Genomic DNA, 461,373 nt, shown 5'->3' with positions numbered 1-461,373 from the left:
AACGAGTACCTGTACTTCACAGAAATAATTATCGGGGAACAGGGGGCGCAGAGCGCGGTCAATCAAACGGGAAATAAGTACCTCGGAATCAGACAACCGGCCTTCACGTTTGAAAAAGGAACCAGGGATGCGGCCTGCAGATGCAAACTTTTCCTGGTAATCAACAGTAAGGGGGAAAAAAGACTGGCCTGGTTTGGGTTCTTTATTTGCTACCACAGTGGCCAGCAATATTGAATTACCTAAACGCACCGTAACCGCGCCATCAGCCTGACGGGCCAACTTGCCGGTTTCGATGGTCACCATACGACCGTCTCCTATATCGAATTTCACTGAAATAGGTGTCAGATTCATAATAAAGTGAGGATTAATTAGATAACGTTATCCATTTCAAATCAATCGGATAACAAAACGTATACATACAAAAAAACTATTCCCAACATATAAGTTGGGAATAGCGCTATAATTAAGTCATGGTTATTTCCTGATACCTAACTTCTCGATGAGGGCACGATAGCCTGTGAGGTTGGTTTTAGATAAATAGGAAAGCAAACGCTTTCTCTGGCCAACCATCTTCATCAAACCACGGTGGGTAGAAAAATCTTTTTTGTTTTGTTTCAGGTGACCGGAAATGCTGTTGATACGCTCAGTCAGCAGCGCGATTTGTGCTTCCACAGAGCCTGTATTTTTTTCGCTTCCACCAAATTCCTTAAAAATATTGGCTTTCTTTTCAACAGTTAAGTAAGACATCTTTAAAAATAATAAGTAATAATAATGTTTTTTGTCGCTATTTTTCCGGTGCAAAGGTAGTTCAAAAAATAGGAATTACCAATTAACCGGAAATTAATAATAAATGAGAATAATGTAGATCTGTAAAATTTTCTCTCTCAACAACTCCTAAGAAGAGAAATTCACAGCTGCATTATCCGTTACATGCCCGTTTTCCGTACGGAGTACTCTCGACGGGAATTTCTGTAATACAATGTAATCGTGGGTGGCCATTACTATGGCTGTGCCTTCCCGGCAGATACGGAACAACAACTGCATAATACCGTCGGACGTTTCAGGATCCAGGTTACCCGTAGGCTCATCCGCCAGGATCAGTTTAGGCGAATTCAGCATAGCACGGGCAATGTCCACACGCTGCTGCTCCCCTCCTGATAATTCATACGGCATTTTAAAGCCTTTGGTTCCCAATCCTACTTTTTCCAGCACATCCGTGATCTTGTTTTCCATTTCCTTAGGATCCTGCCAGCCGGTTGCCCGGAGCGCAAATTTCAGGTTATCATGCACGTTGCGGTCGGTTAATAACTGAAAATCCTGGAATACCACCCCCAGATTCCGGCGAAGATACGGCACTTTTTTCCAATCCATCTTCTTAAGATCAAAGCCTACCACCTGTCCTGTGCCATCATTCAAAGGTAGATCTCCATACAATGTTTTTAACAAACTGGATTTCCCGGTACCGGTTTTACCAATGAGATACACAAATTCACCCTTATTTACCGTGATGTTCACATCACTCAATATCAATGAATGGCCCTGGTATATACTGGCATTTGTTAATTGTATGATAGGTTGTTCAGGCGTCATGTCCTTTCTGTTTTTACGGTCTGTGCGGACAAAAATAACTAATTAAAAAATAACTCGTTGTGATAATATATCAAATATCCATCTCTCTGAAACTAAAAAAATAGTTGTCAAACTAAATAATTAGTTTTAACTTGGTTCCTATAACCGCGACATATGAAACAGCTCACCAAAGCAGAAGAACAGATCATGCAGGCCTTATGGGAAACAGGGCCCGCCTTTGTAAAGGATATTATTGAAGTAATGCCGGAACCCAAACCGCATTACAATACCGTATCCACCCTGGTTAAAATACTGATTGAAAAAGGATTTGTTGACTTTAAAGCCTACGGTAAATCCCACCAGTATTTTGCTTTGATTACCAAAGATGCTTATAGCCACAAAACGGTGAACAACATCGTAAAAGGTTATTTCGACGGCTCCTTCAGCAACATGGTGTCTTTTTTTGTGAAAGAAAAAGAGCTGAGCATTGCCGAGCTGGAGAAACTGGTACAAAAAATTAAAGCAGCCCAAAAACCTTAACCATGACAGTCCTGCTCACCTATCTTTCCAAAGTGATCATCTGTTCTGCTGTTCTATACGGCTACTATCATATTGCCCTGCGCAACAACCGTTTCCACCAGTGGAACCGGTATTACCTGATGCTGATCACCCTGATTTCACTGCTCACCCCCCTCCTGCAGATCCCATTGCCGGGCCAGGCGCAGGAATCATCCAGGGTGCTGTCGTATACCGCACGCATTGTGGACCTCCGTGAAACTGTGATACCGGCTAATCCGGGGATCAGTTCCGATGCCATCCTCAATACCCTGTACATTATTGTGATTGGCTTACTGATGATAAGAATACTGGTAAGCCTCTTACGGCTCAAAAGCCTCATCCGCCGCAGCCAGGTACAGGACATTCCTCCTTACCGGTTTGTAAAACACAAGGATATCAAAGCCCCTTTCTCCTTCTTCAATTATATTTTCTGGGATCATCAAACTTCCCTGAATTCGCCCGAAGGACAACAGATATTTAAACATGAACTGGTACACCTTCAGGAGAAACACAGCGCCGATAAGCTTTTCATGGAGCTGGTTACCGCGGCATGCTGGATCAATCCTTTCTTTCACCTGATAAAACGGGAGCTGGCGCTGGTGCATGAATTCCTGGCCGACAAAAAAGCAGCGGGGGAAGAAATAGCCGGCTATGCCCAAACCATCCTGCAGATGGCTTTTCAAAGCAAACAATTCAGTATTACGAACGACTTTTTTCATCCGCCAATAAAAAGAAGAATCCTTATGCTGACACAATTCCATACACCCAGGTTCAGTTACCTCCGGCGCATCATGGTGCTGCCGCTGGCTGCATTCATTTTTTGTTCCCTTGCTTTTGTGGCCGATAAGCGCCCGTCCGCCATTCCGGCGCTTACCATCACAACCACTGCAGCGCCCACTCCTGCAATCGTTCCTGCATCCGCGGTTGCCATGGATACCACGCCTGTTAAAAAGGCAAACAAAACGAAAGACAATGTATATACTTTCGTAGAGCAGCCCCCTTCCTTCCAGGGAGGCGAAGAAGCGCTGGCAAAATATCTTTCTAAAAATATCCGGTATTCTAAGGCAGCAGTGGATAAAAAAATAGCCGGCACCGTGTTCATACAATTTGTAGTAGACGAACAAGGTTATATCAAAGATGCACATGCCGTTGGAAAGAATCCGGGCTTTGGTCTTGTTGAAGAAGGTCTGCGTGTAGTGCAGGCCATGCCGCAATGGATACCCGGCAAACACCAGGGGAAAACAGTTGCTGTACAATTTAACCTTCCCATCCGGTTTGTACTGGAGGCAGGAAAACAAACACCGCCACCACCACCATCACCTGCTCCCGGAAAGACCATTACTTTCCACCCGTCATCAGACAACAAGGAAGTATTCACCTTCGTTGAACAGCCACCACAATTTCCCGGAGGTGAAGAGGCATTGGCACGCTATCTCAATAAAAATATCCGCTACCCCGAAGAGGCGCAGAAAGCCAAAGTTGATGGTACTACCTTTGTACAGTTTATTGTAGATGCAGATGGCTCGATCCGTGATGTGAAAACAGTTGGTGCAAAGAAAGGCTATGGCCTGGAAGATGAAGCGATAAGGGTAGTTAAGGCAATGCCTAAATGGAAGCCGGGCGAACAGAATAAACAACTGGTAGCCGTGCAGTTTAATCTTCCTATCAGGTTTAGTATATCTAATTAACACAACTATAAACAATCAATGAAAAGCCCTGGCTTACGCCGGGGCTTTTTTTGCAGCGAAGATTGTCTGACTCAGGATTACGCTGATTGATTGGATCATTTTGGATTTTTGAAGGATTGGGGGAGCATGAATTTTATTGGCAAATAATATAAATCCATAAAAAAAACCGGTCACTGTATGGTGACCGGTTTTTTTAAAAAATTATCAGGATCAATACTCAAAAGTTCCTGCAGGTGCTTTCACCGTCACTTTCTTTTCTGCCGCCGCTTCTACCCTACCTATAATCTGTGCATCAATATTAAAGCTTTTGGAGATGCTGATGATGTCTGCGGCTATTGCTTCCGGTACATAGAGCTCCATCCTGTGTCCCATATTGAACACCTGGTACATTTCCTTCCAGGGAGTACCTGACTGCTCCTGGATAAGGCTGAACAACGGAGGTACCGGGAACAGGTTATCCTTGATCACATGCAGCTTCTCAATAAAATGCAGCACTTTGGTTTGAGCGCCTCCACTGCAATGCACCATGCCGTGGATCTGCGGGCGGAATTGCTCCAGCACTTTCCTGATCACCGGTGCATAAGTACGGGTGGGCGATAGTACCAGCTTACCTGCATCCATAGCGCCAAAGCCCGGGATATCTATTTTATCTGTCAGTGATTTTTTACCACTGAACACCAGGTCGTAAGGTATACCCGGATCAAAGCTTTCAGGGTATTTTTCAGCCACTGCTTTATTAAATACATCATGACGCGCACTGGTAAGGCCGTTGCTGCCCATGCCGCCATTGTATTCCGATTCGTAGCTGGCCTGCCCGTAAGAAGCCAGTCCTACCACTACATCCCCTGCCTGGATCCGGTCGTTGGAAATCACCTCTTCACGTTTCATGCGGCAGGTAACTGTAGAGTCTACAATAATAGTGCGTACCAGGTCGCCCACATCGGCGGTTTCTCCACCGGTGGAATAGATACTGATACCGTGATTACGCAGTTCCGCAAGGATTTCTTCCGTACCATTGATGATAGCAGCAATCACCTCGCCGGGCAGCAATTGCTTATTCCGCCCGATAGTGGAAGAAAGAAGGATATTGTCGGTGGCGCCTACGCAAAGCAGGTCGTCCATGTTCATTATAATAGCATCCTGGGCAATGCCTTTCCATACGCCCAGATCCCCGGTTTCTTTCCAATAAATGTAAGCCAGGGAGGATTTGGTACCGGCTCCATCTGCGTGCATGATATTACAGTAGGCTTCATCGCCTCCTAAAATATCGGGTACAATTTTGCAGAATGCTTTAGGGAAAAGCCCCTTATCAATGTTCTTAATGGCATTATGCACATCTTCCTTACCTGCTGAAACACCACGTTTGGCGTAAATATTATTATCCACCGGGAAATAAATAAATATGTAAATAAAAAATAAACTAAATAAAGATGCTCTTCAGGCTGCAAAAGTAACAGATTCCATGCAGAATGCCCGCCGAATGTGTTAGATTTGCACGGCGATTTTGATAGTTATTGATTTATATGCAGGTTCACAGGGACTTAGACCATTTACCGGAATTCCGTAAGGCTGTTATCACAATAGGCACTTTCGACGGAGTACATGCAGGCCACCGCTTCATTATTGAGCAACTGGAGCAGGCTGCCACTGCCTGCGGAGGCGAAACCGTGATCATTACTTTTGATCCGCATCCACGCGAAGTATTACAGCCTGCACCCAATAACATCCGCTTACTGACTACCTTACCTGAAAAGATCGCTTTGCTGGAGCGCGCCGGGATCGATCACCTGGTAGTAGTACCCTTTACCAAAGCGTTTTCTGAAATGGCTGCCCGCAGTTACCTGGAAGATTTCCTGGTAGCACGTTTCAGGCCGCATACTATTATCATAGGCTATGATCACCGGTTTGGCCACAACCGGGAAGGAGGGCTTGAACTGCTGGAGGCAGAGCAGCAGCAATATGGTTTTACCCTGGTAGAGATTCCGCAGCAGATAGTGCATGACCTTACCGTTAGCTCCACCAAAATTCGCAAAAGCCTGCAGGAAGGCAATATACGGCTGGCCAATGAGTTACTGGATTACACCTATTTCCTCACCGGCAAAGTGGTACATGGCGATAAAATGGGCAGACAACTGGGTTATCCCACCGCTAACCTGCATCTTAGTGATGAAAGAAAACTGATTCCTGCCGAGGGTATTTATGCTGTAAATGCACAACTTAGCGGCAGCAGTAAATTGCTACCGGCGGTAATGAGTATTGGCTTCCGCCCTACCTTCAATGGCACCGACCTTCGCCTGGAGGTGCATATCTTTGATTTTAATGAGGATATTTACGGGCAGGAATTAACCGTTCACTTTGTGGAATACATCCGTTCCAACCTGAAGTTTGATAATATAGATGCGCTGATAGTGCAGATGGATAAGGATTCCGCACAGGCAAAGGAAATATTGGCGGGTGCTTAGAATTCTTCGCCGAGGAAATCTATCGTTTCTTCCCGTTTTTTAAGAGGCTTCATTAAACGAACTCCCCGCCAGAAAAAAAAGGCAGACGCTATTATATAAAAGCACATCGACACAGCTGCGTATGCATCCATTTTAAGGTCTACACTGACCCTTCCATTACCGACTGATACAGTATTCAGCAGCACTATAAAAGCGCAAAAGCTACCCAGAAAGAAAAACAAAATACCGAACAGCGTTCTGAATATCTTTTTTATTTCAACAGCCATTGAAACAGTTTACAGGGATTATTTAATTCATCACCTTATACATCAGCTCCTTCATCAGTTCCCCATCTTCCACACCGCTATCGTTAATGCCTATACTCCGCAGGTTATACTGATGTAACAGCAAAATAGCTTTCTCTGTGCCTTCCGGTCCATACTGACGGGCTGCATTCATGTAATCCTTTACAAAAAACGGGTGCACACCGAGCGCCGAAGCCACTTCTTTCTCCCCTCCTTTTACGCTGAAAATGAGGTTTACTTTCGCGAAAAAGTTATACAGGGCCGGCAACGTCATTTGGATGGGCGCCGCTTTGGGATTAGCGGCAAAATAGGATATGATCCGGAATACTTTGGCAGTATTTTTTTGCCCCAGGGCGTTCTGCAGCTCAAACACATTGTATTCCTTGCTGATGCCCACATACTTTTCAATGTCTGTTTCATCGATCTTTTTCTGGGCAGGCAGATTCACCAGCAGTTTATCAATTTCATTGGCAATACGTGACAGGTCGTTGCCGATATGATCTACCAGGAGAATGGCAGCTTTTTGTGAGATGGCCAGTCCGCGGCTGCTTACATAACCTTCCACCCAACCAGGCAGCTGGTTATCATACATTTTTTTTGTAGACAGCAGCACGCCTTTCTCTTTTATGAGTTTGGCCATTTTACTCCTGCCATCTATTTTGCCCTGTTTATGCGCTACTACAAACACGGTGGAGGTAAGCGGATTATCTATATATGCTTCCAGTTTCAGCAGGTCGCGCATGGCCTGTGCTTCTTTCAAAAGTACCACCTGTCTTTCTGCGAACATGGGATATCTCCGGCAGGCATTGATCACCTGGGTCCAATCCGTATCTTTTCCATAAAGGACTGTGAGATTGAAGCCTTTCTCCGATTCGGGCAGCAGTTCATGTTCAGCATAACTGGTTACCTGGTCAATGAAAAAGTCTTCATCTCCTTCCAGCCAGTATAATGATTTGAATTTCTGTTGCTTCCAATCCCTGATGATGTCCTGGTACTCCATTATTACATTACTTTTCGTCTTTACGACTATTTTTTTACGATGATAATATCTTCCGGGGTCAAAGCCGGTAACCGTTTGAATTTTAACAGCAGCTGTGCTACTGCCAGTACATCTTTCTGGCAATAGGCGGCAATACGTTCCAGGTCTTTTTCCTCCCAGTACACCTTCCCTACCATACTGCCGTCTATATCGTCTTTGGGCGTATCAATGCCCATTACGGCGGTCAGGAGTTTCAGGGAAATGTAATGTTTAAAGTCCCCGAAGCGCCACAGCTGCAGGGTATCCAGCATGGGAACCTCCCAGGGTTTAAATCCATGCAGCTGTAAAGGTTGTGGCAAAGATAACAGATGGATAACAGACCTCCTGCAAATAAAAGGAATATCAAATTCTTTGATGTTATGCCCGGCAAACTGGAACCGGGGATACTTTGCATAGAATTTATTAATTAATTCTAAAAATCCGGAAAGCACAACTGCTTCATCATCATGATAAAACGATTTCAGCCTTAACTGGTACCTGTTATTTTCCAGGCTGAAAAACCCTGCCGAAATGCAAACTATTTTTCCAAATTCGGCGTAGATGCCAGCCCTGTCGACGTATGCTGAGTCATCGTTTCCTGAAACTGGCGCAGTTTTTGCCATTTTCTCCCGCCAAAGCTGTTGCATATCTTCAGATAAGTGCTCTATAGCTGGAGCCGCCGGTGTTGTTTCTATGTCCAACAGTAATAATTGATCTAACGCAATATTTGGAAGCACAATTAAAAAACAGTTTTATAGCTATTTATAAAATAAGAATATTATAAGTACTTTTGAATAACAATTTTTAACCATATAACAAAAAACATAAAACTCACAACTATGACGGAGAACACCTTTAATTCCCCTGCACCGGGATCACCCGGACCAGAAAAACCACGCAGCCGCAATGGTCTAATTTACGGTATTTTAATTGCAGCATTAGCCGGTACCTGGATATATATGTTATATGACAAAAATAAATCCAGCGAGCAAATCGTTCAAAAAAACACCCAGATAGATTCGATCTCTTCTTCCCGTGATGCACTGCAGCAGGAATACAACGCGGCCAATGCCCGCCTGGATGACCTGGTATCGCAGAACACCCGGATGGACAGCCTGGTTAAAACAAAAGATAAAGAAATACAGGATATGAAGGCCAGGATCTCCAGCATCCTGTCCAACAAAAACGCTACACAGGCACAACTGGCAGAAGCACGCCGTTTGATTGAGCAATTGAAATCCAACATCGAGGGTTATACTCAAACCATCGAGCGCCTGGAAGGAGAAAAGATAGTACTGGCCGGTGAAAGGGATTATGCCCGTAAAGAGCGCGACTCAGTGTCTGTTGTAAAAGACAGCCTCAATAAGAAGGTAGACCTGGGATCTGTATTACATGCATCCAACATTAAATTGTTACCGATCCGTGTAAAGAACAACGGTAAAGAAGTAGAAACCAGCAAAGCAAAACGTGCAGATATGATGCGGGTTACCTTTGACCTGGACGACAACCGTATTGCACCCACCGGTGATAAAGAGATCTTCGTAGCTATCACAGCTCCGGATGGTGCTCCACTGGCAGTAGAAGCATTGGGCTCCGGCCGTTTCACACTGGAAGATGGCACTGAAAAACTATATACTGCCAAGAAAACAGTGACTTACACTACCGGCCAGAAACAATCCGTGAGTATGGACTGGAAACAGAATTCCGATTTCAAGGCAGGCGATTATGCTGTTGAAATCTACCATAACGGTTTCAAAATCGGACAAGGTAAAGTAACATTGAAAAAAGGCGGCTTGTTTTAACAGCAATCAGCTTTAATGATAAAGGCAATGGCCGGAACGAAGATCATACTTCGTTCCGGCCATTGCCTTTCAGGGAGAGTGTTCACCAGATTCGTGATATTTTTTTCGCTTATCTCATTTGTTAATGATTAGTTATTGACAAAAACATATATATAAAAATAAAATTAAATTAACGTTCTTTGCTTCACAATTAAAGATAGCCGGAGGCCACTGCACTCCCATGACCAATGCTTAAGAAGAAGAATGTGGCAGGCATACTATAAATGCCGACCCAGCCCATGTTTACGATGAAGGATTTGATTTCAGCCACTTGTTATCCCTGAAGTCAATGCCCCTACTTTGCAACAAACAGGGCCACGTAATTCCTTAACATCGTCTTTTTGTGCGCCTTTTGTTATTATCGGATAAGATAAGAAGCCCAATTAAAACCGAAGCATGGAAGACATGAATAAAATAGTGTACGTTGTAGATGATGATGAAATATTTCATTTCATTATCAAAAAAATGTTGGGGCACCAAAGCAATCATCTGGTAGTTACCTCTTTTCTCTGCGCAGAAGAAGCCCTGGAACAGCTTTCCAGAGCCCCTCAACCTACCTTACCCTCTCTTATCATTCTTGATATGAATATGCAGCGAATGAACGGCTGGGATTTTATTGAGGCATACAGGGGATTAAAAACATCGTTTAAAAATACTATCCCGATCATCATGTGCTCATCCTCTGTGGATGTACGGGACATGCAAAAAGTACAACATACGCCGGAGCTGATGGCGTACATTACAAAGCCCCTTGATAAGAACAAATTAAAGGTAATAGAGGAGTATTTGTAAGAAGATATAAACTCACCATCAAAAAAAGAAGCGAATGACCGGCTGGTCATTCGCTTCCATATTTTTAAGCTATCTCTTTTACGCCGGAACTGCACTACCATACATTTCTTCGCGCAGCGCTTTCACACGTTCATCTGCCAGGTATTCATCAAAGGTCATGAGCCTGTCGATGATACCTTTAGGCGTTAACTCGATAATACGGTTAGCTACTGATTGCATGAAGGTATGGTCATGGGTAGTGAACAGCACCACTCCCTTGTAGTTGATCATGCTTTCGTTGAAAGCCTGGATAGACTCAAGATCCAGGTGGTTGGTAGGCTCATCAAGTATGAGCACATTCGGGTCCTGCAACATCATACGGCTGATCATGCAACGTACTTTTTCACCACCGCTCAGCACTGAAGTTTTCTTCATGATCTCATCTCCGCCAAATAACATTTTACCGAGGAAACCACGGAGGAAAGGTTCATCCACATCTGTTACATGAGGTGGCACGTACTGACGTAACCAATCCATCAGGTTCAGGTCTTTATTGGCAAAGTAGGCAGCATTATCGTTTGGCAGGTAGGCACTGGTTACAGTGGTACCCCATTCAAACTTGCCGCTGTCTGCTGTTGCTTCACTGTTGATCACCTCAAAGAAAGTAGTAAGTGCCAGGTGATCTTTAGAAAGAAATGCGATCTTATCTCCCTTGTTAACAGAGAAAGTAACATCTGTAAAGAGTTTACGGCCGTCTGCCAGCTTCTCCAGTTTTTCCACGTTCAGTATCTGGTTACCCACTTCACGCTGTTGCTTGAAGATGATACCGGGATATTTACGGTTAGATGGCTGTATATCTTCCACCACCAGTTTTTCCAGGGCTTTCTTACGGGAAGTAGCCTGTTTACTTTTGGAGGCGTTGGCGCTAAAGCGGGCGATAAAGTCCAGCAGGTCTTTACGCTTATCTTCCATCTTCTTGTTCTTATCTGCAATCTGGCGGGCCATCAACTGGGATGATTCGTACCAGAAGGTATAGTTACCACTGAAGATCTGGATCTTTGCGCGGTCCACATCTGCCACATGCGTACATACGGCATCCAGGAAGTGACGGTCGTGGGATACCACGATCACAATATTTTCGTAGTCGGCCAGGAAGTTCTCCAGCCAGCCAATGGTTTCCACATCCAAGTCGTTCGTAGGCTCATCCAGCAGGAGGATATCAGGATTACCAAACAGGGCCTGTGCAAGCAGTACCCGCACTTTAAGGCTACCGGCAATATCCTTCATCAGCATACCATGCACTTCTTCTTTCACGCCCAGATCGCTCAGCAACACACCTGCATCGCTTTCTGCAGTATAGCCGCCCATCTCACCATATTCAGCTTCCAGTTCGCCTGCACGCATACCGTCTTCCTCGGTAAAATCTTCCTTGGCATATATAGTATCCCTTTCGTTCGCTATTTCCCAAAGCTTTTTATTACCCATCAATACGGCATTCAGCACCGTAACCTCATCAAACTGGAAGTGGTTCTGCGTGAGCACGCTCATGCGCTCACCGGGAGTGATTTCCACTGTACCCTTATTCGGTTCGATCTCACCGGACAATATCTTCAGAAAAGTAGACTTCCCTGCTCCATTGGCCCCAATCACACCATAACAGTTCCCTTTTGTGAAATTGAGGTTTACTTCGTCAAACAATACTCTCTTACCGAAAGAGAGCGTTACGTTTTTAACACTGATCATGCTGGCTATCAAATTTTGAAGCTGCGAAGGTACTGATTTTATGCGGGGTTTCCAAGAATGAACTATAGCAGACATATCAATAAACAATATGAATAAATATCTTTACAACAACCTTTTATAAATTTTGGGCACGCTGTGATCCAGCGTCAGAAAGAGATGCAATATTTCTTTAACCCTTTCATCGTGAAAGGGTTGTCTGCATATATGCTTTCAATACGTATCTTTAACGCATAAAAATGAAAACCGCATGACAGCATATAAGCAGATATTCGAGAACAACAAGCAGTGGATAGCTACTAAAAAAGCCACAGACGAGCAGTTTTTTGAGAAAATGGCGGACACACAGAAACCAGACTACCTGTATATTGGCTGCAGCGACAGCCGGGTTCCAACCAATGAAATCATGGGCCTTGAAGCAGGAGAAGTGTTTGTACACCGTAATATCGCCAACCTTGTACCTAATATCGATCTCAATGTAATGAGCGTGATCAATTACGCGGTGGTACACCTGGAAGTAAAACATATCATTGTATGCGGCCATTACAACTGTGGCGGCGTAAAAGCTGCCATGCAGGCCAAAGACCTCGGTATCCTCAATCCCTGGTTGCGTAATATCCGCGATGTATACCGCCTTCACATGGATGAACTGAACGCTATAACGGATGAGCATGCACGTTATAACCGCCTCGTTGAACTGAATACGCAGGAACAATGCATTAACGTCATCAAAACTGCAGCTGTACAGAAATCGTACGTGGCAAAAGGTTTCCCCACTGTACATGGCTGGGTATATGACCTGAAGAACGGCGCGCTGAAAGACCTGGAAATAGATTTTGAAGGCGTGCTGCACGAAATACAGAAGATTTATGATTTAACGGGTTCCGGCCTGATGCAAAAAGATACCGAATAAACATGGGCCCGATAGGCATATTCGACTCCGGCTATGGCGGTTTGACCGTACTCAGGGAAATTGTGGCGGAGCTACCGCAGTACGACTATATTTATCTGGGAGACAATGCCCGCGCGCCTTACGGCAACCGCGGCTTTGATACCATTCACACCTACACGCTGGAGTGCGTGCAAAAGCTGTTTGAAATGGGATGCCCGCTGGTAATACTGGCCTGCAACACTGCCTCCGCGAAAGCACTGCGCACTATCCAACAGAAAGACCTGCCGCATATTGCTCCCGATAACCGGGTATTGGGCGTGATCCGCCCTACTTCCGAAATGGTAGGCACCATCACGCAAACCGGTGAAGTAGGCATACTGGCCACCAACGGTACAGTATCGTCTGAATCGTACCCGCTGGAAATCCAGAAGTTTTTTCCACATGTAAAAACACATCAGCTGGCCTGCCCGATGTGGGTGCCGCTGATTGAAAACAATGAACATGAAAGTGAAGGGGCGGACTACTTTGTAAAAGAATACCTGGACAGAATATTGTTGGCCTCACCAGGCATCGATACCCTTGTACTTGGCTGTACTCACTACCCGCTGCTGATGAAAAAGATCAAACAGTTTTTACCGGGAGGTATCACTGTTTTATCACAGGGTAAAATCGTGGCGCACAGCCTGAAAGATTACCTGAAACGGCACCCTGAAATGGAAATCAGGTTGAGTAAACAGCAACAGCGTAGTTTTTATACCACCGACGATCCCGGAATTTTTGATAAGATGGCGGAGATCTTTTACGGTAAAACAGTGGCTTCATCAAAGATGCTCACCAAATAAAAAGAGGGTGTATCGTATTTTCGATACACCCTCTTTTTATTTGATACCTGATGAAGGCCGGCAGTCGTTTAAGCTTCATTTTACTATTTTTCTTTCCCTTCCAGCTTCAACAGGAAGGAATATTCCAGCGCCACTTCTTCCAGCGACTTAAACCTCCCCGAAGCGCCGCCATGGCCGGCTTCCATATTAGTATGCAGCAGCAGTAAATGATGATCTGTTTTCAGCTCCCTTAATTTCGCTACCCATTTGGCCGGCTCCCAGTATTGTACCTGGGAATCGTGTAAACCGGTAGTGACCAGCATATTGGGATAAGCTTTACGCTCTACGTTATCATAAGGGGAGTAGGACTTCATGTAATCATATGAATCCTTGTTCTTTGGATTGCCCCATTCATCAAACTCACCGGTAGTAAGCGGAATACTTTCATCGAGCATGGTGGTAACCACATCCACAAAAGGAACCTGCGCCACAATGCCGTTAAACAAGGCTGGCTCCATATTGGCAACAGCGCCCATCAACAGGCCGCCGGCGCTTCCACCCATTGCGTAAAGATGTACAGAATCTGTGTAGTGCTGCTGTACCAGGAATTTTGCAACGGCTATAAAATCAGTGAACGTATTTTTCTTCTTAAACATTTTGCCATCTTCATACCATTGACGGCCCATTTCCTGACCGCCGCGTACATGCGCAATGGCAAAGGCAAAACCACGGTCCAGCAAACTTAACCGGGTGGAGCTGAATGTGGCATCCATGCTGTTGCCATAGGAGCCATAGCCATACAACAACAACGGTCCTTTGCCATTTTTTTCAAAGGTTTTCTTATACACTATCGACACCGGTATTTTGGTACCATCCGAAGCAGTGGCAAATAATCTCTCTGTTGCATAATCTTTGGGATCATAACCGCCCAGCACTTCCTGCTGACGTTTCAATTCACTGGTCCCTGTTTCCATATTGTAATCATACACCGAGTTGGGTGTGATCATGGAAGTATAATTATACCGCAGTTCCTTACTGTCCATTTCCGGGTTACTGCTTACAGATGCGGTATAAGCCGTTTCTGAAAATGGCAGGTATTTTTCGGTATGGGTTTTATCATTGATGATGCGGATCTGTGTCAGGCCGCCTTTTCTTTCTTCCAATACGGTAAACTCTTTAAACAGCTCCACGCCTTCCAGCAGCACATCGCTGCGGTTGGGAATGAGCTCTTTCCAGTTTTGCCTGGAAGTTTTATCCAGCGGGGTTTCCATTAGCCGGAAGTTAAGAGCGTTCCAGTTAGTGGTGATATAGAATTTATCATCGCGATGGTCCACATGATACAGCATATCCTTTTCCCGCGGATGGAAAATGCGGAATGCATCATTAGGTTTGGAGGCATCCAGGATGCGACTTTCGGACGACAAGGTGCTTTCGCTGTTGATGATAATATATTTGCCCGATTTCGTTTTGGAAACAGCTACATCAAATGTTTCATCCGCCTCATGATACACTTCCTTATCAGCAGCCACACCCAGTGAGTGCCGCATAATACGATCGGCCCTGAGGGTAACGGTATCTTTGCGGGAATAGAAAAGGGTTTTATTATCACTGGCCCAGGTGCTGCCGGCGGTGGTTTCATGGATCTCGTCTGCAAGAAGCTCGTTTGTTTCCAGGTTCTTGATCCGGATAGTATAACGCCGGCGACTTACCGTATCTATCCCGTAAGCGAGCAGTTTCGTATCGGGGCTTACACTCAACCCGGCTACCTGGCAATAGGCGTGACCTGCTGCCAGCTCATTCACATTCAGGATCACTTCTTCGGGCGCTTCCAGGCTGCCTTTTTTGCGGCAATGCACAGGGTACTCCTTCCCTTCCTCGTAACGGGTGTAATAATAATACCCGTTCTTAAGATAGGGTACACTCATGTCTGTTTCCTTGATCCTGGACTTCATCTCGGTGAAGAGTTTTTCACGGAGTTTTTTTTCGGGAGAAAGGATGGTGTCGAGATACGCGTTCTCTGCATTCAGCCAGGCCAGTACTTTCGGATCTTCCCGGTTATTCATCCAGTAATAATTATCTATCCGTTTGTCGCCGTGGATACTGAGCTCTTTAGCTATCTTCTCTGCTACAGGAGGTTTTACATCAACCTGGTCATTCATAGTTTTTTTCTTTTCATTACAAGACAAAAGCACCATTCCCAAAAGCAACCAACAATTACCCTGGAAGTTTTTAAACATAGGAGATAGATTTAAATAGTATGGTTTAACTCAAAAGCAATACAAATTACGAATTCTCCCTACACTATTTTCATATTCACCGGGTCCCAGTTAATCAGTTTTTTGCTGAAGTAGCTTTCATTGGTTACGAGGGCAGGGCCGGCGGCGCGGAGGCCAAATACCGCATCTTCCACCACGGGTTTGCCGGAACGCATGGATTCAAAGAAGTTGGTAAAGTGGTCCAGGCGGTCGTCGTACCCTTTGGGAGCGGCAAAAGCGCTGGATGTTTCTACCGTATTCCGTTTATCTGCGGGATATTTTGCGTTATACTCCTGCACATATTGCGCCTGTTGTTGTTTGGTAAATGTGTTGTAGGTATCCCAGCCCCCATAGCCCGGTGCTTCCGGCAGCTTATGTTTTTTGATTTTGAAGTCGTTCCAGCCCAGTTCCAGTACGCCTTCGGTCCCGATAAAACGGGTGTATTCCCCACCGCCGCTGCCATCGGCAAAATTCACGCGGAGCGTCATCTGGAAAGCAGGATGTTCTTTTGTTTCCGGGTAATCAAAAATAGCTACTACCACATCCGGCACATCGCGGCCATCTTTCCATTGCACCAGGTTGCCGCTGGCGTAAATGGAGGTAGGCCCGAGTGATCCCGTAATAAAATGCAGGCCGGAGATCAGGTGCACAAACAGGTCACCTGGAATGCCGGTACCGTAGGCGCGGTAGTTACGCCAGCGGAAAAAACGTACCGGGTCAAACGGCAGTTTGGCGGTATCTTTCAGGAAAGTGTCAAAGTCTACAGTAGCCGGTGAAGCATCCGGTGGAATGGAATACTGCCAGGCGCCGAGCGCGCTGTGGCGGTCCATCCTTGCTTCCACTACATTCAACTGTCCTATTTCACCGGCCCGGTAACGTTTACGGGCTTCTGCCAGCGCCACGCTGCTAACGCGCTGGCTGCCTACCTGGAAAACGGCTTTGGTACGTTGTTGTGTGGCAATTACCTTGTGACCTTCGTCTATCTGCTGTACCATCGGTTTTTCGCAGTAAACGGCCTTTCCTGCCTCCATAGCGGCAATGGCAATGGTATCGTGCCAGTGATCGGGCGTAGCTACTATAATAGCGTCTATATCTTTCCGTTTCAGCAATTCGCGGTAGTCGCGCGTGGTGTAAACCTGCGGACCGAACACTTCTTTTACTTTCTCAAGGTGACCAGTATACAGATCAGCCGCGCCTACAAATTCCACTCCCGGCACTTTGATAGCCGTTTCCACATCCCCGAATCCCATAATACCCATTCCTACGCAGGCTATACGGATTTTATCGTTGGGGGTTACCCTTTTTTCGGGCTGTAATATCTCTACATGTTCCTGGTCCTTGGCGATGGCGGCCAATTGACCTATACCAAGCAGTGCGGCGGTGCTGCCTATGTGCTTGATAAACTTTCTGCGTGATTGTTCTGACATATGTTTTCTGTTTTTACATTACGTGGAAAAAGCACATAATAATAAAAAAATTTAGAAAGTTAAAGTCGAAAGGATGAGCGGAGCTCAACGCGGGTGTTGTCTGACTCAGGATGATGATGATTTCGCTGATTACCCTGATTTTACTTTTTAGTTTTTTTATAATAATCTGAGGAGATATACGCGAACGTTGTCTTTTTCAGGATGATGATGATTTTGCTGATTATTTTTTTGGAATTGATGAATATTAAGGGAGATGTGCAATGTAGCAGCTTATATCTCCCTTAATACTTATTAAAATTCAAGAGTAAAAGTGAAAATCAGGGTAATCAGCGAAATCATTATAATCCTGAGTCAGACAACACCCGCGCTAAAAAAGAAAGGAGATAGGAATGCCATAACATTCCCATCTCCTTTATATATCATTCAAAAAATAAAATCAGTAAAATCGGCGAAATCATCTGAATCAGTGTTCCAGGACAAAATCCGCTGAAAACATCCGTTTATTTCTCAGAAGAAAAACCTGCAGCAATAAACTCCCTGTTGAGGCGGGCGATATTGGTGAGGGAAATTTCTTTCGGACATTCCGCTTCGCAGGCGCCGGTATTGGTACAGCTGCCAAAGCCTTCCTTATCCATTTGCGCCACCATGTTGAGTGCGCGGGTTTGCCTTTCAGGCTGGCCCTGTGGCAGCAATGCCAGCTGGGAAACTTTTGCAGATACGAACAGCATGGCAGAAGAGTTCTTACATGCTGCCACGCAGGCGCCGCAACCGATACAGGCCGCTGCAGCAAAAGCCAGGTCCGCTTTATTTTTATCTACCGGTAAACAGTTCGCATCCTGTGCGTTACCTGTATTCACGGAAATATAACCACCCGCTTCAATGATACGGTCAAACGCCGATCTGTCTACCGTCAGATCTTTGATTACGGGGAATGCTCCTGCTCTCCAGGGCTCTACCGTGATGGTATCGCCATCCTTGAAAGCGCGCATGTGCAGCTGGCAGGTAGTAGTACCATTCCACGGACCATGTGCACGGCCGTTGATGTGCATGGAGCACATACCGCAGATCCCTTCGCGGCAATCGTGGTCAAATGCTATTGGTTCCTTGCCTTCATTGATCAGCTCTTCATTCACCACATCAAACATTTCCAGGAACGACATTTCAGAAGAAATGTTTTTTGCCTGTAACGTTTCAAATCTACCCTGATCATCTTTGTTTTTCTGCCTCCACACTTTTAATGTGAGGTTCATGTTATAATGTTCCATATACCTTGGACAATTATTTGATTTATAATCCTGGCTAACCGTTAAACAGTTCGCCAATAACCATTATTTATAGCTACGCTGTGTTGGTTTACATTCAACGAATTCCAGTGGTTCCTTGTGCAGTTCGTACTGGCCATCGCCTTTATATTCCCATGCAGCCACATAGCTGAAGTTTTCATCGTCGCGTTGTGCTTCCCCTTCGTCGGTTTGTGATTCTTCGCGGAAGTGACCACCACAGGATTCGCGGCGGTTCAGTGCGTCGATGCACATCAGTTCGCCCAGTTCCAGGAAGTCGGCCACACGACCGGCTTTTTCCAGTTCAGGGTTGAATTCGTTCGCTTCACCGGGAATACGCACATCTCTCCAGAACTCTGCCCTCAGCGCTTTGATTTCTTCAATTGCTTCTTTCAGGCCCTGTTCATTACGTGCCATACCGCATTTATCCCACATGATCTTACCGAGTTTTTTGTGGAAGAAATCGACAGACTTAGAGCCTTTAATGCTCATCAGTTTATTAATGGTGTCTCTTACTTTATTTTCTGCTTCCACGAAAGCAGGATGGTCGGTAGGGATTGCTTTTGTGCGGATCTCATCTGCCAGGTAATTACCTACAGTGTAAGGGATCACGAAATAACCATCGGCCAGGCCCTGCATCAGTGCAGATGCTCCGAGGCGGTTAGCGCCGTGATCGGAGAAGTTTGCTTCTCCCAGGGAATACAGGCCGGGAACAGTGGTTCCCAGTTCATAATCTACCCAAAGGCCACCCATTGTATAGTGTACCGCAGGATAGATACGCATGGGCAGTTCGTAGGGATTTTCACCGGTGATCTTGGCGTACATGTCGAACAGGTTACCATATTTTTCGGCTACTACTTCTTTACCCAGTTTAATGATCTCTTCTTTGGAAGCATTAGTGATCTGGCGTTTACCCACTTCAATGTTGCCATAGCGTTCGATCGCGGCGGCAAAGTCGAGGTACACTGCCTGTTTGGAAGTACCTACGCCATAACCGGCATCGCATCTTTCTTTTGCTGCACGGGAAGCCACGTCGCGGGGAACAAGGTTACCGAATGCAGGATATCTTCTTTCCAGGTAATAATCCCTTTCTTCTTCAGGAATTTCGCTGGCTTTGCGGGTATCGTTCTGTTTTTTGGGCACCCAGATACGGCCATCGTTACGCAGTGATTCTGACATGAGGGTCAGTTTTGACTGGTGATCGCCTGACACGGGGATACAGGTAGGGTGGATCTGTGTGAAGCAGGGGTTAGCGAAATAAGCGCCATTCTTTGTTGCTTTCCAGGCGGCTGTTACGTTAGAGCCCATTGCGTTGGTAGACAGGTAGAACACGTTGCCATAGCCACCGCTGCAAATCAGTACAGCATGACCGAAATGGCGTTCCAGTTCACCGGTTACCAGGTTACGTGCAATGATACCACGTGCCTTGCCATCAATTTTTACGATGTCGAGCATTTCGTGGCGATTGTACATTTTCACATTACCCAGTGCCACCTGGCGTTCCAGTGCAGAGTAAGCGCCGAGCAACAGCTGCTGGCCGGTTTGGCCTGCTGCATAAAAAGTACGCTGTACCTGTGTACCACCGAAGGAACGGTTACTTAACAGGCCACCATATTCACGGGCAAAAGGAACACCCTGTGCCACGCACTGATCTATAATATTACCGCTTACTTCCGCCAAACGGTGTACGTTGGCTTCACGTGCGCGGTAGTCACCACCTTTTACAGTGTCGTAGAATAAACGGAAAACAGAGTCACCATCGTTCTGATAATTCTTTGCCGCGTTGATACCACCCTGGGCAGCAATACTGTGTGCACGGCGCGGACTATCCTGAAAGCAGAATGCTTTTACTTTATATCCTAACTCACCTAACGAAGCTGCTGCTGATGCACCGGCCAAACCTGTACCAATGATGATCACTTCCAGGTTACGTTTATTGGCAGGATTCACCAGCTTACAATGTCCTTTATAGTCTTCCCATTTGGAATTTAATGGTCCGGCAGGAATTTTTGCGTTCAACATATATCCTTACTTTACAGAATTATTTGAAATAGATTACAACGGGAATAATAGCAAAACCAACAGGGATGGCTATTCCAAACACCCATATACCGATGAAGCTGAGAAGGCCGTTGTATTTTTTATGATTTAAACCGAAGGTCTGACAGGCGCTTTTAAAACCGTGGATCAGGTGGAAAGACAGGCCGATCATACCGATCACATACAATACTACCAGCCAGCCGTTCTTAAAGGTTTCATAAGACAAGGCATACAGATCTTTCAACGGTTCAATACTGCCCTCATAAGTACGGGTAGGCATTTCCGTGTAGTGAAATTTTCCCCAGAAGTTAACCAGGTGGATAACGATGAAAACGAGAAGGATACTTCCCATGATGGCCATCTGACGGCTGAACCAGGAAGATGTCTGATTACCCGGGTTCACGGCATATTTCACCGGACGGGCGGCCCTGTTGCTGAACGTGAGCTGAAGCGCAATAAATGCGTGCAGCAGGATCACAATTTTCAGCCCCCAGGCAATAAACTGAATCAGGCTGTTATGTCCCATAAACGCAGCATATGCGTTAAAGGCCTTGCCTTCGTCGTTGTACAGCAACTGGAAATTACCCGCCAGGTGTACAATAACAAAACTGCAAAGAAACAAGCCGGTAGCACCTACCAATAACTTCTTACCGATAGAGGTATTAAAGAACTGTGACCACTTCATAAGTAAAATTCTAAGCTTCCTAGTATAAAAAGATGTTTGAAATGTCGGGCAAATTTAACGCAGGAAAAATAAAAACCAAATGATATTTATCAGGTTTCAATACAGATATTATATTATTTACATGCATTATAAATTAATAATCATCATAACACGCATAATATCTTTCATTTTGTAATGAAAATTAATATTATTCCAGCCGTTTCAGCATGATGTTATCCACCATATTGAACAGGTGCAAAGGCTGATATGTCCGCCATTTATCGTCGTCCAGCAGGTGCACATAATAATGCAGGCGGGCTCTTTCAAACTCCTCACGCGTTTGCACAGGCATGTTGAGACTTACGATCCAGCCGCCATCATCGCGGATATCTTCCCACCATTCTTCGTAATAACAATCATCAGAAGAATGAAAGTTCATTACATTTTCAGTGATGAGAATAAACTTTGTAATGCCCTGCGCAATAAGTGTATCGATGATGTTACGCTTCATGGTCATGATGTCGTTGTCAATAGCATCATTCCATTCTCCCAGTAATTCTATGATCACAAAATTAAACTGGTAGTCCGTAAAAAGGATCTTCATGTATAAGTTACGCGAGCCAAATTCATCCCATTGCGGATGTATATAATAATTATACACCGAATTGGAATATTCAAACTCACTGTATTCCCTTCCGTAAAACGGGGAATACTCATCTTCTTCGGCGGTGTACAGGTGCCGCCAGTTGTAATATGGCTCTATGTTATGCATACCTGGTTATGGGTATAAAGATTTTCAGATCATTTCCCGGTAAAGTCGTCTACCGCCTTTTTTACACTGCCGGCCCTTAACAGCAGTTCCTGGGCCTGTTCATAATTGGTAAGCGACAATTGTTCCATGAGCATTTTCACGCCGCGATCCACCAACTTCTCGTTGCTTAGCTGCATGTTCACCATTTTATTATCTTCCACCCTTCCAAGCTGGATCATTACGGCGGTCGACAACATGTTCAGCACCAGCTTCTGCGCGGTGCCGCTTTTAAGGCGCGTGCTGCCCGTTACAAACTCCGGTCCTACCACCACTTCCACGGGGAAGTCTGCTGCCGCAGATACCGGCGTATCGGGGTTACAGCTGATGCTCCCGGTAACAATGCCATGTTTACGGCATTCATTGAGCGCTCCTATTACATAAGGAGTGGTGCCGCTGGCAGCGATGCCCACTACCACATCCTTATCAGTTACATTATACGCCTTCAGGTCTTCCCAACCTTGAGTACGGCTGTCTTCTGCAAACTCCACTGCTTTCCGTATAGCGCTGTCGCCGCCTGCGATCAATCCTACTACCAGGCCCTGCGGCACGCCAAAAGTAGGCGGGCACTCGGAAGCATCCACTACCCCCAAACGGCCGCTGGTACCGGCGCCCATATAAAACAGGCGGCCGCCTGCCAGCATTTTATCTGTCACGGCGGTGACCAGTTTCTCAATTTGCGGGATAGCTTTTTCCACGGCTAACGGAACGGTCTGATCTTCTTTATTCATGTTGGCCAGCAGCTCCTGCACGCTCATCTTTTCAAGATGACGATAATGAGAAGCCTGTTCCGTTACTTTTACAAATGACATATTAAAAGGTTGAAAATGATTAACGGTGATAGTTCAGCAAACCCTCCATAGGCGTGCGCAATACCTTGCCCATAGGCAGTTCATACAGCTCGCACAATTCGCTGATAATATCGCGGAAATGCCAGGCTACCCCGCCGGTAAAATGAAGCGCAGTAGTCCAGCTTTCCCTGTATTTATAAATATGGTTAAAGAAGAAGTCGTTCAGCCCGTCTTCCAGGATATTCTGGATCATATAGTGCTCACGGTTCTCCGACAGGAACTCGGTAAACCCTGCCAGGTAGCGGTTGGCTAACGGCTTGCGGTATACGCTTTCCAGGATCTCATCCTTGGTAGTGTGGTACTTATATTCGAAGCGCGCATGAAGGTCGGCATCAAAACTATGGTAGAGATAATACTGTAATACTTTTCGTCCCAGGTAAGCGCCGCTGCCTTCGTCCCCGAGGATAAAACCAAGACCTGGATTATTCTTCACCACTTCCTTCCCATCGTAATAACAGGAATTGGAACCGGTGCCCAGTATGCTCACTACGCCCTCCTGCGTGCCGCACAGTGCACGTGCGGCCCCCATGAGGTCGTGCTGCACATCGTATGCAGCATCCGGCCAAACAGCCTTTATAGCATCCGATACCAGTTGCAGGTTCTTGGGCTGAGATAAGCCCGTTCCATAAAAGAATACATCCGTTACGGATTTACCGGCAGGTAACTGCGGTACCAGTTCCTTTTCCAGGATAGCCTTTATCTGCTCCGCAGTTTGAAAATAAGGGCTTACGCCCTGCGTTTTCAACACCACGGGTTCCGTGGCGCCCAGCACGCCCCACTCCGTCTTCGTAGATCCGCTGTCTGCCACTAACTTTATTCCAGCACCCATATCCGGTTATTTGTGAAATTTAAGAATCCTAAAAGTTTGCACCTGATTTATGCTATTTTTGTCACAATTTAAACAAAAGGGGTTCATAAAAACAAATGACCGCTTTAAGTTTAAGTGATGATGATACATGTATGCAGCAGATTGCTTTCCGCCAGGTGCTTTTGCTACATGGAAACAAAGATTGGTCATATAAATTAGCGGGATAATAATCTGATTATGTCTAACAGGAAGTTGAATGTTTTTTTACCTCTTCTCTTTGCAGTTGTATTAGCCCTGGGAATGTTCCTCGGACATAAAATGCCTGGATCGAACAACGGAGGGGCCACCGTGTTTTTCACCAAACCCAACAGGGGACCATTACAGGAAGTAATGGACCTGATCAAAGCGAAATATGTAGATTCCCTGAATACAGATGAGTTACAGCAGGAAGCCATAGAAGGATTGCTGACCCACCTGGATCCCCACTCCATATATATACCGCCTTCCGAATTGCAGCGGGTGAATGAAGATATGGAAGGAAATTTTGAGGGCATCGGGGTAGAATTCAATATTACTGCAGATACGGTGAATGTAGTAAGTGTGCTGAGCGGAGGCCCGTCTGAATCAGCAGGTGTGCAAACCGGCGATAAAATCCTGAAAGTGAACGACAGCCTGGTGGCCGGTAACAGTATTACACCGGAAAAGATCCGCAAATTACTGAGAGGCCCGGCCGGATCTACTGTAAACACACTGGTATTAAGACAGGATAAAAAGATCACCATTCCCATTAAGCGCGGCGTTATTCCCTTATACAGTATAGACGCCAGCTACATGGCGGCGCCGGGTGTAGGCTATATTAAGATCAGTAAATTTTCTGCCACCACTTACGATGAGTTTATGAAAGCCATCCGGCAGCTGGAAAAACAAGGCATGCAAAAACTGGTGATCGACCTCCGGCAGAATCCCGGCGGCTACCTGGATGCAGCCACCCGCATCGCGGATGAACTGATCGACGACCAGAAACTGATCGTATATACAAAGGGCAAAGACTTTCCACGAACCGATTATAAAACCAAACGGCCGGGGCTTTTTGAAAGGGGCGCCCTGGCAGTACTTACCGACGAAGGCTCCGCTTCTGCCAGCGAAATCCTTGCCGGCGCTGTACAGGACTGGGACCGCGGTACTGTTATCGGCCGCCGCACCTTCGGTAAAGGCCTGGTACAGGAGCAATACGACCTCGACAACGGAGGAGCCCTGCGTCTTACCGTAGCCCGTTACTACATCCCTTCCGGCAGAAGTATCCAGAAGCCATACGGTAAGGGACATGATGATTACGACGATGATATCATTGAACGTTATCACCACGGAGAAATGGTGAATAAAGACAGTATCAAAATAACAGATACCGTGCTTTATAAAACAGCGGCAGGCCGGCCTGTTTATGGCGGCGGCGGTATTACTCCGGACATTTTTATTCCGTTTGACACCTCCCGTTTTACACCTACTTTAACCGCTATTTATACCCGCAATACATTCAGCAATTTTGCTTACCAGTATTACACCTCGCACCGGGAGATATTTAAATCTTATAAAGATGCAGCCGATTTCACTAAAAACTTCCGGGCTACACCCGAACTGATCGGCGACTTCAAAGCCTACGCTAAAAAAGACAGCGTTCCGGGCCTGGATCATCTTACTGCCCGCGACGAAATAGAAATACGCACCCGGCTCAAAGCTATGCTGGCCCGCCAGCTGTACAGAACGGAAGGTTTTTACGAAGCCATCAATGCGGAAGACCCTATGGTGAAGAAAGCACTTGAAGTAGTGAGTAAAGAAAAGGGGGCAGCGGAGTGATCGCCTTCGGCGATGCGAAATTTGTCTTGGAACACTGATTTTGATGATTCGCTGATTATTTTGATTTTATTTTTTTGGGATTTTATAAATAATAAAGAGATATAAGCGGATTTTGTCTGACTCAGGATTTTGATGATTAGGCTGATTAGTTTGATTTTTATTTTTAAAATTTTGTTTATTAAAGAGGTTAGGGAAGATAAAACGGATATCCGCTTCTATCTTCCCTAACCTCTTTAAAATAATGGAGCGTCCCAGGACAACATAATTTAGGGAGATAGATGCAGATTATATATCTGCTTCTATCTCCCTAACATTTTATAAAATCATAAAAATAAAATCAAATTAATCAGCCTAATCATCAAAATCCTGAGTCAGACAAAATCCGCTACTGGTTCTTACGCTGCATTTTAGGCAACGACTGAACGATCAGGTCGTTCATGACGTTCACTGCTTCGTCGAGATAGATGTCTTTGGTCCTGACCTTGATCCAGTTCTTGTTACTGGCAATCTTGGATGAGTCGCTGCCAAATTTCTCCATATCGGATTTGATGTTTACAATATTGAGCTCTTTCACTTTATCATTTACTGCATCATACTTTTTGAGTGCAGCGGTGTTTGTTTTCTGCTCTGATTTATAGGTTTGCAGGTTCAGCGAATAAGTTTCCTGTTTTTCCAGTTTCTTTAAAGTGTTCAGGTTTTCGTTGAGTAACTTGAACGCAGGGCTGGAAGCCATTCTTTTTTCACTGCTCTTTTTCAGCGATTCCGTATTTACCGGGTTATTCCATGCTGTAAAGCTTGCGCGGGGAATTTCGTCCCATACCAGGGCATCGGAGTCTTTACGTTCCGCTATTTCATAGTATGGATCGGGCAATACGATATCAGAAGCCACACCTTTCAGCTGGGTAGAACCACCGTTGGCACGGTAGAACTTCTGCTGGGTAAGTTTCAGGGCGCCGAGGCTGCCACCGTCTTTTACCGGGTAGAAGTCATCCAGGTTGAAGAGGCGCTGAACAGTGCCTTTACCAAATGTTTGGGAACTGCCAATGATCACGGCGCGCTTATAATCCTGCATGGCGGCGGCCATGATTTCAGAGGCGGAAGCGCTGTATTCGTTTACCATGATAGCCAGCGGGCCTTCATATTGTACATTCTTGTCGCGGTCGCGCAGCACTACTGCATCGCCTCCACGGGAGCGCACCTGTACTACAGGCCCTTCCGGAATGAACAGGCCGGCCATCTGCACTACATCCTGGAGGGAGCCGCCACCGTTAAAGCGGAGGTCAAGGATGATGCCTTCCACATTTTCCGCTTTCAGTTTAGCCACTTCCTTGGCAACGTCTTCCGCGCTGCGGGCGCCGTTACGGTCGTTGAAGTCGGCGTAAAATTCCGGCAGATAGATATAGCCTATTTTATGCTGTCCGTTGATGATCGCTGATTTGGCGAATGTTTCTTCGGCAACAATTTCATCACGTACAATGGTGATATCTTTGGTGGTACCATCCACGCTTTTCACGGTCAGTTTTACAGGAGTGCCCTTTTTACCGCGGATCAGTTTTACCGCGTCTTCCACGGGGTAACCGGTAATATCCACTGGTTCGGCATTTCCCTGTGCCACTTTCTGGATCACATCGTTGGCTTTCAGCTGTCCCTGTTTCCAGCTGGGGCTTCCGGTCACAATGCTTACCACGCGGATCTTGTCGCCTTCTTCTTTCAGCTGGGCGCCGATACCAAAGAATTTACCGGCCATTTGCTCTTCAAACGCACGTTTTTCATCCGGCGGGAAGTAGTCGGTATGCGGATCCATGGTAGTGGTGATCGCATTTACGTAGAGGTTAAAGCGATAATTATCGTTCTGCCTGTTTTTCAGGCGTTCAAAATAGCGGTCGTACAGTTGTTTTACCTTTGTGCGGGCTTCTGCTTCCAGTTCCACATCGGTTTTGGCTTTAACACTGTCCTTGCCTTTATCTTTTTCCCTCATTTCCTGGAGATCCGTCAGTTTTTCCAGTGTACGGTATTTCAATACTTTACGCCAGGATTCCTTGCGGGCATTCTCATCTGCGGGATAGTCCAGCTTATCGGGATCCAGGGTTATCTTTTCATCTACCGTAAAGTCAAAAGGTTTGGAGAGGATTTCCGGGTAAATGGCTGCCGCTTCGGCCACCCTTTGCTTGATCAGGGCGTTGATACTGCGGAAGCAGTCGATCGGCGCACCCTTCAGTTCATCATCAATATGAACGGAGAGCGGCATCAGTTTATCCACATCTGTTTTCAGGAAAAATCTCTTTTCCGTGTCCAGGCTACGCAGGTATTTATTAAAAACTTCGGTGGAGAATTTATCATCTATTGCTTTGGGTTGGTAATGCCCTTCTTTCAGCATCTGCCCCACCAGGTTCATGATCACCTCATAACGACCAGGAGGATCGTCATTATGTCCGAGCTTATTAAAAGCCAACACGCCTGCGGAGATGCTAAGCAGCACAACCGGTATAATCACTTTTAGTCTCATATGTATCTCAATTGAACTTAAACGTTGTCAAATCAAATATAAAATAAAATCACCCGTCGGTTGAGCAATTTATTTCCTTTTAACAAAAATTTGGGCCAAACGGCCTCCAGGCGAGATACGTGGCTGAAAAGCGCTGCTCTTTCCGGCTCGCTGCAGTACCTGTTTAACGTCCACGGGGATGCTCCATGTCCGGTTAAACCATAAAGGGGCCTATAGTAAACGAATAAAATGCCAGGAATGTTGCTGCCTGTCAGTCTTTTACCAGTTTGTACACTGCTCCTTTAAAACCGCTGCTGCCGGAAGTACTGGCAAGCATGTAAAGCTCTCCCTGTTCATCCTCGCCCCAGCTGAGGATCTGGAGATTGTCTGCCGGACGGCCTGTGAGCTCAAGCGGAGCGCTGTCCCATTTTTTCCCGTTGGGTATGAGCATGAAGGTTTTCCCGTTGTAATCGCCGAAAATATATAACCCTTTTAATGCCGGGATGGCAGTTCCGCGATATACATAGCCCCCGGTGATACTTATCCCCACATCGTGGCCGTATTCGTGGATGGGAGCAATCAGCGACGACCTGTCGGTTCCTGCCGGCACGTTATAATCGTGGTTCCCTTCCAGGATACGCCAGCCATAGTTGCCACCTTTGGTGATAATATCCACCTCTTCATATTTATTCTGTCCTACATCCCCGGCAAAAAGCATTTTGGTACTTTTATCGAATGAAAAGCGCCAGGGGTTACGAAGGCCATAGGCCCATATTTCAGGCCGGGCACCTGGCCTGTTCACAAAAGGATTATCAGGCGGTATGGAATAGGGTGTTCCATTTACATTTATTCTTAATATCTTACCCAGTAAAGTATTAAGATCCTGCCCGTTGCCAATAGTGCCGTGTTTGTCGCCACCACCGCCGCCATCGCCAAGCCCCACATACAAATAGCCATCGGGCCCAAACTGCAGCTGGCCGCCATTGTGGTTGGATTCCGGTTCGTCCACTTCCAGCACGATCCTTTTGGATGCGGGATTAGCCAGGTTGGGGTTATCTGTCCTGGTGGTGAACTCTACCAGGCGGCTGGTGTGATCAAAGCCGGCCTTTTTCGCAGGCGAGCTGTAATACACATAAAATTTATGGTTCGATTTAAAATCGGGGTGAAAAGCCATTCCCAGCAGGCCGCGTTCATCATAGCCGGGGTTTACAGAAATCATGTCGCTGCTTACATCCAGGAAAGGTGCGGGCAGCAGTTTATTTTGCTGTACAACCCATACTTTTCCTTCTTTCTGGCAAAAAAATAACCTGCCGCTGCCATCCCCCGGCACGGCCATGTTCACCGGAGATATGAACTGGTCGGTTACCAGCTGTAGCTTCGCTTTCCGGGCCGCCGGCGCCGGAGGCTCAGGACTATCATCTTTGGAACCGTTACCGGCACAGGCCATCTGTATAAACAGTGCGGGTAGTAATGCACGGAAAATAAGGGTATGTATTTCCATAGAACTGCGATATTAATGCAGAATAAATATAAACCAGAAAGCGGAAAAGAAGAACTGATTGTGGTGAGCGGTGAAGCGGGTTGTTTCATATTCCGTGGTCGCGTTTCGTGATTTTTGTACCTTCGCAAAAAACTCATCAGGTTGGACACTACGGCATCGAAAAAGAACGACCCATACGCTTCGCTACGCTTTCCGGAATTCAATTATTACCTGGTAATCCGCTTTGCGCTTGTATTTGCGCTGGCAATGCAATTTGCCATCATAGAATGGAAAGTATATGAAATTTCCAAAGATCCATTCTCACTGGGATTGATTGGTTTGGCTGAAGTAATCCCTGCCGTGTTACTGGCCCCTTTTGCCGGGCATATGGTAGATAAACGGGAGAAACGGTCCATGCTCCTCAAATGTGTGATTGCTTATCTGTTTATCAGCTCGGGATTATTCCTTTTAACCTGGGACCGCGCAGTGGCGGGTATTTCAAAACACTGGGTGCTTAACCTTATCTACCTGTTGGTTTTTATAGGAGGTATTGTGCGTGCTTATACAAGCCCTTCCACTTTCACCTTGCTGTCGTTGCTGGTACCCCGTGAGCTCTACGCCAACGCCTCTACGTGGAGCAGCTCTGCCTGGCAGATAGGCGGTGTGCTGGGCCCCGCACTGGGCGGGCTTTTTATACATTGGTTCGGGGTTCACTGGTCTATGCTGATAGTGGTATTTATTTTCCTGCCTCCGTTATACAGTCTGTTAAAAATAAAACCCAAACCAGTTTATTACAAACCCAAAGGGGAAAGCTTTGTGGCCGGTCTTACCGAAGGGATGCGGTTTGTGTGGAAAACAAAAGTAGTATTGAATGCCATGGCGCTGGATATGTTTGCCGTGTTGTTTGGCGGTGCGGTGGCCATGTTACCTGCATTCGCTACAGACGTGCTGCATGTGGGCTCCCTGGGCTATGGGCTGCTGCGTTCAGCGCCTGCAGTAGGTGCATTGATCACCATGTTCATACTGGCGCACCGGCCTTTGGTGAACAAACCTGGAATCAAGCTGCTGGCGGCGGTATTTGGGTTTGGTTTAACCATTATCCTCTTTGGCCTTTCCACCAGCTTTTACCTGTCGATGTTTGCCTTGCTGATCAGCGGCGCGCTGGACGGCATCAGTGTAATTATTCGTCAAACGATCCTGCAGTTAAAAACCCCGGATGATATGCGTGGAAGGGTGGCGTCTGTAAGCTCCATGTTCGTGGGGTCTTCCAATGAGCTGGGCGCCTTTGAAAGCGGCTTTATGGCCAGGGCAATGGGTTTGGTACCGTCTGTTGTGTTTGGAGGATGTGTTACATTGGGTGTGGTGATCACTACCTATGTTATTTCACCGGCAATGCGTAAGCTTGATCTGAAGCCCTAGCTGGCGGCGGCTGGTCTTTAACAGGCTAACCGCCTGCCGTATTTACAGGTCCATCTTTTCCTTTAACTTTTCCAGCACATAATAAACAGCCGGGCAAACCGTACTGTTTTCGTAGGTGATCTTCGGGCGTTTAAAGAAATCGTAACTGTCTGTATAAGGATAGTTGGCACAATCACCCGGACGTACATCATAGATCCCGCAGTAATTATCATCGCCCAGGAACGGACATGGCGTGAACTTCACCACGTAGTCTTCATCCTTATCAATCCTCAGGTAGGTATCAATAAATTCTCCTTCCTTCATCCCCAGGTGTTTGGAAATGCGCCTGATATCAGGGCCTTTGAACCGTGGGCTGATGGTTTTGCAGCAATTACCGCATTCGAGGCAGTCAATTTTACTGAATGCTTCCTCATGCAGGTCCGGCAACAGCTTCTCCACCCCTTTTCCACGGCGGGTTTGCAGTTTTGCGAGGAACTGCTTATTGGCTTTTTGCTTATCCTGGGCCTTCTGTTGCCAGTCTTCTAATATTTTACTCATTTGATGCAAAGATAGGTAAATAGTCGGTGGACAAAATTATGACACAGGAACACTTTCCCGATGGATCATTTATCACCGTTTTCCCCCGCCAGTGCTGATTGTTTGGCCGTTGCTTAAAATCTGCATAGCTTTGCGCATTCTATTTCAAATTACCTGCTTACATCATGAATCTTTTTGATATTCAACAAAATGAATTCGTGCACCGTCACATAGGGCCGAATGAAAGAGAGACCAACCAGATGCTGGAAACCATCGGGGCCTCCAACCTTGACCAGCTGATCAGCAAGACCGTTCCGGGCGCCATCCGCATGCAGCAGCCATTGGCAATTCCGGCTGCGATGAGTGAAAGTGATTATCTCCGCCATCTGAAGGAAATATCGCTGAAGAACAAAGTATACCGCAATTATATTGGCCAGGGCTACTTTGATACGATTACCCCAAGCGTTATCCTGCGTAATGTATTTGAGAACCCGGGATGGTATACACAGTATACCCCTTACCAGGCAGAAATTTCCCAGGGCCGCCTGGAAAGTTTGCTGAACTACCAGACCATGGTGTGTGACCTGACCGGCCTGCCCATTGCCAACGCCTCCCTCCTGGATGAAGCCACTGCGGCTGCGGAAGCCATGACAATGTTCTTCAATGCCCTGAACAAGGATCATGACCATGTAACCAGGCCTAAGTTTTTTGTAGATAAGAATGTATATCCGCAAACGCTGGATGTGATCTATACCCGCGCTACCCCGCTTCATATTGAAGTGATAGTAGGCGATTACAAAACCGCTGCCTTCGATGAATTATACTTTGGCGCATTGATCCAGTACCCCGACAATGTGGGCGCTGCTGCCGATTACCGCGCTTTCATCGAACAGGTACATGCAGTGGGCGCATTTGTGGGTGTAGCTACCGACCTGCTGGCACTGACCCTGCTCACCTCTCCCGGCGATATGGGCGCAGATGCAGCCTTTGGTTCTGCCCAGCGCTTTGGCGTTCCATTGGGCTTTGGTGGCCCGCATGCCGCATTCTTTGCGGTGAAGGACGACTTTAAACGCTCCATCCCCGGACGTATCATTGGTGTGAGCATTGATGCCAACGGTGGCCGTGCGCTGCGTATGGCACTGCAAACCCGCGAACAACACATCAAACGTGAAAAGGCTACTTCCAATATCTGTACTGCGCAGGCATTGCTGGCCAATATGGCTGCCATGTACGCGGTATATCACGGTCCGGAAGGCCTGAAAAATATTGCTACCCGTGTTTCCCTGCTCACCAATACACTGGCAGGTAAACTGAAAGCCAAGGGCTTCAAACTGGCATCCGACAGTTTCTTCGATACTATTGTGGTAGAAGGCGCCAACGTGAAAGATGCTGCAGAAGCAATGGGTATCAACTTCCGTTACTTCGCCAATGGCAATGTGGGTATCTCCCTCGATGAAACCACTACCATTGCCGATGTAAACGATATCCTGCACATATTTGGCGCAGGTACTACAGACGCAGCAGCCGTTTCCGGCGGTACCACCGGCATCCCTGCTGATCTGCAGCGTACTTCCCCTTACCTGCAATACCCGGTGTTTAACAGCTACCACAGCGAATCGCTGATGATGCGTTACCTGAAGATGCTTGAGAACAAGGATCTTTCCCTCAACACCTCCATGATATCCCTGGGTTCCTGCACCATGAAGCTCAATGCAGCCACCGAAATGATTCCCCTGAGCTGGGCGCACTGGAGCAAAATGCATCCATTTGCACCAAAGAGCCAGGTAGGTGGTTATTTACAGATGGCAGAAGAACTGGGCGAATACCTCAGCAAAATTACCGGCTTTGATGCCTGCAGCCTGCAACCCAACAGTGGCGCGCAAGGTGAATACGCCGGTCTGCTGGTGATCCGTGAATACCAGAAGAGCATAGGTGAAGGCCATCGTAACGTGATGCTGATCCCGATCAGTGCACACGGTACCAACCCTGCATCTGCGGTAATGGCTGGCTTTAAAGTGGTGATTGTAAAAGCGCTGGAAAATGGTTACATCGATGTAGATGACCTGAAAGCCAAAGCAGCAGCCCACAGTAAAGACCTGGCCGGTATCATGATCACCTATCCGTCGACCTACGGCGTATATGAAGAAAGTGTAAAAGATATCTGCGCTACTATACATGAACACGGCGGACAGGTATACATGGATGGCGCCAATATGAATGCCCAGGTAGGCTTAACCGCACCCGGACTGATCGGTGCAGATGTTTGCCACCTGAACCTGCATAAAACCTTCGCTATTCCTCACGGCGGTGGCGGCCCCGGCATGGGCCCTATCTGCGTAGCCAAACACCTGGCACCGTTCCTGCCAGGACACGTAACACTAAACGATGGTAAGCCTTCCAACGCAGTATCTGCGGCTCCATTCGGTTCTGCAAGTATCCTGCTGATCTCTTACGCTTACATCCGCATGCTTGGATTCAATGGCGTTAAACAGGCCTCCGAATTCGCGATCCTGAACGCCAACTATATGAAAGCGCGACTGGAAAAAGCATACGATATCCTGTATACCGGTGTTAATGGCACCTGTGCACATGAATTCATTGTAGATCTGCGTCCGTTTAAAGCAGCTGCCGGTATTGAAGCGGAAGATGTGGCCAAACGCCTGATGGACTATGGTTTCCACGCTCCTACCATGAGCTTCCCGGTTCCTGGCACTATTATGATTGAGCCTACTGAAAGTGAAGACAAAGGTGAACTGGACCGCTTCTGCGACGCATTGCTGGCTATCCGTGAAGAGATCCGTGCAGTAGAGCAGGGCCTGAGCGATAAACAGAACAACGTACTGAAAAATGCACCGCATACCCAACAGGTGATCACCGCCGATGAATGGACCCGTCCATACAGCCGTCAGCAGGCAGCATTCCCACTGGAATATGTGAAAGCCAATAAATTCTGGCCTTCCGTAAGCCGTATCAATAATACTTTCGGCGACAGGAACCTGATCTGTACCTGCGAACCTGCAAGTGCATATGAGGAAGCAGCTGTATAAGCTGTTGGTTCGATATAAAATAAAGAAGGGGGCAGATAGATGATCTGTCCCCTTCTTTATTGACTATAAAGGTTGTAAAACCGGTTCCAATATTTCCAGGCGGCCATCAATAGGCTGTGTAATATCAAGGCCTAATATTCTTGCCACTAACGGGTACACATGTACGTTTTCAAAAGTGGCAATACGGGTATGTGTCTTAAAAGCCGGGCCCCATGCCATGAATACGGCGTTCATATCGGTAAGGTTATTATCGTACCCGTGATGACCCGGATGTACTCTCTTACCGTTTCCAAAAGTATAGCTGGCTTCCGCCAGCAGGATGATATCACCAATGCGGTTGTAGATATCTTCCTGGCCGTAGTGCCATCTTTCCGGCGTTTCTTTTTTCAGGTAAGCCGTATAATGATTTTCGTGTTGTTTGAGATAATCGTACGCCGCTTTAATTTCCTCATCTGTTTTTCCGTACAACATCACCTTTTCGTTACCTGGCATGCTTTTCAGCGGTTGAAGTACTGGAACATCAGGTAGTGTAATGGTGTGAATTGTATCTGCCTGCATCATACCATGATCTGATACCACGAGAAAGTTTACCGGCAGGTTTAGCTTTGCAACTTCAGCAACCATTTTTCCGATGGCGGCATCAACAAATTGTACAGCACTCCGTACGCTGTCGCTGTCCGGTCCCCAGGAATGCCCCATATGATCCACTTCAGAAAAGTAGAATGTAATAAGGTGCGGGCGCTGGTCTTCCGGCAATCGAAGCCAGTTTATCACCTGCCCGATACGCTGATCAATACCCGTTTTTTCCTGGTATTTAAAATAATAGGTAGGACGCACATTCTGAACAGCGCTTTCTGATCCCACCCAGAAATAGCTGGCGCTGATCATTTGCTGTTTTTCCGCCAATACCCATAATGGGATCCCGTTATACCAGGTGCCATCTTCCACAGCTTCACGGTTGCCTATTTTATAAACAGCATCACGCTTCCGGTCATAAAAAAGGTTATCCACCAGGCCGTGATGGGCAGGATAAAGACCTGTTGCCAATGTATAGTGATTGGGAAATGTAAGCGAAGGAAAAGAAGGTTGCATCGCGGTGGCACGAACACCGTCGCCGGATAAGCGTAGCAGATGCTGTGCATTATACTTCTCAGCATAATCATACCGGAAGCCATCGATAGAAATCATTATAACATAAGGCTTTGATTGCTGTGTGGCGCTATTCTTCCTGCCTTCCACCACCAGCTGGGCCGTATCCTGTGTATAGCCGGCCACACTGACTGATAACAGGGCTGCGGCTAATAAAAAAATCTTCTTCACTTTCTATGATATTTATGATAGCATGGTAATAAATGGGGAAGAATAACAGATGACCGGGTTATAATGAGCGCAAAATAGAAAACTATTTCCACTCAAAACTATATCCCCTGATTATAAATGCGCTAAAAAAAGCGCAGCCCTGGGTTACTATCCCTATCTCATCTCCTTAATATGTAATAATATTTTAACAGATATTGTTATCAAATATCCCCAAATAAGCAAAATGATAACCACAAGATAAAAAATTATATATATAATTTTAATTAATTGATTGTTTATCTATATATTAGCCTACTGAAAAACCATACAACAACTATGTCTGATTACACCTTTATTACTACTGAAGAACATTTTTTATTGCAGGATGCGCTGAAGAGGAATAAGCAACAGTTAACCAAATTCACCCTTATAGGTTTGGGGTTGTTACTGGTTGCTGCTGTGATACCACAAATTTATCTGTATACCCACAACAGTTTGGGTGATGCAGATGATTCGCTCCTGTCGTTCAAAAACCTTTGGTTCTGGGTATGGCTGTTATGCTTTGTGATAGCATTGATATTTGCGTTGATAAAAGTAACAGACGTACGCTACTGGGCTATAAAAAAGGATCTTACCGCCTTGCAGAAAGGTACCTTGCAGGCGCCGATGGAAGCGGTATACCTGGAGAACAACGACACACAAACCAATATTATGATCCTGCTGGAGAATAAGAAAAAACGCCTGTTTTACTGGATGCGCGGGGCATTGGAAGGATACAGGGCAGGGCAGGAAGTAGAGATCACCTATGCCCGTTATTCGCGTGTAATCATCAGTATCAGCAAAAAATAATCTATTGCCGTTTTTGTTTTACACAGTCCTGTATGTTGATATAACGTACAGGACTAAACGTTTTTAAGCAGGAAAGGATAAACCCAAATAAGCTGCTGTGGATCCTGGAATTTTATTTTTTTCAGGTTAGCGGTATCAGACCTGAATACCTCCTCATGCCGATATACACTGGATAACTTTAATGAAAAATTCGCCGGAAAGCATTCAATAAACTGCTGCTTTAAACGTTGTTATCCACATATGCGTTCATCCCTTTCATACCCGCTGATAACCCTGCTACTTGGTACAGCCCTTTTGCTGCTGATAACAGCGCCCGGCTGCCAGTGTAAAAAAGACAATACCATCACTCCCCCACCACAGCCGGAACCGCCCAAAGACATTTACCTTGTTACCGCCATCCGTGTGAATAATGTACCTAAAGACAGCCTCGTTTATAACGACCAGCACCAGGTTACAGAAAGATGGGATTACAATCCTTCTTATCGCATCTGGCAAAGCTATATCGTCTACCAGTATAACCAGGAAGGGTATCTGTCAATAGCAAAATATTATAATGAAAATGACAATACTGTAAAAAGCCTCAGCCAGAAAGACTCACTTGTATGGAAGCCTGCACAACTGGTAACTTATACCACTTTTTACAGGGAGCTGGGCACGGAGATCTCAGGTTATGATACCGCTTATATGCAGATCACCCCTGATCGGCTGCTAACCCTGGAGGGAAGCACTGATACGCTCGTGCTGGATGGTATACCGGCCATAGCGGTTATATACAGACAATATCGCTACCAGGGAAAAGATGTCAATCAATTTACCGATATGAATTATTTTCTCGTCCGGTATGGTTCCCCTAACCTGACAATGAGCCGGTTTGACTTAGCCTACAGCCAACTCAATAATCCACTGTTTGCACAGGTGGCCAAAAACCCGAACCTGTTCCGCGCTATTGTAAACGATAATTATCCTTTCTTCTCCAATGAGTTTTACCCGTATTTAATAAGTGAGCACCTCGTTACCAATATCAGGTATGAATCTGAACAGATAGCACCAAAGAACTGCCCTGTAACATACAAAATGTACGACACCACTAACTTCCCGCAAACACAAACTATTGCCGGTTTGAATAAAACACTCAGCTACACCTATAAAGTTATTAAAGCGGATTAACGTATACCCATTACGGAAATTTTCCGGACTTTTGTACCTTGATATCATCAATAATTATAGCTCATGAACCTGGCTCAATTTCAGGAATACTGCCTTTCCTTACCCGGCGTTACAGAAGAATTTCCTTTTGGAGATGAAACCCTTGTTTATAAAGTGAGTGGAAAAATGTTCGCCCTCAGCGGGCTGGAAAATTTTGAAACCATTAATCTCAAATGCGACCCTGAAGAAGCCATTGAACTGCGGGAGCGGTATGAAGGCGTAATCCCCGGCTATCACATGAATAAAAAACACTGGAATACCATAGATGTACATTCCGGCATTCCCAATAAACTGCTGCTGGAATGGATCCGGAAATCGTACGACCTGGTAGTGGCCAGCCTACCCAAAAAAGAAAGGGAAAAACTGGGTCGGTAACCATTCCCCATATACCTGCCGGCCATCCACTATTTTTTTATTACATTAGCCGCTATCTAATCTAAAATAAACCGTTTATGAGAAAATGGCTGCTGCTGGCCTGCGCCGCGCTGTTTATAATTCCGGCTGCCTGTAAGGCTGTTAACCAGGATTCACTCTGGATGCACGAACACTACACCAAAAAAGAAGTATACATTACCATGCGCGATGGGATTAAGCTGTTTACTTCTATTTACCTGCCAAAAGACCAATCGGAGAAACATCCTATCTTGATGACGCGCACACCTTATTCCTGCGCACCTTATGGGGAAAACGCCTTCCGTCCGCTCTATAAAAATCATTATAAAGAATATCTGAAAGAAGGTTACATCATGGTGATACAAGATGTAAGAGGTACCTGGATGAGCGAAGGTAAATTTGTAAACGTAAGACCATTTAATCCTGATAAAAAAGGAAAGAAAGATATTGACGAAGCCAGCGATACTTATGATACCATCGACTGGCTGGTGAAGAACCTTAAAGGTAACAACGGCAATGTGGGCATCTTCGGCATTTCCTATCCCGGCTTCTACTCCACTATGGGAGCGCTGAGCGGCCACCCTGCACTAAAAGCAGTAAGCCCCCAGGCGCCTGTTACAGATTGGTTTTTGGGAGATGATTTCCATCACAACGGTGCTTTTTTTATTGCAGACGCCTTTTCCTTTTACACGGTGTTTGATCACCCGCACCCCAAACCCACTACGGAAGGGCCTAAAGGTATCGACTATTACACCCATGACAATTACAAATATTACCTGGAAACCGGCGCGCTTCCGAACTTTGCCAAAATTATCGGCGACAGCGTTACCTTCTGGCATGAAATGTATGCACACCCTACGTACGACAGCTGGTGGAAAGCCCGCAACGTGCGTAACTTCCTGAACAACGTAAAACCTGCCATGCTGATAGTAGGCGGCGTATTTGATGCAGAAGATTGTTTTGGTGCATGGAATACCTACAAAGCCATCGAAACAAAAAGCCCCTCCACCAATAACCGTATTGTGATGGGGCCATGGTACCATGGCCAGTGGGCCTCCAATGATGGCACTCACCTGGGCAATGTGCGCTTTGGCAGCAATACCGCTGAATACTACGCTCAAAATGTAGAAATTCCTTTCTTTAATTATTACCTCAAAGGCAAGGGCGCCACACCTGATATCGCAGAGGCCACCATCTTCTTCACCGGCGAAAACAAATGGAAACAACTTCCCAAATGGCCTCCGGCAAATATGGAAGATGAACCCGTTTACTTACAGGAAAATGGTAAGCTATCGTTTACCAAACCATCTGCTGCCAACAGTTTCAGCGAATATGTAAGCGATCCCGCCAAACCGGTTCCTTATACGGAAGACGTACATTTTGGCCGTACTATCAACTATATGACCGACGATCAGCGCTTTGCCGCTCGCAGACCTGATGTGGCCGTATTTGAAAGCGAAGTGCTGGATAAAGATATTACCCTGGCAGGCCCGGTGGTAGCCGACCTGGTAGCCAGTACCAGCACCACTGATGCCGATTTTATCGTAAAAGTGATAGATGTATTCCCCGACGATTTCAAATACGAAGAAGATGCTCCAACCGAACACCGGCGGGTACCTTCATCTACCTACCCAATGGGAGGCTACCAGATGCTGGTACGGGGAGAGATCATGCGTGGCAAATTCCGCAACAGCTTTGAGAAACCGGAAGCGTTTGTTCCTAACCAGCCTTCTGAAGTAAAATTCACTATGCCGGATGTAGCACATACGTTTCAGAAAGGACACCGTATTATGATCCAGGTACAAAGCAGCTGGTTCCCGCTCACAGACCGCAATCCACAACAGTTCATGGACATTTACAAGGCTACTGATAAAGATTTCAAAAAAGCTACCATCCGCATTTATCATGATGCACAGCACCCGTCCAATGTAGTGCTGCCGGTAGTAAAATAATGATCCCTCCGGGATGATGCCGGCAGTGTATCATCCCGGTATTTATTACCTTCCGCAGAAGGTTCATAAGCTTACCTGTGAAATATTATATTGATTAACTTGCATCATCTTAAAAAAGCCTTATTTTAACTAACATTTCTGTCAATTATTGATTATGTACAAAAAATACCTGTTCATAGGAGCCCTGGGATTCATATCCTTACAAGGTTTCAGTCAGGCTAAACCTGCACCTAAGAAGCCCGTGGCCAAAACAGCCGTTAAAGCCCCGATATTAAAGAACAAGCTGGATTCCGTGAGTTACGGAATTGGCGTAAGCATTGCAGAAAACCTGAAAGCACAGGGGCTGGAGAACATCAATCCTTCCCTTATGGCCAAGGCAGTGCAGGATGCGTTGAAAAACCAGCCATTAACAATGACAAAAGAACAATGTGATATGAGTATAAGTAATTATTTACAGCAACTGAAGGCAGATAAAGCTGCCAAAAACCGTGAAGCCGGGCTTAAATTCCTGGCGGAAAATAAAGTAAAACCCGGAGTGGTAACATTACCCGATGGGTTACAATACCAGATCCTGAAAGAAGGCAACGGGCCTAAACCCACAGCCGCAGATAAAGTGAAAACGCATTATCACGGTACTTTAATTGACGGTACAGTGTTCGATAGCTCTGTAGACAGGGGACAACCCATTTCCTTCCCTGTAGGCGGCGTTATCAAAGGCTGGACAGAAGCGCTGCAGTTAATGCCTGTAGGCTCCAAATGGCGTCTTTTTATCCCTTCCGAGCTGGCATACGGCGATCGCGGTGCAGGCCCTAAAATTGGACCAGGCGCAGCGTTGATCTTCGACGTGGAGCTGCTTGCGATTGAGCAGTAGTGGTCGCCGCGGATTTTGTCTTTTTCAGGATTTAGATGATTTCGCTGATTTTTTTATTATAAGTAAGGGAGATGAAGCTAATTTACCTGCTCTCATCTCCCTTAATTTTTTTATCAAAACTTCAAAATCTAAAAAATAAAAATCATCTAAATCCTGAAAAAGACAAAATCCGCGACGCCGAAGGCGCTACCTCGCTGAGAACACACGTGGCCGGCGTTGTTCCAGTAACAGGAAGTCAGCCAGTACCATAGCGGTCACCGCTTCCAACACTACAGGTACACGAAGTGCAATACAAAGATCATGACGGCCTTTTACGCTGAAAGTTTCCACTTCCCCGCTTTTAATATTAAGGGTCTGCTGTTCTTTAGGCGTGCTCGACGTAGGCTTTACCGCGATACGGAATACCAGCGGGTTGCCGTTGGAAATACCTCCCACTACGCCTCCGGCATGATTGGAAGCTGTTTTACCTGTTTTATCAATGATCGGATCGTTATGCTCCAGTCCCTTCATTTTAGCAGCAGCAAAGCCAGCCCCAAATTCAATTCCCTTGATGGCAGGAATCGCAAATACAGCGTGTGCCAATGCAGATTCCAATGAATCAAAGAAGGGCTCGCCCAACCCGATAGGCAACCCGTCCACTACACATTCCACGATGCCGCCTACTGAATCTTTAGCTGCAATAGCCGCTTCCAGACCAGCTTCAGGATCGGGATTGCCACCTACTTCCGTAATGGTGGCATTTACCTGGATCTGTTCTCCCAGGATCTTTTTTGCTATTACACCGGCCGCTACCAGGTTAAGGGTAAGCCTGCCGCTGAAATGACCACCACCGCGGTAATCCTCAAAGCCGCCAAATTTTTCAGTAGCTACAAAATCGGCATGGCCCGGGCGCGGAAATTCACGCAGCTTCTCATAATCTGTGCTGCGGGTATTATTATTTTCAAAAAGAATAGTGACAGGCGCACCGGTGGTGAAGTCGTTAAAAACGCCCGATTTGATAAAAGGCAGGTCTTCCTCCTTACGGGGCGTAGTGCCCCTGGAACCGCCTTTACGGCGCTCCAGGTCTGCCAGGAAATCTTCCTGTTTTAACGGGATACCTGCTGGTATACCATCTATATTTACGCCAACGCTGGCGCCATGTGATTCTCCAAAAACGTTTACCCTGAATAATCTGCCAAAACTGTTCACACGCTGATGATTTAAAGTGAAATTATACGGTTACTGCCACCTTGCCGCCCAGCAATTCCAGGTGATCATAAAATTCCGGGTAGGATTTATTGATCGCTTCTGCATTGTCGATGATCACCGGGCCATCTGCTGTAAGCGCCGCCACAGCACAGGCCATAGCAATACGGTGGTCGTTATGTGAATGTACCTGGGCGCCTTTAATACCGGTGCCGCCATGTACCAGCATGATATCGCCTTCAAGGTCTATTTTAATACCCATCTTGCCAAACTCCTCCTGCAACGTTATACCACGGTCACTTTCTTTATGAGCCAGGCGGCTCACGCCTTTAATTTTCGTAGTGCCGTTACAGTTAGCCGCCAGCGCTACCAGCGGAGGGAACAGGTCAGGACAATCGGTAGCATCTATTTCAAATGCATTCAATCCGCCCTTTTCTATATTTACGGTAAACACACCAGACATCAGGTGTGCGCCGGCTTTTTCCAATGCTTCGAGGATGGCTTTATCAGACTGGGCAGAAGAAGTGTTGAGATGCTGCACTTCTGCCTTACCCGCTACCGCCGCTGCTACCAGCAGGAATGCAGCGCCGCTCCAGTCGCCTTCCACCGTATAATCGCAGGGGTTATATGCCTGCTTCTTTCCAAAATGGAATGTTTCAAAGTTCTTTTCTTCCACCTGAACGCCAAAATGCGCCATCAGCTGAAGGGTTAACGCAATGTATGGTTTGCTCTTCAGATCCGTTACCGTAATGGTTACGTTTTCCGCCACAGCGCCGTATGCCATAAGCAAACCGGTGAGGAACTGTGAACTGAGAGAGCCATCGATAGTAATATCTTTTGGATGTAATGGCCCCTGGATATGAAGCGGTAATTTACCGCCCTGGGTAGAACATTTTACATCCAGCTGCGGTAGTACTTCTTCGAAAAAATCCATAGGACGGGTGGTTAAGCTACCGTGTCCTTCTATGGTAATGGGCAGTGACGATAATGCTGCAATGGGCGTGAACATACGGATACCCAAACCAGACTCGCCGCAGTTGATTTCATCATAAAACGGCGCCACACCATTGCTGGTGATTTCGAAATAGTCCGCTTCACGTTTGATTTTAGCGCCCAGGTTCTCGGCTACTTCCAGTGCTGCCAGGCAATCATTGCTCAGGCCGGGGTTACGGATAATGCTCTTTCCCTTTGCCAGCAAAGCCGCTGCTACAGCGCGTTGCATGGCGCTTTTAGAAGGATTGGCCGTAACTGTGCCTTTAATGATGGCTGGTGATACAGTAACTTGCATATGTATATTTCGTCTGCCTTTATTTAATTAGAAAAAAATTTACAATTCCTGCAGCAACAACTTCAGTTCTGCAATGGGAATGGGCATAGTGGTTGCTTTCCCGATCTCTTCCAGCAATACAAAGTGTATTACATCCTTCTCTCTTTTTTTATCCAGTTTAAAGATGTCGAACACAGCATCCTTATCAGAGCTGAAGGCTACTGGCAACTGGTAATCGCTGATCAGTTTTATCAGTCGTACCGTTTGATCTGCCGGCAGGTTCATCAACTTCCCGGAAAAACGGGTAGCTGCTACCATTCCTATAGCCACCGCTTTTCCATGCGCTATATGTTCCAGCTTTTCCACTGCATGTCCAAGCGTATGGCCAAAGTTGAGCCACCTGCGGGGGCCGTTCTCCAGCTCATCTTCCAGTACCACTTTGGTTTTGGCTGCCACTGATTTTTCCACCAGGTATTGCAGTACTTCCACATCCCGGGCCAGCGCTTTCTCCTTGTTGTTCTCAAGATAATCAAACAGGGCCGCATCCATGATACAGGCATATTTGATGATCTCTGCAAAGCCGTTGTGCCACTCTTCTGCCGGCATAGTGAGCGGAAGAGCGTAATCGAAGAAGATAAACTCCGGCTGGCGGATAACGCCCAGCAGGTTTTTCTGTTTACCATGACTCACTCCGTTCTTTCCACCGATAGAGGCATCTACCTGTGCCAGTAAAGTAGTAGGTACAAAGCCAAAAGGAATTCCACGCATGTAAATGCTGGCTGCAAATCCTGCCACATCGGTGAGCATTCCGCCACCAATGCCTACCAGCATGGTTTTGCGGTCGGCTTCATAAGATATCAGGCCATCGATGATCCTTTCCACCGTTGCCATATTCTTTAATTCCTCCCCTGCGGGCACCACAATTTTATTCCAGTTGTGCAGATGATGACCGTGATAGTATTCTACATTTTCATCTATTACCAGTACTGTTCTCTGACGGTTTACATGATTGCCCAACTCCATCAGGCTTGCACCTAAAAAATAGGTGGTTTCCTGCTGTTGAAACTGGTGGGTTTGTATTTGCATGAAGCGGTTCGCTTTTGCTGTTAGGAAAAACTACTGCCGGCTGTTGTTTGTATCAGCAGCCGGCGGCTGATGTATCTACTTATCTTCGTTCATTACTTTGTTCTGACGGTTGATGGATTCCAGGTGCACTGCATCGAAATATTTCACGATGAAGTCTTTGGTCAGGCCCAGTTTCTCACCTTTGGCAACAGCGCGGTCCAGGATCTCATTCCAGCGGTTTGTTTGCAGGATGGTAATGTTATTTTCTTTCTTGTACACACCGATCTTTTCTGCAATTTTCATACGGTTGCCGAGCAGCAGCATAATTTCATCATCTACCTGGTTGATCTGTGCGCGCAGTTTCTCCAGTGCAGAGTTGAAATCTTTTTTATCAGAGTGCTCTCTTCTCCAGGTGATACCGTCGAGCAGTTCCGCCAGTTTTTCAGGTGTTACCTGCTGTTTGGCATCGCTCCATGCGTTGTCCGGATCAACATGTGTTTCCAGCATCAGGCCATCGTAATCGAGGTCAATTGCTTCCTGGGAAACTTCCTGCAGGATATCGCGGCGACCGGAGATATGCGAAGGATCGCAGATCATAGGCAGTTCAGGCATACGGCGTTTCAGCTCAATAGCCAGGTGCCACATCGGTGCATTACGGTATTGGGTATTGCCATAGCTGGAGAAGCCACGGTGAATCAAACCTACTTTATTGATACCTGCTTTCTGGATTCTTTCCACAGCACCAATCCACAATTCCAGGTCAGGATTGATAGGATTCTTAATTAAAACAGTAGTGTCCACACCTCTCAGCGCATCAGCAACTTCTTGTACAGAGAAAGGGTTTACGGTAGTACGTGCGCCTACCCACAGAATATCCACACCGAAATGCAGCGCATCTTCCACCTGTTTGGCAGTAGCTACTTCCACCGCCAGCGGCAGACCGGTGATCTCGCGGGCTTTCTGCAACCAGGCAAGACCTTTGGTACCAATGCCTTCAAAAGAACCGGGGCGGGTACGGGGTTTCCAGATACCGGCGCGTAACACGTCCACTTTACCTGTTTTCTGCAAGGCCAGCGCGGTGGCTAATACCTGCTCTTCGGTTTCTGCACTGCAGGGCCCGGAAATGATCAACGGCTTTTTATCGGAAGACGGATCGGAGAATTTGGTTTTAGATAAAATCTGTTCCATTGTCTGTACCATAGTATTGAAGTTAAGTAGATTATCAGAACTTAATTATTTCAGGATCTTCCTGATTTTATTGGATTTTTGAATCAATTTGTAAAAGGTGTCGTAGTCTTCATTCTCCAGCAATGTTTTCATTTGCTGTAACTGGCTGATATGTTCGTCCAGTACATCGAGCACATTGTTCCGGTTATGTTTGAAGATAGGCACCCACATATCAGGAGAGCTTTTCGCCAAACGCACAGTGGATTCAAAACCACCGCTCGCCAGTTCAAAGATGCGTCCTGACTCTTTTTCTTTTTTCAGCACTGTTAATGCCAGCGCGAAAGAAGTAATGTGGGAGATGTGCGACACATAAGCGGTATGCAGGTCATGCTCTTCCGCATTCATGTATACAGTGCGCATCTGCAGCTGGTCTACCATATTTTCCACCAGTTCCAGGGCGTCCTCATCACTGTTCTTCACATCACAGAGCACCATTGTTTTATGTACGAAGAGGTTGCGTACAGCGGCATCCGGCCCGGAATACTCGGTGCCGGCCATCGGGTGGGCAGCCACAAAGCGTCCCCTGTTGGGATGACCGGCAACGAGTTGCAGTATTTTTTCTTTGGTAGAACCCACATCCATAATCACCTGGCCGGGACGCGCTTTATCCATAATGCCGGGCAGTGCCTGTAATACCGCATCCACAGGGATGGCCAGTATCACCAGGCTGGAGCGCTTCATGGCGTCTTCCAGGGTGGCTGCTTCATCAATGATGTTCAGCTCCAGCGCCCGCTGCAGGTGCTCCTGGCGCTGATCCACTCCAATGATCCGCTCTGCCACACCCTTTTCTTTCAGCGTGATAGCGAGCGAGCCGCCTATTAAACCTATCCCTATTACTGTTGCAATCATTTTACGTTGGTTTTGATACGTTCTATCGCCTCCTGGAAAACCTTCTCATCCTGGCAAAGACTCACCCTGATATAGCCGTTGCCGTTACTACCGAATATTCCCCCGGGAGTAATGAATACGCGGGCTTTCTGCAGTATTTCATCAGTGAGCGTATAACCGTTTTCGTTAGTAGCAGGTATTTTCGCCCAAACGAACATACCTACCTGGTTCTTATCGTAGGTGCAATGCAACAGATCCAGCAGTTGGAATACTTTCTCCCTGCGTGCACGGTAAATTTTATTCAAATCATCGTACCAGTCTTTTCCCAGCTGCAGCGCCTTTACAGCGGCCATCTGCATAGGCTGGAACATACCGGAGTCCATATTGCTTTTAAAGCGCAGTACCTGTGCAATCCATTCTGCTTTACCCACCAGCATGCCTATACGCCATCCGGCCATATTGGACGATTTACTGAGGGAATTCAGTTCCAGCACCACATCTTTTGCACCTTCAAACTGCAGCAAACTTTCGGGCTGCTCGTTCAGGATGAAGCTGTAAGGATTATCATGGCAGATAAGAATGTTATGCTGTTTGGCAAAAGCGATAAGCTTTGCGGCAAACTCCCTGTTTACCTTTGCACCGGTAGGCATATGGGGATAGTTAACCCACATCAGCTTCACCTTGCTCAGGTCTTTTTGTGCCAGTGCATCCAGGTCGGGTAACCAGCTGTTTTCTTCCGTCAGATCATAATCAACAACGGTAGCCCCGCTCAGGTTCACTGCAGAACGGTAGGTAGGGTAGCCCGGGTTCGGGATCAGGGCCTCATCACCTTCCTGCAGGTAAGTCATACAGATATGCATAATCCCTTCCTTGGAACCTATCAGCGGCAATACTTCCGTATCAGGGTTCAGCGTTACATTATAATAGCGCTGGTACCAGTTTGCCATTGCTTTACGCAGGGCCGGAATACCTTTATATCCCTGGTAGTTGTGCGTATTGGGCAAAGCGGCATTTTCGTTCAATGCAGCCACCACTGAAGGATGAGGAGGCAGATCCGGGCTTCCGATACCAAGGTTGATCACCTTTGTGCCGGATTGGTTCATTTCCTCAATCTCCCTGAGCTTTTTGGAGAAGTAATATTCTTCCGTGCCTTGTAATCTTTTAGCAACCTGTATCTGCATAAACCTGATTAATGTGTTTTTCCTTTTTTATAAATACCCAGCACTTTCAGATGCTCTGTGAGCGGTTCTATTTTCGATAATGCTTTTTCAAAATGAGCGGCGTTATCAAATTCCATATCGGCGTGGAAGTAATAATTCCATTCTTTTGCGGGGATAGGGAACGACTGCAGCTTTGAAAGATTAATACCGGCCACCGCAATCTGGGTAAGCACTTTAGCCAGGCTACCGCGGTCGTGGCTGGTTTGAAAATATACCGATGCTTTATTGGCATCTTCAGGAGTGTCTATAGGCGTACGTGATACCGCCAGGAAACGGGTATAGTTATTTTTATTGGTGTGAATATTAGGCGCCACGATATCCAGTTCAAAGATCTCTGCAGCGAGTTTACCTGCAATTGCGGCCGTGCTTTTCAGCTTCTTCTGCCTTACATGCCTGGCGCTGAGAGCTGTATCTTCTGTTTCCACCAGTTTAATATGCGGGTATTTTTCCAGGAAATCCATACACTGCAGCAGGGCCATAGGGTGGGAATGTACTTCCCGGATGTCTTCCAGCGTTTGTCCCGGTAAAACCATCAGGTGCTGGTTGATCTGCAGGTAAATTTCACCGGTAATATGCAGACCGGAGTTTTTGATAAGGCTATAATTAGGTAAAATGCTGCCGGCAATTGAGTTCTCAATGGCCATGATACCTGCATCCACATCGGGTTGCTGTTTGACTTTTTTAACCAGCTCTGCAAAGGAGGCACAGCATTCTATTTCAGTTTGCTTACCGAAATACCCCTGAGCAGCTACCTGGTGAAAAGATCCTTCAAACCCCTGTATGGCAATTTTCATGTGTATGTGATTGATTTTATTTTGTTATAGTTGCTGTAGCAACTAGCTATTAAAAACAGAAAGGGTCCCGATCCGGGACCCTTTGCGCTGTACTTTTATATATAAGTATATTATTGCAAACGGGTCCCCTGCTTCTTCGCATAAAAGAAGTAAGAGAAGTAATAAAAAAAGTAATTGCCTGAAACTGGCTGTAACATATGTTTATTTATTGTTGGCATCAGTTGGCTGCATGCCTGTTTTTGATATTAAAAAGGCCTTCCGGTTCCGGAAGGCCTTTTTGTAGTTCTTTTATCTTTTTACAAACGACCTCCCTATTCCTGGTACCAGAAATAATAAAAGCTAAAAAAGCCAAAAGAGGTTTGTTGTATCATATTATTATTTGTTACTCGTTTTGAGTGTAGAACAAAAATACGGCACGATTTTAATTATCCAAGGGGTATCATTGAAAAATATACTTTTTTCAATAATAAAGGTAAATTATTGAATAACTTTCAAAAAATCGGAATTTCTTAAGCAAACGGGGCATAAAAAAACCGTCCAGGCCAAGCCTGAACGGTTAATTATAAAATTCTAAAGTTAGATTAGTGATGAGCAGCAGCTGAATCAACAGTTTTAGCAGCAGAATCAACAGTTGCTTTTGCAGCATCAGCTACAGAATCAACAGCAGAAGTAGCTACCTGAGCAGCTGAATCGATAGAAGCACCAGCAGCAGTAGCGGTAGAGTCAGTAGCAGTTTCAGTTTTTGCGCCACCGCAAGCAACTGCGAACAGACCGAAAGACAGAGCTAAGAAACCAATTTTGATTACGTTCTTCATGATACAATTATTTAAGTTGTTTTTGAATGATTTAACCTTTATACCGGGATCACCTAAAAGGTAACCCAAACTTTTAAAAATATTTTTTTTCGCTACTTTGGGTTACCAAATGCCTAATAACTGTATTAAGAGTGAAGCAAAATCAAGACATAACAAGAGACAGGGAATTATTGCTGGGACTGGCAAAAGGTGAGGATAAGTCATTGGAAATCATCTATTCAGAAAATTTTCCAGTGGTTTTACGGATGATTCTTCAGCATAATGGCTCGGAAGACGACGCAAAGGATGTATTCCAGGAGGCTGTTATAGTATTATATGAAAAGGTTCAAACCGGTGATTTTACGTTAAGCAGCAGGCTCAAAACCTTTCTTTATTCGGTTTGCCGCCATCTGTGGCTTAAAAAAGTACAGCGGACCTTCGGATTATATGCTTTAACACCTGAACTGGAAGAAGTGATCCCGGCTACGGAAGCACTGGAAGAGCATGAGGCAAGGGACCAGGAGTTTAGGATCATGGAAGGAGCGATGAGCAATATCGGCCAGCCATGTCAAACCATCCTGGAAGATTATTATCTGCATAAAAGATCTATGCAGGAAATAGCGGAGAAGTTCGGATACACCAATGCAGAAAATGCAAAGAACCAGAAGTACAAGTGCCTGATGCGTTTGAAGAAGTTATTTTTTGATCAATACAACACATCATTATAAGCAGAAAGCAGCCATGAAAGAAGACATGACCTTATTACGTGAAATTGAGCGTTACCTGGAAGGGGAAATGAGCGAACAGGAAAAAACTGCTTTCGATACACTGCGTCATACCAATCCGCTGATAAATAAACAGGTAGAAGAACATCAGCTGTTCCTTCAGCACCTGGGCAATTACGGCAAACGTCAGCAATTACAGGCAAAGCTCAACCACATACATCATCAGCTGGATATGCCTAGCCTGCGCAAACAGGCCCAGGAAGAAAACCAGACTGCAAGAAGACTGAGCATCCGCCGCAGGACCATTAGCAATCTTGCTGCAGCCGCCTGTATCGCTTTGGTAACTTCGTTGTCTACCATCGCGATTATACAGAACGTATCAAAAAACAAATCCACTGCACAATACGAGGATGTAAGAAGGGTGCTGAATAATATTCAACGCTCCCAGAATGCTCTTATCAATGATATGAACAGTAAGAGTAAGGCTCCGCTAAACCCGGGCACTTATGGTGGCACCGGTTTCGCAGTATCAGGCAATGGCTATATTGTTACCAATTATCATGTAGTGGCCGGCGCCGACTCCGTATATGTGCAGAATAATAAAGGAGAAGCTTTTAAAGCCATCAGTATCTTTGAAGATATTTCCAGTGACCTGGCAGTACTGAAGATTGCAGATTCTTCTTTTAAAAGTCAGCCCCTGCCTTATGCTTTGAAACCACAAAGCGTAAAAATCGGCGAAGAAGTATTCACCATGGGCTTCCCCCGCGATGAAATTGTTTATGGCAAAGGTTATATCAGCGCCAAAACAGGTTTTAACGGAGATACAACCGCCTACCAGGTATCCATCCCCGTAAACCCCGGCAATAGCGGTGCTCCCCTGCTCGACAACAAGGGAGATGTAGTGGGAATAGTAACGGGCAAACAAACTACCTCGGATGGTATTGCCTTTGCCGTAAAATCAGCTCACCTCAAACACCTGCTGGATGAAATGCCGAAAGACAAGCAAACCCGGAGAGACTGGAACCACAAGAGCCGCCTGGAAGGTATGAACAGGGTAGATCAGATTAAGAAGCTGGAAGACTTTGTGTATATGGTGAAGGTGTATAATTAATGTTGGAAGCAGGGGGAATATTCAACGATTTGCCCCGGCACTGAATTTATCAATAAGCTAATATTATAACCTTAATGGGTTTAAGATATTCCCGGTTACTTGGGTAACCGGGATTTTTTTGTTGATCCACTTAACCCCTGTCCGGGGTAGAAGTCTTCTCAAATTGTTTATAAGATCCTATAGTGAAGCGATTGGTTACTTTTAACAGCCGGATAATTTATCATGATAAAATTTAATGCCCTCCCATAACATTATTTGATTAATTTGGGTTACCAGTAAATAACCATAAATAACCGGTACGATCCCAGATATATGTAGACCCTGTAGCATTTCCTAATCAAAATATATCCAAATGACCCAAAACCTAAAAATCGCTTCTTTAGCGTTAATCTCGTGTGCCTTTTTCTTTAGCTCCTGCGATAAGGAGAACAAAGACTCAGTAAAAGAACCCTTACAAGACGCTGTAACTGTAGCCCAGAAAATTAAAAAGCTTGGGTATGATACCAGTCATATCATCCCTTTTAATGAAGGTTATATTGTTGAAAATGATATCTACATCAAATCGACAGACCTGGACAAAAAACCATCGGAAAAACAGACTACATTAAGAATTGCCAAAAATGAGCAGTATCGCACAAACAATCTGGTAACAGGCTTTCCCAGGGTGCTAAGGATAAGGTTCGGAACATTAGGACTACCAGCCTTTTATCAGACTTCACTTAATCAGGCTATACAAGATTATAATGATCTTAAGCTGGACATCACCTTTCAATTTGTTTCCGGACAAGCTGATATAGAAGTTTTCGGAACAACCTCATTACCCAGCAACGTTTATGCAAGTGCAAGCGCATACCCATCAAACGGAAATCCTGGCGGGCCAATACTTATAAATACAAATTATTTTACATCAGCTTCCAAAACTGCACTCTTAACAAGCACCTTAAAGCATGAATTAGGTCATACATTAGGGCTCAGACATACAGATTACTTCGATCGCACTTACAGCTGCGGATACAATCCAAATGGTCCTAATAGTGAAACAGCAGGCCCCGATGGCGCTATCAATATTCCTGGTACTCCAACCGGTGTAGATGTAGAATCATTAATGCTGGCATGCACACCAGATGATGCCAACCCAAGAGGATTTGTAGATAATGACATTGTCGCATTATCGTACCTGTACAATGTGGATCACAAAACAAGAGCCCAGATAGTACATGAGTTCTACAGCCCCGGAGGTCAGGACCACTCCTATTACATTAACAGGAATATTCCGAGACTTTTCAATGAATGGATCTATAACGGCGACGTTTTCCGTGCTTTCATACAACAAGCTCCGGGCACCCAAGTTCTGTACGAATATTACAACCCCGTTTCCAAGGATCATTGCTTCTCTTTTGTAAACAATGATCCCAGTATATTACAGTTTCAAAACTGGCAATCAAACGGAACTAACTTTTACGCGTACCAGACAGCGGTGTCAGGCTCAATTCCGATTTATGAATTTTATAGCAATTCAATGACTTCACACGTATATACACCAAATATAAATTTCAATGCAAGCTTCCCCCAGTTTACTTACCAGGGACTTGCATTTTATGCATTACCATTATAGCCTGATATTTTACCGGCTGGTTATCGTACCAGCCGGTAATTTTAAGCATTCATTATTATACCTGACTATGTATCGTATGTTAATAGGCTTACTGCTGGCATCTTTGTCGCTGTACGCCCAGCATCCGGACACCAATTACCTGTTATTAAGAAAGCATCCTGCCATCACTGCCGATTCGGGCAGGCTGTTGATCCGTACCTTTTCACCTGAAGCGCTGCAACCTTTTCTTCGTGACAATCGTTTAATAAAACAACTATCGCCAACGGCTGCCATTATTCAAACAAATAAACATTATTCACTGCAACAAGGGCAAATTGATGCGGCAGGCAACTACTTTAAAGCATCAGATAATCTGTTAAGCCTCATTAATAGTGACCGTGGAACGCTTATCCAGGTGATGATAGCAAGAAAGAGCTTATCCGGATATACAAAGGAAATCCGGAACCTTACCAGCACTCAAATCGATACCTTATTAAACCAGGAAGACATACAATTTATCGACCTTGTCAGGAAGCCTGCAACGGAGCTAATAACAGAACTGGATATACCGGTTAATTCATCGGGCGCTTTTCATCATTATTTCCCGGATGTAAAAGGAGAAAATAATTTAGTGGTCATTAAGGAAGATAAATTTGATACAGCAGATATTGATATTTCAGGCAGAGCTAATTTAAGCCAGCTGGCATCTTCCCAATCGTCTGTTCACGCCTCTATGATGGCTACCATTATTGCCGGTAACGGGAATAGCTATATAAGGGGAAATGGAATTGCCCCCTCTTCCAGCCTGGTCTCAACTGATTACAATAATCTCTCTCCCGATAACATAACATTGCTTGGCAGCAGAATCCAGAATCATTCCTATGGGGTTGGAATTGAAAATTATTATGGTATTGAAGCTTCGGAATATGATGCACAGATATACCAGGAAGATACTTTACTTCATATTTTTTCTGCTGGTAATTCCGGAGATGAAATACCGCAGAGCGGGACTTATACAGGTGTAGGCAGATTTGCAAATCTTACAGGGACTTTCAAGCAGGCAAAAAATATCCTGACAGTTGGCGCCGTAAACGCTGAATACGAAGTGGAAAACTTTAGTTCCAATGGCCCTTCTTATGATGGCAGGATAAAGCCGGAGCTCGTAGCTGGAGGCGTTGATGGGACATCGGGTGCTGCCGCCGCCTGTACTGGTATTGGCACGCTTTTATCTCAGCTCTATTATCAATTTAATCACACTGCTCCTTCTGCTGCATTAATAAAATCAATCCTCATCTCGTCTGCGAGTAATGTCGGCGGTATTAGTTACAAAACCGGATTTGGAAACATCAATGCGCTGGATGCGGGAAAAATCATCCAACAAAAACAATATCTTAATGGAGAAGTGAGTGCTGGAAATACAAAAAAATATTCACTTAATATTCCTGCCAATACGCATAAAGTAAAAGTCACACTTGCATGGAATGACCCTCCCGCAGCCATAAATGCTCCCTACGCACTGGTAAATGATCTTGATTTATATGTGACCAGCAATAATGGAGATACAATACGCCCATGGGTGCTGAGCAGTTTTCCCCAGGCAGACTCTTTATCCAGGGCAGCTTTACGTGGCATTGATTCTATCAACAATGTGGAGCAGGTCACCCTGGAATTGCCAGCAGCCGGAAACTATGATATGCATGTTCTTGGACGAAAAATCAATATGCTGCAAAAGTTCGCGCTTAGCTGGCAGCTCTACTCAGAAAACGGCTTTGAGTGGACATATCCCTTATCTGATGATCAGTTATTTAGTAATAGTTATACCTATATCCGATGGAATACTACCCTTTCCGGAAAGGCAACTTTGCAATACAGTTTGGATGAGGGTAAAAGCTGGCAGTTTGTTACGGATACCATTAATATTGCAAAAGGTTATTACCTTTGGACAACGCCCCCAACATTCTCTACTGCCATATTAAAACTTACGATCAATAATACCGACAAATTATCTCCTGTATTTTCAATCTCCTCCCATCCTGTATTATCAGTTGGCTATCTCTGTCAGGATGAAAATCAGCTATACTGGCCCAGGATACCACTGGCTAGTTCCTATACTGTTTATCATCTCTCCGATCATCTGCTTATACCTTATAAAACAGTTACAGATACTTTTGTTACCATCCCATCAGCAGATATGAATACGCCCTATTGGGCAGTAAGCGCTATAACTCCGAAATGTGAAGGAATAAAAAGTCCAACCATTGATATTCAGAAACAAGGAGTCAGTTGTTATCTGAAAACCTTCACAGGTGTATATGATGAGGAAACCGACCAGGTAAAACTGGCCCTGTCATTATCCGGATTCCAGCACCTTGCCAAAATTACCTGCCAGAAAATAATATCTCTAAACCAGGTAAAAGAAATCGGCGTAATTCATGAGCCTGATAATTGTTGTTATTCCTTTACGGATCCGGTGCCCTCTGATGGCAGAAATAAATACCGCGTATTACTTGAAACACAAGAAGGGCTTACATTTCCTTTTCCGTTAGATGTAACAGTAGTACGGGCGGGCGACATACAATTATTCCCCAACCCGGTAAGCACAGATATCAATATTCTTTGCGGCTCCAACAATGACTATATTCTGTCTTTATATACGTCATCAGGCAGCCTTCTTTTACAAAACAAGATCAACGGTTATACAAATAAGATTTCTCTTGCCCATCTGCCTTCCGGGATCCTTTTTTACCGGATTACGCTTCATGGGAAACAAATAAAAGCAGGAAAAATCATTAAAATCAGATAATAAAAAGCGCTTCCGCCTCATTTTCAATCATTATTACTTCTTCATCCAGGCTTTATACTTATCAGTGATCCAGTAAAGCAGATCGTTGTTATTGATAGTACGCATGGTATTATAATCGGGGTAATTATCCCGCATAAATAACTGGAGTGAATCCCCTTTAAGTCCCGTTACCCGGCTTACCAAAATGGGCGTAAAGCGGGAATCGATGAACTTTTCTTTTTCCATCTTCTCGTAGTTCTCCTTAAACTGCCGTTTCTGTTTTTCTCTTTTGGAGAAACGGGTGATAGGGCTGAACACGATACCGGCCCCCTCCGGTGTGCTGCCGCCAGCCAGCGGCTTGTTGGGATTATCAAGGATATAACCGTATTGATGGCGTCTTTCCATGGAATCTATCTGGTATGGAGTGTATTCAGACGTGATTTCTACTCCTTTCAGGAACTTACCGGCCGGTTCCATCACTACGTTAATGGTTTGGGTACCGGACGACTGGGTAACGATCACCGTATCCGGTTTGTATCCCACAAAGGTAACCACGAGCCGGTCGTTGCGGGAAGCGGTTATCTTGTAATAACCACCCTGGTCGGAAAGCGAGCGCTTCCCCGAGTTGAGGTTACTTACTGTTGCGTAGGGCAGCACCAGCCTGTTACTGTCCGAAATCATCCCGGTAACTGTTACCTGTGCCTGTACCTTAGGAGCAAATGCCATACTGAATATACAGCCTAGTGCTATGATGCGCATGAAAACCTTCATATAGAATATAATAATTTAAACAGCTGAATCCCTTTCACTTCCTCACAAACAGATCAGTATAGACATTGTTCATCTCCCTAACAAGGTACAAATTAAAGAAAATGCCACGGTGTTAAAAAAAACAAAAATCCTTCTGCCGGAGCAGAAGGATCACTGTATTTAAATTCCAGGTTATCCAATCAGGCAGACTTCAGTAAATCGATCACTTCCTCCCGGCTTTTGCCCAGCTTTTGCTGCAGCTTTCCAATCAGCTTATCTTCCTGTCCTTCTTCATATAACAGGTCGTCGTCTGTCAGATCGGCGTATTGCTGTTTCAGCGTACCTTTTAACTCATTCCATTTTCCTTTGATCTCTAACTTGTCCATAATCTCTCAATTTATATGGTGATATAATCGGGTTACTATGGAAGTGAAGAGCCAAAGAATATGCCATCGCCGGGCCCAGTTATAAAGATACCTGGATACGGGTGGTAAAAACCCTGCTTTCACCGGCAGCCAGCTGAACCAGTCCAATCCCGTTGTTAAAGGCATCCGGGGCGCCGCTGAGGTTCTCTACTGCTATGCTGGTACGATGTGGTGGTATATAAATCTGGAGGATAGGGTAACTGTTCTCAGGATAGAAAGCAATGTTGATATTTTTCTTCGGATCGTGGATCGTGGCCAGCGGTTGTGGCTTTGTGAGATCCAATACAAAGGAATTATCCAGCTCTACTCCTTTCAGCAGTTTGCCGGCAACAAATTCAGTATATGGCAATACTTTTCCTGTAGGCAGTAATTTTTCATTGAACTCCACTATTTCTTTGGATGCAAAAGTTAATACCAGCTCATCTGCCGGGGTACCGGTGCTGAAATACGGATGCCATCCATCCATTACAGGAATAGTAACGCCGCTCTGATTTACAAGAGTGGTGCTCAGCTGCAGCTCATTAGCAGCACGGAGGGTGAAGGTAGCTATACAATCGTACGCAAAAGGATACCCGGCATCATCTGTTTTCCTGAAATGATGGGTGAGGGTTACAGATGCCTGCTGGTCATCTGCCTGTTGCGTTGTTACTGTGAAGGATGCATCGTATAACAGGCCATGGATAGCATTTCCGGGCGCCAGTGTTTTCTGGATGCTGTAAGATTTGCCCTCCCAGGTATACTGCGCATCTTTCATGCGGCATGCATACGGGCTTAGCTTTACGCTTTTAAAGCTGGTACGCAGATTGGCTTCCAGGTCGTTAAGATCCTTGTAGCTGTCTATCAGGTTCAGGTTTCCTGTTGCGTGTTTTACTTTGAAAGCATGCAGCAATGCACCGAAAGAAGGTATTATTTCCACCTGCGTTCCTGTTTCCAGGTCCTGGAGCGCAATGATATCAAATCCTGCCTCTTGAAAAGAATGGATGCCAAATTTCATTGTTCATAATTTTGGAAGAAAATATAAAACATTTTGGGATTTTGCCCTGTGATTATTTGATAACAGCTGTTTGTTGTTAACTTATAACTCACTGGCAAAATCCCGATGGTATTTTAAATGCTTGCGTTGATCAGGTTTTCCAGCCATTCCTGTTTGCCGCTGGTTTGCTTTGGTTCTCCATTTGCAGCTGCGAAATTGCGGAGGTCTTCCAGCGTTAGTTTGCCTGCTTCAAATTCCTGTCCCTTGCCGCTATCAAAAGAAGCATAGCGATCCTGGCGGAATTTTTTATACGGGGTGGCAGTAAGCACTTTTTCTGCAATGATAGCAGCTCTTGCAAAAGTGTCGATACCGCCGATGTGTGCGTGGAAGATGTCTTCCAGGTCGGTGGAATTACGACGGGTTTTTGCATCGAAGTTGACCCCGCCGCCGGCAAATCCGCCAGCTTCAAGGATCACGAGCATGCTTTCAATGAGATCATTAAGGTTGGTGGGAAACTGGTCGGTATCCCATCCATTCTGCGCGTCTCCGCGGTTGGCATCAATGCTACCCAGCATACCTGCGTCTGCCGCTACCTGCAGCTCGTGCTGGAAGGTATGCCCTGCCAGTGTGGCGTGATTCACTTCAAGGTTCAGTTTAAAATCCTTATCGAGCCCAAACTGGCGGAGGAAGCCGATCACTGTAGCTGCGTCGTAGTCGTACTGGTGCTTGGTAGGTTCGCAGGGTTTTGGCTCTATAAAGAACGTTCCTTTGAAACCCTGTGCCCGTGCATAATCGCGGGCCATGCCCAGGAAACGGCCCAGGTGTTCCTGTTCGCGTTTCATGTTGGTATTGAGCAGGGTCATGTAACCTTCACGACCACCCCAGAACACGTAGTTTTCGCCGCCTAATGCAATGGTGGCATCCAGTGAGTTTTTCACCTGTGCACCGGCATAAGCCAGTACAGCAAAGTCGGGGTTGGTGGCTGCACCGTTCATGTAGCGCGGATTACTGAAAACGTTTGCAGTTCCCCATAACAGTTTAACACCGCTGGCCTGTTGTTTCTGTTTGGCATAGGCAACGATCTGCTGCATACGGCTTTCGTATTCTGCTACGTTAGCGCCTTCATCTACCAGGTCCACATCGTGGAAGCAGTAGTAAGGGAGGCCCATTTTGGTAATGAACTCAAAAGCCGCGTCCATCTTGTCTTTAGCGCTCTGGTTGGCATCCCGGGAGCTAAGCCAGGGAAACTGTTTGGTACCGGGCCCAAAGGGATCACCGCCGGTTCCGCAGAAGGTATGCCAGTAGGATACGGCAAAACGGAACAGTTCTTTCATGGATTTGCCCGCAATGAGGCGGTTCTCATCATACCATTTGTATGCCAGCGGGTTATCGGACTGTGGTCCTTCGAACTGTATTTTCCCGATTCCTTTGAAATACTCGTTGTTACCTAATGTAATACTCATAACTGATGTGATTTTTTAATGCTGGATCTGCGTTAGTGCAGCAGGGTATTCAGTCCGTTCAGCCAGTTGCCGTAAACATCCCGGTATTGGGATTGCAGCGCTGCATCGGGCTCTATTACAGCAAGGCATTCCATACCCCTGAAAGCATCGGCAGCACTTACATAACCGGCTCCGATGGCTGCTCCACGGGCGGCGCCCTGCGCTCCGTCTGTATTATACAATTCTATCACTACATTGGCGGTGTTGGCAAAAGCCTCCCGGAACAAGGGACTGAGGAACATATTCGCGTGCCCTGCCCTTACACGGTGAATATTAAGATCCATTCCCACCATGATATCCATCCCATAGTTAAGACCAAACACAATTCCTTCCTGCACCGCGCGCATAATATGGGCGCGGCTGTGGCGGTTAAAATCGAGATTACGGAGGGTGGCCCCCAGGCTCCTGTTTTCCAGGATGCGCTCAGCGCCATTGCCAAAAGGAAATACCTGCAGGCCTTTGGCGCCAACAGGCGCCTGTTGGGCAAGGGTATTCATTTCCGGGTAAGTGATATCCCCTACCAGGTTCTTGAGCCAGCTATTGGCGATACCGGTACCATTAAGGCACATGAGCACCCCGTTTCTCGTATGCGCGTGATCGTTATTTACGTGTACAAAGGTATTGACCCTGCTCTGCCGGTCGAAACTGTTCTTGTCATGAACCGCGTATACCACGCCCGAAGTGCCCGCTGTGGTAGCGGCTTCGCCGGGTTGCAGCACATTGAGGGAGAAAGCGTTGTTAGGCTGATCGCCGGCCCGGTAGGTAACCGGAGTGCCAGGCGCCAGTTTCAGCGTGGCGGCGGCTGTCGCAGTGAGCTGCCCCTGGATGCCGAACGTAGGTACGATGGCAGACAACAGTTGTTCATCTATCTGATAATATTCCAGCAACGCTTTTGAAACCGCATTTGCTTCAAAATCCCAGAAAGTACCTTCTGATAAACCGGAGATGGTAGTACAGGCTTCACCGGTTAATTTCATGGCAATGAAATCGCCGGGCAGCATTACTTTATGAATACGTTCATAAATATGCGGTTCATTTTCCTGTATCCAGCGGAGTTTGGATGCAGTGAAGTTACCGGGGGAATTGAGCAGGTGCTCGAGACAATATTGTTCTCCCAGCGCTTTAAAAGCGGTATTGCCGGTATTAACAGCGCGACTGTCGCACCAGATAATAGCAGGCCGCAGCACCTGTTGTTGTTTATCCACACATACCAGTCCATGCATCTGGTAGGCAATGCCTATTCCCTTGATCTGGGCAGGATCAACGGGATAGCGCTGTAAAAGGATTTCCGTAGCATGGATGATCTCTTTCCACCAGCCTTCGGGATCCTGTTCAGCCCAGTCGGGCTGTGGTACATCGATGGCCATTTCTTTTTCCGGGCAGGTGGCGCTGGCTACGCAAACGCCGGTATCGGCATTCAGCAGCGCCGCCTTGATAGATGATGACCCAATATCGTATCCTATAAAGTACATAACGTGAAAGAATTAGCGGTCTGAAAAAGTACCGGATATTTTAAGACAAAAAACTGCCCTAAAATATCCGGATACTGAAATTATAAAATGAACTGATTACCAGAATACAGTATACAATGCGATGAGGATGCCCACGATCAGCAAGGCGCCTACTGTAAAGCCCAGGTTGGGCTTAAACATGCTGCTGTCAATAGCCAGTCCTTTCGGATTGTTCACGCTGCGTTTATCTGCCAGCGTAATAATGATCATACCTATCACGCACACTACAAACACTAATCCCATACGGTCAATGAAGGCCATTTCCCACAAACCGCTGTCGGGGTTCAGTGCGGCAAAGCCAAACTGGTGCAGCGGCTCCAGGTTTACCCATGCCGGCATAAACTTCAGGACAAAGGAAAGGAGCAAACCGCCGATCATTGCAAACATGGCTGCACTGGAGGTAGTCCGTTTCCAGAAAAACCCGAGGGCAAACATGGCAAATACACCGGGAGAAACAAAGCCGGTATATTCCTGGATAAACTGGAAGCCTCCTTTTTTATCGATACCGAGGAAGTTAGAGATCACAATGGCAATGATCATGGTAATAATTACCACTGCACGGCCCACGCTTACGATCTTCTTTTCATCGGCAGTTTTGTTATATATCTTTTTATAAATATCCAGTGAATAAATGGTAGAGATACTGTTGGCCTTACCTGCCAGGGAAGCTACCACTGCGGCTGTTAAAGCTGCAAATGCCAGTCCTTTTAAACCGATGGGCAGGAGATTGAGCAACACGGGATAAGCATTATCTGCGTTGAGGGAACCTCCTTTCATCATGGATTGGGCAAAGTCGCCATGGTTCTGGGAATACAGCACATAAGCTGCAATACCCGGCAATACCACTATCACAGGCATCAGCAGTTTGAGGAAACCAGCGAACAGTAATCCCTGGCGGGCAGTTTTCAGATCCGCCCCCAGTGCGCGTTGTGTGATATATTGGTTACATCCCCAGTAGTTCAGGTTTACGATCCACATACCACCAATTAATACGCTCAGGCCCGGCAGATCGAGATACTTCGGATTTTCTTTATGAAGGATCATATGGAAATGCTCACTGGCATGTTGCGTCATCAGGGAGAAACCTTTTAATACACCTTTTTCTCCAAAATGCTCAGATACCAGCTGTAACGCCAGGTATGTAGTTGCCAGTCCGCCGAGGATAAGGAAAAACACCTGTATTACATCCGTGTATCCAATCACCTTCATCCCTCCCAATGTAATAAGGATGGCGAAAAAGGCGAGTGCCACCATACACACATAGAAGTTAATACCGGAGATCGTGGAAACAGCCAACGCACCGAGGTAAAGAATTGAAGTGAGATTTACCACCACGTATAACAGCAGCCAGAAAACCGCCATAATAGTACTTACCGTCTGGTTATACCTGCGTTCCAGGAACTGGGGCATGGTATAGATCTTATTCTTCAGGTAAATAGGCAGGAAAAATACCGCTACTACAATGAGTGTGGCCGCCGCCATCCACTCGTAGGTAGAAATAGCCAACCCGATATTAAACCCGTTGCCTGACATACCGATAAACTGCTCTGCAGAAATATTGGAAGCAATAAGAGAGGCGCCAATAGCCCACCAGGTAAGGGAACCTTCTGCCAGGAAAAAGTCTTTGGAGTCTGTTGTGACCTTTTTCTTTTTCTGATAGATATAGTAACCATAACCAGCCACTATTACGAAATATACCAGGAATACCAGGTAATCAAAGATGTGTAAGGATTTTGTTTGCATAAACGTTCAAAACGTGGTTATAAAAAATTTAGCGAATCAATATACATAATAAATGTAAAAAATACGCTTACAATTGTTTTTTTTAACGGGAAATATAAAAAACCACAAGGGCGGCCCTCATTTTACGGGTGATAAAACTATACATTTAATTTACTCTTCATAGTGCATTTATGTAAAAAGAAACAATTGATACCCTTTACTTTCACAAAAGGCACCCGTGAACGCATAAAATACCTTCCAGATTGATTTCCTTTCCTTTAGGGGGTGGGAGTTGTCAACTGAATGCCTGATAGCGTGGAAATAAAAAATAAATATAGAACACAGAAAATCGGGAAGCAAGTTTTTCCGCCCAAGCGGAAAAAAAACATTTCAGCAGGGTTATGATGCTCAGGATTCCAGTGCCATGCGTGCGATGTTATCCCCGATTATGGAACCGATGGCCACTCCCATCCCTCCCATACGGACGCCAATGATCACATTTTTCGTATGTACTTTTGCGATAGGCTGCCTGGTTTTGCCAAAGGCCATAATGCCGGTCCACCTGTCGGCCACGGTTACCTCCCGGCCAGGCAGTATTACCTTATGCAGCAATTCTTCCAGCTGGTGCTGGATATTGTCGTTGAAACGGAAATCAGTGGAGGTTTCCCCGGCAAAGTCGAGCTGGCGGCCACCACCCAGCAACACTCTGCCTTCCAGCTCCCTGAAATAGTAATATCCCTCCTCCATGTGGAAAACTCCTTTAAATGGAAGATCCTTCACAGGTGAAGTAATAAGCACCTGCCCCCTGCCGGGCACCACTTCCTCTTCCGGGAGCAGGCGGCGGGTAAAGGCATTGGTGCAGAGGATTACTTTACGGGCGGCGAAGGCCATGTCTTCCTGCAGGGTTTGATGCGGCACTATAACGTTTACCCCTGTATGAAAATCGTCTATTGCCTTTACGGTGCACCCGGTTTTAATTTCCACTCCTTTTGATATGGCGGTATCAATGAGGGCGCGCATCATTTTGCCGGTATGCAGCTCTCCTTCAAAATTATTGCTGATCAAAGCTTTTACATAACCGGGAGCAAAGCCCAAAGCAGGGAGGCGCTCGTTAGCAAGGGTGAAGGCCGGTTTTCCTTCAAAGAGCTCTCCGAGCAGTCGGTTCACTTCCGGGAGCTGGTGCAGGGCCCATTCTTCGCGGGCGCCAATCAGTTCATGGCTGCCGTTTTCACGATAATTAACAGCGTCATCGCCCAGGCGGCTGCGCAGCAGGCGAAGGCCACGCAGGCGAAGAGCTACCAGGTTCTTCACTGCTTCCGCAGGCATGGTTTGCAGATCGGTAAGGATTTCGGTCATACTCCCGATGCAGGCAAAACCGGCGTTCTTGGTACTGGCGCCGGTGGGTAAAATGTCTCTTTCCAATACCAGCACCCTGCTGCCGGGCGCCAGTTCTTTCAGGCTGATGGCAGCCGATAAACCAACAATACCGCTGCCAACAATAATGTAGTCGTATTGCAGCAGGCTTTCCTTCTCCCAAAAACTTAACATAGAGCTATTATTTATACAGCGCCTACAGATCCGCCATCTACCCTGAAAACTGCACCCGTGATAAAGGAAGCATGATCCGAAGCCAGGAATGCCACCAGGCTGCCGGTTTCCCCCGGTGTACCAGGACGCCCCAATACCTGGTAAGGGCGGTTCTCTTTAAGAAATACCCTCGCAGCTTCGGCAATTGAAATATTTTTTTCTTTGGAGATGCCTTCCAGCATTTCATCTACCAGCGGTGTTTTGATAAATGCCGGGGAAACGGTGTTCACAAGGATATTATCTTTCCCGTAATTCTGCGATAGTGTTTTGGAATAATTGTTCAGCGCTGCTTTGGTGGCATTATAATGTCCCATATTGGGATCCGGCTGCTCCGCATTTTCAGAAGATATATTGATGATCCTGCCGCCACCCTGCTTTTTCATATGAGGGATCACCAGTTGGGTGAGCGCTACCAGGCCAAAGAAATTAACGTCAAATACCTGGCGCCACTGTGCCATGCTGATGGTATCCAGTGGACCGAAAGCGTCTATACCACCGGCATTGTTAACCAGGATATCGATATGGCCCAGCTGCTGCACTGTGGTGTTAACCAGCCGCTGCAGGTCGGCCTCCTTCGTCATATCAGCTACTACCGCCATTACATCCAGTCCCTGCAGGCGGAACATGGCTGCAGTATCTTCCAGCTCATCCGCATTACGGGCGGTGATCACTACGGTAACGCCTTCCTGCAGTAAAGAGGCGGCAATACCTTTGCCGATTCCTTTACTGCCACCGGTAACAATGGCTACTTTGCCTTTTAAATGAAGCTCCATGATCTTGTTATTTTATATCAAAAATAAAAATCAGCTGTCTGCCTATTGCTGTATAAGTTATTGAAAAAACAGTAAAAGAATTGTTTTAACCGGTGGCTTACCAGGGTAGCATGCAAAGTTGTACCTGTTAAAAGGCAGCCCGGTATTGCTGAAGGGCTATTGCAGGGGGCAGATCTGAGATCTTAAAATTGAGGAATGTGAATTACTGGATCTTCCGGAGGTAACCACAGGCGGAAAAGTAAAACGGGAAGCCGCTTCAGAAAAAGAAACAACCTCCCGTTTTAATCACACAAGATAGCCAAACAAACTATCGTCTTTATTCAGCTCGGTGATCTGGAAATTATATTTCCTGCAGTTGGCAATCAGTTTATCGTAATCCTCACGGCGCCTGAGTTCCACGCCTACAAGCGCGGGACCTATTTCCTTATTGTGCTTCTGGATATATTCAAACCTGGTGATATCATCATCGGGACCAAGTATGTGGTTTACAAATTCTTTCAGCGCACCTGGGCGCTGTGCGAAACGGACAATAAAGTAATGCTTCAGCCCTTCATACAGGAGTGAACGTTCTTTTATTTCCTGCATACGGTCAATATCGTTGTTACTGCCGCTTACAACACATACTACTTTTTTCCCTTTGATGGCATCTGCATAATCGTCCAGGGCGGCGATAGAGAGCGCACCTGCGGGCTCTACCACAATAGCGTCTTCATTGTATAACCGGAGAATGGTGGAGCATACCTTTCCTTCCGGTACCAGGTGCATTTTATCCAGCACGTCTTTACAGATCTCATAATTAAGGGTGCCTACTCTTTTCACTGCTGCTCCATCTACAAAGCGTTCTATTTCATCGAGGGTAACGGGGCCGCCGTTTTCCAATGCCCGGAGCATGGAAGGGGCGCCTTCCGGTTCCACGCCAATGATGCGGGTGCTGGGACTGTATGTTTTAAAATAAGTGCCAAGACCGGCTACGAGGCCGCCGCCGCCAACGGGCACAAATAGAAAATCGATGGCGGACTGGTCTTCCAGGATCTCTACTGCCACAGTGCCCTGGCCTTCAATTATTTTTGCATTATCGAACGGGGGAATAAAAGTCATGCCGCTGGCTTTTGTAAATGCCTGGGCTTCCGCGGAGCAATCATCGAAGGTATCTCCTGCAAGACGGATCTCTATGTGATCGCCGCCAAACATATTCACCTGGTTAACTTTTTGTTTTGGTGTGATCACGGGCATAAACACCACTCCTTTTATGTTCATGGCTTTACAGGCATAGGCGAAGCCCTGGGCGTGGTTTCCGGCGCTGGCGCAGGTAACGCCTTTGGCCAGGAGCTCAGCAGGCAGGCTGCTGATCAGGTTATAGGCGCCACGCAATTTATAAGAGCGTACAATCTGCATATCCTCTCTTTTCAGATATACGTCACAGTTATAACGGCGGGAGAGATTAGCGCTATACATCAGCGGAGTGCGGGTTACGATTGGTTTCAGTTTCACCGCTGCGTCCAGGATATTCAGGGAATTGACACTACTCATTACTTCAGACATAAAATGTAATTAATACAAAAGGCAAAGCATCTTCGGGATTATCGAAATCATGGAACCTGTATTCAGTATAAGAAAGCAATATCCTTCCGTACTAAATACGAGCGCCAATAATTTCAATAATTCGAAAATGCTTTGCCATTGTAATTTATAATATAGCTATTACGCGTTGTTAGGGCGCAGCTTGCGTACAGCCGCACCTGCCTGCCACATTTCGCTTTCGCGGAGCTCTTTCAGTTCTTCGTTCAGCTTCTCGCGGTAATCCGGGGTGCTGTTGGAAGCGATAGAACGGGCAGCTTCTTTACCTGCAGCAACGCTGGCATACAGTTCATCAAATACAGGCTGGGTAGCTGCTTTGAACTTCTTCCACCAGTCGAGCGCACCACGCTGGGCAGTAGTAGAGCAGTTAGCATACATCCAGTCCATACCATTTTCTGCTACCAGTGGCATCAGTGACTGGGTCAGTTCTTCTACTGTTTCGTTGAATGCTTCAGAAGGGGAGTGACCATTCTTGCGCAGTGTTTCGTATTGAGCAGCGAAGATACCCTGGATACAACCCATGAGGGAACCGCGTTCGCCGGTCAGATCGGAGTATACTTCTTTCTTGAAATCTGTTTCAAACAGGTAGCCGGAACCAACACCGATACCCAGCGCTACTACGCGTTCTTTAGCACGGCCTGTGGCATCCTGGAAGATAGCGAAGCTGGAGTTCAGTCCCTGACCAGCCAGGAACAAGCGGCGAAGGGAAGTACCGGAGCCTTTCGGAGCTACCAGGATTACGTCTACATCAGCTGGAGGAATGATACCGGTTTGTTCTTTATAGGTAATACCGAAACCGTGAGAGAAGTACAGTGCCTTACCAGGGGTCAGATGTTGCTTTAAAGTAGGCCACAGGGTGATCTGTCCGGCATCAGACAGCAGGAACTGGATGATAGTACCTTTCTGTGCAGCTTCTTCGATATCGAATAAAGTTTCGCCGGGAACCCAGCCATCAGCAACTGCTTTATCCCAGGTTTTGGAATTTTTACGTTGACCTACAATAACATTAAAGCCATTGTCTTTCAGGTTCAGTGCCTGGCCAGGACCTTGTACGCCATAACCAATAACTGCAATCACTTCGTTCTTCAGCACTTCCCTTGCTTTTTCCATAGGGAATTCTTCTCTGGTTACTACTTGTTCGAGTACCCCTCCAAAATTGATGGTTGCCATGTGTTGTTTTTTTAGCTTTTAGCTACTAGCTGTCAGCTATTAGCTGAGATGTGATTTGAATGAATAATGATTAAAAGATCAGCTGCCAGCGCTGGCCGGCAGCCAGTTATTTGCCGGAAGCAACGGCTAAATGCCGGGAGCTTCCTGTGTATGCAATTCTTTCAGATGCTCGTGAAAACGGCGGCTCCATTTCACAATGGCCACCCTGCCACTCTTTGTATACTCTATCAGGCCATATGGCTCCAGTTTCTTGATAAAGTCTGTCAGCTCCTGCTGGTGGCCGGTTTTCTCGATCACAAAATAATCTGCGGTGATCGTCAGGATACGCGCATTGTTTTCACGTATCAGTCTTTCGATATCACCTGTATGTAACGACCTGGTAGAAATCTTGTACAGTGCCAGTTCCTGGTACACCACCTCATCTTCTTCATGCACAAAAGCACGGTGAATTTCAATCAGTCTTTCTATCTGTCCTACTACCTTATCCAGCTTCTCACGTGTAGACATCACCGTTATTACGAACTTATACACACCGGGAATTTCTGTTTCAGCGGTGGTTAAGCTGGTGATATTGATGCCCCTGCGGGTAAATATGATAGTGATACGGTTGGTTATACCTATACGATCTTCCGTATATACCGTTACTGTATATTCTTTTTGCATATACCTGTTGTGAATTACAAATGATCAATATGAATCCTCCGGGCGCTGCTACTCCAGCCGGATGCTGGTAATGGGAGCGCCTGCGGCCACCATAGGGAATACGTTATCTTCTTTTTCCACTACTACTTCCAGCAGATAAGCGCCCTTGTGCGCCAGCATTTCATCAATAGCGGCGGATATATCTTCCCTTGCTGTTACTTTTTTACCGGGGATATAAAATCCTTTGGCAACCTGTACAAAATCGGGATTGACCATTTCAGTGGAGGAATAGCGCCTGTCAAAAAACAGTTGCTGCCATTGTCTTACCATTCCCAGGAAGTTATTGTTCAGGATCACTATCTTCACACCGATCTGTGACTGATGAATAGTGCCCAGTTCCTGGAGCGTCATCTGGAAGCAACCATCACCGATGATAGCTACTACTTCTTTTTCGGGCGTACCTGTTTTGGCGCCCATAGCTGCCGGCAGCGAAAAGCCCATGGTACCCATTCCACCGGAGGTGACATTGGTATTGGGGTTTTTGAAACGATAGTAGCGGGAGGCCACCATCTGGTGCTGTCCAACATCTGTTACCAGTACTGCTTCGCCTTTGGTTTTCTCTGAGATCAGGCGGATCACCTCCGCCATTTTCAGTTCGCCTTCCTGCGGATACAGTTCTGCATGCTGTACCTTATCGTATTCTTTTTTATCTGCGGCGCGGAATTCTTCCAGCCAGGCTGCATGTTCAGCAGGATTTACCTGTTTGAGCAATGCTGCCAGGGCCGGCTTTGCATCTGCGTGAACGGCTACATCAGCTTTAACGATCTTATTGATCTCTGCGGCATCGATTTCGATGTGTATCACTTTGGCATTGGGAACATAGGTACCTACGTCGCCGGTTACACGGTCGTCGAAACGCATGCCTACCGCAATCACCACGTCTGCTTCACCGGTAAGCATATTGGGGCCATAGTTACCGTGCATACCCAGCATACCTACGTACAGCGGATGATCTACCGGTACGGCCGACAGGCCCAGTAAAGTAGACCCCACGGGGATCTGTGCTTTTTCTGCCAGTGCGATCAGTTCCTGTTCCGCACCTGATAACAGTACGCCATGGCCACAGAGGATAAATGGCTTCTTAGCGCTGTTGATCAGTGCTGCAGCTGCTGTTACCGCTTCCTGGTTTAATTCAGGTATAGGGCGGTAGCTGCGGATATACTCACATTTTTTGTACTCGTATTCAAATTCCCCGAACTGTGCGTTTTTGGTGATATCCACCAGCACAGGGCCCGGACGGCCGCTGCGGGCAATGTAAAATGCTTTGGCTATTGCGCCGGGAATATCTTCCGGGCGGGTTACCTGTATATTCCACTTGGTGATAGGCATGGTGATACCGATCACGTCTGTTTCCTGGAATGCATCAGTTCCTAACAGGGCGGCGGCTACCTGGCCGGTTATGCAAACCATGGGGGTACTGTCCATATAAGCGTCGGCCAGGCCAGTAACCAGGTTGGTGGCGCCCGGGCCGGATGTAGCAAAAGCTACGCCCACCTTGCCGGAGCTACGTGCATAACCCTGTGCAGCATGCGTGGCACCCTGTTCGTGCCGGACGAGAATGTGATGAACCCGATCCTGGAAATCGTAGAGGGCATCATAAATAGGCATGATCGCCCCGCCCGGATACCCGAAAATAGTGTCCACTCCTTCTTCGATCAGGGAACGGATCACAGCTTCGGAGCCTGTAATCACAGGCTTTACAGCTAACTGCTTATCTGCTATCTCAGGCTTCATCGGTAACACATCCTTCTGTTGCATTTTTTACAAGTTTTGCGTACTTAAATAAGATTCCATTGGTTACTTTCAATGCAGGTTGCTTCCATGCGGCCCTTCTTGAGGCCAGCTCTTCGTCACTGATCTCTACATTGATAAAGTTCTTCGTTGCGTCTATTTCGATGATATCGTCGTCTTTTACGAGTGCAATATTTCCCCCTTCAAAAGCTTCCGGGGTAATATGGCCTACCACAAACCCGTGGGTACCACCGGAGAAACGGCCATCGGTGATGAGGGCTACGCTTTTGCCAAGTCCCACACCCATGATGGCGCTGGTAGGCTTCAGCATTTCCGGCATACCGGGAGCGCCTTTCGGGCCTACCTGGCGGATGACGACCACATCTCCCTCTCTCACTTTACCGGAAGTAATACCTGCAATCAGTTCAAATTCGCCGTCGAATACACGGGCAGGGCCTCTGAAACGTTCGCCTTCCTTACCGGTGATCTTGGCTACAGAGCCTTCAGTAGCGAGGTTTCCGTAAAGGATCTGGATGTGGGCGGTTGGTTTCAGTGGTTTTTCCAGCGGCACAATGATATCCTGTGTGCTGAAATCTATGTCTGCCACGTTTTCCAGGTTCTCGGCTATTGTTTTACCGGTAACGGTCATACAGTTACCGTGGATAAATCCTTTTTTCAGGAGGTATTTCATTACCAGCGGAACCCCACCAATGTTGTGGAGGTCTTCCATCAGGTACTTACCACTTGGCTTCAGATCGGCGATCAGCGGTGTTTTGTCGCTGATACGCTGAAAATCATCCAGTTTAATATTGACGCCTACTGATTTTGCGATGGCAATGAAATGCAGTACGGCATTGGTGCTGCCACCCAGGGCCATGATGATGGTGAGCGCGTTTTCAAACGCCTCTTTCGTCATGATGTCGCGGGGCTTAATATCTCTTTCAAGGAGCAGGCGGATGTATTTACCGGCAGCGATACATTCATCTTTTTTGTCCTGGCTCAATGCGGGGTTGGATGAGCTGTAGGGGAGGCTCATACCGAGTGCTTCGATAGCGGAAGACATGGTATTAGCGGTGTACATACCGCCACAGGCGCCGGCGCCGGGGCAGGAATTCTGTACAATGCCTTTGAAATCGCCTTCATCCAGCTTGCCTGCCATTTTCTGGCCCAGCGCTTCAAATGCTGAGATGATGTTGAGATCCTGGCCTTTATATTTTCCGGGGGCGATGGTACCGCCGTAAACCATGATAGAAGGGCGGTTGAGGCGACCCATAGCCATCAGGGAACCGGGCATGTTCTTATCGCATCCGGGAACGGTGATCAGCGCATCGTAATACTGCGCTCCTGCAACGGTTTCAATGGAATCTGCAATCAGATCACGGCTAACGAGGGAATAGCGCATTCCCGGCGTACCATTGCTCATGCCATCGCTGACGCCAATAGTATGGAAAATGAGTCCGACCAGGTCGTTTGCCCAGACGCCTTTTTTTACGTCCTTTGCCAGATCATTCAGGTGCATATTGCAGGTATTGCCATCGTAGCCCATGCTAACGATACCTACCTGTGCCTTTTTCAGATCTTCTTCTGTTAAACCAATTCCATACAATTGTGCCTGCGCAGCTGGTTGCGTAGGGTCTTGTGTGATCGTCTTGCTGTATTTATTTAATTCCATTGCTTTTTGTTATTACCCCGATTACAGGTGTTTATAGGTGCCCTATTTTAAAAACTCTGCACAAATTACCCGGTGACGTCGTCAAATTCAAACCAACTTATTCCAATTTACCGGTCTTCAAATCTGCCTTTTTAACTTCAAAACCCTTTACTGTAAAGGATTGTAAGTTTTTCGATTTACGACCTTCAAAGGATTTTAACTGTTAGCTGTTAGCATTTTAGCAGATGCTAACAGCTAACAGCCAACGGTTATGCTAATTGTGCTTCGCGTTGAAATGATTTTTCCAGCACTCTGGCTTTATAGGCCTGTTGGAGTAATTTTCCGAGCGACTGTGCCCATGGTTTGCTGAAAGACTGGCCGTCCAGGGAGTCGAGACCGATCACTTCTGCTGCAGTACCGCAGAAGAAAGCGCATTCAGCTTCTTTTAACTCAGGGATGGTAAATAATTTTTCTTCCAGTGGGATATTCAGTTCCTGGCAAAGTTCGATAACAGTGGCGCGGGTGATGCCTGGGAGGATGTTACCGGCGGGAGGAGTGTATATTTTGCCGTCTTTTTCAAAGAAGATGTTAGCACCGGGGCCTTCTGCAACGTAACCATTCATATCCAGCAGCAGCGCTTCATCGTAACCTTTTTCTTTTGCTTCCTGCGAGGCCAGTATCGAGTTTACATAAAGACCGGCAGATTTGGATTCTATTTTAAAGGCTTTTGGATTCGGTCGCTCGTAGGAGGAGGTCATAACACGCAGCAGCTTTTCTCCCAGGTATGCCCCCCATTCCCATGCACAGATCAGGATGTGCGATTCGGCGGCGGCTTTCAGTGTCATATTCGGCGGACAGAAAACCAGCGGGCGGATATAGGCTTCTTCCATGTTATTCATCTCCAGTACTTTATAACAAGCGGCGATCAGCTCTTCGTTATTAAATTTGTAGGGGATGTGGATCAGCTCGCAGGAGCGCTTCAAACGGTCGAAGTGTTCTTTTGCTTTAAAGATCTTCACTTCGCCGCTTGCGGTCTTGTAGGCGCGGATGCCTTCAAAAACAGCATAGCCGTAGTGGAGCGACTGGCCATACAGGTCAGTTGTAGCAGCATTTGCTTTGGTGTACTCACCGTTGATGTAAAGAATGGTGTTGTCGTTGTAATAGCTATACATAAAATTGAAATTATACCAGGAATATACAGTCCAAAAAAAAGCCTCCCTCTTTGCGGAGGAAGGCGTTATATTTTGTGATTATATGCACGTTTACCTATCCTCCATACTGGTGGCTAATAATGACAACGACGATAATCACGACCTTCGTGATAGCCCAGTTGAGCTGAGGTACGATGTGATTAAGTTTTATATTGTCTTTATTTACCCACATGGAGGTCCTTATTTTCTTTAGCGTTTCTACAAAAGTATCTGTGAAAAAAATAAAAAACAATAACACACCCAATATTTAGTAAAAAATCAATCACATTAAAGGTTTTTGAAAATATTTAAAAAAACAAACGAATAGCTGCGTATTTTCTAAACAAATTGCATGATCCTTATAAATTAATCTACCGGTTTTGTGTAAAAAAGACGCGGATTTTGTCTTTTCCAGGATTTAGATGATTACACTGATTTTATTTTTTTAGATTTTTCAGGCATTGGGGAGTCCAAAGCAGGTATACATTGGAAATTCCAACCCTTAAAGTCAAAAAAATAAAATCAGTGTAATCATCTAAATCCTGAACCAAGACAAAATCCGCAAAAAAAATCCCGGTGCAGGAAGCACCGGGATAAAATGATTTCATTTCATTACTGTTCACGTTCTAAAAAATGATTTCATTTACTGTTCACTTGCTACGTTTACATGCAGGCATTTGTCGATGATATCCTGCAGTACCGTTTCTTTTTCCATGAGCCGCTGCAGTAAAACCAGCTGGTTCTTTGCGCGGTCGTAATTGTGTGTCGGATACTTGATGGGATAATACACATCACCATTCAGATAATCGGTGAGGAAGCGTATCCCCTGCATGTAGATCATGAACTTCCCGGCAAAGAACAATTGTTCCTTTTCTACTTTTGTCAAAGTACCGCCAATCTCTGCGAGATACCCCTGCATAAGGGCTTCGTAGTATTCTTCGCGGATAACGATCTGGCTGAAATCCCTTTCTTCTTCAGACACAGGACAAACATAAGTGCGTATCATGTCGCCGAGATCTGAGATGATTTTTCCGGGCATCAGGGTATCTAAATCACATACACAAATACCTTCATAAGTATCCTTGTTGAGCAATACGTTATTGATTTTGGTATCGTGGTGCATCAGATGATCCCTGAATTCAGGATTTGTTTTCAGTTGTTCATACGTTACTGCGATGTCAGAATAGCGGAGGAAATCTTCAATCATCTCTTCTGCTGCAACTTTCCTGTCGTCCTTCGCCGTCCGGATCGCTTCCTGGAAAGCACTGTACCGGAGGGTCAGGTTGTGAAAGTTTGGAATCGAAGCTTTAAACGGCTTCAGGTCAATACCCGAAAGGTAACTGGCGAGGCGGCCAAATTGTCTGGCTGCTTCATACGCCTGCTTTGGGTTGTCGGCCTGATCCACCGTTACGGAATCCGCAATAAAAGGGATCAATCTCCAGTATTCGTTGTCAATTACAAAGAGCTCTTCCCCGTTAACCGTGGGGATCGGCGTAATAAACAGATAGCCGGGATGATGTACTGCCAGATAGTTTGCTGCCATTCTCTGGTTGGCGGCGATGACTCCTGGTTCCTTAAATACGTTTACATTGATCTTTTGTAAAACGTAGTTACTGCCGTCCTGCTTTTTTTCTAACAAAAAAGTGTTGTTGATGTGTCCTGATCCAAATTTTCGGACATTTAATCCTTCAGGCTCAAGTCCAAAAGCCTGAAGGATGCTTTTGTTGGGTTTTATTTCCATAAATTGTCTGGATATTCTCCATTCTCAACCAGCGCCGATAAGCTGGCCTGCACGCCTGGTGCATCTTCTTTATAGGTAACGCCAAACCATTTTGCACTGGTAGGTATCACCTTCACCGTGCCAATGCCACGGCGGGTAAATTCATCGGCTACAATTGTAATAAAGAATTCAGATTTAGGATTGCTGCTGTTCTTCTCCAAAAACTCGCTGAAAAGGCCCTGGCTCAGCTCAAATACACTCGGATGGAATCCCCAGAAGTTCATGGATACCGGCGTATTGGCCGCCAGCGGGTGCTTGCTGCCATCTGCCTCTTCGTAAACGATCTGTCCATTCTCCGGGTATATCTTGGTCCTTTCATTGATAGCCGCCAGGTTCCCGTCTGTGCTCACTTCGCATACACCGCGGGAAACAGAACCATGCTCACTGATCGTTTTGCCCAGCTCATACCCTACCACGCTGTATACGTTGGGCTTACAGCCGTTGTTCAGGAACTCCGCCATCTTAACAAAAGCATCGGTACCATAGAAATCATCTGCATTGATCACTGCAAATGGCTCATTGATAGCGTTTTTCGCGCAAAGAACCGCATGGGCAGTACCCCATGGTTTGGTCCTGTCAGCAGGCACTGTATGACCATCTAAAAAAGCATCCATTTCCTGGTATACAAAATCAACAGCCACGCGGCCTTTGAGCTTCGGTTCAAAGATCTCTTTGAAATCTGCTGCAAAATTCTCGCGGATGATGAACACTATTTTTCCAAAACCGGCGCTGATAGCGTCGTAAATAGAGTAATCGATGATAGTTTCACCGCTGGGGCCAAATTTCTGGATTTGCTTTAAACTGCCGTATCGGCTGGCCATACCGGCCGCCAGAATCAATAAAGTCGGTTGCATTTTTCTGATATTAGTTTTATAAAGTGTCAACTATTTACCTAAAAATATCGGCGCTAAATTTAATCATTAAAACTATTTTCACACTTTCTTTTTGTAGTAGTGCCCTTTTTTAAAGATTAATTAAACTGAACAATGAAGAGATTATTAGTGCTGGGAGCCTTTGCCATGCAGCTTTTCACCGCTGCCAATGCGCAACAGAAAACAAATCCGGATGACATCAAAGAAAAAATGCAGTGGTTTGCTGATGCCAAACTGGGCATTTTCATCCACTGGGGCATCTACTCAGTTAAAGGAGTAGATGAATCCTGGTCATTCCACAACAAAAAAATATCTTACCCCGATTACATGCAGCAGCTCAAAGGCTTTACTGCAAATAAGTACAACCCCCAGGCATGGGCCGATCTTATCAAAGCATCCGGCGCCCGCTACGCGGTAATGACCACCAAACACCACGATGGCGTGGCCCTGTGGGACAGCAAATACAGTAAACTGGATGTTGTTAACAGTACGCCGGCGAAAAGAGATGTGCTCACGCCTTTCTACGCGGCTTTGCGGCGCGATAGCATCAAATGTGGTGCCTATTTTTCCCTGATCGACTGGAGCCACAATGATTATCCGCAGTTCCTGAAAGACAGTAACCGCTACGATATCAAAGCACAGCCTGAAAGATGGCAGCGCTTCCTGAAGTTCTACGAAGGACAAATGGCGGAAGTAATGACGAAGTTCAACCCGGACCTCTGGTGGTTCGATGGCGACTGGGAACATTCCGCAGAGGAATGGGAAGCGCCCAAAATGCGGCAGATGCTCACCTCCCATAATCCCAACACCATTATCAACGGGCGTTTACAAGGCTATGGCGATTATGAAACCCCGGAACAGAATTTTCCCGTGTCACGCCCGAAGTACCACTGGTGGGAACTTTGCATGACCATCAACAGCAACTGGGGCTGGCAGCCACAGGATACCAACTGGAAAACACCCTTTGAGATCATTACCATCTTCGTGGATGCAGTAAGCAACGGCGGTAATCTTCTCCTCGATATCGGCCCCAAAGCCGATGGCAGCATCCCCGAAGAAGAAGTAAACGTGCTGAAAGAACTGGGCGCCTGGAACCAACGCAACGGCGAAGCTGTGTTCAATACCATCGGCGGTATCCCCCAGGGTCACTTCTATGGCCCTACTACCCTGTCTAAAGATTCCACCACCCTTTACCTGTTCCTTCCCGCCAAAACCAGCGGCCAGGTAATGGTAAAAGGCCTGTCCAATAAAATTGAAAACATCACCGTGCTGGGCAATAACAGCCAGCTTACACATAAAGTAGTAGGCAAAATTTCCTGGAGCCCGGTACCCGGACTGGTATTCATCAATGTACCGGAAAATGTGCACGACAAATACATCACCGTACTGAAAGTGAAGCTGGATAAACCCGTAAAATTGTACAGGGGTCAGGGCGGCTTCCTGACGAACGATTAATCAATCACCCGAACCGCGCATGCTTTCTTACGATCATATTACCCTCGACCCGTTTCAAACCAGCTGGCTGCCGGCGCACCTCAGCGCCGGTATGCTCCGCCTGGATAAGATACACCCGGAAATATCAGGGAATAAATGGTTTAAACTGAAATACAACATCGCGGCAGCCAAAGCAAATAACTGCAGGGGCATCCTTACTTACGGCGGCGCCTACTCCAACCATATTGCCGCCACCGCCCTGGCCTGTAAGGAAGCCGGCCTGCACTGCACAGGAGTTATAAGAGGAGAAGAACATCATAAACACCTTAATCACACCCTGCAAACCGCAGAAAATAATGGTATGGAACTGGTTTTCGTGAGCCGTGAAGACTACCGCAGCGGCAAAGCGGCCAATACCTGGGAAATGATGTTTCCCCATTACCATATTGTTCCGGAAGGCGGGCACAATGCAGCAGGCGCCAAAGGTTGCGGGGAGATCCTTTCGGTACTCCCCGCCATCGGCTTCACACATATCCTCTGTGCAGCAGGCACCGGTACTACCCTCGCAGGTCTTATCAACAGCGCGCAGCCCTATCAGCAGGTAACCGGCATCCCGGTGCTGAAAGGCGCACAATACCTTGAAAAAGAAGTAGCCGGCCTGCTCCAACCCGGTGGTACCAGCCACTGGCAGCTTTTATACGGGCACCACGGTGGCGGCTATGCAAAAAAAACGCCCGCCCTTATAGATTTTATCAATAGTTTTTACAACGAAACAGGCATCCCCACAGACATTATTTACACAGGTAAACTGGTAATGGCTTTCCGTGAACTGGCGCAGCAGGGCTACTTCCCGGAAAACAGCAAGGTACTGCTGATACATACCGGCGGCCTTCAGGGCAATCTTTCTCTCCCTCCCGGCGTTCTATCCTTTTAAAAACTGTTCATTATATTTGAACGGTAGTGTATTTTTGCCAACTTTAAGAGCTCACGGAATAATCAGTATGAAGCAGTTTGTGCGTATAACTTTTGTTATTGGAATTTTTTTATTGACAGGATTTGCCGGAAATGCACAGGCACAGGAGTTTGTGCCGCCTGTGTTGCCTAATTTTACCGCTTCTATCAAAACCGGCAGAATACAACTGGACTGGATCTCCGGTTTCACCCAGGTAAAGGAAATAGGCGTACAGCGCTCGCTCGACAGCGTGCTGAACTTTAATACCATCGGCTACGCCAGCTATCCTACTCAAACAAGGAACGCCTATCTCGATAATAAACCATTGCCCGGTACCAATTACTACCGCCTCTTTATACTGTTCACCAACGGGCGCTTCATGTACAGTAAAACCGTGCTGGCCCTGTCGGACAGCACTATACGTGCAGACCAGAAGCTGCAATATGCCGATATTATGGACGCCTCAAGAGGACTGAGGGGTAAAGAACAGGAGAACAGGGAGCCTGAAAGAGTTTCCTGGCATCCCTCCAACTACATTTACACTACCGCCGATGGTAACGTCAACATAAAACTGCCGGACGCCCCGCAGAAAAAATACTCCGTTAAGTTCTATGAAGCCAACGGCACTTTCCTTTTTGATATAGACCAGGTAAAAGCGCCTTTCCTTATACTGGAGAAAGCCATTTTTATGCACGCAGGATGGTTCAACTTCGAAATATTCGAGGAAGGAAAATTAAAGGAGAAATGGAGCCTGTTTATTCCACTGAACTATAAAATGTAAGGCTATACCATTTCGGCACTGAACACCTCACCGAAATGCCTGCTCAGCTTCGCTTTCACCTCTTCAAGGCTTACCGGGCCGCCCACTTCCCTGTCCAGTGAGGCCACCTGCTTGTCGGCAATGCCACAGGCAATGATGTTATTGAAGTAATCCATCAGGATATTTACATTCAGCGCAAAACCATGCATGGTTACCCAGCGGCTGCAGCGTACGCCCATAGCACATATTTTACGGGCCTTTGCTTTATCGTGCGGGTCCAGCCACACACCGGTTTCCCCGGCAGAGCGATCGCCGGTTACCCCGTACTCCGCCAGGGTGCGGATGATCACCTCTTCCAGGCAACGCAGGTATTTGCCGATATCAGTAAAGAAATTTTCGAGATCCAGGATAGGATAGCCCACCACCTGGCCGGGGCCATGAAAAGTAATATCGCCGCCGCGGTTGGTAGGCACAAAGCCTATACCCCGCTCCTGCAGCTCCTCCTGGGAGATGAGCAGGTTTTCTATATGCCCGCTTTTACCAATGGTATACACAGGAGGATGTTCGCAAAACAACAGGTAATTGGTAGTAGCTCCCGATAACTGACCAGCCACGCGGGTTTTCAACTGCACATTCTCCTTCAGCAACTGCTCCTGGTAATCCCAGGCTGCCTGGTAATCTATCACGCCGAGGTCTTTTACAACAATCTTCTGCTTTGCTTTGTCCATGATCATATTGGTCTTTTTCAGCTGCGCAAAGGTACGCCAAATCGCCGTGATACAGAACATTTACCCCGGGGCCGCTAAACTGCCAACTAAACTTTACCTTTGCAAAAAATTGTATTAATGGCTGAAGAATTGCTGGAACTGGAAGATGAGCTGGATAACGGGGATGGCAGCGAGGAACTGTATGAAAAGATCAATATGGTGGTAGATAAAGGCCAGGAGCCCGTCCGTATTGATAAATTCCTTACTAACCGCATAGAAGGCGCTACCCGCAATAAAATCCAGCAGGCCCTGGATGGTGAAATGGTATTGGTGAACGACAAACCCGTTAAAGCCAATTACAAGATCAGGCCGCTGGACAGGATCGTTGTGTTTTCCAACAGGAACCCGGAAAATACAGATATCATTCCACAGGAACTGCCGCTGAATATTGTATATGAAGACGACGATATAATGGTCATCGACAAACCCGCCGGCCTGGTAGTACACCCCGGCTGCGGCAATCGGGATGGCACACTCGTGAACGGCCTCTCCTGGTACCTGGGCGATAAAACCCAGGCTACCGAACCTGAGCTGCCCCGCTTCGGACTGGTGCACCGTATCGATAAAAACACCAGCGGGCTGCTGGTGATCGCCAAATCCGATAAAGCGATGAACGACCTGGCCAAACAATTCTTTGACCACACTGTGCACAGACGTTATATTGCCCTGGTATGGGGGGACTTTGAAGAAGATGAAGGTACCGTTGTAGCCCATGTAGGCCGCCACCAACGCCTGCGCAAGATCATGGACGCTTACCCCGACGGCGAATACGGCAAGGAAGCCATTACCCATTACCGTGTACTGGAACGGTTCAATTATGTAACCATGGTCGAATGCCGGCTGGAAACCGGCCGCACCCACCAGATCCGCGTACACATGCAGCATATCGGTCATTCCCTGTTCAACGATGAAACCTATGGCGGCAACCGCATCGTTAAAGGAACCGTATACACGAAATACAAACAGTTTGTGGAAAACTGCTTTGATATAATGCCCCGTCACGCCCTGCATGCGCAACAACTGGGCTTTATACACCCGCGCACCCGCGAAAAAATGCATTTCGAAAGCCAGTTACCATCCGACTTTACCTCCGTCCTGGAAAAATGGAGAAGATATATTTCAGCAAGACCGCTGAAAGACGATGGGGAATAACCAGCCCGCAACGATTTTAGCTGAGCAATGCTCCGCTAAAATCGTCTTATCATAAAAATCATATTTATTATTATAAATATTCTACATGTTTAGGTTATCTTAGCAGCAATTACCCATGTCAATTGCATGAGAGACCAAATATCTACTTTCTGTCGATCCTTATTCCTTGTACCGGTTTTCCTGGTATGCAGCATGTTTATCAACAAAGCCGCCGCTCAGAACACTCCCTTTGCAGTATCTTCTACCTGTGTGAACGACACTTCTTTTTTCCTGATCATTAATCCTGCGGGCATCGACTCGGTAAAATGGTTCTTTAATGATCCTGCTTCAGGAGATAAAGACTCCTCCCGCAGCATGCGTGCCTGGCATATTTACACCAGCACCGGCACATATACCGATACCCTCATAGCCTGGCGCAACGGCGTTCCGGATACTACCGTGCAACCTGTTACCATTGTTACGCCGGTGATCTTTGACCTGGGCGACCAGGACATTACCCTGTGTGAAGGCGGCACTATGACCTTGCAGGCTCCCGTTATTCCCGGCGCTACCTATCTCTGGCAGGACAGCTCTACCAACAGCAGCATCCTTGTGGATACTTCCGCTACCTATAAAGTAAAAATAAACGGTTGCCCCAATCCTGATTCTGTGAATGTGTTTTATACACCCATTCCCGAAATTGACCTTGGCAAAGATCTTATACTATGCACCGGTGAGCATATTGCTTTGGATGCCACCGCGCAAAACTGCACCTATCTCTGGAATACCGGCAATACAGAGCCCACGCAGGATGTGTATACCTCGGGCACTTATCATGTAGATGTGTTCCCGAAAGGATGCCCCACCATGTCAGACGAGATCACCATTACCTTTACAGGCACGCCTTATCCTTTTTCACTGGGGCCGGATACGCTGCTATGCCCCGGTGAGTCTATTCGTGTGGCTCCCAGCATTCCCGAAGCCACTGCCTGGGAATGGAGCACAGGCGCTACCACTCCCGTCGTTACCATCAGCAATACCACCAACCTTTGGGCGCTGGTAGAGATCAACAATACCTGCAGCGTGGTAGATACCATCTTCATTAACTATAACCGCTTAAAAAAACTGGACCTCGGTAACGACACCAGTATCTGCAAAGGCAACTTCCTGGTGCTTACAGCTGATTTTGGCAATGGCCAATACCTCTGGCAGGATGGCTCCGACCAGGCCACCTATTACGTCACCAAGCCCGGCTTCTATTACGTGCACGCACAAATAGGCCGCTGCGAATCCATGGACAGCATCTCAGTAAAATTTGAAGATACGCTCCGGGTAAACCTCGGTCCTGATACACTGCTTTGCAGGAATGAAGTATATCAGCTGCGCGCTACCGGCGCGGGCGGCGGCATTTACAAATGGCAGGACAGCACCAGCACACCAATGTATACTGTTACGCGGCCCGGGTTTTACGCCATGGTGGCTACCAATAGTTGCGGAACGTCTGTTGATTCTGTAGAAGTAAAATATCACGATTGCGAATGCCAGTTGTTTTTCCCTACTGCCTTTTCTCCCAACGGGGATGGAAGGAATGATTATTTCCGGCCGGTATACCGGTGCCCCATATACGATTATACCCTTAGCATATATAACCGCTGGGGAGAACGGGTCTTTTACACCACCGATCCGCAGGTAGGCTGGAACGGGCGTGTGAATGGCACTTTAGCGGATATTGCCACCTATGTGTGGATAGTGGATTATAAAGAAGCGATCACCCGGTTTGCTGTACATAAAACAGGGACCATCACGCTGGTGAATTAAATTGGTTACTGTGCACCGGTGAAATTGAGGAATTTTGCCGCAAAAACGGCTGTTTCCCTTTTTTTGAAAGGCACATTCCAGGTGCCGTTATAGGTAACCAGGGCGGGGATCAGGAGGCCATTGTATTTGGTCATCTGCACATTCATCTTCACATTAAAATCAAACAGCATCGTTTTATAGGAAAGGGCATACTTGCGGCCTACTATCTCAAAATTCTCCTTATTAAACCAGGTGATAAGCTCGTCGATCACCACATCTGCCCGGTCGATCCGGTTCAGGCCCGGCTTTGTTTTAGCTGTAAACACATAACAGGAGGTACCGTCCACATAGTTTTCGGCAGTAATGGAAAAATCGTAGAACCGCATTACCTCACTGTTAAAAATGGCTACTTTGGATCCCACAATGGGTACGCCCCGTATAGGCTTCCCCGGATTAAAGATCAGCTGCTTCAGCTGCGCCTTATGCCGTGCCAGGCTGCCACTTGAACGATCGGGATCTTCCCCCTGTTCATCAGTGCATACAGTGCCCTTGGTGAAGAACAGGTTAGCATATAATTCGGCAGTATAGTAGTTATAATTTCCTTTGCGGGTATAGAAATCGCCGGTCACCTTTTCATTGGATACCTGCATAGTGCGGCATTTTCCTTTTATTTCCTGGTGGGTTTGATTATACAGCGAGGCCTGTACCTGTGCATTTTTGCCCAGTACCTGTATATCATTGATAGCATCAAATCCTACAATATGCAGGTTTTTAAATGCGCGGTAAAAAGTGGTGTCATCTTCTACCCTTTTTATAAAGCTGTTAACGTCGAAGCCTATACGCTTTGCAGCTACAATCACTTCATCCAGGTTAACCGTCATTCCTTTATAGCGGGCTGTGTCCTGAGCGCTGAGCTGCAAACATTGTAACAGGCTGAGGGCAGCGACTCCTGCTATACTTTTCCAAAATTGTGACATGGCTGCAATTTAATAAAAAAGCGCAAAGCCGGTGTTACACAAATGCTAAAAACAGGAAGCCGTTGCAAGTATCACTTACAACAGCTTCCTGTTTTTCTTTAAAAAGAGGGTTATCTCTTTTTATCAACCGGGAATTTTTCCGGCCACATACATTTGTTCCATAGTAGGCTGCAGCGCACCACCTTTCTTTTCCAGGGTAACCGCAAACATTTGTGCTTTGCCGGTTACTTTCATTTTCTGGAGGAGGCTGGCTGTATCACCCATTTCGAACACGCCCATATCAACCGGTTTGCCATCTACGATAGCCCAGAGTTGATACTGTTTGTCGGCAGCTGGTTCCGGCAGTTTGTTAACTTTCAGATACACTTCCTGACTTTGCGGGTTCCAGAATACAGTGGCTAATGCTTCAGGGAACGCTTTGGTACCCGGCATTGGCACTTTCAGGACTTTAGGATCCTGGATGATTTCCATGGATTCCTGCATTTGTTCTAAGCGGGTTTTGTAAAGATTGCTCTTTGACAAAATGGAGTTCTGGGATACGAGTAAAGACTGGTATTTATCTTTGTACTCCTTGAATTCCTTGTACCGGTTAAAGAACACATAATTTAGAATAAGGCTTCCTATCAGCAGCACAGCGGCAGCGACGGCAAGCCATTTCCAGGATAGGCTTTTAGTTTCTTGCATGGACACTATTTTTGGTTGCTGCAGGTCTTGATCGGGTACAGGCTCACCCTCCTGCAAAATGGATTCATTATTGATTTGTGTGAATAAACGAGCTTTGATATCCTCTGGCGTTGCGCATTGCCGTTTTCACCGTACCCCGATGATCTCCATTACCCCGCAATTTCTTTCGGGTACAACCTTTATGATAGGCGTAATCTGTCAGGGTATGCTATTCTTTAGTGAGCTTTTCCAGGATACGGGAAAAACCACCAGCTCAGCTTCTGTATATATAGCAGCGTATTCCAAAACAGATTGGATATAGTTTCGTATTTAATACCGGACGGATAAACTCCACATGACAGAACAGGCCTTATCTTTCCAGCTTTGCCGACATGCATACCTGGTCCATGCTCGGCTCAGGGCTGCCGCCTTTCTTTTCAAGTGTGATGGCAAAGCCCTGTGCTGCTGCCACGGCTTTCATTTGTTGTAATTGCCGGGATACTTCACCACCGGTAAGGAAAACACCGGCATCAACCAGTTTCCTATTCACAATGGCCCACAGCTGGAACTGCCTGCCGGCCGGAGGCAGGGGCATCAGTTGCGCCTGCAGGTATACCACCTGTGTTTTTTCATTCCATCCCACAGCAACTATGTTGCCGGCATACTTCCCGCCGCCGGGGAGCTTTGTCCATTTAAAATCGGGGTTATTCAGCGGGTCTGCTTCAGCCGGCGTTTCTTTCAAACGGGTAAGCGACTGTTGTTTTTTATCGGCTTCCAGCTTCTCTTTGGTAGCTATGAGCGACTGGTAACGGCTTTTATAATCAGTAGATTTCCGGAAGAAAAAGAAGTTCATAAAAATGCTGCCCAGCAGCAATACCACAATAGCAGCAGTAAGATATTTCCAGATCCGGTCATTGGAGGATTTAGCTGCCGGAAGTTGTTTCACCGGCGTTTCCCCCCTCCGTGGCTGCTGCTTTTCCTTTTTTTTTTCGTTCAGGAGTAGTGGAACAGCTTTCCCGTTAAGAGATACAGGAGCAGGCGCACGCAGTTCATCCGGCAGCAGGTCGTTTCCTTCCTGCGTATTTTCGTGATGGATAATTTCCATCAGCCGTTCCCTGATGCTATTCGGCGGTGCTATGGCATACAGCTGTACAAACCGCTCTTTATCATGCTGCAGGGAATCTACTGCGGCTTTGACATCGGGGTATTGTGATACGGCCGTTTCTACCTCACCTTGTTCCGCTTCCGGCAACATACCGAATACATAGCTTTCAAGGATTCCGGATGATATGTATCGTTGTACATCCACTATCTCTTATAATTACAATTGTTTTAACAGTATTCTCAATTGTATAATTGCATTGCGCATGCGGGTTTTCACAGTGCCCAATGGTATTTCGAGTGTCTTGGCTATTTCTTCCTGGGTATGCCCCTTGAAATAAGCCATATCAATAATAATGCGTTGATCTTTCTGCAACCGCTCAATCACTTTTGTCAACCCAAGATGATCCACTGATAAATGTACCGCCAGCTGGGGTTCATACATCAGTGCCACACTGTTTACATCCTGTACGCGCTGTTCGAGTTTGTGATTTTTTGAGCGAAGACTGTCGATAGCCGTGTTGCGGGTAATATTCAGCATCCAGGTAAACAACCGGCCTTTTGAAGCATCATAACGGTCAATATTCCGCCAGATCTTTACAAATACTTCCTGTAATATATCTCCGGCTGCAGTTTCTTCTCCTACTACTTTCAGGGCTACACCGTATAATGCGGGTGAATAGTGGTCATACAAGTAAGTGAATATCTTTTCATCCCTGGCCATAAGGCCCTGAATCAATTCCACTTCAGTGTATGTTAAGGTAGCTCCCAAGTTTGAGGATATGGATGTTATACTTTGCGATACCAAAATAACAGGTTTTCTTTACATTACAAAATTATTTCCTATTTAGGGAAAGTCATCTTGTAATCCACCCGTATTTTGCCTTTTGTGATATCTTCCAATTTACTTTTCAACATCCTGCGTTTTAGCGGTTTCAGATGATCAATGAATAAAACACCGTCTATGTGATCGTATTCATGAAGGATCACCCGGGCAGTCACGCCGGTAAAAGTTCTTACATGCGGGGTGAAGTTTTCGTCTACATAGCTCAGGGTAACGGTTTCCGCACGGGTTACGTCTTCCCGTACCTTCGGAATACTTAAACATCCTTCATTGTAAGCCCAGTCCTTTCCCCCGGTTTCCACGATATGCGCGTTGATAAACACTCCCTTTACACCTTCATCTCCGGGATAATCATTCTTTTCGTCTTCTTCCAGGTTATGAATGATCTGCTCACTGTCTACCACAAACAGCCGGATCGCCTTATTTACCTGCGGGGCGGCAATGCCCACCCCATTAGAGCCATACATGGTTTCCCACATATTGGCAATCAATTCCTTCAGGTTAGGATATTCAGGAGTAATGTCTTCCGCTACCTTTCTCAATACCGGGTGCCCGTAAGCTACAATTGGCAAAATCATGTTCAAATACTTGGTTTAATCCGCAAAGATAGACAATTTCATATTTAAGCGGATGTTGTCAGTCCTGGGATTACGCTGATTTTGCTGATTTTTTATATGTTATTATATTTTATTACGGAGGTATTCCTGTAATATAATAGTGGCACTGATCTCGTCAACGAGGGCTTTATTACGGCGGTCTTTCTTTTTCAGGCCGCTGTCGATCATTGCCTGGAAGGCCATTTTGGAAGTAAAACGCTCATCCACTGTAACCACCGGTATCTCCGGGAAGTTCTTTTTAATAATGCGGATACATTCGGTTACCAGGGCAGTGGCGTCTGTAGCGTTGCCATCCAGGTTTTTGGGTTCCCCTATGATAATGGTTTCCACAGGCTCTGTAACCAGGTACTTTTTCAGAAAAGGGATCAGGTCGTGCGTGGCAACGGTGGTAAGCCCGGTGGCAATCATCTGTAAAGGATCTGTTACTGCCAGTCCCGTTCTCTTTTTTCCATAATCTATTGCCATCAAACGGGCCATATCTCTAACTTTATTGGTCTGTTACTGAAAAACAAGCATATCCGTGATGGCAAAAGTGGCAAATACCATGCTTGCAATCCCGTTGGTGGTCATAAACATAATATTGATCCTGCTCAGGTCGTCTGGTTTCACCAGCAGGTGCTGGGAAACCAGCATTACCACAAATACAGCGGTGCCAATCCAGTATACCCAGTGAAAATGCCCGGTTAAACCGATGGTTACCACCAGCGCAGCAGCTATCACATGAAGCAATTCGGAAAAACGCAGGGCGCCGGAAAGCCCCAGCCAGGCAGGGATAGAGTTCAGCTGCTGGGATTTGTCGAAATCCTCATCCTGCAGGGAATAGATAATATCAAAACCGGAAACCCAGCATAACACCAGGAAGGATACCAGCACCGGCAACAACGCGAAACTGCCGGTCACCGCCAGGTAAGCGCCTATGGGCGCAAGGGCCAGTCCTACGCCAAGCACCAGGTGGCAAAAGGCGGTAAACCGCTTGGTATAGCTATAACCCAGCACCACCATCAAAGCTACCGGCGACAGGTAAAAACATACCGGGTTAATAAACCAGGTGGTAATAATAAACAGTACCACATTGGCGATAATAAAAAACAGGGCATTTTTGGGAGATATGATACCGGCCGGTATTTCTCTTTTTGCCGTACGGGGATTGAGCTTGTCGATATCCACATCCAGCCAGCGGTTAAATGCCATGGCCGCACTGCGGGCAAACACCATGCATAATACTACCAGCAGGAATGTAAGCCAGCTAAAGCTGCCACCTCCCTTGGTAGTGGCCATAAAAAAACCGGTGAGGGCAAAAGGCATGGCAAAGATGGTATGACTGAACTTTACCAGCGATAAATACTTGTTGACCGTAGAAATCATATTATTAGTCCTTTAAGCTTGCTTCAATTTTACAAAGATATCCCAAACCACGATACCGGTGCTCACAGAAATATTTAAGGAATGCTTCATGCCCAGCTGGGGTATTTCAATACAACCATCCGCCAGCTTCATCACTTCCGTATCCACCCCGCTTACTTCATTCCCGAAAACCAGCGCCAGCGGCTGCCCTGCCGGCGGAACAAAACTGTCCAGCATAAAACTGTTCACCGCCTGTTCAATGGCCATCACCTTATAACCGGCCGCTTTCAGCTCCTGTACCGCGCTTACGGTAGTATCAAAATACTGCCATTCCACGGTTTCGGTAGCGCCCAACGCCGTTTTATTGATATCGCGGTGCGGGGGTACCGGCGTATAGCCACAAAGGATAATGCCCTGTACCAGGAAAGCATCCGCTGTACGGAACACCGAGCCCACATTGTGCATACTGCGTATATTATCCAGTACCAGTACAACAGGCGTTTTATCGGCAGCCTTGAACTCTTCCACCGTTTTACGGCCCAGTTCATCCATGCTTAATTTTCTCATCACCTGCAAAGATAATAGGATGGGATGAGTTTTATATATTTGCGCCATGGCAAAAAGTAAAACGGAAGAAACCCCGCTCATGCAGCAACATAAGGCCATCAAGGAGAGATACCCTGATGCCGTACTGTTGTTCCGTGTTGGCGATTTTTATGAAACGTTTAATGAGGACGCAGTTATAGCCGCCCGCGTTCTGGGCATTGTTTTAACCAAAAGGGCCAATGGGTCCGCCTCTTATGTTGACCTGGCAGGATTTCCCCACCACTCACTGGATACTTATCTCCATAAACTGGTAAAGGCCGGTCACCGGGTGGCCGTATGCGACCAGCTGGAAGATCCCAAAACAGTAAAAGGTATTGTAAAACGCGGCGTTACCGAAATGGTAACACCTGGCGTAGCTATCAATGATAAACTGCTGGAAAATTCCAGCAACAACTTCCTGGCTGCTGTTCATTTCAGCACGGATACCACCGGTGTATCTTTCCTCGATATTTCCACCGGTGAGTTCTTTATTGCAGAGGGCAGCACAGAATATGTGGATAAGCTCCTTCAGAGCTTCCGCCCGGCAGAGGTACTGTTTGCCAAACAACAGCAGAAAAACTTCAAGGCCATCTTCGGTACCCGTTTCTATACCTATACCATGGATGAGTGGATATTCACCACTACCTATGCGGAAGAAATACTGCTGAAACACTTTCAGACCCATTCCCTGAAAGGATATGGCGTAGACGGATTGCCGGCCGCGATCATCGCCGCAGGCGCCACCCTCCACTACCTGAAAGATACCGAACATCCCAACCTCCAGCACATCACCCGCATGCAGCGCATCAGCCAGGACGATTTCCTGTGGATGGACCGCTTCACGGTACGTAACCTGGAACTGCTCAACAGCAGCGTGGAAAACGGGCATACCCTCCTGAAAGTGCTGGACAATACCATTACTCCCATGGGCGCCCGCCTGCTCAAACGCTGGATGGTATTCCCCCTCCGCGATATCAAGGCCATTAACGAAAGACTGGATACCGTGGAATATTTTATCAGGGAAACAGATCTTTCCAAATCACTGGCCCATCACCTGAAACAAACCGGCGACCTGGAAAGGCTTGTATCGAAAATACCACTAAAGAAAATAAATCCCCGGGAAGTATTACAGCTGGCCCGCTCCCTGCAACAGGTACAGGCGGTACAGGCTCTCCTGGCCGACAGCAGCAGCGACTACCTCCGGCGGCTAAACGAAAAGCTGGATCCCTGCGTTCCCGTATTGGACCGCATTCTTAATGAGATCATGGAAAACCCGCCCGTACTGGTGAACAAGGGCGGCTGCATTAAAGAAGGTGTAAACGCAGAACTGGACGACCTGCGCAACATCGCCAATAAAGGAAAGGATTATCTTCTCCAGATCCAGCAAAAAGAATCCGAAGCCACCGGCATCCCTTCCCTGAAAATAGCCTTCAATAACGTATTCGGCTATTACCTGGAAGTAACCAACACCCACAAAAATAAAGTGCCCGACCGCTGGATGCGCAAGCAAACACTGGCCAATGCAGAACGTTATATCACACCCGAACTGAAAGAATATGAAGAAAAAATAGTAGGCGCTGAAGATAAGATCCAGGTGCTGGAAAGCAAACTGTTCGACGACCTCGTGCAGAGCCTCCAGGCGTATATTAAGCCTGTGCAGGAAGATGCGCAGGTATTGGCGCGGATCGACTGCCTCCTGTGTTTTGCCCACAACGCCATGCAATATAAATACCGCCGCCCGAATATCACGGAAGGGTTCGACCTGGTGATAAAAGAAGGCCGGCACCCGGTGATCGAAAAAGGATTGCCTCCCGGTGAAACCTACGTTTCCAACGACCTCCGGCTCGATAAGGAATCTCAGCAGATCATTATCCTCACAGGGCCTAACATGTCCGGTAAATCAGCACTGCTGCGGCAAACCGCGCTTATCACCCTGATGGCGCACATGGGCAGCTTTGTGCCTGCCACCAGTGCAGATATTGGTTTGACCGATAAAATATTCACCCGTGTAGGCGCTTCCGATAACCTGAGCGGAGGCGAATCTACCTTCATGGTGGAGATGAATGAAACCGCCAGCATCATCAACAGCATCACGGCACGCAGCCTGGTGATACTCGATGAAATAGGCCGCGGTACCAGCACTTACGATGGGATCTCTATTGCCTGGAGCATCGTGGAATACCTCCACGATATGACGGCGCACCGGCCCAAAACGCTGTTTGCCACTCACTATCATGAACTGAATGAACTGGAGAACAAACACGCAAGGGTAAAGAACTTTCATATCACCAATATGGAATCCGGCAATAAAATCATTTTTCTCCGTAAACTGGCCACCGGCGGAAGCCGCCACAGCTTTGGTATACACGTGGCCCGTATGGCCGGCATGCCGCCTGAACTGATCAACCGGGCAAATGAAGTGCTGGCCAATCTCGAAGAAAAACATATTGACGCTCCACTACAGAAAAATATCAAACAGATCAGCACTCCTTCACAAAAACTGCAGCTGAACATTTTTGATGCGCACAGCGATGTATTCCAGCAGATCCGTGAGAAACTTGATACAGTAGACATCAACCGGCTTACACCGGTGGAAGCATTGCTGAAGCTGAGCGAGATCAAGAATATGATCGGTTAAATATCTTCATATAAAAAAACGTCCCGGGAAACCCGGGACGTTTTTTTATACACTAACCTATACGGCTACCCTATTTCTTATCCCACCAAACACGGCCGGTGAAGTCGTTATCATTAGCTCCGTATTCACCCGTTTTCTGCATTTCGGTAATGGCATTTCTCCAGTTGATCTGGTTCGCGATAGACGGCTGAGGTAATGACCAACGGCGCGGAATGGCCACTGTTTGCCCGGAAGACACCATTGGTTCCATTGGCAGGATACCATCTACTTTAGGAACACCTGCTCTTTTCCATGCACCCCATGCTTCCCATGGTGATTTAAAATGGTTCAGGAAGTTCTGGATATTGATTTTCTCCAGTAACACATCTGTGGTGCCGGTGAAAGCTACTGCAGGAGTTGCAATATAAGCCTGTAATGCAGCTGCATCCACCGGTGCATAATCCTGGATCTTTGCCAGGTTGCCCATTGCATCGTATGCATTTACAGACGCGGTGATGCCATTCTCATAGTAAGTTTTAGCGTCCCCTTCTACCATACCACGTACAGCCAGTTCCGCCAGCATAAAGCACTGTTCTGCATAGGTAAGGATAGGCTGCGTATAACGGGCTCCATTATTGGATCCATTCTCTGCATCGAGGTTAAATAACCTGCGCTGAAGAGGCGATATAGTATCCGCATTCCTGTTGATTGTTTTACCGTTGATCACCATTGTATACTTTTTAACAGTAAACACGTTACTGTAAGCAGCATTGGTTCTCTTATCCGGGCTGGAAGGAAGGCCTACATAGCGGCGATCCACATATTGTGCAGTCGGGCTATAAATACCTGCCAGTTTCAGACTGTCGAACAGCGCTTTGGTATAACTGTTTTTTTCAAAGAAAAGGTTCAGACGCGGATCTTTGTTATCTACCATGTAATCTACCATGTTTTTGGCAGCAGACAGCGGATTATTATCCATGGCCCAGTTACCGCCACGAGCGAAGTTTATCGCCGCAGACACAAATTTCCATTCATCATTGTTGGACTGAAAAATACCGGCATTGCTGGCCAACACTTCTTTTGCAACGGCGCTTACTTTCTCGGGAGCCCTTTTCAACAGGCGCATGGCAATCTTCAGGCGAAGCACATTACCAGCTTTTGCCCACTTTGCAGCGTCACCGCTGTAGAAGATATCGTTAGCGCCATAACTTACCTGGGTAGGTAATCCGGCTGCCAATGTTTCTACTGCTTTTTTCAGTTCTGCGTCCCAGGTGGTAAACAGGGTTTCCTGCGTATCGTATTTAGGCGTAAAATTAGCGTCGCTGCGGGCAGCCCATGCCTCTGTATACGGAATGCTGCCATTAGCGTCAGACACTCTCCAGGAGGAATATACCTTCAATATCTGTGCAATAGCCACCAGGTTGCTGTACTGTGCCTGCTGATCCTGGGGTTTCCTGGCCACTACGTCCTGTATTTCTACCAGGTTACGGCCAATGTTCTTATATAATGCGTTATAAAAATCATTGGTATTAGTCGGGCTAAATAAACCGGTGGGAGATGTTCCGGGTGAAGCTACCCCAAACTGCATCCACTGCATCTGGTATTGATATGCATCATAGAACCAGTCAAAATCACGATCTACAATACTTTTTACAGATTGTGTGATTAATAGCTCCGGTGGGGGATCTTGTGTAATAACCGGACTTGTATTCAGGTCAGCGAAATTTTTCGTACAGGAGCTCAGCATTAAACCGGCAACTGCCACACCTATTCCCCATTTATTAACAGTTTTCATTTTTCTTTTTTTTGTTGTTAAACGGTTATTAGAATCCTACCTGCACAGTTACACCCATGTTACGAACAAATGGTACAGCGCCATATTCGGAGAATGCAGAAGTTTTGTTATTACGAACTGCTTCAGGGTTAATATGATCCGGCAGATTATTAAACAGGTAACCCAGGTTACGGCCTACCAGTGATACACGGAGACTGTTGAGTTTCCAGCGTTGAACCATATCTGTTGGCAAAGAATACCCGAGGGATACTTCACGCAATGCCACATAGGAAGCATCAAATACAGAAGCCTCACGGATACCAATTCCCCAATCGCCAATCATACCATAGTATTGCATTGGTGTAACGGGCGATACATAACCTTTCTCGTAAGCCTGCTGGTATGTCATACCATCCAGTGTAATATTCTGCCCGTCTTTACTGATAACGGTTCCCGGAGCAAACACACCATCGGGGATCATCCCATCGTTTCTTTTTGTACCGGAAGCGTCTGTGTAAGTGATACCGCCATGCTCTGTGTCACGTCCGCCCATAGTGTTGGCTGTATTACCTCTACCCGTACCATACTGATGGGAAGCAGAGAAGAAGTCGCCACCGATACGTGCCTGGATCAATACACCGAGCGACCAGTTCTTATAAGTAAAGGAGTTCTGTAAACCGAGGTTGAAGTCGGGAAGGATGTTACCAACAATTCTACGGCCGCGAACAAATTTGTATGGGAAATCAGAACCGCCAAAAGTGATCAGGTTGTTGCCATTGGCATCTTTGGTGTAACCGTAGTCGGTGATCAGGTCGCCATAGGCGCCGCCCACTTTAGCAATAGCCTGTACGCCCTGGTCTTCATTCAGCTGCATCTGGTCTACACCAGGCGTGAGGCTTACAATCTTGTTTTTGTTACGGCTACCATTCAGACTTACATCCCAGGTAAAGTTTTTACTTTGTACCGGTGTTCCGTTAATCATTACCTCAATACCCCTGTTGATCATGCTGCCGGCGTTGATATAGCGGGATATCACACCGCTTTCAATGGTAGTTGGCAGGTTAATGATCTGGTTGGTAATATTGGTACGGTACCAGGCAACGTCAAAGCCCAAACGGTTATTCAGGAAGCGGACATTCGCGCCTAATTCCACGCTCTTGGAGATAGAGGGTTTCAGGTTCATGTTAGGCAGAATATCCTGGTTAAAGATATTTACCATTGGCAGGTTTTCGCCTGTGCCCGAACCTCTGAAATAATCAGAAGTATAATATCCTGTGTTGATCTGGTATGGGTCCAGGTCACCGCCTACCATAGCGTAGGAAGCGCGCAGTTTACCATAGCTTACCCATTCAGGCAGTGTATTTTTCAGCGTCTGGGTAAATTCCCATGCAGCGCTTACAGATGGATAGAAATAGGAGTTGGTAGTGTTTCCCAGGCTTCCTTTAGGATAAGTCAGCGCAGAGGACCAGTCGTTACGGCCGGTTACATCCAGGAACAATTCATTGTTATAAGACAGGCTGGCTGCAAAGAACAGGGAATTGATCTGCTTACGCAGCAACGGATCATTTTTTATTACCGCGGCGCCTGTGCTATTGCTGACGTCATAGAGGAACGGTATGCGTAAACCACCACTGGTATAGTTGTTATATTGTTTACCAATACCGCTGTTCCAGGTTTCTCCACCCAGGTTTAAACTACCTTCAAATTTATTACCCAGCTTTGGTGTGATCGTCGCCATACCGGTGAAAGTATATTGGGATTTGTTCACACCTGCAATAGAATAAAAACCGTCGGAACCTGTAAAGTTAATACCTGTGCCGGCTTCCTTACGTTCGTCGGTACTTTGCTCGGTGCTGAAGTTTGCTTTACCTACAAATTTCAGCCAGTCAGTAGCGGTGGCAGTGAGGGAGAAATTACCCGTGATCAGTGATTCCTTGCGTGACCAGCTGTTATAAGCCTGCTGGAAGAAGTAGTCAGCGCCGGGATTTGTGCTCAGATTTGCGCGGCCGCCCTGAGGTCCGGTGAAATTTTCTGGTTTGCTCCATATGCTTGGGTCGTAGTTACGGGGAAATACATATGCCCATTTACGACCAATATTGTAGTTGGTATAATCGCCACCCTGCCGGTCGGGGTTCAGTGTTTTACTGGTAGCGTAAGTCACCCCTGCATCTGCGCTCAGTACTTTTGATATCTGGGAAGATCCGCGGAATGCGAAGGTATTTCTTCCAAAGCTGTTGTTTGGAGATACGCTGTTATTGTCCAGGTGAGAGTAAGATAAACGGAAAGTTCCTTTATCATTACCGCCTTCCATGGCTACGTTGGTATTAAAATATTTTCCTGTCTGGTACAGATCCTTTGCATTATTGGGTTTGGCGGTGTAAGGAACCTGCATACCATTAGGCAGGGTTACCATGCTGCCGTCCATTTTGGAACCGAAGCTGTAACCTCCTGCTGTGTTATCGTATTTACCGTCGAGCCCCTGACCGTACGAATTTTGCAGGTCAATAGCACCGCGGTATACTTTTTCCATCTGGGCAGTCTGGCTAACTGTAACGCCTATACCCTTTCTTGAGATACCTTTTTTGGTAGTGATCAGGATCGCACCATTGATAGCGCGGGAGCCATACAACGCAGTAGCAGCAGCACCTTTCAATACAGTTACTGATTCGTAATCGTCCGGGTTGAGGTTTTTCAGCACATTACCGAAGTTTACGTCGTTGGCGCTTTCATCGTTTTCAAAGATCACACCATCCAGTATAAAAATGGGTTGGTCTTTACCATTTAATGATTTAGCACCACGCAGCACGATACGCGGGGCAGCGGCAGGACCGCCGGCAGCTGCGGAGATGTCCAGACCTGCTACTTTACCCTGCAGAGCTGATACAGGGTTGATGGAGTTGGTTTTAGCCACATCAGCCCCTTTTAATTCTGTTACCGCATACCCGAGTTTACGCTGTTCGCGCTTCATACCCATAGCGGTAACCACTACTTCGTTCAGGTTCTTGTTGTCTTCTTTTAATACGATGTTTAGTGCAGACTGTCCGTTAACAGCTACTTCCTGGTTAATAAATCCGATGTAGGAAAAAACGAGGGTAGCACCATCTGCTACCTGGATTTTAAAATTTCCATCCGGGCCGGTTGTAGCTCCGTTGGAGGCGTTTTTCTCTTTTACGGTAACACCTGGTAAAGGCGTTCCTTTTGTGTCCTTAACGGTTCCCGTAACAGCTTTCTTATCCTGCGCCCAGGCAGTGATACAGCAGCATAAGAAAAGCAACGTGGTGAGAAGAAGTGATCTTCGCATAGCTTCCTTTTGGTTTAGTGAATTATAACAAGTGAATCAGACACATAAGCAAAAAACACGGAAGTCCCGTTACCATAAACATACCTGCATTGCACAGGAGTCCCGATGGTAATCACGTGGTTTCCGTTCTTAAAAAATAAAATGGAATTACTCCATTGGTATTAATTGTTATTCTGACATCATGCCAGTGATAAAACGTTTTAGCTACACCACATAAAAAAAACCTGTAAACCACTCTCACTTTTCATTTTCGCTACAAGTTTGGCTGATTTGTTTGAATAATGGTTTCAAACTTAGGGATAATTATGAGAAGTGCAAAGAAGATTTAACAATTTTTTTATTTATAGTTAACAGCTCGTTAAGAAAGAGAAAATACTATTTCCTGTGCTTAAAATAACATTAGATAATCGCTCCCTGGCCGCCTTCGGCGACGCGGCAAGCGATCATCTCCGCGACGAGTCCCTGATGATCAGCTCAGGCTCCAGCACCACCTGCTGTTGTGGGTAAGCAGGACTGCCCGCAGCGTGGTTCAGCTCTTTCATCAGTATATCTACCAGGCTTTTTCCAATAGCGGCAATAGGTTGCGACACGCAGGTGATCGACGGGCTGTGTAACCGGAAAAGATCGTGATCGTCGAAACCAACCAGCCCTATTTGTTTGCCTATTTCCCATCCCAGCGAGCGGATAGCCTCTATGCCAGCAATTCCCAGGTAGTTGGTAGCAAAAAAAACGGCGTCGAGGTCCTTCACTGAGGTAAGGAATTTCTTCATTTCGTTATTGAAACTTTCCCGGTCGAGATCGAACGGCAACCGCTTCACCAGTGATTTATTAAACGGGATCTTATGATCTTTAAGCGCTGCAGTAAAGCCATCCAGCCTTTCTTTCATCTGCGTTTGATCAGATGCAATGGTGACGATGGCAATTTTCCTGTAGCCCTGTTTTGCCAGGTGTGCAGTGGCTTCATATGCACCCTGGTAATTGTTGAGCACTACATAGTGACTGCTCACATGCGGAAAATAACGGTCTACCAGTACCAGTGGTTTGGCGGCAGATTGCAGCAGTTCAATTTCTTTGTCGAGGTTCTTTGTAGGCGTTATAATATATCCATCCACCTGCCGGTACTTTAACACTTCCAGCAAGCCCTTGGCCTTTTCTGTGTTGTCTTCCGTACTGCCGTAAAGCACTTTATAACCGTGCTTGTCCGCCTCATCTTCCACCACTTTGGCCAGCGTAGCAAAAAAGTTATTGGCAATATCTTCCACAATAAGGCCGATGGTTTTGGTTTTACCGGTGCGCAATCCGCGGGCAAGCTGATTGGGTTTATATTTCAGCCGCGTTGCAATTTTCTGGATTTTCTTACTTACCTGTTCACTGATCCTCTTCTCCTTTGCTTTGCCGTTGAGTACAAACGATACCGTTGTGGGAGATACTCCGGCTTGTTTTGCAATATCTTTAATAGAGATCCCTTTCATAGAAATAATGCTACATCGATTTAGCCGGACGTAATTTACAAAATGAAGTTGGAAATTACATTGTTGTACCAATTATTCCAAGTAACTCCCGCAAAACTATTCTCTTTCGTCTTGTCTGATTTTTATCACATAAAATGGTTATTTTGAGAAGAATGATATTTTTTTAACCAATTTTTAATAATTTGGCAACATTCATAGGACATTCTCAATACTACTCGCCTGCCTGCATAGGGTTCCCCTAAACGGTAATAATGGCGATGGTAATAAAGTACAGAACAGTCACAGTAATATAGTAGCTTAAATTAATACATGAATGAAACCCATCCTTATTAAAGTGGGGGCTTTTGCCGATAATCAGATCACCATCATAGAAAGAAGTGATCCTTATTTCAATACACCCTTTCATTTCCACCCCGAATGCGAGCTGGTATATGTAACAGAAAGCCACGGGAAAAGAATTGTGGGGGATAGCATTGAAAGCTTTGAAGAGGGCGATATGGTGTTTCTTGGCCCGCATATACCGCATGTGTGGTATAATGAGGAGGAATATTATAAGGGAGATGAAAACCTGAAGGCCCGTTCAGTGGTCATCTATTTTCCAAAAGATATATTCGGGGAGAAGTTTTACGGATTGCCGGAAACCAAGGCCCTCAGCGAATTATTCCACCGCGCACAAAGAGGGATGAAGATCACCGGCGCCACCCATGAGCTGCTGAAACCGGAAATCCTGGCCCTACCGCGGAAAGAAGGGCTGGACCGTATCATATCCCTGCTCAATATCCTGAAAACACTGTCGGAAACCCGCGACTGCTACTACCTGGCCAGCACCGGCTATTCCCATGCCTATAACGTAAAAGACAACCATAAGATAGATGAAGTATTCAAGTATGTAATGAATAACTTCTCCAAAGAAATATCCCTGCAGGATGTGGCCAGCATCACCAACCTGTCGCCACAATCTTTCTGCCGCTTCTTTAAAAACCGCACCAAAAAGTCGTTTGTACAGTTCCTGAACGAAGTACGCATAGGCCACGCCTGCAAACGGTTAACCGAAGAAGACTGGTCCATCGCTGAAATAGCCTACTCCTGCGGATTCAAGAACCTGTCTAACTTCAACCGCTTCTTCAAGGAAATAGTTGGCAAAACCCCCAAGGAATATAAAAATGAACTGCGCCTGAAGGAAGCATGATAAAAAATGTAATTATTTTATCATTTGGTTATTGAGTTATTTTAAAAAGCAAGGGGCCAAATGTCCTAATATCAAAATTTTCTTCTTACATTCAGTTCAGTAATTATCAACCAAAACGCTTAATTACTACTGTAATTCGATGTACAGCAGTTATTCCGACAACCAGTTAATTTCGCTGCTGAAAAGCGACGACACCGCTGCCTTTAATGCCATCTACGACCGCTACAGTAAACCATTGTATTTATTTATACACAGTAAACTGGACGCTACCGAGATCAGCAAAGATGTGCTGCAGGAGCTCTTTATTTCCCTCTGGGAAAAAAGGCATTCACTGATCCTCCGGGAATCACTGAAAGCATACCTGTACCAGGTAGCCCGCCACAAGATCATCGACATCTACCGGAAAAACGCTACCTACCGTAAATACCTGCAGCAACTCATCGAACATTTCGATGCACAACCGCATTCCATCACGGAAACGGTAGACAACAAAGCACGGACACAGGAACTGTTCGAGGCCATCAATCACCTGCCCGACCGTATGAAAGAAATTTTCATGCTCAGCCGGTTTGAAAACCTCAGCGTGGAACAGATTTCCACCCATCTTGGCCTTTCGCAGCAAACCGTAAAGAACCAGATCACCAAAGCGTTGAAGATACTAAGGACCAGCTATGCCAGGACCGACCTGACCATACTTTTGGCATTTGTCTATTTATTTGCCTGACCCGGGTAAAAAATAATTAAATGTACATGGTACCTTTTCCACGTTAATACGACTTATGAACACTTAAAACGGCAACAGGTGGACACAGAACAGATCAAAATATTGCTGGAGCGGTATAACCAGGGGAACTGCTCTCCTGAAGAAGAGGCTATTGTAGATCAATGGTTTGAAAATATCAACCGGCATAAGTCCACCTACGTAGCAGACAAGGAGCTCGACCAGGAACTGGACAGCATCCGCTTACAACTGAATGAACAGATCAGCCCCGCGCCAAAAGTGCGGCCTATCTATACCCGTTACTGGTATGCTGCCGCAGCAGCGGTGCTATTACTTGCTGCAGGGCTTTTCTGGTTTAACCGGCCATCGCCCGCTACCCGGCCAGCCGCCGGCAGTTTCCAGCCCCCGGTGATTGCACTGCAATCCAACCGGGTGATCAGGAACGGGTTCGTGGAAATCACCACTCCCAAGGGAAATAAAGAAAGTATTACCCTTGAAGACGGCAGCTCGCTGGAACTCAACGCAGGCAGCAAGGTGCGCTACCCTGAACATTTTGATGCCGGCAGCCGTACCATCTTCCTGGAAGAAGGTGAGGCCTTCTTTAATGTGGCGCCGGATCCGGCCAGGCAATTTGTGGTGAATACCGGGGAACTGGCTACCACCGCACTTGGCACGGCGTTTAACATCCGGGCATATGCCAGCGAACACAAAGTAACGGTAGCATTGGTAAGCGGTAAAGTGAAAGTAGACCAGCTGGATAAAAACAGCCGCTCATCTTCTTCACTCATCCTGCTGCCAAGCGAACAAATCAGCTACGACCGTATTTCACTCAGCATGGTAAAATCCGTATTCAGCAAACCCGAAGAAGTAACCGGCTGGAAACAGGGATACCTTGTATTCAGGGATGCTCCCTATAATGAAATAGTAACAGGTATAGAAAACCGCTATGGCATCACCGTTGTTAACAAAAGCAACAAAAAAGAATGGAACTATAACGGCTCTTTCAAAAATGAAAGCCTGAAAGATGTGATGGATATTATCTGCCTCGCCAAATCCCTTTCTTATACCATTAAAAACGATACCGTTTACCTGCAAAATAAAAACTAGTCCATATGAGGGTAAAGCCATGCCCCCTGATGTGGTTTGTATCCACGGGGTTGATGCTGACACTGCTGTTGGCGGGGAGCCTGAACACAACGACTAGTGCCATCACGCAAATACCCGACCCGCCCCCAGCTATAGTTGTCACCATTCAGGTGAAAGACAAAAACCTGGAAGATGTAATGACCGAAATTTCGGCGAAAACAGGCCTGAATTTTCACTACGACAAAGCAGACCTTAACCTGAAGAAAAAGATTACGTTAAACTGTACTAAAACACCCATAGATGAAGTTCTTACGTTATTATCAGTGCAGGCAGGGTTAAAATTTACCCGTATCAATAATAAAATTATAGTAGGAGCAGAAAGTGATACCGGGACCTCACCTGCTGTAAACCTGCTGGATCATGTGTCCCTGGAAAGAGATATCAGTGGAACAGTACGCGACAACAAAGGCACGCCACTCCCCGGAGTCACCATTCAGATCAAACATTCCAACAAAGGAACCCAATCCAACGCCGATGCCGGTTTTTCACTGAAAGCCAGCACCGGCGATGTGCTTGTGTTCAGTTCCGTAGGCTTCATTACCCGCGAAGTTACCGTAGGTACCGATCCGGCTATCCATGTGCGCCTGCAGGAAAATGTAAAAGCCCTCAGTGAACTGGTGGTCACTGCCCTGGGCATCCAGAAAAAAAGCAGGGAACTGCCTTACGCTACCCAGCAGCTGGATGGCGACGACCTTCAGCTGGTAAAAGACGCCAATGTGATCAACAGCCTGAACGGGAAAACGGCCGGCGCCACCATCACCCGCAGTGCTTCCGGTATCGGCGGTTCGGTAAGAGTAGTGCTGCGCGGCAACAAGTCAACCCGTGAAAATCAGCCGCTATATATTGTTGATGGCGTACCCTATGCCAACTATACCCCTGCACAGCCGGCGGATGTATGGGGGCAGACGCATAACATCATCGGCGCCGGTGGCCGCGATGGAGGAGATGGCATTTCCAACATCAACCCCGATGACATAGAAAGCATCAGTATCCTGAAAGGCGCTTCCGCAGCCGCGCTTTACGGCAGCCAGGCCGCCAACGGCGTTATCCTCATCACTACTAAAAAAGGTAAGCCCGGCCGGAGCAAAATTGACATTTCTTCTGATTATACCAGGGAAATGCCCGCATTGCTTCCTCCCCTGCAATACCGGTATGCCCAAACTGATACACCCGGCGTAGACAAAGTAGGCACCCCGCAACCCGGCTCCCTGGGCAGCTGGGGCCGACCTGTTAACGTACCGGATCATGTAAGGCACTTCTATAACACCGGCTCCACCTTCACCAATACCATCGCTTTCAGCGGCGGTACGGAAACCGCGCAGAGTTATTTTTCATACGCCAATACAACCAATAAAGGAATTCTTCCCACCAACAAATTCGACCGTCATACGGTAAACCTGCGCGAAACACTGAAACTGCTGAACGATAAACTGGTGATGGACGCCAATGTATCTTTCACCGCACAAAGCACTACCAATCGGCTTTCATCGGGATTGTACTACAGTCCTATCTCCGGGCTTTACACCTTTCCCCGCGGACAGGATTTCGATTATTATAAAAACAACTTTGAATATTACGACCAGGGCCGCGATCTGTACATGCAGAACTGGTGGAATATCCGTAATGATAAAAAATGGATAGGGCAGGACGATCAGCAGAATCCCATGTGGGCACTGCACCGCGATCTGCGGCTGGATTCCAGGTACCGTGGCCTCGCTACGCTGTCGCTCACCTGGCAGCTGAATGATTGGTTGTCGCTCAAAGCACGGGGCAACTTCGACAAATCGCTGGATCAGTATGAACTGGAAGCCTATGCCGGTACACAGATCGTATTAGCCGGTTCCAACGGGCGGTACACGCTTGAGCGGGAATTCAATACCCAACTATATGGGGACATGATGCTGAATGCCAGCCGCAAAATGAATAAGTGGCTGCACCTGACCGGTAATATCGGGGCAAGTATTACAGATACCAAAGCGCATGAGCGCACCTTTAACGGCTCCAATCCCAATGCAGATCCGGGCCTTACCTATCCGAATAAATTTTCCGTATCCAATATCCTGAGTACCTCGCTCGATGCGCAGCACAGCATAGACCAGAAACAGCTGCAGGCACTTTTCAGCAACATACAGGCAGGCATCAACAATTATCTTTTCCTGGATCTTACAGGGCGCAACGACTGGTCCAGCACATTTGCCTATACCTCCACCCTGCATAAAGGATACTTCTATTATTCCGCCGGCCTATCGGCCGTATGGAGCGAGATGTTTAAAATGCCGGCGCCCATCGATTTCCTGCGCTCCCGCATTTCCTATGCAAAAGTAGGGAACGACATTGCTGCTTACTCCTCGAGGCCCGCAGCGTTCAGCCTGCAAACCATCGCCGGCGTTACGCGCGTAGTGCTGAACCAGCGTATACTATACCCCGGGCTTAGCCTGGAGCCGGAAGACAACCGCTCCTTTGAAATAGGACTGGAAGCGCACCTGCTGAAAAACAGGATCACCGCCGACGTTACCTTCTACAAAAACAATAACTACAAACAATACATGGAAGTGCCGGCGCCACTTGGTAATAAGTATAACACCTACTATCTCAACATGGGTAACATACAAAATCAGGGTTGGGAAGCCACACTCACCTTGATGCCTATACGTAATAAGGCCGTTTCCTGGACCAGCACCATCAACTTCGCCGCGAATAAAAACAAGATCATATCGCTTTCCAACTCAAGGATCATCGGCGCAGATACCAGCAGTATGTTTGTGCTCACCGATTTTGGCGTGAATATGTTCGGCTCTTTTATCATGGAAGGAGGATCATGGGGAGATATTTATTCCAATAAGGAACTGGTACAGGATGATAAGGGCGCCTACATCATCGATGCAGCAGGTAAGCTGCAAACGCGCAATGCATTTAAAAAAGTAGGCAACCCTAATCCTGATTTCACCATAGGATGGAACAACAGCATCGACTATAAGAACTTTAACCTGAGCTTCCTGGTAGACGGCCGTTTCGGCGGCAAGGTAATGAGCGTTACCCAGGCGGTGCTCGACTGGTACGGCGTGAGTGAAGTAAGCGCCAAAGCCCGTGATAATGGCGGCGTGGATATCAATGCCGTAAACAGCAACGGTACACCCCACAGCGGAAAAATTGATGCGCAAAGCTACTATACCACCATTGGCGGCAGGGCCGGTATCGGTGAAATGTATATGTATGATGCCACCAACATCCGCTTACGGGAACTGAGCCTGAGCTACCGCATACCACTGAAATGGAAATGGATCCGCAATATGCGGATGGGCATTGTAGGCAGGAACCTTTTCTTTTTTGAGCTGCATGCCCCGTTTGATCCTGAAGTATCTATGGGTACCGGCAATGGCCTGCAGGGTGTAGATGTTTTTGGGTTACCACCCGTACGCAGTATGGGTATTAACCTGAGATTAGGAATTTAAAATACTCACCAATGAAAAGCTGGAAAACAACCACATTATTCGCTGTTATGGCAATTATGCTGGCAAGTGCATGTACGAAGAAATTTGATGAGATCAACAAGAATCCTTTCGACTTTACAGAAGAGGAACTGAAAGCCGATTACCGGCTGATGGGAGAACCTTTGTCGCAGGCGCAGCTGAACCTGCTCATTTATAACGATCCCCCCACCGCCCAGCTGCAGCAAAATCTCAATGCGGATGTCTTTTCCGGCTATATGATGGTGCCTACTCCCTTTGAAGGCAATATCAACAATACCAACTACGGCCTGTTATACTACTGGAATAATAAACCCTGGCAGGTTACCTACAGCAATGTGATGAAAACCTGCGACTTTGCACAATCCAAAGCCAAAGGACATTACGCTGATTTCTATGCATGGGCACAGATCATCAGGGTGGAAGCCATGCATCGCATCAGCGATATTTACGGGCCCGTTATTTATACAAAGTATGGCATACTGAATGAAGAAATGGGCATTGATTATGATTCACAACAGGAAGCCTACTATGCTTTTTTTAAAGACCTGGGTGAAGCGATAGACACACTCACCGGTTTTATCAGCAGCGGCTTTCCCCAACGTTTCGCCACATTCGACCTTGTATACAAAGGCGATTATACCCAGTGGGTAAAATTTGCCAACACACTGCGTTTACGGCTGGCCATCCGTATTTCGGGGATTGATCCGAAGAAAGCAAAGGAAGAAGGAGAAGCTGCATTGAGCCATCCACTCGGATTGCTCACCCTGCCCGCAGATAATTTTGCAGTGAATATATCGCCGGTTACACATCCGCTGAATATCATGTGCTACACCTGGGCCGATCTGAGGATGAGCGCTCCTATGGAATCAATATTAACCGGGTATAAAGATCCGCGGCTGGCTCATTATTTTGTTCCTACAGACGATGGGGTAAATATTTATCATGGCATACGCAACGGTATCAGGATTGCCGCCAAGGAAGAATACAGCGGTTTTTCACAGCTGGTGAAATTTGACAACAGGATCCTGTTCATGACGGCAGCGGAAGCCTGGTTCCTGAAAGCTGAAGCAGCGCTATACGGATGGAAAGGCGCCGGGAATGCCGCTACCAACTATGCCGCCGGTATCAGTACCTCTTTTAATCAGTACGGCATTCCTAACGTCAATGCATATATGAACAATAGCGTGGATAAACCTCATCCCTATATTGATCCGCAGAACAGCGATAACAACGTGCCGGAAGGTGATCCCCACTTAAGCACCATTACCATCAAATGGGAAGAAGATGCGCCATTACAACGGAAACTGGAACGCATTATCACACAAAAATGGATCGCCATGTTTCCCGAAGGGCAGGAAGCCTGGAGTGAATTCCGCCGCACCGGTTATCCGAAATTATTTCCTGTAGTGATCAATAACAGCGGTAATACTATTTCTACTGAAAAATTTATCCGGCGCCTGCCTATGCCACAGATAGAACTTGTTACCAACCCCAAGGCGGTTGCCCGTGCCATAGCCACGCTCAGAGGCCCTGACACCGGCGGAACCCCGCTCTGGTGGGATCTCCGTTAACATCTCCCCAAAAAATAAAAATAATTTAAAACAGGATAGTACTAAAAATAACTCCGCACGACTCCTTTCCTGAAGCGCCGCATTTGAGCGCTTCAGGCTATGTAACCTGTAACAGGCAGGCGTTATCAAAAACATATTTCATGTAAGGGAAACACATCACAACAACACTGCTTTGCTCAACCCGGTTCAACACATTGCGATAGGCAATGAGGCTTTGCACGCTCCTATGGGCCGGTATTGCATATAACGCGGGGGAAAACAACCGCTAAAGGATGGTGCGCGCCATGCTAACGGGTATTCATTTTCTAAAAGCACGCAAAAAATGAACAGTTTAAATCAACAATATAAATCCCATTTATTAACCAAATAAAAAGGCAAGTATGAAAAAAAACCTACGCCTTATGAAAGTGTGCGCTATGACCGGTCTGGCCCTCACTTCCATATTAGCCGACAGTGCATATGCGAAGGCCGCCGGCTATGCATGGTCGCCCGCATCTTCATTCCGTAGCACTTTCCAGGAAAAAGAAATCAGTGGCACCGTAAAGGACAGCAAAGGCAACCCGCTTCCCGGTGTTACTGTACAAATCAAAGGCGCCTCCAAAGGCACACAAACAAGTGCAGAAGGTAAATATCATATCAATGCTAAAACCGGTGATGTGCTTGTTTTCAGCTATGTTGGATTCGCTGTGAAAGAAAGCAGCGTTGGCAGCAACGCCACCGTGAATGTTACATTGGAAGACAATGTAAAAGGACTTAATGAACTGGTAGTTACCGCACTCGGTATACAACGTAAAGCAAAAGACCTCACCTACTCTACCCAACAGGTAAAAGGAGAAGATCTTACCAATGTAAAAGAAACAAACGTTATCAATAGCTTATCCGGCAGAGTATCCGGTTTACAGATCAACCGCAGCGCTTCCGGTGTGGGCGGTTCTGCCAGGGTGATATTACGCGGACAAAAATCTATCCGTGAAAACCAGCCCCTGTATGTAGTAGATGGAGTACCTATTGCCAACTTCACCAGCGCACAACCCGGCGACCTGTGGGGACAGGCATCCGGCGCATCTTCCGGCGGCCGTGACGGAGGCGATATTCTAAGCACCATCAACCCGGATGATATTGAAAGCATCAACGTACTGAAAGGCGCTTCCGCATCTGCATTGTATGGCAGCCAGGCCGGTAACGGGGTGATTATCATTACCACGAAAAAAGGAAAGATAGGTCAGGCTAAGGTGAACTTCTCCTCCAACTTCACGATCGACAGGCTCGCTTATCTCCCCGAATCACAAAACTCCTATCTTCAAACAGGCGCAGGTACGATCGACAGCTGGGGCAAAGCAGGCAGCAGCCGGGAAATTGTGAAAGATTTCTTCCGGACAGGCACTACCTGGATCAATTCTGTAAACATAGCCGGCGGTACAGAAAAAGCGCAAACCTACTTCTCTTATTCCAACACCACGAATAAGGGCATCATGCCTACCACAAAGTATGGCCAGCACACGCTCAATTTCAGGGAAACAGGTACTTTCCTGAACGACAAACTGACTGCCGACGCAAATGTACAGATGACTACACAAAATGCGCATAACCGCCCTACTTCCGGTTTGTATTATAACCCGCTTACCGGTTTATACATTTTCCCCAGGGGACTGGATTTTGAAAGTTACAAAAACAACTATGAGTACTTCTCCACCATGCGTAACGTGAACATGCAGAACTGGTGGAATATCAACTATGATAAAGGCCAGGCGGGGGAAGACTTCCAGCAGAACCCATACTGGATATTGAACAGGAACGTTACCGAAAACAGGAAAGATAATCTCATTGCTTCACTGAGCCTGCGGTATGCTATCAACGACTGGTTAAATGTACAGGTACGTGGTAACGCCAACAAAGCATGGGACAAGTATGAACTGAAAGCAAACGCAGGTACACAAACAACCATCGCTGATGCCAACGGCCGTTATACATACGATTACCTTACCAGTACGCAATACTATGGCGACCTGCTGGTATCCGGTAACAGGAAATTATCTGATAAACTGGGATTCAATTTTACTGCCGGTACCAGTATCAATGATCTGAAACAGGACCGCACCTTTATAGATTCCAAAGACGGCGATCTTGCATTTGCGAATGTATTCCACATCGGTAACCTGAAACTGAGCCCTGCAGCGAAATTAACGCCCACCGGCGCCAGGAGGCAGACCCAGTCTGTGTTTGCAACCGCCGGCATAAACCTGAGCGAAAAAGTATTCCTGGACCTGACCGCCCGTAACGACTGGTCGTCCACCCTGGCTTATACTCCTTCCATGAAGAAAGGATACCTCTATTACTCCGCCGGTTTAAATACCATTCTCAGCGATGTATTCAAGATGCCTTCTTCCATCACCTATTCAAAGATCCGCGCTTCCTATGCGAAAGTGGGTAATGATGTGGACCAGTTTGTAACAAGACCAACCAACCAGGTGATTTCAGGAACGCTGATATCCAATATTGCCGGTCCTTTTGGCGGTATCGCGCTGAAGCCAGAGATCACTACTTCCGTTGAAATTGGTACCGAGTGGAGGTTCTTCGATAATCGCCTCAACCTGGATGTTACCTGGTACAACTCCCACACCAAAAACCAGTACTTCGATTTCCCTGTATCCGTAGGCTACCTGTATCCTAATGCTTACCTGAATGCAGGCGATGTACAGAATACCGGTATTGAAGCCACACTGGGATACCAGGTGATCAAGCAAAAGAACGTAGGCTGGAACACCGGCTTCAACTTTACCCGTAACCGGAACAAACTGATCAAACTGGCACCGCAGCTGAACGGGGATTATACCATCACGCCAAAAGGAGACAACGTTAATACATATGCGTTAGTACTTCATGAAGGCAGCGCCTATGGCGACATCTACGGAAAGAAAGCCTTACGCAATGAAAGCGGTGCGCTGGTAATAGATGATGAAACCGGCAAGCCCAAAGCAAAAGACGGCAAACTGGAATACCTGGGCAACCCTACGCCGGATTTCCTGCTGGGATGGAACAACTCCATCAACTGGAAAAAATTCAATGTGAACATCCTTGTGGATGGCCGCTTTGGCGGTAAGGTAATGAGCATTACCCAGGCGATGATGGACCAGTACGGCGTATCAAAAGCAACTGCAGACGCACGTAATAACGGCGGCGTGGATGTTCCCGCTGTGTACGCCAGCGGCAAGGCCTACACCGGCAAAATACCGGCAGACCTGTACTACCAGGGTATTGGCGGCCGTGCAGGCATCACTGAATTCTATATGTATGATGCTACCAACATCCGCTTAAGGGAATTATCCATCAGCTATGGTTTTGCATTGAAACCAGGATTCTTCAAAGATATGAAGCTTGGACTGGTAGGACGTAACCTGTTCTTCATCACTAAAAAAGCGCCTTATGATCCCGAACTGAGCATGAGCACCGGCAATGGTGTACAAGGTGTGGATGTATTTGGTTTACCATCTACCCGCAGCTTTGGACTGAACCTGAAATGTGCATTTTAACCTGATTAAGAACAACAAAAACAAGAGCTATGAATTATAAAATATTCAAAATAGCAGGTCTGGCTATGGCAGCCACGCTATGCTTCAGCAGCTGTACCAAAAACTTTGAAGACATCAATAAAAATCCCTACGGTTCCACCGACGATGAACTGGCAGCCGATTTCGCACTGGTTCCGGCCTTGCTGCAACAGGCGCAACGCAGTATTTACCTGTATCAGCCGGCTCCCACTTTCCAGCTGCAGCAAAACCTGCTGAGCGATATTTACAGTGGTTATATGATGTCGCCCACACCTTTTGGCGGCAATATCAACAACATCACCTACAGCTTCGTGGATGGCTGGATCAACACCACTTTCAGTACCGGCTATACGAATGTAATGAACCCCTGCTTCAAAGTGGCCGGTTTCACAAAAGGCAAAGTACCGGACAGCTATGCCATGTCGCTCATCATTAAGGTGGAAGCCATGCACCGCACCTCCGATATCTTCGGCCCTATCATCTACAGCAAATACAATACACCGAATGCAGATGGTTCTATCGATTACGACAGCCAGAAGGATGTGTATTATACTTTTTTTGAAGAGCTGAAAACAGCGATCGATATCCTTACGCCGCTGGCAGATAAGCCTTCTACAGCGTTGTTCACAAAATCAGATCTTGTATACGGCGGCAACTACAAACAATGGCTACAATTTGCCAACACACTGCGTTTGAGGCTTGCCTTACGCATTGTAAACGTAGATGCAGCCAAAGCCAAACTGGAAGGGGAAGCCGCCCTGGCCAATGCAGGCGGATTACTGCAAACCTATAAAGATAACTTCACCGTGGATATTGGTACCACCACCCATCCGTTGAACACCATCTGCGGTTCCTGGGGCGATATCCTGATGGGGGCGCCAATGGGCACTTACCTCGGCGGGTACAATGATCCCCGCCTTCCTTTATACTTTAAGAAGGCAGTAGATCCTGTTGTAAAAGATAAATACATCGGTATCCGCAATGGTATCAATATTGATGGTAAAGCGCGCTATGCTGATTATTCCAAGCTGGCAGACCTGCCTGGCAAATTGCAACTGGTAACGGCTGCTGAAGCCTGGTTCCTGAAAGCAGAAGCGGCTATCCGCGGATGGGCCGGTGCAGGTAACGCACAAACCAATTATGAAACCGGTATACAAACATCCTTTAATCAATATTCACTGGGCAGCGCCGGCACTTATTATAACAATGCCACTTCCCTGCCTGCTGAATACATTGATCCCAAAGCAATGACAGCCGGCCAGAATGATATTAAAAAAGGTTCGCAGTACCTGAGCACCATCACCATCAAATGGGATGAAGGCGCCAACTTCGACAGGAAACTGGAACGTATCATTACCCAGAAATGGATCGCTAATTTCCCTGAAGGACAGGAGGCATGGAGTGAATTCCGCCGCACCGGTTATCCGAAACTGTTCCCGGTTGTTGTGAACAACAGTGGTGGAAAAGTAAGCACTACTGATTTTGTTCGCAGAGCCCCATTCCCGAGTAATGAATACTCTACCAACGGCGCAGGTGTTACCAAAGCGGTTGCCACGCTGAGTGAGCCCAAAGATGTGGGCGGTACGCACCTGTGGTGGGATCCTAAAAAATAAAAACAGACATTCTTATTTTGAATCGCGTGCATAAAAAAGGCCGGTTCTGTTGAGGACCGGCATTCTTTGCGGATTTTGTCTGACTCAGGATTTAGATGATTACGCTGATTACATTGATTTACCTTTTAGTTTTTTTTATAGACTAGGGAGATAAAAGCGCATTCCGCTGCTATCTCCCTATTTGTTCTTATCAATTTTAAAAGATCTGTTTTCTTTAAAAAAATCTGTGTAATCAGCGTAATCATCTAAATCCTGAGCCAGACAACATCCGCTCTTTTACTTTTGAAAAAACTGGTGGAAAAACAGCAATTGGTATTTCACCGCATTTGCCCAGTAGTTCCAGTTATGCTCCCCGGGACGCTCTATATAATCGTGATCGATACCTGTCAGCAATAATTTTTTATGAAGATCCCGGTTTACATCAATAAAAAAGTCTTTCACCCCGCAATCGATGATCAGCGATAAAGCGCCGGACTTCAGGCTGTCTACCTGCTTAATTACCGTATAGTCGTACCAGTTAGCCCCATCCTTTCCGGGATCACCGAGACGTTTTTTAATATCCCAGTTCTTCGGGAAGGGCCGGAAATCCACGCCGCCGCTCATGCTGCCGGCAGCGCCAAACATATCCTGGTGGCGGATGGCAAGGAACAGCGCACCGTGGCCGCCCATGCTCAGGCCGGCAATGGCACGGTGAGCGGGCTCTGGCAGGGTTTGATAGTGCTGATCTATATATTGCGGAATTTCCTTTGATACATAGGTTTCAAAACGCATAGAGCTATCTACCGGGCTGTCAAAATACCAGCTGGTTACTGCGCCATCGGGGCATACGATCATGCACTGGTAGGCATCCGCCAGTTCCTTGATAACCGGCACATTGGTCACCCAGTTGGCGAAATTACCACCGGCGCCGTGCAGCAGGTATACTACCGGGTACCGCTGCGTACCGTTTTTATAGGTGGCGGGCGTAATGACCACACATTTGTAGGCGCGCTTCATTTTTGCGCTGAGAATAGATACGGTATCCACATCCGCTGCCCTGGCCGTTTGCGCCAGGCATATCAATAATAAGAAATGGGCTATTGCTTTCATTACTCTGGCTTTTAAAGCATCTTAAAAAATAAGGCGGCTATCATACTATAATGATAGCCGCCACAAAATATAAAATAGCTTGTTTATTTTATACTGGCTTTCTTCATCGGGTTATCGCCGCTGGAAGCGCCCCGTACGCCCCCGGTTGACTTAAACAGCTCAAACCTGGAAGCCGCAGCCTCCCGTGGCCAGCTGTTATTGCTTTCGTCTATATCGGCTGTTTCGCGCAGTGGGTCCAGCCTCACAGCTACCGCCTGTTTATCTTTCGCAAACACTTTTGTTACTTCATTTTCATTCTTGCGCCAGATATAGGCAGAAATACGGTCGGTTTCTTTTGTGCCATCTGCAAAGGTCCATTCAATAATAAGGGGCATTACCAGTCCACCTTTATTGGAAAATGTAAGCTGGTAGAAATTCTTCTTACTATCATACAGCGCTTTTTCTTCTTTACTCAGCCCATTGTAAAACTGGTTGTAGGCGGCTTTATCTTCCTGTCTTACCCCGAAGCGGTTCCATTTGCTGTAGAAATCCTGCAGGCTGGTATCCTGGTCTACCGCGAATTTCACGCCGGCGGCTTTGTTGCGCTGCCTGGCTATATGGTCCATATTTTTCTCATAGGTAGCCTGTTCGTTCCTGGCAGTTTCTTCCGGGTTCTTCCCATCCATGCGATACCATTTTACGCTGTCGATAGAGATATCTACCGGTTCAATCCCAAAGAACCATCCGCGCCAGAACCAGTCCAGGTCTACAGCAGAGGCATCTTCCATGGTACGGAAGAAATCGGCCGGTGTGGGGTGTTTGAATGCCCAGCGGCGGGCGTATTCACGGAAAGCAAAATCAAACAGGTCGCGCCCCATGATGGTTTCTCTCAGAATATTCAGTCCTGTTGCCGGCTTTGCATAAGCATTCGGCCCAAACTGCACAATATTCTCCGAGTTGGTCATGATAGGTTCCAGCTGATCTTTCGGCATCTTCATATAATCCACGATCTTATGGGCAGGGCCGCGGCCGGAAGGAAAGTTGCTGTCCCATTCCTGTTCCGCCATAAACTGGCAGAAAGTATTGAGCCCTTCATCCATCCAGGTCCACTGTCTTTCATCGGAGTTCACGATCATAGGGAAGAAGTTGTGTCCCACTTCATGGGTGATCACTCCTATCATACCGTTCTTTGTCGCTTCGCTGTAGGTACCGTCTTTATCGGCGCGGCCGTAGTTAAAGCAGATCATGGGATATTCCATTCCGTTGGCGGCTTCCACGGAAATGGCTACCGGGTAAGGATATGGAATAGTATGTTTGGAATAGGACTTAAGCGTATGCGCCACTACTTTCGAGGAATACCGGCGATACAGCGGGTAGGCTTCCGGGCCGTAGTACGACATGGCCATTACCTTACTGCCTTCCACGTTAGCTGCCATCGCATCCCATACAATGCGGCGGGACGAGACCCAGGCGAAATCGCGTACGTTCTGTGCTTCGTATACCCAGGTATTTGTTTTACCGGAATGGCCCTGCATAGCTTTTTTCACCTCATCGAGATTTACCACTTCCACCGGTTCGCTGCTGTTTTGCGCCTGTTGCCAGCGCTGGTACTGCGCCGGTGTGAGCACTTCCTTGTAGTTCTGGCATTCGCCGGTAGCGCCAACAATATGATCAGCGGGAACGGTCATGCGCACACGAAAATTGCCGAATGTAAGGGCAAATTCCCCCCTGCCGGTAAACTGTTTATTCTGCCAGCCCTGAAAGTCGGAATATACTGCCAGTCGCGGGTACCACTGTGAAATAGTGTACAGGTAGTTTTTATCTTCCGGGAAATATTCATAACCACCGCGGCCGCCGATAGTCATACGGTCGGAGATATTATACCACCACGATACCCTGAACCGGAACTTTTCACCTGGCATCAATGGTTTTGGCAGATCTATGCGGAGCATGGTCTGGTTAACCGTATAAGGCAACGCTTTACCATCGGCGTCTGTCAGCTTTACAATCTTTACGCCCAGGTCTTTCACCGGAGGAAGGATCCTGTTCAGTGTAGCCATCGTCATTTTATCAGACATGCGGCTTTCATCGAATTGCTGGTTGTCGCTTTTGGGGTCGTGCTCATTCTCGTCCAGCTGCAACCACAGGTAGCTAAGCGGATCGGGCGAATTATTAAAGTAGGTAATGGTTTCCGCGCCGGTAAGTTTCTGCTGTTCATCGTCCAGCTGCGCTTCTATATCATAATCAGCCCGTTGCTGCCAGTATTTGGGCCCGGGAGCGCCGGACGCGGAGCGGTACATATTAGGTGTTTGTAACATGGCGCCCAGCTGCTCAAAACGGTTGCCATGATTGGATCCGGGATTGCTCTGCGCCTTCAGCAGCAATGCGCTGCAGCACAAAACCCCGGCGAGATAAAGTTGTTTTCTCATAAACAGTATTATATAAACAGTGCTCTTACGCCTTGAATAACCATCAGAAATGCCGCGCCAAAAGTAGCAGAAGAAAGGAACATATTCCAATCCCGGCGTTTTAAGCTGCCAAATTTCACGATCGTTGTAGAAATGAGCAGAATGCACATTACAATGATGATCTGTCCGAATTCCAGTCCTAAATTGAATCCCAGGAGTGGTTTAACAATATTTGCCTGGCTTCCCAGCAAACTTTTCAGGTAATTGGAAAACCCCAGTCCATGGATCAATCCGAAAAATAACGCATAGAAATAATTCAGTTGCAGTTTTTGCGGCTCATCGTCTTTCCGGATAATATTGGAAATGGCGGTGATACAAATGGTAACGGGTATCAGGAATTCAATCAGTGCCGCAGGTATACGGATAATGTGTAACACACTTAAAGCCAGCGTAATAGAATGACCCACTGTAAATGCAGTCACCAATACCAGTACTTTTCTCCAGTCGCGCAGCAGGTAAATGGCGCTCAACGCTATTACAAAAAGAATATGGTCATACGCATCCCAGTTTATAATATGTTGCCACCCCAGCTGAAAATACAACTCATCCATTGTCCCCTTTTCTATAATTTTGGTAATTATAAAGCGTAAAAGTTAATTTTTTTAAAAATATTAGTCCAGTGGGTTTATTATTATGTAAATGGTGGATGGCATTGTGGCTTACAGCCATGCATCCCTTTTATGCAAGCGTGACGGAGATTTCACATGATGCCGGTAAAAAAGAACTGCAGGTAAGCTGCCGTATTTTTACAGATGACCTGGAGAACACGCTTAAAGCGCAATACAAGGCCCCACTGGATCTTACCCATCCTGCCAACAGGAAACAGGCGGAGGGATACGTGGCCGCCTATCTTTCACAACATCTTGTAATTACTCTCGACGGTAAAAATATTCCCCTGCATTTTATTGGTTACAGGATAGAGGAAGATGCGGTATGGAGCTTCCTGGAAGCGGAAAATATACCAGCGCCCAAAAAGGTACAGGTGAAGAATAACCTGTTGTATGAACGGCATCCTTCGCAAACGAATATGGTGCATGTGCTGGTTGGTGGAGAGCGGAAAAGCACCAAGCTGGATAACCCGGAAGATATGGTGGTGATGGGGTTTTAAAGGGTAAAAAGGGAATTCAGCTCATTTACATTGTCTAAATTAAATTTCATTATTTGAAATTTAATTTCTAATTTTGGAAGATAAACTCATGTTATGGTGATCGTCTCGAAAACGGCAATCAATGAGTTTTCCTTAAGCATCCAGATGCTGTTGACCCTTTATTGTACTGATATTATGTTAGTAAACTGGCTGACTGGTCAAAGTTTTCGGATATAAAGGAAAGCTTTAATACGGTTGATTATATTGGTGATGACCTATATGTTTTTGATATAGGTGGAAATAAATTCAGATTAATAGCAAGAATTTTCTTTCGGGTCCGAACCATATACATAAGATTTATAGGAACGCATAAGAATATGATAAAATAAAACCTGGTTCACTTTAGGCGACAGGCCCAATCAGCATATGGGTGATGTATGCATACAGCAAAAACGATAATATGAAAAAGTTACGCAACCCTTCATTGTCCTCAGAAAAAGAATATGCTGCCGCAATGCAACGTATTCACCTGTTAATGAAAAAAGGCGAGTCAAATTTAAAAGCCGGCGAACTAAAAGAACTTCAACAACTTTCCATCGCTGCTGAGCGCTATGAAGATACACGTTATCCGCTTCCCAAACCAACTACATTAGCAGGTATGATAGAACTTAAAATGTTTGAAATGAAACTCAAACAAAAAGAAATGGCAATTATGCTGGATATTGGAGAGGCTAAATTTTCACAGATCCTAAACGGCAAACGGAATGCTGATGTAGATTTTTTAAAAAAAATATATCACAAGCTCAAAATTGACGCGGATTTTATTATGCAACATGTTTAACTCCTGTTATCCACAAACTTCACCGGTTTACGGCTATTTTCCGGGAACTGCATCCGCATAATATCCTGCTGCCCGGTATACCTTACCTGTGGGATTACGCGCAGCTTCGCCTGCAGGTAGGATTTTATTTTACGGTCCATCTCCTCTGATTCCTCGCGTGGCCACAGGTGGAGCAGTATTTCATCAGTGCCCAGCTCATTGGAGTATACTTCTACCACAAATTCCTTCACATCTTCCATATCATTGAGCAAATCAAACAGGGCCGGTGGATACAGCGTAGTGCCTTTATATTTGATCATCTGTTTTTTACGTCCTATTACGGGAGATAACCGGAGCGTATGCCTGCCGCATGAACAGGCTTCATAATGATACTGGCAAATGTCGCCTGTTTTGTAACGCAGCAGGGGCATGCCTTCCACGCCAAGTGTAGTGATGGTCACTTCTCCTTCCTCACCGGGGGCTACCGGCTGGTTATTTTCATCCAGCAACTCCACGTACAATAGTTCGGGATGATGATGACCTCCCTGCCCTGCCCTGCATTCGGTAAAGGCAGTCTGCATTTCAGTGGATGCATAAGTGGAATACAGCTTGATATTCCATTGCTCTGTGATCTTCTTACCCAGTACATTGAGTGAAAAATCTGTGTTACGGATATTTTCCCCGATACATACGGCTTTCTTTACGGAGGTCTGGTTAATATCTATGTGATGCTCTTTTGCGTAAGCAATGAGCTTTACTATAAAGGAAGGCACCCCTACAATGGTGGTAGGCTGAATGCGCTGTATATTTTCCCATTGCATACTGGGCACACCGGGACCAACCCGCAACACGCCAGCACCCAGTTTGCGGATGCCGTTATAATAAGCCATCCCGGCCATGAACTGGCGGTCGAGTGTGAGCATCAGCTGGTAAATGTCGCTGTCGGTACCATCGGCGCAACAGAAAGAAATATATTCATTGTAGCTTAAACGCTGCAGGTCTTTTTCCGTTAAAGCAATGATCACGGGGCGTCCTAATGTACCGGAGGTAGTGGTGTACTCGGCTATCTTGCTTTTATCCACACAAAGGAATTCCCAGTTATGTTCCTGCAAATCCTCTTTGGTAACGGGAGGTATCTGTGAAAATGCTTCCAGCGATTGAACCTGGTCCGCAACAATGTCATGCTTTTTAAACCATGCTTTATAGAACGGTGAAAACTCACGCAGGTATCCCAGCAGGCGCAGTACTTCTTTCTCCTGGTAAGCCCTGATAGCTGCTTTAGACTGTAGTTCTATATCCGGTATATACATCTTCTGTAAATTTATCCTTCTAAAATCACCGTGGCAACGGCGGCGCTTTTTTCATGTGATAAGGATACCCATATTTTCCTTATGCCTGCCTGTTCATACCTGGCAGCTCCGTTCCCTATTAAAAATAACTCCGGTTTCCCGGCGGCATCGTTACGTATTTCTATTTCGTCGAAGTTTACGCCTCCGTTGCCCCAGCCTGTGCCCAAAGCCTTTAGCAGGGCTTCCTTTGCCGCGAAACGGGCCGCATAGCTTTCTGCCGGCACCGCCTGGTTTTCGCAGTAACTGATTTCAAAAGGAGTGAAAACCAGGTTACGGAATCCATCTCCCTTCGCCAGCTTTGCCGCTATACGTGGCACTTCTACGATATCTGTCCCGATGCCAATGATCATAACAGTTAGCTTTTTAATTTAGCATTACACAGTGCCAGTTGCTTGCGGATATGATCTTCCTCTCCTTTGGTAGCAATTACTTTTGTTAAAGCCGTTTCATAATAGGATTTTGCTTTGGCATATGCTTTCTGCTTATACTCATAATCGCCTGCCAGCACATAGGTATGGTAATAGGCGGGGTTGGAAGCAATCAGCGCATTGATATCCACTGCCTTTCCTTCTTTCAGCTGGTCTCGCAGCCGGCGGTATGTTTCAAAGGCAAGATATTCTTTTGACAACAGGAAACTGTCGGCCGCAATATTCTGTGCGCTGTCGTATACTTCATGATCAGTAGTAAGACCATGCATGCTGAATATCTTATTCAGATCATACGCCACGAACTGCCCCAGCTGGTAGGGAGCAGTAGATACCCATACCATTCCTTTCTTAGGCTCAAACACAATGGAATGATGCGCTATCAGCTGGTTGATGGCTTTCTCATTTCCCATCCCTATATTGGCATTATGTAACCCGCCACGGTCGCGCAGGATATCCACTGTTTTCTGAACGGTGTTGGGGCCTTTCTCTTTCATCAGCTCGGCCAGCCTTTCAAAACGGTACCCGGAGGCGCTTTCCTTTATCTGCAGTTTGTTGGAGGCAAGGCCGCCCAGAGAATCGCCCTGGTAATGATTGGTACAGGTGATAAAGTTTTTACCGGAGCTGTACATGTCCATACCTTCTGGTGTTTTCTGGATAATCACGGCTTTGTTATCTTCTGCAGAACCCACCAGGAAAGATTCTGATACGAACATTTTGCGTTTCCGCGCAATTTCCCAGGCTTCGTTGATATTTTTCGCATACTGCAGTATCTCCCTCGCCACCAGCGAAACCGGGGTGGCAGCGGCAGTAGGCACACTTGTTTTAGCCGCATTGATGGTTACCGTCAGTCCTTTATCGTTCATGCCGGATACCACGCCGGTAAAGCCGCCCCAGGTTACAAACATAAAGTTATGACCTTTCTGCGGGCGGTAGAATACCACCATCTTCTCTTTCGCAAAATCATCGCCCATATAAAAATCAAAGTTACGGCCAATGATCAGGTTACTGTCGGCCGACTGCTCATTCCAGGTAGCAAAAGAGGTGCAACCTACCAGCATCATGCCCTGCAGGGCATGCCCTATGTCGTGCGCGGCATGATAGTTCATCAACCTCGCATAGTTGGTACCGATATAATCATAGTTCGGAGAAGCAGAAAAGGACTCCCCGTATATTTCTTCCTTAAATTCTTCCGGCACATAATCTGCCAGGTCCCGGTTAAACCAGCCAATAAAATATTTCAGGAAATGCAGGTAAAAAGTAGAAGGTACCATTTTGCTGAACTGCGCCACAAATACGTCTTCCTGCCGGCGGATCAGCTCCCCGGAAAGTTTACCGTTGATCACACCTCTTTCGAAAGGCGCTCCTTCCACATACATTTCATACAAACCGCTGTTGCTTTTACGGAACCAGTTGTTGCCCAAAGTATACGCGGTACTGTCCAGCGCCGTACGTTGCAGCTGCAATGCGCTCTTGTCTGCAATTTCCGGCGGGGGCATTTTGCTTATGGCTACCAGGTAAATGGCCAGCCCCACAAAAAGCAATATGAAAAAGCCGGTGATGTATAATAGTATGCGTCCAAATATTCTCCAGCCGCTGCGTTTCTTATTTTTCACTTATGTATATATTGACTGATTAATTTCATCTACCAGGAAACCCATTCCCAGCAGCTCTGCCGAGGTGATCACACCACTGATGGTTACCCCCAGAATTCCATGCAAGTTCAGGTTTTGCCCGGTAAGATACAAATTGGATAGTTTAGTACGGGCGGAAACCATTGACCGTAAAGGATCTGCACTATCTTTTGCGATACCGTACATACTGCCGTCGCCGGTACCAATGTAATCGCGGTACGACAAAGGCGTTGCTACATAGGAAGTATGGATACAATCACGAAAACCCGGGAACTGCTTCTCCACGCAATCAATGAGCAGGTTGGCCTTCTTCTCTTTAAAAGCTTCATAATCCGCGCCCCTGCTGCCTGTTTGCAATACGGTGTTGAAAGTATGCCGCCATGGCTGCACCTCTTCATACCGCATATAGGTCATCACCGACAAACTATCTGCCCATGTTTCGTCCTTTGAGCTGGCAGATACATACATGGCATAGGTTTGGGGCCATTCCTCCTCTTTATAGGCAATACCCGCCCAGGCATTATCACTGGCGTGGTAATAATGATTATAGTTAAGATATTTAAAGGTACGCGGCTTCAATGCCACGTTCAGCACAAAAGCGCCTACTGAATTTTCAAGGCCCTGTATACGGTTGCGGTAAGCGCTGCGCAGTACATCGCTGTGCGTAATAGCCATGGTTTGCGCGGGATGCAGGTTGGAGATATAATGCGTGGCCTGTGCTTTACTGCCATCCTGTAATACTACATGATCTACCCGGTCGCCTTCCCCTTTGATAGCCGTAACGGCCATGTTACGGATCACTTCACCACCATGTTCCCTGATTTGCCGGCATAACAGCTTCCCTATCTGTGAGCCACCATCTATGCATTTCCAGGAACTTTGCATATAGCTGTTCACCACCAGCGCATGTACATAAAAAGGTGTTTTCTCTGCTACGCCCGCGTATAACAGGTTGTTGCCGGCCAGCACCTGTTGCAGTTTTTCATTACCGGTAATGCTGCGAAGATAATCGGCTGTATTGAGCTGCAGTACTGAGCGCTTCTCTTCATAATCGCCTGTACGCAGGTTATACAAAGGGAATTTGCTGCATACTTCAGAGATCTTGCTGCAATAAGCGCGCAGTGCCGCTTCTTCACCGGGAAAATCTGCCAGCAGGGTACGGATGAAATTTTCTTCCCCCTGGGCAATGCGGTATACTTTATCATCGCCTGCAAAACTGATATGATCAAACCCGTCCATATCCATGCGTTTCAGGCGCAGCTTATCATAAATACCGAGGTATTTAAATACTTTATAGAGATTTTCACCGGGGGCCAGTCCGCCTATATAATGCACGCCGGAGTCAAAAATTACTTTATCGCGGGACCAGGTTTGCAGGCATCCCCCCGTTTGCCGGTTCTTTTCGTATATGCATACGCGGTACCCGTGCCGGCTGAGGATCGCTCCGCATACCAAACCGCCAAGGCCGCTGCCTATAATGATAACATCATAGTGTTGCATAATTTTTCCGGGGGAGTTTTTTTATCACAAATATGACATTGGAGGTATACCGGGTATTATCTATTTCCTCTGCTTCTGCACCATACTTGTGAACCAGGCTACGCACATGTGCAGCTGAGAAGAACGATAACTGCTGATCTTTCGTTTTATTGAACCCAATTACTTTCGTAGACATAAACTCCGTAAACTTCGTACCCTCATGCCTTTTGGCCCTGTCGCTGTCGCCATCGCGGACCACGATCACCCCACCGGGCGCCAACCGGGCTATGCATTGCTGTAACAACGTTTCCTGTTCATCTGCAGGCAGGTAGTGCAGTACATCGCTCAAAATAAAGGCATCATATTCCTCAAACGGAGTGGCGGAGATATCGCCGTGAATGAACTGCAGCTGTTCCGCTTTCTTAAAGCAATGCGCCGCAGTGGCTATTTTATCTTCATCATAATCAATACCGGTGATGTTCCTGCCGGGCGCCGTCCATGCAAGCATATAGTCCATAAAGCCGTACCCGCAGCCAATGTCCAGTATACGGCCTTCTTTTGGCAACAATTCATGGAACAATTCATAATTGTTCTCCATCTTTGTTTTCACCCGCATGTACCATTCCAGCACCGGTCCCTTATAGATGTAATTATATTTCAGCTGTTCCCGGAAATACTTTGGTACTTCCGTTTCCGCGCGTAATACTTCATACTGTTGTTTAAAATAACGGCTGATAGATCTCGTACGGGCGCTGTAGTTATCTCCCCAGGATCTGTCGTTCTGTGTAATACGGGGCAGGTACTTTACGCTTACCGTTCCGTCTTTCAACAGGAAATCACCTTTGGTCATCGTATAGGCGGTACCGTGAATCACCATTGGTAAAATATCCAGTCCGAGTTGCTCTGCAATATAAAAAGCGCCTTTGTGAAACCGCTTGATAGCCGGGTCCGGAGAACGGGTGCCTTCCGGGTATACCACAATAGAATATCCTGCCGCCACTCTTTCTCTCAGTTTTTCAATGGCTCCTTCGGCCCCATCTGCTACGGGGTAATAATCTGCCAGTCGTACCACCGCACCAAACACCGGTGAGCGCCATACCCACTGGTTGGTAAGCAATATCACTTTAGGATGCAGCATGGTAGACACGAGTATATCGAGGAACGACTGGTGATTGCTGATGATCACCGCGGGCTTTTCCAATTGTTCATTCAAGGGATTGATGATACGCTTCTTTACATTGCGCATAATATACAATACACTGTGCGTGTATGCGGAAAGGATGCGGTGATACAATACCTTTCCTTTCTCTTTATTAAAAGGGTTCCAGCGGATCAGCACTGTGCCAATGGCAGTTAGAAGGAAACTGCCGGTTGCGAAATAAGTGAACGAAAATACAGAGAGCACCCATCCCTTGAAAGTCCACGGTGCAAAGCCTTTGCGCACCCGCCCGGTAATAAGCCAGTTAAACAGGAAAGGGATCATCACCTGCGAGATCAGCACCACTGTTCCGATGCCAATAATAGAGATCAGCGCAATGGATCTCAGCGAAGGGTGCTGTGCAAAAATGAGCACGCCCAGTCCTAAAATGGTAGTGATGGCCGACAGGAAGATGGATGATTTAAAGGAAGAAAGTGTCTTCTTTCCTGTTCTGTATTCCTGCAACAGCCCATCCATCATAAAGATGCTGTAATCATCTCCCAAACCAAAAATAAAAGTAGACAGGATGATATTTACAATATTGAATTTAATGCCAAACAGGCCCATAATACCCAGTATCCATATCCAGCTCACCGCCATGGGGATAAAGGTGATCAGCGCCAGTTCAATACGGCCGTATGATAGCAACAATGCGAAGAACACCAGCAGGGATGTCATCCAGGCAATGCTGTTGAACTCATCTTTCACTACTTCTACCAGGCGGTTTGCAGCATATTGTTTATCCAGCACGGTGGTGCCGGGTAATTTTTCCAGCGCATCATATACTGCCTGTTTATGGGATGGATCTACTTTCAGCAGGGTCACTACTGACGTAGTCCCGTTCTTCTCTATAATAAAATCGCCGAGGTTACCGCTGCGTAATGTTTCTAACGCCTCCGGCTCAAGCGGCTGGAAGTTGCTGTTGACCAACCTTTCGAACGGATCAAATGCAGATGCGCTAAAGCCCAGCGTACTACCTTCCCTGCGGAGGTATTGCAACAGCTGCTGCTTTTTATCGGCCGTCCAGTAATTATTCCAACGGTTAATACGGGCCTGCTGTTCCCGGGCGGATAACAGTAACGCCTGTACGCCGGCGTACTTCTTCACAATACCTTTATCCTGTAACTGGCTGATAACCGGCATCAGCCGCTCCCCGTTTTCCAGCGCTCCTTCCAGGTTCGGGCCGTCGGATACCACGTAAACAGACTGCGCCACGTAGGAGTTCACACTGTTCAGCTGCGCTTCCGCCGTTTTTAATTCCGGCGTCATATAGTTCATGCGCATCATATCACTTTCAAATGATACGTTACGCGCGGTATAAAAAAATATAATTGTGAGCAGGAAAATAGCGCTCACCAGGTATTTATTTTTCTCGGGCCGGAGCGCGGATAGTTTATCGAGCCAGTTGTGATGCTGCGTATTTACAGCAGCTGGCTTTCTTCCCATTACAATCCAGTGCGGCAGGAAGATCAGTGAAAACAACGCGGCTCCTACCAGGCTGAGTGCGGCGAACAATCCCACATCTTTCAGCATAGGCGAATGCACAAACTGCAAACAGAGAAAACCTCCGATGGTGGTAAAGCTTCCCAGCGTCATAGGCGTGGCCAGGTCGCTGATCACTTCACGGATATCATGCGAGTGGCGGTAATGGTTAAACACATGCAGGGAATAGTTCACTGCAATACCCAGCACCACAGCGCCGGCGCCCAGTGCCATCACAGCAATGTGGCCTTTGATCAAGTATATCCATGCCAGTGAGAACAGGCCGCCGAAAATTACCGGCAGCATCACCAGCACCGGCGCTCTCTTCTTCTTAAAAAACAACGCGATCAATACAATCAGTAATACTATCGTGATACCTTGTGTGAGAAAAGTGTCCTGTCTTAACTGCGTGGCATTGCCTACAGAAACGGCGGTGCCGCCAAACCAGGAAGCAGCAATTCCCGGATACTGCTGATCCAGGGTATCTTTAATATTGTCAAGCCCTTTCAGGAACTGCGCGTTTATTTTTGTAGCGCCTGGCGGATTGGCAGGCGTAATAAAGATCATCAGGTGTTTATGATCTTTGGTGATGATGTAGTTATCGTACAGTTCAAACTGGTCGTCGTATTGCAGGTGCTGCAGCTTCTTTACGCCTATCCAGGCAATGCCAACCGGATCGGCCTGGATCATTTTCTTCAGCACCAGTCCGGCTGGTGATATCAGCGTATTATAATCGTACTGTAAAGATTGCTGCAGTTGCCCGGGTGTCAGCAAACTATCGATCTTTGCATAATCATTTGCTTCCAGGAAAACGGGCAGGTGTTGCTGTATCACCTGCATTAATCCCATGATCATGGCGTCGTCTGTTTGCGATTGGATCTGCCTGATATAGGGCGACAACTGTGCGCCGGCCCTGGTGCTTAATGCCGCTGCATAAGCGGTTAAACTATCAGGTTGCGCTTCCTTTAAGGTATCTTTTTGGGAGATGGTAATGATCAGTTTGTCCGCAAATCTTGAATCCTGGAACACCTGTTGCAGTTTATCCAGTTTCTTATCCTGCGGCAAAATTCTGGTAATATCTTCTTCCAGCTTTATTTGTGCGGCAAAATAACCTACCAGCAGAAAACTGGCAATGGTGCAACACCACATCCATGCTTTACGCTGTTCAAAAAAGTTATAGATCGCTACAAATAGATTACCCATTTTTCTGTTCTTTTCTAAAAATTGCCAGTATTGCCCAGCTGATCAACCAGGCCAGTAAGCCTCCGGTTACTGCCAGGGTAATACTGCCAAATACATATTGCAACAGGTTATCCCTGATGGTGTCGAAGGTAATGCCGTTGGAGAATACCAGGTCTTTGGCGGTTTGTCCCATCCATACCCGGCCAGCCAGGAAACTGGCAAAGATCACGAAAGGCGTAAGCGGTGGTGTGCTGATATGCGCAAAAAGCAGCACCAGTGCTTTATTCAGTTTGAATTTAATAGACAGCAGGATAGATACCAGCAGCTGGAATCCCCAGATGGGCACTATTCCCATAAAAATACCAAAGCCAATGGCGGCTGCTTTCCTGATATTGGATTCATCAGACTTCAGCACTTCTTCTTTCCACATCTTTTTCCAGTTCTCTTTTTTTAAAAGAAAACGGACCAGGTCGCGGGGCTTGATATATAAAAAGGTAACCAGTACCAATACCGTATTCAGTACAGTGATACGGGAAACGTCCCTCACCGGCCTGAAATGGGATACCCGTTCTTCCGGTGGCGGATAGTACACCCGCACGGGTGTCCAGTCTATTTTAATACCTTTCCAGGCGCTGCGTACCAATACCTCTATCTCAAATTCGTATTTGGTGCAGAAGTAATGCATATTTCCCATGCGACGCAAGGGATACAAACGGTAGCCCGATTGCGTATCGGGCCCTTTCAACCCGGTAGTTACCTGGAACCAGAAATTGGATACCTTATTGGCGGAGGTACTTTTACCGGGCATGTTCTCCTGGTGCAGGTTACGGGCGCCTATTACGAGGGCGCCCGGCTTTTCCGCGATCTGTTGCAGCATAGCAGGCAGGTCGGTAGCAAAGTGCTGCCCGTCGGCATCCATCGTGATCACATAGTCGTACCCCTGCTGCAATGCATAAGCGAAGCCACGGCGCAGGGCGATGCCCTTACCACGGTTAGGGCTATACGACACTAACTGCAGGGAGGGGAACTGCTCCAGCACTGCGGCTGTTTCGTCGGTGGCACCGTCATTCACCACTATCACATGACTGGTATAAGTCAGTACGTCCGACAATACATTGCCCAGTGTTCCCGCGTTATTATACGTAGGAATAAGCACCGCAGCGCGGTGACGCTCAAAATGTTCGTTATGTGTAGGCTGGCTGGTCACTTAATTGAATATACCCTGGAACTTCATAAATGTTTTGTCGTCGCGCTTCAGTGTAGCATTCACTTTCCATCCGCCTTCCTCTTCCTTATAAGTGAGCGTAACATCTACCAGCGGTTGTTTTGTTGGGTCAATCATGTTCAGGAACTTCATCTGGCTGGCTTTTTTCAGCCTCACTTTCTTGTCCAATGCGCTTTCCAGTACTTCTGTAATGGTTTGCATCATGCATACGCCAGGCACTACAGGCTGCTCCGGGAAATGCCCCTGGAATATAGGATGTGCCGCATTCAGTTCGATGGTGACAGCCACCTGCCCGGCTTCCCGGGATTGCGAGGTGACAGTATAAAAATTTCCTGCTAACATTGGACGATGTGATTATATAATTATGTTGACGTATTTACTTTTCTACCTTCTGCAATGAAATATTGAATTTGAAATGCTCATGACGGATCCGGATGGTATCCGGCACGCCATTGCTGTAGTGCTGCATCCATACGGTAACAGCGGGTTTGCGGCGCGACGACTTCTCTATCCGGACCAGCTTTGTACAGGTGGTATCCGTGATATAATAGTTGTTCCCTTTTTCAGTGGGCACTACTATATAACGGTAATGGTTATCCGTAGCTGCATGCGCCTGCTGCAGATCAGGCCGCAGTAATACCAATGCAAAATCCTGCTGTAATGTTTTCACCACCGCCTTTTTGTCCATTTTGGCCATCAGGTAGTGTTTAGTGAAATTGCCCTGTTTATCAAATTCAAAATCAAAGAACTTAAATCCCATTTCGTTGGCAAATACCACCCGGATGCTACTGTCGGGCATCTGCTTAAAAAACAGCAGCCCGCTCAGGTGATGCTTCAGGATATCCACCTGGGTGCTGTACAGCGTAGAGGTAAATTGCGGACTGAACTGCCTGATGCAGTTCACATCCCCGTTTACAGGCTGTAACCCTTTATATACCGACCGGCAGCCCGCCATCAGCATCACTGTTGCCAACAGGCTACTTAGCAGAAAATACCGCATCGGGGATATTTGTATTCAGTTGTTTATGTAAGAAACTGATAGTGGTATCATCGCCTGATTGTTCCGTCATCGTAATTTTTGATACTGAGTAATCCTGCTTATCCACCAACAGTATGATAGTTTGAAAATATTCCTTCATTACCTTGTTCACCGGCGTAAGCTCCAGGCGGTAGTACTGGCTGTTTTCAGCCGCCTTCACGGAAAAATCAGCGTTATCCAGCACGGTTCCTCTTACACAGTCGACCGTAATTTTATTGATCTGTTCAAACAGTTTATTATTCTTCCCCGATACTTTATTTTCTTTCTGCGCATCTTTGATACGGATATCTTTCCCGTTGATCACCAGCAAATAATAAGAAGGCTGGAGATATTCCATTCTTACTTTATTATCTTTCTTAAACCAGAACTTTCCTTTAGATACAATTTTGTCGGATAACATGCTCAGGTTCTTCTCCTGTACAAAATCGCACTGGATACTTTGCGTGTGCTGGGCGGCTTTTGCAAACTGCTGCTTCAGCGGCGCCATATCCCCTACCGGCTTAAAACCGGACTGCGCCTGTATTTGCAGGCTTATCACACAACCCATCAAAATTAACAGCCATTTACACATATGCACGTACGTTTAACATTTTATCAATTCTCTCCAGCTGGTATCCTTTTTCACGGATCCCCCGGATCAGCTGCGGGAGTATATCAGCAGTAATTTTACAGGTATCATGCAGTAAAATCACGGCGCCTGGTTTCAGTTGCGCCAGGATGCGGTGCAATAAAGCTGTTCCATCCTTTGCTACCGTATCCAGCGAGCGTATATTCCAGCCTACGGGCAGGTAATTACCTGCTTTCACTGCCCTTGCCAGGTTGGGATTGGTAACGCCATAGGGCGGTCGGAACAGGCGCGGATGCAGTCCTGTAGCTCCTACCGTGAGCGCATCCATCTGTTGCATATCTTTCAGCATATTACCAGACAGCTTCATATCGAACCAGAAGTGATGCGAATAGGTATGGTTGCCTATTACATGACCTTCGTCGTATATCCGTTTCAGTAAGTGCTCATTGCCTTTGATATTCTTCCCGATACAAAAAAAAGCGGCAGGTACCTGCTCCCTGTGGAGGATATCCAGTATTTCCGGTGTAAAAGCCTCTTGTGGCCCGTCGTCGAAAGAAAGCGCCACTACTTTTTCCGTGGTATCCGCTTCACAACGTACCTTCAGGAAGAAGCCTGATTCAATATTCATCGCGCCATAAACGGTAACCGGAAGGAAGATGAGCACCGGCAGGCCATACCACCAGAAGGAAATACCATACGCCATTACCTTATCCAGGAACAGGAGTGCCAGGAGAGTGATTACAGCTACGATATTTACAACCCGGTTATTTAACATGCGGTGAGTAGTACCAGGGAGTGATGTGTTCCCTGGTGATGATTATAGACTAATACTTTCTTTATTTTTTCAGGAGCTGCGCCGAAAAACACGGCCGCTTCGGGTACTTCCTGCTGTGCGATAACCGCGTTGGCCATCCATACGCCAAATGATGCCGCCGTAGGATATTCACCGCAAAGGTGCTTAAAGCTCGCTTCCGCGTGATCAGGGAACAAGGCTTCCGCTACTTCTTCATAAATCTCATCCTGGTCAATATCTCCGTTCCTGCCGGTAACGATCAGGTCGATATCTGCAGGGGTACAATTGTTATCTTCCAGGAACTTCATAATGTGGCCGATCACTTCTCCTTCCCACAATGGTTTGTATAATGTGCTCACGCCGGACAATTCCGCCACAGCACCGGGTTGTTTGGTAATACCCAGAGTAAAAAAAGCGGCGCCTTCCCCTGCAATAGTGCCCCTGGAAGGACTGTTCAGCAGTTCCATCGTTTTTACCGGCGTCTTTTTATAAAGGCCGAAACGCGACAATAGCTGGAAACTATGATTGGTGATCTCATCCACTCCGCCGGCAAGAATATTTTTTGCCGATCCTTCTTTCAGTATCATGATAGCGTCCAGCAGGGCATTTTCAAAGGAAAAGCCGCGGTGAACGAAAGTGTTGTTATACCCGTTACAACCCAGCAGCAGGGCGATCTGGCCGGCCACGGTGTTGTGAGTGCTTTGTATGAATGCAGTAGGCGTAAGCATTTCCTCCTGCTGGTTTACCATTTTGGTAAGAAACACACCGGTATCATCCAGGCAGCCGTATGCGGTGCCGGTAATGATAGCGTCGGGAGCGGTAATGCCGGCGGCTTCCAGGCTCAGGCTGGCGGCGCCTACCCCCATTTTTACCACGCGGCTCATCCTGCGGATCTGTTTCACATCGATCCATTGTTTGTAATCCGGATCCACCGTGGCCAGGCGTACCTGTTCATATTCCCTGGGAGTGGCCAGCAAAGGGCCTCCCAGCGCAGTTTCCTGCGGAGAAATACAACCGGTGCCATTTATATAGATATGCATAATTTATAGCTGTTAACTGGCCCTTGAAAATACCAGGCTGGAACAATTACCGCCAAATCCGAATGAATTGGACATTACATGTTGCAGGTCATGACCTGTAGAAAAGGCGGTAACGGGTGCAAACGGTAATTCCTTCATCTGGTGCTCAAAGCGCGCATTCGGGTAAATAATTCCTTCCTTCACCGCCAGCGCCGAAAATACGGCTTCTATGCCACCGCTGGCGCCCAGCGTATGACCGGTGAAAGATTTGGTGGAGCTCATGGCCGGGAAATGCGGCGCAAAGAGCCGGTTTATAGCGATTCCTTCCGATACATCATTATTCTGTGTACCGGTGCCGTGTAAATTAATATAACCAATTTGCTGTGGTTGCAGTCCGCTCATATCCAGCGCGCCTTTCATAGCCAGGTAATTACCCGTGCCATCCGGCGAAGAGGCCGTTTGGTGAAAAGCATCATTGGCATTGGCAAAGCCGCTAAGGCGGCACCATGGCTGCAAACGGGCTGCCAGGCTGTCCGATACCAGTACTACATAACCGGCGCCCTCGCCAAGATTAAGCCCGGTGCGGGTGTCATCAAATGGCCGGCAGAGTTGCTGATCCAGGATCATGAGCGTGTTGAACCCATTAAGCGTAAAACGGGTAAGGGCATCTGTACCGCCGGCGATCACCACATCCACAATATTATTGCGGATAAGCCGGGAACCATACATCAGGGCATTGGCGCCGGATGAACAGGCGGTGCTGATGGTAGAGATGTGATGCCGTACGCCCAGGCTGTCGGCCACCAGTTCGGTAATGCTGCCGCATTCATGATGCACCAGGTTTTGAAGGCGGCCACCACGGGGGTCAGACAGATACGCAGCGAAAAAGTCTTCCGTTTTATCCATACCTCCCACTGTGTTACCGGAAACAAATCCTACCCGGTACTGGGAAATATCTCCCAGTCCGCTGGACTGCCAGGCTTCACGGGCCGCAATCATACTGAGCAGGGCCGTGCGGCTGATGTTTTCCGGCATCCGCGCTATATCCGCAAGGGTAGCGTTATCTGCCTTTACTTCTGCAACCGGAAATGTATTACGATGCACAGAAGAGAGGTGCTGCATAGCCGTCATACCCGGTGTCATATCCCGGAACGACTGTATACAGGCCGGTATATCCAGCCCGATACCACTGATCACCCCGCCACCTGCTATCCACACCTTTTCACTCATGCCTTTATGGTTTGATTTTCGGTGATGTACGTTGCCATGGTACGTACCGAGTGGAAGATCTTTGGTCCTTCATCAGGATTGGCAATGCGGATGTTATAATGCTGTTGCAGCAATACGATCAATTCCAGCGCATCGATAGAATCGAGCCCAAGCCCTTCCTTTGTAAACAACGGCTGATCGTTACCAATACTGTCCGGTGCTACTTCCTGCAAGTTCAATTGTTCTATGATCTGCGCTTTCAGATCCGCCATCAACTTTTCCACTGTAATTTGATTAAAGTTATTAACTGTTATTTTTGTTGGTATAGTGAAGACAAAGCCGCCGCTGTTAACGGTATGCCATTGTCTCGCTGTTTATTTTCCACGAGGAATAATGCCGCCTCGTACTGTTGGTCCATTACTTCTACCCACCCGCAAATACAAGCCTGCAAAGGCGTTTCTGCAAGCAGCTGCGCAGGATAGGCGCTCATTAAATCCGTATCAAAAATATCTGACACAAAAAAAGTATTCTCTCCTTTAAAACCATGCCGGATAGAGATCTCTCCCATCACAATATTTGGCAGGGTGTATACAAACAGCCCGGGGCTGGCAAATTCCTTTACCGTGGCATAATAGCGCAGGTCGGTATCCAGGCTGCTGCTCCGGTTGGATAATACCATGCCTGTTTGTTCAGGCGCCAGCAAATGAATGGCTGTGTCTTTCAGCAATACTTCCGCTGCCAGCCAGCCCAGTTTGCTAAGCGCATCCATTTTATGGAATTTGGGATACTGCCCGGAAAAATGATCATATCCTGCCCGCAGAAAGCCCGCTAATTCCAACGCGGGATCCGCCTCCCATAACAAAGCACCGTTTAAGAACACCTTGTTTTGCCGTATGATGCAACTTCCTGTAATATATGTCGATCCGCTATTCAATCTCCGGGTTGCTTTTTAATTTTTCTGTTAATTCAATGGTCCTGGCCAGGCGTTTCAATGCCGTGTCATGATTTTTCACAAAGGGATTGTTCATATCCCACACATAACCCGCCAATACCGAACAGATCTGTCCTTTGATCAGCGGATCCGCATCTTTCTTAAAGAAAATGGTATCCAGGGTGCCTTCGTACCAGGCCATTACATAAGAGCGGAAGGTATTCACGCCCTGCATGGTAGGCTCCATGTACTCTTTTTCCCAGTCTACGTCCTCTCCTTTCAGTTTCCGGATCACCAGTTTTGCGGCTGTTTGTGATGAAACACAGGCCAAAGTTACACCAGAAGAGAAAATCGGGTCCAGAAATTCTGTTACGTTGCCTGTCAGCACAAACCCGTCTCCGTAAAATTTATCTGTAGTGGCCGACCACGACTGCAGTATCCTGGGCTCAAATACCAGCTCCACATCGCGGAAACGTTCCCTGGTATAGGGCTCTGCTTCCAGCAGGGCACGGTATTTCTCTTCATCGGTGCCGGGATATTCTTCAAAAAATTCCGGGTCTCCCACAAAGCCCAGGGAGGTGATCCCCGTAGCGAAAGGAATGATCCAGATCCATACGCCCTTTTTATGTACCACCGCAGTGATGCGGTTAGGTTCATCTGCCATGGAACGGCGTGCATCCACGGTATGTGCGAACAGCGCCTTGCGGGGTTGCAGGTTGGAGTTTTTCTCCAGGTTGAATAATTTCGGGATCACCCTGCCATAGCCGCTGCCATCTACGATGAAGCGGGCGGCTATCTGTGATTGCTGACCATCTTTATCTTCTACTGTTGTAATGGAATCGGATCCATTGAAACGTATATCCGTTACTGTTGTTTCATACGCCACCGGCACACCCATGCTTTCTACCGTATCGGCCAGTGTTTTATCAAAATCGGCACGCGTTACCTGCCAGGTCCAGGTCCAGCCTGGTGTAAATTGTTCCTGGAAAGTAAAGTCACAGAGTGCGTTGCCCTTTACAAACTTCGCCCCCGACTTCTGCTGAAAACCTTTTGCTTTAATAGCATCAATAAAGCCGGCTTCTTCCAGTGCTTCCATGCTACGTGGCAACAGGCTTTCGCCTATTACAAAGCGGGGAAATTTCTGTTTCTCCACCACTTTTACATTGTAGCCTGCCTGATGAATAATAGATGCCGCTACTGTTCCTGCCGGACCTGCTCCTATTACCAGTACATCAACTTGCTCAGTTTTCATAAGTGACGATTTTGGGCGTTATAGATTTAATGGGATTGGGTTTATTTTTTCTGACATTTCAGCAATGTATAGTTCATGCCCATCTGGTCATTTTCCTCGATGATAGCCAAACCGGCATCCTCAATGCATTGGAAGAAATCATCTGTATGGTACATCTGGCTGTTGCCATTGGCCATAGCCGTAAAGTACAGGGACGTTTGCTGCAGGCAGAAAGCGGCGGACTTAAACTGCTGGCGGTTCCAGAAAGGCTCCAGGATATAAACCGTACCTCCTTCGTTCAGCGCTTCCCGGCAACGTTTCAGAATGGAAACAATTTCTGCTTCAGAGAAACAATCCAGGAACTGGCTCATCCAGATGGCATCAAAGCCTTGCGGGAAGGGCACTTCCTCGTGGAGTATATTGGCAATATGGAAATGCACACGGTTTTCCACACCGGCATCCTTCATTTTCTGCTGTGCCAGTCCGGCCTGACCCGGCAGGTCGAAGATGGTTACTTCCACTTCCGGATCTTTTGCGGTGCAGGCCAGGGCCCACTTGCCTGTGTTACCGCCTATATCGAGCAAACGTTTGGGTTTCTTTTCAAAAACAATATCCAGCGCCTGCGGAGTGGCAAGGTCTGAATAGTAATGGTCGAAATCGAACCAGCTTTTGCCTACTTCAGGCGGCAGCAGCGACAGGCCCGGGTAAATGGTATCCCAGGGGCCCAGTTCACGTAAACCGGCGGGTTTTCCTTCTCTTAAACTTTCCTGCAGGTGATTCATGCCTTTGTAGCAGATATCCTGTGAAAAGTCCATGTTGATGCGGGTAAGGGGATCGTGCAGAATAAAGTAACCTGTTTTGGTAAGGGTGTAACGTTTGTCGTTCACGATCACCAGTTCCATGCCTAAACCGGCTTCCAGCAGCACTCTCACAGCATAACGCGACAATTTTGTTTGTTCCATTATTTCTTCAATGGTGATACCGGCAGAACGGCTGTTGCTCACAGCTGTTAAAATGCCCATATCCCGTAATGCCCTGGTGGCCTGGAAAGCAACCGGGGCAAATGCCAGGCGTAATGCAGCTTCTTTTGCTTCGAGTGCTGTTTTTGTTTCTTTATTAAACACGACAATAACTTTGTTTAGCTGTTAAGATTAAAGACCATAGCTGCATTACATCCACCGAAACCTGAAACTGTTTTCAGGAAATGACGGGATGTTTTCTGCAGCAGGGTGTTATGAACATTCACCGGCATACTTACACCGGGTACTTCAAATCCTTTTGTTGGCAATATTACGCCCGCCTTCATGGCATGCATGCTGATAATGGCTTCTATAAGACCGGCAGCGCCCAGGGTATGACCGTAGTTGCCTTTCAGGCTGTTTACCGGTACATTGGCCAGCCCTGCGTGATGCAGCGCTTTTGCTTCCATTTCGTCGTTATACAGGGTAGCGGTGCCGTGTGCAGAAACAAACCCTATGTCTGCAGCAGTTAGCCCGCTTCCTTTCAGCGCAAGTTGTATGGCTGCCGCCAGTTCTTCACCGGTGCGGGAAGGGCCGGAAATATGGTTGGCATCATTGCTGATGGCGCCCTCGCCCAGCGAGAAAGAGGCATTGCCTTTTTCCCGGCTGAGTATTACGGTGGCCGCGCCTTCTCCGAGTGTAACGCCCGTCCGGTTGGCATCGAAGGGCTTACAGGGAACGGCGCTTACTGCCTGGAACGACTGAAACCCTGACAATACAAAGCGGGTGAGCACATCCCCGCCGGTAACTACCACATGATCGTAGCGTCCTGACCGGATCAGCCGCTTACCCGTTAAAATGGCTACCAGCCCTGAGATACAGGCGCTGCTGATCACCAGTGGTTCATTGACTGCATTAAAATGTGCCGCCATTTTTTTTGCTGTAGCGTACAGCTGCATGTCTTTCACCGGTGCTGCCATGCCTTCCGGCTGCTGCTCCAGCAATTCAATATTTCCCTTGGTAGTGGAAATAATAAAGCCGGTGCGGGCATCCGTAAGCGTAATAGCGGTTTGCTGCAGGGCCGATTGCACCGAAGCAGCCAGCAGTTTCTCAAACCGCGTATATCCATTTACGTTAATATGCGCCGTAAAGGCTTCCAGTTGTTCAGGCGCTGTGATAGCGCCATAAAACGGAGCAGCGGCATAGGCGGCATTGTTATGCTGCGCTATGCCACTGTTGGCAGATAACACCTGGTCAAAATTTTCCCGGGTAGTACTGCCAAGAGGCCCCACAATATTATCTGCTACTACATACACCTGTTGCATAATACCCTTTGGTTATACCAGTCCGTGCTTTCTTTTCCATTCCATGAAAAAGGGAGGGGTGATCAGTTGCAGGGACGAAGTTTCCTTGTCCAGGAATACCTGTACAGAAGAGCCCTTTGCTACTATTTCCCCGGTGGCAGGATTGGTAAGGATGTATTCAAATTTTATTTTTGCTGCCAGGTCGTCGATATACTTTGTCTCTACCACCACCCTGTCGCCATAGCGTAAGGAGCGTTTGTAATCACATTGTACATTTACTACCGGTACAGTGAATCCTTCGTCAGAAATATCCAGGTATCTGAGCCCGTATTTTTCACCGAAAGCTTCCCTGCCGTCTTCAAAATACCGCACATAATGCCCGTGCCATACTATTCCCAGCGGATCTGCTTCATTGAATCTAATCAGTATGTTGGTGCATTCAGTCAGTATCATAAATTTATCCTTTCTTCTTTGGTTTCTTTGCTGCCGGTGCTGTAGTGGCTTTGGTTTCTTTCTTTGCTGCAGGTGCTGCTACTACCGGTTTTGGATCTTCGGGGTCTTTGGCATCGGCGTATTTGGTTTTCAGTTTGTTGTAGTCGTCGTCGATATCATCCAGTACGCTCTTAATGGTGGCGAGCCAATAGTTGCGCCATGCGAAGCTCCATTTCTGGCCTTTACCAATGTAACGTTCTGTAAGCAGTACATTTTTCCGGTCCATGTCTACAATGGTCAGCCACATAGAGGCGCTTTTGGTGGTTTTGCTCATGCCTTCCATTACCAGCATTACGCCAATTCCGTGTTTTCCGGAAAAATCGTACGATTTCACCACTTTGGTAATGTCTTCCGGTTTAAGACGTTCAAAGTCGGAAGATTCATCAGATTTCAGTGCATCTCCATTGATGGCTTCATTGCGTTTGTTCACCAAACCAATACTGGTATTGTATTTATCCCGGTGAAAGGCGCCTGGTACATCATACTTCTTTTGTTCGTTCACAATTACCTGGTTAAGGGCAGTGAACTCATGGTCTACGATGGCATCTGTTTTGGCAGCGGCGTCGCCAAGCAGCCTGGCTTGTGTAAAATCCACACCCAGCCAGGTAAAGGAAGAATCTTTGTTCTCCAGGAAGTTTTTAAGCGTTTGAGCATTCGCGGTCATGGTCATCATGCTCAACATCAGCAACGGAAGTGCAATTAATTTTCTGCAGTTCATGTGTGATTAAATTTGGGGATTGGTAAATATTTTCAATTCGCATTGTGCCATCAGGCGGCCTTCAAACATTACTTTGCCGGTTACCATAGTAGCATTGAATACTTCAGCACCGATTTCGGTGGTGGTTTCTATCATTTGCCCTGCCGGCGGCAGTTCCAGTATTTCCAGGTCTTTTACAGCGCCAATAAATCCCAGGGGAACGGGTGTATTTTGCTGTTTGGCGATATAGCCGATGCGGGCAGCGGCGGTTTGTGCAATATTTTCCATCAGGCCAGGGGCGGTGAGCACGCCGTTCTCCACAAAAATATTATCTGCGGCGATGTGCAGGCCAGTGCGCGTTACAGGACCATTTACTTCCAGGATGCCACTGATCATCACTATGGGCGTACGCTGGGGAATATAGGCGGTAATATCGTCTGAATGAATAAACATCTGCACAAGTTATTATTAAAAATGAAACACGAAATAAATAGAATTATACGAAATTATTAACAGTAAAAACACGCATTTATTCCCAAAAGTCGTAATAATTGAACCATTGCACCGGGTAACGGTATACTTTTTCTTCTACATGCTGTACAAAATCCTGCAGGGCTGTTTCTACGCCCTGGTTACGCCGGCCGTGGTATAAACGGGGTTCAGTGGCAAAAAAATGATAATGGGTAGATGATTCCTTGAAGGCGAATACCACGGAAACCGGTACCCGGAAAGTGGCAGCCAGCAGGAAGGGCCCTACCGGGAAACGTGCATCCTGTCCTAAAAAAGGAGCCGTTATTGTTTTATTGCCTGGCAGGAACCTGTCGGCATGCATACACACCAGCTCCTTGTTACTTAATGCTTCATTGATGGCATAAATGTGCGAAAGGTCATCCTTGATCACGATAATATTCATATTACGGTCGCCCGTAACACCGGAGAGATAGTCCTTTACACGCTGGTGCTCTCCGTCGAACATCACTATATTGATACGGGTTTGCAGGCGCTTGAACAAATGACCGGCTACTTCCCAGTTGCCCACATGAGCGCTTAGCAGGATGCCGCCTTTGCCGCCGGCAATCATTTCGCGTAAATAATGTTCACCCTCAAATTCAAAAGTGAATTTATTGGACATATCTGCCATTACCACTACCTTATCGATCAGTGTTTGGCCAAATACATGATAATTCCGGTATAAACTGAGCAATGCGCGCCCGCGGCTGTAGCCGATTTTGGTACGGAAATAATGATAGACAGGTTTTGAGGAACTCCAGGAAAACGCAAAAAAATAGAAGGCCACAAACTTCAGCAACAGATACGCCGGTGCTACCCCTCCATGTTTCAACAGGAAAACAAAACAACTATATCCGAACTTATTCCCTTTAGACTTTCCTTGCCAGGAAGGCATTATACCAGTTCTTTTTGTTGTACACGAGTGGCTACATAGTTGTAGAAATCCTGGAAGCTAACAATAGCCTGGAATTCCTCCGGTTTTACTTTAAATCCGAAGTTATCTTCTATCACTACCACCATGTCGATATAATCCAGGCTGTCCAGATCCAGCGTGGATTTCATGTTTGCTTCAGGCGTGATGGCTGCGGGGTTTGCTTCAAACTCCTCTACCAGAAACTTATTCGTAACAGTTATTATCTCTCTAGTGTCCATAAAGTGTGAAATCAGATATAGGTCGGTTAAAAATTTGTGTTTATTTAGTCCATTGATCAGTTAATCCTATTCCGAGCGCCAAAGTTAATGATATTTATTTTCCATTCCACCCCCTTACTATCAGGGAGGAATTTGTTCCTCCGAAGCCAAAAGAGTTGGACAAAAATATATTAAAACTTTTATTAATTGTACTGGTTACAATATTTAACCTTGCGGCGTCCTCGTCGGGGTTATCCAGGTTGATATTCGGGGCTATAAAACCGTGCTGCATCATGAGCATGGAATATACGATTTCGCTGGCACCAGCCATCCAGCATTCATGACCGGTCATTGACTTAGTGGAGCTTACGTAGGGCCGGGAGGCGCCAAACACTTCGTGAATAGCTTTGGCCTCGCTGGCATCGCCGGCGGCGGTAGAGGTAGCGTGTGCGTTGATATATTCTATATCGCCGGGTTGTAAACCGGCATCCTGCAGGGCTATCTGCAGGGATCTTACAGGTCCGTCTACAGTTGGATTGGAGATATGTGCGCCATTGGACGAGAAGCCATATCCAAGCACCTCCCCTAAGATGGTGGCGCCCCTGCGCTGTGCGGATTCCAGGCTTTCCAGGATCACGGTGGCTGCGCCACCGCTGGGCACCAGTCCATCACGGTCGCGGTCAAAAGGCCGGGAAGCACGGGCAGGATCATCTTCCCTTACAGAAAATGCAGCAATGGCATCAAAGTTACCCATCCCGTATACATTTACTTCCTGGGCTCCGCCGCAGATCACAGCGTCCTGCATCCCGTTCCTGATAAACATATACCCAAGCCCGATAGCATGCGAACCGCTGGCGCAGGCTGCGCTTACGGTGAAGTTCACGCCACGGAGCTTAAAGATGGTGGCCAGGTTCATATTTACCGTGGAGTTCATGGTCTGGAAAACAGACCCGGAACCTACCAGCATGGTATCTTTTTTTGCCCGCATAATATCGTTGGCTTCCACTACCGGCTTCGCAGAACTGTCGTTGCCATATAAAAGCCCTATGGGGGTGGAGTCGATATATTCAGGAGTCATTCCCGCCTGGGCAAGGGCCTCGCGGGTGGCCATGTAGGCAAATTCCGCCTGCTCGGGCATCATCAGCCTCGCGCGACGGTCAAGCAGCCCTTTGAGCTCAGGCCTTTCTATATACCCGGTTAATCCGGAACGATAACCAAATGCTTTTCTTTCAGGGTCCAGCACAATACCGGATTTACCCTGATACAATGAATCCCTCACTTCCTGCATATCCTTTCCGATGCAGGAATAGATTCCCATCCCAGTGATCACTACTCTGTTCATAGCTCTTAGCTTTTAGCGGTCAGCCTTTAGCCCGGTATATTGACGTTATTAAGTATGAAGCCCCCCATTGATGTTCAAAATTTCCCCGGTTATATAACCTGCCGACCTGGATGCCAGGAAGGCAACGGCATCTGCCACTTCTTCGGCAGTACCAAACCGGTTCATCGGAACCTGCGCTGCCAGCTCTTTTTCATTGAGCTCAGCTGTCATATCTGTTTTAATGAAACCAGGTGCAACAGCGTTTACCGTTACTCCCCTTTTGGCTACTTCCTGTGCCAGCGCCTTTGTAGCGCCAATAACCCCTGCCTTGGCAGCAGAGTAATTGGTTTGACCGGGTAACCCTTTTATACCTGACAGCGACACCATGTTGATGATACGCCCGTAACGCTTCAGCAACATGCCATTCAGCACCTGCTTGGTGACGTTAAAAAATCCATTTAAACTGATATTGAGTACATTGCTCCATTGCGCCTCATTCATCCAGAACATCAGGGAATCTTCCCGGATGCCTGCATTGTTCACCAGCACTTCTATCTGTTGCTCTTTATTGTTTTCCACCCAGCTACCCAATACCTGCTGCACTTCGGCGGCATCGCCTACATTGAACTGCATCAGCTCACCTGTACTGCCTTTTGCCTTCACTGCTTCCAGCGTTTCCAGCGCTGCAGCCTCATTTCCCTTATAGTTGATCAGCACATGATAACCTGCTTCGGCCATCCTGGTACATACTGCCCTTCCTATTCCTCTTGACCCTCCTGTTACTAATGCACATTTCATGAATTACAAATTACGAATTACGAATGACGGCTAACCACTACGATCAGAACTGGATTGGCATATTCTTTACCAGGTAAGCTTTAATCTGCTGAAGATCTTTATAGCGCGGGCTGTCCTCAATAAATTTAGGGAAAATTGCCCTTACTTCCTGGTATACTTTATGGGAGAATCCTGCCAAACGATCCTGGCAATTCAGATAATCCACCGCCTGCAACATCGTCATCACCTGTATGGCCAATACCTGGAAAGTATTTTCTATTACTTTACTGGTCATGGTAGCGGCATTGGTGCCCATGCTCACAATATCCTGGTTATCGTTGTTGTTGGGAATACTATGCACATACATCGGGAACGACAATGTCTGGTTTTCCGCCACAGTGGAGGTTGCCGTAAATTGCACCCCCTGCATTCCAAAATTGAAGCCAAGTTTGCCCAGGTTCATGAACGGAGGGAACTTGTGGTTCAACTTTTCATTCAGCAGGTAGTTCAGCTGTCTTTCTGCCAGCATCGATAATTTGGTGATCGCTATCTTGATCTTATCCATTTCCAGGGAAACATAATCGCCGTGGAAATTTCCGCCGTGGAAAACGTTTTCCAGGTGATGATCCACCACGGGATTATCACTCACGGAGTTCAGCTCCTGCACCACCAGCTTTTCTGCCTGTGCAAGGGTATCGTATACAGGGCCCAGGATCTGCGGAACGCAGCGCAGGGAATAATACTCCTGTACTTTATCTTTAAAAATTTCTTCTTCCAGTTCTTTATAAAGATGATCGGGGCGATGGCGGACCATTTTACTGCCGGTGAGGATTTCCCTCATTTTGGCTGCGATCTTTTGCTGGCCCTCATGCTTTTTCACGGCATTCAGTTCCGCAGAGAGGTGGTCGTCGAATGCTTCCACTATTTCGTTGATCATGGCAGATAATACCACCGACCATCCCAGCAGTTTCTTTGCTTCAATAAGGTTTACCAGCCCTATACCCGTCATGGCGGATGTTCCGTTAATAATGGCCAGTCCTTCTCTCACGTGAATACCTATAGGCTTCAGGTTCAGTTTTGCAAATACATCAGCCGTAGGCTGATATTTATCTTCATACCAAACCTCTCCTTCCCCGATCAATACCAGCGCCAGGTGGGCCAGCTGTACCAGGTCGCCGCTGGCGCCTACGCCACCATGCTCAAACACACAGGGATATACGTTTTTGTTGATCAGGTCTTTTAAAAGATGTACTACTTCCGGGTGGATACCGGAATGCGCCTGCATAAAGCTGCTCAAACGCGCTATCATCAGGGCTTTGGTATGCAAAGGCGACATACAGTTACCGGCCCCGGAGCTATGGCTGCGGATCAGGTTATACTGCAACTGGAATGTGTCCTCATCGCTGATCCGGTATTGGGCCATGGGGCCAAAACCGGTATTGATACCATAGATCAGTTTCTTTGCTGAAAACTTCTCAAGGAATAGAAAACTAGCTTCCACCTGCTGCAAAGCGGCTGTTTCCAACGTCAGCTCTTCGCCGCCCAAAAGGACCCTGTACACTTCTTCCAGGGACAGTGCCTTACTTCCTATTGCAACCATTTTATCTTAAATTAAATTATTTGTATATGTAAAAAAGTGCTCAAAATTAGCATAAAGCTAGATTTATCCAAATAAATAACGGCCCCATTCATCAGATTACGGGTAATTACGCATGCGGTTATTACTTATCCGGGGAGGAGAACAAGCCTATTCTTCTTCTGTTGTTGTTGGCGGTGTAACCAGTACTTTGTCGATACGATGTGCATCCATGTCCACTATTTCAAAGGTAAAATCTCTCCAGGAGAACTTTTCGCCTGTTTGCGGAATATGTTCCAGGTGATGCAGGATGAAACCTGCCAGCGTATCAAAATCCTGCTCAAATTCGGTCATCCAGTCTTCCTTATCAAATTCTTCCAGGAAATCATAAAAAGGTATCTGCGCGTCTACCAGCCAGGTGCCGTCATCCCGGAGCACCATCTCATAATCATCGCTTTCAGCTGTTTCCGGCATATCGCCTACAATAGCTTCCAGTATATCATTGAGGGTGATCATTCCCAGAAAGGTGCCGTATTCATCCACAATAAAAGCGGCATGCAGGTGCGTTTCCTTGAACTTTTCCAGCACCTGGTAAGCAGTATTGTTTTCCGGCACAAATAGCGGCTTGCGGATAATTTCCGGGAGCCGGGCTGCTTCTCCTGACAGGGAATACAGATCCTTGATGGTGATCAGTCCTTTGATTGTATCTATCTGCCCGTCGCAAACGGGGTATACTGAGTGCAGGCTTTCGAGGATCCTCTGCCGGTAGGTGGCGGGGTCATCGTTAATATCCAGCCAGGTAATATCGTTGCGGTAGGTCATGAGCGAGGTAATATTACGGTCGCCCAGGTGAAATACCCTTTCTATGATCTCCTGTTCCGTTTCTTCAATAGCGCCGGAGCTGGTGCCTTCATTAATGATAGCTTTGATCTCTTCTTCCGTAACATGCGGCTCCCCGGATTTGAGGTTCAATAATTTTATAAGAGCGGCAGAAGAAACCGTTAACAGCCAGATGAAAGGAAAAGTAAGCCAGGAAAGCACCTGCATGGGTTTAGCCATAAACTTGGCAATGGCTTCGGGCCTGGCCAGCCCTATGCGTTTTGGTACCAGTTCTCCCAATACCATGGAAAAATAAGTGATCACCACTACAATAAGGATAGTGGCCACTATACTGCTGTAAGGCTGTATAAGCGGAAAGGTGTTGAGCCAGGTCATCACATCTGTTTTGATGTTTTGGCCTGAATAAATACCCGTTAAGATGCCGATCAGGGTAATACCGATTTGCACGGTAGAAAGAAAGGTGTCCGGATTGTTGGCAAGCTTTAAAGCTGCCTTTGCTTTTTCATCCCCTTTATTGGCCTGGTTCTCCAATCGGATCTTCCGGGCCGAGACCAATGCTATCTCCGACATCGAGAACAGGCCGTTCAATAAAATAAGGATGAGGATAATGACGACTTCCATATATAAAGCCTAAAAATAAAAAATTATTCAAATATCAGGGTCAGAAATGCGAGGATCAGGCCTATGGCTATTGCCAGTACTTTTTTCCTGCTGAGCTCATGATGTTTTGTACCGCTTTCATAAAAGATAGTAGTGGAAATGTGCAAAAATGCTCCCACTACCAGCGCCACTACGTATAAAAGATAATGTTGTACCACTTCAAAACGGCTGCCCAGCCAACCTGCCAATATTGCTGCCAGCGGCGTTACCAGCGCAAAAATGATCAGGATCCTCCAGAGCTCTGCTCTTTTGCGGTGCGCATGCATCATCACCGTGATCAGCGTTAATGCTTCAGGGATCTTATGGGCGGCCACTCCTGCCATCAGCGATGGCAGTGCAGAATGGTCACTGTATTTAAATCCCAGTGGCAATCCTTCCATGAAAGCATGGATGGAAAGCCCCAGCAGCAACGGTGTTACTGCAATATGATGGTGATGCTCCTGCGGCATATGGGTATGCCCGTGCTCCATTCCATGGGAGAGCTGCTGCAGGAATACCTGCAGGAAAAATCCCAGTACTATATAAATACCTGCCTGGTGCCCCAGTTCTTCATACACTTCAGGCAGAAGGTGCATAATGATCACCCCAAAAAGAAAGGCTCCTGTAAATGCAAGCAGGTAAATAGAAAAGTTGGCATTAATGCGTTTTACTGTCATGGGGATCATCCCACCAGCAATGGTTGCAGCCAGTATCAGTATCAGATAGTTCCAGTTCATGATGCGAGTTCAGGCTCCAGTCTTATGCGGCGTTGAAAGAAACTACCGCTCAGCAGCCCGATTAAAATACCCAGTACCGCACCACCTGCTACATCGAGCGGATAGTGCACGCCTACATATACCTGTGCATAGCCGATAGCAGCGGCCCATACAAAGAATAACCAGGCGTACCGGTGAAATGCATGTTTTAAAGTTATGAAACAAAATGTAGCCAGCGCAAAATGATTGGCGGCATGGTTGGAAGTAAAACTTCCGCTCATAGGACAGTATACAACCAATACCCTGGCATAGTGCGACACCAGCGGATCGCGGCAGGGCCTTACCCTTCCAACGGCGCTTTTCAGGTACAGGCTGCTCTGGTCGGCTACGGCAAAGCACAGCAGGAAGAACAGTATCCAGAAAAGACCTTTCCAGCCATAATTAATAGTTACGAACAGTCCCAGGAACAGGTACAGCGGCGCCCAAACAAAAGGTTCCCTTAAAAAAGGCAGCACTACATCCAGGAATCCATTGTACCACTGCCCATTGATATGAAAAAAAAGCCGGAGATCCCCGCGTAATATCGATTCAAGCATGGCTATGATTTTGTGGCGATGATGATCAGTCGTGGCGAACGCTGCTCATCATAGCTGTTAAAGTGATAGTCGCCGAATATTTCTGTTATAGCAAGCCGCTGTTTGGCAAACATGGCTTCAAATTCCGGCCTGGTAAAGGCGTTCACGCTTTCGGTGTAAGTAGCGCGGCGCATTTTTTCCTTATCAAGTATACTGATCTGCTTCATAAATTTATGCGCTTTCAGTTCCCGGCGGATATCAAATACCACGTTGTCTTTTTCCTTTACCTCATCGGTTACCAGGTGCGTGGCCACATAGCTGCTGTTCAGGTAGTCCAGTACCAGCTTACCACCTGGTTTCAGCGCATTGGCAAGTGTGCGCAGGGCGTTGTCGTTATCGCGCTGTGTTTCAAAGTAACCAAAGCTGGTAAAGAAGTTAAACACCACATCAAAATAGTTTACCCGGAAAGGCAAACGCATATCATGCTGAAAAAAGCTCAGGTGGTCGTTCTCCAGCTTTTTTGCCACATTAATGCTTTCAACAGACAGATCGATCCCGGTTACATAATAACCTTTGTCTGCCAGGTATTTAGCATGCCGCCCCCTTCCACAGGCTACATCCAGCATTTCCGCATCCGGGGCTGGCTGCAGGTAGGTAAGCAACTTATCGATAAATGCCGCAGCCTCTCTGTCATCCCGGTTATTGTACAACAGGTGATAGTAAGGAGAATTAAACCAATCTTTAAACCATTGTTTATCTACTTCCATGTTTTGTGCAGCTATCAACAAAAGGTAACAGCTTATTTTTTATTATTAAACATCAAATATCGGGTGCTTTCGTAAAAGCCACGTGTTAAATTATCAAGGCTCTTTGCTGTATCCGCCTGCCGGGCACTGATATTCTTCAACGGGTCGCCTTTCAGATCATACAGCGCAGTAGCGTTTGTGGCCATATTTATTTCATACAGGTAGCGATCGCCCAGCATCGCGTAAAACGGCATCTGGTTACGCAGATAGGTCATAAACACATACTTGTTGTTCACCCGGGTACTATCGAAAAGATCTGTGCCCAATGTATAATTCCTGTATGGCATTCCCACCATTTTTGCCACAGTCGGATATACGTCCAGCAGGCTGCCGGGAGTGGTTACCGTTTGCGGCGCCAGGTGCCCGGGACTATACATAAATGCGGTTACATGCACTCCGCCGGTAGACAACTCGTATTCCGGCAGCGGCATAAAACTATATGGGTTGAGCACGCAGTTATGATCTCCGAAAAATACAAAAATGGTATTATCAAGATAGCCATCTTTACGCGCCATGTCTATAAGATGGCCCACGTTATAATCTTCATACCTCAGCGCATTGAACTGGTCAACCGACACAAAGCCCGATTGTTTGAACTTTTTCATGTCCAGGTCTTTCTCCGTCACCTTTTTAAAATCACCGGCGCCGCTGGTGGTAGTGTAGGGCGGATGATTATCTGCCAGCTGGAGAAAAGCCACAAAAGGCTGCTTCTTATCATTATCTTCCTTAAAAATACCACTTGCTTCGGTGATCAGGTCATAATCGGAGATCCCCCACACATCGGCTTTCCCGGATTTATACATACCTTCTTCATAAATACGGATCCCTTCCACATTGTTTGTAAATACTGCGCGGATATTGGCCCAGTTGGTATTGCCACCCAACAGGTACAGCTTATCATATCCTTTGAACTGATCCATTACAATGCGCTGGTCCAGCATTTTAGGATGACGGCTGGCTGTTTTCACAGCAGTAATATCAGGCAGCCCGGTGTGCACGCCAAATACAGTTTTAGCCGTGCTGATGGCAGGCACATAAAAATTTTTGAACAGGATGCCGCTGTCGGCCAGCCGTTTCATGTTAGGCGTTGCCTGCATGGGGTTGCCATACATGCTGGTTATTGCCGCACCGGTAGATTCCAGCATTACCAGCACCACGTTGAGCCGGGGCTTGCTGCTGTCGCCTGCCACTGTACGCACATAATTCAGGTTATTCGCATCGGTGGAGTCCACTTTAAGATAGGAAGCCACATAGGGATAATATTTTTTGGTAGCCTCCAGGTTGTAAGTATCGCCCTTTACAGAGAAGTTAGACGCAAAATACAGGATGGGATTGAGCCCCAGGCTGGTTACACCATTATCACGGGTAAACATGGCCTGGCTCCAGCGAAGCGGGAAATAAGCGATATTACCATAGATCCCTGCCGCGAACAACAGTACCATCCCGATCACATAACCTGTAAAGGGCCATTTGCGCAGGTGTATAACCGGCTGGGCGGCAAATTTTCTCCAGGTAGTTTTCTGCAGGCGGTATACCAGGAACATGAAAACAAAAATTCCCAGGGCGCCTCTCACTACCGGGTAGCTTTGCCATACCATCCGGGCATTGTCTGCCCGCTCCCCTTTTGCAAGAAACCTCAATACAGAAGGGTCCAGTCGCTGGCCAAGGTAATCATAATGACCCAGGTCGAGGATATAAAGAAGGGTGAGGAGCAGGTAAATAAGAAAGAAATAGGTAAAATTGATGTTACGTATGGTCCGCGAGGTAAAAAATTTATTCCGGGTAATCAGCGTTAATAACAAAATGGGGATCATGAGGTAAAGTGCCAACCGGAGGTCAAATCTTAATCCCAGGTTCCAGGCTTTGAGTATCGCTGCATGCTCTGTAATGGTGGTTTTAAAGAAGAACAGGTAAAATATAGCCCTGAACATCACCATTAGCAGGAAGAGGTAAAGCGTTTGAACAAACACATAACGAATATACCGGGGTATATTCTTCCACGAGTATTGCATGTAACGTATAGCTGTTTTTTGAAAAGCGTAGCTGCAAATATAGTGAAAAGTGAATGTGTAAAATTTAAAAATAGGGATAACACGGGCCTGTAAATGGTCATCTTTTCATAATTAGGATTTCTGGAATGGATTTTTTTATATTTGCCTTCCTTTAAAAATTGAATCTTGTGGCACTGATCAAATCGATATCCGGCATACGCGGAACCATAGGCGGTAAGCCCGGCGAGGGACTTTCTCCATTAGATGTGGTAAAATTCACAGCTGCCTACGGCACCTGGCTGAGCCGGCAAACAGACAACCGTAAGGTGGTAATAGGCCGTGATGGCCGTATTTCCGGCGAAATGGTAAAAAACCTGGTAGTATCCACCCTGAACGGGCTTGGTATTGATGTAATAGACCTCGGTTTATCTACCACTCCAACCGTGGAACTGGCAGTTACAATGGAAAATGCCGCAGGCGGTATTATTCTCACCGCCAGCCATAACCCTAAAGAATGGAACGCGCTGAAGCTGCTGAACAGCAAAGGTGAATTCATTTCCGGGGAAGATGGGGCCCAGCTGCTGGAAATAGCAGAACAGGAAGACTTTAACTTCGCGGACGTAAATAAACTTGGCTCCTACACTGCCAACGACACTTACCTCCAGAAACATATCGACCTGGTAGTGAACTATCCCCTGGTGGATGTGCCTGCCATTAAAGCACGCAACTTCAAAATTGTGGTGGATGCCGTAAATTCTACCGGCGCTTTATTTGTTCCCCCGTTGCTGAAGGCATTGGGTGTGGAAGAAGTAGAAGTGCTGTTTGCGGAAGTAAACGGAAAATTCAGCCATAATCCCGAACCGCTGGCAGAAAACCTGACCGCTCTTTCCAATGAAGTGAATAAATCCAATGCCGACCTCGGTATCGCCGTTGATCCGGATGTGGACCGTCTTTGCTTTGTTTGTGAAGACGGGGGTATGTTTGGCGAAGAATATACCCTGGTGGCAGTAGCTGACTACGTGCTGAGCAAAAGAAAAGGTAATACCGTTTCCAACATGTCGTCTACCCAGGCGCTGAAAGATGTAACGCTGAAACACGGCGGTCAATACACTCCTTCTGCAGTAGGTGAAGTGAATGTGGTAAAGAAAATGAAAGATACCAACGCGGTGATCGGCGGAGAGGGCAACGGAGGCATCATTGTTCCGGACCTGCATTACGGCCGCGACGCCCTGATCGGTATCGGTCTTTTCCTGAGCCACCTGGCACACAGCAAAAAAAGCATCAAAGCCCTGCGTAACAGCTATCCCGACTATTTCATCTCCAAAAATAAAATAGAACTGGATAAAGGCGTGGATGTAAAAACCATCTTCGAAAAGATCAAGGTAAAGTATAAAAACCAGCCTTTAAATTCAGAAGACGGGCTGAAAATTGAGTTCGATAAAGACTGGGTACATCTCCGTACATCCAATACAGAGCCCATTATCCGTATTTACGCGGAAAGCCAGAACGAAACCACGGCAGATAACATTGCCAAAAGGATCATGCAGGACATTAAAGAGTTCATGCACTGATCACGCGGATTTTGCCTTGGAACAGTGATTACGCTGATTTTGATGATTACGCTGATGTTATTTTAGAATTTGAAAATAATTAAGGGAGATATAAGCGGATTAACGCCTGTATCTCCCTTAATCATTCATGTAGTTACTTGCTGATCTTTTATAATAATTAAGGGAGATAACAGTGAAACTTCGCTGTCATCTCCCTTAATTATTATTCAAAAATTATTGTGCAAAACGCTCAAGAACATCAGCGTAATCATCAAAATCAGCGTAATCACTGTTCCAAGGCAAAATCCGCGTTACATCAATTCCTTCAGCTTCTCCACTACTTTGTCCACTTCTTCTTTGGTGTTGTTTTTACAGAAGGAGAAGCGCACCGCGATTTGGTTAGGATTGCTATTAATGGCGCGAATAACGTGTGATCCCGCATTGGCGCCGGAGGTACATGCACTGCCGCCGGAGGCGCAGATGCCGTTGATATCCATATTGAACAGGATCATTTCCGTTTTTTCGGATTTGGGGAATGCCACGTTCAGTACAGTATAAAGACTACTGCCATACAGATCGCCGTTGAAAGCTACTCCGGGAATATGCTTTTTCAGCTGTTCCGCCATGTACATGCGCAGGCCATTGATATAGGCGCTGTGCTCCTCATGGTGAATGGTGGCCAGTTCCAGGGCTTTTGCAAAACCGATGATACCATACAGGTTTTCTGTGCCGGCACGCATATTACGTTCCTGGCTGCCACCCTGGATGAAAGGCGTTATCTTAACGTTTTCATTGATATACAGGATGCCTACTCCTTTAGGGCCGTGGAACTTATGACCGGCGCCTGTAATGAAGTGCACGGGCGTATTGCGGAGGTCGAATGGGTAGTGACCTACGGTTTGCACGGTATCCGAATGAAAAATGGCGTCAAACTCCTTGCAAAGGTTTCCAACGGCATGAATATCCAGCAGGTTGCCGATCTCGTTGTTGGCGTGCATGAGGCTTACCAGGCAACGCTCTTCTGAATTTTGCAGCAGTTCCCGCAGGTGGTCCATATCAATATGACCGCTGGGCAATACATTTACAAAAGAAAGGGCTACGCCATCGTGGTGGTGCAGGTATTCCACGGTGTGCAGGGTAGCATGGTGCTCAATAGGCGAAGAAATGATGTGTTTGCAGCCCAGGTCTCTTACTGCAGCATTAATAGCAGTGTTACTGCTTTCGGTGCCGCCGGAGGTAAAAAAGATCTCTCCCGGATGTGCATTTAATGTTTTGGCGACTGATTTACGTGCATTTTCGATACCCAGTCTTGATTCCCGTCCGTAAGAGTAGATAGAGGAAGGGTTACCGAACTTTTCCGTCATAAATGGCAGCATTGCTTCTAACACCGCCGGATCCAGTGATGTGGTAGCTGCATTGTCGAAGTATATTCTTTCCAATGTTTGGTGGTTTTTGATAAAAGAATAATAATTAATGGTGGTTGGTGGTCTTAAAAGGTAACGAAGTTCCGAAAATTTTGGGATTTTTGATTTTGGTTTTTTATGAGCGGAAATTTAAAAGGAAACAACCCGCTGATAGTGTTGCAGCGCGTTGTTTCCTTTTAATTCACATCTCCCGAAGGGAAGATATATTAAGAATTTCTGTTAATCACGTCATAGAACCGGTCGCGGTAACCGTCGGAAATAGGAATGGACTGGTTGGCGATCATCACCGTATTTTTCTCTACGCAGTTTATCTTATTAAGGGAAACCAGGTACGAGCGGTGTACGCGGATGAATTTATCGGCCGGTAAACGGGTTTCAAATGATTTCAGGCTGCGCAGCGTAAGTACGGGCAGGTTATGTGTATAGATCTTCGTATAGTCTTTCAGTGCTTCAATGAAAAGAATATCTTCCAGGTTGATCTTGATGATCTTATACTCTGTTTTTATGAAGATGTAGTCATTTACCCATGCGGCATCCATGGCGATAGCGTTATTGCCGGCGCTCACGTTCTTCTGTTGGGAGGCAGACCAGGTTTCGCTGGCTTTGGCGGCAGCCTTCAGGAAGCGTTCAAAAGGAACGGGTTTCAGGAGGTAATCCACCACATCCAGGTTAAAGCCATCCAGTGCATACTCCCCGTAAGCGGTGGTAAATACTACCATGGGCGGGTACTTAAGGGATTTGAGGAACTGGATGCCCGTGATATCCGGCATTTTGATATCAAGGAATACCAGGTCTACCGGTTCATCCTGGATGAAGCGTAACGCGGTGGCCGCGTTTTCGAATTTACCGGCCAGGCTCAGGAAAGGGACCTTGCGGATATAATCTTCCATGATCTCCAGCGCCAGCGGCTCGTCATCCACTGCAATACACTTTATCATTTTTTCAACACAATTTTAAGATCAACAATAAATTGGTTTTCGGTTTCCGTGATATCGATCTCGTGTTCATGCTCATAAAGCAGCGCCAATCGTTTTAATACATTGTCGAGGCCTACCCCGCCCCTTTCGGCTACCCGTTCTTTAAAGTGACTGTTCTTAACTGTTAATCTGATCATATCTTCAGTTGTAGCGATGTCTATATCTATAAAGGAATCTTCCGTATAACTGATCCCGTGTTTAAAGGCATTTTCCACAAAAGGCACCAGCAGCATCGGTTCAATCTCCACCCCATCGGCATTCCCCGTAAGCCGGTAACTGATCTCTATATCTTTCGGCAACCTTAAACGTTGTATCTCAATGTAATCATGCAGGTATTTCAGTTCATGTGAAAGCAATACCCGGGCTTCGTTGGACTCATAGATCATATAGCGCATAATGGTTGACAGTTTCAGAATGGCATGTTCTGTTTGCGCCGATTGCTTATGGGCCAGCGAGTAAATGGTATTTAGACAGTTAAAAAGGAAGTGAGGATTAATCTGCGACTTTAAAAATTTTAATTCCGCATTTAATTTCTCCACTTTCAGTTCTTCCCGCTGCTTTTCACTTTTAAACCATTCAAGGGCAATCTTTATAAATCCGCTCATAAACAGCATGAGCAATGCAAAAAATCCGGATCTCCGCAACACTTCCGGAAAAAACAGGTACTCCAGGATACTTGGTCCATCCGCATCTATCAGCGGCATTGCCTGCCCTGGTAGCGAAGGCATAGGAGTCAGGCTGGCAACGGCTACACCGGTGGTATCAAAAGTTCCGGAAACTGTAGCTGCCTGGCCGGCAGGAACAGCCGGTGCAAACCCTGCCCTCATCATCATACGACGACGGTGAAACGGTGGAAAGTCGTCTGATGTTACTTCTGAATTGTTAAATTTTTTGTCCATCCGTATGGTCATCATCGGATGCCCCCTGTGCGCATAGTTCCGGAAGAAATAATAATTTAAGGCAGCCTGCTGCAGTGTAATAAAAACAATCAGCACAACAATGCTGCTAAGATAAATGACGATCTTTTTCCCGTTAAAAAAACGGGGGATCAGCACATAAATATTGAGGTAAAAAATACCAATGAGAAACAGGTTATCAATCAGTTCTTTTATAAAGAAGCCTGTGTGCAGGATCTGGATGCGGTAAATGAAGAAAGGGAAAAACAGAAAGCACGTCCAGCCAAGGATGTGCAGTGAAATAAGGAAGGGACGACTCCTGATAATCCGTTTGAAATTTAGCATCACTTTGTTTGATGCGATAAACTTACACCAGATAGGGTTAGGCTTGTGTTAAAATTTGTTAATCCGATATAAGGGTTTGTTAAATTTAATAAAGAAATTAAAAACAGCTTAAAACGCGGATTTTGTCTTGGAACACTGATTACCCTGATTATGATGATTACATTGATAATTTTTAGAAATTTGTAAGTGATCAAAAGAGTTGTAAACACTTATATCTTCTTTGATCATTTATAAAATTCAAAAAGTAAAAATCAATGTAATCATCATAATCAGGGTAATCAGTGTTCCAAGACAAAATCCGCACTATTGCGCTTCCGTTATTTGCATATCCCTCAGCTCCTGCGGGGATACGGATGGTATTTTGTTCTGTGTTAGTTTCGCCGCAACGAACTGGCCTACGCGCATGGCATGTTCTTTTGAACTAAACACATGGTTGCCGGGGATACTGGGAATTACGTCCTGGTAGATGTACGTATGACCGTCTACATTTACCTTATATCCCCACCCGTTGTTTATTTCAAAGGGCACCACTACTACCGGCACCATATCGGCGCCCGGCCCCTGTGTTGTTTTCCGGTATGATTTCCCTATCACAAAAACCAGTACAATTACGGCTATACCGGCTACGACAATGATATTACGCTTAGTCATTCTTATTGTATTCTGCAGTAGGATTAAATTCCCAAAGGTCGTCGAGCGACAGGCTGGAGCTGGCGCCCAGTCCAACAAAGCCACGGTCTTTCAGGCTGAAGCCAACCGCGCCTGAGCGGGCGGCGCCTTCAAAGTCTGTTTTCTGTACCCAGCGGTCGGTGCCCGGAGTATATTCCCACACGGCGGCAGAGTAACTGCCCTTGATGCCGGAAACGATATAGCCTTTACCCTGCATGGAGAAAGCTGCAGCAGAACTGCCGGCGAAGTTATAGTCATCGTCGAAGCTGTCGTCGTTTACGTTGGCAATAGGGTTGAGGGTGGCCCAGTGGGTACCGTCAAACGCGTAGAAGTCTGTTACATTAGCCGCATTGGCGGTGCCCATACAAACGTAGGCTTTGTTACCGATCACAAAAACAGAGGCATCTGTTCTTTTCCCGCTGTTCATGCTTTCCACCTGTGTCCATGCCTCGGCATCGGGAGCGGTAGGATCAAATTTCCAGTTGTCCTTTAACCAGTTACCATCATATCCGGTAGTAATAAACCCTTTATCGTTCAGTGCAAAAGCCACTGCGCCATAACGGGCGGTGCCTTTAAAATTTGCTTTCTTAGTCCAGGTTTTGGCAACCGGGTCATATTCGTAAAAGTCGTTCAGTTTATTTAACCCGTCATAACCCGTACCCACATAGCCTTTACCGGCCATCGCCATGCCAACGGCGCCATTCCTGGCTACACCTGGGAAGGAGGTTATCTGTGTCCACTGGTTCTGATCCACATCGTATACCCAGAAATCCTGTAATCTTTCTGTTCCGTCATAGCCGGTGCCTACGTAGGCTTTATTATCAATTACAAAGGAAGCTGCCGAGCTCCTGGCCACGCCTTCGTATTGAGAGCGCTTCATCCAGTTCCCCACCAGCGTTGTAGTATTTGAACCTTTCGAACAGGCCGCCAGGGAAGCCATCAATAATAAACTAAAACCTTTTAAATATCGCATTAGCATGTTCTTTTTACTAGCGCCAAAATTATCCGCAGGAGCATTCCCGCAAACAGGAAATAGCTGTTCCCCTGTTTTTAGCGGACGGATACCGTTATTTCATCTACCAGTTGGTTTCTTTCGCCCGAAATGCCTGTTCCTGCGCTACTGGCGGCATAAAGGATATATTTCGTTATTCATCGATGAATTTTGGCCGTTGGCATATTAAAGGAACTGAAAGTATCGATCCTGTCTAAAATTGCGCACCATGAACAATACCATGTATCACTTATTTTTCAGGCGCATAGCACGGGGCCTTTACAGGTACCTTCCTGCACTTTTACTGGCCATGGCGGTTTCTTCCTGCCAGAAAACCGGGTTTTCCTATAATAATATTGTAGATAATAACCAGAATACAGATTACATCCTGTCAGATACACTCACCGTAAATGTAAAAACGGTACAACAGGACTCCGTACCTACTTCCGGCACCGAGGTATTGCTGGCCGGTAAAAGAACAGACCCCCTGTTTGGTACCGCTACCATCCAGTCTTATTTCCAGATAGCACAGCCAGCCACGGTAGACATCCCGGTAAATGGCTCCGCATATGACTCCATGGTATTGATCATGCGCCCTAACGGTTATATGGCCGGCGACTCCACTATTCCACAGGAATTCCAGGTGTACCGGGTTACATCTACCATACAAACCGCCAAAAACTTTTACTACCTGTATAACAATAGCAGCTTCTCTACCGAAAGTACGCCGATCGGCAGCTTCAGCGGCGTTATCCGCCCGCTTACCGATAAAACCGTTACCGTACATATGTCTGATCAGCTGGGCAGCCTGCTCTTTAACATGCTGCGCGACAAAAGCCCGGATATCACCGCAAATAATACTTTCCTGGAATTCTTTAAAGGGCTGAATGTAAGAGGCGGACCAGGCAGTAAAGCTGTTACCGGGTTCTCTGCTACCGACAGCTCCCTCGTGATGCGGTTATACTACCACGTCAACGAAATCATAACCACGGTAAAATATGTGGATTTCAAAATGCAGGCGTCTAACCTGCAGTTCAACCAGGTAGTGGCAGACCATACCGGCACGCCACTGGCGCCACTTACCGGCAGCGTTACAGAACTCCCTTCCGCCAGCACCGGTAACAGGGTTTTCACACAACCGGTAACAGGGTCGGCTACACGGATAGACATCCCCTACATCAAAAACCTTGTGTACATGGGACAGTTCTTTAAGATAATGAAAGTATACATGACGCTTAAACCGGTGCTCGGTACCTACACAGATAACCGCCTGCCGCCAAGAATGGCGCTGTGCGAGGTAAATAAGCTGAACGAGGTAACAGATACCCTTACCTATGGCCAGCTGACAGTAGATAAGCTGTATGATAAAAACACCAACTACACCTTTGATATCACCAATTATGTAATCAAAGAACAAACTGCCAGCACCACAGACTCGCGGGGCCTGCTGCTTACGCCAAGCGCCACAGACAGCAGGACTACGCTGGACAGGCTGGTAACCGGCGATCAGCAGAACACCGACAATAAACTTAAAATACAGTTATACTACCTGTTGTATAAATAAAGGACACTCATGCGAATAAAAATATATAGCGGATTAATCATACTCCTGTTGTGTACAGCCACTGTAAAGGCGCAACACGGGCTCAATTCCATTTACTCCGCCTATGGCATAGGCGACCTGGAATCGAGGGATTACAGCCGCAATTTCGGGCTGGGAAGCACCGGCATCGGCCGCAGGCATTCCGGCTATCTCAATGAACTTAATCCCGCCTCCTATAGCGCACTCCCACCACAGAACTTTATGTTTGATGTGTCGCTGAAAGCACAGCAGATCAACTACAGCGGCAATAATATTTCACAAAACGCCGGCGACATCAACTTCAAGCGGCTGGCCCTCGGCTTTAAAGCCGCCAAGTGGTGGGGCATTGGGGCTGGCATCACTCCCTTCAGCACGATAGACTATAAACTGGAAAACCAGCAGTTCGTAACCGGTACCGGTACGCCGGTAACCGCCACTACCACAGGTACAGGCGGTTTTAACAAGGCTTATATTTCCAATGGCTTCCAGCTCAGCAAAAACTTTTCTGTGGGTGTATCAACCGCTTTCCTGTTCGGTCCGCGGAATATCACACAATACGTTGGTTCGGATTCCTTACAAACACAGCATAATCAATACGGGTTCAAACCTAACTTTACTGCAGGTGCACAATATGCCGGTAAAGTGGGCAAGGACTGGCAACTCGGACTGGGTGCTACCTACCGCTTCGAAACAACCATGAAGCTCCAGGAAAAACTCAATATCGTAAACCAGGACGGTACCTCGTTATACCAGAAAGACCAAGATCCCTCCTTCCTCACCCTGCCCGCTGAATATGGCGCGGGCCTGAGCCTTACCAACGGTACCATTACCTGGGTAGCCGATTACCGCCACTCACTGTGGAACTCACTGAATGAAAAAGGCCCTACTTACCGTTACCAGGATGGAGAAAGATATTCTACCGGTGTGGAATACACGATAAAACGGCACTACTATAACCAAAGCTTTGAAGGCGCTGTTTTACAGGCGGGCTTCGCCTACAACAAAACCCCGCTGGTGGTAGGCAGCACACAAATCACTGATATCTCCGGCACATTGGGCGTATCCCTTCCCAATAAAAACGGGCAGCTCAGGTATTATATAGGCCTCGAAGCAGGGCAACGCGGAAAAGAAGGAACAGCACTGGTAAAGGAAACATATGTCAATGCTGTATTTAACTTCAGCCTGAGGGATATCTGGTTCTTCAAACGCCTCGCACAATAAAAAACTGCCGGTATCGCCTTAGGTGATACGCGGATTTTGTCTGACTCAGGATTACACTGATTACACTGATTTGATACTTTTGAATTTTTTAAAAAAGGATAAAGGAGACGGAAGCGGATTTTTCACTTATATCTCCCAAAATCTTTTTAAATCATTTATAAAATCCCGAGAAATAAAATCAGTGTAATCAGTGTAATCAGTGTAATCAGTGTAATCTTGAGTCAGACAAAATCCGCGCCGAAAGAGATCTTTACCCGCCGGGCGACAGCAGCTCGCGGAACCAGTAGCCGGAGTCTTTGATCATTCGCTGCTGCGTTTCAAAATTCACGTATACAAGGCCGAAACGGGCGCGGTAGCCTTCTGCCCATTCAAAATTATCAGTAAGGGTCCAGGCGAAATAGCCTTCCACGGGTATCCCTTCTTTTTTGGCTTTCAATACGCCGGATAAATATTCCTGGAAATAACTGATACGGGCCAGATCCGCTATGCGGCCATCTGTACCGGGTATATCGGGGAAGGCGGCGCCGCCTTCTGTAACGATCAGTTTTTTAACGCCTTCATAGGCGGCAAACTGCCTGAGCACTTCGTATAGCCCGTTGCCGTTAATTTCCCAGCCCAGTCCTGTTAACGGTACATTGCGATATCTTGCTTTCACTTCTGAGATTTTCACCACCGGCATAAATGTGTTGTATTTCACTACCAGCGGGAAATAATTCTGCACACCAATAAAATCAAAATCGAAGGCCAGCCGGTCCCAGTCGCGCCATAGAGCGTAACGGCGCTCAATACGTTTAAGCAATGGAAAATCGCCTGTCGGATATCCCATGCCCAGCGAAGGCTCCAGGAACAGGCGGTTAAACAGTGCATCTGCACGACGTGCAGCCATCTGATCGGCTTCACTGTTGCTGTTCGGAATGATCTGGGAACAGGACAATGCAGTGCCAATATTAGCGCCGGGCACCTCGTTCCGGAGCACGCGCCCGCCTTCCGCCTGCGCTATCACCGCATGGTGCACCGCCGGCAAAAACCACGACAGGCCAAATTTACCCGGTGCATGCACGCCCAGCATATATCCCAGGGCAGTAAAGCCAAACGGCTCATTCATCACGATCCAGTTCTTCACTTTATTCCCATATTCACGGGCGCATACCCTTACAAATTCTTCAAAAGCAAAAACAACTCCCCGGTGGCTCCAGCCGCCTTTATGTTCCAGCGCCTGGGGCAAATCCCAGTGATAGAGCGTAATATAAGGTTCCAGCCCCAGTTCCAGGCAGGCATCTATCACCCGGTGGTAGAAGTCGATCCCCGCTGGGTTTACTGCACCGGTACCTTTGGGTATGATGCGGGACCACGACAACGAAAAACGGAATACGGAAAAGCCCAGCAGCTTTGCCAGCAGTATATCCTGTGTATAACGGTTGTAAAAATCGGTGGCTACCTGGGCATGGCTCTTATCTTTGATCTTTCCCTTACGGCTGGAGAAAGTATCCCAAATAGAAGGGCCTTTGCCATCTGTATTGAAGGCACCTTCATTCTGAAATGCGGAAATAGTAACCCCCCAGAGAAAATCGTCCCCGAAATCCTTTCGGGTAAAGGGTACAGCAGTTGTTTGCATATGCAATACCTGTGAACCGGGGCAAGTGCTTCCCGGAATAACATGCAGTTTACAACAGTTTTCGGGGAAAATTAATTATATAATTGTTAAGGGATGATGATGAGTGAAAATTCGCAAAAGCTGTTTTAAAATATTACTTTTGAAAGCTTACAAAAATGATAGACAAACATGATAGGGAAGATATATCTTTTGCTGGTCCTTACATTGCTGGGCGCCTGCGCGGCTCCTCCCGGAAAGCCGGATGCGGGGGCAGATAACAGGGACTCACTGAATAAAATGGTGCTGATACCGGCAGGTACCTTTACCATGGGCGCCGATGATTCAACCGGTATGGCCGATGAATATCCCAAACACACCGTGGATATTGACGGTTTCTGGATGGATGAACATGAAGTGACCAATGCCGAATTTGCACGGTTTGTAGCGGCAACAGGTTATGTAACCACTGCGGAAAAGCCCATCAGCAAAGAAGAACTGCTGGCCAGTTTACCTCCGGGCACACCGGAGCCCGACAGCAGCGCGCTGGCAGACATGATGAAACCGGGCGCACTGGTGTTCACACCACCCGACCATGCAGTACCGTTCAATGATATTTCACAATGGTGGTCGTTCGTGGCAGGCGCCACCTGGCGACACCCTGCAGGCCCCGGCAGCAATATCGATAAGCGGGATAACGAGCCTGTTACGCAGGTTTCCTGGCTGGATGCACAGGCTTACGCCAAATGGGCAGGCAAACGGCTCCCTACCGAAGCCGAATGGGAATACGCTGCACGTGGCGGACTGGCAGGGAAAATATATCCCTGGGGAACTGAAGCGCTTACCAGCGGTAAACCCAAAGCCAATACCTGGAATGGTAATTTTCCTTATAACAATACCAAAACAGACGGTTATTACGGCCTGGCGCCTGTAAAATCGTATAGTCCTAACGGTTACCAGCTGTATGATATGTCGGGGAATGTGTGGGAATGGTGCGAAGACTGGTACGATGCCAACTATTATATCCAGGGGGAAAAAGGCGTAAAGAACCCCGGTGGACCCGCAGCGGCGTTTGACCCGGATGATCCTGGTCAGGCCAAACGGGTGATCAGGGGAGGATCTTTTATGTGCAGTGATGAATACTGCCGTGGATACCGGGTATCGGCGCGTATGAAAAGTACGCCCGAATCCGGCCTGGCCAACCTGGGTTTCCGTTGTGTGCGCTCACTCGGTCAGCACTGATGCCAGGTCACGGTAATCGCCGTTATACCGTTTGCCCTTCAGGTAAAAAGTAGGTGTGCCATTTACACCGCTGCGAATACCGCTTTCAAAATCCGCCTCCACCCTGCTCAACAGTTTGGGCGCTTCCATATCTTCCCTGAACTGGTGCAGATCCAGTTCAAGCTCCTTTGCCAGGGTTATCAGCAGGCCATTATTTAATTCCGCCTGGCGGTTGTAAAGGGCGTCATGCATTTCCCAGAAGCGGCCCTGCCTGGCAGCGGCTTCTGCAGCCAGTGCTGCATCCATCGCATACTCATGGGCTTCCGACAATGGAAAGTTCCTGAATACGAACCGCAGCCGGCCAGCGAAGCTTGCCAGCAGTTCCTTTACTACAAAAAATGCTTCCCGGCAGTAGGGACATTGAAAATCGCCGTATTCAACCAGTTCAATAGTGGCGTCTGCCGCACCGAGTACATGGTCCAATGCGTTTACGGGAGGGATCAGGGTAGGCATGACAGTTATTTTTTGAGGTTTTCCAATGCTTCGAGGATGCCATCAGCTCCGGGGTTTTCATTTACCGGCGATAAATAGCTCCATTGAATGATGCCATTGGCATCTATTACAAACAAAGCCCGCTTGCTGATCCCCGTTCTCTCTTCATATACCCCGTAAGCACGGGATACGGCGCCCTTCGGCTCGAAGTCAGACAACAGGTCGAAATGGATCTGGCGGGCACTGGCAAATGCCTGGTGACACCAGGCGCCATCCACAGAGATACCCAGTAATACTGCATTATATTTTTCAAAATAATGAAGCATTTCATTGTACAATGTCATCTGATCACTGCATACGGGGCTCCAGTCGGCCGGGTAAAAGGCCAGGATAACATTTTTCCCGCGCAGGTCTTTCAGGTGTACTTTCTTTTCCGGTGTGGCTTCCAGGGTAAAATCAGGAGCTGTTTCGCCTTTCTGTAACATATGTGGTTAAATTGTTGGTCCTATATAAACAGCTGCGGGGGAATAATGTTCTACAAAAACAAAAATGCCACGGTGGCGGACCGTGGCTTTTTGTGACAGGCTATTGCCTTTTCGTTATTTAACAATGATCGTATCTGAATCAACTTTCATGGCGTTTCCTTCACCTTTGGTAGTGATCATCACTACGCCTTCAGGATGTCGTTTCCCTTTGTAAATAGTGGCTTTGCCTCCTTTGTAAACATTTACCGATTTGATGGAAGAAGCGGATATGCTGCTGGCTTCCTCCCTGGAAACTTCTTTACCATCTACCACCAATAATGCACCGGCCGGAAGCGACTGTGCGCTGTTGTTCTTATCGGTCCGGTATCCTATCACCCTGATGGTACTGACAGTATCCTTTACCGGTGCCGCCATTCTTTCCCCATTCTTTTTCGTGGTAACCAGTATTACGCCATTCTTTCCCCTGGAGCCATAAATTGCAGTAGCTGATTTGTCTTTCAGTACGCTGATAGATTCGATACCATCCGGTGCAATGCCTTCAATGGATTCCACGGGGCTGCCATCTACAATGTAGAGCGGGGCCTTATCCGGATCTACTCCGCGAAGTGTGAGCACAGTTCCTTTTTGCCCGGGCGCCACGGTATCTTTAGTTACTTTGAGCGGCGTCTTTTTCACCTGTTCCACTTTTGGTGGCAGGGGCGGTTTTGGTATTCCTTTCGTCACCTGTTCTACCTTTGGTGGTGGTGGTGCTTTTGGCGGTGCCGGAGGAGGCGGCGGTACTGTATCTTTAACAATAACGTTGGCAAAAGGATGAACGGAAGGCGCCTTTGTGTAATTGAGCGATAATACGGTTCCTCCTACCATCAGTCCTAATACCAGGTAACGCGCCATTTGATAACGTGATGACTTTTTGCTGTTCATCATGATGATCCTGTTTTTTAGATGTGAGAAATTGAAATTGTTTGCGATGGCCGTCGCATATGGGATCCCACTTACTTTAATTAAATTGTATTGATAGGCGGTTTTATCCACGCCCTGCTTCAGCAGGTACCTGTCTGTAATAAACTCCAGGTTTTCACGGATGGCAGTTTTCATCAGCCATGCGCCGGGATTGAACCAGTAAAAAATGTTATTAAGCTCTCCCAGTACTACATCTACGCTGTGCCATTGCTGCACATGCACTTTTTCATGCCGCAGGATGGCCGGCAGTTCCTCCGGCTGGTGCAATACCGGGTTGATGTAGATGTTCCGGAAAAAAGAAAAAGGATTTACCGGTTGCTGTAATACCTGCACCGTGGTATCAGCTATTTTACTGCGTTTGGAGCTGCGGTGTATTTTCCATAAAGATAATAACTGGAAACAAAAACGTATAGCCATTACCGATACGCCGGTCCAGAATATGTATACCAGCAGCGTCCAGATGGTAAACACCGGCGCCGGCGCCTGCCAGCCGCCCAGATCCGGAACATAGGTCATCACACCGTCTGCCAGCACTTCGTGCCTGTTTACAAACGCATCAATAGGTATCAGGGGAAACAGGGATGAAAAAACAATACCTGTGAGCAGGAACAACCTGTTCCCGGTGTAAAAGGTGAGCCTGCGCAAACCAAACCGGTAAGCCAGGAAAAATAAGGTAAGCGCGATATTTGCCTTTAACAGGTATATTAAAATAGCAGGTACCATAGCCGTAATTTTATTATTTACCTTTTTCTATCATGTTGATGATTTCTTTCAGCTCGTCAGGGCTGATCTTTTTCTCTTTTGCGAAAAAAGATACCAGCTCTTTATACGAGTTCTCGAAATAATCCTTTACAAAACCATTCATGAACTTCTGTTTGTAAGCTGCTTCTTCCATAACCGGCGTATATTCATATACGTTACCCATTTTCCGGCTCTCCACAAACCCTTTCTTCTCCAGGTTCTTAATGGTAGATGCCAGTGTAGTATATGGGGGAGCCGGCGCGCTGTGCGCCTCAAGGAAGTCTTTCACAAAACCTTTCCCTACTTTCCAGATAGCCAGCATGGCCGTTTCTTCTTGCTGGGTAAGTTTTTCCATAGTAATTGAATAATTTGGATTACGATTCTTTCGTAAATCTACGAATGTTTCGTAGATAAACAAATATTTTTTTTGGGAAGATGATTTAAGCGGAGGGAACCGGATAAAAAGAAAGAGGTGCAAAGGATTGAACCTTTGCACCTCCCTGTATATTTTCTTCCCGGGCGGAAATTATTTCAATATCTCTTCCAGTTTGGATGCCAGTTCTTCACCACGCAGGTTTTTAGCCACGATCTTCCCTTTCGGATCAATCAGTACATTCTGCGGGATAGCGCGAACACCATAAAGGTCTGCTGCCGCATTCTTCCATCCTTTCAGATCAGAAACATGGGTCCAGGTGAGCTTATCGGCATCTACGGCGGCCAGCCATTTATCTTTCTTGTCGTCCAGTGAAACACCGAGGATCTCGAAGCCTTTATTCTTGAATTTATCGTAGGCCTTTACCACGTTGGGGTTCTCTGCACGGCAGGGACCACACCAGCTTGCCCAGAAATCGACCAGTACGTATTTGCCACGGAAAGACGACAGGCTGATATTTTTCCCATTGGCATCCGCCTGTGCAAATTCAAGCGCAGGCTGGCCTACAGCTGTTTTGCGGGCAGACTCCAGGCGTTTGGAGAATTCTTTACCGGAAGGGGAGCTCTTTGCCTCTTTACTTAATTTTTTGAACAGGGGCGTTACCTCAGCAGGCTTGATATCATAACCGGCTACCTGGTTCAACAGGAACATCGCAATGGGAGAATTGGTATTCCTGGCAAGAAAATCATTCTCGATCTTTTTCTCTTCTGTATCTAATGTATCAAATTCCGCTTCCAGCTTTTTAATTCCTTCCTCGTCCTTATTCTTGGCCAGTTCACGGTATTTGCTCTGTAATGCTGCACCTTTCTCATTCACATCTTTCAACAGCTCATTCAGTTTTTTATAATCGTCGTTGGCTTTGGAACCGGTTACGGTAGCCTTGCTGATAGAATCTGTAGTATTGATGGTGATAACGCCTTTATCCAGGAAAACCGCCAGCATATCACGTCCCATAGACACAGGTTTTTCACTGCCTTTCTGTACCAGCATCAGGCTGGCCAGTCCTGCTTCTTCCAGGGTGCCGTTGAACGTAAATTTACCATCTTTGATTTGTGCGCTGTCCATGAAGCTTTCGCCGTTTTTGCGCATTCTCAGGTACACGGTAGCAGGGTCATGCTGTTGGGAAACAGTTCCCTGTATAGTATAAGGCTTGCCTGCAGCTGTGCCTTTCTTATCCTGGGCAAACATCACTGCCGGTACTAAAAGGGCTATACCTACAATTGCTTTTTTCATTGGTTTTTGTTTTACGAATAACAAATTTGTAAAATCGGCCGCTCATTAACAACCTGATTTTGATAAACGGCTATTTTAACAACTGTTCCAGTTTAGCTTCCAGTTCTTCTCCACGCAGGTTGCGGGCAATAATTTTTCCCGCAGGATCTACCAGGAAATTAGTGGGAATAGACTGAACCCCGTACTGCACTGCCACTTCGTTGCCCCAGCCCCGTAAATCGGATACCTGCGTCCAGGCCAGTCCATCCTGGCTGATGGCACGTAACCAGCGCTCACGGTTATCATCCAGGGAAACGCCCAGGATGGTAAAATTTTTATCCTTGAACCTGTTATAAGCCTTTACTACATTGGGGTTTTCCTGGCGGCAGGGACCACACCAGCTCGCCCAGAAATCAACCAGCACATACTTGCCCCTGAAAGACGACAGCTTTACCGGCTGTCCTTTGGTATCTTCCTGTGAAAAATCATCGGCAACCACATTCAGCACATTTGCCTTCAGGCTTTTTACATAGGCGGTTACGCTCTTTCCATACTGGCTTTCCTGTACAGACTTATCAAGTGACTCAAACAATTGCCTGAACTCTTCCGGCTCCAGCCTGCTGCGCAGTTCATTCATCATCAGCCAGATGCTGGCAATGCTCTTAGGATGCGAATTAATAAACTGCTTACCGGTATTCACCACATCCTTGCTGAAAGCTTCTGCCTTCTTGCGGAAGGCATTCTTTCCCGGCTCATCTTCAGGATTGATCTGTTTGGCTTCAGTATTAAGTTCCTGGGCCTCTTTGATCAATGGCTCAAATGCCTTTTGATATTCCTGCATTGCCAGCGTATTGACATTGCCTTTCACGGAGGTCGCTACAGGGTATGTAGCCAGGGAAGTAGTAAACTGTATAGGATCATTCCCTGTTACAAACAACATGGGATAATTTACATCCTGCAGGATCAACGCATATACGGAAGGCTCCTTACCGCTTTTCACACGGAAACTGAATTGTTCATTCTTTATCACCACCGAATCGTCCGGGTTGTTGTCCTGGTCGTCAAAAAGATAAATGGTTTTGCCGTTTGCCCCTCTCACAATACCCGATACCTGCTGGGCATTCGCACCTGCGAAAACCAACGCCGCAGCGGCTAACAGGAAAATCTGTTTCATTACAAATTATTTTAATTAGTTAGTGGGGTGTAATATACGAAGAGATTCTTTCACGGAGAAGATGCCGGCTTCGCCGGCTTTTAAATTGTCTTGGCTCAGGATTTAGATGATTACGCTGATTACACTGATTTTATTATTTTCTTAATTAGGCTTACAAGTTTAATTATCAACCTCTAATGAATAAAAATAAAATCAGTGTAATCAGCGTAATCATCTAAATCCTGAGCCAAGACAATTTCCACGTCGGCGAAGCCGGCGGACTATTTATGCCGCTGTTTTAACACCGATATAACATCTGAGAGCTGGAAACCTTTTGCCTGGAGGAGGATCAGGTAATGGAACAACAGGTCGGCGGATTCATTGAGGAACAGCTCATCGTTATTGTCTTTCGCCTCAATTACCACTTCTACTGCTTCCTCTCCTACTTTCTGCGCAATTTTATTGATGCCTTTGGCAAAAAGACTGGCAGTATAAGATTTATCGGAAGGATTGTTCCTCCTGTCCGTAATAATATTTTCCAGGGTGGCAAGAAAATCATTGGCTACATTCTTTTCGTTCCAGCAGGTATCGGCGCCGGTATGGCATACCGGGCCTACAGGACTGGCTTTGATGAGAATGGTGTCCTGGTCGCAGTCCACCATCAGGTCTTTCACGATCAGGAAATTACCGCTCTCCTCACCCTTTGTCCATAAACGGTTTTTTGAGCGGCTGAAAAAAGTCACCTTGCCTTCCGAAACGGTTTTCTCTACCGACTCCCGGTTCATATAACCGAGCATCAGCACCTTATTGGTTACGGCATCCTGTATAATAGCCGGTACCAGGCCATCGGGCGACTTTTGAAAATCTATCTGCATGTTTACTTATTTCAGGTATCTTAAAATCTTACGTTCACCCCTTTGCTATAGAGAAAGGTTTTGAGCGCAGGAATTTCTATTTCTTTATAATGGAAGATGCTGGCTGCCAGGGCTGCATCTGCCTGTGCGTTCTCGAAAACATCGGTAAAATGTTCCATGGTGCCTGCACCGCCGGAAGCTATCACCGGCACATTCAGGTGCTGTGCCATTTGACCGGTTATATCCAGCGCAAAGCCTTTTTTGGTGCCATCGTTGTTCATGGAGGTAAGCAGTATTTCACCTGCGCCGCGGCCTACTGCTTCTTTGGCCCAGTCGAATGCCTTTACTTCCGTTTTCACACGGCCTCCATTCAGGTACACGTACCAGTCGCCGTCTTCAAACCGTGTATCAATAGCCAGTACAATGCACTGGCTGCCAAATTCACGGGCCAGCCGGTCTACCAGTGCGGGGTCCTTAAAAGCCGAAGTATTTACGGAAATCTTATCTGCACCGGATTGCAGCAGTACATATACATCTTCTACAGAAGAAATACCACCACCTACGGTAAAAGGAATATTCACATGACGGGCAATACCTGTTACCAGTTCCGCCAGCGTCTTTCTTCGTTCGTTCGTTGCCGTTATATCCAGGAACACCAGCTCATCTGCTCCCTGTTCCGCATACAAAGCCCCCAGCTCAATGGGATCGCCGGCATCGCGGATATTCTCAAAATTGATGCCCTTCACGGTACGGCCGTCTTTAATATCCAGGCATGGTATGATGCGTTTGGTCAACATGTGCTAATAGTTTACAGGAATGTTTTTAATGCATCCATGGAGATATTACCTTCATAGATCGCTTTGCCAATGATAACACCGCTGCAGCCAATTTTCTGCAGGGCAGCCACATCTTCAATATTGCTCACGCCGCCACTGGCCACAAAGTTAATACCCGCGAAGCGTTCTGTTATTTTTTTATAGAGATCAACGGATGGCCCCTGCAACAGGCCATCTTTGGCGATATCTGTACAAAAGATATTGGTGACGCCCTGTGCAATATTGCTTTCAAGAAAATCAAATACAGATAATTCTGTTGTTTCCAGCCAGCCGCCTACTGCGATCTTCTCCTCTTTCACATCAGCGCCCAGGAATATTTTACCGGCGCCATATCTTTTCACCCAGCTGAAAAAAAGTTCTGGTTGCTTCACTGCCACACTGCCTATGGTAGCCAGCGCTGCACCGCTTTCAAATACTATTTCCAGGTCCTTATCCGTTTTAATGCCCCCTCCAAAATCGGTTACCAGCGAGGTTTTACCGGCAATGCTCTCCAGCACCTTCCAGTTCACCACCGCTCCTTTTTTGGCGCCATCCAGGTCAACCAAATGAAGGCGGCGCACGCCTATCGCTTCAAACTCTTTGGCCACTTCCAGCGGATGCTCGTTGTACACTTTCTGCTGGCTGTAATCGCCCTGGGTAAGCCTTACACATTTACCACCGATGATATCAATGGCAGGTATGATCTCAAATTTCTTAGTTGTCATATTTTGCTGATCCAAAGACAGTTCCATTCTAACAAAGGTGATCCCTCCTTTTACAAAGTAATCGCCTTTTCTTGTATAGCCCAGCCTGTCGTAAAAAGTTACCGCGGTGTCCCGTGCATTACACCAGAGCAGTTTTATTTTTTCTTTTTTGCAGATGTCTGCCAGGTGTGCGAGTATCGCCCTGCCAAAGCCCTTTCCCTGCGCAGCCGGTGCAGTAGCCAGTTTACGGAACTGCGCGCTTTCACCACCGGGAAAAAGAGAGACCACTGTTACCAGCTGCCCCTGGTCAAAAACGCCAAAGTGAAGCCCGTCCTCATCATGGTCTACCTTTACAGCATCCAGCGTTTCGTTGGGATACAGTACATCCCTGCGGAGCTGCAAAGTATCATCTGCGCTGATCTTCCGGATATTCATCTTAAAGGTTCAAAAAGTTTTCAATGATACGCGCGCCGGCCACTGCGGATTTCTCCGGGTGGAACTGTACCGCGTAAAAATTATCCTTCTGCAGGGCTGCGCTGTAGTTGATCACGTAATTGGTGATAGCTACTGTATCTGCACCAAGCGCTGCATAATAGCTGTGCACAAAATACATGTAGGCATTTTCCGGCACATGCTCAAACACTACGCTGTGCAAACCGGTAATATTATTCCAGCCGATCTGCGGTATTTTCAGGAGGTTTTCTACGGGCGACTGGAACCGTTTCACATCCACATCAAATATGCCGATACATTTGGTATCGTTTTCTTCCGAATGTTTGCACAACAATTGCATTCCCAGGCAAATACCCAGTACAGGCTGCTTCAGGCCGGCAATCACCTCATCCAGTTTTCTTTCCTTCAGGTACTGCATCGCCGTACTGGCTTCTCCTACACCAGGAAAAATCACCTTATCGGCAGCCATGATCTCTTCATGATCATCCGTAACAGTACCGTTTACGCCTAAACGCTCCAATGCAAATTGCACAGAGCGGATATTACCGGCGTTATATTTTATGATAACCGTTTTCATGTTATTACTGAATTATTCCCGAAATAAACGTTTTCACCGTTTCGTCAATATTAGTACTGTGCTCAATAGCTTTTATAAACGCAGTACCTATAATGGCGCCATTGGCATGTGCAGATGCCGCCTCAAAAGTAGCTTTATCTTTTATACCAAACCCAATTAAAACCGGGTTCTTCAGCTGCAGCTGTTTCAGTCGCTCGAAATAAGCCTGCTGGTCCTTCATGTCCTTGTCTTTCCCTGTAGTGGAAGACGAGGATACCGCGTAAATAAAGCCTTTGCTCAGGCTGTCTATTTTACGGATACGTGCTTCGCTGGTTTCGGGTGTTACCAGGAAGATCAGGTGCAGGTTATATTTTTCAAAAACAGGTCTGTATTCATTCTCATATTCAGCCATCGGCAGGTCCGGTACAATAATGCCATCCACACCTACTTCCGCGCATTTGGCACAAAACGCTTCCACACCATACGTTAGTACGGGATTGAAATATCCCATGAGGATCACCGGTACCCGGATACTGCTTCTGAAACCGGCAAGCTGCTCAAACAGCTTCTGTAGGCTCATCCCGTTCTGAAGCGCTTTGGTGCTGCTGTCCTGGATCACGGGGCCATCCGCCAGCGGATCGGAGAACGGCATTCCCAGCTCAATAAGATCCGCACCATGTTGTTGCAGGGCGGTCATCACCGGTAAAGTGTCGTTCAACTGCGGGAAACCAGCCGTGCAATATATATTTAAAACGCCGTGTTGCTTCTTGGCAAACAGTTGATCTATACGATTCTGCATAATCCATTTTATTTATTCATGTGACGGATATAGGTATCCAGGTCTTTATCGCCGCGGCCTGAAAGGCATACCACCACTACATCATCCGTGTTCAATGGCAGGTCTTTCAGTTTAGCCAGGGCATGGGCCGATTCCATAGCGGGAATAATTCCCTCCAGCAGGCTCAGTTCATAAGCCGCTGCCAGTGCTTCCTCATCGGTGGCCGAGAGGAACTGCGCACGGCCCGATTCATACAAATGCGCATGCATAGGTCCTATACCCGGGTAATCCAGTCCTGCGGAAATTGAATGTGGCTCCACGATCTGTCCATCTCCCGTTTGCATCAGCAGCGTTTTGCTGGCATGGATGATCCCAATGGTGCCCAGTTGGGTGGTAGCAGCTGAAAAACCGCTGTGCACCCCTTTTCCGCCGGCTTCTACCGCCACCAGCTTTACAGCCTCCCTGTCGAGATAATGGAAATAGGCGCCGGCTGCATTACTGCCACCGCCAATACAGGCTACTACATAATCAGGATCCTCGCTGCCGGTTTTCTCCAGCAGTTGCTTCTTTATTTCTTCACTGATCACGGATTGGAAACGCGCCACCATATCAGGATACGGATGCGGCCCTGCAGCGGTGCCCAGGATATAATGTGTATCCACAGGATTGTTGATCCAGTCGCGGATAGCCTCGTTGGTGGCATCTTTCAGCGTTTTGCTACCACTGGTGGCCGGCACTACGGTAGCTCCCAGCATTTTCATACGGGCTACATTGGGCGCCTGTCTTTCTATATCAATACTACCCATGTACACCACGCACTCCATGCCCATCAAGGCACATACCGTTGCAGTAGCCACGCCATGTTGCCCGGCCCCTGTTTCCGCAATGATGCGGCGTTTGCCCAGTCGTTGCGCCAGCAGGATCTGCCCGATGGTATTGTTCACCTTGTGGGCGCCTGTATGATTCAGGTCTTCTCTTTTAAGATAAATTTTTGCTTTATATTTTTCAGACAAACGTTTGGCGAAATACAAGGGGGAAGGCCTTCCTACATAATCCCGTAAAAGGGCTTCAAAGTCCTGCTGGAAAGAAGGATCACTGAGAATACCAAGGTATTGTGACTGCAATTCTTCTACATTGGGATACAGCATTTCAGGAATGTAGGCCCCGCCAAATCTGCCATAATAGCCATTCTTATCCACCTGATACCTGGAGTTGCCGGTATTGATCGCAATATCCATGACCGTTTATTTTATAATTGATGAATGAATTTGTTTTACGAATTGTTTTACCAGCGCCAGGTTCTTTACACCCGGACTATCTTCAAACCTGCTATTTACATCTGCGGCAAACAACGCAGGGATCTGCATTTCACGGATCTCTGTTCCCTGCTCCGGCGTAATGCCACCGCTTAAAAAGAAGGGCTGATCAAACGGGTAGGTTTGCAGCAGTTCCCAGTTGAATTTCTCGCCGGTGCCGCCATAACCTTTTACAGAAGCGGTATCGAACAGGAAATAATCCGTTGCCGGTATGAAAGGCGCCACTTCCGTTTGCCAGTTAACGTTATCACCTATACGAAAAGCTTTTACTACCGGGATAAACGCGCGTACAGCTGCGCAAAACTCCGGCGTTTCATCGCCATGCAGCTGCACCAGGTCAAGGCCATAATCATTAACAGTGCGCTGTATCTGTTCCAGGGGCGCATTTACAAAAACGCCCACTTTGGTGATGCCGGTGGTTTCCCTTACAGATCTTGCATCTATTTTATTACCGGCAAAACGCGGGGATCTTTCATAAAAAATAAATCCTGCATAATCCACCTCATTATCTAACAGTCCCTGCAGATCGTTTATCCTGGTAATACCGCAAACTTTAATACGCATATTATTATGATTTATGCTGCAGGTCGTTGAGTGTTTGAACAAAGTTTTCAAAAGCGCGGGCCGGATCTTCCTGCTTCATGAAATGCTCTCCTATAAGGAAGCCCTGGAATCCCGCGGCTTTCAAGGTTACAATCGCAGCGGGGTCATTGATGCCGCTTTCTGCCACTTTCACTTTATCTGCCGGGATCTTTGGCGCCAGCTCGCACGACCGGTTAAAGTCGACCTGGAAAGTGATGAGGTCACGGTTGTTCACCCCTACCAAATGTGTATGCGCGGTCACTTTTTCCAGCTGTGCTTCGCTGTGCACTTCCAGGAGCACTTCCAGCCCGAGGTTATGTGCAAAGGCGGCCAACTGCGCCACCTGTGCGGCATCCAGGCATTCTGCAATAAGGAGTATCACATCGGCGCCAATGGCTTTGGCTTCCAGGATCTGGTATTCATCTATCACAAAATCTTTCCTCAGGATGGGGATCTGGTTAAAGCTGCGCGCCTGTTGCAGGTCGTCGGAAGATCCTCCGAAATATTTTTCATCAGTGAGCACGGACAGGCCGGAGGCCCCATAACGGGTATAGGCAGTGGTTACCTGCTGCACCGTTACGTCTCCGTTGATCAGTCCTTTTGAAGGGGAACGGCGCTTGAATTCCGCGATGATACCTGTTTTCCCGGGCTGCTGCAGGAAATGGCGCAGCGATAATGTTTCCCGCTGGAATGCAGGCGACTGCTGCAGATCCTGCGCACTGCGCTGCAGCTTGCGGGCTGCTACCTCGATGTGTTTGTGAGCAACTATTTCTGCTAAAATATTCTTCATGATAAATTATCTGGTACTACGACTGCAAAGCAATCAGTTTTTTAAATGCATTATGTGCATTGCCCGACTCCAGGGATTCTACCGCGGCAGCGAAACAATCGTCATAAGAATTATATTTCCCGAGGCTGTACAGGCCCATTGCTGCGTTGGCAAAAACAACGGAATTCTGTGCCCAGGTCCCTTCTCCTTTCAGGATCTTCATAAAGATCTTCGCAGCTTCCTCGGTGGAATTACCACCGTAAATGTCTTCCTGGTGAACTTTACGTTTGCCCAGCTGCTCCGGTGTCCAGTCCTGTTCTCCTCTATTGGTGATCACCTTCGTATCCGCGGTGAGGGATATTTCATCGTACCCATCCAGGCTGTGAACAATTACAAACTGCTTATCCGTTTGCTGGAACAGGTAGTTGTATACCCTTGCCATTTCCAGGCTGTATACGCCTATCAGCTGGTGCTTTGCCAGCGCCGGGTTTACAAGGGGACCAAGCATATTAAAGAACGTGCGGATGCCCAGCTGCCGGCGGATACCTGCCACATGTTTCAGTGCCGGGTGGAACAGTGGTGCATGAAGAAAACAGATCCCTGAATCTTCCAGTTCTGTTCTCAGTTTGCTGTCGTCGTTCTTGAATTTATACCCTACCAGCTCCATCACGTTGGAAGCGCCGCTTACAGAAGATACGCCATAGTTGCCGTGTTTGGCTACTTTAGCGCCGGCGCCTGCCACCACAAAGCACGACAAGGTAGAAATATTAAAAGTATTTTTTGCATCTCCGCCGGTACCAACTATATCCAGTACATCGTAACCGTTGAGATTTACCGGGATACAAAGCTCCAGCAAGGCATCACGGAAGCCCAGCAGTTCGTTGATGGTTATGCTGCGCATCAGGTATACCGTCATGAAAGCGGCCAGTTCGCTTTCGTTGAACATGCCTTTGGAAATGCTGATGAGGATATCTTTGGCAGCTTCGCGGCTGAATGTTTTATGTTCGAAAAGGTAGTTAAGAATCTTTTTCATTTTTGAAAGATTTTTGCTGATTGGGTGTTCGATAATGTTAAAACGGGTGTCGTGCTGTTATTACAGGCTTAACCAGTTTCTTAAAATCTTTTCGCCCTGCGGGGTAAGCACACTTTCCGGGTGGAACTGTACGCCGCTTACATCATACTTGTTATGCTGTACAGCCATAATAAACCCATCCTCATCTTTAGCGGTGATAGTGAGCTCGGCAGGCATGGTAGATTCATCGATCACCCAGGAATGGTAGCGGCCGGCCTGGATCTGCCGTGGCAGATCATTAAACAGCCGTCCATCTTCCTTAATAATATTTACGTTGGTAGCCACGCCATGATATACTTCTTTCAGGTTGGTAAGAGAAGCGCCAAAAGCCTGTCCTATGGCCTGTTGCCCCAAGCACACCCCGAAGATGGATTTAGTGGGGGCATATTCTTTAATAAGCGGAAGCAGTAATCCTGCTTCTTCCGGGATACCGGGGCCTGGTGATAAAATGATCTTATCGTAACCGTTCACTTTTTCCAGTGGAATTTCATCATTGCGCACCACGGTTACTTTACCGTTGATGATCTTTTCCACGAGATGAACGAGGTTGTATGTAAATGAGTCATAGTTATCGAAAACGAGGATGTTCATACTAAATTTTTTGTGCCAGCAGAATGGCTTGTTTTAACGCATTGAGTTTGTTGTTCACTTCTTCCAGCTCTGAAGAAGCTACAGATTTGGCCACTACACCAGCGCCAGCCTGGTAGTACAGGGTATTCATTTTACTGAGTATGGAGCGGATCATGATGGCGTGGTTAAAGTTGCCGTTGAAACCGACAGCACCTATGCAGCCGCCGTAAAATCCACGCGCCGTGGGCTCATACTGGTCAATGATTTCCATAGCCCGGTATTTTGGAGCGCCTGAAAGCGTGCCTGCCGGGAAAGAGGAAGCCAGGAGGGTAAAGGGGTTCAGCTTTGGATCTACCTTGCCGGTCACTTCGCTAACCAGGTGAATAACGTGTGAGTAGAAATGTACCTGCCGGTACGAAGCCACTTCCACATTGGTGGCATTCCTGCTAAGGTCATTTCTCGCCAGGTCCACCAGCATTACATGCTCGGCGTTCTCTTTCGGGTCTTCCAGCAGTTTATTGGCCAGGAGCTTGTCCTGTTCATCATCGCCGGTGCGACGGAAAGTGCCTGCAATGGGGTGAATGGTGGCTTTACCATCAGTAATCACGATCTGTGCTTCCGGTGAGGAGCCCATTAATTTATAATCGCCGTAATCGAAGAAGAAGAGATAAGGAGAGGGGTTGATGGAGCGGAGAGCGCGGTATACATTGAATTCGTCGCCAGTGAAGGATTGCTGGAAAGCTCTGGAAAGCACTACCTGGAAAACGTCTCCGCGGAAGCAGTGTTGTTTGCCCTGTTCTACCATCTGCATATATTCCGCATCCGTCATATTGCTTTTCTCTTCCCCGGCAGTGGCAAACGGATAGCCTGGGGAATCCTTGTGCCGGATGAGCGATTCCAGGAGCTCAAACTCGCTGTCTATACCCTCTACCTGGTTTTCGCACAGATAAAGCTCATCTTTAAAATGATTAATGGCTATTACATATTGATAGTAACGGTAACGCATCAGCGGGATGGTGTTACCGGCCTGTTGTTTCTGCTTGTTGAATTCAATGGTTTCAAAGAACTGAACGGCATCAAAGGTGGTGTAGCCGAAAAGGCTTTGTGCCATTGGTACCGGGTGTTTCCCGGTGAAGGAATAGTTGCCGAGGAATTGTTCCATTTCATCCAGTACCTGTTGTTTATTCTTCAGCTCTTTCTTTTCTACAGGCAGGTTGGGATATTTGAATTCGAAGTGCGTGGTGGAAGTAACTTCGATCCCAGCAATCGGCTTCACGCAAATAAAGGAGTAACTGTTGTCGCTGGCCCTGTAGTCCGTGCTTTCAAGGAGGATAGAACCCGGGAACTTATCGCGCAGCCGCAGATATATTCCCACTGGCGTGAAAATGTCTGCCAGCATCTGTTTGGATCTCGTTTTTACTTGGATGGTACGCATGAGTTATTGGCTGAAGTGTTTGTTTTATTTTAAAATGGGAAGGGCGGAAAAAGCGAAAGGCCCGCTGTGTAACAGCGGGCCTTCCAAATATATTTCTATACGAAACATGGCACTGTAACACAGATCAGGATTTGATTCCGTGCCACCACCAATGTTTATTTGTAATGATATTTTGCATAGCGAGAACAAAAATGAAACATTTTTTCAGAAAATGCAAATTTTTTTTTGCGGGGGCGGCGCCTTCGGCGCCGCCCTCCCCGCTACAGCACCCCCTTAGTGGAAGGCAGCTGCATATTGGCAGGGTTCCGCTTTACCGCCATTTTTATGGACTTGGCAAAGGTTTTAAAGATGGCTTCTATCTTATGATGCTCATTTTCGCCTTCTGCCTTGATGTTCAGGTTCGCTTTCGCGCCATCTGAGAAGGATTTGAAGAAATGAAAGAACATCTCGGTAGGCATCTCCCCTATTTTTTCCCTTTTAAATTCCGCGTCCCATACCAGCCAGTTACGGCCGCCAAAGTCAATGCCCACCTGGGCCAGGCAATCATCCATCGGCAGGCAGAAGCCGTATCTTTCAATACCGCGTTTATCTCCCAGGCCTTTGGCAATGGCTTCTCCCAGTGCAATACCGGTATCTTCTATGGTGTGGTGCTCATCGATATGCAGATCGCCCTTGGCGTGAATTTTCAGGTCTATAGCGCCATGGCGGGCAATCTGGTCGAGCATATGATCAAAGAAACCCAAACCGGTTTGTATATCGGCTTTGCCGGTACCATCCAGGTTCAGTTCAATACTGATATCGGTTTCATTGGTTTTACGTACATGCGTTACCGTTCTTAATCCCAGCTTCAGGAATTCATAGATGCGGTTCCAGTCGGTGGTTTCCAATGCAATAACGGATTGCAGGGCGGCGGCACTATCGCTGATCTCTGCACTGCCAAGTCCCGAGCCTTCATTGATCCAGATGGCTTTTGCACCCAGGTTCTTTGCCAGCTCTACATCGGTGATGCGATCGCCTATCACAAAAGAATTGGCCAGGTCGTAATTACCATCCAGGTATTTGGTGAGCATGCCGGTGCGGGGCTTGCGGGTGGGCGCATTATCGGCGGGGAAAGAGCGGTCAATGAACACTTCATCAAACTTAATTCCTTCGTTCTCAAACGCCTTCATGATCATGTTTTGGGCCGGCCAGAAAGTATCTTCCGGGAAAGCCGCGGTGCCCAAACCATCCTGGTTGGTTACCATGGCCAGCTCATAATCCAGCTCAGCGGCGATCCTCGCCATATTCACAAATACTTTGGGATAAAATTCCACTTTGTCCAGGCTATCTATCTGGTAGGTGGGCGGCACTTCTTTGATCAGGGTGCCGTCACGGTCTATAAAGAGCACTCGTTTCATGCAGATGCAGTTGTGGCTGTTTTCAGGTTAAAAGATTTCAATACTTCCAGCAGACGCAGGTTTTCAGCGGGCGTGCCAATGGTGATGCGCAAGCATCCCATACACAGTTCTACCTTGGAGCGGTCGCGCACTACAATGCCCTGTTCAATAAGATAGTTGTAGATCCCTTTTGCATCCGTGGTTTTCACCAGTATAAAGCTGGCATCGCTGGGGTAAATGTGCAGCACTTCCGGCAGCTGGATCAGCGCAGCTGAGAGCAGGTCGCGCTCTATCACTATTTCCCGGATCCATTCATTCACCTGGCTTACATTTTCCAGCGCCTGGAGCGCCAGCTCATTGGTTGCCTGGCTGATGTTATAAGGAGGCTTCACCTTGTTCAAGGTATTCACAATTTCCTCGCTGGCAAAAGCCATCCCGATGCGGAGACCAGCCAGTCCCCATGCCTTTGATAATGTTTGCATCACCACAAGGTTGGGATATTCTGTGAGCTCCTGTATAAAGGTTTTCTGACGGGAGAAATTGATGTATGCTTCATCTATCACCACAATACCATCAAAATTATTCAGCAGCAGCTCTATATCTGCGCGATTGATGGAATTCCCTGTAGGATTATTGGGAGAACAGATGAAAATAAGCTTTGTGTTGTTATCTATGGCCTGTTGCAGTGCAGGGATATCCAGCTGGAAATCCTCCGTGAGCGTTACTTTACGGATCACCGCATCATTGATGTGCGCACTTACCTCATACATGCCATAGGTAGGCGGACAAAGGATCACGTTGTCTACGCCGGGATTCACAAAGGAGCGGTAAAGCACGTCTATTGCTTCATCGCTACCGTGACCAACAAAAATATTCTGCGGAGGCACTCCTTTGATATCAGCAATTTTGTATTTGAGCTGCCATTGCATCGGATCGGGATAGCGGTTGTAATTCACCGGTAACGGGGAGCCGAAGTTATTTTCATTAGCGTCCAGGAAAATGGAAGCTTCTCCTTTAAATTCATCTCTGGCAGTAGAATACGGTACCAGTCTTTTTATGTTTTCCCTTACCAGGGTATCGAGATTAAACATATTGCATTAATTATTCTGTTATAACTGAGCCGGTATATCCAGCGCTTTTAATCGTACGGTAACGGCGTTTTTATGCGCATCCAGTCCTTCGGCGGCGGCCATGGCTTCTATAGTAGCGCCAATGTGTTGCAGCCCTTCGGGAGATATCTGCTGAAAAGTAATCTTTTTTACAAAGCTATCCAGCGATACGCCGCTATAAGCCCTGGCATAGCCATTTGTAGGCAGCGTGTGATTGGTACCGGAAGCATAATCGCCGGCGCTTTCCGGTGTATAATTCCCCATGAAAACGGAGCCTGCGTCTGTTACTTTATCAGCGAGGTTCTCTGCTCCTTCGCAGGCCAGGATCAGGTGCTCCGGTGCATACGCATTGAGCATATCGATGGCCGTATCCATATCCTGTACCAGGATCATTTTACTGTTTTCCAGGGCTGCCGTAGCAATACCTTTGCGGGGCAGTTCGTTCAGCTGTTTATTTAGCGCATCGGTTACATTGGTAAGCACTTTTTCACTGGTGGTTACCAACACCACCTGGCTGTCGGGCCCATGCTCTGCCTGCGACAATAAATCGGCCGCCACAAAGGCCGGCACACAGCTATCGTCTGCCAATACGGCTACTTCAGAAGGGCCCGCCGGCATGTCGATAGCCACGCCGCTTTTATTCACCAGCTGTTTTGCACAGGTAACATACTGGTTACCCGGACCAAAGATCTTATATACCTGTGGCACGCTTTCCGTACCATAAGCCATAGCGCCAATGGCCTGTACGCCGCCAATAGTAAATACTTTTTCAATCCCGGTCAGCTGCGCTGTGTAAAGGATGGCCGGATGTAAAGAAGGGGTACAAAGCACTATCTCTTTACAACCCGCTATCATGGCGGGTATTCCCAGCATCAGGATGGTAGAGAACAGTGGGGCTGAGCCACCGGGTATGTATAAGCCTACCTTTTGAATGGCCACTGATTTACGCCAGCATTGCACGCCGGGCATGGTTTCTATTACCTGCGACTTTTCCTGTTGCGCGCGGTGAAAAGCGGTAATATTTTTTGCCGCCTGCTGTATAGCTGCTTTCAACGCGGGTTCCAGGGCAGCTTCCGCTGCAGCAAAAGCGCTGGCAGGCACCTGCAGATCATCCAGTGTAACTTTATCAAATTCCGCTGCAAATTTTCTGACAGCGGCATCACCACCGCTGCGTACTTCCTGCAGGATATCGCTCACTTTTTTTTCGAGCGTGGAAGTATCCATCACAGGCCTTTGCAGCAGTGTATTCCAGGAACTTTTATCGGGAAATCTGGTCGTTTGCATCGTTTACTCAGTTTATCAGATCACCATTTTTTCAATAGGCACTACCAGGATACCTTGCGCACCGGCCTCTTTCAGGCTTTCGATGATATCCCAGAAATCGTTTTCATTCAGCACGGAATGCACAGAGCTCCATCCCGCTTCCGCCAAAGGCAGTACTGTAGGGCTTTTCATGCCCGGCAGCAAGCCAATGATCTCATTCAGTTTATCGTTAGGCGCGTTGAGCAGGATGTATTTATTATTCTTTGCTTTCCTTACCGCCTGGATACGGAATAACAATTTATCGAGTAGCAGCTGTTGTTCCGGCTTGAGGCTGTGGCAGGCAGCCAGCACGGCTTCCGATTTCAGTACCGTTTCCACTTCCTTCAAACCGTTCATAAACAGGGTGGAACCGCTGCTTACCAGGTCGCAGATAGCATCCGCCAAACCTATGCCAGGCGCTATTTCCACGGAACCGCTGATTTCGTGGATCTCCGCGGTGATGCCATTCTGCTGCAGGAAATCTTCCACTATCACGGGGTAGCTGGTAGCAATCCTTTTGTTCTGCAGGTCTTTTACAGAAGTATAATCCACTGATTTCTCCACCGCCATGGATAAACGGCATTTGCCAAAGCCCAGCTTCTGAACAATATTTACCTGCTTTTGTTTTTCGAGCACTACGTTTTCACCCACTATTCCTATATCTGCAACGCCATCTTCTATATATTGCGGAATATCATCATCCCGCAGGAAAAACACTTCCAGCGGGAAGTTAGTAGCTTCTGTTTTCAGCTTATTAACACCATTATTGATGTCGATGCCGCATTCCTTCAGCAGTTTAATGGAATCGTCGTGCAGGCGGCCTGATTTCTGGATTGCAATTTTCAGTTTCATCCCTGATAAAATAAAAAAGGGGCCTACCTTTCCGGTAAGCCCCTGTTGATGATGTAATATGGTGATATACACAAATCATCCCCTGCCTACCCTTGTGGTAAGATATGATGGTGGTGATGTGTATGTTTGTTTGTAATCATAATTTCAGGTGCAAAAATAGCAAGTAAAACGATATAACAAAGGTTTTTTTTGGAATTGACCGGGAATTTAAATATAAGCGCTTATATATAATCCCTTTTACAATAAGATGGTTGAATGCCGGTCATTTCGCCAGCCTGCTTTGCAGTTCGGGCACTACATTTTCAAATGTGCGCAGGAGCCGGTCCCAGTTGCGGAATGATTCATCGGAACTGGCCGATACTCCCGGAGGAGCTATTTCACTCACCAGTTTTGCCTTGTAGGTAAGGGGATCTGTATTACCTGTTTTAATAATAAGACGGGTACGGATAGTAGCCGCTTTAAATGATTTTACCACCCAGGCGGTGCACATATAACCGGTGGCTTTGTCGGTAACGGCAATCACATCAAAATAACCGGTAATGATGCGGTTGATCAGTTTCCAGGATTCTTCTTCGTTGTGGTTGGTCCGTACATCTATATCCTGGTTGGCCAGGTTGGTGACCATGGAATTCTCGTACGCATCATCTTTTTCCAGTTTGATATAATCCGTTGACGGCAGCGTGTGTTTTCCATCATTGATGTAATTCCTTTCCTGGGTGATGAAGCCTACTTTTTCCACACGGATATTTACCTGTGCATATGCCCCTACTTTAATTTCCGTAGAGGTATTATTGACCAGTTTCCCATCCACATAGATCCGTGCATCATTCTCTGTATTGATGACGATCTTTTTAGATTTAACTTTTGCGGCCACTTCCCGGGGAATAAAAAATACGAATGCTGCCAGACAGTAGAACAGAAGTGCTTTGATTTGAATGCTCATAAGAAATAAGGATTGTGAGAGGTTTACAAATGAGGTTTACAATGCTATCGCTGTATGATTAAGCGGTGCCCTAAGTTATTCAAGGGATGGGAAGGAAGTGTAGAAAAAAAATGCGGATATCTTGAATAACAAGTGATTAACAAACGCGGATTTTGTCTGAGTCAGACAAAATCCGCTTACTGCGCCCGTTTTAGCACTCAAAATCCATAGCTCACTGATCTCCTGCCGTTTATCCTTTTTCACTCCTGCCGCGGATCTCCACCTTTTGCAAACAATGTGTTAATGGATTTTAAAAACTAATAATTTTAGCTTTATTTTGCTAATAATATTAGTATTTAATTATTAAACGATAGCTATATGAAAGTATTGAACATAACCCTGCCATTCTTTAATACAAGCATTCCCGCAGGATTCCCCGCCCCTGCCCTCGATTCCGGAGAAGAACAAATTGACCTCTCCCGGATACTACAGCCAAACCCCGCCTCCTCCTTTATTATCAGGGTTAAAGGCGATAGCATGACAGACGCCAGTATCCCCGATGGCTGTATGGCCATTGTAGACCGCTCCATCCGGCCATCAACAGGAGATATTGTGGTTGCAGCGCTCAATGGAGAATATACTGTAAAACGGTTGGTAAAAGCCGGCCGCAGCTGGGTATTACACCCTGAGAACACATTCTATAAGCCGATAGTGATAACAGAAGACACCGACTTCCAGGTATGGGGCGTGGTAACCGCTGTGATCGTGGATATGCGTAAATAACCGGGAAGCACTGCAGCTGTATAACAGCAGTTGCTATTGAGATGAAAATAAAAGTATCTTTATCAGATTTAGATCCATATGTGTTACGATATCGCTTTTACATCCAGTATAGAGAGCATTTACAAATACCTGCCGCGGCTGAAGCGCAACGGCAACCTGGACATCCACTTCGACCCTACCTGGCATAAGATCGGCATGAGTTACCCGCAATGGCCGGTAATCACTAACAACAACGGCTTCAGGCTGGAGAAATATACATGGGGACCGGTACCTAAAATGTTGGATACCCCGGAAAAAGTAAAACGCCAGCGGCAACTTTTCCTGAATGCCCGCAGTGAAAAAGTACTGGAGAACGGTACTATGTGGAATGCCATACGGCACCAACGCTGCCTGGTACCCGCTACCGGCTTCTTTGAATACCGGCAGATACCAGGTTGGAAAAATAAAGTAGCCTATTATATTAAACCAAAAGAACAGGAACTCTTTTTTATTGCAGGGCTATGGGCCATGTCCAACTCCTGGGATGTGGATAAGCCCGCACGCATCCCCACATTCACCTTACTGACACGCGCCGCCAATCCATTGATGGCGCAAATCCATAACGGAGGCGATAACGCCGGAAGAATGCCCATGATGCTTACTACGGATCTGGCTGAACAATGGCTGCAACCGGAGCTAACAGATACGGATATACGTGATATTATACGGTATGAACTGCCACATACACAGCTGGAATACTGGCCAGTGAATTCCGTAAGGAAAGTGCAGCCCGATGATGCTGCCATCATAGCCCCGGCGGCTTATGAAAATTTACCTGCCCTTCAGGTGTAAATAACCGAGGCAGATAAGGAACCAGCCCGTTACCTGTCTATAATTCACATAAAAGCGGGCGCCTTGAGAGAGACGCCCGCTTACTATTGTTACGTTACCAGTTGCTTATTTCGCTATTACCCCTGCAGGTACTTTACCATCTGTATTATCCAGCTGCAATCCCAGCAGCTGCGCTACCAGTGGCGCCACATCCGTTACATTCATTTCTTTTACATGACCGCCTGGCGCTATCCCTGCCCCGGAAGCCACGAATCCGGTTTGTATCTCCTTAAAATCCGGGAAATAACCATGCGTTCCTCCTTTGGCAGCCCTTACCAGTTCACCGGTGGCGCCACCGCCAATGGTTACACCATCCACCGCGGAAATTGCCATGGCTGCATGGGGATCTGCACCTACCTCATTCAGCTGCTTACGGCTGATGATACGGAACATCTGCTGCTCCGCAGCCGGCAATGCCTTTAGCAACGCTATCACTTTCTGCTGTGTGGCCATATCCTTCGGATCTTTCAGGTGCAGGAAAGCCGAACCGCCGGAAGAAAGGAACTGTGCTTTCCAATCACCTGTCTTTACATTATTCAGCAAACCATTCTGCGCCAGTAACACATTGGGAGAAAGGCTCCGGGCGATATTTACAAAACCATGATCCCCGGTAACAATAATAGTTGTGCTTTCGTATATACCAGCCCGTTTCAATGCTTCTATGATAGTGCCCAGCGCCCTGTCGGCGCCCGCTACCGCCCTTCTTACCAACAGCCCGTCGCGTCCCTGCTCATGCTCATAATGATCCGTACAGGCCAGGTGCAACGTGGTAAAGGCCGGCTTATAAGTAGTGATCAGGTAAGCGCTCATGCGCGCTACATTTTCATCCAGGATCATTTCTTCATCTTCCATGGTGAAATCCTTTGCGCCCAGCTTACCGGTAGCATGTTCCTGTACTTCCTGCCACAGGGACACAGGGTTGGTAACCGTAGCCATCAGCTCCCGCCTGTCTTTTTTACCGATAGGCCATACATCAGGTATATTATAATCGATAGGCGCCCCTACGGATACGGGCCATATCACGTTGGCTGATTTCTTACCGGCCTTGCGCACCGCATCAAACAAAGTGGGAACTTTGACACTGTCGTAATAAAAATACCAGATGCCGGTAGCGCCGTTGGGCTCAAATGGCGTGTTATAATAAACACCATGTTTAGCTGGTGTTACCCCTGTGATCAGCGAGGTGTGATTGGGATAAGTAACTGTAGGAAATACACTGTTCACCCCATCTGCATAAACGCCGCTGTCTTTCATGGCCCGCAGGTTTACCATGCCCCAGGAAGCATCTGTATAAAAATCCGGGCGAAAACCATCAATGGTGATCAGCACCACATGCGCGGCCTTCTGTGCATAGGAAGCGCAGCCTATTATCAGCAATAATGCTATACCGGTAATCTTGTTCATACTATTTATATTTTACTTTATTTCCAATCGGGGTTCTGCACCAGTTTAGGGTTCAATACCAGCTCATTATACGGTATCGGGTATACGTACTTGTAATCTTCCCACTGACGCTCAATATTGCTCAACCAGATCAGGTTACCACTGGTACCGGCAGATAATTTGGTCTGATCATCATCAATCAGGAAGTAATACACTCCCGGTACTTTTGTAGCAGGCGTTTTCTTTACAAAGGATACATCGGGTTTTCCATCTTCATTCAAATCCATCAGGGCGTCCATCGCCGGCACATACAAACCAATATAAGGCTTCAGAAGTAAAGGTCCAAGTCCCCAGCGTACCAGGTCATAAAAACGGAACCCTTCCAGGATCAGCTCTATCCCTCTTTCGCGGCGTACTTCCAGTAACGCGGCATCTGTTACGCTTGCGTTAACATTCGGGCGCGCTGTTTTATCCCTGAAATAATCAACGAGGTAAGGGTCCGCTGTTAATGGCATATCAGTATTTTTCAAACCTGCACGTGCTCTCAACAGTTTTATGGTGCTATTCCAATCGTCTGCGCTCAGCACACCCAGTTCTGCCTTTGCTTCTGCTTTATTCAGCAATACTTCCGCATAACGGATAATGGGCACAGAGTTGTTGTTCTCTGCTACTCCATCTGTGGCCTTTGAGTCCATGGTGAATTTCAGCGGCTGGTAACCAGTGTAGGTATAAGTAAAATCAGGCGGCGCAATTTGCCCCTCGCGGCTGTATTTCCCCATGCGGATGGTTTGCTGCAAACGCAGGTCCCTGTTCTTTACTTCTTCATTGAAAGGCAGGTTATCATAACCGGGCGTATCGGTAAAGCGGCTGCCATCAATATTCAGATAGGTATCGGTAAATGTTTTCACCAGGCTGATCCTGTTGCCATAGGTGGCACTGGTAAAATACCAGTTGGCATCATTGAACACGCGTAAGCTCTTATTGCATACATAAGCCAGGATCACTTCATTTGTATTGGGTGTTTCGTTGATGAACAGGTTGCGGTAATTCATGGTGGGGTCGCCACCAGTGTTCAGGGTATACAGCCCGCTCCTGATCACTTCATCTGCAGCGCTCACAGCAGCATTCAGCCAGGTATCTGCACCGGGCACACGGGTACCGGGGCGGTGCTTGCGGTAAGTACCTTCAAATAAACATACGCGGGATTTATACGCCAACGCTACCCAACGGGTGATCTGTGAACAGCTGTTGTCTTTCTTGTTACGTATATTGGCACAGGCAAAATCAAGATCCGCCAGGACGCTGTCCATTACAGCAGCGCGGGGATCGCGGCCTTTATACAGGTCCGGATCATCAATGGTCATGGTTTTTCCGTACCAGGGCACATCGCCAAAACGCTTTACTTTTTCAAAGTAAAACATAGCACGGAAAAAACGGGCAATACCTGCATAATGGTTCTTGGCTTCGTCGGCAATCTTCGCCTGGCTGTAATGCTCCAGGAAATAATTGATGTTGCGCAGGTCGCCCCAGCTCCAGCCGGTAGATTGTGTAGCGGAATACGCATCACGCTGGATAAAGGTATTTACATCTTTTCCGGCCATATAATCGCTCATCACATCTCCCCTGATAATGGCATTGCCATCAGGTAATATTTTATAGAAAGAAGTGGCATACAGCTGCAGATCCTGTTCTGTATTAAACGCATTGCCGGGATCCAGCTTATCAAACGGCTTCAGGTTAAGGTCTGTCTTACAAGACACTATCGCCAGGATCAATAAAAGATAAATACTATTTTTCATCTTCATAAAAATTAGTCGTTAAAAGGTTACGCTTACGCCAACGGTGTATGTTTTCAGCATCGGGTATGCCATTCCGTTACCTGCACCAATGCCCGCGGCATTGTTATTCAGCTCGGGATCGGAGCCCTCAATCACTTCAGGATCCAGCGTTTTCATGATACGGTACAAAGGCGACCATGTCCACAGGTTCTGACCTGTAAAGAACACTCTCGCATTTTTCATCTTGATCTTTGAAATCCATTCCTGTGGCAGGTTATAGCCAACAGTGAGGTTCTTTAAACGGATATAGGCCACGTTCTGCACGTACTTTGATTGCTGTACGGTAAGCTCTGCATTGGAATTGAGCGCCGTGTATCCCCGGAAACGGGGGAAGTAAGCATCGGGATTGGTTTCCGACCAGCGGTTATCCATGATCTCCTGCGGCATCCAGCTATAGGGACGGTTGTATTGCCCCCAGAAAAGAGAAGCATCTGTACCCGGCCACCAGTCGCGCTTACCAATACCCTGGAAGAAAAAGCTCAGGAAGAAATTATTCCAGTTGGCGCTACCGGTAATTCCAAAGGCATAACGTGGCTCTGTATTACCAATCACCTGCTGATCGCCCGGTTTATCCACGGTACCATCGCCCTGGTCTATTTTTTTGTTGCCGTCCAGGTCTTTGAAACGGATATCACCCGGTAACAGTTTGTTGGCATTGGATACGCGGATAAAAGACTGGTCTACACCGTACTTATCAATTTCATCCTGGCTCTGGAAATAACCATCATTTACAAAGCCCCACATATCTCCCACACGCATGCCTTCGTAATAAGTATTGATCAGCTTATTGGGGTTATTGAAACGGGTAATGTACGACTGGTAATCAGACAGCACCACACCAAGTGAATAAGCGAAAGGTTTGCTGCTGGCCTTAAACTGGTCGGACCAGTTCACCGATAATTCCCAGCCCTTTGTTTTCAGATCGGCATAGTTGCCTTTTGGCACACTGGCTCCAAACACAGCAGGAACTGGCAGTCCCACGGTAAACATGTTAGTGGTGTTGCGGGTATATTTATCAAAGGAAACTTTTAACCGGCTGTTCAGCAGGGCTATATCTATACCGCCATTCAGCGTAGTGGATTTTTCCCAGGTAAGGCCATTGGGAATTACGTTGGGCTGTTGTGTATAATCAGGGATCACACCATTGATGGCCATCTGCAATTTGCTTACGGTCATGGTTTGCAGGAACTGGTAAGGATTTACGTTGCCGTTGCCCAGCGCGCCATAGGACGCTCTCAGCTTCAGATCGCTCACTGCTTTGGGCGATACGTTCCAGAACTTTTCCTTCGATACGCGCCACCCGGCAGAAGCAGAAGGAAAAAAGCCAAACTGCTGCGACTCGGGAAATTTGGAAGACCCATCGTAACGGCCATTCACTTCCAGCAGGTAGCGTTCATCATAGTTATAGTTCAGGCGGAAGAAACCACCCAGCGTACGCCACTCATAACCACCGCCTGTAAGCACATAGTTAAGACCATTCATCAGCGAAAAATCGGGCATACCCGGATTGATCAATCCATCATGCTGGTAGTACCTTGATTTGAACAAGGTGTTTTCATAATTGTACCCTACCAGTAATTTGAAGGTGTTTTTTGCAACGCGCTGTTCATAATCCGCATACAGGTTCATACCGGTGTAGGTGGTCCGGTCGTTTTCTTCATTCATTTTGCTTTCTCCGCGGGTGAGCGTTTGGCCCGGCGCTTTGCTGTATGGCACCGGGGTATACAAACGGGTTTCCACGCTGGAAGTATAGGCGTAAGTGAAGTCGCCGTTTACATGCAGTTTATCATGCAGGAAAGAAGTGGTAAAACGGGAAGTGTTTCTCAGCATCAGCTGTGTCTGGTCAGAGTAATTATTTCCCGTTAAAAAGCTGCCGAATACGATAGCGGCGTTCTCCGTAAGCGAGCCATCAGGGTTCTTCAGCATCGCAATAGGGAATGCCTCATCCGAGATCCTTCTCCATACCGGCGTATTGCTGGGATGGTTGAGGATAGGAAAAAAATAAGTGCGCTGGGAAAAGTCGAAGTTGTTTTCCAGCTTCAGCCAGTCGAACGGCCTTACCGCTCCTTTTGCCCTTACATTATACATCTTGAATTTATCGGGATTGTAACGGAAAATCCCGTGCTGCGACATATACCTGCCGGAGAGATAATATTCCGATTTGGCATTGCCGCCGGAGGCGGACAGGGTTTGTTCTGTACCTGGGTTCTGGTCTGCATACAGCTCTTTGAACCAATCGGTATTACCATAATAAACGTAGTTGCCTGTAGCCGGGTCGATGTCTGTTTTTGGCAGGGAAGGATCGTCGTTCCTGCGTTTCAGCTCATCGAGGTAGTCCAGTGAAAAAGGGAATACGCTGTTGGCTTTAGCGGGGTGCGACTTATAATCGTTCCATGCGTAATAGGCCTCATCAAAATTTTTGGCCCATTCGTAACCGTTGGTAACAAAGTTGGGTTTCACGGTACGGTCGTTCAGTGAATAGTTGCTGGAATAAGTAAGCTGTGTATTATTCTTCGCGGGATTTTTTGTGGTGATGAGCACTACGCCAAAGCTGCCGCGGGCGCCGTAAATGGCGGCTGAAGCCGCATCTTTCAATACGGTCACGCTTTCAATATCGTTGGGGTTTAATAAGTTCGGATCTCCGGGTACACCGTCGATGAGCACTAATGCGCTACCGCCGGCACCGATGGAGGTGGTACCTCTCACGTTGTAGGTGGCTCCGCGGATGGGCTTACCATCCGTGATACGTATATTCAGATTGGGCAGTACCCCTTGCAAGCCTTTGGTAGCGCTGGTCATGGGCCTGTTCTCAAATACTTCCTTTCCTACCTGGTCTACCGCGCCGGTGAGATTGATCTTCTTTTGGGTGCCATAACCCACCACTACTATTTCACTGAGTGCAGCAGAAGATTCTTTCAAAACCACGTAAAGCGATTGTTCCTTTTGCGGGTCCAGGCTGTTTTTGGTGATCACCTGCGTTACGTAACCCACATAAGCGATGGTAAACACAAATGGTCCCTGTATATGGGAATCGTCAAAAGTGAATACCCCTTTTTCGTTGGTAACAGCAAAGCTTTTCAGGCTATCGGGGCCGCTTTTCAGCTGTACAGATGCGCCTGGTATAGCCTGTCCTTTTTCATCTTCAATTAAACCTTTGATCCATGTTTTCTTTTGCGCCTGTGCCGGCAGCAGGTTGATAAAAACCATCAGGAACAGCAGGCTGATAAATTTACAGCCCTGCAGAAGCCTGTTGGAGTGGTTCAGGGGCAAAGCTCCGCCCTTCACTAGCAGGTAGCGATGTGTCATAATACGCAAATATTTAGTTAGTGATTTTTTTCTATACGGTAACCTGTATTTGTTGATGTAATTTTCAAATCGTGCAGCATCGCAATGCGGTGCAGCACCTGTGCAAGTGAATCTGTATCCCGGATTACACCGGAGAAGGCGATATCGTTAAAGGTGTTTGCTTTCAGTTGTATGTTCACATGATATCCCCTGGAAATAGTATCAAATACGCCGGATAAAGGCACCTGGTCAAATGTAGCGGCAAAGCCGCGTAAAGCGCCATAGGCAATGGCGGGCGCAATCACTATTTTCTCCGGTGTGGATTGTAAACGGGCCATCCCGGTAGCCATATTGCAAACAAGCGCCTGGCCTGGTGTGAGGTACCGTACCTGCTCATTGGTTTTCACCATTACCTTACCGGTATGCAGTATTACTTTCACTTCTGTTTGTTTGCTTGTAATGGTAAAGCTGGTACCTAATGCGGTGGTGGATACCCCTTCGCTCCATACCGTAAATGGCATGGGTGCATTGGGCGCAACATTGAAATAGCCCTTACCCTTCAGCTGCACTATCCTGTTCTTTGCGCCAAACGGATTGGCAAAACGGATTTCTGCATCTCTGTATAATATTACCTCTGAGCCATCCGGTAAATGAAGCGTCCGCCGGGAGCCGGTAGTATTGGCGATCATGGTACTGTCGGGCTGCGCCAATTGCTGCTTCACTGCTACTTTTCGCACCGGCAGTGATGTGGTGCGGAATATCCACAATATGCCCGCGCCTATAACCACTGCCGCGGCTGTTGCCGCGGCCCGGCGCAGGTACACTACGCGGTTTTTGCGTTTTATACGGGAAGTTATTACGGTATACATCCCACTTCTTTCCTCAGCAGTAAAAGCGTTTGCTCCCGGTGCTTGCTGTTGCTCATACCAATGATCGTACTCTGCCTGCTCCGCTTCCGTAGCAGTTCCATTCAGGTATCGGTCCAGTAAATATTGCAGGCGCGATGGCGTCATCAGTATGGGTGTTTGCTATACTTATCACATAAACCGGGATTTACCCCCACTCCGTTTTCTCAAAAAAGATGGAATTCATATTTAGTTAACATTGGAGCAGTTGTTTACTATAAGTTAACATAGAAACTTTTGTCCAGTAGATATCTTTGCCACCAAAACTGAACGCTTATCTGCTCTACTGGTCAACATACATGCGATACGCTATGGCAGCAAGCCAGGAGCGGCGATACCAAAGCCTTTGAGAGGTTATACCAGGCAACGGTTATTGCGCTCAGCAACCAGGCATTCCGTATCCTGAAAGACCGTGAACAGGTGAAGGATATTATACAGGATGTTTTTACCAGTTTATATCTCAGGAGAGATGAACTGCCCGGAGATGTTAACATCAGCGGGTATCTCAACAATGCCGTTAAATACAAAGTATCCAACCAGCTTCGCAATAAATTACTGAAAGAAAACCATCACCAGGTGCTGATCAGGCAGGCACACCAGCAGGAGGTGGCACAGCCTGTTCAACTGGAACAGCATGAGCTGAAAACCCGCATTGCCTGCAGTATTAATACATTGCCGCAAAAATGCCGCGAGGTGTTTATGCTCAGCTACTACGATAACCTGGGCTACAAAGCGATTGCACAGGAAATGGGCATCTCTGTAAAAACAGTGGAAAAGCATATGAGCAAAGCCCTGCAGGTATTGCGCAGGGAGCTGAAAGAAGAACATTATCTCGGCATGCTGCTGGTAGCTATGAGTGTTTGCAGCGGCTTATAATTTCCGCAATACGTGGGAAAAAAGACCCTACTGTAATGGGGCTGATTCTCCTCCCAGATCTGCGGACCGATCCCCTAAAACTATCTCCACATAAGCCAATCCACCCTTTTCAACATTCCCGGCATGTATTGGTATAATGATTGCCTGAAAAAAAATGAACCGTTTTGGATGAACCCATCCTCAATATTATCCAACTAAATGCACTACTATGGCACACCTGGAAGTTCAACCCAAAAAGAGGAACCTGGCCTGGCTATGGCTCATCCTGGGACTCGTTGTTATCCTGGCTATCATGTTCCTGCTGATGCGCAGTGGCAACAATACCCGCCATGACACGATTATTGCTACCGACAGTATGTCAAACACCGTTGCACCCGCAACAGACACCGCGGCTAAGCAACCATAACCTGGCATTTCACCCGATTCTTCATCTCAAAAAAATATTACCATGTCTATTACTGAAGCTAATCGTCTTGAAGAATTAAGCGGCAGCCGGTTCGAGGTCGCCGATGGTCAGCCTGATGTCAGGCATTGGGAAGTGGAAGACCTGCACGGCAATAAACTGGGAAAGGTAGATGACCTGTTATTTAACCCCGCTTCCCGCAGGGTGCGCTACCTGGTAGTAAACCTTAAAGGTAACCGGCTGGGGCTTTCAGAGCGCAAGGTATTATTGCCTATTGGTGTAGCCATCCTGCACGGAAAAGATGATACCGTTTTGCTACCTGAAGTTTCCCATATGCAGATCAATATACTCCCGTTTTATGAAAAAGGAGTGACTGTTACACCCGATATTGAACAGGATATACGCAACGTATTTGTAACGCCGGGAGCATATAATGATAGCAATAGCGACTTTTACAACCACGAACAGTTCAACCAGGAAAAATTCTACGGGTTGCGCTACCCGGGAGATAACCGCGTATAGTACTTGCCTTATATAGTCCGTTGTGCGTTAGCCCGCAAAAAAGATAAAGCTTCCGGCCGGAGGCTTTATCTTTTTAATTGCAAATATGTTTTATTTGTATATAAATTAGTCAGATGAAATATGCTTTGCTGTGTGCTTTTGTGTTACTTTCTTTTATTGCCCGGAGCCAGCAACTGGTCAGTTACCGCGATACGGCCAATCATTTCTCCGTAGGAATTCCAGCGGGATGGCAGGTAACCAGAAACAAACAGATCCCTGCGCTGAAACTGATGGCAAGGCGGCTTTCGGCCGACAGCGCCCGCTTTGAACCGGAAAATTTCAATATTAATGTGATTGACGAGCCCCGTTCCAACGTGGATGCCGTTACCAAAAAACTGCTGTATTATATCAGCCGCAACCCTTACTTCAAACTGGTAGATTCCGGCAGTATTGTCCGCAATGGTAAAAGAATGATCTGGCTGGATGAAATGCATGTGGAAGAAAACAGGCCAGATACATTTTTCGCCAGCGTTTTTATTGATTACTCTGATAATAAAACCTACCTGTTAACCGCTACCACGCTTTTGTCATTTTCCGCCGCCTATACGCCCCTATTTCACCAGATTGGTAATTCCTTCCTTACAGGCAAAGCAGCGCGGAAAGAACGTCTTAAAATAACGTTGCCGGCCGGTATAAAATGGATCATGATCACAGATACCGAAGTAGACAACCTTGCTACCCGGCAATTCCTTCCTGCGGACGAAACGCCACAGCAATGGACCCTGCTCCTCAATAATATGACCATGGAAAATGCACGGATCGGTAACATCGATCTTGCAGTAAAAAACTTTTCTGAAGCCGCAGCAAAAAACGCCTCACAGGCTAAAACCACCCTGCTGGGAAAAGAAAATAATCCACAGCGGCGCTGGGCACTGTTTAAGGTGGAAACGCCCGGTGCAGGCAACCCCGAGTCACAGCTGTATTACGTAGTGCAGGGGCCTAAATCCTTTCATGCGGTGTTCATTGCGCAGAAAACAGAAACCCTTCCGGCTGCCTTTATCAGCAAATGGAGCGCTGTTTTTAAAACCAGCAAAGTGGTATATGAATAATTATTACACGTTTACTGTGTATTTATTTACGCAGCCATTTCCCACTTCCCTTGTAAATCAAGCCTTTTTTTAGTGGTGCGATGTTTGGGTCTTTATCCTTAAAACATTACTTATGACCACAATTCCCAAAACGCCAGGGCCGCTCCGCGAAGATGAAATTCAACCGGATGATGTAATTAATCAACAGCAACAGCCGGTGCCTTCAAAAGGCAACCAGGATGAACAATCAAGACGGGGGGAAGACACCTCCGATGATTTACTGGAGGAAGAAGAGGACGATGTACAGGTAGATGAACTATTGGAAGAAAGAGATATTACAGACGAGGATATAAACCAGAACGCACTGGAAGAAGATGATTCACCAAAGAGACCGCTGGAGTGAAAATAACGAACGGATACGGGTACTACGCCCCGTATCCGTTCGTTATTTTAATATTTACTTATAAATTTCAATCTGAATTTTACCGTCTTTCGTAACGGCGCCACGGTACATACCTTCAGTATTGAAAGACATGGTCATGTTCCCTTTTTTATCCAGCGCAATAAGGCCGCCGTCGCCGCCCATATCTCCTACTTTTTTTATCACCGCATTACCTGCCTGCTGCACAGAAAGCCCTTTATATTCCATTAAAGCAGACAGATCATAAGCTACTACGTTCCTGATGTAAAACTCTCCCCAGCCGGTGCAGGAGATGGCCGCTGTTTCATTGTTTGCATAGGTGCCCGCCCCAATGATCGGCGAATCGCCGATGCGGCCGTATTTCTTGTTGGTCATACCTCCGGTAGAAGTAGCCGCCGCCAGGTTGCCCTGTTGATCCAGCGCCACAGCTCCAACGGTACCAAATTTATAATCCCTGTTCTTAATACCGAGCTTCCCGGGATTCGTATAGGCGTTGGATTTAGCCGAAGCCAGCGAATCTTCCCGGATGGCCCGTTGCAGGTCCTGCCAGCGTGTTTCGGTTCTGAAATAAGAAGGATCTACAATTTCCAGCCCTGCTTCCCTGGCAAATTTTTCTGCACCCGGTCCTACCATCATTACGTGTTCCGATTTTTCCATCACGGCCCTTGCCGCGCTCACAGGATTACGCACAGTGGTAACACCCGCCACCGCACCTGCCGCTTTCGTTTTACCATTCATGATGGCTGCATCCAGCTCATTGCGCCCTTCGTGGGTAAATACAGCGCCCTTGCCTGCATTAAACAGGGAATCGTCTTCCAGCACCCTTACGGTGGCCTCTACCGCATCCAGGCTGCTACCGCCTGATTGCAGGATCCTGTACCCTGTTTCCAGCGCTTTCTTCAACGATGATTTATAAGCCGCTTCCTTTTCCGGGGTCATATTCTTTTTAAGGATAGTACCCGCTCCACCATGGATCACCAATACATAGGAAGATGTTTTCTGTTGTGCAATTACGGGTAAAACAAAAAACGCTGCCAGGAAAAATAAAATACCAAACCTGCCTTTCATATCAAACTTTATTAAGAGAATAATCAAATTGCTTTCTTCTTCAACTGCCCTTTTTCCACCCACCACCAATACCAGGCACCGCCGCTGGCCCTGGCCGGGTCAAAGTCTGCTACCTGGAAACTGCCGTTACCGGTATCGCTGGCCTGGATCTCATATACTTTCAGCGCTTCCCCGTTGTGATTCCATTCCAGCGGTTGCCCCGGTTCACAAAGTTCAGGTTTTTTCAAACTATCCGACAAAATGAAATAAGCCTTACTCACTCCAAACACTTTCGCCATACCTGTTTCATCAATACATACCGCCGTTTTCTCATCCGGTGCAATGCCTCTCGGGAAAATGCCATGGTCTTTCACAATACGGCTCATAAAGGTAACATGCCTGCCAGCACGGCCACGTTTTACATAATGCTGGTCGCTGATCACCTGGCTTAGGAAAGGCGCATGCAGAAAGTCATTGTTATACAGCGTTACCAGCGGATCATACGGGTTGGCCAGTACGGAATCCGATACGGCGCTGCCGCCTTCTCCACTGTAGTAAAGCCCGCTTAATATGGCGCAACCTGCGCTGGTGCCGCCCACAGGCGCTTTCTTTTCCTGCAGCAGGTAATTAATGGCTGCATTCACTTTGGTGCCTCTCCATTGGTTCATGTAGCGCGACTGATCCCCTCCGGCAATAAACAACATTTCCGCATTACGGATAATGTTGGCCACCGTGTCATTATTGGCCAGTTCGCGGGTAGTGATATTCAATGTTTCCACGGAGTTCACTTTTCCCAGTGAGTCGATATCATGGTTATAACCGCCGTTGCCGGAAGCCGTGAGCACCACTACGTCTCCACCGCCGCTGCGGTCAATCATCCATTGAAAGGCCCCGTTTACGTTACCCCCGCCGCCAATGAGCGCTACGCCGCCTTTTACCGGCGTGGTTACATCTGCCGTATCGCCGATATAGCCAATGGAGGCCGGGCGACCAGGAACAGTAGGCAGTTGGGGATTGCGCATTGTACATGCAGTGGAACATATAGCCGTTGCTGTTAGTATTGCTGTTAGTATTTTCATCAGTAAGTAAACCCGGGCATCTCAGCCCGAGATTCTGTTAGAACCGTGCGTAACAGTCTCCCGTTACACGGCTCCGGTTATCAAATCGTTGGTTTCGATCCTAAGAGTGCCCAGTGGGCAAAGAGCGTGGGCTGTCGGACGGATATTCCGTGCAACCACCGTATCGCTTTCATTTCACTGGCTCTCAGGTGCTTGTATTTTCGTCTTGCCCGGCGCGCAAGTTTTACATTGACTATGTGCATATAATTCACAAGTGTTGCTTTGTAAAATTTACTGTAGTAATTAATCCAGCCGGTTAATACCGGATTGATCTCTGCCGCTACTTCCTGCAATGTATTCGTCGTTCGTTTCAGCACTTCCCATTTACCCATCTTCTCATTCATCGAGCGCATCGACCCAATGCTTACTGCCGGTAGCCAGTTGGTAAACCAAACTCCACGTTGACTATTTCGTGCCAATCGTGGTTTGAAGGTGTAGCCAGGGAAGTCGAAAGACATTTTCGTTACTCCTTGTTGCCTCCTGTTGCTATCCTTGCAGTAGACCACCTGGGTTTTCTCTGGATGCAGTTCTAACCCACATGTTTTCAGTCGATCACTTAACGATGCTTTCAGGTTTACCGCTTCTACCATACTTCCACAATGAATGATAGCATCGTCTGCGTATCTTTCAAAAGGACAGTGCGGGTAGCACTTTTCCAGCCACTTGTCCATACTATAATGCAGTTATAAATTTGCCAGTACAGGACCAATAACTGAACCCTGGGGAACTCCTTTAGTTCTTTCCTCTATCCTTCCGTCTGATTGCTGCAACGGTGCTTTCAACCATCTTTCAATGTACAGCAGCATCCAGCGAATCTTACAATGTAGTCTGACAGCCTTCATCAACAAGTCGTGCGGAATGTTGTCAAAGTAACCTTTGATATCAACATCTACTACCCAACTCTGATTCCAGCACCGCTCTCTTGCACGCGACAACGCTTGTAGTGCCGACCTTCCAGGCCGGTAACCATAAGAATCATCATGAAAGATCTGCTCTAACCCCGGTTCTAATAAGCCTCTTACTACTGTCTGGGCAATTCGGTCCGATATCGTGGGTATACCCAGAGGTCTTAGTCCACCTCCTTTCTTCGGTATCTCTTTCAGTTTCACCGGTGGGGGCATGTAGCTTCCTGAACTCATTCGGTTCCATAATTTGTACAGATGATCTCTGTATCCTATATGGAACGATTCCAGATTGATTCCGTCTACTCCACCTGCTCCCTTGTTCGATCTTACCTGATAATAGGCTAAACTCACCAATCGGCGACTTATACTAAACGATTTTGTTTTGCTCATTTCAGTACCTCCTGAGCTCCAGCTCAGTTTTCTTCCATGAAAAAAAAACTTGATAACAGCCTCCCTTCGCTCCATTCCCATTACAGGAACTTCTTTACTACTACAAAGGCTTCTGCCCCTGTGCAGGCCATCGATACTTTCTATCTTGCTGTCCTTGCAGCTTGATATTTTCTCTTAACATGCCGGCGACAGGTTCTCCTGTTCCCGGTAAACGCCTGTGTTAAGATCACGCTGTCTATACGCCGGATGCCACAGCAACAGTAATCAGGTAACTTTGCTGCTTGTCCCAATGACGGTACTGGACATTGGTTTTGACATCTTCTTACCCTTTCGACGCCTCTATCGACAGTTCACAGTGTTCGTCTTCTTAACACACACCTGACATATTTAATATGCCTTTTCCTTTCATGCTCACTACCACAACTCTTAATTGCAGCAGCTGAAGGTGGTTTGAGGGCTGCTCCTGAAAACAGCCCCCGATGGGCCTGCCATCATCATTTACCCAGCATTGAATATCTATGATCAAAGAACTAATTTGATAACAGCATTCATTCAGGACACTCAGTACCCCGGGTTTTGTTTCATGTTTTTGTTGGCTTTGGTTTCCGCATCAGGAATGGGGTATACATATCCTTTCTGGCCTGGTTTCAGTAACACTGCGCCCAGTGCGTTAATGGCGTCTTCCGGGTTACGGGTAACAGACAGCCCTCTTCTTCTCAGGTCAAAAAGACGCTGTCCTTCAAAAGCCAGCTCTTTAAAACGTTCTGTATACAAAGCAGTGATCAGTGCATCTTTGCCGGCAAAGGTTTGTGGTGTATAACCTGAAATACGGGCAGCACGCAGCGCATTCAGATCATCGGCGCCAGCGCCTGCCTGGTTCTTCTCTGCCAGCGCTTCCGCCCTGATCAGGTACATTTCACCGGTCCTGAATAACTTGATATCGGCCAGGCCGAGGCTACCAGATGTACCGGCGTATTTATTCACCAGGTATTCAGAGTTGCCTGCGCCGCGGGTATCATCAAACCGTATGTAGGCAGGATAACGTACATCATGGGTTTTATCGAACAGGTTGATCAGCTCAAAAGAAGGAACATATAAAGCTACATTCCGGTTAAAGTAAACGCTGCCGATCAAACCATCGTTGCTGCCGGCAACCTGTTTCAGTTTCCAGATCACTTCACTTTCCTTCATATCTTTCCAGATGCCCGGGAAATCGGCAGCAGATGCCAGCGGAAGGGCATCAATGGCTTCGGTGGCATAAGTTACCGCATCGTCCCATTTTTTTTCATACAGCGCCACTCTTGCCTGGATAGCTGAAATAGCCGGTAGCGTGATCCTTGTGTTATCATCAAAATCAGCAGGCACCAGTGTTTTGGCCAATTGCAGATCCCTTTCTATAGCGGCAGCCACTTCTCCGAAAGTATTACGGGAAGGAAAGCTGTTAACGGCAGTATCCATATAAGGCACACCCATGGCAGTAGGCTCATATGCTTCCGCATAACTCTGCAATAACTGGAAATGGCAATAGGCGCGCAGCGCCAGCGCTTCTCCACGGTATTGGTTCTTCAGGGCTGTTTCCTCATCGCCTTTGGCGGTAACGGCGCCCATAGCGCCCAAAACGCGGTTGGCACGGTCGATGGCCACATAATATTCCCCGAAAGAAGCGGTGATAGTGGTATTACTGGGATCTATCCGCCAGCGGTAAGTAGCTACGCCGCCGCCTGTACCGTTTTCACTGGGCAGGGTGCATTCGTCTGTGATCAGCGATATGCCGTAAATGGTATTGTAAGTGAGCCCGGAATAGGCGCCGAGTAAACCTCCGTTCAGGTCGTTCACCGTACGGAAGGTTCTTCCCGGGTCAATGATACTGTCGGTGGGCGACAGGTCCAGTTGTTTGTTACAGGCGAGCGTACTTACCAGCAACGCGAGTGCCAGGTATCTGAAAGTATATTTGAAAAAACGGATTGTCATGAGCTCAATAATTTAAAAATTAACATTCAGGCCAAAAGTGTAGGTTCTTGCGTTGGGGTAATCAAACCTGCCTTCGCCATTGTTATTTTCCGGGTCAAAACTTTTCCATTTTGTCCAGGTGTACAGGTTCTGCGCCTGCGCAAATACCTGGATGCCCTGCACAAATCTGATATGGGTCATTATTTCTTTCGGGAAATTATAACCGATGTTCACATTCCTCAAACGCAGGTAAGAGGCGTCCTGGATATCTTTGGAAGAGAATCCCCTGCTGGCGTCAAACTTAGGCAGGATGGCGTTATCGCCGGTTTTTTTCCAGCGGTCGTACAGCATGCGCACTGATTGGTTACTGCTGGCAAAGCTGGGGTTTTCGTTATAGTAATCTTCGTTGAGATAGCGCATGGTTTTATCCGCAAACGTAAACAGCGCATTCAGGTAAACACCTTTCCAGGTAAGGCCGGTATTAAATCCGCCGGTAAAAGGAGGAATATAGGTGCCAAATTCAGCTACGCTTAAAGCTGTTTCATTGTAATCGCTGGTTTTCTTACCGGATCTATCGTAGTACAAAGGATCGCCTGTTTGCGGATCCACGCCGGCCCATTTAGGCGCATAATGGGAGCCGTAAGGAAGGCCTACCCTCACGATCTGCGTGGTGCCCTGCGTAAATTCGCCGGAAGCGCCCAGGTCGGTGATCACATTTTTGTTATACGCAAAGTTCACCCCTACCGACCAGGTGAAATCTTTTCCCTTCACAATATCTCCCTGCAGATCCACTTCTATACCCCTGTTGCGCATAGCGCCGGAGTTGAGGAACATGGTGGAAAACCCGGAAGTAATAGATAAAGGTTGTTCTATGAAGAGGTTATTCGTTATTTTATTATATACATCCGTTACCAGGCGGATGCGGTTATTCATTACGCCCAGGTCGAAGCCCATGTTAAATTCCTTCGCATATTCCCAATCGTAGTTGGGGTTGCCCGGCTGGTTAGGCACAATGGCCGGGATACCGCCATACTGGTCGGTTCCGTAAGTACGGAAGTAAGCAAAAGGCCCCAGGTTGGAAAATGGATTGGCAGAAGTACCATAGCTGGCCCGGAAGCGCAGGTTATCCACAAAGCTCACATCTTTCAAAAAATTTTCTCTTTTTACTTCCCATCCAATACCAAAGGAATAGAAGCCATGCCAGCGGTTATCTGGTGGTACGGTAGAAGCGCCGTCGTACCTGTAACTGGCATTCAGCGTATACTTTTCATTAAAGGTATACCGGCCTACGCCAATGTATGAGGCCAGTGCGCTTTTAGTGCGGCCGCCACCCAGCAATGGGCTGTACGGCGAGCCGGGTGTAATGGCCGCAGGCGTGGCGGGCAACCTGTCGTCCAGGTCATAACCGGTATAATTAAATGCACGGTAGTTATTTTTGGTAAACTCAAAATAACCTGATACTTCAAAATCGTGTTTACCTGTTACTTTTGAATACGTTAACCCGGAAGTGCTTACCAATGTAACATTCCTTGTTACGCCTTCTCCAAAACTACCCCTTCCGCCATTATCCACTTTATAACCGGAATAGGAATCCGGGTTCACATAGCGCTCTGTGGTAGTTTCCCTGAAGTCGATGCCCAGCCTGGTTTTCGCTACCAGTCCTTTTGCCAGTATATAATTCAGTGAAGTACCGATAATGCTTTTCAGCTGGTTGTCTTTACTGCTGGTATTCAACAATGCTTCCAGGGCATTGCTGCCTTCGCGGAGGTCATACACAGGGTACACATCATCATTATAGTTGGTTACCAGTGTACCATCCGCCGCATATGGATATTCATAAGGCAGGGCGTAGTATACGGCTGCCAGCGGGTTGCTGCCGCTGCTGGATGCTTCCCTTTCTATAAAGGAAGATTCAGAATAGGCAAGGCCCACGTTGATATTGGCGGTTAATTTACCGGCATTAAAATCGAGGTTATTCTTAAAGCTGTAACGTTTCAGTTCAGAGCGCCTGGCAATACCCTGCTGGTCGTAGTAATTTACGGAACTGTAAAACCTCACATTGTCGTTACCGCCGCTCACGCTCAGTTGTTGTTCCTGGAATTTGCCTGTTTGCAGGAAAATTTTCCGCCAGTCGGTATTCGTATTCCTTAAGCTATCGAGTATATGATCTGCTTCCCGTTGTTCGGCCGGGGTTTTATTCGCGTAGTCAGGGTTTTTACTGGAGAACTCCCAGCCGGGCCCCAGGTTGGCGCCGGTTTCCAGGCCTATTTCCTCTTCAAACTGCAGATGCTCTTTGGAATTCATCATCTGGAATTTGGGAGTGGTCATATTGGAAAAACCATATTGCGATTTATAGGATACTGCTATTTTCCCGGATTGTCCTTTTTTGGTAGTGATCACGATCACCCCGTTGGAGCCACGGGATCCGTACAATGCTTTTGCGGAAGCGTCTTTCAATACCGTAACGGAAGCAATATCTGAAGGATTGATGCCCTGGAACTGGCCGGCTTCAATGGGAATACCATCCATTACATATAAAACGGAGGAGCTGCCATTGATAGTACCTACACCACGAACGGTAATAGTGGCGCTGGTGCCGGGCTGACCGGAACCGGCAGATACTACCATTCCCGGCACACGGCCCTGTAGTATCTGGTCGAACGTGGCCATGGGCACCTGTGTGATCTTATCGGCACCTACAACGCCGGCAGCGGCGGTGGATTTATCCCTCGCATAATTCGTATACCCGGTAACCGTTACCGCATTCAGTGTTTTCACATCCTCTGTTAATACTACATTGATCTCGCGCCTGTTGCCGATGGTTACCTGCTGGCTAACATAGCCCACCAGTGAAAACTGTAGCGTGGTAGCGTTATCCGGGGCAACGAGTGTGTAAGCGCCGTCTGAATTGGTAAGCGTACCGGCGGTGGTACCGGTAGCACGGACGGTTACACCCGGTAAGGGCAGGTTATCCAGGCCCCTTACTGTTCCATTGATAGTTATATTCACGGCAGCAGCTGTACTTTCTGTGCCGGCATATACTACCACCAGCCCGTCTTCTTTCAGGGTGTATGCCAGGTTGGTACCTGCAAATGCCTGTGAAAGCACTGCATCCAGCGTGGCTTCTTTTGCCGCAACGGTCACCTTCCTGTTCTCAGGCAGTGTTTTATCGTGGAATACAAAACGGTAAGCCGTTTGATGCTCCAGTGTTTTCAGCAATTGTTTGATACTTGTTTCTTTTACCTGCAGGGTGATCGTTTCCTGCGCGAAACAAATAGCCTGCACCTGAAGGCAGGTCAAAAAAAGAAGAACAGTCAATTTCATAGTAAGCAGCAATTTGCCGGCGGGAACAGGTTTCCCTTTCCATTCCAGGAATACAAGTTTTAACATACCTTTGATGTTGGTTTAGTTAATGATCATGTCAGGACATTTTCTGGACTAATTCCGGGGGAAGTGTGCCAGCACTTCCCCTTTCTTATTTGGTTGATATATAAATTGTTTATTTACTGATAATGATTTCCTCGTTCACCATTTTAAAGTTGAACGGATAAGATAACTGCAGTGCATCCAGTGCTTTCAGGATCGTTTCACTTTCAAAAGTGCCGGAATACCGGTATTGCTTCACGGCTTCATCTGCAAAGGTGACTTTAATGCCATACCATTTCTCCAGCTTGCCTGCTATAACTTCCAGCGGCTCATTTTCAATTTCCAGGCGGTTCCTTACCCAGGCTATTTCCCTGGCTTTATGGTTCACCGGGTCCGCATCGAGCGGCACTACTTTAAACGGGGAAGCTGGTGCGGGCAATGTAACTGCATTGGTTGTCAGTTTCTGATTTGGTTGTAATACGATCTTTTCTTCCGGTTTGCCGGCCAGTGTAACTTCCACCTTGCCTTTAAACAAAGCGGTTTCCGCCTCATGGCTGCCGGCATAGGCGCTTACATTAAAAACGGTGCCCAGTACCTTAATATCAAAAGCAGCGGTATGCACTATAAAAGGGTACTGCGCATGTTGTGTTACATCAAAAAAAGCCTCGCCCGTAAGGGTAAGCTTCCTGTTGGCTTCATTAAACCCGGCGGCCAGTTCCACAGAACTGTTCTTCCGCAGAATAATGGAGGAGCCATCAGGCAGCACTACTGTTTTACGGGGATCGTTGCCGGCATTGATCACAATGCTTGTTTTGGGAGATGTGATATCTGCCGGGGTCTTATACCGGTTGAACAGGTAAATAGCACCGGCCAGCATTACCATACCTGCCAATACAGCGGCATATTTAAATAACGAACTGGTTCTCCTGGCGGAAGGAGAGGCATTTCGTTCAGGTGTTTCTTCCAGGGCCATATGGAGCAAATCATACCGGGCAATGCCATCTTTGAGATGTTTGAGTTGTTCCAGGCGGCTGCCCTGACGGGCAGACAATACCCCGATCATATACCGGGCTTCCTGTACAGCAGCCTCCTTTTCAGGATGACGGGCTATCCAGCTCTCCCAAAATAATACATCGGTGTCATTCTCTTCCAGGCAATAGCGCTGGAAAGATTCATCACATGCAAAATCGGCGGCTTCGAAATCCAGGAAATTCATGTAGGTAATGCCTTTGATTATACAGACGGCAAAACCAGCCGGTTTTCCTAAGGTTTTCTTAAATTTTTTTTAGGAAGATGGAAAACGCCTGTTGCTGAAGTGTTTTCCTTCATGATTTAATGATATCATAGTTTGCTAAAGGAGATGGGGGAACACTTGTTACTTCAGCATTTTCCTTAGTGATTTAATGGCATCATAGATGGTATTGTAGGCCGTTTTCACCGTTTGGGAAGTTTGTGCAGCGATCTGTTCATACGACATTCCCTCAAAAAATTTCAGCCGTATCAGCTCTATCTGCCGGGGAGTAAGCGCCTTCAGCGCCACCTGCAGCCGCTGTTTTAATTCTTCATCCTGTTGTACCCGGATGATAATTTCCTCATAAGATAATTCGCTTTCCGCTTCTTTATCGGTCATGCGATGAATAGCAGCATGGATCTTCGACTGGTAGGCCAGTTGATCCAGTAACTGTCTTTTCAATGCGGTAAATAAATAGGCAGGTACATTGGTCACTTCGGGCAGTCCCTGGTGCCGGGACCACAGCTGCAGGAACAATTGTGTAATACAATCTTTTACCAGTTCATCGCTGCCACATACTTTTAATCCAAACCTCAGCAGGTGTGAATAGGTATTATTATACAGTGCAAACAACGCCTGTTTATCGCCGTTTCTCAGGCGCTCCCATTGAATATTATTGTCTTCTTCATAAGACATAAAAATACAGGTCGTTATAATGTTGATGGTGCAATTTCCTTCATCAGTTGGCGGATGGCTGCTTCCAGCTGCTGGTCCTTTCCCCTGGTGATATCCCCCGGCAGATTATTCACCCGTATATCCGGTTCTGTCTGATGATTTTCCAGGTAATACCCTTCCCTGCTTTTCACCCCCAGTGAAGGTACGCTCCAATGGAGATTACCGTCGGGCAGTGTTTCTCCTGTCATAAAGGTACAGCTTCCCGGCACCGGCATTCCTACCAGCTTGCCTATGTGAAGATACTGGTAATCGAACGCGAAACAGCTGCCATCGCTGTAGTTGGCTTCATTGGCAATCACTGCTGAGGACTTTGTCCACCGGAAGCCCGGCTCAATGCTTTCCACCTGGGAGTCCGTAGTATTTTTTCTTACCTCCGTGCCGGTCAGCATCATGTTCAGGTCTGAGGCCAGATCGCCTCCCCGGTTAAAACGGGTATCTACTATAATACCTTTACAACCTGCATACCGGCCCATTATTTCGCTATAGGCATTGCGATAGGCAGCGTCATTCATCCGGTATAAATGCACGTATCCCAGTTGCCCGTTACTGCTGCGCGTTACTTCTTCGCTGTTGCGTTTTACCCATCTTTTATACAGCAGCTCGCTTTCCGCATCCCGTGAAACCGGCGTTACGGCTATATCCCGCAGCTGATGGCCATCATTGATAGTAAGCCGCGTATTCTTGCCTGCCTTTTGGTTGAGATATTGGGAAAGATCTTTGTCTGCCGTAATCTCCTCCCCTTCTATAGCCATGATAAGCATTCCCGGTTGCAGGCCAAATGCTTCCTGGTCCAGCGGTCCGGTGGGGAGTATGCTGGTTATTTTCACACCGGCATCACTGTAAGATACATCGTAACAAATACCCAGTGAAGCCGTTTCTTCTTTCTCATCAGCAATATTGCTGCCTGTTGCGCCGCTATGGCTCACGTTCAGCTCTCCCAGCATTTCGCTTATCATTTCCGCCAGTTCAAAGTTATTGGCAATATGTGGCAGGAACTGTTCATAATTCCGGCCATATGCTTCCCAATCGGCCCCATGATAACCGGCGGTATAAAATGCTTCTTTTGTTCTTCTCCATATATGTGAAAACATCGCCTGCCGTTCCGCGGCCAGGTCTGCTTTCATGCTGCCATTAATGGTAATGCTATGTTGCGTCTGACCCGTGGTATCCAGTTGCAGGAGGCGGGCATCTGCCACCAGGAAAAGCTGCTGTTGTGCAGTATCCCATTGCAGGGAGGCATCTTCCGCCTTTACCGACAAAGGCATGGCGGATGTTTTGGCTGGTATATCCGTTATCCACAACTGGTAAGTAACGCCGGATTTTACGAGATAATATAATTTATTGCCGTTTTTACTGAGCAATACATCTCCCAGCATTGCTGAGGAAGGCGTGAGTTTTGTGATCCGTTCGGCTTCTTTAAAATCAGTGCCGGTGAACGGTAACGCATATACGTCCTGTTGCCGGCCGCTACCGGAAGAAAAACCCCGCAGTCCGTTCCGGTCGCTTTTCCAGATCATCATTTTCCCGTTCATTGCCCATTGTGCACCTTCATCGTTAAAACCGCTTTGCGTAATATTTTGCAGGCTGCCCTGGCCATCGGCTGGTACCAGGCCTATTTCCTGGTTACCCGCGCCTGGCTGATTATATTGCACCAGCAAATATTTGCCATCAGGGCTCCAGCGGAAGTACTGGTCGTGGTCTTTACGGCTGAACAACGATGCTATGCGACGGCTCTTGCCGGAAGCGATGTTATATACCTTTAACGTAACCCTGTTCTCGATATAAGCCACTTCTTTTCCATCCGGGGAATACAAGGGCTGGTAATTTTCCTGTCCGTTGACCAGCAACACCGTTTCTTTTCCATGTTGCAGATCCGCTGTGCAAAGCTGCCAGCCATGGCTGGTTTCACTGGCGTACAGTACTTTTGTGCCATCCGGTGAAAAGCTCAGGTCTGCCTCTTCTCCGGGTGTATGCGTCAGTTGCCTGATGGCGCCATGAGCCATGCCGGCGGCAAATACATCTCCCCTGAAAATAAAACCAAATTCCTTACCGGAGGGCGACACTACACCGTATTTAATATGATCCGCTACCGGCACCACCTTTATATTTTCTGTGGCCTGGTTGTTAATTTGAATGTGTACTTTTTCGGGTGCGGCGCCCGGCGTTTGCAAATAAATATCACCGTTGAAACCGAAGCACAGCAAGCCATTGCCGGCTGCGCTCAAAAACCTCACAGGGTAATCCTTAAATATGGTCAGTTGTTCAGGCTTCGCAGGACGATCCAGCCACAAACGGTATACATTAAAACTGCCGCCCGCTTCACTCAGATAACAGATAGCCTTTCCATTATCTGTAAACACGGGGGATCTGTCTTCCCCGGGGAAATCCGTTAGCTGCCTATATACGCCGCTTTGCCGGTTATACAGCCATATATCTCTTGCCGCAGCGGATACCTGGTGCTTACGCCACTGGTTCTCCCGGTTTTTCTTATCATGATAAACAATGTATTGCGGGCTGATCTTTGCATCTTCTGCAGGTACAGGCAGCAGTTGTAATACCCGGCTACCGTTCACGGGCACACGATAAAGCTCAGGCTGTGCCTCTGAGGGGAACTGGCGGTTATCCGTTGCATCCATTCTTGCTCCTCCGAAAATAACCTGTTGATCATCTTCATTAAAATCATACGGATACTCATCAGCAGAATGAAAGGTGAGTTGTTTCTCATTCCCGCCGCTGGCATCTACCAGGAAAATATCTGCGTTACCATAGCGATCCGACGCAAAAGCAATACTGCGGCCATTATGGCTCCATACAGGCATCCACTCTTCTCCATTGCTACTGGTTAACCGCACAGCAGTACCACCGGTAGCAGCTACCTTATATAAATCGCCTTTATAAGTAAATGCAATTGTTTTTCCGTCAGGAGAAAGAGAAGGATAACGCAACCAGCGGGGAGAATTCTGGGCAAATAAATATTTCCCAAAACACAAGATAAGCAAAGAAGTTATCAGTCTTTTCATTCGTGATGCATGAATGCAGTTTGTAACAGGCCGGTTAAAGATACAAATATATAATTCATATTTCCAGCTGAAACAGGCCTGCTATATGCCCAGCATCAGGGGCTCTTCTTCCGTTTCGGCTTCTTCGCAGTGTATTAACGGCGCATCGGTTATTTCTGTAAGCAGCAGGGTATAACCCAGCAATAATACAATCAGCAGCACCTGGTATCTTAGTACAATAGGTGCAGCAAAAACGCTGAATGCAAAATTCAGTGCAATGAAAACCCAGCATAACAACAGCGCTACATTAAATTTGCGGCTGGTTTTCCGGATCCCTTTTTTAACAAGATAACGGATGGTTTCTTCCAGGAACAACAAATGACAAATAACGATCAGTGAAGGGAACAGCGACATGAGCGTGCTTTGCAGATCGTTGTATTTACCTTCCGGCTTAGGTTTATCTCCATCTTTGAAAAAAGCAGCTACCTCTTTATTCACCAGGTTAATTACCGGCCGGTTATAGCCGCCCAATACTTCCAGCTCCGGCAATAAATAAAGCTTCGCATTGCCAAGCAGGTAGTAACGGGTAAAATCCCAGGGATACTTCCTGATCATATAATTGCCGTATTCACTACACAGGGGCGCTACTGCGCTCCAGCCGGCGTATACGTCTTTGTCTTTATGCGCCAGTACATAATCCCTCAACATTCCCTTCTGAGGCCCGTTCATATCCCACATAAAATACGACCCGTCAGACACAGCGATCTTTCTGGGCAACTTCCTCACCGCCGTAATATAATGATACACGGCTTTATGGGTTACCGCAAGCTGCGCCGGTACTCCCGCTGAATCCAGCGGTATATACTGCAACATGTACATGGCATTATTCATGATCTGCCAGCCACTGAAAGCAGAGAATATTTTCACCCCGGAATGTTCTGCCGTTTTCTGACGGGTGAATATCACAAATGAAACAATCAGTACCACGGGCAGTAAAATAGCAGCTATTTTCTGCCAGGGCCGGTAAGCCGACAGCAGGATCGGTATCAGTGCTACCAGCGGGTAAAACATGGCATTGTACCGTACTGTAAATGCATACCCTAATAATGCTCCATGAAATACCAGCAGCAATGTGGTAGGCTTATGCAGGATCCATAGCAGCAGGGTAATCCATGTAAGCCCCAGCGAAAGGAACAAGGCATCAGAAATAAAATAATTGCTCAGGAAAGGGAATAAGGGATTAATCAGCAGGAATGCATAAAACCCATACCGGAAATAACTCTGTGGGTTAAAAATATAACACACGCTAAAGTAAAAGAAAAATGCACTGGCTTCCAGCATCGCAAACTGCACTGCCGCCAGCATGGTTTCCGAACGTGAAAACTGGTGAAACAACCACAGGAATTTGGAATAACCCACCGGCCAGAGGTTATAGTTCCTGTTCTGCAAAGCCGTTTCCATATAGGATCCTGTATCAGAGGTAAAATCCATATAGGGGAAGAAATGCTTAAATATGATCATCTTCATTAACGCAATAACAACAGCCGCTGCCAGAAGCAGGCCATTACGCCGGTTGCTGAATATAAACGCGCCGAAACCAGGGGATGGGGTGGATAGTAATAACATAGCCAGTTTTGAGAATTACAAGTATAAAAGAGGTTACTGAATTGGCGTATCAGTATGTGATTTCCAACGTTTTAAAGAACTTTTTTCCAGAAAAAGGGATTAAAAATTTGGTAATTATCGGAAATGTTATAATTTCGCGGTCCTGAATTGCTATTGCCTGATAGTATAACGGTAGTACGACAGACTCTGACTCTGTTTGTCTTGGTTCGAATCCAGGTCAGGCAACGAAAAAAAGCTCGCTTAACGGCGGGCTTTTTTTATTGGGGAAAAGCGGGATGATAGTATCACGTGATACTATCATCCATCTGGGAAAAACAGGATCAAGTTGAAAAGTTGGGGGATGGGATAAAAAGTAGTTTTTTTGCAGCAGATTAACCAACGAAGCACGTGGATCAGAATTTTCGCAAACTAGTAGAGATGCTGTTACCAGCAGGGGTTTTAGAGTATTTTGACTTAATTGATTCAAGTCAGAATAAGGAGGGTATTGATATATACCTGGAAGAAAAGAATACAATCCCAGTAGAGCATCAGCATAGAAAAGCACACTCCAAAGGTTTCTTCTCAGAAATTGCAATTCAGGATTTTCCTATACGTGGCCAAAAGGTCACCCTGCATGCCAAACGCCGTCGGTGGGAGGTTTTAGAGGATGGAGAAATAATAACAAGAGATTGGGAAATAGTTAAAAAAGGCACACGAATGACACCGGAGTTCGGTGCTTTTTTAAAAGGATTACTTAGATAAATATCCTGTAAGCCCTGTGCAATTGGGCCATTTCTTTCAGATAGACGGTAAACAGTTAGGCCAGCAATACAAGCATCATCTCAGTGATTTTGGTACCTGGGATCAAAAAGAACATGCTACTGAATGGATGCTTTTTGAACAAAACATTGGTGCCGCTTTAAGTATAGACGAGACAGCCTTTTCCAGTGGAGAACTGTATACAATTGTCACTAATAAGCTGGCCAAAGGGCGCAAAGGCTCAATAGTGGCTATGATCAAGGGCACTCAGTCTGAATTTCTGAAAGAAATACTGTTTAAGATCCCTAAACGCCTGCGTGGAAGAGTACAGGAAGTTACCATCGATATGTCTGGTAGCCTTAATAGCGCTGTTAAAGCCTGTTTCCCTAACGCCCATCGGGTGATAGATCGCTTCCATGTGCAACACCTGGCTTTTGATGCGGTACAGGAAATCAGAATAAAGCATCGCTGGGAAGCCCTGGAACAGGAGAATCTGGAATACGAGCAGGCAAAACGAGCCGCAATGAAGTATGAGCCAGTCAGGCTCGCTAACGGCGATACAGCTAAACAGCTGCTGGCCAGAAGCCGATACTTGCTATTTAAGCATCCCAGACTATGGACCAGAGAGCAGCAGCAGAGAGCGGAACTTTTATTTAGTCATTACCCCCTTATTCATAAATCCTACCAGCTATCCCTGCGACTCGGTGAGGTTTACAGACATTGTAAGTGTAAAGAAGAAGCATTTAAGAAGCTGGCTTTGTGGTATAATGACGTGGAGGAAGCGGGGATTTTATCCTTCAAGACCGTTGCCAGGACTATCAGAACTCATTATCTGGGTATCCTCAACTTCTTCAACAACAGAGCCACCAATGCGGCTGCAGAATCATTCAATGCAAAAGTAAAGGCCTTTAGAAATGCACTACGAGGGGTGCGGGATGTAGAATTCTTTCTCTATAGATTAACTAAACTCTATGCTTAAAATTTATGGACATCCCCCAACTTTTCAACTTGATCCGAAAAACAACATTCCTGATCATTATTTTGCTACACTAAAACGTAACTCGTACTCCTTCCTCCTGCATCTTCCTTCTTCAATACGCCTTTTTGTACCAGGTCGTTTATATCCCGTACAGCGGTATCAGAAGAACATTTGGTGATCTTTGCCCACTTTGAAGACGTTAGTTTTCCAGTAAATCCATCGAGTAGTTTAATAAGAATATTCCTTTGCCGCTCATTAAATGAAGCGTCTTTATGTTCCTTCCAAAACCTGGCTTTCTTTAAAACATTAACAAGAATATCATCAGTGTTCATCATTGCACGATGGAGGCATGCGAGGAACCATTCAATCCACCCGGTTATATCCAGCTTGCCCTTTTGCGTTTTCTCCAGTATAGCATAATATGCATTCCTATCCTTCCTGATCTGAGCCGACATACTGTAAAAGCGCTGGTTGTTATTATCCGAACGCGCAAGTTGCATATCCGCAATAGCCCGGGCTATACGACCGTTGCCATCATCAAATGGATGTATTGTAACAAACCATAAATGAACAATGGCAGCCTTGATGATCGGATCATAATCCACATCACGATTAAACCATTCAAGAAAAATGTTCATCTCACCAGATAGTTTGCCCGCTGCCGGCGCTTCATAGTGAACTTTTTCTTTGCCATAAGGACCTGAAACCACCTGCATAGGAGCTGTATCAGGATTGTTCCTCCATGCTCCCGTTATAATCTTTCTCATTCCGCTTCTCCCTGTAGGAAAGAGTGCAGCGTGCCAGCTGAACAGCCTCTCATCATTGAGTGTACTTTCATATCGCTGGGTGGCATCCATCATCATTTCTACAACACCTTCCACTTCCCGGTCGGCATATACAGGGCTTGCAATATCAATTCCAAGCCTTCTTGCGATAGATGATCTCACCTGATCGGTATCAAGAATTTCTCCCTCTATTTCACTGGATTTCAAAACGTCTAACGTAAGTGTTTGCAGGGAGGCCTCTGTTTGCAGATCAAAGCCAAGACTTTCCATATAGCCTAATATTTTTCCCTGGCGAAAGCGTACCTCCGCCAACTGATCCGCCAATTTCCCGGCATCCCATTTAAACCCCGGCCATCCTGGTTGTTGATGAATATACATTTAATCACCGCATTTTATGCGGCGAATATACGCATTAATCGCCGCAACCTTGCCTTAATCACCGCATAAAATGCGGTGATTAAAAAATACATTTCATAAATTATTGTAAGTGAATATATTAAATAGTAAATATTAATTCAACTCAAATAAGTTAATCCAGTACTTCTGGTCATATTGCAATTGGTTTATCTGGCTTTCCGGCACGATACACCCAGAACCGGGCATCACCTAAGCCTCTTTTGCATGGGTGGATTATGCACCTATATCTTCCCTAACAAGTACCCCACTTTTTATACGCCCTTATTTTGTAATGAAATTTAAAGGATATAAAGATGGTAACGGGCTCCCTCTCCGTTGCCATTAAGATGATCCCCTACTCCGCTTCAGCGCTGATTGTACAACAGTGATGATGCATCCCGTCGTGTATGGGCAGCCACATTTGAGGAATACGGATACATCAATCCACTGATACGCTTCATGCAATTAGAATCACTATCATTTGGATTCCTAACTATAAAAAATTCGTATATTCGGTATAACTAAATTATAGATATGGCAAAACAAAATGGGCTATTCCAATTCACTGGTAAATTGGGTAATGTAATCGGCTACCGGCGAAATGGAAACTATTTTGTTCGTTCTATGCCGGCAACGGTCAAACAAACATCCGCCACCCGGCAGGCATCCCGCAACTTCGGGATCGCCAGCAGGAAGGCCAAGCTTATCCGGAAGGCAATAATGCCCCAGCTGGATATTAACTACGATGGCTCCTTTGTGAACCGCCTGAATAAAACGCTGATCCAGACCAAGCACCTGGAAGGATTCCGGCTGAATAAGCATACCGGCACAGAAAAGTTTTTCTCCATACAACCGGTTATGCAAAACGGCCACCTGATCATTCCTGCGCAATCATTACCGCCGCAGGGTGCCGCTACACACCTTGAGCTTACAGTGGTGGCTACACGCATCAGCTTCATAGAACGACTTATCACTCAACATCAAAAAGCAACCATCACCATCGATATCAATACCCTCTTCAAAGGCGCGGAACTGGAAGCCGCCTTTCCCGGGAAAGGAACACTTTTTGTTGTACTATAGGTGAAGGTGCTGAAGGGAAAAGAAACAAGTGCGGACCGCCGCTTCATGGCCGCCGATATCATAGCCGCAACCACAACAGAAAGCAGGAAACGAAAACAACAGATACCGGATGTAAGAAAGGTACTACCTTACACACCAACATCCAATAAAGAAAAACTACCGGCGCCGGATATACGCAACAAGAGAAGAAAATGGCCACGGGAATGAACACCCACACGCGCATAAAATCATCTTTCAAATAAGATCATTACAAACACAGAGCCGGTATCTCTGCGGTGTTTCATGCCCACTGGCAATATATCCCGGCTTCCGGGTATCACTAAACCAGGCAAAAAACATTATCAAGTCACCCTTCCGGCAATAAAACGCATTTTAAACACCCGCACCCTCCTTTCCCCAAACAAGAAAATCAACCAAACACCCATTATCTCACCCAAAATATAACCCCAGATCAAGTCCACCTTTCCTGCACACGCTCTGCAAGCATACAGTATGCCCTAAGCCACACCACAGCTATTCCCAGGCATCAGCCACATATTCCCAAAACAACAATCATTAAAAAATAAAATCAAAGTAATCAGCGTAATCAGTGTTCCAAGACAAAATCCCCAAACTTTTCCGTAATTTAACGGATGCGTTATATCACCTTCTATATACTCATGCTCCTCTCGCCCGTTTCAGTAATGGCGCAAACAGTTACCCCTGTGGAACTCGGCGCCCTGTCTACCGATAAAATCAAAGAAGCCTCCGGCATCGCCTCCAGCTCCACACTGAAAGGATGCTTCTGGACTCATAACGACAGCGGCAATAAACCCGAAGTATACCTGCTCAACAACAAAGCAGAACTGATCAGCACCGTAAAACTCGCTGATGCAGGGAACCGCGACTGGGAAGACATTGCAGAAGGGATAGGCCCGGTAAAAGGCAAGCACTATGTGTATGTAGGCGATATAGGCGATAACTCCGGTATAAGAAACCATATCCGCATTTACCGCTTCCAGGAACCGGATAAACTGCCGGCCGCTCACCTGGAAATCACACCGGATGTGCTTACACTGCACTATCCCAACAGCCCCCGCGATGCAGAATCGCTCATGATAGATCCTATCAGCAAACAGATCTATATCCTCAGCAAAAGAGAAAAAGAAATAAGCCTGTATAAAACCAGCCAGCTGTTCTTCAAAGACGGCGATAAAGCCACCCTGGAAAAACTGATAAAACTCCCCTACACCTGGGTTACCTCCGGCGATATTTCGAAAGACGGGCACCACATCGTTATTAAAACCCTCACCACCGTTTATTACTGGCATCGCAACACGGGCGAAAGCGTGGAACAAGCCATGTCAAAAACCGCAAAAGAGCTCCCTTACGTGATCGAAAAACAAGGAGAAGGTATCGCCATACTCCCCGATAACAGCGGCTATGTAACCATCAGCGAAGGAAAACATGCGCCTGTAAATTTTTATAAATGGAAATTCTAAGCCGCTAACATTTACTGCTGACGTCGCATTTCAGTAACATCGCCTATACTTGTATAGTGCGTGCAGCCTTCACTATCTGCTGCTAACCCGTATTTCATATACCCTCAAAAACAGATGATTCCCCCGCCGGGAAACACCTGGAGCAAAACCATTTTTTACTATGCCACTGACAAACAGCTTCCACCATTTTTTTGCCCGGGGAATGCCATCCCGGTAAACCGTTACAAACAGGAATTACATACAGCTCTCCTCAGAACCATTAATTCAATAACCTCATTCGCTCATGCAAAAGAAAGCTATCATCATTGGCGCCGGCCCCGCAGGCCTCACCGCTGCCTATGAACTACTACAGCGCACCGGTATCACCCCTATTGTACTGGAGAAAAGCACAGACATCGGCGGTATTTCCAAAACCGTTAACTACAAAGGTAACCGCATCGATATCGGCGGCCATCGCTTCTTCTCCAAATCAGACCGCGTAATGGACTGGTGGATGAACATGATGCCGCTGGATAAGGAAGCCGCTGAAATATTCTCCATCAGCTACCAGCAAAAAACAAAAGAAGTAAAGGTGAACCGCAACAACAATAATACCGACACCCTGGTAGCTCCCGATCCGGATCTCATCATGCTGGTGAGAAAACGCCTGTCGCGCATCTATTTTCTCCATAAGTTCTTTACCTATCCCATCCAGTTATCGGTAGATACGCTGCGTAAACTCGGCTTCACCACCACCATCAGCATCATGATGTCGTACCTGTGGGCACAGATCTTTCCACGGAAAAATGAAAAATCGCTGGAAGACTTCATGGTAAACCGTTTTGGCCTTACCCTCTATCATCTCTTCTTTAAAGACTATACAGAAAAAGTGTGGGGCGTATCCTGCAAAGCCATATCTGCGGAATGGGGCGCGCAAAGGATCAAAGGCATCTCCATAGGGAAAGCTATTGCCCATGCGGTGAAATCTGCGGTGGAAGCAGGCAAACCGAAAGACCTTAAACAAAAAAATGTGGAGACAAGCCTGATCGAACAATTCCTGTATCCTAAACATGGCCCCGGCCAGCTTTGGGAAGAAGTAGCTCACCAGGTGATCAACAAAGGCGGCACTGTGCTGATGCAACACGATGTAAAAAAGATCCATACCTCCGGCAACCAGATCACTGCTATAGAAGCGCTGGATCGCAGCACAGGGGAAACAGTGGTGCTGGAAGGCGACTACTTCTTCTCTACCATGCCCATCAAAGAACTGGTGGCCGACCTGGAAGCAAATGTACCAGGCAATGTTCGTGAAATCGCTGCAGGACTGCATTACCGCGACTTTATCACCATCGGCATCTTACTAAAAAACCTCAGCTTCGAAGATAAAAAAACCGGTGAGCACAAGCCGCTGGAACTGAAAGATACCTGGATCTACATCCAGGAAAAAGATGTAAAGGTAGGCAGGCTGCAATTGTTCAATAACTGGAGCCCCTACATGGTGAAAGACCGGGATACCACCTGGGTGGGAATGGAATATTTTTGTAATAAGGGAGATGATTTCTGGGACCTGAGCGATGAAGAGATCCGTGAAACAGCCATCCGCGAACTCTGTAAAATAGGACTGGCACAACAGGCCGATGTACTCGATGCTACCGTGCTCAGGATGGAAAAAACATACCCTGCCTATTGGGGTACCTATGCCCGCTTCGAAGAACTGAAAAGTTATATAGATACCTTCGAGAACCTGTTCCTGGTGGGCCGCAACGGCATGCACAAATACAACAATTCCGATCACTCCATGCTCACCGCTATGGTGGCGGTAGATAATATTGCCAACGGCATTGTTACCAAATCAAATATCTGGTCTATAAATACGGAACAGGAATACCATGAAGAAAAAAAATAAAAAATCCGCAGCCTTTGTCCGGGAGGAATATGCTCCCTGGCAAAGGCTGCGGACAAATACACCGGTTACCGTTTCTCGTTATACACGCCAAACTCTGCAATCGCAGGCGTTTCGGAATAACCGTTTATCAGTATCCTTACTTTATTACCCCATACACGCGGGAAACGATGAATACTCACACGACCCGCATGTTCCCCTTCTGATGGCAACGGCTTCCACTCCCCGTTCTCATTGTATTCCAGCCGGTATTGCTTAATACGCGCTTTATCTTCGGTAATCACTATCATGTTAAAGCCCTCCTGCCGGTCAAATTCCACTTCAAACCAGGGTTGCTTCACCGCGCGGTTCGATTGCCACGTGCTTCTGAAACTATCATCGTTCGCAAAATCCATGATGTTCATATCACTGCTCCAGCTGGAATTAGCCGGTTGGTGTTTGGCAATGTTAGGTGAAATAATGGGAGATGCATACGCGGGTAATGCCGCTACAGGTCCGTCATTTTTCCATTGCTTCCCGATCTGCTTTAAGGTTTCCAGGGCATTGTTGTCAATCAGTCCATCGCGGTTAGGCGCCACATTCAAAATAAAATTGCACCAGGCTTTATTAAACGGAACAATGTTTTCGTTCACCAGCCTGTCAACGCTCTTCACCGGCGTAGTGGGGAAATCCGCTTTCCAGAACCATGCCGTGTTGATAGGCAGGCACGATAATGCCGGCAAGTGGTTATTCTCCGTAGAAATGTGCTGACCCGCACCCTGTTCATACGATTTTATATCTGTATAGAACAAGGCTTCTGCAGGGTACTTCGCTGCGTTCAGGTCCATCACCAGGCAGTTAGGCTGCAGCCTTTTAATCAGCCCATAGATTTCCTCAAAAGGCACATCATCATATGAGATCCTTGACCAGGGCGCATCCCATCCATCAATGATCAGCGCAGTGATTTCCCCATAGTTGGTAAGCAACTCGGTGAGCTGCGCCTTGATCATCTTAATGTCTTCCTTTGTAATCTGTCCCGGTCTTATCTTATGGTGCGTGTCCAGGATAGAGTAATACAACATCACCTTCAGTCCTTTCGCACGGAAGGCATTGGCATATTCTTTTACCACATCCCTTTTCAACGGGCTGTTCATCACATTATAAGGTGTGGTTTTGGTATCCCAGATAGCAAAGCCGCTGTGATGTTTTGTAGTTAAACAACCATAAGACATATTCGCCGATCTGGCCGCTGCTGCCCATTGATTACAATCCAGTTTCTTCGGGTTGAAGATAGCCGGCGATGCCTCCGGATCTGCCCAGTCGTCGTCCATAAAAGTGGGGATATTAAAATGGATGAACATACCGAAACGCAGATCCACAAATTGTTGCTGCAATGTATGCAGCGACGGCATTTGCTGCGCACCGGCATTTCCTGTTACAAATAACAGTACTGCTGCCAGAATGCTGATAACCTGATTCTTTTTCACAAGCTGATGAGTTAAAATATAAAGAATAAAATTTACTACTTCCATTCAGGCTGCTGCACCAATTTGCGGCCCTGGTCCAGTATGCCCTGTGGTATAGGCCATACATAGAATTTATCTGTATTAAAGTGACGGTCTTCCAGCTTTGTTTTTGGATACTTGTTGGTTTTGCCACCGGTAGCAGGAATGTCTGTTAACCCGGCAGAGGCATCCATGGTGTAAACAGGCCCGTTCAGCACCTGTTGCCCGATCCTCCAGCGCAGGATATCAAAATAACGGTGCCCTTCGCCAGCCAGCTCTACCCGGCGCTCATGACGGATAAAGATGCGCAGCGTTTCCTTGTTCATACTCCAGCCATTAAGGGCGAAGGTAGCTGCTACATTGGGCATGCCTGCGCGTGTCCTTATCTCGTTCAGTGCATTGGTAATTTCTGCAGATGGACCGGTGGCCTCGTTGGCTGCTTCTGCATAGGTAAGCAATACTTCCGCGTAACGGAGGATCTTCCAGTCGTTGCCACCATTATCACGGGCCTCCAGCTCTGTTTTATCAAAGATCTTTTTAAAAGCATAACCGGTATATGTGGCTTTATCGCCGCCAATTTTATCCAGCGTGCTGTTAATCGGATCATACATCTTATCATTGGCCAGCGTACTGCCGGGATAATAAATAGTAGCATTTAAACGTGGATCGCGGTTTTTCCATGGTGCATGCACATCATACGCCGGGTCTTTGGTATAAGGGTAATAACCGCTGGCGCTTTCATAATCATCTACCAGTGAAGGCAATGGATTCAGGTACAAGGTTCCCCCGGAAACAGAGTTCACACCGGCAATGTCACGAAGCCCGTTGGCCCGGAGTTCCTTTACATGAATATAGCTGATGATGCTTTCGGAAGAATAATCTCCCTCCTGCTGGAACAGGTTATAGTAATCCGGGTAAAGGGAATATACTTTGCTGTCCATCACTTTCTTTGCTTCCGCAGCGGCGCCTGCATAATCGCCGGTGTATAGCAACACCCTTGCTTTCAGTCCGCGGGCGGCGCCCTGGGTGAAGCGTCCCTTATCATCGCCGGTGTAGGATGGCGGCAGATCGGGGGCGGCTTCATCCAGCCATTTGATCACCTGGGATATGACTGCCGCTTTCTTATCCTGCGGCACATCCGATTCTGCCGGTGTAGCAAATACTTTCATCACCAAAGGCACATCCCTGAAAAGCGTAGCCATTATGAAATAGCGGTAAGCCAGCATCACTTTTACTTCTGCTTTTAATCTTTTCCTTAACCCTTCGTTCATATCCGGCACTTTATCCACATGATCAAGAAATTCGAGGCAATGCCTTACCTGGCCGTATTGCCATTCATCGCCCAAATAACCGGTAGTGGCCACAAAGGTGCTGTTGCCTATCAGCTGTGCATTGCGGAGGGTGTTGCCCCAGGAAGCTGTTTTGGAAAAAGCATTATCGCTCATGCCTTCATAGCAAACAAAAAAATCGGCGGAAGGAAGGAACTCATAGATCCTGGAAGCAAACTTTACGGCGTCGGATTCCGTGGTCCAGTAGGTAGCATCAGAGTACTGATCCAGCGGCGCGCGGTCCAGGAAGTTTTTTGAGCAGGCAGCTAAAACACTGCAGGCGCATAATATAGCGATGAGATGTAGTCGTTTCATGTTGATGTTGTTTTGCAGTGAGGGCGTCATCAGAATTTCAGGTTCAGGCCAAAGGTGTAAGTCTTCATCTGGGGGAAGTTCACACCTGATTGCCAGTTGTCGATTTCCGGATCAAAGTTTTTCGGGAAACGTTTTGATTTCAGTGTCAGTACATTTTCCATCATGAAATAAAAACGGATCTGGCCAATCTTCGCGCGTTGCAAAATATTATTGGGCACACTGTATCCCAGCTGCAGGTTCTTCAGGCGCACATATTTTGAATCATACAACCACCAGTCGGAAAAATCGTAGTTCACGCTCAGGTCCTGCCGCATCAGGGGATAGCGGGCGCCTTTGTTTTCCGGCGTCCAGGAGTCCATCAGGTCGGTGGTGAAGGAACCGCCGTAATTGAACGGACTTACGGCATAACCGGTGAGGTATGTTTTATTCTTCAGCACACCCTGGAATAACATACTTAAATCAAACTGCTTCCAGGAGAAGTTAGCGTTTACGCCAAACATCAGATGCGGATCCGCATCACCCAGTATTACCCGGTCTTCCGGGGTAATCTGGCCATCACCGTTGGTATCCTGGTACTTGATGTCGCCAGCTTTATTCTGTGGTTTATAAGCGGGCGATGCTTTTACTTCTTCATCAGACTGGTACAGGCCAAGTGCTTTGTAGCCGTACCAGGTCCAGCGTGACTGTCCAACCATCACCGGGTTTTCCTGCAATACATCCGGTGTGCCGCCCAGGTCGAGGATCTTATTACGTGAATCGAAGATATTTACCATTACACCGTACTTCAGTTTATTATCGCGGTTCTGGTAGCCGGCAGATACTTCCCATCCCCAGTTGCTCATACGGCCCAGGTTCATTACCGGTGCATCACGGCCAAAGGTGGAAGGCACGCTGGGGGTGAGCAAAATACCGGTGGTTTTCTCTTTAAATACATCTGCGGTGAGCGTTAATTTCTCCTGGAAAAACCCGGCATCCACACCAATATTCCCAGTTACTTTTTCCTCCCAGGTCAGATCCGGGTTAGCGGTATTGTTGTAGTAGGTAGTGGTTTGCGCTTTATCATTGAAGTAAGAAGCGCCGGTGCCTATCAAACTGGCCCATGAATAAATACCGCGTGTATCCGTTCCCGTTGCATTCTGGTTGCCCACTTTTCCGTAGGAAGCACGCAGTTTCAGGTTACTGATGGTGGCCGATCCTTTCAGGAAGTCTTCTTCCGAAATCCGCCATCCGGCAGAAACGGAGGGGAAGAATCCCCAGCGGTTATTTTTGAAGCGGGAAGATCCGTCGTACCGCCCGTTCACTTCCAGCAGGTAGCGGTCTTTAAAGCTGTAGGATAATCTTCCGAACATCGACTGGATAGCCCATTCATAGGCGCTGCCGCCGGTGCTCCACTGGTCTTTTTTAACACTGCCCCCGTTGATCACATGGATATCATTATTCAGGAAATCCTGACGGCCCAGGGAATAGGCATCGTATTTCATACTTTCCTGGCTGTATCCCAGCAATGCTTTAAAATCGTGCTGCTTTAACTGTAAGCCATAATTCACCGTACCGATGAATGTTTGGTTAATAGCAGTATTATATTCATCTCTCAGCGAGTTGGGCGATTGCTGCGTGGTAACAAGGTTCTCGTCATCATCATACAATTTATAGGTAGCCCAGAAAGTTTTGTGTTTAATATCACGGCTGTTATAAGAGTACTGTCCTTTTACCGACAGGTTTTTGGTGATCCCGTAATCCAATGTGAGGTTGGTGTTAAGGTAATTATCCTTGTAATTTTCAAACCCGCCATGGTTGATAATAGCTACCGGCTGGGAACCTCCGCGGTAGCTCCTGTCGCGCCCCTGTGGGGTATAAGCCCACTCAGTAGGGTTCAGGATATATGCCCAGTGCATAGCGGTGGTATAAATGCCGGCGCCGGCAAAACTCTTAGGCGCATTCATATATACGGTATTGATCCCGAACTTCAGGTTGTCCAGGATCTGTGTATTCACGTTTACCCGGGAAGTAAAGCGTTCGTTCATCACGCCTTGTACCAGTCCTTCCTGTTTCAGGTAGCCAAGTGATACAAAGTAATCCGTATTTTTTGTTCCGCCGGAGATGCCCACGTTATGTTGCATCTGGAGGGCGTTCTTTTTGAAGATGGCGCTGATCCAGTCGGTGCTGGGCAGTTCTCCGCTGGCGTACTTCTGGATATCGGCGTCGGAAAAACGAACAGTGGCATCGGGATTATCGTTCAGCTGGGATTCGTTCCATTTGCGCATAAAGGATACTGCGTCTACCAGTTTGGGGAGATAGGTAGGCTGTTGTGTGCCTGCGTAGGCATCATACGCCAGCGAAGGCTTGCTGTTCAGTTTACCTTTACGGGTAGTTACGAGTATTACCCCGCCGGAGGCGCGGGCTCCATAAATAGCGGTAGCGGAAGCATCTTTCAGGATACTGATGTTGTCGATGTCCTGCGGGTTCACTGTTTCAAGCTGCCCGGCTACCCCATCTATCAGCACCAGCACCGGGTTGCTCGACAGGGTACTGATACCGCGGATATTCAGTTTATTGTTATTGGTTCCCGGCATACCGTCTGTTTGCTGTACAAACAGCCCGGGGACCTGGCCCTGCAGGGCATTCACCACGTTGGGCACTGGCCTTTCCGCTACGGCGGCTCCTTTTACGGAGGCTACGGCGCTGGTAAGACTGGCCTTTTTCTGGGAGCCATACCCCACCACTATAATTTCACCGAGCTTTTTTGTGTCTTCCGTGAGTACGATACGCAACTGTGTGTCACTACCGCTGGCTATCTCCCGGGCATTATAGCCCATAAAGGATACAATAAGCACCGCATTTTCAGGAATGCCTTTCAGCAGGTATTCCCCTTTTTCATCAGTAACAGTAGCCATAGAGGCATCTTTCACCCGTACAGACACGCCAGGTAAAGGTTCATCTTTTTCATTCACCACTTTCCCGCGGATATCTTTGTACTGGAGGCCGGCATCTGCATCCAGCGGCATATTTGCCAGCATTTCATTGCTTCGGCGGATGATCACTTTATCATCTGCTATAAAATATTCCAGGGAAAAAGGGGCCAGCAGCTCTTTCAGCACATTGCCTACTTTCTGGTGCTTTGCCCGGATCGTAACAATGCTGTTAAAGATTTCCCGGTTAACGGCATAGCTGAAAGAAAGATTGGCGCTGGCGCCGATCTCATCCAGCGCATCATGCAATGCGCCACCTTCCACTTTCAGCGTGATCCTTTTTTCAAGCAGCTGGGCTTCGGTATGCTTGGCCAGCAATGTTAGTGTGGTACTACATACAACGACTACAATACACAATGACATTTTCATTAGCATGCCTATTACAGGTACACATTTTTTCATACTTTTACGTAGATTAAGGTTGAGTAAAAACTAGCTGCCATCGGTTACCAGGCCAGTGTGGCAAACTAGCGTTAAGACTTAACTTTCAGCCTCCCGCAAGGGAGGTTCTTTTTATGTAGGTGCCGCTTCCTTATGCATAGGCGGGTGATTTATTTCATAACGTTTAGCATTCCTTATCCATCCTGATGATATACGTGCTGCCATTGTTTTCCAAAGTGGCGTTGAGCGATAAGCACAACTGCCGCAATGCTTTCTCTAAAGTGCCGTTGGTATTGAATTCCCCGAAATAAAAACAGTTGGAGATCTTTCCTTTGATCTCAATTTTTACATTGTAATAATATCCCAGTTCAGCCGCCACTTCAGGTAAACCGGCCCTGTCGTACTTCAGGATGCCCTCACGCCTGCTGAGCAGGCCAGCAACAACCACCCCGTCTTCCTTCCTGATAGTGCCCGTTGCCTTGCTGAATACAGCCCGCTCACTGGGAGATACATGCACCGCACTATCAGCATTGCCCACCGCCACTTTACCGGTCAGCACCGTTACCGCTACATCCGGCTGTGCATCAAACGCCTGGATATTAAAGGAGGTTCCCAGTACACGTGTGTTTACACGTCCGCTGTGAATAATGAAAGGCTTCCCCGCATTGGTGCTTACATCAAAAAAGGCTTCACCACTCAGCGTGAGCTCGCGGTTTTCTTTCCCAAAGCCATCTGTATATGCCAGTGTGGAAGCAGGACTGAGCCAAACGGTAGTACTGTCCGGCAACTGTATCTTTTTATGTTCTCCCGCCTTAGTAACTACCAGCTGCTGCAGGGAATGAACAGGTGCTGGCGCCACCGGGCGCTGGAAATACCACCAGCCGCCTGCCGACAATACAAACAATACTGCTGCAGCGGCAGCTATTTTTGGCCACCAGGTACGTTTAACCGGCGCTACTTCCGGTATGGCAACACGGATATGGGACAACAACTGTTGCTCCATTTCCTCTTCCAGCAAGGATTTGGCGCCCAGCTCCGCCTCATTCCACTCCTGCGTGGTTTTAAAGCTGTGATAATAGTTCATGAGCTGCTCCACCTCTTCCTCACTCGCCGATCCGTCCATCCATTTATCTATCAATGAATAAAACTCCTGTCTGTTCATACCGGGTATTTTATCATTAGTGACAAAAAAGAAGGGCTACCCCCCAAAGCAGGAGCAAAAAAATTTTACTTATTGATCAACAGGAGCAGCAGCAAGGCATAGCCGAGGGCGGAGCGCAGCTTACGGAGGGCAATATTGATCTGGTTCTCAACGGTTTTTACCGAAAGGTTCAATTGCTGTGCAATTTCTTTATAGGAAAGGTGTTGGTCACGGCTCATCCGGAATATTACCCGGCATTTTTCGGGGAGACTGTCTATTAGTGTATTCAGGAGGGATTGCAACTCTTTTACGGCCAGCTCACTTTCCGGGGAAGCAGTTTCCATCCGTTCCAGCAGGTGGTCAAACAGTTCCTCCCGCACGGGGTTCTGCCTGATATACCGAAACACTTTGTAGCGGATGCTGGCAGAGAGATATGCTTTCAGGGGGCCATTCAGCCGGATACGATGGGATCTTTGCCACAGCTCTGTAAACAGTTCCTGCACCAGGTCTTTGCAGGCTTCCTTGTCTTTCAGCACCTGGTAGGCCAACAGGAACAGGGGCTCCCAATGCCGCTTGTACAACAGGCTAAGCGCCTGTTCATCACCCGACTGTAACAACAACAACAAAGCTTCATCTGTTTGCCCCTCAATGGCCGGCATGGTTGATTATAATTTTTTTATGGTGAGATGGAATACCGGGGATAAATATAGGGGTTAAATTATTATGGTTGGGGCAAAAAAGATGAGCGGTTCAAAGTAGAGTCTTCTTTGAACCGATCTTGTTATAAATGATTACCTGGTATTATTTCAAAAGCGTAAAGGCTCCTTTTCGCAGGAGCATCTGGTTCTCAAACCCGTAATACGAGTATTGAATAAAATATACATAAGCGCCTATTGGTTGCAACACATTCTTATAACGTCCATCCCAACCGGCTTTCGTATTATTTGTTTCAAATATTAATTCCCCCCAACGGTTATAAACCGCTAAGTGATATTTGGCTACGCCATTTACTCTTGGCCGGAAAACATCATTTACACCATCATTATTCGGTGTAAAGGCGTTTGGTACATACAGCGTTCTGACGCTGGACACCGTAACATGTAATGTGTCCGATTTAATACAGTTAAGACCCGTTTTGGTGGTTACAATGTAAGTAGTATTCTGCAAGGGCATGGCAATAGGATTGGCACAGTTGAAGCAGCTTAAGCTTTCTGCCGGTGTCCATTCATAATCAGGGGCATTTACAGCAGTAAGTGAAATTGTTTCACCCATATTTATCGAAATATCACTATTAAGGATCTCCACCCGTGGAATTATATTATTCACCAGGTTAATCGTAGTATCTATGCTACATTTATTGGCATCCTGGATTTTCAGGTAGTAACTGCCTGCGCCCAGTTTTTCAATAGGAGCAGTTACCTGGGTTCCCTCCCAAAACAAACTATAGGGAGGTGTGCCACCTTTAATATCTGTTAATACCTTTCCTATTTTCCGGTCGCAAATATCATCCTCTGTTAATACCTTTAAATCCATCACAGTGGGCGCCACTATCTCCAGGTAGGCACTATCCAGGCAAACGCCATTGCGGGTATATACCATGTAACTACCGGGGCCAATATCCTTTAATACTGGTTGCGACTGGAAGGGCTCTCCTTTTAATGCATATTCAAAAGGTGGTATACCTTTTTGCACGCTTACAGTGATAGTACCATCCGTGGTACCATTACAGGTAGGAGGAGTGGCCGAAACTGTTGTTTTAAGCAACCTGTCCTCCGCTATCTTCACGGTTAAAATACTCGTTGCATCACAACCGTTCTTATCCGTTACCTTAAAGCTATAATCACCCTGTGGCAATCCTTCGAAAAGAGGATCTGTCCCAGGTGTGGCATTATCGATCGAAAATGTATAAGGTGCCGTTCCGCCGGTTGCATCCAGCTTTATGGATCCTTCCTGGTGGTTACAGTCAATATCCGTAATAACACTGTTAATGGCAACTTTGTATAGATCTACCTGTACCTGGTCTTTTGCAGTACAGCCACCGTTACTAACTTCTACTTCATAAATGCCAGATCGATCCACCGAAATTTTGCGGGTGGTCTCACTGTTATTCCATTTATAGGACGAAAAGCCAGCCCCTCCATCCAATTCCACGGTCGTACCATCACATACAAGTATATCGCTACCCAGGTCTACCGACGGTTGTGGCAGTACAACTATATTTTTGCAAAATGCGCTTTCAGTAAGTGTAAATTCGTCCACCAACAGGTTCACGGTGTAGATACCAGGATCCTTATAAGAAAATACCGGCGGCTGTTTCGTATTGGCAGACGCAATACTTGAATTGGTGCAATTACTGAATACAAGCCTCGATAAAGTATTATTATATGCATTGGTGATAAAGGCATACAGGTTATTTCCTTCCCTGAAAACAGTAGAAATAGAATGCGGAAAGCTGAAATTTCCATTGGCAGATATCGCGGTACCAGTTAATCCATCCGGCAACTCGCTATTGATTCCATCTTTAAAATCAATTCTCACCATATTATCGCTGTTCCTGTTCACAGCAAGCGCAAATATATTACCGCAATCGTGTATCAACGACAGGTCCCTGGGACCATTTAAAACACCTCCCGGGTTACCGAGATTTATCCCCGTAGGTGTGTTGGAAAGCGAATTGCCGAGATCCAGCCTGGTAATGGTAGAAGAACCTTCATTAGTAACAAATAAATGCCATTCCCCATTTTCCTTCATAGCAAAGATACCTGTAGGGCGATCCATTGCACCAAGATTTCCAAAATTGGTAGCCGTTGGCTTGTTAGTAAATGAAGTACCAAACTCAAAACGGGTAACCGTATTGTTATAATAGTTTACCGTAAATCCATACCAGTTCCCACCTTCCTGTGTTATATACAAGTCAACCGGGTAATGCAACGTACCAATATTGCCCCAATCAGCCCAGGTAGACACAGCATTTGCCAGCGAATTCCCAAGATTAAGCTTTACGATCTTCGCAGTACTTGTTTCATTTCCACCCACAATTATGAGATGCCAGCCAGTTACATCCTTAACTAACTGCAATCCCTCAGTGGTATTAACCAGCAGATTCCCAAAGTTTCCAAGATTCTGTGAAACCGGTGTATTTAACAGGCTGGTACCAAATGACAGCCGCACCACATTACCCACATTATTGGTATAGAAAGCATAATAGTTAGCCCCCTCTTTGGCTGTCACCATAAATACAGGTATATCCATTTGTCCTCCTACATTTCCCAGGTTGGTAACCTGTGGAGGGTTATATAATCCACCGGAGCAGAAGTTCCACAGGAAAGTATTTCCTCCCACAGAAGTGTTAGTTATGTTTATGGGCGTGTTTACACAAACAGTATCAGGGCCGGCAAAACTGGCCTGGCTAAATACACGACTGGATACAAGGCTAAAGCTAAAAACTGTGATAACAAAAATATATAGGGAAATACGCATCAAACTATTGGGCTAATTTTCCACCAAACTACTCAACCTTCCTGAATAAAAAAAACTTCACCGAAAATGAGGCAGCCATGGGTGATACTGATCACTCATGGCTGCTTGTTCAACAGGGCTTTATTTTAAGTTATTATGAAACTTTATCATTTAACAACAACCTGATCATATCCTCCAGCATCAGCTCTGCATCGTGGTTCTGGATCATAAAATTTTTGAAGATGATCTTTCCATCCTGGTCAATCAGGTAATTGGTAGGCGCACCTCTCGCCGGCAGATTTTTCCGGTTTGCTTCTATGTCTTTCAGCGGTATAAAACTGTATTTACTGGACTTTACAAACGGTACTACGTATTCGTCCTGGTCGCGTACCATGTTAATGCCTAAATAGGAAATAGGCTGACCTTTAAAGTTCTTCAGCACTTTTTCAAAGTGAGGGAACTCTCCCCTGCAGGGGCCGCAACCGGGAAACCAGAAAGTGAGCAGCACTACTTTCCCCTTGTAGTCCTGCATGGTGGTTTTACCGCTTGCCAGGTACTGCTCCAGCGAAAAAGATGCTTCTCTGGCATCAGCATTTAACCGTTGTTTCAGATCACTGTAAACAGCGCTTTCCGTTTTGCCGGCTTCCTTACCATATGCCAGCAGCTGCGCTTTCAGCGACCTGGCGGGTGTAGCGGCATAGTATTTCATCAGGGTATCATACGCCTGTTGCGGATGTCCTCCGGAAGCGGCTACTTTAGCCTTGAGCAGCGCCAGTGTTTGCGGCATGCTGCCCCATCTCTTGGGCTTTATTTCATTCAGTACTGTGGCCGCCTCACCGGCTTTGTTCTCTGCCAGTAATTTTTCAGCGGCTACAAACTGCCCGGCGAGCTTTGCATCTTTTTCAAACGCATCTTTGCTTTCTGCTTCCAAACCGGGTGTAGCAGCCAGTTCTGAGGCCAGATTCATGGCTTCCGAAGGGCTTTCGGATAATAGCAAATCAAAATATTCGTCCATACCGGAATTGGACCAGCTGAATTTTGTTACCGGGAAATCACGGCGCATCTGTTCATACAACGCTTTCTTTTTCTGCAGATCTGGTTCACGGAAGGCTATCCAGTACAGCGCCTGCGCGCCACGCTGGCTCTCCGGAAATTTTTTGATCAGCTCATTACACATCTCGCGGTATTTCTGCGGGTTATCTTTCTCAAAGGCATTGGCATAGTAGAAAAAATAATCCGGGTTGTTTGGGTCTGCTGCAGATGCTTTGCCCATAAATTCCCTCGCTTTATCAAATTCTCCCCAGCGTTCTGCATCAACAGATAATTCCTGCCATGCATCCGCCAGTTTAGGATCCATTTCTACTGCTTTTAGTAGAAATGGCCGTGCTGCGGGGCTTTCCATGCCTGTATAAAATCTGCCCAAACCGTATTGTACGGCTGCTACCTTGGGGAATTGCTTTATCCATCGCTGGTACTGTTTTACTACTCCAGCGCTATCTTTCCTCATTGCCATTAAATAAGCTTCGTGGGCAGCAACATTCTCAGGGTGTTTATTGATAACGCCAACCAGGCTGTCGCCTTTTTGTTTCGATTGGGCGCCTGCCATTGAGGGCAGGCACAGCAACGCCGCTGCGGCAATGGTATATGCGCTTAAATGCTTGAAAGTTATTTTCATAATGCTGGTGTTTGACTGTATATAATTTTATGTAGATAATTACCAACCGGGGTTTTGTTCAGGAACTTTCCCCGCAGGATATTTCTGCAGCTGATCCTGTGGTATGGGGAAATAATACATCTTGTCTTCGAAGAAGCGCTGTTCCAGTGGTACGGCGGTATATGTTCTGGCGCCGTTTACAATGCCTATCTGCATGGATTTGATGGCAGCCCCAATCATCGTTTTACCGGTGCCCCATCTCCGTATATCATTGAATCGCTGGCCTTCAAATGCCAGTTCCACGGTGCGCTCACGTACATAATCATCCCAGGTGAGCTGGGTTGTTATTTCCGGCATATTCACCCGTTTACGGAGAAGGTTTACATAAGTGCGCGCTTCACCCGGATTATTCAGTTTCAGCTGGCATTCTGCATAGTTGAGATACACTTCACCCAGCCGCATCATGATGCAGTTCTGATAATTGGTATTATTACCCCCGAAAATATAGTTGGGGTTCATAAACTTACGCAGCAGGTAACCGGTAATAGCTGTGCTGGAAGTTCCGGGATTCATAGCAGAGCCCAGTTTAAGGTCCATTACGGTGTTCATCCAGGTGATACCATCGTAAATAACGCTGGCATGCAGGCGCGGATCGCGGTTGGCGTATGGATGCGCGGGATCGTATAACGTCGATTGATTCCAGGGTTTACCATCCGTCATCAGGTATTGGTCTACTATATTCTGCGTAGGGCAATCTCTCACACTGCCAAAACCGGTGAAGTAGGTGGAATTATTGTAATCGTCGAGTCCATGTACCTGCCCGCTCAGATCTCCCGCATATTCTTTATTAAAGATCACTTCACGGTTGTCATCATTCTCCGGGAAAAACATAGCGCCATAATCCGGGAACAGGGAAAACCCGCCTTTGTCTATCACTTCTTTGGCAGCGGCAGCAGCGCCGCTATAGTCCTTATGATTCAGCAACAACCTTGCTTTCATGGCCAATGCGGCAAAACGGGTAGCACGGCCTGTAGAGGTCGCAGGATAGCTTCCTGGCAAAATAGCGGCTGCATCATCCAGGTCTTTCACCATAAAATTTACACAGGCTTCATCGGTACCACGACCAATCGACAGCTCATCATCCAGCGATAATACTTTATCCACAATCGGGAAACGCCCGAAGGTAAAGTAGAGATCCATGTAATGCAACGCCCGGAGAAACAGCATCTCACCTTTGATCTGTTGTTTTCCGGCTGCGCTGAGCGGCATATCATCCATATGCGATAACACGTTATTGCAGTTACGCACTGCAATGTAAGTGTCGTTCCAGATGCTGGTGTTGATATTGGAAGATGGTGAATACTGTCCGGAGTTCACCAGGTTGGCTTCCAGGAACGATTTGGCGCATTTGGCTTCATCAGTGATATCACAGATCATCCAGTTGCCGGCATCGTCATAAATGGAATGTATCTTACTGTATGATTCCAGTACCACCCGGCCAATGAGGGCGCTGTCTTTCCATACGTTGCTGTCGCTGTAAAGGTTCAAAGGGCCTTTATTCAATGCCTCTTTATTACAGGCAACTGTTCCCATGGTTACAGCAAGGACTATATAGCTGATTAGTCTTTTCATTTGAGAGCATTAGATGTTCAATAAATTCATTTTCACAGATCAGAATTGCAGCGTGACGCCGGCTGCGAACGATTTCATCAGCGGGTCGCGTACCTGTCCTGCACTTTCGGGATCAAATGATTTAAAATGAGTGAAAGTGAAGAGATTATTTGCACTAACACTGATACGCAAGCTCTTTGCACCAATACGCTGCAGCACAGTCCCAGGCAGGCTATAAGCCAGTTCCATGTTCTTCACACGCAGGTAGGCCGTATTACGGGCCCAGTAATCAGAGCGTTCTTCATTATTCTGGTTATTATACCATAAACGCGGATAGGAAGCATTGGTATGATCAGGCGTCCAGCGATCCAGTTTATCCGTTGTAGCAGGGAGATTGTTATACGCATAACCCTGTACATTGCCAGCGCCCTGCATCAGCACATTCAGCTCCAGGCTGCTGTATTTAACGCCCCAACTGATACCATACTGGATCTTGGGGAAAAATGCAGCGCCAAAAGCTACCTGGTCCCTGGCTGTAATAGCGCCGTCGCCATCCACATCCTTATACCGGATATCACCGGGAGCTGTGCCGGGATAAAGTGGTTTGGGGCCTTTGGCAATTTCATCTTCACTCTGATATAAGCCTTCAGAAATATATCCTGCTGCCTGGGTGCCTACCCTGTTATAAAAATAACCGATAGATTTCCCGCTGAGCTTCTGCCACTCAGGGATACTTTGTGATTCCGGGTAGTAAACGATCTTGTTTTTGCTAAAGGTAAAATTGGGGGAGATGAAATAAGAGAACTTCCCGAAATGCTGTGTATGACTCAAAGTAATTTCCAGTCCTTTGGTATCTACAATACCGCTGTTGATATCCGGTAATCCAATACCAATTATAGCAGGTACCTGTTGTGCCGGCGGCGCCAGGATATCTTTTGTTCTTTTCTGGAAATAATCTGCTTCCAGTCTGAACAGGTCCTGTTTATAATGCGCTTCCACTCCCACATTGGTGATCACAGCACGCTCCCAGGTAAATACCGGGTTAGGCAGTACATTGGGCGATAGCGTTTGATAATACTGAGGCACAGTTCCTCCCAAAGAATACCCCGGTGTAGCTCCCAGGGCATAGGTAGTCAGGAACTGGTACGGATCTACACGATCATTACCCAGCTGTCCCCAGGAAGCTCTCAGCTTCAGGAAATCAAGGTTATCGGATACATTATCCATAAAATGTTCTTCCGATAAAACCCAGCCTGCGGAGAGCGACGGGAAAAATCCATACCGGTGATCAGGAGGAAAAATATCAGAGCCATCATACCGGAAATTAAACTGGAACAGATAGCGCGACGCATAGTTATAAGAAAAACGCCCTACCAGGCCCCTTCTCGCATTCTGTGTGCCGTTGCCTCCGTTAGTTACCCGTGTAGGATCTCCCAGGTCCAGCTGCGATAAACTGGATGATACAAAGCCCAAACGCCGTGTATTAAAATTGTCGCCCGTGTTATTGGTTTGCGTAAAGAGCAGTAAACCGGATAAATCATGCTTACCGAGCGAACGGTCGTATTGTGCGCCGGCTTCCAGTGTAAGACGCTGTGTTTGCGCAAAGGTTTCCCCCAGGTAAGGCTCTGTTGGATAAGGTGTTGCCTTTCTGAAGTTCCCTGCCGCATCAATAGTGTACATATCGTACGGTGTGGCAAACCGTTTACCGAAGGAATAAAGCTTATCAAAAGCACCGTTGCCTTTGAGCGACAAGCCCTTTATAAAAGGAACATCATATTGCAGGTTAACTACTGAATTAAAGATATTGGTATTAGTGAGATAATAACCGGATGCACCTATCGATTGCTGGTAAGCATTGCCCCGCTGTTCCGGTACCATGGCATATAATCCGTTGGTAAAGCGGTTGGCGCGGATAGGAGGCGTAGAGTACATATTCGAAATAACGTATTCTGATCCATACACTGATTCTGCATCCTGCTTGCTGAAAGAGCCGCTTAAATTCATCGTCACTTTCAGGTCGCGCGTTACCTTTGCTTCCAGGTTGCTGCGCAGGTTATAGCGGCTGTAACCTTCCACCGGTACCAGCCCGTTGTTCTTTGAATAGCCTCCTGAAATAAAGTAACGGATATTTTCACTTCCACCTGCGGCCGAAAGATTATAGTTGCTTTGCCATAAAAAAGTGGCCAGTACTTCATCAATCCAGTTCACGTTAGGATAGCGGTCCGGATCGGAGCCATCCCTGTATTTCTGCAGGGCTTCGTCACTGAAACCCATACCTATGCCGGGCTGATACAACCCTTCATTTCTGAGTGCTTCATTGTAGATGAAGGCATACTCAAAAGCATTCATCTGTTTGTAGTATTGCGTAGGACGCTGGTTCACCACGTTAGCGGCAAAAGTGATACTGGGCTTACCGATGTTTCCTTTTTTTGTGGTTACAAGTATCACCCCGTTAGCGGCACGGGCGCCATAAACGGAAATCGCAGAAGCATCTTTCAATACCGATATTACATCAATATCGTTGGCATTCAGGTCGTCCAGCCTTCTGTCGGGGATACCGTCTATCACCACCAGCGGCGCCGAGTTGTTAAAGGTGCTTAGTCCGCGTACAAACAGCGTGGAACCCGAGCCCGGCGCCCCGCCGGACTTTACCGCGTATAATCCCGGCAACCTGCCGGCCAGCATATCCGATACGGCTATACTGGAATGGTTCTCTGTAAGTTCCTTTGATCTTACGGAAGACATTGATTCCGTTTTGTTACGCGCTGTAGTGACCCCATAACCAACGATCACAGAAGCATTCAATTCTGTAAGTACCGGTTTCAGTGCAATGGTCAGTTCCACCGGGGTGGCGCCTACTTTAATATTTTTTTCATAAGATCCGTAGCCCACAAAAGTTACTACGATGGTATAATTGCCTGCAGCCAGGTTTTTAAAAGCAAAGGAGCCGTCTTCTTTAGTAGCGGTGCCCCGGTTAAATGGCCGCAGGCTCACGGTGGCTCCAGGTATGAGCTTCCCCTGATCGTCGACCACCACACCGGTTATCGTACCGGATGCCACCGCGATGTTTATCAGCGGTGTTACAGTAACTGTTTTCCTGCCGATGACCACCATCTTATTATCTTCATCAATACGCCAGGTAAATGGCTGCCCCTGCATACTTTGCTCCAGTGCCTGCCGGAGCGTGGCGTTCTTCAGCTGCACACTTACAGGCATAGATTCCCGCAACAGCCGGGCATCATAAAAAAAGTGGTAAGCGCTCTGTTTTTTAATACCTGGCAGTACTTTTTCAAGTGAAGCCTCTTTCAATGATAATGTAATCTCCTGAAACACCCCCTTTGCGCTTACATGCAGGCATAGCACAACAATCAGGAAAAAATTCAATCTCATAATGAGCATCGTTTTTTTAAGGAGGGAACGGGCAAAGAAATGCCGATAGCAATTACATAATTGCATACATTTGTAATGTTTGGGTGAATTGATTAAACTTTCTTTAGTCGGATAGTTGTCGGTAAACCCGGATTAAAAACAGAAGTGTTGCAAGCACTTCTGTTTTCTTTTTTATGACGTATTTTTTTTCATTGATGGTTGGTTGTTTTTTGGTTGATAATAAATCGTAGTTGGCTAATTAATCAATCGATGATCCTGATCGTTCTTCCTGTTATTACATAATGGACATTACTGAACTGAAGTATTTCTAAAGCTTTATCCAGGCTTACGTTGCGGGGTATTTCACCCACAAAGGCCTGTTCTGTATTTTTGGTTTCAAATATTACATTCACATCATACCACCTGGCCAGTTGCCGCATCACTGTAACAATATTGGCCTTGTTAAAAGAAAAATACCCGTTTTTCCAGGCCATCACAGTTTCTGTATCTACATTCTTCAGCAGCTGCCACTGGCTGTTTTCCTGCTGCTGTACCTGCTCTCCCGGTTGCAATACGCCGGCATATCCTGCGCCGGATACCTTTACCTTACCTGTGATCAGTGTGGTGGTAGTCATTGCTTCATCCGGGTAAGCATTGATATTAAAATGGGTGCCCAGCACCAATACTTCCTGTCCTTTCGATTTTACCCGGAAAGGCTGGCCTGGCCTGGCCGCTACCTCGAAGTAGGCCTCCCCGGTAAGCTCTACCACCCGCTCTGCGCCATTAAATTCCACCGGGTATTTTAAAGAACTGGCGGCGTTAAGCCACACCGTTGAACCATCCTGTAATACAATCCTGAATTGCCCACCCCGGGGTGTGATCATTGTATTGTATTCCACGGTATTGCCGGCAGCTGCTGTTCCGCGCTGGTACGCCAATACGCCATTATCCGTTTTTACTACCTGTGCACTCCCCTGCTGGCCTACCACGCCATTCTGCGTATCGGAAAGCACAATGGTTTTCCCGTTCGATAACTGCAGCACGGCCTTATTGGCGCCAGGTGCTATAACTGCGGCTACTTCCGGAACATGATGCGTTACCTGCTTTCTGTGCTGTAACAGGAACCATGCGCCCGATGCCGCCACGATGAATACTATCGCTGCTGCGTATTGCCACCATTTCCGGTACATTATCTTCACAGGAGTATTTCCCGGTTTATCTGCCAGCAGTATATTCTGCAGCACAGGCTCCCAGTTTACAGTATCCGCCGCCTCATCACCGGGAATCTCTACCGGCCATGCGGCAGTAGCGCTGTTAAACAGCTCCCGGTTAGCTTCATCCTGAAAAAAAGCGGTCAGTTCCTTCTCCTCAGCTGCAGTCAATCCTTCCTCCCCACTTTTTTTCAATAAAAAAGTAATTCTCTGTTCCATAGTGGTTTTCAAAACGTAGTAAAATAATTACAGGTGCACGCCGGCAGGCAACGTAATATTATAAAGAATGAAAAAAAGGCCGTTGGTACTCATCGGCCTTTCACTTTTTTTAAAAATAACGGGAAATAAAAATTAAGTACTTTATTTTCAGTGTGTTAAAAAGAGGAAAAATAAGAGGGAAAGTATTTTACCGGCAGCAGTAAGGCGTCCGCGGATAAAGCTCAGCGCGGCGCTAAGCGTATTTTTCACATAGCTGGGAGAACAATGCAGGCGGTCGGCAATTTCCTGTATTTTCAACCCTTCTTCCCTGCTCAGCTGGTAGATCTTTTTACGCTGCGGCGGTAATTGAGCCACCGCCTCCCTGATCAGCTGCAGCGTTTCCTGCACCTGTAGCCGGTCTTCCGCGTAGTTGGCAGCAGCAGTACCTTCTTCTTCGCTGATACCGGTCACCCTGCGAAGCGTCGCCTGTTTATGGAACCAGGTGAAACACTCATTGCTGGCTACCCGTACAATCCATGCCTGCGGCTCAAGAAGCCCGGGTAGCTTATCCCTGCTCAGCCAGATCCGGATAAAGGTTTCCTGCACAATCTCCTGGGCCCCCTCCGGCGATTTAACCATCCTTTGTATAAAAGAAGTAAGCCAGGGAAGAGCCCCATAAAAAAGTTCACGAAAAGCCACTTCGTCTCCTTCCGATATACTGATCAGTAATTCTTTTGCTATATGAAACTTGGCGCCGCGCAATATCTCCTGAGTTAGACCGGCGGCAATTTAATCATTCTCTTCTTCTTTTTTTAATAAAGAAGAACTGAAAAAAGATATACAACTTGTTCATCTCCCCAAATCCATTCCATTCTCTTTTACTTCTTTTTCCGTTGGGATACCCCGCAGGCTTAACAATTTCTTAAAACGTGCCTGCCAGCCGATATGGTAACTTTGAGCACACCGGATCGCTTATACATGAAATGGATAACAGGGATGCCATCTTACAACTATACCAGACGCATTATCATATGCTGTTTGCCGCAGGCTGTTATCTTACGGATGATAAGGAGCTGATACGCGACTGCATCCACCAGCTGTTTCTCCATTGCTGGCAAAAACAGGACGAACTTTCTAATATCCTGCATCTGAAAAGTTACCTTACCGTTTCACTGCGCAACCGGCTGCTCACTGCCTTGAAGCAGCAAAACAAAACAGTACCCTACGAGCCCGGCGAAATGGATGGCGTGGAATACTCCTATGAAGAAATACTGATACGTAATGCAGATGAAACCGCCATGCAGCAAAACTTACAACGCGCCCTGCAGAATCTCCCGCCCCGGTACAGGCAGGTGATAGAGATGCGTTTTTTCCGGCAATACAGCTACGAAGATATTGCCCGGATCACCGGTCAGCCTGTAAAAACAGCTTACAACTATGTGCATGAAGCCCTCACAGTGCTCCGGAAGCAATTGAAGGGCAAACCCACATTCCCATATTAAGGAATCGTTAACTCCGTTTTTCTATCATGGAAATCCAGCCTCCTGCTTTGTCCTACTAACGGAACTATAAACACAGGATCGTTGAAAGAACAATTTTACGCACTGCCGGAAGACTTTTTATCTGACATCTCATTCTGTAACTATTGCAAGGGCGCACCTGAAAAGGATGTACGCTACTGGACCAATTGGCTTAAAACGCATCCCGAAATGGCGCACATATTCCGGGAAGCGGAACAACTGTATAAAATGATAGGCGTTTATGACGAAGGCTATCAGCAGGCTTTCGGGCGCTTCAGCAACGAGATCCATACAACCATACAGCCCAAACGCCGCCGGCTTAATGTACGCAGCACGGCGGCAGCAGCAACTGTACTGGCGCTGGTATCTGTATCGCTCTATTATTCTCTGCGGCCCACCGGTACAACTGCTATAGCGCAAACAAGCGGGCCTTTGTATGATACCATAGATGCCGGCATTGGCCAGGTACGCAGCATCCTGCTGGCAGACAGCACAACGGTGGTGCTTAACAGCCAGTCGCGTTTGCTGGTCCCGACAGATTATAATAAACACGAAAGGAAAATTGTACTTGCAGAAGGCGAGGCTTTCTTTGATGTAACCCATCATGCCAACCACCCTTTCACTGTAAAAAGTAAAGGAGTGGAAACCAGGGTGCTTGGCACTTCCTTTAATATACAGGCCTATACAGAAAAAGAAGGCATGCATATCACGCTGCTCACGGGATCAGTATCCGTGCATACCGGCATTGCGCCACAGCCCATCCTGCTAAAACCCGATGAGCAGCTGACAATTACGGCTGATCGCACTTATGCAGTGCAAAAGGTATCAGCCGCCAGGTACAGCAAATGGATCAACGGTGAACTGAATTTTTACGAAGAGTCATTGCAGGATATTGCTGCCATACTCTCCTCCCGTTACGATGTTTCTTTTGTATTTACAGACAATCACTGCCGTAAAGAATTGTTCACCGCCTCTTTTGACAAAAACGTGCCGCTCAAAAAAGTATTGGAGCTGTTAAGCATCAGCCGGAATATTCACTTTGTACAAAAAGGGGATACAGTGCTTATTAATATGCGATAACCAAACATTCATATTCATTCCCGGACCTGGTACAACCGCAGCAAAACTGCGGCAGGCCGCTTATTGTCCCATAAAAAACAAATATGCATCACAGAATTTTACACTTTTGCTTAGGCTGGCTCCTGCTGTCCCTGCTTCCTTCATTTGCCGCGAAAGCTATCGTGGAACAGCAGGAAACACTGGAGGCTGTGTTGAACCGTATTGCAGACCATACGGGCTTTCATTTTATTTATGATCCGGCCATTGTAAAACAGAAGATCGTAACCATCCCTATCACCGTTGCCGGTCGTACAGGCATACACTCCTGCCTCGACCGGCTTTCTGCCAACACCGCCATGCAGTTTACAATAGATGGCAACAATATCATCGTATCGCCCAAACCCCAGGTAATACCGGGCAGGATCACCGGCCGTGTAGTGGATTTTGAAAGCAGCGATCCTTTGATCGGCGCTACCGTAAGAGTGGCCAATACTTCTTTCGCCACTGTTACAGATGAAAAAGGATATTACATGATCGACAAAATTCCGCCCGGCAAATACAACCTTCTGTTCAGTTATGTTGGATACGAAACAGGCAGTCTGAATGGCGTGAAGGTAGAAGCCAGGGCTACGTTACAAGCCAGTTTTAAATTACAGCCCAAACGCGGATTGAAGGAAGTAGTGGTAACTGGTATTCCGCACCGTAAGGTGATCAATACCACGGATGCACAGCTGGTAGATGAGGTACGCACGGCCCGCAGCGTGATATCCGGCATCTCCAATGAGCAGATCTCCCGCAGCATGGACCGCGATGCGGCTGAAGTAGTGCGCCGGGTAGCCGGCGTGAATATCACAAACGACCGGTTCATTGTTGTACGCGGACTTAACCGCCGGTATAATGTTACCTTTCTGAACGACAACATCGCTCCCGCAACGGAGCTGGACAGCAAAGCCTTTTCCTACGATCAGATCGCCAGCAGCATGATAGATCGTATCCTTATTTATAAATCCCCCGCACCGGATCTTCCAGGGGATTTTGCAGGAGGCGTCGTAAAAATATATACGAAGAAAAGCCAGCTCACACGGCAGTTCGATCTGCAACTCTCCGCTCAGTACCGCCCCGGCTCCAGCTTCAGCGATATGCCCACCTATGCAGGCGGCCGTTATGATGTGCTGGGTTTCGACGATGGTACACGTGCATTACCTGCCGGATTACCTGACCTGGTAAAGTTCAATACCGGTAACCCGAAAGACAATGCACAATACTGGAAGGCCTTTCCCAACAATTTTAAATCATTCAAAATAAAAACCGATCTCGATAAACGGATACTGGCCAATTACTATGATGCATGGAAAGTAGGCCGCAAACATATCAATAACCTCACCTCCATCGCTTACACCAATACCACGCAAAACAATACGATCCCGGTATACGACAGCCGCAATTCAAATGGGTCGGAAGGCGTGATCCGCAGCGGCACACAATCCGCACGCATCACTGTTATCCAGCAAAATACCCTGCCTGTTGGCGACAGTGCGCACCTGGAATTAAAACAGTTTGCCAACCAGCTGGGCAACAAACAAATGATGTCGTATATCCTGTCGAGAGAAAGTGATTATTCCGGCCAGAGTAAAGACAATCAGCTGATCTTCCAAAGTACCTTCCTCTATACTGCCCAGCTCAGCGCCTACTGGAACCTGAAGAACAAAGGAAACACCCACCTCTTTGCCAATGCAGGTTATACCCTGGTGCGCAGGAATGATCCTGATACCCGTGAAATATGGTACCGGCGGAACAGCCAGGACAGTACCTACCCAGAGCATATCGCCGGCGATCCCTGGCTGGTGGGCAGCGCCGCCCAAACCTTCGGCATACGCCGCATTTACACCCGCATCAACGAAAATACCGCGCAGGCCAATGCAGAAGCAGAACATTGGCTGCGGCCCTGGTGGTCGGCAAAAGCAGGGTTCTTTTTCGAGCAGAAAGAAAGACGGGTAAACCTGCGCCAGTTCGGGCTGAACCAGGGCGCTGCATACAACGGTGATTTTGAAAACGGCCATATCGGCTATCAACTCACAGAAGATATGCTGGATCATTATATGTCGCCGGACAATTTCCGGCCAGATAATACCGGCCATACCTGGTTTGAAGAAACCAGTCCTTACGACAGCTATTTTGCAGATAACCGCAACCTCTCCTACTTCCTGGCCACAGACATCCGCATCCCTCACTCCAATCTTTCCATCTTTGGCGGCCTGCGGGTGGAAAACAACCGCCTTCGGATTATTGGCGCCCTGATGGCCGGCCAGGCCAATTATCCCCTGGTGGTAGAAAACTCCCGCACACATATGCTCCCCTCCATAAACCTTAACTGGAATCCGGCGGAGCGTATCATTATACGCGCAGGATATGGTAAAACACTTAACCGGCCCGAGTTCCGTGAAGTAGCCCCATTCCCTTATGCCGATATAGAAAACTACCTGATGTATGTAGGTAACCCTGCGCTACATCCCGTGAATATCGACAACTACGATATACGATTGGAATGGTATCCGGAAAGTATGCTGAAAAACGAAATGTTCAACCTCGGCTTCTTTTATAAAACACTGGATAAACCTATTGAACAAATCCTGATCAGGGAAAATTACTACGCATCATTCATCAACGAAATCGGGTTTATCAACTCCGGCCCGACAAAAGTATACGGAATAGAAGCAGAAATGCGTAAAAGCCTCAGCTTCATACCCGGCGCCTTCTTCCGCAACCTTTCCTTTATGATGAACGGGGCATGGATATACAGCCGTGTAGATATGCAACCCCAGGGCTCAGACGGAAACCAGACAGGCCGCAAACGCCCGCTGCAGGGACAGGCACCTTACATCCTTAATTCGTCGCTGAATTATGAAGACCCCGCCATCGGTACCAAAATATCCCTGGGCTATAATATTACCGGTCCTATGATCGTGTTGCTGGGCACCAACAGCCACCGGCCCAGTGAACAGATCACCGGCATTCCGGATGTAATGCAGCGCCGCCAGCACCTGCTGGATTTTACCTGGAGCCAGCGCCTGAACAAACATGTGCATTTCAAAGCCGGCGTGCAAAACCTCCTGGATCAAAAACGGGAGCTGTTCCTCGACTTTAACCGCAACTATAAATACGACGGAGTTGTGAAAGATCGCGACAACTGGACAAAAGACAGGCCATACCAGCTTTTCAGCCCGCGACCCTATTATTCTATTGGCCTGAATTTTATTTACTAATCCTGACCAATCAGTGCATATGAACCACATAAAATATTACCTGCTGCTCTTACTACCGGTATGCTTCTCCTGTAAAAAAACATTCAATGAAGAACTGGATAAACGGGAGAAAGAATCAGGCATTGTTAAGACCTCCTCCACTACGCCCGGTATTGCCATGCGTGGTGAGCCAATCACTCTCTATGTAAAAGCCGGTGAACCAGATGCCAACCTGAAAATTTTTATAGGCAATGCCGAAGCAGCCATACTCGCGCATGGGCAAACCCAACTGGATGTGCCCATATCCAAATACACAGACGATAAAGAAACCATTGTAGCCGATACTTTCAGGATGCTGGTGCCCGACTCTTCACAGATCGGCGAAACAAGCATCTACATTGTAGTAAATGGCGTTAGAAGCGCGCCCTTCAAATTCACAGTAAAGAAGCCTGATATCCTTTATCCCGGCGCCGTGACAGTAAGCCCGTTGCTGATGACAACCCGGGCTGCCCTTGAACCGGTAGACGGGGCCGTGGGCGTTGCTACCGTGGGCGCAGTACATGATATGGGCATGGATAAGGAAGGAGCCATTTATTTTATTGACAACGGGGCTTTTGATTATAACCCGGATCATGGTTACAACAGGCGGAATATGACCATCCGGAAATTTGCCGGCAACCGCATCGTTACGCTCGGTGGCGGAGGCAGCAATGAATTTGCAACGAAGTTGGGTGATCTGAAACTGAACAGCATCGATGCCATGAAGATTGCAGAAGATGGTACCATCTATCTCGCGGTAACTAATGCCCCGCTGACGCGTATAACACTGCCAGGCAGTACAGACGTTTTAGAGTACGAGCTCCGTTTTCACCGCATACTGAAGATCAATCCCCAAACTAATGAAGTAAAAACACTGGTGGGACGCAACGACAAATACTGCCTCGATAATGGTATGGTATACGAAGCCATCGTGGACGGGCCCGCGGATAAGGCGATGATTGGCGCTGTGCAAAGTATGGAACTGGATAAGGCAGGTAATCTCTATTTCCTGGATGGCGGCCTCGCAGGAGGAGGAGCTGTGCTCCGGAAAATATCTGCCGATGGCATGGTAACAACAGAGGCCGGCGCAGTAGACGACCTGGCAGATTATGTATTTTATGACAACGACGGCACCCACCCGGAAACTATAAAAGCCGGCGCCTATGTGAACAACAGCGCCAACACGGCAGACGGCTTTGGCTCAAAAGCCAGGATCTACTCCCCCCGGGGTATTGTGCTGGGAGGGAACGGTAAAATATACCTTGCGCAGGGAGCCGGCAGCGCTGAAATGAAAGAATGTGTACGGGAATACAACCCGCTCACCAAAGAAGTAACCACTATCATTGGAAAAGCGGTTAACGCACCGGATAACTTCCTGTACTCCGGTACTTTTAAAGAAGTAGATATGCGCACCATCACTTCCTTTGATGCAGATTTCGATGGCAATATTCTCATCGGGTATGATGAACAGATCTATGTGGAAGAGCCCCGCTGCATTTATAAAATTGATGTAAATAAAGAAATGGTGTACAAAATAGCCGGTTATAAAGGCGCATCAGACGCCACAAAACCCCAGCCCGGTCAAACGGCCATTGTGGGTGCGGTAAGCCGTATCCTGTTCGACCAGTTCGGGAAACTATATGTAGGCTACACGCGATATGATTTCTTTGACCAGATACATTTATCCACCATCTCCATCACCCGGTAATAAACGATCCTGCTATGCGAAATATCTTTTTTAAATTATTATTGCCGCTATTCTTTTGCTGGGCAACCGCCTGCAATAAATCGACAGAAGCACCGGCATCTCCTGAAATCACCCACCTGATGATCTATAACGGCAGCACGGCATTTATCGGCAAACCAAGCCAGGTGTTTGTAGATACCGCATTTATAACAACACGCGCCTACAATGATATCAATGGCTCCGGGATGGGAATGTTCAACAATGCCAGCTACAACTGGATAGCTCCAGGCAAACACCGTATAGGCTTTACCGATACCAGCGGCCAGGTAAAGATCGTGGAGAAATATGCCACACTGGCAAAGGATACCTGGTATACATTTTACCTGGCAGATAGTTTGGGCTATTACCAGGTACTGATGTCCGAAGAAAATATGTCCGACCGCCCCGGGCGCAATGCCCGTATCAGGTTTGTGCACCTGTCGCCCGACAGCGGACCGGTGGATTTTTTTATCGATACGGTAAAAGTGACCGGGATGGACAGCCTTGTATATAAAACCATTACTCCCTTTACAGAAGTAGCACCTGCTGAGAATCCATCCTTCCGGGTAAAAAGAACAGGCGCCGCGAAAGATGAGCCACACCTGCTCCGGAAAGCCTTTGCCATGTATGCAGGGCGCTCCTATACCTTCATCTTCCGGGGATACATACAGCAGCAGGGAGAAGATCCCAACACCACCATTAACATGTCTGCAATTATCAATTTTTAAACCAGCTGAAAAATGCGTATAGTCTATACCGTTATCATACTAGGAATAATGGCATCCTGCCGGAAGGACAAAGAGGAGGTTCCTGCACTGCCATCCCCGGAAATCACTGCAATAAGCCGCGAAACGGTGCAGTCGGGCGATACGCTGGAGCTTTCCGGCAAAAACCTTCAACTCCCCAACTATACTACGGAGGTTTTCATCAGCGATCACCCTGCCCGTATTCTCAGTCAGTCCGATACCAAACTGCAATTGCTGGTTCCTGAAAAAATATTCACCGGCAACATCGTAGTGCATATTGGTCCGCAAACCACTCAGTGGCCCGAAGTGAAAGTAATTGGCTCTCCCAAAATTAAGACCGCCAATCCCCGCTATGGCTATGCCGGCGACACTATCCTGCTTTCCGGCGAAAATCTCGGCTATGATGCGGCAGCGCTGAAAGTGTGGCTCGACGGTGTGCCTGTTACCATTACTGCTGTGAAGCCCGACACCGCCCGCATCGTGATTCCCACCGGTACAGGCCTTCATGCAGTACTAAGCTGGCAAACCTACAATGGCCCGAAGTACAGGCAGGACGGGCTGACCGTGGCAGTGAGGCCCGCTAACATTGCCGCCAATAACATTCTCGAATACCTGCAAAAAGATCCTGGTATGGATCTTACCGGTGCGGTAATGGATTACATGTCGCTCACACCTGCAAACAAAAGCCTGAACGATACGTTGCGCCAACACCTCACCGGGCAGATCCCCTGCATCATGTTCCTTCCAAATAATATTGCGATGAATGCAATAGGCATTTATCAATACAGCGATGCACCCAATGCAGGCTTTAATTTCAACGCCCTGCTGAACGGCGTGCTGAAACGAACCACCGAACCGGAGCCTGACAAACTCTATCCTTCTGAGTATACAAACTATGTGTACGAATACTTTGACGGCTTCCCCGACTGGCATGCGTTTATTGTGATCAGGGAGGGGAACGGCGGGCAATATGTGCTTTCCACGCTCAATACCGGCGCAGACCAGCCCATACAGGAATATGGCCAGCAACGGCGCATTATCAGGAAGCACCGGTGTGGTAACAGCATCATATATGAAATAGATGGTCCCATGACCTATCCAATTGGCAACTGGTAATAACAACTTCCGCCATAACTAAAACCAAAAAAGCCGTCTCCTGTTCTGAGACGGCTTTAATGTTATACCGTTTGATCAGCCGGCACATTTCCCTGCCCGGCATTACATCTTTACAAACATCCTGATCATATCTCCATAAACATTTTCTTTATAGCTTTATGATACTGCGGATCGCCTACTTTCAATATTTCATCCACCAGGTCGGTAGAAAGCGGCCGCGCATTGGGATACCGGTGCAAGCGCAGAAAATTCCGCAATGCCTCATTTACTTTAGCCTCCCCGATAAGCTCGCTCAGCTTTACCATTACAACAGCGCCTTTTGAATAGCTGATATGCGCATTCTCTGCTGTGACCATATACAGCGGCTGATCTTCCGAAAATCCTTTCTCCGAATCATAGATCTGCTGATGCACTTTTACCCGTTCCTCCATTTTTTCCTTTCCATACATCTTTTTATACATCATCATCTCCGTATACATCGCCAATGTTTCTGTGAGCATTGCGGCCCCTTCCCGTTCATCCGGCGCAATCTGGTTGCTTCCCCACCAGAGATGCGACAGCTCATGCCCTGCCAGCTCATTGATAACATCCTGCTGTTTATCGGCCTTGATATTGGCATGAAATACCACATTCTCCGTCATAAAAATAGCGGCAGGATAGGCGGTAGCCGCAAAGCCTCTGGTGAAAGATGATACCTCTGCAAAAGTAACGGACCTGAAAGGGTAAGGGCCAAAATTGTCCCTGCAATAATCCAGGCTGAGCTTTGCGTTATTCAACAGGTGATCTACATTCTCCGCATGCAGGGGATTGTAAAAAACATGGATGAAAATCCCTTTATACACAGTACTTTTCAGGTTATATGCCGCCGATGATAAAGCAAATCGAAATGGAATAGGCACAGGTGTTTCATACCGGAAATAATTCCGGTTCTTCTCCTTCCATTGTTCTGCCAGTTCTCCCGTACCTATTGCTGTTTGGTCATGGTCTGTTGAGATTAACATATTTAAATGGATAAAATCATTCGTTGAAGACCTGGGATCACTTAACTTCTTAATTTTTGTTGCCTCTCCCAGCCTATATTGTTTTCTTTGAGAACTATCTGTTATTTCGTTATCCGGCTGATAGCCCAATTGCGGGTAATACCTGCTGATGCGCATAAAGGAGCCATTCTCTATAATGGCGTTCATAGATTGTAAACCGTTCACCGCCCACCCGTGGTAGTTCATCTCAAAATGAATGCGGGCGCTGTCTCCCGGCTGTAAAGGATATTTTAAAACCAATACAGAAACAGGATCAATTATCCCCGTGGCTTCCTTCGCGGAAACATACCCCGCTTTAATGATCCTGAAATCACGGTTAAAGTTAACCAGGATGCTACTGATCATTTCCCCGGTAAGATTTTTTATAAGATAACTGCCTTCAACAAAGTAGGCATGTTGCCTGGGATACAGATCTATCCTGGTATTCACCTCTGTAACAGTGGGCAGCGGAAGATGCTGGTACTTACGGTAACTGATCTCGTATTGCGCTGCATCGTTCAACAACGCTTCCCTGTTTTTTGGCGCGATATATCCCTGCAGGAATATTTTCCCCGAAATAAACCCCGCAACAGCCAGTAGCAGCATACATACGAGGATCGCCGGTGTTGGTCTTTTGTTCTTTATTGTATAATGAACAAGCCAGAGCACCGCTATTATACACGTGCCGGACACCAGCCGCCAGACAAATAACGACAGGTATATTCCATAACCGTTGAAATCGCTGTATACGCCTTTGTAACCTGAAAAAAAACGGAGCAGCGGTTGCGTGATAAACATCTTTGATAATGGACCGGCAGTAAACAATGCTGCACATACAGATATACCAAGGGCAATGTATCTGTTCCCGGCGCTTGTATTGATAAGCAACAGGAAACCCGCGAAAAGCATCAGCGGGAAGGTATTAAATACAAAAACACCCAGGTAAGCACTAATATCTACCCGGAAATAATGATAAAAACACTGGAATAATAAACCAGGGACAATAAGTAAAAGCGTAAAATACAGGAGCAAAATACTAATGCCCCACCAATGCCCCGCCTGTTTTGATGTTGAATAAAAGGCAGTGCTTTCAATCATTGAGAATTTTGCCATATGGCTTCTCCAAAAAATATCATTTACAAAATAGATGGTTAATAATAAACCCGGTAAATGAAAGTTTTCAGATATGGTAGTGGCCATCAACCCGGAGCTGGCATAGTTTTGAGGCAGGCGGATACCTTTCTCAATCTCCGCATACATTTCCATGCCCACAAAAAAAAGCAGCAGGATACTTGCTGCAGGCAAGGCAATACTTTTAAAGATATAAATCAGGTCCATCCGTGCAAAGGAAAACACAGACCGGCATCTTGCAGGAAAATTAAACGCAGGGGCCACACATCGAAGCGGGTGGCTATAGTGATAAAACAAGTCTTCGGGTTTATCTGTCTTCCCTCCCTTCACCACTCCTGCCGAAAACGCAGCGCTTCTATACCCCAGCATAATAAACAATATTGAAAGCCCGGTTACTATTAACCTGTTAAGCAGGAAGTAGCCGGACAGCGGCACTATCATCGTGTTCCGCTGAAGCACTGTAAAGCCGTTGCTGCTCAGGAAATAAGCAGATAACCCGAACGGATCGGCAAGCGCGGATGCCCGCTGCAGCGTCGTGGACTGCGGCAGGCTGCCAGCCATAAAAGGTGAATTGGAAAATACCAGCAATACCATGTATAATATGTATAGCATCAGGCTTCCCATTGCCACCAGCAACTTTTTCCGGCTAAGCCAGGCAAGCAGGTAAAGCACGCTGCAGGTGAACAGGCTATTGACCACCCCGAAAACAAGCAGCGGGTACAGGTAGTAAGCGATATTGAACCGGGACTGCATTTCGGGGCCTGTTCTCAGGCATTGCCCTGCTATGAAGCCGGCCACCATCAATAAAAAAAACGTGAAGGTTAGTACAAAAAAGGAAAGGAAACGCCCGCTCACAAAGCCCTTCAGGGAGATGGGCGTTACAAAAAGGATCCTGTCGAAGCCGGTATCCCATTCCTTAAATAACAACTGGTTTGCGAGAATAGTGGCAATAAAAATAACAGCAAGACTTAACATGCCCAGCATAAACCCGGTGGTGTAGGGGGAATTAAAATAAATACCTGTTCCCGGCGACAGATTGAACCGGCTTCCTGAAAAGAAACCTGTACCTAGCAGGAAGATCATGGCTACATATGCGAAAAGGCTCCTTGTATAGCTTGTAAGATCAAACAGGAAAATAGCTCTCATAAATGCTGATCATTGGTATAAGGCGTGAAAATAAACATGCTCCAGTGTGGGCCGTTGTTCCCGGAAACCCTGCGGGCATTCGTTTGCATATACAACAATATGCATCTCCTTTTCTATAAGCAGGTGACTGATCACCTGGTAGCGGGCCTGATACGCTTCCCGCTCCGACCGGTGGATCTGCTTTGTCCATATTTTTCCTTCCAGCGCCGCCACCATTTCCGCAGGTTTGCCCCATGCCTGTAAGCGGCCTTTTTTTATGATCGCCATTTGCGGACACAGGTTACGCACATCTTCCACCAGGTGGGTGGAAAGGATTACGATCACTTCTTCACTTGTTTCGCTGAGCAGGGTATTGAAACGGTTCCGCTCTTCCGGATCAAGACCCGCGGTAGGTTCATCCACGATAATGATCTTAGGATCGCCCAGCAGGGCCTGGGCCACTCCGAAGCGTTGCTTCATTCCCCCGGAAAAAGTATGCACTTCCTTGTTCCTGAAAGCGGAGAGGTTCACTTTTTCCAGCAGGGCCAGTATCTGCGCTTTACGTTCTGCCGCATTACTTATACCTTTCAGTAAGGCAAGATGTTCCAGGAGCCGGTAGGCGGAAACTCTGGAATAAACCCCAAAATCCTGCGGAAGAAACCCCAGCTGTTTTTTTATGAACTCCGGGTGGCGCACAATATCGGTATCATTAAAATGGATGCTTCCCCCGCTGGGCTGTTGTAAACCGACTATGGTTTTCATCAGTGAAGATTTACCAGCTCCATTAGGACCTAAGAGCCCGAACATGCCGTTGCCAATTTCCAGGGAAACCTTTTCCAGCGCCTGTACGCCGTTCGGATATCTCAACGAAACCTGGTCAATTGATATCTTATTCATTATTTTACTTTTCAGTTTAGACAATGGGATGCCCTGCAATAACATGCATTGCTTTTGGGTTAGTATAATGTTCTGTTGTTCTGGTCTTCTTATATTCCCGGATGCTGCAAATGGCTCCGGGTTTTAGAATACAAAGCCTGCCCCGATCTTTACCCGGTTCATACATTTAAATCAATGTTCAACATCTCGTAAACATTATCGTAAAATAATAAATAATTATTGTAAAACGATAATTATTTAATAAGTATTAGGAAGATGATATGCAACTTTCTACCAGCATATCTCATCATGTAAAGCAGGATTGTTCATTGATGTTGTGGCATTCAGAAGTGATGCGGTTTTTATCCGTACATAAAAAAAGCCGTTACAGTCTTCGACTGTAACGGCTTTTATTGGTTCCTGCTCTCCAGTTGCCCAACCAGGATTCGAACCTAGACAAACAGAACCAAAATCTGTCGTACTACCATTATACTATTAGGCATCAATTTTACCGGGGATGCAAATGTAATTTTTTTCTTAAAGAAAACAATTATCTTTTCCTGCTGATAGATAATGCTGCTATTCCCACTGCTACTGCATCTTCCAGTCCACCTACAGCGGCATCTTTTATTTTCAGTCTTTTGCCGGTGGCTTTGCGCAGGTAAAAGAATGCATACGCTGCGGCTACCGCAGCCACGCCGCCGATCACTGCACCTTTCCAGGCTTTTTCTCCCCTGGCCTGGTATAAAGTAGCTCCGGCCAGCGCGCCAGATAATGCCCTGCCTGTAATACCGGTGGCGGCTATACGATTCCCGATACCCGGGGCTTTGTCCACCACCAGCTCACCGGCAGCCATAGTTTGTAAGTAACGTGAAGTTCCTTGCTTCTGCATAAAACCCAATGGCGATTTACGCAGTTTCTCCGATGGTTGCCGGTTAACAAAATAACTGGCGAAAGCAGGGCCCATAGCGCTGCGCATCCCGGCAACCATACCCAGGCCAATAACCCGGCAAATAGTAGGTATCATAGCTTTTTTCATACTGCTGCCGCTGCAATCATTATGCCACGCATGCCACTCTGCTTCTGTTTGCTATTTACTTTTGCGGCGGCGCTGATAAACGTTGGTGGTCTTTCTCCAGCTGCGCCTTCAGTTGTTCGTAATTCACCTCCTGTACCGCTTTGTTGCCATTAATGGCTAACACCGCTGCTGTAGCCGCGCTTTGCCCCAGGATCATAAACACCGGCTCCATCCTGATAGATCCGTAGGCAATATGTGAGGCCGACAGGCATACCGGCACCAACAGATTACTGCACTCCTGCTGTTGCGGAAGTATAGACCCATAAGATACCTGGTAAGGTTCTTTTATGTCCACGCCTATATCGCCTTCATTCTGCACATAGCCGTCTTTTTTCACATATCGTTGCGCATTATGTGCATCCAGTGTGTAAGAGCCCATGCCAATAGATTGCGGTACGGGCACTTCTCCGAGTACTGACCGCTGCGTCATAACGTGCATGCCCTTCATGCGTCTTGCCTCACGTACATACAGCTGGTGCGGCCAGTTATGATTATCACGGAACTCATCGGCCGACAAGCCCCACGTTTGCATGCGGCGCTGAATAGCAGCGGGCACGCGGGCATCATGCGCAAGGAAATACAATAATCCCTGCTGGTACACTTCATGCTCATGAATAATTTCCTTTCTGCGCTCATAGGATGCGTCCGGGTAATCGTAGTTCATGCCGATATTATCAAAGCTGAAAGGGCCATGATTATTCACATCCGTTTTATGATTGGGGATAGGGTCAAATTTGTTGAACACTTCATTCCAGCCGCTGTCGAGCACGCGGATAAGCAGCTCATACTGCGTGGAATCGTATCCTTCCGGCTTTGGCAAAGCAATCCTGTTGGCAGGGTTATCGGTAAGGCACATACGAAAACAATAGGCCTGTAACTTTTTATCTGCTGCACCTTTCTCACCGGGATCTTCCCCGGAAACGCGCGACAGCAAACCGCTGTTGGGATCGCCGGGAATGCGGTAAGGGCTGATGTTCTGTTTGAAATGATGCCCGTGATGTAAAACGCCGGTTTGTACGCCGTTCCAGCTTTCGCCATAGGTAGCCACCGCTTCCCGTCCTGTGGTGTAGCTTACGCCGGCAGCAGCCATCAGGTCGCCTTCATAGGTAGCATCAATAAATACCTTGCCGCTATAAGTATGGCCGCTGAGCGTAGTAATGGATTGTATCTTTCCATCTTTCTTTTTCACCCCCTGTTCACGGTCCAGCCATTCATCCCGGTAAACTTTAATATTATTCTCCCTGATGTAATCTTCAAATACCTGCTCTGCCACATGCGGTTCAAAGATCCACATAGTGCGCTCTGTGCCATCCATTGCCGGCGTGCCCTGTCCTTTATTACCGTATTCCGCCTGCTGTTGCCAGTTCCAGGCGGCAGGTTGCTGGTAGTGCAGCCATATGCGGTGATAAAAATCGCGGGCCAGTCCGCCTATTACCGATTTGTTGCCGGTATCAGTAAACCCGAGTCCACCTGAAGAAAGGCCTCCCATATGCTTATCAGGCGATACCACTATCACCGTCCTGCCCATTTTATGCGCCTGCACTGCAGCCGTTATAGCCGCAGAAGTGCCGCCGTAAATAATTACATCTGCCTTGTAATCCGGCGCCGCTGCGCGGGAAAACAAACAAACACCTACCAGGATCGTTGCTAACAGTACTTTTTTTCTCATGCTGTCAATAATTTTTTTAGATATGCCGGATAACTTTTTCCTTCTGTGCCGCCATCACCAAAAGTGATACTGTCGCCGAAGCAAACCACCCTGCCATGAGGCAGTTGCCTTTGTGTAATATATTCATACAGCGCCACTGCCATGGTGCGGTATCCTGCCGGTGTGGGATGCACGCCGTCCTGCTTGTTACTGTTGACCACATTCTGAATCAGGCTTTCCATCCCTTCTCCTACATCTCCCGCCTGTTGAAAAATATAACCCATATCCAGTAAGTCCTGCTTATTATCCGCTGCAATTTTCCGGATCACATCATTCACCTGCTCCTTCCGTTTGGCATGCCCTTCAGGCTCATAAAACGCGCGCGGATGGCGGGTGTATAAGTAAGGCTCATATACCGGCAGGATGGTCATCAGTAATACCCGGCTTTTTGCAGCTATCAGTTGCCCCACTATATTCCGCAGATTGGCTTCATACTGCGGTAAAGCAATATGCTTCATCGAATTCATATCATTGGTGCCTATCATAAGGATGGTCAGGTCCGGCTGATGCGCCAGGCAATCTTTGTCGATGCGCTTCAGCAGATCGGCAGTATTATTCCCGCCAATACCCGCGTTGAAAACAATAGTGCCATTGGTCTGATAAACTTTCCCGGGTAAATACTTCTCCGGAAATGAAAACGTGGCGGTGAGCAATCCGGCCTGTAAAAAATTCCTGCGATGCATTTATTTTCAGTTAGAAGAGCAAATAAAATACAGTTAATAAACTGTATTTCTAAGCATTATCTTTTAAACGATAAAAAAACAGCTATTCTACTCTCCTCCATACAAAATGTGAAATTATCAAGGCTTCAAAATAAAACATCTGATGTTTACATAAACATCATACCTTTGTACTGTAAACGGAAAATTATGGAGCGTACATCCAAATTATCGGACCGCGTTATCAACGCCATCCAGAAAGATATCTCCCAGGGAAAATATAAACCGGGCCAGAAAATACCTGCTGAGCCCGAACTGATGGTACAATACGCCGTTGGCCGCTCTACCATCCGGGAAGCCATTAAAACACTGGCTATGACGGGCATACTCCGTGTGCAGCAAGGGGCCGGCACCTTTGTAAACGAAACCGTGCAGGCGGAATCGCTGGACCAGCGCCTGAGAAGGGCCGACTTCGAGGAAATTAACCAGGTAAGGCGGATGCTGGACTACGAAATTGTGAAGCTGGCAGCTGAAAACCATACCAAAGAAGACCTGCACCAGTTGAAATCATTGCTGGAGCAACGCAAAAAAGCTATCCTGGAACAGCAATACGAGCAATGCCTGGAAGCAGATATCGCTTTTCATACTGCCATTGCCAAAGCCTCGGGCAACAATGTGCTGGCGGATCTTTTCCGCAGCTTTACAACAGTGATCCGCGACTTTTTCGCCAAACGCGATACACAAAGCATCAGCCACTTTGCCATCAGCCATCACCTGCATGAACAGTTATATAAAGCCATCAAAAGCGGTAACGCCAAATTATCCCGGCAGGTAATGGAAGATATCCTGGACAATAACTACTAAAGTATTAATAAATGAACATCCTGATCTTTAGCTTAATACTGCTGGCAGGCGCTTATGTGGCGGGACTATTAGGCTCTCTCACCGGCCTCGGCGGAGGTGTGATACTGATCCCGCTGCTAACGCTCGTATTTCATGTAGACATCCGTTATGCCATTGGCGTAGCCCTGCTGGCTTCTATTGCCAACTCTTCCGGCGCCGCCACTGCTTATATAAAAGAAGGGATCACCAACATCAGGCTGGGCATGTTCCTGGAAATAGCCACTACGGCAGGTGCTGTAGGAGGCGCGCTGCTGGCCATATTCACGCCTGTAAATACCATTGCTATCCTGCTCGGCGTAGTGCTGATATTTTCCGCTGCCATGACCATTCGGAAAAAGCACGAACATGCGGAACAAACAGGCAGTAAATTATCTCACCTTTTAAAATTGAACAGCAGTTATCCAACGCCCAACGGGGAAGTGAGTTATCGGCTGAAAAATGTGGCCGGCGGTTTTGGCATCATGCTTATTGCAGGCGTATTATCCGGCCTGTTGGGTATCGGTTCCGGCTCATTAAAAGTACTGGCCATGGACAGCACCATGCGCATCCCCTTCAAGGTGAGCACCACTACCAGCAATTTTATGATCGGCGTTACTGCTGCAGCCAGTGCAGTGGTGTATCTGCAGAGAGGTTATATTGATCCGGGCATGGCTTTCCCGGTGGTACTGGGCGTATTGGGAGGGGCCTTCACAGGCGCCCGTTTACTTACGTTTATAAATGCACGCACGCTAAGGATCATCTTTTCCGTAGCCATCACTTTTGTGGCGCTTGAAATGATCTATAACGGATTTAATCACCAGTTTTAATTACTGCCTCATGAATGTATTTAAGAAAATACTTGGCGACCGCGATATAGAATTGCTCATCGGCAAACAGCTCAGAACCGGCGTAGTCACTGCCAGCTGCATTGCGCTGCTGGGAGGCATCTTTTACCTGGCGCAGCAGGGCGCGGCCAGTGTGCCTGACTATTCACAGTTTAAAGGGGAAGGCGCGGAATACACTTCTTTCCGTGGCATCTTCCACGGCGTGGCTACCGGCAGCCCCACAGAATTTATACAGCTGGGCGTGCTCGTGTTGCTGGCCACCCCCATCCTCCGTATCCTTTTCTCACTGCTGGCATTTGCGCTGGAAAAAGACAGGCTGTATGTGTTCATCACGACGCTGGTGCTGGGGATTATTTTATTCAGTATGTTCGGTGGACTGAAAATATAAATACTATTCTTCCCTCAATCGCTCATCGGTATAGGTAATAGCAGTTCTGCCGTGAGGAGCAGGTTTGCCTTGTTCATCCACACTTACAAACACCATTTTATCTACTGTAAGAATTGTTTTTTGTGTGATCTTATTCCGCACCTGGCAGGTGAGTGTGAGAGAAGTCCGGCCAAAGTGGGTGGCCTTGATGCCCAGTTCTACAATATCGCCCTGGCGGGCAGAATTAATAAAATTAATTTCAGACATGTACTTGGTCACACAGCGGTTGGTTCCTAACTGAATGATGGAATAAATAGCTGCTTCTTCATCGATCCAGCGCAGCAAACTACCGCCAAATAAAGTGCCGTGCGCATTCAGATCCTCCGGCTTTACCCATTTCCGTGTATAAAAATTCATGCCTCAACAATTTTGAGGGCAAAGCTATTTCATTCTCCGATACGATGCACAACTTTTCCTGATACCATGGTGAGCTGCACCCTGATATCATCGTCAAAAATAATAATATCCGCATCCTTCCCCGCTGCCAGTGTGCCTTTCAGGTTGTCCACACCCATTATGCGGGCAGGGGTATAGCTCATCATCCGTACGGCTTCCGCCACCGGCACGCCTGCCAGGTTCACCATATTCCGTACAAGGCGGTCGGTAGTAGCTACGCTGCCGGCAAACGCGCTGCCATCAGGAAGTTTGGCCACTCCATCTTCCACTATAACCTCCAGGCCTCCGTTCAGCGGTCCCAATACGCTTTTGCCGGGAGGCATGCCTGCTGCCCGCATCGCATCTGTGATCAGCGCTATCCTGTCTGGTCCTTTGATTTTATAGATCAGTTTCAGCAACGGTGCAGGAAGATGTGCGCCATCTGCAATCACTTCTGCATCTATTTCATCTATCAGGTACACGCTTTCAATAACGCCGGCGTACCTGTACAGGTTACGGCGCGTTACGCCAGACATGGCTGAATAAAAATGCGTAGCCAGTGTATAGCCGCATTCCACTGCTTTCACCACTTCTTCGTAAACAGCATCTGTATGGGCAATGGCCGGCAAAACCCCTTTGCGCCGCAGGTAATTACCCATTTCCAGCGCACCGGGTAATTCAGGCGCTACGCTCCAGCGCACAATATGTTCGCTGTAATCCAGTACTTCCCGGTATTCCGCAGGATCGGGGTTACGGATATAACGCGGATCCTGTGCACCACGCTGGCTCATGGCAAAATAGGGGCCTTCGAGATGAATGCCCAGGAAAGATGCGCCGTTATGCGGCTGTGCCACTGCCTGCCGGTAGATGTCCAGCGTATGCAAAAGGCCGGATTTCTCTGCGGTTAAGGTGGTAGGCACCATTGCGGTGGTACCATATCGTGCATGCGTTTCCGTTATACGGAGAAAAGCATTTACAGTACCATCCATAAAGTCATGGCCACCACCTCCGTGAATATGCAGGTCAATAAAACCGGGGGCAATATAATTCCCCCCGGCATCTATGACCCTGTCTGCATAATCCGGGATAGTTCCTTCTCCCGCGGCTGCAATCCGCCCGTCTTTAACCAGCACGCTGCCGGATGCAATTACCCGGAATGGTGTGATCAGGCGGCCGTTTATGATCTTAATGATTTCCTGCATGGATCAAATGGTTTTCTGCGCCGGCTGCAGCTTTGTGGCAGATGCTTCATCCAGGTAAAACACACAGCTGGCATGTGTTTGTAAAATACTGGCGGGAAACAAATTGCTTACAGGCTGCTCCAGGCTGTTCTTCACCGCCTGTGCCTTACGTTCACCAGGCACGGAACAAATGATATGTTCCGACAGCATGATCTGGTGTACCGACATACTGATGGCTTGCAATGGCACTTCTGAAACGGCACTGAACCAACCTTCATTCATCTGTTGCTGCCGGCAGGCAGTGTCGAGATTTACTACAAGATACGGTTTAGTGGTGTTAAAATCTGCCGGAGGATCATTAAAAGCCAGATGCCCGTTCTCTCCTATCCCAACTAATGCCACATCAATAGGGTGGGCCTGTATAAGAGCGCTGATCCGGCTGCATTCAGCTTCAGGATCACCTTCCCCGCTGATCAGGCATACTGATTTCAGTGGCGCTACTTTATCAAGGAAACGTTCTTTCAGGTATTTCCGGAAACTGGCCGGATGGGTTACCGGTAAGCCAATATATTCATCGAGGTGAAACATGCTTACTTTTCCCCAGTCGATATCGCTGTCGATCAGTTGCCGGATCGTTTCAAACTGGCTGGTTCCGGTGGCCAGTATAATATTGGCGCTGCCTTTTTCTGCGATGGCAGTCTTAATCAATGCCGCTGCAGCATTACCGGCTGCAGTACCTAATGTTTGCGGGTCTTTGGATTGGATTACTTTCATTGCGCTTTTATTTTTCAGGAGATGATTTCTTTTTGCTCTTTACCCCGGTAGTACCACCCTGCAGCAGGGAAATATCCGTTGGCTTGTTGTGTTGCCAGGCGCCATTGGTAAAGTCCGGAATATCGACGGAAGCGGAACGGTTGGCTACAGACCATTCACTCAGCGGCCCGATGGCGCTCCATGCGGCAGCATCATACACATCAATGTCTACCGGCAAACCATTGCGTAAACAATCGATGAGGCGCCAGTCCATTAAAAAGTCCATACCACCGTGGCCACCTATCTGTTTAGCCATCTCACCTAACTTTTTAATAATGGCAGGCGTATATTTTTCTTCCAGTTTTTTAAATTCTTCAGAACTTAGCCATCCTTCGTGGCTCACTGCAATTCTGGGTTCCAGCGGGTATTTCTGGGCGGTGGCTTTTGTGCCGCTCACGAGGTGTAAGCGGGAATAAACCCGCGGGGAGCTTACATCGTGCTGCAACATAATGGTGCGGCCCTTGCGGGTGCGGATAGTAGTAGTGTTCATATTGCCCCGGAAATGCGCGTTTACGTATGGCTTATAAAAATCGTCGGTAGCCGCCTGCTCCACCGTCTTGTTATGCAGCAGAAAATCATTGCTTTGCATAGATACCAGGTATTCCATGCTATCGCCACGGTTCACATCCAGCACCTGGCATACAGGCCCCAGGCCATGCGTGGGATACAGGTTACCGTTGCGGCGTGCGTTTTGTTTAAACCGCCACATATCGTAACGCTTGCTCTTATCAAAAAGGCTGTCAAAAATATCGTGGATATAAGCGCCTTCACAATGTATCAGTTCCCCGAAAAAGCCCTGCCGGGCCATATTCAGCGTAAGCAGTTCAAAAAAATCGTAGCAGCAGTTCTCCAGCAGCACACAATGTTTTCTTGTTTTCTCAGAGGTTTCCACCAGCTGCCAGCATTCATCAATGGTGATGGCAGCTGGAATTTCTGTAGCTACGTGTTTGCCATGCAGCATGGCATATACGGCAATAGGCGTGTGAAGGTCCCATGGCGTGGCAATGTATACCAGGTCAATATCATCCCGCTCGCATAACTGTTTCCACACATCTGCCGAACCTGTATATTCATGCGGCTGGTAACCGGAACCTTTGATCCTTGCTTTAGTAGCGGCAATCATTTCCGGCCTGATATCGCATAATGCTTTTACCTCTATGCCCTGTAAATAGGTAATGCGCTCCACGGCAGCGGAGCCGCGATTACCAAGACCAATATAGCCTATCCGTACCGTGTCAATTTTAGGTGCGGCGTAGCCGCTCATATTAAACTGCTGCGGATGCTTTCTTCCGGCCTGCTTCCGGATCTGGTCCAGCGCCCTGCCTTGCTTTTCCTGGGCCGTAGCGTAACCGGGAATCAATGTACTGCCCCCGACCCCAACGCCTGCCAGTCCGAGCAGCTTTAAAAAATCTCTGCGTTTATTGTTCATAAAGGTGTATTTTTTCCGTTATTGAAAAATGGTTTGCCCCGGCTGTTTGCAGCGCTTCCTTAACAGGGAAAACTCTTCACGTTGGGCTGCTAATCCGGCATCGCTCAGCCGCCGCCCGGACATGGTTACCGGTTTTCTGAACAGGATATCCTTTCCGGTCAGCGCTGCGGCCAGTGAAATATCTCCCCATACCAGCAAACCAGGTACATGTATAGCCATAGTAAAATAGTCGATACCTGTGCGCTCATCAAAGCGGTAACTCAGCGGGCTGCCATCCAATATTACTTCGTTTACTTTGCCTCCCAGCGCAGTAAAAAACAGGGAGGCCACGCCAGCCTCCCTGCTACCGTTAAGCACAACACGGCCCTCACTATTTGCCATTTTCAAATAGTCTGTAATAATCTGCAGATCGCTTACCCATCTCCCCTGTACCGTGGTACCAAGCCACAAAGCCGAACGCGCCAGCGTGTGGTAAGGCGGCAGGCTGCCATCTGTGACAGCAGCGGCAGCAGAGCCCTGTTCACCGCAGCCCCAGAGATCCGCCAGCACAATGCCTTTACCTGCAGTTGTTAACTCACTGATCAATGCCGCCGGTACACTGTCCTTTCCGCCCGGATGCGTTACTACTACATACTCTTTGTTTTTACCACGGGGCGCCCTCTGCAGCAAAGGGATCAGTGAGCCATCGGTTGTTTCCAGGGCAATACGCTCCCATCCATCCTGCGATGAATAGTTATGCGCCTGTTTCAATGCTCTCTTTTCGTTTATGCGCAACAGTTGGCGGAGCGCTTTTCGTTTTGCCTCGCCATCAATTTTTTCGTTTAACAATCTTTCATGAAGTAATTGTCCCTGCCGGCTGCACCAGGTGGCTGTGGTGGTCACACTGCTATCGCGCCCGCCATTGGGAAAAGTAAGCAGCCGGGCAGGAGGCAGCAGGCTGAAAACAGGTTCCTTTTTGGGTGCACCTGTACCAATATGTTTCAACTGCAGATCCATCCAGCCTATCATAGTTTCCCTTATTTCAGGCCAGTACCCATGCACAGTATTAAACAGCTGGTAACTGAGCTTATTACTGGCATGCAATGCTTCGTAAACAGGCGCTGCCTGTTTATAACTGCGCAGCATTTCCGAAGGATAAAACGACCTGCTCGCATCATTCAGGGCATTACAGATCTTCAGTGCGCGAGGGGCTACCATGGCCAGTATCCCCGATTCTTCCGTGTAGGTAAGCCCATCCGGTACCAGTTCACATACACAGTTGCTGTTCATGATGTAAGATTCAAAAGTACCTACGCTCACTACCGGCACCGCGGCTTTAATGCGCTCATCCATGGCCGAGAGCCACATGGTTTGGTTTCCACCGCCACTGGCCCCGGTAGCGCCTATACGTTCTTTGTCCACTTCCGGTAAACTGCATAGCAGGTCCACTCCCCGCATGTTATCGGTAAGCTGCATTCCCAGCAGTGTGTTGCCCGTATTCATCAGCGAAGCACCGAGGTTAGCGCCATGATACTCCGTTACTCCCTCATCAGTAGTTCTTTCACCTGCGCCCCAGGCATCGATGTTGAGGCATATGTAACCGTTCAATGCCAGGCTATGTGCAGTGGCCTGCACCATTTCCCCCATACGGGCATCTTTCCAGTGGCCGTGCATATTAATCACTGCCGGGAACGGGCCTTTGCCATCAGGTATGTATAAGTTGGCCGTAGCAAATACCCCCGGCCTCGTCTGGAACAGGATATTACGTATATGGTATCCCGTTAGTTGTGTACGCCCTGTTTCTTTTAATTGCAGGGGTAGCGCGTGGTGTTCAACAGCGCCGGTCGACTGCAGAATGGCGGCTTTCAGTTGCCGGCGCCGCTGTGCCCATTCCTGCTCCGAGGCAGGCAGTACCTGCGCCTGGAACGCTGTAGCCGCCTGCTGTTTCAGCTGTTGCTGGATGATATCAGTCCTTTCCCCGGAAAAAACTTTCGGCAACGGCCCCTGCTGGGCATGGAACAGTGAGAACAACACCATGAAAAATGAAACTAACGTCTTCAAGTATAATTGCATTTAGTGATACATCAATCTACATCCCACCAGAGGCGGGTAGCAGCATTATCCGGGCCGCCCAGTAACTGTATACCTTTCTTCAGCTCTTCCCCGTTGTTCACTGCTTCAGAAGAAGGATAAGGTAACCGTTTGATAAAAGTGCCTGCCGGTAAATCAGGATTATCTGATTTTACCACCGGGTACATCACCGGGTAACCGCTGCGGCGATATTCGGCCCATGCTTCCAGTCCGTCGGGGTAAATAGCCAGCCATTTCTGTGTGCCTACCTGCTGGCGCTGTATATTCAACGCTGTACCAAATTTAACCGGTATATTGGCTACAGCGGCAGAATTTTCAGCATCGCCCGGGGCTACCGGTACCGAGGTGGAATTTGTATAAGCGCTGACAACAGCAGCATCTTTCACACCCCAGTTTTCCATGCTTACCGCAATACCTTTTTCGTACAGGTCTTTCGCAGCTCCGCCCATATTCCAACCATTTAAAGCGCCTTCTGCCCGAAGGAAATAAGCTTCGGCAGCCATTATTACATGCTTGGGCGCTTCCAGTGCCGGCAGCCAGGAGAGGTTCAGCGGGTTATAGGTGGCCCAATAAGTGCCAGCATTGGAAGTTTGCGGCGCCTGGTTCAGCGGGTTATTCAGCGATACCGCCGGCGATCCGTTGCGCACGCCCCTGAAAGTACCTCCATTTACTGAAGGCTGGTAAAAAACACCCATCCTGGGGTCGTTGTAGCCTTTCATATAAGACGCCATAGTGGCGCTCATGCTGAATTCATTATAGGATGCCACTCTTGCCAGCCCGTTGCCATCGCCACCGTTCAGTGATTTCTTCATCATGGCGGTATGGGCAGCTTCCGTCATTACGCCGGCAACTACTGCGGCTTCCGCCTCCTGCCTGGCACGCTCCGGTTGTACCTTTGAAATCCGCAGTGCGAGCCGCAAACGCAGCGTATTGGCAAAGCGGATCCATTGCTGTACATCCCCCGCATATATCAGGTCGTTGGCGCCGAAAATATTGGTGGCGCTACCGGCTTTAAGATTTTTGACTGCGTGATCAAGTCTTTTGAAGAAGTCGTCATAAATTTTATCCTGGGCATCGTAAGGGATCACATCCTGGGCTTTCCCGGCATCAAAATAAGCTACCGGACCGAAATAATCCGTCAGGTGATGAAAGGCATACACCCACATGATCTCCGCCAAGGCATACTCGCCGGAAGTTTCTTCTGTGTTCTCAAAAATGGTTCGCAGCTGCGGCACCGTTTGCACATAGGCAATGATGCCCGGCCGCGGCAACCAACCATCGTTGATCACATAACGGTCTGTTTGAAAACTGTTGGTGTTCAGTGCAAAATATTGTGCATATAAATCCGCATACAGGTTCTGTACAGTCTGATAATATCCCTGGTTAACACCGGCCGATGATTCTGCCTTTGCAAACATAAAAGGCAACTCACTTTTGCCAACACCCGTTAACCCGCTGGGGTCCACGTTCATGGAATCGAAGTTCTTTGTACAGCTGCCCATCATCATCGTCAGCGCCAGTGGAAGTATATATCTTAATTGCTTGTTCATGGCTGTGTTTTTTTGTTAACTAAAAGGATACATTCAGGTTCAGGCCAAAGCTGCGCACTGCCGGCGGTAAACCAGCCTCAATACCCTGGTAGTTACTGGTGCCCAGCGCTGATTCCGGATCAATTGGTAATTTACGTTTACCCATGCCCGGTATATCGAGCACCGACTTGCCCCGGTACAGGAAAAACAGGTTACGTGCAGTCAATGAAAGCCGTGCACGTTTTACCAGCTTCTGGTCGAAATCAAAATCATATCCAAACGACAGTTCCCTCAAACGGAAATTGGTGGCGCTGAAAGCAAAGAATTGCCCCCATGCGTCGCGGCCACCCTGTGACACTTTTGTCCAGAAATCTTCTGCATCAATCGCTTTTGTATTAACGCTGCCATCTGCCAGCACCCCTGGCAATACCAGTCCGCCGTCCCTGTACCTGGTAGTATAGTCGGCCACCCCGTAGGAGGCCAGCAGCGCATCTGTACCCGATATAACGATGCCGCCTACACGACCATCAATGAGAAACGACATGCTGAGCTTTTTATACTGCAGCTGGTTGCTCCAGCCCAATGTGAAGTCGGGATTAAAATTGCCGAGATACTGATTCTGTGCTACTACCGGTAAACCATCTGTACCTACCAGGTACTGTCCTGTTTTCGGATCCTTTTGCCACGCATAACCATACATATCTCCATACTTACCTCCAACCTTTGCCTGCAAGGTGGCGAAGTTGGTAGCGGGGGAAAGATTGATCTGGTCTACACCTTCGGCCAGGTATAATACTTTGTTACTGTTGGTGGCAAAATTCACACTGCTGTTCCAGGTGAAATCCTTACGCTGAACAGGTGTGCCGCTCAACATAATTTCAAGCCCCTTATTCTCGATGTTGCCGGCATTGATATACTGATCATCAAAACCGCTGGCCTGTGGCAATCCAACATTCAGCAGCTGGTTAATGGTATTGTTCTTGTATACGGTAGCATCCAGTCCAAGCCTGCCATCAAAGAATTTCCATTCCAGTCCTGCTTCCCACGACTTTGTTTGTTCCGGCTTCAGGTTATAAATAGATTTGGTATTATCTCTCGATACAAAGCCTCCGCCTGCGCCAACACTGTAGTAATATGCCTGCAGCAACATGTAAGGATCCGCATCATTACCTACCTGCGTATATGCAGCGCGCACCTTACCAAATGTAATCCAGGAAGGCATCTTCCACATATCAGATATTACGGCGGACAATCCTACAGAAGGATAAAAATAGCTGTATGGCCTCGGCAGGGTAGACGACCAGTCGTTCCGCGCACTTACATCCAGGTACAGGTATTGCCTGAAGTCCAGCTGCGCGCTGCCATATACAGACTGGATCTCTTTCTGCACCGTAGTGTTGGTGGTGGCCGGAGCGGTGGCAAACATGAGATTAAAATGATTCGGGATACTCAGCCCGTTAGCCAGTGCCTGCGAATTGTATCCTTTGCTGGTAAGTATGCTTCCTCCCAGGTTATAGCTTACATGGAAATCGCCGGATAACCTGTTACTGCCGGTTAGCAGCAGGTCCATATTCCGTTCCCAGTGATTCACATATGCTTCCAGGTAACGGCCGCCGGGCTGCACAGGGAAAGCTACAGTACCATTGTAATAGGAAGCAGTGATCTTATCATCGTAACGGTCGAGGCTATACCGGCCCTGTAAACTGAGCCAGTCGGTAAGCCGGTATTTGGCTGATCCCAGCAGCATGATACGGTTGCGCGATTCATCCACCATGTTGCGGTACACGTCCCAGTAAGGGTTCTGGAAGGTGGTGGAGTTGGTCCAGTAGATAGGATAAGGTTGCCCCGTAGCATCCATTCCCTCAAAATGCTTCAGCGAATCCTTACTAAGGTCACGCGGCATCAGGTAGGCTTCATTGGCCACGCCCTGGTCGCCCAGGCGGGGCTTGTTTTTGATATCCTGGCTGATGTAGGTCAGTTTTACGTCTGTTGTCAGGCGGGGCAATATTTCAGCGGCAACGCGGAGGTTCAGCGTATTTCTTTCCATTCTGTTCTTCGGGATAATACCACTGATGGCATTATTGGTGTAAGATGCGTAGCCACGTAGTTTATCGTTGCCGCCGGAAATATCAATAGAATTATTCACTGTGGTTCCCGTGTTAAAAAAGCTTCTCACGTTATCGGAGTAAGTTTGCGCAGGCGCTCCCCAGCTGGCCGGGGCGCGGTTGCCTGCCTGACCTTTGCTGCCGCTACCGTAGGTATTCTGGAACTTCATCAGCATATTGGGCTGATCCAGCGATACGCCGCCGTTATAATTTACTGCCAGCTTGCCGCTTTTACCGCTTTTGGTGGTGATGATGATAGCGCCATTAGCCGCACGGCTACCGTATAAAGCAGCGGCTGCGGGGCCTTTCAGCACGTTCACAGACTCTACATCCTGTGGATTTATACTGGCCGCGCCATCGCTGCCGGAGTAGCCACTGCTAATGCTTTTAGGCTGTGTACCAATGGTGTTGGCAGAGCCGCCCCCATTTTTTTCGGTGGACATGGTATTGTCTATCGGCACGCCATCTACCACGATCAGCGCATTGTTATTACCGCTGATAGAGCGGTTCCCTCTCAATATCACCCTTACGGCGCCGCCTGGGCCTGATGCCGCGGGGGTTACCACAGCGCCGGCTACTTTACCACTGAGGGTATTCATGATATTCCCGCCGGGATCTTTCACCGTGTTGATGGTGGCATTGTCCAGTTGTTGCGTAGCATAGCCGAGGGAACGGGTTTTACGCTCTATACCCAATGCAGTTACCACCACTTCATTTAAGCCTGTGGCGCTTTGTTGCAACGCCACATCAATAGTTGTTTGTGCGGATACAGGGATTTCTTTCTTATCATATCCTACATAGGTAAATACAAGCATGGCGCCGGCTGCCGCGGAAATAGCATATTTTCCTTCAGCATCAGTGCTCACCCCACGGGCGGTGCCCTTTACACCAACGCTTACGCCGGGAAGCGGCGATTTGGAAGCAGCGTCCCGTACAACACCCTTCAGTGATAACTGATCTTGTGCAGATAGCTGCCATGACAAGGCAATTAGCATAATCAGGAAATACAGGTGTGGCTTTTGACTAATACAGCTTCTCATACACTACGAATTTTTAATGGATCCCGGTTGGTAATTGTACACCCAAAATACATCTGATGATTCCTTTCTGCAGAAAATTCACCGAGAACGTTACCGGTGGATTTATTATATTTAAGTATTCCAACCACAGACCTGTAAGAAGAATGCGCCGACACTATGCTACCATAAAAGACATCGCTCATGCATTAAATATCTCTGTATCTACCGTTTCAAGGGCGTTACGGGATACGTATGACGTAAGTGCAGACACCCGTAAACTGGTGCTGGATATGGCTGCGAAGCTAAACTACAAACCCAACTTCAACGCCACCGGCCTGGTAAAGAACAGTACGCACAACCTGGCGGTGATACTGCCGGGGATCACCAATTACTATTTCTCCACCGTATTTACCGGTATCCAGGAAATAGCCTACAGCCATAATTATAATATCATTTTATATGTGACGAATGATGATGCCGGCCGGGAATTAAATATTATCCGCAATCTTTCCTTCAGCAGCCTGGATGGCCTGCTGGTATCTGTTTCCTCGCAGGCAGGCTCCTGCGATCACTTCCAGGAGATCATTGATGATGGTATTCCTGTTGTGTTCTTCGACCGTGTGGCGGCGGATATCCGCACCTCCAAGGTGATGCAGGACGATTATAACGGCGCCTTTGAAGCCACCACGCATCTCATTGCCAATGGATATAAAAAAATAGCGCATATTGCCGGCCCGGAGGGACTTACGTTCACCGACAGCCGTCTTAATGGCTATCTTGATGCGTTGCGCAGGAACGGAATGCCCATCCGCAAAAAATGGATCATCCACTCAGGGTTTACACAGGAATGCGGTGAAAACGACATGGAAAAATTATGGAAGCTGAACGATAAACCGGACGCAGTATTTGCAGTAAACGACCGTAAAGCGGTAGGCGCCATTGTTACACTGAAGAAAAAAAATATTGCAGTAGGGAAAGATGTGGGCGTGATCGGTTTTACGAACGATCCTATGTCTGCTATCATCTCCCCCTCCTTATCTACTATTGCAGAACCAGCCTTTGAGATAGGAAAGAAAAGCTGCCAGCTACTGCTGAATCATATTAAGAAGAAAAATTTTATACCGGAAGAAATTATCCTGCCCGGAAAATTGATTGTCCGGGAAAGCAGTATACGTTCATAAGCGTATACCCTTTCCCGTTATTTTTTTGAAGATGATCAGCTTATTATTTCTTTTCGGGCATTTCCGCTTCATTACGCAGTTTCACGGGTTTCTCCGAGCGGGATTTTACCTTCAGGTTCAGCACCTCGATGAATACTGAGAAAGCCATCGCGAAATAAATATAGCCTTTGGGGATATGCTGATCGAAACTTTCGGCTATCAGTGAAACGCCTATCAGCAGCAGGAACGACAGCGCCAGCATCTTCACGGTAGGATGGTTATTCACAAAACGGCTGATAGATTCAGAGGCCAGCAGCATTACCCCCACTGCCAGTACAACAGCGATGATCATGATCTCCACATGATCTGCCATTCCTACGGCCGTGATCACGGAATCCAGTGAAAACACAATATCCAGCAGGAGGATCTGTACAATTACCTGGCTGAACTTCATAGGTTTGGCATTTGCTGCTGCATGTTCACCTCCCTCCAGCTTTTCATGTATCTCTGCGGTACTTTTATAGATGAGGAACAACCCTCCTACCAGCAGGATCAGGTCCCGGCCTGAAATAGCCAGTTTTTCCAGCCACGCCGCATTTTGAACACCTACCCATTCCCCTATATTAAAAAGCGGTTTTGTCAGCGACATGATCCAGCTGATAGACAACAGCAATAAAATACGTACAAACATCGCCAGCCCGAGCCCAAGACGGCGGGCTTTCTTTTGCTTATCTTCCGGCAGTTTTCCCGCCAGGATGGAAATAAACACAATGTTATCGATCCCCAACACAATTTCCAGGGTAGTTAGCGTTAACAGGCTTATGAGCGAGTCAACGGTAAGCAGATGTTCCATAATTGACAGTTCTATAGGTTATATATGTGCAAACCCGAATATACTTCCTTTTTTGATAGTGATGAAATCTGCTAAACACCTGCTAAAAACATTTATCGTAAATTACATTCAATACAATGATTAGCATCTCTCCCCCGCCTGCTTCTTTTCTGTATCAAACACCGTTTTCTGATTAAAATAATAATATGAAAAAAGATGAATGGCATATAGTGCGCTTTGCTTCGCGCGGTAACAACAGCTTTATTGAGTCTGCCAAAGCCGCAGTACAGGATTACTTTTCCGCTAACAACATCTCTGTGTATGCCAACAGGGAAATGTGGATCAAAACAATCGTGATGCTTGCTTTATATTTTGTGCCCTATGTTTTAATGGTAACAGGCCTGGGCGCCGGAAATACCTGGCTTTACCTTGGCCTGTGGCTGCTATCGGGCCTGGGGGTTACCGGCATTGGCGCGTCTATCATGCACGACGCCAACCATGGTTCCTTCTCTCCCAAAAAGAGCATTAACAACATCATGGGCCATATCCTGGAGATCATCGGGGGATACGCGCCCACCTGGAAAATACAGCATAACGTGCTCCATCATACCTATACCAATGTATCAGGTTTGGATGAAGATATTGACTCAATAAAATTCCTTCGCTTTTCACCCAACCAACCGCGGCATTGGTATCACCGCTACCAGCATATGTATGCCTGGGGTTTTTACATGCTGATGACGCTCTTCTGGATGACCGCAAAAGATTACCTGCAGGTATTGCGCTATAAAAGCCGTGGCCTGCTCTCAAAACAAAAAGTGACGTTAAAACAGGCGATGTTCCGGATCTCCCTGTTCAAGGTGTTTTATTATGGGTACATCCTTGTGTTACCTTTAATATTCTCCGGAATGCCCTGGTATTGGGTGCTTGCGGGATTCTTCCTCATGCACTTTACTGCCGGTTTACTACTGGCCTGCATTTTCCAGCCGGCGCATGTAATGAGCTCTTCCGCATACGCGATTCCCGATGCGGATCAGAAAATGAAAGACAGCTGGGCCATACATGAAATGGAAAATACAACCAATTATGCACCACGCAGCCGTGTATTGTCGTGGTTCATCGGTGGGTTAAACTACCAGATCGAGCACCACCTGTTTTCCGGCATCTGCCATGTACACTATCGGAAACTGGCGCCTATTGTGCAGCAACAGGCTGCCGCGTTCAACGTGCCCTACCAGGTACAACCCACTTTTATACACGCCCTGTGGGAACATGCCCGCATGCTCAAAAAGCTGGGCCGTCAATAACAAAGAGGGGTGTTCCTGAACGGAACACCCCTCTTTGTTTAACATTGCCGGTAACCGTTATATAACACCCTGCACCTGTTCGCGGTACGCGGAAGGGCTCATATCATGGTATCTCCTGAAAAATTTATTCAAATGACTCTGGTCATTAAATCCCAGCTCATGGCTGATTTCCTTTAAAGAAAAAACACTGTATTGCAACCTGTTTTCCAACAGCTGCAATTTGTACTGGTTCACATAATCCCGCAACGTGCTACCTGTTTGCTCTTTAAAAAACGCGCCCAGGTAATGTTTGGAAAACCCGAAAAGCTCCGCCAGCTGTTCTACCTGTATATCGCCGGCCTGGTGAATATGCTCATGGATATAGTTCAGAATATGCGTTACCCTTGCGTCGTTCTTAGGGCCGGCCCCCGGCAGTTCATGCTCAGTTACCTGCCTGATCATGGTAAACAACGCCTGCAGCAAAAAGAAAACGGTGTTGCTGCTTTCCTTCCACTCCGCCGCCACCAGCCGGATCAGCGGCTCCATACGGTGAATATTTTCCGTGATCATCCTTTTCTGCCTGGCCTGCAGCAGCAACTGATCCAGCTCCTGGTTCCAGCTTTGCTGCAACCGCATATTACCACTGCCATGCAGGTATACATTGGTGAATTTGATAAAGGTAAATGTAGTAGGCTCCGTGATTTCAAAATGATGCGCATCGCAGGGCGCCAGCAAAAATAAACAGGGACCGGTATACGGAATATTCATCCCCGAAATACAATGCGTGCCGCTGCCTTTGTGGATAAAGATCAGCTCAAAATGATTATGGTTATGCACCGGGTGCTCCCACTCACCGGCAGTGAAGTGCGACACTTTCAGGTATTCGTGTTGTATGTATCTCTTCATTCTTTAAAATATACCAATGAACCCCGCAGATATACAAGTAATGTCCGACAACGGAGGCTGACCTTTGTACTGTTAAAAATACAACACAGTGATGGAACAGCATAATAATAAGAAAGTAGCCCTGATAGCAGGCGCACAGGGCGTAATAGGACGTAACCTCATTGACCACCTCCTTACGCAGAACAACTGGGAGATCATCGGGCTATCCAGGAGAGGCGGTACAAACAGCGCAAAGGTAAAACACATTGCAGTAGACCTGCTGAACCGGGAAAACAGTGAGCAGCAGCTTGGCGGGCTTACTACGGTAACGCATATATTTTATGCCGCCTACCAGGACCGCGGCAGCTGGGCGGAGCTGGTGGCCCCTAATATGACCATGCTCCGCAATGTGGTGGAAGTGGTAGCTCCCGTTGCTGCCGGCCTGCAGCACATCAGTCTTATGCAAGGCTACAAGGTATATGGCGCCCATCTCGGCCCATTTAAAACACCTGCACGCGAAACGGATGCCGGCCGTTTTATGCCGCCGGAGTTCAATATGGAACAACAGCGTTTCCTGGAAACGTTTCAACAGGGTAAGCCCTGGTCCTGGTCTGCCATCCGGCCATCGGTAGTAGGCGGCTTTGCATTGGGCAACCCCATGAACCTTGCCATGGTAATTGCCGTGTATGCCACTGTTTCAAAAGAGCTGGGCCTGCCGCTCCGCTTTCCCGGGAAACCCGGCGCTTACGATAAGCTCATGGAAATGACGGATGCCGGACTGCTGGCCAAAGCAACGGTATGGGCGGCGGAAAGCCCCGCCGGCGCCAATGAGGCCTTTAATATCAACAACGGCGACCTCTTCCGCTGGTCGGATCTCTGGCCACGTATAGCCAGCTACTTCGGCATGGAAACAGCTGTGCCCCTGCCCATGCAGCTGGACATTGTAATGGCAGATAAAGAACCGCTGTGGAACAGTATGATGGAAAAATACGGGCTGCAATATAGCTATGCGGAGGTATCGTCGTGGAAGTTCGGCGACTTTGTTTTTTCGTGGGACTATGATTTCTTTGCCGATGGCAGTAAAGCCCGCCGTGCCGGCTTCGGGGAATTTGTGGATACAGAAAAAATGTTCCTGGAAATCTTTGAAAATTTTAAGAAGATGAAAGTAATACCCTGATCATGCTTTCTCCAACGTAAAGTTCACGGCAGCCGTAAGGCGCTTCATGGCAATAGCCAGCTGGTTTTCCACCGTTTTAACCGAGAGGTTCATGATGGTGGCTACCTCTTTATAACGAAGGTCGTATTGCTTCACAAGGATATATACCATTTTGCATTTGGGAGGAAGCTGTTCAATGGTATATTCCATCTTCCGGATCATTTCCGCGGAAATCATCAGCTGCTCCAGATCGCTTTCAAAGGCGATTTCCAGTTTATCTTCTTCCGCAAAAATTACCTTCCGGGAACTGGCCGGTTTCCTCATATAATCAATTGCTTTATTCTTTGCTACCACAAACAGGTATACCTGCGGATTTTTTATGTCCGCCAGTGATTGCCTTTTTTGCCAGCAATGCATAAAAACATCGTTCGTAATTTCTTCTGCTACCTCTTTGTTACGGGTAAGCGAAAAGGAAAAACGCAACAGTTTGATGAAGAAATGATGATAGAAAGCTTTAAAGGCCGCCTGGTCATTGTTCACCGTGATGTTCCTGAATAATTGATTGTACACTGATCCATCCCTTTTAAGCCACTGATATTGGTTGCAATAATATATAACGCAGATTACGCTAAAGTTAACAAAATAAATTATCCCGCCATTTATTTTTGGCGGCGGTATTTTTCCGGCGTCAGGTGGCAGTGCCTGCGCTGGTTTCCATAGAAGAATTTTTTTCCTGGCTTTTGGGGGTTTTCCATTTTCTTTTCGTCCTTCTGGTATAACACGGACAAAAAATAAATGATTGAGCGCAACCGGGTAAATATATTGATGGCCAGGAAAATATCCGGGGAGGCCACTACTGAGGAATTGAAAGAGCTGGAAATGCTGTTGATGCAGTTTCCGGAACTGCAATATGCTTTTACCATTGTTGGTGATATCAGTTCCGTGAACAGTGCCGGCGGGTTTTCTCCTGCTGAAGAAGAACGGCTGGCCAGCGAAGGGATGGATCGCATGAACCTGTTCCTGCAGCAGGAACAAGACCTCCCTCCTGCCAAACGGCTGATTCCCTGGCGGATGATCAGCGGCATTGCCGCCGGCGTTGCCATCCTCATTACCGCCTACACCCTGTGGCCGGCCATGCCGCGCAGGCAGTCTTTCCGCAATGAAGTAGTTACCAAAACCGGCTCCAAAACAAGCGTGGTACTGCCGGATGGCACCAGCGTAATACTCAACGCATGCAGCCGCCTGCAATACGACGCCACCCGCTTTCTGAATGGAGAACGCGAGGTAGGCCTTACCGGCGAAGCCTATTTCGATGTAAAACACGACCCTGCGCACCCGTTCATCATCCGGTCCGGCAAGGTAAATATCCGCGTATTAGGCACCGTATTTAACGTAAAAGCCTATACAGAGGATGCTACCGTGGAAACAACATTGCTCAGCGGGAAAGTGGAAGTGGATTTCCCGGATAACAATAATACCGGGGGAAGGAAAACCGTGCAGCTGCAACCTGAACAAAAATTAATCATCGGCACAAAAGAAAATATACAAATACCTGTAAACAGAAAAACCAACTTCAGCATCACGCCGGTAAGAACAATGACCGTTACCGGTAACAACACAACAACGGAAAAACCGGCTACCGCCTGGGTAAACGACCGCTTCGACTTTGACAATGTAACATTTGAAGATTTGTCGCACGACCTGGAACGCTGGTTCAACGTAACCCTGCGTTTTAAAAATGATAAATACAAACAGGAAGTATTCACAGGCGCATTCCGGAAACAAAGTATTGAAGATGTATTGCAGGCATTACAACTGATGTCGGGCTTTCATTATGGAATGCTTTACGTGGCAGATTTTTCAGGTAATGTGAATGCTTTCAGGTTATAAACGTAACAAAAAGAAACCGCTCAAACATATGTCCGGAGCGGTTTCTTTTTGCTATATCCAATATATTATACCGCTTCTGCGCGCACAATGGCAGCCACCGGCTGTACAACCACGTCAGGCGCTTCTTCCACTTCATCTCCTACTACCGGCCCGTTATGCGCCAGTTCACTGCCCGCCTTCTTTGATTTAAAAATGGGCCACAACAACTGGGCATACCACTCTTCTTCTTTATAATGCTTCAATCCATATGCAACGGGGTACTGCCGGGTAATAATACCTGTTCCGAAGATCAGGTCCCAGATGAAAAACATGTTGCCAAAATTACCTTTGTAATACCCGATGCCATCATCCGATGTATCCGCGTGATGCGCATGATGCGTGGCGGGCGTTGAAATCAGGCGCTCCATTACCCAGCCAATAGGGTTCAGCCAGCGGATGGTATAAAATGGCTTATCCCATTTAATACTGGAATGTGCTGCCGTTGTGATCAGTGATTTTATGCCGCCTACAAAAAGCGCCGGGTAACCAAGCCCCAGGTAGGTAAGCGTAACTGTAAGGTAGATCTGTGAAAAGAATGCCGTATAAATAATGTTCTGCCTGCCCGTCATTGCCATACCCATATAAGGAGCGGAATGATGCGTGCGGTGAAAACGCCATAGTAACGGAAGCTGATGATGCAGCCGGTGATACCAGTACTGCGTAAGATCATCCGCCACAGCCATGATGGCAAAACCCCACCAGAAAGGCACCCACGCAAATATATTCTTTGCATCAGGCAAAACAAACGGTAATAATTTCAACCCGAAATAAGCAATCATCGGGCGTAATACCACCTTCGGAAGTATAAAGCAAACTATATCCAGCGTGCGCTCGTTCTTCGTCCATTTATTCTCATAAAATCCCACGGAAAATTCTATCACCCCTACTACCACCATAATAGCCGGCAGTCCCCATGTTTTCAGGTTATTGAACACGGCTTCCACAAATGCGGGGGCGTGGAAACCTAGATGCTCGGAAGTGGCCTGCAGCCAGGGTTTACTGCCACTGATATAAAACGACAGGAACATAAGCCCTATCGGCAATATATATAGCAGTAAGCTTATCAGGGAATCCCTCAGGATTACACGCGACGGCGTTTTTGCTGTTGTTGTCATAATTATCTTTTTTATGTGATCAATGATGTTGATTGAATAAAAAATGAATCAGCCAGATGCTGCCACCGATAACCACCAGCGGCACCAGGAATATTATTATGCCGATGGCAATTTTCTTTGTTATTAAAACAAGATCTGTTAACGTCATAATAGAAGATTTAAAGTGAAGGATGTATTATTTCGATATGGTTAAGTTTACCGGTAAAATTAAAAGGCGATCTGTATAAGGGCGATACAGCAGAACCCTGATCCCTTCCTACATCCAGCCCTTCGTCGTAAGGAGAAATAGTTGCATCTGCTTTGGTGATGGCACGCTCCGCTACTTTCTCATCGTTGATGTATAATGCTTCGGTACCGGCCGGGTCTGTAAGCTGCAGCGCCGGTGTATATTTCAGCTCGTAACGAAGCACCGCTTTCCCAAGCGCCAGCGTTTTTCCTGAGGTAAGATCTGTTAACCGCCCGTTATTGTTATGTACTGCTTTCAGTTTTCCCTGTTGCACAAAAAAAGTAAATCCTGAAAAACGCCCGCCAACACTTAACAATACGCCTTCATTCTTTACATCATTCAACTCCACATCTGCCTTAATAATAAACGACTGCTCTGAAAGAAATGGAGCCGAGCGTGTAGGCACCTGCGTTATACCGGGGTATAATATTGCGCTGGCCCTGTTATCCAGCGGGCCACGGGTGAGGATCGCGGGAGTAAGGCGGGTAGTATCTCCCAGCAACGGGTACACTTTATACTTCCAGGCCTCTTTATCAAAAAGATCTTGCAGCTCTTTTAGTTTTGCAGGATTGGCAGCGGCAAGATCATGCTGCTCATTAAAATCCTTATCCAGGTTATACAGCTCCCATTTATCTGCGGTAAATGGGGTGCCGCGTTTGTGGCTTACTGCAGCCTTCCAGCCGTCTTTGTAGATAGCGCGCCCACCGGCTATTTCGTAGTATTGCACATGATGTCTGCCCGGAGCGGTGGCGTTGTTAATAGTGTAAGCCAGGCTGATACCTTCCAGCGTATCCTGCGGATAGCCATTGATCACTTCAGGCACTTTCAGCCCTGCAATTTCCAGCACGGTTGGCGTAACACTGTTCACATGTGAATACTGCGTGCGTATGCCTCCTTTCCTGATCAGTTTGGGATAGAAGATCACCAGCGGATTACGGGTACCACCCTCACTGTTGGCATCCTGCTTCAGGTAACGGAACGGTGTGTTCGCAGCCTGTGCCCATCCCACCGGGTAGTTAGGCCCCGATTCCGGGCTGCCTATCTTATCATACAAACTATCAATATCCTTTATCCTGCTTTCATAGTTTTCGGTAAACAAACTACCATCTATATACTCGTTAATACCATGCACATGACCGCTCAAACCGCCTTCCTTACTGGCGCCGTTGTCGCCTATAATAAGTACTATCAGCGTATTATCCAGCTGTTTGGTTTCACGCAGGTAATTAACCAGGCGGCCTACTTCATAGTCAGTATGGGAAAGGAATCCTGCATATACCTCGAAGAAACGGGAGAACACCTTTTTCTCGGTAGCGGAAAGCGACTCCCATGGTTTTACACCGGGATTGCGCGGCGGCAGTGTTACATCCTGCGGAACAAGCCCCAGCTGCTTTTGCCGGGCCAATACCTGCTCCCGGTACACATCCCATCCTGCATCAAATTTACCTTTGTACTTTTCTATCCAGAACTTATCTACCTGGTGCGGGCCATGCGTAGCGCCCGGTGTAAAATACAGGAAGAAAGGCTTATCAGGTGCAGCTGAATGCTGCCCGGCGATATAGGAAATAGCCTTATCCACCAATACGGTGGTAAGATGTTTTCCCTGCAGGTCCGGTTCTACCTTCACAGTATTTTCCCAGAGCGCGGGCGTATACTGGTCTGTTTCCCCGGCCATAAATCCAAAGAAAGCGTCGAACCCACGGCCTGTAGGCCAGCGGTTAAAAGGCCCTGCCGGCGTGAGGTCCGGGCTGGGAGTTATATGCCATTTACCAACAGCGTAAGTGTTATACCCATCTTCCCTTAATATTTCTGCTACCGTGCCTTTCTCAAACGGCATATAACCATTGTGACCGGGCAGGTTCACCGCGGCATCAATGACTGTAGGCACATTCACCGAATGATGATTGCGGCCGGTAAGCAAAGACGCGCGTGTAGGCGAACAGATAGCAGTAGTATGGAAATTCGTATATCGCAGACCGTTATTGGCAAGACTATCAAAAACAGGTGTTTCCACTAACCCGCCAAATGCGCTGCTGGCGCCCCATCCTACATCATCCAGCATAATGTATATAATATTAGGGGCTCCCGCGGGTGCAACGGGATTGAAAGGCGCAGGGGTAATCACCGTTTGTGCAAGGGTAGTACCCGGCTTCCCGGCGTAACTTTTCTGCGGGCTGTATTGTGCATAAGTGCCTGATACAACGCCCAGCAGCAGTAATGAAATAAAGGATCCGGAAGAAGAAGAGAAAGTCATTTCTTTTGATTTAATTGGCTGAAGTTTTATTTGTCCCACCACAAAGCAGGGGTTTGATACCCCGATCCCGCAGGAGTGTTTTTATTCAACGACTGCTCATTCTGCGGGTAAGGGATCCTTCGCGGGATCTGCCCGTTGGGGTTGGCAACGCTGGTGGCATTCTTTGCCAGCGGCAATGCAGGATAGCCTGTTCTACGGTAATCCGACCAGGCCTCCGGTTGCAGGAACAAGGCAATATATTTTTGTGTGATAATATTCTTCAGATCATTTCCTGAATCTCCGTTTAATATAGCCTTAGCCGTTATATATGCCTTTTGCTTTTCCGGGGTAGCGTAAGGATCTGCGCTATTGCTTATCACCCGTTGGAAAGAGGCCCGGATGGCCGTTTCCAGCGCTGTTTTAGCTAAAGGGTCTGCCGGGTTGATCCTCCACCTCGCTTCCGCTTCCAGGAATTTGGCTTCGGAGAAACTGCTGATCACCACCGGTGAAGTAGCAGTGCCATAATAGCTGCCGATCACTGAAAATGCGCCAGGCACTCCCGGTGCGCTGCCTCTGTAAGTATTACTGCCTGCAGGATATGGAGTGGCAAAATAGGCACGGCGCGGATCTACAAACAACCCTTCCGGTTTGGTAGGTGCATCGGTTACTTCGTTTCCGTTCAACAGGTTTACAAAAGATGCCCCAAGCCCTATCCATCCCGGCCTGTTGGTATTCTGCTGGTAAAAAGGATTGGCATTAGTGGTAGAAGCGCCAAATACCACCAGCGCATCAGCAGAATTATCTGCTATTCCCCTGTAGCGGGCGCCGTCATACAGTGCATCCAACACGGCCTGTGCTGCCGTTTTGCTGTTTATTTTAGTAAGATGGACCGCATATCTTGCCTTCAATGTATACGCAAGCGATTTCCACCGCTCAATATTTCCGCCGTATATCACATCATCCGTGGCCGGCAGTGCGCCCAGGTTATTTCCTGCCGGTTGCGACAACTCCGCAATGGCAGAATCCAGCTGCTCCTGCAGCGACTTGTAAATATCTTCCTGCTTGTCATACGCCGGGTTGGTGATGTTGTTGCCATACAATGATTCTTTGTATGGAATATCCCCGAAAAGATCGGTTAAGGTGCCATAGCTATATACGCTCAGCACCCGGGAAATACCACTGTAATAAGGCAGTTGCTGCTGCGCCGCAGTGGTTCTCACAATTTTCAGCTCGTCAAGCACCTCAACGTAAAATCCCCTCCAGGTTTGATTAAAATACTGGGTAGATGAAGCATAGTTGTCAAAGGAAGCAGCGTCCCCATTTGCACCGGATGCCTGCTGAATATAGATATTGGCGATAAGGCCTGCGTTAACGCCCAGGTTAAACCCAAGCGCTACTTCGGCGCCTGTTAGCACTGCGCTCACAGACACCTCCGTAGAGGCGTTGGGGTTAACATTCGTATCCTCAAGCGAGCAGGAGGCCGGTACCGTTAACATGCCCGCTGCAATAAATAAACGTCCTATAGTAGATGAATATATTTTCATGTTGCTGATTACTTAATGGATTAGAAAGAAACGTTTACTGCCACCCCGTAACTTTTCGTATTGGGCGTTGTCCAGAAATCAATACCCGCTGCATTCGACAAACCATTGCGGCTTCCCAGGTCGGGATCGCTGCCTGTATAGTTGGTGGAAAGCAAAAAGTTCCTGGCGGTAAGCGTAACACTGGCCGCCGCTATATGCGCAGGTTTCAACAGGGTGGCCGGCAGGGCGTAGGTAAAGTTTACATCTTTCAGTTTCACCCAGTAGAGATCATGCTCAATATAGAGCCCCTGTATGTTGAAAGTGTTGCGATACCATGCCTGCGACAACACCGCTTCAATGGTATTAGGCGTTCCCTTTGAGGCAGTAACGCCATCAAAAACAGTGATAGTGCCCCTCGCTGCTGTAGATGCATCCACACCGTTAAACACCATCTGCAAACGCGGGGCGTTGAACAGGTCAAAGCCAAACCGTCCGTCCAGTAAAAAGGAAAAGCTGAATGCGCCATATCGCAATTCGTTACGCAAACCCACATTGAAATCAGGATTCGGATCCCCGATTTTTGTAAAGGTGGTATTCACCAATGGGTATCCATAGGTGGCACTGTTCGGGTTATCGTCGATGATAGGTTTGCCGGCATCGTTACGCTTTACGTCGGTGCCGTAAAATACGCCGTATGGCTGTCCGGCCTGGCCACGGGCTTCCATCCATATGCCACCAAGACTAACATTGGAAAGATTATCAGCGATATAGTTCACACGGCTGATGTTTTTGTTAAACAGTGCGGTAGCCGTCCATGAAAACCTTCTGCCGCTGAAAATACGCTGCTGCAAACTTGCTTCAATTCCTTTGTTGATGATGTTACCGGCATTGGTAAGCGTATAGGCGGCGCCGGTAGAGTAAGGTAAGGTAACCGGTATGATCTGGTCTTTACTGCTGTTGTAATAGTAAACGGCTTCCAGTTGTGTTTTATCATGGAAGAAATGCAGGTCCAGACCGGTTTCCCAGGTACTGATCCGTTCCGGCTTCAGGTTGGGGTTACCGATGGTAGCACTGTAGCTAAGCCCCTGCTTGCCGTTGAACGGGAAACTGATACCACTCTGTATCCATCCGCCGCTGGTAGTGGGCACATAATAGGTTTCAAGGGAATAAGGGTCAGCATCATTTCCCACCTGTGCATAGGTAGCGCGGATCTTACCAAAATTCAGGATACTGCTGTTCCAATGGAGTGCATCTGTAAAAATAAAACTGGTACTGGCTGAAGGATAAAAGAAAGCGTTCTTTCCTTTGGCCAGTGTGGAGGTCCATTCGTTCCTCCCGGTAAGCTCAAGGTATAACCACTTCCTGTAATCCAGCTTCACATCTGCATACCCGGCTACCAGCTTTCTGCGTATGGTTTGATTAAAAGTTTGGGTAGATGAAGCATTGGAGATATTAAAATTACCGGGGATCGTTAATCCATCACCACGGGTATTCACCTGGTTCTTCCAGGAATTGTAATAGTTGTACCCCGCCACTACGGTAAGCTGCAGGTCGTTGTTAAGCTTACGATCGCCTACCAGTAAAACATCCAGGTTGTTATCTCTCCTTGCATAATTCACATCGTTGATAGTACCGGTGGCTACCCCTGAGGTACCGCGACTGAAAGCGCCTTTCCGTACATCGGTATAGTTATCGATCCCATAACGGGCGGTGGCTTTTAACCAGCTGGTAATATCCAGGGTGGCTTCCGCAAAAGTAATAAAGCGGTTCAGCTCATCGGTTTGCGGGTTCATATTAAGCGACCAGTAAGGATTATCCCATCCAATACCATTGGCGTATGAGCGGCTGTCGCTCCATGGCTTGTTAGTAGTGGGCGGCAGCTTATAGGATTCCGGGTGCTCCCATGGTTTGGAGTACCCATTTGTAATATCGAAATTTACAGCAGAATTCATCAGCGCACGTACTACGTTGGTATTAAAACCTCCCATCAGCGCCCTGTTGCCTGCTCCGTCCTTAATGTAATTAACACCGCCGGATACTTTCAGCCGCTCGTTCACCGTATAATCGCCGTTAAAGCGGAAAGTATGCCGGAAGAAATCTGTAGTAGGAATAATACCGGTTTGCTTCAGGTTACCGTAGGAGAAATAATACCCCGCATTACCCGTATTACCATAGAAACTTATATTCTGATCGTTCGTATAGCCGTTAACGAAAAAGTTACCGATGTTATCATAGCGGTTAACAGGTATACCATTAGAAGCAGCATCGCTCTTTCCTACAATCGTTCCGTTCTTATCAAAATTACTGGGCACTGAGCTGTAGGTGAGCGTATCCAGCAATGCGCCCCAGTTTTCATCGGAGCCGGTGATACCTGGTTTCACATATTGCCCGCCGATGCCGTTTGAAAAAATGGTTTGCCTCGGCTGCATGCGACGGTTTATTTTATCAACAGTAAATGATCCGCTGTAACTCACACCGAAAGATTTATCCGTAAGCAAACTGCCTCTTTTTGTATTGATCACTACCGCGCCGTTCGATGCACGGATACCATACAATGCAGCGGCAGCAGGGCCTTTCAGCACTGTTATGCTCGCGATGTCTGCACTGTTAATGTCAATACCGCGGTTGGATGGTGTAGCCAGCGACACGCTGTTTGATACCGGGGAAATATCCTGTATGGAATTATCCACAGGCACACCATCTAAAATGAACAGTGGTGCGTTATTTCCCAGTAGCGAGCTGTTACCCCTGATCTTTATGGTAGATGATCCACCGGGGGAGCCCCCGGAATTGCTGATCTGTACACCGGCTACCTTTCCGCTGAGCGCCGCTACTATGTTGGGTTCCCGGCTGTCTTTCAATGCAGCGGCTTTTACCTCACCAACGCTGTAGCCCAGCGACCTGGTAGCGCTCTTTATACCTACGGCGGTCACTACCACTTCAGACAGCGACTGCTGTTGTTCCAGTTTTATCACCTTGTTCAGGTCATCTTTTGTGATCAGTACTTCCTGCTGCTGATACCCGATAAAAGTAACAATGATGGTTTGAGGCAGCTTCAGCAGGCTTAACTGGTAGGCGCCTGTTGCATCTGCCAGTGTACCTGATGTACCGCCTTTAATACGCACAGATGCGCCTGGCAGCGCCTCCTGCGTTTTATTGTCAATCACTTTTCCTTTCAACAGCACCGCCGCCTGCGAATAAGCGTTGCTGGTAAAGGACAACAATGCAGCGCACAATAGTGCATTACGTAAATATCTGAACATACAAAGGGGGATTAGATGTTGGAAGAATGGGGCAATAAAATGCCCATGATGACTACGCTACGCGTCATTTAATTATTCGGATGTTTTGACCGGAAAGCCTTAGCAACAACAACAGGCGGATATAAATGCATCCGCGTTAAATTTTCCGTTGTTTCTATTGTTGTACAATAGCTGATTCATTGTTGAAATATTAAATTGGTTGAACAAGGCACTTCTGTGAAGCGACTTCAATAAAGTATGGTAGCTAATAAGGTTTGCTTTGTATGGTGGGTGACAAAGACTTTGGTGGTGGTAAATCCTATTAGTCTACTATAATTGTAGACAAATATACAACCGGGTTTTGGAAAACGCAAGCGCTGCTCAAAAAAAAGTTGGACAACAGTTACTAATTCCCGCTGATACCCGCTTTACTATTAAGTTCCAACACATCAACATTCACAGGAAATTATCATTAATGGCGCCGATGTTTAGCATTAACAGCTAAGATCATAATTTTCATTAATGCAACAATGTTGCATTAATGAAAATTATCACTACCTTTGTCTTTCAGAGAATCCCGGCAAAATAAAATCAGCTGGAAGAAACATGACTGGAAGGCTGTTGCAATTGCCGGCACATAAATACTTTATCATGATTGAAATCTTCAAAACAAATATTCCGGAACCGGAGCTGGCAGAAAACGTGTTAAAGGCGCTGAAAGAAACGCTTCCCGGTGCACGTATCAACTTTGATCATAATGATCGCGACAAAATACTTCGCGTGGAGGCGTCGGAAATTAATACAGATGCAGTCATTTCAACTGTCCGGGCGTTGGGATTTGTTTGTATGCTGATGGAAGACAAGGTTTGTATCAAAAGTAAACCCAGCTCTCATGAAACAGGGTCATTCTGGGAATCCAGCTTTATTGACAAGCAGACTATGTGGGGATTTGAGCCGGCTGACTCTACCCTTTTAGCAAAGGATTTTTTTATAAAGGAAGATATTAAAGATGTATTGATTCCGGGCATAGGATACGGAAGGAATGCAAAAGTGTTTATAGACAATGGTATCAAGGTAACAGGTATAGAGATTTCGAAAACGGCTATTGATCTGGCAAGAGCGCATTATGGCAACAGTATGAAAATCTATCATGGCTCAGTAACAGATATGCCTTTTGATCATCATCGTTACGGGGGAATTTTCAGCTATGGGCTGATTTACCTGCTGGATGAAGAAGAACGGAAAAAGCTCATCCGCGACTGCTATGATCAGCTGCAACCCAATGGATACCTCTTCTTCTCCGTTATTTCAAAAAATTCACCCAATTACGGAGCAGGCACACAGATAGGCAAGGATCGTTTTGAAGCAACAAAGGGAGCCAGGATATTTTTCTACGACAACGAATCTGTCCGGGAGGAATTCGGAGAATACGGGCTAACAGATTTTTTTGAGATAGAAGAGCCCAATAAAACAATGCCGGGCAAACCTTCCTTCCGGTTTATTATTATAAAATGCAGGAAAGGATCATAAAACGAAAAGCCCCCAGCCGGAAAAACCAGCTGGGGGCTTTTGCATCTGCCAATTACCGGCATGCTATTGAATAATTATTCTCTCTGTTGCAACCTGAACACCGCTTCTCACTACATATACTTTCACCTGCAGGTGTTTGCCGGGTTTATCATCGTCTGCAAATTCCATCATAGTCGCAGAGCCATTGCATGCTCCCCAGTGGTCTCCATGATTCAGATGTGCCTGCACTGCATCTTTTGAAATGCAAATGGTTTTTCCTTTATGGCAAATAATTACCTTATTTCCATCGTTACCACAGGCCGGAGGATTTACTACAACAAGGGTAGTACAGGTAGCCTGATTTCCATTGTCCTCATCAACCATAAAAGATAGGTTACTATCATAACCATTCCCCAATAAAAAAAGCCCGCTGATCAGCGGACTTTCTATTTATTTTTGTTGCCCAACCAGGATTCGAACCTAGACAAACAGAACCAAAATCTGTCGTACTACCATTATACTATTGGGCAATACCCTTATTGTTTGGGATGGCAAAAGTATAACTTTTTTTATTCCTGCAAAAAAAACTTGCAATATTTTTAAAATATCCCTTGAAATCCTTTGCTGCAACAACTTATAAAACAATCTCATTTGCTTTTTCCGCTATCTGTACCGGTTTTATCCACTCCATACAGGCGTGATCCCCTCTGAAACAGGGTTTATTGCCAAATACAGAACAGGGGCGACAGGGAAGATCATGAATCTGAACAGCATTTTCCGGCGCCTGCCCATAACCCATAAATCCTGCAAAAGGATGGGTAGCGCCCCAAACAGATACTACCGGCACTCCAAACAGGGAAGCCAGGTGCATGTTAGCCGAGTCCATACTGATCATCACATCCAGTTGGCTGATCAGCGCCAATTCCTCTTTCAGGGAAAAACGCCCTGCCGCCACAATTACCTCCGGGTATTGCGCTGCCAGTTGTGTCAGTAATGCCACCTCCTGTTTACCTCCTCCCAGTAAAAACAGCTGTATCCCCTGCTCCCGCGCCAGCATTCCTAATACTGCCGCCATTTTCTCCAAAGGATACATTTTTTCCCGGTAAGTGGCAAAAGGAGCCAGTCCAATCCACTTTTTGCCTTGTTTGGGACCTGTTACCGTTGTAACTGATCCGGGCAGTATACGGGGCTGAAAAACAGGTTTGCGGCCCATCTCACAGCGAAGACCCAGTTGCCGGAAAACTTCCGCATACCGTTCTATTGTGCTGCTGAGCGGCTGTAATACCTTGTTTTCACGGCGGGTCAGCGCCTTCTTTTCTGCACGGCCCTTGTCAATAGCCGCCACGGGCGTGCCGCTCAGGCGGAAAAAAGTCCGGATGATCTGGGATCTCAGCACATTGTGCAGGTCTGCCACTGCTGTAATCCGGTGGGCTTTCCTCACTTCACGGAACAGGCGGTACAATCCTTTTACCCCTTTGTGAATCCCTTTTACATCTGCCGGGAAAAAACTGAGCCGGGGAATGCCCGCGCACAAAGCTCCCCAGTTCTGGTTGGTCACAAAAACAATCTCCACATCCGGATTTTCATCCAGTACCTGCTTCATTACAGGAATGGTCATGGCTACATCGCCTAAAGCAGACAACCGGGTAACCAATATCGTTTTAACTGTGCCCAAGTATGGAGGTTTATTTTTCGTTCTTGTATAAAACCGGGTTCAGGGAAGGATCGTTATACATCTTCATTTGCTTGTATACCTTCATAAACTTCCTGCCGGCAGCAATATCGGCCAGGAGCGCCTCAATGGCAGTGCCCAGGTCTTTCTGCTGCTCCAGGAGTATATCCAGCTTACGCTGGCAGGCAGCCCGGTGCTCAGGCGTGGCGTCTGCACGGGTGGCCTCTTCCTGCATATGATAAATTTTCAGGGCTAAAATAGACAAACGGTCTATTGCCCAGGCAGGACTTTCCGTATTAATGGTGGCATCTGCAGCGGGTACCGTGTTGCTGTATTTCTCCAGGAAATAGCTGTCGATATACTCCACCACATCTGTACGCTCCTGGTTGGAGCGGTCTATCCAACGCTTAATCCCCAATGCTTCCACCGGGTCAATGTTCGGGTCGCGGATAATGTCTTCCAGGTGCCACTGCACTGTGTCAATCCAGTTTTTCAGGAAAAGCAGGTGCTCAATACTGCTCTTTTCATAGGGATTGGAAATGGCCTGATGCACGTCATTGTGCTCATGGTAGGCCACGATACTCTGGTTAAATATCTTATTGCACAATTGTGTAAACATGGCGCAAATGTACAAAAGGCTAACAATAAAAAAGAAGCGCATGGTAGAGACCATACGCTTATTGTAAAAGATTGTCATGTGAATGTTCGAGAATGCAAATCGTGAAGGCTTTCAATGGTTATCTTGGGGTTGAGATGCCGTCAAGGTTATACCACCTTATTTCCTTTTTTTACCGTAAATGATGCCATTGCACCATCCCGGCAATAATATTTTATAATGATTTGTTGCTTTGAATATTTTTTTTGAATGCAGTAAAAATCAATCACTCTAATGGCTACACGTTTTAATTGAGGGTGTTTAAATAATATAGCTGTTAACAAATTGTCAGATCACCAATTACAGGGCCAGGATCACAGACGTTACATTATTCATCAACCGGAAGTGGTTCTCACCACTGCTTTTATGGGATTTCCTCTGCTAATGTTGACAATTTCATTTGTTTAATTATTCTCAAATAGTAACGGGTTTTCTAAAAAATCAGGGTTTAAAAGCGGACATTGTTATGTCCTTGTGTCTTAGTGCAAATTAAAAGGGTCCACTGCATTTTACACTGCAGTGGACCCCCTTTTTTATACAACGTTAGTGGTAATTAATGTGTTTTTTTGTCCAAATTAGCTTTCCGGATCAGCCGTCAGCTTTATTTTGGTAGCATAATAAATCGGAATGCCCAATAATATAATGCCCAGTCCGGGTAAAGTGTAGCTGGTTTCAAACACCAATAACAGTGCCGCCAGCGATAACGCTACAATAATGTAGATCATAGGCAGCACCGGGTAACCAAATGCCTTGTATGGCCGCTCTGCCTCCGGGCGTTTCTTTCTTAAAATAAAAATACCCAGGATAGTAAGTACATAAAATATCAGTACACCGAAAATTACCAGTGCCAGCAGATCATTGTACCTCCCTGTCAAACAAAGTAGGGAAGCCCATGCGCACTGGATCCACAAACCATAGCCGGGCACACTGTGCTTATTCAGCTCACCTGCTTTTTTGAAGAACAATTTATCTTCTGCCATGGTGTAATAGATCCTGGCTCCCGACAGGATTAGCCCGTTGTTACAGCCAAAAGTTGAGATCATGATCATGATGGCAATAATAATGGCGCCACTGGCGCCAAAGATCTTTTCAGTTACGGCTACGGCTACACGGTCGTTGGCGGCAAATGCAATTTCATTCAGCGGCAGTACGGCCAGGTACATCAGGTTACAGCTCACATAAATGATAGTCACAATCAGCGTTCCCAGGAAAAGGGAACGGCCAATATTCTTGGCGGGGTTCTTAATCTCTCCCGCAATAAAAGTTACATTGTTCCATGCGTCGCTGGAAAACAACGACCCTTTCATGGAAACAGCGATGGCGCCAAATAACGCCAGTCCCGATAAAGCAGTTGTTATCACCGTACCATTCTGTGAAGTAACTGCGGCTGCGGACCAGGCATGCTGCCAATTGGCATTCCAGATCCCCGATTTTGCCCCAAACAGCAATCCGAAAATAATGAGGCCAAACAAAGAAAGCAGCTTTGCCAGCGTAAATACCGTTTGTATCAGCTTACCATGGTGTACACCACGGGTGTTAATAAATGTTAGTAAGATGATAGATATAATAGCCACTACCTGTGCTGCAGAAATCTGAACAATACCGGCATCCAACAGTATATTCTTCTCGCTGAAACCCGGGATCAGGTAAGCGGTAAACTTGGCAAAAGCCACTGCCACCGCGGCAATAGTACCGGTTTGAATAACGCCGAACTGCGTCCACCCGAATAAGAACGCAATGAAAGGATTGTAGGCTTCCCGGAGATACACATACTGACCTCCTGCTTTAGGGAACATCCCCGACAGCTCACCATAACTGAGCGCAGCAATCAGCGTTACCACTCCTGCAAGCACCCACATAGCGGTGATCCATCCGGCGCCGCCCACGCTGCGCGCAATTTCTGCAGTTACAATGAAGATCCCGGAACCGATCATAGAACCGGCCACTATCATGGTGGCGTCCAGCAGACCCAGGGATGGCTTGAATGATTTAGTTTGGTTGATTTCCATATTGATATTTATAAAAAATCCCGGCTCATAAAAGGAACCGGGACTATAAGATAGAAAATTTTTCTGATGTTTATTCGCTTATTTGGCAGAAGTTGCTGAACCATTCTGGTTCATACCCTTAATAACTTCCGGTGTTACATCGTAAGCCGGATCCTTATAAAGGATATTGCTGGCTGTGCTGCGGTAAGAAAATATATATGCAAAACGTTTGTCGGCATTAAATGCTTTCAGGAAATCGTCCAGTTTCTTCTGCAACTCCTCGTTAAATTTGGTTTCCTGCTCGGTATAAGAGGCACGCAGGTTCTGCGCTTCCTGCTCCAGCTGCTGTTGTTTGGACATCAGGCTGCGCTGCGCGGCTTCGCCCTGTTCCTGGGTAAGTGTAGATGCCCTGCGCTGCAGATCCTCATACTCACTCTGCAATGCACGGGCCTTGCCTTTCAACTGATTATCCATCTGCTGCTGCTTTTGTTCCAGCAATGCCCTTTTTTCCTTGAAATACTCAAAATGCGCTTCCAGTGAATCCAGGTCTACGTACGCAATTTTGAAACTACCCCCGGCAGGAGTATTGCTGTTTGCAGCAGAGGATGCAGCTGGCGCACTGTTACCAGCTTTATTACCCTGGCAAGACATCAATAATCCGGCTGAAAATGCCGCTAATAATCCTTTAGTCACTAATTGTTTACAAGTGCGCATGTTAATAGGTGGATTTGCTTTAAGTACATTTTAAAAATGGAACGGCTAAAATAAGGTTTTTACCGGATTTTCATATTCCCATCCGTTTTTTTAGCTAGGTTTTAACTAATATTATTATTTCACCTTATCCAATAGGATTTCCGGCTCATTGGTGGTAATATAATCGACGCCGTTTTTCAGCAAATCATCCATTATTTCCGGGTTATCTATCGTCCAGGCATTAGTGGTCACTTTATGTTGCTTTGCAGTAGCTATCAGCTGCGGATCGTTTTTAAATACCTGCTGGTTATAGTCCAGTCCCCATATCCCGTCTGCCTGTAACTGCGCAGGCGTCTTGTCGCCGTTGAGATAGGCTATTTTGGCCGCAGGGTCAAGTTCTTTTATTTTTTTGCAGATGTTGTAGTCAAAGCTGATATAAAACATCCACGCCTGGGCCTTCTTCGCCTGCACCATTGCCACCGCTTTGGAAGCCAGCAGATCGCCCCTGCCGGTACGTGATGGCTTTAGCTCCAGTACCAGCCGCGTACGGTGCTGCTTCATAATTATATCAATGAACTCTTCCGGCGTAGGTACCCTGTCCCCGTTCTTCAGCTGCACGGTTTGCAGGTCCGCAAGCGTGCTCTCTTCTACCTTCTTCCCTCCTATATCCGGGTCATGCGAAATCACCATCTCATTATCCGATGATAACCACACATCAAACTCCGATCCCTCACAACCCAGTTTTATCGCATCCTTCAGCGAAGTAATACTGTTCTGGCTCCCCTCATGGTGCTTCCATGCGCCACGGTGCGCCACTACTTTATTACGGATAAAATCGTCTGCCACCAGCAGGAAATCGGCCGTGTCTGCACCCGCCTTAATGCGTACAGGGTATGTAAAGCTGCCTTCTTTGCTTATTGCCGCCTTTTTCTTCAGTTTTAATTCATGACCGTTAACGGTAAATAACCCTGATTTATCTTCCAGCAATGTGGCAGCCGATAACTGCCCGTTCCTGTCGTAGATCTTCCCGATTACGGCGTTCTTTTGCTGAACCGGAATCGTATAGGCGTCCAGGTAAGGAGCACTGGCCTGTTGCCCTGCTGCTGCTGTACCCATTAAGGTGATCCCTGCCATCAGAAATATTTTTTTGCAATTGTTCATGTTATCCGCGTTTGTGCTGAAAATAGCGAGCAATTTATTTATTTCCACCCCATGGGTGGAAAATCACTGCATTAAATTAATATAAAGCTTTAAAAAGATGCCCGGTATTGCATTTACAAACGAAAAACTGCTGCGGGCATTGGCGCCATTGTTACACAACTGAAGACCGGCGGATCCTTTTCCCCGGTGTTGGGTCTGGCACTGCTCAGCACTGTGTTGCCGGCGCTCTAGTTATGCTGTATCACCAACACATTGAACCTGGCCGGATCCAGCGGATAACCATTGCTGATAAGGGTGTAGATCTTCCCGGTTTGAGTGGCCATGTCCACGGTTTTTAATGGTTTGGAAGTATTGGAAGAGTCGGACGAACGGAAATTGATCTTGTAATGAGCGCTATCACCATTGAGCGGCGCAAAACCGGTTTGCGCAGGAAATGGAATCCTGCTGAAAAAACGCGGAAGCGTATCGGAATACAGGTCCATGAGCAATGGTGACCGGTCGGGCCTGAAGCCCTGGGCAAAATTAATCAACCTGAATTTAGCCCGTCCTGCACCTGGATCCCTGAGATCGTCTTCTGTAGTGATCAATAGCGGGGCGCCGGCACTGTCCGCCCCCAGGAAAGCGGAATAGTAACGGTTATTACGGAGATAGATCTGACCACGGAATAATTCCTTACCCGGCTGCCTGCTGTCTGCAATGATCAGGTTATACTTCTGTGCCCTCAACGATTTATAACCGGTATTGGTACCATAACCTATATTATTCCCGATGCTGAATGTATCCAGCTTCACATTATACTGAACATTGCCGGGCGCTGCATTTACAAACAAAAAGTTACCATGGGTGTCGGGCACTGCGCTATCACTGTCCTTTTTACAGGCGCCTATTACCACCAGCAGTACTAAAACAGGAATGATCAGGTGTTTCATGAAATCCGCTTCTTTTTACGGACTCAAATGTAATGATATTAAAACAAAAAGCGCCTGCCTTTGGGGCAAGCGCTTTTTGTTTTAATATCTGTAGAATACTATTCTTCTTCGTCAAACTGGAACACTTCTTTGGAAGAGGCCAGGATGTCGTATTCTTCTTTCGAACCTACGATCATGTTCTCGAACTCACGTAAACCAGTACCGGCAGGGATCAGGTGACCTGTGATCACATTCTCCTTCAGACCCATCATATCGTCGATCTTACCGTTGATGGCAGCCTGCGACAATACTTTGGTGGTTTCCTGGAACGAAGCGGCAGAGATCCAGCTACGTGTGCCAAGAGACGCTTTCGTAATACCCTGCAGGAGCGGGCTGGATGTAGCCGGCTGTGCATCACGGTATTCTACGAGTTTCTTATCTGCACGACGCAGGAGGGAGTTTTCTTCACGAACCTGGCGCAGTGTCACGATCTGACCTGCTTTCAGGTTAGTGGAGTCACCTGCTTCAGTTACTACCTTCTTGTCGAAGATCATGTCGTTTTCTTCGAAGAAATCAAACCTGTCTTCAGTATCACCTTCGAGGAAGCGGGTATCGCCCGGATCTTCGATGTTTACTTTACGCATCATCTGGCGAACAATCACCTCGATGTGTTTATCATTGATCTTCACACCCTGTAAGCGGTATACTTCCTGGATCTCATTTACCAGGTATTCCTGTACGGCAAACGGTCCTTTGATAGACAGAATGTCTGCAGGAGTAGTAGAACCATCGGAGAGTGAAGTACCGGCCTTCACAAAGTCACCATCCTGAACCAGGATATGACGTGTTAACGGCACCAGGTATTTCTTCACCTGGCCTTCACGGCTTTCAATGATGATTTCGCGGTTACCACGTTTGATGTTACCAAAAGCTACCACACCGTCAATTTCAGAAACGATGGCAGGGTTGCTCGGGTTACGTGCTTCAAAGAGCTCAGTTACGCGTGGCAGACCACCCGTGATATCTCTCAGTTTACCGATAACGCGTGGGATCTTTACAATTACCTGTCCGGCTCTTACTTTATCACCTTCGGAGATGACAATGTGTGAACCAACCGGTAAGTTGTAGGATTTCACCTCTTTGTTACCATCTACCATGATAGACGGGATCTTATTCTTATCTTTTGTTTCAATTACCACTTTCTCACGGTGACCAGTCTGTTCATCAGCTTCTTCACGGAAGGTAATACCTTCCAGGATGCTGTCGAAACGGATGGTACCAGGAATTTCAGACACGATAACGGCGTTGAACGGATCCCATGTGCAGATCATATCGCCTTTCGTTACTTTCTGTCCGTCTTTCACCAGCAGGGTAGAACCGTAAGGAATGTTGTTGGTTACCAGCAGACGATCGTTTTTCACGTCCATGATACGCAACTCACCGGTACGGCCGATAACCACCTGTACTTTTTCACCATCGTTGTTTTCGTAGGTGGTAGTACGTAAGCCATCGAATTGAACAGTACCATCAAACTTGGCTGGTAAACCGGATTCAACTGAAGTAGAACCGGCAACACCACCCACGTGGAAGGTACGCAGTGTGAGCTGTGTACCAGGCTCACCGATAGACTGTGCAGCGATGATACCCACGGCATCACCTTTCTGTGCAGTATAACCGCTCGCCAGGTTTTTACCGTAACATTTCACGCACACACCTCTGCGGCTTTCGCAAGTCAGTACAGAGCGGATTTCTACGGTTTCAATCGCACTTTCCTCAATGCGGTGTGCAATTTCTTCAGTGATCTCAGCACCGGCAGCAACGATCAGCTCATCATCATTATGAGGATCAAATACATCGTGCAGGGAAGTACGTCCGAGGATACGGTCGTACAGGGTTTCAATCACTTCTTCATTATCTTTCAACGCTGAAGTAGCAATACCACGGAGTGTACCACAATCTTCCTCATTGATCACCACATCCTGCGCAACGTCTACCAGACGGCGGGTCAGGTAACCCGCATCCGCCGTTTTCAACGCCGTATCCGCAAGACCCTTACGGGCACCGTGCGTAGAGATGAAGTATTCCAATACGTTCAAACCATCTTTAAAGTTGGACAATACCGGGTTTTCGATGATCTCGGAACCGGTAGATCCACTCTTACGCGGCTTGGCCATCAGACCCCTGATACCAGCCAGCTGTTTGATCTGCTGCTTGGAACCACGCGCACCGGAATCCAACATCATGTATACGGAGTTGAATCCCTGCTTGTCTGTTGCCAGCTCACGGATCAGGGTTTCTGTCACCTTCGTATCCACACGTGACCAGATATCGATGATCTGGTTATAACGTTCGTTGTTGGTGATCAGACCCATGTTATAGTTATCCCAAACTTCGTCTACTTCGCTGGAAGCACCATCGATCATGTCTTGCTTAACATCCGGGATGATCAGGTCATTAATGTTAAATGACAGACCACCGCGGAACGCCATGCGGAAACCTAATTGTTTGATGTCGTCCAGGAACTTGGCAGTTGCCGGGATATTGGTTGCTTTGATAATATCACCGATGATCTCACGCAGTGATTTTTTGGTAAGCAGTGCATTCACATAACCGGCAGCTTTAGGTACGAACTGGTTGAACAGTACGCGCCCCACAGTTGTTTCGATCAGTTTTCTTTCCAGCTCACCGTTTGCATTTCTAACATCTGCCTTAACACGGATATGTGCATGCAGATCGATACGGTCTTCGTTCAATGCGATGATCACTTCCTCAGCAGAGTAGAAAGCTTTACCTTCTCCTCTTACCACCACATCTCCCATTGTTTTCTTACCCTTGGTGATGTAATACAAGCCAAGCACCATGTCCTGTGAAGGCAGGGTGATAGGCGTACCGTTCTGCGGGTTAAGAATGTTATGTGAAGACAGCATCAGCAGCTGGGCTTCCAGGATTGCAGCATTGCTCAAAGGCACATGTACCGCCATCTGGTCACCATCGAAATCCGCGTTGAACGCAGAACATACGAGCGGGTGCAGCTGGATCGCTTTACCTTCCACCAGTTTAGGCTGGAAAGCCTGTATAGACAAACGGTGCAGGGTTGGAGCACGGTTTAACATTACCGGGTGACCTTTCAACACGTTTTCCAGGATATCCCAAACCACCGCTTCTTTCCGGTCTACCAGCTTTTTCGCTGATTTCACGGTTTTAACGATGCCTCTTTCAATCAGCTTACGGATAATAAATGGTTTGAACAGCTCTGCCGCCATATCTTTTGGCAGGCCGCACTCGTGCAGTTTCAGTTCAGGTCCTACCACGATAACAGAACGTCCGGAATAATCCACACGTTTACCGAGCAGGTTCTGACGGAAACGGCCTTGTTTACCTTTCAGTACATCCGACAGGGATTTCAGGGCACGACCACCTTCCGCTTTCACCGCATTGGATTTACGGGAGTTGTCGAACAGGGAATCCACTGCTTCCTGCAGCATACGTTTTTCGTTACGAAGGATCACCTCAGGCGCCTTAATTTCGATCAAACGTTTCAGACGGTTGTTACGGATGATTACCCTGCGGTAAAGGTCGTTCAGGTCGGAAGACGCAAAACGGCCACCATCCAACGGAACCAACGGACGCAGTTCCGGCGGTACTACAGGAATATATTGCATTACCATCCATTCAGGACGGTTTTCCACACGGCCATTGGCTTCACGGAATGCTTCCACTACGCTCAAACGCTTCAGCGCTTCCGCTTTACGTTGCTGGGAAGTTTCAGTGGCAGCCTGGTTACGCAGCTGGTAAGAAAGGCTGTCCAGGTCAATACGGGCCAGCATCATTTCCACCGCTTCGGCACCCATTTTAGCAATAAACTTGTTAGGATCTTCATCCGGTAACAGCTGATTGTCTTTTGGCAGGGTGTCCAGGATATCCAGGTATTCTTCTTCAGTGAGCAGGTCACCATAGTTCATACCTTTTTCCTGTTTCATACCCGCCTGGATCACTACGTATCTTTCGTAGTAAACGATGGTTTCCAGTTTCTTGGAGCTCATTCCAAGCAGGTAACCGATCTTGTTAGGCAGGGATTTGAAATACCATATATGTACAACGGGCACCACTAAACGAATATGGCCCATTCTCTCACGACGTACTTTCTTCTCCGTTACCTCAACACCACAACGGTCACACACAATACCCTTATAACGGATACGCTTATATTTTCCGCAATAGCATTCGTAATCCTTTACAGGTCCGAATATTCTTTCGCAGAATAAACCATCACGTTCCGGCTTGTAAGTACGGTAGTTGATGGTTTCAGGTTTCAGCACTTCACCGTATGAACGCTCCAGGATAACATCCGGAGAAGCCAGACTGATGGTAATGCTGTTAAAATTTGATTTAGGACGATTTTCTTTTTTGATAGCCATCTGTAATTAGCTTTTAGCTGTTAGCCGTTGGTGGTAAGCCAGCGACAAAAATTTTATTCCTGCGAAATATCCAAGCTATCAGCCACTGGCATTACTGCCAATGGCTGGTAGCTAAAAGCTCTTAGTCAAATTTCAGATCAAGACCCAGACCACGCAATTCATGGATCAATACATTGAAGGATTCAGGCACACCGGCTTTCGGTATGTTGTCGCCCTTCACGATAGATTCATATGCTTTGGCACGACCCACGATATCATCAGATTTAATAGTAAGCAGTTCCTGCAGGATGTTGGATGCACCGTATGCTTCCAGTGCCCATACCTCCATCTCACCAAAACGCTGACCACCAAACTGGGCTTTACCACCCAGCGGCTGTTGGGTAATGAGACTGTACGGTCCGATAGAACGGGCGTGCATCTTATCATCCACCATGTGGCTCAGTTTAAGCATATAGATAACACCCACGGTTGCTTTCTGGTGGAAGCGGTCGCCCGTTTCACCGTCGTGCAGGTAAGCGTGACCAAAGCTTGGTAAGCCTGCTTCCTTAATATATTCAGCAATTTCTTCTGTAGTAGCACCATCAAAGATCGGCGTAGCAAAACGTACTCCCAGTTTCAGACCTGCCCAACCCAATACGGTTTCGTAGATCTGTCCGAGGTTCATACGGGAAGGTACCCCGAGTGGGTTCAGTACGATATCCAGTGGCGTACCATCTTCCAGGAACGGCATGTCTTCATCACGCACGATCTTGGCTACGATACCCTTGTTACCGTGACGTCCCGCCATCTTATCACCCACTTTCAGCTTACGTTTGCTGGCCAGGTAAACCTTCGCCAGTTTCAGTACGCCGGCTGGCAGCTCATCACCAATAGAGATGTTGAACTTCTCACGCTTGTAACGGCCCAGCTCTTCGTTGAACTTGATGTTATAGTTATGCAGCAGGGTATTGATCTGATCGTTCACCACTTCGTCTGTTGTCCAGCCCAGCGGGTTTACGTTCATGAAATCAATATTTACCAGGTTCTTCGGAGAGAACTTGGAGCCTTTTGAAATCAGTACTTCACCGTAAGTGTTGGTAATACCCTGGGATACTTTATCCTTCAGTAATACCTGCAACTTGCTCATCAGCACTTCCAGCAGGTCTTCCGCATTCTTCTGGTGAATTTTCTCCAGTTTCTCGATAGCTGCCTTTTCGCGGGTTTTGGAATTCTTATCTTTCTTCGCGCGGCTGAACAGTTTCTTATCAATCACCACACCTTCTGTTGACGGAGGCGCTTTCAATGAAGCGTCTTTCGCATCAGAAGCCTTGTCACCAAAGATCGCCCTTAACAGCTTTTCTTCAGGGGAAGGATCAGATTCACCACGCGGAGTGATTTTACCGATCAGGATATCGCCTTCCTTGATGTGTGCACCAACACGGATAATACCGTTCTGGTCGAGGTCTTTGGTAGCCTCTTCACTTACGTTGGGGATATCCGGGGTCAGCTCTTCTTCACCCAGCTTGGTATCACGAACTTCCAGTTCATATTCATCGATGTGGATGGAGGTAAACAGATCCTCACGTGCAACACGCTCAGAAATTACGATCGCATCCTCAAAGTTGTAACCTTTCCATGGCATGAACGCTACCTTCAGGTTGCGTCCCAGCGCCAGTTCACCGCCACGGGTAGCATAACCTTCTGTTAAGAAGTCGCCATCCTTAACACGCTGACCTTTCTTTACGCAAGGTCTGAGGTTAATACAGGTGCTCTGGTTGGTTTTTACGAATTTGGTAAGTGTGTAAACGATCAGATCATCTTCAAAGCTCACCAGTTTCTGCATTTCATCACGTTCGTAACGAACATGGATTTCATTTGCATCCACAAATTCGATCACACCATTACCATCTGCGGTGATCTGCAAACGGGAGTCGCGCGCTGCCTTGCCTTCCAGGCCGGTTCCTACGATAGGAACTTCCGGATTCAGCAGTGGCACAGCCTGACGTTGCATGTTTGATCCCATTAACGCACGGTTGGCATCATCATGCTCCAGGAACGGAATCAGTGATGCACTCAAACCTACGATCTGGTTAGGCGCCACGTCCATGAATTCCACTTCATCCCTGTCGAGGATCGGGAAGTCACCGGTTTCGCGGGATTTCACCTTATCATTTATAAAATGTCCTTTGTCGTCCAGTGGAGCATTAGCCTGCGCAATCTTCACAGAATCTTCTTCCTCAGCGCTCAGGAACTCCACTTTATGCATATCCACTTTACCGCTGTTTACTTTACGGTAAGGTGTTTCAATAAAGCCCATCTCATTCACCTTGGCGTGAACGCAAAGGGTGGAGATCAGACCAATGTTCGGACCTTCCGGTGTTTCAATGGTACATAAACGGCCATAGTGGCTGTAGTGAACGTCACGCACCTCAAAGCCTGCTCTTTCACGGCTCAAACCACCGGGTCCGAGAGCGGAAATACGGCGTTTATGCGTGATTTCAGACAATGGGTTTGTCTGATCCAGGAACTGTGACAACTGGGAAGTACCAAAGAAGGAGTTGATCACGGAAGACAGCGTCCTCGCATTGATCAGGTCCACTGGCGTAAATACCTCGTTATCACGTACGTTCATTCTTTCACGGATGGTACGTGCCATACGTGCAAGACCAACACCAAACTGAGCATATAGCTGCTCGCCTACAGTACGTACACGGCGGTTTGACAGGTGATCGATATCATCGATTTCCGCCTTACCGTTTGTGAGCTGTACCAGGTACTTGATGATGGAGATGATGTCGTCCTTCGTCAGCACTTTCATGTCTAACGGGGTAGGAAGACCTAATTTTCTGTTGATCTTATAACGGCCTACGTCACCTAAATCGTAACGTTTGTCGGAGAAGAACAATTTATCAATGATACCCCTTGCTGTTTCATCATCCGGCGCATCAGCTCCGCGCAACTGGCGGTAGATGTGCTGAACGGCTTCCAGCTCGGAGTTAGATGTATCCTTGTTTAATGTATTATAGATGATGGAAAAATCACCACTCACCTCTTCTTTCTGAACAAACACGCTTTTCAATCCCATGTCTACAATGGTTTCGATATTCGCTTCATCCAGGATGCTATCGCGCTCCAGCATAATTTCATTACGCTCGATGCTCACCACTTCACCAGTATCTTCATCCACAAAGTCTTCCACCCAGCTTCTTAAAACGCGGGCTGCCAGCTTCTTGCCGGCATATTTATCAAGACTTTTCTTGTCTGCTTTTACTTCATCTGCCATGCCAAACAGCTGCAGAATATCTTTATCTGTTTCATAGCCGATGGCACGCAACAGGGTGGTTACCGGGAATTTCTTCTTACGGTCGATGTAAGCGTACATCACGTTGTTGATGTCCGTTGCAAACTCCATCCATGCGCCCTTGAACGGGATCACCCTTGCAGAGTAGATCTTGGTTCCGTTCGGATGTACAGATTGACCAAAGAAAACACCAGGTGAACGGTGCAGTTGGGATACAACAACACGCTCAGCACCATTAATAACGAAAGTACCTCTTGGAGTCATGTACGGAATGTTTCCTAAGAACACATCCTGCACAATCGTCTGGAAATCCACATGCTCCTCATCATTACAGCTTAAGCGGAGTTTCGCTTTCAACGGTACGGAATAAGTAAGCCCGCGCTCAATACACTCCTCGATGGTATAACGCGGAGGATCCACGAAATAATCAAGGAATTCCAGATTAAAGATATTTCTGGTATCTGTAATCGGGAAGTTCTCTTTAAATACTTTAAAAAGGCCTTCGTTGTTTCGCTTGTCTGGTGTGGTTTCTAATTGGAAGAAATCCTTGAAAGATTGGATTTGGATAGCCAACAGATCCGGTGTCTCAGTAACTTGTTTGATCTTTCCAAAATTTACTCTTTCGTTTGTTTGGGCTTTTTTTAGAGACATATTCGAAGTTAGCAGTTATATGACTTGTAAGAATTAGGGAAATTAAGATTTCTTTGCCAATACCATCCCAATTTATTTATGCCTTCTGCACGTGGTCAAAGTCACCTGGTAGTGATTCCCCGTTTTGACTCTCTGAAAAAGACACTTTCCCAAAGGGAATAAGGCCAAAAGTGCAAAAGCACTTTTGACCTTTAAAAGATGTATACTTAAGCAAAGAATTACTGAATTTCAACTTCAGCACCAGCTTCGGTCAGCTTAGCTTTCAGGTCTTCTGCCTCAGCTTTGGTAACGCCTTCCTTGATGGATTTAGGTGCACCGTCAACCAGTTCTTTCGCTTCTTTCAGACCTAAACCGGTCAGATCTTTAACGATCTTAACAACGTTCAGTTTGCTAGCACCTGCAGCTTTCAGGATAACGTTGAAGGCAGTTTTTTCTTCAGCAGCAGCAGCTTCGCCACCACCGGCAGCAACCACAACTGCAGCAGCAGCTGGTTCGATGCCATACTCGGATTTCAGTACATCTGCGAGTTCCTGTACTTCCTTAACAGTTAAACCTACTAATTGTTCAGCTAATGCTTTTACGTCTGCCATTTTATAATGTTTTAATGTAATGTTTGTAATGTTGTTGTTAATTATATTGTGACTTGGAAGCCAATGTTGTATATGGATAGCCCGCGGCCAGCCATATTATTCTGCTGCAGGTGCTTCCACCCCAGCTTCTTCTTTCTTGCCTTTTTCCAGTAAAGCAGCAATAACGCGCTTTGCAGGAGATTGCAACAGACCGATAACTTCGCCGATAAGCTCGTTCTTGGTCTTGATGTTGGTTAAAGCAGTCAGCTGGTTGTCGCCTACAAATACCTCATCGGCAACAAATGCAGCTTTCAGTACCGGTTTTTCCAGTTTACCGTTTGCTTTACGGAAGGAAGAGATGATCAGTGCCGGCTCTTTCGGGCTGTCAGAGAACATCAGGGCAGTTACGCCATGCAGACTGTCATAAACACCTGCATACTTTTCGCTGTCCAGAGATTCCAAAGCCTTACGGATCAGGGTGTTCTTAGCCACCTTCATTTCCACTTGCTTATCGAAGCACACTTTCCTCAGGTCATTCACCTGCGCTACCGTTAATGATTCGGTATTAGTGATATAAAAGTTGCTATATTGAGAGAACTTACTTTTCAGCAGTTCAATCGCTTCTTGTTTTTGATCTTTATTCATATTATAACGTTTGTAGCAAGCCCCATCTTTACAGATAACGGCTACAACTCGTGATCAATAATTAGTTTTGAACAGATTTAGTATCGATAACAATACCAGGACTCATGGTGCTAGCCATAGACAGACCTCTCAGGTAAGTACCTTTTGCAGTAGCTGGTTTCAGCTTGATGATAGCGTTGATCAGCTCTAATGAGTTCTGCTCAATTTTATCAGATGCGAAAGATACACGACCGATAGAAGCGTGGATGATACCAGCCTTATCTACCTTGAAAGTGATTTTACCGCCTTTAACATCGTTTACTGCAGCTGCAACGTCGTTGGTAACAGTACCGGTCTTAGGGTTTGGCATCAGGTTACGTGGACCTAAAATCTTACCCAGTTTACCGATCTTCGGCATTACAGCAGGAGTAGCTACGATTACGTCTACCTCAGTCCAGCCAGCTTCGATCTTCTGGATAAATTCATCCAGTCCAACGAAATCAGCACCTGCTTCTTTTGCAGCAGCTTCTTTATCAGGTGTGCAAAGCACTAACACCCTTTTAGTTTTACCAGTACCGTGTGGAAGCGTTACGGAACCACGGATCGCCTGGTCTGCTTTCTTAGGATCAACGCCTAAGCGGATATGTAAATCGACAGAACTGTCGAATTTAGTACAGTTAATATCTTTAACTAAGCTGGAAGCCTCTTTCAGGCTATAAATCTTATTTTTTTCGAGCTTAGCGTCAGCTACTTTTCTCTTTTTAGTTGCCATTTGTCAAAATGATTTTAAGATCCTGCCTCAACAGGGTGAAACAATTAGTTTTCCCAAGGGGCTTTACCATCAACAGTAATACCCATGCTGCGAGCAGTACCAGCCACCATTTTCATAGCGCTGTTCAGCGTAAAGCAGTTCAGATCAGCCATCTTGTCTTGTGCAATAGCCTCTACCTGAGCCCAGGAAACTTTACCCACCTTGTTACGGTTAGGTTCTTTAGAACCACTCTGCAATTTAGCAGCTTCCAGCAGCTGTACAGGTGCCGGAGGAGTTTTAATTACGAAGTCGAAAGATTTGTCTGTGTAAACAGTCAGCAACACAGGCAATACTTTACCCATTTTATCCTGGGTACGGGCATTGAACTGTTTGCAGAACTCCATGATGTTCACACCTTTAGAACCCAGCGCAGGTCCAATTGGAGGTGCAGGGTTGGCCTGGCCGCCTTTCACCTGCAATTTCACGTACGTTGCGATTTCTTTTGCCATGTTTCTTAATTTAATTTGGTTAAACGCTCCCTGCAAAACAGGAAACTCCCAAAAGTAAAAGACTAAAAATAACCTTTTAAAGGGGATGCAAAGGTATATATTATTACGAACTTGTCAAAAAGTATTTGAAATTGGGCATTCTTTTTGCTCATGATCAGATTTTTTTTACAAATCCATTGCATTTCCCGTAAAATTTCCTTATTCTCCGAAGCCGGCAAAGTTACAATTTATCCTCCATTTGCATACAACAATTCCTTACGCTTGCCTTTCTCCGTTTTGATATACTTATTCACAAACTGCTGCTCATCCCTTACCTTGTCCCTCATTTGTGCAAGTGCCCGCTGCAATTCCATGATATTCCCCTTCATCGCATCATCGCCACCCTGCAACCCGGATAGCGCCTTTTCAACCGCCCCCAGCCTCACCGCTATTTCCCCGATCGTTTTCCTTAACGTTTCATCCTCTACTTCCGGGGTAAACCGCCGGTTCCTGAAATCCACATACTCATTATATAATTGCACAATAGCTGCATAGTCGCGGCTCAGCCTGTTAAACTCGTCTATACTCCGGTTCCTGGCCTCAATTTCCTGGTTGGCGACCAGCACTTTGATCGACTGGTCCATCCAGTCCAGCTCGCTCATAATAAACGGATTGGCTGCTCCCCCGAAACGGCGGATCCTGGCAGCCGCATATTCCAGCCTTTGCAGTCTCGACTGCCGGAACCAGTTACTCAAAGTATCATTATAAGCAAAAACGGGGCGTTTGGTGGCAGCCGCAAAAGCCTGGCTGCCCTGTTCATCATGACGTAAAGGGAAAGGCAGCATCTGCCACATGGGATCATAAGGCATGTGAGTTTTCACTGCTACCTGCGGCGCCGTCCGGAACCAGGTCCAGTTGATCCCCGGCACAAAACGGCCGTTCTCCACCACCCCGGCTCCCCAGGTAGGATCTGTTATTGCCCACTGGGCTCCGTTCTTCACCACCACCCAATCATGCGAACCGGTGGGAATGCCGTTCTGCAGGCCATAACCGGTTACCACAGTGGCAGGAATTCCTGCTTTCCTGCATATCTGCGCATATAAAACCGCATAATCGGTAGACAGCCCCTTACGGGTACGCAATGTTTTAAGCATCGCAGCCGCCGAATCCCGGTAGCTGCTTACCCGGTTCATATTCTCCACATCATAGGCTATATGCGTGGCCATCCAGTTAAATAAAGCCTGTTGCAACGCTACAGCATTCCCTGTATGGGCTTTCAGCCATTTGGCCATCATCGTTGGAGAAGCCGTTGCCTCTTCCGGGACGGAAACAATTGCAACGGAGGCTGGTTTAACTTGTTTGAGCTTTCCTGGCTGGGCGCCCGCAGTGTTCATCAACAAGAATCCCAGCATCACAACAATCACTGATCTCATATCAACAGATATAGGGCATATGTGATAAACGAGAAAAAGCGTCCCGGGTAAACGGAACGCTTTTCAATAAAGATGTTATATAAGTTACTATGAAAGTTTTTCTACCTGCATGAAGTTCAGCTCTACCGGTGTAGCACGGCCAAAGATCTTTACAGTTACCTTCAGTTTTTTCTTGTCTTCAATTACTTCTTCTATCACACCGTTAAAGTCGTTGAACGGACCATCAATGATCTTAATGGTTTCGCCCACGATAAAGGGCTCGCTCATGGTCAATCCCTGATCACTCAGTTCATCTACCTTACCCAGCATTTTGTTCACTTCTGCTTTACGGAGTGCGATAGGTTTTTCTTTTCCGAGGAAGTGGATAACACCGGATACGTTACGTATTGCCTGTATTACTTCATCGGTCATTTTACCATCAACCGCTTCGATCATCACATAACCGGGATAAAAATTCTTTTCGCGCATTACCTTTTTACCAGCCTGCACCTTATAAACTTTTTCTACCGGCAGGAAGATCTGGCTGATCACGTTACCCCAGTCGGAGCGACGTACTTCAATATCCAGGTATTCCTTCACTTTTTTTTCCTTGCCACTAACAACGCGGAGTACATACCACTTTGTTTCCTGAGCAGGAAGATTGGCTGCATCCATTTATTTAGCTTTGAAAATTTGGTAATAGTGAGTTAACACGAAGTTGGAAGCGGCATCCATACCCCATACCAGTGCGGTAACAAATATTGTTGCTATCAGCACGATCATGGTAGAAGACTGGAGCTCTTGCCAGGTAGGCCAGGACACCTTGTAAACCAATTCATGATAAGACTCCCGGAAATAGTTTCTGATCTTATTCATTATATAAAGTTAACTATTTATGGTCAATTGTTTAAAGCCTAAAAAATGGTTGACTTGTTTTATTTTGTAATAACAACAATTCAACCATTTAATTATTTTTTAAACCCTGCACGGGTACTAGGATTCGAACCCAGATCAAAGGTTTTGGAGACCCGTATGCTACCGTTGCACCATACCCGTGTATAAAGCCATTAGCACTCAGCTTTCAGCGTCAGCAAATATCTAAAAAAATCCTGACATTTAATCGCCAAAGCTAATGGCTTTTAATATAATTGAGTTGCTTACTTCAGGATTTCAGTAACTTGACCAGCACCTACTGTACGGCCACCTTCACGGATAGCGAACTTCAGACCTTTGTCCATAGCGATAGGCTGGATCAGTTTAACAGTCAGAGTTACGTTATCACCAGGCATAACCATTTCAACACCTGCAGCGAGTTCAACTTCACCGGTTACGTCAGTTGTACGGAAGTAGAACTGAGGACGGTATTTGTTGAAGAACGGAGTGTGACGGCCACCTTCTTCTTTGCTCAGTACGTATACTTCGCATTTGAATTCAGAGTGAGGTTTGATAGAACCCGGTGCGCAGATAACCATACCGCGACGGATCTGGGTTTTCTCAATACCGCGGAGCAACAGACCAGCGTTATCACCTGCTTCACCTTCGTCGAGGAGTTTTTTGAACATCTCAACACCAGTACAAGTAGATTTCAGTGGTTCTTCCTGCAGACCTACGATTTCAACGTTCTCACCAACTTTGATACGACCGCGTTCGATACGACCTGTAGCAACGGTACCACGACCGGTGATAGAGAATACGTCTTCTACTGACATCAGGAACGGTTGATCAACCGGACGTGGAGGCAGCGGAATGTAAGTATCAACAGCATCCATCAGTTGGTCGATAGCAGAAACCCATTTTTCGTCGCCAGCGAGAGCGCCGGTTGCAGAACCCTGGATAACCGGAACGTTGTCACCATCAAAACCGTTAGAAGACAGCAGATCACGAATTTCGATCTCTACCAGTTCCAGCAGCTCAGGATCGTCTACCAGGTCAACTTTGTTCATGAATACTACGATACGAGGTACACCTACCTGGCGAGCCAGCAGGATGTGCTCTCTTGTTTGCGGCATAGGACCATCAGTAGCTGCCACCACGAGGATAGCACCGTCCATCTGAGCAGCACCGGTGATCATATTCTTCACATAATCCGCGTGACCAGGACAGTCAACGTGAGCATAGTGACGAGAAGCTGTCTGATACTCAACGTGAGCTGTATTGATAGTAATACCTCTTTCTTTTTCTTCAGGAGCAGCATCGATCTCATCATATCCTCTCTTCTCTGCCAGACCTTTATTTGCCAAAATTGTGGTAATGGCAGCAGTCAAAGTAGTTTTACCATGATCCACGTGGCCGATGGTACCAATGTTTACGTGGGGTTTATCCCGCTTGAAGGTTTCTTTTGCCATTGTATTTTCTTTTTAGATGGTTTGTAAAGATTGTATTGATTGTTGTTTTAAAAAAACGGTTTTACAAACTTGTACCGTTGATGAGAATTGAACTCATGGCCTTCCCTAAATAAAAATGGGTTGCTCTTCCATTGAGCTACAACGCTAAGTTTTAATTTCGGAGTGCAGAATTAACAAATTCGAATTCCGAAATTCGAATTTTATGGAGTTTGTTGAGGCGATTGAAAAACTCACTACAACTATTCTTCTAAAATTCATTTGAGCTGTTGAAGAGAATTGAACTCTCGACCTCTTCCTTACCAAGGAAGTGCTCTACCCCTGAGCTACAACAGCTTGAAAAATTGCTTAAAAATACGAGCGGGAGACGAGGTTCGAACCCGCGACCTACAGCTTGGAAGGCTGTCGCTCTACCAACTGAGCTACTCCCGCATTTTTTAATTCACTAAGCTTCCGGCAAACAACACTGCAACTTTCCACTTATAGAATTATTAGAATAAAAATAAGAGCTTTATAAGGCTGTTGTACCACAGGTTTAGGGTATTGTCTACTACTTCTGAATAACTCACCTTCTACTCACAACTATGTTCCGCCTCTGCGAAGGGCAAAAGCGGAACACGCTGTTTTGTGGGCAGGATAGGATTCGAACCTATGAAGACGTAGTCAGCGGATTTACAGTCCGCCCCATTTGGCCGCTCTGGAACCTGCCCTAACTATCTTTTGATTTTGTCATCCGGTGCATCCATATCACCAAATAAAAACCGATGAGCCAGCAGAGGGATTCGAACCCCCGACCCACTGATTACAAATCAGTAGCTCTGGCCAACTGAGCTATGCTGGCATCTTTCAAAAAACATTCTTTCAAGTAAAGTAACTCGTTGAAAGAGAGCGCAAAATTAAGAGATTTTTTCAATTCTCAAAATCTTTTTTTCAGTTTGTTACAGATATTTAAAATTTTATCTGCTTCCCCGAAAACGCCCTACCATAAAGAACTTTGCTACCTTTACCGACCCTCTTTTTGAATCGGGATGGCAAAGGTAGCAAAGAGATTAATATTTCCAAAATTATTTCAGAAAATTATTGAAATTTCTTTTCCTTCTTTCTTTTAACCTGCTCAACCAGGGATTCAAAGGCCAGGTCGAAGGACTCTTCGAAAGATTTAGACTCATGTTTAACAAACAAATCCTGACGGGGTATTCGAACTCGGATCTCTGCTATTTTATCTTTGATCTGATGCGCAAAATTGTCCAACTTTAGAAATACGTCCACACTAATGATTCGATCATAAAAAGTGTTTAACTTCTGCACTTTCTTGTTCACGTGATCTATCAATTTGGAATCAGCATCAAAATGCACAGTTTGAATTTGTACGTTCATAGCACTAATTTTTTAAATATTTAACAATCTAGGTTCTAGTTAGTAAAGGAAGGTCATAGGCATTCTCTTTTAGTATAATGAACTTGATTACTAATATAGTCACTTTTGCAATGCAATGCTGTTTAGCTGCGTAATATTTTGTTAAAAGCCTGAAATAATAATTATGCTTTCGGGTGCGCCTGCTTATACACCTTCTTTAACTGTTCTATCGTATTATGCGTGTAAACCTGTGTGGCGGCCAGACTGGAGTGCCCCAGCAACTCCTTGATCGCATTCAGGTCTGCCCCGTTATTGGCAAGATGTGTGGCAAAGGTATGCCTCAATATATGCGGACTCTTCTTCTTTAATGTAGTGATCTGGTGCTCGGTAAGATACTTTCTCACCGTCAGGTATACATATTTCGGGTATAAACGCCTGCCACTGTGCGGATGAACCAGCAATACCCCCTTCTCAAATTCTTCCAGCCGGCGGCGCTTCTCCTCTGTGTACGCGCGTATCTGTACCAGCAGCCCGGGGCTCACCGGTATGATCCGCTCCTTCCCCCCTTTCCCCATTACCTTTAAAGATTGGTTTCCCTCGTCTACCCGGAATTCCTGTAAAGCAATCAACTCCGACAAACGGATACCCGTCTGGTAAAAGATCTCAAAAATTAACCGGTGGGTAATGCCTTCAAAATCGTTGGCGAAAATATATGGGGAAATAGCCGGGGCAGGACTCACATTGTCTTCCAGCGCCCGCATGCCCTTTTCTTCGATATACCCGGGCAGGCGACGGCTGATCTTGGGCGCAATAACCCTGATCATGGGCGACTGTTTAATCAGGCCCTGACGCAGACAGAATTTGAAAAAAGATTTGAGTGTGGAGATTTTGCGGTTAACACTTTTGGCGGTCATGGTATCTTCCATGAGCTTCGCCAGCCAGCTGCGGATCATAATATGACTGAGATCCCCAACAGCTGTATCGCCATAGCTAAAGGTTATATAGTCAAGAAACTGGGAAAGATCGTTGCGATAGGCAGTGCAGGTATGCGCTGAGTACCGTTTCTCGAGCCGGATATAGGATATAAACCGCTCCGCTAAGGAATATAAAGCTTCGTTCAACACAAAAAGATTGATGATTGTAAAGTTATTAAATAACCTTACAATCATCAAATATTTTGAGCTGCTAAAGGCTTATCGCCTGAGCAATATTAATCTTCAAATTTACCTGTTGCCAACTGTTGTTTGTAAACGGCTTTTAACACCTGGTTACGACGTTTAACAGATGGTTTAGTAAAAGACTGGCGCGTTCTCAGCTGCAGTAAAATGCGAGCTTTTTCAAACTTCTTTTTATACTTTTTAAGCGCCTTGTCTATGTTTTCGCAATCTTTAGAATCAATGATCAACATAATTTTTGCCTCTTATTTTTAGGAACGCAAAGATAATACAAGATTTGTAAAAAAACAAAAGACCATAAGAATTATTCCATTTCCCCACCTTCAACTCCATATAAGATCACCCATAACAGCAAATCGGGGGTAAAATTCCGGAACCGGTGCGATGCACCGGCAGGCACAAACAGGAAATCACCCACTCCCACCTTCACTACCTTCCCTTCCATTTCAAACTCCCCGCTCCCCCTCATCACCAGGTAAATCTCATCCTGAATATGCGGTTCCTGTCTATCTATCTCATCCGGGGCAAAAATGACTCCCCGCATGGAACCGTGCTCAAACAATACTGCGAAATCATCATCGCTTTTCTCCAATTGTCGTAACGACTCGGCAAAAGAAACATGAAATCTCATCCTGTGGTTGATTTAACGTGTTCTCAGATAACCGAAATTAAGAAAGAATTGCGAAATAGCATGACGGGTGGACCGGAAGCACACGCCCCCGGTCCACCCGTTATATATAAAATAAGGTAGCCGGCCAATTCCCGCCTAGTCCTTCAGCTTCTTCTTCAGCAGGCTTACCTGGTCCTGCAGATGGCTCACCATGTCCGCCAGGTGGTTTACACTCATCCGGCTTTGCTGCCCTGCTTTACTGATCACCGCATCAGACTGCCACAATTCCAGTACTTCCTCCATGTCCACGCCATAAGGCTCAAACTGCGGGTTATCAGATACCAGCGTGATCTTTGATTTAGAACGGTTATTCTTCAGTATCCGCTTAAAAACAATGCCCTCCCTGGAAGTGATCACCACATAGGTTTCATTGTTCTTGATCTCATCCCATCCTTCTATCTTATGGCAAACGATCACCGATCCTGAAGTAACAGGCAACATGGAATCTCCCGCTATTTCAAAAGCCCTGTAATCACCGGCCCCCAGCATAGGAAGGGTAAAGGTGTTCAGTTCTTCAATGAATTCGTCGTCATTATAACCGGCCAGGTAACCGGCGGCCGCTTTTACCGGCACAAAATGGATCGCCTGACGGGAATTCCCCAGCTTAAGCTGGCGGCGCTTCTCCAGGAAATTATCTTTCTGGGAGCCAAGATCACGGCGGAGCAGATCATCAATAGACACCCGGAACATATCACTCACCTGTTCCAGGATCTCCGTACGGGGCTCTGCACGCTCTTCCTCATATGCACCCAGCAACGAACGCTTGATACCGAGCTTATCGGCAAACTCTTGCTGCGTCCAGGCTTTTTGCTTACGCAGGTATTTCAAATTCTGACATACTACGGACATAACCTAAATAATTTAGTACCTTGCTAACAAAATTAGCAAATATTTTTATCATTTACCAAATATATTCGGGCGGCGTGGCTTATTTTTGCCCGGTAAAATCCAACTCGATATGTTAATAAACTATGTACACTCGTTCCTAAGATGGGCTATATTGCTGGCTGGGCTCTGGGCGGTAATCCGCTCCCTGAAAGGCGTAACAGGTAACGCACCATATGCTGCAGCAGATAAAAAGGCCGGGCTTTTCTTCATGATCTTCTGCGATCTTCAGCTGGTAGTAGGATTGATCCTTTTTTTCCTGAGCCCTCTTTCCAAAGCAGGCATAGCCGATATGGGAGGAGCTATGAAGGATCCCGTTTTACGCTTCTTCACAGTGGAACATGAAACAATGGCCATCATCGCCATCGCGCTGGTACATATCGGTAAATCAAAAATCAAGAAAGCCGTTTCAGACGCACAGAAACATAAGCTGGGCCTGATCTTTTTTGGCCTTGCCCTTATTCTTATACTGGCGCTCATTCCATGGCCATTCCGGGCAGCGCTGGGCAAAGGCTGGTTCTAAACCCTATAGCGGCCGGATCCCCCCTTATAAAGAGGCGGTGTTTCCCATTAGAGCCTGCTGCCTCCCCGAAAAATTAAAAAGTATATACCGCTTTATAAAATTAAATGGCGTCCTGGTCAGGGACGCCATTCTTTTTCCGATGTATTGATTGACCACTGAATTAACCTTTGTCTTTATTATATAACCTGAAAGAATAGATGTAGGGTAATGCCGCCAGCACAAGTGCCGCAAAGAAAATAATAAATACCCCCGTAATAAGCGACAGGAAAAATCCTCCAACAATGATCACAGCGCCAATACTGATCCACAGGGTGCTCGCCATCTGGTGCGTTGCTGTCCATATTTCCGGGCTTTGTAATGTCCACGGCGTTCTTACCCCTACATAATTGTTAGGTTTCAGTTTGCGCAGGTACGCCCCTATACCCACAATCAGCAACCCTACGCCTATAAAAGCCCAGCGCTCCATGATAAATGGCTTGCCCTGGTTCACCAGGAAAATAATGATACAGGTAAATACTGCCTGGTAAGCATGGATCAGGAACCGTATCCTGTAATACTCTTTATGCTCCATCTCAATAGCAGAAGGCCTTAACTGGGTTTCATCGGCCCGCGGAATATAACGGAACAGGAAATAGATCAACCCGTTGGTAAAAAAGAGAAAGATCATCAGCAGCAGAAAATCATTCTTCGTCCCCATCTCGGGAGAGCCCGCCGCATTCACACTATTGGATAATACAGCTGGTAAGTCTTTGTAGATAACAGCCAGGTAAACCATCGGCACCAGCAGTAAAGCGAGGATAAGTAACTCCCTGGTAAAATCCGGTTTTTTCATGTGGAGATCAGTTTAAATGTTCACATAACTCCTTTTTCCTTCATTTCCATTCTCCTATCTATTACATATTGATTGCCAGATATGTTGTATTAAAGTTACGAAAATTGGGGCGACCGGAATTTCAATATTTTTTACTAATTTTATTAGCATTACTAAATAAATTAGTAACTTAGTGGTCACTTTAAAAGGGATTCCGGCTGGCAGGCCTGCTGCTATACTACCCTCCCTCTGCCCGGTCCGCCATCCGTAATCACTTTTAACAGCCCCTGCCTGTTCCGTCCTTTGTTTATCCATAAACCGTTGCCATTATGATCACTTTACAACAGCGAACAATAGCGCATTTCGACCTGGACTGCTTCTTTGTATCAGTAGAATGCCTGCGGGATAGTCGCCTCAGCGGTAAGCCCTTGTTGGTAGGCGGCAGTAGTGATCGCGCGGTGGTAGCTGCCTGCAGCTATGAAGCAAGACGGTACGGCATCCATTCAGCTATGCCCATGAAAACCGCCCTGCGCCTTTGTCCACATGCCATTGTGCGCAGCGGCGACATGGAGCTGTACAGCGCTAAATCCAGGGAGATCACAGAGCTCATCGCCGGGAAAGCCCCCCTCTATGAGAAGTCTTCCATTGATGAATTCTACCTGGATCTCTCCGGCATGGACAAGTTCTTTGGCTCGATGAAGTGGACCTCCGAACTGCGGAAAACGATCATAAAAGAATCAGGACTGCCCATTTCATTCGGACTGGCCTCCAACAAACTCGTTTCCAAAGTAGCCACCGATGAAGCCAAACCTAATGGTCAGCTTGAAATCCTGTTTGGAGAAGAAAAAAATTTCCTGGCGCCGCTGGCGGTGGAAAAGATCCCGATGGTAGGCCGTGAAACCGGCGCCCTGCTGAGGCGCCGCGGCGTAGAAACCGTAAAAACACTGAGTGAAGTGCCCATCTCCCTGCTGGAAGCATGGATGGGAAAAAACGGAATAGCCCTCTGGAAAAAAGCCAATGGAATCGATGAATCGCCGGTGGTGCCTTTTTATGAACAGAAATCCATCTCCACGGAAAGTACCTTTCCCGCAGATACTATCGACATGCAATTCCTGCACGCAGAACTGGTACGCATGACGGAAAAAATTGCGTTTGAACTGCGACAGCAGAATAAACTTACCGGTTGTATCACCCTCAAAATCCGGTACTCAGACTTTGAAACCGTTACCAAACAAATGTCCATCCCCTACTCCTGCGCCGATCATGTACTGCTGGAAAAAGTAAAAGACCTCTTCAAAAAACTGTACGACCGACGCCTGCTGGTACGCCTTATCGGCGTGCGTTTCAGCCATCTCGTTCAGGGTAATTACCAGATCAGCCTGTTCGACGATAAACAGGAAATGATCGCACTTTACCAGGCTATAGACCAGATCAAGAACCGCTTCGGATGGGAATATCTGATGAAAGGCACCAACGTAATACCGCCGGAAAAAAAAGGACAGCTCCGGCCCAAAAAAGATATCATGCCGTACTTTAAATAATCATTCATGTTCCTTAACTGCAAAACATTTTTCAGCCTGCGATATGGCACTATGCCCGCGGAAATGCTGGTCCGCAAAGCACATGAACTGGGAATCGGCACACTTGCGCTCACCAATATCAACATCACCTCCGATGCATGGGAATTTGTAAGCCTCTGCCGCAAACACGATATTAAACCTATACTCGGACTGGAATGCAGGAATGGAAATGATTTCAAATATCTCCTGCTGGCAAGGAACCAGGAAGGCTGGTATCATATCAACGTTTTTTTATCCACTCACCTGCAACAGGAAACACCCTTCCCCGACCAGGCCCCCGTTATTCCGGACACCTGGGTAGTATATGAGCTTGGAAGCCGCTCTCCTGAAGACCTGGCGCCTCATGAGCTGATAGGCATTAAACCCTGGCAACGCAATAAATTATTCAGAACAGATACTGCCGCACTGCGTAATAAACTGGTGATCCTCCAACCCGTTACCTTCCAGGACAACACCCATTATGAACTGCACCAGCTGCTGCGCGCCATCGATATGAATATCCTGATCACACAGCTGGAACCGGCTGCTACCGGCCATCCGCAGGAACAATTCATTACGCCGGCTGCACTCGTGGAACACTTCGCCGATTACCCGCATATCGTACAGCGTACCGTGGAAGTGATGGAAGATTGCTGCATAGAAACAGCCCTTCATCATTCCATCTCCCGGAATAAAAAATGTTTCCTGGGCAGCGTGGAAGAAGACCGTGCAAAACTCCGGGAACTGGCCCTGGAAGGCATGATATACCGCTATGGCCATGATCATAAAGAAGCGCGGTCGCGGATCGAAAAAGAACTGGCCATTGTGGCGCAGCTGAACTTTGAATCCTACTTCCTCATCACCTGGGATATCATACGCTATGCACAGGAACGCGGTTTCTTTTATGTGGGCCGGGGAAGCGGCGCTAATTCCATTATCGCCTACTGCATAAAAATTACGGATGTAGATCCTATGGAGCTTGATCTTTATTTTGAAAGATTTTTGAATCCCTACCGCAGCTCGCCCCCTGATTTTGATATCGATTTTTCATGGCGCGACCGCGATGAAATTATCCGGTACGTTTTCAATAAATACGGCGCGCAACATACCGCCCTGCTGGGCACCGTCACCACTTTTCAAACCAATGCCGTTATCCGTGAACTGGGAAAAGTATACGGGCTTCCTAAAAAGGAAATCGACAGGATCCTGGAAAATGGCTTCCACATTAAGCTGGAAGACGATAGCATCCATCAGAAAATAGCCCGCTTCAGTAAACTGATGGATACAGAAAAAGCATTTCCCAACCATCTCAGCATTCATGCCGGCGGTATCCTGATCAGCAATGAGCCCATTCACCGGTATTGCACTACGTACCTGCCGCCCAAAGGCTTTATCACCGCACAACTGGATATGTGGCAGGCGGAAAGAGCAGGCCTGTTTAAGTTTGATATCCTCAGTCAGCGTGGCCTCGGTCATATCCGCGATGCAATTGATATCATTAAGAAAAATCGCGGCACAGACATCGACATTCACAATGTAAAAGCATTCCAGGCAGACCCTCTCGTACGGAAGAACCTGGCAGAGGTGAACACTATTGGTTGCTTCTATATCGAATCACCCGCTATGCGGCAACTGCTGCTGAAACTGGGCTGCGATGATTATCTCACCCTGGTGGCCGCCAGTTCCATTATCCGCCCCGGTGTGGCGCAATCAGGGATGATGAAGCAATATATCCACCGCTACCGCAATCCATCCCAGGTGGTATACCTGCACCCTGTTATTGAGGAACTGCTGAAAGAAACTTTTGGTATCATGGTGTACCAGGAAGATGTTATTAAGGTGGCGCACCGGTACGCCGATATGGAACTTGCAGATGCCGACAGCCTGCGACGGGCCATGGCAGGGAAATACCGGGGATCGAACGACTTCAGGATGATCCAGGAACGTTTCTTCCGCAACTGCGAACGGCTCAACCGGCCACCGGATGTATCAGCAGAAGTATGGAGGCAGATCGCCAGCTTCGCCAATTTCTCCTTTTCCAAAGCGCATTCCGCCAGCTTCGCGGTGGAAAGCTACCAGAGCCTCTACCTGAAAACATATTTCCCCGCAGAATTTATGGTAGCTGTTATCAATAACTTCGGCGGCTTCTATAACCGCGAGCTCTATTTCCGGGAACTGCAGAAAACAGGCGTAACATTACATCCTCCCTGTATTAATCACAGCGACTATGCCACCAATATCAGTGGCCGCGATGTGTACACAGGCCTGATCCATATAGAAGGCCTGGAACAACAGTTGGCGGAAAGGATCCTGAAAGACCGTGAACAATACGGCCCGTTTTTACACCTGGAGGATTTTACCAGCCGCATCCCCACAGGGCCGGAACAACTGGAAATACTGATCCGTATCGGTTGTTTCAATTTTACCGGCCATACCAAAAAGGAATTGCTGTGGAAAAGCAGTTTGCTTGTAAGTAAGAAAGAAGCCAACCCACACAGCGTTTCCCTGTTCGGTAATACCACTGCTGTTAATTGCGAATTACCCACGCTGGCGTACCACGCACATGAAGATGCCTTTGATGAAATAGACCTGCTGGGCTTCCCGCTGCAATCTCCGTTCAAGGTATTACAACACGATCAAAGTGCGTATATGCCTTCCCGTGAGTTCAGGCAACATATCGGCCAGCCGGTTACAACACTGGGTTACCTGGTTACCACCAAAACCCTGCGCAGCAATAAAGGCGAGCCCATGTGCTTTGGCACATTCCTGGACCGGGACGGCGCATTTATGGATACCATTCATTTTCCCGAAAGCTTTCGCAGATACCCCTTTCAAAAAGGCGGTTTCTATGTGCTCCAGGGCATAGTGGCAGAAGAATATGGCGTAATACAGCTGGAAATCAATAAAATGTGGAAGATTGGGTATTTTGAAGATAAAAAGCTCTAATCCCGACAATTTGTTGTATTTTTGCGACAAATGTCGGGTATATGAAACACGTAAAAGGATACCGCGTGCAGGAAAATGCGTTGTTAATAGTAGAACAGCCAGGAGGAAGTGCATATATTGCCGGTAGTGGCTATTTTGATTTTATACAACTTTCCCGCAGTGGAATTATTAAAAGAGCTTTATTGAACCTGAGCAGGCAGCTGTCTTTTTCTTTATCAGAACTGGCACAGGTGGTCCATGTTTCAGAAAGAACGCTGCAACGCTATGCAGACGACGAGAAATTGTCTGCCGACACGTCTGAGCGTGCTATTTTACTCTCCCAACTTTACCAGCGCGGCACTGAAGTATTCGGTCAGCTGGAAAACTTCAAGGAATGGATGCGAACTCCGTTACCTGCCTTCAACTATCAAACCCCTATTTCGCTTTTAGATACCACTTTTGGGTTCCAGCTTATCCAGGATGAGTTGGGGCGCATTGAACATGGCATCTTTGCATAAATCTACGAAACCATCAACATGGAAGTATACAGGATCAGTAAGTGCGCTTACATCAATGATCTGAGTGGAACAGGTGCGCGCCTGTATGGAGGCCGCTGGAACAGCCCGGGGCATGCTATTGTGTATACGGCCGGCAGCAGGGCCTTATCTGCGCTGGAAGTGCTGGTACATATTCCTTTGAAAAATATTGTACAGGACTTCTGCATCGCTACCCTGCAGATCCCGGATAATATTGCCATTAAAGTGCTCACCAAATACGATCTGCCCTCCGGCTGGCAATCGCTGGCGCCCTCGCCGGAACTGCAATGTATCGGGGATGAATGGATAGATACTGCTAAATATGCGGTGCTCCGCATCCCTTCTGTAGTTATTGCCGATGAATATAATTACCTGATCAACCCGCTGCATCCCGATGCTGAAAATATTACCATCGTGAATACCCAGCCCTTCGTATTTGATCAGCGTTTGAAGAAATAAAAAAACAGCGGACAATCATCCGCTGTTTTCTGTCTCTCAACATCTTTCTTCCTATTCCAGGCCAAATAATCCCTTATTCAGCACCTGCAGCGTTTTCTCTTTATACTGACCATTGATCAGGATAGATATGTTATGCCTGCTGCCGCCATAGGAGATCATCCGTAAAGGAATTTCTTCTATTGCATCAAATAATTTGGTGATGATAGATGGAGTAGCCGCTACCTCGTTACCAACAATGGAAACGATGGTTTGATGATAATCCAGTTCCACCGTGCCGAATGGCTGCAGCTCTTTCAGGATCTGGTCCAGGTACTGCTGGTTATCGATGGTAACAGACACCGCTACTTCAGAAGTAGTGATCATATCGATAGGTGTGCGGTACTTCTCAAATATTTCAAAAATCTTGCGGAGGAAGCCGTAGGCCAGCAACATGCGGCTCGACTTGATCTTGATGGCAATGATGCCGTCTTTTGCAGCAATAGCTTTTACCCCGTTGCCATTAGGCATTTCAGTGATGATAGTGCCTTTTGCTTCCGGCTGCATGGTGTTCAGCAGCTTCACCGGGATGTTGAAATGCTGCGCCGGCCAGATAGAGGCAGGATGCAGGATCTTGGCGCCAAAGTAGGCCAATTCTGCCGCTTCATCAAAGGAAAGCTGATCAATAGGGAAGGTTTTTTTCACTACCCGCGGATCATTGTTGTGCATGCCATCGATATCTGTCCAGATCTGCACTTCATCTGCCTGGATAGCAGCGCCTATCAGGGAAGCAGAATAGTCGCTGCCGCCGCGTTTCAGGTTATCCACCTCGCCTTTGGCGTTACGGCAGATATATCCCTGTGTGATAAAGATATGCTGTCCTTTATGCTGGCTGATCAGGTTAGCCAGCTTGATCTTGATCTTTGGAATTTCCGGTTCTTCAAATTCATCGATGCTCATGAAATCCAGCGCCGGCAACAGTACTGCGGGAATGCCGGCTTCTTCGAGATATACGCAGAAAAGACGTGTGGACAATAACTCGCCCTGTGCAAGAATATCTTTATTCAATGCTTCGTTGAAAGATATTTTCAGGATGATATTCAGAAATTCGAAGTGTTCATCAACGATAGCCTTGGCATTTGCGCGGCCGGCTTCCTGCTTCACCAGGTCGTTGCAAAAGGTCCGGTAATGGCTTTCCAGCTTATCTATCTGCTGCTTTGCCTGTTCCTTCTTGCCTTCCGACAGCGACTGACTGATTTCCACGAGAGAATTTGTGGTGCCTGACAGTGCAGACAACACCACAATTTTCTGATCATTATCTGCTGTGATCAGTTGCGATACCGACTGCATACGCTCTGGTTTTCCCACGGAGGTTCCACCAAATTTTAACACTTTCATCTGAATGTATATTTTGCTTTAGCTACCCGGAATGCTGCATTGGCTTCACTCCGGATGTTTTTTATGAACGATTGAGAATTAAAAATTCAAATTAAACTTAGCAGCAACTTCCTGCAAATCCTTTACCACTGGCGCTATTACGGGAACGCCCTTTTCCAGCCGCTCATGATGCATTTCCCTTTCAGGGTCCCCGGGGATCAGTACTTTTTTCCCCGCTACCGGTGCAGCTGCGCGAAAACGGCCGATCCAGGTGTCCATATTCGCCTTAAACTCATCTGCCGGCCGGAATGCGTCTACACGCATAGCGCCGAAGAAATGCCCCAGGCCCTCTCCTACCGGATCCGGCGCCAGCGGGAGAAAACTCACAAAAGGCGGCGCCCATGGACCATAATTGGCGCCTGAAAGAACGGCCGAAAATATATCAACAATTGCTCCCAAACAATACCCTTTATGACTTCCATGCTCACGATCGCCACCGAGAGGTAGCAAAGCCCCGCCACTCTTGAGTTCATGAGGATTGTTGCTTGGGTTGCCTTCTTTATCCTGGATCCATCCGTAAGGAGCTTCTTCATTTTTACGTTGCAATATTTCCAGCTTACCATTCGCTGCGGTGGTAGTAGCGAAATCGGCCACAAATGCAGGCTGCTCCTTTGCCGGAATAGCCACTGCAATGGGATTGGTGCCCAGCATACGTTCAGTGGAAAAAGTGGGCGCTACCAGTGGACTGGCATTGGTCATTGCCATCCCTATCATATCCTGGTCCAGCGCTTTCATAGCGTGGTAACCAGCGATCCCAAAGTGATTGGAGTTTTTCACGCTTACCCAGCCGGTACCTGCTGCTGCAGCTTTTTGCATGGCTACTTCCATGGCATAAGGCGCTACTACCAGCCCCAGGCCGGCATCGCCGTCGATAACAGCTGTGCTGGGAGTTTCATGTACCACCCGGATATTGGGCCTGGCATTGATCCGCTTAGCCTCCCATAAACGAACATAGCCCGATAAGCGGGCTATTCCATGGGAATCAATACCTCTCAGATCTGCCGATACCAGCACTTCGCTGGCCAGGGCTGCATGTTCCAGGCTGCAACCCATGTGGATAAATACTTCCCTGGTGAATTCTCTCAAATGATGATAAGAAAAAATATGCTCCATCTGTCAACGGGGTTAGGCCTGAGCGGTGGGGCCACCGAAATTCAATGGTACTGACACCTGCTCCTGGTCCTGGATCGGGCCGTGTACAGATTCGTATTTCTTAATATTATCAAGCATGGCTTTCATAAAACGCTTGGCATGCTGCGGTGTGAGTATAATACGCGACTTCACCTTAGCCTTTGGCAGACCGGGCATCACATTCACAAAGTCTACCACAAACTCGGCATTGGAATGGGTGATGATAGCGAGATTCGCATATTGCCCCTCGGCGATTTCTTCATTCAACTCTATATTAAGCTGATTCTGTTCTTCATGCTGATTTTCCATGTTGTACGATTTAGCCGTACAAAAATAGAAAAAGAGGACTCAAATGAGCCCTCTTTTTTTATAAACAGCGGATTGACCGGTACTAATAGTCGTCTTCGTCGAATTTTGTCCGCAGTACACCCGCCACCACGTACTTCTTCCCGGGATCGGAAGAAATTTGCAGTTCCATGTAAATACTGTCGGTTACATGCCCGGCTTTTGATTTACCTCCATCAGGGAAAACCTTTCCGGAAGTGATGGTAACGGTAGCGGCACTGTTCTCATCTTTGGCATTGGTGGCACTGAATGTGAGATCGGAAAGGTTCACATCTACCTTCGACTGGAAATCAAATCCCAGTCCTTCATCCTGTACCCACATTTGCTTCCCGTCATCGGCGGCCGTGTTAAAAGTATTGATCTGCACATGGTCCCCGTCCAGCTGCGGAGCACCGTTGAGCGACATGGTTACCCACCAGGTGCCAGCCATTTTCACTACCTGCGTGTTCTTCACCTCCGGCAATTCTTTTTTACAGGAAGCAAAAAGAACAGCGCCAGCCAGCAGCAACCCTGCGATATATAGTTTATTCATTATTGTTCTCATGGTAATTGTTTTAAGATCCGTTAACATTATAAAGCCCACCAAACTTTTTGATAAATAGGCACTTCCGCTGGTGTATTACTGTTCCTGCTCCTTTCCACATCCGGGAATACCAGTCGTTTGGGGAATTTGCCGGCGCCGGTTACCCCGTTACGGGAATATACCAGCTGGCCGGGGATGTAAGACGGATCAGTAGAATATACTGGGCTGTACTTGGGATACCCCGTTCTGTTTTGTTCCAGGAAACCTTCCAGTGCATGCGAACCGGGGAAAGAAGCCCATTTCTGCATAATGATGGCTTCCAGTTTTTTATCGAAGGATGCTCCTGTTGGATAAGCATATACCTTTCCTGCCTGGATGAAAGTATCAGCACTCAGTTTGTATTGCTGGAATGCAGCACGTACTCCTGCATCATAGTAATCTTTCGCCTTGGCGCCACCGAAGTACCGTTCGTCTGCTTCAGCCAGCATAAAATTGGTTTCAGCCCTGGAAATCAGGTAAGCGGTGTCTATAGCTGTTTGCCTGTAAATAGCTGCTACATTGTAAGTGGGAGATAAACTGGTAAAATCGCCCTGGTTGATGCCATAATAAACGTCCCTTGCTGCACCCGGTGCACGGAAGATCTTGTTCATCCGTGAATCTTTGTTCTTCTGCAGCCACGACATCATGGTATAGCTTGCGCGGATGTTGGTGGTAGTATTCAGGCTGCGGATATTGGATTCATATAAGGGATTGTCCTGGCCCGGAGCATCCTTGAAGTTACTGTAGGAAGCATCCACATCGGTGAGGAACTCAGCGCCGCTGTTAATCAACTCCATGATCTTTGTTCTTGCCTGGTTGGGATCTGCATTCACCAGCCGCAGGTACATTTTCAGTTTCAGCGTATTGGCAAACTTCACCCATTTATCCATATCTCCCTTGTAAATAATATCCTGCGCGGCATTCTCATCAAGGATGGTAACGGTGAGGTCTTTTGACAACGCAACATCCAGTTCTTTCAGCAACCATTGATAAATGCTATCGCCCCTGTCAAATTTCGGCTGCAGCTGGTTTAATCCCCCAAAGGCTTCCTGGTAAGGTACCTGGTCGTACAGGTCTACCAGTATCTGGTAGGAATATGCCTTCATCACGGTTCCCATCAAACCAAAACTATAATCATGCAGGCTGTCGCACAATTTTAGCATCAGGCTGTAATCTTCCAGTGCACCGGAAAACATCTGTGTATACAACGCATTGTAGTCGGTACGCTGGATGTTATAGGCATCAATTGTTTTATACTGATTAGAGGCATTGCTCTGTGTCCAGTATTGCGCCCAGATACCACCAATGATAGCACCATCAGTACCGGCGCATGATATGGTAGACATCACTGCCGGTGGGAACAGCACATAAGGGGTAGCCTTCTCCAGCGGCGGGTTATTTGGATCGTTGTTGATATCCAGGTTCTTCTTGCAGGACGTGCCCAACATCACTACCGCAGAAAGAAGGATAAAAATATATTGATGATTGTACGTTTTCATGATATCAGAATTTAAAAAGATTAGAAGGTTACCCTCAATGAAACACCATAAGATTTGGTGGTAGGCATGCTCCTGAATTCACCGAGCTCACTGTTCAGGTCATTACCATAGTTGGATACTTCAGGGTCAATGGATGTATTGCCTTCCGGTGTCCATATAAATAAGTTGCGCGCAAAGGCTGTCAGCGTCAGGTTGCTGGCGGCAATTTTCCTGGCAGCCGAAGAAGGTAAGCTGTAAGAAAGCGTGATATCGCGCAGTTTTAAAAAGGTTTTATCAAGAATACGCTGTGAATAGGCACTGCCTTTATTGGTAGTATGATACCAGTAGGCATCATAATTATAGTCTGTGAGCGGAATGGTGTTTTCACCATATATCGGCTTAGCCTGGGCATCAGTACCTATCTGCATTACAGAGTTTGGCACTACGAATGCCCGCCTGTCGTTATAGGTAGTTTGCAACGCATTTCCTACGAAGTAGGTAAGATCCGCAGTACCGGAGTAGAACACGCCTCCTTTTCTCCAGTCAAAAGAGAAGCCGAGGGTAAAGTCTTTATAGCGGAGCGTATTTACCAATCCCATGGTAAAATCGCGCTGGGAGGTACCGTAATATCCATCCACATCTGCTGCCTTTGGCAACCCGGTAGCATCCACAATTGTTTTCCCGTCTGGTGTGGTGGCCGATACCGGTGCATAAAATACTCCGAGCGGATCACCCTTGCGGGCCACAAATTTTACGTCGTAAACAAAATTCAGTACAACCTGGTTAAGCCCTGATGGCAGTTCTTCGACTGTATTCCTGTTGCGGGCATAAGTATAATTTATGTTCCAGGTAAAATCTTTTGTTTCTACGGGTATAATGTTAACAGATAATTCTATACCCTTATTCCTCACCTTACCAAAGTTCTGCGTAATGCTGGCATAACCGGAACTGGGTGTGGTAGGCACTGCAAGGATCTGACCTTTGGTAAGTTTGTTATAATAGGCAAGATCAAATCCTAACCTGTTGCGCAGGAATTTCACTTCACCACCCAATTCATATTCTGTACTCAGCTCGGGGCCAAGCTCAGGGTTACCAATATTATCACCTACCGTGTAACCCGGGATACCATTAAAAGGAAAATCCAGCGTACCAAAAGGAAGATCTATGATCTGCCCGGTAGATAAAGTTGTTTTAGTGAGATAAGGACCGGCATCATTACCTGTTTTACCCCAGCTGGCGCGAAGTTTCGCAAAAGAAACACCCCGTTCATCCAGTTTCAGCGCTTCAGATAAAATGAAGGCAGCGTTTACGGCCGGATAGAAATAGCTGTTGTTTTTTTCTGGTAAGGTAGACGACCAGTCGTTGCGCGCATTCAGGGTCAGGAACAGGTACTCACGGAAGCCCAGAGTTGCCTGTGCATAAAGACCATAAATACGGCGCCTGAATTCCTGTGTTTGTGACACCGGTGTATTAGGTGAGTTGGAGATCACGTAGAAGCCCGGAATAGCCAGGCCTTTCACCGCCGAAGTGAATATTTTTCCTTCCCGCTGGTTAACGTTAAAACCAATCAATCCATCGAGGGTAAAATCTGAGCTCAACTTTTTATTGGCAGTGAGCAGGAGATCGGAGTTGAACTCACCCCTATAATCACTGTTTTCCCTTACATAACCAACGTCCTCCTGCCTTTGCGCACCTTCCACATTATTGCCATCATTCCAGCTGTCGAGCGATGGTCTGTTTTTCGCCTTATACGTTTTAGACTGGGCATTTGTAACATCAGCACCAAGACGCCATTGTACATTCAGCCAATCTGTGATACCATACTTCAGGTCAATGTTTCCAAAGATCCTGTTACTCTTCAGGTTATTCCCATTTTCATACAGGGAATAATAAGGATTCTCTGCGTATGGGGTAAAGTAGTTATCTACATTGTAATACTTATTCTTGTAATCCTTGAACTGGGAAATATTGATGTCTACCGGGATCTGGATAATGTCTTCAAACAAAGAAGATCCAAGTCCGGATTCACTGCGGGTAGACACTGCTTTAGCATTTTTATTTACATAGTTAAAGGAAGCAGAAGCGGAGAACCTGCCATATTTTGTAGATGCTCTTGCAGAGAAAGTATTTCTTTTATAAGAATCTGCATCAGTAGGCAGGATACCGTCGCTGTATACATTACCATAAGACAGGAAAAAAGTGGAGGTTTCATTTCCTCCGCTAACAGCAATACTGTTGTTCAGTTCCTTACCGGTTGTAAAATAGTTACGTACATTATCCTTTACAAAAGAAAATGGTTTTGTTAATGACACCCCATCCACCGGGGCGCCCCACTCGCGGTTCTCACCGGTTAAGCGCGGGCCCCAGCTACCATTTTCAGAAAGAATGAAAGTACCGCCCCATCCCTGACCAAACTTTTCCTGCATAGTAGGCAACATACCTACATTGGAAAATGTGGCAGCGGAGGCCACATCAACTTTCAATCGTCCGCTTTTACCTTTTTTGGTGGTGATCAATACCACTCCGCTGGCGGCCCTGGAGCCATAAATTGCGGTAGCAGCGGCGCCTTTCAGGATACTGATGGCTTCAATGTCATTAGGGTTGATATCATTGGCATTGTTACCAAAATCGTAACCGCCGTTGTTGACTCCTTTTCCATCAACGGTAGAACCGGGGCGATCGTTATTCAATGGCACCCCATCTATTACATACAGTGGCTGGTTACTACCCTGCAACGAAGAATAGCCGCGCAGGATTACCTTATTGGATGCGCCGGGAGCGCCACTGGTAGTGGATATTTCCGCGCCGGCTATTTTACCGGACAAGCCATCCATCATACTTACAGGCGCCACCCTGTTAATTTGTTCTGTAGCAAAGTTACTGGTGGCGTACCCAACGGTCTTTTTCTCCCGCACCAGTCCTAAACCTGTTACTACTACTTCCTGCAGGTTTTTATTATCTGCTATCAATGTAACCTGGAGATTGGAACTTTCACCCACGGTTACTTCCTGTGCTTTGTATCCAACGCTCCTTATAATGAGCACTGCAGATGCACCAGGTACGCTCAGGTTAAATACGCCGTTATCATTGGCGGTAGTGCCTGTGGAGGTACCTTTAACCTGGATGGTAGCAAACGGAACCGGATTGCCATCATTACCCTTAACGGTACCTGTAACCTGTCGCTGCTGCGAGTAGGCCAGGCTGATAATTGCCATTAGCATGGCAAAAAGGAGGAACCCCTTTTTCATAAAAGTTTCAGATTTTGGTTGAAGAAGAAATACACTGGGTCGTATAAATGCTTACCCGGTAAATATCACCAGGAGCTGCTACCGGTGTATTCACCGGGCATTGTTGTATCATGATGCCATTCTTTAACAGCATAAAGAGGCCTTTCATGTTCCAAAGACATGATTAAGATGAAACCGGTTCTGCGTTCGCAGCAACCAATAAGCATCCTTTATACTGTTAATACAATGGTGGATTACTATGTAAAAGCAGCATTGTTCTTTTTCATATACAGTTCGGATTTTGGTTGTACAATTGGTTTAGAAGTCTATGCCAGACTATCTATGTCCTCTCACAGCAATTTGTTGTACTTTTCACTGTTGGTAAACAGTTAATCTCATTAATAATTAAAGGAAATATGGTTAAGTGCCCGTCTTAATCGCAATTGGTAAAAGTTTAGTCTTAGCTCTCTCTGTGTCTTATTTATTATTGATCTGAATCATGACAAACGTTGTGTAGCGGGTTTACAGCCATAATCACAAGCCTTATTATCTTGCAGATAAGTCCTTCTCATAAAGCAAATCAAATTTAGATTTTGGTTGATATCCACAAGGTAGAAAAAAAAAGTAAATCACGGTACATCTACTTAACATTATTTTAACAGCTGATAAATTTTATTACGCAAAGAACTGATAATCAATTTACAAGCAAGTTAAAAAAATTCATCTTCCGGCTATAAGATACTGCAGCTGAAACTGGAACATTGTTTTCCTGTTTCCGTTTATAACATCATTACCGCTGCCGGTACTGGTTTGGCCCGGATACAAACCCTGGTGGAAGCGTCCCCAGCATGTTAACCGGCGGCTACCCTTCCACTTTATATTCAGGTAATACTGCCATCCTTCGCCATACAACTGTGATACTGCATTATCATATAGCACACTGCTTTCTGTTGCATATATCCTGCTGTTGTAACTACTCGTCTGAAAACGTGATAACCTGCCGCTTATTGTGAATGGCAAATGATTAAACCGGTAACTGGCATCCTGGTAAATCATCCATCCCCGCTGTTTATCTCCTTCCAGCCTGTAATTACTGTATTCCAACCTTGTTTTGATATCCAGTTGCCTGTTTATTTTCAGGCTCCATTGAAAACGTAGGCGCGTAGCCGTTACAGCCGCCAGTACCTTTATGGGGTTACCGGGCAGTAACAGGTTTTCTTCGCTTTGCCGGAAATTATACCTCAGCAATAAGGCCATCTTCTTACCTGGCACATAGCTACCCTGCAGGAAAAAGTCTTTTCCGTGAGAAGGCGCATTGCTCCGGTATTTCAGCCAGGGAAAATGAAAAAGATCCGCGTATCCGTCTATCTGCCATCGTGGGGTTATTTTCAATGCAACCGCAGCATATAATCCCTGTTCGTTAGCAGTCCGGTAGCCATCGCCGAATCCTTTGGCGTACAATGATTGGTAAGCTTTATCATAATACCTGTACACAATGGCCACATCTGCCGTTGGCGCCACGCTTGTCAGCAGGCCCTGCACCACAGCGGGCTTCCCGTTACTGCTCATAGCGGCCTCACCGAATAAGTGTACATTTCTCCAGGTACCGGAATAATCCACACTCGCGGCAGTGAGCTCACCGCCGTTAAAATCAAACTGGTTATACGGCGCCAGTTTCTTTTGCAGGACCGGCTTTAAATGATGACTGGTTACATTCGCGCCCAGCTGCCATCTTGCAGCATGGTAACGGATACTGCCACCGACGCTTAGCTGTTGCACCTGTCCGCGTTTGGCTGCTTCTGTTACCGTACGGTGATAACCGCTGCTGATGATACTGGCTGCGGTCACCTCATCCATCAGAGTATCCGTGCCTGCATCCTGTTTACGAAGCGAAACAAAGGTTGTCAGCTCCCAACGCCGCTGCGCCAGCGTAATAGCTGCTCCCCTGAAGAAATAAAATTCCCCTGCCGATGTATATGGCCGCAACACTTCCCCTTCCCGCTTTACCTGCATCACAGCAGCTCCTTTACCATAGGCCTGGCCCTGCCAGTTCAGTAATCCCTGACCTATGTTCACGGTATAGTCGCCCAATGCAAACGCTTTCACCTTCCCATAGTTCCGGATAAAAATATGTGCACTGTAAAAATCGAATCCCTGTTTCTGTGCACCTTTAAAGAAAGCTTCTCCGGCATCTTTCTCCATTACTATCCCCCAGCTCATGTATCGCGGGAAACTATAACGGTAACGCATAAACACTTTATCCGGGCTTCCCCTGTAAGCAGGCAAAGTACTGTCGGTATGCATATAACCTTTTGCTTTCTCCCCTGCACGGCTATATCGTAGTAACAATGAATGATCCCCTTTACGCACATAGTCCTTCAGGGTATAATGAGGAGCCAGGTCATTGCCCACCTCTACATATGGAAGTATACGCCTGATCACATCCGGCTCAAACCCAGGCACTGCCTGTAATTCATAAATGCTCAGCAGATCTCCCAGTAAAGCCCGGTACTGCAAAAACCGACTGATCTGTAAAGGCGTCAGCAAACCGATCGACTGTAACGTTGCTTCATCTGCACTGTTCAACCTGATCTTATGCCGCTCTAAGGCATTTAACGTTTGCCACTGGGCATCATCCTCTGATACCATTTCCGTTCCAGCTGTTTCCCGTTCCAGGTTATTCTCTGCAGCAGGAGACAATACTTCTTCCTGCTGACGCGCGTATGCTTCGCTACCCGCCAGCAGCAATAACAAACAGGTGGCAATGCCTCCCATCATCAAACGGTTAGTGCCCATATCAATAACACCGGATATAACTTCGGGGTACATATAAAACCGCCTCGCCCGCAGCGTAAAGATTTTCCACATCATTCTGTTGGTGACGAAGGTGAAAGCTGCCATACCAGGGAAGTAGCGGGTGTAATGCCAAGCTGCGGATGAAACGCGGCAGCAATATCTATCCGTAGTGACCTTAGAAATAAAATCACCGCCGCATTATTGTAAGCGGCGCCGGATGCAACACCTATTTCCAGGGCCAGTTGCCGGATAATACGGTAATAGGCAGATGCCTTTACGGTTGTAAAAGTACCCATGCCAATCACTTCGCCGGTCAGCAGGAAATCGCGCGATGCTTCAAATCCCAGGCCACCGCTGTACACAATAGCCGCATCGGCTGGTTTGTACACATGCAATCCTCCATGCCACTGCTCACTGATATGCCAGAGCAATCCCCCATCCACGCTGATTTTCGCTGTGCTCCCAAATCCCTGCACACTAATGGTTTCATAATTGAACTGCAACCCGATACCAGCCTTCTTTCCCACCTGCATACCATAGGCACCGCTCATTCGCTGCTGATGCCAGGCAGTATTACCCAACCGTGCAATACTGCCGCCGAATGCACCTCTGTGAACAGGAACAGCTATCATCGCCACATATAGAGACGCATCCTTCAACATAAACCTGTTCTCTGCATAAATACCTGCACACAAAGAAGACAAACACGATAATCCTGCCGGGTTGGACCAGGCAGACAACAACTGCTGGAAATGACGGCTGTAACTGCCGCTACCGGTATACTTTCCTACCGGTGTTAATAAAGATTGCGCATACAGCAACGATATCCACCACGTGAATAAAAAGGTCAGCAATAACTGTTTCATCAGGGAATTGGGTTTAACAATAAAATCAGCCGGCAAACAGGTTAACAATATCTCACCGGCGACTACAAAAATAAACAGCTGAAATAAGAGAAGTGTTAATGAAACATAAACACCGTGGATGTTGTCTGACTCAGGATTATGATGATTACGCTGATTTAACTGGGGAATGGCAACAGGATTTTAAAGATGCAATTCGTGGTTAGCTTGCAGGGATATATAAATAAGAGGCTACGTTTTCATACGTACACCGATTCTATATCTCATAGCAACTAAATCTCAAACATCTTGTACTTATCTAGATCATTGAATTTTGTGATCTATTTTGTTTATTTCACCCGAAGCATGTACTTTCATGAAAGTCTGTTTGAGAACTAAATTTTAATGATTAACCCGCACCCCTAGTAACATGTTAAAGATTGTTATGAGACCCCTTAAGTCGGCGATGCCTGTACTTCTTCTGTTGGTTTTAGCTATATCCGGCTGCCAAAAAAATTCTTCTGAATTAGCCCAAAATCGACCAACCGATATTTCAGTTAAAGAAGCGAAAAATTGGCTTTCGTTAGGACCATCAGGAATTCAACCGGTGCTAAAGCAACGACCTAACCCTGGAATTCCGGATTGGGGAAACGCCCAGTTTTTTAAGTTTCAAGATAAATCAAGCATTTTAAAAGTGCCATTAATCGGTTATAATCTTCCAGTCGGCTACCGGGACATTTTGTTTCAAAAAGATTCAAATGGGATTGTCTTAGGAGCTATTCAGGAAGTACGGCCGGTTAAAGCATATCTGACTGCAAAAGGTCGGGAGGGAGATGAAAACATGAGGCAATTTGTGACCAATGGGGATTTTACTGGTGACATAATTATTTTTGATCCATTTGACAACGTTCCTCTCAGGGGCAGACGTTTTAAAGATGGCCTTGTGACTGGTGACCTGAAATACAAATCACGGGCTTTGATGGTGGATGATCCCATAGATCCGCCGAAGCCAAAGAAAAAACCAGGAGGTCTTGATGATGATGGTCCAGGCTTTGAAATTGACCTCCCTCCAGTGGAAGTGACCGCACCCGGACCGCGTACTCCAAGTACTCCTGGTACTAATATTCCTTTTCCTTCAGAGCCGGTACTGCCTAAGCCTGGCGGGCCGGTTACTCCTAATAATCCAATGCCTATAGGGGGCGGAGGGAGTGGTACCCATACCAGCGTTTTTGATATTGCAAATAAATTAACAACACCGTGTTTTAAAACTATATTCTCAGAAATACAATCTAAAACATTGCAAAATACAATTAGTAAAATGCTTAATAAACTTTTTGGAAGCACGGATGTCATAAATTTGGATATTGAAGAAGGTAAATTAAAACAGGGGGTTGATGGAGATACAAGAGATATGGGTACCTCACGAGGATACAGAGCAATAGGGATTACCTTAAATACCAGTGAGCTTCAAAATGCCTCGAAAGAATATATTGCCGCAACAATCCTTCATGAAGCTGTTCATGGTATTAACTCAATAATTGAAGCCAATAAGAAATATAAAACTGGTACATTAGGGACGAAATGTAATTAATAATAATCGGAGACTCTTATGAAAACATTTTGCATCTTAATCTTATTATCTTGCTTTGGTAGAATTATGGTAACTGCCCAAAACAAAGAGACAATGTATCAGGCAGAATTTGATACTTTGGCTAAAAAAACAATACGTAATTTCAGAATTCCCAGAGATGTTGCAGAATCCTGCAAATCTTCTGTTATCGCATTTATTATTAGAATTGATAGGAAATTAAACAAAAACATCGCTATAAAGAAAGAAATTCAATTCTCAAAAAATTTTCCCATAGAGCTTAAAAACGATATATTAAATAACCTTGTGATTTTAGAATCCATAAAATGGGAAAAGCTGTTTCCTAGCATAAAAAGTAGTGGTACTTACTCATTCCTTGTACCAATGGTTTATTATTTAAGTACTGACTGTAATGAGAGAATAAATTCTGGGGAGTTTGCAGACATTGTTAATGCTGGACTATCTTTTGATAAATATCCGCAACATTCATTATTTTTTCTTAAGCCTTTAGTCATTTCTATAAGTAAACCAATACCGTAGATTAGTTGGAAATATACTTTACTTATCCTTTAAGGCAATGCTTAATGCTGCTATCTCTAATCAACTTAAAAGCTGGGTAGCCAGGACTGTTAACTCGTTGGGGGATAATGAGCTATCACCAAAAGATCCCTTAAATTCTCAGAGAACGCTCCCGAAGAGTTTAAAGATAATCTGTTGAAATTGCAGCAAGCTGATGTTAAATGGTCTGCATTCCTGCATGGGCAACCTTCACGGAAAAGGTATGATTTACTACTTACTGTCTATATAATAATAGATTCAGTTCATTTTGTATTTGCAGCCCCGGAAAATGGTCTTGTGACAGCGAATTATTTTACACAGATTTATAATTTCAATGATACGAATTATGACTTAAGTTCAGCTATTTTCGACCTCCTATTGTCATGAATGCTTCGAATATAGAAATAGATGAGAGTCAACGACTAGACACTAATGATATCCGCAAAGCATTATCACACACCTAAGTTATATTATGAATTCAAAGGGAGTGATTGGATTTTTTATCTGCTTCATTTTTCTAATTAAAACTGCTTAGGTGGGTCTTTTGTTGCAAATGCCAATGATCTTTATCCTGGAATATTTCAATTTGGAGAAGTCGACTTGATAAGTGAAAAAGGTTATGCATGGATCCGGACTACCACTGCAGAAAACTGAAAGTAAAATGGTACCAGGTAGCACGCAACTTCATTGGTAACGATCAGATATGTTTTCACAATGCTTATGTTTAATGACCTCAGTGTTAGTGGAACAAAATTGAAGGTCCTAATCCACTCCTTCTTTACTGCTATTTAAAGTAGCTGAATATTACAATATACAATGACAATACTCTGGTAAGTTTAAGCGCCTGTTTAAAAATTAAAGGATGGGAAATTAGAAAAAAGTAAGCAACAACAAGTACTTCTTTGGAGGGTATGGATGATGCGCTAACTTTACTGCAACAGAATTTTAAAGATGCTATTCGTCGTGAGCTTACTTCTAAAAAGGAAGTTACAGTGCCAAATGGACTACCATGATTAAATTGATTATATAGCTTTCTTTTACTCTCAGCATATCCCATAAAAAAAGGTTGTTTCCCTGATAAAGAAACAACCTTCTATAATTTCACAAAACCCGCCAATCATCTACTCAAAAACAAAAAAACATTCAAATCCCCAAAAATCAAATCATCGTAATCATCAAAATCCTGAGTCAGAAAAAATCCGCGCACACATCAGAACAAACCGTACAACTGGGAATCGATCCTCGAAATAATTTCTCCCAGGTCCTCATCGCTCTCAGGGAATTTGTTCTTATCAATATCAATGATCAGTAATGGTCCTTCGTTATACTTTTCAATCCAATTATTGTAATATTCGTTCAGGCGTTTCAGGTAGTCGAGGCGGATATTTTCCTCGTACTCCCTTCCCCTTTTCTGTATCTGCGCTACCAGCGTGGGAACGGATGCCTGCAGGTAAATCAGCAGGTCCGGTGGCTTCACCATGCTTTTCAGCGTTTCAAAAAAATTGAAATAGTTATCAAAATCACGTTTGGTCATCAACCCCATTTCATAAAGGTTAGGCGCAAAAATATGTGCATCTTCATAAATGGTCCTGTCCTGGATCACCGTTTCTTTCCCGTTCTGCACTTCCAGCAACTGTTTCAACCTTCCGTTCAGGAAATATACCTGCAGGTTGAAAGACCAGCGGGGCATATCTTCATAAAAGTCGTTCAGGTAAGGGTTGTGCTCTACATCTTCATACTGGGGATGCCATTTGTAATGCCTGCACAACATTTCTGTGAGCGTGGTTTTGCCGGCGCCGATATTGCCGGCGATGGCGATATGTTTGATCTTATGCTGTTTTGCCATGCGATATGAAGTGGTTAATACTGAAAATAGCTACAGTTGGCGACTTTTTCAATAATAATTTATTCCAATTAGTTTTTTCGCCTGTTGCAAAGTTTGTGCCGCATTCGCCCTGGCCTTTTCTGCACCGGCTTTCATAATCTTCTTCAGGTAGTCGGTATCACGCTGCAGCTCTTTCGACCGCTCCCGGATAGGCGATATAAATTTCACCATATCTTCTCCCAACTGCTTTTTCAGATCCCCGAACCGGATATTGCCCTTATTATTCCATTCAGATTCATAGAACGGCGGCGCATCCGGGGCAGACACCAGTTTCATCAGATCCAGCAGGTTCTGTACCGTTTCAGGTATAGGTGCGCCCGGCTCACCGGAGCCGCTGTCTGTTTTAGCTTTTTTGATCTTGTTGATGATCTTATCATCCTCATCTGCCAGGTATAAGGTAGCCAGTTCATTCTCACTTTTACTCATTTTACCATTGCCATCCAAACTGGGGATACGTACCAGGCTGTCACCATAATTGAATGCCTCCGGCTCAGGGAACAGGTCACCATAACGGTGATTGAACCGCTGGGCGAAGTTACGCGCCATTTCCAGGTGCTGCCCCTGGTCCTTGCCCACCGGCACTTTTACCGCACGCTGGATCAGGATGTCCACGCTCATGAGCACGGGATAAGTAAGCAGCCCCGCGTTCACATTCTGCGGCTGCAGCCGCACTTTATCTTTAAAGGTAGGCACCTTTTCCAGCTCGCCCACATAGGCCAGCATATTCATAAGCAGGTACAGCTCCGCTATTTCAGGGATGTCGCTCTGTACATACAGTGATACTTTCTCAGGATCCAGTCCTGATGCAATATTCTCCGCCAATACCCGCATTACATTCCCGGGAAGATCCTTCGGATCAGGATGGGTGGTCAGCGAATGCCAGTCTGCCACAAAAAAATAGCAGTTAAACTCGTCCTGCATCCGGATATAATTACGGATAGCGCCAAAATAATTGCCTAAATGCAAATAACCGGTAGGGCGTATGCCGCTTACCACAATTTCTTTTTCAGTAGCCATAACAGGGCGCAATTTAAAGAATAGCTTTTAGCTTTTAGCCATTCACAACAGGCTGTTTTGTAAAAAAAACGCCAAAAGCCAAAAGCAGATGATCAAAAGCACTTTATTCTGTCCGTTTATCCCTAATTTTGAGATACTATCATATTTACCATTTATATTTCATTATCTTTTGATTTAATTTGATTATGGAAGTGAACGACGTACTGGTGCAGCAGCTGGCCGATCTGGCCCGGTTGGAATTCAATGACCAGGAGAAGATTGAAATACGGGGAGACCTCCAAAGGATGATCACCTTTGTGGAGAAACTCAATGAACTGGATACGACCAACGTAAAACCATTACTTCATCTGACAGATGATTATAATGTTTTCAGGGAAGATAAGGTAATACCCGTGATCACCCGTGAAGAAGCTCTGAAAAACGCGCCTTCCGCCACGGAGGAATACTTTAAAGTACCGAAAATAATAAAGAAATAACCCACATGGAAAAGTCCGTCATACACCTGGAAGAAATCAGGAAAAGCTATTTTCTCGGTAAAAATGAATTACCGGTACTAAAAGGCGTATCGCTGGACATCTTCAAAAATGAATACGTAGCGCTCATGGGCCCCTCCGGCTCCGGGAAATCTACCCTCATGAACATCCTCGGATGTCTCGACACTCCTACCGCAGGGAAATATGTTCTCAGCGGACATGATGTGAGCAAAATGGAAGATAACGATCTGGCCCTTGTTCGCGGCAAGGAAATAGGCTTCGTATTCCAGCAGTTCAACCTCATGCCCCGCCTTACCGCCCTGGAAAATGTAGCTATCCCGCTCATCTATGCAGGCATAAGCAAAAAGGAAAGAGACGAAAGAGCCATCGCCATGCTGGAAAAAGTAGGTCTTGGCGAACGCTATAAACACAAACCCAATGAGCTTTCCGGCGGACAGTGTCAACGCGTGGCCATCGCCCGCGCCCTGGTAAACAATCCATCCCTCATCCTTGCCGATGAGCCCACCGGTAACCTCGACTCTAAAACATCCGTGGAAATCATGGAGATCTTTGGTACCATCCATGCCTCCGGTAATACCGTAGTACTGGTTACCCATGAAGAGGATATTGCCGACCACGCCCGCCGTGTTATCCGCCTCCGTGACGGCGTTATCGAATCAGACCGTATCAACGAAAAAGTACACGCGTAAAATATCAGTTACAAACAACGGCACATTACAGGCATCTCAGCGATCCATAACACCTCGGCTGAGGTGATCCGTAATGCCGTTATTCGTAATTTGCAGACCAAGCAACACCAACACCCATGTCTTTCAAAATATATACTAAAACAGGCGATAAGGGCAAAACATCCCTCATTGGCGGTACCAAAGTACCCAAGAGCGATGTCCGCATCGATGCCTACGGCACCGTGGATGAGCTCAATTCCTACATCGGCCTGGTAAACGATTACATCGCCGACCAGGATACCAAAAACCTGCTCCGCGAAATACAGGACCGCCTCTTTACCATAGGCGCCGCACTGGCCTGCGACCCCGACAAGGAAACCAAACTGAAAATACCGGACCTCCACGAAGCGGATATTACCCTCCTGGAAAAAAGCATCGACCAGATGAATGAGGAGCTCCCTGTCATGAAGTCGTTCATCCTTCCCGGCGGCCATGTAGCCGTATCCACCTGCCACATCGCCCGCTGCGTATGCCGCCGCACAGAACGCCTCTGCGTAGGCATGCAGGAACACGATATGTTCATTGAGCCCCTGGTACTGAAATATATTAACCGCCTCAGCGATTATCTTTTTGTACTTGCCCGCTGGACCGGCCACAAACTGGGTGCAGCTGAAATCCCCTGGAAACCCCGGGTATAGAAAATTGCTTAAATTTGCCAAATGTTTACAGGAATCATAGAAACACTAGCAGAAGTAGTATCTACCAGGAAAGAAGGCGGCAACCTGGTGATCACGATACAAACGCCACTGGCAGCCGAATTGAAAGTAGACCAGAGCGTATCGCATAACGGCGTTTGCTTAACCGTTACCAACATCAATGGCAATACCTACGAAACCGTAGCGGTAGATGAAACCCTGCAAAAAACAAATCTCGGCCAGCTCAGCCCCACTCAGTTCGTAAACCTGGAAAGAGCTATGGTGTTCAACGGCCGCATCGACGGGCACCTGGTACAGGGCCATGTAGACAGTGTAGGCGAATGCCTCTCCTGCCAGGAACAGGACGGCAGCTGGCTTTACCGCTTCCGCTACCCCTCCGAATTTGCAGCGCTGATCGTGGAAAAAGGAAGCATCTGTCTCAACGGCATCAGTCTTACCGTTTTCAACGTTACCAACGATGAATTCTCCGTGGCCATCATTCCATACACTTACGAATTCACCAATATATCGAAAATAAAAACCGGCAGCCTCGTAAACCTGGAATTTGATATCCTCGGTAAATACGTGGCCAGGCAAATGGCGGTAAGGAATTAATACACCCGGCGCCTGCCGGGCGCTAAAACAAATGGAAACCGCATGCTGAAATATCTCCTGCTCTGCACCGTCCTTTTTTTTACCCTGCCGGCAAATGCACAGCAGGCAAAAGTAGCGCGCATAACAGCCTTTTATGATGCAGATGCAGTAACCGAATTGTACAACACAGCCCCACTGGGCATCCGGCTTACGTATACCGACAGCTCCACACAGCAAACAGCAGGCCTGCTGGAAGGAAACCTGCGCTGGAACAAATTAACCATAAACAGCAGCAATGGGCAGGTACAAAACGGTGTATTACGTTTTAACAGGGAACAGCTGGTGAAAGATAATTACCGTATAACCCTTACCGTTACTACACCCGACAACTCCACTCATCAGGCTTTCCTGCAACTACCCGTCATCACCGGCATACGGTTCAATCATTATGCCGACAGTATAAAACGCGATATCCGTTTTTACCTGAATGTAGAAGGAAAATTCAGCAGCGGGAAAGTATTTCCACTCGATACAAGCGCTGTCCGCTTTGCTGCTTCAGGTGGGAAATTAATTGGTCAGGATCTCTTACTACCTAAAAATGATACGGTAAAATCAGTAACAGTAGAAGCCTGGTACAAACATAACAACCGGCTTTACCTGCGCTCGGTGATCCCCGTAAAACAAGCCCCGGACGCGGACTCGCTCATTATGAAAAATACCGACGGGCTCTTTAAAAGAAAACGGAGAAATTAACTAGATCAGCATACGGGATTTCAACTCAAGATACTTGTTCACTACATTCAGTGTCAGTTGCTCCGGGGGGCTTAGCAACGACATAATACCATATTTAGCCAGCTCCTTTACAATGAGCTTCTTATCGTAAGCAAACTTCTGCGCAATGGTTTGTTTGTAAATACCTTCCACATCCTGCACGGTTTGCTCCGTAACGCGCTTCAGCTCTGTATTTTCAAAGAACACCACCAGCACCAGGTGATAACGCGCCAAACGCCGTAAAAAAGGTAACTGCCGGTGCAGGCCCGACATCGACTCAAAATTAGTATAGATCATCAGCAGCGACCGTGTGGATAAACTACCGCGCAGCTGCACGCTCAGGGCTTCATAGTCGCTCTCCTGCCATAATGTTTCCTGTGCATACAGCGTTTCAAGGATCTTGTTCACCTGTATTTTTTTATTGCTGGCTGCCAATACCTCTACTTTGCTTTCCGTAAAAGTAACCAGCCCGGCCTTATCCCCTTTGTCAACCGCCACATTACTGAACACCAGCGATGAATTGATCGCATAATCCAGCAGCGATAACCCATTGAAAGGCATCTTCATATTCCGGCCTTTATCAATGATGGAATACACCTGCTGCGATCTCTCTTCCACATAATTATTGATCATCAGGTTACCACTGCGGGCAGTGGCTTTCCAGTTCAGCATACGCACATCATCTCCTTTTGCATAGGGCTTGATGTGATCAAACTCCATACTATGGCCAATTACCCGGCATTTGTGAACGCCGAGCTCATTCAGCCGGTTCATATACGAATACAATGCATAATGCCGCAGCTGGTGAAAACTGGGATATACGCTGATGGTTTGTTCATTATTAAAAATAAACCGCCGGTTCACAATACCCAATGCGCTTCTCACAAATACATTACTATAACCAAAATTATACAGCCCCCTTTCAACAGGCCGCAATACATACCGGAAAGTATGCCCACCCCCCGCCGGCACCTTTGCCTGGAGTAAAAAATCGCGGCGCTGGAACTGCATCGGCAGCTCATCTATTACAGATACAAATACCGGGAACGGATACCGGCTCTGGAAGTCAAGCAGCACCTCGTTATCATCTCCATTACTGAAACGGTTACCGGTTTTCCGTTCCATCGATACAATGGAAGAAGGGCGCAGGATCAGCAGGATCATATCCAGCAATACAATACCCACCAGCACAATAAACGCGATCACCGCAATATTGAAAATACGCGGAACAAAAAACGAAAGGATAAACAACAGGATATTCCCTCCCAGCAGGAAGTAAAGCCTGTTGGTAAAAAAGAGTATCTGGAATAAATTATTTTTTACAGTGGCTGACATACTAATATCTTCTTGGAGATGATTATCTCGGTACCTCTATCGTTTTTACGATCTGTGCGATCACATCATCTGTTTTGATGCCTTCCATTTCTTTTTCAGGAGTAAGTATAATACGGTGGCGTAATACGTGGGGCACCATTTCCACTACATCATCAGGGATCACAAAATCACGGTTCTTCATTGCAGCAGATGCCTTGGCGCAGTTCATAACGGCAATGGATGCACGTGGTGAAGCTCCCAGGTACAGCGATGAGTTCATGCGCGTTTCGTTGATAATAGAGGCAATGTAATGAAACAGCTTTTCATCTACCACTACCTGTCTTACCAGGTTCTGGAATTCTATGATCTGCGTGGTTGTCACCACTTTGCTGATCATTTTTGTAAGATCTGTTTCTCCGTTGAAATGATGAATGCCGCGTAATACCGCTACTTCCTCTTCCAGGTTGGGATACTTCACTTCTATCTTAAACAGGAACCTGTCCAGCTGCGCTTCCGGCAACCGGTAAGTACCTTCCTGCTCAATCGGGTTTTGCGTGGCAATTACCATAAATGGCCGGTCCAGCGACCAGGTGGTGCCGTCATTGGTGATCTGCCTTTCTTCCATTACTTCAAACAGGGCCGACTGCGTTTTGGCGGGGGCGCGGTTTATTTCATCGATCAGCACCAGGTTGCTGAAAACAGGTCCCTTCTTGTATTCAAACTCCCTGGTTTGCGGGTTAAAAACAGAAGTGCCCAGTACATCCGCCGGCATCAGGTCAGGCGTAAACTGGATGCGGCTGAAATCAGCATCCACGCATTGCGCCAGCAACTTGGCAGTGAGCGTTTTGGCCACACCGGGAACACCTTCAATCAGTACATGCCCCTGGGTAAGCAAACCCGCTATCAGCAGGTCCACCATCTGGTGCTGCCCTACTATTACTTTACCTATCTGCTCCCTGATAGCTTCCACACCTTCATGCAAGGCAGAAAAATCAGTCCTGGGTTGAAATGTATTGGTATCCATTTATTGCGTGTTTATATAAAATTGTTGAATGCGGTTATAAAAGTCCTTTAGCTCTTCATCGCTTATATTTTCTTTCAGCTGAACCTGGTGCACCATATGCAGCAGCTTCCTTATATCTTCTTCCGGCATCGCCGATTTACGCGATAGCGAAGCAATGAATTCATCGTTCAGTACATTGGTGTTCAGGTAATAACGGGAACGGATATACCCCATAAAATGAACGATCATTTTATGCGCCAGGTTGTAGTTATTATGCTGTTGGTAATACAACTGGCCGATGGCATCCACAAACTCCAGCGAAGTATTGCTTACAGGAGGCCTGTCGGGAATGATCCGCTGCCGGCGCTTGCTTTCAAACACCACATACAACAGCAGCAGTGCCACGGTGAGCCATACTGCCCAGCGCATGGATGCATAACGCATCAGCACCTGCCATTCACTGAAATCGCCGGACTGCGCACTGTGCTGGCTGTTATAAAAATCATCCCAGTATACATTACTGGCGCCGTCTGCCAGGTACGACAACTGTGTTTCCAGCGCTTTTACATTATCGCGGTGTAGTAAAAAGTAGTTGGTAAAAGTATATGGATTCAGCAGCAGGTAAACGTAACCACGACTATAGGCAATGCGGATAAAGTTGGGTTTGTTTTTATAATTGTAGCCCAGAATGCTGGTGGTATTGCTGTCTACCCCTGAGAAATAACTGCCGCTTACCATACCCGGGTACCTGAAGGAAGTATCCATCGGGATGGTTTCATCTGCATACCGCTGTACTACACCTGCTTTTTTGAATTGCATGTTGCTGCTTTCCACGGTAACAAATTTCAGCGTTTTCTCCAGCAGGGGATCCGGCGTATTGACGGCAATAAACAACTCATTTCCCCGCGATACGTAGTCCAGCATAGCATCTATATCCGTCTCTGTGGTAAACAGCCGGTCGGCTACCAGGATGTATACATTATTGCGGAATTTTATTTCATTGTCTTTATCAAAAGTTCTTGCAAATGGCTTTGTTACCACCTGCACAGAATTTCTCAGGAACAGCTGCGGCAGCATTCTGAAAGCTGCATAGGCGCCTCCCGCTTTTTTATCCTTGCTGTAAAAAGATGATTGCGTCATGTCGGTAGACTGCTCATTCTTTCTGCTCGCAAAATTCCCGCTTGCCACTACCAGTACTACCAGCAGCAGCAAAACAGACAGGATCGCATATATAGGCTTCTTCTTCACGAAACTTTTCCGATTGTGTTATTAAAATCCCTGAACTCCTGGTTAATATTTCTGAAATTTTCCTCACTTACATCAAATCCTCCGTACCAGATATATTCATAGTCCAGTGTGAGTGTGGCAAATTTTTTATAATAGGGGGTACTCCGCATACTGCGCAGGTAGTCGTTGTTGGTTTTCTCTCTTCCGGGTACTATCAGCTCCCGCCCTGCCAGCTGGAATAAGGTATACAGGTACCACCAGCGGATGGCCTGCCGCGTTTCCCCGGCTGCTACTGCCGCTTTTATTTTTTCTTCGTATTCCTGCGCACTGTGCAGTTCTTCCTCATGCACCTCTGTTAAACCTTCTATTAATTTAGGTTTGCGGAAGAAGCCAATGCCATTGCTTTTCATGAACCAATATACCAGGAAGCCCAAACCCGCCAGCAACAATAGCATTACAATAATGCGGATAGTGCTGATAGCGGAAAATAAAGCAATTAAAAACCGCTGCATCCAGGAGTTATCCGGTGGAGGCTCCGGTGGTATGTCTTTATACTGCAGTTTTTTATTTTCTTTCAGTGCTTTTACCAGTGAATCCGGTACAGTGCGCAGCTCGAAGGGAGGCGCTTCCTCTTCATAATTTTCATTTGATCCGGCGGCTGTTTCTTCCGCTTCAGCGGCTGCATTTACGGTAGCAATGCTATCTTCCGTGATCCCTGCTTGCAGTAAACTGTCGTATTCTTCCTTGCTCCTGGCGGTTTGTTCATATTGCCCCATACTTTGCAGGGCCCCGCAAAGCAGCAGTAACAGCAGGCAGTATTTAATCCGGTGAAAAATATTCATGTTACTGCTTTGAAAGGATAAATGGTGTTAATACTTTCCCTTCCGCACTCAATCGATATCCTTTCTTATGCAGGTAAATGGGATAAAAAATAAAATAGCCCAGTATAAAAGCCAGTGAGCCCAGGAGGATAAAAAGACTTACCGCCAGCGGCATCTCCGTATACCTGGTTACAAAACTTTCCAGGAAAGCTGCTACAATAAATACCGGGATCAGGGTTACCATGATCTTGATACCGTCTTTAGCGCCTTTGCGAAGGGAATCCAGTCTTTTCCGCGTGCCGGGGAACAGGATGCTTTTGCCCATAATGATACCCGCGCAACCGGCAATCACGATACTGGATATTTCCAGCGTGCCATGTATCCATATCACCAGGATAGATTTCCAACCCAGCCCGTGCGAAAAGAAGATATACTGGAAAACGCCCAGCATCACGCCATTGCGCATCAACAGGTAAAGGGAACCAACACCAAGGAAAATGCCACCTAAATAGCAATAGAAAGATACCATGATATTGTTATAGGCAATCCGGAAAAACATCAGTATAGAATTGCCATCTTTATATACGCCAAAAGGATCTTTATTGGCAATATTCCGTTCGGTCATGTTTACGTATTCATCTCCCAATACGCCACGCACAAAGGTTTCATCATGTGCCGATGAAAATGCGCCGATGATACAGAACAATAAAAAGAAACAAAGCGTAAATAATAACAACCGGTGATGCTTACGGAACAACAACGGTAATTCATATTTAAAAAACAACTGGAAACGTCCTACATCTTCCTTGCGGTTCTGGTAAATGCGGTGATAAATACCTGCAGCTAAACCGTTGATATAGCGGGTTACTTTACTGAAGCTGTAAAAAGTTTTAGCGTAAGACAGATCATCTAGCAGTGATACAAATCTTTCCGCCATTTCATCAGGGTCGTCTGTCGGTTCCTCCTGGTATTTCTTCCAGCGCGACAAATTCTTTTTGATAAACAGCGATTCTCTCATAGTGAGTCCTTTCCCTTTTAAAATACAGATATCACCTACAGTAATGGGTTACTAATGGGGAAATACCGGCAAACATACTAAATCGTCTAACAATATATAAACAAATATGTAAATTTGAGTATGGCAGACATAAAAATACCGACTTCTTTCAATATAGACCTGGAATTTGAATCAGCAGATATCATGAAAAGATTCCTGGCCTGGCTCATCGATTTTGCCATCCGTGCTTTTTATTACCTGGTGGCATACATGACATTAAGTTCTTTCCGCATAGAAATGGAAGGTCATATAGGTATCTATTTCATCCTGGTGCTGCTGCCCCTGTTATTTTATTTTCCGGCCACGGAAATAGGTATGAAAGGACAAACACCCGGAAAAAAAATACTGAACCTGCAGGTGGTAAGCATGACAGGCAACCAGCCAAGCATCAGCCAGCACCTGATAAGATGGATATTCCGTATTATAGAAACGCCCCTGTACTTTTTCATGCTGGTACCAGTCATTATCCCTACCGTATCAATTGTGCGCACACCTTATAACCAGCGGCTGGGCGACCTGGTAGCCGGCACCATCGTGATCAGTACCAAAAGAAAAGGCAGTATTGAAGAAACCATCTTCCGGGATCTTTCCAACAGCGATTACAAACCGCAGTTCCCGCAGATCATGAAACTTTCCGACAGGGATATGAATAAAGTGAAAGACCTGCTGGACCGCGCACTGAAGGCAAATGATGAGGATCTCGCAGGCAGGGTGGCAATGAGGGTGAAGGAAGTGCTGCATATTGAATCGGAACTCCCCAATACGTATTTCCTCGAAACAGTGCTGAATGATTATAATTATTATACTACTAAAGAGCATTAAAAAAGGCGACTGAGTTTCAGCCGCCTTTCTTTAATGCCAATTATTTTGATCAGGCCGTTTTTCCTATCGAATTCAGATCATCGTTCACATTGTTGAAACGGGTAGGATCACCTGCAGGACCTTTGTACACAATAGTGCGGTCGAATGCCAGGATCGGGTAAAACACGATAGGCAATAATACCAGCCCTACTGTAAACCCTTCTGTTTTACCGAAACTTTTACTGAGCAGGTTGGTAGCCCAGATCCCCCAGATGATACCGATGTAGGGAATACACATCAGGATCACCCAATACCAGGGCTTGCCAATGATTTGCGTAAGCACATAAACGTTGTAGATAGGGATAATTGCTTTCCAGCCTTCCTGGCCTGCTTTCTCGAATACTTTCCACATGCAGATGACAAAAAAGACGAGAAACGCTAAACAGATAATCAAAAATACGCCACTGAACATGGCGCCGAAGGCACTGCTGCTTTCATAACTTGTTTCCATAATTGAGGTTTAAGTGGTTTGTAAAATGAATGACAATATAATTTGGGATACGTTCACTTTCCAAATATATATAATTTTTCCCATTACATAGCGTAATCAGTATTAACCTCCAAAGAATACGTATTCCTACGGTTTTAAAAAATATTTCAACATTTCCATTTCTAATATTTGGATATTCAGTGCTTTATATTACCTTTGCAACCGGCAAGTCTTATACGACCAGCTCCTACTGAACTCCCCCAGGACAGGAATGTAGCAAGGGTAGGTGGTTGTAGCGGTGCGATATAAGTAACTTGCCTTTTTTTCTTTGTTTTATTGTCATTAGTTGCTTGTCAATAGTATTCTGGTTGCTATTTTCTCCACCTCTTTCACTAATGACAGCATCTCCACAAACGCTCATTTCCTGACAACTAATTTATCATAGTATGAAATTCTTTATCGATACAGCTAATCTGGCGCAAATCAAAGAAGCTCATGATCTTGGCGTTCTGGATGGTGTAACCACCAATCCCTCCCTGATGGCCAAAGAAGGTATCAAAGGCGACGCTGCAATTATTAAACATTACGAAGACATCTGCGAAATAGTAGATGGCGATGTAAGTGCAGAAGTGCTCTCTACCGATTTTAATTCTATCATTGAAGAAGGTAAAAAACTGGCCGCTATTCACCCGAACATCGTGGTGAAAGTGCCTATGATAAAAGATGGTGTAAAAGCCATCAAATGGTTTACTGACAATGGTATCAGAACCAACTGTACCCTGGTGTTCTCTGCAGGTCAGGCCATCCTGGCTGCAAAAGCAGGCGCAGCTTACGTTTCTCCCTTCATTGGCCGTATAGACGATACCAACTGGGATGGCGTGGAACTGATCGCCCAGATTGCACAGATCTACAGCTTACAGGGTTATAAAACCGAAATCCTGGCTGCCTCTATCCGTAGCGCTCTTCACATTGTGAAATGTGCTGAAGTGGGCGCCGACGTATGTACCTGCCCGTTAGATTCTATTCTCGGCCTGCTAAAACATCCGTTAACAGATATCGGTCTCGCTAAATTCCTGGAAGACGCAAAGAAAATGTAGTCTCAATATTTTTTAGATGGTGTATCCCCGGTGCAGTAATTGCGCCGGGGATTTTTTTTCCCTCGGGGAGATGATCATGTTTTGTTGGATAATTTATCTAAATTCAATAATAATATCCACGTAAACCCGGTAATATATAAATGAAAAGCTAATGGGAAAATATATTCTTTCGCTGGATCAGGGCACCACCAGCTCCCGCGCCATTATTTTTGACCACGATGGCAGCATCAAAGCGGTTGCCCAGAAAGAATTCAAACAGATATTCCCCCAACCCGGATGGGTAGAACATGATGCAATGGAAATCTGGACCTCACAGGCCAGCGTAGCCGCTGAAGCCATCCTCAAATTAAGAGTGTCCGGAGAAAACATTGCAGCCATCGGTATCACCAACCAACGCGAAACCACCATCGTATGGGACAAACGCACCGGCAAACCCATACATAACGCCATTGTATGGCAGGACAGGCGCACTGCGGCCTATTGCGACACCCTTATCAAAGAAGGTAAGGAACAACTGATTAAAGATAAAACCGGCCTGCGCATCGACGCATACTTCTCCGGTACTAAAATAAAATGGATCCTCGATAACGTGCCGGACGCCCGCAGGAAAGCAGACAACGGCGAGCTCGCATTTGGTACGGTAGACAGCTGGCTCGTATGGAACTTCTCCAACGGAAAACTGCATATCACAGACGTAAGCAACGCTTCCCGCACTTTGTTATTTAACATCCATGATATGCAATGGGACCAGGAACTCCTGGATCTCTTTGATATTCCAGCCTCCATGTTGCCGGAAGTAAAGCAATCCAGCGAAGTGTATGGTTACTCCGAAGCTAACCTTACCCCCTACCGTATTCCCATCGCCGGTATTGCCGGCGACCAGCAGGCTGCCCTGTTCGGGCAGTTATGCACACAACCCGGCATGCTCAAAAACACCTATGGCACCGGTTGTTTTATGGTGCTGAATACCGGCGATAAGCCCATTCCTTCCAAAAACAACCTGCTTACCACCGTAGCCTGGAAAATCAATGGCAAAACCACTTACGCGCTGGAAGGCAGTATCTTTATTGGCGGCGCTGTTGTGCAATGGCTCCGTGATGGCCTTGGTATTATCCGCCACTCCGCAGATGTAGAAAAACTGGCCGCTACCGTGCCTCACAGCGATGGAGTATACCTCGTGCCCGCATTTGCCGGCCTGGGCGCCCCTTACTGGAACCAGCATGCACGCGGTACCATGGTAGGCCTCACCCGCGGCTCTACCGCCGCTCATATTGCCCGCGCTGCGCTCGATAGCATCGCCTTTCAAACAATGGATGTCATGAAAGCAATGGAAGCGGATGCCGGTATGCCCATCTCCGAACTAAGAGTTGATGGAGGCGCTACAAAAAATAACCTGCTCATGCAATTCCAGGCCGATCTGCTCAATGTAAGAGTGGTTCGCCCCACCATTACAGAAACCACCGCACTGGGAGCAGCATATCTTGCAGGGCTTGCCATCGGCTTCTGGGACAGCATCGACACCATTGCGCAGCAATGGAAAATAGATGCCACCTTCGACGCTGCGATGGAGCCTGCTGAAAACAAACGGTTGTGCAGTGAATGGAAACGCGCCATCAGGGCAGCCCAGGCATGGACCGAAGAATAACATTTACCCACGCTTATCAATATTCCTTATGTCACCTTTTTTAGCAGAACTGGTAGGTACCGCCTTTCTCATCGTATTGGGCGACGGCGTGGTAGCCAGCGTAATCCTCAACAAATCCAAAGGCAACCAGGGTGGCTGGATCGTTATCACCATGGGATGGGCCATGGCGGTATTCATTGGCGTATATGCCACTGCTAAATACAGCGGCGCCCACCTCAACCCTGCTGTCACTTTCGCACAGGCGCTGCAGGGGAAACTTCCCTGGGAAGACGTGCCCGTTTATATAGCCGCACAAATAGCCGGCGCTATGCTCGGCGCGCTGCTGGTATGGCTTGCCTATAAAAAGCAATTCGATGAAACACCTGATGCGGATACCAAGCTGGGCGTATTCTGTACTACTCCAGCCATCCGTAACCCGAAATATAACTTCCTCACAGAGTTCATCGCTACCCTGGTGTTCATCCTGGCCATCTCGTATATTACCGGTCCCACTGCGGGCATCGGTTCATTAGACGCCTTGCCGGTGGCGTTCGTGGTACTGGCCATTGGCCTGTCACTCGGCGGGCCTACAGGTTACGCCATCAATCCTGCAAGGGACCTCGGGCCGCGACTGATGCACTTCCTCCTGCCCATCCCCGGCAAGCGCAACAGCGACTGGGGTTACGCATGGATTCCCATTCTCGGTCCGCTGACCGGCGCAGCAGCAGCGGCTTTCCTGTACCAGTATTTCCTGCACTAAGCGCGGCGGGATTGTAGCGGAGGTTGTCTGACTCAGGATTATGATGATTATGATGATTTGATTTTTAAAGGTGGTTATTGGGTTTTCTGCTTTCGATTTTTATTGTTTTTGAAGATTTTTGGAAGATTTAAGGCAATTGGTTAAACAATATTGCTTTACATAGGATTTAACATCTGCTATGACATAGTTCCATCGCAGATAGTGACGGGATTGATTATGGCCATTTACTTCTTTACGCGGAATAAAATATCCTCTGATAAGATTAGGATTTCTAATACAAATTTGTATGTGGGTTTTATCTAAAAAACCGGCCCCTTCATATAGTTCGTTTCCTTCGAAGAATACTCCTCTTACAGAATCAAATGGTGGTTCACCCAATATTCGCATTTGTTCGTGAATATTCTTTATAACAGCACAATCCAGTCGTCTTATAATCTTATCTCCGGAATTCCCGTTGCCTTTAGGGTTTATGTTTGTTGGTAGTTTTGTGCCTTCCGCTTTTGTAGTCTTCTCTAATGTTTCGTATGAAAATCTATATACTTTTTGTCCGTAAAATCAAGACAATTCCCAAACTAAATATTGCCCAAGTACTGAAGGCTTGTCAATTTTTACTATAGGCGGAGGATTGCTTGCATAGTGATATGCCCGATCATAATTATTTTGCCAAAAGTAAATACCGTCCCCTAACCAATCCCATGGATCATTACTCTGACGTAAAGGGGTTTTTCCAAGGACGACATTATTCCGCAATTCTGTGAGCAACCATGAAAACCAATAAGTAAACCGGGATCCGAAGAGTATATATAATCCGCTGAGGTCATATTTAAAAACAACGCCCCTGAAGATTAGGGAAATTTATAGCAAATTGTGGAATATTATTTACTAGCAGCTTTCTTGGGAACAGCTTTACGAGTGGCCGCTTTTTTTGGAGCGGCAGCATTCTCAGCAGAAGTTATAACAATATCTCTGAGTCCCAAATCATCAATAAAACGACTTGCCGCCTGGGGAGAAGCGGTAACCTCGCGCCTTTGTTTAATAAGCGCCTGCTTTAGTCTTTTATATGATGTAATTGTCATAACTCAAATATTAAGTATTATTCCATAAACTTTGCTCTCTATACCATATCGGGTTTAAAGGCGTTAACTTAATTTTCACCCCTTGACATACCCAACTATTTCATATAAGAGTAGTTTGACCTAATGCTCCAACAAAACAATAGTTTAAATATATAAGCCTCCTCATCCTAAATATCCCAATTTTATATCCAGGCAGGGATATCGCATTATTTCCACGTATCACATATTAATAATTCAACTGTAACCTTCCTTTTCAGATTATTAAGGAGATTAAATATTTCCAAATAACTCCCTTACCGCTGCATTCCCATCTATAATTTTCATTTTTTTCTGAAAGTTTCGTAACTTTGAGAATATTTAATGCGGTATGCGGTTTGACAACAACCTGCAATACCCAATCTAAGACCATATTATCACAATTGCGGCAACATATAAAATGATGAATTATGATTCAGCCCAACATCCCCGAAACCACACAACCTCGAATCGTTATAGTAGGTGGTGGATTCGGCGGCGTAAACCTTGCCAAACAGCTTAAACATGCACCCGTTCAGGTAGTGTTACTCGACAGGAACAACTATCACCTCTTTCAACCACTGCTGTACCAGGTATCTACCGCCGGCCTTGAACCGGATAGCATCGCCTTTCCCCTGAGAGGCATCTTCAGGAAACAGCAAAACCTCGTATTCCGCATGGCGGAAGTAACCGGTATCCGCTCTTCAGAAAATATACTTGAAACCGGTATAGGTGAAATACATTATGACTACCTCGTTTTTGCCACCGGCAGCAATACCAACTTCTTTGGAAATAAAGATATCGAAGACAATGCCATCGGTATGAAATCTCTCATAGAAGCCGTGCAGATCAGGAACTACGTGGTGAAACAATTTGAAGAAAGCCTGCTGCTTCAAAACCCGGAAGAAATAAAACCCAAACTAAACTTCGTGATGGTAGGCGGCGGCCCTACTGGCGTAGAGCTGGCCGGTGCTTTTGCAGAGCTCCGCAAATACATTATGCCCAAAGATTATCCCACCTTGCCCCAGTCGCTCATGAACGTATACCTCATCGAAGCAGGCCCTAAACTACTGGCCTCCTTCAGTGAAACTACCTCTCAGAAAACACTGGAAGCACTGCAGGAGATCGGTGTTCGTGTATTACTCAACACAGGCGTAAAAGAATACGACGGCAAAACCGTTACACTCAGTACCGGTGAACTGATCCAAACCCAATCCCTGCTCTGGTCTGCCGGCGTAAAAGGCATCCCTGTAAAAGGCATTCCTTCAGACATTATCCTGCCCAACGGCCGCATCCTGGTGAATGAGCTGAACCAGGTCAGGGGATTTACCAACATTTACGCTATAGGCGATATTGCCCAGATGACCAACGATCCCCGCTTCCCCAAAGGCTACCCGATGGTGGCGCAGGTGGCTATACAACAAGGTAAAAATGTAGCGAATAACCTCAGGCTCTCCCTGGAAAATAAACCCATGAAAGGCTTTTATTACAAAGATCTTGGCAGCATGGCCACCATTGGCCGCAACAGGGCTGTGGCCGAGTTCTCAGGTATACGCATGAGCGGATACCTTGCCTGGCTGGCCTGGATGATTGTACATCTCATGAGCTTACTGGGATTCAGAAATAAGCTGGTGGTTTTCATTAACTGGTTCTACCGCTACTTCACCTACGAAAGAGGTACCCGCATCATCATTAAACGGGGCGCCGCCAATATTGTTAAACTACGCCAGAGTATAGGCGCATAAATAAAAAGAAGAAGGGAGTTGAATGATTCATCTCCCTTCTTCTTTTAGAATATTTCTTCCTATTTACGATTCAAAATCGAATTCAATGTGATTGACGATACCAGCTCATCAGACCTTCCACCCAGCGCCCGGTAATACAGCAATATGGTGTAGTTGTTCTCCGCTTCCCAATAATTTCCCTCCGTCATATCAGTATCGAACCTGGGATTAGCCGCTGTTTTGTCTACCAGTCCGTATATGTAATTATAGTACCCCTGCTTCAGGAAAATATTGCCCTCATAGGCGCGGCTGGCGCCATTATAAGTGAGCTTGTTGTTATCGTTAAGCTCATAGTTGGTAAACTCTCCGAAAATATACATATCATATCCCGCATAAGGTTCCGGTGCTCCAAAAGAGAAATGCACAGTGGCATAATCTCCTTCGAAATTAGGGTCATAATCATCCAGCGTAGCCAGGTAATATTTCCCGTTGATGTCTTTAATAAACTGGTATTGCTTGTCGGCTGTTTCGTAATCCGTTACAGCAAATACATCTGTGCTGTTGCTATGATATTCCGAACGCTGTACCCGCTCCGTTTGCAGGCGGAAACTGCGCAGGTCAATCCAGCGGTATTCTTTACCGGCAGGCATGATACAGTCCTGCTCTGCATTGTACTTCAGAATATTCCCGTTAATAAACTGTGGCTTCAGTTTGGTGAGCGCATTATCCCAACGGTAGTTTTGCAGCACCACCACTTTGATCTGGTCAAAAGGGTTCTGGATATTCAGGGAACCGGTGTTTATTTCAAAGTTGATCTTCTGGTGCGTACGGAACAATTTAGGCGCAATAGGCTGCTGGATAAATCCTGATATACTGGCCTTATTTTCCACCACATACATCCGGCGGGTAAAGGCCAGCTGCGAGGTATCGCTGTCCAGGTATACCTTCAGCATATAATTACCGGATTTTACCGGATAGCTGTTGGTACCCGGCAGCTGGATACTGTAATGTGTATAACGCTGTAAGGATACACTGGATAACTTATAGTTCAGGATCCTGGTTTCGGAAAATCCACGCATATAATCAAACTGGTTCACCGGCGCCGGCGTCCAGTCGGCATTACAAAGCACAAAGGAATAGTAATAGTTCTTCACATCATTGTCCATGTCGTCGAACGAGAGCTCCAGCTTCTCACCGGTACCAATGGTATACATGGCTAAGCTCAACGGATCACCTACCTGGTTAAACTTCACAGATCTGATATTGTTGTGGTATACATGGTCCGGGGTAATAGCATTCACTTGTGCAGATGCGCCGTTGTTAAACAGGCAGGCAACAAGAGCTATTGTAAAAAATAATGCTGCTGTACGCATATGAGGCAATTGATATTATTCAAGTTACGATTAAAAGCGGAAAGCCGGAGCCAAAAGCCAGATAGCAAATGACCCCGGCGAAGATAAAATATTTATCCGGCACGGGCGCCATTGGCCTACCTTTTTGCTTTATGCGCTGCACTTTCAGCTTTTCCCTATATTTGTTCTATGCGCTTATCATTTTTTATTGCCAGACGGATTGCTTTCAATAAGGGATCTTCTTTCTCAAAGTTCATTATCAATATCGCTGTAGCCGCCACCGCGGTGAGCGTGGCGGTAATGATCCTGGCAACAGCGCTGGTAAACGGTTTTCAGCAGGTGATCCAGGAGAAGATCTTCAGCTTCTGGGGCCATATCCATATCAATGAATACCAGCCAAACGCGGGCCCGCTCACAGAAGAAATTCCCTTCTACAGCCGCCAAAGCCTGCTGGATAGCCTGAAAAAAGTGCCCGGCATTAAATCCATCAGCAACTACGCTACCAAATCTGCCATTATAAAATCCGAAAAGGAAATAGACGGCATCATCTTTAAAGGAATAGATAAAGAGTACGACTGGCCACAGCTGAAACGCTTTCTGCAGGCCGGTAACCTGCTGCAGTTCAACGATAGCTCCTATGCCCCGGAAATTATGATCTCCGAATACATGGCCAGGGAATTGCAGCTGAAAGTAAATGATAAGGCCATCATCTATTTTATACAGGGAGGCGGACTACCGCCACGCGCCCGCAAACTAACGGTAACGGGCATATTTAAAACCGGTATCGAGGAATATGATAAAACTTATGTGATCGGCGATCTTAACCTGGTGCGCAAGCTCAACGACTGGGACCCCAATCAGGTGGGCGGTTATGAACTATCTATCAATAACTACCGCAATATGGATTCCCTGGCCAGGTATATGGATAACAACGCATTGCCGGATCAGTTGTTTACCCGCACCATCCAGGATATTTATCCCAATATTTTCGACTGGCTGCAACTGCAAAACCAGAATGAGCTGATCATTATTGTTATCATGACCATCGTTGCCATCATAAATATGATCACGGCCATTCTTATCCTCATCCTGGAACGCACCAATATGATAGGTATTGCCAAAGCACTGGGTATGCGCAACTGGGATATCCAGAAAATATTTGTATACCAGGCAGCCTATATCGTTATCCTGGGAATACTGATCGGCGACTTCTTCGGGCTGGGCATTGCTTTCCTGCAGCAGGCCACAGGCATCTTCAAACTGCCGGAAGAATCCTATTACATGTCGGTGGCAGCCGTATCTCTGCACTGGGTCGATATCCTGCTGATCAACATAGGCACCTTCCTCATCTGCATACTTATACTGCAGGTGCCGGCCAGGATCATCCGGCGTATCACACCGGTAAAAGCCATCCAGTTTAAATAGTTATTTCTTCCGGGTACTTTTCACATAATCACGCAGGTAACTGCATTGGTTATATGCCTGTTGGTAAAACTTCGTTTCCCTATAACTGCCAGCCAGCAACGGGAAATAGCGGTTATTTATCCATGTGTGAATATACTTGTCGCGGTCATCCCTGCTAACGATCCGCTTCTGGGAACAACGGGCTGCCATAAACGCGCACCGTGCCCTGAACTCTTTATCTGTGCTGGCCTGTGCAGCCTTCGTATAATAGCTTTCAGCCGCATAACATCCGAAATACTGCTTGTCAAAAGCGTCTTTATCACAATCGGGAGAGTACCATGAAGTGCTGGGGCGGTAACCTTTCACAAAATACCATGTTCTGCCATAGTAGGAAATGCTGAATAACGCGGTAGCATAATCGTAATATACTTTTGCCGGCACCGGCGCTATTTTCATCTTTTCCTGCAACTGCAGCATGCGCTCGCAAAACTGCAGCTGTGTAATAGCTTTATTGTATGGCCCTGCAGCGGTATCTTCCCCGAAATCCTGCAGTTGCTCATGAAACACCTGGTAGGAAACAGCCAGCGCATCTGGAGCCGCCTTTTTAAACCAGTCGCGCGCATTACTGAAATCATGGAGCCGCACATAACTCACTCCTATAGCCTGGTCCAGGTTAACGCCCTTGGGAAAGAACCCTGCCAGGTAAGATTCATACGGTGTTTTACCCGGCTGATGCAGGAATTCTTTCAGTCGTATAAGCGTTGCCGGTTTCATGTCGTTATTGATCTGGTCCAGCGAAGTCTGACCGGAAACAAAATAGTCGTTCATATTCAATGAATCACAGCGTCCCCTGATCAGCGACTCCTTTACCAGCTCGCCCTGCCGATGATAACGTGGCGCAAGTATGGCGAACAATAGGTTACGATAGATCTTACCAAATGCAAAACGCTTATCGTCACTGCCATCCCAGGCCCTGTTCCAGTAATTTCCGATGCCGGCGGTTTTGGTATCAAACCATTTCAGGGAAGGCAGCAGCTTCGCTTCAAATGCGCTGTCAATCGTTTTTTGCTGGTTGATGTTTACCAGCAGGTTTACAATCTCCCACTGGTCTTTTACTTCGGGGTCTTTTGCACGCACTGCCGCCAGCTGCTGCGCAGCCGCCGGGTAATCTTTACGGATATAGGAAAGGTAGGCAGATGAAACCCGCCACAGGTCCGCATCTTTTAACTTACCCTTTTGAACAAGGCTATCTGTTACAGTTTGTAATTCATTTAACTTTGCCAGCATCCTGCTCCTTTCTCCGGGCGAGTCTTCCCTGATACCCACCATGTCGGTTCCTCCTTCTCCCAGCAGCGGGCTGAAGTAAGCATCTTCCAGTTTATTGATTTCCCTTCCCAACAATATATTCAGTGCCGGAGACGCCGGATCAAAAGCATACACCCACCGGATAGCCGTTACATCCGGCTCAGGATTGGAGAAGCCGTAAATAGCAGCTACCATTGCCTTTTCATGATTGTCTTTACAAAGCGGGTATACCTGTTCCATGCCCGCATTGGTCCACATTAAACTGGTAAAACAGGAAAGCCGCAGCGATGGCGCCTTGTCAAACACCCGGGAAAACAGGTAAGCGCTCTGCACAGAATCTTTCAGGTGATATAAGCCGCCTGCCTTGAGTGCCAGCGCCTTATAATATACCAGGGAAGCTCTTTCCTTTTCTCCAAACAGCTGGTCAAATGAAGCCACCGCCTCGCCGTATTGCTGGCTGTAATGCCGCAGCCTTATCAACTGGAAACTGTAACGGTCACGGATATCCTTATCCTTTACTTTATCATGCAGCTCCAGCCCCTCTTTATACAATGCCTCCATCAATACATTGTTGCGCTGCGGCGCAGTCCACTGGTCTTCCCTGGTTACTGCCGGCTCGCAGGATTTTGCGAACAACAGGTAACGCGCTGCTTCCCGGTTCTTTTCCTTTCCCAGGAACTGTGCAAAAGTGTTCCTCTTCACACTGTCCGGTAATGCAGCACTGCCTTCTGCAATAGCAGATAACTGCTCCTTTGGATAGGTATAGATACATTCACGTATATCCTTCTCCGTTACCCCGTTACCGGCATAGTTTTGCCAGTCGGCCACATTGGCTGTTTCCTCAGACGGCGTGGGGTTCCCGAAAAAATTGGTGAGGGCAGTGTAATAAAACGGCTCGTAGCCGCCGCCTTTGGTATACGGACTGAAAAATGAAATGTAATAATCATACGGGTCCGGTGTAGGCCCGCAGGATAAAGTGTAAATCACGTTGCCAAAGAAAACAGCACAAAAACTAATTAAAAAAACGACAAACTTTTTGCAGTTCATTTAAGGGATATTTTTTCAGGGTTGTTGAATCAAGATGATAAAATATGATAACCGGATCCGGCGTCCGCAATTGTTTTGCCACCATTTTTGCAGCTGCTTCCAATGAAGGCTGGTCAATGGTTTCGCGCCGTATAACATTTCCTTCTTTTAAGGGATAACCATTCAGCAGGGTATCTTTCCGCACGGTATACAATTGTTTCTCATCAATTGCAAAGGTAGTGGTATCCTGTAATTCCTGCGTACCGATGTTTCTTAAAATACCGGTATATGCAGTGCCATTCCGGAATAGAACGCTCCAGCTGAATAAAGGTAATGCAATATCCAGGGGTAACGGATACCCTGCCACCCTGTTTTCACCAAGATAGGACTCCATAGCATCTATATCGAGAATGGAATTATGTGCCCCCGGTTTACGCAGATCGCCCATGTTATAACACATCAGCAATCCCCTGTCTACCGGTGGCACACCGGTGCGTACTTTATATTTCACCTGGTACATACGGATGGTAGCCGATACGCGGCGATGCCGGAAAAAGGGGGTTTGCCGGATCTGTTTTATAAAAGAGAAATAGGCATCCCGGGAAGCCTGTGTCCAGTCGCAGTCCAGCTGGATCTCCTTTATGCCGGCGGCCGGCAGGGAATCGCACAGCTGCTCTATCAGCCTGGCCACATTGGCTGCCAGCCCGGGGGCAGGATGTTCCCATACTTCATTCATCAGGAATACTACCGGTACTATTTCCACACCGGCAGGAAAAGCGGCTTTCTGATTGAACACTGCTACCGGTGCAGGCGCCTGGGTAGCCCCGTTAACATCCACATCAAACAGCTTTACATACAGCCGCCTGGCAGGCAGCTCCTGCATATATTTCAGCTCGGCGCTGTTACCCGTCCAGGTTTGCTTCCAGTAATAAAATGCCGGCGTTACCTTCCGTTCCGCAGCGTGATTACAGGAAAACAATAATATGATGATGAATAATATCCTGGGGCTCATGAGTGGTTAAATAAGCAGGCGGCCGCAGATAATCCCTGCAGCTACCGCAGCATTCAATGATTCGGCGCCGCCGATCCGGGGAATGGTGACCCGGTGGGTAGCCATAGCGGTAACATCTTCCGTTAATCCCCTTCCTTCATTACCGATCAGGATGATACCTTCTTTGATAGCGGGAAACACCGCAATATTCTTTCCATGAAGTGTGGCAGCATAAGAAGGCAGCTTTGTTTGCTGCAACAATTCCCTGATACCGTATTCGGCTATACGAACCCGTATCATACTGCCCATGGTGGCCTGTATGGTTTTGGGGTTATACACGTCCACACAGTCGGGCGAGCAAATGATCTGCGGAATCCCGAACCAGTCGGCAATACGGATCAGCGTACCCATATTACCCGGATCCTGGATGGCTTCCAGCGCCAGTGCCACTGTACCGGAGGCCGGCAGCGGGTTCACAGGTGCGGGCATATCCAGTAAGGCCATCGCCCGGTTGGGCGTAGTGAGCGACGATAATTGTTTGAGCACAGCAGCATCCACTTCAGTTACAGTACCTGCCGGCATATGGCTGGTCAGGGAGTTATGCTGCTCCAGCCAATCGGCTGTTGCAAATACTCCTTTCACCGGCATGCCCGCCTGTAGCAGCTCCTGTACAATCTTATCACCCTCTGCCACATACTGGCTGGATTTTTGCCTGTTTTTTTTGTGCTGTAATGATTGAATATATTTAATTTGCGCCTTTGACAACATGGGATCAAACCTACACGATTTCTTTTAATCAGCCAAGAAGAGGCATGGTTACCCGTTTGTCAGCATTGACCTTAAAAAAATTTAACAACGTTTTTGCCCGTGATGCAGCTGCTTCCCAATTCAAAAACCTTACTGCTGAAACAATTGCTGCTATGGGCGGTAATACTCACGTTGGCGGCCTGCTCCAATACCAAATATCTCCGGAAAGACCAGTCACTTTACACCAGCGCCAAAGTAGATGTAAACGGGGAAATCCTCAATTCTGAAAAACAGGACCTGCGTAGCTCCCTTTCATCCAAATCGCTGATGACGCAACAACCCAATAAAAAACTGCTCAACAGCCGCATCAAAGTATGGCTCTATAACCAGAAGTACAACGAAAAAAAATCCAACTGGTTCTGGAACCTCGTACTCGCTAAACGAAACCTGGAAGAACCAGTGGTCTATGATTCTACCCAATCCAAGGAATCAGTGGAACGTATGACCAGCTATCTTCACAACCAGGGTTTCTTTTATGCCAGCGTAAACTATGAGGAAAAAACATCGCGCCACAAAACCAGCGTTACCTATAGCGTTAATACAGGGAAAAACTTCGTAATAGATAAGATCACCTACAATGTGCCCGATTCTGCCATCCTCCATATTGTAAAAGCAAATGAAGGATTGTCGCTGATTAAGAAAGGCATTGTATTCAAATCAGCCACCCTGGGCAGCGAAAGGGAAAGACTCACCCGTCTCATCAAAGATGCAGGGTACTACAAATTTAACCGCGATGCCATAGAATTCAGTGTAGATACTCTCAACAAAGCCCTGTTCCGTAACACCCTCAACCCTTTCGAAGGATTTGTAAATATCTTCAATGAAAATAAAAGAAGAGATAAACTGACAATGGATGTGGAAGTCCGGATCAAAAACCCGGAAGACAGTGCCGATACCTGGGAAAAGTATCATATCGGTAAGATCTACGCCTATCCCGACTTTTCTCTCAACGGCAATCCAAACGACAGCACCCTGAAACAGGACGAACGGAAGTATATTACCATCCGCGCGCACCAGGAAATGCTGAAACCAAAGATCCTTTCCAGGTCTATCTTGCTGCGGCCAGGAGAAACCTATTCCATCCAGCAATACACCAATACCGTTAATAAGCTGTACGACATCGGTGTATGGCAGTTCGTCACCCTGCAATATAAAGAGCCCAAAGACTCTTTAAACACCCTCGATGCATATGTGTTCCTGACGCCCCGCCGCAAACAGGAACTGGGGCTGAGCTTCGAGTTAAGTAACAGTTCTGACTATACGCTGGGGTCGGGCGTTACGCTGAACTACCGGCATATAAATCTGAATAAAACCGCCACCCAATTGGGTATGGCGCTGAGCACCGGTATTGAATTGGTGCGTCCCCAGGAATCTGGCTGGGTGCTACAATCCAAACAGTTTGGAGGCGAGGTAAGTCTTACCTGGCCACGGTTTGCCTTGCCGTTCAATTTTAAACAGAGCAACCGCTCCAATGTAAAAACAAGATTAACACTGGGCGCCAACTACCTTTCCCGCATAGAAAAATTTGATGTTACCAGTTTGAATTTATCTTATGGATACGACTGGAACGAAACAATCTACAAACGCTGGATCGTACGGCCTTTTACGCTCAACTATGTAGGTGTGAGCCTTGACCCTACTTTCCGCGACAGCGTAGTAAATACCAATCCATACCTGAAGCGCAGCTTTGAACCGGCACTCATTGGCGGGGAAAGCGTTTCATTTATTTTCAGCAACCAGGACCTGCTGCACCAGCGCCATTACAGCTACTTCAGGGTGAACGTGGAAGAATCAGGGCTCTGGCTCAGCGGCATCAACAGCCTGATGAATCGCATCAGCGGTAAAAAGACAAACCTGGAAACGCTGACCAGCGTAAATATTTCGAATTTCGTAAAGATAGAAGCAGATTACCGTCATTTCTGGAAACTGGGGCTGCACAGCGGGCTCGCTACCAGGGCTTATGCCGGCGTTGGTATTCCGTACAGTTATTCACAGGTACTGCCTTATGTACGGCAGTTCACCTCCGGTGGCCCCAACAGTATCCGTGCATGGCGTTTGCGTACCCTGGGCCCCGGCTCCTATAAAGATTCCTCTGCTACTGCGCAGGCATTCCCCGATCAAACCGGCGATATGAAACTGGAAGGCAACATCGAATACCGCTTCGATCTGCTGAGAATGTTTGGCGGCACTGTAAACCTGAAAGGCGCCACTTTCCTGGATATGGGTAATATCTGGATGATCCGGAAAGATTCCACCCGGCCCGGCTCCGAATTCCGGTTCGACCAGCTGTACCATGACCTGGCCATGGGCACAGGCGCGGGCCTGCGACTGGATTTCTCTTTCTTCCTTATCCGCCTGGATTGGGGTATCCCGCTGAAAGTGCCTTACTTCACCGGGAATAAGAACGGCTGGTACGTAAGTGAGTGGGATCTTAAAGACAGCCGCTGGCGCCGTGAAAATATCATCTGGAATATCGCTATTGGTTATCCGTTTTAGGAACGGAATTAGCCGCAATAAAATCTTCCATATCAGTAGCATTCTCCAAACTGAAATTACCGATACGGGTTCTGCAAAGACTGCTCAGGTAAGCGCCGCAACCTAGTTGTGCGCCATAATCGTTTGCCAGGGAACGTATATACGTGCCCGTACTGCATACCACCCTGAAATGTACTTCCGGCAATGCTATTTTAGTGATCTCAAATTCAGTAATGGTTAATTTCCTCGGTTCAACTTTCACATCCACCCCTTTTCTTGCCAGCAGGTAAATGGGTTTCCCGTTTTGTTTAATAGCAGAATGTATGGGAGGCAGCTGCATGATCTCTCCTATGAAAGGCCGGGTGGCAGCCAGTATAGCGGCTTCATCAAGATGACTGATATCTTTGAAATTTTCCGGCTCAGACTCCTTGTCGAACGTAGGCGTAGTAGCGCCCAATGTAAAAGTACCGGTGTATTCTTTCTCCTGTGCCTGGTATTCGTTGATCTTTTTGGTCATTTTACCGGTACAGCAAATCAGCAGCCCGGTAGCTAAAGGATCCAGCGTGCCGGCATGGCCTATTTTAGCTTTGGTGATGTTTCTTATTTTACGTACTACATCAAAGGAAGTCCACGTTAAAGGCTTGTTGATCAATATCACGGCCCCTTCCTGGTAATTGGTCTTTTCGTTCGTTTGCATGCCGCAAAGATAGCTATTAGCAGGCAGCCCGCAGCATGTGGCCGGCAATTATAGGATTTATTTAAGACCACTAAAAGCAGAAAGCTAAGCGCTTTTTATTAAATTCACGCAATTTTAAATACATGGCTTTACAACATCATTTAGACGCAACACTACGGCACAAGCAACAGGTGGATAATTCGCGCGACTACGTGCTGCCATTCATACAGCAGGAATTTCCGCAACTGGAAGGCCTGCGCGTTATGGAGGTAGGATGCGGGGAAGGCGGCGTGCTTACTCCCCTGCTGGAAAAAGGATGCAACTGCGTAGGCGTGGATCTTGCACCTGACCGTATTGAGCTGGCTAAAACTTTCCTGCAGCAATACCTCGACAACGGACAATTAAAACTGATCGCTAAAAATATTTATGACCTGGATTTCCTGGGAGAATTCCGGAACTCTTTTGATGTTATTATTTTGAAAGATGCCATTGAGCATATTCCTGACCAGGAAAAGATCATTGGTCATCTCAAACAGTTGCTAAGCCCCCGCGGGCAGGTATACTTCGGCTTTCCACCCTGGTATATGCCCCATGGCGGCCACCAGCAGATCTGCAAGAACAAATTCCTCAGTATGGTGCCCTACATTCATTTGCTCCCCCGCCCGCTCTACAAAGGCGTTCTGCGGATGTTCGGAGAAGGCGATGATGTAGTGGTTGACCTTATGGATGTAAAATCCACCGGCATTTCCATTGAGCGTTTTGAACGCATTGTAAAGCGACAGCAGTACAAGATCACACAACGCAGGTTCTACCTGATCAATCCTATCTATAAGTACAAATTCGGTGTTAATGCACGTGTGCAATGGAAACCTGTTGCAGCGATTCCTTTCTTCAGGAACTTCGTCACCACGTGCGTATACTATATGATAAAACCGGTGTAGATCGCCTCCGGCGATCCCCTACGCTGCATTCCATATTTCCCAGGAGGCTTCCGCCTGCAGGATCAGCATTTCATACCCGTTCTTGATAGCAGCGCCTTGTGCAGCGCCACGTTGCAGGAAGGCGGTTTCCGCCGGGTTGTACACCAAATCATATAGCAGGTGCCTGGAAGTAATATACTGGTAAGGGATTTCAGGGAAAGTGCCTGTTTTGGGATACATGCCCAGGGGTGTTGTATTCACAATCACCGTATGATCTTCCATTACCTGCCTGGTCAGCGATTCGTACGACACAGCGCCATTCACCGGTTGCCGGCTCACTACAGTGTAGGTAATGCCAAGTTGCTCCAATGCATACATGATGGCTTTGGCAGCGCCACCGGTGCCCAGCACCAGGGCCTTTTGATGATGGGGCTGCAGCAGTGGCTGCAACGATTTGGTAAACCCTATCACATCGGTATTGTAGCCTGTTTTCTTCCCGTTTTTAAAATGAATGCAGTTCACCGCGCCTATTTGTGCAGCTGCATCGCTAAGCTCATCCAGGAAAGGGATCACTGCTTCCTTGTAGGGAATGGTAACGTTCAAACCATGCAACTGCGGATGCTGTTCCAGCAAAGACGTAAATTCAGAGATACCCGGGATAGGGAAATTATCATACACACAACCTGAAATATTTTCTTTCTCAAATTTTTCTTTAAAGAAACCTTTGGAGAAAGAATGACTGAGCGGGTAGCCTATAAGTCCATAAATTTTCATGCACGGGGGAATTGATCATTACCAATGATAAATAACGGATGAAGGAGCTGTGTTGATGCAATCATATCCACACAATCCTTCATCCGTTATTAATATCCTGCAATTATTTCTAAAACTATTCTCTGTCGAGGAACAGGTTAAAGGTATCTCCTCTTAAACCAATACGCATGGCTTCCAGGGAAATCACCTCATTGGGAGCCAGGTTGCCGAGGTTGGCGTTACAGCCTACCAGCTCCAGGAAGTAAAGCTGCTGGGCTTTCTGTGGTGCTTCCCAGATAATTTTTTCAGCAGGGATCTGGGTCAGGATTTCCTGTACCAGTCCTTCGCGAACTTCACCGCTGCCGCGGTAAATACCTACGTTACCGCTTTCACGCGCCTCTGCGATCACATAAGTGGCGCCGGCGGAGAGCTCAGCGCTCATCAGTTCTATCCACTTATAGGGAGGTATAATATGCTCTGCATCTTTAGAGCCTACTTCACTCAATACCAGTCCGATCTTAGCCAGTTTCTCAATATAGCCGCATTTTTCAGCATGCGGGATGGTGATAGAGCCGTCGGAAACTTCCATGTAACTGATACCGAATTCCTTTACCACTTTTATGTATTCTTCAAACTGGTTGCGGATTACAAAGGCTTCGAACAGTGTTCCGCCAAAGTATACGGGAATGTTTGCCGACTGGTAAAGTTCAATTTTTGCGCGCAGGTTGGGCGTAACGAAAGCAGTGCCAAAGCCCAGTTTCAGGATGTCAACATGCGGACCTGCTACCGATAAAAAATTTCGTGCTTCTTCCAAACTCAGCCCCTTGTCCATTACCATAGTGAGTCCATGTGTACGGGGCTTCTTTGTCCTTTCCGGGATTTGTGTCAGATTAAAATTCATTTGAAATATTTTTATCTTCTTATTGGTCAGTAAAACACATACTAATTTTCGCCAGGCACTTCGGGATAGCGTAGATGCAATTTTAGTAACCGGAAATACTATTGACTTTTGTCCATGACAATTAAAAGCCGGCGCAAAAATAAGAAGTATACTTTATTTTATTAAAGTAAATAACATTGGTTAACGTTTGCGGCGATATTGGGCAATCAGATCCACCACACTCACATGCTGTAATACAGCAGGGTCAAGCTCTACAAGCTTTTTAACAATTTTCGGGGCCTGTTGCAGGGCTGTTTCCAGGTGCAGCAACCCTTCTTTTGTTTTACCCATAGCTATCAGGATAGCGGCCCGGTAGTAAATAAAAATGGGCTTCCGTCCGGCCTTTTCCTCCGCTATGGCCAATTGTACAAGGGCTTCCTCCAGGAAACCGGATACATACAGCCCCTTTAACAGCTCCTGCCAGGTAACTGCGCTTTTAGGCCTGGTACGTACAGCATTCATGAAATGTACCAGTGCATCCTTGTTCTTTCCAAGCTCCAGGTAGCATTCACCCAGGCTCATGTTATATTCTGCGTTGGTTTTATTTATTTTAAGTGCGCTCAGCAGGGATTTGGCAGCGTTTTCCCAGTTGGCTTCCATCATATAGGCCACAGCGATCTTGTAATACAGCTTATCGTCGCTGGGGCTCAGATGCGAAGCTTTACGGTAGTAATAACGGGCCTGCGTAAATTTCCGCTGCCGCTCATAACAATGCCCGATGGCTTCATAGATCACATCCTCCGGCTTGGCTATTTCCAGGTGTTTCTGAAGCACTTCTATCGCTTCTGCATACTTACGGAGCCGGATATACGCATCGCCCATATTACGGTAGGCGTAATCAAATTTCTCGTCTATTGCCACCGCATATTGGTAAGCATCTATCGCCTTTTCGTACAGCTTAAGCCCCTGGAACGCAGTTCCGAGGTTAAACCAGGCCAGCTGGTTATACGGATGTTCATCGATAATGGCGGTGTGCAAACGGATGCTTTCTTCATTACGACCGGTAAATTCTGTCCAGAAACAGATCTTATGCAACGCCTCCTCGCTGGTAGGATCGTATTCCAGCGCCATTTTCAGGCAGTCGAATACTTTTTCAAATTCCTCCCAGTCGTCATACACATCGGCCAGTTCTAGCAATAATTCCGTCCTGTCTTCTCCCGAGAACTGTTCAATCTGTTCTTCCAGCACGGTAGCCGCCTTCTGGTGCTGGTTCAGCGCCAGATAAACGTCTGTTTGCAGTATATAAAGATTGATATCAGTGCGGTCCAGAACTTCTGCTTTCTCCAGCAGATCCAGTGCTTCCTTATATTTTTTGGTTTCTATCAGTAAGTTGGCCTTTTTGAGCAATAAGGTGGAGGAATAGGGAAATTGTTCGATGGCTATTTCTGCGGCCTGCAATGCGGTCGGCATTTCGTCATGCTCGTCATAATAGTCTATGATCTGCTCAAATGAATCTTCGTCCAAAAAAGAATGAGACTTACCTGCCCGGAGGTTTTCAAACTGCTGCAACAAGTCTCTCAGATCATCAAAATCCTCGTTTAAAAATGAAAAGTCTTTACTCATTACTGTAAATATAGTACTTTTATTTATGCCCAAATATGGGGGTAAATCAATGTTTTAAAATATTTTTAACAATTCTTTGTGATTTCTTCGTATCTTGCGTTAAGAAGATGTTATATGATATATCAAAAAGTTTGTACATTTGTGTTACAATGAAAGCGAAAACTTACATATCACGCACCTTTTCATTGTCTTGCTTGTTAGCGGGCGCAATGGCGTTTTTTGCTCTCAATGCGGTGGCGAATAATAACTTTTTGCCGACCGATAATAATAAAGACAAAGTGAAAAAAACAGCTGACAGCCCACATTTTGTGCTGAACACAGCTATGCCCAAAACCAACCTGAGCCTTGACGCAGGCTACCGCTTTTCCGGTACCTTCAACTCAGCCTTTAAGTTTACTACTACCAACAACAGTAATACTGTCATTAACCTGAAAGCGGTAATGACCTATACAAAGGGTAATGTTACTTACGTAGTTCCTTCCAATGTCCAGGTACAGGCGCAACCTCCTGGAAACATGAACTTTCAGAAACTGCAGATCATTCTGCCGCTTAAGAAAGGATAATAACTTCAACGTTTCTTCAATTACAATATGGGCCGGTTAAAAAGTTCAACAGCTTTTTAACCGGCTCTTTTTTTAGACAACTTCCAAGGTCTCATGCTTTCCCTTTGAATAAATTCTAATCCCGGTCGAACTCACTTTAAACAGCGTCCAATCCCGCATGCACTCCCTTTCGTTAGTTACTAATAGCGCCTAGCGCTGTATCAACTGGAATGAGCTTATTTCCTTCTTTGAATTTGTTGATTATTGGTTAACCGAAGCATATGCTTCATGGTTTGTTATGTAAATACGTGGCCAAATGCCTGCTTTTAAGAAAGCAACCGCTCCGATTCATCTCCCTGAAGAAAATAAACCCTCTCTTATACACCGGAAATGTGCTTCTTTATACTTTTTTCCAGAGGAAATAAACCCTCGCATCATCTCCTTCATACACGCAGATCAAGTCCACCTGCTCCTTAGAGAAAAAGCCCTGTCTACATATTCTGTAATTCCTTCTGACTTACCTCTTTATACCCCGTCTTAGGTACGTCGAAATAGGAAGCAGGGATCGGGTACAATTCCACTTTAACGGCTATTACCCTCGTTTTAGACCCGGTTTTTGTAAGGATCTCAAACTCCAGGGGAATGCCTTTCAGGTTTACAAAGCGGCGGTTATACTGCTTGTTTTCCGGAACAAGATCAATGGCATAGTATACCTCGAAAGTTTTTCCATCTGGCATTGTGCCAATGGCTTTTCTGCAGTCGTAACCCGCCACCTTCTTGATCTCTTCCTGGTCCTGGAACTTAATTCCCTCGTATTGTTTCAGGTCTTTTTCATATTGATCTTTCCCTGCGCGTATCAGATACTTGTTACCATGCTGGTCTATCAGCGTGGTCATGGTTTCATCTTTACTGTTGATCAGGTAGGTATAATGTACAATATTGAAATTCATATCTATCCTGCTCAGAGGCCCCCGCATATACTGGGTAAAGGTGCTGCCTTCCAGCATGGCATCCATTTGCAGCTGCTCAGGTGGCAGCTCCATTTTGTAAACGATCTTGGCATCCGAAATAACACGCTGCGCCAGTAATGTGCCGGTGCAGCACAGAAAGGTAAAAGTTAATAACAACCGATTTGACATAGTGTGGTGAATTAAGATAATGGCAATCAGTGATCCGTTACCAGTTTAGCTTTTCTTTGTTTAAAAAAGCGGCTATCCCGCGTTTACAGTCGTCATGACCCCGGGTGGCAGCATTCAGTATGGCTGCGTGCGCCAACCCTTCCGCTACCGGTAAGTCCAACACTGTGCCAATCAATTTTTTGGTGACCTTCAGGGAGTTTGAAGAAGCTTCATTACATAGGCTGGCAGCCACTTTCGCTACCTTTTGGGCTATTTCTGGCGCGGGTACTACCGCCGTGATCAGGCCGTCGGCCGCCGCTTTTTCCGCCGTTACCAGTTTACCGGTTAACAATAACTCGCGGGAGCGGCCCTCTCCTATTTTGCGGACCAGGAAAACCGCCACCAGGGCGGGAATAAATCCGATCTTCACCTCCGTGTACCCCAACAGCGCTTCAGGTACTGCATAACTGAGGTCGCACAGGGTTACTAAACCGCAGCCACCGGCAACAGCATGTCCTTCAACCTGGCAAATCACTATCTTATCAAGATCATAGATCTCCCGGAACAATTGCATCAGTTCCCGGGAATCTGCGAGGTTTTCATCATAGGTATTTTGCTGCAGTTGCTGCAGGTATTCCAGGTCGGCGCCCGCACAAAAAGCCTCCCCATTCCCCTTCAACACTACCACTTTCACGGCTTCATCAGCTGCCGCCGTACGGAATGCAGCACGGAGCTCCGCCACCATGGGCCCGTTGAGCGCGTTACGCTTCTCCGGCCGGTTCAGGGCGATGGTAGCTACCCGCTCAGACACCGTATATTCGATAAAAGAAAATGCCATAAACAAAGAATTTCCAGGCCTTGTTTATGGCAATCTAAACAAAAAAAATTTAATGGGTAATCTCCTGTATTACCTGACCTACGCTGCCACTTGGCATCTGTATATGCAGTAAGGCTGCCAGGGTGGGTGTAATGTCCGTCATGCCAATAGTACGGTTGGTTTTGCCCGGGCGAATGCCCCACCCCATCCACACCAGCGGGATATGCGCATCGTAAGGATACCACAATCCATGAGTGGTGCCTGTATTACCGCCATCGATGTAGCCTGGTGTTAACACCACCTGGATATCACCGCTCCTTTTGGTATTAAAACCATTGGATAGCATAGTGCGCATAGGCTCCGGTAAAACAGTCCACATGAGGTTATCTGTAGAGAAGGCTTTGGAAATGGCGGGCGACTTCAGCAATTCCCTGATAATGAACTGCCGAATTTCCGCTTCGTTTTTACCAGCCTGCCCGATAGCATCGTGATTCAGCCAGAGCTGGTAATTATCGGTAGCTTTTATTGCTTCTTTCACACCAAACCTGGCTGCTACCTGCCCGTTCAGGGATGCCACCGCCGCTTTATCGTCCCAGGTACCGCCGGGTAGTTTGTTTTCCGCCATAAATCCGGGCACATGTGCTACCCCATGATCGGCGGTGATAAAGAACAGGTACTGTCCTTTACCCACTTTCGCATCGAGGTAGGAGAAAAACGCTGCCAGGTCCTGGTCCAGGCGCAGATAAGTATCTTCTGCCTCTATGGAATTAGGACCGAACTGATGCCCTACATAATCAGGAGAAGAAAGGCTTACAGCCAGCAGATCCGTTGCCTGCCCTTTTCCCAGGCCATAGGCTTCCATTGCTTTTTTGGCAAACTCCAGCGTCATGGTATTGCCATAAGGAGAGGCGGAAATGGCGGTATTCGCGATGTCCGACAACTGGTGCGGAAACGAAGTGTTGGCGGCATTTTTATACTTTCCCTCATAAGATTTTTCATCAGTGGTACTGAGGGTATAGGTAGATGCAGGATAAAGGGTGGTCCATGGTTTGCTTAAATACTGCTGCGGGAATTTCTGCCGGTTGAATTCCTGCGCCCATGCGGGCAACTCATTCATGTAGTAGGTGCTGCTCACCCAGTTACCAGTGCCGGCATCATACCAGAAAGCCGCATTGGCGCTGTGCCCTGCAGGGAGAATAGCTCCGCGGTCTTTAATGGCTACGCCTATTACCTTGCTTTGGAAATTATTGGATAACTTCAATTCGTCGCCGATCGTAGTTACCAGCATATTCCGCGGGCTCATTTTACCGGCAGCAGAAGAACTGCCTACTGTTGTTACCGTAGTATCTTCTGCACAATACACCGTGCGGCCCAGTTCAGGGCTGTACCAGGTGTTGCCGATGATACCATGTATAGCAGGCACAGAGCCGGTATACACACAGGTATGCCCGCAAGCAGTAATAGTAGGCGTGTAATTGATCAGGGTATTTTCACAGGAAAAACCTTCCTGCAGCAAACGTTTAAAGCCACCGGCTCCATACCTGCCGGCATAGCGGTACAGGTAATCCCATCGCATCTGGTCTACCACCATACCTACTATGAGCTTGGGGCGGGCAGTTGTTTGGGTGTTTCCGGCAGCAGGAAGAGAGTTGGACGGCTTTGAAGAAGAAGTGCTCTGCGCAGCGCCGTTAATAGCAGACAACAGGAATGCGGCTGCCAGAAAATGTGTAAATTTCATCAGATTGTAATAATTTAAAAGTCTTTGTAATACAATAAGATAGATCATCTTATTGTATTAATAAATGTAAAAAAAGGCTTTGGCCAAATGTGAACCAAGTTTACAAAAAGTAATATTTTAATACCTTTGTGTCCATTTTAAATGGAATGAATTAACCATTACATAATATACCGTATGGATATTTTCGAGAAACTGCTGAAACATCTGGGCCCTATCGGGGAGCATTCAGACAGAGCCCATGGCTATTTTGCCTTTCCTAAACTGGAAGGGGAAATAGGCCCCCGCATGAAATTCCGGGGAAATGAAAAGATTGTCTGGAGCCTGAACAACTACCTGGGTTTAGCCAACCATCCGGAAGTGCGTGCTACCGACGCCAAAGCTGCTGCAGACTTTGGAATGGCTTCTCCGATGGGAGCGCGTATGATGAGCGGAAATACCAACTACCATGAGCAGCTGGAGAATGAGTTGTCCGACTACATGGGTAAAGAAGCAACTACCTTACTGAACTATGGTTACCAGGGCATCATGAGTGCTATTGATGCTGTAGTAGGCCGCAGGGATGTAATTGTATACGATGCAGAGTGCCACGCCAGTATCCTGGATGGATTGCGCCTGCACCCCGGCAAGCGTTATGTATTCAAGCATAACGACATGGAAGATTTTGACAAGCAGATGAAACGTGCTACTGAACTGGCTAAAACACAGGGGGGTGGCATACTGGTGGTTACTGAAGGCGTGTTTGGCATGGCCGGCGACCAGGGTAAACTGAAAGAGATCGCTGCATTTAAAGATAAATATGAGTTCCGCCTGCTGGTAGATGATGCCCACGGCTTTGGAACAATGGGTAAAACTGGCGCCGGTACCGGTGAAGAACAGGGCGTTCAGGATAAAATTGACCTGCTGTTCAATACCTTCGCAAAATCCGGCGCTTCCATCGGCGCTTTCATCAGCGGAGAAAAACAGATCATTAATTACCTGCGCTACAACATGCGCTCCCAGATATTCGCAAAATCCATTCCCTTACCTATCGTAATCGGCCACCTGAAAAGGGTACAGCTGATGCGCCAGCATCCTGAAATGAAAGCGAAGCTGTGGGATAATGTGAATAAACTGCAGAATGGCCTGAAAGAGCGCGGATTTAATATCGGCAGAACCAATTCCCCGGTAACGCCTATCTACCTCCAGGGCGATATTCCCGAGGCTACGGCAATGTGCCTGGATCTGCGTGAAAACTACAACATCTTCTGTTCTATCGTGGTATACCCTGTTATTCCAAAAGGACAGATCATTTACCGCCTGATCCCAACCGCTGCCCACAGCGATGAAGATATTGAGCTTACCCTGAAAGCGTTTAGCGAAACCAAGGCAAAACTCGATGAAAAAGTGTACCAGGTGGCTGAAATTCCGATGGTATAACTGACACATTTTATCATATAAAATTAAAGCCTTCCTGCTTTTCAGGAAGGCTTTTCTATTAAAAATGGGAAAAGGCCAGAGGGGTCATAGCTGAGAAGGTACGGCAAATCGGGTAAAACAAAAAGGGCTGATGTTACTCAGCCCTTTACTTCAAATCGTTCTTTCACTAGGTGTAATTTTTCATTAGATTTCATCAGGACATGGTAGAGAACAATTGGCTTTCATAGAAATTGGAATAACCAAGTGATTCCAAGTATCTTATAAATAAGTTTTATCTTAATTCGGTTTTTTTGCTCATTGATACTATTCAAAAATAGGGTAGATTTCAGCAAAAATTATAACACGTCCGTGGGATTTTGTTAATGGCTTGTTAAAGCTTCCATACTGCGGCGATAAATCACCAGGATACCGTTCTGTTCAATAATTTCCCGGCCTGCATAAGGATTCTCGTGCATACCCGCTATACTTTTGTACCGAAACAATACATACTGAACCTTTGCACTGCCATTGCAGTAAAGGAGCAGGCATAGCACTTTCGTTAATGCCGGCAATATATATTCAAATACAGCCTGTTTAAGCGTCTGTACCATGAACCTGCACTTTGGCCCTGTTAAATGGTAGAACCGGGGCTACAATCGCCTTAATTACCCGTAACAAAGCTGTTTTTACTGATCCTGCCGGTGGTTTGCTTAGCGGCGTTGTTAACATAAAAATGGTCCGCATAAATTATGCGGACCATTTTTTATGTTGATGAAAAGCGGAAGATTATTTCTTCAGATGCTCTTCAATAGCGGTATCATATGTTTTTTTCCAGGTGCTTATCTTGCCCCAGTCTTCCCCATTCACTTTAATGGTTTCACCGGTTACCACACCGAGCTTCTCGTAGCGTACAGAATTATCTGAAGCATCTACCAGGCCATGTAACAGGGCCTCGAACTTCTCTTTATCAGCGGGTTTAACGGTTACCACTACACGGCTCTGGCTTTCACCAAACAGGTAGGCATCTTTACGGAACTTGTTGTTGAGTGTCAATTCAAAGCCTAAACCTGAAGGCATGGCGCTTTCCAGCAGCGTAACAAATAAACCTCCATCGCTTACATCGTGAGCAGACTGGATCAGCTTGGCTTTGTTCAGCCTGGTGATGGCCTGTTGCAAGTGCAGTTCCTCATCGAGGTTGAAGTGCGGCGCAGGACTGTATTCTATACCGATGATCTTATGCAGGTATTCAGAGCTGTTTATATCGTTACGGGGGCGGCCCACCAGGTATACGAGGTCGCCTTCTTCCTTGAAGTTAAGCGTGATGCGCTGATCCAGCGTATCCAGGATACCCACCATGCCAATGGTTGGTGTAGGGTAAACCGGGCCGTCGGGCGACTGGTTATAGAAGCTCACATTACCACCGGTAACAGGCGTATTGAATTTACGGCAGGCTTCACCCATTCCCTGTACAGCGTGTACAAACTGGTAGTAAACTTCCGGATCGTAAGGATTGCCGAAGTTCAGGCAGTTGGTGATTGCCACCGGTTCGCCACCGGAGCAAACGATGTTACGTGCAGCTTCCGCTACAGCGATCTGTCCGCCCTTATGAGGATCGGCAAATACGTAACGGCCGTTACAGTCGGTGGTCATAGCCAGCGCTTTTTTGGTAGGCTTCACCAATACAATGGCAGCATCGCTTGGCGCATTGGTACTGGCGTTTGCTGTACCTACCATGCTGTCGTACTGGTTGTAGATCCAGCGTTTGGAGGCAATGTTAGGCAATGCCACCATTCTTTCTGCCACAAAACGCGGATGTTCTGTATCAGGAATATTCTGGATATCGAATGCTTTTATTTTCGCGAAATAAGCAGGCTCTGTATAAGCGCGGTGATATTGCGGAGCGCCGCCACCCAGTACCAAACTTTCAGCAGGAACATCTGCTTCCAGTTCGCCGTTCATATAGAACCTCAGGTTTTTATCTTTCGTTACTTCACCGATCTGAACGCAGTGCAGGTCCCATTTCTCAAAAATATCCAGCACCGGTTTTTCCTCTCCTTTCTTTACTACAATCAGCATACGCTCCTGGCTTTCGCTCAGCAGCATTTCCCATGCTTTCATATCTTTCTGGCGGGTAGGTACTTTATCCAGCCAGATGTTCATACCATGTTCGCCTTTCGCGCTCATTTCAGCGGTGGAGCAGGTGATACCGGCAGCGCCCATATCCTGCATACCGATAATAGCATTTGTTTTGATGATCTCCAGACAGGCTTCCAGCAGTTTCTTTTCCTGGAAAGGATCTCCTACCTGAACAGCAGGTAAATCTTCCACGCTGTCTTCCGTAATGTTTGCGGAAGCGAAGGAAGCGCCGCCGATACCATCTTTACCGGTAGCGGAGCCCACAATGAAAACGGGGTTGCCTTCACCATAGGAAGTAGCGGAAACGGTTTGGCCTACTTTTACGATACCTGCGCTAAAGGCATTTACCAGCGGGTTGGTACCGTAGCAGTCTTCAAAATAAGTTTCGCCGCCTACGGTAGGAACGCCAAAGCAGTTACCATAGTGGCCTATACCATGTACAATACCTTTTACCAGGTGTTGTGTTTTCTGATCATGAATATTACCGAAGCGCAGGGAGTTCAGCGCAGCAATAGGGCGGGCGCCCATTGTAAAGATATCGCGATGAATACCACCTACGCCGGTAGCAGCTCCCTGGAACGGCTCAATAGCGGAAGGGTGATTATGCGATTCTATTTTAAATACCACCGCGTAGCCATCACCTATATCTACCAGACCGGCATTTTCTTCTCCTGCTTTAACCAGGAGCCTGTCGCCTTCGCGGGGCAGAGACTTCAGCCAGACGATTGAGTTTTTGTAAGAGCAGTGCTCACTCCACATTACAGAGTACATACTTAATTCTGTAAAATTGGGGATACGGCCTAAAATAGATTTAATTCGTTCAAACTCGTCAGCGGTAAGTCCTAGCTGTTCAGCAATTTCTACGGTGGTTTGCATGTATTTAAGTATAAAAAACGAGATGTTTAAAAGAAGTCGCAAAAGTAAATGATTTTCCTTCAAATGCCAAGAGAACCCTCTGGTGGCTTTTCTGCTGTTTCTTTGCAGCCCGCTATCATATTATTTATTTTTAAATTCATCAGATTTAAAGTCTATCCACTCTGAATATTTGATGAAATGATAAAAAAATGGCCATTTTAAATAGCTAAATGTAATTTTTCAGTTAAAATGAACAATTTATTTGTATTTATAGCGATGTATGCGTTCTTTTGTGTAAAATAATTTACAGCATGACATCGTTACGTTTCAAAGCGCTGGAAGGATTAGCTGGCGTAGACTCCACTCTCACCGAACATAACGGTAAAATTACCGAAGTATTTGGCAGCAATGTTTTCTCTGGTAAAGTTGTTCGGGAATATCTGAGCGATGAGGCTTATAAGAGCCTGATGAACTCTGTTAAAAATGGCACCAAGCTGGAACGTAAGATGTCCGAGCAGATCGCTTCCGGCATGAAGGCATGGGCAATGAAAAAAGGTGTAACACACTACACACACTGGTTTCAGCCACTGACCGGCACAACTGCAGAGAAGCACGACTCATTTTTCACTTTGAAAGGTGATGGTACTGCACTGGAAACATTTGATGGCGACGCACTGGTACAACAGGAACCAGATGCTTCCAGCTTCCCTAACGGCGGCCTGAGAGCTACCTTCGAAGCCCGTGGCTACACTGCCTGGGATCCGTCCTCTCCTGCTTTCATCCTGGAACAGAATTATGGTAAAACACTCTGCATCCCTACCATCTTTGTTGCCTACACCGGCGAATCCCTGGATTACAAGGCACCACTGCTGAAAGCGCTGGCTGCTATGGATAAAGCTGCAGTAGACGTATGTAACTATTTCGATAAGAACGTTACCAAAGTAACCGGTACCCTGGGTTGGGAACAGGAATACTTCCTGGTAGATGAAACTATGGCTAACGCCCGTCCGGATCTGATCATGACCGGTCGTACCGTAGTAGGTCATGCTCCTTCCAAAGGACAGCAGCTGGAAGACCACTACTTCGGCGCCATTCCTGAGCGCGCTTACGCTTACATGCGCGATTTCGAAGTAGAATGCTACAAACTGGGTATTCCTTTAAGAACCCGCCACAACGAGGTAGCTCCTTCCCAGTTCGAGTGTGCTCCTATATTTGAAGAAATAAACATCGCAGTAGACCACAACTCCCTGCTGATGGATGTAATGAATAAAGTGGCAAAACGTCACAAACTGAAAGTGTTACTGCACGAGAAACCTTTTGCAGGCATCAACGGTTCCGGTAAACACAACAACTGGAGCATGTCCACCGATACCGGTGTAAACCTGCTGGCTCCCGGTAAAACTCCGAAGACCAACCTGATGTTCCTCACTTTCTTTGTGAACACCATTAAAGCGGTGCATGACTACGCCGACCTGATGAGAGCTGCTATTGCTTCTCCAAGCAACGACTTCCGTCTGGGCGCCAACGAAGCACCTCCTGCTATCATCTCCGTATTTACCGGTAAATACCTCTTCGATGTACTGCAGGAAGTTAAAAACCGTGTAAACAACAAGTTCGACGAACAGGACGAAGCTATCCTGAAACTGGATCTGCACCGTCATATTCCTGAACTGTTGCTGGATAACACCGACCGTAACCGTACTTCTCCTTTTGCTTTCACCGGCAACAAGTTCGAATTCCGCGCGGTAGGTTCTTCTGCCAACTGTGCTTCTGCAATGACCGTTCTGAATACAATCATGGCTAAAACCCTGGTTGACTTCAAAGCTGAGGTAGATTCACTGATCGAAAAAGGCGAGAAAAAAGAGATTGCGATTATGCAAACTCTTCGGAAATATATTGTAGATTCGGAAAAAATACTGTTCGAAGGCGACGGATACAGCGAAGAATGGGAAAAAGAAGCTGAAAGAAGAGGTTTACCAAATGTAAAAACCACTCCTAAGGCACTGGATGCAATGGTTACGCCAAAAGCAACCAAACTCTATGCTGAAACCGGCGTTTACAACGAAAAGGAACTGCACGCACGCCACGAAATACTGCTGGAAGATTATGTGAAGAAAGTACAGATCGAAGCCCGCGTTATCGGCGACCTCGCTACCAACACCATCCTCCCGTCTGCTATCAGCTACCTGAACGATCTCGTAGTTAATATCAACGGTTTGAAAGAAATTGGCCTGGGTGAGGAAGCAATAAAAGCTCAAAAACAAATTGCTGGTAAAATAGCTGAACATATTAACGTAATCAGTGAGAATGTACAGGCTATGATTGAGGCCCGTAAGGTAGCTAACAAGCTTACCGACAGCCGTCAGAAAGCGATTGACTACTGTGAAAAAATTAAGCCGTACTTTGATGTTATCCGCTACCACTCCGATAAACTGGAGTTCCTGGTGGACGACAAAAAATGGGCACTGCCTAAATACAGAGAGCTGCTTTTCTTGCGATAAAACCGTAAGATTGTTTTGGTGTATGATTAGCCCCGGATCTTCATCCGGGGCTTTGTTTTTTTTACCCCTTTACTAACCCCAAGTAGGGATTTGCCCAACCTCCGGTTATAACTATCTTCACATTATACCTATACCCCGATTTTCCTGTACCGTACACCTACAGCCAACAGCCGGTTCACACATTTTAATAACAAATACACACCCCACATGAAAAAACATCTAAGCCCCGCGCTTGGCGCCATGCCCCTTGCCTGCTCCCTGTTTATCAGCAGTTGCCTCAACCCGCCGGTCATACTTCCTGATAAACAGTATTTTGAAATTACCGGCATAAAAGGGGAAACCTTTGCAGGCGAAAAAGATTCTGTAAAGATTGAGACTGTAAATAAACTGTGTCAAAGATTAAAAATTCAAGATCTTTAATACAGTTTTTTTTATGGAACCAAAAGGAAAATTTGACTACGAAGCACTCAAACGGAAGACATTGGAGCAACTGCGCTCTGGTAAGTCCCTGTTTGGCAAAGATGGAGCTTTTGCGTCACTACTGAAAGATATTCTGGAAACCGCACTGGAAGGCGAGATGGAAGCTCATTTGGATGACGAGCAGCGGGCAAATGGGAACCGCAAGAATGGTAAGAATCGTAAATGGCTTAAAACAGCAGATGATTTAATCCGGAATTGGGACTATTTCAATAAGTGTGTAAACTTAAAAATCGGGGATCAAATTAATAATTAGATTCTCACTCTTTTATCAAAAATAGTTAAAAACTGATTTAGGACCATGCCCCAGTTTCTAATGGGCATGGTCCATTTTTTTGATACTTCCCGTAAAGCCAGGTATACTGATTTAAGGACAGCTTCATCAGTAGGGAAGGATAGTTTGTTTTTGGTATATTTTCTAATTTTACCGTTCAGATTTTCGATGAGATTGGTCGTGTAGATGATCTGTCTGATCTCCATGGGAAAGTCAAAAAAGACAGTCAGGTCTTCCCAGTTTTCGCGCCAGCTTTTGATGGCGTATGCATACTTTGTACTCCATTTAACATCCAGGGCGTCAAGAGCAGCCATGGCAGCCTGTCTGGTTGGTGCAGCATAAACATCCTTCATATCGGTGGTAAACTCCTTTTTATCTTTCCAGACTACATAGCGGCAGCTGTTACGTATCTGGTGTACGACACAAACCTGAGTTGCAGACTGAGGGAACACCGATTTGATAGTCTGAGTGAAGCCATTAAGATTATCCGTGGCTGTAATTAGAATATCTTCCAGGCCACGGGCCTTCAGATCTGTAAGTACAGTCATCCAATAGGCAGCTGATTCATTCTTACCCAGCCACATTCCCAGGACTTCTTTGAGGCCATCCCGCTTTAGGCCGACAGCGATATAGACGGTTTTATTCACCACTTTGCTGTTCTCCCGTACCTTGAACACAATGCCATCCATCCAGACTATGAGATAAACCGGTTCTAATGGCCGGTTTTGCCAGGCGACAATATCTTCTGTCACCCGGCTGGTGATGCGGCTGATCGTGGCCGTGGAAACGTCAAATTTATATACTTCTCTTATTTGCTCTTCGATGTCGGACACACTCATTCCCTTGGCATAAAAGGACACAATTACCTCTTCCAGGCCCTGAGCCATCCCTTCGCGTTTAGGGATGATCATAGGATTAAAGCTAGCATCACGATCTCTGGGAACTTTTATCTCAGATTCACCATAGCTGGTCTTAATCTTCTTCTTACCATAGCCATTACGGCTATTGGCACTATCATTATGTTCATGCTTGTCATAGCCCAAATGGCTATCTAGCTCTCCCTCCAACATCTTTTCAATACCCCGCTTCTGAATCTGGGCAAGAAAATCGTTTAGCTGATCTGCTGTTTTAAACTGCTTCAGAAAGTCGTCTGATAAAAAATCTTCTGTCTTCATAAAACTGTATATGCTTTAAAATTAAAAAATCAGAGCTAAACCCCGATTTTTAATATTTACACAGTTTATGAGATAGTGTCCCGGAATTTTTAAGTGCAATTTTTAATGCACTCACTTTATCGAAACTTTGACAAATAACGTTTTGTTCCAATTTGGTGTTCCTAAATATCCAGCTTCATTAGGATTAATAATTATTGCAGTCTGCCTTAAATAAAAAGATTTTGCTTCGTCTGGGATTTTTGCATTACATAAAACTGATCGGTTACCCGTGATCCAGCTTCATAAAACGGATCAAATATATTGCTTACTTATTTTTATAAGTATTTACTTATTTTATCTATGTTCTAATCTAAATCAGATTCTGGATTTTCATCTATTGATGTCGTAATTATCCGAATGATTTTTACTTTCAAATAATCTCCAAAATGTGTTCTAAGTTCATTAAAAACGTTATCTGGTGCCCTGTCTGTTTCATAATATCTGATAAGGTCAATTTTAGAAATTTTTATTTTTTCCATAATAATTTCATCAGTTATTATAAAATGTTTCTGCGAAGCATTTTTCTTCAGTTCAGTAATTGTAGCGTTGAAAGGCTCAAATTCAATGCGGACGCCAGTCGGCTTAAGTTTACTCATAAAAATATTATTCTTTTGCTATTATATGTGTTGATTTGTCATAATAAAATTGCTTTGTTAATGGTGGGTAATAGGGAGTATAAGTATAATAAGCAAATACCATCCAATGCAAGGTAAAAATTGTTTCTGGTACAGGCAACAAAGGAGTACAGTCATAAGTTACTTGCGAAACTTTGGCAGTTCTGGTAACTTCACGTCCATTACTTGTGAAGTAAGCCGACTTTGGGTACACTTCAACACCAATATTAATAATACTAGTTATTAAGCCATATTGAGAAACAGCGTCTGCACTTTCACTAAAAACAAAAGGTACACCACTGAAAAAATTTTCCTCTGTGTTAGATTCAGGTATTTTTGGAAGTGTTGGTGGAAATATAGGAGTGGTTGTTATTTTAGGATATAATATTGTTTCTGTTGTTATTTTTCTCAAATTAATTGTTCCAGATTTAATTTGAAGACTGTCTTTTTTTATGTGAGTAATTTTTCCATCGGGATGTTCAATTTCTATGCTGTCACTATTATAATAGTCGTGAATTTTATAAACTTCAACACGCGATTTTTCAGTGGGCAAATCATTCTTAGTATTCTTTTGGCAAGAAAATAACAGAAACGCAAAAATGGTGAGTAATTAACCTTGTTTCAACATTTGATAAATTTTGAGTGAATATTTGAAGAAAGATAACTGTCAGTATTGAAGGCAAGAAAATAGGGAACAGGTGCAATCGTTAAAACATATTTTCAATATTTTCCATGATTACACAAAACTGATCTACCAATAAAGACAGGCCATTTCTAAAAAGGGTGATCAAAACCAATCAGCTGAATATAAAACGACACTTTTGTGTTATATTTTTTACATTACACAAAACTGATCGGTTACCTGTAATCTTGTTTCACAAACCGGAGGTTTTGAATGTGGCTGTTTATTATCTCCTGGAACCGATCTAGGTACGACATCCAGAATGAGTAAAGCCGAACAGGTGCCTGGTGCACTCCCAAAAATTATTTTAAACGTACAGTTTTTTTGATTGACTCTACAATACTGTTTTCTTCCTCAGACATCGTCTTGTTGCATTCTAATACAATAATAGTGTATTTACCCTGCTTTAAATCAGATGCGATCTCGGTATAGCAACCGCCACCAAAGGTATATTTGACTATCAAGAATTTCGCTCCATTAAAGATCTCTATAGCAGACGAATAATTATCAAACCCAAGACCATCGTACATTTGCTTTCTTTCGCTGAGGCTAGCAGGCATAAATCTATTCGGCTCCCCAGCTCGTACAACCAACCCAATACCCTTATCGTTGTAGTAATATATGTCTTCATCAGAGTGCTGCATTGGAACTGATAAATGCTTTTTTATCAGAGTTCTGTATTCTGTAACTGGAGTCTGCTTAAATCCTTTAGGAAGTTGAAATGATGCTGAAGTGTTACCAACTTCCTGAGCAAAACTTGAAAACGAGACAATAGTAGTCATTAGAGTTACGAGTAAAGAATATATTTTTTTCATGTCATTTATTTAAGAAGGAACTATTGATTATATAAAAAATTAACAAGGGGTTGCAACTGGCTTTTTTGAATTATTATCCAATTTTACTGGAATAACTCCACCCCCATCAAGTGGATCTACATATATGTTTATGGCCGATCCAAATATCGAAAGCAGTCCTGCCAACCCATACTGCAACTTATTTGACTGATTTAGGAAATTTTCTTCAAAGGCGACCGGATCTGATTTGAAAGACTCATATAATGTTTTAATCTTATCCCAGTCATTCAACGTTATAATATAATTATTGTCTTTTGTTACCACTGTAATACTTGCATTATTGATAAAGAAATTCTGATCGGATGGATAGAGCTTAAACGCTGGACTGGTTAAAGCCTTGTCTACAAGGTCAAGTATATCCTGCGGACTAGGGGCGCTTCCCGAGGGATGGCTGTGGGCAAACCCGATAGTATATCCGTCCCCCGCATTCCATGTGAAATTAGAATGTATTCGATCTACGTTATTATCAGAGTAGGGCGTCTTTTGAATCCATTTTCTATTGATATCTGTAGAACTTAATACCTGTTCTACTCCCCATTCGTTTGGGGATGTTGCAAGTTTATCCCTTAAATCATTCAATGGTTTACTGAAAGCGGGGTCTTTCATGTTATTGTCGATAGTTTTCTTTTCGTCGCAAGGATTTTTAATAATAGTTATACTACCACCTCCACCTCCGATCGGATGGGGAGTTCCCGGGTCTAAGGGAACGGGAGTAGGTTTTCTACAAGCGTTTTGTGCTATGGCTGGGATTACATGATTATAGAAATCTGAAAACATTAATAGCACGCGTTGTATTCTCTCATTCTCTTTGTCGTAAACAATCTCAACATCATGAGAAAAGAACGAAGCTACCAAATAATCGAATTGTCTCATTATAAGGGTATAACCTTCAGGACAGACCTGCATTTTCAAAGCAAGGTCCGACACAGCGTTTCTCCAAACGTAAATATTGATGCCTTTTACATCGACTGAAGGTAAGGCATTTCCATTGCTACTTATAAGCATAGATTTTTCTCCAATCACACTAAGCTTGTTATTGATTTTTAAATCCGGCTGCGGTAACAATTTCCAACGCCATTCATCTTTTACTCCAGTTTTAATCAAGTTTTCCCTATAGGATACTATAGTTTTAAAAATAACATCATTCGGGTCTTAGCCTAATGAATACTTGCGTATTAGCTCAGATGTTATCTTTATTTGTTCAGCACTTACTTTTTCATAGAAAGAGAAATCTTGAAAATTACTTTTTGCTGCTTCATTCATTATAATGTCCATATAAGCGGGGTCATTTAAAATACTGAGTACTTTTAATGATGGATCATCTATGAGTTGTTTGGGCTGATTTGTTGAATCAGGAATTTGGTTTTCTTTTTTGCATGAATTTAAGAGTCCCAAAGAAGTAAAACCAGGAGAACATGAGAAACAGATAATTTATTTTTCATAGGAAACTTATTATACTAATAATAATCCTAAATAATCTATCTGCCATTAAACATGTTTAATAAATCAAATTGGTAGAGAAAGATTAACACACAATGGTAGTCAGTGTTGACTCGATGCTGAATAAATAAGTACTTTGAAATTACTTGTCTCTATTGGATTTTAGTGGAATTTGGAATGGAAACGATTTGAAAATTACTAAAACTTCGTTTCGGTGTGGGATACAGGGAAGTGACACTAAGGTGGTAATGGCGAGTATAATTGAGATCGAAAAGAAACAGGTCACTTTTTATAACCACCGCAATTGTGTAACACAATAGTGTTATAATTTTCATTTTACACAAAACTGATCAGTTTTGTGTAAATCTTCCGCAAGGATCACTTTTCGGCTGGAACCGTTAAAAAGTAGTTACATAAAACCTTTACACAATTTCAAATTACATTATATTTGGTAGTTGATGTAAAAAGTGTAATATATGCTATATGGATATACACGACAAAGCCGAAAGCGGCGCGGGGTGAAAGTGCTTCTATTGAGGAACAAACTGAAATACTGAAGGCGGCAGGCTGTGAACGGATCTTTATAGAAAGGAAGTCCGGGAGGAAGGAAAGAACGGAATTTAATAAATGATGGCGGAGGTACGCCCTGGTAATGTTATAGTAGTGAAAGAGCTTTCCCGGCTGGGCTGGACCGCGCTACAGCTTATTAAACTTTTCCGCGATTTTACGCAAACGAACATCCACTTTGTAGCGATCAAGCAGGGGATTAATACCAGAATGCAGACCGGAAAGCTGATGTTTCACCTTTTTTCCGTTTAGCTGAAAATGAAATCAACGAGGTAGAAGAAAGAACGGATGATCTTGTAGAATATGCGAGAGAGCGGGGAAAGAAGGGGGGCGGGCTGCCGGCTTTCAGGAAAAGCTGAAAAGACTGCGGACATGGTACGGATCCTTTACCAGCAAAAGCAAAGTATTGCCGATATTCGTAAGGCCCTGAATATTGGTACGGGAAATCACCTACAACGCCAAAGGCAACCCTGTAAGCCTCATTGGGTCCATGGTATCCACAGGCTACCCGAAATTCCTGCTGGGACATGATTCCAAAAACAGACTCCGCGTAAACATCGGCGCTTATGAAAGAATCCCTACCTATGAGCTGGCCCATCAATATGTGTACGACCAGCAAAACAGGATCATCGCCGACAGTATTTTCTATTTCGGACAGTACGATCCTGCCAGTCTCACATTGATATCCGGTACATCACATGCCACATTTGTGGTTAATTTCACTTACGACAACCAGCACAGGATCACGAAATCCGTTAACAACAGGGTTGATAATATGCCCTATCATTACCTTACCAGTTCTTATTTCTACAACGCTGCGGCAATGCGTATAAAATTGTAACATAGTACAATGAAGATCCGCCCACTGAATCGTCCCCTGCTTATGATGATAACGTAACCCGCACCAGCTGCATGCAGTATGGCAATTCACTGACCAGGATTACAGTAGGAACAATGTCTTTGTTGCAGATGCCTGCAATAACTATGGTTTGCTGTTGCGCGTTAATACCGGCAACGATAAAATTCCCGGCGCCGCACTTCTCCAGTTTCCTTTTAAGACTTACGAAATCAGTTACCGGCATTAATAAAAAAAGTCCTCCTGATCAAACCAGGAGGACTTTCTAAATAATATATCCGTTACTATTATACCAGCTTAAATGTTTCTGTGAACTTGGTGGTAAAGTTTCCTTTACGGAAGTTCTCATCACGCATCAGCTGCTGGTGGAAAGGAATCGTTGTTTTCACGCCTTCAATTACAAACTCGCTCAATGCGCGTTCCATAGTGTTGATCGCTTCTTCGCGTGTTTGCGCCATGGTGATGATCTTTGCTACCATGGAATCATAGTAGGGCGGAATTACATAACCGGCATAAATGTGAGAATCCACTCTTACGCCATGACCGCCGGGAATATGCAGGGTAGTGATCTTACCGGGAGAAGGACGGAAATCGTTGTAGGGGTCTTCGGCGTTGATACGGCACTCGATGGCGTGCATCTGTGGCGTATAATTTTTTCCGGAGATGGGAATGCCTGCAGCAATTTTGATCTGTTCCTTTACCAGGTCAAAGTTGATCACTTCTTCTGTAACCCCGTGCTCTACCTGGATACGGGTGTTCATTTCCATGAAGTAGAAGTTGCGGTGCTTGTCTACCAGGAACTCGATAGTACCCACGCTCTCGTAGTTGATAGCGCTGGCAGCCCTGATAGCGGCATCGCCCATTTTCTCACGCAGTTCAGGTGTCATGAACGGGGAAGGTGATTCTTCCACCAGTTTCTGGTGACGGCGCTGGATAGAGCAGTCCCTTTCACTGAGGTGGCACACTTTGCCGTATTGGTCGCCCGCTACCTGGATTTCAATATGACGGGGCTCTTCCACGAATTTCTCCATGTAAATACCGTCGTTACTGAAGGAAGCACGGGCTTCATTTTTAGCCATGTTGTAAGCATTCTCGATCTCGCTTTCTTCCCATACCACACGCATACCTTTACCACCGCCACCGGCAGTAGCTTTGATGATCACCGGAAGACCCATGCTTTTTGCGATGGATTTTGCTTCTTCCACGCTCTGGAGCAGGCCCTCGGAACCAGGAATAACCGGTACACCGGCGGCAATCATAGTTTCCTTGGCAGTCATCTTATCACCCATTTTGCGGATCATATCCGGGGTGGGGCCGATAAACTTAATGCCATGTTCACCACAGATTTCGGCAAACCGGGCATTCTCAGCCAGGAATCCATAACCGGGGTGGATAGCATCTGCATTGGTGATTTCTGCAGCAGCCATCAGGTGAGGGATGTTCAGATAAGACTCCGAGCTTTGTGGCTTACCTATGCAAACTGCTTCATCGGCAAACTTCACATGCAGGCTGTCTTTATCTGCCGTTGAATAAACTGCTACCGTTTTAATACCCATTTCCTTACAGGTACGGATAATCCGGAGGGCAATTTCACCACGGTTGGCAATCAATATTTTTTTGAACATTGTTTTCCTTATAAGTTAATAATAGCTGTTAGCTTTTAGCGGTTAGCCTTTAGCCATCAGTGCACTACCATGGGTAAGACTGAAAGCTAAAGGCTAACGGTAAAGGCTATTATTACGGTTCAACTAAAAATAAAGGTTGATCATATTCTACCGGAGAAGCGTCGTCTACCAGTACTTTTACGATTTTCCCGCTCACTTCACTCTCTATTTCGTTGAATAACTTCATTGCTTCGATGATGCATACCACTTTACCGGGAGCTACTTCGTCACCAACATTTACGAATGGTGCTTTGTCTGGGCCGGCGCTGCGGTAGAAGGTACCGATCATGGGAGATTTGATGGTTACCAGGTTATCTGCTTTGGCAGGAGCAGCAGGTGCGGCAGCCACGGGTGCTGCGGTGGACGGAGCTGCTGCAGGAGCTACAGCGGCTACTGCCTGTACAGGCGCCACGGGTGCAGGAACGGCGATTACCTGCTGAACTTCATTATCCTTCTGCTTTATTGTAATCTTAAACTTGTCCTGTTCAATGCTCAGTTCACTGATATTTGATTTGTTGATCATTTTTACCAGTTCCTGAATCTGTTTAAAGTCCATGTAGACAGTTTTTGGTTTAGAAATATATAGAATATGACAAATACTTTTTAACGCATTCAGGAACTTTGTTTCAGAAAGATCTCCCTTCGGAAACAAAATTCCTATTCTCCGAAAACCAGTATTTCAGAAATGCTTTATGCTTTTACTCTTTCAATGTATTCACCATTCTTGGTGTTCACACGGATCAGTTCTCCCTCGTCTACAAACAGTGGAACCATAACAGTGGCGCCGGTTTCAACGGTAGCAGGTTTCAGGGTACGGGTTGCCGTATCGCCTTTTACTCCGGGCTCGGAGTAAGTTACCTGCACTACAATTTTATCGGGTAATTCAACCGCCATGTACTGATCAGTTTCTGTGTTGATCTGTACACTTACTTCCTGACCTTCTTTCAGGAACTGAGGTGCATCGATAGCTGTTTCCGGCATAGCGATCTGCTCAAATGTTTCATTGTCCATGAAGTTGTAGCCGGTATCATCTTTATATAAATACTGAAAAGCCTTCTTTTCAATACGGATAGGAAAGATAGTATCACCTGAGTTCCAGGTGTGCTCAATAGAACGGCTATTGTCAACGCCCTTCAATTTAGCCCAAACCTTTGCGGCTGCACGGGCGGTTTTATTCTGACCAAACTCTACAACAGAATACAAACTGTTATCCAGTTTGATGATTAATCCTGTTCTGATATCTGCGGTGGTAGCCATAAATAGGTTACTTGATTTTAAGTTAAAAATTTATACGGATTGCAAAAGTAAAAATTTTCGCATATGAACAAGCAACTAATTCCCAAAATTAGAGAGATTAGTCCCTTTTCGGCTCAATTTTCGTCTTTTTTATTCAAATAATGACATTTATCCGGTATTTTTAAACTCAAATCAAGAAACTTTTATAAGTATGCGCTACGTGTTTTTAGTTATTTTAAGCTGTTTTCCCGTGTTTTTGATGGCCCAGACGCCCGCTAATACCAGCACCAAACCACCTTATTTACAATACCCTGTCATCCCTGCTTTCCCGCTCAGTCTTGCCGATGGTCATACAATTACCAAAAACGACCTGAAAAGAAATGAGAAGACTATGCTCTTCGTTTTCAGCGTTGACTGTGATCACTGCAAACACCTCACCGAGGAAATGCTTAAAAATATAGACAAGTTCAAAAAAACACAGATCGTAATGGTAACTCCCTTTAAAGTGGAGCAGATGAAAGAGTACTACGATCATTACAAGATCCAGAACTATCCCAACATTATCATGGCCAGTGAGCCCACCCGCCAGATCATGTATTTTTATGACCTTCATTACTTCCCTGGCCTGTATATATATAATAAGAAACAACAGTTTGTAAAGGGTTTTGAAGGAACAGCAAAACTTGATTCACTGCTGTTTTACCTCAACAAATAATGCTTTGTGAAAATGTAGCTGCCAGCGGATTATTGTAGTGCCGAATCATTACATTTGTTTAATCACATTCATTCTTCACTTTTAAAGCTAAAGACAAAATGAAAGTTACAGTAGTAGGAGCCGGGAATGTAGGCGCAACGTGTGCCAATGTACTGGCCCACAGAGATTTTCTGCAGGAGGTGGTTTTATTGGATATTAAAGAAGGAACGGCTGAAGGTAAGGCGCTGGATACATGGCAACAGGCTCCCATTGATTATTACAGCACCAAAATTACAGGGGTGACCAACGATTACACCAAAACCGCGAACAGCGATGTGGTGGTGATCACTTCCGGCCTTCCCCGTAAACCTGGTATGAGCAGGGACGACCTGATCTCTACCAATGCCAATATTGTGAAATCGGTTACCGAAAATATTACAAAACATTCTCCGGATGCCATCATCATCATTGTAAGCAACCCGCTGGATGTAATGACCTATTGCAGCTACCTCACGGCTAAAAAGGACAGCAGCAAAGTATTTGGTATGGCCGGCATCCTTGATACCGCCCGCTACCGCGCTTTCCTGGCCGATGAAATAGGCTGCTCACCAAAAGATATCCAGGCTATCCTCATGGGTGGCCATGGCGATACCATGGTTCCCCTGCCGCGTTATACCACCGTTAGCGGTATCCCTGTAACAGAGCTGGTAGCCAACGACAAGCTGGAAGCTATTATCCAGCGTACCAAAGTAGGTGGCGGTGAAATCGTGAACCTGCTTGGCACTTCCGCCTGGTATGCCCCGGGCGCCGCAGCTGCCCAGATGGTGGAAGCTATTGTAAAAGATGAAAAACGCATTTTCCCCGTTTGCGCATGGCTTACCGGCCAATACGGGCTGAAAGATATTTACCTGGGTGTACCCGTAGTATTGGGTAAGAAAGGTATTGAGAAGATCATCGAACTGCAGCTCAATGATGCTGAAAAAGAATTGCTGAACACCTCCGCACAACACGTGAAAGAAGTAATGGACGTGCTGGACAAAATGCAGTCTGCCACCGCTTAACGCGGATTTTGTCTGACTCAGGATTATGATGATTACGCTGATTAATTTGAAATTATTTTTCAGAATTAATAAAGGACTAAGGGAGATAAAAACGGATATACTTTCGCTTTTATCTCCCTTAGTCATTATATTATTAGTTAAACAAAAAATCTAAAAATATAATCAGCGTAATCATCATAATCCTGGAAAAGACAAAATCCGCGTCAGACAGATTTCGCGTTTTATTCGTAATTTTACCCCATTCCCGAAACGGGCTAAAACAGTATAAATGAAGCAGTTCTAAATAGTTTCATAAAATTTGGTTTAACTCTGAATGTATGTCTAACCTGGAAAAACTGATTACGCAGAAAACATTTGAAAGCGAAAATCAACGTGGCCTGATCAGCCTGATTTTCATTGGTAACTGGATAACGTCGCGCCACCAGCAATTCTTTAAGCGCTATGGTATCACCATGCAGCAGTTCAACATACTGCGGATCCTCCGTGGGCAACACCCCCAGGCGGCAAGCATCAATGTGTTGAAAGAAAGGATGCTGGATAAAATGAGCGATGTATCCCGCCTTGTGGAACGGCTTCGCAAAGCAGACCTTGTGGAACGGAAAAACAGTGAAATGGACAGGCGCGCCGTGGATGTACGCATCAACGACAAAGGGCTGGAGCTGCTGAAATTAATAGATACCGAAATCAGGCAACTGGATAACACCCTTCAGTCGTTAAACGAAAAAGAAGTGATCCAGCTGAATAAATTACTGGACAAAATGCTGGACAGCTATCATTGATTAAATCTCTTCCAGGTAATTAAGATCTTTGCCAAACGTTTCTTCCACCTTCCAGGCAGTAATCGACGCAACTCCGATACAAATCACCGCCACAATAGCCCCGCTTTGAAGGAAAGTAAAATATTTCTGTATTTGTATAAATAAGATAGAGATCAAAGGTAGCATCCCTCTCGCAAAATTCGGAACAGTAGTAGCCACGGTAGCCCGCAGATTGGTACCAAAGCTTTCGGCTGCAATCGTCACAAAAATTGCCCAGAACCCAACGCTGAAACCAAGTATAAAGCATACGGTGTAAAACACCCAGGTTTCCACACCATGAAGATTTAAGTATACAGCTACCATAATACCTGTAAGCACCAGGAATAACAACATCACCTTCCTGCGGCTTTGCCATAACTGGCTGATAAGACCGGAAGCGAAATCGCCCAATACCAGCCCTGCATAACAAAATGCGATGGCATCGCCGGGATTAATGGCGCCTTTTACTCCCATCAGGGTGGCAAACTTATTGGAAAAAGCAATGAGTATACCTACCACAAACCAGGTAGGAGTGCCCAGCAGCATACATTTCAGGTATTTAATAAACCGCTCGCGGTTGGTGAACAACGCTACAAAACTGCCCCTGGATGCGGTAGACGTTTTCACTGCATTAAACATTTGCGATTCCATAACGCTCACCCGCAGGATCAGCAAGCCCAGTCCCAAACCGCCACCAATGAAATAACAGATCCGCCAGTCGCCCACCAGCTTTGCAATCAGGTTGGCAGCCACTGCCCCGGACACGCCTACTGTGGCCACAATCATAGTACCATATCCCCGCTTTTCCTTTGGCAGGATCTCCGACACCAGTGTAATACCTGCACCCAGTTCTCCCGCCAGCCCGAAACCGGCCACAAAGCGCCATAGTACATACCCGTTGATGCCCTGCACAAAGCCATTGGCGATATTGGCCACGGAATAAATGAGAATAGAACCGAACAATACGCTCAGGCGGCCTTTTTTATCTCCGATAATACCCCAGAAAATACCTCCCACAAGCAATCCCACCATCTGGATATTGATAAGCAGCATACCGGCGCCGGCATCAATTTCACTCTGGGGCAACCCCAGCGATTTTAAACTTGGTACCCTTACAATAGTAAACAGCAGGAGATCATAAATATCCACGAAATAGCCCAGGGATGCCACTATTACGGCGATATTGAAAATAGAGACGGAACTTTTGTCGGCTTTCATTTTGTTTGGTTGTCGATAACGGGAATAAAAAAAAGGGCCTTTTAAGAAGGCCCTTTTAAAGATATAAAAAAATTATATTGGAGAATCAGTTTTTTCTGGTTCAGCGGTAGTAGCCGCATGCTGTGGTTTTACTTTACCAAATATCACCTTGATCAGTACCGGCAAAGTGGTGATCAGTACTATTACCAGGATGATCAGTTCCAGGTGCTCCTTCAGGGTAGGAAAAGCTTTATCCAGGTAGTGCCCCGCCAGCATCATGGAAAATACCCAGGCAAAGGAACCGATGATATTAAAGAACATAAATTTCTTGCCGTCCATACCCACAATACCCGCCACTATAGGTGCAAAAGTACGGATGATAGGGAGGAAGCGGGCAAAGAAGATAGCGCCGCCGCCATATTTTACAAAGAAATCATGGGCCTGGTGCAGGTGTTTCTTCTTGAAAAAGAATGTATCCTTCTTCTTAAATAACAGAGGGCCGGACTTTTTACCAAACCAGAAGCCTACCATGTTTCCCAGCACACCGGCGGTGGCAATCAGGAACATGATCACCACAAATGGAAGATTAAAGAAGCTGTGGCAAAGGTCTTCGCTGTAGATACCCGCTACAAAGAGCAGGGAATCCCCCGGCAGAAAGAATCCTATGAAGAGGCCTGTTTCTGCAAAAATAATTGCCAGTAACAGGTAAAGTCCACCATGTTCAATAATCCACGAGGGATTAATGAGGTGTTTAAAAAACTCAATAATCTGGTCCATGCTAAATACGCTATTTCTATTTCTGAAGTGGTAAAATAATCAATAAACTGTTACGCATTTGTTAAGTTAGGCTTTGGCAGTAACTTCTGTTGACGGCGCCAGTTTATTTTCCCACCTGGAAACAACGGCGGTAGCCACTGCATTTCCGATAACATTGGTGGCAGAACGGCCCATATCCAGCAGGTGATCTACTCCCAGCAACAGAATAAGTCCGGCTTCGGGGATCTTGAACATCGAGAGTGTGCCGGCTATTACCACCAGCGATGCACGGGGCACGCCCGCAATCCCTTTACTGGTGATCATTAATACCAGCAGCATCGTGATCTGCTGATCAATACCCAGGTGCATACCATATGCCTGGGCAATAAACAAACTGGCAAAGGTCATATACATCATCGAGCCATCCAGGTTAAAGGAATAGCCGAGCGGTAATACAAAGCTAACAATACGGCTGTCGCAGCCAAATTTTTCCAGCTCTTCCATAGTACGCGGATAGGCCGCCTCGCTGCTGGCGGTGCCAAAAGCCAGCAACAGCGGATCTTTGATCATCCCCAATAACCTGAATACCCGTTTGCCGAGGATCAGTCCTCCTACCAGGGAAATAACCACCCACAAACAAACCAGCCCAAAATAAAACTGTAAGATGAACTTACCATAAGTTACCAATACGATGGGGCCTTTCAGCGCAATGATACCGGCCATGGCGCCAAATACCGCGAAGGGGGCAAAGTTCATTACAAAACCGGTCACTTTCAGCATGATATAAGCCACACTGTCGAGCAGCTTTACCACGGGGGTGGCCTTTTCGCCAATGGCCGCCGCCGCTACGCCGAAGAATATGGCAAATACCACGATCTGCAGTATTTCATTATGGGCCATAGCGTCTACCACGCTGTCCGGTACTACGTGCCGGAAAAAGCCTTTGAGGGTCATATCTGCCTTGGCAATGCCGGAAGAAGCATGTTCATCGGGCAGGGGCAACGACAGGGACAATCCCGGTTTCAACAGGTTAACCAGTACCAGGCCTAAAAACAATGATACAAATGTTGCACTGATAAACCACAGCATTGTTTTGCCGCCAATGCGGCCAACGGCTTTTATATCGCCCAGCTTGGCCACTCCCACCACGAGGGTGGAGAATACCAGCGGGGCAATGATCATTTTAACGAGGCGAAGGAAAATATCTGTCAGGATGGAGATGTTATCAGCGAAGATCTGCGGGGTATCCTTGGTTCCCGTGGTGGCAGGAGCATTGCCATAGGCAAGGAAAACACCATAGCCAGTGCCTATTCCGATTACCATAGCAATGAAAATATATAATGTGAGCAGATTCGATGATTTCTTCATGCTTAGACAGAATTTATCTTGTAATATTTAAAGTTGTAACCGGAAAATTTATCAAAAATAAGGTTAAGCAGCTAAAAATGCGCTTTGGCGGGCAAAATAAAAGTATCTGTTTTTGATTTTAGATATTATATTTGGCGATCAACAGAACAACAACAAACTAAACTACCTTAAAACATCAACCACAATACGACTGCGTATGAGCAAACTCTTTGCTAAAAAACAACTATCTGTTTTAATGGCCGAAGCTGGAGAATCTGAAAAGGGTCTGAAAAGGACACTTGGTGCAGGTTCTCTTATAGCATTAGGTATTGGCGCTATTATTGGCGCCGGCCTTTTTGTAAGAACAGCTGCTGCTGCAGGCCAGCATGCCGGACCTGCCGTTACTATTTCCTTTATTATTGCTGCTATAGGTTGCGCGCTGGCGGGTTTATGCTATGCCGAATTTGCTTCCATGATTCCTATTGCGGGAAGCGCCTATACTTATTCCTATGCAACACTGGGAGAATTTATTGCCTGGATCATTGGCTGGGACCTTGTACTGGAATATGCACTGGGCGCAGCTACGGTGGCCATCGGCTGGTCGCAGTACCTGAATAAGCTGCTTACCAATGTATTTCATGTCACCATACCTTACCAGTGGTGCCATAGTCCGTTTGAAACCTCTGATGCCGGTGTACAGGGCATTATGAATGTTCCGTCTGTGTTTATCCTCCTGGCGCTCACGTTGCTGCTGATCAGGGGTACACAGGGTTCTGCCATTGTAAATAACATCATCGTTATTACCAAAGTGGCCATCGTAATGTTGTTCATCTTCCTGGGATGGAAATTCATCAACCCTGCTAACCACACACCTTTTACCATTCCTGCAGATGCCGGTACCGTAAAAATGCACAATGGCCAGGTGGTAGATTACTCTAACTTCTGGAACCATGGCTGGGCGGGCGTGCTCAGGGGGGCCGGTGTGGTATTCTTTGCCTTTATTGGTTTTGATGCAGTATCTACTGCTGCACAGGAAACCAAGAATCCAAAAAAGAATATGCCCATCGGTATCCTTGTATCACTGGCTATCTGTACGTTGTTATATATCCTGTTTTCTTTTGTGCTGACAGGTATTGCTCCTTTTACCGACTTCCTGAAAGCTGGTGGCGAAGCTTCCGTGGCTTACGCGATTGATACTTATATGCCTGGCTACTCCTGGTTGTCGACCTTCATTACAGTGGCTATCCTTGCGGGTTTTTCCTCCGTTATACTGGTGATGTTGCTGGGGCAGACAAGGGTGTTTTACTCCATGAGTAATGACGGCCTGGTACCATCTGTATTTGCCAAGCTGCACCCAAAATACCGCACGCCTTACCGCTCACAGTGGATGTTCTTTGTATTTGTATCCCTGTTTGCGGCCTTTATTCCAGACAATGTGGTTGGCGATATGACCAGTATCGGTACCCTGTTTGCCTTTGTACTGGTGTGTTTCGGCATTATTGTAATGCGCAGAACCAACCCGGAAATACCACGTGCCTTTAAAACGCCGTGGGTACCAATCATTCCTTTACTGGGAGCGGTTTTCTGTCTTACTATGATCATCAGCTTAGGTATAGAAAACTGGGCGCGGTTGTTTGTATGGCTGGGTATAGGCTTTGTGGTTTATTTCGGGTATAGTGTAAAACACAGTAAGGCCCGTAAGATGCAGGGATAACCGGCAGAAATTAAAAATTCCGGAAATAATAAAAGCGGAGAACAGAACGAAGGATTTCCCCCCGTTTTGTTCTCCGCTTTAGTTAAAATCAGGTAAATCCGCTATTCCGGTACCTGAAAATCCTTATTTTTGCGTTCTGTTTTTAAAAGTCACTATAATATATACCACTCCAATGGGAAGAATATTTGAAGTAAGAAAATCGACCATGTTTGCCCGCTGGGATAAGATGGCGAAAGCATTTTCAAGAATAGGTAAGGAAATAGCCATTGCCGTAAAGGCGTCTGGTCCTGATCCGGATAATAACCCCGCACTCCGTCGCTGCATTCTCAACGCGAAGAGTGTTAACATGCCTAAAGACCGTGTGGACGCAGCTATCAAGCGCGCCATGGGGAAAGATAAAACTGATTACGAGGAAGTGGTTTATGAGGGTTATGCCCCTCACGGAGTGGCGGTAATGATTGATACGGCTACTGATAATACCACCCGCACTGTTGCCAACCTGCGTATGCACTTTACAAAAGGCGGTGGTAGCCTGGGTAACAGCGGATCTGTTGGATTTTTATTTAACCGTGTAGGTGAGTTCAAAGTAAAGAATGCCGGCCAGGACCTTGAAGAACTGGAACTGGAACTGATTGATTTTGGTTTGGAAGAAATAGGGGAAGACAGTGAAGGTAATATCATTATCCGGGCGGCGTTCACGGAATTTGGCAATATGGCCAAAGCCCTGGAAGAGAAAGGCCTGGAAGTGATCAGCTCAGAGCTGAAACGTATTCCGACCACTACTGTTGAGCTGAATGAAGAACAGGCAAAAGAGGTGCTGGAGCTGGTAGACCGTTTGGAGCAGGATGAGGATGTACAGCAGGTTTTCCACAATCTGAGATAAGATATTATTACATATAAAAAGGGAAACGTCCGCTATTAAGGCGGACGTTTTCATTTGATGCGGTTAACCTTCTAAACCAAAAACAGCTAAACCTTAGCGATGGTGTGTGTGCGTCCCAGGTCATCTGCGATGAACATGAGCCCCTTACCGTGGTAGGTTTCAAGTTTTACGGCAGGGTCTTGCGCAATGTGTTTACGAAGACGGGTCAGATAAACGTCCATCACACGTGAAGCGAAAAAATCTTCCTGTCCCCAGATAACAGACAGGATATCATCTTTCTTTAGTTTTTTGTTTGAATTTTCGCATAGAAAGCGAAGCAACTCCGCTTCTTTTGGGGCCATACGAACATGGGAGTCGGCATCTTTATGCCTGATATGATATTGTGAATAGTCGAAGATCAGGTTACTGATGGTATATACAACACGGCGTTCGCTTTTCAGGAGGCGGCTGCGTTTCAGGTATACCTCCACCCTGCAGATCATTTCCTGCATATTGAAAGGCTTGGTGATATAATCATCTGCCCCTGCTTCAAAACCCTGCAGCCTGTCCTGCTCCAGGTAACGGGAAGAAGTGAAGATGATGGGAATGTTTTCATCCATAGAACGGATATCGCCGGCAAGGGTAAACCCGTCTTTTTTGGGCATTACCACATCCAGTATGCACAGGTCAAATACATGTTTCTGGAATTTTTCCCAACCTTCCTGGCCGTTTTCGCAGAAGTTGACATTATAACCGGCGCGCTCGAGGTGTCTTTTTACCACCTTGGCAAAAAATACATCGTCCTCTACCAAAAGAATGCTTGATTGCATGTAACGTTGGTTTTAAGCGAATGAATAGATTTTAGTTGTACATGTACCTTATATATAAGTGTAGCTGGTACCTTTATCCAAAAATAAATAACATAATCATAATGCAGGCCATCCATCCTATTCACTTCTGAGTGTATCATTCATTTCAACCATTCGGTTACGCGGTATACCCCAAAGCCCATTATTTTCTGTTTACGCTCTTTTTACTAATAACCTGTTTATTCGCTTAACGGGTAATCCTAATTGATAATATTTTTAGGATTTCCTTCGAGGAAGGCTTTAACGTTCTCTACCGAGGTATGCATCAGTCTTTTCCGGGCTGCCTGTGTGGCCCAGGCAATATGCGGGGTAATAATAGTACTTGGCGCATTGATCAGAGGATTTCCGGCTGGCGGCGGTTCTGCGGACAATACATCCAGTGCGGCGCCGGCAATAATTCCTTTCTCCAGGGCATGGGCCAGGTCGGCCTCCCGGATTAGCAGGCCCCGGCTGGTATTTATCAGGAAAGCATTCTTCTTCATGGTGCCCAGTAAGCCGGCGTTTACAAACTCTTTGTTGGCAGGGTTCAGCGGGCAATGCAGCGAAACAATATCCGCCTCCCGGAAACAGGTGGCCAGGTCTACAAAATCAACACCTGACATAGCGTCCCTTTCAGGATGCTTATGATTGGCAATCACCTTCATACCAAATGCCAGCGCGATACGGGCCACGGCCTGTCCTATCTGTCCCAGCCCCACAATCCCCAGTGTACTGCCGGCCAGCTCTGTAAGCGGTGTTTTCCAGTAACTGAAATCAATGCTGCTGCTCCACTCCCCTGCCCTTACGCTCTCCGCATGCAAACCGGTGTGGTGACATAATTCAAGGATCAGCGCAAAAGTCAGCTGGGCTACAGATGTTGTGCTGTAAGCCGGCACATTTGTTACCGGGATGTTCTTTTTTCTTGCTTCCAGGATATCCACTATATTGAAGCCTGTAGCAGTTACGCCAATATACTCCAGCTGCTGCAGTTGCCGGATGGTTTCCCCGCTTACAATCGCTTTATTGGTCAGTATAATATGCGCATCCTTTGACCTTACCGCTACTTCGTGCTCAGGCGTGCGGTCGTAGAATGTTACATTGCCCAATGCCTGTAACCCGCTCCAGTCGAGGTCTCCGGGGTTCAGGGTATATCCGTCCAGTACTACGATGTTTTTCATGGTCTTCATTTTATGAAACAAGATACATCATACATGAAATAATCATTAACTCCGGTCGCATCTCTTTTCGCATACAAAAAATCAGGTCACCTTTGCAGCGCCATAATAGCACGATACTCCAGCTAATTTAAGAAGCCACCATTTCAGCAGATAAAATGCTGTTATGGTGGCTTCGCCTATTAAAGGAAAAGCCGGTCCCTGTTAAGGATACCGGCTTGTGTATGATTTAAGGATGCAACTATTCCTGCATCATCTCCATAATTACTTTTACTACATCTTCTGTATTGGGCTTGGAGAAATAATCCCCGTCGGAGCCGTATGCCGGCCGGTGCGCCTGTGCGCTCATAGTGCGCGGAGCAACGTCCAGCCAGCGATAGCCGCCCTGCTTTTCAATTACTTCCTGGAACATATAGGCAGTACCGCCTCCAGGCACATCTTCATCTACAAAGAGGATCCGGTTTGTTTTCTGCAACGACTTCACAATACTGTGATGAATATCGAAAGGCAGTAAGGTTTGCACATCAATGAGCTCACAGGAGATCCCTGTTTCTGTTAATGTTACCATTGCTTCTTCCACGATACGGGTCATTGAGCCGTAAGTAACGATGGTCACATCTGTTCCTTCGTGCAGTATTTCCGGGGTGCCCAATGGCACAGTATACGTTTCCAGGTTAGCCGGCAATTTTTCTTTCAGGCGGTAACCGTTTAAAGATTCAATTACCAGTGCGGGCTCATTGGCCTGCAGCAGGGTGTTATACATACCGGCTGCCTGTACCATGTTACGCGGCACGCATACATGCATACCACGAAGGGAATTGATGATCATACCCATTGGTGATCCGCTGTGCCAGATGCCTTCCAGGCGATGACCACGGGTGCGTACTATCAGCGGGCAGTACATAATTCCTTTGGTGCGATACTGCAGGGAAGCCACATCGTCGCTGAGTGGTTGCAGGCCGTACAACAGGTAATCGAGGTACTGGATTTCAGCAATGGGGCGCAGGCCGCGCAATGCCAGCCCTATACCCTGTCCTATGATGGTTAACTCACGGATACCGGTATCGGCTATACGTGTTTTACCATGTTTCTGCTGTAATCCTGCAAAGCCCTGGTTTACGTCGCCAATTTTTCCCACGTCTTCACCGAAAGCAAATACGCGTTCATTATTGGTGAACAGCTGATCAAAATATCTATTCAGTATTTCGTACCCGTTTACGGCAATGCTGTTTGCGTCATATGCTGCAGGTACTACCGGTACATTCAGTGCAGAGTTAACGCCGGTTGCGTGAAGCAGCGTATTATACACTTCTTTTTCTGCTGCCAGGTAAGCATCATAATATTGTTGTAATGCCTGCACAGCGGGCGCTGATTTCAGGTGCCGGTGTTTCAGCAGGATCATAGCGCCAGCCTTCAGGATATCGCGGCGAAGCGGCTCACGGTTGTTCTGAAGATCGCGGATATACGTATTCACCGTATTGGCATCTGCGCCTGCAATGTCTGCAACAGGTACAGCCAGTGTTACAAACAACTGCACCTGTTCTTTGATCGGTGTAATATATTTTTCCCAGGCGGCTTTACGGGCTTCCTGTGCTTTTACTTTTGCTTCTGCTTCAACGGCCAGCAGGGTTTCTTCATCGCACAAAGCATTTTCGATGATCCAGGAGCGCATCTTCACATTACAGTCGAACTCCCGTTCCCAGGCAAGACGTTCCTTGCTTTTATACCGTTCGTGCGAGCCGCTGGTAGAGTGGCCCTGGGGCTGTGTGATCTCTTCCACATGAAACAGCGCAGGAGTATGCGTTTCGCGGATCTTCCGGATAGCCGCTTCAAATACTTCACACATGCCGGCATAATCCCAGCCTTTTACATTGTATATATCAAAGCCGTTGGATTCTTCTGTTTTACGGAAGCCTTCCAATGCTGCGCTGATAGATCCTTTGGTGGTCTGATATTTACGGGGTACGGAAATACCATAACCATCATCCCAAACAAAAACGGCGAGTGGAACCTGCAAAACACCAGCGGCATTCATGGTTTCCCAGAAATGTCCTTCCGACGTAGAGGCGTCACCGATAGTAGCGAAACAGATTTCGTTACCGTTGTTGGAGAGATGTTTATATTGATGTAAAGCTTCCACCTCACGAAACATTTTAGAGGCAAAGGCAAGCCCCAGTGCGCGGGGCATCTGGGCGGCCGTGGGGGCCATATCAGCTGCAGAGTTTTTCATTTGGACCAGAGGAAGCCAGTTGCCATCCTGATCAAGATTAGGTGTGGCATAATGAGAGTTCATCTGTCGTCCGCCTGAAAATGGATCATTTTTCAGATCAGGATCTGCATATAACTGCGAGAAGAATTGTTCGGGAGTGGCAATACCAGTGGCAAATGCAACAGTTTGGTCGCGGTAATAACCGGAACGGAAGTCCCCTGGCTGAAAGTATTTTGACATTGCTATCTGCGCCACTTCTTTTCCATCTCCAAAAATGCCAAACTTTGCTTTACCTGTAAGCACTTCCTTACGGGCCAGCAGACTAACTTCCCTGCTTTCGCAGGCCAACCTGTAATCATTAAGCACTTCCTTGCGGAACTCTTCGAATGACAACCGGCTTTCTAAATTCATAGCTAGTTCGTTATTTTCTATCATGCCTCATGGTTAAAGTACAAAAGTAAGGTTAATTATACAGTTGAAAAATGCTGTAAATCTTTCATTTAAAACAATCTGATTTTTTTTAATAAGATTTTAATAAATTGTAAGGTTTATAATGCTTTTTGGCTGTAAATTTGTTCTAACCAAGAAAGATATTAATATTTTTTTACCGGTCGCTTTAAAACCATCATATGAAAATGAAAAAATTTATCTTATCCCTGTTTGCGAGCATGCTGCTGACTACTGCCTTGTGGGCTCAAACCGCTACTACACAGAATCCAGCAGATACCAAAGTAAAATTTGCCAAAGAAACGGTTGATTTTGGTAAAACTGAGTTAAACAAGCCAGTTACCGTTGATTTTGAATTCACTAACATTTCCAAAGAACCGGTGCTGATTGAAGCAGCCCGCGCCAGTTGTGGTTGCACTACTCCAAAATGGACACAGGAACCTATTTTACCTGGTAAAAAAGGAAAAGTAACCGCGAGTTACAGTGCAAATGGTTTAGGTCAACAGAATAAAACCATCTGGGTAAAGTTCAGAGGCGTGGATCAGGACAAAGAACTGCACCTGACAGGTACAGTTGGTTCCAACAATAAATAATTACCACACTTTAAACATACTAAGACCTTACAGCTTAATCCTGTAAGGTTTTTTTGTTGCCCATCGTATCCCCTATCTTTGCACAGCAAAAGATCAAAACAATTTTATGCCTACCATTAGCCAGAGAGGTGAGCAAATGCCGCCTTCTCCCATCAGAAAGCTTGTACCATTCGCTGAAGCAGCCAAGAAAAAAGGGGTAAAAGTATACCACCTGAACATCGGCCAACCAGACATCGAAACCCCTAAACCCGTACTGGATGCGGTACGCCATTCCGAATTCAAGATCCTGGAATACAGTCACAGTGCAGGTTTTGAGAGTTACCGCCGTAAGCTGGTTACTTATTACAGCCGTTTTGATATTGCGGTGAACCATAACCAGATCATTGTTACCACCGGTGGTTCGGAAGCCATCATATTTGCCTTTATGGCCTGCCTGGATCCGGGCGACGAGGTGATTGTTCCGGAACCTTTTTACGCCAACTATAATGGTTTTGCCGTAGAAGCGGAAATAAAGATCAAAACCATTACTTCCAGTATTGAAACCGGCTTTGCATTACCGGCGATGGCTGATTTTGAAAAGGCCATTACCTCACGTACCAAAGCTATCATGATCTGTAATCCCAATAACCCCACCGGTTATCTTTACAGCCGGGAAGAACTGGAAGTATTGAAACAGCTTTGCCTGAAATACAACCTGTTCCTCTTCTCCGACGAGGCTTACCGGGAGTTTTGCTATACAGGAGAACATTTTTCGGCGATGAACCTGGAGGGTATGGAAAACAATGTGATCCTGTTGGATACCATTTCTAAAAGATACAGTGCATGCGGAGGCCGCATTGGGGCCTTTGTTACCAAAAACCAACCGGTACTGGATGCCGTAATGAAATTTGCCCAGGCCCGCCTGAGCCCTCCTACTTTTGCGCAAATAGCCGGCGAAGCTGCAGTGGATCTGCCAACCGATTATTTTGATGGTATTAAGGCGGAATATCTTAGCCGCCGCGACATCCTGGTAAAAATGCTGAATGAGATCCCCGGGGTATTTTGTCCTAATCCGGGTGGTGCTTTCTATGCCATGGCCAGGCTGCCAATTGACGATTCAGATAAATTCTGCCAATGGATACTGGAATCTTTCTCATATGAAGGGCAAACGGTGATGATGTCGCCGGCAACCGGCTTTTATGCTACGCCAGGATCAGGGAAGAATGAAGTGCGGCTGGCTTATGTATTAAATACAACAGACATTCGTCACGCAATGGTCTGCCTGGAAAAAGCTTTGGAAATATATCCGGGTAGAATTTCCAAATAATTTTGCTCAAATAATTAAAGATAAAATCCGGGCAGTAAGTCCCTAAATACATTATAATAAATTCTATATATGTTTTTTTGAAGAAAAAAGCAATTATTTAACACTCACTACTTGGATTTTTGATATTTTGTTTCGTATATTTGATGTAGAAATAACAACAACGACAAAAATTATTTAATTATAAAAATATTTACAGATACGATAGATCGCAAAATCTAAACTTGTTTAAGAAAAATTTAACCTGCATTATTTCTTATAACGTTTATTTGGTCCGACCTTTGAATTATAAAAGCAAGAAGATTTATCAGTCTTCTGTAAAACTCAAAGATTAACTAAAACGTTTTAGCAAAATATCGTATTTTTGTATCAGTTTTTCATAACGTGGAATTTATAAAGGCAAACGGCTCTGATCACAGAGCCGTATTTTTTTGCCTTATCCCCCTGTTCAACATTGAAAAATCAGTTGTATTTATAAATATTCTTAAAATATTCCCTTTCGCGTTTACCTTTTTTCTATAATATTGTTATGTAATAAAACGGGCGGGTTACCAGCGCTTTGGCGATGGTAATATCCGTTTGTTTTCATAACGTGGAATTTTAAAATGCAAACGGTCCCGATTCCTCGGGACCGTCTTTCATTTAAGCAAATATATTGCGGCCTTTTCAGGCCGGTATGTTAAGCTTTATTCGCTTTGATCATCTCAAAGAAATCATCGAACAGGTAGCGGCTATCGAAAGGCCCGGGGGTTGATTCCGGGTGATACTGTACGCTGAACGCAGGTTTATTCTTGATACGGATTCCTTCTACGGAGTGATCATTCAGGTTTACATGGGTTACTTCCACGTTCTCGCTGGCTGCAACCGCTTTTGCATCTACTGCAAAACCATGGTTCTGGGTAGTGATCTCACACAGACCTGTTTTCAGGTTCTTTACCGGGTGGTTTAAACCGCGGTGCCCGTGGTGCATTTTGTAAGTAGGTATATCATTGGCGAGTGCCAGCAGCTGATGCCCGAGGCAGATACCAAACATTGGTCTTTCTGCAGCCAGGATCTTCTTTACAGTATCAACGGCATAAGTCAGCGGAGCTGGATCGCCGGGGCCGTTAGAGATAAAGTAAGCATGTGGCTTAAATTTCTCGCAAACTTCAAAAGTTGTGTCCGTTGGGAATACCTGCAGGTAGGCGCCCTTTTCAGACAGGCATTTCAGCATATTTCTTTTCACTCCGTTATCGAGTACAGCAATACGGATCTCTGCAGCCGGATCACCCACATTGTAAGCTTCCGGGGTGGTCACGTCTTTACAGAGGGCAAGTCCTTCCATGGAAGGAACCTTTGCCAGCTCCGCTTTCAGCTGATCAATATCCAGGATGGAGGAAGAAATAATGCAATTCATAGCACCCTTGCTGCGAATGTGGGAAACGAGCGCACGGGTATCTACATCATAAATGGCTACCAGGTCATTATCGGTCAGGAACGTTTCCAGTGACCCATCGGCCATTTTCCTGGAATAGTTGTGCGCGATATTCTTAGCGATCAAACCGTTGATCTTTACACTGCTGCTCTCTACGTCATCCTTCTTGGTGCCGTAGTTCCCGATGTAGCAGTTGTTCATTATAAGTACCTGTCCTTTATAAGAAGGGTCCGTAAACACTTCCTGGTAACCCGTCATACCGGTATTGAAAGCTAATTCACCGGCGGCTGTGCCAATTTTTCCAAAAGCTTTTCCCTGAAAAACCGTACCGTCTTCTAACAGCAGTATGGCAGGTTGGATGGTTCTTGTCTGAGGCATTTCTGGTATCTGTCTTGTTTTATATTTTAAAAAAAACCTTCAAGGGTACAAAATGCCCTGAAGGTTCGGATAAAAAACCGTGCAAAGGTATGAAATGCAACAGTTAAATACAGATTTTTTTTACCAGAAAGGAAATGTTATTTGATTTTCACGGATTTGAGCACCCTTTGTGCCACCTGGCGGCCCACGGGATCGTCTTCACGGTAATTGATCTGGATCTGCCAGCGGTTGCTTCCCTTGATCATTACCAGGTTACAAAATGCCAGGCGGATACCGCCTTTATACAGGTAATTCCCCTCCTCCAGCACTCCCTGCATACCGGAAATGAGCACTGGTACAGATTTACAGTCCATTTCTGTAGCAGTTTCCTTCAGCTGCATACTTTTATGCGAAGCTGCTACTGCTTCTTCCAGGCTGTTGGCCACATTACTGATATAACTGAACATATTTACAGCAATGCGAATGCCTCCCCCGTCTTCATTGCTATAGGTTTTCGCATATTCTATCACTTTTGCGTCCTCTTCTTCCAGCGGCTGATCATGTACCCACAGCTTTACGGGCGTGCTGATTTCCAGGGCCTGGCGCCCTATGGTGGCAGTATGCCAGGTGCTGTACAAACTGGATGGCGATACTTTAGGATACAGGAAAGTAAACATAGCCCTTTTCCCAAACAAGCTACCTGTAACAGCAACCAATATAAAAACAAGGGAAAAGAAAAGAATGATCTTTCCCTTATTGGCTGTTTGCAACTGGTGCTTTATCCAATACAGCGGGCCTGTGTTTGTTTTTTCTTTCAGGGAGACGCCAACTGACCGGCAGTACTCCGGGAATGTAGCCATTGGATGCTGCTTTTGCCAGCTGGCAAAGCTATGCGGGAGCTTCTTGCCACAGGTATTACAAAAAGTAAGGTATTCAGATGTAAGCGGGTTAGGATGACCACAATTATCACAATGCAGGTATTTCATAGGATACTCATTAAAGCTGGTGTAATATTACGAAATATATGCATTTATTAGTGCATAAAAAAGGACAAAGCCAGGCTTTGTCCTTTTCGTATCGTTTGATATAAGATTACTCAGCAGATTTTTCTTCTGTAGCAGTATCAGCAGCTTTAGTTTCAGTTGCTTCTTCTGCTTTCTTCTTAGCACCACCGGCACGACGGGTTTTCTTAGCAGCAGCTTTTTCTTCTGTTTTACCGTAGATTTCGTTAAAGTCTACCAGTTCAATCAGAGCAACTTCTGCGTTATCGCCCACACGTTTACCCAGTTTAATGATACGGGTGTAACCACCAGGACGGGTAGCTATTTTTTCGCTGATCGTTCCGAACAGTTCCTTGATAGCTTCTTTATCCTGCAGGTAGCTGAACACAATTCTACGGTTGTGGGTAGAATCGGTTTTGCCTCTTGTCAGCAGCGGCTCAACATACACACGGAGAGCTTTCGCTTTAGCGAGTGTAGTGGTGATACGTTTGTGGCTGATCAGTTCGCAAGCCAGATTGGACATCAGGGCTTTACGATGAGAAGCCGTTCTGCTTAATTTGTTTAATTTAACTCCGTGACGCATGACATTTTTGTTTTAACCCTTACACCGTGTCAGGAATTGTAAGGTACTTGTTAATTATAAAGTAGTTAAGCCAAAGCGATGCGGGTGCAACGGCTTTGGCTTAACAGATAAAATACTATTCTTCTTCGAGTTTCAGTTTAGACAGATCCATACCAAAGTGCAGACCTCTTTCACCTAATACCTGTTCAATTTCGCTGAGTGATTTCTGGCCGAAGTTTCTGAACTTCATCAGTTCTTCCTGTTCGTATTGTACCAGTTCGCTGAGGGAATTGATTTTAGCAGCTTTCAGACAGTTGAAAGCACGTACGCTCAGATCGAGATCTTCGAGTGGTGTTTTCAGTATCTTACGCAGTTGCAGTGTTTGTTCATCTACAACATCTTCTTTTTCAGTGTCTTTGGTATCAAAGCTGATGTTTTCATCAGTGATGATCATCAGGTGCTGAATCAGGATGCGGGATGCTTGTTTTACAGCTTCTTCCGGGTGGATAGTACCGTCTGTGATGACCTCCATAACGAGTTTCTCATAGTCAGTTTTTTGTTCCACACGGGTGTTTTCTATACTGTACTTTACGTTTTTGATAGGCGTAAAGATAGAGTCGATCGCAATGTAGCCAAATACTGCATCTTTGGGTTTATTTTCCTCAGCTGGAACATAACCACGGCCTTTACCGATAGTCAGTTCGATATCCAGCTTGGCAGAAGGGTCCAGGGTGCAGATCAATAGTTCCGGATTCATAATCTGGAAAGCGCTGGTGGCTTTTTCAATCATATCAGCGCGGAACTCTGTTTTACCTTTAATGGACAGTGTGATCTTTTCGTTCGTTACATCACTCTCAGAAATCCTCTTGAAGCGAACCTGTTTCAGGTTCAGGATGATTTCAGTAACGTCTTCAGTAACACCTTTCAGTGTAGCGAACTCGTGATCGGCTCCTTCAATTTTAATACCCACAATGGCATAGCCCTCCAAAGAAGACAACAGTACGCGACGTAACGCATTACCGACAGTCACAGCATAACCTGGTTCTAATGGACGGAATTCGAATTGAGCTTCAAAGTCGGTAGACTTCTGCAATACGATCTTATCAGGTTTCTGGAAATTTAAAATTGCCATTGATATGATAGATTTATTTGTTAAATATGAGGTTAGTCCATGACCTTTTGGCCATGGACTAATTATTTATTACTTAGAGTACAATTCTACGATCAGTTGTTCCTTGATGTTTTCAGGAACGCTCTCTCTCTCAGGATAAGCAATGAATACACCTTTCATTTCTTTCTCGTTCCAATCCAACCAGCTGAATTTAGGATTTTTTCCACGGATAACGCTGGTCAGTGCAGAATTGTTTGCGGTTTTATTTTTCAGGCTGATAACGTCTCCTGGTTTCAGTTGGAAAGAAGGAGTGTTAACAACGATACCGTTAACAGTAACGTGTTTGTGAGAAACCAGCTGACGGGCAGCAGGACGGGAAGGAGCGATACCCAGACGGAAAACGGTGTTATCCAGACGGGCTTCGAGTAATTTGATCAATACTTCACCGGCAACACCTTTTCTGCGGGTAGCTTCATCAAACAGGTTACGGAACTGGCGCTCCAGCAAACCATAAGTGTATTTTGCTTTCTGTTTTTCTCTCAGCTGCAGTGCGTATTCGCCTAATTGTTTGCGTTTACGGTTAGCACCATGCTGACCCGGAGGGTTACTGTTCTTACTTAAATACTTGCCATTACCGAGAATGGGCTCACCAAAAATTCTGGAAATTTTGGTTTTTGGTCCTGTGTACCTTGCCATGTTTTAAATATACTTTAGATTTTTTAGTTAATGATGCATGCTCTTCAAAAAATCTGAAAACCTGATCATGCACCCATTTATTAATTATATTACAAAGTCCAGATACCAAACTTCTAATGAAATCTGGTATCTGGATGCTGTAAATATATATTACTATACTCTTCTCTTCTTAGGAGGACGGCAACCGTTGTGAGGTAAAGGCGTAACGTCTTTAATCATGTTCACTTCGATACCGGAGTTAGCGATAGCGCGGATAGCACTTTCACGACCAGCACCAGGGCCTTTTACAAATACATCTGCTCTTTTCAGACCTGAGTCCATTGCAACTTTAGCAGCATCCTGTGCAGCCAGCTGAGCAGCGTACGGAGTGTTCTTCTTAGAACCTCTGAAACCCATCTTACCAGCAGAAGACCAGGAAATAACCTGACCATGCTTGTTGGTGATGCTCACAATGATGTTGTTAAAGCTAGCAGAGATATGAACATCTCCGTAGTTATCTACCTTTACTACTCTCTTTTTATTAGCAGCAGTTTTTGTATTATTTGCTTTTGCCATAATGATTTAAATTCCAAATATGAAATTCCGCATCCCAAATTACACGACTCAAGGTCATTGAAACCCCTCAGATTCGGACTTGGGATCTCAACCTGGGATTTTATTTATTATTTCTTAGTTGCTTTTTTCTTACCAGCCACTGTCTTACGTTTACCTTTACGGGTACGGCTGTTGGTACGTGTACGCTGACCTCTTACCGGTAAGCCTTTCCTGTGACGTAAACCGCGGTAGCAAGCGATATCCAGCAAACGCTTGATATTCATTTGCACTTCGGAACGCAGTTGACCCTCTACCTTAAACTCACCGTTAATAATGTTACGGATGGCAGCCTGCTCATCATCATTCCATTCACGCACTTTTTTGTTTACATCAATTTCCGCCTTGTTCAGGATATATTGGGCGGTAGAACGGCCTATACCAAAGATATAGGTGAGGCCAATTTCTCCTCTTTTATTTTTAGGAAGATCTATACCGGCTATACGTGCCATATTTCTATTTTAGATTTTATGATTCTGATTAAAAAATCAAATTCCGTTAGGGGAACCGATTAACCCTGGCGTTGTTTAAAACGAGGATTCTTTTTGTTGATCACCAACAAAACACCTTTTCTACGAACTATTTTACAATCCGCACTTCTTTTTTTGATTGCAGCTCTTACCTTCATGATTAATACTTTATAAAAGGTTATGATATTTGTTAAATTACTGTTCCGGTCTCCTCTACGCTTTCCCGCTTATTTGTATCTGAAAATTATACGGCCTCTTGACAAATCGTATGGGCTCATCTCCACGCCAACCTTATCTCCTGGCAGAATGCGTATATAGTGCATTCTCATTTTTCCAGAAATGGTGGCCAGGATCTCATGCCCGTTTTCCAATTTTACACGGAACATAGCGTTCGACAAGGCTTCTAATATAATTCCATCCTGTTTAATGAGTGCCTGTTTTGCCATAAAAATTTTTAGGACTGCAAAGATAGCATTTATCTTTTGAAATAGAAAAATTTACCCGGATTATTATTATAATTGCCAGTTTTTTTGCCAAAACCTGTCGTTTTACCCCTAAAAACCCCTGCTATATTAGATAATTCCAAAGCCAATTACTAGTAATTTGAATTCAATTCGGGGTTGTTCTTCTCCTCTTTTTCTATATCCACGTAGGTCGACAATACATCTGCCCTCCCTTTTCCAACAGCAACAGTGTGCTCAAAGTGAACCGACGGGCTTCCGTCGCGGGTAGCAACCGTCCAGCCATCTTCGAGGTATTCCACGTCCTTGGAGCGGAGATTGATCATAGGTTCAATTGCTATAACCAGTCCCTCTTTCATTACAGGGCCGCTACCTCTTTTACCGTAGTTAGGTACCTGGGGATCCTCATGGAGGTTCCGGCCCAGGCCATGCCCTACTAGCTCCCTTACAACGCCGTAACCACGCTCTTTCTCAGTATACTCCTGGATGGCATAGGAGATGTCACCTATCCTGTTGCCAACAACCGCCTTCTCTATGCCTTTGTACAGGGAAGCTTTGGTGGCCGTCATCAGGCGGAGTACGTTTTCAGGTACATTACCGATGGCGAAGGTATAGGCGCTGTCTGAATGAAATCCATTCATATACACTCCCACATCCACTGTGAGGATATCGCCGTCTTTCAGCACGTATTTATTAGGAATGCCGTGTACTACTTCTTCATTTACGGAGATGCAGCAGGCATTCGGAAATCCTTTATAATTCTTGAAGGAGGGAGTTCCACCATTTTCAACGATAAACTTATCAGCAACTGCGTCCACCTCCAGTGTGCTCATACCTGGTTTCAGGGTTCTGGCCACTTCAGCCAGGGCTGCACTCAGGAGCAGGGCACTTTTACGTATCAACTCTATTTCTTCCTTCGTCTTATAGTGAATCATAACAACCCTTTTCATTCATAATTAGTATCTAAGCCGGCTTGTAAACCTGCGAAGGACTAACTGTTCTTTATTCAAAAATAATATAGCCACTAAAGCGGAAGGCTTCTGTGGCTATTTTATTGTTCTTGTAGCATTTTTGTGTTCAATTACTTATGCATTAGCCGGAGCAGTTCTGCCTTTGATACGGCCGGTGCTCATAAGACCATCATAGTGACGCATCAGGAGCTGGCTTTCAATCTGTTGCAGTGTATCCAGGATAACTCCCACCATGATCAGCAGGGAGGTACCTCCGAAGAAGGTAGCAAAGTTACTGTTCACCTTGAAGGCAGCAGCCAAACCAGGCATAATACCCACAATTGCCAGGAAGAAAGCTCCGGGCAGGGTGATACGGTCCATTACAGCACCAATATAATCGGCAGTAGCTTTACCAGGTTTAATACCAGGAATGAACCCGTTATTACGCTTCATTTCATCCGCCATTTGGGTTGGATTGAAAATCAACGCAGTATAAAAATAAGTAAATACAATAACGAGTACTGCGTAAATCAGGTTATACCAGCCATTAGTATGATCGCTGAAGATGCGGATAAAGCCGGATGCACTTTCTGAAGAAGTAGCAAAGCCTATTGCAGTTGCAGGGATGAACATGATAGCCTGGGCGAAGATGATAGGCATTACACCGGCAGCATTCACTTTAAGGGGAATGAACTGGCGTACACCACCATACTGTTTGTTACCTACAATACGTTTGGCATAATTCACCGGTATTTTCCTGGTACCCTGAACAAGCAGGATAAGGCCTACGGTGATTAAGATAAAGATGGCAATTTCAATAAGGAACAGGATCGGTCCACCCGCCTCACCTGCAACTTTACTGGAAAATTCTGCGACTAAAGCCTGTGGCAAACGGGCAAGGATACCCATCATGATAATGATAGAAGTACCATTACCAATTCCTTTGTCTGTGATCTTTTCACCGAGCCACATTACGAACAGGGTACCTGCAGTAAGTAAAACGGTAGTAGAAAGCCAGAAGAAAAAGGTACCATATTCGGCAATAATAGCGCCACCTGACTGATTACGCAGATAAGCAACGTAAGCACTCGCCTGGAAACCTGTTACGATAACTGTGAGGTAACGGGTGAACTGGTTAATTTTTTTGCGGCCGCTTTCACCTTCTTTCTGCATTTTCTGGAATTGCGGAACAGCTATGGTTAATAACTGAATAGCAATGGACGCAGAGATGTATGGCATGATACCCAATGCGAATATGGAAGCCCTAGAAAACGATCCGCCGGCAAACATATTAACCAAACCCAGGATACCCTGATTAGAATTTTTCTCAAAGTCGGTGAGCGCATTTGCATCAATGCCGGGCAAAGCGATATAGGATCCTACGCGGTAGATGAGGACCAGGAGCAGGGTGGTCAGGATGCGGTTACGCAAATCCTCAATACTCCAGATATTCTTAATCGTTTCGATAAATTTCTTCACAGGAAGATAAAGGTTTAATAGCGCTATTAAATATGAAAAGACGCACTACTCCGTAGGCGTCTCCTCAGTCGTAAAGTCTTATACCAGTTCTACTGATCCACCTGCTGTTTCGATGGCCTGTTTAGCTTTTTCGCTGATTGCGTTAACTTTAACAGACACTTTGGTTTTGAGTTCGCCGTTAGCGAGGATCTTAACTTTAGCGGTTCTGTTAATCAGACCGTTCATGAACAGGTTTTCCAGATTAAACTCCTGAAGGCCATATTTTTCAACTAAATGATCCAGCTGACCCAGGTTGAAGATTGTGTATTCTTCACGGTTGTTATTCTTGAAACCGCGTTTTGGCATACGGCGTTGGATTGGCATCTGGCCACCTTCGAAGCCTTTCTTGCTGGCATAACCAGCACGTTGCTGGATACCTTTGTTACCTTTTGTAGAGGTACCACCTTTACCGGAAGCCTCACCACGTCCGAGACGTTTCTCTTTATGTACAGCGCCTTGTGCAGGCTGTAATGAATGCAGATTCATAATTTAATTGTTTTTACTTGCGCGGAAATTAACCGCTCGCTTTATATTAAAATAAAAATGGTAAAGTCACAAATGTAAAGGTAAGATTATCAACAGACAATCCCACAGCAGTGTTACTTAATTAAGCGTTAACTGTTTCTACCGTTACAAGGTGATTAACCTTACGGACCATACCCAGGATCTGAGGAGTAGCTTCTACTTCAACAGTAGCATGCATTTTAGTCAGGCCCAGTGCCTTCAAGGTCAGTTTCTGCCTTTCAGGACGGTCTATACCACTTTTCACTTGAGTGATCTTAATCTTTGCCATAAATCCCTATCCGCTAAAAGCGGAGTAATTTAATTGTTAATGAATTATTTTCAAAATTTCCCCGTTGATACCCGCTTTCCGGCAGGTTAGAATCAACCGTTGAAAACTTTCTTCAGGGAAACGCCTCTTGTTTTAGCGATGCCGATTGGTTCGCGTAACATGCCTAAAGCTTTGAAGGTAGCTTTCACCACGTTGTGTGGATTAGCGGAACCCAGAGATTTAGCCAGAACGTCGGTTACACCAACGCTTTCCAGTACTGCACGCATGGAACCTCCTGCGATCACACCGGTACCGTGAGCGGCTGGTTTGATCAATACTTTGGCGGCGCCTTCTTTAGCAAACTGATCGTGAGGGATGGTACCGTGCATAACAGGAACCTTGATCAGATTCTTCTTAGCATCGTCTATACCTTTGGTGATAGCCTGCTGTACTTCTTTGGCTTTACCAAGACCGTGACCAACAACACCGTTTTCATTACCTACTACTACCAGCGCGGAGAAACTGAATGTACGACCGCCTTTGGTGGTTTTAGTAACACGGTTGATCGCCACTACTTTCTCTTTCAGCTCCAGATCACCAGCCTTTACTTTATTGAATGAATTCTTTGCCATTTTATTTTATAAGAATTACTTGTTCAGAATTATAAGATTCGGACTCCGTGATTAAAACTGAAGACCGCCTTCTCTTGCTCCGTCAGCTACGCTTTTCACGCGGCCATGATATAAATAACCACTTCTGTCAAAAACGCAGGTGGTAAGACCCAGTGCCAGTGCTTTTGCAGCCAGTGCTTTTCCTACCAGTGCAGATTTTTCAATTTTGGTACCTGCCTGTGCTTTGATATCCTTATCACGGGAAGAAGCTGCAGCCAGGGTAGTGCCATTGGTATCATCGATCAACTGCACATAGATATCGCTGTTGCTGCGAAATACAGATAATCTTGGTTGCTTTGCAGTACCGGAAATTTTCTTACGGATGCGGTAGCGGATTTTCTGTCTCCTGTTAACTTTTGTGCTCATTTTGAGTTTTATTTTATAACCCCGATGCTGCCGGGGTATCTGTTAAAATCAGCTAACCAGCTATAGTAGCTGATTAGCCAATTAAATATTTTACTTACCGGCTGATTTACCAGCTTTCTTACGTACCACTTCATCGCTGTAGCGAACACCTTTACCTTTGTACGGCTCTGGTTTACGCAGACTGCGGATTTTAGCGGCTACCTGGCCCAGCAACTGGTTGTCGATACCTTCCAGCATGATCTTAGGGTTCTGACCTTTTTCAGTAAGCGTAGAAACCTTCAGTTCTTTCGGAATTTCGAAAACGATATTGTGAGAGTAACCTAAAGCGAGATCCAGTAACTGACCGCTGTTTGCTGCTTTATAACCAACACCCACCAGTTCCAGTTGTTTTTTGAATCCTTCAGTAACACCCTGAACCATGTTGGCCAGTAAAGCGCGGTATAAACCGTGGAGTGCTTTGTGGCGGATCTGTTCGGTTGGGCGGATAACTGTTAAAACGCCGTCCTTCACCTCAATTTTCATATCCCTGTCGATGCTTCTTTTCAGTTCACCTTTAGGGCCTTTTACGGTTACTTCATTGGTAGGAGAAACAGTAACTGTAACTCCGCTGGCCAATTTGATAGGACTTTTACCTATACGAGACATAACTTTAATTTAAAGTTGTTTGATATTGATGTACCGGTTATCCGTGTTCAGCGCCGTATAGAGAGCTTAATTGTCAGATAACTTAAGTGAATGACCGGCTGGATAACCAACTAGTCATTCAATATATTAATAGACGAAGCAAACTACTTCGCCACCTACGTTTTGAGCTTTTGCTTCCTTATCGGTCATTACACCTTTGGAAGTAGAGATAATCGCTACGCCTAAACCGTTCTTCACGCGCTTAAACTCTTCTGGTTTAGCGTACTGACGCAGACCTGGGCGGCTGATGCGTTGTAATTCCTTGATAGCGGGTTCTTTGGTGATCGGATCGTACTTCAAAGCGATTTTGATTACGCCTTGTTTAGTATCTTCTTCGAATTTGTACTTCAGGATATAACCTTTATCGTACAGAATTTCTGTAATGCGTTTTTTCAGCTTGGAAGCCGGAATTTCCACAATCCTGTGGGTGGCCATTTGCGCGTTCCGGATGCGTGTCAGGAAGTCTGCTATTGGATCAGTAACCATTGTTGTAATAGTTTGATAAATGTTTACAATGCGATATCCAATCGTAATAAGATGGGAATCAAATAACTTTTCTGGATCTATTCATCCGGTAATCCGGACTGATAAATACCTTGAATTACCAGCTGGCTTTTCTAACGCCAGGGATTTTACCTGCGAGTGCCAGGTCACGGAACATGTTCCTGCAGAGGCCGAAGTGACGCATATATCCTTTAGGACGACCGGTCAGCTGGCATCTGTTTTTCAGACGAACAGGAGAAGCGTTTTTAGGAAGTTGATCCAGTGCAGCGTAGTCACCGGCAGCTTTCAAGGCAGCGCGTTTTTCTGCAAACTTGGCTACCATAGCTTCTCTTTTCCTTTGTCTGGCTTTTACGGATTCTTTTGCCATAATTATATTATCGTTTCGATTTACTGATTATCTTTTTTCATATTCCTGAAAGGCATGCCCATTTCCTTCAGCAGCTCGTAAGCTTCTTCGTTGGTATTGGCAGTGGTAACGAAGGTGATATCCATACCGGACATTTTCGTTACTTTATCGATATCGATTTCAGGGAAGATGATCTGTTCAGTGATACCCATTGTGTAGTTACCACGACCGTCAAATGCTTTTTCGTTCACGCCTTTGAAGTCACGTACACGTGGGAGGGATACCGCGATTAAACGATCCAGGAAGTCGTACATATTAGTGCTGCGTAAAGTTACACGTGCACCGATCGGCATGTTCTTCCTGAGTTTGAAGTTGGAGATATCCTTTTTAGACAGGGTAGCGATAGCTTTCTGACCAGCGATGCGGGTCATTTCGTCTACAGCAATGTCTACCAGTTTCTTATCGCCTACTGCACCATTGATACCCTGGTTCAGGCAAATCTTTACCAGGCGAGGAACCTGCATTACACTTTTGTAGTTGAATTTCTTCATCAGTGCAGATTTAACTTCCTCGTGGTATTTGGTCTGCAGTCTCGGAGTATATTTTGTGTTTGACATTATTTAATTACCTCCCCTGATTTTTTAGCGATACGAATTAATTTACCGTTTTCTCTCTGCCTGTTAACTCTGGTCGGTTTACCAGCTTTAGCATCCCACAGCATCACATTAGAGATGGCGATAGGAGCTTCCTGCTTAACAATACCACCTTTGGTATTCTGGGCAGTTGGCTTCGTGTGTTTGGTAATAATGTTAACGCCTTCTACAAGAATGCGGGCTTTAACAGGATCCACTTCCAGCACTTTACGCGCTTTGGTTCTGTCCTTGTCATCACCGGCAATTACCGCAACCAGGTCGCCTTTCTTAATGTTAAATTTAGGCTTAAATCTAGTTTTCATTACTTTGATTTATTTATAAACGCCAAGCGAAACAATAGTTTCGCTTGATTAATGTTTTTTCTCGTTTTGCAAACGGGCTGCAAAGATAAGAAATATTTTGGGATTTTGGGATTTTGGCTTTTTTTGATAAAAATCATAAAATTCCAAAATCCCTGTACCGCTATATTTATTATAATACCTCAGGAGCGAGGGAGATAATTTTCATATATCCCTTGTCTCTCAGCTCACGTGCAACCGGACCGAAAATACGGGTACCGCGAGGTTCGTCTGAGTTATTGAGCAGTACAACCGCGTTATCATCGAAACGGATATAAGAACCGTCTTTACGACGTAATTTGTTCTTAGTTCTTACGATTACAGCTTTGGTCACCATACCTTTCTTCACACCACCGCCTGGCATTGCATCCTTAACGGTTACTACAATTTTATCGCCTACGGCTGCGTAGTCCTGACCGGAGTTACCTAATACGCGGATGCACAATACTTCTTTGGCACCGCTGTTATCAGCTACACTCAGTCTTGATTCTTGTTGTATCATCGAAATGAGATTTGATATTGTTTAGTCAGCGGCTGGCACCGGGATTGCCGGCAGCAGCTTGAAACAAATAAATAATTATTTTACTTTAGCGATTACTTCTACCAGTCTCCAGCATTTGTTCTTGCTCAGAGGGCGTGTTTCCGCGATTCTAACGGTATCGCCGATACTGCACTCGTTCTTGTCGTCATGCGCCATGAACTTGGTAGTTTTTTTCACGAATTTACCATAGATCGGGTGTTTCACCTTACGCTCCACCTTTACGGTAATGGTTTTATCCATTTTGTTGCTGGCAACCACACCAATCCTGGTTTTTCTTAATTTTCTTTCGGTCGTCATTGTTGAAAGTTATTTAACCCTCCGGTGAGGAGGTCATAAATTGTGTTATACTAATGCTATGTCAGCAGCCCCGGGCGTACCGGGACTGAAGATTTAGAAGCCCAGTTGTCTTTTACGCAGTTCGGTGTTCATCCGAGCGATATCGCGTCTTACGGCGCGGATGCTCATTGGATTTTCGATTGGCGTAATTGCGTGACCAAAGGTCATTTTTTTCAAGCGGAGTTCTTCTGCAGAGATTTTCTCTTTCAGATCCTGTTCGCTCAGGCCTTTCAGTTCCAGCTTTTCTTTTGCCATTGTATTGAGTTTGATTCGGTTAGCTGCCGGAGCAGTGTTACCGGATTTTAGTTATTGTGTACCTGTAATTAAGCTACGTAGTCGCGGCTGGTTACAAATTTTACTTTGATGGGCAGTTTTTGCGCTGCGAGTTCCATTGCTTCTTTTGCTACCTGTAAGGGAACGCCATCAGCTTCAAATAAAATTCTACCTGGCTTTACAACTGCTGCCCAATGGTCAGGAGCACCTTTACCTTTACCCATCCTCACTTCCAAAGGCTTAGCAGTGATAGGTTTGTCAGGGAATATGCGGATCCATACGTTACCTTCACGTTTCATGTGCCTTGTCAGCGCAACACGTGCAGCTTCGATCTGCCTGTCGGTGATCCACTTAGGTTCTAATGCTTTAAGACCGAAAGTACCAAAGGAGAGGGTAGCGCCTCTTTTAGCGTTCCCTTTGATGCGGCCTTTGTGCATCTTCCTGTGTTTCGTTCTTTTTGGCTGTAACATCGTCTATGTTGTTAATGTTAATAGTAATTGTTAATGTCTGCTTAACCGCCAGATATTATCTGCGGCCACCGCCACGGTGCTCTCCACCGCCTCTTCTTTCGCCACCACCGCGGTTGTCTCTGCGTTCACCGTGATGTTCTCTTCTTTCACCACCATGACCCGTGCCACGGTTATCACCTTCCTTACCGGTTAAAACGTTCGGGTTGAGATCGCGTTTACCCAGTACTTCACCTTTACAGATCCATACTTTGATACCGATTTTACCATAAACGGTTAATGCGAACAGGGAAGCGTAGTCGATATCCATACGGAAAGTATGTAAAGGCACGCGACCTTGTTTCATTTCTTCGGAGCGGGCAATCTCAGCACCACCTAAACGGCCGCTGATCTTAACCTTGATACCTTCAGCACCCATTCTCAGAGCGGTAGCAATCGCCATTTTGATAGCACGTTTGTAGTTGATACGGCTTTCAATCTGTTTTGCGATTGTTTCAGCAACGATGTTAGCATCCATTTCAGGACGACGGATCTCCAGGATGTTGATCTGTACATCTTCTTTGCCTGTCAGCTTCTTCAGCTCTTCTTTGATGCGATCAACTTCGTTACCGCCTTTACCAATGATGATACCAGGCTTAGAAGTATGAACAGTGATGATTAACTTACCTAAAGTTCTTTCGATCACAACTCTTGAAATGCCACCTTTGTTGATACGGGCATTCAGATAAGTTCTGATCTTGTTATCTTCGATCAGTTTGGTCGCAAAATCTTTTTTGCTGCCATACCAATTAGAGTCCCATCCTCTGATGATACCTAACCTGTTACCAATAGGATTTGTTTTCTGACCCATGTTCTGGTTATTTGTCTATTAGTTTAATAGTTTTGTTTCTATTTCGTTTCCGGTTTGCACTGAATTACTGTGCTTTACCATCCACTACAATCGTTACGTGGTTACTTCTCTTGCGGATACGGTAACCCCTTCCCTGCGGAGCCGGGCGCATTCTTTTCAGTGTGCGGCCGCCATCAACAAAAACGGTTTTTACGATCAGGTTAGCATCTTCTACCCTTGCACCTTCGTTCTTCACTTTCCAGTTTGCGATAGCGGATATCAGCAACTTCTCTAAAGGTACGCTTGGGTGTTTCGGATGGAATTTCAAAATATTCAAAGCCTTTTCCACATCCAGTCCACGGATTAAGTCCGCGAGCAAACGCATTTTGCGGGGAGATGTAGGATTATTATTCAGCTTAGCTACTGCTTCCATTGTGATTAATTTCTTTTATTATTTAATGTCTGATGTCTGGTGTTTGATGTTCCGGTTTGAAACGAATACTTCAAACCTCAAACCTCAGACTATAATTTACATTTTCTTGTTAACGTGTCCTCTGAAGTTACGTGTAGGTGCAAATTCGCCCAGTTTATGACCAACCATAAATTCCGTTACATAAACAGGAATAAATTTGTTGCCATTGTGAACGGCGAAAGTGTGACCAACGAAATCAGGCGTGATAGTAGAACGACGGCTCCAGGTCTTGATAACAGAACGCTTGGTACCGGTATTCATCTTTTCAACTTTTGTTTCTAATTTCAGGTCTACGTAAGGACCTTTTTTTATGGAACGAGCCATGTCTTACTGATTTATGATTTTTCAAACCAGGGATCCGGTATTGCCACCGGAGCCCTGATTCAGAAATATTATAATTTTTTACCGTTTTTCCTGCTAATGATCAGCTTATCAGAACTCTTATGCGGCTTTCTGGTTTTCAGACCTTTCGCATATTTACCAGTTCTTGATCTTGGATGGCCTCCGGAAGATTTACCTTCACCACCACCCATCGGGTGATCCACAGGGTTCATTGCCACACCACGGTTGCGGGGGCGGATACCTCTCCAACGGTTAGCACCTGCTTTACCGATAGATTGCAGGGCGTGATCGGAGTTAGAAACAGTACCTACGGTTGCTTTACAAGTATTTAATACTTTGCGGAGCTCGCCGGAAGGCATTTTCAGTACGGCATATTTTTCTTCCTTGTTAGACAGCTGTGCATAAGCGCCGGCGCTTCTTGCGATAGCACCACCTTTACCAGGCTGCAGCTCGATGTTGTGTACAACAGTACCCAGTGGCATATTTTTCAGCGGTAAAGCGTTACCTACTTCAGGAGCTACATCGGCGCCGCTGATAACAGTACCACCTACCTGTAAGCCCTGTGGAGCAATAATGTAACGTTTTTCACCATCTGCATAACTTACCAGTGCGATGAATGCACTACGGTTAGGATCGTATTCGATCGTTTTAACAGTAGCAGGAACATTCTCCTTATCACGTTTGAAATCAATTACACGGTATTGTTTCTTGTGACCACCACCTATGTAGCGCATAGACATTCTGCCTTGCGCATTTCTACCGCCGGTCCTTTTAATAGGCTCCAGCAGGCTTTTTTCAGGGGTATCCGATGTCAGCTCAGCGTAAGCGTTGCCTATTTTCCAGCGGGTACCGGCCGTCATTGGTTTGAACTTCTTCAGTGCCATTACTTCCTAAAAAGTTAAATGTTGTTATTAAATATAAATAGTGATCTGTATATACATCCACATCCCGGCTGTTCAGGCCGGAACGGCACTACATGTTAGCATACAGATCTATAGTTTCACCAGCTGCAACGGTAATGATCGCCTTTTTGTAAGACGGTTTTTTACCTGCGATGAAACCGGCTTTAGTAAAGCGGAATTTAGCTTTACCTGGCATTACAGCAGTATTTACATCTGCTACGGTTACACCGTAAAACTCTTCCACTGCTTTCTTGATCTCCAGTTTGTTGGCTTTTTTGTCAACAATGAAGTAGTAGCGGTTGAATTTTTCAGTTGCTTTGTTAACCTTTTCGGATACCACCGGTTTGATTAAAACGTCAGAAAGTTTCATCTTCTTTATAGCATTAAGCTGTTGGTATTACCCTCCAGCTGTTATTGAATTGGTTTTGACATCCTTAAGCTTCTGCAGGCTCTTCAGTGAAGATTTTTGCAGCGCTTTCTGTGAACACGATATAGTTACTGTTCATGATGTCGTAAGTATTGATATCACTCAGAACAGTACCGTCTACAGTTGGGATGTTTCTTAAAGACAGGTAAACATTGTCATTGTGCTCAGGCGTGATGAACATAGTCTTTCTGCCTTCAACATTGATGTTCAGATTCTTCAGGAAACCAACGAATTGTTTGGTTTTTGGTGTTTCGAGCTGCAGATCTTCAACGATAATGATGCTGTTTTCTTTAGCTTTTACTGACAGGGCGGAGATCTTTGCGAGATCTTTCACTTTCCTGTTCAGTTTGAAACCCCAACCGTGCGGTTTTGGTCCGAAGATGGTACCACCACCTTTATACAATGGGTTACGGATGTTACCTTTACGGGCGCCACCGGTACCTTTTTGTTTGTGCAGTTTACGGGAAGCACCTTTTACTTCAGCTCTGGTTTTTACCTTGTGGGTACCCTGACGCTGAGCAGCCAGGTATTGTTTAACAGCCAGGTAGATTACGTGGTTGTTAGGCTCAACACCAAAGATCTCCTCAGGAAGCTCAATAGACCTTCCGGTTTTCTTACCTTCTATATTTAAAATATCGATTTGCATATTACTTCTGGATTAAAACGATTGAACCAATGTGGCCGGGAACGGAACCACTTACCAGGATATAATTCTTTTCAGGGAATATTTTCACGATCTTCAGACCTTTCACTTTCACTCTTTCATTACCTGTCTGGCCGGCCATACGCATACCCTTGAAAACGCGGGAAGGATAAGAGGATCCACCAACAGAACCAGGAGCCCTGCTTCTATCGTGCTGACCGTGGGTAGCTTCACCCACACCGCTGAATCCGTGGCGTTTTACAACACCCTGGAAACCTTTACCTTTGGAAGTGCCTACAACGTCAATTGTTTCACCTTCTGCGAAGATTTCGCAGGTGATAGATTCACCGAGGGCTTTCTGTACATCCGGGTTGCGGAATTCTTTTACGAAACGTTTGGGAGAGGTGCTTGCTTTCGCGAAGTGACTGCTTTCTGCTTTAGTGGTGTGTTTTTCTTTCTTTTCACCGAAAGAAACCTGAATTGCATTGTAACCATCTGTTTCCAGGCTTTTTACCTGGGTTACAACGTTGGGACCCGCTTCGATAATGGTAACAGCTGTTTGTTTACCATTAGACTCGAAGATGCTGGTCATACCAATCTTTTTGCCAATAATACCTTTCATTTTTTATATGATTTTACCCAGCGCCTGGGGGATTTCGTGCTATCCCCAGGATGGGCGGTTTAAATACATTTATTGGGCGGCCGCCCAGAAGGCGCGACCTATGTTTGTTTGTTAAAATTGTTATCCCGCTGGTAATCAACAAGATAACCATAAATCAATAAAAGGCCGGCCTTTCGCCCGCCTCGCTGTTGTCCTATGCTTTAATTTCAACTTCCACTCCGGAAGGCAGATCGAGCTTGCTCAGCGCGTCTACAGTTCTGGAAGAAGACGTGTATATATCCAGTAAACGTTTGTGTGTACACAGTTGGAACTGCTCGCGCGCTTTCTTATTTACGTGCGGAGAACGTAATACTGTAAATATTTTCTTCTCGGTAGGTAAAGGAATTGGACCTGTTACCACGGCACCCGTGTTACGCACGGTTTTAACGATCTTCTCAGCAGACTTGTCTACCAGGTTATGATCGTAGGACTTCAGCTTGATTCTTATTCTCTGAGACATATGCAATGAACTTCTTCTTGTTTTTTCCCAATACAATTTGGGAGGGCAAAGGTAACCCGTTTTTTCTATTTGGCAAATAATTCTCAGGAAAAAATAAAAGAAACCGGGCAAGGGGCTGGCTCCGGAGGCGATAGAAGTGCAGTAAAAATGATATTATCCGGTATTAAGGCTTCAGAAATCATTCATTGTGTGTAGATTAAGCCTTAAGGTAACTTCACATGCTCGTTTCGACAAATATAGGAAAACAAATTTCAAAACCAAAAAAAGGAGAATTTCTTTACAATTTTTTTCCGGGAGATGGGAAAACGGAGAAACTGTGGGAGGAGGAGATCCCAAACAGGTAGATCCTAACATCGGATTCCCTGCCTGCTGGTAGAGACCGGGAAATTAAAGTATTGTATTTCAATGCAACACGCCCCTCAACCATTTCAGACCCAGAATTAAGATATTGTATTCCGGGAACTTCCTTACCAGGGATAACTGCCCCGGGGATATTCAAAGCAGGTAAAAAATACATGGGGGAAAGTGATATGCAAAAAGAAGAGCAAACCTAAAAGAGAAAAGGTTGTTCCCGCTTACCTGGAACAACCCATCTCCGAATAATTAAAGTGGTTTGATGATCTGTGGTCAAACGACCCAATAACCATTAAAGTGGTAAACTACCTAATAATGAACTAATTAATCCTAAGACTAATGTCAGCAGTTGATTCAGTAAATCCATGGAAAAGGTTTTTATAAGATACTGCCTACTCTATTCCCTGGTTTTCGGCATCCCCAGTTGTTATTCAGTTAACACGACTAAATTAAAAGCTATCAATCAATATTCAGTCGTTCATTTTGTTCATTTCAAACAGTTAACAAGCATCCGTTCATTCAGCTGCTATAGCGTCTTTACAGCGATATCAGGTTTAAATAAAGAGGCTGTTCCGGTGTGGAACAGCCTCCAGGATGATGTGTGTAAGGGAAATAGTTTCATCAAGTACGGAACAATCCCTTACTGACAGGAGTCCTTATTACAGGCCACCCAGCAGAGATTTCAGCAGAGCAACCAGTGTTGCCAGCAATTGAGTCAGTAAATTCATAAGATAGTTTTTACTACGGGTGACACCTACTCTCTTTCTTTGGTTTTCGGCAATCCCAGGTACACTTCTTTTTAAGTGTGCGTCGAAATTAACAGCTATTCATATAATTACGTTCGTTCATTTTGTTCAGTTCGGCATCCTGGTGTACTGCTGTTCAATGAGCCATCATGGCGTACTCCCATTAAATGATAAAAGCCCCGGCAAATACCGGGGCTTTCATCATTTAACATTGATGGCTGCTCAATGTTATAAAAGCTGTTTGGGAACTACCGGCAAGCGGATCTGTATTCACCACATATGCAGTTACGCTCATGTTTCAATACCCGGTTGTACTGGTATAGGACTCATAGTACAGGTTAAATGCCGCCGAGTGCAGATACCAGCAATGCCCAGCAGCCTTTTTCAGAAATGTGTTTAGTGCATCAGGGATTATAAAAGCGCCTACTCCTTCATATGTTTTTCGGCAATCCCATTGAGACTAAAGATTACAGTGCGCCCACTACAGTGCTCAGGAACCTAAGCACTGCCTGGAGAATAGTGTTTAACATACCGGGAATATTTACGGATGTGGTGCTTACTCTATATTGGGTTTTCAGCATCCCCCTGTCTGTGCCCTCACAGACGGCTACTAAAATAAGTGGTTCCGGTAAAAAAGCTCCTGTTCAATTAGTTCATTCCAAGTCCAGTTGTTCATTTTATTCAGCAACTGTAACAGGTAGGATCCCTTATAACAGCAACGGCGGCAATAATACATTGCCGCCGTTGCTGAACTTGTTTTTATATTAAAATTACTTTCCGGTTTCTTCCCTGTAGATCTGTTTAGCTTTTGCCGATGGCAGATAGATCTGGAAACCTACACCCAGGCTAAGCCGGTTAGCAGTAGTTGAATTACCACCACCTACGGTAAGGTCATACTTAAACAATCCTTCCAAACCTATATTAGGCGTGATAAAATAAGAAATACCGGGGCCAATGCCAACATTAAAACCATTGGTAGAAGCACCACTCGCGGGGTTTGTACCGGCAAATCCGGCATTTGCTTCCACGAAGAACCGCGTTCTCTTGGAAAACTCCAGCTTTCTGACGTTTTTATCCTCCACAAAGTAACGGGCAAAAGCGCCAACACCATAAGTCGTATTGGATGCTCTCACATCGGTCGTTTTATTCTTTGTGGTGTTTGCGCCAAAATTAACATAGCCACCAATAGCAAGACCGTCCTTGATAAACCAACCTATCTTCGGTGACAGATTAAAATTAAAAGCAGTGCTCTCTTTTTGGAAAGTAACATTAAGATTGGTCAGATCGGCGCCTACCATAATATTACCTTTCTGAATTTGAGCGTTAGCAGCAGAACTAAACAATACAGCCGCAAATGCAAGGGTTAAGAGACGAATTCTTTTCATAGTCTGATTTTTAGTTTTAACAATTTACATGTTGAATGAATAAGAAATTAGCAGGTAAACGCTTTCCGTTTACAATTAATAGTGCTGATATCAGCCGTAAAAAATAAAGGCAGGGGATAATGGGGAGTAGCTTCACATCGTCAAACAAACATCATCACGTGTTAACAACAACTGTTGTAGCGCAAAACTACTGAAAATGAATCTAATAAATACTCATTCTTCAAAAAAAATCTAAAAACTCCAGGATCAGATCCCTTCATTTATTCTCTCTACATGAATACTTATCCTTATTCATTATTACTATAACATTTGAATTTCCAATGTTGTTGCATAAAAACAGGAATCATGCCAAAAGAATAAGGAGATCATCAGCTGAAACAGATCAGGAGCGGTCTTTCAGCAGATCTGCATGTGTGCAGAAAATTCCCTGATGCTGTAAGAAACTTAGGAATCCATCCATTTTCTGCCGCATCTTTTCTCCCGAAACCTGTTTGATATAAACGGGCAGTTCGTAGGCGTTAATATCACTTAATTCCCATGGATGGAAATAAAAAGAGAGATAAGCGTCCTTTTTCAATATCCTTTTACTGAAGTGGCGGGTTATCCACAGGGGCATATTTTTTACGCTCAGCCAGAACAGCGGATATCTTAGTAAAGGAGATACTGAAGAAGGAATGATCCAGGTATCCTGCTCTTTAAACACAGTTCTTGGCAGGTGCCGGTTATTGTACCTGCCGGGAAGCCAGGTAGGGTTCACGGAGGCGTCATACAGGTAACCGGCCGCTTTGAGCGCCCGCATATTTACCTTGCGGAGGCGTGGCATACGGAAACCCTGCACCGGCTGACCGCTGATCTCCTGCAGGGCCAGGCGGGAACCTTCCAGGTCGGCTTCCGTAAAAGAGCTGTGGTAATAGGCATGAGAAGCTATTTCATGCTTTGCAGCCATCTGCCTGATCAATTCAGGATAGTGCTGCGCCCAGTAGGCGGTGACAAAAAAAGTAGCGCGTACGTTATATTTCTCAAATAAAGCCAATGTTGCCTGCAGACCATTCCTGGAAACTTCCAGTTTCTCCTGGAGGGGCACCTGCTGACCAAATTCTTCCGGGATATCAAATTCTTCCACATCTACACTGATCAATATCCTGTTCCTATGTTCCATAAAGTTAAGCGGCAGATGAGCTGAAAATAATCCTGCAGTAATTCATTACCTCCTTCATTAAAAGTTTGGTTCTGAAAGATGAAAACTGGATACCCGGCCGGCAAGATACTGCAACTGCGCCTATCTTGAGATGTGAACGCTTACCTGCCTGGTATAAAAATTCACTATCGTAAAGAAAACCATCAATACGGGTAGAGAGCAGGATATTTCTTCCATAAACATTAAAACCCTTCAGCCCGGCCTGGGCGTCCTCCACTTTAAGGTTCAGTACCCGCCGGTTCAGCAGGCGGCTGATCCTGGTTATAATGCGGCGCTTATGGGGTAATTTATGAAGATAGGCCTCTCCCCTTTCACCAGCTACCACATCCATGCCCCGGAGCAAACCATCATATGCTTCTTTTACAGCATTTACACCAAACGGAAAATCCAAATCAGTGTATACCTGGAACGCATGTTGAGAGCGCTTTACACCTTCCCTCACCGCAAATCCCTTACCACGGTTGCGGGTATAACTGACAATGATGATTCCAGGGATAGCCACTTCCAGCCAGGTAATATGCTGAGGGGTAAAATTTTTTACGGAACCATCATTCACAAGAATAAGCTGAACAGGTGTATCGCCCATAAGAGTTGTTATCTCGTGGTAATGCCTGATAAGTGATTCCACCCAGGGACCCGCAGGATTCCAGCAGGGCAGAATCAAATCCAGACCGGGAGTTAATGAGACCATTTCTCCCGATGTATGTACCACAGTTGTAGGAGGTGCTTGTAATAACTCTAATGACATAATTCAAAGGCTATCAGTAAATAATACCGGTTGGGACAGTTTATAATCCACTATACCTATGACGTCAAAAGGGAAATCTCCCCCTATCAAGCAGCCCAATAATAAAAAAGGTCCTGTAAAACAGGACCTCTGGCAGTTAGCAAAAAGTAAATTGCAGTTGTAGGTTATTGCTATTGTAAAATATCGAATATTCTTTTCATGACAATAGCATTTTCATGTCAGTCAGAGTTCTGAAAAGCAGAAAGGTTGTCCCGCTTTCGCAGAACAACCTTTCTGGTATAAAAAGCTAAGATTAAGCGTTTACTTTGCCTTTCACTTTTGCAATCACTTCTTCAGACACGTTATTTGGTGCAGGAGCATAGTGAGAAAACTCCATGATGGAGCTTGCGCGGCCGGAAGACAGGGAACGCAGCTGAGTTACGTAACCGAACATTTCGCTCAGTGGCACTTTAGCCTTGATAACCTGTACACCGTTTTTAGAGTCCATACCTTCCAGCATACCACGACGACGGTTGAGGTCACCTGTAACATCACCCATGTATTGGTCAGGAGTCTGTACTTCTACTTTCATGATCGGCTCAAGCAATACTGGTTTAGCCTTGCGGGCAGCTTCACGGAAAGCTTGTTTGGCGCACAATTCGAACGACATGGCGTCGGAATCCACCTGGTGGAATGAACCATCGAACAGGCGAACCTTTAAGCTGGTCAGCGGGAAGTTTGCAAGCACACCCTGGTTGAGTGACTGTTCAAAACCTTTCTGTACAGCAGGGATGAACTCTTTAGGGATAGCACCACCAAAGATGTCGTTGATGAACTGCAGGGATTTACCTTCGTTCTCTTTCAGCCATTCGGCATCAGCAGGTCCGATTTCTATCTGGATATCGGCAAATTTACCACGACCACCGGTTTGTTTCTTGAATACCTCGCGGTGTTCAACTTTGGTAGTGAGGGCTTCTTTGTAAGCAACCTGAGGAGCGCCCTGGTTTACTTCTACCTTGAATTCGCGGCGCATACGGTCAACGATGATTTCAAGGTGCAACTCACCCATACCGCTCAATACGGTCTGACCTGTTTCTTCGTCGGTTTTTGCTTTCAGGGTAGGATCTTCTTCTACCAGTTTGGCAATGGCCATACCCATTTTATCAACGTCTGCCTGAGTTTTAGGCTCAATGGCAATGTGGATAACCGGTTCAGGGAAGGTCATAGATTCCAGGATAATCGGTGCTTTTTCATCGCACAGGGTATCACCGGTTTTGATATCTTTAAAACCAACAGCAGCACCGATATCACCAGCTTCGATGAAATCGATAGGGTTCTGCTTGTTAGCGTGCATCTGCATGATACGGCTGATACGCTCGTTTTTGCCGGTACGGGTGTTCAGTACATAAGAACCTGCATCCAGGTGACCGGAATAAACCCGGAAGAACGCCAGACGACCTACGAAAGGATCGGTTGCAATTTTGAACGCCAGTGCAGCCAGTGGTTCTTTAGCAGAAGGTTTACGTTCCAGTTCTTCACCGCTATCGGGATCAGTACCTTTTACAGCTTCAACATCCAGCGGAGAAGGCAGGTAGCGGCAAACCGCATCCAGCATTTTCTGTACGCCTTTGTTTTTGAAGGAGGAACCGCACATCATCGGGATGATAGCGATATCGATAGTAGCCTTACGGATAGCTTCGTGGATCTCATCTTCAGAAATTGAATTAGGATCTTCGAAGAATTTCTCCATGAGGGTATCATCGTATTCAGCAACCGCTTCCACGAGTTTAGCTCTCCATTCTTCTGCTTCAGCCACCATATCTTCCGGAATAGGAACTTCCTGGTAGGTAGCGCCTTTACCTTCTTCGTCCCAGATAATACCTTTCATGGTGATCAGATCTACCACACCTTTGAAGGTGTCTTCAGCTCCGATCGGCAGGGTTAAAGGCACAGGGTTAGCACCCAGCATTTCTTTAACCTGTTTTACCACGTTCAGGAAGTCTGCACCGGAACGGTCCATTTTATTAACGAAACCGATACGTGGTACACGGTAGCGGTTAGCCTGGCGCCAAACGGTTTCAGACTGAGGTTCAACACCGGATACAGCGCAGAATAATGCTACCAGACCATCCAATACACGGAGAGAACGTTCTACCTCTACGGTAAAGTCCACGTGACCCGGGGTATCGATGATATTGAATTTATATTGTTTGGTATCAGGTAAGGCTTTACCTTGTAAGGTTGGAAAATTCCAGAAACAAGTGGTTGCCGCAGATGTGATGGTAATACCTCTCTCCTGCTCCTGTGCCATCCAGTCCATTGTAGCAGCACCCTCGTGCACCTCTCCAATTTTGTGGGATTTACCTGTATAATACAGGATACGTTCTGTGGTAGTGGTTTTACCCGCATCGATGTGCGCCGCAATACCAAAGTTCCTTTGAAATTTTAAGTCTGCCATAATATTAAAGTGACTAAATAATGCAATTTGGGGGGCAAAGGTAATTTATTTTTAACAATAAATAAAATGACCTTCTTTTCCAAATTGTTATTTCTCAAAAACAGACGATAGTCTTATTCATATTATATTTAATAATTATAAATAGTTCTGCGAAAACCAGTTTTTAGACGGTAGCGACCACTTTTTTATCAATTTCCACCAAAAGTTAAATTGACGTTTTCCAGGTGTTATAATTCTGTCATATTTGTGAAGCATTGTAAACCGGATATACCTGAAGACTGAGTATTAAAAATACAGCGAAGACCAAGATTTGAAAAATCGGTTTCCCTTAAATAAAATCGTCATGAAATAGAAAGATACTCCACGCGCTTGTATAACAGGCAGATAAGTTACTTACTATTGTACCCTTCCTGTCCGGCGCTGTAGCAGTTCCTGAACCTTTTACTTATAACCATACATATATGAGATCAATTGTACTCAGATGCACGCTCGCACTGTTGCTGCCCGTATGCGCCTATATTTCATCCCATGCCCAGGTAGTGCTTAAGCGCCAGGTGGTTGCCAACGCGGGCGGTTCCGCGGTGGTTCAGAACATTCAGTTCCAGTATACAGTAGGTGAGCCTGTCATTTTACCGATAACAGATGGCAGGGTATTGCTGACACAGGGATTTCAGCAACCGGAAGATTTTATAAAGCTGACACCGGGGGTAAACCCTGTAAAGAGCTATATACTGTTTCCCAATCCGGCTATCACCAACACCAGGGTTGTATTTGACCTGCTGGCAAAAGTAAATGTAACCCTTGAACTGATCAACCCCGCCGGACAGGTGATACATCACCAGTTCCTGGAAATGGGCCCGGGCAAAAGCACCGTGGTACTGCCTGTAAATCATTTTGCCTCCGGTATTTACACCGTTATGCTGAATGTAAACGGCAATGTGTTCTTTGAGAAACTTATTGTGCAATAACAAGATCACCCTTTAACAGATGATATTATGAAATACAGTTATACACTCGTGCTTTTTGCCGGGATACTGGCTACAGGTATGCGGTTAACGGCACAAAAAGCCACTCAGAAACCTCCAAATATCGGCGCCAGTTTCCTGCTGGTTAACCCCGACACCAGGAGCAGCGGCACCGGAGATGCTGCCACCGGTTTATCAGCAGACGCCAACTCCCTGTTCTCAAATGCCGCTAAAATAGTATTTGCAGGCGACTGGGGTGTGAGCGCCAATTATTCGCCCTGGATGTGGGAGCTGAACAATAATAAGTCAAACATGGCTTATGTATCTGGTTACAAAACCTGGAACGGAACAGAAGGTATAGGACTTTCCATGAAGTACTTTAATTATGGCTCCGTTACATTCCGGGATGATAACGGCACAGTACTGCAGGATTACAATCCCAAAGAATTTGCCATAGATGGTACCTATGCCAGAAAACTGGGCAACCACACATCGCTGGCGCTCAGCATGCGGTACGTGCGCAGCCAGCTTGGACAAGGCTCCTATAATAATATCCAGCAGAAACCGGCATCAGCTGTTGCGGGTGATATCAGCTATTATTACCAGAACAGTGTAGACAAGCTGGATTTCGGCAACCGCTATTGTTTTGGAGTAAGTATTACCAATATAGGCACAAAGCTGCAATACTCAGATGATAACAACAGGAAGAGCTTTCTGCCCATGAACCTCCGTATCGGTGGCGGCTATACGTTTGTACACACCTATGAACACGAATTCACCCTTTCTGTAGACATCAATAAACTACTGGTGCCTACCCCTCCCTTGTATGCACTGGATTCCAATGGCATAGAAACCAGCCAGATCCTGAAAGGTAAAGATCCGGACCGCGGTATTGTGGACGCCATGTTCTCATCTTTCGGCGATGCTCCCGGTGGTTTTCATGAAGAACTAAGAGAGTTCACCATCGGATCAGGGGTTGAATATGCCTACAGACAGGCATTTTTTGTACGGGCAGGATATTTCTATGAACATCCCAACAAGGGCTACCGGCAACATTTTTCAGCAGGACTGGGCGTTCGCGTATCCAATCTTGCACTGGATATCGCTTACCAATTGCCCACAGGTGAGAGCCTGATCCAGAAAAGAACCCTGAAGTTCTCGCTGGTCTATAACATAGGAGGAAACCGGGACGAAGCCATACAACCATAAACTAATCCATTATTCAGCCACTTATCTGCTAAAATACCCAACATGAAAAACGAATCTATAACACCCAATATGAAGCCACTGATCATACTCGCATTTCTTTTGTTTGCAGGGTTCATTCCCGGCGTTTTTGCACAGGAATCTGTTAAGCCGGAAAATACCGGCGGGAATACTGGAAAGGTAAGGGACGCGTTATTCCCCACATTCCAGAAAGACATTGCTGAGCTGAACAAAAGATCGGCTCCGCCTGCAATGGATCGTGCGGAGGTTTCAAAAGACGCAAAAACACGTCTTTTTACCAACTACCAGGCACAGCATAGTAATGCTGCGCTCCGGTCGCGTACTTCCCAAAGCAAGACAAGACCCCTTCCGTCTGACAGTGCCGCGGTGGCACGACCGGATAACCAGGCCGGTAAACAAGTTATTCCTCCTATACCTAACCAGGACGGCGGAGCATCACCTAAACCCAAAAAGAATTAAGCGCATCGTAAACTATTACAAAAATGATTATTATGAAAAAGATATGCTACCTGACCTTCCTGCTGTTGATGGTATCATTTCAAATTGTACGGGCACAAAGTGGGTTAACCGGAACCAACTACCAGGCAATAGCCCGCAATACGAATGGAACGATACTCAGCAACCAATCCTTAACGGTGCGTTTTTCTATTTTGGGCGGTTCTGCGGCAGGACCTGTACAATACCAGGAAACGCATAATACTACCACCAATACCCTGGGCCTATTTACTTTACAAATAGGTAAAGGAACTCCTTTAAGCGGTACTTACAGTGGTGTTCCATGGGCAAATGCCAATCAGTACCTAAAAGTAGAAGTATCTATAAATGGTGGTAATTTTAATGAATTGGGAACCTCTCAATTAATGAGCGTTCCCTATGCCTTGTATGCCGCCAATGGTAATCCTGGTCCTGCCGGACCAGCAGGTGCTACAGGTCCTGCCGGCCCTAAGGGCGATCCCGGTGCGGTGGGACCCGTAGGGCCAATTGGACCGGCGGGACCTGCCGGCGCTAAAGGAGATCCTGGTGTAGCCGGACCAGCAGGTCCCGTTGGACCAGTTGGACCCGTAGGACCGGCAGGTGCTAAGGGTGATCCCGGTGTAGCCGGACCAGCGGGACCCATTGGCCCAGTTGGACCTGTAGGACCAGCAGGTGCTAAGGGTGATCCCGGTGTAGCCGGACCTGTAGGACCTGTAGGCCCCATTGGCCCAGCAGGCCCCCAGGGACCTGCAGGTGATATTAACGGTGTTGCTGCAGGTGGTGATCTTTCAGGTACCTATCCTAATCCCCTGATAGGAGATGGTAAAGTAACACTGGCAAAAATTGCGGCAGGCGTGATTCCTACTACCCTTCCTCCCAACGGCCCTGCCGGAGGGGACCTTTCAGGCACTTACCCCAACCCGGTTGTAAAGGGATTGCAGGGCCAGCCGGTAAGCAATGTGGCTCCCGCAGCAGGCCAGATTCTTAAGTTTGATGGTGCACAATGGGCTGCGGGTGCGCCTCCGGGAGGTGGCCTTACCTTACCCTTTGTTGCCACAGAAAATAACGCCTCCACACTTTTCAGCATTACCAATAATGGCGACGGCACCTCCGTTGAAGGGGTGAATAATACTCCCACCTCCAATATTGCGGCCATAAGGGGTATTGTTAGCTCCACCTCCCCAGGTGGCTTTTCCAGCGCGGTGAGAGGTATCAATAACGGTACCGGTGGTTTAGGCGTTGGTGTTTATGGATCCCAGAACGGATCTGGCTGGGGCGTGTATGGTACTACTCCCAACGGGCTTGGCGTGTATGGCAACGCCTCTGCCAATGGAACCGGCGTATATGCCAACAGTAATACAGGCACCGGGTTAACTGCTACCAGCAACAATGGTATCCCGGCGAGTATTTCAATTTTTAACAATGCCAATAACAATAATGCCCTGGTTGTTAATTCAGTAGGAAATGGCACGGTGGTGAATGTAACTACAACCGGCAACGGAGCCGGCGTACGCAGCAGCACCGCCGCCGGATTTGGCGTTCATGGCATTACCAGCGCCCAGACATCAGCCGGTGTTGTAGGCGATAATAACGGCGGCGGCGAAGCTGTAGTGGGCAGAACCACCAGCGATATTGCAGGAGCCGTTGTGGGCCGGAATGATGGCGGTGGTTACGGCGTACGTGGATTTATTGCGACCAACACCAGTAATACGGGAATAGGTGTTTTAGGCCAGGTAGGTTTAAACAACAGTACGGGCAGGGCCGGTCGTTTTGAGAACTTCAACAACACCAATACTGAAGCAAACGTACTGGAAGTGGAAAGCAACGGTAATGGTAATATCCCAGATAATACGCGGGGTAATGCTTCTTCATTCCTGTTAAACAATACCAACAGTGTTGGAGCTGCCGTAAGAGCTGAGGTAAATACCATTTTTGGCAACTTCGGAGCGGCTGGAGTATTTGGGGTTTCTTCTGGCACCGGCGGCCGTGCCGGCTTGTTCTACGCTTCCAATCCTTCAGGTAATGGCGCGTCGCTGATAGCGCTCACAGATGGTAATGGTAACGCTATTACCGCCAATGCCGGAAAAGATGGCAATGGGGTGGAAACAAACATAGATGGAGCAGGTAACGCCCTGTATGCGTGGGTTCCTACTTTTGCTACAGGCCGGGCTGGCAGGTTCGAGATTTTTAACGAAAACAACACCAGTGATGTCATGACTGTTAAAACAGTGGGCAATGGCATTGCCGGTAATTTTAAAGTAGACAAAACAACAGCTACTTCTCCAGCTGTTAAGGGGGAAGTAAACTCCATGTTTGCCAATTTTGGAACAGCAGGTATATACGGGGTTTCTTCCGGTACCGGGGGATACGCCGGCTTATTTTATTCCTCTAACCCTGCAGGAAGTGGCCCCGCAGTACTCGCCCTGACAGAAGGTAGTGGCAATGGTATAACAGCCAATGCCGGCGGCACTGGGGATGGTGTTGAAGCTTCCTGTGATGGAAGTGGAAATGCTATTTCCGGCTTTGTACCCAACTTTGGAACAGGTAAAGCTGGCAGGTTTGCCAACTTTAATAATGCCAACAGCCAACCAGTGGTACATATTACTACTACTGGTACCGGCAATGGTATGCTTATTAATCACCAGGGACCATCCGGAAGTGTTGCGGTATTCCAGAGCGCCAGTGTGAATGTAGCCCGCATCAATAAAGCAGGCAGGGGTTTCTTTAACGGCGGCACCCAGAACAGTGGTGCGGATGTGGCCGAATCATTTGCAGTAGCCGGCGAGCGCAACACCTATGAAGCCGGGGATGTACTGGTGATCTCTACACATACAGACCGTATGGTGGAAAAATCTTCCGGTGCTTACTCAACGCTGGTTGCGGGTGTGTTTGCCACCAAGCCGGGATTACTGTTAACCGAGAAGGATATTGACGCCGACCTGGACACCGAAGTGCCAATGGGGGTAATAGGAGTGATTCCAACAAAAGTATGTAACGAGAATGGGGTTATCCATCGCGGGGATCTGCTGGTTACATCCAGTAAAGCCGGTTATGCAATGAAAGCCGATATAAATAAAGTGAAACCGGGCCAGGTACTTGGCAAAGCGCTGCAGGAGTTTGATGGTACAGAAGGTAAGATCAAGGTGTTGGTGAATGTAAAATAAGTGTTCCTGGATATAGCGAAAGGCGGGCATCTGCGGATGTCCGCCTTTTTTATATAGAACCTGCTTCGGAAGTTTCCTGCAATTTATAAGCCCGGATTATTTGCATTCGCTACGCTGTTTTGCAAGCCTTCAAAGGAAGTTGCAACAAGGAAAGTAATGCCAGGAGGAGCTTGCCGGTATCTGCAAATGCCGTTTGGCAATGCCATGTATGCCATCGGCGGCAACCTGAAGCCAGGCGGAACCTGCAAATATGTAAAAATGCCGCAACCTGCGGCTGGCAGTAACAGGATCAGGTGGCCGGAACTGCAACGGTTCGGTTGGATTAACATTATCACTACTTATCAACACAAAAAGGCAAACAGCTCCGGAAGGAACTGTTTGCCAAATATATTGAGTTGCCTGTGAGGGCTATAACTAGATTCTGAAGTGAGAGAAAGCTTTGTTAGCTTCAGCCATACGGTGAGTATCTTCCTTCTTCTTGAATGCTGCGCCTTCACCTTTACTTGCTGCTACGATTTCGTTTGCGAGCTTATCAGCCATGCTCTTACCGTTTCTTTCGCCGGCGTAGCGTACTAACCATTTGATGCTCAGGGATATTTTTCTATCCGGGCGAACTTCCGCAGGGATCTGGAAAGTAGCACCACCAATACGGCGGCTTCTAACTTCCACACCAGGAGTAACGTTAGCTAATGCTTTTCTCCAAACCTCATAACCGTTTTCACCGGTCATGGTGCTTACTTTATCCACAGCATCGTAGAAAATTTTATAGGCAACGCTCTTCTTTCCTTGTTCCATTACGTTATTAACAAAGCGGGTTACCAGCTTGTCATTGAACCGAGGATCCGGAGCCAGAGGCAATTTCTTTGCAGCTTGCTTTCTCATTTATTGAAAATTACGACTATTTATAATTATTATTTTTTAGCCTTTTCCTTTTTAGTACCATATTTGGAACGGCTCTGCTTTCTGTCTTTCACACCTGCAGTATCCAGGGAACCGCGAACGATGTGGTAACGAACACCTGGTAAATCTTTTACCCTTCCACCACGGATCAGTACGATAGAGTGCTCCTGCAAGTTGTGACCTTCACCAGGGATATAGGCAATCACCTCAACTTTGTTGGTTAAACGCACCTTCGCTACCTTACGCAGAGCGGAGTTCGGTTTCTTAGGCGTGGTAGTGTATACACGAGTACAAACGCCACGACGCTGAGGGCAGCTATCTAATGCCCTGGACTTAGACTTAGCCCGGATAATTTCTCTTCCTTTTCTTACTAATTGTTGTATAGTAGGCATTCTTTACCTAGTTTTTTATGTCGGTTTACAATGACATCCAAATTCCCCACAAAGGGATTTTGGGACGGCAAAGGTAAAACTATATGTGTGAATAACAAAATTGTTTCGAAAATATTTTTGCCGGAATGATCTCCTGGTATAAACAGGGAAAGGTCTTATTATTCTGGTAGCAGCTCAGGATTACCAAAAACCGGACTGCAAAGGTATGATATCCCTTAGAAACTACCATAAAAAAACAGGACCTTTTTATTGGCCCTGTTCTTATATCGACAATAATATATAAAGTACTTATTCCCTGTCTATTAGATAGTTCCAATGCCTGATATCGGTAGCGCGGCCGGTACGGATATCATCCAACTGCCGGATTACTTCCGTGCCAACTTCATATTTGGTGGTATCCAGTTTAATCTGGGTTTCGAGATAATCCAACTGTTCTACATAAGCAACGCTGGAAGCAGTGCCGGTACCAAATACTTCCCTGAGCGTACCATTATTATAGGCGGTTACCACTTCATCAATGGAAATGGGTCTTTCCTCCACTTTAAGTCCCATATCTGCCAGCACATCCATCACGCTGGCGCGGGTTACCCCTTCCAGGATGGTTCCCTGGGTAAGGTCTGGTGTAATAGCTGTATTCCCGATAATGGCAAAAACGTTCATAGTGCCGCATTCCTGCAGGTATTTATGCTCATAGCCATCTACCCAGAGGATCTGGTCGTAGCCCTTCTTTTTTGCCTGCATGGTGGGATACATGGTACCACCGTAGTTACCTGCGGCTTTAGCATATCCAACACCGCCGGGGAAAGCCCGTACATATTTATCCTGTACCAGTAATTTAATGGGCTTATTAAAATAAGCACCGGAAGGTGAATTGATAATAACAAACTTATAAGTATCAGATGGGCGTACGCCGATAAATTCGTCTGCAGCAATCATAAAAGGACGAAGATAAAGTGAACAGCCCTTACCGGCAGGCACCCAGTTGCGGTCCAGGTCGATCAGCAAATCCATCCCTCCGATAAACAGCCACTCCGGTACCTGGGGCATTCCCATTCTTTCCGCAGAGGCGTTAAAGCGTTTATAATTATCGTATGGACGGAAGATCATAGGATGGCCTTCCGGGTCTTTGTAAGCCTTGATCCCTTCAAAAATGGCCTGCCCGTAATGCCAGGCAGCGTTTGAAGGACTTACAGACAGGTGCTGAAAAGGCAGTATCTCCGCATTTTTCCATTCTTTGCCGTCGAAATCGGCCACCAGCATATGGTCGGCATACATTCTACCAAATACCAGGTTATTGAAATCAACCTCACTCAACCTGCTTTGCGTAGTTTTGGTGACTTTGATCTTCTTAAGTGCCTCTTCCTTAACTGTTGATTTATCTACCATCATGGTTAATCAATTTTATCTCGATATTTTTACATTTTAATCGCTGTGCCACCGGCCCATTACGGAACCGGCAGTGCAAATAAACTGATTTTTCCCCAGAGGGGCTTTTCATATTAAAATAAACGATAATAAACATGTCGCTTGAGCAAACCCAACTTGATCCGTACTTCCTGGCTAAAATCTTTACCCAGCCAATCATTCCCGGGAAAAGCACGCCAGCTGCAGTCGCGGAAAAAGTGGCGCCCAAAGTCAAATATTTAGGAGAAAATCAAAAAAACATTGCGCTCTTCATACAAAATGGAAATGAAGCATACTTAAACGAGGAATTATTCAACCTCCTCACTAATATATTAAATGCCTGTAAACTGGGCATGCAGGATGTATCACTTATTAACATGATCCACTACCCTTCTCTTACCTTTGCTGACTGGCAGGCTGCCGTGAAGATAGAACGAAGCGTTATATTTGGGATTGCACCGGAGCAGCTTGGATTAAATGATATTCCCTCCTACCAGCTGGTAACGGTAAATGGTACCACCTTACTGTTTTCCGACGAATTATCGCTGATAGGCAGTGATAAAATATTGAAAGCCAGGCTATGGGCCGGATTAAAACAATTATTAGGCATCTAAATTTCTTTTCGAATTATATGAAGTTGATATTCGCTACCAATAACCAGAATAAAGTAAAAGAGTTCCGGTCGTTACTGGGAGATCAGTTCGAGATCATTACCCTCCTGGAAGCCGGCATCGATATAGATATCCCCGAGCCACACGATACACTGGAAGCCAATGCCACAGAAAAGTCTGTTACCATTCACCGGATGACCGGGGAAAACTGTTTCGCGGAAGATACCGGCCTCGAAATAGCCGCCCTCAACGGAGCACCGGGTGTACTGTCTGCCCGCTACGCGGGGGAACAGAAAGAGGCCGCCGACAATATCGCGAAGGTATTACGCGAACTGGAAGGGGAAACAAACCGCACCGCACAGTTCCGTACCGTTATTTCCCTGATACTGGATGGAAAGGAGTACCAGTTTGAGGGCGTGAGCAAAGGCCATATCACCACGGCCGTTAAAGGAGAAAAGGGATTTGGGTATGACCCCATCTTTATCCCCGAAGGAGAAACACGCGCCTTCGCGGAAATGGATCTTTCCGAAAAGAACAGGTATAGTCACCGGGCAAGGGCCTTCGAAAAATTTGTGGCTTTCCTTAAACAAACAACAAACGTTTAACATCTCTCTAAAAAATAACAATGGCAAGGATCAAGATAGATTTACCGGCAGCATTTCCATTCAGTTTTCAAATGCCCGTACGGATCCAGGATATTAATTATGGCAACCACGTAGGCAATGACGCTATCCTTTCTATTATACATGAAGCCCGGATCCGGTTCCTCGGCGCTCTCGGCTATAAAGAGCTGGATCACGAAACCGGCAGCGGTTTTATCATGGCTGATGTAGCAATTGCTTATAAAGGCGAAGGTTTTTATGGAGATATATTTGAAATAGCTGTTGCAGCGGGTGAATTTAACGCCCTGGGCTTTGAATTATTTTATCTTATCACTGCTAACCGTAACGGACAAACGATTACGATCGCGGAAGCTAAAACCGGCATGATATGTTTTGATTACAAAACACACAAAATAGTGAAACTGCCGGCGGATACGAAAGCACGCCTGGAAACGGGAAAATAAAAACAACAGATCATGGATATAACAACAACACCCACTACTGTGGAACAGGTGATTACGGCACGCCGTACAGTGAAACCCACCAGTATGAACGGCCGGAAGATTGCGGATGAAACTGTGCAGCAGTTGCTGCAGCTTGCCGACTGGGCCCCTACACACGGGTATACAGAGCCCTGGTATTTCGTGGTGTACAGCGGGGATAAAGTAGCACAGTTTTGTAATGATCATGCGGAGATGTATAAGCAATTTACCCCTGCCGACAAATACATTCTGGGTAACTATGATAAACTGAAAACACAGGGCAACCTGGCATCGCATGTGCTGGCCATTTGTATGAAACGGGGCAACAATCCGAAGATACCTGTGCTGGAAGAAATTGCCGCAGTATCATGCGCTGTGGAAAATATATGGCTCGGCGCTACCGCTCTGGGCATTGCCGCTTATTGGGGTTCCGGCGGTATGACCTACCATCCGGCCATGCAGGATTATTTTGGTTTGAGAGAAGAAGACCTTGTACTGGGCTTCTTTTATATGGGTTATACAGATGAACCTGCCCAACCCGGAAGAAGATTGAAACCTTTTGATCAGAAGTTTAAGTGGATGTGATTTTCCGGAAGATGAAGACCAGGCCGGTTTCCATCTTCCGGAAAATTATTTTAACAGATAACCATTCGCTTCCTCTGCAAAGCTGCTGATCTGCGTGGCCACCCAATGTTCGTCTTTATGTAATACTTCCGCCATGATCCTGGCTACGGCAGGGGCTATACGCAGGGCTTCCCTGGCATCCAGGAAAAGCAGTCGAGTGCGTCGGGCCAGAAAATCTTCAATATTGCGGGCCATTTCTTCTTTCACCGCCCATACCACCTGCGCTTTAATAATGTGATAATCACGGCTCAGCTCTTCCTGCAAATCGGGCTGTCGCGCCACCATCTGGTGCAGGTGCAGCACATCGCTGCCATAAAAATACCAGGGATCTTCCCAGTTAACATTATCAGACGCACCATGGATTTTCAGGTGATGGGTAGCGGAAACAGTAGCCTTCCATTTCAGTACCTCTTCCAGCTTTTGTATAACATCTTCTGCCATCCGGCGATAGGTGGTCCATTTACCGCCGATAATGGTAACAAGATTTGATTTTGAAACGATGATCTTATGACTGCGGGAGATCTCTTTTGTTTTATGTCCCTCCGCCTTAGCGGCAGCCAGCGGACGAAGCCCGGCCCAAACACTGCGGACATCGGAACGTTGCGGCGCCCTTGATAAATACTGACCTGCGGTGCGGAGGATAAAAGCAATTTCCTCTTCCAGGGCCCGGGGCTCCAGGCTGATGTGATTGATGGGAGTATCGGTAGTGCCCATCACCACTTTGTTGTGCCAGGGCACAATAAACAGCACCCTCCCATCGCTGGTAGACGGGATCATCAGGGCATTATGCCCGGGCAGGAAATCGCTGTCGAGCACCAGGTGCACTCCCTGGCTGGCAGCAATGGATTTAGGTGCGGCGGGGTTATCCATTTCCAGCACATCATCAGCAAACACGCCCGTAGCGTTGATCACTGCGCGGGTATTGAGATAAATTTCCTCTCCTCCATCCAGGGTATCCTTCACCGTTAGTCCACTGACATTTCCCAGCTCATCTTTCCGCAAACCGGTTACCTTCATATAGTTCAACACAGTGCCTCCATTATCTGAAATGGATTGGGCCAGGTTAATGGCCAGTCGTGCATCATCAAACTGCCCGTCGTGATACAGCACACCTCCGGCGAGTTTATCCTGTTTAAGCGTAGAAAGGCGCTCCAGTGTGGCTGTCCGGGAAATATGTACTGATTTGCCAAGGCTGAGTCGCCCGGCCAGCCAATCGTACATTTTGAGGCCGATAGTGTACTTCAGGTTCTCCCAGAAATTAAAAGTAGGAATAACAAAAGCCAGGTTACGTACCAGGTGAGGCGCATTGGCAGCCAGCAATCCCCTTTCCACGCTGGCTTCCCTCACCAGCGACACATCGCCCTGCGCGAGGTAACGTACGCCTCCATGTACCAGCTTTGTGCTTTTACTGGAAGTGGATTTTGCAAAATCCACCTGCTCCAGCAGCAGGGTTCTGTAACCTCTTGTTACCGCTTCCAGGGCTGCGCCGAGGCCGGTAGCCCCTCCTCCGATCACTATAATATCCCAGGGGCTCAGGTCTTTTCTTAATGAGGCAACGAGCGTTTCTCTGTTCATAAGCCAGTTTTCATTGGACTTGCCAATCATATACAAAATACTGCGGATTCCGGTACCCGACAAATAAAGCAACCTGGTTCCAGAAAACTTAACGACCGGGAGGGTTAAAAGTTTTAAATTCAGGAACATTTAGGCATTAAAAATGTTCCTCCATAGAGATTATTCAATTTTACAGATTCGTATGCTGACCAGGATACACATTAATTATACATGTTTTTTGCAAATGCTGCTATTAACGGTGCTGACCACCGGAAGTTATAATGCTGATGCGCAGGGCCGGAAACGTAAACCGAAAAGTGATACTATTCACCTGATAGCCGTAGACAGCGCTACTATCAGCAAAAATATCCAGGCATTATCGAAAGACACGAACAGGGTAAGAAAGTCGGATACTTCCGTGTCGATCCTGATCAACCGTATTGAGGGTTACACCCTTACGCTGAACGATCTTATGAGCTCCCTGCGCCGCGGGTTCGACACCTCACGGATCGTTGCCGGCCTGCCGCTGACAGACACTTCCCTTGCGCTGATCAGGTATAATATTGCCAGTTTGGGCCGTACACCCAACATCAACGATATATATACCAACAAGGTAATGCTGGAGCAGCTGCAGCGAAAGCTCACCTCCTGGCAAGGCGCACTTTTTTCCTATTATGAGAAGCTGGTAAACATCAATGACACCATACGGCTGATCCGGGGAGATACGGCTATGCGGAACATCCCGTCTGAAGATGACCTGTATGGATTTTACCTTGGGCAGGTGACCAACCTGGTGCTTAAATTCCGTTCGGTAGACAGTGCCAACAAGGCCAGTTTGATTAAGATAGGGCTGCTGCAAAACCAGGTGGCTAACCGGTATATTGAGGCCTCCAACCTTTATGAGGATATGGACTACCGCCTGCAGCAATTTGCCTCCAACATGTTTGTACGGGACTACAGGTATTTGTGGAAGCCTCACCGCGATAGTATCAATCCGCTTGAATTTTTCCCGGTGCTGAAAAACTCACTGCATAAAAGCACCAAGGTACTGGGCATTTTCTTTTCTATACAATGGCCTGTTTTTTTTGTGTGGCTGTTACTGGCAGTATTATTTTCCTGGTGGGTATACAATAATATTAAACGCATACGGCATAATCATACAGAGCAGGAAGGGGAAACCATCCTGCAGCATGCGCGGTACCTGTACCGCTACCCGGTGGCATGTACCATTGTGTTGATTGCTACATTGTCGTCAGTACTATCCGTACGTTATCCCATTCTTTTTACAGAGATCACCTGGGGCTTAAATGTGATAGCACTGAGTTTTATCTTCCGCACACATCTCCCTAAAACATTATTCAAAAGCTGGCTATTACTGATGGGGCTATTATTCATTTACAGTTTAAATAACCTGCTGATTGAAATCACCTATGCAGAACAATGGGGATTACTGATCGGCGCTGTTCTTTCGTTACTGCTGGGGAACCGGCTGCTGAAGGAGTCGTTGCTCACCACCTTTGCACAACCGAAATTTACCCGGCCGGTATTGATGCTGTTCATGCTTACCAGTGCCTTTTCCCTGATCATGGTTATTTTAGCGAGGGTAGGCACAGCAAAAATAATGGGGTCTACAGCAGTGGTGAGCACAGTAATGGCCCTGAGCTTATTTATACTCGTGAAAATACTGATGGAAGCCGTATACCTGCAGGTAGAGGCCAATAAAGATTCCAGTACTTTCATTTCCTTTATGGACTACCAGGAGGTGCAGAAAAAGCTGAAAACATTCCTGACCATCCTGGCCTTTGTTGGCTGGCTGGTAATTATATCGCGCAGTGTTTATTTGTATGATATCATATACGAAGTAATTGAAGACGTTCTTTCTTCCCGGCATAAGCTAGGCAATTCAGATTTTACTTTCAGCAGCATCATTATTTTTATACTGGTGATATGGGTGGCTACTGTGGCATCCCAGCTAATTGCCTATATGTTTGGCAACACAGGACAGAGCGCCGGTCCGAACAAGAAAACAAAATTCGGTTCCGCCCTGTTGCTGCTCCGCCTGGCTGTATTAGCCGGGGGCGTGCTGCTGGCATTTGCCGCCTCCGGGATCCCGATGGACAAGATCACCATCGTGATCGGCGCCCTTGGTGTGGGCATTGGTTTTGGTTTGCAGAACATAGTGAACAACCTGGTATCCGGTATTATTCTCGCTTTTGAAAAACCAATAGAAGTAGGTGACGTGATAGAACTGGGTCCCCGTTCAGGCGTTGTAAAAGAAATAGGGATCCGTTCCAGTAAGATCAGCGCTTATGATGGCTCCGAAGTGATTGTTCCCAATGGCGACCTCATCTCCCAACAACTGATCAACTGGACCAGGACTAACCGGAATAAACGGATAACATTAGCGATTGGTGTTAATTATGGCAGCAATATTGACCAGGTCACCCAAATTATCAGCTCTGCCTTTACCGATCGTAAGGATGTACTCACTGTTCCGGCGCCCTTTATACAACTGACCGACTTCGGAGATAACGCGGTGAATTTCAAGGTATACTTCTGGGTAGGCGACCTCGATAATGCGGGGAGGCTTCAAAACGAGGTAATGTCTTTTATTTATACAGCCCTTAACCAGGCAGGTATTGAAATCCCTTATCCACAGCGGGATTTACATATCCGTTCTGTAGATGAGTCTATATTAAAAAAATGGGATAAGCCGGCTCCGGGCGGTACTGTTTAAAAAAAAATTGCAAAAAACGTTCGATTCATTTTGAATTTTCATTTTTAAGCCGTTATCTTTGCACTCCCGTTTTGGCGCAACAGTCGCTACTGATAGTGGTTACAGCGATGCAAACGGAGAATAAGGCGAGGTAGCTCAGGTGGTTAGAGCGTTGGATTCATAACCCAAAGGTCTCGGGTTCAACTCCCGATCTCGCTACAGATAAAAAGCCGTAAACACTTTACAGTAAAGTGTTTGCGGCTTTTTCGTTTGGGTATGGTGGTCGGTTTGGTGGTCAGAAAATTAATTATAGCTATTTATACCCGAGAACATAACTTAATAATTCCCCTAAATTTGACTAATTGATTCCCCAATTCATAAAACCTATAACTTAACAAAGAATGCGAATTAAGGAATGCCCTCTAAACCCACGACACGGAGATGACTTGTTAATATGGGAACAGCTATTAAGTAAACTACAAACGGAACTAATTCGTTATCGAAACGGTGAGAGAATAAGCCTAAACGATATTAGCAATGCAATTTGTATTCTATTATCAGACCATCCTGAATTTGAGCATCCGTTAGACATGTATTCAATTGAGCCAAATTTTGATATTTTATTTAATGACCTAAAAGACTATCGTTTTGAATTCAATAGATTTTCGTTCGAGAGTTCTAAAGAGGGAATCGATATTTCACTTTCAGAAATTAAAGGCCAAATTAAACATAAGGGGATTGTCTGGGTACTACATAAATACGATGCAGACCCCTTCCCTTCTTCTCCCCATGCGCATAATCTCCTAAATGGTCTAAAACTCCATTTAGGAACCGGGGCCATTTATCAAAAGAAAAAAGCTGTTGGTCAATTACGGAAAAAAGAGATTCTGGAAATAAGGGATTTGTTTATAGAGAAAGGGTTTGCGATGCCATCCATAGAAATATGAACTTCTATTACTATTTATTTAATATCAAAGACTAGAAAAAAGATGGCAAATCTAACTTTCCTTGAAACTCAAACTGTAGAAGACTTTCTTGACATGGGTGGTGGTTATGTTCTAAATTTTTCTGATAGAACTTTCCAACAATTTATAGGTTCCACAATCGGCCTAAATATTGATGATCCCAAATATAGAGCCTATGGAAGTTCGAAGGCCAAAAGATTGCGTGGCTTCATAAATGAAGAAAGTGAATATACCATAGGTAAACTCTTCAAAGCATTATATGAGTATAAACTACACCAAAATCAACTATATTCAGGGCTATCAAACCCCGCGCTTGAACTGGCATTCCACAAAGTAACAGAACGACTTCTTTCTGAAAAAGTTATACAAGATATTGACGCAATACAAGCTATCAATGATGATAAAGACTTTCATCAACTTGCACGACTTATTAGAGAAAGTATTGAAAAAAATGAACCAGAGGCTGCATTAGATAGGCTTCACACTTTCCTTGTCAAATTCCTAAAAGAGCTTTGCAGTAGCCATGAAATTATTTTTAATAAGGAGGAAACTGTCAATGCTCTATTCGGAAAATATATCAAAGCCATAAAAGCCAAAGATTTCCTGTCATCTTCAATGAGCGAAAAAATCATTCAGTTTTCTTTTCAGATTATGGACGCATTTAACGATATTCGAAACAATAAAAGCTTTGCCCATGATAATCCTGTATTAAATTATGATGAAAGCATTCTCATCTTTTCGAATATCACAGCAACAGTTAAATTCATTCAAACATTAGAAACGAAGAATAAAAATAGTACTGTAGCTGATGCTATTCCTGATTGGGGACAATTTTGATCACTCTTAACTATGTTATATGTCAATTTCTGATAAAACAAGAAAAACATTATGGGGCCGTTCAGGAAATAGATGTGCTATCTGTAAAATAGAGCTGGTAGTAACTCCCACGGAAGAATCAAAAAACCTAAATATTGGAGATGAATGTCATTTAATCAGCGAAAAACCTAACGGGCCAAGACATACCCCTGATTACAATGACTATGATGGCTACGACAATCTAATTCTACTTTGTAGAAACCATCATAGAACCATAGATGAACTATATGAAACTTACACGACTGATATTATAAAAGCCATAAAGTCAAATCATGAGGATTGGGTAAAAAGCTCCTTAGACGTAAAGGATAATAATAAAACCGATGTTGAATTTCTACCAAGAATTCACTCTGGCAAGGAATTAGTCGCAATTATTAGTGATGTTTACGGTTATGAATTCAATCATGATGAACTTAACAATCAAGATGAGGTAAACTTAGTAGGGGCTTTTTTACAGAATCTTGAGGACTGGGGGGATTTAATAGGTATGGACTCATTTGAGTCTGGTAGACGCACTCAACTCGGCTTTGATCTTAATAATCAGATTCGAGATATAGAAGAAAATGGATTTTTTGTCTTTGGTAAACGGCAATCAAAAGTTGTATACGAAAATAGTGGTAAATGGGAGGTTGCTACCGTAATGGTTATCAGGCAAAACAATACCCAAATAATCGACTTTGAAAAATTGGGGATAGATTACTCCAACGATAAAAAGGGGGCTTAATTCAGTTTAGGATCAAAGTATAGAGTACGCCTTCTTTTTCGCCACCGAAATAGTTGACACTATCTCATAAACTGTGTAAATATTAAAAATCGGGGTTTAGCTCTGATTTTTTAATTTTAAAGCATATACAGTTTTATGAAGACAGAAGATTTTTTATCAGACGACTTTCTGAAGCAGTTTAAAACAGCAGATCAGCTAAACGATTTTCTTGCCCAGATTCAGAAGCGGGGTATTGAAAAGATGTTGGAGGGAGAGCTAGATAGCCATTTGGGCTATGACAAGCATGAACATAATGATAGTGCCAATAGCCGTAATGGCTATGGTAAGAAGAAGATTAAGACCAGCTATGGTGAATCTGAGATAAAAGTTCCCAGAGATCGTGATGCTAGCTTTAATCCTATGATCATCCCTAAACGCGAAGGGATGGCTCAGGGCCTGGAAGAGGTAATTGTGTCCTTTTATGCCAAGGGAATGAGTGTGTCCGACATCGAAGAGCAAATAAGAGAAGTATATAAATTTGACGTTTCCACGGCCACGATCAGCCGCATCACCAGCCGGGTGACAGAAGATATTGTCGCCTGGCAAAACCGGCCATTAGAACCGGTTTATCTCATAGTCTGGATGGATGGCATTGTGTTCAAGGTACGGGAGAACAGCAAAGTGGTGAATAAAACCGTCTATATCGCTGTCGGCCTAAAGCGGGATGGCCTCAAAGAAGTCCTGGGAATGTGGCTGGGTAAGAATGAATCAGCTGCCTATTGGATGACTGTACTTACAGATCTGAAGGCCCGTGGCCTGGAAGATATTCTAATTACAGCCACGGATAATCTTAATGGCTTCACTCAGACTATCAAATCGGTGTTCCCTCAGTCTGCAACTCAGGTTTGTGTCGTACACCAGATACGTAACAGCTGCCGCTATGTAGTCTGGAAAGATAAAAAGGAGTTTACCACCGATATGAAGGATGTTTATGCTGCACCAACCAGACAGGCTGCCATGGCTGCTCTTGACGCCCTGGATGTTAAATGGAGTACAAAGTATGCATACGCCATCAAAAGCTGGCGCGAAAACTGGGAAGACCTGACTGTCTTTTTTGACTTTCCCATGGAGATCAGACAGATCATCTACACGACCAATCTCATCGAAAATCTGAACGGTAAAATTAGAAAATATACCAAAAACAAACTATCCTTCCCTACTGATGAAGCTGTCCTTAAATCAGTATACCTGGCTTTACGGGAAGTATCAAAAAAATGGACCATGCCCATTAGAAACTGGGGCATGGTCCTAAATCAGTTTTTAACTATTTTTGATAAAAGAGTGAGAATCTAATTATTAATTTGATCCCCGATTTTTAAGTTTACACACTTATTGAAATAGTCCCAAATAGTTCTTGCCCTTTGCAGCACTCCTAATATCATTGTAATCCGGTCATTAGATAATTTACAAAGTTTGCGACCTGGTTCTTTTTGCAATAAGGTATTTAATTCCGATTTATCTTTCTCGAATATATCAGAACAATCTGCATAACTCTCATAGGACAACTTATCGCAATCCTTTTTAGTAATGGGGCAATGAAGCCCTTGCAAATCAGCAGGAAGGAAATTCGGGTTAACTTCGGAATTAATATATACAACTGCTATCTTATCGCTACAACTTCCTACAATCAAACAAAGTTTTACTTTTGGTGGGGTTGTATCTTCAACGTACAATTTCAAAATAGCGCCTATTTCAAACAACATATCTTAATTTACAGTTACAGAGTGATTTTCACAGACAATTGCAATGTATTTAATTATCTCATCGTTAGCCCCTCCTGCCTTTGCAATATCAAAAATCGACATTTCATCATTTTGGTTGGCTGATTCCCACGCTGAATCGTGAGAATGATCCCTCAATATTGTAAAACTCAAATTTTTATTTTCTGCAATAGACTGGCTTAAACACTCAATTTCTGATTCTGAAAAAATATCCATATCAAATTCAGAATTAATCATTTTCAAATAATGATTTTCTCTCACCTCGAAATCATGGCTCCAATCGATAGACGTTTTAATAACTGATGGAGTGCCTCTCAAAATTTTTAAAATATCATAAATGCTGCTAGGAACAGGCCCATCTTTCATCGCAATATACTTATCACCAGTAATCGATCGACCATACCGAGAAAGGTGCTGTTTCTCAGAGAAATATAAAATTTTAAACAATTTGTGAAAGTTACAAAGCTTCTCATCCATATTGGATAAGACCAGCTTAATAGCTGCCACAGATTTAATTGTATCAAATGGAAATCGCATAATTAAATATAATAAAAAAAGTCTTATTGACCTTATAGGGTTAACTATTTAAGAGTAATTTTACATGTAATTTACATCATTTCCTTTTAGGATCAATCAATAACTCACAAATACTAACATCTAGCGCTATAGCTATATCCCTCAACAACTTTAGCGTTGGTTGAAAATCGTTATTGCATATCCTCGTAATAGCACTAGGCGTCTTTCCCACCATAGCCGCCAAATCCTTGTGCATAATATCCTTCTCCGCTAATACGGCTTTAATCCTGTTAATCTTTAGTTTTTCTGCCATTTTGATAAGGTTACTATCAAATTTAAGACAAAAAACAAGTCTAAACAGCACAAGTTGTTATCATTCAATAAGTTGTAGTTATCAATATTTACTTTTACTTATCATAAGATACGTATAACTTATCATTTCGTAATTTATACGTATCTTCATAAAAATTGGTAACCTTCAAAATTATTTTAAAAACATGTACCGGCTCGATACTTCATAATTCTATTTGTATTTTCGCAGGCACATAAAGAATATTAAGCGTGTTTGCTTTGCTCTCGTCACCGAAAACTACGACCTTTCAAGACAATGGGAGAATAAGGTAAATCGCCTATACTATATTGGTGTAGGCGTTCTTATCTCGTTGTCAGGGTGTCGTAGCCCTTCGGGACGGTAGGAACTCACCTGCACCATTTTTTTGTGCCTACCTCATTACCTCTTACTCCTACTTTTATAACCCTTTAATTAAAATTTATGCTACCTGATCTTTTAGATAAGATAATTGCTGATAAGCCCAATACTGTTTCAGACTTATATTTTCTTATGACATCTATACCGGCAATATTCCGCGATCATGTTTGTAATGAATGCGATTGGAGTATCCCCACATTTTATAGAAAGGTGAGAACTAACGACCGTATTGATCCCACTAATCCTAAAAAAGTAATATCGGTTATTAGCAACGCGGAAAGGGAAAAGATTAGGGGGATTACGGAGAAAATACACGAAGCGATAGGAACTTATTTATATGCTAAATAAAATCGAACCGTCCAAATGATCGAAAAGCTATATCTAATGTTTGCGATTTCTGAAATGGACAAAAAAATTTCAATACTGCAACAACAAATAAAAGATTTAAAAAAAGAACGGCTGGCCCTTAAAATAAAAGCTGATATTATCTTTTCGCCGTTAGCGAAAAAACTAAAAAGGAGTCGCCATTCATCCAAACGATCATAGCAGGATACATTGTAAAAATAGAAGCTGTCTCATAAATATTGAGGCAGCTTCTTTCGTTTATAATAATATTTCCGTCAATTTGATTTGAAAATTAAAAACCAAGGGTTCGCCAGCCATTTTAAGCAGCCTTCTTACGAAGATTATGTGCTAATGCTAATAATCCGGCTTCAATACTCACTTTGTCCAGCCCTCGCATCATAAATCGCTTAAATAGGTGATTATGCTTGATATTAGCAAAAACAGGTTCGGTGTCATGGCATCTTTGCTTACGTTTTTCGATGCCCCGCTTGGTTTTCAGCCTTTTTTCTGCTCGCCGTTTTAAGCGGTTTAAATTGTGATTTACCTCGATTATTCGATTCCCTTTTTGCCCATGGCAATCACTCCGTAATGGACATCCATTACATTTTCCAGCTTTATACCTGGTGATGGTTTGCTTAAAGCCAGCCTTAGTAAGATGCTGGTGACTACCAATATTTTTCATCGTTTTCCCAGACGGACAGATATATTTGTCTTTTTCCTGATCATAGGTAAGTTTATCTGTCCTATATGGGTTTTTATTCCGGCTATTTCCATGTTGATCACGGTCAAAATGATTATACTTTACATAGGCCGTAATACGTTTTTTTTCAAGCCATTCGTAGTTTTGTTCACTTCCGTATCCTGCATCAGCCGTGATATTGGAAGGCATTTTCCCATACTGGCGTCTAAATATATTCAGATGCCCCTGCAGGGTATTGGTATCAGTGGTATTCTGATGAAGACTGTAATTGACAATGTATTGGTTATTAGTGCTTATCTGTAGGTTATATGCTGGTTTTAATTGTCCGTTTTTCATATGATCTTCCTTCATTCGCATAAAAGTGGCATCTTCATCTGTTTTGCTATAGCTGCTTCTGTCATCCCCCATTATGTTTTCCTGTTCGGCATAACGCGCTAGTGCAGAAGGCCAATTTTTCTTAGCATAGTTTAATCTCTGCCTTATTTTTTTATCTATTGGTTTGTCTTTTAATGCCTCATTTATCGTGGCTATTGTTTGCTCAATTTTTTCACTGGCAATTTTATCAAAGCCCGATGGATCGTGATCGTCATCTAACTCGGCAGCAGCAATAGATTGAGCGTATTGCCATAATTCATTCAGCTGCTGCTGCATTTTTGCCTTGTTGTTTTTTATGGAATTGCCCCATACAAAAGTGTATCTGTTTGCATTGGCTTCTATTTTTGTGCCGTCGGTGTAAAGTTCTTTCAAACTCAAAACTCCTTCTTCACATAATAGTAATACTACCTGCGTAAAGATAGGTTGCAAGGTTTTTTGAAGACGTTGGCCCCGGAATCGGTTAATTGTATTGTGATCGGGCTTACTCATGCCACTTAACCACATAAAGTTGATATTCTGATGAAGGGCTTCCTCTATCTTGCGACTACTATATATATTATTTATATATGCAAAAACCAGTACCTTCAGCAACATTCGGGGATGATAGTTACTTGCCCCTCCTGGTTTATACTGCTGCATTAACTGCCCAATGTCTACTTTGTCCAGAATATCGCTGACTACCCGTACAGGGTGATTTTGAGCCACCAGCTCACTTAAATCAGGAGGTAGGAGCATTCCCTGATACTGGTGATTGCTCTTAAAGGACACTACTAATGATTTTCCTCTTGCCATAAATTAAAAATAGGCAATCATTTTGGCTGCAAATACCCCAAAATCAAAATATTTATCAACCACCAACGTGGATAAATGGACCCTAATTAGTAAATAAAAAAAGGCTGCATCATTTATTTATGAGACAGCCTCTATTTTACTGTAACACGTATTTGCTTTAAGTAATAATACACGGTAGTCCTACTCTTTCTTATTACCTGTCCTATTTCCCGGTAACTATAGCCACGCTGGTACAACTCAAGGGCTTTTTGTTGTAATGCTCTAGGTGCCATCAATTCTTTGAATTTATGCACCTTTATGTACCGCTGGACAGTACGCGGCGAAATATCTAATAGCTTGCCTATTTCCATGGCATTTAACCCCTTTAAATAGTAGCGGTAAACCTTTTCCACATTCCTGTTTTGAAAAGGTGCTATAAGTGCCGTATGATCATTTGTCATTTTAATTCACTTTAAATTAACCCAAATTGTACTAAATGCTGTCGCAACCTGGAATGCTCTATGGTACATATTATTGAACTGATTTAGATAATACCCCCCATACATGTTTACGAGCCGGTGAAAGATATAGATGCATACTTAGGCGGTAAATAATGACGATTGGACAAAAACCGGATAGCATAAAATAGCGCTATCCTTTTCCGCATTACGCAATTGATACCGGATAAATGCGGCCTCTTTGCTTAGTCCCTTCCGGATCAGGAAAATATCATATAACCTGGACTTTAAACGATATTCCCCATTTTTATTATGTACCTGGTCCTTTAGCTGCTTTTCACACTCAATAAAATAACGCCGTACAAACTTTCCCCTTTCCGTCCGCTGTAACATCGATATTTCCTTTGCAGTATCCATTGTTAAAACATAATCCGTTAAAGGACGGCCACCCATACTTTCGGCCAAAATTGGCCGAAAGTCTAACCCGCTTTCAAATCCATAGGCAAACATTTCTTTACTCCATTTATGAAAGGCGCGTTTAACCTCTAAAAATTTGTGCAATTCTTTTGCTGATACTACGTTCTGTCCAGCGTGATTCTGAATTTTAATTAAGTCTTTCATTATTCTTTTATTTTAAAGTTTGACTGTATGAATTGTCGGGCCGCCATTCCTTTAATGGTTTCCCGTTTTTCTCCTGATACTACCGGCATTATATCAATTCTGGTAATCCGGTCTAACCATGTTTTAGTTATATCAAGTTCTAAAGGGTGCAACGTATCTGTATAAGTCTTTCCCCCAACCTGATAAGTAATTGATATAAATTTTTGAACACTCATTGCTTTAAAAATTATGCGTTTTAAATCCCTACGGCGGTTACTGTCTTTATTTCTACAGGATTTAGCCGCTTTCCCATACCGGCTTTCACTGCAAAATATACTTGTGATACGTTGTCCGGTAATATCGCGCCCACAACTTTTACAGATATGCTTTTGTGCGTTTTCTGCGCTATATATTTCTATATTTTCAGTAACCTGGCCTAGTGAGTAAATTTGTGCAGGGTTTGCACCTTTTATTTCTTTATTACTGTTATCAAGTGGTGCAACGTTTTCCCCTACATATTCAAGGTGTGAAAAGGTTGCATCCTGGTAACCGTTTTGCACACACGATAACCGGTGAAAAGGTTGCAGTTTTTCAGCTTCAAAAAGTGTGTTCCAATTCTCTACCAGCAAGGCATTTAAAAACGGCTTAAAGCGCCTTTTTGAATATTTCATCAACAGGTCATTTAGTCGCTGCCGGTTGCGGGTCAACTGGTATTTACTCATAGCTGCCCAGGCTATCGGACTACTCAGGGTTAGAAATTGGTTTAACTCTGGCTTTGATAATTGTTTCTGATCTATTGAACGATCAAAAAAAATGATACCCTGGAGTACCTCAATGAGCACATCTAACAGACTATACATTTTATCAATATCTAAAAGGTCAGCCATCGTTATAATTTGATAGCGCCGGAGATACCGCATTTTCTTAACCTTCACCTCAAATCGTAACAGGTATCCACATAGCTGCTTACTTTGTGCCTGTTTATCATATAGCTTTATATCATAGTCAGTGAGGCAGCAAATAAGCCCTAGATGCTTTGCCCTCTTATCTATTTGAGTAAATGGCTTATTCCTATAACAAAGCACCTGTTTAAATATCCTTAATGGGGAAAATGGCAATTTTATATTAACCCCAATCTCTAAACCGTGTAGGGGTGCCGCTTCCGGGACAATTGCAAACATGGTTATTAAATCCTTTATAGTATTCACCAGCTTACAAAATGGGTAGTCATTTGCATTGTGTAGACCATCATTACTATACTTATGCAATGAGCCATTGAGTAAAAGAGTGTCCCCCTGTCCCTTGAGAGATGGCCTAATTTCAAACCGCAATCCCTTAAAAACCGCCATTTGTCCAACCGATATAATTTCACCGGTTGCCAAATCCACATTAACACCATAGAGCAGGGCCGGGTTATCACGCCATACACAAGGCGTTAAATATGGGTGATGGCTCTTTATACCGTCTATCATACCAACTCAATGCAGGTGAATAATTAATGTTTTGTGGTTTGCCTGGTAATTGCGGCTTGTATATGCTCTAAAGCGATTCCTAACAATTGTCCGATAATATAGATAGCATTTTGGGGCATCTTATTTTTGATACAGCTTTCCAGCAATCCTATAGCCATGTGGGTAGTATTATCTGCAACAATCGCATCAGGCATACATTGGGTATCCAAATCACGGTTAGGGTAACCATAAAGAGCAATTAACACCGCCTGTAATACTGGAATTGTGGGATGGCCGGTAATATGAATTACGGCGAGTTCATCAAAAGCCGCGATGATGGCCCGTTCTTTCAGGAATAGAATAGCTAATTTATTAGGCATGACTACCTCCTTTTACGGAAATATCCTTTACGGAAGCTAACACCTCACTACGGAGAAAGCGGGTTTTATTAGCAATTTTATAAGGCTTCAATATTCCCGCGTTCATCCAGGCATGAACAGTAGGCAGGGATATTTTGAATAAATCGGCGACTTCCTGGCGTGTAAGAAAGGTTTCCTGCTCACTGTTTGGACTGGTTACCAGTTCGTCTAATCTTTTATTCAGGCTATCAAACAACTTAATAACTGTACTGCCTTCCAAGTGGTCAATCTGTAAAACTTGCTTTGCTATCATAAATAGTTCATTTATTAGCAAAGAAAGCCCAGGTTAAAGGCAGTTAACATAGCCGCACATAGCGGCTATGTAGCAATGAATGGGGTTTAATTGATTAATCCTATGTATGGAATATTGAATTTTGCTTTTCTATCGTCCGTCAGTTGGCCGTTTTCACTATTAGGATTCAAAGATTGCGACAATGACTTAACAGTAGAACCGGCCTTTATATCAAAAGCGGCAAGTACTTGACGGGCTAGTTCATTATAATTTATCTCATTGTCTTTTTTACGCGGTGCTGCAATATATCCCTGATTCACTAATTCACTGATGATATGCCCTAGTTGGGCGGGCTTGCCTATCCAACTAAGTTTTGCATCATTCTGCAACACATCATTTTCCTGATTAGCCAGTTGCCAAAGGAGTTTAGCAGTTTTTATTATCAAGACATCCTGAACAAATTTATCATCTTCACTAATGGTATTCCGATAGTACGTCCTACCCTCAAACTCAAATGAAAACTGATAAAAATATATAGATGGAACACTACCGACATTATAGGAATCGATATAATTTAGGGTTTTATCCAGTCTGTTATATGCTTCAAAGTAGCTATTGAACCACTTCGATTCATCAAACGCCTTTTTCTTCGCATTTGATTTCCATTCATCCTCTCGTTTTGCCATTTGATTTTCAACAAAATCCCAAAGCTGTTGCTGATAGGCTTCATTTCCATTCTGCGCAAGGACTTTGGTTATGATAAAATCTATTTCTATGCTTAATAAATCCACTTTATTTATATTTAACAGGGTTCTGAAAACGAAAGTACCTATGCGCGGGTATCCTCCCAAACACTACGAACAATTTCAGCATGTTCCGTTTTACCTAACCTGATGTACTGGCGGAACGCTTTCTCCGTTTTATGGCCGGTAATTATCATAATCGTTTGCATCGGCACCCCACGCTTATACAAGTTGCTGGCTAGCGAACGGCGGGCCGTATGGCTACTTACTAATTTCCATTTCTCAAAAACCTCCTTAACCCGCTTTCCCGCTTTGGTTTTTTGAATCTCTACCATTTCAGTTAATTTAGCCGCCTCGCACACCTCCTTTAGGTATTCATTAAATTTCTGATTGGAAATAGTAGGAGCCGGTTTGCCGTCATACTTTTTCAATAGTTCCCGCACTTTAGGATGCAAAGGAATTATAACCGGGTCACCGGTTTTTATCTGAAATAATTCGATAGTATCTTTCTTGATGTGATGTTCCTTTAGTTCCGTAAAATCAGAATAGCGTAAACCCGTAAAGGCTGCAATCAGGAATAAATCACGGACACGATCCAGGCGGGCGTTGGTAGATAAATCCAGGTCAGCTATTAATTGCAATTCGGTTTCTGATAAATAGATAGCTGCCGAATCTTCCCGTTTGGCCTTGAAATGTTTGCTCTTATAGCTACTATTCACAGGAATACCCACAGCCGCAGCCTCATTTAAAAACCCTTTAAGGGTTTCAATGTGTTTGGCTACCGTATTAGCCCCATGCCTTTTTACCTGGGTCAAATAATCTCTAAAATCATTCAAGGTGTCCAAATCCAGAAATTCAAAGTCCAGCTTGCGGGGCATAGTTTTCTCAAATTCCACCAGCACATCTTTAGTCGTATTATATTTCTGAATTGTCCGGGTGCTGATTATTTGGCCTGTTTGGGGGTTGGTCCTGGTTGGAGCATCCGCAATAAACTTATCAAGAAATGACCAGAAAGTCTTTTTTTCATCCACTACCCTACCGGTATACCTATCCAATACGCTTTTCAAATATTCCTTTGTTACGGGAATCTGTTTGGCAATAGCATTAGCATAAATTCCTTTGGCTGCATTTTCCAGGTCGTTAAGGTATTTATTGATAGTATCCTTATGCAATTCGGTAATAACATTCCTTACCCGCTGCTTTTCTATATCCCAATTTTTGGGAGCAATTGAAAACCTGGTGGTATACCGGTAATATTCGCCATGCCATCGTAGAACTAAATAGATTACTTGAGGGCTTTTGCTATCCTGTTTTCTGAGATTAAAGTTAATATTTATCATAGACGGGGTAATAGAAGCAAAGATATTAAATTAAGTAAATTAGTGGTCGGTTTGGTGGTCGGTTTTCCTTTACTTCTCTTAATTTATTTTTATCTCGATTAATTCATTGAGGGTAACAACAAGGGCTATAACCATTAACTACAGAGCAATACAAGTACATTTTAAAGTAAGATAAGAATATTGGCAATTAAATAGGTGATAGTGCCGATCTCGCTACGAATAGGAGATTCTCCCAAGTTGCTTGAGGGCTGTTCTACAAAGAGCAGCCCTTTCTTATTAGTCTTCAGATAATTACACATTAACGCAGGATGTGGCAAAGGTGTTCTAAGTTGCTCTCCGGTAAATATGAGATTAGCTTTGAATACCCCATTTAAGAGCTTTTGTTTCCCCATCAACCCTAAAGATTCGTACAAGGTTTTAAGATTGCATAAATATGGTATGGCCTTCTCCAACCTGCTCATTTTTTCGTTTATATGGCTACTTAATTTTTCAATTTCATGAAACAAGACAGACTTCGCAGCTGATAATTTATTATACCACTTCTTGTACGTAGCTGGTTCAATTTCCTTATTCATCAGTCGTTCTTCAACTTCCTCAATTTTCACTTCAATGTCTTTCACTTCCTTTTGCTTTGCAATTAACATAGCCTTCCTGTTCTTCATCGCTTCGTCCAATTTCTCCTTTGCCTTATAATAAATAACGTTCAGCTGGGAATTAGAAAAAGAAAGCTCTTCTAAAATTTCAGACAAAAGGGCGAGAATCTTTTCTCCCCGAAAGTTCTTCCCGGGCTCTGCAAGACACCGGTAATACAAATAATATTTCTTTTTACCCTTGCTGTACCCTGCAGTAAGATGAGAACCGCAGGTGCATTTCAAAATTCCCCGGAGCGGAACATCAGACTTAGGTATGGAACGCTATTTCGGCTTACCATTTATCATCTCAAATGCCTTCCAATAAAAACCGTGAGGGGCTTTATTAACGAACCTTCCTGATTGTAACGCGGTTCTAATACCATTCCTGGTCCGTTTCCTGATGTTGATTAACTCATGGTTAGCGATCATCAACTTGAAAGCCCGGCTCCTCAACTGCTTTTTATGATATTCATATACCTTCTCATTCATCTCAATACCGTTTTCACGTCGTAAAAGATCCGGGCTGATTGTGTTATACCAGCGGTATTCATCAACCCCATAAATTATTCCGCGCACAGTGGCATCAAAAGATTTCAGCTCTACCACACAATATTCATCTAAATCCCGTCCCATAGAAAAAATATGATGCTCAGCTTCTCTTTCGCAGGAGAAAAAATCAAAGTCGCTGATGTTTTTATGAAAAGAAACAGTATTGAAAGCCATACAGGCATTTCCGTTAACAAAAGCGTTGTTCATCAGGGGACAGCCATACAGCTGACAAAAAGTGCAAATAAAAGCCGCTTTAATATAAAAACGCTCTTAATATTCGGGCGTAAATTCGCTGGTGCAGCCTGGCTGACCGAAGGATATTATTAACTTTATAAGACAATTTTTACCAACACCGTTTATGCCCGTTGGCAACCGGTGTTCAATTTCTTCCCGTTTATGACGCGAATACTAGCAATCATTACCAGTTTCATTTTGATCCCGCATCTATGCTTTTCACAAAATGGGATCCTGCACAACAAGGATACCAGGGTTATTACCATTACAACGCCTGATCAGCATCTTTCCATCAAGGTAGACTATTCCAGGGGATGTATTATTAAAGAGGTGAACCTGAAAAATAAAAATACGATATCACCATCAGGTGTATACACGGGTATCGCTACAGGCAGTAAAACCGCCACATCTGCCAGTCAAACCGGCGAGATCAAAGTAACAAAGACTCCGAAAGGGATATCACTGAGCGGGATCACCTACGGAACAGAGGCTGTTGAGATTAAAGAAGTATGGGATTTTAATATCAAAGGAGATAAAATAACCTGGGATATCACCCGCAGCTACAGTACAACAACCAACCTCGAAGACATGGCCTTTCCCAAATGGAATTTTACAGACCTATCCGTTTGGAAGGGAGGAATTATTGATAACGGGGGAATGGTTTGGTGTAAATACTTAAAGCAGATCAACGACACCTATGGTGTTCATACCGGCGGTGTAACATTCTGGAATACTGATTCGGGAGATGCATTAAGGATATCGCCCCAACCAGGAAGCGGAAGTGAAATGGCGTCAAAATACTCGCATAGCGAAAACGGTGAATTTACTTTCACACAACTGCTAACTGATTCCAAATTGCAGCAACGTCATCACCTGAGCCGGTTTGTATCACAAAAAAACGAGGTATTTGCTCCTTTCCAGGTAAAAAGAGGAAGCGTAAAAATAAGCCTGGAACTGCAATACATTGATTACAGCAAAATATATTCAAGGGGAACGCTTCCCGGTATTGATGCAACAGCAGTTCGGGAGCTATTAAACACAACCGGGCGGTATGGCGTGGTAGATAACAATATAGTAGGTGCAAACGGCTGGCTAACAAACTGGAAATGCCTGCACGAACCATTTTTTGCCCAAATCGGGATGGCATTGAATGATCCTCACTATATAAAAAACCTGGCGGCAACACTGGACCAGGAAAGAGACCAGGCGATGCTGGATGACGGCCGTGTGTTATCCCGGTGGCACAATGTACCGGGCGATGAAATTCCCGGCACCTATAATCCGCAAACCGGCTATTATGAAGCCATGTGGGGATATACCATTGACTCACAAACAGGCTATGTGATCAACACCAGCGAACTGTTTGAACTGAACGGGGACCTGCAATGGCTGCGTTCACATCAAACAAGCTGTGAAAAGGCCCTGGATTGGCTGATAAAGCGCGACTCCAACAACAACGGGATCTATGAAATGATGAATAACGGCGTCGCAGAAAAAAAGGCAAGCGACTGGTTAGACATTGTTTGGGCCAGCTTTGAAAACGCTTTTGTAAATGCACAATTATACGAGGCATTAACATTATGGGCAAAATGTGAAACGATTTTAGGCAATCATAAAATGGCCGGTCATTATACAGCAATTGCCACCCGTCTTAAAAATGCGTTTAATAAGCCGGTTGATGAAGGCGGCTTCTGGTCGCCCGCCAAACAGCAGTATGTATACTGGCGTGACAAAGACAACACCATTCATGGCGACAACCTGGTTACTCCTGTAAATTTTGCTGCCATTGCCTTTGGATTATGCGACGATAAGGAACGTATAAAACTCATTCTTGATCAGATAGAACAAAGAACAATGGCAGAACACCTGTTTCATTGGCCGCTTTGCTTCGATTCCTTTAAAAGAGAAGAGGTAAGCGATGGGAACTGGCCTTTCCCCAAATATGAGAACGGGGATATATTCCCTACATGGGGATATCTTGGCATCAATTCATATGTAAAATATGATAAGAACATCGCGCTCAAATACGTTAATCATCTCCTTGATCAGTATAAAAAAGATGGACTTTCCTCCCAGCGGTACAGCAGAACCACCCAGCTTGGGCTGGGCGAGGATATCCTGGCAGGCATCTGTACCAGCATTACAGCGCTGTACAGGGATATTTACGGCCTTCGCCCAAAATGGAACAGGATGGGCCTGGAACCCAATATGATTGAAACACTGAACGGAACAAAATTTTCGTATACCCATAGAGGTACCCTTTATCATCTTGAGCTAAGCGTTCATGATTATTTAATGAGCACCAGTAGCTTTTCTGTAAAAAGTAACGAATCTTTTGGTGCAGATAAAAGCGGGAATACGCTTAAGTTCTACCCCGGTAATAAAGATACTGCGCAACTCCAGGTTCGTGCTGATCCCGGCAATCGTATTGACATGAAAATTGATTCCTGGAAGAATGATGTATTCGCATGGACTATTTCATCACGTGGCAACTACCGGTTTACAATTAACGGATTGCAACCAGGCGCAAAATACGAAGTGGTAACAAATAAGCATATTACCAGTATGCGGGCTGATAACAATGGCAGCATTGCCCTGGCTAAGCGTTGCAACATGCCTGTTAACTTTTCAATCAGGAGAACATCCCATTAAGCATCACTTCTATAATAAAACAGGATAAACATATAAAAACCGGGGCTCTGAAAGCACCCGGTTTTTATATGTTTATCCTGTTTATGTAATGCCTTTTTTAAGCAGTATTACCTGCCGGGCTTATTGATTCCTGATTGTATAAATCAACGGGGTCTGCGCATCATCATCCAGCAGATCCCCCACTTTTAAGCTGGCAACCTGTTCATCACTTAATATATTCTTTGTGCCGTTAAATTTAGCCCCGTCAGGCATATAAGCACAGGTCATTGCCCTGCGGAAACCGTTGGTCATATTGGCTCCAGCACCGTGAATCGTTAAGCCGTTATGAAAAGAACAACTGCCTGCTTTCATGGGTGCAGCAACAGACCTTCTGGTTACCAGTTGGGGATACACCTGGAATATTGCATCCATGTTTTTGCCGATGCCCTGGTTTTCAAAACTGGCTTCGTGACAGGAGCCGGGAATAAAATACAAACACCCATTCTCATAGGTAGCATCGTCTAAAGCCACCCATATGGACAGGGCCCGCCTGTCGGTGAACGACCAGAAAGGCGTATCCAGGTGCCATGAAGTAGGGTTGGCCCAGGGACGCTTTATGAGCACCTGGTCGTGCCAGATGCGGGTACCCTCCCACCCCGCCAGCTCTGCAGCCATTTTGCCCAATCTTTCATCCAGCATAATTTGCTTTGCGGCATCATTGGTTTGCCAGATATTAATCATCTGGTCAAACACCTTTCCAAAATATTCACTTTCTTTATTGATCCCATCGTCTTCACCCGTCTTTTTATCGCTGCCGGGCATTTTCCTGCCTTCCCGCTGTTCAACGGCTTCCGTAACAACCTGCCGCCAATGGGAAAGTTCTTCCTGGTTAAGAAAGTCCTCAATTACTAAAAATCCATCTTCCCTGTAAGATTGAATCTGCTTTTGCGTGAGTAACGTGTTCATATATCTGCAACTTTTTTTTAAAAACATCAGGCGTACCATACAAATACCTGTAAGCCCATAGTATCATTATTTTGCCTGTATTAACTTCACGGGGCCTAACAAACCAGCGTTGTATTTATCAAAATCGGGCGCACCAACCCAGCCCCAGGTACGGAGTTTACCCATATCTGCCTTCATCCACATTTCATTCACCATCAGGTTCCCAACCCGTACTCTTATTTTGTTTTCTCCTTCCTGCAGGTATTTGGATATATCAAATACAAAGGGAGGCCATAGCCGGCCGCCAACGGATTTGTTGTTAACAAACACTTCTGCCATATATTTTACATCACCCAGGTCTATGGAGATCCTGGTATTTATATCTTTCAGCACAACCGGTATTTCATAATCAATATATCCTGAATACTGCTGAAGGCCATAGGCGTACCATGATTGCAGGGTACAGTTCTGCTTATTCCCAACAACAAATTTTAACGGGGCAGTTAGCGTCTGTTCGCTTTTAACGGACCTTGCAAACGACAGCAACCGCGCATCAGCAGGCAAGTCAATTGACGCAGCAGCCACGCCTGTTTTTACGCCATCAATCCAAACCGTTGTACCGATCATATTATCAGGAAATACTAACGCCTTTGCACCAACCGGTATATTGATCCTCCAGTAGCGGTAACCGGTGGCATCGTTATCTTTTATTTCATCTTTCTGCCCCTCCCCGTTCCGTTTTTGTGCTGCCATAAAACTGGTATATTTCCATTTTGAATCATCATATGCCAACAACATAAGATCTTCGCTTAACGCATTGTCGGCTAAAGTGAATGAGGTGGCCGTGGTTTTATAAACAGTGTCTTTCCCCGGGTAGCTGATCGTCCATTTATCATCCAGCTTAATTTCTTTTGAATTAAATTCATGCTGTACCAGCGGATCCATATCACTTGTCCGGGGCTCAAATACAAGCCAATAGCCTTCGTAAGGTTGTAAAGTCATTTTTACTTTGTTATATCCCTTTTCCTTTACGAATGCAATGGGTGTACGTTCGCCTGTTTCGCAGTTCCATATTCGGGCCATGCCATCCCCGTCCCGGAACCAGGCCGAAAAATTTCTCACGGTATCGGAGTTATTGGCAAGCCAGTAAAAGTGGCTACCGGAAATAGTTCTGTGAGCCGTGTAAAGCCGGCCTGAATGTTCCAACCGGATCTGCGGGCGGATCTTTTCATTCAAAACAGTAACCATTTTATTCAACCTGTCCTTATTTTCTGACAGGTCAATAACATTGGGCAACTGCTTTAAAGCATTCATCCGGCTAATGATCAATGCATCTTTCATGCCTTTCTCCGGCGATCCCTGGGGTGCTGTGCCCAGGAGTAAAACGACACCTCCCTTTTTAGCGAATTCAAGTAGCTTAGCAGATACAGCGTGAGAAATAATGCAAGCCGGGGGAAGAACAACCGCCGAAAAGTTATGGTCGTTAATAGTGATCTTTACACCGTTATCAATGGTTCCTGTTTTTCCTCTATCCAGGTAATATTTATCAGCGATTAAAAAATCGATGCTATTTTTATTCAATTCCCTCATCGCATCGGAATACACCTGGTTGATCTCCAGGGAGAGCGTATCCCAGACTTCTTTGCCTTCCAGCAGGCCAAAACTTTCCTCATGCGTAAAAAAGCCTTCAGAATTTGCCCAGATACTTTCAAGCGGGTTTACCAGAAGAACATCTGCAACAAGCTTACTTTGCCGGTTTACAAAGGCGGCGCGCCTGGAAAAGTCCGTCCAGTTATGCAGGTAAGGCCAATATGGATTTTCGGTAAACCAATCCGGCGGGTACGGGTCCTGTTCAATTTTCCGGTTCACGTTAATGCCATGTGGCACTACATGGTTAACACCAAATGAAGTAATAGAATTAATGGTCATTTTCATCATAGCGGGTGTTTGCTCCCATCCTGCAACGCCCATAATTTCACTCATAAAAGGACGATCTTCCAATTCAGCTACTGTTTGCACTTCTTTAAAGTCGTGCACATCCTGCGACTTCATTAAAAGGCAATCTGTTCCGGGCATAGTTGCTGTTCTTGTAACACGCATAAAATCGCCCATGGCAGCAGTTTGCAGCAACAACGACTCTTCCCACAGGTTGGAGATGTAATACATATTGTATTGCTTCAGCCAGTTCACCAAAGGCTCAAAGTAGCATTTGTTATACACGTCTGAAACAACATCAAACCAATCGCAACGGGCCTTTGCAAATAAACCGTTATTGTCCTTTTCTGTTAACAGGGGAAGCCATAAACGAATATCCTGGTTTTTCATTTCCTTATACCGTTGGGCAAGATATTCAGACCATGCCATCCGCCAGCCATAGTCGCCTTCATTGTCAACAAAAACACCCGGGATCGTTTTCCCCATGTCATTTGCAAAATGTTTGGCGTACTGCGCGTGAACAAGCGGAATGAAAACTTCCATTAACCTGGGGTCGAGGTAATTAACTCTCCCCCCATCAATGCCGGGATGGAATCTTTTTGTGTAAGTATACACCACCCATTCGCCCGGTGGGGCTGTCCATTTTAAATGGTTTCCTTCTCCAATGATCCGCAGCGATGAGGCATCAATGGCATTACCTGCCATTTTACCTGCCACTGCAAAATCTGTTGAATCATAATAAACGGTCGATTTCCCTTTTACTTTATACCGTTTCCAATCCAGGTATTTTGCTTCCAGTTCAGGATGCTGCGCCAATACCCGCCCTGCTGCCTGCCCGCTGGGCCAGTCATATTCATCACAATACCCCAGGGTAAATCCTTTGCTCTTTGCCGCCTGCATGGCATTTCCGAAACTGCTGAACCAGGGTTTTTCCAGGTATTGCTGATATGGCAATGAAGAAAATGCCGGGTTTAAGCGGTCCATTGAACCCCGGGGATGCGCATACCCGGGGTTCAGTCCCTGCTTCATCATTTCCTCTGCCATTGCAGCCGTAAAATGCTCATCCCGGATGGTATCATCCCAGAACCAAAAAGTATGGGGAGCATAGAACATTGGGGGGTTAACAAACATTTGTTGAACCGTTTTGGGATCGCTATATTTTTTTTGCCATTCAGCTTGCCCGGATATGCTCAGGGTAATTGTTAGCAGGCAACCGGTAAAAAGGATGTTCAGGTATGTATATCTCATTACTGTTTTGAGTTAATAAGTGGTATGAATACTATTTCCAATAAAAATCCATCGCTGCTACACGCCATTAATTATAACCAGGATTCTGCACTAACTTATCGTTCTTATTCATTTCACTCCTGGCAATTGGTAAAAAGTAGGCCTTATTATCCCACTTGCCGCTTGTGATTTCCACCGGGGTAACAGTGGGGATGGTGGCGGTTGTATGATCGGGATTCAGTTTGTACACAACATTAACCCCATGCATTGGGTGATAGGCTTCCGGCCCGATCATCCAGCGGCGCACATCAAAAAAGCGGTGATTTTCGTATACCAGTTCAATGCGTCTTTCATTCCGGTATCTTGCTGATAAGGCCGGGCCGGCGTCCATCACATCAGGCATAGCCGCTTTTTTCCTGATCATATTAATGTAGGTACGTGCTTCCGCCTCCTCTCCCAATCCAATACAGGCCTCTGCATAATTGAGTATGATTTCGCTGTAACGGATGAAGCGCCAGGTGAGGTCATCCTGGTGATTTACATACATGTCGGTTTTGCGGTTTATAAATTTAAGCATACAGGTGCCAGTGTTATTATAACCGCCTCCATAAACCACGCTGTTCCTGCTATCTAACCCGTAAGTATAAACGATTTTATTAG

The 461,373-nt window shown here is 46.2% G+C and carries 401 protein-coding genes, 10 tRNA genes, 1 other RNA gene and 3 pseudogenes (2 of these 415 cut by a window edge); 121 read left to right on the top strand and 294 right to left on the bottom strand.

Translation table 11 applies throughout. The features are described 5' to 3' along the window. From FN124_RS18800 to FN124_RS18790, 3 genes are all read right to left on the bottom strand, one after another. Positions 1-351 carry the start of a polyribonucleotide nucleotidyltransferase gene (locus tag FN124_RS18800; protein WP_142686290.1) on the bottom strand. The gene continues 2,007 nt to the left of window position 1, outside the view, so the window shows 351 of its 2,358 coding nt (coding positions 1-351); its start codon is at positions 349-351; its stop codon lies beyond the left edge, outside the window. Between the two features lie 123 nt (positions 352-474). Next, the gene (rpsO, locus tag FN124_RS18795) at positions 475-747 is read right to left on the bottom strand and encodes a 30S ribosomal protein S15 (RefSeq protein WP_079470431.1); all 273 of its coding nucleotides are present in this window, start codon (positions 745-747) and stop codon (positions 475-477) included. Between the two features lie 147 nt (positions 748-894). Beyond that, positions 895-1,590 carry a cell division ATP-binding protein FtsE gene (locus tag FN124_RS18790; protein ID WP_079470432.1) on the bottom strand — a complete coding sequence of 232 codons (696 nt, stop codon included), beginning with the start codon at positions 1,588-1,590 and terminating at the stop codon, positions 895-897. Between the two features lie 153 nt (positions 1,591-1,743). Between FN124_RS18790 and FN124_RS18785 the strand changes: the two genes are divergently transcribed. Together FN124_RS18785 and FN124_RS18780 are read left to right on the top strand one after the other, a co-directional pair. Then, positions 1,744-2,109 carry a BlaI/MecI/CopY family transcriptional regulator gene (locus FN124_RS18785; protein WP_142686289.1) on the top strand — a complete coding sequence of 122 codons (366 nt, stop codon included), beginning with the start codon at positions 1,744-1,746 and terminating at the stop codon, positions 2,107-2,109. A gap of 2 nt (positions 2,110-2,111) precedes the next feature. Next, positions 2,112-3,815, top strand: a complete 1,704-nt coding sequence (locus tag FN124_RS18780) for a M56 family metallopeptidase (protein ID WP_142686288.1) — start codon at positions 2,112-2,114, stop codon at positions 3,813-3,815. 210 nt (positions 3,816-4,025) lie between these two features. On the opposite strand, the gene FN124_RS18775 is transcribed toward FN124_RS18780, so the two are convergent. After that, positions 4,026-5,201, bottom strand: a complete 1,176-nt coding sequence (locus FN124_RS18775) for an AIR synthase related protein (protein WP_142686287.1) — start codon at positions 5,199-5,201, stop codon at positions 4,026-4,028. 137 nt (positions 5,202-5,338) lie between these two features. Between FN124_RS18775 and FN124_RS18770 the strand changes: the two genes are divergently transcribed. Next, positions 5,339-6,277 carry a bifunctional riboflavin kinase/FAD synthetase gene (locus FN124_RS18770; RefSeq protein ID WP_142686286.1) on the top strand — a complete coding sequence of 313 codons (939 nt, stop codon included), beginning with the start codon at positions 5,339-5,341 and terminating at the stop codon, positions 6,275-6,277. Here FN124_RS18770 and FN124_RS18765 read toward each other — a convergent pair. From FN124_RS18765 to FN124_RS18755, 3 genes are read right to left on the bottom strand one after another with little or no spacing between them, the layout of a single operon-like run. Further along, entirely contained in the window at positions 6,274-6,543 is a 270-nt protein-coding gene (locus FN124_RS18765) for a hypothetical protein (RefSeq protein WP_142686285.1), read from the bottom strand. The two genes, FN124_RS18770 and FN124_RS18765, sit on opposite strands and share 4 nt — an antisense overlap. 22 nt (positions 6,544-6,565) lie before the next feature. Next, the gene (holA, locus tag FN124_RS18760) at positions 6,566-7,561 is read right to left on the bottom strand and encodes a DNA polymerase III subunit delta (protein WP_142686284.1); all 996 of its coding nucleotides are present in this window, start codon (positions 7,559-7,561) and stop codon (positions 6,566-6,568) included. 26 nt (positions 7,562-7,587) lie between these two features. Next, a complete protein-coding gene (locus FN124_RS18755) occupies positions 7,588-8,280 on the bottom strand; it encodes a ribonuclease H-like domain-containing protein (protein WP_260607501.1) in 693 nt (230 codons plus the stop codon). A gap of 138 nt (positions 8,281-8,418) precedes the next feature. Here FN124_RS18755 and FN124_RS18750 point away from each other — a divergent pair, with 138 nt between their 5' ends. Together FN124_RS18750 and FN124_RS18745 are read left to right on the top strand one after the other, a co-directional pair. Next, on the top strand, positions 8,419-9,381 hold the full coding sequence (locus tag FN124_RS18750; protein ID WP_142686282.1) for a DUF8428 domain-containing protein: 963 nt from the start codon (positions 8,419-8,421) through the stop codon (positions 9,379-9,381). Positions 9,382-9,816: 435 nt separating this feature from the next. Beyond that, the gene (locus FN124_RS18745; protein WP_142686281.1) at positions 9,817-10,212 is read left to right on the top strand and encodes a response regulator; all 396 of its coding nucleotides are present in this window, start codon (positions 9,817-9,819) and stop codon (positions 10,210-10,212) included. Between the two features lie 78 nt (positions 10,213-10,290). Here the strand turns inward: FN124_RS18745 and FN124_RS18740 are convergent, their stop codons facing one another. Further along, the gene (locus FN124_RS18740) at positions 10,291-11,934 is read right to left on the bottom strand and encodes an ABC-F family ATP-binding cassette domain-containing protein (RefSeq protein ID WP_142686280.1); all 1,644 of its coding nucleotides are present in this window, start codon (positions 11,932-11,934) and stop codon (positions 10,291-10,293) included. 247 nt (positions 11,935-12,181) lie between these two features. Here FN124_RS18740 and FN124_RS18735 point away from each other — a divergent pair, with 247 nt between their 5' ends. Both FN124_RS18735 and murI read left to right on the top strand, forming a co-directional pair. Then, positions 12,182-12,844 (top strand): carbonic anhydrase, encoded by a 663-nt coding sequence (locus FN124_RS18735; protein WP_142686279.1) that lies wholly within the window; start codon positions 12,182-12,184, stop codon positions 12,842-12,844. A gap of 2 nt (positions 12,845-12,846) precedes the next feature. Beyond that, entirely contained in the window at positions 12,847-13,665 is an 819-nt protein-coding gene (gene murI / locus FN124_RS18730) for a glutamate racemase (RefSeq protein ID WP_142686278.1), read from the top strand. An 83-nt stretch (positions 13,666-13,748) separates the two neighbouring features. Here the strand turns inward: murI and FN124_RS18725 are convergent, their stop codons facing one another. The 8 genes from FN124_RS18725 to FN124_RS18690 form a co-directional block, all read right to left on the bottom strand. Beyond that, a complete protein-coding gene (locus tag FN124_RS18725; RefSeq protein ID WP_260607500.1) occupies positions 13,749-15,803 on the bottom strand; it encodes a S9 family peptidase in 2,055 nt (684 codons plus the stop codon). 137 nt (positions 15,804-15,940) lie between these two features. Continuing rightward, positions 15,941-17,326, bottom strand: coding sequence for a Gfo/Idh/MocA family protein (locus tag FN124_RS18720; RefSeq protein WP_142686276.1), 1,386 nt, complete (start codon positions 17,324-17,326; stop codon positions 15,941-15,943). Between the two features lie 500 nt (positions 17,327-17,826). Beyond that, positions 17,827-18,591 carry a succinate dehydrogenase/fumarate reductase iron-sulfur subunit gene (locus FN124_RS18715; RefSeq protein WP_142686275.1) on the bottom strand — a complete coding sequence of 255 codons (765 nt, stop codon included), beginning with the start codon at positions 18,589-18,591 and terminating at the stop codon, positions 17,827-17,829. Positions 18,592-18,654: 63 nt separating this feature from the next. Beyond that, on the bottom strand, positions 18,655-20,628 hold the full coding sequence (locus FN124_RS18710) for a fumarate reductase/succinate dehydrogenase flavoprotein subunit (RefSeq protein WP_142686274.1): 1,974 nt from the start codon (positions 20,626-20,628) through the stop codon (positions 18,655-18,657). A 19-nt stretch (positions 20,629-20,647) separates the two neighbouring features. Beyond that, positions 20,648-21,331, bottom strand: coding sequence for a succinate dehydrogenase cytochrome b subunit (locus FN124_RS18705; RefSeq protein WP_142686273.1), 684 nt, complete (start codon positions 21,329-21,331; stop codon positions 20,648-20,650). Positions 21,332-21,518: 187 nt separating this feature from the next. Further along, a complete protein-coding gene (locus tag FN124_RS18700; RefSeq protein ID WP_142686272.1) occupies positions 21,519-22,082 on the bottom strand; it encodes a hypothetical protein in 564 nt (187 codons plus the stop codon). A gap of 29 nt (positions 22,083-22,111) precedes the next feature. Beyond that, the gene (gene murQ, locus FN124_RS18695) at positions 22,112-22,930 is read right to left on the bottom strand and encodes an N-acetylmuramic acid 6-phosphate etherase (protein WP_142686271.1); all 819 of its coding nucleotides are present in this window, start codon (positions 22,928-22,930) and stop codon (positions 22,112-22,114) included. 19 nt (positions 22,931-22,949) lie between these two features. Continuing rightward, complete coding sequence (locus tag FN124_RS18690) at positions 22,950-23,798, bottom strand: BadF/BadG/BcrA/BcrD ATPase family protein (protein WP_142686270.1); 849 nt, start codon at positions 23,796-23,798, stop codon at positions 22,950-22,952. A gap of 216 nt (positions 23,799-24,014) precedes the next feature. Here FN124_RS18690 and FN124_RS18685 point away from each other — a divergent pair, with 216 nt between their 5' ends. Further along, entirely contained in the window at positions 24,015-25,631 is a 1,617-nt protein-coding gene (locus tag FN124_RS18685; RefSeq protein WP_260607499.1) for a S41 family peptidase, read from the top strand. Between the two features lie 385 nt (positions 25,632-26,016). Here the strand turns inward: FN124_RS18685 and FN124_RS18680 are convergent, their stop codons facing one another. Next, entirely contained in the window at positions 26,017-28,137 is a 2,121-nt protein-coding gene (locus tag FN124_RS18680; RefSeq protein ID WP_142686268.1) for a carboxy terminal-processing peptidase, read from the bottom strand. 250 nt (positions 28,138-28,387) lie between these two features. Further along, positions 28,388-29,617 (bottom strand): PQQ-dependent sugar dehydrogenase, encoded by a 1,230-nt coding sequence (locus FN124_RS18675; RefSeq protein ID WP_142686267.1) that lies wholly within the window; start codon positions 29,615-29,617, stop codon positions 28,388-28,390. Positions 29,618-29,758: 141 nt separating this feature from the next. On the opposite strand from FN124_RS18675, the gene FN124_RS18670 reads away from it, so the two are divergent. Beyond that, positions 29,759-31,015 (top strand): MFS transporter, encoded by a 1,257-nt coding sequence (locus FN124_RS18670; RefSeq protein WP_142686266.1) that lies wholly within the window; start codon positions 29,759-29,761, stop codon positions 31,013-31,015. 42 nt (positions 31,016-31,057) lie between these two features. Here the strand turns inward: FN124_RS18670 and FN124_RS18665 are convergent, their stop codons facing one another. After that, positions 31,058-31,552 (bottom strand): YkgJ family cysteine cluster protein, encoded by a 495-nt coding sequence (locus FN124_RS18665; RefSeq protein ID WP_142686265.1) that lies wholly within the window; start codon positions 31,550-31,552, stop codon positions 31,058-31,060. A 164-nt stretch (positions 31,553-31,716) separates the two neighbouring features. Between FN124_RS18665 and gcvP the strand changes: the two genes are divergently transcribed. Next, on the top strand, positions 31,717-34,578 hold the full coding sequence (gcvP, locus tag FN124_RS18660; protein ID WP_142686264.1) for an aminomethyl-transferring glycine dehydrogenase: 2,862 nt from the start codon (positions 31,717-31,719) through the stop codon (positions 34,576-34,578). Positions 34,579-34,641: 63 nt separating this feature from the next. On the opposite strand, the gene FN124_RS18655 is transcribed toward gcvP, so the two are convergent. Beyond that, positions 34,642-35,898 (bottom strand): alkaline phosphatase family protein, encoded by a 1,257-nt coding sequence (locus FN124_RS18655; RefSeq protein ID WP_142686263.1) that lies wholly within the window; start codon positions 35,896-35,898, stop codon positions 34,642-34,644. A gap of 315 nt (positions 35,899-36,213) precedes the next feature. Between FN124_RS18655 and FN124_RS18650 the strand changes: the two genes are divergently transcribed. The 5 genes from FN124_RS18650 to bamJ all read left to right on the top strand — a co-directional run bounded on the left by FN124_RS18650 (position 36,214) and on the right by bamJ (position 41,148). Next, on the top strand, positions 36,214-36,726 hold the full coding sequence (locus FN124_RS18650; protein ID WP_142686262.1) for a hypothetical protein: 513 nt from the start codon (positions 36,214-36,216) through the stop codon (positions 36,724-36,726). A gap of 240 nt (positions 36,727-36,966) precedes the next feature. Further along, a complete protein-coding gene (locus FN124_RS18645) occupies positions 36,967-37,893 on the top strand; it encodes a hypothetical protein (protein WP_142686261.1) in 927 nt (308 codons plus the stop codon). 63 nt (positions 37,894-37,956) lie between these two features. Further along, positions 37,957-38,307 (top strand): MmcQ/YjbR family DNA-binding protein, encoded by a 351-nt coding sequence (locus tag FN124_RS18640; RefSeq protein WP_142686260.1) that lies wholly within the window; start codon positions 37,957-37,959, stop codon positions 38,305-38,307. Positions 38,308-38,384: 77 nt separating this feature from the next. Then, complete coding sequence (locus FN124_RS18635) at positions 38,385-40,277, top strand: CocE/NonD family hydrolase (protein ID WP_142686259.1); 1,893 nt, start codon at positions 38,385-38,387, stop codon at positions 40,275-40,277. Positions 40,278-40,431: 154 nt separating this feature from the next. Further along, on the top strand, positions 40,432-41,148 hold the full coding sequence (gene bamJ, locus FN124_RS18630; protein ID WP_142686258.1) for a BamJ family beta-barrel-assembly machinery protein: 717 nt from the start codon (positions 40,432-40,434) through the stop codon (positions 41,146-41,148). Between the two features lie 186 nt (positions 41,149-41,334). Here bamJ and FN124_RS18625 read toward each other — a convergent pair whose 3' ends face one another. From FN124_RS18625 to FN124_RS18590, 8 genes are all read right to left on the bottom strand, one after another. Beyond that, positions 41,335-42,336 carry a chorismate synthase gene (locus FN124_RS18625; protein ID WP_142686257.1) on the bottom strand — a complete coding sequence of 334 codons (1,002 nt, stop codon included), beginning with the start codon at positions 42,334-42,336 and terminating at the stop codon, positions 41,335-41,337. Between the two features lie 22 nt (positions 42,337-42,358). After that, a complete protein-coding gene (gene aroA, locus FN124_RS18620) occupies positions 42,359-43,621 on the bottom strand; it encodes a 3-phosphoshikimate 1-carboxyvinyltransferase (protein WP_142686256.1) in 1,263 nt (420 codons plus the stop codon). 39 nt (positions 43,622-43,660) lie between these two features. Then, positions 43,661-44,686 carry a 3-dehydroquinate synthase gene (gene aroB, locus FN124_RS18615; protein WP_142686255.1) on the bottom strand — a complete coding sequence of 342 codons (1,026 nt, stop codon included), beginning with the start codon at positions 44,684-44,686 and terminating at the stop codon, positions 43,661-43,663. Between the two features lie 75 nt (positions 44,687-44,761). Next, complete coding sequence (locus tag FN124_RS18610) at positions 44,762-45,865, bottom strand: chorismate mutase (RefSeq protein ID WP_245752741.1); 1,104 nt, start codon at positions 45,863-45,865, stop codon at positions 44,762-44,764. Positions 45,866-45,898: 33 nt separating this feature from the next. Further along, positions 45,899-46,741 (bottom strand): prephenate dehydrogenase, encoded by an 843-nt coding sequence (locus tag FN124_RS18605; RefSeq protein WP_142686254.1) that lies wholly within the window; start codon positions 46,739-46,741, stop codon positions 45,899-45,901. Next, positions 46,738-47,901 (bottom strand): pyridoxal phosphate-dependent aminotransferase, encoded by a 1,164-nt coding sequence (locus FN124_RS18600; protein WP_142686253.1) that lies wholly within the window; start codon positions 47,899-47,901, stop codon positions 46,738-46,740. The genes FN124_RS18605 and FN124_RS18600 overlap by 4 nt, the downstream gene beginning before the upstream one ends. Before the next feature lie 8 nt (positions 47,902-47,909). Beyond that, positions 47,910-48,734 carry a prephenate dehydratase gene (locus tag FN124_RS18595; protein ID WP_142686252.1) on the bottom strand — a complete coding sequence of 275 codons (825 nt, stop codon included), beginning with the start codon at positions 48,732-48,734 and terminating at the stop codon, positions 47,910-47,912. Between the two features lie 581 nt (positions 48,735-49,315). Next, on the bottom strand, positions 49,316-49,549 hold the full coding sequence (locus FN124_RS18590; RefSeq protein WP_142686251.1) for a hypothetical protein: 234 nt from the start codon (positions 49,547-49,549) through the stop codon (positions 49,316-49,318). Positions 49,550-49,680: 131 nt separating this feature from the next. On the opposite strand from FN124_RS18590, the gene FN124_RS18585 reads away from it, so the two are divergent. The 4 genes from FN124_RS18585 (at position 49,681) to FN124_RS18570 (ending at position 55,761) form a co-directional block, all read left to right on the top strand. Then, positions 49,681-50,256, top strand: a complete 576-nt coding sequence (locus FN124_RS18585; protein WP_142686250.1) for an RNA polymerase sigma factor — start codon at positions 49,681-49,683, stop codon at positions 50,254-50,256. After that, on the top strand, positions 50,231-51,364 hold the full coding sequence (locus FN124_RS18580) for a S1C family serine protease (RefSeq protein ID WP_142686249.1): 1,134 nt from the start codon (positions 50,231-50,233) through the stop codon (positions 51,362-51,364). The genes FN124_RS18585 and FN124_RS18580 overlap by 26 nt, the downstream gene beginning before the upstream one ends. A 352-nt stretch (positions 51,365-51,716) precedes the next feature. Further along, entirely contained in the window at positions 51,717-52,979 is a 1,263-nt protein-coding gene (locus tag FN124_RS18575) for a M57 family metalloprotease (RefSeq protein ID WP_142686248.1), read from the top strand. Then, a complete protein-coding gene (locus FN124_RS18570) occupies positions 52,921-55,761 on the top strand; it encodes a S8 family serine peptidase (protein WP_142686247.1) in 2,841 nt (946 codons plus the stop codon). Before FN124_RS18575 ends, FN124_RS18570 begins: the two co-directional genes overlap by 59 nt. A gap of 33 nt (positions 55,762-55,794) precedes the next feature. Here FN124_RS18570 and FN124_RS18565 read toward each other — a convergent pair whose 3' ends face one another. The 16 genes from FN124_RS18565 to FN124_RS18490 form a co-directional block, all read right to left on the bottom strand. Continuing rightward, on the bottom strand, positions 55,795-56,511 hold the full coding sequence (locus FN124_RS18565; RefSeq protein WP_142686246.1) for a carboxypeptidase-like regulatory domain-containing protein: 717 nt from the start codon (positions 56,509-56,511) through the stop codon (positions 55,795-55,797). Positions 56,512-56,690: 179 nt separating this feature from the next. After that, a complete protein-coding gene (locus FN124_RS18560) occupies positions 56,691-56,876 on the bottom strand; it encodes a CsbD family protein (RefSeq protein WP_142686245.1) in 186 nt (61 codons plus the stop codon). A gap of 79 nt (positions 56,877-56,955) precedes the next feature. Further along, positions 56,956-57,909 carry an aldose 1-epimerase gene (locus FN124_RS18555; RefSeq protein WP_142686244.1) on the bottom strand — a complete coding sequence of 318 codons (954 nt, stop codon included), beginning with the start codon at positions 57,907-57,909 and terminating at the stop codon, positions 56,956-56,958. Between the two features lie 113 nt (positions 57,910-58,022). After that, positions 58,023-59,351 carry a xylose isomerase gene (gene xylA, locus FN124_RS18550; RefSeq protein ID WP_142686243.1) on the bottom strand — a complete coding sequence of 443 codons (1,329 nt, stop codon included), beginning with the start codon at positions 59,349-59,351 and terminating at the stop codon, positions 58,023-58,025. A gap of 32 nt (positions 59,352-59,383) precedes the next feature. Continuing rightward, on the bottom strand, positions 59,384-60,862 hold the full coding sequence (locus FN124_RS18545; RefSeq protein ID WP_142686242.1) for a xylulokinase: 1,479 nt from the start codon (positions 60,860-60,862) through the stop codon (positions 59,384-59,386). A 96-nt stretch (positions 60,863-60,958) separates the two neighbouring features. Beyond that, positions 60,959-62,644 carry a sodium/sugar symporter gene (locus FN124_RS18540; RefSeq protein ID WP_142686241.1) on the bottom strand — a complete coding sequence of 562 codons (1,686 nt, stop codon included), beginning with the start codon at positions 62,642-62,644 and terminating at the stop codon, positions 60,959-60,961. Between the two features lie 387 nt (positions 62,645-63,031). Then, entirely contained in the window at positions 63,032-64,171 is a 1,140-nt protein-coding gene (locus tag FN124_RS18535; RefSeq protein WP_142686240.1) for an NAD(P)/FAD-dependent oxidoreductase, read from the bottom strand. An 11-nt stretch (positions 64,172-64,182) separates the two neighbouring features. After that, positions 64,183-64,983 (bottom strand): SDR family NAD(P)-dependent oxidoreductase, encoded by an 801-nt coding sequence (locus FN124_RS18530; RefSeq protein WP_142686239.1) that lies wholly within the window; start codon positions 64,981-64,983, stop codon positions 64,183-64,185. A gap of 285 nt (positions 64,984-65,268) precedes the next feature. After that, positions 65,269-66,525: a threonine ammonia-lyase IlvA gene (gene ilvA / locus FN124_RS18525; protein ID WP_142686238.1), complete on the bottom strand. Its 1,257-nt coding sequence runs from the start codon at positions 66,523-66,525 to the stop codon at positions 65,269-65,271. 159 nt (positions 66,526-66,684) lie between these two features. Next, positions 66,685-67,731 carry a ketol-acid reductoisomerase gene (gene ilvC, locus FN124_RS18520; RefSeq protein WP_142686237.1) on the bottom strand — a complete coding sequence of 349 codons (1,047 nt, stop codon included), beginning with the start codon at positions 67,729-67,731 and terminating at the stop codon, positions 66,685-66,687. Positions 67,732-67,857: 126 nt separating this feature from the next. Beyond that, on the bottom strand, positions 67,858-68,394 hold the full coding sequence (gene ilvN, locus FN124_RS18515) for an acetolactate synthase small subunit (protein ID WP_142686236.1): 537 nt from the start codon (positions 68,392-68,394) through the stop codon (positions 67,858-67,860). Positions 68,395-68,442: 48 nt separating this feature from the next. Further along, positions 68,443-70,191: a biosynthetic-type acetolactate synthase large subunit gene (ilvB, locus tag FN124_RS18510; RefSeq protein WP_312847230.1), complete on the bottom strand. Its 1,749-nt coding sequence runs from the start codon at positions 70,189-70,191 to the stop codon at positions 68,443-68,445. After that, complete coding sequence (gene ilvD, locus FN124_RS18505) at positions 70,157-71,836, bottom strand: dihydroxy-acid dehydratase (RefSeq protein ID WP_142686235.1); 1,680 nt, start codon at positions 71,834-71,836, stop codon at positions 70,157-70,159. Before ilvD ends, ilvB begins: the two co-directional genes overlap by 35 nt. Positions 71,837-72,084: 248 nt before the next feature. Then, on the bottom strand, positions 72,085-72,987 hold the full coding sequence (locus FN124_RS18500; RefSeq protein ID WP_142686234.1) for a branched-chain amino acid transaminase: 903 nt from the start codon (positions 72,985-72,987) through the stop codon (positions 72,085-72,087). A 661-nt stretch (positions 72,988-73,648) separates the two neighbouring features. Continuing rightward, positions 73,649-74,746: a phosphotransferase enzyme family protein gene (locus FN124_RS18495; protein ID WP_142686233.1), complete on the bottom strand. Its 1,098-nt coding sequence runs from the start codon at positions 74,744-74,746 to the stop codon at positions 73,649-73,651. After that, positions 74,737-75,639, bottom strand: coding sequence for a sugar phosphate nucleotidyltransferase (locus FN124_RS18490; RefSeq protein WP_142686232.1), 903 nt, complete (start codon positions 75,637-75,639; stop codon positions 74,737-74,739). The genes FN124_RS18495 and FN124_RS18490 overlap by 10 nt, the downstream gene beginning before the upstream one ends. Positions 75,640-75,771: 132 nt before the next feature. On the opposite strand from FN124_RS18490, the gene FN124_RS18485 reads away from it, so the two are divergent. From FN124_RS18485 to FN124_RS18475, 3 genes are all read left to right on the top strand, one after another. Next, positions 75,772-77,112: an alpha-L-fucosidase gene (locus FN124_RS18485; protein WP_142686231.1), complete on the top strand. Its 1,341-nt coding sequence runs from the start codon at positions 75,772-75,774 to the stop codon at positions 77,110-77,112. Positions 77,113-77,131: 19 nt separating this feature from the next. Continuing rightward, on the top strand, positions 77,132-78,025 hold the full coding sequence (locus tag FN124_RS18480) for a 1-aminocyclopropane-1-carboxylate deaminase/D-cysteine desulfhydrase (RefSeq protein ID WP_142686230.1): 894 nt from the start codon (positions 77,132-77,134) through the stop codon (positions 78,023-78,025). Between the two features lie 67 nt (positions 78,026-78,092). Then, positions 78,093-78,824 (top strand): hypothetical protein, encoded by a 732-nt coding sequence (locus FN124_RS18475; protein ID WP_142686229.1) that lies wholly within the window; start codon positions 78,093-78,095, stop codon positions 78,822-78,824. A gap of 2 nt (positions 78,825-78,826) precedes the next feature. Here the strand turns inward: FN124_RS18475 and lipB are convergent, their stop codons facing one another. After that, the gene (gene lipB, locus FN124_RS18470; protein ID WP_142686228.1) at positions 78,827-79,531 is read right to left on the bottom strand and encodes a lipoyl(octanoyl) transferase LipB; all 705 of its coding nucleotides are present in this window, start codon (positions 79,529-79,531) and stop codon (positions 78,827-78,829) included. Positions 79,532-79,648: 117 nt separating this feature from the next. Between lipB and FN124_RS18465 the strand changes: the two genes are divergently transcribed. Both FN124_RS18465 and FN124_RS18460 read left to right on the top strand, forming a co-directional pair. Then, complete coding sequence (locus tag FN124_RS18465) at positions 79,649-80,722, top strand: RluA family pseudouridine synthase (RefSeq protein WP_142686227.1); 1,074 nt, start codon at positions 79,649-79,651, stop codon at positions 80,720-80,722. Between the two features lie 126 nt (positions 80,723-80,848). Next, positions 80,849-82,519: a T9SS type B sorting domain-containing protein gene (locus FN124_RS18460; protein WP_142686226.1), complete on the top strand. Its 1,671-nt coding sequence runs from the start codon at positions 80,849-80,851 to the stop codon at positions 82,517-82,519. Between the two features lie 5 nt (positions 82,520-82,524). Here FN124_RS18460 and FN124_RS18455 read toward each other — a convergent pair whose 3' ends face one another. From FN124_RS18455 to FN124_RS18420, 8 genes are all read right to left on the bottom strand, one after another. After that, positions 82,525-83,475 (bottom strand): LolA-like protein, encoded by a 951-nt coding sequence (locus FN124_RS18455; RefSeq protein ID WP_142686225.1) that lies wholly within the window; start codon positions 83,473-83,475, stop codon positions 82,525-82,527. Positions 83,476-83,598: 123 nt separating this feature from the next. Continuing rightward, the gene (locus FN124_RS18450; RefSeq protein WP_209862443.1) at positions 83,599-84,159 is read right to left on the bottom strand and encodes an anti-sigma factor; all 561 of its coding nucleotides are present in this window, start codon (positions 84,157-84,159) and stop codon (positions 83,599-83,601) included. A 349-nt stretch (positions 84,160-84,508) separates the two neighbouring features. Next, positions 84,509-85,447 (bottom strand): anti-sigma factor, encoded by a 939-nt coding sequence (locus FN124_RS18445; protein WP_142686223.1) that lies wholly within the window; start codon positions 85,445-85,447, stop codon positions 84,509-84,511. Positions 85,448-85,459: 12 nt separating this feature from the next. Further along, positions 85,460-85,984 (bottom strand): RNA polymerase sigma factor, encoded by a 525-nt coding sequence (locus tag FN124_RS18440; RefSeq protein ID WP_260607498.1) that lies wholly within the window; start codon positions 85,982-85,984, stop codon positions 85,460-85,462. A 98-nt stretch (positions 85,985-86,082) separates the two neighbouring features. Then, entirely contained in the window at positions 86,083-86,661 is a 579-nt protein-coding gene (gene def, locus FN124_RS18435) for a peptide deformylase (protein ID WP_142686222.1), read from the bottom strand. A 102-nt stretch (positions 86,662-86,763) separates the two neighbouring features. After that, a complete protein-coding gene (gene ruvX / locus FN124_RS18430) occupies positions 86,764-87,177 on the bottom strand; it encodes a Holliday junction resolvase RuvX (protein WP_142686221.1) in 414 nt (137 codons plus the stop codon). Between the two features lie 21 nt (positions 87,178-87,198). Then, a complete protein-coding gene (locus tag FN124_RS18425) occupies positions 87,199-88,065 on the bottom strand; it encodes a UbiA-like polyprenyltransferase (RefSeq protein WP_142686220.1) in 867 nt (288 codons plus the stop codon). 12 nt (positions 88,066-88,077) lie between these two features. Next, positions 88,078-88,611 carry an RNA methyltransferase gene (locus FN124_RS18420; RefSeq protein WP_142686219.1) on the bottom strand — a complete coding sequence of 178 codons (534 nt, stop codon included), beginning with the start codon at positions 88,609-88,611 and terminating at the stop codon, positions 88,078-88,080. 46 nt (positions 88,612-88,657) lie between these two features. On the opposite strand from FN124_RS18420, the gene mutS reads away from it, so the two are divergent. Continuing rightward, positions 88,658-91,267: a DNA mismatch repair protein MutS gene (mutS, locus tag FN124_RS18415; RefSeq protein ID WP_142686218.1), complete on the top strand. Its 2,610-nt coding sequence runs from the start codon at positions 88,658-88,660 to the stop codon at positions 91,265-91,267. Positions 91,268-91,337: 70 nt separating this feature from the next. Here mutS and FN124_RS18410 read toward each other — a convergent pair whose 3' ends face one another. The 3 genes from FN124_RS18410 to FN124_RS18400 form a co-directional block, all read right to left on the bottom strand. Beyond that, complete coding sequence (locus tag FN124_RS18410; RefSeq protein WP_142686217.1) at positions 91,338-93,041, bottom strand: SusD/RagB family nutrient-binding outer membrane lipoprotein; 1,704 nt, start codon at positions 93,039-93,041, stop codon at positions 91,338-91,340. Positions 93,042-93,069: 28 nt separating this feature from the next. Further along, a complete protein-coding gene (locus FN124_RS18405) occupies positions 93,070-96,321 on the bottom strand; it encodes a SusC/RagA family TonB-linked outer membrane protein (protein WP_142686216.1) in 3,252 nt (1,083 codons plus the stop codon). A 443-nt stretch (positions 96,322-96,764) separates the two neighbouring features. Next, positions 96,765-97,793: a LacI family DNA-binding transcriptional regulator gene (locus FN124_RS18400; RefSeq protein ID WP_142686215.1), complete on the bottom strand. Its 1,029-nt coding sequence runs from the start codon at positions 97,791-97,793 to the stop codon at positions 96,765-96,767. 313 nt (positions 97,794-98,106) lie between these two features. Between FN124_RS18400 and FN124_RS18395 the strand changes: the two genes are divergently transcribed. From FN124_RS18395 to FN124_RS18365, 7 genes are all read left to right on the top strand, one after another. After that, on the top strand, positions 98,107-98,982 hold the full coding sequence (locus FN124_RS18395) for an AraC family transcriptional regulator (RefSeq protein WP_142686214.1): 876 nt from the start codon (positions 98,107-98,109) through the stop codon (positions 98,980-98,982). Positions 98,983-99,121: 139 nt separating this feature from the next. After that, positions 99,122-99,706: an RNA polymerase sigma factor gene (locus FN124_RS18390; RefSeq protein ID WP_142686213.1), complete on the top strand. Its 585-nt coding sequence runs from the start codon at positions 99,122-99,124 to the stop codon at positions 99,704-99,706. 78 nt (positions 99,707-99,784) lie between these two features. Then, positions 99,785-100,810: a FecR family protein gene (locus FN124_RS18385; protein WP_142686212.1), complete on the top strand. Its 1,026-nt coding sequence runs from the start codon at positions 99,785-99,787 to the stop codon at positions 100,808-100,810. A gap of 5 nt (positions 100,811-100,815) precedes the next feature. Further along, on the top strand, positions 100,816-104,301 hold the full coding sequence (locus FN124_RS18380; protein ID WP_142686211.1) for a SusC/RagA family TonB-linked outer membrane protein: 3,486 nt from the start codon (positions 100,816-100,818) through the stop codon (positions 104,299-104,301). A gap of 11 nt (positions 104,302-104,312) precedes the next feature. Continuing rightward, positions 104,313-105,890 carry a SusD/RagB family nutrient-binding outer membrane lipoprotein gene (locus FN124_RS18375; protein ID WP_142686210.1) on the top strand — a complete coding sequence of 526 codons (1,578 nt, stop codon included), beginning with the start codon at positions 104,313-104,315 and terminating at the stop codon, positions 105,888-105,890. 380 nt (positions 105,891-106,270) lie between these two features. Then, complete coding sequence (locus FN124_RS18370; protein WP_221887828.1) at positions 106,271-109,420, top strand: SusC/RagA family TonB-linked outer membrane protein; 3,150 nt, start codon at positions 106,271-106,273, stop codon at positions 109,418-109,420. A gap of 29 nt (positions 109,421-109,449) precedes the next feature. Continuing rightward, positions 109,450-111,051 carry a SusD/RagB family nutrient-binding outer membrane lipoprotein gene (locus FN124_RS18365; RefSeq protein ID WP_260607496.1) on the top strand — a complete coding sequence of 534 codons (1,602 nt, stop codon included), beginning with the start codon at positions 109,450-109,452 and terminating at the stop codon, positions 111,049-111,051. A 276-nt stretch (positions 111,052-111,327) separates the two neighbouring features. On the opposite strand, the gene FN124_RS18360 is transcribed toward FN124_RS18365, so the two are convergent. From FN124_RS18360 to FN124_RS18350, 3 genes are all read right to left on the bottom strand, one after another. After that, complete coding sequence (locus FN124_RS18360) at positions 111,328-112,140, bottom strand: alpha/beta hydrolase (RefSeq protein WP_142686209.1); 813 nt, start codon at positions 112,138-112,140, stop codon at positions 111,328-111,330. A gap of 83 nt (positions 112,141-112,223) precedes the next feature. Further along, complete coding sequence (locus FN124_RS18355) at positions 112,224-114,548, bottom strand: M1 family metallopeptidase (protein WP_142686208.1); 2,325 nt, start codon at positions 114,546-114,548, stop codon at positions 112,224-112,226. 8 nt (positions 114,549-114,556) lie between these two features. Beyond that, complete coding sequence (locus tag FN124_RS18350) at positions 114,557-115,138, bottom strand: HupE/UreJ family protein (RefSeq protein WP_142686207.1); 582 nt, start codon at positions 115,136-115,138, stop codon at positions 114,557-114,559. A 68-nt stretch (positions 115,139-115,206) separates the two neighbouring features. Between FN124_RS18350 and FN124_RS18345 the strand changes: the two genes are divergently transcribed. From FN124_RS18345 to FN124_RS18335, 3 genes are all read left to right on the top strand, one after another. Then, complete coding sequence (locus tag FN124_RS18345) at positions 115,207-115,695, top strand: DUF6702 family protein (RefSeq protein WP_142686206.1); 489 nt, start codon at positions 115,207-115,209, stop codon at positions 115,693-115,695. 185 nt (positions 115,696-115,880) lie between these two features. Continuing rightward, the gene (locus FN124_RS31820) at positions 115,881-116,063 is read left to right on the top strand and encodes a type II toxin-antitoxin system HigB family toxin (protein ID WP_142686643.1); all 183 of its coding nucleotides are present in this window, start codon (positions 115,881-115,883) and stop codon (positions 116,061-116,063) included. A 71-nt stretch (positions 116,064-116,134) separates the two neighbouring features. Beyond that, positions 116,135-116,515, top strand: coding sequence for a transcriptional regulator (locus FN124_RS18335; protein ID WP_260607495.1), 381 nt, complete (start codon positions 116,135-116,137; stop codon positions 116,513-116,515). On the opposite strand, the gene flxY is transcribed toward FN124_RS18335, so the two are convergent. The 30 genes from flxY to FN124_RS18185 all read right to left on the bottom strand — a co-directional run bounded on the left by flxY (position 116,512) and on the right by FN124_RS18185 (position 147,613). Beyond that, positions 116,512-117,804, bottom strand: coding sequence for a flexirubin biosynthesis putative acyl-CoA ligase FlxY (gene flxY, locus FN124_RS18330; protein WP_142686205.1), 1,293 nt, complete (start codon positions 117,802-117,804; stop codon positions 116,512-116,514). The two genes, FN124_RS18335 and flxY, sit on opposite strands and share 4 nt — an antisense overlap. A gap of 11 nt (positions 117,805-117,815) precedes the next feature. Beyond that, entirely contained in the window at positions 117,816-118,193 is a 378-nt protein-coding gene (gene acpS / locus FN124_RS18325; protein WP_142686204.1) for a holo-ACP synthase, read from the bottom strand. A gap of 5 nt (positions 118,194-118,198) precedes the next feature. Next, positions 118,199-119,884, bottom strand: a complete 1,686-nt coding sequence (locus tag FN124_RS18320; RefSeq protein WP_142686203.1) for a C45 family autoproteolytic acyltransferase/hydrolase — start codon at positions 119,882-119,884, stop codon at positions 118,199-118,201. Next, complete coding sequence (locus FN124_RS18315; protein ID WP_142686202.1) at positions 119,885-121,402, bottom strand: phytoene desaturase family protein; 1,518 nt, start codon at positions 121,400-121,402, stop codon at positions 119,885-119,887. Continuing rightward, positions 121,389-125,264 carry a trifunctional MMPL family transporter/lysophospholipid acyltransferase/class I SAM-dependent methyltransferase gene (locus FN124_RS18310; protein WP_142686201.1) on the bottom strand — a complete coding sequence of 1,292 codons (3,876 nt, stop codon included), beginning with the start codon at positions 125,262-125,264 and terminating at the stop codon, positions 121,389-121,391. The genes FN124_RS18315 and FN124_RS18310 overlap by 14 nt, the downstream gene beginning before the upstream one ends. Continuing rightward, entirely contained in the window at positions 125,257-126,450 is a 1,194-nt protein-coding gene (locus tag FN124_RS18305; protein WP_142686200.1) for a DUF2062 domain-containing protein, read from the bottom strand. The genes FN124_RS18310 and FN124_RS18305 overlap by 8 nt, the downstream gene beginning before the upstream one ends. Next, a complete protein-coding gene (locus FN124_RS18300; protein ID WP_142686199.1) occupies positions 126,451-126,810 on the bottom strand; it encodes an ApeI family dehydratase in 360 nt (119 codons plus the stop codon). A 34-nt stretch (positions 126,811-126,844) separates the two neighbouring features. Next, positions 126,845-127,468, bottom strand: a complete 624-nt coding sequence (lolB2, locus tag FN124_RS18295; protein WP_142686198.1) for a flexirubin biosynthesis protein LolB2 — start codon at positions 127,466-127,468, stop codon at positions 126,845-126,847. Beyond that, positions 127,446-128,078: a flexirubin biosynthesis/transport protein LolA2 gene (gene lolA2, locus FN124_RS18290; RefSeq protein ID WP_142686197.1), complete on the bottom strand. Its 633-nt coding sequence runs from the start codon at positions 128,076-128,078 to the stop codon at positions 127,446-127,448. The genes lolB2 and lolA2 overlap by 23 nt, the downstream gene beginning before the upstream one ends. Beyond that, entirely contained in the window at positions 128,071-128,850 is a 780-nt protein-coding gene (locus tag FN124_RS18285) for a polysaccharide deacetylase family protein (RefSeq protein WP_142686196.1), read from the bottom strand. Before FN124_RS18285 ends, lolA2 begins: the two co-directional genes overlap by 8 nt. Beyond that, complete coding sequence (locus FN124_RS18280) at positions 128,844-129,908, bottom strand: beta-ketoacyl synthase N-terminal-like domain-containing protein (protein ID WP_260607492.1); 1,065 nt, start codon at positions 129,906-129,908, stop codon at positions 128,844-128,846. The genes FN124_RS18285 and FN124_RS18280 overlap by 7 nt, the downstream gene beginning before the upstream one ends. Positions 129,909-129,920: 12 nt before the next feature. Beyond that, entirely contained in the window at positions 129,921-131,117 is a 1,197-nt protein-coding gene (locus FN124_RS18275; RefSeq protein ID WP_142686195.1) for a beta-ketoacyl-[acyl-carrier-protein] synthase family protein, read from the bottom strand. Beyond that, on the bottom strand, positions 131,114-131,380 hold the full coding sequence (locus tag FN124_RS18270; protein WP_142686194.1) for a phosphopantetheine-binding protein: 267 nt from the start codon (positions 131,378-131,380) through the stop codon (positions 131,114-131,116). Before FN124_RS18270 ends, FN124_RS18275 begins: the two co-directional genes overlap by 4 nt. 26 nt (positions 131,381-131,406) lie before the next feature. Next, positions 131,407-131,865 carry a beta-ketoacyl-[acyl-carrier-protein] synthase family protein gene (locus FN124_RS18265; RefSeq protein WP_142686193.1) on the bottom strand — a complete coding sequence of 153 codons (459 nt, stop codon included), beginning with the start codon at positions 131,863-131,865 and terminating at the stop codon, positions 131,407-131,409. A gap of 157 nt (positions 131,866-132,022) precedes the next feature. Then, entirely contained in the window at positions 132,023-133,279 is a 1,257-nt protein-coding gene (locus tag FN124_RS18260) for an NAD(P)/FAD-dependent oxidoreductase (protein WP_142686192.1), read from the bottom strand. Between the two features lie 41 nt (positions 133,280-133,320). Continuing rightward, on the bottom strand, positions 133,321-134,382 hold the full coding sequence (locus tag FN124_RS18255; protein ID WP_260607491.1) for a class I SAM-dependent methyltransferase: 1,062 nt from the start codon (positions 134,380-134,382) through the stop codon (positions 133,321-133,323). 14 nt (positions 134,383-134,396) lie between these two features. Beyond that, a complete protein-coding gene (locus tag FN124_RS18250) occupies positions 134,397-135,542 on the bottom strand; it encodes a beta-ketoacyl synthase N-terminal-like domain-containing protein (RefSeq protein ID WP_142686190.1) in 1,146 nt (381 codons plus the stop codon). A 12-nt stretch (positions 135,543-135,554) separates the two neighbouring features. Continuing rightward, positions 135,555-135,974, bottom strand: coding sequence for an acyl-CoA thioesterase (locus tag FN124_RS18245; RefSeq protein WP_142686189.1), 420 nt, complete (start codon positions 135,972-135,974; stop codon positions 135,555-135,557). Between the two features lie 4 nt (positions 135,975-135,978). Next, positions 135,979-136,731: a hypothetical protein gene (locus FN124_RS18240; RefSeq protein ID WP_142686188.1), complete on the bottom strand. Its 753-nt coding sequence runs from the start codon at positions 136,729-136,731 to the stop codon at positions 135,979-135,981. A 6-nt stretch (positions 136,732-136,737) separates the two neighbouring features. After that, complete coding sequence (locus FN124_RS18235) at positions 136,738-137,163, bottom strand: hotdog family protein (protein WP_209862527.1); 426 nt, start codon at positions 137,161-137,163, stop codon at positions 136,738-136,740. 76 nt (positions 137,164-137,239) lie between these two features. Further along, positions 137,240-138,115, bottom strand: a complete 876-nt coding sequence (locus FN124_RS18230; protein ID WP_142686187.1) for a lysophospholipid acyltransferase family protein — start codon at positions 138,113-138,115, stop codon at positions 137,240-137,242. After that, the gene (locus FN124_RS18225; RefSeq protein WP_142686186.1) at positions 138,115-138,372 is read right to left on the bottom strand and encodes a phosphopantetheine-binding protein; all 258 of its coding nucleotides are present in this window, start codon (positions 138,370-138,372) and stop codon (positions 138,115-138,117) included. The genes FN124_RS18230 and FN124_RS18225 overlap by 1 nt, the downstream gene beginning before the upstream one ends. A gap of 94 nt (positions 138,373-138,466) precedes the next feature. Beyond that, complete coding sequence (locus FN124_RS18220) at positions 138,467-139,693, bottom strand: beta-ketoacyl-[acyl-carrier-protein] synthase family protein (protein WP_142686185.1); 1,227 nt, start codon at positions 139,691-139,693, stop codon at positions 138,467-138,469. A gap of 48 nt (positions 139,694-139,741) precedes the next feature. Next, a complete protein-coding gene (gene flxB / locus FN124_RS18215; RefSeq protein ID WP_142686184.1) occupies positions 139,742-140,470 on the bottom strand; it encodes a flexirubin biosynthesis SDR family reductase FlxB in 729 nt (242 codons plus the stop codon). A gap of 43 nt (positions 140,471-140,513) precedes the next feature. Beyond that, complete coding sequence (flxA, locus tag FN124_RS18210) at positions 140,514-142,049, bottom strand: flexirubin biosynthesis tyrosine ammonia-lyase FlxA (RefSeq protein ID WP_142686183.1); 1,536 nt, start codon at positions 142,047-142,049, stop codon at positions 140,514-140,516. A 147-nt stretch (positions 142,050-142,196) separates the two neighbouring features. After that, positions 142,197-143,486: a hemolysin family protein gene (locus FN124_RS18205; RefSeq protein WP_142686182.1), complete on the bottom strand. Its 1,290-nt coding sequence runs from the start codon at positions 143,484-143,486 to the stop codon at positions 142,197-142,199. Between the two features lie 23 nt (positions 143,487-143,509). After that, positions 143,510-144,241 (bottom strand): ZIP family metal transporter, encoded by a 732-nt coding sequence (locus FN124_RS18200; RefSeq protein ID WP_142686181.1) that lies wholly within the window; start codon positions 144,239-144,241, stop codon positions 143,510-143,512. After that, on the bottom strand, positions 144,238-144,816 hold the full coding sequence (locus FN124_RS18195; RefSeq protein WP_142686180.1) for a phosphatase PAP2 family protein: 579 nt from the start codon (positions 144,814-144,816) through the stop codon (positions 144,238-144,240). Before FN124_RS18195 ends, FN124_RS18200 begins: the two co-directional genes overlap by 4 nt. Positions 144,817-144,818: 2 nt before the next feature. Further along, entirely contained in the window at positions 144,819-145,562 is a 744-nt protein-coding gene (locus tag FN124_RS18190; RefSeq protein WP_142686179.1) for a class I SAM-dependent methyltransferase, read from the bottom strand. Positions 145,563-145,594: 32 nt separating this feature from the next. Further along, complete coding sequence (locus FN124_RS18185; protein ID WP_142686178.1) at positions 145,595-147,613, bottom strand: LTA synthase family protein; 2,019 nt, start codon at positions 147,611-147,613, stop codon at positions 145,595-145,597. Positions 147,614-147,780: 167 nt separating this feature from the next. Here FN124_RS18185 and glmM point away from each other — a divergent pair, with 167 nt between their 5' ends. Then, complete coding sequence (glmM, locus tag FN124_RS18180) at positions 147,781-149,163, top strand: phosphoglucosamine mutase (RefSeq protein WP_142686177.1); 1,383 nt, start codon at positions 147,781-147,783, stop codon at positions 149,161-149,163. A 290-nt stretch (positions 149,164-149,453) separates the two neighbouring features. On the opposite strand, the gene FN124_RS18175 is transcribed toward glmM, so the two are convergent. The 5 genes from FN124_RS18175 to FN124_RS18155 form a co-directional block, all read right to left on the bottom strand. Further along, positions 149,454-150,581: a cysteine desulfurase family protein gene (locus tag FN124_RS18175; protein WP_142686176.1), complete on the bottom strand. Its 1,128-nt coding sequence runs from the start codon at positions 150,579-150,581 to the stop codon at positions 149,454-149,456. Positions 150,582-150,772: 191 nt separating this feature from the next. Then, positions 150,773-151,504: a LytR/AlgR family response regulator transcription factor gene (locus tag FN124_RS18170; protein ID WP_142686175.1), complete on the bottom strand. Its 732-nt coding sequence runs from the start codon at positions 151,502-151,504 to the stop codon at positions 150,773-150,775. Next, positions 151,501-152,784: a sensor histidine kinase gene (locus tag FN124_RS18165; RefSeq protein WP_142686174.1), complete on the bottom strand. Its 1,284-nt coding sequence runs from the start codon at positions 152,782-152,784 to the stop codon at positions 151,501-151,503. The genes FN124_RS18170 and FN124_RS18165 overlap by 4 nt, the downstream gene beginning before the upstream one ends. 303 nt (positions 152,785-153,087) lie before the next feature. Then, complete coding sequence (locus FN124_RS18160) at positions 153,088-153,435, bottom strand: DUF4907 domain-containing protein (RefSeq protein ID WP_142686173.1); 348 nt, start codon at positions 153,433-153,435, stop codon at positions 153,088-153,090. Continuing rightward, positions 153,428-154,426 (bottom strand): Kelch repeat-containing protein, encoded by a 999-nt coding sequence (locus FN124_RS18155; protein ID WP_185937257.1) that lies wholly within the window; start codon positions 154,424-154,426, stop codon positions 153,428-153,430. The genes FN124_RS18160 and FN124_RS18155 overlap by 8 nt, the downstream gene beginning before the upstream one ends. 247 nt (positions 154,427-154,673) lie before the next feature. On the opposite strand from FN124_RS18155, the gene FN124_RS18150 reads away from it, so the two are divergent. Continuing rightward, a complete protein-coding gene (locus FN124_RS18150) occupies positions 154,674-156,008 on the top strand; it encodes a DUF4270 family protein (RefSeq protein ID WP_142686171.1) in 1,335 nt (444 codons plus the stop codon). Positions 156,009-156,017: 9 nt separating this feature from the next. Then, complete coding sequence (gene bamG / locus FN124_RS18145) at positions 156,018-157,247, top strand: BamG family beta-barrel-assembly machinery protein (RefSeq protein WP_142686170.1); 1,230 nt, start codon at positions 156,018-156,020, stop codon at positions 157,245-157,247. Positions 157,248-157,497: 250 nt separating this feature from the next. On the opposite strand, the gene FN124_RS18140 is transcribed toward bamG, so the two are convergent. Next, positions 157,498-158,862, bottom strand: a complete 1,365-nt coding sequence (locus tag FN124_RS18140; RefSeq protein WP_142686169.1) for a GH1 family beta-glucosidase — start codon at positions 158,860-158,862, stop codon at positions 157,498-157,500. Between the two features lie 168 nt (positions 158,863-159,030). On the opposite strand from FN124_RS18140, the gene FN124_RS18135 reads away from it, so the two are divergent. Next, a complete protein-coding gene (locus FN124_RS18135) occupies positions 159,031-160,080 on the top strand; it encodes a formylglycine-generating enzyme family protein (RefSeq protein ID WP_142686168.1) in 1,050 nt (349 codons plus the stop codon). On the opposite strand, the gene FN124_RS18130 is transcribed toward FN124_RS18135, so the two are convergent. From FN124_RS18130 to FN124_RS18025, 22 genes are all read right to left on the bottom strand, one after another. Continuing rightward, positions 160,063-160,572 (bottom strand): DsbA family protein, encoded by a 510-nt coding sequence (locus FN124_RS18130; protein WP_142686167.1) that lies wholly within the window; start codon positions 160,570-160,572, stop codon positions 160,063-160,065. The genes FN124_RS18135 and FN124_RS18130 overlap by 18 nt on opposite strands. Positions 160,573-160,577: 5 nt before the next feature. After that, the gene (locus FN124_RS18125; RefSeq protein ID WP_142686166.1) at positions 160,578-161,036 is read right to left on the bottom strand and encodes a redoxin domain-containing protein; all 459 of its coding nucleotides are present in this window, start codon (positions 161,034-161,036) and stop codon (positions 160,578-160,580) included. A gap of 114 nt (positions 161,037-161,150) precedes the next feature. Beyond that, on the bottom strand, positions 161,151-162,719 hold the full coding sequence (locus FN124_RS31655) for a M56 family metallopeptidase (protein WP_142686165.1): 1,569 nt from the start codon (positions 162,717-162,719) through the stop codon (positions 161,151-161,153). Between the two features lie 13 nt (positions 162,720-162,732). Continuing rightward, positions 162,733-163,092 (bottom strand): BlaI/MecI/CopY family transcriptional regulator, encoded by a 360-nt coding sequence (locus FN124_RS18115; RefSeq protein WP_142686164.1) that lies wholly within the window; start codon positions 163,090-163,092, stop codon positions 162,733-162,735. A gap of 171 nt (positions 163,093-163,263) precedes the next feature. After that, positions 163,264-164,403 (bottom strand): redoxin domain-containing protein, encoded by a 1,140-nt coding sequence (locus FN124_RS18110; protein WP_142686163.1) that lies wholly within the window; start codon positions 164,401-164,403, stop codon positions 163,264-163,266. A 70-nt stretch (positions 164,404-164,473) separates the two neighbouring features. Continuing rightward, positions 164,474-165,556 carry an AhpC/TSA family protein gene (locus tag FN124_RS18105; RefSeq protein ID WP_142686162.1) on the bottom strand — a complete coding sequence of 361 codons (1,083 nt, stop codon included), beginning with the start codon at positions 165,554-165,556 and terminating at the stop codon, positions 164,474-164,476. 260 nt (positions 165,557-165,816) lie between these two features. Then, positions 165,817-166,410 (bottom strand): bifunctional phosphoribosyl-AMP cyclohydrolase/phosphoribosyl-ATP diphosphatase HisIE, encoded by a 594-nt coding sequence (hisIE, locus tag FN124_RS18100; RefSeq protein WP_142686161.1) that lies wholly within the window; start codon positions 166,408-166,410, stop codon positions 165,817-165,819. Between the two features lie 20 nt (positions 166,411-166,430). Next, a complete protein-coding gene (gene hisF, locus FN124_RS18095) occupies positions 166,431-167,186 on the bottom strand; it encodes an imidazole glycerol phosphate synthase subunit HisF (RefSeq protein WP_142686160.1) in 756 nt (251 codons plus the stop codon). Positions 167,187-167,197: 11 nt separating this feature from the next. Beyond that, positions 167,198-168,343: a 1-(5-phosphoribosyl)-5-[(5-phosphoribosylamino)methylideneamino]imidazole-4-carboxamide isomerase gene (gene hisA, locus FN124_RS18090; RefSeq protein ID WP_142686159.1), complete on the bottom strand. Its 1,146-nt coding sequence runs from the start codon at positions 168,341-168,343 to the stop codon at positions 167,198-167,200. Position 168,344: 1 nt separating this feature from the next. Then, positions 168,345-168,938: an imidazole glycerol phosphate synthase subunit HisH gene (hisH, locus tag FN124_RS18085; protein ID WP_142686158.1), complete on the bottom strand. Its 594-nt coding sequence runs from the start codon at positions 168,936-168,938 to the stop codon at positions 168,345-168,347. Positions 168,939-168,942: 4 nt separating this feature from the next. Next, positions 168,943-169,716: a tryptophan synthase subunit alpha gene (trpA, locus tag FN124_RS18080; protein WP_142686157.1), complete on the bottom strand. Its 774-nt coding sequence runs from the start codon at positions 169,714-169,716 to the stop codon at positions 168,943-168,945. A gap of 8 nt (positions 169,717-169,724) precedes the next feature. Then, a complete protein-coding gene (trpB, locus tag FN124_RS18075) occupies positions 169,725-170,933 on the bottom strand; it encodes a tryptophan synthase subunit beta (RefSeq protein WP_142686156.1) in 1,209 nt (402 codons plus the stop codon). 6 nt (positions 170,934-170,939) lie between these two features. Then, positions 170,940-171,575: a phosphoribosylanthranilate isomerase gene (locus FN124_RS18070; RefSeq protein WP_142686155.1), complete on the bottom strand. Its 636-nt coding sequence runs from the start codon at positions 171,573-171,575 to the stop codon at positions 170,940-170,942. Between the two features lie 4 nt (positions 171,576-171,579). Continuing rightward, a complete protein-coding gene (gene trpC, locus FN124_RS18065; protein ID WP_142686154.1) occupies positions 171,580-172,383 on the bottom strand; it encodes an indole-3-glycerol phosphate synthase TrpC in 804 nt (267 codons plus the stop codon). Positions 172,384-172,399: 16 nt separating this feature from the next. Beyond that, positions 172,400-173,395 (bottom strand): anthranilate phosphoribosyltransferase, encoded by a 996-nt coding sequence (trpD, locus tag FN124_RS18060; RefSeq protein WP_142686153.1) that lies wholly within the window; start codon positions 173,393-173,395, stop codon positions 172,400-172,402. 60 nt (positions 173,396-173,455) lie between these two features. Continuing rightward, entirely contained in the window at positions 173,456-174,025 is a 570-nt protein-coding gene (locus FN124_RS18055) for an anthranilate synthase component II (RefSeq protein WP_142686152.1), read from the bottom strand. A 1-nt stretch (position 174,026) separates the two neighbouring features. Continuing rightward, complete coding sequence (locus tag FN124_RS18050) at positions 174,027-175,439, bottom strand: anthranilate synthase component I family protein (protein ID WP_142686151.1); 1,413 nt, start codon at positions 175,437-175,439, stop codon at positions 174,027-174,029. Between the two features lie 260 nt (positions 175,440-175,699). Beyond that, positions 175,700-176,836, bottom strand: a complete 1,137-nt coding sequence (hisB, locus tag FN124_RS18045; RefSeq protein WP_142686150.1) for a bifunctional histidinol-phosphatase/imidazoleglycerol-phosphate dehydratase HisB — start codon at positions 176,834-176,836, stop codon at positions 175,700-175,702. After that, a complete protein-coding gene (gene hisC, locus FN124_RS18040; protein WP_142686149.1) occupies positions 176,833-177,906 on the bottom strand; it encodes a histidinol-phosphate transaminase in 1,074 nt (357 codons plus the stop codon). Before hisC ends, hisB begins: the two co-directional genes overlap by 4 nt. A gap of 18 nt (positions 177,907-177,924) precedes the next feature. Continuing rightward, complete coding sequence (hisD, locus tag FN124_RS18035; RefSeq protein WP_142686148.1) at positions 177,925-179,208, bottom strand: histidinol dehydrogenase; 1,284 nt, start codon at positions 179,206-179,208, stop codon at positions 177,925-177,927. A 15-nt stretch (positions 179,209-179,223) separates the two neighbouring features. Continuing rightward, entirely contained in the window at positions 179,224-180,078 is an 855-nt protein-coding gene (hisG, locus tag FN124_RS18030; protein WP_079470586.1) for an ATP phosphoribosyltransferase, read from the bottom strand. A gap of 262 nt (positions 180,079-180,340) precedes the next feature. Next, positions 180,341-181,021, bottom strand: a complete 681-nt coding sequence (locus tag FN124_RS18025) for a hypothetical protein (protein WP_142686147.1) — start codon at positions 181,019-181,021, stop codon at positions 180,341-180,343. A 357-nt stretch (positions 181,022-181,378) separates the two neighbouring features. Here FN124_RS18025 and FN124_RS18020 point away from each other — a divergent pair, with 357 nt between their 5' ends. Continuing rightward, positions 181,379-181,783 (top strand): LexA family protein, encoded by a 405-nt coding sequence (locus tag FN124_RS18020; protein ID WP_142686146.1) that lies wholly within the window; start codon positions 181,379-181,381, stop codon positions 181,781-181,783. A gap of 78 nt (positions 181,784-181,861) precedes the next feature. Next, positions 181,862-182,614 carry an SOS response-associated peptidase gene (locus FN124_RS18015; RefSeq protein ID WP_142686145.1) on the top strand — a complete coding sequence of 251 codons (753 nt, stop codon included), beginning with the start codon at positions 181,862-181,864 and terminating at the stop codon, positions 182,612-182,614. 105 nt (positions 182,615-182,719) lie between these two features. Here FN124_RS18015 and FN124_RS18010 read toward each other — a convergent pair whose 3' ends face one another. The 4 genes from FN124_RS18010 to FN124_RS17995 are packed head-to-tail and all read right to left on the bottom strand — an operon-like array spanning position 182,720 to position 190,172. Further along, entirely contained in the window at positions 182,720-184,057 is a 1,338-nt protein-coding gene (locus FN124_RS18010) for an alkaline phosphatase family protein (RefSeq protein ID WP_142686144.1), read from the bottom strand. Between the two features lie 17 nt (positions 184,058-184,074). Then, on the bottom strand, positions 184,075-185,835 hold the full coding sequence (locus tag FN124_RS18005; protein WP_260607490.1) for a RagB/SusD family nutrient uptake outer membrane protein: 1,761 nt from the start codon (positions 185,833-185,835) through the stop codon (positions 184,075-184,077). Between the two features lie 18 nt (positions 185,836-185,853). Then, positions 185,854-189,180 (bottom strand): SusC/RagA family TonB-linked outer membrane protein, encoded by a 3,327-nt coding sequence (locus tag FN124_RS18000; protein ID WP_142686142.1) that lies wholly within the window; start codon positions 189,178-189,180, stop codon positions 185,854-185,856. Positions 189,181-189,197: 17 nt separating this feature from the next. Next, entirely contained in the window at positions 189,198-190,172 is a 975-nt protein-coding gene (locus tag FN124_RS17995) for a FecR family protein (protein WP_142686141.1), read from the bottom strand. A 168-nt stretch (positions 190,173-190,340) separates the two neighbouring features. Between FN124_RS17995 and FN124_RS17990 the strand changes: the two genes are divergently transcribed. The 5 genes from FN124_RS17990 (at position 190,341) to FN124_RS17970 (ending at position 193,335) form a co-directional block, all read left to right on the top strand. Beyond that, positions 190,341-190,940, top strand: a complete 600-nt coding sequence (locus FN124_RS17990; RefSeq protein WP_142686140.1) for an RNA polymerase sigma-70 factor — start codon at positions 190,341-190,343, stop codon at positions 190,938-190,940. 208 nt (positions 190,941-191,148) lie between these two features. Further along, positions 191,149-191,346, top strand: a complete 198-nt coding sequence (locus tag FN124_RS17985; protein WP_142686139.1) for a hypothetical protein — start codon at positions 191,149-191,151, stop codon at positions 191,344-191,346. Positions 191,347-191,388: 42 nt separating this feature from the next. Beyond that, positions 191,389-191,865 (top strand): PRC-barrel domain-containing protein, encoded by a 477-nt coding sequence (locus FN124_RS17980; protein ID WP_142686138.1) that lies wholly within the window; start codon positions 191,389-191,391, stop codon positions 191,863-191,865. A 113-nt stretch (positions 191,866-191,978) separates the two neighbouring features. After that, on the top strand, positions 191,979-192,953 hold the full coding sequence (locus FN124_RS17975; RefSeq protein ID WP_142686137.1) for a hypothetical protein: 975 nt from the start codon (positions 191,979-191,981) through the stop codon (positions 192,951-192,953). A gap of 112 nt (positions 192,954-193,065) precedes the next feature. Beyond that, a complete protein-coding gene (locus FN124_RS17970; protein WP_142686136.1) occupies positions 193,066-193,335 on the top strand; it encodes a hypothetical protein in 270 nt (89 codons plus the stop codon). A gap of 54 nt (positions 193,336-193,389) precedes the next feature. Here FN124_RS17970 and FN124_RS17965 read toward each other — a convergent pair whose 3' ends face one another. The 4 genes and pseudogenes from FN124_RS17965 to FN124_RS31475 form a co-directional block, all read right to left on the bottom strand. After that, positions 193,390-194,421, bottom strand: a complete 1,032-nt coding sequence (locus tag FN124_RS17965; RefSeq protein WP_142686135.1) for an isoaspartyl peptidase/L-asparaginase family protein — start codon at positions 194,419-194,421, stop codon at positions 193,390-193,392. Between the two features lie 23 nt (positions 194,422-194,444). Next, complete coding sequence (locus FN124_RS17960; protein ID WP_142686134.1) at positions 194,445-195,479, bottom strand: cyanophycinase; 1,035 nt, start codon at positions 195,477-195,479, stop codon at positions 194,445-194,447. Between the two features lie 80 nt (positions 195,480-195,559). Continuing rightward, a complete protein-coding gene (locus FN124_RS31480) occupies positions 195,560-195,862 on the bottom strand; it encodes a group II intron maturase-specific domain-containing protein (RefSeq protein WP_260607433.1) in 303 nt (100 codons plus the stop codon). Between the two features lie 96 nt (positions 195,863-195,958). Beyond that, a pseudogene (locus tag FN124_RS31475) lies at positions 195,959-196,639 on the bottom strand (reverse transcriptase domain-containing protein); the annotation flags it as partial. Between the two features lie 210 nt (positions 196,640-196,849). Between FN124_RS31475 and FN124_RS31470 the strand changes: the two are divergent. Further along, positions 196,850-196,978 (top strand): hypothetical protein, encoded by a 129-nt coding sequence (locus FN124_RS31470; RefSeq protein WP_260607288.1) that lies wholly within the window; start codon positions 196,850-196,852, stop codon positions 196,976-196,978. A 396-nt stretch (positions 196,979-197,374) separates the two neighbouring features. Here FN124_RS31470 and FN124_RS17950 read toward each other — a convergent pair whose 3' ends face one another. The 6 genes from FN124_RS17950 to FN124_RS17925 form a co-directional block, all read right to left on the bottom strand. Continuing rightward, positions 197,375-198,784: a RagB/SusD family nutrient uptake outer membrane protein gene (locus tag FN124_RS17950; protein ID WP_142686133.1), complete on the bottom strand. Its 1,410-nt coding sequence runs from the start codon at positions 198,782-198,784 to the stop codon at positions 197,375-197,377. 12 nt (positions 198,785-198,796) lie between these two features. Beyond that, complete coding sequence (locus tag FN124_RS17945) at positions 198,797-202,153, bottom strand: SusC/RagA family TonB-linked outer membrane protein (protein ID WP_221887827.1); 3,357 nt, start codon at positions 202,151-202,153, stop codon at positions 198,797-198,799. A 109-nt stretch (positions 202,154-202,262) separates the two neighbouring features. Then, complete coding sequence (locus FN124_RS17940; RefSeq protein WP_142686132.1) at positions 202,263-203,345, bottom strand: FecR family protein; 1,083 nt, start codon at positions 203,343-203,345, stop codon at positions 202,263-202,265. A gap of 159 nt (positions 203,346-203,504) precedes the next feature. Then, complete coding sequence (locus tag FN124_RS17935) at positions 203,505-204,056, bottom strand: RNA polymerase sigma factor (protein WP_142686131.1); 552 nt, start codon at positions 204,054-204,056, stop codon at positions 203,505-203,507. A gap of 14 nt (positions 204,057-204,070) precedes the next feature. Continuing rightward, positions 204,071-207,115 (bottom strand): S41 family peptidase, encoded by a 3,045-nt coding sequence (locus FN124_RS17930; RefSeq protein WP_142686130.1) that lies wholly within the window; start codon positions 207,113-207,115, stop codon positions 204,071-204,073. 81 nt (positions 207,116-207,196) lie between these two features. After that, positions 207,197-208,720 carry a glycosyltransferase family protein gene (locus tag FN124_RS17925; RefSeq protein ID WP_142686129.1) on the bottom strand — a complete coding sequence of 508 codons (1,524 nt, stop codon included), beginning with the start codon at positions 208,718-208,720 and terminating at the stop codon, positions 207,197-207,199. A 154-nt stretch (positions 208,721-208,874) separates the two neighbouring features. Between FN124_RS17925 and FN124_RS17920 the strand changes: the two genes are divergently transcribed. The 3 genes from FN124_RS17920 to FN124_RS17910 all read left to right on the top strand — a co-directional run bounded on the left by FN124_RS17920 (position 208,875) and on the right by FN124_RS17910 (position 210,437). Next, positions 208,875-208,945, top strand: a tRNA-Gln gene (locus tag FN124_RS17920). A gap of 192 nt (positions 208,946-209,137) precedes the next feature. After that, complete coding sequence (locus FN124_RS17915; RefSeq protein WP_142683040.1) at positions 209,138-209,461, top strand: ISAon1 family transposase N-terminal region protein; 324 nt, start codon at positions 209,138-209,140, stop codon at positions 209,459-209,461. 16 nt (positions 209,462-209,477) lie between these two features. Continuing rightward, a complete protein-coding gene (locus FN124_RS17910; protein ID WP_260607489.1) occupies positions 209,478-210,437 on the top strand; it encodes an ISAon1 family transposase in 960 nt (319 codons plus the stop codon). A 65-nt stretch (positions 210,438-210,502) separates the two neighbouring features. On the opposite strand, the gene FN124_RS17905 is transcribed toward FN124_RS17910, so the two are convergent. Beyond that, positions 210,503-211,600, bottom strand: a complete 1,098-nt coding sequence (locus FN124_RS17905; RefSeq protein WP_142686127.1) for a Fic family protein — start codon at positions 211,598-211,600, stop codon at positions 210,503-210,505. A 552-nt stretch (positions 211,601-212,152) separates the two neighbouring features. Here FN124_RS17905 and FN124_RS17900 point away from each other — a divergent pair. The 4 genes from FN124_RS17900 to FN124_RS17885 all read left to right on the top strand — a co-directional run bounded on the left by FN124_RS17900 (position 212,153) and on the right by FN124_RS17885 (position 216,064). Beyond that, on the top strand, positions 212,153-212,698 hold the full coding sequence (locus FN124_RS17900; RefSeq protein ID WP_142686126.1) for a hypothetical protein: 546 nt from the start codon (positions 212,153-212,155) through the stop codon (positions 212,696-212,698). Between the two features lie 6 nt (positions 212,699-212,704). Then, a complete protein-coding gene (locus tag FN124_RS17895) occupies positions 212,705-212,905 on the top strand; it encodes a hypothetical protein (RefSeq protein ID WP_142686125.1) in 201 nt (66 codons plus the stop codon). Positions 212,906-213,330: 425 nt separating this feature from the next. After that, on the top strand, positions 213,331-214,179 hold the full coding sequence (locus tag FN124_RS17890; protein ID WP_142686124.1) for a hypothetical protein: 849 nt from the start codon (positions 213,331-213,333) through the stop codon (positions 214,177-214,179). Positions 214,180-214,462: 283 nt separating this feature from the next. Next, positions 214,463-216,064 (top strand): NAD(P)/FAD-dependent oxidoreductase, encoded by a 1,602-nt coding sequence (locus tag FN124_RS17885; protein WP_142686123.1) that lies wholly within the window; start codon positions 214,463-214,465, stop codon positions 216,062-216,064. Positions 216,065-216,129: 65 nt separating this feature from the next. Here the strand turns inward: FN124_RS17885 and FN124_RS17880 are convergent, their stop codons facing one another. The 11 genes from FN124_RS17880 to FN124_RS17830 all read right to left on the bottom strand — a co-directional run bounded on the left by FN124_RS17880 (position 216,130) and on the right by FN124_RS17830 (position 235,943). After that, on the bottom strand, positions 216,130-217,527 hold the full coding sequence (locus tag FN124_RS17880) for an alpha-L-fucosidase (protein WP_260607488.1): 1,398 nt from the start codon (positions 217,525-217,527) through the stop codon (positions 216,130-216,132). 35 nt (positions 217,528-217,562) lie between these two features. Further along, entirely contained in the window at positions 217,563-219,188 is a 1,626-nt protein-coding gene (locus FN124_RS17875) for a RagB/SusD family nutrient uptake outer membrane protein (protein ID WP_185937256.1), read from the bottom strand. Between the two features lie 29 nt (positions 219,189-219,217). Then, on the bottom strand, positions 219,218-222,559 hold the full coding sequence (locus tag FN124_RS17870; RefSeq protein ID WP_142686121.1) for a SusC/RagA family TonB-linked outer membrane protein: 3,342 nt from the start codon (positions 222,557-222,559) through the stop codon (positions 219,218-219,220). A gap of 163 nt (positions 222,560-222,722) precedes the next feature. Next, the gene (locus tag FN124_RS17865) at positions 222,723-223,700 is read right to left on the bottom strand and encodes a FecR family protein (RefSeq protein WP_142686120.1); all 978 of its coding nucleotides are present in this window, start codon (positions 223,698-223,700) and stop codon (positions 222,723-222,725) included. Positions 223,701-223,765: 65 nt separating this feature from the next. Next, positions 223,766-224,338: an RNA polymerase sigma-70 factor gene (locus FN124_RS17860; RefSeq protein ID WP_142686119.1), complete on the bottom strand. Its 573-nt coding sequence runs from the start codon at positions 224,336-224,338 to the stop codon at positions 223,766-223,768. A 142-nt stretch (positions 224,339-224,480) separates the two neighbouring features. Continuing rightward, complete coding sequence (locus FN124_RS17855; protein WP_185937255.1) at positions 224,481-227,021, bottom strand: T9SS type B sorting domain-containing protein; 2,541 nt, start codon at positions 227,019-227,021, stop codon at positions 224,481-224,483. A 271-nt stretch (positions 227,022-227,292) separates the two neighbouring features. Then, the gene (locus tag FN124_RS17850) at positions 227,293-228,813 is read right to left on the bottom strand and encodes a redoxin domain-containing protein (RefSeq protein ID WP_142686117.1); all 1,521 of its coding nucleotides are present in this window, start codon (positions 228,811-228,813) and stop codon (positions 227,293-227,295) included. A gap of 39 nt (positions 228,814-228,852) precedes the next feature. Next, entirely contained in the window at positions 228,853-230,424 is a 1,572-nt protein-coding gene (locus FN124_RS17845) for a RagB/SusD family nutrient uptake outer membrane protein (RefSeq protein WP_142686116.1), read from the bottom strand. Between the two features lie 39 nt (positions 230,425-230,463). Then, positions 230,464-233,793 carry a TonB-dependent receptor gene (locus tag FN124_RS17840; protein ID WP_185937254.1) on the bottom strand — a complete coding sequence of 1,110 codons (3,330 nt, stop codon included), beginning with the start codon at positions 233,791-233,793 and terminating at the stop codon, positions 230,464-230,466. Between the two features lie 242 nt (positions 233,794-234,035). After that, entirely contained in the window at positions 234,036-235,202 is a 1,167-nt protein-coding gene (locus tag FN124_RS17835) for a FecR family protein (RefSeq protein WP_142686114.1), read from the bottom strand. A 147-nt stretch (positions 235,203-235,349) separates the two neighbouring features. Then, positions 235,350-235,943, bottom strand: coding sequence for an RNA polymerase sigma factor (locus tag FN124_RS17830; RefSeq protein ID WP_185937253.1), 594 nt, complete (start codon positions 235,941-235,943; stop codon positions 235,350-235,352). A gap of 167 nt (positions 235,944-236,110) precedes the next feature. On the opposite strand from FN124_RS17830, the gene FN124_RS17825 reads away from it, so the two are divergent. The 6 genes from FN124_RS17825 to FN124_RS17800 all read left to right on the top strand — a co-directional run bounded on the left by FN124_RS17825 (position 236,111) and on the right by FN124_RS17800 (position 244,629). After that, positions 236,111-236,683, top strand: coding sequence for an RNA polymerase sigma factor (locus tag FN124_RS17825; RefSeq protein ID WP_142686112.1), 573 nt, complete (start codon positions 236,111-236,113; stop codon positions 236,681-236,683). A gap of 81 nt (positions 236,684-236,764) precedes the next feature. Beyond that, on the top strand, positions 236,765-237,781 hold the full coding sequence (locus tag FN124_RS17820; protein WP_142686111.1) for a FecR family protein: 1,017 nt from the start codon (positions 236,765-236,767) through the stop codon (positions 237,779-237,781). Between the two features lie 83 nt (positions 237,782-237,864). Next, positions 237,865-241,023, top strand: a complete 3,159-nt coding sequence (locus FN124_RS17815; RefSeq protein WP_142686110.1) for a TonB-dependent receptor — start codon at positions 237,865-237,867, stop codon at positions 241,021-241,023. 19 nt (positions 241,024-241,042) lie between these two features. Further along, on the top strand, positions 241,043-242,749 hold the full coding sequence (locus FN124_RS17810; RefSeq protein WP_142686109.1) for an NHL repeat-containing protein: 1,707 nt from the start codon (positions 241,043-241,045) through the stop codon (positions 242,747-242,749). A 14-nt stretch (positions 242,750-242,763) separates the two neighbouring features. Next, the gene (locus FN124_RS17805; RefSeq protein ID WP_142686108.1) at positions 242,764-243,495 is read left to right on the top strand and encodes a DUF4397 domain-containing protein; all 732 of its coding nucleotides are present in this window, start codon (positions 242,764-242,766) and stop codon (positions 243,493-243,495) included. Positions 243,496-243,507: 12 nt separating this feature from the next. Then, a complete protein-coding gene (locus FN124_RS17800) occupies positions 243,508-244,629 on the top strand; it encodes an IPT/TIG domain-containing protein (protein WP_142686107.1) in 1,122 nt (373 codons plus the stop codon). Between the two features lie 125 nt (positions 244,630-244,754). Here FN124_RS17800 and FN124_RS17795 read toward each other — a convergent pair whose 3' ends face one another. The 6 genes from FN124_RS17795 to FN124_RS17770 form a co-directional block, all read right to left on the bottom strand. Beyond that, positions 244,755-247,925, bottom strand: a complete 3,171-nt coding sequence (locus FN124_RS17795; RefSeq protein ID WP_142686106.1) for an ABC transporter permease/M1 family aminopeptidase — start codon at positions 247,923-247,925, stop codon at positions 244,755-244,757. A 9-nt stretch (positions 247,926-247,934) separates the two neighbouring features. Next, positions 247,935-248,801 carry an ABC transporter ATP-binding protein gene (locus tag FN124_RS17790; protein WP_142686105.1) on the bottom strand — a complete coding sequence of 289 codons (867 nt, stop codon included), beginning with the start codon at positions 248,799-248,801 and terminating at the stop codon, positions 247,935-247,937. 410 nt (positions 248,802-249,211) lie between these two features. Further along, positions 249,212-249,282 (bottom strand) — tRNA-Gln (locus FN124_RS17785). Between the two features lie 48 nt (positions 249,283-249,330). Further along, positions 249,331-249,807 (bottom strand): DUF4126 family protein, encoded by a 477-nt coding sequence (locus FN124_RS17780; RefSeq protein ID WP_185937252.1) that lies wholly within the window; start codon positions 249,805-249,807, stop codon positions 249,331-249,333. A gap of 67 nt (positions 249,808-249,874) precedes the next feature. Next, positions 249,875-251,527 carry an FAD-dependent oxidoreductase gene (locus FN124_RS17775; RefSeq protein ID WP_142686103.1) on the bottom strand — a complete coding sequence of 551 codons (1,653 nt, stop codon included), beginning with the start codon at positions 251,525-251,527 and terminating at the stop codon, positions 249,875-249,877. Further along, a complete protein-coding gene (locus FN124_RS17770) occupies positions 251,524-252,249 on the bottom strand; it encodes an SGNH/GDSL hydrolase family protein (protein WP_142686102.1) in 726 nt (241 codons plus the stop codon). Before FN124_RS17770 ends, FN124_RS17775 begins: the two co-directional genes overlap by 4 nt. A 186-nt stretch (positions 252,250-252,435) precedes the next feature. Here FN124_RS17770 and FN124_RS17765 point away from each other — a divergent pair, with 186 nt between their 5' ends. The 3 genes from FN124_RS17765 to FN124_RS17755 are packed head-to-tail and all read left to right on the top strand — an operon-like array spanning position 252,436 to position 254,340. Beyond that, positions 252,436-253,089, top strand: coding sequence for a FadR/GntR family transcriptional regulator (locus FN124_RS17765; RefSeq protein WP_142686101.1), 654 nt, complete (start codon positions 252,436-252,438; stop codon positions 253,087-253,089). 11 nt (positions 253,090-253,100) lie between these two features. Next, entirely contained in the window at positions 253,101-253,934 is an 834-nt protein-coding gene (locus tag FN124_RS17760) for a sulfite exporter TauE/SafE family protein (protein WP_142686100.1), read from the top strand. 10 nt (positions 253,935-253,944) lie between these two features. Next, positions 253,945-254,340, top strand: coding sequence for a DUF1634 domain-containing protein (locus FN124_RS17755; protein WP_142686099.1), 396 nt, complete (start codon positions 253,945-253,947; stop codon positions 254,338-254,340). Between the two features lie 3 nt (positions 254,341-254,343). On the opposite strand, the gene FN124_RS17750 is transcribed toward FN124_RS17755, so the two are convergent. From FN124_RS17750 to FN124_RS17720, 7 genes are read right to left on the bottom strand one after another with little or no spacing between them, the layout of a single operon-like run. Further along, positions 254,344-254,736: an acyl-CoA thioesterase gene (locus FN124_RS17750; RefSeq protein WP_142686098.1), complete on the bottom strand. Its 393-nt coding sequence runs from the start codon at positions 254,734-254,736 to the stop codon at positions 254,344-254,346. A gap of 29 nt (positions 254,737-254,765) precedes the next feature. Beyond that, positions 254,766-255,956: an N-acetylglucosamine-6-phosphate deacetylase gene (gene nagA / locus FN124_RS17745; RefSeq protein WP_142686097.1), complete on the bottom strand. Its 1,191-nt coding sequence runs from the start codon at positions 255,954-255,956 to the stop codon at positions 254,766-254,768. A 3-nt stretch (positions 255,957-255,959) separates the two neighbouring features. After that, positions 255,960-256,709 carry a glucosamine-6-phosphate deaminase gene (locus FN124_RS17740; protein ID WP_142686096.1) on the bottom strand — a complete coding sequence of 250 codons (750 nt, stop codon included), beginning with the start codon at positions 256,707-256,709 and terminating at the stop codon, positions 255,960-255,962. Between the two features lie 7 nt (positions 256,710-256,716). Beyond that, complete coding sequence (locus FN124_RS17735; RefSeq protein WP_142686095.1) at positions 256,717-258,177, bottom strand: Gfo/Idh/MocA family protein; 1,461 nt, start codon at positions 258,175-258,177, stop codon at positions 256,717-256,719. Positions 258,178-258,195: 18 nt separating this feature from the next. Beyond that, positions 258,196-260,217: an alpha/beta hydrolase family protein gene (locus FN124_RS17730; RefSeq protein WP_185937251.1), complete on the bottom strand. Its 2,022-nt coding sequence runs from the start codon at positions 260,215-260,217 to the stop codon at positions 258,196-258,198. A 23-nt stretch (positions 260,218-260,240) separates the two neighbouring features. Continuing rightward, positions 260,241-261,797, bottom strand: a complete 1,557-nt coding sequence (locus tag FN124_RS17725; RefSeq protein ID WP_142686093.1) for a SusD/RagB family nutrient-binding outer membrane lipoprotein — start codon at positions 261,795-261,797, stop codon at positions 260,241-260,243. A gap of 19 nt (positions 261,798-261,816) precedes the next feature. Then, positions 261,817-264,921, bottom strand: coding sequence for a SusC/RagA family TonB-linked outer membrane protein (locus FN124_RS17720; protein WP_142686092.1), 3,105 nt, complete (start codon positions 264,919-264,921; stop codon positions 261,817-261,819). Positions 264,922-264,977: 56 nt separating this feature from the next. Here FN124_RS17720 and FN124_RS17715 point away from each other — a divergent pair, with 56 nt between their 5' ends. After that, the gene (locus tag FN124_RS17715; RefSeq protein ID WP_260607486.1) at positions 264,978-266,081 is read left to right on the top strand and encodes a LacI family DNA-binding transcriptional regulator; all 1,104 of its coding nucleotides are present in this window, start codon (positions 264,978-264,980) and stop codon (positions 266,079-266,081) included. A gap of 43 nt (positions 266,082-266,124) precedes the next feature. On the opposite strand, the gene FN124_RS17710 is transcribed toward FN124_RS17715, so the two are convergent. Next, complete coding sequence (locus tag FN124_RS17710; RefSeq protein ID WP_142686091.1) at positions 266,125-266,913, bottom strand: TerC family protein; 789 nt, start codon at positions 266,911-266,913, stop codon at positions 266,125-266,127. Between the two features lie 185 nt (positions 266,914-267,098). On the opposite strand from FN124_RS17710, the gene FN124_RS17705 reads away from it, so the two are divergent. Further along, on the top strand, positions 267,099-268,199 hold the full coding sequence (locus tag FN124_RS17705; protein WP_221887825.1) for a fatty acid desaturase family protein: 1,101 nt from the start codon (positions 267,099-267,101) through the stop codon (positions 268,197-268,199). 57 nt (positions 268,200-268,256) lie between these two features. Here the strand turns inward: FN124_RS17705 and FN124_RS17700 are convergent, their stop codons facing one another. Then, positions 268,257-269,084, bottom strand: coding sequence for an AraC family transcriptional regulator (locus FN124_RS17700; RefSeq protein ID WP_142686090.1), 828 nt, complete (start codon positions 269,082-269,084; stop codon positions 268,257-268,259). A gap of 91 nt (positions 269,085-269,175) precedes the next feature. Here FN124_RS17700 and FN124_RS17695 point away from each other — a divergent pair, with 91 nt between their 5' ends. Continuing rightward, positions 269,176-270,240 (top strand): SDR family oxidoreductase, encoded by a 1,065-nt coding sequence (locus FN124_RS17695; RefSeq protein WP_142686089.1) that lies wholly within the window; start codon positions 269,176-269,178, stop codon positions 270,238-270,240. On the opposite strand, the gene FN124_RS30920 is transcribed toward FN124_RS17695, so the two are convergent. Beyond that, positions 270,241-270,789, bottom strand: coding sequence for an RNA polymerase sigma-70 factor (locus FN124_RS30920; protein ID WP_185937250.1), 549 nt, complete (start codon positions 270,787-270,789; stop codon positions 270,241-270,243). It lies immediately after the preceding gene. A gap of 225 nt (positions 270,790-271,014) precedes the next feature. Here FN124_RS30920 and FN124_RS17685 point away from each other — a divergent pair, with 225 nt between their 5' ends. Next, positions 271,015-272,109 carry a FecR family protein gene (locus FN124_RS17685; RefSeq protein WP_142686088.1) on the top strand — a complete coding sequence of 365 codons (1,095 nt, stop codon included), beginning with the start codon at positions 271,015-271,017 and terminating at the stop codon, positions 272,107-272,109. 65 nt (positions 272,110-272,174) lie between these two features. On the opposite strand, the gene FN124_RS17680 is transcribed toward FN124_RS17685, so the two are convergent. The 4 genes from FN124_RS17680 to FN124_RS17665 form a co-directional block, all read right to left on the bottom strand. Next, the gene (locus tag FN124_RS17680; RefSeq protein WP_142686087.1) at positions 272,175-273,263 is read right to left on the bottom strand and encodes a sterol desaturase family protein; all 1,089 of its coding nucleotides are present in this window, start codon (positions 273,261-273,263) and stop codon (positions 272,175-272,177) included. Between the two features lie 158 nt (positions 273,264-273,421). Further along, positions 273,422-275,743, bottom strand: a complete 2,322-nt coding sequence (locus tag FN124_RS17675; RefSeq protein WP_142686086.1) for an arylsulfatase — start codon at positions 275,741-275,743, stop codon at positions 273,422-273,424. Between the two features lie 26 nt (positions 275,744-275,769). Continuing rightward, positions 275,770-277,266 (bottom strand): SusD/RagB family nutrient-binding outer membrane lipoprotein, encoded by a 1,497-nt coding sequence (locus FN124_RS17670; RefSeq protein ID WP_142686085.1) that lies wholly within the window; start codon positions 277,264-277,266, stop codon positions 275,770-275,772. A gap of 20 nt (positions 277,267-277,286) precedes the next feature. Next, the gene (locus FN124_RS17665; RefSeq protein WP_142686084.1) at positions 277,287-280,508 is read right to left on the bottom strand and encodes a SusC/RagA family TonB-linked outer membrane protein; all 3,222 of its coding nucleotides are present in this window, start codon (positions 280,506-280,508) and stop codon (positions 277,287-277,289) included. 585 nt (positions 280,509-281,093) lie between these two features. Here FN124_RS17665 and FN124_RS17660 point away from each other — a divergent pair. Further along, the gene (locus FN124_RS17660) at positions 281,094-282,017 is read left to right on the top strand and encodes a class I SAM-dependent methyltransferase (protein WP_260607485.1); all 924 of its coding nucleotides are present in this window, start codon (positions 281,094-281,096) and stop codon (positions 282,015-282,017) included. Between the two features lie 63 nt (positions 282,018-282,080). Here the strand turns inward: FN124_RS17660 and FN124_RS17655 are convergent, their stop codons facing one another. From FN124_RS17655 to FN124_RS17515, 29 genes and pseudogenes are all read right to left on the bottom strand, one after another. Continuing rightward, positions 282,081-282,380 carry a hypothetical protein gene (locus FN124_RS17655; RefSeq protein ID WP_142686083.1) on the bottom strand — a complete coding sequence of 100 codons (300 nt, stop codon included), beginning with the start codon at positions 282,378-282,380 and terminating at the stop codon, positions 282,081-282,083. A 75-nt stretch (positions 282,381-282,455) separates the two neighbouring features. Beyond that, positions 282,456-282,526: transfer RNA gene (locus tag FN124_RS17650), tRNA-Gln, on the bottom strand. Between the two features lie 104 nt (positions 282,527-282,630). Then, on the bottom strand, positions 282,631-283,671 hold the full coding sequence (locus tag FN124_RS17645) for a glycosyltransferase family 9 protein (protein ID WP_221887824.1): 1,041 nt from the start codon (positions 283,669-283,671) through the stop codon (positions 282,631-282,633). Positions 283,672-283,681: 10 nt separating this feature from the next. Continuing rightward, a complete protein-coding gene (locus tag FN124_RS17640) occupies positions 283,682-284,287 on the bottom strand; it encodes a DUF4254 domain-containing protein (RefSeq protein ID WP_142686082.1) in 606 nt (201 codons plus the stop codon). Between the two features lie 611 nt (positions 284,288-284,898). After that, positions 284,899-286,332 carry an APC family permease gene (locus tag FN124_RS17635; protein ID WP_142686081.1) on the bottom strand — a complete coding sequence of 478 codons (1,434 nt, stop codon included), beginning with the start codon at positions 286,330-286,332 and terminating at the stop codon, positions 284,899-284,901. 78 nt (positions 286,333-286,410) lie between these two features. Next, complete coding sequence (locus FN124_RS17630; protein ID WP_142686080.1) at positions 286,411-287,025, bottom strand: OmpH/Skp family outer membrane protein; 615 nt, start codon at positions 287,023-287,025, stop codon at positions 286,411-286,413. Between the two features lie 114 nt (positions 287,026-287,139). Then, entirely contained in the window at positions 287,140-288,138 is a 999-nt protein-coding gene (locus tag FN124_RS17625; RefSeq protein ID WP_185937249.1) for a glycerophosphodiester phosphodiesterase family protein, read from the bottom strand. A gap of 254 nt (positions 288,139-288,392) precedes the next feature. Next, positions 288,393-289,094, bottom strand: coding sequence for a DUF4397 domain-containing protein (locus FN124_RS17620; protein WP_142686078.1), 702 nt, complete (start codon positions 289,092-289,094; stop codon positions 288,393-288,395). 98 nt (positions 289,095-289,192) lie between these two features. Next, the gene (gene rpoC / locus FN124_RS17615; protein WP_142686077.1) at positions 289,193-293,491 is read right to left on the bottom strand and encodes a DNA-directed RNA polymerase subunit beta'; all 4,299 of its coding nucleotides are present in this window, start codon (positions 293,489-293,491) and stop codon (positions 289,193-289,195) included. 121 nt (positions 293,492-293,612) lie between these two features. After that, entirely contained in the window at positions 293,613-297,422 is a 3,810-nt protein-coding gene (gene rpoB / locus FN124_RS17610) for a DNA-directed RNA polymerase subunit beta (RefSeq protein WP_142686076.1), read from the bottom strand. A 218-nt stretch (positions 297,423-297,640) separates the two neighbouring features. Further along, a complete protein-coding gene (gene rplL, locus FN124_RS17605) occupies positions 297,641-298,012 on the bottom strand; it encodes a 50S ribosomal protein L7/L12 (protein ID WP_142686075.1) in 372 nt (123 codons plus the stop codon). Between the two features lie 96 nt (positions 298,013-298,108). Continuing rightward, on the bottom strand, positions 298,109-298,636 hold the full coding sequence (rplJ, locus tag FN124_RS17600) for a 50S ribosomal protein L10 (protein ID WP_142686074.1): 528 nt from the start codon (positions 298,634-298,636) through the stop codon (positions 298,109-298,111). Positions 298,637-298,697: 61 nt separating this feature from the next. Next, positions 298,698-299,387: a 50S ribosomal protein L1 gene (gene rplA / locus FN124_RS17595; RefSeq protein ID WP_142686073.1), complete on the bottom strand. Its 690-nt coding sequence runs from the start codon at positions 299,385-299,387 to the stop codon at positions 298,698-298,700. Positions 299,388-299,431: 44 nt separating this feature from the next. Beyond that, positions 299,432-299,875: a 50S ribosomal protein L11 gene (rplK, locus tag FN124_RS17590; protein ID WP_079470671.1), complete on the bottom strand. Its 444-nt coding sequence runs from the start codon at positions 299,873-299,875 to the stop codon at positions 299,432-299,434. Between the two features lie 1,004 nt (positions 299,876-300,879). Further along, positions 300,880-301,047: pseudogene (locus tag FN124_RS31815) on the bottom strand (transglutaminase-like domain-containing protein); the annotation flags it as partial. Positions 301,048-301,374: 327 nt separating this feature from the next. Beyond that, entirely contained in the window at positions 301,375-301,941 is a 567-nt protein-coding gene (nusG, locus tag FN124_RS17580; protein ID WP_089902937.1) for a transcription termination/antitermination protein NusG, read from the bottom strand. Then, positions 301,942-302,142 (bottom strand): preprotein translocase subunit SecE, encoded by a 201-nt coding sequence (secE, locus tag FN124_RS17575; protein ID WP_142686071.1) that lies wholly within the window; start codon positions 302,140-302,142, stop codon positions 301,942-301,944. 109 nt (positions 302,143-302,251) lie between these two features. Further along, positions 302,252-302,322 (bottom strand) — tRNA-Trp (locus FN124_RS17570). 101 nt (positions 302,323-302,423) lie between these two features. Further along, positions 302,424-303,611, bottom strand: a complete 1,188-nt coding sequence (gene tuf / locus FN124_RS17565; protein WP_142686070.1) for an elongation factor Tu — start codon at positions 303,609-303,611, stop codon at positions 302,424-302,426. Positions 303,612-303,683: 72 nt separating this feature from the next. Continuing rightward, positions 303,684-303,757, bottom strand: a tRNA-Lys gene (locus tag FN124_RS17560). 115 nt (positions 303,758-303,872) lie between these two features. Then, positions 303,873-303,944, bottom strand: a tRNA-Thr gene (locus FN124_RS17555). 23 nt (positions 303,945-303,967) lie between these two features. Continuing rightward, positions 303,968-304,040, bottom strand: a tRNA-Gly gene (locus FN124_RS17550). A 196-nt stretch (positions 304,041-304,236) separates the two neighbouring features. Beyond that, positions 304,237-304,318, bottom strand: a tRNA-Tyr gene (locus FN124_RS17545). A gap of 57 nt (positions 304,319-304,375) precedes the next feature. Next, positions 304,376-304,449, bottom strand: a tRNA-Thr gene (locus FN124_RS17540). Between the two features lie 236 nt (positions 304,450-304,685). Then, positions 304,686-304,985: an HPF/RaiA family ribosome-associated protein gene (locus FN124_RS17535; protein WP_089902949.1), complete on the bottom strand. Its 300-nt coding sequence runs from the start codon at positions 304,983-304,985 to the stop codon at positions 304,686-304,688. A 161-nt stretch (positions 304,986-305,146) separates the two neighbouring features. Continuing rightward, positions 305,147-306,088 carry a tyrosine-type recombinase/integrase gene (locus FN124_RS17530; protein ID WP_376765852.1) on the bottom strand — a complete coding sequence of 314 codons (942 nt, stop codon included), beginning with the start codon at positions 306,086-306,088 and terminating at the stop codon, positions 305,147-305,149. A gap of 86 nt (positions 306,089-306,174) precedes the next feature. Then, positions 306,175-306,372: a 30S ribosomal protein S21 gene (rpsU, locus tag FN124_RS17525; protein ID WP_079470678.1), complete on the bottom strand. Its 198-nt coding sequence runs from the start codon at positions 306,370-306,372 to the stop codon at positions 306,175-306,177. Positions 306,373-306,443: 71 nt separating this feature from the next. Next, the gene (locus FN124_RS17520; RefSeq protein ID WP_142686068.1) at positions 306,444-306,770 is read right to left on the bottom strand and encodes a cupin domain-containing protein; all 327 of its coding nucleotides are present in this window, start codon (positions 306,768-306,770) and stop codon (positions 306,444-306,446) included. 135 nt (positions 306,771-306,905) lie between these two features. Next, on the bottom strand, positions 306,906-307,658 hold the full coding sequence (locus tag FN124_RS17515; protein ID WP_142686067.1) for an XRE family transcriptional regulator: 753 nt from the start codon (positions 307,656-307,658) through the stop codon (positions 306,906-306,908). Positions 307,659-307,767: 109 nt separating this feature from the next. Between FN124_RS17515 and FN124_RS17510 the strand changes: the two genes are divergently transcribed. Further along, a complete protein-coding gene (locus FN124_RS17510) occupies positions 307,768-308,217 on the top strand; it encodes a hypothetical protein (protein ID WP_142686066.1) in 450 nt (149 codons plus the stop codon). A 160-nt stretch (positions 308,218-308,377) separates the two neighbouring features. Here the strand turns inward: FN124_RS17510 and FN124_RS17505 are convergent, their stop codons facing one another. Beyond that, a complete protein-coding gene (locus FN124_RS17505) occupies positions 308,378-309,049 on the bottom strand; it encodes an SdpI family protein (protein ID WP_142686065.1) in 672 nt (223 codons plus the stop codon). A gap of 308 nt (positions 309,050-309,357) precedes the next feature. On the opposite strand from FN124_RS17505, the gene dinB reads away from it, so the two are divergent. The 4 genes from dinB to FN124_RS17485 are packed head-to-tail and all read left to right on the top strand — an operon-like array spanning position 309,358 to position 314,507. After that, positions 309,358-310,569, top strand: a complete 1,212-nt coding sequence (gene dinB, locus FN124_RS17500) for a DNA polymerase IV (protein ID WP_142686064.1) — start codon at positions 309,358-309,360, stop codon at positions 310,567-310,569. A 6-nt stretch (positions 310,570-310,575) separates the two neighbouring features. Beyond that, the gene (locus tag FN124_RS17495) at positions 310,576-313,533 is read left to right on the top strand and encodes a DNA polymerase III subunit alpha (RefSeq protein ID WP_142686063.1); all 2,958 of its coding nucleotides are present in this window, start codon (positions 310,576-310,578) and stop codon (positions 313,531-313,533) included. Positions 313,534-313,574: 41 nt separating this feature from the next. After that, complete coding sequence (locus FN124_RS17490) at positions 313,575-314,030, top strand: Xre family toxin-antitoxin system antitoxin (RefSeq protein WP_142686062.1); 456 nt, start codon at positions 313,575-313,577, stop codon at positions 314,028-314,030. A gap of 18 nt (positions 314,031-314,048) precedes the next feature. Next, entirely contained in the window at positions 314,049-314,507 is a 459-nt protein-coding gene (locus FN124_RS17485) for an RES family NAD+ phosphorylase (RefSeq protein ID WP_142686061.1), read from the top strand. A 51-nt stretch (positions 314,508-314,558) separates the two neighbouring features. Here FN124_RS17485 and FN124_RS17480 read toward each other — a convergent pair whose 3' ends face one another. The 8 genes from FN124_RS17480 to FN124_RS17445 form a co-directional block, all read right to left on the bottom strand. Then, entirely contained in the window at positions 314,559-315,881 is a 1,323-nt protein-coding gene (locus FN124_RS17480; protein ID WP_142686060.1) for an aspartate kinase, read from the bottom strand. 78 nt (positions 315,882-315,959) lie between these two features. After that, complete coding sequence (locus tag FN124_RS17475; RefSeq protein WP_142686059.1) at positions 315,960-317,033, bottom strand: Ldh family oxidoreductase; 1,074 nt, start codon at positions 317,031-317,033, stop codon at positions 315,960-315,962. Between the two features lie 12 nt (positions 317,034-317,045). Then, on the bottom strand, positions 317,046-317,360 hold the full coding sequence (locus FN124_RS17470) for a DUF3467 domain-containing protein (protein ID WP_079470689.1): 315 nt from the start codon (positions 317,358-317,360) through the stop codon (positions 317,046-317,048). An 82-nt stretch (positions 317,361-317,442) separates the two neighbouring features. Further along, positions 317,443-317,940, bottom strand: a complete 498-nt coding sequence (locus tag FN124_RS17465; RefSeq protein ID WP_185937248.1) for a lipid-binding protein — start codon at positions 317,938-317,940, stop codon at positions 317,443-317,445. A 26-nt stretch (positions 317,941-317,966) separates the two neighbouring features. Continuing rightward, the gene (locus tag FN124_RS17460) at positions 317,967-319,457 is read right to left on the bottom strand and encodes a SusD/RagB family nutrient-binding outer membrane lipoprotein (protein WP_142686057.1); all 1,491 of its coding nucleotides are present in this window, start codon (positions 319,455-319,457) and stop codon (positions 317,967-317,969) included. Between the two features lie 20 nt (positions 319,458-319,477). Then, complete coding sequence (locus FN124_RS17455; RefSeq protein WP_142686056.1) at positions 319,478-322,684, bottom strand: SusC/RagA family TonB-linked outer membrane protein; 3,207 nt, start codon at positions 322,682-322,684, stop codon at positions 319,478-319,480. A 699-nt stretch (positions 322,685-323,383) separates the two neighbouring features. Beyond that, positions 323,384-325,564: a ComEA family DNA-binding protein gene (locus tag FN124_RS17450; RefSeq protein ID WP_142686055.1), complete on the bottom strand. Its 2,181-nt coding sequence runs from the start codon at positions 325,562-325,564 to the stop codon at positions 323,384-323,386. Then, complete coding sequence (locus tag FN124_RS17445) at positions 325,531-326,325, bottom strand: hypothetical protein (RefSeq protein WP_142686054.1); 795 nt, start codon at positions 326,323-326,325, stop codon at positions 325,531-325,533. Before FN124_RS17445 ends, FN124_RS17450 begins: the two co-directional genes overlap by 34 nt. Positions 326,326-326,731: 406 nt before the next feature. On the opposite strand from FN124_RS17445, the gene FN124_RS17440 reads away from it, so the two are divergent. Both FN124_RS17440 and FN124_RS17435 read left to right on the top strand, forming a co-directional pair. Next, positions 326,732-327,892: a hypothetical protein gene (locus FN124_RS17440; protein WP_142686053.1), complete on the top strand. Its 1,161-nt coding sequence runs from the start codon at positions 326,732-326,734 to the stop codon at positions 327,890-327,892. 18 nt (positions 327,893-327,910) lie between these two features. Then, positions 327,911-328,429, top strand: coding sequence for a hypothetical protein (locus tag FN124_RS17435; protein ID WP_142686052.1), 519 nt, complete (start codon positions 327,911-327,913; stop codon positions 328,427-328,429). Between the two features lie 1,228 nt (positions 328,430-329,657). Here FN124_RS17435 and FN124_RS17430 read toward each other — a convergent pair. Together FN124_RS17430 and trpS are read right to left on the bottom strand one after the other, a co-directional pair. Beyond that, positions 329,658-330,293, bottom strand: a complete 636-nt coding sequence (locus FN124_RS17430; RefSeq protein WP_142686051.1) for a deoxynucleoside kinase — start codon at positions 330,291-330,293, stop codon at positions 329,658-329,660. 48 nt (positions 330,294-330,341) lie between these two features. Next, on the bottom strand, positions 330,342-331,349 hold the full coding sequence (trpS, locus tag FN124_RS17425; protein WP_142686050.1) for a tryptophan--tRNA ligase: 1,008 nt from the start codon (positions 331,347-331,349) through the stop codon (positions 330,342-330,344). A gap of 185 nt (positions 331,350-331,534) precedes the next feature. On the opposite strand from trpS, the gene gatC reads away from it, so the two are divergent. The 5 genes from gatC to FN124_RS17400 all read left to right on the top strand — a co-directional run bounded on the left by gatC (position 331,535) and on the right by FN124_RS17400 (position 334,553). Next, on the top strand, positions 331,535-331,825 hold the full coding sequence (gene gatC / locus FN124_RS17420; protein ID WP_142686049.1) for an Asp-tRNA(Asn)/Glu-tRNA(Gln) amidotransferase subunit GatC: 291 nt from the start codon (positions 331,535-331,537) through the stop codon (positions 331,823-331,825). Positions 331,826-331,830: 5 nt separating this feature from the next. After that, positions 331,831-332,532 (top strand): ABC transporter ATP-binding protein, encoded by a 702-nt coding sequence (locus FN124_RS17415; protein ID WP_142686048.1) that lies wholly within the window; start codon positions 331,831-331,833, stop codon positions 332,530-332,532. A gap of 116 nt (positions 332,533-332,648) precedes the next feature. Further along, positions 332,649-333,209, top strand: a complete 561-nt coding sequence (locus FN124_RS17410; RefSeq protein WP_142686047.1) for a cob(I)yrinic acid a,c-diamide adenosyltransferase — start codon at positions 332,649-332,651, stop codon at positions 333,207-333,209. A 21-nt stretch (positions 333,210-333,230) separates the two neighbouring features. Further along, entirely contained in the window at positions 333,231-333,821 is a 591-nt protein-coding gene (locus FN124_RS17405; RefSeq protein ID WP_142686046.1) for a riboflavin synthase, read from the top strand. Positions 333,822-333,863: 42 nt separating this feature from the next. Next, a complete protein-coding gene (locus FN124_RS17400) occupies positions 333,864-334,553 on the top strand; it encodes a hypothetical protein (protein ID WP_142686045.1) in 690 nt (229 codons plus the stop codon). On the opposite strand, the gene FN124_RS17395 is transcribed toward FN124_RS17400, so the two are convergent. From FN124_RS17395 to FN124_RS17375, 5 genes are read right to left on the bottom strand one after another with little or no spacing between them, the layout of a single operon-like run. Then, on the bottom strand, positions 334,554-335,906 hold the full coding sequence (locus FN124_RS17395; protein ID WP_142686044.1) for a DUF58 domain-containing protein: 1,353 nt from the start codon (positions 335,904-335,906) through the stop codon (positions 334,554-334,556). It abuts the gene before it with no gap. Between the two features lie 22 nt (positions 335,907-335,928). Beyond that, positions 335,929-336,909 (bottom strand): AAA family ATPase, encoded by a 981-nt coding sequence (locus FN124_RS17390; protein WP_142686043.1) that lies wholly within the window; start codon positions 336,907-336,909, stop codon positions 335,929-335,931. Next, on the bottom strand, positions 336,910-338,136 hold the full coding sequence (locus FN124_RS17385; RefSeq protein ID WP_142686042.1) for a DUF4350 domain-containing protein: 1,227 nt from the start codon (positions 338,134-338,136) through the stop codon (positions 336,910-336,912). Continuing rightward, positions 338,133-338,957: a DUF4129 domain-containing protein gene (locus FN124_RS17380; protein ID WP_142686041.1), complete on the bottom strand. Its 825-nt coding sequence runs from the start codon at positions 338,955-338,957 to the stop codon at positions 338,133-338,135. Before FN124_RS17380 ends, FN124_RS17385 begins: the two co-directional genes overlap by 4 nt. Position 338,958: 1 nt before the next feature. Next, positions 338,959-339,954, bottom strand: a complete 996-nt coding sequence (locus tag FN124_RS17375) for a stage II sporulation protein M (protein WP_142686040.1) — start codon at positions 339,952-339,954, stop codon at positions 338,959-338,961. A gap of 120 nt (positions 339,955-340,074) precedes the next feature. On the opposite strand from FN124_RS17375, the gene FN124_RS17370 reads away from it, so the two are divergent. Continuing rightward, complete coding sequence (locus tag FN124_RS17370) at positions 340,075-340,815, top strand: RDD family protein (RefSeq protein ID WP_142686039.1); 741 nt, start codon at positions 340,075-340,077, stop codon at positions 340,813-340,815. Between the two features lie 49 nt (positions 340,816-340,864). Here the strand turns inward: FN124_RS17370 and FN124_RS17365 are convergent, their stop codons facing one another. Beyond that, positions 340,865-341,305, bottom strand: coding sequence for a DUF5684 domain-containing protein (locus FN124_RS17365; RefSeq protein WP_260607480.1), 441 nt, complete (start codon positions 341,303-341,305; stop codon positions 340,865-340,867). A gap of 202 nt (positions 341,306-341,507) precedes the next feature. Here FN124_RS17365 and ffs point away from each other — a divergent pair. The 4 genes from ffs to FN124_RS17345 all read left to right on the top strand — a co-directional run bounded on the left by ffs (position 341,508) and on the right by FN124_RS17345 (position 344,765). After that, positions 341,508-341,607, top strand: an RNA gene (ffs, locus tag FN124_RS17360) — signal recognition particle sRNA small type. Between the two features lie 123 nt (positions 341,608-341,730). Then, on the top strand, positions 341,731-342,381 hold the full coding sequence (fsa, locus tag FN124_RS17355; protein WP_142686038.1) for a fructose-6-phosphate aldolase: 651 nt from the start codon (positions 341,731-341,733) through the stop codon (positions 342,379-342,381). Between the two features lie 151 nt (positions 342,382-342,532). Then, a complete protein-coding gene (gene glpK / locus FN124_RS17350) occupies positions 342,533-344,026 on the top strand; it encodes a glycerol kinase GlpK (protein WP_142686037.1) in 1,494 nt (497 codons plus the stop codon). Positions 344,027-344,054: 28 nt separating this feature from the next. Continuing rightward, a complete protein-coding gene (locus FN124_RS17345) occupies positions 344,055-344,765 on the top strand; it encodes an MIP/aquaporin family protein (RefSeq protein ID WP_142686036.1) in 711 nt (236 codons plus the stop codon). Positions 344,766-345,640: 875 nt separating this feature from the next. On the opposite strand, the gene FN124_RS17340 is transcribed toward FN124_RS17345, so the two are convergent. Next, positions 345,641-345,841: a hypothetical protein gene (locus FN124_RS17340; RefSeq protein ID WP_142686035.1), complete on the bottom strand. Its 201-nt coding sequence runs from the start codon at positions 345,839-345,841 to the stop codon at positions 345,641-345,643. A 446-nt stretch (positions 345,842-346,287) separates the two neighbouring features. On the opposite strand from FN124_RS17340, the gene FN124_RS17335 reads away from it, so the two are divergent. Further along, positions 346,288-347,601, top strand: coding sequence for an NAD(P)/FAD-dependent oxidoreductase (locus FN124_RS17335; RefSeq protein WP_142686034.1), 1,314 nt, complete (start codon positions 346,288-346,290; stop codon positions 347,599-347,601). A gap of 59 nt (positions 347,602-347,660) precedes the next feature. On the opposite strand, the gene FN124_RS17330 is transcribed toward FN124_RS17335, so the two are convergent. Further along, on the bottom strand, positions 347,661-348,953 hold the full coding sequence (locus tag FN124_RS17330) for a type IX secretion system plug protein (protein WP_142686033.1): 1,293 nt from the start codon (positions 348,951-348,953) through the stop codon (positions 347,661-347,663). 168 nt (positions 348,954-349,121) lie between these two features. On the opposite strand from FN124_RS17330, the gene FN124_RS17325 reads away from it, so the two are divergent. Then, positions 349,122-350,357: an ABC transporter permease gene (locus tag FN124_RS17325; protein WP_142686032.1), complete on the top strand. Its 1,236-nt coding sequence runs from the start codon at positions 349,122-349,124 to the stop codon at positions 350,355-350,357. Here the strand turns inward: FN124_RS17325 and FN124_RS17320 are convergent, their stop codons facing one another. From FN124_RS17320 to FN124_RS17310, 3 genes are read right to left on the bottom strand one after another with little or no spacing between them, the layout of a single operon-like run. Next, on the bottom strand, positions 350,358-352,628 hold the full coding sequence (locus FN124_RS17320) for a hypothetical protein (protein WP_142686031.1): 2,271 nt from the start codon (positions 352,626-352,628) through the stop codon (positions 350,358-350,360). Positions 352,629-352,653: 25 nt separating this feature from the next. After that, complete coding sequence (locus FN124_RS17315; protein ID WP_142686030.1) at positions 352,654-353,679, bottom strand: hypothetical protein; 1,026 nt, start codon at positions 353,677-353,679, stop codon at positions 352,654-352,656. Between the two features lie 6 nt (positions 353,680-353,685). After that, entirely contained in the window at positions 353,686-354,426 is a 741-nt protein-coding gene (locus tag FN124_RS17310; RefSeq protein ID WP_142686029.1) for a TrmH family RNA methyltransferase, read from the bottom strand. Between the two features lie 102 nt (positions 354,427-354,528). Between FN124_RS17310 and tamL the strand changes: the two genes are divergently transcribed. Then, positions 354,529-356,961: a translocation and assembly module lipoprotein TamL gene (gene tamL, locus FN124_RS17305; RefSeq protein WP_260607537.1), complete on the top strand. Its 2,433-nt coding sequence runs from the start codon at positions 354,529-354,531 to the stop codon at positions 356,959-356,961. Here tamL and truB read toward each other — a convergent pair. Beyond that, positions 356,942-357,637, bottom strand: coding sequence for a tRNA pseudouridine(55) synthase TruB (gene truB / locus FN124_RS17300; protein ID WP_142686027.1), 696 nt, complete (start codon positions 357,635-357,637; stop codon positions 356,942-356,944). The genes tamL and truB overlap by 20 nt on opposite strands. A 122-nt stretch (positions 357,638-357,759) precedes the next feature. Here truB and FN124_RS17295 point away from each other — a divergent pair, with 122 nt between their 5' ends. Next, on the top strand, positions 357,760-358,557 hold the full coding sequence (locus FN124_RS17295; RefSeq protein ID WP_142686026.1) for a class I SAM-dependent methyltransferase: 798 nt from the start codon (positions 357,760-357,762) through the stop codon (positions 358,555-358,557). 18 nt (positions 358,558-358,575) lie between these two features. Here FN124_RS17295 and FN124_RS17290 read toward each other — a convergent pair whose 3' ends face one another. The 3 genes from FN124_RS17290 to FN124_RS17280 form a co-directional block, all read right to left on the bottom strand. Next, positions 358,576-359,310, bottom strand: coding sequence for a shikimate dehydrogenase family protein (locus tag FN124_RS17290; RefSeq protein WP_142686025.1), 735 nt, complete (start codon positions 359,308-359,310; stop codon positions 358,576-358,578). 115 nt (positions 359,311-359,425) lie between these two features. After that, positions 359,426-360,190: a phosphosulfolactate synthase gene (locus tag FN124_RS17285; RefSeq protein WP_142686024.1), complete on the bottom strand. Its 765-nt coding sequence runs from the start codon at positions 360,188-360,190 to the stop codon at positions 359,426-359,428. A 180-nt stretch (positions 360,191-360,370) separates the two neighbouring features. Next, on the bottom strand, positions 360,371-361,792 hold the full coding sequence (locus FN124_RS17280) for a tetratricopeptide repeat protein (RefSeq protein WP_142686023.1): 1,422 nt from the start codon (positions 361,790-361,792) through the stop codon (positions 360,371-360,373). Between the two features lie 278 nt (positions 361,793-362,070). Here FN124_RS17280 and FN124_RS17275 point away from each other — a divergent pair, with 278 nt between their 5' ends. Beyond that, entirely contained in the window at positions 362,071-362,355 is a 285-nt protein-coding gene (locus tag FN124_RS17275; RefSeq protein ID WP_142686022.1) for a hypothetical protein, read from the top strand. A gap of 470 nt (positions 362,356-362,825) precedes the next feature. Here FN124_RS17275 and FN124_RS17270 read toward each other — a convergent pair whose 3' ends face one another. Genes FN124_RS17270 through pafA form a run of 3 tightly spaced genes read right to left on the bottom strand, consistent with a single transcriptional unit; the run spans position 362,826 to position 366,007 of the window. Beyond that, positions 362,826-363,473: a hypothetical protein gene (locus tag FN124_RS17270; RefSeq protein WP_142686021.1), complete on the bottom strand. Its 648-nt coding sequence runs from the start codon at positions 363,471-363,473 to the stop codon at positions 362,826-362,828. A gap of 37 nt (positions 363,474-363,510) precedes the next feature. Then, the gene (locus FN124_RS17265; RefSeq protein ID WP_142686020.1) at positions 363,511-364,290 is read right to left on the bottom strand and encodes an enoyl-CoA hydratase/isomerase family protein; all 780 of its coding nucleotides are present in this window, start codon (positions 364,288-364,290) and stop codon (positions 363,511-363,513) included. A 49-nt stretch (positions 364,291-364,339) separates the two neighbouring features. Continuing rightward, positions 364,340-366,007: an alkaline phosphatase PafA gene (gene pafA / locus FN124_RS17260; RefSeq protein ID WP_142686019.1), complete on the bottom strand. Its 1,668-nt coding sequence runs from the start codon at positions 366,005-366,007 to the stop codon at positions 364,340-364,342. A gap of 174 nt (positions 366,008-366,181) precedes the next feature. On the opposite strand from pafA, the gene FN124_RS17255 reads away from it, so the two are divergent. After that, complete coding sequence (locus FN124_RS17255) at positions 366,182-367,423, top strand: aminotransferase class I/II-fold pyridoxal phosphate-dependent enzyme (RefSeq protein WP_142686018.1); 1,242 nt, start codon at positions 366,182-366,184, stop codon at positions 367,421-367,423. Between the two features lie 359 nt (positions 367,424-367,782). On the opposite strand, the gene FN124_RS17250 is transcribed toward FN124_RS17255, so the two are convergent. Further along, the gene (locus FN124_RS17250) at positions 367,783-368,013 is read right to left on the bottom strand and encodes a hypothetical protein (RefSeq protein WP_142686017.1); all 231 of its coding nucleotides are present in this window, start codon (positions 368,011-368,013) and stop codon (positions 367,783-367,785) included. Between the two features lie 175 nt (positions 368,014-368,188). Further along, positions 368,189-370,414: a phosphoribosylformylglycinamidine synthase subunit PurL gene (gene purL / locus FN124_RS17245; RefSeq protein WP_142686016.1), complete on the bottom strand. Its 2,226-nt coding sequence runs from the start codon at positions 370,412-370,414 to the stop codon at positions 368,189-368,191. Positions 370,415-370,704: 290 nt separating this feature from the next. On the opposite strand from purL, the gene FN124_RS17240 reads away from it, so the two are divergent. From FN124_RS17240 to FN124_RS17230, 3 genes and pseudogenes are all read left to right on the top strand, one after another. Further along, positions 370,705-372,894 carry a glutamine synthetase III family protein gene (locus tag FN124_RS17240; protein WP_142686015.1) on the top strand — a complete coding sequence of 730 codons (2,190 nt, stop codon included), beginning with the start codon at positions 370,705-370,707 and terminating at the stop codon, positions 372,892-372,894. A gap of 207 nt (positions 372,895-373,101) precedes the next feature. Next, on the top strand, positions 373,102-373,314 hold the full coding sequence (locus FN124_RS17235; protein WP_142686014.1) for a hypothetical protein: 213 nt from the start codon (positions 373,102-373,104) through the stop codon (positions 373,312-373,314). Positions 373,315-373,327: 13 nt separating this feature from the next. Next, positions 373,328-373,564 (top strand): annotated as a pseudogene (locus tag FN124_RS17230) (IS256 family transposase); the annotation flags it as partial. 59 nt (positions 373,565-373,623) lie between these two features. On the opposite strand, the gene FN124_RS17225 reads toward FN124_RS17230, so the two are convergent. The 5 genes from FN124_RS17225 to FN124_RS17205 all read right to left on the bottom strand — a co-directional run bounded on the left by FN124_RS17225 (position 373,624) and on the right by FN124_RS17205 (position 378,113). Next, positions 373,624-374,820, bottom strand: coding sequence for an IS256 family transposase (locus FN124_RS17225; protein WP_142684445.1), 1,197 nt, complete (start codon positions 374,818-374,820; stop codon positions 373,624-373,626). 344 nt (positions 374,821-375,164) lie between these two features. Continuing rightward, a complete protein-coding gene (locus FN124_RS17220) occupies positions 375,165-375,455 on the bottom strand; it encodes a hypothetical protein (protein ID WP_142686013.1) in 291 nt (96 codons plus the stop codon). A gap of 7 nt (positions 375,456-375,462) precedes the next feature. Continuing rightward, positions 375,463-376,026 (bottom strand): hypothetical protein, encoded by a 564-nt coding sequence (locus tag FN124_RS17215; RefSeq protein WP_142686012.1) that lies wholly within the window; start codon positions 376,024-376,026, stop codon positions 375,463-375,465. Between the two features lie 431 nt (positions 376,027-376,457). Then, positions 376,458-376,970: a hypothetical protein gene (locus FN124_RS17210; protein ID WP_142686011.1), complete on the bottom strand. Its 513-nt coding sequence runs from the start codon at positions 376,968-376,970 to the stop codon at positions 376,458-376,460. A 39-nt stretch (positions 376,971-377,009) separates the two neighbouring features. Beyond that, positions 377,010-378,113: a hypothetical protein gene (locus tag FN124_RS17205; RefSeq protein ID WP_142686010.1), complete on the bottom strand. Its 1,104-nt coding sequence runs from the start codon at positions 378,111-378,113 to the stop codon at positions 377,010-377,012. Positions 378,114-379,076: 963 nt separating this feature from the next. Here FN124_RS17205 and FN124_RS31810 point away from each other — a divergent pair. Further along, on the top strand, positions 379,077-379,268 hold the full coding sequence (locus FN124_RS31810; RefSeq protein ID WP_142686009.1) for a recombinase family protein: 192 nt from the start codon (positions 379,077-379,079) through the stop codon (positions 379,266-379,268). 181 nt (positions 379,269-379,449) lie between these two features. Continuing rightward, a complete protein-coding gene (locus FN124_RS17195) occupies positions 379,450-379,857 on the top strand; it encodes a hypothetical protein (RefSeq protein WP_142686008.1) in 408 nt (135 codons plus the stop codon). A 40-nt stretch (positions 379,858-379,897) separates the two neighbouring features. On the opposite strand, the gene FN124_RS17190 is transcribed toward FN124_RS17195, so the two are convergent. From FN124_RS17190 to efp, 4 genes are all read right to left on the bottom strand, one after another. Beyond that, entirely contained in the window at positions 379,898-380,098 is a 201-nt protein-coding gene (locus tag FN124_RS17190) for a hypothetical protein (protein WP_142686007.1), read from the bottom strand. Between the two features lie 61 nt (positions 380,099-380,159). After that, complete coding sequence (gene accC / locus FN124_RS17185) at positions 380,160-381,497, bottom strand: acetyl-CoA carboxylase biotin carboxylase subunit (protein WP_142686006.1); 1,338 nt, start codon at positions 381,495-381,497, stop codon at positions 380,160-380,162. 112 nt (positions 381,498-381,609) lie between these two features. Beyond that, positions 381,610-382,092: an acetyl-CoA carboxylase biotin carboxyl carrier protein gene (gene accB, locus FN124_RS17180; RefSeq protein ID WP_142686005.1), complete on the bottom strand. Its 483-nt coding sequence runs from the start codon at positions 382,090-382,092 to the stop codon at positions 381,610-381,612. 134 nt (positions 382,093-382,226) lie between these two features. Next, complete coding sequence (gene efp / locus FN124_RS17175) at positions 382,227-382,793, bottom strand: elongation factor P (protein WP_142686004.1); 567 nt, start codon at positions 382,791-382,793, stop codon at positions 382,227-382,229. A 190-nt stretch (positions 382,794-382,983) separates the two neighbouring features. On the opposite strand from efp, the gene FN124_RS17170 reads away from it, so the two are divergent. The 3 genes from FN124_RS17170 (at position 382,984) to FN124_RS17160 (ending at position 385,306) form a co-directional block, all read left to right on the top strand. After that, positions 382,984-383,487 carry a peroxiredoxin family protein gene (locus FN124_RS17170; protein WP_142686003.1) on the top strand — a complete coding sequence of 168 codons (504 nt, stop codon included), beginning with the start codon at positions 382,984-382,986 and terminating at the stop codon, positions 383,485-383,487. 98 nt (positions 383,488-383,585) lie between these two features. Next, complete coding sequence (gene mdh / locus FN124_RS17165) at positions 383,586-384,527, top strand: malate dehydrogenase (protein WP_142686002.1); 942 nt, start codon at positions 383,586-383,588, stop codon at positions 384,525-384,527. 317 nt (positions 384,528-384,844) lie between these two features. Beyond that, the gene (locus FN124_RS17160) at positions 384,845-385,306 is read left to right on the top strand and encodes a MarR family winged helix-turn-helix transcriptional regulator (RefSeq protein ID WP_142686001.1); all 462 of its coding nucleotides are present in this window, start codon (positions 384,845-384,847) and stop codon (positions 385,304-385,306) included. On the opposite strand, the gene FN124_RS17155 is transcribed toward FN124_RS17160, so the two are convergent. From FN124_RS17155 to FN124_RS17145, 3 genes are all read right to left on the bottom strand, one after another. Then, the gene (locus FN124_RS17155; RefSeq protein ID WP_142686000.1) at positions 385,307-386,542 is read right to left on the bottom strand and encodes an MFS transporter; all 1,236 of its coding nucleotides are present in this window, start codon (positions 386,540-386,542) and stop codon (positions 385,307-385,309) included. 72 nt (positions 386,543-386,614) lie between these two features. After that, positions 386,615-387,298 (bottom strand): DedA family protein, encoded by a 684-nt coding sequence (locus FN124_RS17150; RefSeq protein WP_142685999.1) that lies wholly within the window; start codon positions 387,296-387,298, stop codon positions 386,615-386,617. Positions 387,299-387,364: 66 nt separating this feature from the next. Beyond that, entirely contained in the window at positions 387,365-388,645 is a 1,281-nt protein-coding gene (locus tag FN124_RS17145) for a dicarboxylate/amino acid:cation symporter (RefSeq protein WP_142685998.1), read from the bottom strand. 196 nt (positions 388,646-388,841) lie between these two features. Between FN124_RS17145 and FN124_RS17140 the strand changes: the two genes are divergently transcribed. Further along, positions 388,842-390,338 (top strand): amino acid permease, encoded by a 1,497-nt coding sequence (locus FN124_RS17140; protein WP_142685997.1) that lies wholly within the window; start codon positions 388,842-388,844, stop codon positions 390,336-390,338. A 172-nt stretch (positions 390,339-390,510) separates the two neighbouring features. After that, complete coding sequence (locus FN124_RS17135; RefSeq protein ID WP_142685996.1) at positions 390,511-391,221, top strand: YebC/PmpR family DNA-binding transcriptional regulator; 711 nt, start codon at positions 390,511-390,513, stop codon at positions 391,219-391,221. Between the two features lie 86 nt (positions 391,222-391,307). On the opposite strand, the gene FN124_RS17130 is transcribed toward FN124_RS17135, so the two are convergent. From FN124_RS17130 to FN124_RS17120, 3 genes are all read right to left on the bottom strand, one after another. Next, positions 391,308-392,030, bottom strand: coding sequence for a response regulator transcription factor (locus FN124_RS17130; protein WP_142685995.1), 723 nt, complete (start codon positions 392,028-392,030; stop codon positions 391,308-391,310). 239 nt (positions 392,031-392,269) lie between these two features. Continuing rightward, the gene (locus FN124_RS17125) at positions 392,270-393,226 is read right to left on the bottom strand and encodes a D-2-hydroxyacid dehydrogenase (protein WP_142685994.1); all 957 of its coding nucleotides are present in this window, start codon (positions 393,224-393,226) and stop codon (positions 392,270-392,272) included. A gap of 238 nt (positions 393,227-393,464) precedes the next feature. After that, on the bottom strand, positions 393,465-395,843 hold the full coding sequence (locus FN124_RS17120) for an alpha-ketoacid dehydrogenase subunit alpha/beta (protein WP_260607478.1): 2,379 nt from the start codon (positions 395,841-395,843) through the stop codon (positions 393,465-393,467). A 224-nt stretch (positions 395,844-396,067) separates the two neighbouring features. Between FN124_RS17120 and FN124_RS17115 the strand changes: the two genes are divergently transcribed. Beyond that, entirely contained in the window at positions 396,068-396,472 is a 405-nt protein-coding gene (locus FN124_RS17115; RefSeq protein ID WP_142685992.1) for a DUF1573 domain-containing protein, read from the top strand. A gap of 106 nt (positions 396,473-396,578) precedes the next feature. Continuing rightward, positions 396,579-397,778: a pyridoxal phosphate-dependent aminotransferase gene (locus FN124_RS17110; protein ID WP_142685991.1), complete on the top strand. Its 1,200-nt coding sequence runs from the start codon at positions 396,579-396,581 to the stop codon at positions 397,776-397,778. A 676-nt stretch (positions 397,779-398,454) separates the two neighbouring features. On the opposite strand, the gene carA is transcribed toward FN124_RS17110, so the two are convergent. The 36 genes from carA to fusA form a co-directional block, all read right to left on the bottom strand. Further along, positions 398,455-399,567 carry a glutamine-hydrolyzing carbamoyl-phosphate synthase small subunit gene (gene carA, locus FN124_RS17105; protein ID WP_142685990.1) on the bottom strand — a complete coding sequence of 371 codons (1,113 nt, stop codon included), beginning with the start codon at positions 399,565-399,567 and terminating at the stop codon, positions 398,455-398,457. Positions 399,568-399,704: 137 nt separating this feature from the next. Then, on the bottom strand, positions 399,705-400,532 hold the full coding sequence (locus FN124_RS17100) for a zinc ribbon domain-containing protein (protein WP_142685989.1): 828 nt from the start codon (positions 400,530-400,532) through the stop codon (positions 399,705-399,707). A 106-nt stretch (positions 400,533-400,638) separates the two neighbouring features. Continuing rightward, the gene (gene rplQ / locus FN124_RS17095; protein ID WP_142685988.1) at positions 400,639-401,130 is read right to left on the bottom strand and encodes a 50S ribosomal protein L17; all 492 of its coding nucleotides are present in this window, start codon (positions 401,128-401,130) and stop codon (positions 400,639-400,641) included. A gap of 115 nt (positions 401,131-401,245) precedes the next feature. Continuing rightward, positions 401,246-402,241, bottom strand: a complete 996-nt coding sequence (locus FN124_RS17090; protein WP_079470750.1) for a DNA-directed RNA polymerase subunit alpha — start codon at positions 402,239-402,241, stop codon at positions 401,246-401,248. A 69-nt stretch (positions 402,242-402,310) separates the two neighbouring features. Then, complete coding sequence (rpsD, locus tag FN124_RS17085; RefSeq protein ID WP_079470751.1) at positions 402,311-402,916, bottom strand: 30S ribosomal protein S4; 606 nt, start codon at positions 402,914-402,916, stop codon at positions 402,311-402,313. A 153-nt stretch (positions 402,917-403,069) separates the two neighbouring features. Continuing rightward, a complete protein-coding gene (gene rpsK, locus FN124_RS17080; protein WP_079470752.1) occupies positions 403,070-403,471 on the bottom strand; it encodes a 30S ribosomal protein S11 in 402 nt (133 codons plus the stop codon). A gap of 107 nt (positions 403,472-403,578) precedes the next feature. After that, positions 403,579-403,959 carry a 30S ribosomal protein S13 gene (gene rpsM / locus FN124_RS17075; protein WP_079470753.1) on the bottom strand — a complete coding sequence of 127 codons (381 nt, stop codon included), beginning with the start codon at positions 403,957-403,959 and terminating at the stop codon, positions 403,579-403,581. Positions 403,960-404,018: 59 nt separating this feature from the next. Further along, a complete protein-coding gene (rpmJ, locus tag FN124_RS17070) occupies positions 404,019-404,135 on the bottom strand; it encodes a 50S ribosomal protein L36 (protein ID WP_073083232.1) in 117 nt (38 codons plus the stop codon). A 69-nt stretch (positions 404,136-404,204) separates the two neighbouring features. After that, a complete protein-coding gene (gene infA, locus FN124_RS17065; protein WP_012789309.1) occupies positions 404,205-404,423 on the bottom strand; it encodes a translation initiation factor IF-1 in 219 nt (72 codons plus the stop codon). Positions 404,424-404,572: 149 nt separating this feature from the next. Next, positions 404,573-405,373: a type I methionyl aminopeptidase gene (gene map / locus FN124_RS17060; RefSeq protein ID WP_142685987.1), complete on the bottom strand. Its 801-nt coding sequence runs from the start codon at positions 405,371-405,373 to the stop codon at positions 404,573-404,575. A gap of 150 nt (positions 405,374-405,523) precedes the next feature. Next, on the bottom strand, positions 405,524-406,867 hold the full coding sequence (gene secY / locus FN124_RS17055) for a preprotein translocase subunit SecY (protein WP_079470755.1): 1,344 nt from the start codon (positions 406,865-406,867) through the stop codon (positions 405,524-405,526). 78 nt (positions 406,868-406,945) lie between these two features. Continuing rightward, complete coding sequence (gene rplO / locus FN124_RS17050; RefSeq protein WP_142685986.1) at positions 406,946-407,392, bottom strand: 50S ribosomal protein L15; 447 nt, start codon at positions 407,390-407,392, stop codon at positions 406,946-406,948. 121 nt (positions 407,393-407,513) lie between these two features. Beyond that, positions 407,514-407,699, bottom strand: coding sequence for a 50S ribosomal protein L30 (gene rpmD / locus FN124_RS17045; protein ID WP_079470757.1), 186 nt, complete (start codon positions 407,697-407,699; stop codon positions 407,514-407,516). Between the two features lie 92 nt (positions 407,700-407,791). Next, on the bottom strand, positions 407,792-408,310 hold the full coding sequence (gene rpsE, locus FN124_RS17040) for a 30S ribosomal protein S5 (RefSeq protein ID WP_142685985.1): 519 nt from the start codon (positions 408,308-408,310) through the stop codon (positions 407,792-407,794). Positions 408,311-408,361: 51 nt separating this feature from the next. Beyond that, the gene (gene rplR, locus FN124_RS17035; protein WP_142685984.1) at positions 408,362-408,715 is read right to left on the bottom strand and encodes a 50S ribosomal protein L18; all 354 of its coding nucleotides are present in this window, start codon (positions 408,713-408,715) and stop codon (positions 408,362-408,364) included. 90 nt (positions 408,716-408,805) lie between these two features. Continuing rightward, positions 408,806-409,360 carry a 50S ribosomal protein L6 gene (rplF, locus tag FN124_RS17030; RefSeq protein ID WP_142685983.1) on the bottom strand — a complete coding sequence of 185 codons (555 nt, stop codon included), beginning with the start codon at positions 409,358-409,360 and terminating at the stop codon, positions 408,806-408,808. Between the two features lie 126 nt (positions 409,361-409,486). Continuing rightward, a complete protein-coding gene (gene rpsH / locus FN124_RS17025) occupies positions 409,487-409,885 on the bottom strand; it encodes a 30S ribosomal protein S8 (RefSeq protein ID WP_142685982.1) in 399 nt (132 codons plus the stop codon). A gap of 115 nt (positions 409,886-410,000) precedes the next feature. Further along, positions 410,001-410,270: a 30S ribosomal protein S14 gene (gene rpsN / locus FN124_RS17020; protein ID WP_142685981.1), complete on the bottom strand. Its 270-nt coding sequence runs from the start codon at positions 410,268-410,270 to the stop codon at positions 410,001-410,003. Between the two features lie 20 nt (positions 410,271-410,290). Continuing rightward, positions 410,291-410,866: a 50S ribosomal protein L5 gene (gene rplE / locus FN124_RS17015; protein ID WP_142685980.1), complete on the bottom strand. Its 576-nt coding sequence runs from the start codon at positions 410,864-410,866 to the stop codon at positions 410,291-410,293. Then, positions 410,866-411,204, bottom strand: coding sequence for a 50S ribosomal protein L24 (rplX, locus tag FN124_RS17010; protein ID WP_142685979.1), 339 nt, complete (start codon positions 411,202-411,204; stop codon positions 410,866-410,868). The genes rplE and rplX overlap by 1 nt, the downstream gene beginning before the upstream one ends. A 169-nt stretch (positions 411,205-411,373) precedes the next feature. Beyond that, on the bottom strand, positions 411,374-411,742 hold the full coding sequence (gene rplN, locus FN124_RS17005) for a 50S ribosomal protein L14 (RefSeq protein WP_142685978.1): 369 nt from the start codon (positions 411,740-411,742) through the stop codon (positions 411,374-411,376). Between the two features lie 75 nt (positions 411,743-411,817). Beyond that, the gene (gene rpsQ / locus FN124_RS17000; protein ID WP_106527849.1) at positions 411,818-412,078 is read right to left on the bottom strand and encodes a 30S ribosomal protein S17; all 261 of its coding nucleotides are present in this window, start codon (positions 412,076-412,078) and stop codon (positions 411,818-411,820) included. A gap of 93 nt (positions 412,079-412,171) precedes the next feature. Further along, positions 412,172-412,372, bottom strand: a complete 201-nt coding sequence (rpmC, locus tag FN124_RS16995; RefSeq protein WP_079470767.1) for a 50S ribosomal protein L29 — start codon at positions 412,370-412,372, stop codon at positions 412,172-412,174. 68 nt (positions 412,373-412,440) lie between these two features. After that, complete coding sequence (gene rplP / locus FN124_RS16990; protein WP_142685977.1) at positions 412,441-412,860, bottom strand: 50S ribosomal protein L16; 420 nt, start codon at positions 412,858-412,860, stop codon at positions 412,441-412,443. Positions 412,861-412,915: 55 nt separating this feature from the next. Next, positions 412,916-413,707, bottom strand: coding sequence for a 30S ribosomal protein S3 (gene rpsC, locus FN124_RS16985; protein WP_089903224.1), 792 nt, complete (start codon positions 413,705-413,707; stop codon positions 412,916-412,918). A gap of 64 nt (positions 413,708-413,771) precedes the next feature. Continuing rightward, positions 413,772-414,119, bottom strand: coding sequence for a 50S ribosomal protein L22 (gene rplV / locus FN124_RS16980; protein WP_079470770.1), 348 nt, complete (start codon positions 414,117-414,119; stop codon positions 413,772-413,774). A 96-nt stretch (positions 414,120-414,215) separates the two neighbouring features. Further along, the gene (gene rpsS / locus FN124_RS16975; protein WP_079470771.1) at positions 414,216-414,482 is read right to left on the bottom strand and encodes a 30S ribosomal protein S19; all 267 of its coding nucleotides are present in this window, start codon (positions 414,480-414,482) and stop codon (positions 414,216-414,218) included. Between the two features lie 68 nt (positions 414,483-414,550). Then, on the bottom strand, positions 414,551-415,384 hold the full coding sequence (rplB, locus tag FN124_RS16970) for a 50S ribosomal protein L2 (RefSeq protein WP_142685976.1): 834 nt from the start codon (positions 415,382-415,384) through the stop codon (positions 414,551-414,553). A gap of 88 nt (positions 415,385-415,472) precedes the next feature. Next, positions 415,473-415,772 carry a 50S ribosomal protein L23 gene (gene rplW, locus FN124_RS16965; protein WP_089903230.1) on the bottom strand — a complete coding sequence of 100 codons (300 nt, stop codon included), beginning with the start codon at positions 415,770-415,772 and terminating at the stop codon, positions 415,473-415,475. 64 nt (positions 415,773-415,836) lie between these two features. Continuing rightward, positions 415,837-416,475 (bottom strand): 50S ribosomal protein L4, encoded by a 639-nt coding sequence (gene rplD / locus FN124_RS16960; protein ID WP_142685975.1) that lies wholly within the window; start codon positions 416,473-416,475, stop codon positions 415,837-415,839. Between the two features lies 1 nt (position 416,476). Then, positions 416,477-417,094 carry a 50S ribosomal protein L3 gene (gene rplC, locus FN124_RS16955; protein WP_142685974.1) on the bottom strand — a complete coding sequence of 206 codons (618 nt, stop codon included), beginning with the start codon at positions 417,092-417,094 and terminating at the stop codon, positions 416,477-416,479. A gap of 193 nt (positions 417,095-417,287) precedes the next feature. Beyond that, positions 417,288-417,593, bottom strand: a complete 306-nt coding sequence (gene rpsJ, locus FN124_RS16950; RefSeq protein WP_012789286.1) for a 30S ribosomal protein S10 — start codon at positions 417,591-417,593, stop codon at positions 417,288-417,290. A 1,870-nt stretch (positions 417,594-419,463) separates the two neighbouring features. After that, positions 419,464-420,078 carry an outer membrane beta-barrel protein gene (locus FN124_RS16945; protein ID WP_142685973.1) on the bottom strand — a complete coding sequence of 205 codons (615 nt, stop codon included), beginning with the start codon at positions 420,076-420,078 and terminating at the stop codon, positions 419,464-419,466. A gap of 382 nt (positions 420,079-420,460) precedes the next feature. Next, positions 420,461-421,237: a polysaccharide deacetylase family protein gene (locus tag FN124_RS16940; RefSeq protein ID WP_142685972.1), complete on the bottom strand. Its 777-nt coding sequence runs from the start codon at positions 421,235-421,237 to the stop codon at positions 420,461-420,463. Between the two features lie 4 nt (positions 421,238-421,241). Then, positions 421,242-421,967, bottom strand: a complete 726-nt coding sequence (locus tag FN124_RS16935; protein WP_185937244.1) for a glycosyltransferase — start codon at positions 421,965-421,967, stop codon at positions 421,242-421,244. A 349-nt stretch (positions 421,968-422,316) separates the two neighbouring features. Further along, positions 422,317-424,461, bottom strand: a complete 2,145-nt coding sequence (gene fusA, locus FN124_RS16930) for an elongation factor G (protein WP_209862994.1) — start codon at positions 424,459-424,461, stop codon at positions 422,317-422,319. Between the two features lie 461 nt (positions 424,462-424,922). Between fusA and FN124_RS16925 the strand changes: the two genes are divergently transcribed. The 5 genes from FN124_RS16925 (at position 424,923) to FN124_RS16905 (ending at position 430,696) form a co-directional block, all read left to right on the top strand. Then, on the top strand, positions 424,923-425,429 hold the full coding sequence (locus FN124_RS16925; protein WP_142685969.1) for a T9SS type A sorting domain-containing protein: 507 nt from the start codon (positions 424,923-424,925) through the stop codon (positions 425,427-425,429). A 27-nt stretch (positions 425,430-425,456) separates the two neighbouring features. Then, complete coding sequence (porV, locus tag FN124_RS16920; RefSeq protein WP_142685968.1) at positions 425,457-426,635, top strand: type IX secretion system outer membrane channel protein PorV; 1,179 nt, start codon at positions 425,457-425,459, stop codon at positions 426,633-426,635. A gap of 42 nt (positions 426,636-426,677) precedes the next feature. Further along, on the top strand, positions 426,678-427,112 hold the full coding sequence (locus FN124_RS16915) for a hypothetical protein (protein WP_142685967.1): 435 nt from the start codon (positions 426,678-426,680) through the stop codon (positions 427,110-427,112). 32 nt (positions 427,113-427,144) lie between these two features. Beyond that, the gene (locus FN124_RS31650) at positions 427,145-430,291 is read left to right on the top strand and encodes a DUF8740 domain-containing protein (RefSeq protein ID WP_185937243.1); all 3,147 of its coding nucleotides are present in this window, start codon (positions 427,145-427,147) and stop codon (positions 430,289-430,291) included. Positions 430,292-430,447: 156 nt separating this feature from the next. After that, on the top strand, positions 430,448-430,696 hold the full coding sequence (locus FN124_RS16905) for a hypothetical protein (RefSeq protein ID WP_142685966.1): 249 nt from the start codon (positions 430,448-430,450) through the stop codon (positions 430,694-430,696). A 9-nt stretch (positions 430,697-430,705) separates the two neighbouring features. Here FN124_RS16905 and rpsG read toward each other — a convergent pair whose 3' ends face one another. The 3 genes from rpsG to FN124_RS16890 form a co-directional block, all read right to left on the bottom strand. After that, positions 430,706-431,173 (bottom strand): 30S ribosomal protein S7, encoded by a 468-nt coding sequence (rpsG, locus tag FN124_RS16900; protein ID WP_142685965.1) that lies wholly within the window; start codon positions 431,171-431,173, stop codon positions 430,706-430,708. Between the two features lie 29 nt (positions 431,174-431,202). Then, the gene (rpsL, locus tag FN124_RS16895; protein WP_012789278.1) at positions 431,203-431,583 is read right to left on the bottom strand and encodes a 30S ribosomal protein S12; all 381 of its coding nucleotides are present in this window, start codon (positions 431,581-431,583) and stop codon (positions 431,203-431,205) included. Between the two features lie 288 nt (positions 431,584-431,871). Next, positions 431,872-432,972 carry a branched-chain amino acid aminotransferase gene (locus FN124_RS16890; RefSeq protein WP_142685964.1) on the bottom strand — a complete coding sequence of 367 codons (1,101 nt, stop codon included), beginning with the start codon at positions 432,970-432,972 and terminating at the stop codon, positions 431,872-431,874. A 131-nt stretch (positions 432,973-433,103) separates the two neighbouring features. On the opposite strand from FN124_RS16890, the gene FN124_RS16885 reads away from it, so the two are divergent. From FN124_RS16885 to FN124_RS16870, 4 genes are read left to right on the top strand one after another with little or no spacing between them, the layout of a single operon-like run. After that, positions 433,104-433,601 carry a hypothetical protein gene (locus tag FN124_RS16885; protein WP_142685963.1) on the top strand — a complete coding sequence of 166 codons (498 nt, stop codon included), beginning with the start codon at positions 433,104-433,106 and terminating at the stop codon, positions 433,599-433,601. 17 nt (positions 433,602-433,618) lie between these two features. Then, the gene (rdgB, locus tag FN124_RS16880) at positions 433,619-434,203 is read left to right on the top strand and encodes an RdgB/HAM1 family non-canonical purine NTP pyrophosphatase (RefSeq protein WP_142685962.1); all 585 of its coding nucleotides are present in this window, start codon (positions 433,619-433,621) and stop codon (positions 434,201-434,203) included. A gap of 20 nt (positions 434,204-434,223) precedes the next feature. Then, complete coding sequence (locus FN124_RS16875; protein ID WP_142685961.1) at positions 434,224-434,664, top strand: acyl-CoA thioesterase; 441 nt, start codon at positions 434,224-434,226, stop codon at positions 434,662-434,664. Positions 434,665-434,676: 12 nt separating this feature from the next. Continuing rightward, on the top strand, positions 434,677-435,267 hold the full coding sequence (locus tag FN124_RS16870; RefSeq protein ID WP_142685960.1) for a nitroreductase family protein: 591 nt from the start codon (positions 434,677-434,679) through the stop codon (positions 435,265-435,267). Between the two features lie 45 nt (positions 435,268-435,312). Here the strand turns inward: FN124_RS16870 and FN124_RS16865 are convergent, their stop codons facing one another. Next, entirely contained in the window at positions 435,313-436,881 is a 1,569-nt protein-coding gene (locus FN124_RS16865) for a glycerol-3-phosphate dehydrogenase/oxidase (protein ID WP_142685959.1), read from the bottom strand. A gap of 223 nt (positions 436,882-437,104) precedes the next feature. On the opposite strand from FN124_RS16865, the gene FN124_RS16860 reads away from it, so the two are divergent. From FN124_RS16860 to FN124_RS16835, 6 genes are all read left to right on the top strand, one after another. Then, on the top strand, positions 437,105-439,597 hold the full coding sequence (locus FN124_RS16860) for a mechanosensitive ion channel family protein (protein ID WP_185937242.1): 2,493 nt from the start codon (positions 437,105-437,107) through the stop codon (positions 439,595-439,597). Between the two features lie 124 nt (positions 439,598-439,721). Then, positions 439,722-439,795: transfer RNA gene (locus FN124_RS16855), tRNA-Met, on the top strand. A gap of 182 nt (positions 439,796-439,977) precedes the next feature. Next, positions 439,978-440,523: a hypothetical protein gene (locus FN124_RS16850; protein WP_142685957.1), complete on the top strand. Its 546-nt coding sequence runs from the start codon at positions 439,978-439,980 to the stop codon at positions 440,521-440,523. Positions 440,524-440,565: 42 nt separating this feature from the next. Next, positions 440,566-441,378, top strand: coding sequence for an abortive infection family protein (locus FN124_RS16845; RefSeq protein WP_142685956.1), 813 nt, complete (start codon positions 440,566-440,568; stop codon positions 441,376-441,378). 19 nt (positions 441,379-441,397) lie between these two features. After that, positions 441,398-442,141, top strand: coding sequence for an HNH endonuclease (locus tag FN124_RS16840; RefSeq protein WP_142685955.1), 744 nt, complete (start codon positions 441,398-441,400; stop codon positions 442,139-442,141). Between the two features lie 135 nt (positions 442,142-442,276). After that, positions 442,277-443,473 carry an IS256 family transposase gene (locus FN124_RS16835; protein ID WP_142684445.1) on the top strand — a complete coding sequence of 399 codons (1,197 nt, stop codon included), beginning with the start codon at positions 442,277-442,279 and terminating at the stop codon, positions 443,471-443,473. On the opposite strand, the gene FN124_RS16830 is transcribed toward FN124_RS16835, so the two are convergent. From FN124_RS16830 to FN124_RS31805, 3 genes are all read right to left on the bottom strand, one after another. Then, a complete protein-coding gene (locus FN124_RS16830; protein WP_142685954.1) occupies positions 443,470-443,883 on the bottom strand; it encodes a hypothetical protein in 414 nt (137 codons plus the stop codon). The two genes, FN124_RS16835 and FN124_RS16830, sit on opposite strands and share 4 nt — an antisense overlap. Before the next feature lie 3 nt (positions 443,884-443,886). Next, positions 443,887-444,438, bottom strand: a complete 552-nt coding sequence (locus FN124_RS16825) for a Panacea domain-containing protein (protein ID WP_142685953.1) — start codon at positions 444,436-444,438, stop codon at positions 443,887-443,889. A 76-nt stretch (positions 444,439-444,514) separates the two neighbouring features. Next, positions 444,515-444,730, bottom strand: a complete 216-nt coding sequence (locus FN124_RS31805; protein WP_142685952.1) for a helix-turn-helix transcriptional regulator — start codon at positions 444,728-444,730, stop codon at positions 444,515-444,517. A gap of 459 nt (positions 444,731-445,189) precedes the next feature. Between FN124_RS31805 and FN124_RS16815 the strand changes: the two genes are divergently transcribed. Both FN124_RS16815 and FN124_RS16810 read left to right on the top strand, forming a co-directional pair. Beyond that, positions 445,190-445,474 (top strand): hypothetical protein, encoded by a 285-nt coding sequence (locus FN124_RS16815; RefSeq protein ID WP_142685951.1) that lies wholly within the window; start codon positions 445,190-445,192, stop codon positions 445,472-445,474. Between the two features lie 15 nt (positions 445,475-445,489). Further along, positions 445,490-445,672, top strand: a complete 183-nt coding sequence (locus FN124_RS16810) for a hypothetical protein (protein WP_142685950.1) — start codon at positions 445,490-445,492, stop codon at positions 445,670-445,672. Between the two features lie 118 nt (positions 445,673-445,790). Here the strand turns inward: FN124_RS16810 and FN124_RS16805 are convergent, their stop codons facing one another. The 10 genes from FN124_RS16805 to FN124_RS16760 all read right to left on the bottom strand — a co-directional run bounded on the left by FN124_RS16805 (position 445,791) and on the right by FN124_RS16760 (position 453,915). Then, positions 445,791-447,338 (bottom strand): IS1182 family transposase, encoded by a 1,548-nt coding sequence (locus FN124_RS16805; protein ID WP_142683762.1) that lies wholly within the window; start codon positions 447,336-447,338, stop codon positions 445,791-445,793. Between the two features lie 131 nt (positions 447,339-447,469). Continuing rightward, complete coding sequence (locus FN124_RS31800; protein ID WP_376765854.1) at positions 447,470-447,610, bottom strand: helix-turn-helix domain-containing protein; 141 nt, start codon at positions 447,608-447,610, stop codon at positions 447,470-447,472. Positions 447,611-447,916: 306 nt separating this feature from the next. After that, positions 447,917-448,396 carry an antA/AntB antirepressor family protein gene (locus FN124_RS16795; RefSeq protein ID WP_142685948.1) on the bottom strand — a complete coding sequence of 160 codons (480 nt, stop codon included), beginning with the start codon at positions 448,394-448,396 and terminating at the stop codon, positions 447,917-447,919. Continuing rightward, entirely contained in the window at positions 448,396-449,847 is a 1,452-nt protein-coding gene (locus FN124_RS16790; RefSeq protein ID WP_142685947.1) for a hypothetical protein, read from the bottom strand. The genes FN124_RS16795 and FN124_RS16790 overlap by 1 nt, the downstream gene beginning before the upstream one ends. A gap of 23 nt (positions 449,848-449,870) precedes the next feature. Beyond that, complete coding sequence (locus FN124_RS16785) at positions 449,871-450,206, bottom strand: hypothetical protein (protein ID WP_142685946.1); 336 nt, start codon at positions 450,204-450,206, stop codon at positions 449,871-449,873. Then, positions 450,199-450,498, bottom strand: coding sequence for a helix-turn-helix domain-containing protein (locus tag FN124_RS16780; protein ID WP_142685945.1), 300 nt, complete (start codon positions 450,496-450,498; stop codon positions 450,199-450,201). Before FN124_RS16780 ends, FN124_RS16785 begins: the two co-directional genes overlap by 8 nt. 86 nt (positions 450,499-450,584) lie before the next feature. Further along, entirely contained in the window at positions 450,585-451,268 is a 684-nt protein-coding gene (locus tag FN124_RS16775; RefSeq protein WP_142685944.1) for a hypothetical protein, read from the bottom strand. 38 nt (positions 451,269-451,306) lie between these two features. Continuing rightward, the gene (locus FN124_RS16770) at positions 451,307-452,560 is read right to left on the bottom strand and encodes a site-specific integrase (protein WP_142685943.1); all 1,254 of its coding nucleotides are present in this window, start codon (positions 452,558-452,560) and stop codon (positions 451,307-451,309) included. Between the two features lie 161 nt (positions 452,561-452,721). After that, complete coding sequence (locus FN124_RS16765; RefSeq protein WP_142685942.1) at positions 452,722-453,309, bottom strand: hypothetical protein; 588 nt, start codon at positions 453,307-453,309, stop codon at positions 452,722-452,724. Between the two features lie 165 nt (positions 453,310-453,474). Beyond that, a complete protein-coding gene (locus FN124_RS16760; RefSeq protein ID WP_142685941.1) occupies positions 453,475-453,915 on the bottom strand; it encodes a hypothetical protein in 441 nt (146 codons plus the stop codon). Between the two features lie 222 nt (positions 453,916-454,137). Between FN124_RS16760 and FN124_RS16755 the strand changes: the two genes are divergently transcribed. Further along, positions 454,138-456,627, top strand: a complete 2,490-nt coding sequence (locus FN124_RS16755) for an alpha-L-rhamnosidase-related protein (protein ID WP_185937241.1) — start codon at positions 454,138-454,140, stop codon at positions 456,625-456,627. A gap of 120 nt (positions 456,628-456,747) precedes the next feature. On the opposite strand, the gene FN124_RS16750 is transcribed toward FN124_RS16755, so the two are convergent. The 3 genes from FN124_RS16750 to FN124_RS16740 form a co-directional block, all read right to left on the bottom strand. Beyond that, complete coding sequence (locus FN124_RS16750) at positions 456,748-457,572, bottom strand: phytanoyl-CoA dioxygenase family protein (RefSeq protein ID WP_142685940.1); 825 nt, start codon at positions 457,570-457,572, stop codon at positions 456,748-456,750. 66 nt (positions 457,573-457,638) lie between these two features. Next, positions 457,639-460,617 carry a glycosyl hydrolase gene (locus FN124_RS16745; protein WP_185937240.1) on the bottom strand — a complete coding sequence of 993 codons (2,979 nt, stop codon included), beginning with the start codon at positions 460,615-460,617 and terminating at the stop codon, positions 457,639-457,641. 184 nt (positions 460,618-460,801) lie between these two features. Next, positions 460,802-461,373, bottom strand: the 3' end of a protein-coding gene (locus tag FN124_RS16740; RefSeq protein ID WP_142685938.1) for a RagB/SusD family nutrient uptake outer membrane protein. The gene runs 1,207 nt beyond the window's last position; the window shows 572 of its 1,779 coding nt (coding positions 1,208-1,779); its start codon lies beyond the right edge, outside the window; it ends in the stop codon at positions 460,802-460,804.

It is taken from the genome of Chitinophaga polysaccharea, from assembly GCF_902150045.1.
Classification (GTDB): Bacteria; Bacteroidota; Bacteroidia; order Chitinophagales; family Chitinophagaceae; genus Chitinophaga; species Chitinophaga polysaccharea_A.
The sequence above is the reverse complement of the archived record's forward strand: the minus strand, read 5'-3'. Positions and strand labels throughout refer to the sequence as shown.

Coding starts and splice junctions, on each gene's coding strand:
- carA (WP_142685990.1), bottom strand. CDS start 399,567: ATGCCTCAGACAAGAACCATCCAACCTGCCATACTGCTGTTAGAAGAC.
- FN124_RS17110 (WP_142685991.1), top strand. CDS start 396,579: ATGCCTACCATTAGCCAGAGAGGTGAGCAAATGCCGCCTTCTCCCATC.
- hisC (WP_142686149.1), bottom strand. CDS start 177,906: ATGTTTAATCTCGATACCCTGGTAAGGGAAAACATAAAAAGACTGGTA.
- porV (WP_142685968.1), top strand. CDS start 425,457: ATGAAATACAGTTATACACTCGTGCTTTTTGCCGGGATACTGGCTACA.
- FN124_RS17985 (WP_142686139.1), top strand. CDS start 191,149: ATGGCACACCTGGAAGTTCAACCCAAAAAGAGGAACCTGGCCTGGCTA.
- FN124_RS18105 (WP_142686162.1), bottom strand. CDS start 165,556: ATGAAACAGATTTTCCTGTTAGCCGCTGCGGCGTTGGTTTTCGCAGGT.
- FN124_RS18460 (WP_142686226.1), top strand. CDS start 80,849: ATGAGAGACCAAATATCTACTTTCTGTCGATCCTTATTCCTTGTACCG.
- aroB (WP_142686255.1), bottom strand. CDS start 44,686: ATGCAAATACAAACCCACCAGTTTCAACAGCAGGAAACCACCTATTTT.
- flxB (WP_142686184.1), bottom strand. CDS start 140,470: ATGAAATGTGCATTAGTAACAGGAGGGTCAAGAGGAATAGGAAGGGCA.
- FN124_RS18420 (WP_142686219.1), bottom strand. CDS start 88,611: ATGAGAAAATTAAGCATGGATGAACTGGGCCGTAAAACGGTGGAAGAG.
- FN124_RS31650 (WP_185937243.1), top strand. CDS start 427,145: ATGAAAAAGATATGCTACCTGACCTTCCTGCTGTTGATGGTATCATTT.
- FN124_RS18115 (WP_142686164.1), bottom strand. CDS start 163,092: ATGGAAAAACTTACCCAGCAAGAAGAAACGGCCATGCTGGCTATCTGG.
- FN124_RS18000 (WP_142686142.1), bottom strand. CDS start 189,180: ATGACACATCGCTACCTGCTAGTGAAGGGCGGAGCTTTGCCCCTGAAC.
- FN124_RS17810 (WP_142686109.1), top strand. CDS start 241,043: ATGAACCACATAAAATATTACCTGCTGCTCTTACTACCGGTATGCTTC.
- FN124_RS17430 (WP_142686051.1), bottom strand. CDS start 330,293: ATGGCAAAACAGCATAAGATCAAACATATCGCCATCGCCGGCAATATC.
- FN124_RS17720 (WP_142686092.1), bottom strand. CDS start 264,921: ATGAGAAGCTGTATTAGTCAAAAGCCACACCTGTATTTCCTGATTATG.
- rplP (WP_142685977.1), bottom strand. CDS start 412,860: ATGTTACAGCCAAAAAGAACGAAACACAGGAAGATGCACAAAGGCCGC.
- rplB (WP_142685976.1), bottom strand. CDS start 415,384: ATGGCACTGAAGAAGTTCAAACCAATGACGGCCGGTACCCGCTGGAAA.
- FN124_RS17225 (WP_142684445.1), bottom strand. CDS start 374,820: ATGAAGACAGAAGATTTTTTATCAGACGACTTTCTGAAGCAGTTTAAA.
- FN124_RS18130 (WP_142686167.1), bottom strand. CDS start 160,572: ATGCCTACCCTGATCCCTCCCGTAAACGCATTGGACCATGTACTCGGT.
- FN124_RS17280 (WP_142686023.1), bottom strand. CDS start 361,792: ATGAGTAAAGACTTTTCATTTTTAAACGAGGATTTTGATGATCTGAGA.
- FN124_RS17290 (WP_142686025.1), bottom strand. CDS start 359,310: ATGAAAATTTATGGACTTATAGGCTACCCGCTCAGTCATTCTTTCTCC.
- FN124_RS17330 (WP_142686033.1), bottom strand. CDS start 348,953: ATGCGTACAGCAGCATTATTTTTTACAATAGCTCTTGTTGCCTGCCTG.
- efp (WP_142686004.1), bottom strand. CDS start 382,793: ATGGCTACCACCGCAGATATCAGAACAGGATTAATCATCAAACTGGAT.
- FN124_RS17295 (WP_142686026.1), top strand. CDS start 357,760: ATGGCTTTACAACATCATTTAGACGCAACACTACGGCACAAGCAACAG.
- FN124_RS17400 (WP_142686045.1), top strand. CDS start 333,864: ATGCTGAAATATCTCCTGCTCTGCACCGTCCTTTTTTTTACCCTGCCG.
- FN124_RS18605 (WP_142686254.1), bottom strand. CDS start 46,741: ATGATTGCAACAGTAATAGGGATAGGTTTAATAGGCGGCTCGCTCGCT.
- FN124_RS17285 (WP_142686024.1), bottom strand. CDS start 360,190: ATGAATTTTAATCTGACACAAATCCCGGAAAGGACAAAGAAGCCCCGT.
- murQ (WP_142686271.1), bottom strand. CDS start 22,930: ATGTCATTTGTAAAAGTAACGGAACAGGCTTCTCATTATCGTCATCTT.
- FN124_RS17335 (WP_142686034.1), top strand. CDS start 346,288: ATGATTCAGCCCAACATCCCCGAAACCACACAACCTCGAATCGTTATA.
- pafA (WP_142686019.1), bottom strand. CDS start 366,007: ATGAAATTTACACATTTTCTGGCAGCCGCATTCCTGTTGTCTGCTATT.
- rpsQ (WP_106527849.1), bottom strand. CDS start 412,078: ATGACGACCGAAAGAAAATTAAGAAAAACCAGGATTGGTGTGGTTGCC.
- FN124_RS17220 (WP_142686013.1), bottom strand. CDS start 375,455: ATGAGTAAACTTAAGCCGACTGGCGTCCGCATTGAATTTGAGCCTTTC.
- FN124_RS16945 (WP_142685973.1), bottom strand. CDS start 420,078: ATGAAAAGAATTCGTCTCTTAACCCTTGCATTTGCGGCTGTATTGTTT.
- FN124_RS18110 (WP_142686163.1), bottom strand. CDS start 164,403: ATGAAAAAAGCAATTGTAGGTATAGCCCTTTTAGTACCGGCAGTGATG.
- tuf (WP_142686070.1), bottom strand. CDS start 303,611: ATGGCAAAAGAAACCTTCAAGCGGGATAAACCCCACGTAAACATTGGT.
- rplD (WP_142685975.1), bottom strand. CDS start 416,475: ATGCAAATCGATATTTTAAATATAGAAGGTAAGAAAACCGGAAGGTCT.
- FN124_RS18280 (WP_260607492.1), bottom strand. CDS start 129,908: ATGCATATCTATATAAATGGCACCGGTTGTATTTCTCCGCAGGAAACT.
- xylA (WP_142686243.1), bottom strand. CDS start 59,351: ATGAGTATTACATTAGGTAACAACGAGTATTTCAAAGGAATCGGGAAA.
- FN124_RS17270 (WP_142686021.1), bottom strand. CDS start 363,473: ATGTCAAATCGGTTGTTATTAACTTTTACCTTTCTGTGCTGCACCGGC.
- FN124_RS18450 (WP_209862443.1), bottom strand. CDS start 84,159: ATGCAAGAAACTAAAAGCCTATCCTGGAAATGGCTTGCCGTCGCTGCC.
- hisD (WP_142686148.1), bottom strand. CDS start 179,208: ATGCAAACGACCAGATTTCCCGATAAAAGTTCCTGGAATACACTGCTG.
- hisIE (WP_142686161.1), bottom strand. CDS start 166,410: ATGCAGATAGATTTTCAAAAGTCGCCCGATGGCCTGGTACCGGCTATT.
- FN124_RS16750 (WP_142685940.1), bottom strand. CDS start 457,572: ATGAACACGTTACTCACGCAAAAGCAGATTCAATCTTACAGGGAAGAT.
- FN124_RS16790 (WP_142685947.1), bottom strand. CDS start 449,847: ATGATAGACGGTATAAAGAGCCATCACCCATATTTAACGCCTTGTGTA.
- FN124_RS18610 (WP_245752741.1), bottom strand. CDS start 45,865: ATGGTACAGACAATGGAACAGATTTTATCTAAAACCAAATTCTCCGAT.
- FN124_RS16850 (WP_142685957.1), top strand. CDS start 439,978: ATGCGAATTAAGGAATGCCCTCTAAACCCACGACACGGAGATGACTTG.
- FN124_RS17870 (WP_142686121.1), bottom strand. CDS start 222,559: ATGAAAAAATGTGTACCTGTAATAGGCATGCTAATGAAAATGTCATTG.
- hisA (WP_142686159.1), bottom strand. CDS start 168,343: ATGAATATCCGGAAGATCAGCGCAGATGATACTTTGCAGCTCCGCAGG.
- FN124_RS16860 (WP_185937242.1), top strand. CDS start 437,105: ATGCTGCTATTAACGGTGCTGACCACCGGAAGTTATAATGCTGATGCG.
- FN124_RS18735 (WP_142686279.1), top strand. CDS start 12,182: ATGACAGCATATAAGCAGATATTCGAGAACAACAAGCAGTGGATAGCT.
- rpmJ (WP_073083232.1), bottom strand. CDS start 404,135: ATGAAGGTAAGAGCTGCAATCAAAAAAAGAAGTGCGGATTGTAAAATA.
- FN124_RS17620 (WP_142686078.1), bottom strand. CDS start 289,094: ATGAAACACCTGATCATTCCTGTTTTAGTACTGCTGGTGGTAATAGGC.
- FN124_RS18370 (WP_221887828.1), top strand. CDS start 106,271: ATGAAAAAAAACCTACGCCTTATGAAAGTGTGCGCTATGACCGGTCTG.
- trpS (WP_142686050.1), bottom strand. CDS start 331,349: ATGGCTACTGAAAAAGAAATTGTGGTAAGCGGCATACGCCCTACCGGT.
- rpsS (WP_079470771.1), bottom strand. CDS start 414,482: ATGGCTCGTTCCATAAAAAAAGGTCCTTACGTAGACCTGAAATTAGAA.
- FN124_RS17725 (WP_142686093.1), bottom strand. CDS start 261,797: ATGAACAAGCAATTAAGATATATACTTCCACTGGCGCTGACGATGATG.
- FN124_RS17090 (WP_079470750.1), bottom strand. CDS start 402,241: ATGGCAATTTTAAATTTCCAGAAACCTGATAAGATCGTATTGCAGAAG.
- FN124_RS17945 (WP_221887827.1), bottom strand. CDS start 202,153: ATGTTAAAACTTGTATTCCTGGAATGGAAAGGGAAACCTGTTCCCGCC.
- rplF (WP_142685983.1), bottom strand. CDS start 409,360: ATGTCTCGTATAGGTAAAAGTCCTATCAAATTGGCCAGCGGAGTTACA.
- FN124_RS16915 (WP_142685967.1), top strand. CDS start 426,678: ATGAAAAACGAATCTATAACACCCAATATGAAGCCACTGATCATACTC.
- nagA (WP_142686097.1), bottom strand. CDS start 255,956: ATGCAGGAAATCATTAAGATCATAAACGGCCGCCTGATCACACCATTC.
- FN124_RS18595 (WP_142686252.1), bottom strand. CDS start 48,734: ATGAAAATTGCCATACAGGGGTTTGAAGGATCTTTTCACCAGGTAGCT.
- FN124_RS17495 (WP_142686063.1), top strand. CDS start 310,576: ATGTTCCTTAACTGCAAAACATTTTTCAGCCTGCGATATGGCACTATG.
- FN124_RS18190 (WP_142686179.1), bottom strand. CDS start 145,562: ATGGAAGTAGATAAACAATGGTTTAAAGATTGGTTTAATTCTCCTTAC.
- FN124_RS18455 (WP_142686225.1), bottom strand. CDS start 83,475: ATGTCACAATTTTGGAAAAGTATAGCAGGAGTCGCTGCCCTCAGCCTG.
- FN124_RS17490 (WP_142686062.1), top strand. CDS start 313,575: ATGAAACACGTAAAAGGATACCGCGTGCAGGAAAATGCGTTGTTAATA.
- FN124_RS17635 (WP_142686081.1), bottom strand. CDS start 286,332: ATGGAAATCAACCAAACTAAATCATTCAAGCCATCCCTGGGTCTGCTG.
- FN124_RS18365 (WP_260607496.1), top strand. CDS start 109,450: ATGAATTATAAAATATTCAAAATAGCAGGTCTGGCTATGGCAGCCACG.
- FN124_RS17700 (WP_142686090.1), bottom strand. CDS start 269,084: ATGAAGAGATACATACAACACGAATACCTGAAAGTGTCGCACTTCACT.
- FN124_RS17155 (WP_142686000.1), bottom strand. CDS start 386,542: ATGAAAGCCGACAAAAGTTCCGTCTCTATTTTCAATATCGCCGTAATA.
- aroA (WP_142686256.1), bottom strand. CDS start 43,621: ATGCAAGTTACTGTATCACCAGCCATCATTAAAGGCACAGTTACGGCC.
- rdgB (WP_142685962.1), top strand. CDS start 433,619: ATGAAGTTGATATTCGCTACCAATAACCAGAATAAAGTAAAAGAGTTC.
- FN124_RS17790 (WP_142686105.1), bottom strand. CDS start 248,801: ATGAATAAGATATCAATTGACCAGGTTTCGTTGAGATATCCGAACGGC.
- FN124_RS17915 (WP_142683040.1), top strand. CDS start 209,138: ATGCTGTTACCAGCAGGGGTTTTAGAGTATTTTGACTTAATTGATTCA.
- FN124_RS17770 (WP_142686102.1), bottom strand. CDS start 252,249: ATGCATCGCAGGAATTTTTTACAGGCCGGATTGCTCACCGCCACGTTT.
- rpoC (WP_142686077.1), bottom strand. CDS start 293,491: ATGGCTATCAAAAAAGAAAATCGTCCTAAATCAAATTTTAACAGCATT.
- FN124_RS18745 (WP_142686281.1), top strand. CDS start 9,817: ATGGAAGACATGAATAAAATAGTGTACGTTGTAGATGATGATGAAATA.
- fusA (WP_209862994.1), bottom strand. CDS start 424,461: ATGGCAGACTTAAAATTTCAAAGGAACTTTGGTATTGCGGCGCACATC.
- bamJ (WP_142686258.1), top strand. CDS start 40,432: ATGTACAAAAAATACCTGTTCATAGGAGCCCTGGGATTCATATCCTTA.
- FN124_RS18160 (WP_142686173.1), bottom strand. CDS start 153,435: ATGACTAAGCGTAATATCATTGTCGTAGCCGGTATAGCCGTAATTGTA.
- FN124_RS17415 (WP_142686048.1), top strand. CDS start 331,831: ATGGAAAAGTCCGTCATACACCTGGAAGAAATCAGGAAAAGCTATTTT.
- FN124_RS31470 (WP_260607288.1), top strand. CDS start 196,850: ATGAAAAAAAAACTTGATAACAGCCTCCCTTCGCTCCATTCCCATTAC.
- FN124_RS17625 (WP_185937249.1), bottom strand. CDS start 288,138: ATGGCAGGGATCACCTTAATGGGTACAGCAGCAGCAGGGCAACAGGCC.
- FN124_RS16870 (WP_142685960.1), top strand. CDS start 434,677: ATGGATATAACAACAACACCCACTACTGTGGAACAGGTGATTACGGCA.
- lipB (WP_142686228.1), bottom strand. CDS start 79,531: ATGGACAAAGCAAAGCAGAAGATTGTTGTAAAAGACCTCGGCGTGATA.
- FN124_RS17170 (WP_142686003.1), top strand. CDS start 382,984: ATGCGCTACGTGTTTTTAGTTATTTTAAGCTGTTTTCCCGTGTTTTTG.
- FN124_RS17160 (WP_142686001.1), top strand. CDS start 384,845: ATGTCTAACCTGGAAAAACTGATTACGCAGAAAACATTTGAAAGCGAA.
- gatC (WP_142686049.1), top strand. CDS start 331,535: ATGGAAGTGAACGACGTACTGGTGCAGCAGCTGGCCGATCTGGCCCGG.
- FN124_RS17715 (WP_260607486.1), top strand. CDS start 264,978: ATGATTCCTTTCTGCAGAAAATTCACCGAGAACGTTACCGGTGGATTT.
- acpS (WP_142686204.1), bottom strand. CDS start 118,193: ATGATCATTGGCATCGGGACAGATATCGTAGAAGTGCCACGTATAGCG.
- FN124_RS18335 (WP_260607495.1), top strand. CDS start 116,135: ATGAAAAAGTTACGCAACCCTTCATTGTCCTCAGAAAAAGAATATGCT.
- FN124_RS17800 (WP_142686107.1), top strand. CDS start 243,508: ATGCGTATAGTCTATACCGTTATCATACTAGGAATAATGGCATCCTGC.
- FN124_RS17100 (WP_142685989.1), bottom strand. CDS start 400,532: ATGAAATACCTGCATTGTGATAATTGTGGTCATCCTAACCCGCTTACA.
- FN124_RS17130 (WP_142685995.1), bottom strand. CDS start 392,030: ATGCAATCAAGCATTCTTTTGGTAGAGGACGATGTATTTTTTGCCAAG.
- FN124_RS16815 (WP_142685951.1), top strand. CDS start 445,190: ATGCTACCTGATCTTTTAGATAAGATAATTGCTGATAAGCCCAATACT.
- FN124_RS17685 (WP_142686088.1), top strand. CDS start 271,015: ATGATTGAGCGCAACCGGGTAAATATATTGATGGCCAGGAAAATATCC.
- FN124_RS17310 (WP_142686029.1), bottom strand. CDS start 354,426: ATGTTGTCAAAGGCGCAAATTAAATATATTCAATCATTACAGCACAAA.
- infA (WP_012789309.1), bottom strand. CDS start 404,423: ATGGCAAAACAGGCACTCATTAAACAGGATGGAATTATATTAGAAGCC.
- accB (WP_142686005.1), bottom strand. CDS start 382,092: ATGGACTTTAAACAGATTCAGGAACTGGTAAAAATGATCAACAAATCA.
- rplK (WP_079470671.1), bottom strand. CDS start 299,875: ATGGCAAAAGAAATCGCAACGTACGTGAAATTGCAGGTGAAAGGCGGC.
- FN124_RS18705 (WP_142686273.1), bottom strand. CDS start 21,331: ATGAAGTGGTCACAGTTCTTTAATACCTCTATCGGTAAGAAGTTATTG.
- ilvC (WP_142686237.1), bottom strand. CDS start 67,731: ATGGCAACCATCAATTTTGGAGGGGTACTCGAACAAGTAGTAACCAGA.
- FN124_RS31810 (WP_142686009.1), top strand. CDS start 379,077: ATGATGGCGGAGGTACGCCCTGGTAATGTTATAGTAGTGAAAGAGCTT.
- rplL (WP_142686075.1), bottom strand. CDS start 298,012: ATGGCAGACGTAAAAGCATTAGCTGAACAATTAGTAGGTTTAACTGTT.
- FN124_RS18225 (WP_142686186.1), bottom strand. CDS start 138,372: ATGGACACTAGAGAGATAATAACTGTTACGAATAAGTTTCTGGTAGAG.
- FN124_RS17860 (WP_142686119.1), bottom strand. CDS start 224,338: ATGCCGGCCATTGAGGGGCAAACAGATGAAGCTTTGTTGTTGTTGTTA.
- FN124_RS18635 (WP_142686259.1), top strand. CDS start 38,385: ATGAGAAAATGGCTGCTGCTGGCCTGCGCCGCGCTGTTTATAATTCCG.
- FN124_RS18565 (WP_142686246.1), bottom strand. CDS start 56,511: ATGAAGGTTTTCATGCGCATCATAGCACTAGGCTGTATATTCAGTATG.
- rpsG (WP_142685965.1), bottom strand. CDS start 431,173: ATGAGAAAGCAAGCTGCAAAGAAATTGCCTCTGGCTCCGGATCCTCGG.
- hisH (WP_142686158.1), bottom strand. CDS start 168,938: ATGAAAACGGTTATCATAAAATATAACGCCGGTAATATCCGCTCTGTG.
- FN124_RS17125 (WP_142685994.1), bottom strand. CDS start 393,226: ATGAAAAACATCGTAGTACTGGACGGATATACCCTGAACCCCGGAGAC.
- FN124_RS17485 (WP_142686061.1), top strand. CDS start 314,049: ATGGAAGTATACAGGATCAGTAAGTGCGCTTACATCAATGATCTGAGT.
- FN124_RS16875 (WP_142685961.1), top strand. CDS start 434,224: ATGGCAAGGATCAAGATAGATTTACCGGCAGCATTTCCATTCAGTTTT.
- FN124_RS18575 (WP_142686248.1), top strand. CDS start 51,717: ATGACCCAAAACCTAAAAATCGCTTCTTTAGCGTTAATCTCGTGTGCC.
- FN124_RS17365 (WP_260607480.1), bottom strand. CDS start 341,305: ATGGAAACAAGTTATGAAAGCAGCAGTGCCTTCGGCGCCATGTTCAGT.
- rplQ (WP_142685988.1), bottom strand. CDS start 401,130: ATGCGTCACGGAGTTAAATTAAACAAATTAAGCAGAACGGCTTCTCAT.
- FN124_RS17445 (WP_142686054.1), bottom strand. CDS start 326,325: ATGAAACAGTTATTGCTGACCTTTTTATTCACGTGGTGGATATCGTTG.
- FN124_RS17515 (WP_142686067.1), bottom strand. CDS start 307,658: ATGTCCGTAGTATGTCAGAATTTGAAATACCTGCGTAAGCAAAAAGCC.
- FN124_RS17765 (WP_142686101.1), top strand. CDS start 252,436: ATGGAGCGTACATCCAAATTATCGGACCGCGTTATCAACGCCATCCAG.
- FN124_RS17760 (WP_142686100.1), top strand. CDS start 253,101: ATGAACATCCTGATCTTTAGCTTAATACTGCTGGCAGGCGCTTATGTG.
- FN124_RS16795 (WP_142685948.1), bottom strand. CDS start 448,396: ATGAAAGACTTAATTAAAATTCAGAATCACGCTGGACAGAACGTAGTA.
- FN124_RS17795 (WP_142686106.1), bottom strand. CDS start 247,925: ATGAGAGCTATTTTCCTGTTTGATCTTACAAGCTATACAAGGAGCCTT.
- rplE (WP_142685980.1), bottom strand. CDS start 410,866: ATGTCAAACACAAAATATACTCCGAGACTGCAGACCAAATACCACGAG.
- flxY (WP_142686205.1), bottom strand. CDS start 117,804: ATGTATATACCGGATATAGAACTACAGTCTAAAGCAGCTATCAGGGCT.
- FN124_RS18300 (WP_142686199.1), bottom strand. CDS start 126,810: ATGTTAGCAGGAAATTTTTATACTGTCACCTCGCAATCCCGGGAAGCC.
- FN124_RS18010 (WP_142686144.1), bottom strand. CDS start 184,057: ATGAACAAGATTACCGGTATAGCATTATTGCTGATAATAGGCTGCGCT.
- FN124_RS18740 (WP_142686280.1), bottom strand. CDS start 11,934: ATGATCAGTGTTAAAAACGTAACGCTCTCTTTCGGTAAGAGAGTATTG.
- FN124_RS18600 (WP_142686253.1), bottom strand. CDS start 47,901: ATGCAGATACAGGTTGCTAAAAGATTACAAGGCACGGAAGAATATTAC.
- FN124_RS16905 (WP_142685966.1), top strand. CDS start 430,448: ATGCCAGGAGGAGCTTGCCGGTATCTGCAAATGCCGTTTGGCAATGCC.
- rpsN (WP_142685981.1), bottom strand. CDS start 410,270: ATGGCAAAAGAATCCGTAAAAGCCAGACAAAGGAAAAGAGAAGCTATG.
- FN124_RS17375 (WP_142686040.1), bottom strand. CDS start 339,954: ATGAGAGAATCGCTGTTTATCAAAAAGAATTTGTCGCGCTGGAAGAAA.
- FN124_RS18125 (WP_142686166.1), bottom strand. CDS start 161,036: ATGTTACAGAAAGGCGAAACAGCTCCTGATTTTACCCTGGAAGCCACA.
- FN124_RS18355 (WP_142686208.1), bottom strand. CDS start 114,548: ATGAGAAAACAACTTTATCTCGCCGGGGTTTTGTGCTGCAGCGCATTG.
- fsa (WP_142686038.1), top strand. CDS start 341,731: ATGAAATTCTTTATCGATACAGCTAATCTGGCGCAAATCAAAGAAGCT.
- FN124_RS17410 (WP_142686047.1), top strand. CDS start 332,649: ATGTCTTTCAAAATATATACTAAAACAGGCGATAAGGGCAAAACATCC.
- map (WP_142685987.1), bottom strand. CDS start 405,373: ATGATTCACTATAAGACGAAGGAAGAAATAGAGTTGATACGTAAAAGT.
- FN124_RS18535 (WP_142686240.1), bottom strand. CDS start 64,171: ATGTTAAGTTTTTGGGAGAAGGAAAGCCTGCTGCAATACGACTACATT.
- tamL (WP_260607537.1), top strand. CDS start 354,529: ATGCAGCTGCTTCCCAATTCAAAAACCTTACTGCTGAAACAATTGCTG.
- FN124_RS17875 (WP_185937256.1), bottom strand. CDS start 219,188: ATGAAACGACTACATCTCATCGCTATATTATGCGCCTGCAGTGTTTTA.
- FN124_RS16810 (WP_142685950.1), top strand. CDS start 445,490: ATGATCGAAAAGCTATATCTAATGTTTGCGATTTCTGAAATGGACAAA.
- FN124_RS18495 (WP_142686233.1), bottom strand. CDS start 74,746: ATGGAAATAAAACCCAACAAAAGCATCCTTCAGGCTTTTGGACTTGAG.
- rplC (WP_142685974.1), bottom strand. CDS start 417,094: ATGAAAGGTATTATTGGCAAAAAGATTGGTATGACCAGCATCTTCGAG.
- FN124_RS17935 (WP_142686131.1), bottom strand. CDS start 204,056: ATGTCTTATGAAGAAGACAATAATATTCAATGGGAGCGCCTGAGAAAC.
- FN124_RS17885 (WP_142686123.1), top strand. CDS start 214,463: ATGCAAAAGAAAGCTATCATCATTGGCGCCGGCCCCGCAGGCCTCACC.
- FN124_RS18545 (WP_142686242.1), bottom strand. CDS start 60,862: ATGTACTTTATAGGATACGATATTGGGTCATCATCTATCAAGGCGGCG.
- FN124_RS18275 (WP_142686195.1), bottom strand. CDS start 131,117: ATGAGTGAAAAGGTGTGGATAGCAGGTGGCGGGGTGATCAGTGGTATC.
- FN124_RS17835 (WP_142686114.1), bottom strand. CDS start 235,202: ATGGAACAGAGAATTACTTTTTTATTGAAAAAAAGTGGGGAGGAAGGA.
- rpoB (WP_142686076.1), bottom strand. CDS start 297,422: ATGTCTCTAAAAAAAGCCCAAACAAACGAAAGAGTAAATTTTGGAAAG.
- FN124_RS18165 (WP_142686174.1), bottom strand. CDS start 152,784: ATGCTAAATTTCAAACGGATTATCAGGAGTCGTCCCTTCCTTATTTCA.
- rpsE (WP_142685985.1), bottom strand. CDS start 408,310: ATGGCAAAGAATTCATTCAATAAAGTAAAGGCTGGTGATCTGGAGCTG.
- FN124_RS17890 (WP_142686124.1), top strand. CDS start 213,331: ATGCGTTATATCACCTTCTATATACTCATGCTCCTCTCGCCCGTTTCA.
- FN124_RS18590 (WP_142686251.1), bottom strand. CDS start 49,549: ATGAAGAACGTAATCAAAATTGGTTTCTTAGCTCTGTCTTTCGGTCTG.
- FN124_RS17405 (WP_142686046.1), top strand. CDS start 333,231: ATGTTTACAGGAATCATAGAAACACTAGCAGAAGTAGTATCTACCAGG.
- glpK (WP_142686037.1), top strand. CDS start 342,533: ATGGGAAAATATATTCTTTCGCTGGATCAGGGCACCACCAGCTCCCGC.
- FN124_RS18140 (WP_142686169.1), bottom strand. CDS start 158,862: ATGCAAACAACTGCTGTACCCTTTACCCGAAAGGATTTCGGGGACGAT.
- FN124_RS17135 (WP_142685996.1), top strand. CDS start 390,511: ATGGGAAGAATATTTGAAGTAAGAAAATCGACCATGTTTGCCCGCTGG.
- FN124_RS17255 (WP_142686018.1), top strand. CDS start 366,182: ATGGATATTTTCGAGAAACTGCTGAAACATCTGGGCCCTATCGGGGAG.
- FN124_RS16865 (WP_142685959.1), bottom strand. CDS start 436,881: ATGAACAGAGAAACGCTCGTTGCCTCATTAAGAAAAGACCTGAGCCCC.
- FN124_RS17845 (WP_142686116.1), bottom strand. CDS start 230,424: ATGAAAAGACTAATCAGCTATATAGTCCTTGCTGTAACCATGGGAACA.
- FN124_RS17735 (WP_142686095.1), bottom strand. CDS start 258,177: ATGAACAATAAACGCAGAGATTTTTTAAAGCTGCTCGGACTGGCAGGC.
- FN124_RS18555 (WP_142686244.1), bottom strand. CDS start 57,909: ATGAAATTTGGCATCCATTCTTTTCAAGAGGCAGGATTTGATATCATT.
- FN124_RS16940 (WP_142685972.1), bottom strand. CDS start 421,237: ATGGAACATAGGAACAGGATATTGATCAGTGTAGATGTGGAAGAATTT.
- FN124_RS18185 (WP_142686178.1), bottom strand. CDS start 147,613: ATGCAATACTCGTGGAAGAATATACCCCGGTATATTCGTTATGTGTTT.
- FN124_RS18675 (WP_142686267.1), bottom strand. CDS start 29,617: ATGGAAATACATACCCTTATTTTCCGTGCATTACTACCCGCACTGTTT.
- FN124_RS18715 (WP_142686275.1), bottom strand. CDS start 18,591: ATGGAACATTATAACATGAACCTCACATTAAAAGTGTGGAGGCAGAAA.
- FN124_RS18665 (WP_142686265.1), bottom strand. CDS start 31,552: ATGAGTAAAATATTAGAAGACTGGCAACAGAAGGCCCAGGATAAGCAA.
- FN124_RS18220 (WP_142686185.1), bottom strand. CDS start 139,693: ATGAACAGAGTAGTGATCACTGGGATGGGAATCTATTCCTGCATCGGA.
- FN124_RS18680 (WP_142686268.1), bottom strand. CDS start 28,137: ATGAGACTAAAAGTGATTATACCGGTTGTGCTGCTTAGCATCTCCGCA.
- FN124_RS17115 (WP_142685992.1), top strand. CDS start 396,068: ATGAAAAAATTTATCTTATCCCTGTTTGCGAGCATGCTGCTGACTACT.
- rplR (WP_142685984.1), bottom strand. CDS start 408,715: ATGAGCACAAAAGTTAACAGGAGACAGAAAATCCGCTACCGCATCCGT.
- FN124_RS17265 (WP_142686020.1), bottom strand. CDS start 364,290: ATGGCATTTTCTTTTATCGAATATACGGTGTCTGAGCGGGTAGCTACC.
- FN124_RS16830 (WP_142685954.1), bottom strand. CDS start 443,883: ATGTTGTTTGAAATAGGCGCTATTTTGAAATTGTACGTTGAAGATACA.
- FN124_RS18015 (WP_142686145.1), top strand. CDS start 181,862: ATGTGTTACGATATCGCTTTTACATCCAGTATAGAGAGCATTTACAAA.
- def (WP_142686222.1), bottom strand. CDS start 86,661: ATGATTTTGCCAATTGTAGCTTACGGGCACCCGGTATTGAGAAAGGTA.
- FN124_RS18020 (WP_142686146.1), top strand. CDS start 181,379: ATGAAAGTATTGAACATAACCCTGCCATTCTTTAATACAAGCATTCCC.
- FN124_RS18750 (WP_142686282.1), top strand. CDS start 8,419: ATGACGGAGAACACCTTTAATTCCCCTGCACCGGGATCACCCGGACCA.
- rpsD (WP_079470751.1), bottom strand. CDS start 402,916: ATGGCAAGGTACACAGGACCAAAAACCAAAATTTCCAGAATTTTTGGT.
- FN124_RS18720 (WP_142686276.1), bottom strand. CDS start 17,326: ATGTCAGAACAATCACGCAGAAAGTTTATCAAGCACATAGGCAGCACC.
- FN124_RS17640 (WP_142686082.1), bottom strand. CDS start 284,287: ATGTTTACACAATTGTGCAATAAGATATTTAACCAGAGTATCGTGGCC.
- FN124_RS31805 (WP_142685952.1), bottom strand. CDS start 444,730: ATGGCAGAAAAACTAAAGATTAACAGGATTAAAGCCGTATTAGCGGAG.
- FN124_RS17505 (WP_142686065.1), bottom strand. CDS start 309,049: ATGAAAAAACCGGATTTTACCAGGGAGTTACTTATCCTCGCTTTACTG.
- accC (WP_142686006.1), bottom strand. CDS start 381,497: ATGTTCAAAAAAATATTGATTGCCAACCGTGGTGAAATTGCCCTCCGG.
- FN124_RS18485 (WP_142686231.1), top strand. CDS start 75,772: ATGAAGAGATTATTAGTGCTGGGAGCCTTTGCCATGCAGCTTTTCACC.
- trpA (WP_142686157.1), bottom strand. CDS start 169,716: ATGCAGAATCGTATAGATCAACTGTTTGCCAAGAAGCAACACGGCGTT.
- FN124_RS17750 (WP_142686098.1), bottom strand. CDS start 254,736: ATGAATTTTTATACACGGAAATGGGTAAAGCCGGAGGATCTGAATGCG.
- FN124_RS17840 (WP_185937254.1), bottom strand. CDS start 233,793: ATGAGATTGAATTTTTTCCTGATTGTTGTGCTATGCCTGCATGTAAGC.
- ilvD (WP_142686235.1), bottom strand. CDS start 71,836: ATGGAATTAAATAAATACAGCAAGACGATCACACAAGACCCTACGCAA.
- FN124_RS16760 (WP_142685941.1), bottom strand. CDS start 453,915: ATGGCTTTCAATACTGTTTCTTTTCATAAAAACATCAGCGACTTTGAT.
- rpsJ (WP_012789286.1), bottom strand. CDS start 417,593: ATGTCTCAGAGAATAAGAATCAAGCTGAAGTCCTACGATCATAACCTG.
- FN124_RS18350 (WP_142686207.1), bottom strand. CDS start 115,138: ATGGATGAGTTGTATTTTCAGCTGGGGTGGCAACATATTATAAACTGG.
- FN124_RS18195 (WP_142686180.1), bottom strand. CDS start 144,816: ATGCTTGAATCGATATTACGCGGGGATCTCCGGCTTTTTTTTCATATC.
- FN124_RS18375 (WP_142686210.1), top strand. CDS start 104,313: ATGAAAAGCTGGAAAACAACCACATTATTCGCTGTTATGGCAATTATG.
- FN124_RS18405 (WP_142686216.1), bottom strand. CDS start 96,321: ATGCGAAGATCACTTCTTCTCACCACGTTGCTTTTCTTATGCTGCTGT.
- FN124_RS16770 (WP_142685943.1), bottom strand. CDS start 452,560: ATGATAAATATTAACTTTAATCTCAGAAAACAGGATAGCAAAAGCCCT.
- FN124_RS17695 (WP_142686089.1), top strand. CDS start 269,176: ATGGAACAGCATAATAATAAGAAAGTAGCCCTGATAGCAGGCGCACAG.
- truB (WP_142686027.1), bottom strand. CDS start 357,637: ATGCAAACGAACGAAAAGACCAATTACCAGGAAGGGGCCGTGATATTG.
- FN124_RS17660 (WP_260607485.1), top strand. CDS start 281,094: ATGACTGGAAGGCTGTTGCAATTGCCGGCACATAAATACTTTATCATG.
- ruvX (WP_142686221.1), bottom strand. CDS start 87,177: ATGGCCCGTTTGATGGCAATAGATTATGGAAAAAAGAGAACGGGACTG.
- FN124_RS16845 (WP_142685956.1), top strand. CDS start 440,566: ATGGCAAATCTAACTTTCCTTGAAACTCAAACTGTAGAAGACTTTCTT.
- FN124_RS17145 (WP_142685998.1), bottom strand. CDS start 388,645: ATGAAGAAATCATCGAATCTGCTCACATTATATATTTTCATTGCTATG.
- ilvN (WP_142686236.1), bottom strand. CDS start 68,394: ATGCAAAAAGAATATACAGTAACGGTATATACGGAAGATCGTATAGGT.
- FN124_RS17710 (WP_142686091.1), bottom strand. CDS start 266,913: ATGGAACATCTGCTTACCGTTGACTCGCTCATAAGCCTGTTAACGCTA.
- FN124_RS17670 (WP_142686085.1), bottom strand. CDS start 277,266: ATGAAAATATATTCATCTACTATAGGACGTTTATTTATTGCAGCGGGC.
- FN124_RS17775 (WP_142686103.1), bottom strand. CDS start 251,527: ATGAGAAAAAAAGTACTGTTAGCAACGATCCTGGTAGGTGTTTGTTTG.
- ilvB (WP_312847230.1), bottom strand. CDS start 70,191: ATGCAACAGAAGGATGTGTTACCGATGAAGCCTGAGATAGCAGATAAG.
- FN124_RS18645 (WP_142686261.1), top strand. CDS start 36,967: ATGCGTTCATCCCTTTCATACCCGCTGATAACCCTGCTACTTGGTACA.
- rpsU (WP_079470678.1), bottom strand. CDS start 306,372: ATGTTGATCATTGATTCTAAAGATTGCGAAAACATAGACAAGGCGCTT.
- FN124_RS17900 (WP_142686126.1), top strand. CDS start 212,153: ATGGCAAAACAAAATGGGCTATTCCAATTCACTGGTAAATTGGGTAAT.
- FN124_RS17980 (WP_142686138.1), top strand. CDS start 191,389: ATGTCTATTACTGAAGCTAATCGTCTTGAAGAATTAAGCGGCAGCCGG.
- FN124_RS31480 (WP_260607433.1), bottom strand. CDS start 195,862: ATGAATGAGAAGATGGGTAAATGGGAAGTGCTGAAACGAACGACGAAT.
- FN124_RS18240 (WP_142686188.1), bottom strand. CDS start 136,731: ATGAACTGCAGAAAATTAATTGCACTTCCGTTGCTGATGTTGAGCATG.
- FN124_RS17780 (WP_185937252.1), bottom strand. CDS start 249,807: ATGATACCTACTATTTGCCGGGTTATTGGCCTGGGTATGGTTGCCGGG.
- FN124_RS18725 (WP_260607500.1), bottom strand. CDS start 15,803: ATGAATGACCAGGTTGATGTAAAACCTCCTGTAGCAGAGAAGATAGCT.
- FN124_RS18790 (WP_079470432.1), bottom strand. CDS start 1,590: ATGACGCCTGAACAACCTATCATACAATTAACAAATGCCAGTATATAC.
- FN124_RS18395 (WP_142686214.1), top strand. CDS start 98,107: ATGAAACCCATCCTTATTAAAGTGGGGGCTTTTGCCGATAATCAGATC.
- FN124_RS17450 (WP_142686055.1), bottom strand. CDS start 325,564: ATGGCAGCTTTCACCTTCGTCACCAACAGAATGATGTGGAAAATCTTT.
- FN124_RS18765 (WP_142686285.1), bottom strand. CDS start 6,543: ATGGCTGTTGAAATAAAAAAGATATTCAGAACGCTGTTCGGTATTTTG.
- FN124_RS18025 (WP_142686147.1), bottom strand. CDS start 181,021: ATGAGCATTCAAATCAAAGCACTTCTGTTCTACTGTCTGGCAGCATTC.
- FN124_RS18360 (WP_142686209.1), bottom strand. CDS start 112,140: ATGAAAGCAATAGCCCATTTCTTATTATTGATATGCCTGGCGCAAACG.
- ilvA (WP_142686238.1), bottom strand. CDS start 66,525: ATGTCTGAAGTAATGAGTAGTGTCAATTCCCTGAATATCCTGGACGCA.
- lolA2 (WP_142686197.1), bottom strand. CDS start 128,078: ATGTGTAAATGGCTGTTAATTTTGATGGGTTGTGTGATAAGCCTGCAA.
- FN124_RS17190 (WP_142686007.1), bottom strand. CDS start 380,098: ATGCCGGTAACTGATTTCGTAAGTCTTAAAAGGAAACTGGAGAAGTGC.
- murI (WP_142686278.1), top strand. CDS start 12,847: ATGGGCCCGATAGGCATATTCGACTCCGGCTATGGCGGTTTGACCGTA.
- purL (WP_142686016.1), bottom strand. CDS start 370,414: ATGCAAACCACCGTAGAAATTGCTGAACAGCTAGGACTTACCGCTGAC.
- FN124_RS18570 (WP_142686247.1), top strand. CDS start 52,921: ATGCAAGCTTCCCCCAGTTTACTTACCAGGGACTTGCATTTTATGCAT.
- gcvP (WP_142686264.1), top strand. CDS start 31,717: ATGAATCTTTTTGATATTCAACAAAATGAATTCGTGCACCGTCACATA.
- flxA (WP_142686183.1), bottom strand. CDS start 142,049: ATGGTTGCAATAGGAAGTAAGGCACTGTCCCTGGAAGAAGTGTACAGG.
- FN124_RS17850 (WP_142686117.1), bottom strand. CDS start 228,813: ATGAAAATAACTTTCAAGCATTTAAGCGCATATACCATTGCCGCAGCG.
- FN124_RS17655 (WP_142686083.1), bottom strand. CDS start 282,380: ATGGTTGATGAGGACAATGGAAATCAGGCTACCTGTACTACCCTTGTT.
- FN124_RS17140 (WP_142685997.1), top strand. CDS start 388,842: ATGAGCAAACTCTTTGCTAAAAAACAACTATCTGTTTTAATGGCCGAA.
- trpB (WP_142686156.1), bottom strand. CDS start 170,933: ATGGATATTGCGATCAATACCGGCAACTCCAGGTATCAGGTGGATAAG.
- FN124_RS16890 (WP_142685964.1), bottom strand. CDS start 432,972: ATGATGGTAGATAAATCAACAGTTAAGGAAGAGGCACTTAAGAAGATC.
- FN124_RS17705 (WP_221887825.1), top strand. CDS start 267,099: ATGAAAAAAGATGAATGGCATATAGTGCGCTTTGCTTCGCGCGGTAAC.
- FN124_RS17975 (WP_142686137.1), top strand. CDS start 191,979: ATGAAATATGCTTTGCTGTGTGCTTTTGTGTTACTTTCTTTTATTGCC.
- FN124_RS18150 (WP_142686171.1), top strand. CDS start 154,674: ATGAACAATACCATGTATCACTTATTTTTCAGGCGCATAGCACGGGGC.
- FN124_RS17965 (WP_142686135.1), bottom strand. CDS start 194,421: ATGAAAGGCAGGTTTGGTATTTTATTTTTCCTGGCAGCGTTTTTTGTT.
- FN124_RS17925 (WP_142686129.1), bottom strand. CDS start 208,720: ATGTTATTACTATCCACCCCATCCCCTGGTTTCGGCGCGTTTATATTC.
- FN124_RS16755 (WP_185937241.1), top strand. CDS start 454,138: ATGACGCGAATACTAGCAATCATTACCAGTTTCATTTTGATCCCGCAT.
- hisB (WP_142686150.1), bottom strand. CDS start 176,836: ATGAAACGAGTGCTCTTTATAGACCGTGACGGCACCCTGATCAAAGAA.
- FN124_RS18205 (WP_142686182.1), bottom strand. CDS start 143,486: ATGGAAGTCGTCATTATCCTCATCCTTATTTTATTGAACGGCCTGTTC.
- FN124_RS18230 (WP_142686187.1), bottom strand. CDS start 138,115: ATGCCTTCCTGGCAAGGAAAGTCTAAAGGGAATAAGTTCGGATATAGT.
- FN124_RS18770 (WP_142686286.1), top strand. CDS start 5,339: ATGCAGGTTCACAGGGACTTAGACCATTTACCGGAATTCCGTAAGGCT.
- FN124_RS17905 (WP_142686127.1), bottom strand. CDS start 211,600: ATGTATATTCATCAACAACCAGGATGGCCGGGGTTTAAATGGGATGCC.
- rpsH (WP_142685982.1), bottom strand. CDS start 409,885: ATGGTTACTGATCCAATAGCAGACTTCCTGACACGCATCCGGAACGCG.
- FN124_RS17370 (WP_142686039.1), top strand. CDS start 340,075: ATGGCAGACATAAAAATACCGACTTCTTTCAATATAGACCTGGAATTT.
- FN124_RS17675 (WP_142686086.1), bottom strand. CDS start 275,743: ATGACTTTCTCTTCTTCTTCCGGATCCTTTATTTCATTACTGCTGCTG.
- rpsL (WP_012789278.1), bottom strand. CDS start 431,583: ATGCCTACTATACAACAATTAGTAAGAAAAGGAAGAGAAATTATCCGG.
- hisF (WP_142686160.1), bottom strand. CDS start 167,186: ATGTTGACCAAACGCATCATACCATGCCTGGATATTAAAGACGGCCGT.
- FN124_RS17340 (WP_142686035.1), bottom strand. CDS start 345,841: ATGACAATTACATCATATAAAAGACTAAAGCAGGCGCTTATTAAACAA.
- FN124_RS17470 (WP_079470689.1), bottom strand. CDS start 317,360: ATGGAAAATCAGCATGAAGAACAGAATCAGCTTAATATAGAGTTGAAT.
- FN124_RS18200 (WP_142686181.1), bottom strand. CDS start 144,241: ATGAACTGGAACTATCTGATACTGATACTGGCTGCAACCATTGCTGGT.
- FN124_RS18780 (WP_142686288.1), top strand. CDS start 2,112: ATGACAGTCCTGCTCACCTATCTTTCCAAAGTGATCATCTGTTCTGCT.
- FN124_RS17455 (WP_142686056.1), bottom strand. CDS start 322,684: ATGAAAAAGGGGTTCCTCCTTTTTGCCATGCTAATGGCAATTATCAGC.
- mdh (WP_142686002.1), top strand. CDS start 383,586: ATGAAAGTTACAGTAGTAGGAGCCGGGAATGTAGGCGCAACGTGTGCC.
- FN124_RS17440 (WP_142686053.1), top strand. CDS start 326,732: ATGTTAAAGATTGTTATGAGACCCCTTAAGTCGGCGATGCCTGTACTT.
- FN124_RS17435 (WP_142686052.1), top strand. CDS start 327,911: ATGAAAACATTTTGCATCTTAATCTTATTATCTTGCTTTGGTAGAATT.
- trpD (WP_142686153.1), bottom strand. CDS start 173,395: ATGAAAAAGATTCTTAACTACCTTTTCGAACATAAAACATTCAGCCGC.
- mutS (WP_142686218.1), top strand. CDS start 88,658: ATGGCAAAAAGTAAAACGGAAGAAACCCCGCTCATGCAGCAACATAAG.
- FN124_RS16745 (WP_185937240.1), bottom strand. CDS start 460,617: ATGTTTGTTAACCCCCCAATGTTCTATGCTCCCCATACTTTTTGGTTC.
- FN124_RS17380 (WP_142686041.1), bottom strand. CDS start 338,957: ATGAATATTTTTCACCGGATTAAATACTGCCTGCTGTTACTGCTGCTT.
- FN124_RS17210 (WP_142686011.1), bottom strand. CDS start 376,970: ATGAAAAAAATATATTCTTTACTCGTAACTCTAATGACTACTATTGTC.
- FN124_RS18690 (WP_142686270.1), bottom strand. CDS start 23,798: ATGGGTGCTGGAATAAAGTTAGTGGCAGACAGCGGATCTACGAAGACG.
- FN124_RS16780 (WP_142685945.1), bottom strand. CDS start 450,498: ATGATAGCAAAGCAAGTTTTACAGATTGACCACTTGGAAGGCAGTACA.
- FN124_RS18650 (WP_142686262.1), top strand. CDS start 36,214: ATGTCTGATTACACCTTTATTACTACTGAAGAACATTTTTTATTGCAG.
- hisG (WP_079470586.1), bottom strand. CDS start 180,078: ATGAAACTGAAAATTGCAATCCAGAAATCAGGCCGCCTGCACGACGAT.
- dinB (WP_142686064.1), top strand. CDS start 309,358: ATGATCACTTTACAACAGCGAACAATAGCGCATTTCGACCTGGACTGC.
- FN124_RS18540 (WP_142686241.1), bottom strand. CDS start 62,644: ATGCAAACAAAATCCTTACACATCTTTGATTACCTGGTATTCCTGGTA.
- FN124_RS18530 (WP_142686239.1), bottom strand. CDS start 64,983: ATGGAGCTTCATTTAAAAGGCAAAGTAGCCATTGTTACCGGTGGCAGT.
- FN124_RS16840 (WP_142685955.1), top strand. CDS start 441,398: ATGTCAATTTCTGATAAAACAAGAAAAACATTATGGGGCCGTTCAGGA.
- FN124_RS17240 (WP_142686015.1), top strand. CDS start 370,705: ATGACATCGTTACGTTTCAAAGCGCTGGAAGGATTAGCTGGCGTAGAC.
- FN124_RS17680 (WP_142686087.1), bottom strand. CDS start 273,263: ATGACAACAACAGCAAAAACGCCGTCGCGTGTAATCCTGAGGGATTCC.
- rpsC (WP_089903224.1), bottom strand. CDS start 413,707: ATGGGTCAGAAAACAAATCCTATTGGTAACAGGTTAGGTATCATCAGA.
- FN124_RS17535 (WP_089902949.1), bottom strand. CDS start 304,985: ATGAACGTACAAATTCAAACTGTGCATTTTGATGCTGATTCCAAATTG.
- FN124_RS16825 (WP_142685953.1), bottom strand. CDS start 444,438: ATGCGATTTCCATTTGATACAATTAAATCTGTGGCAGCTATTAAGCTG.
- FN124_RS17805 (WP_142686108.1), top strand. CDS start 242,764: ATGCGAAATATCTTTTTTAAATTATTATTGCCGCTATTCTTTTGCTGG.
- FN124_RS17995 (WP_142686141.1), bottom strand. CDS start 190,172: ATGACGCCATCGCGCCTGCAATATTTACTGGACCGATACCTGAATGGA.
- FN124_RS18685 (WP_260607499.1), top strand. CDS start 24,015: ATGTCTAACAGGAAGTTGAATGTTTTTTTACCTCTTCTCTTTGCAGTT.
- FN124_RS18250 (WP_142686190.1), bottom strand. CDS start 135,542: ATGCAACAGGTGTATGTAGTAGCAGATAATATTGTGGGGCCTCTTGGC.
- FN124_RS18380 (WP_142686211.1), top strand. CDS start 100,816: ATGAGGGTAAAGCCATGCCCCCTGATGTGGTTTGTATCCACGGGGTTG.
- FN124_RS17345 (WP_142686036.1), top strand. CDS start 344,055: ATGTCACCTTTTTTAGCAGAACTGGTAGGTACCGCCTTTCTCATCGTA.
- nusG (WP_089902937.1), bottom strand. CDS start 301,941: ATGGATGCAGCCAATCTTCCTGCTCAGGAAACAAAGTGGTATGTACTC.
- bamG (WP_142686170.1), top strand. CDS start 156,018: ATGCGAATAAAAATATATAGCGGATTAATCATACTCCTGTTGTGTACA.
- FN124_RS18135 (WP_142686168.1), top strand. CDS start 159,031: ATGATAGGGAAGATATATCTTTTGCTGGTCCTTACATTGCTGGGCGCC.
- FN124_RS16785 (WP_142685946.1), bottom strand. CDS start 450,206: ATGCCTAATAAATTAGCTATTCTATTCCTGAAAGAACGGGCCATCATC.
- holA (WP_142686284.1), bottom strand. CDS start 7,561: ATGGAGTACCAGGACATCATCAGGGATTGGAAGCAACAGAAATTCAAA.
- FN124_RS17325 (WP_142686032.1), top strand. CDS start 349,122: ATGCGCTTATCATTTTTTATTGCCAGACGGATTGCTTTCAATAAGGGA.
- FN124_RS18260 (WP_142686192.1), bottom strand. CDS start 133,279: ATGAAAACTGAGCAAGTTGATGTACTGGTAATAGGAGCAGGTCCGGCA.
- FN124_RS17940 (WP_142686132.1), bottom strand. CDS start 203,345: ATGAATTTCCTGGATTTCGAAGCCGCCGATTTTGCATGTGATGAATCT.
- FN124_RS18425 (WP_142686220.1), bottom strand. CDS start 88,065: ATGATTTCTACGGTCAACAAGTATTTATCGCTGGTAAAGTTCAGTCAT.
- FN124_RS16805 (WP_142683762.1), bottom strand. CDS start 447,338: ATGGCAAGAGGAAAATCATTAGTAGTGTCCTTTAAGAGCAATCACCAG.
- rpsK (WP_079470752.1), bottom strand. CDS start 403,471: ATGGCAAAAGCAAATAATACAAAAACTGCTGCTAATAAAAAGAGAGTA.
- FN124_RS18170 (WP_142686175.1), bottom strand. CDS start 151,504: ATGATAAAGTGTATTGCAGTGGATGACGAGCCGCTGGCGCTGGAGATC.
- FN124_RS17465 (WP_185937248.1), bottom strand. CDS start 317,940: ATGAGAACAATAATGAATAAACTATATATCGCAGGGTTGCTGCTGGCT.
- trpC (WP_142686154.1), bottom strand. CDS start 172,383: ATGAAGAATATTTTAGCAGAAATAGTTGCTCACAAACACATCGAGGTA.
- rplA (WP_142686073.1), bottom strand. CDS start 299,387: ATGGCAACTAAAAAGAGAAAAGTAGCTGACGCTAAGCTCGAAAAAAAT.
- FN124_RS18785 (WP_142686289.1), top strand. CDS start 1,744: ATGAAACAGCTCACCAAAGCAGAAGAACAGATCATGCAGGCCTTATGG.
- FN124_RS16935 (WP_185937244.1), bottom strand. CDS start 421,967: ATGGTCTCATTAACTCCCGGTCTGGATTTGATTCTGCCCTGCTGGAAT.
- FN124_RS17865 (WP_142686120.1), bottom strand. CDS start 223,700: ATGAACAGACAGGAGTTTTATTCATTGATAGATAAATGGATGGACGGA.
- FN124_RS18285 (WP_142686196.1), bottom strand. CDS start 128,850: ATGTTAAATAACCGGGTTGTAAATATCGTAGCTGTAATCACTCTCCTG.
- FN124_RS17630 (WP_142686080.1), bottom strand. CDS start 287,025: ATGCGCACTTGTAAACAATTAGTGACTAAAGGATTATTAGCGGCATTT.
- rplJ (WP_142686074.1), bottom strand. CDS start 298,636: ATGAATAAAGATCAAAAACAAGAAGCGATTGAACTGCTGAAAAGTAAG.
- FN124_RS16835 (WP_142684445.1), top strand. CDS start 442,277: ATGAAGACAGAAGATTTTTTATCAGACGACTTTCTGAAGCAGTTTAAA.
- FN124_RS17150 (WP_142685999.1), bottom strand. CDS start 387,298: ATGGACCAGATTATTGAGTTTTTTAAACACCTCATTAATCCCTCGTGG.
- FN124_RS18245 (WP_142686189.1), bottom strand. CDS start 135,974: ATGATACTGACTGAATGCACCAACATACTGATTAGATTCAATGAAGCA.
- FN124_RS17970 (WP_142686136.1), top strand. CDS start 193,066: ATGACCACAATTCCCAAAACGCCAGGGCCGCTCCGCGAAGATGAAATT.
- FN124_RS17930 (WP_142686130.1), bottom strand. CDS start 207,115: ATGAAAAGACTGATAACTTCTTTGCTTATCTTGTGTTTTGGGAAATAT.
- FN124_RS16925 (WP_142685969.1), top strand. CDS start 424,923: ATGAGATCAATTGTACTCAGATGCACGCTCGCACTGTTGCTGCCCGTA.
- FN124_RS18315 (WP_142686202.1), bottom strand. CDS start 121,402: ATGCAACACTATGATGTTATCATTATAGGCAGCGGCCTTGGCGGTTTG.
- FN124_RS18310 (WP_142686201.1), bottom strand. CDS start 125,264: ATGGGTAATCTATTTGTAGCGATCTATAACTTTTTTGAACAGCGTAAA.
- rpmC (WP_079470767.1), bottom strand. CDS start 412,372: ATGGCAAAAGAAAAGCTGGAACTGAAAGGCCTGAGCGAACAGGATCTG.
- rplV (WP_079470770.1), bottom strand. CDS start 414,119: ATGGAAGCAGTAGCTAAGCTGAATAATAATCCTACATCTCCCCGCAAA.
- rpsM (WP_079470753.1), bottom strand. CDS start 403,959: ATGGCACGTATAGCCGGTATAGATCTTCCTAAAAATAAAAGAGGAGAA.
- FN124_RS17755 (WP_142686099.1), top strand. CDS start 253,945: ATGAATGTATTTAAGAAAATACTTGGCGACCGCGATATAGAATTGCTC.
- FN124_RS17315 (WP_142686030.1), bottom strand. CDS start 353,679: ATGAGCCCCAGGATATTATTCATCATCATATTATTGTTTTCCTGTAAT.
- FN124_RS17120 (WP_260607478.1), bottom strand. CDS start 395,843: ATGAATTTAGAAAGCCGGTTGTCATTCGAAGAGTTCCGCAAGGAAGTG.
- FN124_RS17520 (WP_142686068.1), bottom strand. CDS start 306,770: ATGAGATTTCATGTTTCTTTTGCCGAGTCGTTACGACAATTGGAGAAA.
- FN124_RS17740 (WP_142686096.1), bottom strand. CDS start 256,709: ATGAAAGTAATCCAATCCAAAGACCCGCAAACATTAGGTACTGCAGCC.
- FN124_RS17510 (WP_142686066.1), top strand. CDS start 307,768: ATGTTAATAAACTATGTACACTCGTTCCTAAGATGGGCTATATTGCTG.
- FN124_RS18465 (WP_142686227.1), top strand. CDS start 79,649: ATGGCTGAAGAATTGCTGGAACTGGAAGATGAGCTGGATAACGGGGAT.
- FN124_RS18410 (WP_142686217.1), bottom strand. CDS start 93,041: ATGAAAACTGTTAATAAATGGGGAATAGGTGTGGCAGTTGCCGGTTTA.
- rplX (WP_142685979.1), bottom strand. CDS start 411,204: ATGAAAACTAGATTTAAGCCTAAATTTAACATTAAGAAAGGCGACCTG.
- FN124_RS17475 (WP_142686059.1), bottom strand. CDS start 317,033: ATGGAGCATATTTTTTCTTATCATCATTTGAGAGAATTCACCAGGGAA.
- lolB2 (WP_142686198.1), bottom strand. CDS start 127,468: ATGCGGTATTTTCTGCTAAGTAGCCTGTTGGCAACAGTGATGCTGATG.
- secE (WP_142686071.1), bottom strand. CDS start 302,142: ATGAATAAGATCAGAAACTATTTCCGGGAGTCTTATCATGAATTGGTT.
- FN124_RS31655 (WP_142686165.1), bottom strand. CDS start 162,719: ATGGTACCTGCTATTTTAATATACCTGTTAAAGGCAAATATCGCGCTT.
- FN124_RS18710 (WP_142686274.1), bottom strand. CDS start 20,628: ATGTTGAACGCAAAAATTCCTGCCGGACCATTAAATTCCAAATGGGAA.
- FN124_RS18155 (WP_185937257.1), bottom strand. CDS start 154,426: ATGCGATATTTAAAAGGTTTTAGTTTATTATTGATGGCTTCCCTGGCG.
- FN124_RS18500 (WP_142686234.1), bottom strand. CDS start 72,987: ATGTATAGCTATTACAACGACAACACCATTCTTTACATCAACGGTGAG.
- FN124_RS18640 (WP_142686260.1), top strand. CDS start 37,957: ATGAACCTGGCTCAATTTCAGGAATACTGCCTTTCCTTACCCGGCGTT.
- FN124_RS18050 (WP_142686151.1), bottom strand. CDS start 175,439: ATGCGTACCATCCAAGTAAAAACGAGATCCAAACAGATGCTGGCAGAC.
- FN124_RS18560 (WP_142686245.1), bottom strand. CDS start 56,876: ATGGACAAGTTAGAGATCAAAGGAAAATGGAATGAGTTAAAAGGTACG.
- FN124_RS17235 (WP_142686014.1), top strand. CDS start 373,102: ATGAAAAAACATCTAAGCCCCGCGCTTGGCGCCATGCCCCTTGCCTGC.
- FN124_RS17395 (WP_142686044.1), bottom strand. CDS start 335,906: ATGTCAGCCACTGTAAAAAATAATTTATTCCAGATACTCTTTTTTACC.
- FN124_RS17480 (WP_142686060.1), bottom strand. CDS start 315,881: ATGAAAGTGTTAAAATTTGGTGGAACCTCCGTGGGAAAACCAGAGCGT.
- FN124_RS17960 (WP_142686134.1), bottom strand. CDS start 195,479: ATGAAAATACTAACAGCAATACTAACAGCAACGGCTATATGTTCCACT.
- FN124_RS18265 (WP_142686193.1), bottom strand. CDS start 131,865: ATGGATGCGCTTAGCAAACTGGGCTGGCTGGCAGCGGAAGTATTGCTG.
- FN124_RS18490 (WP_142686232.1), bottom strand. CDS start 75,639: ATGCAACCGACTTTATTGATTCTGGCGGCCGGTATGGCCAGCCGATAC.
- FN124_RS17390 (WP_142686043.1), bottom strand. CDS start 336,909: ATGGATACCAATACATTTCAACCCAGGACTGATTTTTCTGCCTTGCAT.
- FN124_RS31800 (WP_376765854.1), bottom strand. CDS start 447,610: ATGGCACCTAGAGCATTACAACAAAAAGCCCTTGAGTTGTACCAGCGT.
- FN124_RS18390 (WP_142686213.1), top strand. CDS start 99,122: ATGTACAGCAGTTATTCCGACAACCAGTTAATTTCGCTGCTGAAAAGC.
- FN124_RS18055 (WP_142686152.1), bottom strand. CDS start 174,025: ATGAACATCCTCGTTTTCGATAACTATGACTCATTTACATACAACCTC.
- rplN (WP_142685978.1), bottom strand. CDS start 411,742: ATGATACAACAAGAATCAAGACTGAGTGTAGCTGATAACAGCGGTGCC.
- rplO (WP_142685986.1), bottom strand. CDS start 407,392: ATGAATCTGCATTCATTACAGCCTGCACAAGGCGCTGTACATAAAGAG.
- rplW (WP_089903230.1), bottom strand. CDS start 415,772: ATGAAACTTTCTGACGTTTTAATCAAACCGGTGGTATCCGAAAAGGTT.
- rpsO (WP_079470431.1), bottom strand. CDS start 747: ATGTCTTACTTAACTGTTGAAAAGAAAGCCAATATTTTTAAGGAATTT.
- FN124_RS18700 (WP_142686272.1), bottom strand. CDS start 22,082: ATGCATAACATAGAGCCATATTACAACTGGCGGCACCTGTACACCGCC.
- FN124_RS17250 (WP_142686017.1), bottom strand. CDS start 368,013: ATGGTACAGACGCTTAAACAGGCTGTATTTGAATATATATTGCCGGCA.
- FN124_RS17950 (WP_142686133.1), bottom strand. CDS start 198,784: ATGACAATCCGTTTTTTCAAATATACTTTCAGATACCTGGCACTCGCG.
- rpmD (WP_079470757.1), bottom strand. CDS start 407,699: ATGGCAAAGATTAAGATCACTCAAGTGAAAAGTGGTATAGACCGTCCT.
- FN124_RS18235 (WP_209862527.1), bottom strand. CDS start 137,163: ATGTTTATTCATTCAGACGATATTACCGCCTATATTCCCCAGCGTACG.
- FN124_RS18480 (WP_142686230.1), top strand. CDS start 77,132: ATGCTTTCTTACGATCATATTACCCTCGACCCGTTTCAAACCAGCTGG.
- FN124_RS18475 (WP_142686229.1), top strand. CDS start 78,093: ATGAAGCAGTTTGTGCGTATAACTTTTGTTATTGGAATTTTTTTATTG.
- FN124_RS16885 (WP_142685963.1), top strand. CDS start 433,104: ATGTCGCTTGAGCAAACCCAACTTGATCCGTACTTCCTGGCTAAAATC.
- FN124_RS18070 (WP_142686155.1), bottom strand. CDS start 171,575: ATGCGTATTAAAGTTTGCGGTATTACCAGGATAAACGATCTGCAGGGA.
- FN124_RS18005 (WP_260607490.1), bottom strand. CDS start 185,835: ATGAAAAATAGTATTTATCTTTTATTGATCCTGGCGATAGTGTCTTGT.
- FN124_RS17665 (WP_142686084.1), bottom strand. CDS start 280,508: ATGTTCAGATATTTACGTAATGCACTATTGTGCGCTGCATTGTTGTCC.
- FN124_RS18400 (WP_142686215.1), bottom strand. CDS start 97,793: ATGAAAGGGATCTCTATTAAAGATATTGCAAAACAAGCCGGAGTATCT.
- FN124_RS17460 (WP_142686057.1), bottom strand. CDS start 319,457: ATGAAAACGTACAATCATCAATATATTTTTATCCTTCTTTCTGCGGTA.
- FN124_RS17815 (WP_142686110.1), top strand. CDS start 237,865: ATGCATCACAGAATTTTACACTTTTGCTTAGGCTGGCTCCTGCTGTCC.